The 394,137-nt window shown below is 73.5% G+C and carries 313 protein-coding genes, 1 tRNA gene, 8 pseudogenes and 1 riboswitch; of the genes and pseudogenes, 170 read left to right on the top strand and 152 right to left on the bottom strand.

The genetic code is table 11. The features are described from left to right. Positions 1-39 precede the first annotated feature (39 nt). Positions 40-924 carry a hypothetical protein gene (locus AB0O91_RS01610; protein ID WP_363427073.1) on the bottom strand — a complete coding sequence of 295 codons (885 nt, stop codon included), beginning with the start codon at positions 922-924 and terminating at the stop codon, positions 40-42. A 4-nt stretch (positions 925-928) separates the two neighbouring features. Further along, positions 929-1,570 (bottom strand): papain-like cysteine protease family protein, encoded by a 642-nt coding sequence (locus AB0O91_RS01605; RefSeq protein WP_363427071.1) that lies wholly within the window; start codon positions 1,568-1,570, stop codon positions 929-931. 371 nt (positions 1,571-1,941) lie between these two features. On the opposite strand from AB0O91_RS01605, the gene AB0O91_RS01600 reads away from it, so the two are divergent. Together AB0O91_RS01600 and AB0O91_RS01595 are read left to right on the top strand one after the other, a co-directional pair. After that, positions 1,942-2,913 carry a hypothetical protein gene (locus AB0O91_RS01600; RefSeq protein WP_363427069.1) on the top strand — a complete coding sequence of 324 codons (972 nt, stop codon included), beginning with the start codon at positions 1,942-1,944 and terminating at the stop codon, positions 2,911-2,913. Positions 2,914-3,199: 286 nt separating this feature from the next. Next, positions 3,200-4,408: a cytochrome P450 gene (locus AB0O91_RS01595; protein ID WP_363427067.1), complete on the top strand. Its 1,209-nt coding sequence runs from the start codon at positions 3,200-3,202 to the stop codon at positions 4,406-4,408. A 96-nt stretch (positions 4,409-4,504) separates the two neighbouring features. Here AB0O91_RS01595 and AB0O91_RS01590 read toward each other — a convergent pair whose 3' ends face one another. From AB0O91_RS01590 to AB0O91_RS01575, 4 genes are all read right to left on the bottom strand, one after another. Continuing rightward, positions 4,505-4,864: a hypothetical protein gene (locus AB0O91_RS01590; protein ID WP_363427065.1), complete on the bottom strand. Its 360-nt coding sequence runs from the start codon at positions 4,862-4,864 to the stop codon at positions 4,505-4,507. Between the two features lie 339 nt (positions 4,865-5,203). Next, complete coding sequence (locus AB0O91_RS01585; protein WP_363427063.1) at positions 5,204-5,803, bottom strand: anthrone oxygenase family protein; 600 nt, start codon at positions 5,801-5,803, stop codon at positions 5,204-5,206. Positions 5,804-5,995: 192 nt separating this feature from the next. Beyond that, on the bottom strand, positions 5,996-6,643 hold the full coding sequence (locus tag AB0O91_RS01580; RefSeq protein ID WP_363427061.1) for a hemerythrin domain-containing protein: 648 nt from the start codon (positions 6,641-6,643) through the stop codon (positions 5,996-5,998). Between the two features lie 60 nt (positions 6,644-6,703). Continuing rightward, positions 6,704-7,546, bottom strand: coding sequence for an NmrA family transcriptional regulator (locus AB0O91_RS01575; RefSeq protein WP_363427059.1), 843 nt, complete (start codon positions 7,544-7,546; stop codon positions 6,704-6,706). Positions 7,547-8,022: 476 nt separating this feature from the next. Between AB0O91_RS01575 and AB0O91_RS01570 the strand changes: the two genes are divergently transcribed. From AB0O91_RS01570 to AB0O91_RS01560, 3 genes are all read left to right on the top strand, one after another. Further along, complete coding sequence (locus AB0O91_RS01570) at positions 8,023-8,436, top strand: hypothetical protein (protein WP_363427057.1); 414 nt, start codon at positions 8,023-8,025, stop codon at positions 8,434-8,436. 104 nt (positions 8,437-8,540) lie between these two features. After that, positions 8,541-8,954, top strand: coding sequence for a hypothetical protein (locus AB0O91_RS01565; protein ID WP_363427055.1), 414 nt, complete (start codon positions 8,541-8,543; stop codon positions 8,952-8,954). A gap of 157 nt (positions 8,955-9,111) precedes the next feature. Continuing rightward, complete coding sequence (locus AB0O91_RS01560; RefSeq protein WP_363427087.1) at positions 9,112-10,572, top strand: MFS transporter; 1,461 nt, start codon at positions 9,112-9,114, stop codon at positions 10,570-10,572. A gap of 21 nt (positions 10,573-10,593) precedes the next feature. On the opposite strand, the gene AB0O91_RS01555 is transcribed toward AB0O91_RS01560, so the two are convergent. Further along, the gene (locus AB0O91_RS01555) at positions 10,594-11,367 is read right to left on the bottom strand and encodes a methyltransferase domain-containing protein (RefSeq protein WP_363427054.1); all 774 of its coding nucleotides are present in this window, start codon (positions 11,365-11,367) and stop codon (positions 10,594-10,596) included. Between the two features lie 56 nt (positions 11,368-11,423). On the opposite strand from AB0O91_RS01555, the gene AB0O91_RS01550 reads away from it, so the two are divergent. Further along, positions 11,424-12,395 (top strand): winged helix-turn-helix domain-containing protein, encoded by a 972-nt coding sequence (locus AB0O91_RS01550; protein ID WP_363427053.1) that lies wholly within the window; start codon positions 11,424-11,426, stop codon positions 12,393-12,395. A 348-nt stretch (positions 12,396-12,743) separates the two neighbouring features. Here the strand turns inward: AB0O91_RS01550 and AB0O91_RS01545 are convergent, their stop codons facing one another. Next, positions 12,744-14,384, bottom strand: coding sequence for an alpha/beta hydrolase (locus AB0O91_RS01545; protein ID WP_363427051.1), 1,641 nt, complete (start codon positions 14,382-14,384; stop codon positions 12,744-12,746). A 256-nt stretch (positions 14,385-14,640) separates the two neighbouring features. On the opposite strand from AB0O91_RS01545, the gene AB0O91_RS01540 reads away from it, so the two are divergent. From AB0O91_RS01540 to AB0O91_RS01520, 5 genes are all read left to right on the top strand, one after another. Then, positions 14,641-16,371 (top strand): serine/threonine-protein kinase, encoded by a 1,731-nt coding sequence (locus AB0O91_RS01540; protein ID WP_363427049.1) that lies wholly within the window; start codon positions 14,641-14,643, stop codon positions 16,369-16,371. Positions 16,372-16,604: 233 nt separating this feature from the next. Then, the gene (locus tag AB0O91_RS01535; protein WP_363427048.1) at positions 16,605-17,426 is read left to right on the top strand and encodes an AfsR/SARP family transcriptional regulator; all 822 of its coding nucleotides are present in this window, start codon (positions 16,605-16,607) and stop codon (positions 17,424-17,426) included. A gap of 46 nt (positions 17,427-17,472) precedes the next feature. Beyond that, positions 17,473-18,261, top strand: coding sequence for an SDR family NAD(P)-dependent oxidoreductase (locus AB0O91_RS01530; RefSeq protein ID WP_363427046.1), 789 nt, complete (start codon positions 17,473-17,475; stop codon positions 18,259-18,261). Between the two features lie 61 nt (positions 18,262-18,322). Beyond that, entirely contained in the window at positions 18,323-20,584 is a 2,262-nt protein-coding gene (locus tag AB0O91_RS01525; protein WP_363427044.1) for a condensation domain-containing protein, read from the top strand. Positions 20,585-20,778: 194 nt separating this feature from the next. Next, on the top strand, positions 20,779-22,731 hold the full coding sequence (locus AB0O91_RS01520) for a PIG-L family deacetylase (protein ID WP_363427042.1): 1,953 nt from the start codon (positions 20,779-20,781) through the stop codon (positions 22,729-22,731). 64 nt (positions 22,732-22,795) lie between these two features. Here AB0O91_RS01520 and AB0O91_RS01515 read toward each other — a convergent pair whose 3' ends face one another. Continuing rightward, positions 22,796-23,911 carry a hypothetical protein gene (locus AB0O91_RS01515; RefSeq protein ID WP_363427040.1) on the bottom strand — a complete coding sequence of 372 codons (1,116 nt, stop codon included), beginning with the start codon at positions 23,909-23,911 and terminating at the stop codon, positions 22,796-22,798. Between the two features lie 182 nt (positions 23,912-24,093). On the opposite strand from AB0O91_RS01515, the gene AB0O91_RS01510 reads away from it, so the two are divergent. Beyond that, positions 24,094-24,531 (top strand): SRPBCC family protein, encoded by a 438-nt coding sequence (locus tag AB0O91_RS01510; protein WP_363427038.1) that lies wholly within the window; start codon positions 24,094-24,096, stop codon positions 24,529-24,531. Here the strand turns inward: AB0O91_RS01510 and AB0O91_RS01505 are convergent. Continuing rightward, on the bottom strand, positions 24,521-25,336 hold the full coding sequence (locus AB0O91_RS01505; RefSeq protein WP_363427036.1) for a hypothetical protein: 816 nt from the start codon (positions 25,334-25,336) through the stop codon (positions 24,521-24,523). The two genes, AB0O91_RS01510 and AB0O91_RS01505, sit on opposite strands and share 11 nt — an antisense overlap. A gap of 405 nt (positions 25,337-25,741) precedes the next feature. Between AB0O91_RS01505 and AB0O91_RS01500 the strand changes: the two genes are divergently transcribed. Then, complete coding sequence (locus tag AB0O91_RS01500) at positions 25,742-27,100, top strand: sugar porter family MFS transporter (RefSeq protein ID WP_363427034.1); 1,359 nt, start codon at positions 25,742-25,744, stop codon at positions 27,098-27,100. A gap of 80 nt (positions 27,101-27,180) precedes the next feature. On the opposite strand, the gene AB0O91_RS01495 is transcribed toward AB0O91_RS01500, so the two are convergent. Further along, positions 27,181-28,020, bottom strand: a complete 840-nt coding sequence (locus AB0O91_RS01495) for an NAD(P)-dependent oxidoreductase (RefSeq protein WP_363427032.1) — start codon at positions 28,018-28,020, stop codon at positions 27,181-27,183. Positions 28,021-28,189: 169 nt separating this feature from the next. On the opposite strand from AB0O91_RS01495, the gene AB0O91_RS01490 reads away from it, so the two are divergent. After that, positions 28,190-29,113 carry a 5-dehydro-4-deoxyglucarate dehydratase gene (locus AB0O91_RS01490; RefSeq protein WP_363427031.1) on the top strand — a complete coding sequence of 308 codons (924 nt, stop codon included), beginning with the start codon at positions 28,190-28,192 and terminating at the stop codon, positions 29,111-29,113. Between the two features lie 62 nt (positions 29,114-29,175). Beyond that, positions 29,176-30,375 carry a hypothetical protein gene (locus AB0O91_RS01485; protein ID WP_363427085.1) on the top strand — a complete coding sequence of 400 codons (1,200 nt, stop codon included), beginning with the start codon at positions 29,176-29,178 and terminating at the stop codon, positions 30,373-30,375. Between the two features lie 40 nt (positions 30,376-30,415). Here the strand turns inward: AB0O91_RS01485 and AB0O91_RS01480 are convergent, their stop codons facing one another. After that, on the bottom strand, positions 30,416-31,198 hold the full coding sequence (locus AB0O91_RS01480) for an IclR family transcriptional regulator (RefSeq protein WP_363427029.1): 783 nt from the start codon (positions 31,196-31,198) through the stop codon (positions 30,416-30,418). Between the two features lie 242 nt (positions 31,199-31,440). On the opposite strand from AB0O91_RS01480, the gene AB0O91_RS01475 reads away from it, so the two are divergent. Continuing rightward, positions 31,441-32,301, top strand: coding sequence for a polysaccharide lyase (locus AB0O91_RS01475; RefSeq protein ID WP_363427027.1), 861 nt, complete (start codon positions 31,441-31,443; stop codon positions 32,299-32,301). Between the two features lie 114 nt (positions 32,302-32,415). Here the strand turns inward: AB0O91_RS01475 and AB0O91_RS01470 are convergent, their stop codons facing one another. Next, the gene (locus AB0O91_RS01470) at positions 32,416-33,882 is read right to left on the bottom strand and encodes an APC family permease (RefSeq protein WP_363427025.1); all 1,467 of its coding nucleotides are present in this window, start codon (positions 33,880-33,882) and stop codon (positions 32,416-32,418) included. A gap of 119 nt (positions 33,883-34,001) precedes the next feature. Between AB0O91_RS01470 and AB0O91_RS01465 the strand changes: the two genes are divergently transcribed. The 3 genes from AB0O91_RS01465 (at position 34,002) to AB0O91_RS01455 (ending at position 36,651) form a co-directional block, all read left to right on the top strand. After that, on the top strand, positions 34,002-34,628 hold the full coding sequence (locus AB0O91_RS01465; protein WP_363427023.1) for a TetR/AcrR family transcriptional regulator: 627 nt from the start codon (positions 34,002-34,004) through the stop codon (positions 34,626-34,628). A 100-nt stretch (positions 34,629-34,728) separates the two neighbouring features. Beyond that, entirely contained in the window at positions 34,729-35,877 is a 1,149-nt protein-coding gene (locus AB0O91_RS01460; protein ID WP_363427022.1) for a P1 family peptidase, read from the top strand. A 219-nt stretch (positions 35,878-36,096) separates the two neighbouring features. Continuing rightward, on the top strand, positions 36,097-36,651 hold the full coding sequence (locus AB0O91_RS01455; RefSeq protein WP_363427021.1) for a hypothetical protein: 555 nt from the start codon (positions 36,097-36,099) through the stop codon (positions 36,649-36,651). A gap of 28 nt (positions 36,652-36,679) precedes the next feature. On the opposite strand, the gene AB0O91_RS01450 is transcribed toward AB0O91_RS01455, so the two are convergent. Beyond that, the gene (locus AB0O91_RS01450; RefSeq protein WP_363427020.1) at positions 36,680-37,699 is read right to left on the bottom strand and encodes a hypothetical protein; all 1,020 of its coding nucleotides are present in this window, start codon (positions 37,697-37,699) and stop codon (positions 36,680-36,682) included. Between the two features lie 76 nt (positions 37,700-37,775). After that, on the bottom strand, positions 37,776-38,774 hold the full coding sequence (locus AB0O91_RS01445; protein ID WP_363427018.1) for an Lrp/AsnC family transcriptional regulator: 999 nt from the start codon (positions 38,772-38,774) through the stop codon (positions 37,776-37,778). Positions 38,775-38,921: 147 nt separating this feature from the next. On the opposite strand from AB0O91_RS01445, the gene AB0O91_RS01440 reads away from it, so the two are divergent. After that, positions 38,922-40,457 carry a DHA2 family efflux MFS transporter permease subunit gene (locus AB0O91_RS01440; protein ID WP_363427016.1) on the top strand — a complete coding sequence of 512 codons (1,536 nt, stop codon included), beginning with the start codon at positions 38,922-38,924 and terminating at the stop codon, positions 40,455-40,457. A 177-nt stretch (positions 40,458-40,634) separates the two neighbouring features. Next, positions 40,635-41,030, top strand: a complete 396-nt coding sequence (gene mscL / locus AB0O91_RS01435) for a large conductance mechanosensitive channel protein MscL (protein WP_363427015.1) — start codon at positions 40,635-40,637, stop codon at positions 41,028-41,030. Between the two features lie 116 nt (positions 41,031-41,146). On the opposite strand, the gene AB0O91_RS01430 is transcribed toward mscL, so the two are convergent. The 3 genes from AB0O91_RS01430 to AB0O91_RS01420 all read right to left on the bottom strand — a co-directional run bounded on the left by AB0O91_RS01430 (position 41,147) and on the right by AB0O91_RS01420 (position 50,194). After that, positions 41,147-42,883, bottom strand: a complete 1,737-nt coding sequence (locus tag AB0O91_RS01430; protein WP_363427014.1) for a hypothetical protein — start codon at positions 42,881-42,883, stop codon at positions 41,147-41,149. Then, positions 42,880-48,681, bottom strand: a complete 5,802-nt coding sequence (locus AB0O91_RS01425; RefSeq protein ID WP_363427012.1) for a beta-ketoacyl synthase N-terminal-like domain-containing protein — start codon at positions 48,679-48,681, stop codon at positions 42,880-42,882. The genes AB0O91_RS01430 and AB0O91_RS01425 overlap by 4 nt, the downstream gene beginning before the upstream one ends. Before the next feature lie 364 nt (positions 48,682-49,045). After that, the gene (locus AB0O91_RS01420) at positions 49,046-50,194 is read right to left on the bottom strand and encodes an NAD(P)/FAD-dependent oxidoreductase (protein WP_363427010.1); all 1,149 of its coding nucleotides are present in this window, start codon (positions 50,192-50,194) and stop codon (positions 49,046-49,048) included. Positions 50,195-50,318: 124 nt separating this feature from the next. Here AB0O91_RS01420 and AB0O91_RS01415 point away from each other — a divergent pair, with 124 nt between their 5' ends. Next, on the top strand, positions 50,319-50,891 hold the full coding sequence (locus tag AB0O91_RS01415) for a TetR/AcrR family transcriptional regulator C-terminal domain-containing protein (protein ID WP_363427008.1): 573 nt from the start codon (positions 50,319-50,321) through the stop codon (positions 50,889-50,891). A 27-nt stretch (positions 50,892-50,918) separates the two neighbouring features. Here the strand turns inward: AB0O91_RS01415 and AB0O91_RS01410 are convergent, their stop codons facing one another. Together AB0O91_RS01410 and AB0O91_RS01405 are read right to left on the bottom strand one after the other, a co-directional pair. Next, positions 50,919-51,284 (bottom strand): STAS domain-containing protein, encoded by a 366-nt coding sequence (locus tag AB0O91_RS01410; protein ID WP_363427006.1) that lies wholly within the window; start codon positions 51,282-51,284, stop codon positions 50,919-50,921. A 10-nt stretch (positions 51,285-51,294) separates the two neighbouring features. Then, positions 51,295-51,594, bottom strand: coding sequence for a hypothetical protein (locus tag AB0O91_RS01405; RefSeq protein ID WP_363427004.1), 300 nt, complete (start codon positions 51,592-51,594; stop codon positions 51,295-51,297). Between the two features lie 170 nt (positions 51,595-51,764). Between AB0O91_RS01405 and AB0O91_RS01400 the strand changes: the two genes are divergently transcribed. After that, complete coding sequence (locus AB0O91_RS01400; RefSeq protein ID WP_363427002.1) at positions 51,765-52,145, top strand: helix-turn-helix domain-containing protein; 381 nt, start codon at positions 51,765-51,767, stop codon at positions 52,143-52,145. A gap of 13 nt (positions 52,146-52,158) precedes the next feature. Here AB0O91_RS01400 and AB0O91_RS01395 read toward each other — a convergent pair whose 3' ends face one another. Both AB0O91_RS01395 and AB0O91_RS01390 read right to left on the bottom strand, forming a co-directional pair. Next, positions 52,159-52,692 carry a GNAT family N-acetyltransferase gene (locus AB0O91_RS01395; RefSeq protein WP_363427000.1) on the bottom strand — a complete coding sequence of 178 codons (534 nt, stop codon included), beginning with the start codon at positions 52,690-52,692 and terminating at the stop codon, positions 52,159-52,161. A 136-nt stretch (positions 52,693-52,828) separates the two neighbouring features. Then, positions 52,829-53,863 carry a helix-turn-helix transcriptional regulator gene (locus tag AB0O91_RS01390; protein ID WP_363426998.1) on the bottom strand — a complete coding sequence of 345 codons (1,035 nt, stop codon included), beginning with the start codon at positions 53,861-53,863 and terminating at the stop codon, positions 52,829-52,831. Between the two features lie 245 nt (positions 53,864-54,108). Here AB0O91_RS01390 and AB0O91_RS01385 point away from each other — a divergent pair, with 245 nt between their 5' ends. Together AB0O91_RS01385 and AB0O91_RS01380 are read left to right on the top strand one after the other, a co-directional pair. Then, positions 54,109-54,882 (top strand): hypothetical protein, encoded by a 774-nt coding sequence (locus AB0O91_RS01385; protein WP_363426997.1) that lies wholly within the window; start codon positions 54,109-54,111, stop codon positions 54,880-54,882. 211 nt (positions 54,883-55,093) lie between these two features. Then, positions 55,094-56,146 (top strand): YihY/virulence factor BrkB family protein, encoded by a 1,053-nt coding sequence (locus AB0O91_RS01380; RefSeq protein WP_363426995.1) that lies wholly within the window; start codon positions 55,094-55,096, stop codon positions 56,144-56,146. Between the two features lie 46 nt (positions 56,147-56,192). On the opposite strand, the gene AB0O91_RS01375 is transcribed toward AB0O91_RS01380, so the two are convergent. From AB0O91_RS01375 to AB0O91_RS01360, 4 genes and pseudogenes are all read right to left on the bottom strand, one after another. Continuing rightward, positions 56,193-57,452, bottom strand: coding sequence for a PP2C family protein-serine/threonine phosphatase (locus AB0O91_RS01375; RefSeq protein WP_363426994.1), 1,260 nt, complete (start codon positions 57,450-57,452; stop codon positions 56,193-56,195). A gap of 176 nt (positions 57,453-57,628) precedes the next feature. Next, positions 57,629-58,093 (bottom strand): ATP-binding protein, encoded by a 465-nt coding sequence (locus tag AB0O91_RS01370; protein WP_363426992.1) that lies wholly within the window; start codon positions 58,091-58,093, stop codon positions 57,629-57,631. A gap of 10 nt (positions 58,094-58,103) precedes the next feature. Further along, positions 58,104-58,535, bottom strand: coding sequence for an STAS domain-containing protein (locus tag AB0O91_RS01365; RefSeq protein WP_363426990.1), 432 nt, complete (start codon positions 58,533-58,535; stop codon positions 58,104-58,106). Positions 58,536-58,746: 211 nt separating this feature from the next. Beyond that, a pseudogene (locus AB0O91_RS01360) lies at positions 58,747-58,845 on the bottom strand (IS982 family transposase); the annotation flags it as partial. Positions 58,846-59,006: 161 nt separating this feature from the next. Between AB0O91_RS01360 and AB0O91_RS01355 the strand changes: the two are divergent. The 3 genes from AB0O91_RS01355 (at position 59,007) to AB0O91_RS01345 (ending at position 60,059) form a co-directional block, all read left to right on the top strand. Then, a complete protein-coding gene (locus tag AB0O91_RS01355; protein WP_363426988.1) occupies positions 59,007-59,324 on the top strand; it encodes a hypothetical protein in 318 nt (105 codons plus the stop codon). Between the two features lie 338 nt (positions 59,325-59,662). Then, positions 59,663-59,866 (top strand): CsbD family protein, encoded by a 204-nt coding sequence (locus AB0O91_RS01350; protein ID WP_363426986.1) that lies wholly within the window; start codon positions 59,663-59,665, stop codon positions 59,864-59,866. Between the two features lie 28 nt (positions 59,867-59,894). Beyond that, complete coding sequence (locus tag AB0O91_RS01345) at positions 59,895-60,059, top strand: hypothetical protein (protein WP_363426984.1); 165 nt, start codon at positions 59,895-59,897, stop codon at positions 60,057-60,059. 94 nt (positions 60,060-60,153) lie between these two features. Here AB0O91_RS01345 and AB0O91_RS01340 read toward each other — a convergent pair whose 3' ends face one another. Then, entirely contained in the window at positions 60,154-60,915 is a 762-nt protein-coding gene (locus AB0O91_RS01340) for an MgtC/SapB family protein (RefSeq protein ID WP_363426983.1), read from the bottom strand. Between the two features lie 455 nt (positions 60,916-61,370). Here AB0O91_RS01340 and AB0O91_RS01335 point away from each other — a divergent pair, with 455 nt between their 5' ends. Beyond that, complete coding sequence (locus AB0O91_RS01335; RefSeq protein WP_363426982.1) at positions 61,371-62,456, top strand: YihY/virulence factor BrkB family protein; 1,086 nt, start codon at positions 61,371-61,373, stop codon at positions 62,454-62,456. Between the two features lie 71 nt (positions 62,457-62,527). Continuing rightward, entirely contained in the window at positions 62,528-64,558 is a 2,031-nt protein-coding gene (locus tag AB0O91_RS01330; RefSeq protein ID WP_363426981.1) for an APC family permease, read from the top strand. Positions 64,559-64,604: 46 nt separating this feature from the next. Here the strand turns inward: AB0O91_RS01330 and AB0O91_RS01325 are convergent, their stop codons facing one another. Together AB0O91_RS01325 and AB0O91_RS01320 are read right to left on the bottom strand one after the other, a co-directional pair. Next, positions 64,605-66,980, bottom strand: a complete 2,376-nt coding sequence (locus AB0O91_RS01325) for a SpoIIE family protein phosphatase (RefSeq protein ID WP_363427084.1) — start codon at positions 66,978-66,980, stop codon at positions 64,605-64,607. Positions 66,981-67,155: 175 nt separating this feature from the next. Further along, positions 67,156-71,178 (bottom strand): HAMP domain-containing protein, encoded by a 4,023-nt coding sequence (locus tag AB0O91_RS01320; protein ID WP_363426979.1) that lies wholly within the window; start codon positions 71,176-71,178, stop codon positions 67,156-67,158. Positions 71,179-71,570: 392 nt separating this feature from the next. Between AB0O91_RS01320 and AB0O91_RS01315 the strand changes: the two genes are divergently transcribed. From AB0O91_RS01315 to AB0O91_RS01300, 4 genes and pseudogenes are all read left to right on the top strand, one after another. After that, a complete protein-coding gene (locus AB0O91_RS01315) occupies positions 71,571-72,008 on the top strand; it encodes an ATP-binding protein (protein ID WP_363426978.1) in 438 nt (145 codons plus the stop codon). A 93-nt stretch (positions 72,009-72,101) separates the two neighbouring features. After that, positions 72,102-72,425 (top strand): hypothetical protein, encoded by a 324-nt coding sequence (locus tag AB0O91_RS01310; protein WP_363426976.1) that lies wholly within the window; start codon positions 72,102-72,104, stop codon positions 72,423-72,425. Positions 72,426-72,443: 18 nt separating this feature from the next. Continuing rightward, positions 72,444-72,863 (top strand): annotated as a pseudogene (locus AB0O91_RS01305) (LysR substrate-binding domain-containing protein); the annotation flags it as partial. Positions 72,864-73,139: 276 nt separating this feature from the next. Then, complete coding sequence (locus tag AB0O91_RS01300; protein WP_363426975.1) at positions 73,140-73,934, top strand: nucleotidyltransferase domain-containing protein; 795 nt, start codon at positions 73,140-73,142, stop codon at positions 73,932-73,934. 76 nt (positions 73,935-74,010) lie between these two features. Here the strand turns inward: AB0O91_RS01300 and AB0O91_RS01295 are convergent, their stop codons facing one another. After that, positions 74,011-74,745 carry a class I SAM-dependent methyltransferase gene (locus tag AB0O91_RS01295; RefSeq protein WP_363426973.1) on the bottom strand — a complete coding sequence of 245 codons (735 nt, stop codon included), beginning with the start codon at positions 74,743-74,745 and terminating at the stop codon, positions 74,011-74,013. A gap of 316 nt (positions 74,746-75,061) precedes the next feature. On the opposite strand from AB0O91_RS01295, the gene AB0O91_RS01290 reads away from it, so the two are divergent. After that, positions 75,062-75,385, top strand: a complete 324-nt coding sequence (locus tag AB0O91_RS01290; RefSeq protein ID WP_363426972.1) for a plasmid stabilization protein — start codon at positions 75,062-75,064, stop codon at positions 75,383-75,385. A gap of 358 nt (positions 75,386-75,743) precedes the next feature. Here the strand turns inward: AB0O91_RS01290 and AB0O91_RS01285 are convergent, their stop codons facing one another. Then, on the bottom strand, positions 75,744-76,706 hold the full coding sequence (locus AB0O91_RS01285; RefSeq protein WP_363426970.1) for a zinc-binding dehydrogenase: 963 nt from the start codon (positions 76,704-76,706) through the stop codon (positions 75,744-75,746). Between the two features lie 112 nt (positions 76,707-76,818). Between AB0O91_RS01285 and AB0O91_RS01280 the strand changes: the two genes are divergently transcribed. Next, positions 76,819-77,436, top strand: coding sequence for a helix-turn-helix domain-containing protein (locus AB0O91_RS01280; protein ID WP_363426968.1), 618 nt, complete (start codon positions 76,819-76,821; stop codon positions 77,434-77,436). Between the two features lie 34 nt (positions 77,437-77,470). Here the strand turns inward: AB0O91_RS01280 and AB0O91_RS01275 are convergent, their stop codons facing one another. Next, complete coding sequence (locus tag AB0O91_RS01275) at positions 77,471-77,875, bottom strand: helix-turn-helix domain-containing protein (protein ID WP_363426966.1); 405 nt, start codon at positions 77,873-77,875, stop codon at positions 77,471-77,473. A gap of 153 nt (positions 77,876-78,028) precedes the next feature. Between AB0O91_RS01275 and AB0O91_RS01270 the strand changes: the two genes are divergently transcribed. Beyond that, on the top strand, positions 78,029-78,892 hold the full coding sequence (locus tag AB0O91_RS01270) for an SDR family oxidoreductase (RefSeq protein WP_363426964.1): 864 nt from the start codon (positions 78,029-78,031) through the stop codon (positions 78,890-78,892). Positions 78,893-79,012: 120 nt separating this feature from the next. Here the strand turns inward: AB0O91_RS01270 and AB0O91_RS01265 are convergent, their stop codons facing one another. Both AB0O91_RS01265 and AB0O91_RS01260 read right to left on the bottom strand, forming a co-directional pair. Then, a complete protein-coding gene (locus AB0O91_RS01265; RefSeq protein ID WP_363426963.1) occupies positions 79,013-80,131 on the bottom strand; it encodes an acyl-CoA desaturase in 1,119 nt (372 codons plus the stop codon). Positions 80,132-80,138: 7 nt separating this feature from the next. Beyond that, positions 80,139-81,200 carry a ferredoxin reductase gene (locus tag AB0O91_RS01260; protein WP_363426961.1) on the bottom strand — a complete coding sequence of 354 codons (1,062 nt, stop codon included), beginning with the start codon at positions 81,198-81,200 and terminating at the stop codon, positions 80,139-80,141. A gap of 86 nt (positions 81,201-81,286) precedes the next feature. Between AB0O91_RS01260 and AB0O91_RS01255 the strand changes: the two genes are divergently transcribed. Further along, a complete protein-coding gene (locus AB0O91_RS01255; protein WP_363426959.1) occupies positions 81,287-82,426 on the top strand; it encodes a helix-turn-helix domain-containing protein in 1,140 nt (379 codons plus the stop codon). Positions 82,427-82,483: 57 nt separating this feature from the next. Here the strand turns inward: AB0O91_RS01255 and AB0O91_RS01250 are convergent, their stop codons facing one another. Together AB0O91_RS01250 and AB0O91_RS01245 are read right to left on the bottom strand one after the other, a co-directional pair. Continuing rightward, a complete protein-coding gene (locus AB0O91_RS01250; protein ID WP_363426957.1) occupies positions 82,484-82,954 on the bottom strand; it encodes a hypothetical protein in 471 nt (156 codons plus the stop codon). Between the two features lie 87 nt (positions 82,955-83,041). Then, positions 83,042-83,698 (bottom strand): TetR family transcriptional regulator, encoded by a 657-nt coding sequence (locus AB0O91_RS01245; RefSeq protein ID WP_363426955.1) that lies wholly within the window; start codon positions 83,696-83,698, stop codon positions 83,042-83,044. Positions 83,699-83,757: 59 nt separating this feature from the next. On the opposite strand from AB0O91_RS01245, the gene AB0O91_RS01240 reads away from it, so the two are divergent. Further along, a complete protein-coding gene (locus AB0O91_RS01240) occupies positions 83,758-85,389 on the top strand; it encodes an FAD-dependent monooxygenase (protein ID WP_363426953.1) in 1,632 nt (543 codons plus the stop codon). A 59-nt stretch (positions 85,390-85,448) separates the two neighbouring features. Here the strand turns inward: AB0O91_RS01240 and AB0O91_RS01235 are convergent, their stop codons facing one another. The 9 genes from AB0O91_RS01235 to AB0O91_RS01195 all read right to left on the bottom strand — a co-directional run bounded on the left by AB0O91_RS01235 (position 85,449) and on the right by AB0O91_RS01195 (position 103,959). Next, positions 85,449-86,390 (bottom strand): siderophore-interacting protein, encoded by a 942-nt coding sequence (locus AB0O91_RS01235; RefSeq protein WP_363426951.1) that lies wholly within the window; start codon positions 86,388-86,390, stop codon positions 85,449-85,451. A gap of 175 nt (positions 86,391-86,565) precedes the next feature. Then, complete coding sequence (locus AB0O91_RS01230) at positions 86,566-87,450, bottom strand: polysaccharide deacetylase family protein (RefSeq protein WP_363426949.1); 885 nt, start codon at positions 87,448-87,450, stop codon at positions 86,566-86,568. Positions 87,451-87,549: 99 nt separating this feature from the next. Further along, positions 87,550-89,292, bottom strand: coding sequence for an ABC transporter ATP-binding protein (locus AB0O91_RS01225; RefSeq protein ID WP_363426947.1), 1,743 nt, complete (start codon positions 89,290-89,292; stop codon positions 87,550-87,552). Beyond that, on the bottom strand, positions 89,289-92,060 hold the full coding sequence (locus AB0O91_RS01220) for an ATP-binding cassette domain-containing protein (protein ID WP_363426945.1): 2,772 nt from the start codon (positions 92,058-92,060) through the stop codon (positions 89,289-89,291). The genes AB0O91_RS01225 and AB0O91_RS01220 overlap by 4 nt, the downstream gene beginning before the upstream one ends. After that, positions 92,057-92,797 carry a hypothetical protein gene (locus tag AB0O91_RS01215; protein WP_363426943.1) on the bottom strand — a complete coding sequence of 247 codons (741 nt, stop codon included), beginning with the start codon at positions 92,795-92,797 and terminating at the stop codon, positions 92,057-92,059. Before AB0O91_RS01215 ends, AB0O91_RS01220 begins: the two co-directional genes overlap by 4 nt. 200 nt (positions 92,798-92,997) lie before the next feature. Further along, complete coding sequence (locus tag AB0O91_RS01210) at positions 92,998-100,290, bottom strand: amino acid adenylation domain-containing protein (protein WP_363426941.1); 7,293 nt, start codon at positions 100,288-100,290, stop codon at positions 92,998-93,000. Continuing rightward, on the bottom strand, positions 100,287-101,087 hold the full coding sequence (locus AB0O91_RS01205) for a YqcI/YcgG family protein (RefSeq protein ID WP_363426939.1): 801 nt from the start codon (positions 101,085-101,087) through the stop codon (positions 100,287-100,289). Before AB0O91_RS01205 ends, AB0O91_RS01210 begins: the two co-directional genes overlap by 4 nt. Before the next feature lie 250 nt (positions 101,088-101,337). Continuing rightward, positions 101,338-102,747, bottom strand: a complete 1,410-nt coding sequence (locus AB0O91_RS01200; RefSeq protein ID WP_363426937.1) for a hypothetical protein — start codon at positions 102,745-102,747, stop codon at positions 101,338-101,340. Positions 102,748-102,996: 249 nt separating this feature from the next. Continuing rightward, positions 102,997-103,959: an iron-siderophore ABC transporter substrate-binding protein gene (locus tag AB0O91_RS01195; RefSeq protein ID WP_363426935.1), complete on the bottom strand. Its 963-nt coding sequence runs from the start codon at positions 103,957-103,959 to the stop codon at positions 102,997-102,999. Between the two features lie 247 nt (positions 103,960-104,206). Between AB0O91_RS01195 and AB0O91_RS01190 the strand changes: the two genes are divergently transcribed. Further along, on the top strand, positions 104,207-105,178 hold the full coding sequence (locus AB0O91_RS01190; RefSeq protein WP_363427082.1) for an iron chelate uptake ABC transporter family permease subunit: 972 nt from the start codon (positions 104,207-104,209) through the stop codon (positions 105,176-105,178). Between the two features lie 35 nt (positions 105,179-105,213). On the opposite strand, the gene AB0O91_RS01185 is transcribed toward AB0O91_RS01190, so the two are convergent. Then, positions 105,214-106,431 carry a transposase gene (locus AB0O91_RS01185; RefSeq protein ID WP_363426933.1) on the bottom strand — a complete coding sequence of 406 codons (1,218 nt, stop codon included), beginning with the start codon at positions 106,429-106,431 and terminating at the stop codon, positions 105,214-105,216. A 144-nt stretch (positions 106,432-106,575) separates the two neighbouring features. Here AB0O91_RS01185 and AB0O91_RS01180 point away from each other — a divergent pair, with 144 nt between their 5' ends. The 3 genes from AB0O91_RS01180 to AB0O91_RS01170 are packed head-to-tail and all read left to right on the top strand — an operon-like array spanning position 106,576 to position 111,298. After that, a complete protein-coding gene (locus AB0O91_RS01180; protein ID WP_363426931.1) occupies positions 106,576-107,658 on the top strand; it encodes an iron chelate uptake ABC transporter family permease subunit in 1,083 nt (360 codons plus the stop codon). A 53-nt stretch (positions 107,659-107,711) separates the two neighbouring features. After that, positions 107,712-109,475, top strand: coding sequence for an ABC transporter ATP-binding protein (locus AB0O91_RS01175; protein WP_363426929.1), 1,764 nt, complete (start codon positions 107,712-107,714; stop codon positions 109,473-109,475). Next, on the top strand, positions 109,472-111,298 hold the full coding sequence (locus tag AB0O91_RS01170; protein WP_363426928.1) for an ABC transporter ATP-binding protein: 1,827 nt from the start codon (positions 109,472-109,474) through the stop codon (positions 111,296-111,298). Before AB0O91_RS01175 ends, AB0O91_RS01170 begins: the two co-directional genes overlap by 4 nt. A gap of 67 nt (positions 111,299-111,365) precedes the next feature. On the opposite strand, the gene nrdF is transcribed toward AB0O91_RS01170, so the two are convergent. From nrdF to AB0O91_RS01150, 4 genes are all read right to left on the bottom strand, one after another. Next, a complete protein-coding gene (gene nrdF, locus AB0O91_RS01165) occupies positions 111,366-112,388 on the bottom strand; it encodes a class 1b ribonucleoside-diphosphate reductase subunit beta (protein WP_363426927.1) in 1,023 nt (340 codons plus the stop codon). 35 nt (positions 112,389-112,423) lie between these two features. After that, positions 112,424-114,607, bottom strand: coding sequence for a class 1b ribonucleoside-diphosphate reductase subunit alpha (nrdE, locus tag AB0O91_RS01160; RefSeq protein WP_363427080.1), 2,184 nt, complete (start codon positions 114,605-114,607; stop codon positions 112,424-112,426). Then, positions 114,604-115,035, bottom strand: coding sequence for a class Ib ribonucleoside-diphosphate reductase assembly flavoprotein NrdI (gene nrdI, locus AB0O91_RS01155; RefSeq protein ID WP_363426925.1), 432 nt, complete (start codon positions 115,033-115,035; stop codon positions 114,604-114,606). The genes nrdE and nrdI overlap by 4 nt, the downstream gene beginning before the upstream one ends. Before the next feature lie 173 nt (positions 115,036-115,208). Then, positions 115,209-115,426, bottom strand: a riboswitch (cobalamin riboswitch). A gap of 133 nt (positions 115,427-115,559) precedes the next feature. Then, entirely contained in the window at positions 115,560-115,994 is a 435-nt protein-coding gene (locus tag AB0O91_RS01150; RefSeq protein ID WP_363426923.1) for an ester cyclase, read from the bottom strand. 97 nt (positions 115,995-116,091) lie between these two features. Here AB0O91_RS01150 and AB0O91_RS01145 point away from each other — a divergent pair, with 97 nt between their 5' ends. Both AB0O91_RS01145 and AB0O91_RS01140 read left to right on the top strand, forming a co-directional pair. Continuing rightward, positions 116,092-116,763, top strand: a complete 672-nt coding sequence (locus AB0O91_RS01145; RefSeq protein WP_363426921.1) for a TetR/AcrR family transcriptional regulator C-terminal domain-containing protein — start codon at positions 116,092-116,094, stop codon at positions 116,761-116,763. 126 nt (positions 116,764-116,889) lie between these two features. Beyond that, entirely contained in the window at positions 116,890-117,708 is an 819-nt protein-coding gene (locus tag AB0O91_RS01140) for a class I SAM-dependent methyltransferase (protein WP_363426920.1), read from the top strand. 34 nt (positions 117,709-117,742) lie between these two features. Here AB0O91_RS01140 and ddaH read toward each other — a convergent pair whose 3' ends face one another. After that, positions 117,743-118,600: a dimethylargininase gene (gene ddaH, locus AB0O91_RS01135; RefSeq protein WP_363426919.1), complete on the bottom strand. Its 858-nt coding sequence runs from the start codon at positions 118,598-118,600 to the stop codon at positions 117,743-117,745. Positions 118,601-118,936: 336 nt separating this feature from the next. On the opposite strand from ddaH, the gene dhbA reads away from it, so the two are divergent. The 6 genes from dhbA to AB0O91_RS01105 all read left to right on the top strand — a co-directional run bounded on the left by dhbA (position 118,937) and on the right by AB0O91_RS01105 (position 124,563). Then, on the top strand, positions 118,937-119,692 hold the full coding sequence (dhbA, locus tag AB0O91_RS01130; protein WP_363426917.1) for a 2,3-dihydro-2,3-dihydroxybenzoate dehydrogenase: 756 nt from the start codon (positions 118,937-118,939) through the stop codon (positions 119,690-119,692). 91 nt (positions 119,693-119,783) lie between these two features. After that, positions 119,784-120,965, top strand: a complete 1,182-nt coding sequence (locus AB0O91_RS01125) for an isochorismate synthase (protein WP_363426915.1) — start codon at positions 119,784-119,786, stop codon at positions 120,963-120,965. Continuing rightward, positions 120,962-122,554 carry a (2,3-dihydroxybenzoyl)adenylate synthase gene (locus AB0O91_RS01120; protein ID WP_363426914.1) on the top strand — a complete coding sequence of 531 codons (1,593 nt, stop codon included), beginning with the start codon at positions 120,962-120,964 and terminating at the stop codon, positions 122,552-122,554. The genes AB0O91_RS01125 and AB0O91_RS01120 overlap by 4 nt, the downstream gene beginning before the upstream one ends. Positions 122,555-122,612: 58 nt before the next feature. Continuing rightward, positions 122,613-123,245, top strand: coding sequence for an isochorismatase family protein (locus tag AB0O91_RS01115; protein ID WP_363426912.1), 633 nt, complete (start codon positions 122,613-122,615; stop codon positions 123,243-123,245). Continuing rightward, positions 123,242-124,054: an ABC transporter ATP-binding protein gene (locus AB0O91_RS01110; RefSeq protein WP_363426911.1), complete on the top strand. Its 813-nt coding sequence runs from the start codon at positions 123,242-123,244 to the stop codon at positions 124,052-124,054. Before AB0O91_RS01115 ends, AB0O91_RS01110 begins: the two co-directional genes overlap by 4 nt. Further along, positions 124,051-124,563, top strand: coding sequence for a GNAT family N-acetyltransferase (locus AB0O91_RS01105; protein WP_363426909.1), 513 nt, complete (start codon positions 124,051-124,053; stop codon positions 124,561-124,563). The genes AB0O91_RS01110 and AB0O91_RS01105 overlap by 4 nt, the downstream gene beginning before the upstream one ends. Positions 124,564-124,631: 68 nt before the next feature. Here the strand turns inward: AB0O91_RS01105 and AB0O91_RS01100 are convergent, their stop codons facing one another. The 21 genes from AB0O91_RS01100 to AB0O91_RS01000 form a co-directional block, all read right to left on the bottom strand. Further along, on the bottom strand, positions 124,632-125,747 hold the full coding sequence (locus tag AB0O91_RS01100; protein ID WP_363426907.1) for an iron chelate uptake ABC transporter family permease subunit: 1,116 nt from the start codon (positions 125,745-125,747) through the stop codon (positions 124,632-124,634). Beyond that, a complete protein-coding gene (locus AB0O91_RS01095; RefSeq protein ID WP_363426906.1) occupies positions 125,744-126,808 on the bottom strand; it encodes an iron chelate uptake ABC transporter family permease subunit in 1,065 nt (354 codons plus the stop codon). Before AB0O91_RS01095 ends, AB0O91_RS01100 begins: the two co-directional genes overlap by 4 nt. Continuing rightward, entirely contained in the window at positions 126,805-127,644 is an 840-nt protein-coding gene (locus tag AB0O91_RS01090) for a siderophore-interacting protein (protein ID WP_363426904.1), read from the bottom strand. The genes AB0O91_RS01095 and AB0O91_RS01090 overlap by 4 nt, the downstream gene beginning before the upstream one ends. 97 nt (positions 127,645-127,741) lie before the next feature. Beyond that, positions 127,742-129,496 (bottom strand): ABC transporter ATP-binding protein, encoded by a 1,755-nt coding sequence (locus tag AB0O91_RS01085; protein WP_363426902.1) that lies wholly within the window; start codon positions 129,494-129,496, stop codon positions 127,742-127,744. Continuing rightward, a complete protein-coding gene (locus tag AB0O91_RS01080) occupies positions 129,489-131,309 on the bottom strand; it encodes an ABC transporter ATP-binding protein (protein WP_363426900.1) in 1,821 nt (606 codons plus the stop codon). Before AB0O91_RS01080 ends, AB0O91_RS01085 begins: the two co-directional genes overlap by 8 nt. A gap of 96 nt (positions 131,310-131,405) precedes the next feature. After that, complete coding sequence (locus AB0O91_RS01075) at positions 131,406-131,630, bottom strand: MbtH family protein (RefSeq protein ID WP_363426899.1); 225 nt, start codon at positions 131,628-131,630, stop codon at positions 131,406-131,408. Positions 131,631-131,686: 56 nt separating this feature from the next. Then, positions 131,687-141,403: an amino acid adenylation domain-containing protein gene (locus tag AB0O91_RS01070; protein WP_363426898.1), complete on the bottom strand. Its 9,717-nt coding sequence runs from the start codon at positions 141,401-141,403 to the stop codon at positions 131,687-131,689. Then, a complete protein-coding gene (locus tag AB0O91_RS01065) occupies positions 141,400-153,867 on the bottom strand; it encodes an amino acid adenylation domain-containing protein (RefSeq protein ID WP_363426896.1) in 12,468 nt (4,155 codons plus the stop codon). The genes AB0O91_RS01070 and AB0O91_RS01065 overlap by 4 nt, the downstream gene beginning before the upstream one ends. 127 nt (positions 153,868-153,994) lie before the next feature. Next, positions 153,995-154,987 carry an ABC transporter substrate-binding protein gene (locus AB0O91_RS01060; RefSeq protein WP_363426895.1) on the bottom strand — a complete coding sequence of 331 codons (993 nt, stop codon included), beginning with the start codon at positions 154,985-154,987 and terminating at the stop codon, positions 153,995-153,997. A 122-nt stretch (positions 154,988-155,109) separates the two neighbouring features. Further along, positions 155,110-155,406, bottom strand: a complete 297-nt coding sequence (locus tag AB0O91_RS01055; protein ID WP_363426893.1) for a phosphopantetheine-binding protein — start codon at positions 155,404-155,406, stop codon at positions 155,110-155,112. A 57-nt stretch (positions 155,407-155,463) separates the two neighbouring features. After that, complete coding sequence (locus AB0O91_RS01050; RefSeq protein WP_363426892.1) at positions 155,464-156,822, bottom strand: lysine N(6)-hydroxylase/L-ornithine N(5)-oxygenase family protein; 1,359 nt, start codon at positions 156,820-156,822, stop codon at positions 155,464-155,466. 212 nt (positions 156,823-157,034) lie between these two features. Beyond that, positions 157,035-157,904, bottom strand: coding sequence for an acetylglutamate kinase (gene argB, locus AB0O91_RS01045; RefSeq protein WP_363426890.1), 870 nt, complete (start codon positions 157,902-157,904; stop codon positions 157,035-157,037). 495 nt (positions 157,905-158,399) lie between these two features. Beyond that, positions 158,400-159,200 (bottom strand): inositol monophosphatase family protein, encoded by an 801-nt coding sequence (locus tag AB0O91_RS01040; RefSeq protein ID WP_363426888.1) that lies wholly within the window; start codon positions 159,198-159,200, stop codon positions 158,400-158,402. A 295-nt stretch (positions 159,201-159,495) separates the two neighbouring features. After that, positions 159,496-159,714 (bottom strand): hypothetical protein, encoded by a 219-nt coding sequence (locus AB0O91_RS01035; protein ID WP_363426887.1) that lies wholly within the window; start codon positions 159,712-159,714, stop codon positions 159,496-159,498. 261 nt (positions 159,715-159,975) lie between these two features. Next, positions 159,976-160,794, bottom strand: coding sequence for a hypothetical protein (locus AB0O91_RS01030; RefSeq protein WP_363426885.1), 819 nt, complete (start codon positions 160,792-160,794; stop codon positions 159,976-159,978). Between the two features lie 273 nt (positions 160,795-161,067). Further along, the gene (locus AB0O91_RS01025; protein WP_363426884.1) at positions 161,068-161,499 is read right to left on the bottom strand and encodes a hypothetical protein; all 432 of its coding nucleotides are present in this window, start codon (positions 161,497-161,499) and stop codon (positions 161,068-161,070) included. A gap of 30 nt (positions 161,500-161,529) precedes the next feature. Next, positions 161,530-161,931: a cupredoxin family copper-binding protein gene (locus tag AB0O91_RS01020; RefSeq protein WP_363426882.1), complete on the bottom strand. Its 402-nt coding sequence runs from the start codon at positions 161,929-161,931 to the stop codon at positions 161,530-161,532. Between the two features lie 96 nt (positions 161,932-162,027). Continuing rightward, positions 162,028-162,843 carry a ferritin-like domain-containing protein gene (locus AB0O91_RS01015; protein WP_363426881.1) on the bottom strand — a complete coding sequence of 272 codons (816 nt, stop codon included), beginning with the start codon at positions 162,841-162,843 and terminating at the stop codon, positions 162,028-162,030. Then, positions 162,840-163,640 (bottom strand): ferritin-like domain-containing protein, encoded by an 801-nt coding sequence (locus AB0O91_RS01010; RefSeq protein WP_363426879.1) that lies wholly within the window; start codon positions 163,638-163,640, stop codon positions 162,840-162,842. The genes AB0O91_RS01015 and AB0O91_RS01010 overlap by 4 nt, the downstream gene beginning before the upstream one ends. A 161-nt stretch (positions 163,641-163,801) precedes the next feature. Continuing rightward, positions 163,802-164,401 (bottom strand): hypothetical protein, encoded by a 600-nt coding sequence (locus AB0O91_RS01005; RefSeq protein ID WP_363426878.1) that lies wholly within the window; start codon positions 164,399-164,401, stop codon positions 163,802-163,804. A 446-nt stretch (positions 164,402-164,847) separates the two neighbouring features. Then, a complete protein-coding gene (locus AB0O91_RS01000; protein WP_363426876.1) occupies positions 164,848-165,495 on the bottom strand; it encodes a TetR/AcrR family transcriptional regulator in 648 nt (215 codons plus the stop codon). Positions 165,496-165,613: 118 nt separating this feature from the next. Here AB0O91_RS01000 and AB0O91_RS00995 point away from each other — a divergent pair, with 118 nt between their 5' ends. Together AB0O91_RS00995 and AB0O91_RS00990 are read left to right on the top strand one after the other, a co-directional pair. After that, complete coding sequence (locus tag AB0O91_RS00995) at positions 165,614-167,077, top strand: MFS transporter (protein ID WP_363426874.1); 1,464 nt, start codon at positions 165,614-165,616, stop codon at positions 167,075-167,077. Between the two features lie 57 nt (positions 167,078-167,134). Beyond that, the gene (locus AB0O91_RS00990) at positions 167,135-167,560 is read left to right on the top strand and encodes a VOC family protein (protein WP_363426873.1); all 426 of its coding nucleotides are present in this window, start codon (positions 167,135-167,137) and stop codon (positions 167,558-167,560) included. A 102-nt stretch (positions 167,561-167,662) separates the two neighbouring features. Here the strand turns inward: AB0O91_RS00990 and AB0O91_RS00985 are convergent, their stop codons facing one another. The 7 genes from AB0O91_RS00985 to AB0O91_RS00955 all read right to left on the bottom strand — a co-directional run bounded on the left by AB0O91_RS00985 (position 167,663) and on the right by AB0O91_RS00955 (position 175,160). After that, a complete protein-coding gene (locus tag AB0O91_RS00985; RefSeq protein WP_363426872.1) occupies positions 167,663-169,225 on the bottom strand; it encodes a carbamoyltransferase C-terminal domain-containing protein in 1,563 nt (520 codons plus the stop codon). 51 nt (positions 169,226-169,276) lie between these two features. Continuing rightward, positions 169,277-170,104 (bottom strand): histidinol-phosphatase, encoded by an 828-nt coding sequence (gene hisN, locus AB0O91_RS00980; RefSeq protein WP_363426871.1) that lies wholly within the window; start codon positions 170,102-170,104, stop codon positions 169,277-169,279. Further along, a complete protein-coding gene (locus AB0O91_RS00975; RefSeq protein ID WP_363426869.1) occupies positions 170,101-170,799 on the bottom strand; it encodes a methyltransferase in 699 nt (232 codons plus the stop codon). The genes hisN and AB0O91_RS00975 overlap by 4 nt, the downstream gene beginning before the upstream one ends. Positions 170,800-170,830: 31 nt before the next feature. After that, a complete protein-coding gene (locus AB0O91_RS00970; protein ID WP_363426868.1) occupies positions 170,831-172,120 on the bottom strand; it encodes a DegT/DnrJ/EryC1/StrS family aminotransferase in 1,290 nt (429 codons plus the stop codon). A 32-nt stretch (positions 172,121-172,152) separates the two neighbouring features. Further along, positions 172,153-173,169, bottom strand: coding sequence for a Gfo/Idh/MocA family oxidoreductase (locus AB0O91_RS00965; RefSeq protein ID WP_363426867.1), 1,017 nt, complete (start codon positions 173,167-173,169; stop codon positions 172,153-172,155). A gap of 80 nt (positions 173,170-173,249) precedes the next feature. Further along, positions 173,250-173,741: an NUDIX domain-containing protein gene (locus tag AB0O91_RS00960; RefSeq protein WP_363426865.1), complete on the bottom strand. Its 492-nt coding sequence runs from the start codon at positions 173,739-173,741 to the stop codon at positions 173,250-173,252. A gap of 576 nt (positions 173,742-174,317) precedes the next feature. Then, entirely contained in the window at positions 174,318-175,160 is an 843-nt protein-coding gene (locus AB0O91_RS00955; protein ID WP_363426863.1) for a methyltransferase domain-containing protein, read from the bottom strand. Between the two features lie 553 nt (positions 175,161-175,713). Here AB0O91_RS00955 and AB0O91_RS00950 point away from each other — a divergent pair. Next, positions 175,714-177,102, top strand: a complete 1,389-nt coding sequence (locus AB0O91_RS00950; RefSeq protein WP_363426862.1) for a cytochrome P450 — start codon at positions 175,714-175,716, stop codon at positions 177,100-177,102. A gap of 60 nt (positions 177,103-177,162) precedes the next feature. Here AB0O91_RS00950 and AB0O91_RS00945 read toward each other — a convergent pair whose 3' ends face one another. After that, positions 177,163-177,807, bottom strand: coding sequence for a TetR/AcrR family transcriptional regulator (locus AB0O91_RS00945; protein WP_363426861.1), 645 nt, complete (start codon positions 177,805-177,807; stop codon positions 177,163-177,165). Positions 177,808-177,953: 146 nt separating this feature from the next. Between AB0O91_RS00945 and AB0O91_RS00940 the strand changes: the two genes are divergently transcribed. Continuing rightward, the gene (locus AB0O91_RS00940; RefSeq protein WP_363426859.1) at positions 177,954-178,712 is read left to right on the top strand and encodes an SDR family oxidoreductase; all 759 of its coding nucleotides are present in this window, start codon (positions 177,954-177,956) and stop codon (positions 178,710-178,712) included. Between the two features lie 205 nt (positions 178,713-178,917). On the opposite strand, the gene AB0O91_RS00935 is transcribed toward AB0O91_RS00940, so the two are convergent. After that, the gene (locus tag AB0O91_RS00935) at positions 178,918-179,769 is read right to left on the bottom strand and encodes an alpha/beta hydrolase (RefSeq protein ID WP_363426858.1); all 852 of its coding nucleotides are present in this window, start codon (positions 179,767-179,769) and stop codon (positions 178,918-178,920) included. A gap of 433 nt (positions 179,770-180,202) precedes the next feature. On the opposite strand from AB0O91_RS00935, the gene AB0O91_RS00930 reads away from it, so the two are divergent. The 4 genes from AB0O91_RS00930 to AB0O91_RS00915 all read left to right on the top strand — a co-directional run bounded on the left by AB0O91_RS00930 (position 180,203) and on the right by AB0O91_RS00915 (position 184,657). After that, positions 180,203-182,554, top strand: a complete 2,352-nt coding sequence (locus AB0O91_RS00930; RefSeq protein ID WP_363426856.1) for a polysaccharide lyase 8 family protein — start codon at positions 180,203-180,205, stop codon at positions 182,552-182,554. 254 nt (positions 182,555-182,808) lie between these two features. Beyond that, positions 182,809-183,387, top strand: coding sequence for a hypothetical protein (locus AB0O91_RS00925; protein ID WP_363426855.1), 579 nt, complete (start codon positions 182,809-182,811; stop codon positions 183,385-183,387). A 364-nt stretch (positions 183,388-183,751) separates the two neighbouring features. Continuing rightward, a complete protein-coding gene (locus AB0O91_RS00920; protein WP_363426854.1) occupies positions 183,752-184,258 on the top strand; it encodes a hypothetical protein in 507 nt (168 codons plus the stop codon). A 108-nt stretch (positions 184,259-184,366) separates the two neighbouring features. After that, positions 184,367-184,657: an IPT/TIG domain-containing protein gene (locus AB0O91_RS00915; protein WP_363426853.1), complete on the top strand. Its 291-nt coding sequence runs from the start codon at positions 184,367-184,369 to the stop codon at positions 184,655-184,657. Between the two features lie 94 nt (positions 184,658-184,751). Here the strand turns inward: AB0O91_RS00915 and AB0O91_RS00910 are convergent, their stop codons facing one another. Then, positions 184,752-185,093 (bottom strand): hypothetical protein, encoded by a 342-nt coding sequence (locus AB0O91_RS00910; RefSeq protein ID WP_363426852.1) that lies wholly within the window; start codon positions 185,091-185,093, stop codon positions 184,752-184,754. Positions 185,094-185,369: 276 nt separating this feature from the next. On the opposite strand from AB0O91_RS00910, the gene AB0O91_RS00905 reads away from it, so the two are divergent. From AB0O91_RS00905 to AB0O91_RS00895, 3 genes are read left to right on the top strand one after another with little or no spacing between them, the layout of a single operon-like run. Further along, on the top strand, positions 185,370-188,243 hold the full coding sequence (locus tag AB0O91_RS00905; RefSeq protein ID WP_363426850.1) for a hypothetical protein: 2,874 nt from the start codon (positions 185,370-185,372) through the stop codon (positions 188,241-188,243). Continuing rightward, positions 188,240-189,505, top strand: coding sequence for a hypothetical protein (locus tag AB0O91_RS00900; protein ID WP_363426849.1), 1,266 nt, complete (start codon positions 188,240-188,242; stop codon positions 189,503-189,505). Before AB0O91_RS00905 ends, AB0O91_RS00900 begins: the two co-directional genes overlap by 4 nt. A gap of 9 nt (positions 189,506-189,514) precedes the next feature. Next, complete coding sequence (locus AB0O91_RS00895) at positions 189,515-199,795, top strand: LysM domain-containing protein (RefSeq protein WP_363426848.1); 10,281 nt, start codon at positions 189,515-189,517, stop codon at positions 199,793-199,795. Positions 199,796-200,103: 308 nt separating this feature from the next. On the opposite strand, the gene AB0O91_RS00890 is transcribed toward AB0O91_RS00895, so the two are convergent. Continuing rightward, complete coding sequence (locus AB0O91_RS00890; protein WP_363426846.1) at positions 200,104-201,477, bottom strand: MBL fold metallo-hydrolase; 1,374 nt, start codon at positions 201,475-201,477, stop codon at positions 200,104-200,106. A 365-nt stretch (positions 201,478-201,842) separates the two neighbouring features. Here AB0O91_RS00890 and AB0O91_RS00885 point away from each other — a divergent pair, with 365 nt between their 5' ends. The 4 genes from AB0O91_RS00885 to AB0O91_RS00870 all read left to right on the top strand — a co-directional run bounded on the left by AB0O91_RS00885 (position 201,843) and on the right by AB0O91_RS00870 (position 204,585). Beyond that, positions 201,843-202,217 carry a rhodanese-like domain-containing protein gene (locus AB0O91_RS00885; protein ID WP_363426845.1) on the top strand — a complete coding sequence of 125 codons (375 nt, stop codon included), beginning with the start codon at positions 201,843-201,845 and terminating at the stop codon, positions 202,215-202,217. Further along, positions 202,214-202,963 (top strand): sulfite exporter TauE/SafE family protein, encoded by a 750-nt coding sequence (locus AB0O91_RS00880; protein WP_363426844.1) that lies wholly within the window; start codon positions 202,214-202,216, stop codon positions 202,961-202,963. Before AB0O91_RS00885 ends, AB0O91_RS00880 begins: the two co-directional genes overlap by 4 nt. Positions 202,964-203,017: 54 nt before the next feature. Then, the gene (locus AB0O91_RS00875) at positions 203,018-203,599 is read left to right on the top strand and encodes a rhodanese-like domain-containing protein (RefSeq protein WP_363426843.1); all 582 of its coding nucleotides are present in this window, start codon (positions 203,018-203,020) and stop codon (positions 203,597-203,599) included. Positions 203,600-203,865: 266 nt separating this feature from the next. After that, on the top strand, positions 203,866-204,585 hold the full coding sequence (locus tag AB0O91_RS00870; protein WP_363426842.1) for an alpha/beta hydrolase: 720 nt from the start codon (positions 203,866-203,868) through the stop codon (positions 204,583-204,585). 103 nt (positions 204,586-204,688) lie between these two features. On the opposite strand, the gene AB0O91_RS00865 is transcribed toward AB0O91_RS00870, so the two are convergent. From AB0O91_RS00865 to AB0O91_RS00850, 4 genes are all read right to left on the bottom strand, one after another. After that, positions 204,689-205,372 (bottom strand): alpha/beta hydrolase, encoded by a 684-nt coding sequence (locus AB0O91_RS00865; RefSeq protein WP_363426841.1) that lies wholly within the window; start codon positions 205,370-205,372, stop codon positions 204,689-204,691. Between the two features lie 124 nt (positions 205,373-205,496). Next, positions 205,497-206,687 carry a saccharopine dehydrogenase NADP-binding domain-containing protein gene (locus AB0O91_RS00860; RefSeq protein ID WP_363426840.1) on the bottom strand — a complete coding sequence of 397 codons (1,191 nt, stop codon included), beginning with the start codon at positions 206,685-206,687 and terminating at the stop codon, positions 205,497-205,499. A gap of 5 nt (positions 206,688-206,692) precedes the next feature. Continuing rightward, entirely contained in the window at positions 206,693-207,730 is a 1,038-nt protein-coding gene (locus AB0O91_RS00855) for an alpha/beta hydrolase (protein ID WP_363426839.1), read from the bottom strand. An 80-nt stretch (positions 207,731-207,810) separates the two neighbouring features. Further along, the gene (locus AB0O91_RS00850; RefSeq protein WP_363427078.1) at positions 207,811-208,980 is read right to left on the bottom strand and encodes an MFS transporter; all 1,170 of its coding nucleotides are present in this window, start codon (positions 208,978-208,980) and stop codon (positions 207,811-207,813) included. Positions 208,981-209,178: 198 nt separating this feature from the next. On the opposite strand from AB0O91_RS00850, the gene AB0O91_RS00845 reads away from it, so the two are divergent. Then, positions 209,179-209,934 carry a helix-turn-helix transcriptional regulator gene (locus tag AB0O91_RS00845; RefSeq protein WP_363426838.1) on the top strand — a complete coding sequence of 252 codons (756 nt, stop codon included), beginning with the start codon at positions 209,179-209,181 and terminating at the stop codon, positions 209,932-209,934. A gap of 38 nt (positions 209,935-209,972) precedes the next feature. Continuing rightward, positions 209,973-210,716 (top strand): SOS response-associated peptidase, encoded by a 744-nt coding sequence (locus AB0O91_RS00840; protein WP_363426836.1) that lies wholly within the window; start codon positions 209,973-209,975, stop codon positions 210,714-210,716. 61 nt (positions 210,717-210,777) lie between these two features. Here the strand turns inward: AB0O91_RS00840 and AB0O91_RS00835 are convergent, their stop codons facing one another. After that, entirely contained in the window at positions 210,778-212,730 is a 1,953-nt protein-coding gene (locus AB0O91_RS00835) for a S9 family peptidase (RefSeq protein ID WP_363426834.1), read from the bottom strand. Between the two features lie 128 nt (positions 212,731-212,858). Continuing rightward, positions 212,859-214,364, bottom strand: coding sequence for an MFS transporter (locus AB0O91_RS00830; RefSeq protein WP_363426832.1), 1,506 nt, complete (start codon positions 214,362-214,364; stop codon positions 212,859-212,861). A 150-nt stretch (positions 214,365-214,514) separates the two neighbouring features. Between AB0O91_RS00830 and AB0O91_RS00825 the strand changes: the two genes are divergently transcribed. Next, positions 214,515-215,396 carry a helix-turn-helix transcriptional regulator gene (locus AB0O91_RS00825; protein WP_363426831.1) on the top strand — a complete coding sequence of 294 codons (882 nt, stop codon included), beginning with the start codon at positions 214,515-214,517 and terminating at the stop codon, positions 215,394-215,396. 210 nt (positions 215,397-215,606) lie between these two features. Here AB0O91_RS00825 and AB0O91_RS00820 read toward each other — a convergent pair whose 3' ends face one another. Both AB0O91_RS00820 and AB0O91_RS00815 read right to left on the bottom strand, forming a co-directional pair. Further along, positions 215,607-216,155 (bottom strand): hypothetical protein, encoded by a 549-nt coding sequence (locus AB0O91_RS00820; RefSeq protein WP_363426829.1) that lies wholly within the window; start codon positions 216,153-216,155, stop codon positions 215,607-215,609. A 132-nt stretch (positions 216,156-216,287) separates the two neighbouring features. Further along, the gene (locus AB0O91_RS00815; protein ID WP_363426828.1) at positions 216,288-217,556 is read right to left on the bottom strand and encodes a styrene monooxygenase/indole monooxygenase family protein; all 1,269 of its coding nucleotides are present in this window, start codon (positions 217,554-217,556) and stop codon (positions 216,288-216,290) included. 342 nt (positions 217,557-217,898) lie between these two features. On the opposite strand from AB0O91_RS00815, the gene AB0O91_RS00810 reads away from it, so the two are divergent. Then, positions 217,899-219,698, top strand: coding sequence for a penicillin-binding transpeptidase domain-containing protein (locus AB0O91_RS00810; RefSeq protein WP_363426826.1), 1,800 nt, complete (start codon positions 217,899-217,901; stop codon positions 219,696-219,698). Between the two features lie 110 nt (positions 219,699-219,808). On the opposite strand, the gene AB0O91_RS00805 is transcribed toward AB0O91_RS00810, so the two are convergent. From AB0O91_RS00805 to AB0O91_RS00795, 3 genes are all read right to left on the bottom strand, one after another. After that, on the bottom strand, positions 219,809-220,309 hold the full coding sequence (locus AB0O91_RS00805; RefSeq protein ID WP_363426824.1) for a nucleoside deaminase: 501 nt from the start codon (positions 220,307-220,309) through the stop codon (positions 219,809-219,811). 109 nt (positions 220,310-220,418) lie between these two features. Continuing rightward, the gene (gene cynS, locus AB0O91_RS00800) at positions 220,419-220,889 is read right to left on the bottom strand and encodes a cyanase (RefSeq protein WP_363426822.1); all 471 of its coding nucleotides are present in this window, start codon (positions 220,887-220,889) and stop codon (positions 220,419-220,421) included. Between the two features lie 179 nt (positions 220,890-221,068). Further along, a complete protein-coding gene (locus tag AB0O91_RS00795) occupies positions 221,069-221,683 on the bottom strand; it encodes a carbonic anhydrase (RefSeq protein WP_363426821.1) in 615 nt (204 codons plus the stop codon). Between the two features lie 124 nt (positions 221,684-221,807). On the opposite strand from AB0O91_RS00795, the gene cynR reads away from it, so the two are divergent. After that, positions 221,808-222,719, top strand: coding sequence for a transcriptional regulator CynR (gene cynR / locus AB0O91_RS00790; RefSeq protein WP_363426820.1), 912 nt, complete (start codon positions 221,808-221,810; stop codon positions 222,717-222,719). An 84-nt stretch (positions 222,720-222,803) separates the two neighbouring features. Here cynR and AB0O91_RS00785 read toward each other — a convergent pair whose 3' ends face one another. The 3 genes from AB0O91_RS00785 to AB0O91_RS00775 all read right to left on the bottom strand — a co-directional run bounded on the left by AB0O91_RS00785 (position 222,804) and on the right by AB0O91_RS00775 (position 225,333). Next, positions 222,804-223,811, bottom strand: a complete 1,008-nt coding sequence (locus AB0O91_RS00785) for an alpha/beta hydrolase (RefSeq protein ID WP_363426819.1) — start codon at positions 223,809-223,811, stop codon at positions 222,804-222,806. A gap of 35 nt (positions 223,812-223,846) precedes the next feature. Then, positions 223,847-224,419 carry a helix-turn-helix domain-containing protein gene (locus AB0O91_RS00780; protein ID WP_363426817.1) on the bottom strand — a complete coding sequence of 191 codons (573 nt, stop codon included), beginning with the start codon at positions 224,417-224,419 and terminating at the stop codon, positions 223,847-223,849. Between the two features lie 134 nt (positions 224,420-224,553). Then, a complete protein-coding gene (locus AB0O91_RS00775; protein ID WP_363426816.1) occupies positions 224,554-225,333 on the bottom strand; it encodes a VOC family protein in 780 nt (259 codons plus the stop codon). A gap of 399 nt (positions 225,334-225,732) precedes the next feature. Between AB0O91_RS00775 and AB0O91_RS00770 the strand changes: the two genes are divergently transcribed. Further along, the gene (locus tag AB0O91_RS00770) at positions 225,733-230,370 is read left to right on the top strand and encodes an AAA family ATPase (protein WP_363426814.1); all 4,638 of its coding nucleotides are present in this window, start codon (positions 225,733-225,735) and stop codon (positions 230,368-230,370) included. A gap of 23 nt (positions 230,371-230,393) precedes the next feature. Here the strand turns inward: AB0O91_RS00770 and AB0O91_RS00765 are convergent, their stop codons facing one another. Then, the gene (locus tag AB0O91_RS00765) at positions 230,394-231,602 is read right to left on the bottom strand and encodes a PQQ-binding-like beta-propeller repeat protein (RefSeq protein ID WP_363426812.1); all 1,209 of its coding nucleotides are present in this window, start codon (positions 231,600-231,602) and stop codon (positions 230,394-230,396) included. Between the two features lie 142 nt (positions 231,603-231,744). On the opposite strand from AB0O91_RS00765, the gene AB0O91_RS00760 reads away from it, so the two are divergent. From AB0O91_RS00760 to AB0O91_RS00740, 5 genes are all read left to right on the top strand, one after another. Further along, entirely contained in the window at positions 231,745-232,539 is a 795-nt protein-coding gene (locus AB0O91_RS00760) for a hypothetical protein (RefSeq protein ID WP_363426811.1), read from the top strand. A gap of 172 nt (positions 232,540-232,711) precedes the next feature. Further along, positions 232,712-233,812 carry a hypothetical protein gene (locus AB0O91_RS00755; RefSeq protein WP_363426809.1) on the top strand — a complete coding sequence of 367 codons (1,101 nt, stop codon included), beginning with the start codon at positions 232,712-232,714 and terminating at the stop codon, positions 233,810-233,812. A gap of 48 nt (positions 233,813-233,860) precedes the next feature. After that, positions 233,861-234,628 carry a hypothetical protein gene (locus tag AB0O91_RS00750; RefSeq protein ID WP_363426808.1) on the top strand — a complete coding sequence of 256 codons (768 nt, stop codon included), beginning with the start codon at positions 233,861-233,863 and terminating at the stop codon, positions 234,626-234,628. Positions 234,629-234,763: 135 nt separating this feature from the next. Then, positions 234,764-235,768, top strand: coding sequence for a GlxA family transcriptional regulator (locus tag AB0O91_RS00745; protein WP_363426806.1), 1,005 nt, complete (start codon positions 234,764-234,766; stop codon positions 235,766-235,768). 85 nt (positions 235,769-235,853) lie between these two features. Next, a complete protein-coding gene (locus tag AB0O91_RS00740; protein ID WP_363426804.1) occupies positions 235,854-236,477 on the top strand; it encodes a DJ-1/PfpI family protein in 624 nt (207 codons plus the stop codon). A gap of 85 nt (positions 236,478-236,562) precedes the next feature. On the opposite strand, the gene AB0O91_RS00735 is transcribed toward AB0O91_RS00740, so the two are convergent. The 4 genes from AB0O91_RS00735 to AB0O91_RS00720 form a co-directional block, all read right to left on the bottom strand. After that, positions 236,563-236,934, bottom strand: coding sequence for a fic family toxin-antitoxin system, toxin component (locus AB0O91_RS00735; RefSeq protein ID WP_363426803.1), 372 nt, complete (start codon positions 236,932-236,934; stop codon positions 236,563-236,565). Continuing rightward, positions 236,931-237,176, bottom strand: a complete 246-nt coding sequence (locus AB0O91_RS00730) for a hypothetical protein (protein WP_363426801.1) — start codon at positions 237,174-237,176, stop codon at positions 236,931-236,933. The genes AB0O91_RS00735 and AB0O91_RS00730 overlap by 4 nt, the downstream gene beginning before the upstream one ends. Before the next feature lie 141 nt (positions 237,177-237,317). Then, the gene (locus AB0O91_RS00725) at positions 237,318-237,938 is read right to left on the bottom strand and encodes an ATP-binding protein (protein WP_363426799.1); all 621 of its coding nucleotides are present in this window, start codon (positions 237,936-237,938) and stop codon (positions 237,318-237,320) included. A 110-nt stretch (positions 237,939-238,048) separates the two neighbouring features. Next, positions 238,049-238,705: a pyridoxamine 5'-phosphate oxidase family protein gene (locus AB0O91_RS00720; RefSeq protein WP_363426798.1), complete on the bottom strand. Its 657-nt coding sequence runs from the start codon at positions 238,703-238,705 to the stop codon at positions 238,049-238,051. 318 nt (positions 238,706-239,023) lie between these two features. Here AB0O91_RS00720 and AB0O91_RS00715 point away from each other — a divergent pair, with 318 nt between their 5' ends. Both AB0O91_RS00715 and AB0O91_RS00710 read left to right on the top strand, forming a co-directional pair. Continuing rightward, on the top strand, positions 239,024-239,878 hold the full coding sequence (locus AB0O91_RS00715; RefSeq protein ID WP_363426797.1) for a slipin family protein: 855 nt from the start codon (positions 239,024-239,026) through the stop codon (positions 239,876-239,878). A gap of 169 nt (positions 239,879-240,047) precedes the next feature. Further along, complete coding sequence (locus AB0O91_RS00710) at positions 240,048-241,412, top strand: FAD-dependent oxidoreductase (protein WP_363426795.1); 1,365 nt, start codon at positions 240,048-240,050, stop codon at positions 241,410-241,412. A gap of 77 nt (positions 241,413-241,489) precedes the next feature. Here AB0O91_RS00710 and AB0O91_RS00705 read toward each other — a convergent pair whose 3' ends face one another. Together AB0O91_RS00705 and AB0O91_RS00700 are read right to left on the bottom strand one after the other, a co-directional pair. Then, a complete protein-coding gene (locus AB0O91_RS00705) occupies positions 241,490-242,131 on the bottom strand; it encodes a TetR-like C-terminal domain-containing protein (protein WP_363426794.1) in 642 nt (213 codons plus the stop codon). A gap of 137 nt (positions 242,132-242,268) precedes the next feature. After that, positions 242,269-242,799, bottom strand: coding sequence for a hypothetical protein (locus AB0O91_RS00700; protein WP_363426792.1), 531 nt, complete (start codon positions 242,797-242,799; stop codon positions 242,269-242,271). Between the two features lie 248 nt (positions 242,800-243,047). Here AB0O91_RS00700 and AB0O91_RS00695 point away from each other — a divergent pair, with 248 nt between their 5' ends. The 4 genes from AB0O91_RS00695 (at position 243,048) to AB0O91_RS00680 (ending at position 246,444) form a co-directional block, all read left to right on the top strand. After that, complete coding sequence (locus AB0O91_RS00695; protein ID WP_363426790.1) at positions 243,048-243,869, top strand: lipase family protein; 822 nt, start codon at positions 243,048-243,050, stop codon at positions 243,867-243,869. Between the two features lie 20 nt (positions 243,870-243,889). Continuing rightward, on the top strand, positions 243,890-244,033 hold the full coding sequence (locus AB0O91_RS00690; protein WP_363426788.1) for a hypothetical protein: 144 nt from the start codon (positions 243,890-243,892) through the stop codon (positions 244,031-244,033). A 164-nt stretch (positions 244,034-244,197) separates the two neighbouring features. After that, positions 244,198-245,571, top strand: a complete 1,374-nt coding sequence (locus tag AB0O91_RS00685) for a chloride channel protein (RefSeq protein ID WP_363426786.1) — start codon at positions 244,198-244,200, stop codon at positions 245,569-245,571. A gap of 159 nt (positions 245,572-245,730) precedes the next feature. After that, entirely contained in the window at positions 245,731-246,444 is a 714-nt protein-coding gene (locus AB0O91_RS00680; RefSeq protein ID WP_363426784.1) for a YukJ family protein, read from the top strand. 71 nt (positions 246,445-246,515) lie between these two features. On the opposite strand, the gene AB0O91_RS00675 is transcribed toward AB0O91_RS00680, so the two are convergent. From AB0O91_RS00675 to AB0O91_RS00660, 4 genes are all read right to left on the bottom strand, one after another. Continuing rightward, positions 246,516-247,202 (bottom strand): response regulator transcription factor, encoded by a 687-nt coding sequence (locus AB0O91_RS00675; RefSeq protein ID WP_363426782.1) that lies wholly within the window; start codon positions 247,200-247,202, stop codon positions 246,516-246,518. Beyond that, entirely contained in the window at positions 247,199-248,485 is a 1,287-nt protein-coding gene (locus tag AB0O91_RS00670) for a sensor histidine kinase (protein WP_363427076.1), read from the bottom strand. Before AB0O91_RS00670 ends, AB0O91_RS00675 begins: the two co-directional genes overlap by 4 nt. A 125-nt stretch (positions 248,486-248,610) precedes the next feature. Next, positions 248,611-249,459, bottom strand: coding sequence for an ABC transporter permease (locus AB0O91_RS00665; protein ID WP_363426780.1), 849 nt, complete (start codon positions 249,457-249,459; stop codon positions 248,611-248,613). Continuing rightward, complete coding sequence (locus AB0O91_RS00660) at positions 249,456-250,394, bottom strand: ATP-binding cassette domain-containing protein (RefSeq protein ID WP_363426778.1); 939 nt, start codon at positions 250,392-250,394, stop codon at positions 249,456-249,458. The genes AB0O91_RS00665 and AB0O91_RS00660 overlap by 4 nt, the downstream gene beginning before the upstream one ends. Positions 250,395-250,584: 190 nt before the next feature. On the opposite strand from AB0O91_RS00660, the gene AB0O91_RS00655 reads away from it, so the two are divergent. Then, the gene (locus tag AB0O91_RS00655; RefSeq protein ID WP_363426776.1) at positions 250,585-251,073 is read left to right on the top strand and encodes a GNAT family N-acetyltransferase; all 489 of its coding nucleotides are present in this window, start codon (positions 250,585-250,587) and stop codon (positions 251,071-251,073) included. Then, the gene (locus AB0O91_RS00650) at positions 251,070-251,513 is read left to right on the top strand and encodes a DUF5946 family protein (RefSeq protein WP_363426774.1); all 444 of its coding nucleotides are present in this window, start codon (positions 251,070-251,072) and stop codon (positions 251,511-251,513) included. The genes AB0O91_RS00655 and AB0O91_RS00650 overlap by 4 nt, the downstream gene beginning before the upstream one ends. A gap of 36 nt (positions 251,514-251,549) precedes the next feature. Here AB0O91_RS00650 and AB0O91_RS00645 read toward each other — a convergent pair whose 3' ends face one another. Then, positions 251,550-252,401 (bottom strand): methyltransferase domain-containing protein, encoded by an 852-nt coding sequence (locus tag AB0O91_RS00645; RefSeq protein WP_363426772.1) that lies wholly within the window; start codon positions 252,399-252,401, stop codon positions 251,550-251,552. 89 nt (positions 252,402-252,490) lie between these two features. On the opposite strand from AB0O91_RS00645, the gene AB0O91_RS00640 reads away from it, so the two are divergent. From AB0O91_RS00640 to AB0O91_RS00625, 4 genes are all read left to right on the top strand, one after another. Then, positions 252,491-253,099 carry a DJ-1/PfpI family protein gene (locus tag AB0O91_RS00640; protein ID WP_363426771.1) on the top strand — a complete coding sequence of 203 codons (609 nt, stop codon included), beginning with the start codon at positions 252,491-252,493 and terminating at the stop codon, positions 253,097-253,099. Positions 253,100-253,259: 160 nt separating this feature from the next. Further along, complete coding sequence (locus AB0O91_RS00635; RefSeq protein WP_363426769.1) at positions 253,260-254,375, top strand: serine hydrolase domain-containing protein; 1,116 nt, start codon at positions 253,260-253,262, stop codon at positions 254,373-254,375. Further along, entirely contained in the window at positions 254,372-255,148 is a 777-nt protein-coding gene (locus AB0O91_RS00630) for a MerR family transcriptional regulator (RefSeq protein ID WP_363426767.1), read from the top strand. Before AB0O91_RS00635 ends, AB0O91_RS00630 begins: the two co-directional genes overlap by 4 nt. A gap of 231 nt (positions 255,149-255,379) precedes the next feature. Then, positions 255,380-256,297 (top strand): terpene synthase family protein, encoded by a 918-nt coding sequence (locus tag AB0O91_RS00625; protein WP_363426765.1) that lies wholly within the window; start codon positions 255,380-255,382, stop codon positions 256,295-256,297. 3 nt (positions 256,298-256,300) lie between these two features. Here the strand turns inward: AB0O91_RS00625 and AB0O91_RS00620 are convergent, their stop codons facing one another. Beyond that, positions 256,301-257,113, bottom strand: coding sequence for a DUF1963 domain-containing protein (locus AB0O91_RS00620; protein WP_363426763.1), 813 nt, complete (start codon positions 257,111-257,113; stop codon positions 256,301-256,303). Positions 257,114-257,229: 116 nt separating this feature from the next. On the opposite strand from AB0O91_RS00620, the gene AB0O91_RS00615 reads away from it, so the two are divergent. From AB0O91_RS00615 to AB0O91_RS00595, 5 genes are all read left to right on the top strand, one after another. After that, positions 257,230-258,444, top strand: coding sequence for an AI-2E family transporter (locus AB0O91_RS00615; RefSeq protein ID WP_363426761.1), 1,215 nt, complete (start codon positions 257,230-257,232; stop codon positions 258,442-258,444). Between the two features lie 106 nt (positions 258,445-258,550). Beyond that, a complete protein-coding gene (locus tag AB0O91_RS00610; protein WP_363426759.1) occupies positions 258,551-259,024 on the top strand; it encodes a nucleoside deaminase in 474 nt (157 codons plus the stop codon). Positions 259,025-259,070: 46 nt separating this feature from the next. Next, complete coding sequence (locus AB0O91_RS00605; RefSeq protein WP_363426757.1) at positions 259,071-259,862, top strand: SDR family oxidoreductase; 792 nt, start codon at positions 259,071-259,073, stop codon at positions 259,860-259,862. 32 nt (positions 259,863-259,894) lie between these two features. Next, positions 259,895-260,260, top strand: a complete 366-nt coding sequence (locus tag AB0O91_RS00600; RefSeq protein ID WP_363426756.1) for a DUF488 family protein — start codon at positions 259,895-259,897, stop codon at positions 260,258-260,260. 34 nt (positions 260,261-260,294) lie between these two features. After that, the gene (locus AB0O91_RS00595; RefSeq protein ID WP_363426754.1) at positions 260,295-260,561 is read left to right on the top strand and encodes a hypothetical protein; all 267 of its coding nucleotides are present in this window, start codon (positions 260,295-260,297) and stop codon (positions 260,559-260,561) included. Positions 260,562-260,649: 88 nt separating this feature from the next. Here the strand turns inward: AB0O91_RS00595 and AB0O91_RS00590 are convergent, their stop codons facing one another. Further along, complete coding sequence (locus AB0O91_RS00590; RefSeq protein ID WP_363426753.1) at positions 260,650-261,837, bottom strand: MFS transporter; 1,188 nt, start codon at positions 261,835-261,837, stop codon at positions 260,650-260,652. 168 nt (positions 261,838-262,005) lie between these two features. Between AB0O91_RS00590 and AB0O91_RS00585 the strand changes: the two genes are divergently transcribed. Then, the gene (locus tag AB0O91_RS00585; RefSeq protein WP_363426752.1) at positions 262,006-262,848 is read left to right on the top strand and encodes a helix-turn-helix transcriptional regulator; all 843 of its coding nucleotides are present in this window, start codon (positions 262,006-262,008) and stop codon (positions 262,846-262,848) included. Between the two features lie 158 nt (positions 262,849-263,006). On the opposite strand, the gene AB0O91_RS00580 is transcribed toward AB0O91_RS00585, so the two are convergent. Further along, positions 263,007-264,068, bottom strand: a complete 1,062-nt coding sequence (locus AB0O91_RS00580; protein ID WP_363426751.1) for a homoserine dehydrogenase — start codon at positions 264,066-264,068, stop codon at positions 263,007-263,009. 132 nt (positions 264,069-264,200) lie between these two features. On the opposite strand from AB0O91_RS00580, the gene AB0O91_RS00575 reads away from it, so the two are divergent. Next, positions 264,201-264,425: a hypothetical protein gene (locus tag AB0O91_RS00575; protein ID WP_363426750.1), complete on the top strand. Its 225-nt coding sequence runs from the start codon at positions 264,201-264,203 to the stop codon at positions 264,423-264,425. A gap of 80 nt (positions 264,426-264,505) precedes the next feature. On the opposite strand, the gene AB0O91_RS00570 is transcribed toward AB0O91_RS00575, so the two are convergent. Continuing rightward, positions 264,506-265,693: a GTP-binding protein gene (locus AB0O91_RS00570; protein ID WP_363426748.1), complete on the bottom strand. Its 1,188-nt coding sequence runs from the start codon at positions 265,691-265,693 to the stop codon at positions 264,506-264,508. Positions 265,694-266,102: 409 nt separating this feature from the next. Between AB0O91_RS00570 and AB0O91_RS00565 the strand changes: the two genes are divergently transcribed. From AB0O91_RS00565 to AB0O91_RS00550, 4 genes are all read left to right on the top strand, one after another. Further along, complete coding sequence (locus AB0O91_RS00565) at positions 266,103-267,134, top strand: polyprenyl synthetase family protein (RefSeq protein WP_363426746.1); 1,032 nt, start codon at positions 266,103-266,105, stop codon at positions 267,132-267,134. 178 nt (positions 267,135-267,312) lie between these two features. Beyond that, on the top strand, positions 267,313-268,464 hold the full coding sequence (locus tag AB0O91_RS00560) for an NAD(P)/FAD-dependent oxidoreductase (protein ID WP_363426744.1): 1,152 nt from the start codon (positions 267,313-267,315) through the stop codon (positions 268,462-268,464). Between the two features lie 117 nt (positions 268,465-268,581). Further along, positions 268,582-268,830, top strand: coding sequence for a 4Fe-4S binding protein (locus tag AB0O91_RS00555; RefSeq protein WP_363426743.1), 249 nt, complete (start codon positions 268,582-268,584; stop codon positions 268,828-268,830). A gap of 119 nt (positions 268,831-268,949) precedes the next feature. After that, positions 268,950-269,753, top strand: a complete 804-nt coding sequence (locus AB0O91_RS00550; protein ID WP_363426741.1) for a UbiA family prenyltransferase — start codon at positions 268,950-268,952, stop codon at positions 269,751-269,753. A gap of 45 nt (positions 269,754-269,798) precedes the next feature. On the opposite strand, the gene AB0O91_RS00545 is transcribed toward AB0O91_RS00550, so the two are convergent. Then, entirely contained in the window at positions 269,799-270,410 is a 612-nt protein-coding gene (locus AB0O91_RS00545; protein WP_363426739.1) for a CGNR zinc finger domain-containing protein, read from the bottom strand. Positions 270,411-270,516: 106 nt separating this feature from the next. Between AB0O91_RS00545 and AB0O91_RS00540 the strand changes: the two genes are divergently transcribed. The 3 genes from AB0O91_RS00540 to AB0O91_RS00530 all read left to right on the top strand — a co-directional run bounded on the left by AB0O91_RS00540 (position 270,517) and on the right by AB0O91_RS00530 (position 272,458). Next, the gene (locus AB0O91_RS00540) at positions 270,517-271,260 is read left to right on the top strand and encodes a metallophosphoesterase (RefSeq protein WP_363426737.1); all 744 of its coding nucleotides are present in this window, start codon (positions 270,517-270,519) and stop codon (positions 271,258-271,260) included. Continuing rightward, a complete protein-coding gene (locus AB0O91_RS00535; protein ID WP_363426736.1) occupies positions 271,257-271,922 on the top strand; it encodes a LysE family translocator in 666 nt (221 codons plus the stop codon). Before AB0O91_RS00540 ends, AB0O91_RS00535 begins: the two co-directional genes overlap by 4 nt. A gap of 146 nt (positions 271,923-272,068) precedes the next feature. Continuing rightward, the gene (locus AB0O91_RS00530) at positions 272,069-272,458 is read left to right on the top strand and encodes an NAD(P)-binding protein (RefSeq protein ID WP_363426735.1); all 390 of its coding nucleotides are present in this window, start codon (positions 272,069-272,071) and stop codon (positions 272,456-272,458) included. Positions 272,459-272,524: 66 nt separating this feature from the next. On the opposite strand, the gene AB0O91_RS00525 is transcribed toward AB0O91_RS00530, so the two are convergent. Continuing rightward, on the bottom strand, positions 272,525-273,118 hold the full coding sequence (locus tag AB0O91_RS00525; protein ID WP_363426734.1) for a DUF6461 domain-containing protein: 594 nt from the start codon (positions 273,116-273,118) through the stop codon (positions 272,525-272,527). A gap of 177 nt (positions 273,119-273,295) precedes the next feature. Here AB0O91_RS00525 and AB0O91_RS00520 point away from each other — a divergent pair, with 177 nt between their 5' ends. Continuing rightward, positions 273,296-274,861 (top strand): ISL3 family transposase, encoded by a 1,566-nt coding sequence (locus AB0O91_RS00520; RefSeq protein ID WP_363426733.1) that lies wholly within the window; start codon positions 273,296-273,298, stop codon positions 274,859-274,861. Here AB0O91_RS00520 and AB0O91_RS00515 read toward each other — a convergent pair. The 4 genes from AB0O91_RS00515 to AB0O91_RS00500 form a co-directional block, all read right to left on the bottom strand. Next, positions 274,828-275,319, bottom strand: a complete 492-nt coding sequence (locus AB0O91_RS00515; RefSeq protein WP_363426731.1) for a hypothetical protein — start codon at positions 275,317-275,319, stop codon at positions 274,828-274,830. The two genes, AB0O91_RS00520 and AB0O91_RS00515, sit on opposite strands and share 34 nt — an antisense overlap. Positions 275,320-275,363: 44 nt before the next feature. After that, entirely contained in the window at positions 275,364-277,703 is a 2,340-nt protein-coding gene (locus AB0O91_RS00510; RefSeq protein WP_363426729.1) for a tyrosine-type recombinase/integrase, read from the bottom strand. Next, a complete protein-coding gene (locus AB0O91_RS00505; RefSeq protein WP_363426728.1) occupies positions 277,700-278,770 on the bottom strand; it encodes a site-specific integrase in 1,071 nt (356 codons plus the stop codon). The genes AB0O91_RS00510 and AB0O91_RS00505 overlap by 4 nt, the downstream gene beginning before the upstream one ends. 75 nt (positions 278,771-278,845) lie before the next feature. Continuing rightward, a complete protein-coding gene (locus AB0O91_RS00500; RefSeq protein ID WP_363426727.1) occupies positions 278,846-279,472 on the bottom strand; it encodes an SMI1/KNR4 family protein in 627 nt (208 codons plus the stop codon). Between the two features lie 473 nt (positions 279,473-279,945). Between AB0O91_RS00500 and AB0O91_RS00495 the strand changes: the two genes are divergently transcribed. Beyond that, a complete protein-coding gene (locus AB0O91_RS00495) occupies positions 279,946-280,185 on the top strand; it encodes a hypothetical protein (protein WP_363426726.1) in 240 nt (79 codons plus the stop codon). 793 nt (positions 280,186-280,978) lie between these two features. On the opposite strand, the gene AB0O91_RS00490 is transcribed toward AB0O91_RS00495, so the two are convergent. The 5 genes from AB0O91_RS00490 to AB0O91_RS00470 form a co-directional block, all read right to left on the bottom strand. Beyond that, entirely contained in the window at positions 280,979-281,302 is a 324-nt protein-coding gene (locus tag AB0O91_RS00490) for a hypothetical protein (RefSeq protein ID WP_363426725.1), read from the bottom strand. A gap of 279 nt (positions 281,303-281,581) precedes the next feature. Continuing rightward, positions 281,582-283,132, bottom strand: a complete 1,551-nt coding sequence (locus AB0O91_RS00485) for an aminotransferase class III-fold pyridoxal phosphate-dependent enzyme (protein WP_363426723.1) — start codon at positions 283,130-283,132, stop codon at positions 281,582-281,584. Positions 283,133-283,155: 23 nt separating this feature from the next. Then, positions 283,156-289,686 (bottom strand): SDR family NAD(P)-dependent oxidoreductase, encoded by a 6,531-nt coding sequence (locus AB0O91_RS00480; protein WP_363426722.1) that lies wholly within the window; start codon positions 289,684-289,686, stop codon positions 283,156-283,158. Positions 289,687-289,788: 102 nt separating this feature from the next. Next, positions 289,789-296,334, bottom strand: a complete 6,546-nt coding sequence (locus tag AB0O91_RS00475; RefSeq protein ID WP_363426720.1) for a thioester reductase domain-containing protein — start codon at positions 296,332-296,334, stop codon at positions 289,789-289,791. Between the two features lie 38 nt (positions 296,335-296,372). Beyond that, positions 296,373-299,285 carry a type I polyketide synthase gene (locus tag AB0O91_RS00470; protein ID WP_363426719.1) on the bottom strand — a complete coding sequence of 971 codons (2,913 nt, stop codon included), beginning with the start codon at positions 299,283-299,285 and terminating at the stop codon, positions 296,373-296,375. A 274-nt stretch (positions 299,286-299,559) separates the two neighbouring features. On the opposite strand from AB0O91_RS00470, the gene AB0O91_RS00465 reads away from it, so the two are divergent. Further along, the gene (locus tag AB0O91_RS00465) at positions 299,560-300,696 is read left to right on the top strand and encodes an acyltransferase (protein ID WP_363426717.1); all 1,137 of its coding nucleotides are present in this window, start codon (positions 299,560-299,562) and stop codon (positions 300,694-300,696) included. Next, on the top strand, positions 300,693-301,673 hold the full coding sequence (locus AB0O91_RS00460) for an NAD(P)-binding domain-containing protein (protein ID WP_363426716.1): 981 nt from the start codon (positions 300,693-300,695) through the stop codon (positions 301,671-301,673). Before AB0O91_RS00465 ends, AB0O91_RS00460 begins: the two co-directional genes overlap by 4 nt. Positions 301,674-301,714: 41 nt before the next feature. Here AB0O91_RS00460 and AB0O91_RS00455 read toward each other — a convergent pair whose 3' ends face one another. Together AB0O91_RS00455 and AB0O91_RS00450 are read right to left on the bottom strand one after the other, a co-directional pair. Beyond that, positions 301,715-303,427, bottom strand: a complete 1,713-nt coding sequence (locus AB0O91_RS00455; protein WP_363426714.1) for an aromatic amino acid ammonia-lyase — start codon at positions 303,425-303,427, stop codon at positions 301,715-301,717. A gap of 370 nt (positions 303,428-303,797) precedes the next feature. Next, complete coding sequence (locus AB0O91_RS00450; protein WP_363426712.1) at positions 303,798-304,463, bottom strand: hypothetical protein; 666 nt, start codon at positions 304,461-304,463, stop codon at positions 303,798-303,800. Between the two features lie 121 nt (positions 304,464-304,584). Between AB0O91_RS00450 and AB0O91_RS00445 the strand changes: the two genes are divergently transcribed. From AB0O91_RS00445 to AB0O91_RS00435, 3 genes are all read left to right on the top strand, one after another. Further along, a complete protein-coding gene (locus AB0O91_RS00445) occupies positions 304,585-305,226 on the top strand; it encodes a TetR/AcrR family transcriptional regulator (RefSeq protein WP_363426710.1) in 642 nt (213 codons plus the stop codon). Positions 305,227-305,404: 178 nt separating this feature from the next. Beyond that, a complete protein-coding gene (locus AB0O91_RS00440; protein ID WP_363426709.1) occupies positions 305,405-306,295 on the top strand; it encodes an SDR family NAD(P)-dependent oxidoreductase in 891 nt (296 codons plus the stop codon). 183 nt (positions 306,296-306,478) lie between these two features. Next, positions 306,479-307,057: a TetR/AcrR family transcriptional regulator gene (locus AB0O91_RS00435; RefSeq protein ID WP_363426707.1), complete on the top strand. Its 579-nt coding sequence runs from the start codon at positions 306,479-306,481 to the stop codon at positions 307,055-307,057. 44 nt (positions 307,058-307,101) lie between these two features. On the opposite strand, the gene AB0O91_RS00430 is transcribed toward AB0O91_RS00435, so the two are convergent. Then, positions 307,102-308,283, bottom strand: coding sequence for a helix-turn-helix domain-containing protein (locus AB0O91_RS00430; protein ID WP_363426706.1), 1,182 nt, complete (start codon positions 308,281-308,283; stop codon positions 307,102-307,104). Between the two features lie 129 nt (positions 308,284-308,412). Between AB0O91_RS00430 and AB0O91_RS00425 the strand changes: the two genes are divergently transcribed. Then, complete coding sequence (locus tag AB0O91_RS00425; RefSeq protein ID WP_363426705.1) at positions 308,413-309,219, top strand: alpha/beta hydrolase; 807 nt, start codon at positions 308,413-308,415, stop codon at positions 309,217-309,219. A 347-nt stretch (positions 309,220-309,566) separates the two neighbouring features. Here AB0O91_RS00425 and AB0O91_RS00420 read toward each other — a convergent pair whose 3' ends face one another. Beyond that, on the bottom strand, positions 309,567-309,899 hold the full coding sequence (locus AB0O91_RS00420) for a hypothetical protein (RefSeq protein WP_363426703.1): 333 nt from the start codon (positions 309,897-309,899) through the stop codon (positions 309,567-309,569). Positions 309,900-310,107: 208 nt separating this feature from the next. Between AB0O91_RS00420 and AB0O91_RS00415 the strand changes: the two genes are divergently transcribed. The 3 genes from AB0O91_RS00415 to AB0O91_RS00405 are packed head-to-tail and all read left to right on the top strand — an operon-like array spanning position 310,108 to position 313,380. After that, positions 310,108-310,497 (top strand): hypothetical protein, encoded by a 390-nt coding sequence (locus AB0O91_RS00415; protein WP_363426701.1) that lies wholly within the window; start codon positions 310,108-310,110, stop codon positions 310,495-310,497. Continuing rightward, complete coding sequence (locus tag AB0O91_RS00410; RefSeq protein ID WP_363426699.1) at positions 310,494-312,233, top strand: mobilization protein; 1,740 nt, start codon at positions 310,494-310,496, stop codon at positions 312,231-312,233. Before AB0O91_RS00415 ends, AB0O91_RS00410 begins: the two co-directional genes overlap by 4 nt. Positions 312,234-312,249: 16 nt before the next feature. Next, on the top strand, positions 312,250-313,380 hold the full coding sequence (locus AB0O91_RS00405; protein WP_363426698.1) for a hypothetical protein: 1,131 nt from the start codon (positions 312,250-312,252) through the stop codon (positions 313,378-313,380). Between the two features lie 47 nt (positions 313,381-313,427). Here AB0O91_RS00405 and AB0O91_RS00400 read toward each other — a convergent pair whose 3' ends face one another. After that, entirely contained in the window at positions 313,428-314,453 is a 1,026-nt protein-coding gene (locus AB0O91_RS00400) for an NlpC/P60 family protein (protein WP_363426697.1), read from the bottom strand. 174 nt (positions 314,454-314,627) lie between these two features. Between AB0O91_RS00400 and AB0O91_RS00395 the strand changes: the two genes are divergently transcribed. From AB0O91_RS00395 to AB0O91_RS00360, 8 genes are read left to right on the top strand one after another with little or no spacing between them, the layout of a single operon-like run. Beyond that, positions 314,628-315,092, top strand: coding sequence for a hypothetical protein (locus AB0O91_RS00395; RefSeq protein WP_363426696.1), 465 nt, complete (start codon positions 314,628-314,630; stop codon positions 315,090-315,092). A 3-nt stretch (positions 315,093-315,095) separates the two neighbouring features. After that, a complete protein-coding gene (locus AB0O91_RS00390; protein WP_363426694.1) occupies positions 315,096-315,365 on the top strand; it encodes a hypothetical protein in 270 nt (89 codons plus the stop codon). Further along, entirely contained in the window at positions 315,365-316,165 is an 801-nt protein-coding gene (locus AB0O91_RS00385) for a hypothetical protein (protein ID WP_363426693.1), read from the top strand. Before AB0O91_RS00390 ends, AB0O91_RS00385 begins: the two co-directional genes overlap by 1 nt. Beyond that, positions 316,138-317,622, top strand: coding sequence for a hypothetical protein (locus AB0O91_RS00380; protein ID WP_363426691.1), 1,485 nt, complete (start codon positions 316,138-316,140; stop codon positions 317,620-317,622). The genes AB0O91_RS00385 and AB0O91_RS00380 overlap by 28 nt, the downstream gene beginning before the upstream one ends. Continuing rightward, the gene (locus tag AB0O91_RS00375; RefSeq protein ID WP_363426689.1) at positions 317,619-319,067 is read left to right on the top strand and encodes an SCO6880 family protein; all 1,449 of its coding nucleotides are present in this window, start codon (positions 317,619-317,621) and stop codon (positions 319,065-319,067) included. The genes AB0O91_RS00380 and AB0O91_RS00375 overlap by 4 nt, the downstream gene beginning before the upstream one ends. Positions 319,068-319,077: 10 nt before the next feature. Next, positions 319,078-320,592, top strand: coding sequence for an ATP-binding protein (locus tag AB0O91_RS00370; RefSeq protein WP_363426687.1), 1,515 nt, complete (start codon positions 319,078-319,080; stop codon positions 320,590-320,592). Beyond that, complete coding sequence (locus AB0O91_RS00365) at positions 320,589-322,325, top strand: TraM recognition domain-containing protein (RefSeq protein ID WP_363426685.1); 1,737 nt, start codon at positions 320,589-320,591, stop codon at positions 322,323-322,325. The genes AB0O91_RS00370 and AB0O91_RS00365 overlap by 4 nt, the downstream gene beginning before the upstream one ends. After that, positions 322,318-322,905, top strand: a complete 588-nt coding sequence (locus tag AB0O91_RS00360; RefSeq protein WP_363426684.1) for a DUF4913 domain-containing protein — start codon at positions 322,318-322,320, stop codon at positions 322,903-322,905. Before AB0O91_RS00365 ends, AB0O91_RS00360 begins: the two co-directional genes overlap by 8 nt. 10 nt (positions 322,906-322,915) lie before the next feature. Here AB0O91_RS00360 and AB0O91_RS00355 read toward each other — a convergent pair whose 3' ends face one another. Both AB0O91_RS00355 and AB0O91_RS00350 read right to left on the bottom strand, forming a co-directional pair. Then, positions 322,916-324,574 carry a hypothetical protein gene (locus AB0O91_RS00355; protein WP_363426682.1) on the bottom strand — a complete coding sequence of 553 codons (1,659 nt, stop codon included), beginning with the start codon at positions 324,572-324,574 and terminating at the stop codon, positions 322,916-322,918. Beyond that, positions 324,571-324,963 carry a hypothetical protein gene (locus AB0O91_RS00350; protein ID WP_363426681.1) on the bottom strand — a complete coding sequence of 131 codons (393 nt, stop codon included), beginning with the start codon at positions 324,961-324,963 and terminating at the stop codon, positions 324,571-324,573. The genes AB0O91_RS00355 and AB0O91_RS00350 overlap by 4 nt, the downstream gene beginning before the upstream one ends. 1,615 nt (positions 324,964-326,578) lie before the next feature. Between AB0O91_RS00350 and AB0O91_RS00345 the strand changes: the two genes are divergently transcribed. The 3 genes from AB0O91_RS00345 (at position 326,579) to AB0O91_RS00335 (ending at position 329,114) form a co-directional block, all read left to right on the top strand. Continuing rightward, positions 326,579-327,211, top strand: coding sequence for an HNH endonuclease family protein (locus AB0O91_RS00345; RefSeq protein WP_363426680.1), 633 nt, complete (start codon positions 326,579-326,581; stop codon positions 327,209-327,211). Between the two features lie 533 nt (positions 327,212-327,744). Continuing rightward, entirely contained in the window at positions 327,745-328,362 is a 618-nt protein-coding gene (locus AB0O91_RS00340) for an HNH endonuclease family protein (RefSeq protein ID WP_363426679.1), read from the top strand. A 92-nt stretch (positions 328,363-328,454) separates the two neighbouring features. After that, complete coding sequence (locus tag AB0O91_RS00335) at positions 328,455-329,114, top strand: DUF1963 domain-containing protein (RefSeq protein WP_363426677.1); 660 nt, start codon at positions 328,455-328,457, stop codon at positions 329,112-329,114. Positions 329,115-329,703: 589 nt separating this feature from the next. On the opposite strand, the gene AB0O91_RS00330 is transcribed toward AB0O91_RS00335, so the two are convergent. The 3 genes from AB0O91_RS00330 to AB0O91_RS00320 are packed head-to-tail and all read right to left on the bottom strand — an operon-like array spanning position 329,704 to position 330,631. After that, on the bottom strand, positions 329,704-329,979 hold the full coding sequence (locus tag AB0O91_RS00330; RefSeq protein WP_363426676.1) for a hypothetical protein: 276 nt from the start codon (positions 329,977-329,979) through the stop codon (positions 329,704-329,706). A gap of 53 nt (positions 329,980-330,032) precedes the next feature. After that, positions 330,033-330,305, bottom strand: coding sequence for a hypothetical protein (locus tag AB0O91_RS00325; protein WP_363426675.1), 273 nt, complete (start codon positions 330,303-330,305; stop codon positions 330,033-330,035). Beyond that, positions 330,302-330,631: a hypothetical protein gene (locus AB0O91_RS00320; protein ID WP_363426673.1), complete on the bottom strand. Its 330-nt coding sequence runs from the start codon at positions 330,629-330,631 to the stop codon at positions 330,302-330,304. Before AB0O91_RS00320 ends, AB0O91_RS00325 begins: the two co-directional genes overlap by 4 nt. A gap of 299 nt (positions 330,632-330,930) precedes the next feature. Between AB0O91_RS00320 and AB0O91_RS00315 the strand changes: the two genes are divergently transcribed. From AB0O91_RS00315 to AB0O91_RS00300, 4 genes and pseudogenes are all read left to right on the top strand, one after another. After that, on the top strand, positions 330,931-332,031 hold the full coding sequence (locus AB0O91_RS00315; protein ID WP_363426672.1) for a polyprenyl synthetase family protein: 1,101 nt from the start codon (positions 330,931-330,933) through the stop codon (positions 332,029-332,031). A gap of 54 nt (positions 332,032-332,085) precedes the next feature. Continuing rightward, positions 332,086-333,291 carry a hypothetical protein gene (locus AB0O91_RS00310; RefSeq protein WP_363426670.1) on the top strand — a complete coding sequence of 402 codons (1,206 nt, stop codon included), beginning with the start codon at positions 332,086-332,088 and terminating at the stop codon, positions 333,289-333,291. Positions 333,292-333,510: 219 nt separating this feature from the next. Then, a pseudogene (locus AB0O91_RS00305) lies at positions 333,511-333,741 on the top strand (transposase); the annotation flags it as partial. A gap of 66 nt (positions 333,742-333,807) precedes the next feature. Continuing rightward, complete coding sequence (locus AB0O91_RS00300; RefSeq protein ID WP_363426669.1) at positions 333,808-334,194, top strand: DUF6193 family natural product biosynthesis protein; 387 nt, start codon at positions 333,808-333,810, stop codon at positions 334,192-334,194. 147 nt (positions 334,195-334,341) lie between these two features. On the opposite strand, the gene AB0O91_RS00295 is transcribed toward AB0O91_RS00300, so the two are convergent. Beyond that, a complete protein-coding gene (locus AB0O91_RS00295) occupies positions 334,342-334,965 on the bottom strand; it encodes a hypothetical protein (RefSeq protein ID WP_363426667.1) in 624 nt (207 codons plus the stop codon). Between the two features lie 266 nt (positions 334,966-335,231). Between AB0O91_RS00295 and AB0O91_RS00290 the strand changes: the two genes are divergently transcribed. Further along, positions 335,232-335,678: a hypothetical protein gene (locus AB0O91_RS00290; RefSeq protein ID WP_363426666.1), complete on the top strand. Its 447-nt coding sequence runs from the start codon at positions 335,232-335,234 to the stop codon at positions 335,676-335,678. A gap of 33 nt (positions 335,679-335,711) precedes the next feature. On the opposite strand, the gene AB0O91_RS00285 is transcribed toward AB0O91_RS00290, so the two are convergent. From AB0O91_RS00285 to AB0O91_RS00265, 5 genes are all read right to left on the bottom strand, one after another. Continuing rightward, positions 335,712-336,017, bottom strand: coding sequence for a hypothetical protein (locus AB0O91_RS00285; protein ID WP_363426664.1), 306 nt, complete (start codon positions 336,015-336,017; stop codon positions 335,712-335,714). Continuing rightward, positions 336,014-336,724: a DUF1524 domain-containing protein gene (locus tag AB0O91_RS00280; RefSeq protein WP_363426663.1), complete on the bottom strand. Its 711-nt coding sequence runs from the start codon at positions 336,722-336,724 to the stop codon at positions 336,014-336,016. The genes AB0O91_RS00285 and AB0O91_RS00280 overlap by 4 nt, the downstream gene beginning before the upstream one ends. Positions 336,725-336,965: 241 nt before the next feature. After that, positions 336,966-337,598, bottom strand: a complete 633-nt coding sequence (locus AB0O91_RS00275) for a hypothetical protein (protein WP_363426661.1) — start codon at positions 337,596-337,598, stop codon at positions 336,966-336,968. A gap of 290 nt (positions 337,599-337,888) precedes the next feature. Further along, positions 337,889-340,210, bottom strand: a complete 2,322-nt coding sequence (locus AB0O91_RS00270; RefSeq protein ID WP_363426659.1) for a ribosome-inactivating family protein — start codon at positions 340,208-340,210, stop codon at positions 337,889-337,891. A gap of 523 nt (positions 340,211-340,733) precedes the next feature. Further along, the gene (locus AB0O91_RS00265) at positions 340,734-341,618 is read right to left on the bottom strand and encodes a C1 family peptidase (protein ID WP_363426657.1); all 885 of its coding nucleotides are present in this window, start codon (positions 341,616-341,618) and stop codon (positions 340,734-340,736) included. A gap of 1,183 nt (positions 341,619-342,801) precedes the next feature. On the opposite strand from AB0O91_RS00265, the gene AB0O91_RS00260 reads away from it, so the two are divergent. From AB0O91_RS00260 to AB0O91_RS00250, 3 genes and pseudogenes are all read left to right on the top strand, one after another. Beyond that, the gene (locus tag AB0O91_RS00260) at positions 342,802-343,794 is read left to right on the top strand and encodes a hypothetical protein (RefSeq protein ID WP_363426655.1); all 993 of its coding nucleotides are present in this window, start codon (positions 342,802-342,804) and stop codon (positions 343,792-343,794) included. A 342-nt stretch (positions 343,795-344,136) separates the two neighbouring features. Continuing rightward, a pseudogene (locus AB0O91_RS00255) lies at positions 344,137-344,364 on the top strand (transposase); the annotation flags it as partial. Positions 344,365-344,384: 20 nt separating this feature from the next. Then, positions 344,385-344,564, top strand: coding sequence for a hypothetical protein (locus AB0O91_RS00250; RefSeq protein WP_363426653.1), 180 nt, complete (start codon positions 344,385-344,387; stop codon positions 344,562-344,564). A gap of 7 nt (positions 344,565-344,571) precedes the next feature. Here the strand turns inward: AB0O91_RS00250 and AB0O91_RS00245 are convergent, their stop codons facing one another. Next, positions 344,572-344,805, bottom strand: coding sequence for a hypothetical protein (locus AB0O91_RS00245; RefSeq protein WP_363426651.1), 234 nt, complete (start codon positions 344,803-344,805; stop codon positions 344,572-344,574). Between the two features lie 944 nt (positions 344,806-345,749). Between AB0O91_RS00245 and AB0O91_RS00240 the strand changes: the two genes are divergently transcribed. Then, positions 345,750-345,938, top strand: coding sequence for a hypothetical protein (locus AB0O91_RS00240; RefSeq protein WP_363426649.1), 189 nt, complete (start codon positions 345,750-345,752; stop codon positions 345,936-345,938). Here AB0O91_RS00240 and AB0O91_RS00235 read toward each other — a convergent pair. Then, positions 345,928-346,071, bottom strand: a pseudogene (locus AB0O91_RS00235) (IS5/IS1182 family transposase); the annotation flags it as partial. The gene AB0O91_RS00240 and the pseudogene AB0O91_RS00235 overlap by 11 nt on opposite strands. Before the next feature lie 419 nt (positions 346,072-346,490). On the opposite strand from AB0O91_RS00235, the gene AB0O91_RS00230 reads away from it, so the two are divergent. Beyond that, positions 346,491-348,020 carry a hypothetical protein gene (locus AB0O91_RS00230; RefSeq protein WP_363426647.1) on the top strand — a complete coding sequence of 510 codons (1,530 nt, stop codon included), beginning with the start codon at positions 346,491-346,493 and terminating at the stop codon, positions 348,018-348,020. Between the two features lie 154 nt (positions 348,021-348,174). Further along, positions 348,175-348,597 (top strand): hypothetical protein, encoded by a 423-nt coding sequence (locus AB0O91_RS00225; RefSeq protein WP_363426645.1) that lies wholly within the window; start codon positions 348,175-348,177, stop codon positions 348,595-348,597. 340 nt (positions 348,598-348,937) lie between these two features. On the opposite strand, the gene AB0O91_RS00220 is transcribed toward AB0O91_RS00225, so the two are convergent. Together AB0O91_RS00220 and AB0O91_RS00215 are read right to left on the bottom strand one after the other, a co-directional pair. Next, on the bottom strand, positions 348,938-349,717 hold the full coding sequence (locus AB0O91_RS00220; protein WP_363426643.1) for a DUF6283 family protein: 780 nt from the start codon (positions 349,715-349,717) through the stop codon (positions 348,938-348,940). Then, a complete protein-coding gene (locus AB0O91_RS00215) occupies positions 349,714-350,031 on the bottom strand; it encodes a hypothetical protein (protein ID WP_363426641.1) in 318 nt (105 codons plus the stop codon). The genes AB0O91_RS00220 and AB0O91_RS00215 overlap by 4 nt, the downstream gene beginning before the upstream one ends. A gap of 1,154 nt (positions 350,032-351,185) precedes the next feature. Here AB0O91_RS00215 and AB0O91_RS00210 point away from each other — a divergent pair. The 10 genes and pseudogenes from AB0O91_RS00210 (at position 351,186) to AB0O91_RS00165 (ending at position 361,569) form a co-directional block, all read left to right on the top strand. Beyond that, a complete protein-coding gene (locus AB0O91_RS00210) occupies positions 351,186-351,386 on the top strand; it encodes a hypothetical protein (protein WP_363426639.1) in 201 nt (66 codons plus the stop codon). Continuing rightward, complete coding sequence (locus AB0O91_RS00205) at positions 351,386-351,850, top strand: hypothetical protein (RefSeq protein ID WP_363426637.1); 465 nt, start codon at positions 351,386-351,388, stop codon at positions 351,848-351,850. Before AB0O91_RS00210 ends, AB0O91_RS00205 begins: the two co-directional genes overlap by 1 nt. A gap of 184 nt (positions 351,851-352,034) precedes the next feature. Continuing rightward, entirely contained in the window at positions 352,035-352,499 is a 465-nt protein-coding gene (locus tag AB0O91_RS00200; RefSeq protein ID WP_363426636.1) for a hypothetical protein, read from the top strand. An 80-nt stretch (positions 352,500-352,579) separates the two neighbouring features. Continuing rightward, positions 352,580-352,666: pseudogene (locus tag AB0O91_RS00195) on the top strand (IS5/IS1182 family transposase); the annotation flags it as partial. A gap of 192 nt (positions 352,667-352,858) precedes the next feature. After that, positions 352,859-353,473 (top strand): SMI1/KNR4 family protein, encoded by a 615-nt coding sequence (locus tag AB0O91_RS00190; protein WP_363426634.1) that lies wholly within the window; start codon positions 352,859-352,861, stop codon positions 353,471-353,473. A 585-nt stretch (positions 353,474-354,058) separates the two neighbouring features. Next, entirely contained in the window at positions 354,059-355,579 is a 1,521-nt protein-coding gene (locus AB0O91_RS00185; RefSeq protein WP_363426633.1) for a hypothetical protein, read from the top strand. 223 nt (positions 355,580-355,802) lie between these two features. Beyond that, positions 355,803-355,931, top strand: a complete 129-nt coding sequence (locus AB0O91_RS00180) for a hypothetical protein (RefSeq protein WP_363426632.1) — start codon at positions 355,803-355,805, stop codon at positions 355,929-355,931. Between the two features lie 57 nt (positions 355,932-355,988). Then, positions 355,989-356,396 (top strand): hypothetical protein, encoded by a 408-nt coding sequence (locus AB0O91_RS00175; protein WP_363426630.1) that lies wholly within the window; start codon positions 355,989-355,991, stop codon positions 356,394-356,396. Positions 356,397-356,402: 6 nt separating this feature from the next. Further along, complete coding sequence (locus AB0O91_RS00170) at positions 356,403-361,064, top strand: hypothetical protein (protein WP_363426628.1); 4,662 nt, start codon at positions 356,403-356,405, stop codon at positions 361,062-361,064. Positions 361,065-361,456: 392 nt separating this feature from the next. Beyond that, a tRNA-OTHER gene (locus AB0O91_RS00165) sits at positions 361,457-361,569 on the top strand. Between the two features lie 244 nt (positions 361,570-361,813). Here AB0O91_RS00165 and AB0O91_RS00160 read toward each other — a convergent pair. From AB0O91_RS00160 to AB0O91_RS00140, 5 genes and pseudogenes are all read right to left on the bottom strand, one after another. Then, positions 361,814-361,927, bottom strand: a pseudogene (locus AB0O91_RS00160) (transposase); the annotation flags it as partial. Between the two features lie 175 nt (positions 361,928-362,102). After that, the gene (locus AB0O91_RS00155) at positions 362,103-362,627 is read right to left on the bottom strand and encodes a DUF1877 family protein (protein ID WP_363426627.1); all 525 of its coding nucleotides are present in this window, start codon (positions 362,625-362,627) and stop codon (positions 362,103-362,105) included. Positions 362,628-362,822: 195 nt separating this feature from the next. Continuing rightward, the gene (locus tag AB0O91_RS00150) at positions 362,823-363,434 is read right to left on the bottom strand and encodes an SMI1/KNR4 family protein (RefSeq protein WP_363426625.1); all 612 of its coding nucleotides are present in this window, start codon (positions 363,432-363,434) and stop codon (positions 362,823-362,825) included. Between the two features lie 298 nt (positions 363,435-363,732). Then, positions 363,733-364,422, bottom strand: coding sequence for a hypothetical protein (locus tag AB0O91_RS00145; protein ID WP_363426624.1), 690 nt, complete (start codon positions 364,420-364,422; stop codon positions 363,733-363,735). After that, the gene (locus AB0O91_RS00140) at positions 364,419-364,988 is read right to left on the bottom strand and encodes a sigma-70 family RNA polymerase sigma factor (protein WP_363426622.1); all 570 of its coding nucleotides are present in this window, start codon (positions 364,986-364,988) and stop codon (positions 364,419-364,421) included. Before AB0O91_RS00140 ends, AB0O91_RS00145 begins: the two co-directional genes overlap by 4 nt. Before the next feature lie 430 nt (positions 364,989-365,418). On the opposite strand from AB0O91_RS00140, the gene AB0O91_RS00135 reads away from it, so the two are divergent. The 10 genes from AB0O91_RS00135 (at position 365,419) to AB0O91_RS00090 (ending at position 375,386) form a co-directional block, all read left to right on the top strand. Beyond that, positions 365,419-366,243 (top strand): SAM-dependent methyltransferase, encoded by an 825-nt coding sequence (locus tag AB0O91_RS00135; RefSeq protein WP_363426620.1) that lies wholly within the window; start codon positions 365,419-365,421, stop codon positions 366,241-366,243. Between the two features lie 514 nt (positions 366,244-366,757). Continuing rightward, entirely contained in the window at positions 366,758-366,967 is a 210-nt protein-coding gene (locus AB0O91_RS00130) for a hypothetical protein (RefSeq protein ID WP_363426619.1), read from the top strand. Between the two features lie 331 nt (positions 366,968-367,298). After that, complete coding sequence (locus AB0O91_RS00125) at positions 367,299-368,342, top strand: methyltransferase domain-containing protein (protein WP_363426617.1); 1,044 nt, start codon at positions 367,299-367,301, stop codon at positions 368,340-368,342. Positions 368,343-368,991: 649 nt separating this feature from the next. After that, on the top strand, positions 368,992-370,200 hold the full coding sequence (locus AB0O91_RS00120) for a helix-turn-helix transcriptional regulator (RefSeq protein WP_363426616.1): 1,209 nt from the start codon (positions 368,992-368,994) through the stop codon (positions 370,198-370,200). A 16-nt stretch (positions 370,201-370,216) separates the two neighbouring features. Next, a complete protein-coding gene (locus AB0O91_RS00115; RefSeq protein WP_363426614.1) occupies positions 370,217-370,867 on the top strand; it encodes an HAD-IA family hydrolase in 651 nt (216 codons plus the stop codon). 523 nt (positions 370,868-371,390) lie between these two features. Then, complete coding sequence (locus AB0O91_RS00110) at positions 371,391-371,549, top strand: hypothetical protein (RefSeq protein ID WP_363426613.1); 159 nt, start codon at positions 371,391-371,393, stop codon at positions 371,547-371,549. A 13-nt stretch (positions 371,550-371,562) separates the two neighbouring features. Then, a complete protein-coding gene (locus tag AB0O91_RS00105) occupies positions 371,563-372,051 on the top strand; it encodes a hypothetical protein (protein WP_363426612.1) in 489 nt (162 codons plus the stop codon). 153 nt (positions 372,052-372,204) lie between these two features. After that, positions 372,205-372,840 carry an HhH-GPD-type base excision DNA repair protein gene (locus AB0O91_RS00100; protein WP_363426610.1) on the top strand — a complete coding sequence of 212 codons (636 nt, stop codon included), beginning with the start codon at positions 372,205-372,207 and terminating at the stop codon, positions 372,838-372,840. A 477-nt stretch (positions 372,841-373,317) separates the two neighbouring features. Continuing rightward, complete coding sequence (locus AB0O91_RS00095) at positions 373,318-374,556, top strand: IS110 family transposase (protein WP_363426608.1); 1,239 nt, start codon at positions 373,318-373,320, stop codon at positions 374,554-374,556. A gap of 62 nt (positions 374,557-374,618) precedes the next feature. After that, complete coding sequence (locus AB0O91_RS00090) at positions 374,619-375,386, top strand: hypothetical protein (protein WP_363426606.1); 768 nt, start codon at positions 374,619-374,621, stop codon at positions 375,384-375,386. A 120-nt stretch (positions 375,387-375,506) separates the two neighbouring features. Here the strand turns inward: AB0O91_RS00090 and AB0O91_RS00085 are convergent, their stop codons facing one another. Continuing rightward, on the bottom strand, positions 375,507-376,658 hold the full coding sequence (locus AB0O91_RS00085) for an NADAR family protein (protein WP_363426604.1): 1,152 nt from the start codon (positions 376,656-376,658) through the stop codon (positions 375,507-375,509). Between the two features lie 810 nt (positions 376,659-377,468). On the opposite strand from AB0O91_RS00085, the gene AB0O91_RS00080 reads away from it, so the two are divergent. From AB0O91_RS00080 to AB0O91_RS00065, 4 genes and pseudogenes are all read left to right on the top strand, one after another. After that, on the top strand, positions 377,469-378,080 hold the full coding sequence (locus AB0O91_RS00080) for a hypothetical protein (RefSeq protein ID WP_363426602.1): 612 nt from the start codon (positions 377,469-377,471) through the stop codon (positions 378,078-378,080). A 726-nt stretch (positions 378,081-378,806) separates the two neighbouring features. Beyond that, positions 378,807-379,127: a MafI family immunity protein gene (locus tag AB0O91_RS00075; protein WP_363426600.1), complete on the top strand. Its 321-nt coding sequence runs from the start codon at positions 378,807-378,809 to the stop codon at positions 379,125-379,127. Positions 379,128-379,393: 266 nt separating this feature from the next. Continuing rightward, positions 379,394-379,657 (top strand): annotated as a pseudogene (locus AB0O91_RS00070) (transposase); the annotation flags it as partial. A 228-nt stretch (positions 379,658-379,885) separates the two neighbouring features. After that, a complete protein-coding gene (locus tag AB0O91_RS00065) occupies positions 379,886-380,392 on the top strand; it encodes a recombinase family protein (protein ID WP_363426599.1) in 507 nt (168 codons plus the stop codon). A 646-nt stretch (positions 380,393-381,038) separates the two neighbouring features. On the opposite strand, the gene AB0O91_RS00060 is transcribed toward AB0O91_RS00065, so the two are convergent. Together AB0O91_RS00060 and AB0O91_RS00055 are read right to left on the bottom strand one after the other, a co-directional pair. Continuing rightward, positions 381,039-381,944 (bottom strand): aminoglycoside phosphotransferase family protein, encoded by a 906-nt coding sequence (locus AB0O91_RS00060; protein WP_363426597.1) that lies wholly within the window; start codon positions 381,942-381,944, stop codon positions 381,039-381,041. Between the two features lie 33 nt (positions 381,945-381,977). Beyond that, the gene (locus AB0O91_RS00055; RefSeq protein ID WP_363426596.1) at positions 381,978-383,282 is read right to left on the bottom strand and encodes a hypothetical protein; all 1,305 of its coding nucleotides are present in this window, start codon (positions 383,280-383,282) and stop codon (positions 381,978-381,980) included. 461 nt (positions 383,283-383,743) lie between these two features. On the opposite strand from AB0O91_RS00055, the gene AB0O91_RS00050 reads away from it, so the two are divergent. The 10 genes from AB0O91_RS00050 to AB0O91_RS00005 all read left to right on the top strand — a co-directional run. Further along, a complete protein-coding gene (locus AB0O91_RS00050; protein WP_363426595.1) occupies positions 383,744-384,214 on the top strand; it encodes a hypothetical protein in 471 nt (156 codons plus the stop codon). A gap of 322 nt (positions 384,215-384,536) precedes the next feature. Further along, positions 384,537-385,277, top strand: a complete 741-nt coding sequence (locus tag AB0O91_RS00045; protein ID WP_363426594.1) for an ATP-binding protein — start codon at positions 384,537-384,539, stop codon at positions 385,275-385,277. Positions 385,278-385,350: 73 nt separating this feature from the next. After that, positions 385,351-385,923 carry a hypothetical protein gene (locus AB0O91_RS00040; protein ID WP_363426593.1) on the top strand — a complete coding sequence of 191 codons (573 nt, stop codon included), beginning with the start codon at positions 385,351-385,353 and terminating at the stop codon, positions 385,921-385,923. 881 nt (positions 385,924-386,804) lie between these two features. Continuing rightward, positions 386,805-387,050 (top strand): DUF5999 family protein, encoded by a 246-nt coding sequence (locus tag AB0O91_RS00035; RefSeq protein ID WP_363427075.1) that lies wholly within the window; start codon positions 386,805-386,807, stop codon positions 387,048-387,050. After that, positions 387,047-387,919, top strand: coding sequence for an SAM-dependent methyltransferase (locus tag AB0O91_RS00030; RefSeq protein WP_363426591.1), 873 nt, complete (start codon positions 387,047-387,049; stop codon positions 387,917-387,919). The genes AB0O91_RS00035 and AB0O91_RS00030 overlap by 4 nt, the downstream gene beginning before the upstream one ends. Before the next feature lie 125 nt (positions 387,920-388,044). Further along, on the top strand, positions 388,045-389,001 hold the full coding sequence (locus AB0O91_RS00025) for a Scr1 family TA system antitoxin-like transcriptional regulator (protein WP_363426589.1): 957 nt from the start codon (positions 388,045-388,047) through the stop codon (positions 388,999-389,001). Positions 389,002-389,134: 133 nt separating this feature from the next. Continuing rightward, positions 389,135-389,764: a hypothetical protein gene (locus AB0O91_RS00020; protein WP_363426588.1), complete on the top strand. Its 630-nt coding sequence runs from the start codon at positions 389,135-389,137 to the stop codon at positions 389,762-389,764. 136 nt (positions 389,765-389,900) lie between these two features. Beyond that, on the top strand, positions 389,901-391,718 hold the full coding sequence (locus AB0O91_RS00015; protein ID WP_363426587.1) for a hypothetical protein: 1,818 nt from the start codon (positions 389,901-389,903) through the stop codon (positions 391,716-391,718). A gap of 91 nt (positions 391,719-391,809) precedes the next feature. Further along, complete coding sequence (locus AB0O91_RS00010) at positions 391,810-393,150, top strand: hypothetical protein (RefSeq protein WP_363426585.1); 1,341 nt, start codon at positions 391,810-391,812, stop codon at positions 393,148-393,150. 109 nt (positions 393,151-393,259) lie between these two features. Further along, positions 393,260-394,137: trehalase-like domain-containing protein (locus AB0O91_RS00005; RefSeq protein WP_363426584.1), on the top strand; the 878-nt coding region annotated here is incomplete at its 3' end.

Here is a 394,137-nt window from a genome sequence, read left to right as displayed (position 1 = left end):
CCGTACCCGGAGGTACGGTGCGCGCCGGGCATCGGGGGATCAGCCGGCGGTGCGGGTGGTGGCCCGGCGGCGACGGAGGAGGCCGCCGAGTCCGAGGGCTCCGGTCACCGCGACCAGCGCGGCCAGGAAGCCTGCGGCGCCGAGGCTCACGGAACCGTGAGCCGGGGTGCCGGGGGCGGCGAGCGCCGCCTTGCCGGGGACGGCCACGCCCCAGTCGAGGCCGCCGAGCAGGTGGGCGTTCGCGTAGTCGGTGCCGGGCAGCTTGTCGGCGTAGCGGTCGTGGACGAGTTGCCGGTACTGGTCGAGCGTGATGCCGTCGGCGCCGACCGAATGGACGGCGTCCGGGTTCAGCGGCCTGACGTGGCCGTCGACCAGCGCGTACCAGGCGCGGATCTGCGGCTCCTCGAAGGCCACGGCCTGCGGACCGAGCGCGGCAGCGGCGGCGGCCTGGTCGGTCTCGTCGCTGCCGGAGGCGATGTTGATCTCGACCCAGGCCCGGGAGCCGTGCGGATCGGGGGCGGTCCAGACCGAGGCCTTGCGGCCGTCGGCCGAGCGCGCCTCCGTCGCCGCGAACGCCAGCTTGGCGACCGGGGCCGCGGCCGACGACGAGGACGCCGCCACGAAGTCCGGGTTGAGGTAGTACACCGGCACCGTGGCGCCGACGAGTTGGGGCGCGGCGACCGCCAGTGGCCTCGCGGCGGCGGCCGGCGCGTTGCTGTCGTGGGCGAAGAACCCGCTGAGGGTCTGCGCCACGGGCGCGGTCCTCGCCGCCTGTCCGGCGGCCGCGAGGTCGGCCGCCGACGGGACGCCGGCCACCGGTGCGGCGGGTGCGCCGTCCGCGGCGGCGAGCGGGGCGGTGGCGAGCAGGCCGCCGCCGGCCAGGGCGAGGACGGCGAGCGCGCGGGAGACGCGGGGGATCGTCATGACGTCACGCTCCGATCTGGTAGAGGGAGTCGTTCCAGTTGAACTGGCCGTTGTAGCCGGCGTAGTAGGAGTAGGTACCCAGGTTGTAGCGGTTGCTGGAGGGCCACGGGTCGCCCCAGTAGATCGACTGGCTGCTCTGGTCGTAGCCGTAGATCACCTGGGCGTGCCCGCCCCCGGCGACCCAGGAGATGCCGGTCTCGATCGGCCTGCCCGCGTTGACCTCGCTGACGATGGCGTCGAAGGACAGCGCGCCGGTCTCCTGGCCCGGGGAGACGCCGAGCGAGGAGAGGGCGGTCTGCACCCAGGACAGCTGACCCGGCTGGTTGGGGCACTGGTAGTCGGTGCTCTGGCCGTAGGCGAGGTCGCAGAACGAGTTCTGGCTGGTGCCGTGGCCGAGGAAGGTCGCGATGGTGTTGCCGGAGGCGGCCCAGCACCACTGGTCCTGCTCCTGGGCCTGCATGTCGATGTTGAGTTTGGTGGCTCCGGCGTCGTACGGGGCGGCCGCGGTGGTGGTCGCGGCGTTGCGGGGGGCGTGGCCGGTGGGGTCGGCCGCGGCTGCACCGGCTCCGGTGGTCAGGACGGCGGCCAACGTGCACAGGACCGCCAACCCGGCACGGAGGAACGACCCACGGACGGGTCCGTTCATGGGGGGATCTCCTTCGGGGAGGGAGAGCGCGCGGGATGGTTCCGGGTGCACCCGGAACCATCCGGTTCGCGTGTGGGGGAAGTGCCGCGCGGCCGTCGCGGCGCCTGAACCAGGACTGTGCCGAAGCATAGGCAGCGTGCCCGGGGCCGTCCCAGAGCCGTCGGCGGCCGGTCGGCCGAACTGTGAACAGCTGTGAGGGCTAGGGAGGTTGACGGCGGGGAACACCGCAGACCGCCGCCCTGATCGACGGTCCGCGGATCTGGACGCGGCGGGGGTAAGCGGGTAATTTCACAGCCCGCCACACCCTGTTCCGCTCCGCTCTGCCCCGCGCCGCCGCACGGCCGGCGTTCCCGCAGCCCCAGGGAGGTCCGATGGCCAGTCGTCAGAGGTCGGCAGCCGGCTCCCCCGCCGACAACGGCGCGGTCCTGGCCGCCCTGCGGACCGGTCCCTTCGAGGTCGCCCTGCGCACCGCGATCGAGGCCCGCGGCCTGCCGCTGGAGCGCCTGCGCAGCCACCTGGCGACGAACGGGCTGCGGATCGCCGTGACCACCCTCAGCTACTGGCAGCGCGGGCTGCGCCGGCCCGAACGTCCGGAGTCCTTACAGGTGGTGGCCGCGCTGGAGACGATCCTGGGGCTGCCCGCGCACTCGCTCACCGTCCTGCTCGGGCCGCCCCGCCCCCGCGGAGCGGCCGTACGCGCGCCGCGCGGACCACACCCGTACCCGCACCCGTACCCCGAGATGGTGCACACGCCCGGCGATCTCACCGGACTGCTCGCGGAGCTGAACAGCCCGGCCGCCGGAAAGCTCCAGGTGGTCACCGAGCACACCACCGCGACGCTCGGCCCGCGACGCGAACTGGCCCTCGTCAGCTCGATGGTGGCGGTACGGGCGCGGCAGGACGGAGTCGACCGGGCCCTGCTGATCTACGACTGCGACGAGGGGATGGACGAGAGCGCCGTCGAGGTGCTCGCCGGGGACAGCTGCCGGCTGGGCCGGGTGCGCCGGGACCGGCCGGCCCGGGTGGTGCTCGCGGAACTGCTCTTCGACCGGTCGCTGCACCGCTGCGAGACCCAGGTGTTCTCGTTCGAGATCCGGCCCCACAGCGAGGTGCCGTGTCACCGGCACATCACCGCCTTCCGGCTCCCCGCCGACCAGTACGTGCTGCGCGTCCGCTTCGATCCGGCCGAACTCCCGGTGCAGTGCCAGTGGTTCACCGCTCGCGACTCGGAGGGGCCGGACGACACCACGGTGGACCTCACCCTGGACAGCCACCACCTCGCCCACGTGGTGGCCACCGGGATCGGGCCGGGGGTCGCGGGCATGCGCTGGTCCTGGGTCTAGGGCGTGTCTCTCGGACCACGCCCCGGCGACAAGCACGGCAGCGCTCTCGCGGGGTTGCCAGCGGGTGACCGGCCGTGAAGACTGTGGCGGGATGAGGGTCGAGGGACTCCGCACGGAGAACCACGCACCCCCGCCCGGGCATTGCCGCACCACGGAGCAGCGGGACCGCCCGGCGAGGGCCCGCTGCGGCCCGTCCGCCCCTCCGCCGACGCCGTCCGAGGGCGCTGAACGGCCCTCGGCCCGCTTCCGTCCCGTCACGCTGCCGCTTCGCGTCCCTGGAGGACCGGTGCTCGGAGATCGATCAGGAAACGAGCCGATACTGCTGGAGGAGATATCCCGCCGCTGGCGCCTCCTGCGCGAGGCCGGGCCGGTGCAGTACGACGAGGAGCGGGACCAGTGGCAGGTCTTCGACCACGAGGGCGTCGCCGCGGTCCTGGCCGATCCGGTGACCTTCTCCTCGGAGCTGTCCGCCCTCGCGCCGACCCAGGAGGACTTCGAGACCTTCCGGCAGGGCAACTTCGTCGGCATGGACCCGCCGGAGCACCGGAGCCTCCGCACCCTGGTGAGCCAGGCGTTCACTCCGCGGGTCGTGGCGGGGCTGGAGCCGCGCATCGAGGCCCTGTGCGGACGCCTGCTGGACGACGTCGCGGACCACGACCGGTTCGACCTGGTGGACGCGCTGGCCTACCCGCTGCCGATCATCGTCATCGCGGAACTGCTCGGCGTCCCGCCGGAGGACCACCGGCTCTTCCAGGAGTGGGCCGCCGTCCTGTTCGGCGGCGACCAGCTCGGTGAGGCACCCGACATGGCCGACCTGGCGAAGGCCCTGGAGGCCATCGCCCCGACCGTCCGCGCGATGAACGGGTACGTGCTGGACCACATCCGGCACCGCCGCGCCCACCCGGGGGACGACCTCACCAGCCGGCTGATCGCCGCCGAGGTGGACGGCGTCCGGCTGGCGGACGAGCAGATGGTCGGATTCGTCGCCCTGCTGCTGGTCGCGGGGCACGTCACCACGACCGCGCTGCTGGGCAACGCGGTGGTGGCCTTCGACCGGTCCCCGGGGACGGACGCGGCACTGCGCGCCGACCCCGGCCTGCTGCCCCCGGCCATCGAGGAGGTGCTGCGCTGGCTGCCCCCGTTCCCCGAGCTCGGGCGCCGCGTCACCCGGCCCGTGGTGCTCGGCGGCCGCGAACTGCCCGCGGAGACGATGCTGACGGTGCACCTCGGCAGCGCCAACCGTGATCCGTCCCGCTTCGAGTCGCCCGAGACCTTCGACGTGGCCCGCCGGACGAATCCCCATCTGACCTTCGGCCACGGCATCCACTTCTGCTTTGGCGCGCCGCTGGCCCGGATGGAGGCCCGGATCGCCCTGCGGATGCTGCAGGACCGGTTCCGCTCCCTGGTCGTCCCCCGCTACGAGGACGTCACCTACCAGAACCCGGCCGTGCTCCTCGGAGTGCGCCGGCTGCCGGTCGAGGTCGTCCGGACCTGACCTGAGCTGACCTCACCTGACCGGGCCGTACGTCCACGGCCCGGGGACTGCCGCACCCCTCCCGGCCACGCTGCCGGGAGGGGTGCGGCCGTCTGCTCAGTCGAGCGGCCGGCGCTGTACCAGACTCTGCGGGGGACGGCGCCGCAGTGGCGCCAGTTCGCGCTCCAGCGTCCGGACGTCCCGGGCGATGCGCGCGGCGAGCTCACCCGGCCCGGTCTCGCTCGGCAGCCTGCGCGTCCAGGTGCGGGGCTTGGCCGGACCGTCCTGGACCATGTGGAAGGTGAGGCCCACCACCTCGCCGACGTCGGCCAGGCTCACCAGGATCCGGGTGTCGGAGAGGTCGATGGTGACCTCGTTGCCGATGCACGAGCATGCCACCAGGCCCTGGATGTCCTCCTCCGCCAGGTACCTGGCCAGCGGAACCGCCCTCCCCCGGACCAGAAACGGACGTGCCACCGTACCCACGGGAACCGCCTCCTCTCGCCGTACGCGTGCCACTCCGGCCGGGCGCAAGCGCGCCGCAACAGACCGGGCCCCGCCCATGCTCCACCACCTCACCGTAAACCGCCAACTTGCTGTCTCACCAAGTGAATTGAGCGCATGCATCCTACCAGCGCACCGGCGCACGCCCAGGCGCACCGGGCGGCGCGGACCGCTGGGGACGTACGGCCCCCGGAACGTGCGGAGCGCCCGGAGCATGCGGAGCGCCCCGGGAGACCAGGAGTGCCCCGGGCACGCGAAGGGCCCGCCCGCACGAGGCGGACGGGCACCGGGGAGGCGTGGCAGGCGGTCGGCTCAGCGACCGGAGCGGCTGAACCGGCCGTGCAGGACGAGGGCGCGGGAGAGGGCCAGCAGGCCCGCCGTGCACAGCGCGGTGCGGAACATGTTCGCCGCCACCCACGTCCCCTCGAACTTCGTCCGCACCGCCGCCAGGTCATGGATCTGCGCCACATCACCCGCCGCCGCCAGGTCGTTGTTCAGCGGGATGTTGACGCCCATCGTCACCATCAGCGCCACCAGGTACACCAGGGTCGCCCCCGCCGCCCACAGCGCCGCCTGCCGCCGACCCGCCTTGTGCTGCAGCCAGGCCGCGATCCCCGTCGCCACGAAGGCACCCGTGAACACCAGCCCGAACATACCGTTCTCGATCGACTTGTTGATGTGCTGCATCGCCTCCACGTACGTCCGGTCGTCACCGGCCGCCAGGCCCGGCATCACCGACACGTCGAAGGCGAAGAACAACCCCGCCATCAGCCCCATCGCGATGGTCGCACCCACCAGGACAGGACCGGCGGCCTTGCTGCCGGTCCCGGGCACCGAACTCCCGCGGCCGGTACCGCCGATGGCGGACGGCGTGGAGTAGGACAGCGGAACCGTGCGCTGATCTGAACTCATCGAGGACCCTTTCGATCTCCCGGCCCCGCGGGGTGCGGCACCGACGGACTTCGGAAACACGCGGCACCGACCACCGTGCGGTGGGCCGCGCAACAGAACCGCGACAACCGGAACCACCCTTGGCGTCACGGCACGTTGCGCGCTCGTCGGTGCCGGGCGGACGGAGCGGACCGGGCGCCGGAGGACCGGGCGTCAGAGGACCGGCGCGAGGGTGCGCCGGTAGCGCCGGTCCAGGACCGTCCGCCCGAGCAGCCGCACCGGGGCCGGGATGGTGGCGGAGACCGCCCGCACCGAGGCCTGGTCCGCGCCGTCGAACATCCACGGCTGGAGGTAGGCCATCACCTGGCCGGGCGCGCTGCCGATGATCCGCCGCTCCACCCGCAGGTACTCCTGGACCGGCAGCCCGGCCAGCGCGGGGAAGACCACCGGCTCCTCGTGCCCCAGGTGCTCGCGCACCAGGGACTGGAACGCCCGCGCTGCCTCCGGCAGTTCGGCGCCACGACCGGCTGCCAGCACCCCGGCGACCCGGGCCATCACGCGGTCCAGCGCCTCGTGGTCCTGCTCCAGCACACCGCTGCCGTCGAAGCCGGCCACCCGCTCGCGCAGGTACGGCCAGAGGATCTCGTCCTCGCTGTGGTGGTGCCAGTCGATCACCGCCCGCAGCCGCCCGAACCAGTCGGCCAGCCCGGCCGGCACGCCCGATCCGCCCCGCGCGGCGACGGCGCACAGCCGCGCCGCGTCCCGGCGCATCGCGACGTGCATCAGGCCGAAGCCCCGGATGTGTTCGGGCAGTGCGCCCAGCGACCGCTCGCTCGACCAGACCGTCGTGCCGTCCGACATGACCAGACCTCCAGAGTCCGTTCGGTTACTCGATCACCGCCCGTCGGACGACGGGTCGGTTCAGGTGTTCCACACGCCGGTGGCGGCGGCCGCCCGCGCGTAGTCGGCGAAGTCCCTCGGTTCACGCCCCAGCGCCCGCCGGACGCCGTCCCCCAAGGAGGCGTTCCGGCCGTCCAGGATCACCGCGAACAGCTCCGCGAAGTCCCCCGGCAGTCCCGCCTCCTCCAGTACCGCCCGGTACGCCTCCGAGGACACCGCCTCGAACCGCACCTCGCGCCCGGTCGCCGCCGACAACTCCCGTGCCACGTCCGCGAACGACAGCAGCCGCGGCCCCGTCAGGTCGTACACCTCCCCCGCGTGCCCGGCCTCGGTCAGCGCCGCCACCGCGACGTCCGCGATGTCGTCGACGTCCACGAACGGCTCCACCGCTCCTCCCACCGGCAGGGCCAACTCCCCCGCCAGCACGGGCTCCAGGAAGAACGACTCGCTGAAGTTCTGGTCGAACCAGGCGCACCGCACGACCGTCCACGCGGCCCCCGCCTCCATCACCGCCTTCTCCCCGGCCTCCGCCGCCTCCTCGCCACGCCCGGACAGCAGCACCAACCGCTGCACGCCGCGCCGGGCCGCCAGCCGGGAGAACGCCCCCACCGCCTCCACCGCCCCCGGGAAGGCCAGGTCCGGGTAGTACGTCAGGTACGCCGCGCTGACCCCCTCCAGGGCCGCCTCCCACGTTCCCTCGTCGTGCCAGTCGAACGGCACCGCGGCGGACCGCGACCCCACCCGTACCTGGTAGCCGAGCCCGGTCAGCCGGTCCGCCACCCGCCGGCCCGTCTTGCCGGTCCCGCCCACCACCAGCACCGCACCCGCACCGGTCGGCAGATCCACCACGTGCGTACCAGTCATCACGACCACCTTCGTTCGAAGACTCGGAGGAACCCTGGTACCGGCCTGTCGAGGGCGCAGCGGGCGCCCGGCCGGTCCGACGCGATCCGCGGGCTCCGTCGGTTTCCCGAGCCCGACCGGTTCGTCGTCGTGTCACCCATTCAACGGTCCCCCGGGCCGGAGAACCATGGCCGCCGCACTCACATGCATGCGCGAGCGTCTACTCCGCCCGGCACCACGGCGTCCGCGGTTCTCCGTCACCCACGACAACACACCGTTCGCGGGGTCGAAAGCGCTTTCCAGCGGCCCTCGACCGACCTTCCAGCTCCAGGGCGCCGCCGCGGGGGCCGAGCGTTGCTCGCATGCCGGAGCGACGCTCGCGCATGCTCCCGGCGCTGCTGCCCGGCGGGCGGCCGGGCGACTTGCCGACGCCCGGCCACCGCGCGTAGGTTTGAACCCGTTCAGTTTGAACGTGTTCAACTTTCCGGGGGACCCAGATGACCGTGCGCCTCTTCGCCTTCCGCACCGATCGGCTCTGGCCGATCGCCCTGGTCGCGGCGGTCACCTGGGTGCAGCCCTGGGTCCTGGTGGGCTTCTCCGCGGCCTGGTGGCTGGTCGCGCTGTGGGCCCTCTTCCTGACGCTCGGCGCGGTGCCCCTGGCGATCGCTGATCCACTGCGGTTCCGCCGGACCAGCCTGGTCATCGGCGGCGCGGTGCTCGGCACCCAGGTCGCGCTGGCCGTCCCGTACCTGCTCATCCCGCTGCCGTTCGTGCTCGCCCTGTTCCCGGCCGGCCTCCTCCTGCTGCTGGCCGGCGGGAAGCGCTGCGCCCCGGCCCGCGGGCTCCTCGCGGCCCTGCTGCTGGTCATCCCCGCCACGACCGCCTTCACGACACTCCTCCCGCCCCGCTGACCACGCCGGCTGTCCAGACCCCGCTGACCACGCCCCGCTGACCACTCACCGCGGGGCACTGCCCCACAGCTCCCCACACCTTCACCGCTCCGTCCGGGGGACCCGTGAAAGCGCAACTGCTCGCAGTCCGCACCGACCGCTCGCGGCAGATCGCCGCCCTCGCCGCGACCAGCTGGCTGCCGCCCTGGGTGGTGCCGGCCGACGGGCCCGGCGGCGTGGTCATCGCGCTCTGGTGCCTGCTGCTCGCGCTGACCGTCCTGCCGCTCTGCCGCGCCGGCTTCTGGGCGTTCCGCCGCACCTGCCTGACCGTCGGCGGGGTCCTGCTCGGCCTGGAGCTGCTGGCCGCAGTACCGACCCAGTTGCTCGCCCTGCCGTTCCTCGTCGTCCTCTTCCCCGCCGGCGCCCTGCTCCTGCTCGCGGGACGGATGCGCGGCGGCCCGCTGCGCACCGGCCTCGCCGCCCTCCTCACGGCCGTTCCGTTCGTGGGGGCCGTCGGCCTCTGCTGCCACCCGCACTGACGCCGCCCGGGCGGCGCCCCGGCCGCCAACGGGGCATCATGACGGAGGAGCCGCAGCCGTTCACCGAACGCGACGGCCGCGCGGCAGCCACCCGCCCGGCGAAGGAGGCCCCGTCATGACCGATCCGGCGAAATCGACCTCGTCCGGGCGGCGCGCCATGCCGCCCGGGGTGATCGCCACCGATGTGCCAGCCCGGTTGGACCGGTTGCCGTGGTCACGGTGGCACTGGCGGATCGTGATCGGTCTGGGGACCGTCTGGATCCTGGACGGGCTGGAGGTGACGATCGTCGGCAACATGGCCGGCCGGCTCGCCCAGGACGGCAGCGGCATCTCCATCACCACCGCCCAGGTGACCACGGTGGCGGCCGCCGTCTACGTGGCCGGAGCCTGCGCCGGGGCGCTGTTCTTCGGCTGGCTGACCGACCGGCTCGGCCGCAAGAAGCTGTTCATGCTCACCCTCGCCGTGTACCTGGCCGCCACCGCCGTCACCTCGCTGTCCTGGACGGCCTGGTTCTTCTTCCTCTGCCGCTTCTTCACCGGCTTCGGCATCGGCGGCGAGTACGCGGCGATCAACTCCGCCATCGACGAGCTGATCCCCGCCCGGCTCCGCGGCCGGGTCGACCTGATCATCAACGGCAGCTTCTGGATCGGCGCCGCCGTCGGGGCCTTCGCCTCGATCGCCCTGCTGAACACCGCGCTGTTCGCCACGGACGTCGGCTGGCGGCTCGCCTTCGGGATCGGCGTGGTGCTGGGCCTGGTGATCCTGCTGGTACGCCGACACGTCCCGGAGAGCCCCCGCTGGCTGTTCACCCACGGCCGGGCGCCGGAGGCCGAGGAGGTGGTGGCCGCCGCGGAGCAGGCCGTCGAACGGGAGACCGGGAAGCCCCTGCCCCCCGTCGACGGCGAGCCGATCCTGATCCGCGAACGCGCGCCGCTGGGCTTCGGCACGATCCTGCACACCGTGGTCGCCCGCCACCCCCGCCGCACCACGCTCGGCCTCGCCCTCTTCATCGGCCAGGCCTTCCTCTACAACGCGGTGACCTTCGGCTACGCGACCATCCTGACCACCTACTTCGCGGTGCCCGAGGGCGACACCGGCTACTACTTCGCGGTGATCGCGGTCGGCAACTTCCTCGGCCCGCTGCTGCTCGGCCACCTCTTCGACTCGGTCGGCCGCAAACCGATGATCGCCGGCACCTACATCGGCTCCGGCCTCCTGCTCTTCGCCACCGCCGCACTCTTCCAGCACGGCACGCTCTCCGCCACCACCATGACCGCCTGCTGGACGGCCGTGCTCTTCCTCGCCTCCGCCGGAGCCAGCGCGGCCTACCTGACGGTCAGCGAGATCTTCCCGCTGGAGACCAGGGCCCTGTCCATCGCCTTCTTCTACGCCGTCGGCACGGCGGTCGGCGGCATCAGCGGCCCGCTGCTCTTCAACGGCCTCGTCAGCAGCGGCAAAGTCTCCGACACCACCCTCGCCTTCTGCATCGGCGCCGCCCTGATGACCGCCGCCGGCCTCGTCGAAGCCGCCATCGGCGTGAAGGCCGAACGCCGCAGCCTGGAATCACTCGCCCCGCCGCTGAGCGCCGTCACGTCATCATCACCGGCACGACCCTGAAGCCGGCACCGGACGAAAACCTCAGCATCGGTCTCCCGCGACGAGCAGACGGTAGCCGTAGTCCACGGAGTCCTGCTCCAGCAGGTCCGCGTGGCGGCGCTGCCAGGCTCCGGAGACGAGGTCGGCGCGCAGGCGTGCGATCGCCGGTTCGACCACCGACGGCGGGAGTTGGGCGAACGTCGAGCTGGCCTTCCGGATCGCGGCTTCGAGGTAGCACTCGGGCCGCCGCCAGTAGGCGATCTGGAAGCCGTCGGTGAAGTCGTGCGGAATCCCGAAGGGCAGCACGGTGTGCGCTCCCAGTGCCTCCACCACGGTCGACAGGGGCGTGAACCGGGCGTGTTCGAGCCTGCGGATCTCGGGCAGGTACTCCTCGACCAGCCACAGCTCGGTCCGGTGCCCGGGATCCCAGGTGAAGACGACCTGCCGGCGCGAGACCCGCCGCAGCTCGCCGAGGCCGCGGCGCAGGTCGGGCCAGTGGTGCACCGTCATCACCGCCATCGCGGCGTCGAACGCATGGTCCGCGAACGGGAGTTCCTCCGCGCCGGCCAGGACCTTGCGGCGGCCTGGATGCTGCTCCAGCATCACCCGCGAGGGGTCCACCGCAGTGACCTCCGCATCGGTCGGCTCATAGGAACCGGCACCCGCACCGACGTTGACGACGCTGCGCGCTCCGGCCAGCGCCCGGCGGATCAGCTCGGCCAGTCGCGGGTCGGGACGGCGCACGTCCCGATAGCCGGCACCGATGCGGTCGTACACCGTCGTCGCCGGGGATCGCCCGGCAGCAGAAGCGGTCATGCGCCGGATTCCACCACCGCGGTCACCGGCCGGGCGAGCGATTTAGCATGGGTCAAATGTTGCTGCTCCGGCTCGATGTGGAAGCCCTGGCCTCGGTCCGGTTCGCCTGCTCACCCCTGCAGGAGACCGTCCAGAGCCTGCGGGCCTGGCGCAGTCCCACGCGCTACGCCGTGCACCGCCCGCTCCTGCGGCAGGCGGCCCCGCGGCTCCGGCACCTCGACTGGCCGCTGCTGCAGGCACTGGTCGGCCCGACCCGGCTGATCCCCGACTTCCTCACCCCCCACCCGCACGGGCCGAGCAGCGACATCGACGACGAGTTCACCGCCCTCCGCTCGACACCGGCGGGGCGCGTGACGGACGAACTGCTCCAGGCCGCCGACGGCCGCCCCCTGCACCCGCTGCTGTCGGACGCCCGGGCCGACCCGCTCGGCCTGCTGGGGCGGATCGCCGAGGCCCTGCACAGCTACTGGCTGCTGGTGATCGCCCCGCACTGGCCGCGCATGCACGCCGTGCTGCGGGCCGACGTCCTCCACCGCGCGCGTCGCCTCGCCGACGGCGGCGCGGCCGCCCTGTTCACCGATCTCGACCCGGGCCTCGCGTGGCAGCCCGGCTCCGGCACGCTGGCCGTCGACGCCTTCCCCGCCGAGCAGCACGACCTGGTCGTCGACGGTGACGGCGTGGCGTTCACACCCTCGCTGTTCTGCGACCACGCCGTCACCGTCGTCGACCTCGGCCTGCCGCCCCGGATCTGGTACCCGGCCCGCGGCCTCGCCACGGTCTGGCACACCGCCACGACCGCCCCGCCGGCCGCGCTGGCCGACCTGCTCGGCCGCACCCGCGCCCGGATCCTCGCCCTCCTCACCGAGCCGGTGAGCACGACCGGGCTGGCCCACCGGCTGGACGTCACCCCGGGGACGGTCAGCCAGCACCTCGGAGTCCTGCACCGCGCAGGCCTGGTCACCCGCGCCCGCCACGGGCACCTCGTCCTCTACCTGCGCAGCCCGCTCGGCGACCAGCTCCTGACCTGAGCAAACCTTCTGGCGCCTGGGGAGCCGAAGGACGCGCGCACCCTGACGGCCGCCCGACCCGGCTCAGGGGTTGCGGCTAGTCAATCGCAGGGTGAGCGAACTGATCGACGGGGCCGGGCACGTGTCACCGTCGGCTCGGGAAGCGCTGCGCCCGGGGCCGGGTGACCCCCGGCGGAGGTCACCCGGCCCGCGATCCCGCCGAGGCGACGGCCGAGGATGGCCGGCCATCACAGCCGGACACCACAGCCGGACATCACAGCCCGCCCGCCACCACCGGGCCCGGGGCGGCCGCGCTCGCGCCGACCGACCCACAGGAGGTGCCCTGCCCCCGGCCCTCCGGGACGGGCGTCAGCGCAGCAGCCCGCGCACCGCCTCCGGGTCGGTCGGCGCGAGCGGGCCGGCCGGGGTGGTGGTGAGGGCCCTGGCGGTGGCCGGCGGCGGGGTCACGTAGAGCGGTGCCGGCTCGGCCTCGGGGGCGCAGGTCCTGGCGATCCGGCCCTTGCCCTGGGGCAGGCTGCCGTCGCGCAGGTAGGCGGTGAAGGTGTCGTCCAGGCAGGCGTTGCCGTGGAAGAGGATCTCGTGGAAGCTGCCGCCGTTCTGGACGACCAGCTTGGAGCTCGGCAGCGCGTCGTGCATGGCGAGGCCGCCCTCGTACGGGGTGGCGCCGTCCTCGGTGGACTGGAAGAGCAGCACCGGGGGCAGGTTCTTGCCGGTGATCTTCAGCCGGCCGGCCGGGTTGCCCTGGTAGGGCCAGAACATGCAGGCGGCGTTGTACCACATGTTGTTGTAGGTGTAGAAGGGCGCGACGGCGTTGACCTTCGCCTGGTCCTTCTTCCAGAACTCCCAGTCGCGCGGCCAGGCGTTCTCGGTGCACTGGGCGGCGTTGTAGGCGGGGAAGGCGCCGTCGTCGGGGCCGGGGGCGGCGTACTTGTTGTAGGCGATGTTCAGCGGCCGGGTGTCGTGCTGGGTGAGGTAGCCGGAGAGCACGGTGGCCATCCGGGGCCAGCGCAGGAAGTTGTAGCCGCCGCCGTAGAAGGTGTCCTCGAACTCGGCGGGGCCGATCTTCCCGGGTGCCGGGGCGGCGTCCACCGGGTCCTTGCGCAGCGCCTCCTCGACCTGGTGGTAGGCCTGTTCGACGGCCTTGGCGTCGGTGCCCAGGTGGTAGACGGAGTCCGCCTTGGCGGTCCAGGCGGCGAAGGCGTCGAAGCGGCGCTGGTGTTCCTTGTCCTGGAGGACGTTGTGGTCGTACCAGCTGATGGTCGGGCCGACGATGCTGTCCAGGACCATCCGGCGCACGTGCGAGGGGAAGAGCTGCCCGTAGGTGGAGCCGAGCGTGGTGCCCCAGGAGCCGCCGTAGTAGTTGATCTTCGGTGCACCGAGGGCCCGGCGGATGCTGTCCAGGTCGCGGGCGTTGTCGACGGTGGTCATGTGCGGCAGCAGCCAGGACCAGTCGGCCGCACAGTCGGCGGCGTAGCCGGCCGCCTTCTTCAGCCAGGCCTTCGACGTGCCCTGGTCGGGCTGGTAGTCGGGGCGCTCGGCGTCGAAGTAGTGGGCGTCGCAGACGACATGGGGGTCACTGCCGTTGGTGCCGCGCGGGTCGAAGCCGATCCAGTCGTAGGTGGCGGCGACGTCCTGGGGGATCTGACCGGAGATGTAGGCGGGCATCCAGAGGCCGGAGTCGCCGGGTCCGCCGGGGTTGAGCAGGATCGGGCCCTGCTGCTTGTCCTTGGGGGCGGTGGCGGGCAGCCGGTTGAGCTTGATCCTGATCTTGCGGCCCCGCGGGTCGGCGTAGTCCACCGGCACCTCGAGCATCGCGCACTGGAGCGCCGGGGTCGTGGCGTCGCCGCAGGAGCTCCAGTCCAGCTTCCCCTGGCCGGTGTCGGCGAGGTCGGGGGCGTCGGGTTCGGCGGCGGAGGCGGCGGGGCCGACGAGTCCACCGAGGGTGGCGACGGCTGCGGCGGCCGCGAGGAGGGCCATGGCTTTTCTCATGAGGAGCATGATGTGACATGTGCAATAGCACATCCAGGGGGTCGGCCGGACTTTGCCAAGCTTTGACCGGAGCTCCGGCCACGGCCGACCCGGATCGAGCACCGCCGACCCGGGATCGAGCACCGCCGCCCCGGCGCCTCCCCCGTCGCGGCGCCCGACGGACCGCCAACTCCCCCCTCCCCCGCCGCAACCGGTGCGCCGGGCGGTACCGTCTGGCGAGAGGACGGGGACCGGGCACGACGAGGGGAGCGGCCGGGTGGAGGCACTGGGGGACGGGGACCCGCGGCAGATCGGCGAGTACCGGTTGCTGCGAAGACTCGGTGCGGGCGGCATGGGCCAGGTCTACCTGGGCCGCACGGCGGGTGGGCGCACGGTCGCCGTCAAGACGGTGCACGCCCAGTACGCGGCCGACCGGGAGTTCCGGGTGCGGTTCCGCAACGAGGTGGCGGCGGCCCGCCGGGTGGGCGGCCGCTGGACGGCCCCGGTGCTGGACGCCGACACCGAGGGCCCCCAGCCCTGGGTGGCCACAGGCTACGTCGCCGGGCCCTCGCTGAACACCGCCGTGCGGGACTTCGGCCCGCTGACGGCGGCCGCCGTCCGCTCGCTCGGGGTCGGGCTCGCCGAGGCCCTCCAGGCCGTCCACGCGAGCGGGTTGGTGCACCGGGACGTCAAGCCCTCGAACGTGCTGCTGGCCCTGGACGGCCCCCGGCTGATCGACTTCGGCATCACCCGGGCCCTGGACGCGGCCACCGCGCTCACCCGCTCCGGCTTCGTGGTCGGCTCCCCCGGCTACCTCTCCCCCGAACAGGCCGAGGGGCACGCCGCCGGGCCCGCCTCCGACGTGTTCTCGCTCGGCGCCGTCCTCGCCTACGCGGCCACCGGCCGGGCACCCTTCGGCTCCGGTGTGAGCGCGCCCGTGATGCTCTACCGGGTGATCCACGAACAGCCGGAACTGCACATCCCCGACCCGGAGTTGCACGGGATCGTGGCGGACTGCCTGGCCAAGGACCCGGCCCGCCGCCCCACCCCGGCCCAGCTGCGCGCCCGACTGGCCGCGGACGACCCGACGGCGGGCGCACGGCTGGAGCGCCGGGACTGGCTGCCGCCGGCGGTCGCTGCGGCGCTGGCCGCACTCGCCGTCGAACTGCTCGACCTGGACGGCGAACAGGCCGCCGGACCGGGCCGGTTCGGCCCGCCGCCCGAGCCGTGGACGGCGCCGCCGCCACCGCCGACCGCGCTCGCCACCGTGCCCGGCCCGCACGTTCCGGGCCCGCCGCAGCACGTCCCGGCGCCCTCGCACGTCCCCGCCCAGCCGTACGCCCCCGCCCCGCCGCCGCCCGGCCGACCGCCGGCGCCCACCCTCCCGTACCCGGCCCAGCCGCAGCCCGCCCGCGGCCGGCCCGGCCGTACCGCGCTGCTCATCGCCGTCCCGCTGGCGGCGGCCGTCGCCGCGACGGCCGTGTACCTGGGCCTGCCCGACGACCGGCCCACCGGGCGCTCCGGCGGGGCCCCGGCGGCCGCCACCACGCCGCCGGCCCGACCGGTGGCCACCACCGAGCCGACCACCCCGGCCGCCACCTCCCCGACCGCTCCGGCCGGCGGCGCCGCCACCCCCGGCAGTGCGAGCACCCCCGCCGCCCCCGCCGACGACGGCGCCGTCCCGGCCGCCTTTCTGGGCAGCTGGCAGGGCCAGCTCGCCGGCCAACTGACCGGCCTCAGAGTGGACTTCACGGTCACCTTCAGCCAGGGCCGGGTCGGCACCGCGGTCGCCCGGATCCACAACAACTCCGGCACCGGCACCGCCTACTGCGACGCCGTCGCCGACCTGCTCGCCGCCACCGCCGACCGCGTCGTGCTGCGCACCTCCCCGATCGGCATCACGGCGGGCTGCGTGGCCGACCCGCACGACCAGGTGTACACCCGCACCGCGGACGGCAGCCTGCACCTCACCGTGTCCACCGTCGCGGGCGATCTCCGAAAGAAGTGACGGACCGTCAACTTCACTGACGGTGGCGGGAGCAAAGCCGACGGGCCGACCGCCACACGTCCGCGTCAGCCTGCCCGGAACCAGGCTCGATCCGCGCTAGAGGAATCCGGCCGCCCCCCGCCGCCGCAACTAAGGTGCGACGCGTCCGACCCACCATCCCTCGGAACCATCCCTCGGATTCGTACACCCAGTCGACCGGCCGAGCCGCCGCCCTGCACGAGAGGAGAACCGCCATGCACCTCAAGGTCCTCGGCCCCCTCACCGCCGACCTCAACGGCATCTCCGTCGTCCCCACCGCCGCCAAACAGCGCCAGATCCTCGCCCTGCTCGCGCTCTACCCGAACCGGATCCTGCCCACCGCCACCCTGCTCGAGGAGATCTGGGGCGACGACCCGCCCAGACAGGCGCTCACCACCATGCAGACGTACATCCTGCAGCTGCGCCGCCGGATCGCCCAGGCCCTCGGGCCGACCCCGCACACCACCGCCAAGGACGTCCTCACCACCCGGCACGGCGGCTACCAGCTCAGCGCCCACCCGGACGACCTGGACGTCCACACCTACAACCTGCTGATCACCCAGGGCCAGCATGCCTTCAACCACGGCCACGACCACCAGGCCGCCACCCACTTCCGCCAGGCCCTCGCCCTCTGGCACGGCCCCGCCCTCGTCGACGTCCGCCCCGGCCCGGTCCTCACCATCGAGATCATGCGGCTCGAGGAGAGCCGCCTGATCACCCTCGAACGCCGCATCGACACCGACCTGCGGCTCGGCCGGCACAACGAGCTGATCCCCGAACTCACCCACCTCACCCACCGGCACCCGCACCACGAGGGCCTGCACGCCCAGGCCATGGTCGCGCTCTACCGGGCCGGCCGGCAGACCCACGCGCTCTCCGCCTACCACCACCTCCGGCACCGGCTGACCAGCGAACTCGGCATCCAGCCCTCCCCCCACCTGCAACACCTGCACCACGCCATCCTCACCCTCGACCCCACCCTCAACACCCCGACCACGGACCACCACCCGACCACCTACAACCTCTACCCCGCCTAGGCGGCACCAGGACGCGACCTCTCCACCCTCACCCACAGGACCCGCCATGACCACCGAACCCGAGCAACCCCTCGCCCTGATCACCGGCGGCACCCGCGGGATCGGCCTCGCCATCGCCCGCGAACTCGGCAGCCGCGGCCACCACGTCTACATCTGCGCCCGCACCGCCGACCACATCGACCAGGCCCTGGACACCCTGCGCGGCGAGGGCCACCGGGCCGACGGCACCACCTGCGACGTCCGCGATCCCACCCAGGTCAGCGCGCTGATCCAGCGCGCGGTCGCCGCCCACGGCCCGATCACCGTCCTGGTCAACAACGCCGGACGCACCGGCGGCGGACCCACCGCTACCACCACCGACGACCTCTGGTACGACGTCATCGACACCAACCTGAACGCCGTCTTCCTGGTCACCCGGGAGACCCTCAAGCACGGCCGGATCACCACCACGACCCACCCCCGGATCATCAACATCGCCTCCACCGCCGGGAAACAGGCCGTCACCTACGGCGCCCCGTACACCGCGAGCAAGCACGCCGTGATCGGTTTCACCCGGGCACTGGCCAAGGAACTGGCCCCGACCGGCACCACCGTCAACGCGATCTGCCCGGGCTACGTGCACACCCCGCACACCACCCGGATCCACCACGAGTACGCGACCGCCTACAACACCACGCCCGAGACGATCCACCAGCACTTCCAGACCCACATCCCGCTCGGGCGCTACACCACCCCCGAGGAGGTCGCCTCGCTGGCCGGCTACCTCACCACCCCCACCGCGGCCAGCATCACCGCCCAGGCGCTCAACGTCTGCGGCGGCCTCGCCACCCAGTAGCCCCGGCGCGAACCACGCCGTCTGACGGGAAGGAACCGGGCCCGGTGCCCGCTGATCAGCGATGACGAACCGACCGTTCTCCAGCGCACCCGTCACCCTGCTGGTGGCCGGCTCCCCCGGGGCCGCGCCCTGTCTGCCCGCCCCCCGCCCGCCGGGGCCGCTCGACCCGGCCGCGGTGCGCACCGCGCTCGCCCGCACCGCCACCCGCCCCGGCCCGCCCCGGAACCCCGCCGCGCGGCCCGCCTCCCGGCTGCCCGAGTTCCTGCTCGTCGAGCTGTACCGACGGTACGAACCCGAGGCGCTGCGCACCGCCCTGCGGGCCGTCGCCCCGGCGCCCGGCACCGACCCGCTGTGGCAGCGGACGGTGGCCGGGCCGGCCGGCCTGGACGGCGTGCTCGCCGACCTGGGCCGTTCGCTGGCCGCCGGGGCGGCGCTGCGGGCCGTCCTGGTGACGGACCTCCGGGACGGCCCCGAGCGGCTGTTCGTGGGGATCGCCCCCGGCCCGCCCGGCCACGCCGTCGGACTCCTGGAGCGGCTGCGGGAGGCCCTGGCGCACCCGCCGGAGCCCGTCACCGTCCCGACCAGTGCGCTCCAGCGCGAACTGCTGCGCCAGGTCCTCCGCCGCGCCGACCACGGCGGACGGCACATCGAGCAGTTGTCCTGGAACTGGCACGGCCCGCTGGACACCGAGCGCTTCACCGCCGCCTGGCAGGCGGTGTTCGACCGCGAGACGGTGCTGCGCGCCGCCTTCGACTGGGAGCCGGACGGCAGCGGCGAGCCGTGGACCGTCCTGCACGAGCACGCCGTCCCCGAGGTCACCCGGCACCCGCACGGCGGCACCGACTGGGACGACCTGCTGGCCGCCGACCGGCTGCGCGGCTTCGACCTGCGCCGCCCCGCCCTGCTCCGCGCCACCCTGCTGGACACCCCGCCGACCACCGACGACGGGCCCACCACCCGGGTCCTGCTCACCTACCACCACGCCATGCTGGACGGCTGGAGCGTCCGGCTGCTGCTCCAGTCCTTCTACCGCGCCTACCTCGGCGGCGGCGTCCTCCCCGGCGGCGAGCGACGCCCCGACCTGCGCGACCACGCCCGCTGGCTGGACTCCCAACCCACCCTCGGTGCCCGGGAGTTCTGGGCCACCCGGCCCGAGCCCGCGGCGCTGCTGCCGCTCGCCCCCGACCCGCGCCGACGCGGCAGCGGCCGGGCCCGGCGCCGGCTCACCCCGTACGAGGCGGTCCGGCTCCGCGGCTGGGCGGCGGCCTGGGGCGCGGGCGAGAGCACCGCCCTCCAGGCCGCCTGGGCACTGCTGCTGTACCGCGCCGCACAGCACGACCGGCCCCGGCGCCCGGCCCGGCCGGTCCGGGTCGGCTTCGCGGTGACCGTCTCCGGCCGGGGCATCCCGCTGGAGGGCGTCGACCGGCTGCCCGGCACCCTGCGCACCCCGCTGCCGATCTCGGTCCGGGTCCACCCGGGCGCCACCGTGCCGCAGTTGCTCGGCGCGCTGCGCGACACCGTGCTCGACCTCGCCTCCTACGAGTGGGTCTCCCCCGGTCAGGCCGAACGCTTCGGCCCCGGTGGACGCGGACGGCGGCCGAACAGCCTGGTCGTCCTGGAGCACCGGCCGATGAGCGCGCACCAGCTGCGGCTGGAGACCGACCTCGCCGCCCACGGCATCCACGTGGAGAGCCCCGTACCGGCCGGCACCCTCACCTCGTACCCGATCACCCTCGCCGCCCACTACGACGCGAGCGGCGGGCTCGTCCTCACCACGACCCACGACCGCGCCCTGCTGGCCGACCAGGACGCGGCCGAACTCCTCAGCCAGAGCGCCCACCTGCTGCGCAGCTTCCCCGATCTGCCGGACGGACTGAGCACCACCGAGGTGCTGCGCTCCACCCTCGCCGGGCAGCCGGCGCCGCGCCCCGGCGAACCGCTCGCCCCGCCCGACGGCGGCCCCCCGGCCGTCCGGCTGGACGTGCTGCACCGCGCCACCCGCCCCGGCGCCGGCTGGGTCCTGCTGCTCCCCCCGCCCGGCGCCGCGTGCGGCGGCTACCCGGGCGATGCGGACGCCTGGCCCGGCCCGCAGGCCCTGGGGGTGCTGCGCCCGGACGCCGAGCCCGCGCCGCCCGCCGCCTACCGACCGGTGCTGGCACCGCTGTTGGCCGCGCGGGCGCCGCTCGCCCTGGTCGCCCCGCCCGGCCGGGGCGTCACGGCGTACGAGATCGCCCGGCTCGACCCGACCGGCCACCCCCCGCTGGTCGTCCTGCTCGCGGCCGATGCCGACCCCTCGGCCCTGGGGCCGCTGCTGGCCCGGTAGGGCACCGGCGGCCCCGGGCCCGGCGTCTCCGCCCGACTCCGGGACGGCGGATTCGGGCAGGGGAAATGGCCGATTGTCAATTGCCTTTCCACACCGGCAATTTACCCGGTTGAGTGCATGGTATTACGTACACGACAATGCGTTAATCTCCTCGTGGCATGACCACGTGCCCATTCATCCCTGGGGGGATCCGCATGGCCATCGGACGACGACAACTCCTCGCCTCCGTCGCACTCACCGCGCTCGCCGCACCCGTCCTGACCGGGGGGAGCGCACCGTCCGCGGCCGCGGGCACGGCCTCCGGCACCGCACCGGCTCCGGCGCTGACCGCCGGTTCCGGACCGCTGTTCATGCAGGTCGTCGCCCACGAGGACGACGACATCCTGTTCATGAACCCCGACATGTCGAACGCCATCGCCGACGGCACGCCGTCCGTCACGGTGTTCGTCACCGCCGGCAACGGGACCGGCGACCCGTGCCCCACCGTCTGTTGGGACACCGCCGGCGAGCCGCTGCGCACCTGGAACCGGCAGATGGGCGCCGTCAACGCCTACTCCCGGATGGCCGGGGTCGGTGACACCGACCCGGCCACCGACGAGGTCGGCCACTGGACCGTCGAGGCCTGGACGGTCGCGGGCAAGCAGGTCGAGCGGTACGTCCTCAAGGACCACCCGGTGCACCTGATCTTCCTCAACCTGCACGACGCCCGGCTCGGCGGCGTGCTGGCCGGCGGCACCGACACCACGATCGTCCCGGTCGGCAGCCCGCTGTCCGGACCGTCGACCTACACGGCCGCCGACGTCGTCGAGGTGCTGCGGCAGTTGATGGTCGCCTACCGGCCGACCGTGCTCCGGGCCCAGGACGAACTCCCGGACAGCCGCTACGCGGGCGACCACTCGGACCACGTCTCCGCCGCGAAGTTCGCCGGCCAGGCCGCCGCCCTGTACGGCGGGTCGCTGATCCAGGTGAACTACCGGGACTACAACATCAGCGACTCCCCGGTGAACCTCGACCCGGCCACCGCCGGCGCCAAGGGCGTGTTCGTCTCCGAGTACGCGAGCCACGACCACTCCGGGAACTACTCCGCCGACTGGTTCTCCCGGATGTACTACCGCTGGTCCCGCGGCACCTCCTGGGCCGGCCTGAACCAGGACGGCCGGCCGCAGGTCTTCGTGGTCCGGGCCGGCGCCCTGTACACCTACTGGCGCAACGGGGACGGCAGTTGGGGCGGCCCGGTGAAGATGGCCGACCCGGGCGGGCGGCTGGCCCCGGGCATAGCCGTCGGCACCAACGCCGACGGCCGGCTGGAGGTCTTCGCCCGCCGGCTGACCGACCACCACCTCGTCTCCCTGCCGCAGGGCACGCCCAACGGCTGGTGGTGGAACGGCTGGGCCGACCACGGCAACCCCAACACCGGGTTCGGCAACGAGGACCAGGTCGGGGTGCCGGCGGTCGCCGCGGCCCAGGACGGACACCTGGAACTGTTCGTCAAGAACGGCGGCGGCGGGCTCAGCAGCATCCGCCAGACCACCCCGGGCGGCGTCTGGACCACCACCTGGGCGGACCTCGGCGGCACCGACCTCCAGGACCCGGTCACCGCCGTCCGCAACGGCGTCGGCGCGATCGAGGTCTTCGCCGCCACCCGCACCGGCGTCCTCGGCTGGTGGCAGACCGCCCCGAACGGGGCGTTCGGCGGCCCCGCGCAGATCCCCAACGCCCGGCCGGCCGGCCCGCCCAAGGCCGTCCTCGACCAGGACGGCCGGATCGAACTCGCCTACCGGGAGGCCGAGACGGCCGCGATGCTGGTCAGCTACCAGACCCGGCCCGGTGGCCCGTGGAGCCAGTCCCCGGCCCCGCTCGGCGGTCACGGCGGAGTGGGCGAGCCGGCCGCCGCCACCCTCGGCGGACGGGTGGTGCTGTTCGAGCGCAACCGCGGCGGCGGTGTGAGCACCACCGCCCAGACCGCCCCGAACTCCGGCTACGGCGCCTGGCAGGACCTCGGCGGCACCGTCCTCGACTTCCCGACCGCGATCGTCGACGGCGCCGGCGTCCTCCACGTGTTCGCCATCGGCACGGACGGCCGGGTCCGCTACCGTGCGGGCACCACGGCCACGTCCTTCGGCGCCTGGCAGACCCTGCCGCTCTGACCGCCCCCGGCGGCCGTCGGCCCGGGCGGGTTCCCGGACCGACGGCCGCCGCGCGCCCGGCGGCTCAGCCGAAGTGCCGGACGAAGAGCTGGGACTTGCCGTTGGCCTCACCGGGCACGATGCCACCGGCCGTGGACTGGAACACCACGTCCCGTCCCCCGGCGCTCACCGCGTGGAGCCCGGCCGAAGCGGGCTGGTCCGCGACGGTCCGGTCGGTGCCCGCGCGCAGGTCGCGCAGCACCAGCGAGGGCCCGGTCGCACCCTGCGGGGCGTACAGCAGGTAGCGGCCGCTCGGGTCGACGGCCACGCCCCTCGCGTGCGGCACCACCTGCTCGGCACCCGAAGCCACGTCGTGGACACGGGTGTCGGAGCCCGAGAGGTAGACGACCTCGGTGCCGTCGTCGCTGAGCTGGACGAGTGTCGCCCGGGCGGTTCCCCCGATCGGGCCGGAGGTGGTGCCGCTCGTCCGGTCCCACACGAAGACGTGCCCCGCCTCGTCGTCCTGGTAGGCGAGGCGGCGGCCGTCGCCGCTGATCGACGGCCGGGCGGGCCGGATGTGCTGGAGGGTGGCGACGGTCACCGGGGCGCCGCCACGCCCCTGGACCTCGATGCGCTGGTCGACCGGCCGCCGGTTCCTGACGTCGACGAAGGCGAGGAAGTGGCCGTCCGCGTTCAGTGTCGGCTGGTCGCAGATCCGGATGCAGGTGGGGGCGGCCTGCCGTCCGGTGCCCACCTGGAACTCGCGGATCCCCGCGTGCCCCTCCCACCTCACCGTGTAGGCGACGTACTCGCCGTCACCGCTGATCGCCGGAGGCGCCAGCGCGGGCAGGTACCCGAGCCGCTTCGTGTGCCCGGTCCGCTGGTCGCGGACGAACACCCTCGGGCCGCCCGTCGCCTGATCGGACGTAAGGTTCCCCGCCGCCGACGCGAAGACGACATGGCGGCCGTCGGGCGTGATCGAGGCGTCGACGGAGTCGCCGCTGCCCTGGGTGCCGTCCGCCGCGGCGCTGATCCTCTCGACCCCGTCCCCGGCCGCCCGGGTGTCCACGAGGCCCGCCGCGGCCGTCGGCTCGGCTGAGGCCGCCGTCGGCGGCAACGCCGTGACGGCGCAGACCACGACCGCCGCGCTCAGGGCGGCCCGCAGCCGCCCGGTGGTGCCCCGGTACGTGTTCCCCTTCATTGTCCCCCCACGATTCCTTCGACCCCTTCTCGGTTCCGGCATCGGAGAACCACAGTGCAGTCCCAACTCCCTTACAGGAAGCGGGATTTCGGTCATCCGAAGGCGGCTGTGAGCGCCACGCCCGGGCCCCGCCCCGGAGGGTCACGCCACTGATCGGGCACCCGAGGGGCTTAGGCTGCGGCATGGCCCGATTCGTGCTGACCCGTCACTCCCCGCTGCCGCCCGCCGACTGCTGGGCCCGGCTCACCTGCTGGCCCCGGCACGGCGACCGGGTGCCGCTCACCCGGGTGGGCGTGGTCCGCGGCACCGGCCGGCAGCTGGGGGACGTGGTCCTGGCCCGGACGGCGCTCGGGCCGCTGCGCTTCGACGACCCGATGGAGCTGGTCGAGTTCGCGCCGCCCGCCCGGTGCCGGCTGGCCAAGCGCGGCCGGGTGGTGCGCGGCGGCGCCGAGCTGCTGGTCCGGCCGGTGGGCGCGGGCAGCGAGGTGGTGTGGGCCGAGGAGCTGCGGATCACCGGCGTGCCCCGGCTGTTCGACCCGGCCGTGGCCCTGGCCGGACGGCTGCTGTTCGGCCGGGTGCTGGACCACCTGCTGGCCGCCCCGCCGCCGGCTACCGGTTGAGGGTGCGCCAGTCCAGGTACTGCTGGCGCACGTACCGCCGCTGGTCGCCCTCCACCGTGATCAGGTCGTACCGGACCAACTCCTCCGCCGCCACCAGCGCGACCCCCAGCGCCAGCCCGTCCCCGTCCCGCAGGAACACCCGGTCGGCCAGCGCGGCGTGCCGCAGCAGGTGCTCGCGCCGGCACCGCTGCCGGATCCGCTGCCGCCCGCCGGCCAGGGCACCCGACTCCGCCGCGATGTCCGGGGCGTCCGCATAGGCCCGCTCCGGCTCGGGCGCCCCCTCGGCGGGCGCGGCCCACACCCGCAGCGGCGGCAGCGGCGGCAGGCCGTGCACCCGGAGCGCCTCGTTCGCGAACCCGGCCTCCTCGACCGGCAGTCCGCGCTCCCCGAAGGCGGCGAACAGCTCGGCCATCGCCCGGGGCGGGACGCCCGACGGGGTGGACTCGTCGGTGACCGCGACCCGGCCGACCAGCGGCCCCGCGACCCGGCCCGGCGGATCGGCCAGCCGCAGCCGCAGGACGAGGACCTGGCGGTCGCTCTCCTCCTCCCGGCGGAACTCCATCGCCAGCCCGTCGATCCCGGCCCAGCCGAACCGTCGGCGCAGCAGGCAGCGGACCAGGGTGACGCCCTGCCCGTCCGCCCGCAGCCACCAGGTGTACGGCGCCGCGAAGAGCGCGGCGGCACCGACCGCGAACCCGACGACGAAGGCTGTGAAGCCGTCGGCCGCCCGGGTCCCGACCAGCACGGCCCCCGTCGCGACCATCGGCAGGACACCGACGGGAATCAGGTCGGTCCGCATCTGCATGGACGACAACCGCACCGTACGCATCCCCACGCCCCTCCCCAGTGGCCCTGACCCACCGTCCCGGTCCGGGCCCGCTCAGGGCAACCGGCAACGGAAAGCTGTGACGGCGCCGTGACACGGCGCGGGCGGCGTCCCCGCGTTCCGGATCCTGGTCACGATTCATGTCCCTGAAGGGGCGAACCAGCGGAAACCGCTCCATTCCCGGTCATCATCAGCCTCGGATATTCGCGGATGCGGACGCGAGGTCTTGACCGGTCCCCCGTCGACCGCTTCACTCCCGGAAACGGCACCTCCCCTCGCGTCCCTCCTTGGCAGCTCCCCCGCACGGCCTCTCCCTCGCACGGCCTCTCCCTCGCACGGCACCGACCACCCACGCGTCACCCCCCGAGACGAGGCGGTCCCCCCATGCGTCGACCCACCCCCCGCCGGATCAACCCCGTCACCCTGTACGCCTTCGGCGCGCTCGGCGGCGTCCTCTTCGGCTACGACCTCGGCGTGATCGCCGGCATCCTCGTAGTGATCGCCAAGTCCTGGCAGCTGTCCGGCCTCCAACAGGGCGTCCTGACGGCCTCGTTGTCCGTCGGCGCGATGGTCGGCGCCGGACTGACGGCCCCGCTGACCGGGCGGATCGGCCGGCGCCGCACGATCATGGCGGCCGGCGGCGTGGTGATCGTCGGCACCCTCGCCTGCGCCCTCGCACCCGGATTCGGCCCGCTGGTGGCCTTCAGGACGGTGCTCGGCCTCGGCATCGGGCTCTCCTCCGCCACCGTGCCGACCTACCTCTCCGAGCTCGCGCCCGCCCGGATCCGCGGCGCGATGGGCGCGCTGAACCAGATCTTCATCGTGAGCGGCATCCTGATCGCCTTCCTGGTCGACTACTGGCTCCAGCCGCACCACCTCTGGCGCTGGATGTTCGCCGGTGCGCTGGTGCCCGCCGTGGTCCTGCTGGCCGGGCTGAGGCTGCTGCCCGAGACCCCGCGCTGGCTGGTCAACCTCGGCCGGGAGGAGGAGGCCCGGGCCGTGCTCGCGGCCACCCACTCGGCCGCGGAGGTCGAGCCCGAACTCGCCGCCATCCGGGCGGTGATCCGCCTCGACACCGAGCAGACCGCTTACCGGGTACGGGAGTTGTGGGCCCCCTGGGTGCGCCCGATGCTGCTGGTGGCCCTGCTGCTCGCGGTCGGGCAGCAGTTCAGCGGCGTCAACGCGATCAACGCGTACTTCCCCACCATGCTGGTCTCGCTCGGGCTGACCACCGACACGGCGCTGTTCTCGGCCGTCATCCTCGGCCTGACCAAACTCGCCTTCACCGCCTGGGTGGTGTTCGTGGTGGACCGCTGGGGCCGCAAGCCGCTGCTGCTGATCGGCAGTGCCGTGATGGTGGTGACGCTGGGCCTGACCGGCTGGGTGGTCACCCACGTGCACGACGCGTCGACCCTCGGCACCCTGACGGTCGTCCTGCTGGTCCTCTACCTCGCCGGGTACGAGCTGGGCTGGGGCGCGGTGGTGTGGGTGATGATGGCCGAGGTGTTCCCGCTCAAGGCGCGCGGCGCCGGGACGGGCGTCGCCGCGGTGGTGCTGTGGGCGGCGACCGGCCTGGTCACCGCGGTGTACCCGGTCATGTCCGACCGCCACCACCTCGGGATCGGCACCTCGATGTACGTCTTCGCCGGGGTCAACGCGGTGCTGCTGGTGCTGACCCTCCGCCTGGTGCCCGAGACGAAGGGCCGTACCCTGGAGCAGATCGAACTCGGCCTGCGCGGCTGACGGCCGGGCCGGCTCGGCGCGCCGACGCCGGTCGCCGGTACTCGGAACCGACGCCGGTCGCCGGTGCTCAGAACCGGTCCTCAGAGCCGGTCGGCGTCCAGGTCCGGGAAGGTGAAGTGCCCGCCCAGGTGGGCGAAGACGGGGTCGTCCGCGGCGGGGCGCCCGTGTGCGGCGAGGACGGCCTCGGCGTGCACCTCGGCGTCGTCGACCGGGGCGTAGCCGAGCGCGCGGGCCTCCTCCAGCGAGACCCAGCCGCCGCGGGTGTTCGGGGAGACCCCGTAGACGATCCGGTAGCCGGGCCGTTCGACGGCGAGGCAGGCCTCCAGCAGGCGGGCGCAGTCGTCCGGGGAGAGCCAGGTGGAGAGGGCGCGCGGGTTCGGCGGTTCGGCGAAGCAGGTCATGATCCGGAGGCAGATCACGTCGAGGCCGTAGCGGTGGTGGTAGAGCGCGCCGAGCGCCTCGCCCGCCGCCTTGGAGACCCCGTAGTAGGTGTCGGGAAGCGGCGGGGTGGCGGCGGTGAGCGGGTACTCCTCGGGGGTGCGGAAGCCGACGACGTGGTTGGAGGAGGCGAACACCACGCGCGGGACGCCGGCCCGGCGGGCGGCCTCGAAGACGGTGTAGGTGCCGTGGATGTTGACGTCGAGGATCCGTTCCCAGGGCGCTTCCAGGGAGATCCCGCCGAGGTGGACGACGGCGTCGACGCCCTCGCAGGCGGCGCGCATCGCGTCCGGGTCGGTGACGGAGGCCTGGACGGCCTCCTCGCCCTCGCCCGGTTCGAGCGGGACGAGGTCGAGCAGCCGGAGGGTACGGCCGGGGCGGGCGAGCCGGGGGCGGATGAGGGTACCGACGGCGCCTGCCGCGCCGGTGACGAGGATGCGGGGCACGGTGACTCCCTGGGCCGGGGACGGGTGCGGGCCCATGGTCACAGAGGTCCGGGCGGTGCACAAGAACGACGGTTCATGGGATTGACCAGTATTCAGATATGCGAACGCCGCTCTCTTGACCTCCGCGCCCGGGCCCTCCTACGCTCCTCGGTGTTCCCACCGCTGGACGCTCTCCCGGACGCTCTCCACGAAGGGACCGTTCCCCGTGCCCGTACGCCCCGGCCTGTCCCCGCTCGACGGCCTGCTGTTCTTCCCCGTCACCGCCTTCGGCCCCGACGGCGCCTTCGACCCCGGGGCCTACCGCGCCCACCTCGACGCCCGCCTCGCCGACGGCCCCGCCGCCGTGTTCGCCGCCTGCGGCACCGGCGAGTTCCCCGCCCTCGCCCCCGCCGAGTACGAGCGCTGCGTCGCCGTCGCCGTCGAGGCGGCCGGCGGGCGGGTGCCCGTGGTCTCCGGCACCGGCTACGGCACCGCCCTCGCCCTCGACTACGCCCGCGCGGCGGAACGCGCCGGCGCGGACGCCCTGTTGGTCCTGCCGCCCTACGGCCCCGAGGGCGGCCAGGACGGCCTGGTCCGCCACATCACCGCGCTCGCCGGGGCCACCCCGCTCGACCTGATCCTCTACCAGCGCGACCGGACGGCCTACGATCCCGGGACGGTCGCCCGCCTGGCCGGGCTGCCCGGCGTGGTCGGCTTCAAGGACGGCCTCGGCGACCTCGACCGGATGCTCCGCACCGTCAGCGCCGTCCGCGCCGCCGGGCACCAGGACTTCCTGTTCTTCAACGGCATGCCCACCGCCGAGATGACCCAACTCGCCTACCGGGCGATCGGCGTGCCGCTCTACTCCTCCGCCGTCTTCTGCTTCGCCCCGGACCTCGCGCTCGCCTTCCACCGCGCCCTCGCCGAGGACGACCGCCCCGCCCTCACCACGCTGGTCGACGTCTTCCTGCGCCCCTACGTCGAGCTGCGCAACCGGCGACCCGGGTACGCCGTCTCCCTGGTCAAGGCCGCGACCCGGGCGGCGGGACACCCGGTCGGGGGCGTCCGGGCGCCCCTCACCGAGCCCGAACCGGCGCACCTGCGGGAGCTGTTGGACCTCGTCGACCGCGCCCGGACGGCCCTGGCGTGAGCGCGCCCGACGGACCGCCCGACGACACGCCGCCCACCGCACCACCCGACGGACCGCCCGCCGTGGTGACCGGCGGCTACCTCTACCCCTGGGACGCTGACGGCGACCCGGCCTGCGGTGCGCGACTCACCGGTCTCGGCATCCGCCGGGCCGCCGTCGCCGCCGCGTACCACAGCGTGCGCGCGCTGACCCCGCGCCATCCGCGCCACAAGGTGGTCACCGCCGAGCACGCCGCGGTCTACTTCCGGCCGGACCCGGACCGCTGGTCCGGCGCCGGACGGCTGCGTCCGGTGGAGGCGCCGTGGTCGCCGCGGTCCTTCGGGCGCGCCGCCGAGGCGCTGGCCGACGCCGGGGTGGAGGTCTACGCCTGGACGGTCCTCGCCCACGGGCAGCGGCTCGGCGTGCGTCACCCCGACGTGGCCGTGCTCAACGCCTACGGCGACCGCTACCCCTGGGCGCTGTGCGTCGCCTCGCCCGCCGTCCGCCGCTACTGCGCCACCCTGGCCGCCGACACCGCCGCCCAACCCGGGCTCGCGGGGCTGGAGTTGGAGTCCTGCGGCTGGTACGGCTTCGACCACCTGCACGCCCACGACAAGGTCGCCGGAGTGCCCCTGCCGCCCTCCGCCCGGCTGCTGTTCTCGCTCTGCTTCTGCCCGCACTGCCAGGACGGCTACCGGGCCGAGGGCGCCGACCCCCGGGCCCTGCGCGCCGCGGTGCGGGTGGCACTCGACCCGGTACTGGCCGGCACCGCCCCGGACGCGGCACTGGACCCGGAGACGGCCGCGGCCGTCGCCCGGATGCGGGTGCGGACGGCCGCCGGGCTGCGCCGCGCCGTCCTCGCGGCGGTCGCCGCGGAGCGCCCGCGGCTGCCCGTCCTGCTGCACGCCCAACCGGACCCGCTCGGCTTCGGCCCCTCCCCCGGCCTGCCGCCCGAGGAGACCGGGGCCGCCTCCCCCGTCCTGCTGGCCCCGACCCGCTCACCGGCCGCGCTGGCCGCCGTCCGCGCCTATGCCGACCGCGCCTGCACGGACCGCGCCCACGCCGCCCACCCCGTACCCGGGCGGCGCGTCGCGGTCACCGTCGGCGCCGTCGCCGGCCTCGGCGGCGACCCCGCCGACCTGCCCGCCTGGTGCGCGGACCTCGCCGCGGCCGGCGCGGGCGAACTGCGCTTCTACCACCTGGGTCTGGCCTCCCGCCAGGACCTCGACGCCGTCCGCGCCGCCGTCGAGGCGGTGGGCGCGGAGGCGCCCCGCCGGCCGTAGCCCGCCGGCGCGCCCGTCCGTCCACCGCCCGTCCACGGCCTCAGAGGTGCCGCGTCGCCAGCGCCAGCCGCTCGCGGGCCTCGCCCAGCGCGTCCCGGATCATCTGCTCCCGCCCCGGGGTGAGCCGCGCGACGGGCACCGAGCAGCTGACCGCGTCCCGGGCCGGGGTGCGGTACGGCACGGCGACCGCGTAGCAGCACAGGCCGAGCGTGTTCTCCTCCCGGTCGGTCGCGTAGCCGCGCTCGCGCACCGCCCGGAGGTCCTCGAGCAGCGCGGCCCGGGTGGTGTGGGTGCGGTCGGTCAGCGGGTCCAGGCGCTCGGGGAGCAGCCGCGCGACCTCCTCGTCCGGGAGCGTCGCGAGCAGCGCCTTGCCGAGCGCCGTCGCGTGGGCGGGCAGGCGGCGGCCGACCCGGGTGAACGGCCGCAGGTAGTGCCGGGAGGCCCGGGTGGCCAGGTAGACCACGTCGGTGCCGTCCAGCCGGGCGAGGTGGACGGTCTCGGTGGTGTCGTCGGCGAGCCGGTCGAGCACCGGGCGGGTGGCGGCCACGGCTTCGTCGCCGTCGATGTAGGCGGTGCCGACCAGCAGCGCGCGCACCCCGATGCCGTACCGGGTGCCCGTCAGGTCGGTCTCCACCCAGCCGAGGTCGACCAGGGTGCGCAGCAGCATGTAGAGGCTGCTCTTCGGGTAGCCGAGCGCCTCCTGCGCGTCGGCGAGGCTGTGCAGGCCGGGGCGCGCGGCGAAGTACTCCAGCACCTCGATGGTGCGGACGGCGGACTTCACGCCCGCGGCGGCGGGGGTGGCGGGGCTCGGCGGCTGCGCCATCGGGATCCTCCCTGTTCACGTGCGCGTGGGCTGCGAGCAATATAGCCCGGTCGGCCCAGCCGCCACCCCGCACGCGTTCACAGGGATGAACTGTGTCCAGACTCTTGACTGGAACACGCCTGCCGCCGTGTCATGGTGCACGTCCCCGCACCGACACTCCGCACCGCCGCACCGCACCGCCGCACCGCCGCACCGCCGCACCGCCGCAGGACTTCCCCTTCCCCGCCAGCCGAAGGACCGTCATGAAGCGCTTGCTCACCGCCCTGTGCGCCTCCCTCGCCCTGCTCGCCGCCGCCCCGCTCCAGGCCGCCACCGCCGTCGGGGCCCGGGGCGCCGACGCGCCCGCCTGGACCGGCGACTTCACCGGCTACGGCACCAAAGCCTGGACCTCCGCCTGGGGCGCCCTGAGCAAGGGCCGCTGGGGCCAGCAGGACCTCAGCCTGGTCAACGACCCGGCCGCCCCCGGCGACGGCTCGGCGCTCCAGGTGTTCTACGGCGCCGGCTCCTCCGCCAACTCCTGCTCCGACTGCCCCTCCGCCGGTGGCGGCCAGTTCTACACCGACCTCCCCACCCTCGGCCTGGGCGACCTCGCGAACTCCACCACCCTGGACCTCAAGTACAGCCTCAAGCTGCCCTCCGGCTTCGACTTCGGCAAGGCCGGCAAGCTCCCCGGCCTGTACGGCGGCACCCCCGGCGAGGCCTCCGGCGGCAACCACGGCAACGCCTGGTCGACCCGCTACATGTGGCGCAACCCCGGCTCCGGGGTCGGCAACGGCGAGGTCTACCTGTACACCCCGTCCAACTCCGGCCCCACCGGCTACGGTGTCGACCTCGGCCTGGGCTCCTGGCAGTGGCCGGCCGACGGGGCCTGGCACGACATCGAGCAGTTGGTCGACCGCAACAGCGGCGACGTCACCGTCTGGCTGGACGGCACCCAGGTCTTCACCCAGGCGGGCGCGGGCGCCCCGGACCTCGCCTCGATCCCGTTCAGCGGCGTCTTCTTCTCCACCTTCTACGGCGGCCACGACACCTCCTGGGGCCCCGGCACCGACCAGTACGCCTACTTCGCGCACTTCAGCCTCGCCACCGGCGTCCAGCACTGACGACCGGTCGGCCCGGCTCCGCCCGGGTCGGGTCACGCACCCGCGACGGGCGGGCCCACCCGGGCCCGCCCGTCGCCGCGCGCCGGTCGCGCACCCGGCCGGGGACGCGTCCGGTCAGGCCCCCTCCTCCTCGCGGACCGGGTCCGGCAGGGTCCAGCGGTCGGCCCGCCGGGGGTGGAGGTAGGCGTAGTAGTAGGCGTAGCCGGCGGCCAGCATCCCGACCGCGATGGCGATCGGGCGCCAGTCGGCCCGCACCGACTCGTAACTGACGTAGAGCATGACCGCGACGACGCCCAGCGGGACGTACGGCCAGCCGCGCATCCGGTAGGGGGCGGTGGCGGTGGTGCCCCTGATCCGCCCGAACAGCGCCGACAGCGCGACCAGGACGTAGACCACGACCAGGGTCGACCCGGTGGCCAGGATCAGCGTGTCGAGCGAGACGAGCCAGCCGACCAGCAGGGTGGCCAGGCCCATGGTCAGCGTCGCCGCGAGGGGCGTGCGCAGCCGGGGGTGCACGGCGGCGAGCGGGCCGCCCACCGTGTCGGGCCAGGCCCGGTCGCGGGCCGAGGAGTAGAGCAGCCGCCCGCTCTGCAGCATGATCGCGATCACCGCGTTGACCACGGCCACGGCGATGCCCAGGCTGACCGCCGTGTTGACGGCGGAGCCGGCCCGCGCCAGCAGGAAGTAGTTCATCGGCGAGTCGGCCGACATCAGTCCGCTCATGCTCGGCGTGCCGAGCAGCACCGCGACCAGCGGCAGGCACTCGGCGGCGACGGTGATCCCGAGCGACCAGAGCACCACCCGGCCGATCGCGGACGCCCGCCTGGTCTCCTCCGCGAAGTACACGGCGGTGCCGTAGCCGTTGTAGGCGAACACGGCGGTCGCCGTGGCCGAGGCGACCAGCCCCCAGGAGGCCCCGACCAGCACGTTGCCGTCCGCCCCGCCGAGCGCGTGCGGGGTCCACAGCACCGAGAGCGGCTGCTCGACGTGGACGAGGCCGAGCACGGCCAGCACCGCGACCGCGGCGAGCTCCAGGAGCAGGAAGACCCCGGTGACCCAGGCGTTGGTGCGGATGTTGAGCACCGCGACCAGCGAGGCCAGCACGATCACCGCCAGCCCGGCCCCCTTCCCGTCCAAGGCGCTCCAGACCACGCCCAGGTAGCTGCCGGTGCCGAGGGCGATGACCGCGGTGACCAGCACCCCGCCGAGCAGGCTGAGCGCGAACAGCGCGAACCCGGTGGCCCGGCCGAGGGTGCGCGCGGCGAAGGCGTACTCGCCCCCGGTGATCGGGAACGCACTAGACAGCTCCGCGTAGCAGAAGGCCATCAGCACGCCGACCGCCGCCGCGAGGGCGAAGGCCACGGCCGCCGCTCCGCCGAGGCGTTGGATCACCGCGGGCACCACGATGAAGACGCTGGAGGCCGGGGTCACCGAGGAGAGGGTGATCAGCATGTTCTCGCGCAGGCTGAGCGAGCGGGAGAGTTCCTGGGCGTAGCCGGCCGGCGGGGAGCCCGAGCCGGTGGGGCCCGGACCGGTGGGGTGCGCGTCGGCGGTGGCGGGGCCGGCGGGGGGATCGGCCATCGTGGTCCTCCTGAGTCGGTGAAACGTCTGCGGAGTTCTTTGGCACAGAAGTCAAAGTTCTGGGATAGTTCGACGTCAAGAGGTAAGACAAGATCTGACACCGACGACAAGGAATGATGATGGCCCGAGCCCGGAACCAGACCGCCCGCCGCGAGCAGCTGGTGCTCGCGGCCACCGAGGCCGTCGGGCGGCACGGCCTGGCGCACCTGCGGGTCGCCGACATCGCGGACGCCGCCGGCGTCGCCCGGGGGTCGGTCAACTACTACTTCAGCGATCTCGGCGAACTGCTCCAGCAGGTCTACCGACGCGCCGCCGACCGCTTCTTCACCGACCGCAGCGCCGTCGCGGCCCGGCTACCGGACGCCCGCGACAAGCTCGTGGCCTGCGCCCGGCTCGGCCTCCCGGACGGCCCCGAGGACGAACTCGCCCTGGTGCTCTACGAGTTCAGCTCGGCCACGCACGGCGACCCGGTCTACTCCACGCTCGCGCAGAGCCTCTACGACCGCCAGGTCGCGCTCTACGCGGGCATCCTGGAGATCGGCCGGGCCCAGGGCCACTTCGACCTCACCGCACCGGCCCTCGACGTCGCCGCCAACCTGGTCGTCCTGGAGGACGGCTACGGCCTGCACATCATCTCGCGCAACTCCTCGCTCCCACCGGAGCGTTCGCTGGACCTGCTGCTCGGCTACGCCCGGAGCGCGACCGGCTGCCCGGACCTGCTCCCGGACCGGCCGGTGGACGACTAGGGACCGTCCCCGGGCCCGGCGGGAACCCCCCGCACAGGGCCCGGGCCGCGCACCCGCCCGACCGACCCCCGCTCCCCCGTCAGGAAGGCCCCACACCACCGTGCTCCCCACCGCGTCACTCTCCACCCCGTCCGGCCGGCCCAGGGCCCGCGCGCTCGGCCTGCCCCTGGACGGCACCCCCGGCCCCGCCAACGCGCTGACCGACGTGCCCGGCGTCCGGATCGGCTACACCACGCTGGTCGAGGGCGAGCACGTCCGCACCGGTGTCACCGCGCTGCTCCCGCGCGGACGCGAGGGCGTGGGCACCCCCTGCGCGGCCGGCTGGTACTCGCTGAACGGCAACGGCGAGATGACCGGGACGACCTGGATCGAGGAGACCGGCGCGCTCAACGGACCGGTCATGGTCACCAACACCCATGCCGTCGGCACCGTGCACCGGGGCGTCGTCGACTGGACCGCCGCCCACCGGCCCGACCTGGCCCGGCAGTGGCTGCTGCCGGTGGTCGCCGAGACCTGGGACGGCTACCTCAACGACATCAACGGCCCGCACGTCCGCGCCGAGCACGCGATCGCGGCGATCGAGTCCGCGACGGCCGGGCCGGTCGAGGAGGGCTGCGTCGGCGGCGGCACCGGGATGAACTGCTACGGCTTCAAGGGCGGTTCCGGCACCGCCAGCCGCGTGGTCCGGTACGGCTCCGCGCAGTACACCGTGGGCGCCTTCGTCCAGGCCAACTTCGGCGACCGGCGCGAACTCGTCGTCGGCGGCGTCCCGGTGGGGCGGGAGCTGCGCGCGGACAACCCGATGGAGGACACCGACTGGTTCGCCCCGGGCGGGGCCGGCTCGGTGATCGTGGTGATCGGCACGGACGCGCCGCTGCTGCCCGGCCAGTGCAAGGCACTGGCCCGCCGGGTGCCGCTGGGCCTGGCCCGGACCGGCACCAGCGGGGGCCACTTCTCCGGCGACATCTTCCTCGCCTTCTCCACCGCCAACCCGGGCGCACTGGGCAGTTCCTTCCCCCAGGGCGAGGCCGGTGACTCCGACTACGAGACCCTGCGGTTCGTCCCCTGGGGTCGGATCGACCCCTTCTACGAGGCCGTGGTCCAGGCCGTGGAGGAGGCCGTGCTCAACGCCCTGGTCACCGCCGAGGAGACGATCGGCCGCGACGGCCACCGCTCCCCCGCGCTCCCGCACCAGCGGCTCCGCGAACTCCTCGCGGCGCGCGGCGCGTTGGTGGTTCCCCAGGGCTGACCGGGCACCTCCGCCGGGCGCCGCCCCGGCACCGGGGCGGTGGGCACCGGGTGGAGCCGGGCGCATCGGGCGGCGGTCCGCGGCTCCACCCGGGGGTTGAGGAGCCGCCGTCCCGGCTCCTCCCGCTTCTCCCCCCGTGGGCCGATCCGTCCGGGGCCGCGACAGGCGACCTTGGAGCTGGGCCGCGACGGTCGCGGCCCAGCCCCCGAGGAGCATCCGGTGTTCACCGAACTGACCCAGGCCGAGATCGTCAACGGCGCCGTCCTGGCCGCCACCCTGCACAGCGATCTCGGCCGCCACCGCAAGATCGGCGTGCTGCGCGTGCTGCGGCCGATCGCCGTCGCGGCCGGAGTGGTCCCGTTGTTCATCGCCCCGGTCGTCACCCACGGCAACGGGCTGGCCGTCGAACTGGCCGGCGCCGCGGCCGGACTGCTCGGCGGCCTCCTCGCCCTCGCGCTGTTCCGGGTGTACCGCAGCCCGCGCACCGGCAAGCCGGTCAGCCGGGCCGGCTGGGGCTACGCGCTGCTGTGGATCCTGGTCATCGGCGCCCGCGCCGCCTTCTCCTACGGCTCCTTCCACTGGTTCCCGGACCAGCTGGCCCACTGGTGCATCGCCCACCAGGTCAGCGCGGCGGCCATCACCGACGGGTTGATCTTCATGGCGGTCGCCATGCTGCTGACCCGCACCATCGGCCTGGCCGTCCGGGCCGCGGCACTGCCGGGCCCGAGTGCGGCCCGGCCCGGCGCGACGGCCCGGTCCGCCGTCCGGGCCTGACGCCGGAGGGTCACTCGGATGCCGGCGGTCAGGCCGGGGGCGTCTGCAGCCAGCCCGCCTCGGTGGTCCAGAACAACTGGCGCGCACCGAGGTAGTCGTGGGCGAAGCCGGTGAACCGCTCGCGGGTGTACGGCTTGCCGGTCGTGGGGTCCGCGGCGTTGACGTCGGGCTCCTGGACGGCCATCGCGACCAGGGGCAGGGCGCCCTTGTACGCGTGGAGGAACTTGTAGGAGTTCGCCATCTGGTACGGCCGGTCCGGCAGGGTGTCCGGCCCTCCGACGCCGATCCGCTCGTCCCGGGCGAGGTCGAACATCTCCTGCATGCGCCGGTGGTCGTCGTCGTCCGGCAGGAAGTTGATGTACTGGATGAACTGGGTCCTGGTGAAGACCTTCCGGCCGAAGCGCATGTTGTCGAGCTCGGCGTCGATGTAGGACTTCGAGGTGTACCCGGTCCGGTCGTTGCCGGTGTCCACCTCGACCGCGGTCTCCGGCAGGTTCACCCCGGCGAGCCTGCCGTCGAACCGCTCCGCCATCGCCTTCAGCATGGCCTGGAAGTCCGCCCGCACCCCGTCGTCCCACTGCGCGACCATGGCGCCGTGGGTGGTGGGGTTGTCCGGGTTCTCGTCGACCGTCGGCGCGACCCCGCCCTCGTCCTTCACGTACTGGGGGACGTTGGCATCCTTCGTCGCCACGTCGAAGAACCGGTCCTGGACCTGGACGTACAGCTTCTTGTGGCGGTCCCGGAGGTAACTCAGGGCGTCCTCCAGCCGCGACCACCGGTACTCCCCCTTGGCCCCCTCGACGGCCTTCCAGGGCACCACCAGCTGGACCCCGCCGATGTCCGGGCGGTCCAGCATGGCCCTGACCTTCGGGTCCTCGCCGGACGTCGCGTCCTCGAACGCCCCCAGCGACATGTAGAGGTTGTCCGTCACCCCGTGGTGGGAGACCGCTGCGGCGGCCCGACCGGGGGCGCCCGCCGCCCCGACGGTACCCGTCAGGGCCACGGCGGCGAGGACGACGGATCCGACTGCGGCACGTTGCATCATCATGAACGCCACCCTGGACGGACGTTCTAAGCGAAAGATAAGAACGAAGGACGGGACCGACCGCCCGGCGGACGCCGCGTCAGCCCGTCGGCGGGTCCACCAGCCGGGTGCCGTCCATCAGCATGCCCGCCCGCTTCACCGAGCGCAGCTGCGGCACCACCTCGACGTGCTGCACCCCGTCCAGCGCGCCGATCCGCTCGGTCAGGTAGGTGTAGAGCGCGTCGTTGTCCCGGCAGATGCTGATCGCCACCAGGTTGGCCGAGCCGGTGATCGCCGCCGCGAACGGGACCTCCGGATGGGTGGCCAGGGCCGCGCCCGCGGCGGCCAGCGCGGCCGGGGTGACGGTGATCATCAGGGTCGCCTGGGTCTCGAAGCCGAGCAGCCGGGGGTCGATCTCCAGGTCCAGGTAGTAGGCCCCGCGCTCGCGCAGCTGGTCCAGCCGGCGGCGGGCGGTGGACTCGGAGAGCCCGGCGGCCCGGGCCAGCTCCGGGTAGCCCGCCCGGCCGTCGCGGGCCAGCACGGCGAACATCGCCTGCTCGGCCGCGTCCAGCCGCACCCGCTCGCCGTGCCGCTCGGGCACCGGATCGGCCAGCTCGGCGGCCTGCCGCGCGGTCAGCACGTCCAGCCCGCGCCAGTGGCGCGGGCCGCCGACGAAGGAGCGCAGCACGCTGTGCGCGGTGATCGCCACGACCCGGCGGGTCTGCGGGAGCCGGCGCAGCAGCAGTTCGTCGTGCTCCTCCCGGGAGCGCGCCCGGGTGATGCACTGCACCTCGGTGCCGCCGGAGTTGAGGGTCACCCAGGAGATGTCCGCCCGGCGGGCCAGCGCGTCGGCGACCGAGAGCGCGGCGTCCGGCGGGCACTGCAGCCGCAGCCAGGACTCCACCAGCCCGACCCGGTGGCCGACCGGCCGCCCGATCACCCGGATCAGGCCCTCACCGCGCAGCCGCCGGTACCGCCTGACCACGGTCTGGTCGGAGACCTCCAGCACCTCGGCGAGGCGGTTGAACGGCACCCGGCCGCTGATCATCAGCGCCTGCACCAGGGCCCGGTCCAGGTCGTCCAGAAGAGTGATGGGCATGGAATCCATCATGCCAGCGCTCCCGGTGACCGGTTTCCGCCACCCCAGGCGTCCTGGTGGTGGTTCTCGGCGATCCGAGTGGCACGGTCGTCCCGACTCGACAACGGAATCCGAAGACCTCACCAGAGACATCCAGGAGAAGACGAAATGCGCAAGTGGCTGCCGTTGACCGCGGTGAGCCTGGGGGCGTTCATGCTGTTGGTGGACGTCACCATCGTGACCGTGGCGCTGCCCGACATGGCGACCGGGTTGCACACCAGCTTCACCGACCTGCAGTGGGTGCTGGACATCTACGCGCTGGCCCTGGCGGCGCTGCTGCTGGGCGCCGGCTCGCTGGCCGACCGGTTCGGCCGGCGGCGGACGTACCTCTACGGGCTGGGCCTGTTCGCCGCGGCCTCGCTGGCCTGCGGACTGGCCGGCAGCGGGGGTCAGCTGATCCTCTTCCGCGGCCTGCAGGGGATCGGCGGCGCGGCGATGTTCGCCACCACCATGGCCCTGCTGAACACCTCCTACCAGGGCCGGGACCGCGGCATCGCGTTCGGTGTCTGGGGCGCGGTGAACGGCGCCGCCGCGGCCGCCGGGCCGATCGTCGGCGGGCTGCTCACCGAGCACCTGGGCTGGCGGTGGATCTTCTTCATCAACCTGCCGATCAGCGTGCTGGCGGTGCTGGTCACGCTGCGCGCGGTGCGCGAGTCCCGCGACCCGCAGGCGCGCGGGCTGGACCTGCCCGGTCTGGTCAGCTTCACCGTGGCGGCCGGCGCGCTGACCTTCGCGCTGATCCGGGGCTCGGCGGACGGCTGGGGCTCCACCAGCACGCTGGGGCTGTTCGCGCTCAGCGCGGTCGCGCTGCTGGTGTTCGTGGTGGCCGAGCTCAAGGGCCGCAACCCGATGTTCGACCTGGGGCTGCTGCGCAACCCGGGCTTCACCGGCGTGCTCGCGGGCGGGCTGCTGCTCTCCGTGGCCGCCTTCTCCTACCTGGTCTACGCCTCGCTCTGGCTGCAGTCGGTGCGCGGGCTCGGGCCGGTGGCGGCCGGGCTCGCGCTGGTGCCGATGAGCGCCCTCGCCTTCGTGGTGGCGGCCGTGGCCGGGCGCCGGCTGCACGGGGCCTCGCCGAAGCTCACCATCGGCGGCGGTCTGCTGCTGATAGCGGTCGGCGCGCTGCTCCAGGCCCTGATCGGGCCGGACTCCAGCTGGCCGGTGCTGGCGCCGGGCCTGGCGGTGGCCGGGGCCGGGGTCGGCCTCGCCACCCCGGCGATGGCGGCCGCGGCCATGGCCGCCGTGCCGCAGCGGCGCAGCGGGATGGCCGGCGGTGCGCTGAACACCGCCCGGCAGCTGGGCAACGCGCTCGGCATCGCGGTGCTCGGCGCGGTGTTCCAGGCCGGGCTGGAGGACCGGCTGCGCGGCGGGGTGCTGCCGGACGTCGGCCAGGCGGCCGACGCGCTGACGGCGGGCCAGGCGGGCGCGGTGATCGGGCACGCCCCGCAGGGGCAGCGGGCGGCGGTGGCGGAGCTGGTGCACCACGCCTTCGCGGACGGTCTGCGGGACGCCTTCCTGGTCTCCGGCGGGCTCGGGCTGCTCGGCGCGGTGCTGGTGTTCGCGCTGGTCGGCCGCCGGTCGAAGGAGAGCGGGCAACCCGCCGGATCGGCGGCGCCCGTGGCCGTCGCGGCGCCCGCCGGTCGCTGACCCGGCTCCTCGACGGAGCCCGTCGCGCGGTGGGCGCTCCGGCGCCCGCCGCGCGACGGCGAACCGGAAGAGCCCGGCGGCGGGGCGCGGCCCGCTCACCCGGACGGACGGTCCCGGCGGGCCGTACCGCCACCCGACCCGAACCCTGGAGGGAAGGCGGCTTTCGAGGAGGCGGACATGCTCCAGGGGTTCAAGAAGTTCATCATGCGCGGGAACGTGGTCGATCTCGCCGTCGCGTTCGTCATGGGCGCGGCCTTCGTGGCGGTGGTCAACAGCCTGGTCGGCGACCTGCTGACGCCGCTGATCGCCGCGATCTTCGGCAAGCAGGACTTCTCCGCGCTGACCTTCACGCTGAACCACAGCACCTTCAAGTACGGCGCGTTCATCAACGCGCTGATCGCGTTCGTGCTGATCGCGGCCGCGCTCTACTTCTTCGTGGTGGCGCCGCTGAACCACGTGGCCGAGCGCAAGCGGCGCAAGGCCGGACTGCCGCCGGTCGAGGAGCCGCTGACCGAGGTCGAACTGCTCACCCAGGTGCGCGACCTGCTGCGCAACCCGCCGCCGAGGGTCTGACGTCCCGCCGGTTCCCGGCCCGCCCCGTTCCGACGGGGCGGGCCGCTCCGGTTTCCGGGGGCATCCGGTTTCCGGGGGCATCCGGCCGGTCCGGCGCCCGCCCCGCGCTGCGCCGCTCAGCCGCCGGTGAGCGCCGTGACGTAGTCGGGGCCGGCGATCGGGGCGTCCAGGAGTTCCGGCGGGGTGTCCATCAGGGCCACCACGTCGTCGGTCCGGTGGCGCAGCCGGCGGTGGACGCCGTCCAGGGCGGCGGACCAGGTCCGGACGTGGTCCGGTGTCGCCAGTCCGGAGAGCAGGTACCGGGCCGAGCCGGTGACCGCCCGGTCCAGCCGGGCGGCGCGCAGCAGCTCGGCTGCCACCGGGTCGTCGGTGGCGTGGGCGGCCAGGGCGTCGGCGGCGGTGCGGGTGAGGTGGGCCGTCGCGAGGGCGCGGGCGGGGCGGGAGTGCTCGTCCCAGGCGTCGGCCGGGTCCGATCCGTCCTCGGCGGCCGCCGCCAGGCCGGTGGTCAACTCCCCGTGCAGCAGGCCTTCGTGGGCGTGGAACAGCGGGGTGAGGCCGTCCTCGTCCGAGGCGGGGCCGTGCTCGCCGGCCGGTGCGGGGGCGTCGGGCGGTACGGGGGCGTCGGCTGCGGCCAGCGAGCGGGCCGCGTCCAGCAGGATCATCCGGTTGTCGCCACAGCCCGACTGGAAGGCCGTGGTCAGGGCCTGGTAGTCGACGAGCCGGTTCTCCGAGAAGAAGCCGAGCGCGCCGGTCGCCGAGCGGCAGCGCGCCACCGCCCGGTCGGCGAGCCGGCTGACCGCCACCTTGGTCAGGGCCAGGGTGCGCATCACCTCCGGGGCCGGTCCGTCGCCGCGCCCGCCGCCGGCGGGGACGTCCCAGGCGGCCGCGGTCACCCGGCGGGCCAGGACGGTCGCGGCGTACGCGTCCGCCGCCGCGCCGAACAGCAGCCGCTGCTGGTCGAGGTGGTCCAGGGCGGTCCGCTCGCCGCCGCCGCGTTCGGCGGTGATCCGGCGTGTCGCGTGCGGGAGGGCGAGGGCGACGGCGGCCCGGGCGGCCGCGGCCAGGCCCGCGGTGACGGCGCCGCAGGCGAAGCGGCTCATGCCCAGGCTGCGCCGGGTGCGGGCGTCGGGCCCGCCGGCCGGGTCGTGGAGGCGGCCGTCGGCGGTGAGCGCGGCGCCGTCGGCGAGCCAGCGGTGGCGGGGGACGCGTACCCGGTCGAAGCGGACGGTGGCGTAGTCCAGCGGCAGCAGGGTGGTGGGCGGGTGCGGCCGGACGGTGACGCCCGGCGTGGTGCCGCGGGCGTCGCGCAGTTCGACGAGGAAGAGGAAGACGCCGTGGTCGGCCTCGTCGATCCGCAGCCGGGCGCTGACCACCGCGAGCCGGGGCGTGTCGGGATCGGCCGCGTTGACCGGGTACTTGGCGGCGCCGGGCTCGGGTGTGTGCAGGACGAAGTCGCCGCTCGCGCGGTCGAGCCGCGCCTCGGTGCGGATCGCGGCACTGCTGTTGCCGCGGCCGAGTTCGGTCATCAGGGCGGCCCCGATCCGGGCGCCGGAGGCCAGGGCGGCGACGTCGGCGGGCTGGGCGCCGTAGTCCAGGGCGGGGCCCACGGTCATGCAGTGGTGCAGGAACATCACGTGGAAGAGCCGGGGGTCGGCGGCTGCGGTGAGTTCGAGCAGGTCCCGCAGCCGGGGCTGGTCCGCGAGCAGCGGGCGACCCGCGCCGAGTTCCTCGGTGATCCGGCGCAGCGCCGGGTAGGGCGGGGCCGTCCGGTCCGTGGCGAGGGCGCGCAGGAGCGCGGCGGTCGGCCGGTGGTGGGCGGCTGAGGTGGCCGGTGCGGTCACGGGTGAGGTCACGGGTTCGGCTCCTGGAGGCGGGACGGGGTGGCGGGGCGGTCGGCGGCCCAGCCCTCGATCGCCCGGGCGAGGGCGGGCGCGTGCTCGGTCAGCAGGGTGAGGTGGTCGCCCGGCGTGGTGGCGGCGGTGTGCGGCAGGTCCCAGCGGGCCAACGGGCCGACGCCGGGCAGCGGGAGGTCGGCCCCGAGCAGCAGGGTCGGGGTGGCGATCGGCTCGGGGGTGAAACGTTCCAGCAGGTCGAGGTAGCCGCCGGTGGCGCTGACCCGGCCGGTGCCGGGCGCCTCGGCGGCCAGCGGGCCGGGGCGGTCCGCCAGCAGGGCGAGGACGGCCGGGAGGGTCTCGGCGTACAGCCCGGCGTCGGGCCACGGGGTGTCGAGCAGGACCAGCCCGGCGGCCGGTCGGCCGAGCCGCTCCAGGCGGCCGGCGAGGACGTGGGCGAGCAGGCCGCCCGAGGAGTGGCCGCAGAGCAGCACCGGCCCCTGCGGATCGAGACGGCGGATGCTCTCGGCGTGCGCCGTGGCCAGCGCCGACAGGTCGGCGGGGAGCCGCTCGCCTGATGTGAAGCCGGGCAGGGGCAGGACGGCGGTGCACGGGCCGCGGAAGTGCCGGGCGAGCTCCCGGTACTCGTGGGGGCCACCGGTGGGGAGCACGGAGGGCACGCAGAGCAGGACGGGCAGCTCCGGGTCGGCGGCGGAAGCGTCACCGGGGCCGGCGGGGCCGGCGGGCAGCCTCACCGCGCGCGGGGCCCGTGCCGCCGCCTGCTCGGAGTTGAAGGTCGGGCGCAGCGCCGCGGTGGCCCTGGCCAGGGTGAGGGCGGTCGCGCCGCGGCCCGTGCGCAGCGCCTCGTGGTACAGGGCGCCCACGCTGTCCGGGAGTTCGGCCCCGGTTTCGGCCCCGACGGCTCCGACGGCCCCGACGGCTTCGGCAGCTTCGGCGTCGGCCTGCCCGCCGGTGCTGAGGGGTGCGGAGCGCAGGAGCTGCGTCAGGTGGTCGGCGAGGTGCTGCGGGGTCGGGTGGTCGAAGACGGCGGTGGCGCGCAGCGCCAGGCCCAGGTCGCGCCCGAGCCGGGTGCGCAGTTCGACGGCGGCCATCGAGCCGACGCCGAGCTCCTGGAAGGTGGCACCGGTCGGCAGCGCGGCGTCGGGCGGGTGGCCGAGCACGGCCGCAGTGTGGGACAGCACCAGGGCGAGCGGGTCCGCGGCCCCACCGTGCCCCGTCGGGTCGGCGGGCTCGTCGTCGGCCGTCATCGCGCGGGCCGGGGCCGGGGCCGTCCGCACGGTGTCGAGCCAGTAGCGCCGGCGCTGGAACGGGTAGGTCGGCAGCTCCACCCGCTCCCGGAGGCCGTCGGGAAGCGCCCCGGCCCAGTCGACCGGGGCACCGGCCACGTGCAGTTCGGCCGCCGAGAGCAGGAACCGCTGCGGGCCGGGTTCGCCCGCCACCAGGGTCGGGACGGCCAGGGCCGCGACGCCCGCCTCCTGCGCGGTCTCCGTGACCGCCTCGGTGAGCAGCGGGTGCGGGCCGACCTCGACGAAGCGCCGGTGGCCGTCGGCGAGCAGGGTCCGGACGGTGTCGGCGAAGCGGACCGGTCGGCGCAGGTTGCGGTACCAGTACGCGGGGTCCAGGTGTGCGGTGTCGAACCGGCGGGCCTCGACGGTCGAGTAGAACGGCGTCGTGCTGCGGCCGGCGGTGATCCCGGCGAGGGCCTCGGGCAGGGTGTCGGCCAGTGCCTCGACCGCGGCGCAGTGCGAGGCGTAGCCGGCCGGCAGCAGCCGGGTGGCCACCCCCTGGCCGGTGAGGTCGGCGACCAGCCGTTCGACGGCCCCGGTGTCCCCGGCGACGACGGCCGAGCGGGGCGAGTTGCGGGCGGCGACGGCGATGCCGCGACGGCCCGCCAGCCGGTCGGCCAGCTGCTCCTCCGTCAGGGCGACCGCGGCCATCGCTCCGGGGGCCAGCTGCCGGACCTGCCGGGCGCGGACCGCGACCAGCCGGGCCGCGTCCGGCAGGGACAGCGCCCCGCACACGTGCGCGGCCGCGATCTCGCCCTGGCTGTGGCCGACGACGGCGTCCGGGCGGACGCCGAACGACTCCCACAGCGCAGCCAGCGCGACCAGCACCGCGAAGTGGGCGGGCTGCGCCACGTCGGGGCGCTCCGGCGGGGGCGCTCCGGCCCCGCCGCGCAGCAGGTCCGTCAGGGACCAGTCGACGTGCGGGGCGAGCGCGGCCTCGCAGGCCGCCAGGGAGCGGGCGAACGCGGGGTGGGCCTCGGCGAGTCCGTCGGCGGTGCTGCGCCAGCGGGAGCCCTGCCCGGGGAAGACGAACACGGTGCCACCGGTCCGCCCGGCCCTTCCGACCGCGGTCCCCGGCGCCCAGGTGCCCGCCGCGACCGCGTCCAGGCCGGTCAGCAGGGCGTCCCGGTCGGCCCCGACCACCACCGCCCGCTCCGGCAGGGCGGGGCGGGTGCGGAGCAGGGCGTGCCCCACGGCCGCCGGGGCCGGCCGGTCCTGGGTCCGGACCGCTGCGGCGAGTCGCCCGGCGGCCGCCCGCAGCGCCTGCGGGTCCTGGGCGGACAGCACCCAGGGCACGACGCTCCCGGCCGCGGGCCGGGCCGTGGCCGGGGCGGGGTCCGTGGCCGGGGCGGGGTCCGCGGGCGGTTCACCGAGCACGATGTGTGCGTTGGTCCCGCTGATGCCGAACGCCGAGACCCCGGCGTGCCGGGGCCGGTCGCCCGTCGGCCACGGGCGGGCCCGGTGCAGCAGGGCGAGCGCGCCATCGGCGAGTCCGGGCGGCAGCTCGGGGCCGTCCACGTGGAGGGTGCCCGGGAGGGTGGCGTGGTGCAGCGCCAGGACGGTCTTGATCACTCCGGCCACCCCGGCGGCGGCCTGGGTGTGCCCGAGGTTCGACTTGACGGAGCCCAGCCACAGCGGACGGTCGGCCGGGCGGTCGGGGCCGCCGAAGACGGCGTCCAGCGCACCGGCCTCGATCCGGTCGCCCAGCGGGGTGCCGGTGCCGTGCGCCTCGACGACGTCGACCTGGTCGGGCGTCAGGCGCGCGTCCCGTAGGGCCTGCCGGATCACCTGCTGCTGGGCGGTCCCGCTCGGCGCGGTCAGGCCGTTGCTGGCCCCGTCCTGGTTGACGGCGCTGCCCGCCACCACGGCGAGCACCGGATGGCCGCCGGCCCGGGCGTCGGAGAGCCGTTGCAGGACGAGCACCGCGGCGCCCTCCCCCCAGCCCGTGCCGTCCGCGTCGGGTGCGAAGGGCTTGCACCGGCCGTCGGGGGCCAGCGCCCGCTGCCGGGCGAAGTCCACGAAGGCGGCCGGGGTGCTCATCACGGTGGCCCCGCCGGCCAGCGCGAGGTCCACCTCGCCGTCCCGCAGGGCGCGCGCGGCCAGGTGGATCGCCACCAGGGAGGAGGAGCAGGCGGTGTCGATGCTGAGCGCGGGCCCGGTCAGGCCCAGCTGGTAGGACAGGCGGCCGGAGGCCACGCTGGACGCCGTTCCGGTCAGCAGTTGCCCGTCGTACAGCTCCGGGGCCTCGCCGACGCGCGGCGCGTAGTCACCGGCCATCACCCCGAGGTAGACGCCCGCGCTCGCGCCGTGCAGCGAGGCCGGGTCGATGCCCGCGCGCTCCAGGGCCTCCCAGCCGGTCTCCAGCAGCAGGCGCTGCTGGGGGTCCATCCGCAGGGCCTCGCGCGGGGAGATGCCGAAGAAGGCCGCGTCGAAGGCGGCGGCGTCGGTGAGGAAGCTGCCGGTGCGTACGTAGCTGCGCCCGGCGCGCCCCGGTTCGGGGTGGTAGAGCCGGTCGAGGTCCCAACCCCGGTCCTGCGGAAGGTCGGTGAGGGTGTCCCGGCCGGCGTCGAGCAGCCGCCACAGGGCCTCCGGGGAGTCCACCCCGCCGGGGAAGCGGCAGCCGATGCCGGTGATCACCACGGGGTCGTCGTCGGTCCGCCGGGACGGGTCGGCCACCGGCCTCGGGGCGGCCGGGCCGGTGAGGGCCCGGGCCAGTTCCCGGGGTGACGGATGGTCGAACACCGCCGTACCCGCCACCTGCCGGCCGAGCAGCTCGGCCAGCCGCACCGCGAGGCGCACCGCCCCGGCGGAGTCCAGCCCGAGGTCGCGGAACCCCGCCCGGTCGCCGGTCGGCCCGGCGGTCGGCGTGCGGACCAGGACGGCCAGCTCCCGCTCGATCAGCGCGAGCACCTCGTCGAACGGCCGGGTGCCGCCCGGGGGCGACGGTACGGGCGCCGGAGCCGGCGGTGGTCCCACCGGGGACAGCTCCGCCAGCCGGGCCCGGGCGACCTTCCCGCTGGGGGTCAGCGGGATCCGGTCGACCACGACCAGGTCCAGCGGCCACTTGTAGCGGGCCACGCCGCGCTCGGCCAGCAGGGCGTGCACCTGGTCCAGGCCGAGCGCCGTCCCGTCCCGCAGGGCGACCAGCAGCACGGGGTACTCGCCGAGCCGGGCGTCGGTGCGCGCGGCGACGGCCAGGGCCGACGGCTGCGGCAGGGCGGAGAGTTCCGTCTCGACCTCGGAGGCGGTGAACTTCAGGCCCCCGACGTTGATGAGTTCGGCGTCCCGGCCCCGGTAGACGAGGTTGCCGTCCGACCGGCGCAGGGCGCGGTCCCCGGTGCGCAGCCAGCCGTCCGGGGTGAGGGCCGCCGCGGTCGCCGACGGGTCGTCCAGGTAGCCGCGGAACAGGTGCGGCCCGCGGAACTGCAGCTCGCCCGTGGTGCCGTCGGCGCACGGCGTGCCGTCCGCGGCGACGATCCTGGCCCGTGCGCCGGGTACCGGGCGGCCGATCGTCGCGGCCACCGCCTCGGCCGGGTCGTCGGGGCGGGTGAAGGTCCCGGCCCCGAGTTCGGACATGCCCCACTGGATGACGGTCCGGGCGCCGAGCACCGTGCGCACCCGGGCGACGAGCTCCTCCGGGACGGCGGTGCCGCCGGTACGGACCTCCCGCAGGGCGAGCGTGCCGGGTTCGGCCCGCCGGACCAGGTCGCGCAGGTGCGCGGGGACGGCGAACAGCACACTGGCGCCGCTCGCCCGGGCGAGCCGGGCGCAGGCGTCCGGGTCCCAGCGCTCCAGCAGCGCCTGGCGGCCGCCGGTGAGCAGGCCCAGGTGGACGGCGAGCAGCCCGAACAGGTGGGTGAACGGAGCGGCGCTGACCAGCACGTCGTGCGGCGTCGCCCGGCCCTCCTCGGCCACCGCCGCGGCGTTGGCGAGCAGTCCGCCGTGGCTGTGCACGCAGATCTTGGGCCGCCGCGAGGTGGTACCGGAGGAGGGCATCAGGACGAGTGGATGCTCCGGGGTGACCTCGACCGGTTCGGGCACCTGTCCGGCGAATCGTTTCAGCACCTCGCCGTACGTGCCGGGCCCGAGGTCCGGACCGACGGTGAGCACCCGCCGCGCGGCGGTCGGCTCGTGGCCGGACGGGGCCAACAGCAACCCCGCGTCGGTCCGTTCGAGCAGCGCACCGACCTCCCCGGGGCCGAGGGCGGCGTGCAACGGCAGCAGGACGGCGCCGAGTTCGGCGAGGGCGGCGTGGGCGACCAGCAGCTCCCAGCAGTTGGGCAGCCGCACGGCCACCACGTCGCCCGGGCCGACGCCGAGGTCCTGGAGCCCGGCGGCCAGGGCCAGCCCCTGCGCCCGCCAGGTCGCCCAACTGTGCTCCTGGCGGCCGTCGGTCACCGCGACCGCGTCGCCGAACTCGGCGGCCCGGCGCTCCAACACGGCGGACAGCGTGAGCCGGTGCGCGGCGTCCGCCCAGGGGCCGGCCAGGTACCCGCCGGGGGTGACGGTCACAGCCGCACCGCCGCGGCGCTCGACGGAACCGATCCGACGACCGCCTGCGCGTCGTCACCCTTCACCCTCACCCGTGCCCCCACTGTGTCGATGCCCCGGCCGCACGACCGCGCGCACTTCCGCACTCCCGTGCTTCCGTGCGAACGTCCGCGCGTACGACGGCGGTCGGCGACCGACCGCCATGATCTTCGATCACCCTAGGGGGTGGGGCGAAAAGACGGCAGGGTCAGATCAAGTGATCATCCGTTCGAGTGAATGGAGCCTGCCGAGCGAACTCCCCGCTCCGACACGGGCCCGGACGGCACCGACCGGCCACCAGGGCGGCGCAGAACCGCAGTTCGCCGCCGTGTCCGCCCCGGCGCCTTCAGGCCTGGCCGTTCGCCCCGACCGACGGGGCGAACGTGGGCAGTTGTTCGAGACTCCCCGCGACCGCCGCGAAGCCGTACTCGAGCAACTCCCGCTCGTACCGCTCGACGGCCGGCAGCAGCTCCGCCTCCCCGCGCCCGACCGCGGTGAGCGCGCGGCAGAGCAGGGCCGCGTCCCGGAACGCGGTGTTGGCGCCCATGCCGCCGCTGGGCGGCATGACATGGACGGCGTCGCCGAGCAGGGTGACCCTGCGGGTGCCCCAGTGCGGCACCGGCTTCGCGTAACGGACCGTCAGCGCGGAGCTGTTGACCACGTCCGAGCGGCGCACCAGCTCCACCAGGTCGGGGTGCCAGCCGGCGATGCCGGCCAGCAGCAGGTCCCGGATCTCCGGCCAGGTGGCGGGCAGCGGCTTGATGTACTCGGGCAGGAACGCCGCCCAGCGCAGGTAGCTGCCGGTTTCCGGGAGTTCGACATCGGGGGCCAGTTCGGCGGCGGCGAGGTGCGGCGGGCGGCGGAACTCCATCCTGCCGAGCAGCATCCGCACCTCGGGGCCCTGGACCAGGGTGCCGAAGCCCGGGACCAGGCCGGCGAACCGGTCGGTCAGCGGCGTGCGGCCGAGCAGGCCGTTGCCGTCCAGGGTGACCACCTCGGCCTCGGGCAGGAGTTGCCGCCGCACGGGCGAGTTGCCACCGTCCGCGCCCACCAGCAGATCGCCGGTGGCGCTGCTCCCGTCCGCGAACTCGGCCCGCACGGACCCGTCGCCCGGTTCGGTGTAGCGGACCAGCCGCTTGCCGAACTCGATCCGATCGGCGATCCCGGCCAGCAGCAGGTGCCGCAGGACGTGCCGGTCGGTGGCCAGGCCCCCGTACAGCGGACCGAGTCGGCGGATCTCGCGCAGCTGCTCGTCGACCACCCGCCGCTCGCCCGAGAGCTCTCCGGTGCTGGCCTCCAGCAGCGGGTGCAGCCGCTGCGGCAGGCACTCCCGCAGAGCGGCCAGCCCCGGGCCGCCGATGCCGATCCGGAACCCCTGGTACCGGGCCTGCGCACTCGCCTCGCGCTCGTAGACCCGCACGTCGATCCCGGCCTGCCGCAGCCCCTGCGCCAGGCACAGCCCGCCGACTCCCGCGCCGATCACCAGGACACGCATGTCGATCCCCCCGTAACCACTTGACTTGAACACCGTTCACTTGGTCACTGTTCAACTTACTTGGTCGGCGTTCAAGTGACAAGATGCCTCCGCTGGCAGGAACGGGTGACGAGAGGGGACACCGATGCCGCTTCGGCAGGCCGACGTACTGCAGGGCGCGCTGGAACTGCTCGACGAGGCAGGCCTCGACGAGCTGACCACCCGCCGCCTGGCGCAGCGGCTCGGCGTCCGCGCCGGCGCCCTGTACTGGCACTACCCGAGCAAGGCCGCGCTGCTGGACGCGCTGGCCGACCGGATCATCGGCGAGATGCTCACCCCGCCGTCCACCGGTCGCCCGGACGCCGCCCCCGCCACCGAGCCGGACTGGGCCGACCGGCTCCGGGAGCTGGCCGGCCGGGCCCGCGCGGCCATGCTCGCGCACCGCGACGGCGCCCGGCTCGTGGTCTCCTTCACCGCCCCGCCGCCCAACGCCGTCGCCTACTTCGGCTCCCTGATCGACGCCCTGCGCTCGGCCGGCGCCGACGCCCCGGCCGCCCACCTCGGCGCGGACGTGGTCACCAGCTTCGTCAACGGCTACACCCTCGAGGAGCAGGCCCGCCAGGCCGCCGTGATCTCCCCGGAGCAGCGCGACGCGACCTTCCTCCTGGAACTGGACATCGTGATCGCGGGCATCCGGGCCCGGCTGCTGCGCGACTGACCGGAGCCCGCCGCAGGCCCGCTCGACTCAGACCGGGGGCGTGGACGGCCGGTGGGTGCGCAGCGCCTCGCCGACCGTGGCGCGGACGGTGAACAGCGCGGCGGTCCCGGTGAGTTCCAGCACCCGCAGCGTCCGCGCCGGCGGCGCGACCAGGACCAGCGTGACGCCCTGCTCCGACGCTCGCCGCCGGGCGACCAGCAGCAGGTCGAGGCCGGTGGAGGTGAAGAGGTCCACGCCGGCCAGATCGACGGCGAGCACCGCCGGGCGCTGCTCGAACGCGGCCTCCAGGGCCTCGGTGGCGACCGGTTCGCTGTCGAGGATCAGGTCGCCGGTGAACGAGCACACCAGGGCGTTCCCGACCCGGACGGTCTCCGACTTCAGGCAGGACGGCACGGCCCTCTCCTCAGACCGGAGGAGGGGTGCCGGGCGCCGAGGCCACGTCCTCGACGGCGGTGGGGTGGTCGGGCCAGGCGGAGGCGATCCGCTCCAGGCTCCGCCACAGGTCCAGGGCCTGCTCGCGCAGCCGCGCGCTCGTCCGGCTGCCCGCCTCGACCGCGGTGAGGTACGCGTCTATGCCGGTGACCGCGTGGTGCACCTGCCGGCGCAGCGGCTCCACCCGGCCGGGATTGTCGCCCCGCTCGCAGGGCGCGCCGATCCGATCGGTCAGCTCGGAGGTGAGCCGCTCCAGTCCCTGCCTGCTCATCGGGTCCACGCGCACCATCTCCGGTCGAAGGGGCCGCCGCACGGATCCGCCGCGGAGGCGGTGCGGATCCCGCTCCTCCACTGTTCGCCCGTCTCCCCCACATGTCAACCAATGCACGAATTCGCGGTCGTGTTTCGGCAGCCGTGAACCGCACGTCCTATCGTGGAGCCATGGACAACGGCGCGGTCACCGAGCGGCACTGGACCTTCCTGACCAATCACGCCCGGGTCCTGGTCCAGATCGCCCGCGACCCCGGCATCCGCGTGCGCGACATCGCCACCCGCTGTCTGCTCACCGAACGCGCCGTCCAGCGCATCATCACCGACCTCGAGGACGCCGGGTACCTCAGCCACGAACGCCGCGGCCGCGCCAACCACTACAGCGTCACCGCGAGCAAGCAGCTGCGTCACCCCGCGGACGCCGGTCCGACCGTCGCCGAACTCCTCTCGACCCTCCTGCGCCAACCGTCGGCGGCGCCCCACGAAGCGCCGCACGAAGCGCCGGGCGCGCCCTCGCCGGCCTCCGCCGTCGACGGCCTCGGCGGCGCCTGAGGTCCGGGCGGGGTCAGCGACCGCGCGACCCCAGCGTCAGCCGCAGCCGGACGTAGTCACGGTCCAGCGGTCCCGGCCGCCGCGTTCCGTCCGGCCGCCACCCGTTCCGGGCGTAGAAGCGGTGCGCACGGGTATTGGAGGCCCAGCACTCCAGCACCCCCTCGACGCAGCCGGCGGCCTCGGCCAGCACGACGAACTCCCGGTGCAGGGCCCCGCCCACCCCGCGCCCCCAGGCGTGCGCCAGGACCCCGATCTGGTACAGCTCGTAGCACGTCGAGACGTCCAGGTCCCCGTGGTGCGGTGGCCCGGCGGCGAGCAGCCCGACCACCGTCCCGTCCGGGTCCTCCGCGACCACCGTGGCGCGCTCCGGCGCGGCCAGCACCCGCGCCCAGGCGGCGCGCCGCTCCCGCCGACCGCTCGGGTCGGCGAGTTCCTCCTCGGGCAGGCCGCCCGCGGTGTAGTACGCCGTCCTGGTCCGGGTGTGCACGTCGGCGAGGACGTCGGCGTCCTCGGCGGTCGCCCCGCGCAACCGGAAGCCCTGATCCATGCCCCTCCGGACGCCTGCACCGGCCCGACCGGTTCCGCGCAGGTCTGCCTCCCCCCGGGTGTGTCCCCGGGCGACCCGAGGCCGGACGCCGCTGCGTTCGGGGCCCGCGCCGGAGTGCCGAACACCCGTGAACGGGTCAGGAGTTCGACGGACTCTGCTGCCCGGCCGGAGCCGAGGGGTCGTCCGGGGTGTCCGCGGTGGGTTCGGCGCCGGTCCAACCCTGGTTGGCGTCGACGGTGGTGAGGGGCGCGACGGAGGTCGGGCCGGCGGTGCCGAAGGCGGCGCAGACCGGGTCGGCCGTGTCGACGGTGACGAGGGGGTCGCGCAGGCTGGTGTCGAGCTTGGTGAAGAGCAGCAGGGCGCCGCCGGCCGCCTGGGCCGGGGCACCCGGCTGGACGGTCACCGGGTGCTGCCAGCGCCAGGGGCCCCAGACCAGGGTGACCGCGGTCTCGGCCGGGCCGGCGTCGGGGCGGGCCAGCAGCGCGTAGACCTGGCCCTGGTAGGCGTGGTCGAACTGGTAGACCCAGTGCGTCCGGGCGTCGCAGCCGGAGCCGGCGGCCGGCCACGGTCGGGGCACGGGGGGCGGGACGACCACCACCGTCGGCAGCGCCCGGGACGGCGTGGACTGCGGTCCGGCCGTGGACGGCGGCGCGGCGCGCGGGAGTCGGAGCCCGGTCAGCAGTCCGGCGGCCAGGCCGACGAGCAGCGCCACGACGGCGACGGCCAGCCGCGAGGTCCACCAGCGCGGGGGCGACGCAGCGGGGGCGACAGGCGGCAACAGGCCGACTCGGAGCGCAGGTTCGGGGAACCCGTCGTCCGCGCCGGGCGCGGGAGCGACCACCGGTCGTGCGTCGGCTGCGCCGGGCGGCCCCGCCGGGCCACCACCCGGAGCGGCGGGCTCCTCCAGCGCGTCGCGGGCCTGCTCCCAACGCTCGCGCCACGGCCCGGTGTCGCGCTCCCCGCAGGCCGCGAGGAAGGCCTCGACCGTCGCCCAGGTCGGCAGGTCGACTCCGCCGGCGGCCTCCGAGAGGACGGTGGTGGAGCGGTGCACCCGTCGGCTCATCGCGGCGAAGGTCGGGGTGCCGGCCCGCTCGCGCAGGGTGCGCAGCCGCAGGGCGAACTCCGCGGCCGGCCCCGCGGCCGGGTCCAGGCTCCGTTGTCTTCGGCCCACCGGCGTCCTCCCCCGTGCTGCGGCTTCGCGCCGATTGATTGTCCGGACGAGATTGTCCGTTCGGGTGCGAGCGGTGACCAGGGGGCGATCGTTTTCCGTAGTTGTTTGTCCGAGTCCCGATGGTGTTGGCCGCGACCGCCCGGCCCGCCACTGTGGTGGGCGCATCGGGAGTGCCGAGCCCACCCGGTGCACCACCGGTCCCGTCCGTCCCAGGGCGGCCGCCGCCCACCCCTCCGGGAGACCGCATGAAACCCCTCGCCCACCTGCTCGGGCGCGTCGTCGCCGTCCTCACCGTCCTCGCGGGCGGGCTGGTGGTGTTCGCCGCCCCCGCCTCGGCCGCCACCATCTGCGGCAACTCGCCCGTCCCGCCCGGCCAGGTGATCGTTTCCGAGCACAGCAGCAACAGCTGCGGCGGCTACCTGGAACTGACCGTCCAACCGCCGTACGACGGCGTCAACATCTGCGCGGACTCCCCGATCCCCGACGGCTACGTGATCATCTCGGAGTCGAGCGGCGCCGGCTGCGGCGGGCACCTCAACGCCGTCCTCCGCGTCGCCTACCCGGGCGTCGGCATCTGCCTGGACTCGCCCGTCCCCACCGGCTGGGTGATCACCGCCGAGAACCAGACCAACAGCTGCGGCGGCCACCTGGGCGGCACCATCACCAACCAGGTCTACAACGGCATCGGCGTGTGCACCGACTCCACCGTCCCGGCGGGCTGGGTGATCACCGCCGAGAACCAGACCAACAGCTGCGGCGGCCACATGTACGAGGTCCTCAACGCGCCGTACCCGGGCATCAACGTCTGCAGCGACTCGCCGATCCCGCCCGGCTACGTGATCACCGCGGCCCAGCAGACCAACGGCTGCGGCGGACACCTGGCGGAGGTCATCACCGACAACCTGTACAACGGGATCAACGTCTGCGCCAACTCGACCGTCCCGCCCGGGTGGTGGGTCTCCTCGACGTACGTCACCAACGGCTGCGGCGGCTACCGGGCCGAGGTCCTGCAGCACTGACGCGCCACCGCCCCCGTCGGCTCCCGGCCCCGGTCGCCCGCACCCCGCAGGGCGTCCGGGGCCGGGTCGTGCCGCGGCCCGACGCCGGGGGCGGCCGGACGGCACGGCGCCGTTCGGGCTCCTGGCGTACGAACCGGGCCGGTGGGCAGACGCCTCCGTGCGGGCCCGGTCCGTGGCGGGCCCGCACGCCCGACACACGGAGGAGGACGGCATGAACCCGGTCGAACGCGCCCTTCGCTCGGTGGACGGCTTCCAGCAGCGCCACCGCCCGACCGCCGTGGTCCTCGGCGTGATCAAGAAGTACGGCGACGACCGCGGCGGACTGCTCGCCGCGCTCATCAGCTACTACGGCTTCCTCGCCCTGATCCCGCTGCTGCTCCTGCTGAGCACCGTCCTGGGGTTCGTGCTGCACGGCAACCCGGGTGCGCAGAAGTCCGTGCTCAACTCCGCCCTCGCCGACTTCCCGATCATCGGCGACCAGCTCCGCCAGAACGTCCATTCCCTCCAGGGCAGCGGATTCGCGCTGGCCGTCGCGATGCTGTTCCTGCTGTACGGCGCGCTCGGCATCACCCAGGTGCTCCAGCACGCGATGGCCGAGATCTGGAACGTCCCCGGCGTGCGCCGCCCCGGCTACTGGCCCCGCCTGGGCCGCAGCCTGCTGCTGCTGGTGGTGCTCGCCTCCGGCCTGCTGCTCGGCACCGCGGCCGCCTCGGTCGTCGCCTCCTCGCTCGGCGGCCCTGCCGCCCGGATCGGCGGCCTCCTCGTCTCGGCGCTCCTGAACACCGCCCTGTGCCTGGCCTGCTTCCGCGTACTCACGCCCCGCGAGATCCCCACCCGTACGATCTGGCCGGGCTGTGCGATCGCGGGCCCGCTGTTCACCGTCCTCCAGGCCTTCGGCTCGCTGCTCGTCGTGCACGAGCTGCGCCACGCCGGCCAGGTCTACGGCTTCTTCGCCACCGTCATCGGCCTGCTGTCCTGGCTCTACCTGGCCGCGCAGGTCACCGTCTACGCCGCCGAGACCGATGTCGTGCTGGCCCGCCGTCTCTGGCCCCGCAGTCTCCTCCAACCGCCGCTCACCGACGCCGACGAGAAGGTGCTGAGCGCGATCGCGCGGCAGCAGGAGCGCCGTCCCGAGCAGCAGGTCGACGTCGCCTTCACCGACCCCGACCCTGGCCCCGACCCCGGCCCCAGCACCGACCCCGGCCCCGACTCACCGCGGGATCCTCCGGGCGCCGGGACGACGGGCCGAGTCCCCCAGGAATGACGGCCGTTGCCGGGGCGGGCGCGAGGATCCGGTGTAGCCCCCCGCCTCAACTGCGCCGGCCGTGCGGGTGCCACTCGGCGAGGAGGATCGTCGCGTCGTCGCGGAGCCGGTGGTCCTGGTGGGCGAGCAGCGAGTGGATCAGGTGGCGCAGGGCCTCGGGCGCGGGCTCGCCGCCCGCCATGTGCTGGACGAGGGCGTCGGTCAGGCGCTCCTCGCCGAAGGTGTCCCCGATCGTCGAGCGGGCGTCGGTGACGCCGTCGGTGTAGATCAGGACCCGGTCGCCGGGCTGGAGCCTGAGGTGGTGGACGGGCTGCGGACCCTGGTCGTGGAAGCCGAGCCCGAGCGGCAGTTCGGCACGGCGCCGCAGGGCGTCGGCGACGACGTGCCGGCCGCGGATGAGCAGGGGCGTGGGGTGGCCGCAGTTGACCCAGGCGAGGTCACCGGTGGCCGTGTCCAGGTCGGCCACGACGGCCGTGAGCAGCCGGTCGGGGATCCAGCGGCCCAGCGTGCGGTCGATCGCCCGGGCGATGTCCGCCAGGTCGCCGCCGTCCCGACGGGTGCTGCGGCAGGCCGCGAGCGCGACCGAGCTGGCTCCTCCGGAGGCGAGGTCGTGCCCCATGGCGTCGAACACGGACACGTGCAGGTGGCCGCCGGCCACCGAGTGGTCGAAGGCGTCCCCGCCGACGTCGTAGGCGGGTTCGAGGACCGCGCTGGAGGTGACGTCGCGGGTGCCGATCGTGCGGGGCGGCAGGAAGGCCCACAGGAGTTCGGCCTGCAGGCTCATCGGCCGGTCGCGCGTCGTACGGACGATCATGTCGCTGAACGCGGCCTTGGAGACCACCACCAGGGCGACGAGGGCTGCCAGGGACTCCCAGCAGTCGGTCGCCTCCGGCTGCGGCGGCCGGGCCGCCACCCGCAGGACGCCGATCCGCTCGGCCCCGTCGACCAACGGGTACCAGTGGACCGGGGGCGGCCCGGCGGAGAGCTGGGTGCGCTCCAGCCGGTAGGCCCGGCCCGCGAGCGTGGTCTCGATGTCCTCGCCGTCCTCGGCGTCCTCGCCGTCCGCCGCGCCGACGCGTTGCCCGGGGCCGTCGGAAGGGTCGTCGAGGGGGTCGTCGAGCGGGCCGGACAGCGGCACGAGGTGCTGCTGCTGGACGTCGGCGAGGTAGATCCGGGCTCCGGCCGCGCCCAGCGCGCGGGCCGCGTCGTCCACGAGACCGGGCAGGTCCCTGGGCCCGATCGTGCGCGAGCGGGCCAGCAGCCGGGCCAGCACCCCGCCGAGCACCGGGTCGTCGGTCGTGGCCATCGAGGGCCTCCTTTCGAGGCGGCGCCCCCGCCGCACCTGGCCTCTGCGCAGGTCGGCGGCCTCGCGGCCGTCCACGGTGGTCGCCTCCGGATCCGATTCCCCGGGCCCCTTCACCGGCTACCCGACGGCGGTCACGGCAAACAGCGGCGGGGCCCGCACGGAGCCGGGCACCGGGGTCAGCGCCGCCGGGCGTGGTGGTCGACCGGGGATCCCACCTCCAACCAGACCCGCTTGCCCTGCCCCTCGGGGACGCACCCCCAGGCCCGGGCGAGGCGGTCGACCACGCGCAGGCCGTGACCGCCCGGCTGCGCGGGGTCCCCGTACCGGCGCAGCCGCGGCGGCACCGGGCTTCCGTCCACGACCTCCACCCGCAGCCGGAGGCCGTCCCAGCGGAGCCGCAGTTCGCTCGGACCCCCGGCGGCGTGCAGACAGGCGTTGGTGACCAGTTCCGACACCATCAGCAGGACGTCCTCCACGACGGCCCGCTGTTCGTCGTCGACGGCAGGGAGCCAGTTCCAGGACAGCAGGGCCTGCCGGCTGAACTCGTGGCTGCGCCGGACCGCGCCCTCGCTGCCGCCGAGCGCGAGCCTCCTGCTCTGCTCCGACCGGCTGCGCACCGGGCCCGTCCCTGACGTCGACATCCGGGCCTCCTCACGCCGGGCCCGAGGCCGGGGTTCCCGGCGTCGGGCCCCGGAACGCCAGCGCCGCAGCGAGGTCGGAGTGGATCAGGAACACGCCGTCGGTCCCCGTGACCGCGAACAGCCTCGCCACGAGGGCGCCGGGGCCGGCGAGTTCCAGCCTCAGCCCGGCCGACTCGGCGCCGAGGCGGGCCCGCAGGAGGATGTTGAGGCCCGTCGAATCGCAGAACCGCAGGTCCGCGAGGTCGACCACGAGACGCTGGACGCCGTCGTCGAAGGGGGCCCCGAGAGCGGTGCGCAGTCCGTCCGCCGTGTCATGGTCCAGTTCGCCCGACAGCGCGACGATCCGCACCGGCCCCACGCGGTCCACCGCGACCCGCAGACCGCCGGGCCCGTCCCCGTGCTCGTGCTCCCCCTCGGCGGACCCCTCGGCTGGCCGTGGCATGGCGTGCTCCCGGTGCGGTCGGGACGGCGGCGTGCCGTCCCGGCCATCATCGCGCGCGGCACCACCGGTCGCGCGGACGGCCAGGACCCGGGTCCCCACGCCGGGTACGGCCGGGCCAAGCGCGCGCTGATCGTCCATGACCGGCGTCTGCCCCTCCCGGACGTGGCCACACGCGCGGACGCTGCCGAGTTGCGGCCGGACGAGTGGTTCCCACGCCTTCGACGGTGCGCCCTCCGTGGTGTTCGAGGCCGAGTCGGCCGTTGCGGGTGTCGTTGACGGACTCGATCAGCCGGCGGACGGACGTCAGGCTGCTCCGTGACGGAAACTCGCCTGTACCGCGCCCCTCATCATTGACGGCCATCACACCTTCCCCCCAGGATTCCCTCGCTTTGCGCAACCGGCGGGGAGTGCTCCGCCTGCCGGGAGCGCAGGCCCGTCGCGCCACACCCACCCCCGGAAGGGCCCTCCTCGATGCGCCGTACCTCGGCACTGCTCCTGACCTCGCTCCTCGCCGCCACCGCCGCGCTGGCCGCACCGGCCGCCGCCCAGGCCAAGGCCGCCGACACCACCCCGACCACGGGCCGGTGCACGGCCTACGCCTCGGGCCCGTTCGGCGTCGGCGTCTGTTCCGGCCTCGAACCGCGGCGGGCCTGGTCCGTGGCGGCCCAGTGCCAGTCCGGCGTCACCGTCTACAGCAAGCTGATGCTCGGCGACGGCACGGCCACCGCCAACTGCGCCAGCGGCCGCATCTACAACACCTGGGTCTCGATCGGCCCGATCCTGCCGTAGGCCACCGGGCGCTCCCGGCCCCGGCCCGGCCACTCGTGCGCCGGAGCCGGGGCCGGTGACCGATCGGGTCCGCCTTCGGCACCCTCCGCCCCTGCTGGAGACTCGATCCTGCCCTCCCGGGCCCCGCCGGCAGTCGACGACCTCCTCCTGACGAGCGGCTGATCACGACCTCGCACGAGCCCCGGGCCGGCCAAGGACGCGACCGGACAGCGGTGAGCGCCCCGACCCCGCACCGCGGAACGGCCACCCACAGTGCAGGAGGAATGAAAAGGTCGATACCGGGCAAACGATGACGAACGAGCGGTGCCGCCGCACCGCCGCGACCACTGGAGGAACCGATGGGTGACCTTTCGAACAAGGCGCAGGAGCTGGCCGGCAAGGCGAAGGAGAAGGCCGGCGACCTGACCGGAGACCAGCAGCTCAAGGGTGAGGGCCAGGCCGACCAGGCCGAGTCGAAGGTCAAGCAGGCCGCGGAGGACGTCAAGGACGCCGCACGGGGCGCCGCCGACCGGGTGAAGGGCGCCCTCAAGCGCAACGACTGACGGAACCCCCGCTCAAGGAGGACAACACATGGCACTCTTCCTGTTCATCCTGCTGATCGCGGTGGTGTTCGGCTTCGTCGGCGCGCTGGTGAAGGGCCTGCTGTGGCTGCTCGTCATCGGCGCCGTCCTCTTCATCGCCGCCCTCGTGTTCGGCGGTGTGCGCCTGGGGCGCAGCCGCGGCGCCCGCAGGTAGGACTCCACGCATGTCATCCGTGCAGCGGGCCGCCTGAGGCGGCCCGCCGCACGACGATCCGGCCCGGACCACTCGCCTGCCCGTCCCGTGAGCGTCATTCGTCCGGACGGCCGACCGAGCAGGCGAGGACTCCGGGCACACGGGAGAGCCGCTCGGCGAGGGCCCCGAGGTCGGAGCGGCCTTCGACCGTGACGGAGACCGTCGCGATCCCTCCTTCGTCGCCCGTCCCCTCCCCTGCTTCCTCCGGCGGCGGTCCCGGCAGGTCCGCCCGGCCGCCGGCGGCGGCGACGGTGGCCAGCTCGGTCACCGAGAAGCCCTGCTCGGTGATCCGGGCGATCAGCTCGCGCAGCAGGCCGCTGCCCTGGAGGTAGGTGATGCGGCAGGTGGCCGGGCGGGCACGCAGCTGCGGCAGCCGGTGGGTCAGCGGCCGCAGCCCGGAAACAACGAGGAAGTAGGCACCCGTCGTGACCACGGCCAGCAGCGGCAGGCCGGCCGCGGCCGCCGAGCCGATGGCGGCGGTGAGCCAGACGGTGGCCGCCGTGGTGAGGCCGCGGACCGAACCGCGCTGGACGAAGATCACCCCGGCCCCGATGAAGCCGAGCCCGGAGACGATCTGGGCCGCCATCCGGGACGGGTCGAGCACGATCTGCCCGCTGCGCAGGACGTCGCCGAACCCGTACTTGCTGACCAGGGTGAACAGTGCGGCCCCGAGGCCGACCACGGTGTAGGTGCGCAGGCCGGCGGCCTTCTGCCGGATCTCCCGCTCCAGCCCGATCGCGCTCGACAGCACCAGCGCGATCGCGAACTCGGCGATCTGGGTCCAGCCCTGGCCCGAGAGTTCGTCGATGCCCGCCACTCGTGGCTCCTTCGTTCCGTCGGCAGCCTCCCGCTCGCGGGTGCTGCGGCCCCGTGCCGCCGATCGGGAGCGAACGGCCTGTCGTCGGCCGGGGGTCCGGTGCACCGCCATGCCCACCCTGCCGTGTCGCGGCGCACCGCGCCGCCCGGAGAGGCCGCGCCTCACCCTCGGTGCCGCCCGGCCCCGCCGCCGATGCGGCCACCGATCCGCCGATCGGCCGGGCTCCGGTCCGGGCCCCCGGCGGGGGAACCGGCGGCTCAGCCGGGCGCGACTGCCAACGCCTCGGGGCCCACGTGGACCGTCCGGTGGGTCGACGCCTGCTCCGTCGACGCGCCCCGTCCCCACTGCCCCGGGTTGTCGGGAATGCCGTGACCGGGACGGGGCAGACGGATGCCGTGACCGGACAGGAACCGGGCCGCCCTCGGCCGGCCCGTCGATCCGAGGAGGCACGGCTCTTGGGACTGCTTCGCAGACTCGACGACTACCAGCGCGGGCACCCCCGGGTCGGTCTCGTACCGGCGATCGTCTACAAGTTCGTCGACGACCAGGGCGCCTACCTGGCCGCGCTGATCACCTACTACGGATTCCTCTCCGTCTTCCCCGCGCTGCTGCTCCTGGTCACCGTCCTGGGGTTCGCGCTGCACGGCGACCCCCGGCTCCAACAACAGATCCTGCACTCCGCGCTGGGCCAGTTCCCGGTGATCGGCGATCAGATCGCAGGCAACATCCGCTCCCTCCAGGGCAACGGCACCGCGCTCGGGATCGGTGTGGCGGGCAGCCTCTACGGCGCGTCCGGTGTGGCGCAGGCCGTGCAGAACGCCTTCGACACGGTGTGGGGCATTCCCCGGCACCGCCGTCGTACCGCGGTCGCCGCCAGGGCACGGGGGATTCCGCTGCTGGGGCTGATGGTGGGCGCCGCCGGCGCCTCGGGCGTCCTGACGACCGTCGGTGCCACGGTGGACGTGGGCTCCGCACCGCTGAACTCCCTCCTCCGGGCCGCTGCCGGACCACTGGCGATCGTCGTCAACGGCGCCGCCCTGCTCCTCGCCTTCAAGCTGCTGATCGGTTACGACCTGCGCGTGCGCCTGCTGTGGCCCGAGGCGCTCGGGGCCGCCTTCGTCTGGCAGCTCCTGCTGTCCGCCGGCACCTACTACGTGGGCCACGTGCTGAAGGGGGCCACCGCGACGTACGGCCTGTTCGGCATCGTGCTCGGGCTGATGGCCTGGCTCTACCTCGCGGCGCTCGTCCTCGTCGCCTGCGCGGAGAGCGCGGCCGTACGCCACCTCCGGCTCTGGCCCCGCGGCCTGGCCACCCCCTTCGTCGCCGACCCCGACCTGACGGTCGCGGACCGGCGCGCCTACACCTCCTACGCGACGGCGGCCGCCTTCACCGCCGGGGAGGACGTCAGCGTCGAGTTCCGCGCTCCGACCGGCAGCGCTCCGACCGGCGACGGTCCGGCCGCACCGGGCCGGCACCGGGCTCCCGGACCACCCGCCGTCGACTCCACTGTGAGGCGCGTCGGACGGAGGAGGACCCGATGACGGACACGCACCGGACACACCGGACACACCGGACACAACCGCGGCACCGGGAGCTTGCGGAGGACGTGGAGGTGCCGGAACGCATCGGATACCGCGTCAAGCGGCTCCTGTTGGGCCCGCCCCTGGTCACCGCGCGGCTCCGGGAGGAGAAGCTCTCCAAACCCGTGGCCCTCGGCGTGCTCGCGCCGGACTGCATCAGCTCCAGCGCGTACGGCACGGAGCAGATGCTGACCCAGCTGGTCCCGGTGGTGGGCGTGGCGGGATTCGCCCTGGTCATGCCGGTGACGGGCGTCATCCTCGGGTTGCTGCTCCTGCTCACGCTGTCGTACCGCGACGTGGTGACGACCTACACCCGGGCCGGCGGCTCGTACGTGGTGGCGCGGGAGAACTTCGGCCCCCGCACCGCCCAGGTGGCCGCGGTCGCCCTGCTGATCGACTACATCGTCACGGTGGCCGTGCAGGCGGCCGCCGGCACGGACGCGGTCTCCTCCATGCTGCAACTGCTGTTCCACCTGGACATCCACGCGGACAAGCTGTGGATCACCGTGGGGGTCCTGCTGCTGCTCTGCTACGGGAACCTGCGGGGGATCCGGGAGGCGGGCAGGGCCTTCTCCGTTCCGACCTACCTCTTCGTCCTCACCGCCGGGTTGACGGTCCTGGTGGGTATCGCACGGCTCGTCGCCGGCAACCTGCCGCAGCTGAGCGACGCCGACCTGCACGCGGACGGGACGGTCCCCGTGGGCACGCCGGGAAGTGGTCTGCTGATGGGCGCCTCGTTGTTCGTCCTGCTCCGGGCCTTCGCCAACGGGGGCTCCTCGCTCACCGGTCTGGAGGCGATCTCCAACGGCGTCGGCGCCTTCCGCGAGCCCCGGGGCAGCAACGCACGCCGGACACTGGTGATCATGAGTGTGATCCTGGGCGGGCTCGTCCTGGGCGTGTCGGCCCTCGCCTGGCACACCCACGCCGTCCCGTACGTCTCCGGGAGCCCGACCGTCCTGGCCCAGGAGGCCCACCTGGTGTTCGGCCGGAGCGTCTTCGGGCAGGCGATGTTCGCCGCCGTCCAGGTCGCCACCGCCCTCGTCCTCTACACCGGGGCGAACACCTCCTTCAACGGGTTCCCGTTCCTGGCCAGTTTCGTCGCCGACGACTCCTTCCTCCCCCGGCGGCTGACCCGGCGGGGCCACCGACTCGCCTTCTCCAACGGCATCCTGGTGCTCACGGCCGTCTCGCTCGCGCTGCTGCTCGCCACCGGCGGCCGACTGACCGAACTCGTCTCCCTGTACGCGATCGGTGTCTTCACCGGATTCGTCATGGCGACCGCCGGTCTGGCCAGGCACCACTGGCGACGCCGAGCGGAGCACCGCCTCCTGAAGGTCGCGGTGAACGCGGCCGCGGCGGCCGCCTCCGCCGCCGTGGTGGTCGTCTTCGCCGTCACGAAGTTCACCGAAGGCGCCTGGGTCGTCGTGATCCTCTTCCCCCTCGGGGTGTGGGGCCTGATCCGCACCAACGAGCGCTACCGCACGGAGCAGGCCGCGCTGGACGCCGCACCCGCCACGGCGACGACCGAGACCCGCTCGCGCCACGTCGTGGTGCTCCTGGTCGACCGGCTCGACCTCGCGGCCCTCACGGCCCTCGGCCACGCCCACGCCCTGCGGCCGACCCGACTGCGCGCCGTGCACGTCGCCCTGGACACCGCCCGTGCCGAGGAACTCCGGCTCGCCTGGGAGTCCAACCGGGCCGCGGACGTGCCGCTGGAGCTGGTGGACTGCCCGGACCGCCGGCTGCACCACGCCATCGCCCGGCTCGTCGCCCGCGTCACCGCCGACGGACACACCCGGGTCACGCTGCTCATCGCCCGTCGCTCCTACGGCCCGCTGACGGGACGGCTGTTGCACGCCCGCAGCGGGGACTCCCTCGCCCACGCCGTGAACCGGCTGCCGCACGCCGCTGCCACGATCGTGCCCTTCGACGCCTCCGCCGCCATCGCGGCGTACCGGCGGAGGAACGACGGGCACCCGGCGACGGGGGCGGCGGCCCCTACCCCCGTGGCCCGTTCACGCGATCGTGACGGAGGAGCGGCACGGCCGTCCGGCCGGAGCTGACGGCCACGCGTCGGTCCCCCCTCCCGGCGGCGCGGTCGGCCGACGGCTACTGGACCCGGATGCCGACCAGGCAGGTGTCGTCGTCGGTGTCGGCGTCACTGAAGCGCAACAGGTGGTCCAGATGGGCTTCGAGTCCGCGCGCGCCGGGTTCCCCCACCGCGCGCTCGGAGAGGGCGAGGAGGCTGTCGAGGCAGGCCTGGAGGGGCTTGTCGCGGCGTTCGATGAGGCCGTCGGTGTACAGCACGAGGGTGTCGCCGCTTCGCAGGTGCGCCTCGCCCTCCTCGTAGTCGGCCTGGTCGAGGGCGCCCAGAAGGATCCCGCCGAGCTGGGGGAGCGTCTCGGCGCGGCCGCCGCGCAGCAGGACCGGGGGCAGGTGGCCGGCCCGGGCCCAGCGCAGCCGCCCGCTGCCGGGGTGGTAGAGGGCGCAGACGGCGGTGGCGGTGACGTTGTCGGTGAGGTGGTGCGTCACGCTGTTCAGCCAGTTGAGGAGTTGCGCGGGGCCCGCGCCGGTGGCGGCCAGGCCCCGCAGGGCGTTGCGCAGCGCGACCATGCCGGTGGCGGCCTCGATGCCGTGCCCGGCGACGTCGCCGACGCAGAGCAGCACCTCGCCGGTCGGCAGGGTGAGGGCGTCGTACCAGTCGCCCCCGACCAGGTGGTCCTTCTCGGCCGGGCGGTAGCGCACCGCGACCTGGAGGTCGTGCAGGTCGATCGGCCCGCGGGCGGGCGGCATGATGGCGTGCTGGAGCTGGAGGGCCAGCCGGGCGCGCTCGGCGGCCTGCTGTTCGCTCTGGGCGAGTTGGTCACGGCTGGCGGCGAGTGCGACCTCGGTCCAGTGCTGGGCGGAGACGTCCTGGTAGGCGCCGCGCACCACGGTCGGCTGGGTGTCGGAGACGGCGACGGGTTCGGCGACGACACGGATGTGGCGGGCGACACCGTCGGGGCGTTGCAGGCGGAACGCGCTGGAGGCCGGGCGCCGGTGGTGGAGCAGGGTGCGCAGGAAGCGTTCGATGGTCTGGCGGTCGTCGGGGTGGGCGTGGTCGGCGAGCCGGCCCAGCGCGATCGGGGGTGCGGTCGGCGGGATGCCGTGCAGGTCGAACAGGGTCTCGTTCCAGTGGATCTGACCTGTCGTCAGGTTCTCCTCGAAGCCGCCGATCCGGCCGAGGCGTTGGGCGTGCTGGAGCAGGCGGGCCACCCGGGCGGTGCCGTCGTCGAGCCGCCAGACGACGGCCAGGCGCCGGCCGTGGCGGCTGATCGCCACCTGCGCGGTGGTGCTGAGCGGAACACCGTCCAGGTGGGCGGAGAGCCGCATGTTCCTGGCCCGGAACGGCTCGCCGGTGGCGAAGGTGTGCTCCACCGCTTCGAAGAGGCCTCCGGCCTCCGCGGCGAGCGGGTAGGCCTCCAGCAGCCGGGAGCCCACGATGGCGTTGCCGGGCCGACCGGCGAAGTCGACGAAGGCCGGGTTGACGTGTTCGATGAGGAACTGGACGGGCCCCTCCTCGCTGCCGGGTGCCAGGCACAGGGTCAGGCACGGGTCGAGCAGGCCGTCGGTGAGCTGGCGCAGTTCCTCGAAAGCCGCGTCGGCCGGGCCGAAGGGTCCTTCGGTGTCGTGGTCCCAGGTCTCCAGGGTGGCGGCGGCCAGCTCGGCCAGGGCCTCGAACTGCCGCTGCAGGGACTGGGTCCGCTCGGGCAGCGGGCCGGGCCAGCAGATCTCGAGCACTCCGACCAGTCGTCCCCCGCTGCCGGCGGGAACGGCCAGCCGGCCCCCGGGGGCCTCCAGGCTGCCGATCGAGGGCAGACCGGCGCCGCTGATCGTCGCGTGTCCGACGGCCTCGCGCCGGTCGAGCGCCTGCCGCGCCGGGGTGGGCACGCCGGGCGGTACGTAGCGCCAGCGGAGGACCTCGGCCTCGCTGAAGCCGCCCGCGCCCGCGAGGGACAGGGACTGGTCCGGGTGGGCCGCCCAGATGGCGACGGCGGTGGCGCCCAGGGGGTGCAGGGCGTGTCCGAGCATCGACTGGGCCACGGCATGGGCGTCGGCGCGGGACAGCGTGTCCGCCTGGGTGCTGCGCAGTCGCAGGGCGGCCGACCTGGCCGGCCGGGCGGGCTGACCGGAGGCGGCGACGAAGTCGCCCGCGAGGGCGGATATCCGGTCGCTGCTCGCCTGGTTGACGAGGTCGGCGGCGAGTTCGAGCACGGACGTGCCCGCCCGGTCGGCCAGACCGTCCAGTTGGGACGCGGCCTCGGTGGGGCCGCAGCCAAGCCGTTCGATCAGCACACCGACGGCCATCTCGATCAGTGCCCGCCCCGCGCTGTCGGCCTGTGCCCGCTGGAGCTCGTGCCGCAGGCCCTCGACGGTCGAGGCGAGTCGGCCGATCGCGGCCGCCTCCCCGTCGGCCGTGACTCCGGGCGTGGTGTCGGCCGTGATGGCGGGCGTGGTGCCGGCCGTGATGGCGGGCGTGGTGCCCCGAGGCGTTCCCCGCTGGGCTCCCACCCGGGGCGTGCCGGGGTCGGTCGACGGTACCGCGGTGGTGCTCACGGGGCTCTGTTCGCGGGGGTGGTGCACGGCTTCGGCTCCTCGGGTCCTGCGGGTCGGCGCACGGTCAGGAGGTGAGCTGGGTCGTGATCCTGCTGATCAGTTCGTTCGCGTCGACCGGCTTGGTGATGTAGTCGCTCGCGCCGGCGGCCAGGCTCTTCTCCCGGTCGCCGATCATGGCCTTGGCGGTGACGGCGATGATCGGCAGGCGCGCGTGCTCGGGCCTGGAGCGGATGGCCGCGGTGGCGGTGTAGCCGTCCATCTCCGGCATCATCACGTCCATCAGGATGACGTCGAGGTCCGGGTTCTGGGCCAGGACGTCGAGGGCCGTACGGCCGTTCTCGGCCTGCAGGACGCGCATGCCGTGCAGTTCCAGGATGCCCGTGATCGCGAAGAGGTTGCGGTCGTCGTCGTCGACGACGAGCGCGGTGCGCCCGGTGAGGGTGCCGTCCGTGTCGGGCGCGTGCCAGGCGGGTTGGAGTCCCGGGGCGCGCAGCGGCATGACGTCGCCGGGGCGGTCGGCGCTCATGTGCAGCGCGATGCGCTCGCGCAGTTCGTCGAGGCTGGAGATGAACTCGGCCCGCCGGGCCCCGGCTCCGAGGGCGGCCGCCTCCTCCTCGGCGGCGAGGCCGCGGCTGGTGTGCGCCAGGACCGGCACTCCGGTCAGGGCGGGATCGCGGTCCATCTCGGACACCAGGTCGGCGGCCGCGCCGTCCGGGAGGTCGAGTTCCAGGACCACGCAGTGGCAGGGGCCGGCGGCCAGGGTCGCGGCCGCCTCCTGCGGGCCGACCGCGGCGACGACGTCCACCTCCCGGCCGGTCTCGGCCTCGGCGTAGCGGGCGAGGTCGGCCACCGCGCTCTCGGCGACGAGGGAGAGCAGGCCGTTGGGGCGGCTCTCGACGACGAGCAGGCGGCGGCGCTGGGCGGGGACACCGGCCCCCGCACCGGGCCGGCCGGCGGCCGGTGCCTGCCGGGGGTCGGCGGTGCCGGGCGTCTGCGCGGCCTCGACGGCCTGCGGGAGGGCGGCTCCGGCGTCGTTCCGGTGCACGGGCAGGTAGAGGGTGAAGGTGCTGCCCTGGCCCAGGGCGCTGCGGGCGGTGATCGCTCCGCCCAGCAGGTGGGCGATCTCGCGGCTGATGGACAGGCCCAGGCCGGTGCCCCCGTAGCGGCGGCTGGTGGTCCCGTCCGCTTGCTGGAACGCGCCGAACACGGTCTCCAGGTGCTGGGGCGCGATGCCGATGCCGGTGTCGGTGACCCGCAGCGCCAGGACCGGCGCGCCGTGGCGGAGCGCGTCCGGGACCTCCCCCGGGGCGGCGCGCTCGATGCTCAGTTCGACCCGACCCTTCTCGGTGAACTTCACGGCGTTGGACAGCAGGTTGCGCAGCACCTGGCGCAGCCGGGTGTCGTCGGTGACCAGTTCGCCGGGCACGCCCTCGCCCGTGCTGACGGTGAAGGCGAGGCTCTTCTGGGTGGTCATGGGCCGGAAGGTGGCCTCGACGTACTCCAGGAGCGCGCCCAGCGGGACCGTCTCGTCGGTGAGGTCCATCTTGCCGGCCTCGATCTTGGACAGGTCGAGGATGTCGTTGATGAGCTGGAGCAGGTCGGAGCCGGCGGAGTGGATGATGCCGGCGTACTCGACCTGCTTGGCGTTGAGGTTGCGGGTGGGGTTCTGGGCGAGCAGTTGGGCGAGGATCAGCAGGCTGTTGAGCGGGGTGCGCAGTTCGTGGCTCATGTTGGCCAGGAACTCCGACTTGTACTTCGAGGCGAGGGACAACTGGTGGGCACGCTCCTCCAGTTCCTGGCGGGCCTGCTCGATCTCCAGGTTCTTGGTCTCGATGTCGCGGTTCTGGGCCGCGAGGAGTTCCGCCTTGTCCTCGAGTTCGGCGTTGGACTCCTGGAGTTCCTCCTGCCGGGCCTGCAACTCCGCCGAGCGGGCCTGGAGTTCGGCGGTCAGGCGCTGGGACTCGCCGAGCAGTTCGTCGGTGCGGGCGTTGGCGACGATGGTGTTGAGGTTGACGCCGATGGTCTCCATCAGCTGCTCGAGGAAGTCCCGGTGGACCGGCGTGAACGGCCGCACCGAGGCCAGCTCGATGACGCCGAGGACGGTGTCCTCCGCGACGATGGGCAGCACCACCAGCGACAGGTCCTCCGTCCGGCCGAGGCCGGAGGAGACGGCGAGGTAGCCGGCCGGCAGGCCGTCGACCGCGATGGTCCTCCGGCTGCGGGCGGCCTGCCCGACGAAGGACTCGCCGAGGCGGAAGCGGGTGGGCCGCCCGCCGTCCGGGGCGGCGAAGGAGGCGACGAGCCGGAGCACGGCCTGCGGTCCGCCGTCCTCCTCGGTGAGGTAGAAGGCGCCGCACTGGGAGCCGACCAACGGGGTCAGCTCGTCCATGATCGATTCGGCGACGGCCGCGAGGTCGCGGCTGCCCTGCATGAGCGCGGAGAAGCGGGCCAGGTTGGTCTTGAGCCAGTCCTGTTCCTCACCCGCGCGGGTGGTCTCGCGCAGGGACTCCACCATGAAGTTGATGTTGTCCTTGAGGTCGGCGACCTCGCCGGAGGCGTCGACGGTGATGGAGCGGGTGAGATCGCCGGCCGCGACGGCGCTGGTGACCTCGGCGATCGCGCGCACCTGCCGGGTCAGATTGCCGGCCAGTTCGTTGACGTTCTCGGTGAGCCGCTTCCAGGTGCCGGAGACCCCCTCGACCTCGGCCTGGCCGCCCAGCCGCCCCTCGCTGCCGACCTCCCGGGCCACCCGGGTGACCTCGGCGGCGAAGGCGGACAGCTGGTCGACCATCGTGTTGATGGTCGTCTTGAGCTCCAGGATCTCCCCGCGTGCGTCGACGTCGATCTTGCGGGTGAGGTCGCCGTTGGCCACCGCGGTCGTGACCTGGGCGATGTTGCGCACCTGGCTGGTCAGGTTGTGCGCCATGAAGTTGACGTTCTCGGTGAGGTCCTTCCACGTCCCCGCGACGTTGGGCACCCGGGCCTGTCCGCCGAGCGTGCCCTCCGTCCCGACCTCGCGGGCCACCCTGGTGACCTCGTCGGCGAACGCGGAGAGCGTGTCGACCATGGTGTTGATCACCCCGGCGAGCGCCGCGACCTCGCCCTCGGCCTCCACGGTGATCTTCTGCGAGAGGTCGCCCTTGGCCACGGCCGTGGCGACCTGCGCGATCGAGCGGACCTGGCCGGTCAGGTTGGACGCCATGACGTTGACGTTGTCGGTCAGGTCCTTCCAGGTGCCGGACACGCCGCGCACCGTCGCCTGGCCCCCGAGATTGCCCTCGGTGCCGACCTCGCGGGCCACCCTGGTGACCTCGTCGGCGAAGGCGCCCAGCTGGTCGACCATCGTGTTGATGGTCTCCTTCAACTCCTGGATCTCCCCGCGCGCGTCGACCCGGATCTTCTGGGTGAGGTCGCCCTGCGCGACGGCGGTCGTCACCGACGCGATGGCCCGCACCTGGGCGGTGAGGTTGTCCGCCATCACGTTGACGGACTCGGTGAGGTCCCGCCACGTCCCGGAGACGTCCCGCACGTCCGCCTGACCGCCCAGCCGCCCTTCGGTGCCGACCTCCCGGGCCACCCGGGTCACCTCACCGGCGAACGACGACAGTTGGTCGACCATCGTGTTGACGGTGTTCTTCAGCTCCAGGATCTCCCCGCGCGCGTCCACGGTGATCTTCTGCGACAGGTCACCCCGGGCCACCGCCGTGGCGACCTGGGCGATGTTGCGGACCTGGCCGGTCAGGTTGCCCGCCATGAAGTTCACCGAGTCGGTGAGGTCCCGCCACGTCCCGGAGACGTCCCGCACGTCCGCCTGACCGCCCAGCCGCCCTTCGGTGCCGACCTCCCGGGCCACCCGGGTCACCTCCGACGTGAAGTGCGACAGCTGGTCGACCATGCCGTTGAACACCTCGGCGATCTCACCCAGCAGGCCGTCCGCGGCCGCAGGCAGCCGGGTGCCGAAGTCACCGTCGCGCACCGCCGTCAGACCGGCCAGCAGGAGGCGCAGATCCTTCTCCCCGACCTGCCCGACGCCCGGTCCGGCGGAGCTCGGCCGCCCCGAAGCGGTGGACTGTGTCGATCCGGCCATTGAACGTCGCCTCCAGACCACGCCGACCCACGGGACCGGCGTCCGAGTGCGCGCGCCCCGCCGGAGACGGAGCACAGGCATGTACCGCCCTGGAGGCTACCTCAGCCCTTTCACCCCCGGGAAAAGGCCGAACGCTCGAAGCGACCGCGACGGACCGCCACTTCGCCCTCGCACCCGAGCCGACCGGGGCCGCGCGGACGGCCTCCCGGGTCGCCTCCCGGATGGCCGCCCGGACAGCCGCTGCCTGGTGCCGGCCGCCCGGCACGGGCACCGGCCCGTGTGACCGCTCCCCCGCATCAACCGCCTCTCTCCGGGCACATGTTCCCCACCGCGCCCCACAGCGTGCTTCCATTGCTCGCTCCGCGCACACGACTCCGATACGAGGCCGCACCATGTCCCACACAGACGGAACGGTCGCACCGGACGGCCCCGGAGCGGACGCCGCCCGTCCCCGTCCCCGTCCCCGGCGGGTCGTCACCGCAGGCGACGCCCGCGCCCTGCTCGCCGAGCTCGTCCGAACGCTGGACGGCGACACCGACCGTCTGCTCGCCGACGTCGAACTCGCCGCCACCGAACTGGTCGTCAACGCCCACCGTCACGCCGGCGGGCTGACCGGTTTCCACGCCCGCATCGACCACGAACACCGCCGGATCGTCGTCGAGGTCGAGGACGCCGACGACCGCCACCCCGCAGGCGAGCCGCTCGACCAGCGGGCCCCCGAAGAACCGGGAGGCCGCGGCTGGGCCCTCGTGCAGATCCTCGCGCACACCTGCCGCATCGAGCCGCTACCCGACGGGGGAAAGCGCATCAGCGCCACGTTCGCGTTCTGACCAGCCGAACGAGCGCCGTGCGGCCGGGACGCAGGCTGGGCCGGATGCTGCCGTACGGGGGCGGCAGGGCGCGGCCGGGGTCACCGTAGGGGCATGGACACCATCGCCGTCCTGCAAATGGACACACCGACCAACATCCGGCTCCTCCGGTCCGACCACACCCCCGCCGACCCCGAGACCCCCGTGCACCGAGTGCACCAGGCGCCCGTCGGCCCCTCCGGCTCCTGCGGGCCGCTCACCTTCTGCGGCCTGGACACCGCCGACATGACCATCGCCCCGCAGGCCCCCGGATCCGGCCCGCCGCGCTGGCACGCCTGCAGCAACTGCCAGAGCGCCGCGGCTGCCGGATCCCCCTCCCCCGGGGCGCTCCAGCAGCTCGACCCGCCTCCCGCCCCCGCCTCGGATGCACCGGACTGACCGGCTCCGGCCGCCGAGGTGGACGTGGACCAACTGCGGCGACAGGCCCTGATCGTGACGCCCGACGCGGACGAGCCGACCGTCGTCACCGGGCTGCGGGCCCTGCGGGGCAAGGACTCCCCCGCGCTCTCCGGCGCGACCGTCGCGCGGGACGTCCACACCATCATCGGCCTCGCCGCCTGCGGGGTGGGAGTCGGCCTGGGGCCCTCCCGCATGCTGACCGCCCCACGACGGGGCACCTGGTTCTGCGAGGTGAACCCGCGCACACCCCTGCCCGACCTGGTCCTGTCCTTCCGGGCCCGGGACGGCTCCCCGGCACTGAACGCCTTCCTCGACGTCATCCGCACGAACTGCCCCGCCGTCGACGCCGCCCTGGACCACCAGCTCGGCCCATCCGGCCGACCCGAGGAAGGTGACCGCGGTACGCCCCCTGTCTGACGTCGCCTCGCTCGCCGGCACCTGACATCGCGCACGTGTCATGGTTCCGGTCGATCGGTCCGGCGCGCTGTGTCCGCACCACCCCGCGCCCCTCCCTTCGGTTGGACGACGCGCCGCCGGTCCACGCCGACGTGCGCCTCGACGTCGGGCCCTGGGAGCCGGCCATCAGCCCGCCCCCCGGAATCGACTGCGAGGTGGCGTGCGGAATCCGGTTCGCGGTCTCCAGGGGGGTTCGTGTTACGTTGGCCTGCTTTGCTCCGATCGGAAGGAAAGCGGATGGACGTCCCCTCCCTGCACAGCCAGTTCCTCGACGACCTGCTCCCCCGCCTCCGAGGGGATGCGCGCGTGGCCGGTGTGGCACTCACCGGCTCCCTCGCGGGAGGCCGCCCTGACGCCTACTCGGACGTGGACCTGATCCTGGTCATCGGTGACGGGGCCTACGACGAGGTCATGCGCGAGCGGCTCGCGCTGATCGGCTCCTGGACCTCCCTGGTGGCCGGCTTCACCGGGGAGCACGTCGGCGAGCCGCGCGTGATCATCAGCCTCGTCGGCCCGCCGCTCCTCCACGTCGACTTCAAGTTCGTCCGGGCCTCCGACTTCGCCGAACGGATCGAGGACCCTCAGATCCTCTGGGACCGGGACGGCCTCCTGGCCGGCGCCCTCACCCAACGACCGCCGGTGGCCGAGGCGTTCGACCTCCAGTGGATCGAGGACCGGTTCTGGGTCTGGGTGCACTACGGCGCGACCAAGCTCGGCCGCGGGGAACTGTTCGAGACCGTCGACTTCCTCGCCTACCTGCGCGAGACCGTGCTCGGCCCGCTGGCCGCCCGCCGGGCGGGCACGGCCCCCCGTGGGGTGCGCCACCTGGAGGCCGTCGCACCCGAGGAGGCGCACGAGCTGCGGGCCACGGTGTGCGGCTACGACCGGCACGAGGCCGGGCGGGCACTCCTCGCCGCCGCCGACCTCTACCGCCGGTGGTCCGACGCCGACGCGGCGGCCGTCGAACGGAACCACCACGCCGAGGAACTCGCCGTGCGGTACCTTCGCGACGTCATCGACCAGGACAGCTGACCGAAGCCGGGACGGCACGGGGCAGGGTCGCCGGCCTCGGGATCCCTGTCATCGCTCGAGCGTGACTGCGGCGCCGTCAGCTCGCGGTGCGCCGGGCCGCCACGAGGTCGGCGTGCGGGGCCTGCACGACGTGCAGGCCCGCCGCTTCGAGTTCCGCCCGCAGCAGCGCCGGTTCGACCGGCCACAGGTCGAAGGCCTCCCGTTCCTCGCGCTGGAGCACCCCGTCGCGTTCGACGCGGTAGGTGAAGACCGAGCGGAGGATGCCGCGCTCCGGTTCCAGGGTCAGTTCCGCGCTGTAGAGGTCAGGGCCCACGCGCACCGGGCCCAGGCGTGCTGCGGTCTCGCGGCCGCCGGGCAGCGTCTCGGGCGGCGGGTCGAAGAGCAGCACGCCGCCCGGTGTCAGCGCCCTGGCGACGGCCTGCCAGGTGGCCCGTCGCACGGGCGGTGGGAGGGTGGCGACGACGTTCGACGCGATGGCCAGGTCCACGGCCCGGACGAGTCCGGTCTCCTCGATGGGCTCGGGGTGCAGGGTCACCCGGGCACGTTGGTCGGCACCCAGCGCGGCCAGCCTGGTCAGCAGCGCGGCGCGCATCGGCGCGGACGGCTCGACGGCGTGGACGGGTACGGCCGAGGCCGTCAGCAGGATCCCGGTGACGATTCCGGTGCCCGCGCCGACGTCGAGGATCGCCTGTCGGGCGCGGGCGGCGGGCTCGGCGAAGCGCCGCCGGGCCTGGCGGCGGTCGGTCTCGGCCTGCAGCAGGTCGTAGAACTCGGCGGTGACCGCGTACCCGATGTCCTGGTCGTCACCCACGGTCGTTCCACCGGTCGCGCCCGGACGAGATCGGGGGCCGGCTCGCGGTGTCGGGCAGGGTGCCGTCGACGTCGAACAGCGCTGCGGCGGGCATCTGCACCTCTCCCTTCCTCGTCCCGAGCCGGTATCCGACACTACGGCCGCCCGGCCCGGCACGCGCGGCCGCCGGGTACGCACCCCGCGCCGCACGCCCCGGCGCCACCGGTCCGCCGGGGTTTGCCGCGACGCGATCGGGTTAGCCGCAGGACATGGGACGTCGGCGGCAGGCTGCGCCACCCGTCGACCAGCACACCAACGGACCCGAGGAGCGAGTGACATGCCGCGCGGATCAACACCCAAGCGGGAACGCCAGTACGAGCACATCAAGGACAGCGTCCTGGCGCGCGGGGAGAGCGAGGAGCTGGCCGAGGAGATCGCCGCCCGCACCGTGAACAAGGAACGCGCCCGCCACGGCGAGTCGAAGACCGCCAGCCGCAGCTCGCTCGAGGACATCTCCTCCTCCCGGCGGGGCGGCCTGCGCTCCCACCGCGGCGCCCAGGGGCCCACCAGGGAGCAGCTCTACAACGAGGCGCGGCAGCGCAACGTCCACGGCCGTTCGAAGATGAACAAGCAGCAGCTCGCCCACGCGCTCGGTCGCTGAGGAGGCAGGCATGGCTTCGATTCCCGTACCCCCGGATCCCGACATCGCCCCCGTACCACCGGCGCCGCCGGCGCCACCGGCCCCGCCCGTTCCGCCGGATCCACCGCTGCCGCCCGATCCCCCGGCCCCTCCGGGCTCGCCCGAGCCGCCACCCGATCCCCCGCTGCCCGGCCGCCCCGGCGGCCCCGAGCCCGAGCCCCCGACGCACCCCGGACCCCCGGATCCGGACCGGCCGCACCCGCACGAACCACCGGACTGAACCGCACCGGACCGAACGACGCCGCCGGCCCTCGGTTCCGGAGCGGACGTGACCCGGCCGGGGAGTCCGGCCCCGGGGAGCGAGCGGGCCGCGCAGCGCTCAGGGCACCAGGACGATCCGTCCGAACACCTCGCCCGTGTCCATCGCGCGGTGGGCCGCTGCCGCCTGGTCCAGCGGCAGCACCTCGTGCACCACGCTGCGCAGGTCGCCGCGCGCGGCTCGGGCGAACTGGGACGCCCGTACGGCCTGCCGCTCGGGGCCGGGCACGGTGTCGGAGCTGAAGGTGGCGAACGACAGGGACCTGCGGAAGGCGTCCATCATCCGCATGCCGAAGTCGGCCGGCGGCGGTCCGCCGAGCATGCCGACCGCCAGGTACCGCCCGCCGTCGTTCAACCGGTCCAGGAAGAGCGGGAGTTCGGGGCCCGCCACGACGTCGATCACCACGTCGAAGCCGGCCGGCGCGTCCGGGCCGCCGTCGCCGGAGCGGCTCAGGACGTGGGTGGCGCCCAGCTCCCGGAGGCGGGCGCCGCGCTCGGGCGACGAGGTGGTGACCGCCACCGCGCCGGCGCCGGCCCCGGCCGCGAGCTGGACCGCCGTGATCCCGATGCCGCCGGCCGCGCCGCGCACGAGCAGCGCGTCCCCGGGGGTGAACCGGGCGCGGTCCAGGGCGAAGTGGGCGACGACGCCGGAGCCACCGAGCGTCACCGCGTCGGTGCCGGTGAGTCCCGGGGGCAGGGGCAGTACGTCGTCGACGGAGGCGACGGCTTGCTCGGCGTAGCCTCCGGACAGGCCGGTGAACGCCCACACCTGCCGCCCGGTCCAGGCGGGGTCCACGCCCTCCCCCACCTCGACGACGCTCCCCGCGACCTCGCTCCCGAGGATGTGGCCCGACCGGAACCCGTAGGCGGCGAGGGCTCCCCGGCGGATCACGGCGTCCACGCCGCCCACGCCGATCGCCTCCGTGGCGATGCGTACCTGCCCCGGGCCGGGCGCGGGCTCGGGCAGGTCGACGACCTGTAGGCCTGCGGGGTCTCCGAAGGTCCTGATGCTGACGGCTCGCACGGCTGCTCCCGGGTTCGGCGGGCGGACGGGGCTCGACTGCTGCGACCCTGGGGGCGACAGCACCATCGGACCGTACCGGGCGGGCCCGTCCGTCCGGCGGAAGTGAGAGACGATGACCGGTCATCTGCCTCGCAGGGGGCGCTCCGACGCGCTCGACAACCGGGCCCGGCTCCTGGAAGCCGCCGGCGCGGTGTTCGGCGAGCGGGGCCTGGACGCGCCCGTGCGCGATGTCGCCCGGCACGCGGCACTCAGCCCGGCCACGCTGTACCGGCACTTCCCGACCAAGCAGACGCTCATCGCGGAGGCGTTCGCCGAGCGGCGCCGGGCCTGTCAGGGCGCCGTCAGGGACGCTCTGGGCGACGCGGATCCGTGGCGCGGGTTCCGGGTGCTGATCGAGCGGCTCTGTGAACTCCACGCGCACAGCCGCGGGTTCGCCGACGCCTTCATGACGGCGAACCCCGAGGTCATGGACTTCGCCGCCGACCGGGAGCGGACGCTGCGCGCGGTCACCGAACTGGCGCGCCGCGCCCAGGCGGCCGGCCGGCTGCGGCCCGGCTTCGTCGTCGACGACCTGGTCCTGATGCTCACGGCCCATCAGGGCCTCCTGCACGCGCCGCGTTCCGCCCGGCTCGCGGCCTCCCGCCGGTTCGCCGCGTACGTGATCGCTGCGTTCAGCGCGGTGCCGGACACGCGCGTGCCGCTGCCCGAAGGAGCTCCTTCGCGCCCCTGAGGGGTTCGGTGGGTGCGGCGTCAGCTGCCGTCGGTCACCGGGTGTGCCCGGTGCGCTCGTCGTACGCCTCGCGGGCGGTGAGAACCTCCCCGATGTGCAGCACGGACCACTCCGTGAGCGCCTTCAGCGGTTCCCGCAGCGTCTGCCCCAGTGCGGTCAACTCGTACTCCACATGCGGCGGGACCTCCGGGTAGAGGGTCCGGCTGATCAACCCGTCGCGTTCGAGGGTGCGCAGCGTCTGGGTGAGCATCTTCTCGCTCACCCCCGCCAGCGCCTTCCGGAGCTCGCCGAAGCGCGAGGTCCCGTTGCGGCCGAGTTCGCCCAGGACGAGGACCGCCCACTTGCTGCCGATCCGGTCGAGCAGGTCCCGTGACGGGCAGCCGCGTTCGTACGGGTCGAAGGACGGTGCTGGTCCGGTCGCGTTCTCGACGGCGGTCACACGGCTCACCTCAATGCTTTCGCTCAGGTAAGTACCGTACCAAGAAGTGGCTACTCCCCAACAGAGAGTGTCCAGGTCATGCTGGGTGCCAGCCCGCTGCGGACGGACCGCGGCAGGCGTGCGGGACGCACAGGGAAGGAAGGAACGACCGTCATGTCGATCGTCGTCACCGGAGCCACCGGCCAGTTGGGCAGGCTCACCGTCGAGGCGCTGCTGCGGCGCGGGGTCCCGGCCGCGGACATCATCGCGACCGGCCGGGACGCCTCCCGGATCCAGGACCTGGCCGACCGGGGCGTCACGGTGCGCCGCGCCGACTTCGCCGACCCCGACTCCCTGGCCCGGGCGTTCGCCGGGGCGGACCGGCTGCTGCTGGTCTCGGCCTCGGTCCCCGTGGAGGGGCGGGTCGCCAACCACCGCCGGGTGATCGACGCCGCGGTGTCCGCGGGGGTGTCGCTGCTGGCGTACACGAGCACGACGCACGCGGACACGGCCACCACCGTCATCGGTGCCACCCACGGCGAGACCGAGGCGTACCTGCGGGAGCGCGGCGTCCCCAACGTGCTGCTGCGCAACGGCTGGTACCTGGAGAACTACACCGACCGACTGCCGCAGATCCTGCAGGACGGCGCCCTCGTCGGTGCTGCGGGCGAGGGACGGATCAGCGCCGCGTCCCGCGCCGACTACGCCGAGGCCGCGGCCGTCGTCCTCACCACCGAGGGCCGCACCGGCGCCGTGTACGAGCTCGGCGGCGACGAATCCTTCACCCTGGCCGGACTCGCGGCCGCGGTCTCCGCCGCGTCCGGGAGGCAGGTCGCCTACACCGACCTCCCGGTGGGCGAGCTGAGCCGGGTCCTGGCCGGCGCGGGTCTCCCCGTCGCGCTGGCGGAGGTCCTCGCCGACGCCGACCGCGGCATGAACCGCGGCGAGTTGTACACCGACTCCGGCGACCTGCGCCGGCTGCTCGGCCGCCCGCCGGTGACCCTGACCGAGGCACTCGCGACCGCCCTGCGGCCCTGATGCCCGTTCGACCCCGGTGACCGCTGCGCCGCCGACTGCCTGACGGCTCACACCTGTTGAGCCACGAGGTGGGCGGCGGGGCACGGCCCGGGCACCGGCCGAGGGGTTCGGCCCCGGCGCTCAGACCGCGACGGGTTCCTTCGTCCGGTCGGGCGTCGTGGCCGCGGGCTTCCTGTTCGGCAGCGAGAGCCGGAAGACCTTGTGCCAGGCGGAGAACACCTGCCGGGGCAGCGGCCCGGTGACGTACTCCAGGCCGTACTTCTCGAACAGCGCGCGCACCTTCACCGCGACCTCGGCGTACCGGTTGCTCGGGAGGTCCGGGAAGAGGTGGTGCTCGATCTGGTGCGACAGGTTTCCGGTCATGAAGTGCATGGCCCTGCTGCCGCTGATGTTCGCCGAGCCCATCATCTGCCGCAGGTACCACTGACCGCGCGTCTCGCCCTCGACCGACCGGCGCTCGAAGACCTGCACGCCCTCGGGGAAGTGCCCGCACATGATCACCGAATGGGTCCAGAGATTGCGGACCAGGTTCGCGGTGAAGGTGGCGGCGAGGGTGGTGAGGAAGGACGGGCCGGACAGCAGCGGGTGGATCACGTAGTCCTTGAGCACCTGCTTGCGGATCTTGCGGCCCACGGCCCGGGCCCGGGCCCGGAACTCCGGCGTGCGCCGGCGGTGCTTGCGCAGGTTCTTGCCGAGCTCCAGGTCGTACGCGGCGATGCCGTACTCGAAGAAGCAGGCGTTGACGAGGTTCCACAGCGGCTGGCCGAGGTGGAAGGGGCGCCACTTCTGGTCCTCGTCGACGCGCATGATGCCGTAGCCGAGGTCGTTGTCCTTGCCGATCACGTTGGTGTAGGTGTGGTGCAGCTCGTTGTGCGAGTGCTTCCACTGCTCGGACGGCGAGACGTGGTCCCACTCCCAGGTGGTGGAGTGGATCTTCGGGTCCCGCATCCAGTCCCACTGCCCGTGCAGGACGTTGTGGCCGATCTCCATGTTGTCCATGATCTTCGCCACGGACAGGCCGGCGGTGCCCAGCAACCACGCGGGCGGGAAGATCGAGAACAGCAGCACGCCCCGGCTGGCCAGCTCGAGCTTGCGCTGCACCGAGATGACCTTGCGGATGTAGGCCGCGTCCTTCTCGCCGCGGTCGGCGATCACCTCGTCGCGGATCGCGTCCAGCTCGCGGCCGAGCTCCTCGATCTGCTCCGCGGTCAGGTGGGCGGTGGGGTCGATGGCGGTCAAGGTGCCTCTACCGTTCGATGTCGCAGGAGCCCGCCGCGGCGGACACACAGGTCTGGACGAGGACGCCCGGCGCGGCCTCGGTGATCTCGCCGGTGCGCAGGTCACGGACGGCGCCCGCGGTGAGCGGCGTGACGCAGCCGAAGCAGATGCCCATGCGGCACCCGGACGGCATGAGCACGCCGGCCTCCTCGCCGACGTCCAGCAACGGCGTGGTGCCGTCCGCCTCGACGGCCTTGCCCGTGGTGCTGAACGTGACCGTGCCGCCGGCGCCGCCGCCGGTGAGGACGACGGCGGGGCGGAAGCGTTCGGTGTGCAGGCGCTCCGGGGCGCCGTGCTCGGCCCAGTGCTCCTCGACGGCGTCGAGCAGTCCCCCGGGCCCGCAGGCCCAGGTCTCGCGCTCGGCCCAGTCGGGCACGAGGCCACCGAGGCGCCCGAGGTCGAGCCGGCCGTCGGTCCCGGTGTGCACCTCGATGAGCCGCAGCCGCCCGTCCGCGACCAGGTCGTGCAGGTCGTCGCGGAAGATCACGTCCTGCGGTCGTGGTGTGCAGTGGACCATCACGACGTCATCGAGCCCGGTGTCGCGCAGCATGCCCATGACGGGCGTGATGCCGCTGCCGGCCGTCAGGTAGAGCACCTTGGCGGGCCTGGCCCGCGGCAGCACGAAGTCGCCCGCCGCCTGGTCGAGTTGGACCAGCGTGCCCGGTGCCGTCCGGTGGACCAGCTGGTTGCTGACCCTGCCGTCCGGGATCGCCTTCACGGTGATGGTGATGCGGCCGTCCCGGCGGTCCGGCGGTGAGGTGAGGGAGTAGGAGCGCCACAGGCGCACCCCGTCGACCTCGACCCCTATCCGCACGTACTGACCCGCCACGTGGCCGCGCCAGCCCCGTCCCGGCCTGATCACGACGGTCGCGGCGCCGCCCGCCTCGGGGTGCACGCCCTCGACGCGCCCGCGCAGGTCCGCACCCGCCCGCAGCGGGCTCACCAGGTCGAGGTAGTCCGACGGCAGGAGCGGTGTGGTGACCATCTCCAGCAGTTTCCATGCCCTGCTGCGGAGGGCTGCGCTTGTCATGGCTCCAGCTTGCTGCGCCCCAGGGCGTAAAGTCCTGACCGTAGGATGTGAATCTGGTCGGCCGAATTGTTCGTGGGGAACAAAACGTGAGCCATGCAATCCAGAGGGCCGGCGAGCCGGCCCTGGACGGGACGACGGTCGCCGCGCTCCGGGCCGCGCTGGCGGCCACCGCCGACGAGGTCGTCGAGGCGATCATCGACGAGGTCCCGCCCTATGCCAACGCCCTCTCGGGCCGCATGGGCGCCACCATCCGCCGGGCCGTCCGCACCGCCCTGGGGCACTACCTGGACCTCGCGAGCGGGAACGCCACGGGCGGCGACGCCGGCGACGCGGCCTACGAGCTGGGCCGCGGCGAGGTGCGCGACGGCCGTTCGATGGACGCCCTGCTCAGCGCCTACCGCGTCGGCGCCCGAGTGGCCTGGCGGTGCCTGGCGGCGGGCGCCGTACCCGCGGGTCTGCCCGCCGCCGAGGTCGCCAAGTTCGCCGAGCTGACCTTCGCCTACATCGACGAACTCTCCGCCGCGAGCGCCGCGGGCCACGCCGACGAACTGGCCGCCCGCGGCAGGGCCCACGAGCGCCACCTGGAACACCTGGCCCGCGACCTCCTCGCCGGCGCGAGTCCGGACGTGCTGCTGGCCTCCGCCCAGCGGGCCGGGTGGCAGCCCCCGGTCTCGCTGACCGCGGTCCTGCTGCCCGCCGCCCAGGCCCGGCCCGCCTACCGGCCGCTCGACCCCAGCACGCTCGTCCTCGACGACCTGCCGGACGCCACCGGCGTGCTGCTCGTCCCCGACGCCGACCGGTCACACCTCCTGCGGCAGCTGACCGACCGCACCGCCGTGGTCGGCCCGGCACGGCCCTGGACCCGTGCGTCCGCCTCGTACGCACGAGCCGTACGCGCACGCTCCCTCTCCCCGGACATCCGCGACACCGAGGAGCACCTGCCCGAACTGGTGCTGAGCGCCGACGCGGACGCCTTCGCGGACCTGCGCGCCCGAGCCCTCGCCCCGTTGCGGACCGTGCCGGTCACCACCGCACGGCGGTTGGAGGAGACGCTGCGGGCTTGGCTGCTGCACCAGGGCAGGCGGGACGAGGTGGCGGCGGAGCTGTTCGTCCACCCCCAGACGGTCCGGTACCGGATGTCGCAGCTGCGGGAGCTGTTCCCGGATCTCGCATCGCCGCACCGGGTCCTCGAACTGACCCTGGCGCTGGGCCTCCGGGTCGGCTGACGGCTGGTGGGCGAGCCGTGGTCCTGCGGCTCCGCCTCTTCGTCAGAGCCCGCTTCCTCATCCGCCCACGTACAGCCGGCGGTGCCACCACGGATACGGATCCCCGCTCCAGTCCAGCCAGTGGCTCGGGTCGGGGTCGGGAAGAGTCCTGCGGCGGAACTCCGCGTCGAGGGCGGCAAGAAGCCGCCGGAGTTCGGCGCGCGCTGCGGTCGGGAGGCTGCCCGCCAGGAGCTCCAGGGTGTCCCTGGCCACCGCGAGGTCGTCGTACTGGCACCCCGGGCAGGCCGGGCACTCCGAGGCGACCAGCAGCAGCCTCCGGCCGGGCTGTCGGAGGAACGTCCGGTAGCCGGCGAGCAACTGCGCCGTCCGCCCGGGTCGGATCCCGTAGCGGTGGCCGCCGTGCTCGATCAGGTGGATCGCGGCACTCGTGTCGCGGGACAGTCGGTCGACGGGGAGCAGCTCACGGGCCCACTGGGGCGGTCGGCGTTCCCGTGCGGCGCGGATCGCGCCCGGTCGCTTACGCGGCATGGGCCTTTCTGGTGATCATCATGGGGCCCAGCCTGTCATCGACCGCACTCGATGCGCCACCTCTTTCCCGCACCGGCACCCACGGCGCTACGACAGCGGCAGGGCGCGCCTGAGTGCGCCGAAGGACGCGTCCAGCAGGGCCCGGTGGTCGGGGTCGACGGCCGCGGCGCTCTCCCCCGCCAGCATCCGGCCCGCGGAGGTGAGGCAGCCGGTGCGGTAGGCGGCGACGGCGAGCGCGGCCGTCAGCCGGGGCTGCGGGTCCGGCGAGGTCCGCGCGATCACCTCGGTCAGCGCGCCCTCCAGCTCCTCGACGCCCTCGCGGGCCCGGGCGCGCAGCGACGGGGAGTCCACCACGACCTGCCAGAAGGCCGTGAAGTGATCCCGCAGAGCCGCCAACGGGTAGCCCTCGTCGATGAGTTCGAGGATCCGGCGGTGCAGGGCGGCGAGTGGGGTCTCGGTGGCCGGGCGGTCGCGCACGGCGGCCGTGAACAGCTCGACGACCTCCGGGATGCGATCCAGGAAGAGGTCCTCCTTGCGCGGAAAGTAGTTGAAGACCGTCATGGCCGACACCTCCGCCGCCTCGGCCACCTCCGCGACGGTGACCTGGTCGAACCCGCGCGCCAGGAACAGGCTGGTGGCCACGCCGGAGATCCGCTGCCGGGTCTGCGCCTTCTTGCGCTGACGCAGCGTGAGGTTGCGGAACTGCGGCTCGTCGTCGGTGTCCGGGGTCTTGGCGGCATCCATGACCAAAATTATACCCACAACAGATTTTTAGTGACTACAGTGAAGTCATGGACACGGACATGCGCACAGACGCGGGCACCGGCACGGGTGCGGGTACGGGTACGGACTTCGACGTGGTGGTGGCGGGCGGCGGGCCGGTCGGGCTCATGCTGGCCTGCGAACTCCGGCTCGCCGGAACCTCGGTGCTGGTCGTCGAACGGCTCACCGCGGTGGACGAGACGATCAAGGCCGGCGCCATCAACACGCCCAGCGTAGAGGCCTTCTACCGGCGCGGGCTGCTGCCGGCGCTCGAAGGGATCCATGCGCAGGTGATGGAGAACTTCATCCGCTCCACCCCGCAGCGCCGCCCGGACGGACCGCCCGCCGGCAACCCGGCCCCCGCCGACGGCGCAGCGCCCCCGCGGATGCCGGGGCGGGTCGCCGGGCACTTCGCCGGGATCATGCTGAGCCTCGACCGCTTCGACCCGGCCGACGACCCCGACTTCGCCGACCGCGGCCCCGTCGACAAGGCCGCCCTCATCCCGCAGGCGGCCCTGGAGCACGTGCTCGGCGAACGCGCAGCCGAACTGGGCGTCGAGCTGCGCCGGGGCGTGGAACTGACCGGCTTCGACGCCGACGAGCACGGCGTGACCGTGCACCTCGACGGCGCTGCGCCGGTCCGCACCGGCTGGCTGGTCGGGTGCGACGGCGGCCGCAGCACGGTGCGCCGGCTCACCGGCATCGACTTCCCCGGCACCGCCCCGGAGATCACCGGCCACCAGGCGATGGTGGAGATGACCGGCTCCGAGGGCCTGAACCCGGGCTGGAACCGGACCGCGGTCGGAACGTACGTGCACGGGCCGATGCCGGGCCGGATCCTCACCGTGGAGTTCGACGGTCCGCCCGCGGACCGCCAATCGCCGGTCACGGCCGAGGAGTTGCAGACCAGCCTGCGCAACGTCAGCGGCGTGGACGTGACGATCACCGGGGTGCACAGCGCGACCCGCTTCACGGACAACGCCCGCCAGGCCGGCACCTACCGCGCGGGCCGGGTGCTGCTGGCCGGCGACGCGGCGCACGTGCACTCCCCGTTCGGCGGCCAGGGCCTCAACCTCGGCATCGGCGACGCGATCAACCTCGGCTGGAAGCTCGCCGCCACCGTGCAGGGCTGGGCCCCGGAGGGCCTGCTGGACAGCTACACCGCCGAGCGGCACCCGATCGGCGCCTGGGTCCTGGACTGGACCAGGGCGCAGGTCGCGCTGATGCGGCCCGAGCCGGGCAGCGGCGCGCTGCGCGACGTCGTCACGCAACTGGCCGACACCGTGGCCGGGACCACCTACTTCGTCAAGCAGATCTCCGGCGTGTGGCAGCGCTACGACCTGCCCGGCGAGCACCCCCTGGTGGGCCGCAGCGCACCGGACCTCGAACTCGCCGACGGCAGCAGGCTCGCCGACCACCTGCACGACGGCCGGGCGCTGCTGCTGGACCTCACCGACGACCCCGCACTGCGCGCCCGGGCCGACGGTCACCGCGACCGGTTGCGGATCGTGACGTCCCGCTGCCCCGGCCGGGCCGGGCTCGCCGCCCTGCTGGTCCGCCCGGACGGCTTCGTCGCCTGGGCGGGCGACAGCGGTCAGGCCCCGGACGGGCTCGACGAGGCGCTCGACAGGTGGCTCGGCGCAGCCCGGGCCGGGCTCGACACGACCGGCTGATCCGGGGAGTCCACCGCCTCGGGCCGGGCGGACTCGCCGACCGGCCGGGCCGGGCTCAGTCAGTCCGCGTCGCCCATGGTGCCGCGCTCCGAGCGGAGTTGCTCCTCCGAGGCACCGCGTCGCCAGTAGCCGGAGAACTCGATCCGGGCGCGGTCGTAACCGCGCTCCCGGACGAGGTGCCGGCGCAGGCCCCGGACCATCGCCGACTCCCCCGCGATCCAGGCGTACGGCACACCCGCGGGCAGGTCCGCGGCCCGCACCGCCCCGGCCAGGATCTCGCCCGGCGACGCGGACCCGCCCTCCCTGGTCAGCCAGGTGACGTCGAGTCCGGCCGGGCTCGGCAGGTCCTGGACGTCCTGCCGGTACGGGACTTCGACGAAGGCCCGGCCCCGGGCCGCGGTCGGGAGCCAGCGCAGGATCGCGCCGAGGGCGGGCAGCGCGGTCTCGTCGGCGGCCAGCAGGATCCAGTCCGTGTCGGGCGGCGGCCGGAAGCCGACGCTGCGGTTGTCCGCCGTCGCCGGCCCCAGCAGGACCACCCGGTCGCCGGGTTCGGCCCGTGCGGCCCAGGCCGCGGCCGGGCCGGCGCCGTTCGACGGATGGCCGGACCCGGCGTCGTGCAGGGCGAAGTCCACGTCCACCTCGAGGGGCTGGTAGCGCTGCGCGCGGACCGTGTAGGAGCGCAGGACCGCCCGTTCGTGCTCCGGCTCGGCCAGCCAGGCCTGGTACCAGCCCGCGCCGGTGCGGTCGGGCAGGACCGGAGCCTGCTGGCCCGGCCGCGGCAGGAAGAGGGAGACGCTCTGGTCCCGCCCGCCGGAGGCGAAGCCGGCCAGCCGGTCGCCGCCGAAGGTCACCCGCAGCAGCGTGGGGCCGAGCCGGCGGGTCCGTACCACGTGGGCGTCGAAGAAGCGGAACTGTCCGGCCACGACGGCTGCGGCGGCGGGCGGGTCGGCGGCAGGGTCCGGCCCTGCGGCGGGCCGGCTGGTGATTCCGGGGCGTATCACAGGTGTTCGCCTTCAGGAAGGGACAGTGCCCGGACCGCGAGGCCCAGTGCTCTGCCGGAACCGAACAACATCGAACTTAGCATAGGCTAACCTAAGTTTTGTTCTTGTCCAGAAGAGCCGTCGCACGCTGCGGCCCTTCCCGCGACTGCGGGAAGGGCCGCAGGGATCCCCACCGTCACGCCGGCGGTGCGGTGAACCGGTATCCGGAGTCGATCAGCGTCGGCAGGAACCCGGTGAGGGCCGCCACCGTCTGCGAGCGGTTCCCGCCTCCGTCGTGGGTCAGCACGATCGCGCCCGGTCTCAGCTCCGCCATGAGCCGTCTGGCGATCACGTCCGTCCCGGGCTCCGCCCAGTCCTCCGGGTCGACCGACCAGCCCATGGGCCGCATTCCGAGCTCGGTACAGACCTTGAGCGTCTTGGCGGGCCAGTCCCCGCCCGGGGAGCGGAACCAGGTGGGCTCCTTGCCGGTGATCCCGGCGAGGAGGTCGGAGGTGCGCGTCAGCTCGTCGCGGATGTTCGCCTCGGGGAGCGCACGCAGGTTCGGATGGCTCCAGGAGTGGTTGCCGATGAGGTGACCCCGGCCCGCGATCTCCTTCACCAGACCGGGGTGTTCGGCCGCGTTCTCGCCGATCAGGAAGAAGGTCGCCCGGATGCCGTGCTTCTCCAGGAGGGCGAGCACCTCCGGGGTGTACGTCGGGTGGGGGCCGTCGTCGATGGTGATGGCCACCACCTTGCGGCCGGCGTCGAGCTCGTTCAGCGGCTTGCGCTCGTCCTCCGTGAGGTGCCGCCCGGCGACCGGCGGGGCCGGTGCGGGGGTGGCAGAGGCGGCGGGGGTGGCAGAGGCGGCAGGGGCGGCAGCGGTGGCAGACCCGCTCGGAGCGGCCGCGGCGGGCGACGCCGGAGGCGGTGGGGGCGGCCCGCCGGAGGCGGTGGGCGACGGGCCGCTCGCGACCCCTGCGTCCCGGACACCGGTCCGGCCGCATCCCGAGATTCCGAGGAGCGACAGTCCCGCCGTCGCCAGGAGCAGTCTCCGTGAGGTGATCTGACGATGTGACAACATCCCGAACGCATCCCCACGCCAGGACCCTCCGTCACCACGACACCCTCATTAGGCCTACAGCGTCACCTTGACCACCCGGCCCCCCACCGCCCCGCCGCTCTACCGCTCCCCGGCCGGCTCGGCCCGCAGCCGCCAGCCGGTGCTCGCCTCCTGCTGCCGCCAGAACCGGTGGAAGCGTCCCCGCGCCGCGAGCAGACCCTCCACGGTGCCGTCCTCGACCACCGACCCGTCCTCCAGGAACAGGACCCGGTCGGCAGCGCGGACGGTGGCCGGCCGGTGGGTCACGATGACCCCGGTCCGGGCCCCCGCCCCGGCCGCCAGGGCAGCGGCGACGGCAGCCTCGTTCTCGGTGTCGAGGGAGCTGGTCGCCTCGTCCACGAGCAGCACCGGGGCGGGCTTCAGCAGGGCCCGGGCGATGGCGATCCGCTGGCGCTCACCACCGGAGAGCGCCGTGCCCCCCTCGCCGACGCGGGTGTCCGGGCCGGCCGGCAGCCGGTCGGTGATCTCGTCCACCCGGGCCAGCTCCAGCACCCTGGCCAGTCGTCCGTGCTCCGCCCCCGGATCGCCGACCAGGACGTTCTCGTGGATCGTCCCGTCGAACAGGTAGGAGTGCTGGAACACCATGCTGGTCAGCGCGCGCCGCGCGGCACCGTCGAGCTGGGCGAGGTCCACCCCGTCGACCAGGACGCGTCCGCGGGTCGGGGACAGCAGCCCGGCGAGCAGGGCGAGCACCGTGCTCTTGCCGGATCCCGACGGTCCCACGATCGCGGTGGTGGTGCCCGCCTCCAGGGTGAGGTTCAGGCCGCGCAGCACCGGCCGCCCGCCGTCGTGGTCGAAGTGGACGTCCTCGAACTCGATCCTCGGTGCCCCGACCGGTCCGGCCGCGGTGCCCGTGGGCGTGGTCGGTGCGGCGAGCACGGCGTCGACCCTGGCGAGCGAGGAACGGACCGTCTCGACCGCGGGGGCCAGCCCGGCGAGCGCGGTGAACGGCTCCAGGTAGCGGACGACCACGACGATCAGGGCGACGGCCTCCGGTGCGGTCAGGTCACCGCGCACCGTCAGGACGGCGGCCGTGCCGGCCAGCAGCACCAGGGCCGCCTGGCCCGCGAGGCCGAACAACAGCTGGCCCGGGACCTGGAGCAGCAGCAGTCGCATGGTGGATCCGTGCTGCTCCGCCAGGGCCCGGCCGACCTGGCTGCGGGCCGGCTCGGCCCGCCGAGCGGCCCGCAGCGCCTGCTGGGTCCCGGCGAACTCGATCAGCCGCTCGGTCAGGGCGCTGTTGGTGTCGGCGGCGAGCGCGTCGGCCCGTCGGCTGATCCGCCCGGAGGCCCAGAGCGCCGCCATCAGCACCGGGACGCCGAGGGCGGCCGCCAGCCCGAGCTGCCAGGCGACCGGAACCAGCGCCAGGGCGATCGCGGCGGGCAGCAGGACGGCACCGGCCAACGGCGTGAGCAGGTTGGCGAACAGGCCGACGAGTTCGGGGCCGCCGGAGGCGATCGCCGCGCGGGCCGCCGCGGTGTTGCCCGCCAGCCAGCCCAGCCGGACCTCGGTCAGACGGTCCGCGACCTCGTGCTGGACACGCTCCAGCAGCCCGAACCCCAGGTCGAAGGCGCGCCGGGCCGCGACCGTGTCGACCGCCCAGCCGGCGGCGGTCGCGGCCGTCAGGGCACCCAGCCAGGGCAGTGCGTCGGACGGGTGCGGGCCGAACAGCTCCCGGACCAGCGGCACCAGCAGGACGGCACCGGCCGCGCGCAGCAGGACCGAGGCCAGGGTGAGCGCGCCGTAGGCGATGACCGCCGGACGCCGGTCCGCCGGCAGCAGGCGCAGCAGCGGTCGGATCATCGGATTGCTCCTTCGATGTCGGTCTCGGTCCCGCTCTCGGTCCCGGCCTCGGTCCCGGTCCCGGGACGCCCGTCGCCGGGACGCCCGGAGGCGGGGCCGTCCGGCACGGCGCGCGCACCGTCGGCGTGCCAGAGGCGGTGGTACCGACCGCCGGCGGCGAGCAGTTCGTCGTGGGTGCCGGCCTCCACCACCCTGCCGTCGTCCATCACGGCGATCCGGTCGGCGCCGGTGACGGTGTGCAGCCGGTGGGCGATGACGAGGACCGTGCGGTCCCGGGTCAGCCGGTCGAGCGCGCGCTGCACCAGGTACTCGGACTCCGGGTCGGCGAAGGCGGTCGCCTCGTCGAGGACCAGGACCGGGGTGTCGGCGAGGATCGCGCGGGCGATGGTGAGCCGCTGCCGCTCGCCGCCCGAAAGCTGCGCGCCGTCGCCGAGCACGGTGTCGTACCCCTGTGGGAGCCGGGTGATCCGGTCGTGGATCCGGGCCGCGCGCGCCGCCGCCTCGACCTGCTCGGCGGAGGCGTCCGGGACCGCCAGCGCGATGTTCTCGCGGACGGTTCCACGGACCAGCTGGACGTCCTGGAGGACGAACCCCACCCGGGTGTAGAGCTCGTCGGCGGTCAGCGAGCGGAGGTCGCGCCCGTCGACCCGGATGGCGCCGTCGCCCACGTCGTGGAACCGGGCGAGCAGGGCGGCGAGGGTGGACTTGCCCGAGCCGGAGGGGCCGACCAGGGCGGTCACCGTGCCGGGTCGCAGGGTGAGGGACACGTCCCGGATCACCGGCACGCCGGGCCGGTAGGCGAAGGTGACCCGGTCGAACACGACCGTGCCCAGCGGACCCTCGGAGCCGTCGGAGCCGAGGGGTTCGGCGTCCGGGCGGGTGGCGAGCTCCTCCGCGTCCAGCGTGACGGCGATGGCGCGGGCCGCGAGCATGCCGTCCCGCAGTCCGCCGAGCCCGTAGCCGATCCCGAGCAGCCCGGTGCCGAAGGTGGTGCCGAGCAGCAGGAACGGCAGCAGGTCGACGGGGGCCATCCGGCCCGTGACGATCAGCAGGGTGCCCGTGGTGGCGATCAGCCACAGGAAGGTCGTGGGCCTGGTCACCAGGTCCATGAAGGTCTTCTTGCCGATGAACGGCCGCTGCCAGTCCCCCAGGAACGTCAGGTACTCGTCCAGTCGCCGCCGGAACGTGGAGGCGGCCGCACCGCCGAACACCCGGACCACCGGCTGTCCTTCGAGGTAGGCGCCGGCCTCCCCGCCCATCCGCTCGGCCCATCGCTGGGCCTGTGCGATCCGCGGGCCGGACTGCACCATCATGACCGCCATGGTCACGACGTACACCAGGACCGGGACGAGCAGCACCAGGGCCGGACGCCAGTCCACGACGAACAGGTAGCCGAGCACGGACACCGGGGCGACGACCGCGGCCACCGCGTCCGGGACGGCGTGGGTGACCAGGTAGTGCAGCGACAGGGTGTCGTCCTGGACGACCTTCTTGGTCCCGGCCGATCCGCGCGCGGAGTACCAGCCGAGCGGCAGCCGGGCGAGCTTGCCGAGCAGCCGGGTGCGCAGGTCGCGCGCGAACCGCGCGTCGACCGCGTGCAGCCACAGGGTCAGCGCGGCACCGAGCGCGGTGCCGGCGCCGAGCAGGACGAGCGCGAGCAGGCCGACGGCCCGCAGCCGCGCGTCGTCGGCGCCGTCCAGGAGCCGCCGGGCCAGCTCGGTCAGCAGGACGAACGGGGCGAGTTGCAGGACCGTGACGACGACCTGCAGCAGTCCGGCCGCCAGCAGCGCCCCGCGTACGGGGGCCAACAGCCGTCCGGCCGCCTGGGAGCGCCAGCGGGCGGGGGTCGCAGGAGCGGACGGATCGCTCGGCCGCGCCGGGACGGCCGGGACCTCGGGCGCGGACGGGCCGGTGCCGGGCGCGGCCGGGCCGGTGACCGTCGGCCCGCCGTCGGCGCATTCCTCGCCCGTCGGCGGGCGGGCCGCGGTGATCTCGGGGAGCGGCGCGTTCCCGCCCGCCGGGTCGTCCCGGAGCTTGCCCATGGACCGGCCGTGGATCCAGTAGGCCCGGCCGGTCAGCTCGGACTTGGGGAACCCGAACTCGTCCCGCAGCCGCGTGCGGAGCAGCTTGAAGGTGGTCTGCTCGGTCGCGATCCAGGCGGACCAGTCCGACCAGTCACGGGCCTCGATCGCGGCGGCCGCCCCCGCGCCGCCGTCCCGGGGCACCCAGTGCGCGCGCAGCCGCGGATGGGCCGCCAGGGGTATCAGCCGGTCCTCCGGGACGTGTTCCTCCAGGTACAGCTCCACCGGGACGTCGTGCGGGACGGTCCGCAGGATCGTGTTGATCGCCGGGATCGACGCGGCGTCCCCGCACAGCAGGTAGCCGGCCGGTGGTTCGGCGGCCGGTTCGAAGGTGGTCGACCCGAGCGACACCACCGGCACCCGGTCCCCCGACCGGACGGTCGCGGCCCAGCGCGAGCCGGGGCCGGCGGGCTCGTGCAGGACGAAGTCCACCGCGAAGGCGCCCGTCTCCGGGGAGGCCTCGGTGAGGGTGTAGGCCCGCTGGTGCTCGGCGGCCCCGCCGTCCGGATCGGGGAACCAGAAGCGCAGCCAGGCGGCGGGGCCGGCCGTGACCTCCTCGAACAGCGTCGGCGAGACCAGGCGGACCCGCACGAAGTGCGGTGCCAGCCTGATCTTCTCCACCACCGTCGCCTCGTGGTCGCGGGCGCCGAAGCCCCGGAGGACGGCGCCCTGGAATCCGCGGGTCACCGCTGCCCCCCGTCGGCCGGGAGCCTGACGTCCAGGGCGGCCATCACCTCGGGCAGCGGGCGCCCCGGCGGCGCCGCGTCGGTCAGGCCGCGGATGTACGCGGTGACGACGAGGCGGAAGTAGTCCTCCGGGGAGACCTCGGGCAGGTTCGCGTGGGCCGCCGCGAGCACCCCGTCCGAGGCCAGCAGCGCGCGGGACTCGGCCAGTTGGCGTTCCATCCGGTGATCGCCCCGCCCACCCGCCAGGTAGGCGCCCTGCCGTTCCTGGGCCGCCGCCTGCGCGATGGCGAACCCGGCCACCGAGGTGCAGACGACCACGGCGGTGTCGGGGGTGTGGCCGCGTTCGACCAGGGCCTCGATCTCACCGGCGAGCACCGCGGCCCCCGCGGCGCCCCGCGGGAACAGCTCCTGGAGGTAGCGGGCCATGCCCGGCCGGGCGAGCACGAAGTCCCGCAGGGTGAGCGCGAACCGGAGCAGGTGTGCGTCGACGTCCTCAGGCGGATTCGGGACGCGGAGTTCGGCGAGCATGCTCTCACCGACCAGCCGGTCCAGCCCGGCCTTGCCGTCCACGTGCCGGTACAGCGCCGCGGAGGCGACACCGAGCCGGGAGGCCACGCCCTGGAGGGTCAGGTCCGCCAGGCCGATCTCCCGGCCGACCTGCTCGATCCCGGCGAGCGTGATGCGCGGGGGCCGCCCCTCGTGTCCCCTCGTGCGCGAGGGACTGCTTCCTTGCACCATGCCGAAACCCACACCCCTTCAGATAAGGCTACCCTTAGTTAAGGCCTTAACATAGTGCGGGCGGGCAGGCCGTGGCAAGCCTCGACGGACCGGGCCGGGGCCCGCGCCGAAGGACCGGGCCGGGGCAGGCCCCCGGAGAACCGCCGTCCCCGCCCGGCGCACACCGGCACCGGGCGGGGACGGGGGCGGGGAACAGCGGGTCAGTCCCCCGCCCCGGCCAGGTCGCGCAGACGCCGGTCCAACCGGCGGCCGATCTCCGCGAGCGGCCCGCTCCGGGTCATGTCCTTGTGCTCGCAGGTGATCCCGTGGTTCTCGACCACCCCGTCCACATGGGCCTTCCAGTCCCGGTGGGAGAGCCCCGGATCGATCGGGTCGACCGTCGCGGTGAAGAACAGCAGGTCCCCGTGGAACACCTGGTGCTCGACGCCCTGCTGGAGTTCGGCCGAGGCGACGAACGCCGCCATCACCCCCTGGAGCGTCTCCTCCGACAACTCGGCCAGCACGCCGCCCTGTTCGGCGATGATCCGGAGCACCGCGGCGCGGTCGAGCGGGCTGCCGTCCAGGCGGTCGAGATCGTAGTGGGACATGTAGAGCAGGGAACGCAGGGCCTGTTGGCGGTGGTCGCGGGCCAACTTGCGCCAGGGGTAGCGCGGATAGGAGTCGAGCATCGCCAACAGGGCCACCTGCTCGCCCTGTTGCTGGAGCCGGGTCGCCATGGTGTGGGCGACGACCCCGCCGAAGGACCAGCCGACCAGGTGGTAGGGGCCCTCGGGCTGGACCTCCCGGATCCGCTCCAGGTACTCGTCGGCCAGCTCCGTCAGGGAGCCGGGCACCGGCCGGCCGAGCAGGGTCCGGCTCTGCAGGCCGTAGAGCGGTCGGCGCGGGTCCAGGTGCGGGCGCAGCCCGGCGAACGGCCAGCTCAGCCCGGAGGCCGGGTGGACGCAGAACAGCGGCTCCAGCCCGCCCTCCGTGCGCAGCGGGAGCAGCACGTCGAGGGCCTCCCGGCTGCCGGGGCCGGCGGCGGACTCGGGCGCGCGGTCCGCCCGGCTGTCCAGGTGCCGGGCGAGCTGGGCGATGGTGGGGCGGGTGAACAGGTCGAGCACCGGCACGTCCCACCCCAGCCGGGCCCGCAGCCCGGTCTGCACCCGGGCGAGCAGCAGCGAATGGCCCCCGAGGTCGAAGAAGTTGGCGTCGGCGCCGATCCGGTCCCGGCCCAGGGCCTCGGTCCAGACCTCGGCGATCAGCCGCTCGGTGCCCTCGGCCGGGGCGCGCTGGTCCACCGTGCCGGGGGCGTCGTCGTGCGCCGTCCGCAACGCCTGGTCGGCCAGCGCCCTGCGGTCCACCTTGCCCGAGCTCATCAGGGGCAGGGCCGTCACCACCCGCACCTCGCGGGGTACCAGGTACTCCGGCAGGACGGTCCGCAGCCAGTCACGCAGTTCGGCCGGTTCCGGCCGCTCCCGGGTGCGGTCCGGCGTGCACCAGGCCGCGAGGCGGTCCCCGCCCGGTCCGCCGTCCAGCACCAGCACCACCGCCTGGCGGACCGCGGGGTGCCGGTTCAGCACCGACTCGATCTCCTCCAGCTCGACCCGTACGCCGTGGATCTTCACCTGGTTGTCGGCCCGGCCGAGGAACTCGATGTCGCCGTCGGCGCGGTAGCGGGCGAGGTCCCCGCTGCGGTAGAGCCTCGCGCCGGGCTCCCCGGAGAGCGGGTCGGCCACGAAGGCGGCGGCGGTGCGGCGCGGGTCGTTGAGGTAGCCCCGCCCCAACGGCACGCCGCCCAGGTAGAGTTCGCCCGCGACGCCGACCGGGACCGGACGCATCGACGGGTCCAGCACGTACGCCCGGGTGTTGGGGTTGGGCCGGCCGATCGTGATGCCCCGTTCGGCGGCGCCCCGGTACACCTGGCAGGTGACGCCGATGGTGGTCTCGGCCGGCCCGTAGCCGTGGTAGAGGGTGGCCGCGCCGAGCCGGTCGCGGAACCGTGCGAAGAGCTCGGGCGTGAGGACCTCGCCGCCGCACCACAGGTGCTTGAGCGAAGCGGCGGCGCGGCCGACGTCGAGGCGTTCCAGCATGATGTCGAGGATCGAGGACACCAGGTAGACGAAGGCGATCCGCTCCCGCTCGATCAGCTCCAGCAGGTGCGCCACGTCGCCTTCCCGGCCGGCCCCGGCCACCACCAGCGCGGCCCCGGCCGCCCACGGCAGGAAGATCTCGTTGACCGAGATGTCGAAGGTCAGCGGCGCCTTGTGCAGCACCGGGTCCTCGGCGGTCAGGCCGAGCAGCCCGATCTGCCAGGGCAGGCGGTTGCTGATCGCCCGGTGGCGGATCATCGCGCCCTTCGGCGTGCCGGTGGAGCCGGAGGTGTAGATGACGTACGCGAGGCTCTCCGGGTCGATCGGGACTCCGGGGTCGTGGTCCGGCCGGTCGGCGAACCAGCCGCCGGACGGGTGCGCGGCCAGGTCGAGTTCGACGGCGGCCGGGCCGTCGGGCAGCCCGGACGCCCCGCCGGGGGTGGTGAGCACCGCGGTGAGGCGGGCGTCGGAGGCGATCCCGCTGATCCGGGCCGACGGCCAGCCCGGGTCCAGGGGGACGAACGCTCCCCCGGCCTTCTGGACGGCGAGCAGGGCGATGACGAGTTCCGCGGAGCGCGGCAGGTGGATGCCGACGGTCCGCTCCGGGCCGACGCCGAGGGCGGTCAGCCGGTGCGCCAGCCGGTTCGCCAGCCGGTTGACCTGTCCGTACGTCAGCCGGTGGCCGTGCGCCGGGCGGTGGCCGTCCGCGACGAGGGCGAGCCGGTCGGGGTCGGCGCGGACCCGGTCCTCGAACATCTCCGGGAAGCTGCGCGGATCGACCGGGGCGTCCGTGGCGTTCCAGTCCCGGACGATGCGCCGGCGCTCGGCCTCGGACAGCACCTCCAGCGTGGAGATCCGGCGGTCCGGCGCGTCCACGGCCTGGCGCAGCACCCGGACCAGCCGTTCGACCAGGACGCGCGCGCCCGACTCGTCGAACAGGTCGAGCGCGTACTCCAGGAACCCGTCGATCCCGTCGCCCTCCGGCCGGTCGGCCAGCGACAGGGTGAGGTCGAACTTGGCCGAGCCGTTGTGCGGGCGCAGGGCGGTCGCCTCCAGGCCCGGCAGGCGGACGGGGCGGCGGCCGGAGCCGTAGGAGAGCATCACCTGGAAGAGCGGGTGCCGGGACGGCGAGCGGACCGGGCGCAGCTGCTCCACCAGGCGCTCGAACGGCATCTCCTGGTGGTCGAAGTCGGCGAGGTCCCCCGCCCGGACCCGGGCCAGCAGTTCGCGGAAGGTCGGGTCCCCGGAGGTGTCGGTGCGCAGCACCAGGGTGTTGGCGAACAGGCCGATCAGGTCGTCCAGCGCGCCCTCGTGGCGGCCGGCCACCGGGCAGCCAAGCGGGATGTCCGTTCCGGCGCCGAGGCGGGTGAGCAGGGCGGCGAGGCCCGCTTGCAGGGCCATGAAGGCGGTGGCCCCGCTGTGGCGGGCCAGTGCCCGCAGGCCGCGGTGGAGCTCGGCGTCCAGGTGGACCGGGACGGTGGCGCCGCGGTGTCCGGACACCGCGGGCCGGGGCCGGTCGGTGGGCAGGTCGAGGTGGTCCGGGAGGCCCGCCAACCGTTGTTCCCAGTAGGCGAGTCGGCTGCGGAACAGCGGGCCGTCGCCGGCCAGCAGCTCGGTCTGCCAGAGGGCGTAGTCGCTGTACTGCACCGGCAGCGGGGCCGGTTCCGGGGCCGCGCCCCCCAGCCTGGCGCCGTAGGCGGCGGCGAGGTCGCGGGCGAGCGGGTCCTGGGACCAGTCGTCCCCGGCGGTGTGGTGGAGCAGCAGGACGAGGACGTGCTCGCTCTCCCCGGTGCGCAGCAGCCGGGCGCGGAGCGGGAGTTCACCGGCGAGGTCGAAGGCGTGGCGGGTGGCGGCGGCCAGGTCGTCGGCCCGGTGGCCGGGCCGGGCCGGCAGCAGGTCGAGTTCGACCTCCGCCGCCTCGACCGGGAGCACCCGGGCGGCGGGCTCGTCGCCGTCGGCGACCAGCAGGGTGCGCAGGCTCTCGTGCCGGGCGGCCAGGTCGTTCAGCGCCAGCCGCAGGGCGGGCACGTCCAGCGGGCCGGTGAGCCGCAGGGCCAGCGGGATGGTGTAGGTGGGGCTCGGCCCCTCCATCCGGTGCAGGAACCAGAGGCCGCGCTGGGCGTACGAGAGCGGGATCCGCGCGGGGCGCGGACGGGTGGTCAGCCGGGGCCGCCCGGCGGCGGCGCGGTCCAGCCGGGCGGCCAGGGCGGCCGGGGTCGGGGCCTCGAACAGGTCCCGCACGCCGACGGCCGCGCCGAGCGTCTCGCGGATGCGAGCGGCCATCCGGGTGGCCAGCAGCGAGTGCCCGCCGAGGGCGAAGAAGTCGTCCTCCGGGCCGATCCGGTCCGCGCCCAGGAGGTCGGCGAAGAGTTCGCAGAGCACCTGCTCGCGCGGGCCCCTGGCGTCCCGGCCGGCGTCCGTGCCGGTGACCGCGGGGGCCGGGAGGGCGGCGCGGTCCAGCTTGCCGTTGACGGTCAGCGGCAGGGCGTCGAGCACCACCACGGCGGCGGGGCGCAGGTGTTCGGGCAGCAGGGCGGTGGCGTGCCGGCGCAGGTCGGCCGGTTCCAGCCGTTCGCCGCGGCGCGGTACGACGTAGGCGACCAGGCGGACGTCACCGCCCTCGTCCCTGGCCAGCACGGCGGCCTCCCGTACGGCGGGGTGCGCGGACAGGGCGGTCACCACCTCGCCGGGTTCGATCCGGAAGCCGCGGACCTTGAGCTGGTCGTCGGAGCGGCCCAGGTACTCCAGTCGGCCGTCGGCGTCGCGCCGGGCGAGGTCGCCGCTGCGGTACATCCGCGATCCCGGCGGTCCGTACGGGTCGGGCAGGAACCGTTCGGCGGTCAGCGCGGGGCGGCCCAGGTAGCCGCGGGCGAGCCCGGGGCCGGCCACGTGGATCTCGCCGACCTCGCCCGGGGGCACCGGGCGCAGCGCGGTGTCCAGCAGGCGGACGCGCAGGTCGGGCAGGGGCACCCCGATCAGCCCGGTGGCGCCGGGCTCGGCGTCCGCCCGGGTGAGCGGGCGGACGGTCACGTGGACGGTGGTCTCGGTGATGCCGTACATGTTGGTGATCCGCGGCGCGGTGTCGTCGTGCCGCCGGTACCACGCGCGCAGCGTCGCCGGGTGCAGTGCCTCGCCGCCCAGGACCACGTGCCGGAGGGCCGGCAGGTCGCCGGGTCCCCCGCGCTCGCGGTCGGCGTGGACGAGTTGCTCGAAGGCCGACGGGGTGAGGTTGAGCACCGTGACCGCCTCGCGGACCAGCAGGTCGAGGAACTCCTCCGGGGAGCGGCTGACGGTGTGCGGGACGACGACCAGCCGGCCGCCGTGCAGCAGGGCGCCGAACAGTTCCCAGACGGAGAAGTCGAAGGCGTAGGAGTGGAAGAGCGTCCAGGTGTCGGCGGGCCCGAACGCGAAGGCGGCGGCGGTGGTGCGCAGCAGGCGGACCACGTTGCGGTGTTCGAGGACGACTCCCTTCGGCTCCCCGGTCGAGCCGGAGGTGTGCAGCACGTAAGCGCAGTCGGTGTCCGCCGCGCCCTCGACGGCGGGTGCGGTGGCCGGATGCCGGGCCAGGTCGGCCGCGGTCGCGGGGGCGTCGAGGAGCAGGAGCGGCACCTGGCGATCCGCGGCGGCCCCGCCCGGGTGGCCGGTCCCGTGGTCGCGGTCGGTGACCAGCAGGACCGGGCGGGCGGCCCGGAGTACGGCTGCCGTCCGGGCGGCCGGCTGGTACGGGTCGATGGGGAGGTACCCCGCGCCCGCGCTCAGGACGGCGAGCACCGCCACCACCAGGTCGGCCGAGCGCGGCAGCGCGAGGGCGACCAACTGTCCGCGGTCGGCGCCGTGTTCGCGCAGCAGGGCGGCGAGCCGGGCGACGCGTTCGGCCAGCTCGCGGTAGGTCAGCCGGTGTTCGCCCGCCACCAGGGCGACCGCCTCGGGGCGGGCCGCGGCCTGCGCGCGGAACAGCTCGGGGATGGTCGGGCCGGGTCGGTCGGGGGTGCGTTCCCGCTCGCCGGCGGCGAGTTCGGGCACCTCGGCCCGCTCGTGCTCGGCGAAGGCGTCCAGTTCGCCGATCGGGCGCTCCGGCCGGGCGGTGAAGGCGGCCAGGAAGGCGAGCAGCCGGGCGTGGTGGCGGGCGAGCGCCGCCTCGGTGTGGAGGGCCGGATTGCCGTCGAGGTCCAGCGTGGTGGCCCGGCCGTCCGCGTCGTCCCGGAAGCTGATCGCGAGGTCCTCGATCGGCCCCGGCGAGAGCGGGTGCACCTCGGCGCGCAGCCCGGCGAAGCCCAGCGCGGGGCGGGTCAGGCCGACGTTGACCAGCGGGCCGGTGAGCCGGTCGGTGACGGCCAGGTGCCGTTCGCGTCGGAGTTCCTCGCCCCGCAGCCGGGCGTGCGGGCGGGCCTCGCGCAGCCGGCCGGACACCTGGGCGACCAGTTCGGCGGCGGTCGTACGGGGGGTGACGGTGAGCGGGAGCGGCAGCACGTTGACGGTGTGGGCGGGCACCCTGGCCGCGACCGAGCCGAACCGCCCGGCGTAGGGGAGCCCGAGGGTGATGTCCGTGCGTCCGGTGGCCCGGTGCAGGTAGCCGGCGACGGCCGCGAGTTGGACCTCGGCGCGGGCGGCCCGCAGCGGGCGGCAGGCGGCGTCCAGGGACTCCCGGGTCTCCGCCGGCAGGGCGCCCCGGACCTGCACCAGCGGCTCGCCGGGCGGCGCGCTGCCGGCCGCCGGGGTGACGGGGGCGGGCAGGCCGGCCAGCCGCTCGCGCCAGAAGGCCCGGTCGCGGTCGGGCTGCGCGGAGCGGCGGTACTCGTCCTCCTCGGTGAGGAGGTCGGCGAGCGGGGCGAAGCGGGCGGGCGGGCGGTCCCCGTCCGCCGGGGCCGAGTAGAGCTCGGCCAGGCGCCGCTGGAGGAGTCCGAACCCGTAGGCGTCCAGGGCGATGTGATGGCATTTCAGGTACCACAGGTGGTGGTCGGCGGCCAGCCGGACCAGGGCGGTGCCGAACAGCGGGCCGGTGCCGGGGTCGAGGGGCCGCCGCAGGTCCGCCCGCATCCAGGCCCGCGCGGCGGTGAGCGGGTCCGGCGCGGCGGACAGGTCGATCCGCTCCGGTTCCGGCCGTCCGTCGGCGGGAGCGGTCGGCAGGGCCACCGGCAGCGCGTCGGGGCCCGACTCGGCGTAGCGCAGCCAGAGCGTCTCGGCCTCGACGAGGGTCTGCCCGAGGGCGGCGGCGAACCGCTCCCGGTCGAGCGGGCCGACGAGGTCGACGTACTCGGCGCACAGGTACGCGGCGCTGCCGGGATCGCGCTGCTGGGCGTACCAGATGCCGGCCTGGGCGCCGGTGAGCGGGAGCGGCTCCGGGGTGGGCGGGGCGGCGGGGTCGGCCGACAAGGCGCCGTGGTCGGCGGGGGCGCCGGGGGTGTGGTCGGGCTGGCTCATCGGTCGCTCTCCGGGCCTCGGTCGTCGGTGGAGGGTTCGTGGCGGGCCCGGAACGGGCAGGAGGGCACGGTGCCGTCGGAGGTGTCGGGCAGGAAGTACTGCCGCCACTCCCGGTTGCCCTCCTCCCCGTGGTTGCCGAGTTCCGCGGCGGGTTCGATGCCGTCGAAGCGGCGGATCCGGTTGCGGATGACCGTCCGGGCCCGGGCTCCCCGCGGGGTGTCGGGCTCCAGTCCTTCGAAGACCCAGCGGGGCTGGAAGGTGATCATGAAACCGGGGGCGTGCCGGCTGTGCCGGGTCACATGGGCCGGGGTGTTGCAGACCACGAAGATCTGGGTGCCGGCGAAGCTGAACTCCCACCAGAGCGACTCGGGGTCCGCGGGCACCTCGGCCGGCCAGGGCTGGGCGTCCTTCTCGTGAAGGAACTGGAGCACGGACCAGAAGCGCTCGAAGTAGGCGTCCAGGGAGAGCAGCCGGTCGTCGGGGCGGAAGAGCACGACCAGCGAGGTGTCCTTGCCCAACTCCCGGTAGCAGTCCAGGTAGTCGAGCAGGATGTCGACCAGCGGGCCCCAGGTGCCGTCGTCGTGCACGCTCTCCACGTAGCCGAACCGCAGGGCCTGCTTCTTGGCGGCGGAGACCGCGAAGGTGCAGGGGAAGGGCCGGTCGGGGGCGAGCAGGGTCTCCAGCAGGCCTCTCGCGACGGGAGGCCCCCACTCCGGGGTGCTGCCGATGGTGCAGGCGGCCAGGGCCTGGGCGCTGAGGGGGCCGGCGGGGTCGCCGGATGGATCGAGCGGGCTCACGGCGGGAACTCCATCCCGGGACGTCCGGGCACACGACGGCGCCCGGGGTCCTCGTTCGGTGTAGGACGGCAGGGCGACTTGCACGGGGGCGCGGCCGTGCCCGCGCGGGGCGGGGCGCGGCCGGGCCGCACGGCAGGGCGTGGGCCGGCCCGGGAGGGCGCGAGTCCCGGGCCGGCGGCAGGGGGCCGGCGCACGGGCCGGCGGAGGCGGTGGAGCGATGGGGGTCGGCGGCAGGGAGCCGGCGGCCAGGTCAGAACTGCCGGTACATCTCCTCGGGGATGATCGGCTGGTGGTACGTGCACTCACCCGAGAGCACGGTCGACCCGTGCAGCCGGGAGACCGGGATCAGCACCTTGTCCCCCTCGCCGAGCGCGATCTTGTGGGTGACGTTGTTCCAGAAGTGCATCTGGCCGCGCTCGACCATCACCAGCCGGTGTTCGTTGTGCACATGGGTCGTGGAGGTCTCCTCGTGGCTCTCCACGAAGGTGTCGAGGTCCACCTCGATGCCGGTGTCGGCGATGTGCCGGCTGATCCGCTCGGCCTTCTCCTGGTGCAGCTCGATGCTGTCGGCCCAGGCGAGTTGGTCGGCCAGGTCCGCGTCCCAGAGGGCGGCGAACCAGCGGGCGTCGGAGAAGCCGCGGTGGAAGCGGTGGACCGCCTCCGGACCGTGCAGGGCGGTCAGCGGGCCGAGCAGCGCGTCGATCCGGGCGTCGAGCCGGTCCGCCGACAGCGGGTCGAGGACGTCGAACAGGTCGGTGCGCAGGCCGAGTCCGTCCTCCAGGGCGGCGGCGAAGCGGGCGCCCTCCGCCGCCTCGTCGATCTGCTGGTGCAGCAGGGCGCCGAGGAACTCGGGGTACCTCTCCCGGTCCGCGGACAGGTGGTGCAGCAGGTTGCCGCGCCCGAGCGAGCTGCCGAGGTAGAGCTGCCAGTAGGCGGCCGCACCGGGGCGCAGCCCGGCGGCCGCCAGCAGTGTCCGGTAACTCCCTTGCGCGTCGGCCCAGTTGCGGTAGTGGTCGAGCAGGAGGACGCGGGCGCCGGGGTGTGCCTCGTCGTACTCCCCCAGGGCGGCCCGGCCGGCCGCGGCGCGGGCCGCGGGCAGGTGGGCGCTCAGCTGGAGCAGCAGGAAGGTCGCAGCGGCCTTGCGGTCCCTGGTGGCGCCGGCCGCCGTCACCGCCCTCCCGGGCTGCGCCACCCGGCTCTCGTGGTACTCGCGGACCTCCCGGCGCAGGGCCTCCGGATCGGCGCTGTCGAGCGGCTTGTACTCGCCGTCCAGCAGGGTGAACAGGTGGCGTTCGAGGATGGGCCCGGCCAGCGCGCCGAGCGCCCGGTTGCGGGCGCCGTAGAAGGCCTCGGCGTCGTCGGCGGCGGCCCGGCCGGGCACCGGCGGGAGGTAGAGCAGGCCGGTGTCGTAGATGTTGCGCAGCATCCGGTGGCCGAGCAGCGCGCTCAGCTTGAGGGACTTCGCGGCCGGCATCGGCTTGCCGTAGTCGAGCCAGGCGAGGTCGTCCGGGCGGACCGGGCGCCGGTACGGGTTCTCCTCCGTGGTCAGCTCCTCCCATTCGGCGGCCCGGAAGGCGGAGTTGGCGGCGAACGCCTTCACCGTGCTGTTCGGGTCGCTCGGATCGAGCGCGGGGAGCAGGTCGGCAAGGTCCAGGGACATGGGGTTCCTCCGGGCAGCGGGGCGGGAGAGGTCGGGTCCGGGCAGCGGGCGTATCGCTGTCGACCGAGGACTTAGGTAAGCCTTGCCTTGGTTTGAGGACTCGTCAAGTGTTCCCCTGTGGATCACCCGTTCCAATTCCGGCCATTCGACACGGACCCCGGAAACGCCGCGACGGACCGCCCCCCGGAAACGGGGCACGGTCCGTCGACGAAGCACCGGAACCACGGCCGCCGGAGGACGGCCGGAAGATCAGTGCAAAGACTTGGCAAGCGCCGGCAGGATCTGGTCGGCCGACCACGGGATGCTCAGCACGCTCGGCGCGCTGCTGGCCTGGGCCAGCGTGCGGTTCACCGGCAGGTAGGCACCGGAGGTGACCGCGGGCAGGCCCTTGAAGACCGGGTTCGACTCCAGCTGCTGCTGGTTCTCCGGGGTGCCGTACCAGACCAGCAGCGCCTGCGAGGTGAGCGAGCCCAGGTGCTCCATGCTGAGCGCGTTGGAGAAGCTGTTCAGCTTGGGCGCGCTGCTCACCACCGGGTCGAGGGTCAGCCCCACCTGCTCCAGCACCTTGGTCCGCGCGTCGGTGTAGAGCACCATCCGGCCGTTGCTCGGCTGCGGGTAGGCGTAGACGAAGCTCTTGCCCTTCAACTGCGGGTACGTGGCGGCGTCCTGGGCGAGGCTCCGGTCGACCGCGGCGATCGCCTGGGACGCCTCCTTGCCGCGGCCGAGGGCCTTGCCGATCAGCTCGGTCTGCTCCTGCCACGGGGTCCCGTACGTGGTGCGGCCCTTCAGGTACCCCACGGTGGGGGCGATCTTCGACAGCTTGTCGTAGTCCGCGGACGTCATCCCGGACTGGACGGCGAGGATCAGGTCGGGGCGCAGGGCGGCGATCTTCTCGATCGGGTAGCCGTCCGTGGTGTCCAGCACCTGGGGCCTGGCGTCGCCGAGCGCCTGCTCGGCCCAGGGGCCGACCCCGGTCTTGAAGTCGTCCTCGGTCTTGACGATCGCCACCGGCCTGACCCCCAGGGCCAGCGCCGCGTCCTGGTCGGACCAGCCGAGGGCGACCACCCGCTGGGGGGCCTTGGCGATGGTGGCACTGCCGAACTGGGTCTCGACGGTCACCGGAAAAGCGCCCGGATCGGCCTGCACGGCCGCCGTCGCGGCCCCGCCGCCCCCGGTCGTGCCGCTGCCGCAGCCGACCAGGACCAGGGCCAACAGACCGCTCCCGACGGCACAGACGGATCGGCGGAGGATACGACTCTCACGATTCATGGCATAGCCCTCTCTTCGTACGTCGGCGCGTGCCACGATGGCCTGGCCCGTTTATTGCCGAAGCAGTAAGGGTAGGCTAGCCTAACCATTCGTGCCACGGACCACTTCCCCCCCAAAGGCCGCCGCCGCCAAGCCCGTTGACCCCGTGCGGGTCCGGCGGAACCGCTCCACGGCCGCCCGGTTCGCGGGCCTGGCCGGCTGCGCGGCCGTCCTCGCCCTGACCGCTCTGCTCTCCCTCGCGGTGGGCGCCAAGTCCATCCCCCTGCACACCGCCTTCGACGCGCTCTTCCACTTCACCGGCGGGCAGGACCAGTTGGTGGTGCGGCAGGAACGACTGCCGCGGACCGAACTCGGCCTGGTGGTCGGCGCCGCGCTGGGCCTCGCCGGGGCGCTGATGCAGGCCCTGACCCGCAACCCGCTGGCCGACCCCGGCCTGCTCGGGGTCAACTCCGGCGCCTCGGCGGCCGTCGCCGTCGGCATCGGGTTCGTCGGCCTGCGCTCCCCGCTCGGCTACGTCTGGTTCGCCTTCGCCGGCGCGGCCGCCGTCTCCGTCCTGGTCCACCTACTCGGCTCGATCGGCCGCTCCGGGGCCACCCCGGTCCGCCTGGCCCTGGCCGGCACCGCCGTCACCGCCGCGCTCACCGCCTTCACCTCGGCGATCCTGCTCCTGAAACCCGCCACCTTCGACCAGTTCCGCTACTGGAACGTGGGCTCGGTCGTGGGGCGCAGCGCCGACCTCGTGGTCCAACTGCTGCCGTTCGTCGCCGCGGGCGCCGTGCTCGCCCTGGCCCTCGGCCGTCCGCTGAACGCCCTCGCCCTCGGCGAGGAGGCCGGCCGCGCGCTCGGCGCGCACCCGGGCCGCACCCGGCTGCTCGCCATGGTCGCGATCACCCTGCTGTGCGGGGCGGCCACCGCCGCGGTGGGGCCGATCGGGTTCGTCGGACTGGTCGTCCCCCACCTGGCGCGCTTCCTCACCGGCCCGGACCAGCGCTGGGTCCTGCCGTTCTCCGCGCTGCTGGCACCGGTCCTGCTGATCGGCGCCGACGTACTGGGCCGGGTGGTGACCCGCCCCAACGAGGTCGAAGTCGGCCTGGTCACCGCCTTCCTGGGCGCGCCGGTCTTCATCGCCCTGGCCCGCGGCGGAAAGGTGGCCCGGCTTTGACATCCTCCCCGCCTTAAAGGGCGGGGATTCCTGGCTCACGCTGCCGCAGCGTCCGTCGGACGGTGCGGGCTTCCACGATCAACACCAGCCGGGTTGAGACCAGCCCGGACGAGCATCACGGCGGCGGAGTTCTTGTCGCGAGGCGACGAGACTCCGCACCCGGTGCACGAATAGGTCCTCTCGGAGAGGAGGAGACGGTGCTTGGCTCTCACACCGCAGTGCGCGCAGTCCATCGTGGTGTGCGCGGGGTTGACGAGATGCACGGTCCGCCCGTGCTTGCGGGCCATCTCGACCAGGGTCGTCTTCGTGGCCGCTATCGCGGCGTCGGCGGCCTTACGGGCCATGGTGGTCTTCGCCAGGAACTTCGGCCGGAAGTCCTCGACCACGAGGGTGTCGTGGTCCCGGACGACCTGCTTGGCCCACTTGCGGGCGGTGTCGCTCCGCTGGTCGGCGATCTTCCGGTGGACCTTCGCAGCCTGCCGCTGGGCCTTCCGGTAGCCCTTGGTCTGCGCCTTTGCCTTCGGCTGCCTGCGCCGGGCCATCTGCCTCTGGTAGTGCGCGAGCCTGTGCGCAGCGCTTTTCCCGTGCTGGGGGTGGGGCAGGTCGTGGGCATCGGACGTGGTGGTCGCGACCTCCTTCACGCCCCAGTCGATGCCGATCACCGCACCGGTCTGGGGAAGCGGCTGGGTGCCGACCGCGACGACGAACGAGCAGTACCAGTGCCCGAGGGCGTCCAGGTACACGCGGACCGACGAAGGGCCGGACGGAAGGTCACGCGACCACACCACCGACAGCATGATGCCGCCCGCGAGGTGCAGCCGGCCGTCCCTGATCCGGAAACCACGCCGGGTGTAGTTCAGGCTGGGCCGGGAGTCCCGCTTCCTCTTCGGCTTCGGCATCCCGGCGCGCTGACGCTGCGGCAGACCGGCCTTGATGTCCTTGAGGGCCTTCGCCCGGGCCTTGGCGAAGTCCCGGACGGTCTGTTGCTGCGGAACCGACGCGCCTTCGCGCAGCCACGCCATCGCACCACGGGCCTCGGTCAGGAGCTTGTCGAGGTCGGCCGGCCCGCAGGTGCGCTTCCCACCGGACCGGTTGGCGATGTGCGTCCTGCGGGACATGTGGACGCACTCGTTCCACAGCCACCGGCACCGGCCCCACTCCGCTTCCAGCAGCGCGGACGCCGTCTTCGACACGCGCAGGCGGTAGGTGTACCGGGCGTGCCCGGCCTTCGCCACAACCTGTCGTGTCGTCACAACCCGGAACCTACCGAACCCCACCGACAACGACAGAGGACAGAAGACAGAGCAGATGCGCAAAGGACACCACCACTTCGCAACTCCGAGCCAACGACCCGTCCCTCCCCGGCCCGAAGGCCCGGGCTTCCTGGGAGAAATCTGGTGAACCTCCTCCAGGCCCCGCCGCTGCGCCCGGTCCGGCCCGCGGTCCGGCCCGCCTTCCGGGTGCTGCGGCTCGGCGCGTGGTTCTCCGTCCGGATCCGCCCGCGCGCGGTACTGGTCTCCCTCGCCCTGCTGGCCGCGGTCCTCACGGTCGCGGTGGTCACCCTCACCACCGGCGACTACCGGATACCGGTCCCCGACGTGGTCCGCGCCCTGCTCGGCGGCGGGGACCCCGGGACCCGGTTCGTGGTCGACTCGCTGCGCCTGCCCCGGCTGACCACCGGCATCCTGGTCGGCCTCGCCCTCGGCGCCTCCGGGGCCGTCTTCCAGGGCGTCACCCGCAACCCGCTGGGCAGCCCGGACGTGATCGGCTTCGGCACCGGCGCCGCCTCGGGCGCGGTCGCCGTCCTGGTGCTCGCCCACGGCGGCCCCGGCCAGGTCGCGCTGGGCGCGCTGGCCGGCGGACTGACCGTCGCCACGGCCGTCTACCTGCTGGCCCTGCGCGGCCGTGGCGTCCAGGGCTTCCGGCTGGTGCTGATCGGCATCGGCGTCACCGGCATGCTCACCGCCTTCAACCAGTGGATGCTCACCCGGGCCTCGCTCAACGACGCGCTGACCGCGCAGATCTGGCTCACCGGCAGCCTCAACAGCCGCGGCTGGCAGCAGGCCGGCCCGCTGGCCCTGGCCCTGCTGCTCCTGCTGCCGCCGCTGCTCCTGCTCGGCCCCCGGGCCGACCAGCTGGAGCTGGGGGACGACTCGGCGCACACCCTCGGCCTGCGGGTGGAACGGACCCGGCTGACCCTGATGGTGCTCGCCGTCGGACTGGTCGCCTCGGCCACCGCCGCGGCCGGCCCGATCGGCTTCGTGGCGCTGGCCGCCCCGCAGATCTCCCGCCGGCTGACCCGGTCCCCCGGCGCCGGCTTCGGACCCGCCGCGCTCACCGGCGCCCTGCTGGTCCCGCTCGGCGACCTCGCCGCCCAGCACGTGCTGAGCAGTGAACTGCCCGTCGGGGTGGCGACCGGCGCGCTCGGCGGCGTCTACCTGGCCTTCCTGCTGGCCGCGCAGTGGCGGTCCGCGCGCTGACCCGCGGCTCCAGCCGGACCACCGCACACCAACGGACGAGGGGAGTGGGCCCCGTGCCCCAGGACGGACAGAAGCCTCAGGACGAACGGAACGAGGCACCCGCCGACGCCTTGGGCCCCGGCTACCGGGCCACCGAACGCGACGTACGGCGCTGGGTCTTCGACCGCCAACGCCGGTGGATCGCCGGGGCGATGGTCTTCACCGCCCTCCACCAGACGGCCGAGGCGGCGGTACCGGTCGTGGTCGGTGCCGTGGTCGACCACGCGATCGACGGCGGCGGCCCGGCCGACCTGCTGCGCTGGATCGCCCTGCTGGCCCTGCTGTTCCTGGCGCTCAGCACCGCGATGCGGCTGGCCGGGCGGTGCAACCGGCACGCCAGCCAGGACGCCGCGCACGAGCTCCGGGTGGCCGCGGTGACCCGGATCCTGGACCCGCGCGGCTTCGCCGCCCGGGCCGGCAGCTCCGGCACCCTGCTGAGCACCGCGACCGCCGACGCGCTGCGGATCGGCCTCGGCAACCGGGCCTGGGCGATCGGGGCCGGTGCCGCCGCCGCCCTGGTGTTCGGCGCGGCGGCGCTGCTGCTGACCTCGGTACAGCTGGGCCTGGTGGTGCTGGTCGGACTGGTCCCGCTGCTGGCGGCGACCCGGCTGCTGGCCGCACCGCTCACCGCCCGCAGCAGCGCCGAACAGGCCGAGGTCGCCCGCGCCACCGGAACCGCCGCCGACCTGGTCAGGGGGCTGCGGGTGGTCAAGGGCCTGGGCGCCGAGGACGCAGCGCTGCGCCGGTACCGGGCGGCCAGCGGCTCGTCGCTGGCGGCCACCGTGCGCGCGGCCCGCTGGGAGGCCGGCTACCAGGGCCTCACCCTGCTGCTCAACGGCTGCTTCCTCACCGTGGTCGCCTGGGCCGGGGCCCGACTGGCCGTCGACGGGTCCATCTCGGTGGGCGAGTTCGTCGCCTCGGTCGGGCTGGCGCAGTTCCTGGTCGGCCCCAGCACCCGGTTCGGGATGGCGATGGGCCTGCGGGCCAAGGCCCGGGGCTCCGCCGCCCGGATGGCCGCGCTGCTGGCCGAGCCCTACGCGGTGGTCGGTGGACCGCGCGCCGCGGCCGGACGGCCGGACGGCACGCTGGTCCTCACGGGCCTCGGCGCCGGGCCGCTGCGCCACCTCGACCTCACCGTCGCGCCCGGCACGACCGTGGGCGTGGTGACCCCCGACCCGGCCGTCGCCGCCGCCCTCCTCGACGTGCTGGCCCTCCGGCGGCCGGCCGATCGCGGGCAGGTCGCACTCGACGGCGTCCCGCTGGCCGAGCTGAGCCTGGCCGAGGCCCGCCGGGTGCTGCTCGTCGCGGACCACGAGGCCGACCTCTTCGACCTCACCGTCGCCGAGAACGTCCGCGGCCCGCTCGACGCGCCCGCCGATCCGGCGCTGGTCGCCCGGGCGATGGCCGCGGCCGACGCCGACCAGGTGCTCTCGGTGCTGCCGGACGGCGGGCGGAGCCGGATCGGCGAACGCGGCCGGATCCTCTCCGGCGGCCAGCGCCAACGGGTCGCCCTGGCCCGGGCGCTGGCCGCCGACCCGGCGGTACTGGTGCTGCACGAACCGACCACCGCCGTCGACGCCGCCACCGAGGCCGACATCGCCGACGGGCTGCGCGGGATGCGGGCCGACCGCACCACCCTCCTGGTGACCACCAGCCCGATCCTGCTCCAGACCTGCGACCGGGTGGTGTTCCTGGACGACGGCGCACCGCGCGCGACCGGGACGCACCGCGAGCTGACGATCGACCAACCCTCCTACCGTACGGCGGTGATGGCATGACCCGGGTGTCGGACGAGCGCCTGGAGCGGACGGCCCCGGCGCCGCCCCCCGAGCTGCTCCCCACCGCCACGGCCGCCCAGACCCGGGCCGAGGTCCTCGCCCGGCTGCTGCGCCGCCCCTGGCAGTCGGCGGCCGCGCTGCTCCTGGTCGTGGCCGGGGTGCTGGCCGGACTGGTGGTGCCGCGCGCCCTCGGGCACCTGGTCGACGTGGTCGTGGCGGGCGGTCACCGGACCTCCGCCGTCACCGGACCGGTGGTGCTGATCGGCGCGGCCTGCCTCGCCCAGGCCCTGTTCGCCGGCTGGGGCGCGGCGCTGGTGGCCCGCCGCGGCGAGGAGGTCCTGGCCGGGCTGCGGGAGAGCGCGCTGGGCAGCGCGCTCAACACCGGACTGGCCCGGCTGGAGCGCTCCGGCAGCGGCGACCTGGTGGCCCGGGTCAGCGGGGACGTCAGCGTCCTGGGCGAGGCCGTGCGCACCCTGGTGCCCCAACTCATCGGCGCGCTGCTGGAGATCGGCCTGACCCTGGTCGCCCTGCTGCTGCTGGACTGGCGGCTCGCGCTGGCCGCCCTGACCGCCGTCCCGTTGCAGGTGTGGGCCGTGCGCTGGCTGCGCCGCCGCTCCGGGCCGGTCCGGCGCCAGGAGCGGGTCGCCCAGGGCGAGCAGGCGCAGCAGATCCTCGAGTCGGTGAACGGCGCGCACACCGTCCGGGCCTTCGGCCTCGGCCCCCGGCAGTTGTCGGAGGTCGAGCGGCGCTCCGCCGCCGCCCGCGACCTGGCGCTGCGCTCGACGCACATCGGGACCCGCTTCTTCGGGAAGCTCAACGGCGCCGAACTCACCGGACTGACCGGCCTGTTGGTCGTCGGCTTCCTGCTGGTCCGGGCCGATGCGATCGCCGTCGGCACCGCCAGCGCCGCCGCGCTCTACTTCCTGCGGCTGTTCGATCCGATCAACGGCCTGTTGTCGACGGTCGACGAGGTGCAGTCGGCCTCGGCGGCCGCCGACCGGGTGGTCGGGCTGGCCCTGCTGCCGCGGACCGGAGCGCCGCAACCCACGGCTCCCCGGCGGACCGACACCGCCGCGGGCCCGCGGAAGGCGGCCGCCGTGGAACTCCACGGGGTGGGACACGCCTACCTCCCGGGCCACCCGGTGCTGCACGGGGTGGACCTGAGCCTGGCCCCCGGCGAGCGGGTGGCCGTGGTCGGCACCACCGGGGCCGGCAAGAGCACCCTGGCCCGGCTGGTCGCGGGGGTCCACCCGCCGTCGGCCGGACGGATACTGATCGACGGCCGCCCGGTCGAGGAGCTGACCGACGGCCGGATCCGGCGGATGGTGGCCCTGGTCAACCAGGAGACCCATGTGTTCGCCGGGACGCTGGCCGAGGACCTCCGGCTCGCCCGGCCCGAGGCCGACGACGAGGAACTGCGCGCCGCGCTCGGCACGGTCGACGCCTGGGACTGGGCCGCCGCCCTGCCGCAGGGGCTGGCGACCGAGGTCGGCCAGGGCGGCACCCGGCTCACCCCGATCCAGGCCCAGCAGTTGGCCCTCGCCCGGCTGGTGCTCGCCGACCCCCCGGTGGCGGTCTTGGACGAGGCCACCGCGGAGGCGGGCAGCGCCGGGTCGCGCGCCCTGGAGGCCGCGGCCGAGCGGGCCCTGGCGGGCCGCACCTCGCTCGTGGTCGCGCACCGGCTGACCCAGGCGGTGCGCGCCGACCGGATCCTGGTGCTGGAGGACGGACGGCTGGTCGAGCAGGGGACCCACGAGCAGCTGGCGGCCGCCGGCGGGCGCTACGCACGGCTCTGGGCGGCCTGGAGCGGAGCCCGGGCCTGACCGCCCGCGACGCCCGTCGACCGGCCACAACCGGTCGACGGGCGTCGCCGCTACCCTCCCGGCCCGTTCAGAAGGCCCAGTCGTCGTCGGAGGTGTCCTCGGCCTTGCCCATCACGTAGGAGGAGCCGGAGCCGGAGAAGAAGTCGTGGTTCTCGTCCGCGCCGGGCGAGAGCGCCGCCAGGATCTCCGGGTTGACGGCCGTCCGGTCGGCGCCGAAGCGGGCCGGGTAGCCGAGGTTCATCAGGGCCTTGTCGGCGTTGTAGCGCACGAACACGGCGACGTCGTCCATCAGGCCCAGCGGCCGGTACAGGTCACCGGAGTAGCGCAGCTCCAACTCGTAGAGCTCGTCCAGGAGTTCGTCCGTGAAGCTGCGCATCCGCGCCTGGTCCGCGGCGGAGCGCTGCTCCAGGCCGCGCTGGTACTTGTAGCCGGAGTAGTACCCGTGCACCGCCTTGTCGCGCAGGATCAGGCGCACCATGTCGGCGGTGTTGGTGAGCAGCGCGTGGGTGGAGAAGTGCAGCGGCAGGTAGAAGCCGGCGTAGAGCAGGAGCGAGGAGAGCAGGGTGGAGGCGACCTTGCGCTGGAGCGGGTCGTCGCCGTAGTAGTGCGTGAGGACGGCCTTGCAGCGCTGCTGGAGGACGTCGTTGTCGACCGCCCACCGGTAGGCGTCGTCGATCTCCGGGGTGGTGGCGAGGGTGGAGAACACGGACGAGTAGCTGCGGGCGTGCACGGACTGCATGAAGGCGATGTTGGTGTAGACCGCCTCCTCGTGCTCGGTGCGGGCGTCCTGGATCTGGACGATCTCACCGACCGTGGCCTGCACGGTGTCGAGCATCGTCAGGCCGGTGAACACCCGCATGGTCAGGGTGCGTTCCTCGGCGGTGAGGCGCTGCTGCCAGGCGGCGAGGTCCCCGGAGAGGGGGACCTTCTCCGGCAGCCAGAAGTTGGCGGTGAGGCGGTTCCACACCTCCAGGTCCTTCTCGTCGGTGACGCGGTTCCAGTTGACCGGGCGCAGTCGGGCGCCGGGGTCGTGGCGGTAGGAGGGGGGCGTGACCGAGGGCGTGGCCGGCCGGGTGGGGGTGGTCGTCATGGCGGGGGCTTCCGTGGGGTCGGTGGCGGGCGGCGTCACAGGGTGCAGGACAGGCAGTTCTCGATCTCGGTCCCCGCCAGGGCCTCCTGGCGGAGCCGGATGTAGTAGAGCGTCTTGATGCCCTTGCGCCAGGCGTGGATCTGCGCCTTGTTGAGGTCCCGGGTGGTGGCGGTGTCGCGGAAGAACAGCGTGCAGCTGAGGCCCTGGTCGACGTGCCGGGTGGCGGCCGCGTAGGTGTCGATGATCTTCTCGTAGCCGATCTCGTACGCGTCCTGGAAGTACTCCTGGTTGTCGTCGTCCATTCCGGGGGCAGGGAAGTAGACGCGTCCGAGCTTGCCCTCCTTGCGGATCTCCACCTTGGCGGCGACGGGGTGGATGGAGGCGGTGGCGTCGTTGATGTAGCTGATGGACCCGGTGGGCGGCACGGCCTGGAGGTACTGGTTGTAGATGCCGTGCGCCATGACGGCGGCCCGGAGTTCGCGCCAGTCCTCGACGGTGGGGAGGTGGACGCCCGCCTCCCGGAAGAGCGTGCGGACCCGCTCGGTGGCCGGCTCCCACGTGTGCCCGGTGTACTGGTCGAAGTAGCTGCCGTCGGCGTAGGCGGACTCCTCGAAGCCCTCGAAGGCGGTGCCGCGCTCGACGGCGATCCGCTGCGAGGCGCGGAGGGCGTGGTAGGCGACGGTGCGGAAGTAGGCGTCGGTGAAGTCGACGCCCTCCGCGCTGCCGTAGTGGACGCGCTGCGAGGCGAGGTAGCCGTGCAGGTTCATCTGGCCGAGGCCGATGGCGTGGGAGGCGGCGTTGCCGCGGGCGACCGAGGGGACGGCGTCGATGTTCGACTGGTCGGAGACGGAGGTGAGGCCGCGTACCGCGGTCTCGACCGTCGCGCCGAAGTCGGGTGAGGCCATGGCGGCGGCGATGTTCAGGGACCCGAGGTTGCAGGATATGTCGCGGCCGACCGTGGTGTAGTCCAGGGCCGCGTCGTACTCGCTCGGCGTGTTGACCTGGAGGATCTCCGAGCACAGGTTGGACATGTTGATCCAGCCGGGGATCGGGTTGGCCCGGTTGACGGTGTCCTCGAAGAGCAGGTACGGGTAGCCGGACTCGAACTGGAGCTCCGCGACGGTCTTGAAGAACTCCCGGGCGCTGATGGTGGTCTTGCGGATGCGCGGGTTGGCGACCAGCTCCCGGTAGTGGTCGCTGACGGACAGGTCGGACAGCGGCCTGCCGTACTCGCGCTCCACGTCGTAGGGCGAGAACAGGTGCATGGACTCGTTGCGCTTGGCGAGTTCGAAGGTGATGTCGGGGACGACCACGCCCAGCGAGAGGCTCTTGATCCGCACCTTCTCGTCCGCGTTCTCCCGCTTGGTGTCGAGGAAGCGCAGGATGTCCGGGTGGTGGGCGTGGAGGTAGACGGCTCCCGCGCCCTGGCGGGCCCCGAGCTGGTTGGCGTAGGAGAAGGAGTCCTCCAGGAGCTTCATCACCGGGACGACGCCGGAGGACTGGTTCTCGATCTTCTTGATCGGCGCCCCCTGCTCCCGCAGGTTGGTCAGCAGCAGGGCGACCCCGCCGCCCCGCTTGGACAGCTGGAGGGCGGAGTTGACGCCCCGGCCGATCGACTCCAGGTTGTCCTCGACCCTGAGCAGGAAGCAGGAGACCAGCTCGCCGCGCTGGGCCTTCCCCGCGTTCAGGAAGGTGGGGGTGGCCGGCTGGAAGCGGCCGGTCATCATCTCGTCGACCAGCCCGGCGGCGAGGGCTTCGTCCCCGGCCCCGAGGTAGAGGGCGGTGGCCACCACGCGGTCCTCGTAGCGCTCCAGGTACCGGGTGCCGTCGAAGGTCCTGAGCGTGTAGGAGGTGTAGTACTTGAACGCGCCGAGGAAGGTGCGGAAGCGGTGCTCGTGGGCGTAGGCCTGCCGGTAGAGGCCCTTGACGAACTCCCAGGGGTACCGCCGGATCGGCGCCTCCTCGTAGTAGTCGTTCTCGACCAGGTAGGCGATCTTCTCCTCCAGGGTCGGGAAGACCACCGTGTTGGGGTTGACCTGCTGGAGGAAGTACTGGCGGACGGCTTCGCGGTCCTTGGCGAACTGGATGCGGCCGTCGCAGTCGTACATGTTCAGCATCGCGTTGAGCGCGTGGTAGTCCTTGCGCGTGCCGACCGACTCCTTCCGGTCGGCGGACGGGTCGGCGGGGGCCGCGGACGGCCCGGCGGGGGTGGCGGTCATGCCGCGGTCCGCGGTGTCGTCGAGGAGTGTCGTGTCCAAAACCTCTGGAGTCCTTCCCTCACGGCACGGACGTCGTGCTCCGTGCCCAGCAGTTCGAATCGGTACAGTTCCGGGACACCGCACTTCGCCGAGATCACCCGGCCGGCCAGGCAGTAGTCCGCGCCGAAGTTGGTGTTGCCGGAGGCGATCACCCCGCGCAGCAGGGCGCGGTTCGCCGGGTCGTTCAGGAAGCGGGCCACCTGTTTGGGGACGGCTCCGGCACGCTCGCCGCCCCCGTAGGTGGGCACGATCAGCACGTAGGGCCCGGTGATCCGCGGCATCGGCTCGCGGTGCGGGTGCAGCGGGATGCGGACGGCGGGCAGTCCCAGCCGTTCCACGAAACGCTTGGTGTTCTCCGAGACGCTGGAGAAATACACGAGACCGCTCACCGGTCCGCCGCCTCCTCTGGCTCGCTCCCTTGCGGACTCCGGGGCGGGGAGGGCGGCGGCGCGTGGCGGTTCCCCGGAGGCGGCGCGCCGGACGGACGGGCGCACCGGACCGGGCGGGTCCGTACGACGGCCACGCGGCCCTCCCTCGGGGCCTCGGAGCGCGCACGCCGCCATCCGGCGTGCGCACCGGTGGCAGGTCTTCGGACTCGCGGGCCCGCCCTCCTCGGAGGACACCTACTGGCCGTCGCTTCCCGGGCCGGTTCGGGCCCAGTGCGTAGGACGGCGGTCGTTCCCGCTCACCGCTGCGGGGCAGTCCCGGACTTCCACCGGGTTCCCTCTTGCCTCACCGAGTGCACGAGGCGCCCGGTGAACCACCAGCACCGCAACACTACATCTAGATCCGATTCGACACGCCCATCCCAGATCTTGTGTCTTCGCAAGAACTTAGGTATACCTAAGTCGACGACGCACGAGTGGGTGCCCGAAGGGCCGGAGCACGCCCACCGGGCCCGGGCGCCGCCCGCTCAGCCGGCGGTCGGCATCGGCCAGCCGAGCTGGATGAACATGCCGAGCCGGTCGCTGACCGCGCGGATCTGCGAGATCCTGCCGTCGGTGACGGTCAGCCACCAGATCTGCTCCACCTCGAAGGAGCGGCCGGTGGGCTCGGGCATCCGGGGGTGGTAGCCGGTGTGGGTGCCGGTGACCGTCATCCGGGCAACGACCGTGTCCCCTTCGGCGACCAGGGCGTCGGGGTGCATCCGGGCCTCGCCGAAGGCGTCGAGCTGCCGGCGGAACCCGTCGAAGGCCGCCCCGGGCTCGTCCTCCTCGCCGAAGATGATCTTGTTGTGGTCGATCACGTCGAGCGCCATGTAGTCCGCCAGATCGGCGAGCCGTCGCTCGTCGAGTGCCCGGAAGAAGCCCTCGACGACCCGCTTGTTCGTCGCCGTCGCTGCCCGCATCGCAACCCATCCCAGACTTACGCCGTAAGAATCCCTGTCGGCAGCACGGTAGACTTACGGCGTAAGAATGGCAAGCACGGCCGGAGGAGGACCACCGATGGGGAAGCGGACCCGCGGCGAGCGGGCGGGACTGACGCGGACACAGGTGCTGGACGCCGCACTGGCCCTGGCGGACCGGGACGGCATCGGCGCACTGACGATGCGGCGCCTGGGCGCGGAGCTGGACGTCGAGGCGATGACGCTCTACCACTACGTCCCCAGCAAGGACGCGCTGCTGGACGGCCTGGTGGAACGGGTCTTCACCCAGGCGCTCCCCTCCCCCGACCCGGCGGCGGGCCCCACCGACTGGCGCACCCTGCTGCGGTCCTACGCCGTCTCGCTCCGCGCGGCGCTGCTGCGCCACCCGGGCGTACTCCCGCTCGCGGCGAGCCGTCCGGCGGTGACCCCGGCGACCCTCGACACCGTCGAGCGCGGCCTGAGCGCACTGACAACGGCCGGGTTCCCGCTGGGCACGGCCGTGCACGCGCTCAACACGCTCTCGCTCCTGGTCCTCGGCCACACCGCCGCGGAGGCCGCCCGACCGGCCGCCCCGGAGGGCTCCGCCGGCTCCCCCGCGTGGCTGACGCGGCTCGATGCCGACCGCTACCCGCTGCTCACCGACGCCGCCCGCACCGGCGCGGGCGTCGATGACGCCGAGCGCTTCGCGTTCGCCGTCGACGCGCTGCTCAACGGCTTCGCCGCCGCTCTCCCCGGCGCCGACTCCTCCTGAAGCGGACCGGGACGCGGCGGGCGCCCGTTCCGTCCGTCCGAAGGACCGTCAACCCGCCGCGCCGGGAGGAGATTTCGGCGGATCAGCAATCTTGACCGGTCATCAGATTTAGGCAAGGCTAACCTTATGTCGAGCGCTTCTCCTGACCACGGTCTGACGGGTGTCGCCAAGACCCTCCTGACCCCGCTGTACGGCCGGGCCCACGCCCACGAGCTGGCACCGGACGCGGACTTCCGGGACCCGCTGGCCGCCCGGGTGCTCGCGGGCACCGGGTTCCGGCCCTCGGAGGTGCTGACCGACCGCTCCAACGCCGTCGGGTCGGTCCACCGCGCCGCCGTCCTCGACGGCGTCGCCCGGCGGTTCGCCGAGCGGCACCCCGAGGGCACGGTGCTGTCCCTCGGGGCCGGCCTCTGCACCCGCGACGCCCGCCTGGCGGACGCCGGCTCCGAGCACCTCCGGTGGATCGGCGTCGACACGCCCGAGGTGGTGGAGCTCCGGCGCCGGCTGCTCCCCGACAGCAGGGTCCGGCTGCTGTCCGGGTCGATCACCGAGCCGGGCTGGACCGACGCCGTCGAGGCCGGGCCCGGACCGGCCCTGGTCATCGCCGAGGGCGTGCTGATGTACCTCGACGGCCGGGAGGTCTCCCGCGTGCTGTCCGACGTCCACCGGCGGTTCGGCCCCGGCACCCGGTTCGCCGCGGACTTCTTCCACCCCCTGCTCGCCCACAGCGGCCTCCACCCGATCGTCCGCGCCACCGGCGCCCGGTTCCGCTCGGGAGCGCGGGGCAGCCGGGGACTGGCCGGGCTCGCCCCCGGCTGGCGGGCCGAGGCCGAGCACCCCGTGATGGACCGCATCGGCCCCGCGCAGGGCGCGGCCGCCACCGTGCTGCGTGTCCTGCTGCTCGGCCACCGCCCGTACGCGGTGGCCGAGTTGGCGGCGGACTGAGGGCGCCGACCGGCGCCCTCGATCCACCCGGGCGTCAGGAACGCAGTTCCAGCGTGCAGCACTTCACGCTTCCGCCGGCATACAGCAGCTCGGTCAGGTCCACCCCGATCGGCTCGAACCCCCGCGCCCGCAGCTTCCGCTGGAGACCGACGGCCGCCTCGGGCAGCAGCACGTGGCGGCCGTCCGAGAGGGCGTTGAGACCGAAGACCTCGGCGTCCTCGTCGTCGGCCAGGATCGCGTCCGGGAACAGCTCCCGCAGGACCGCCTGACTGCCCTCGCTGAACGCGGCCGGGTAGTACATGACCTCGTCATCGGAGAGGACGGCGAGCGCGGTGTCGAGGTGGTAGAACTTCGGGTTCACCAGGGTCAGCCCGATGACCGGCACACCGAAGAACTCCTGGGCCTCCCGGTGCGCCCGCGGGTCGGTGCGGAAGCCCGACCCGGCGAGGATCCGGCGGCCGACGACGAGCAGGTCGCCCTCCCCCTCGTTGATGTGCTCGGGCCAGTGGAGGTCGCGGTAGCCCTGCTCGGCGAACCAGGAGAGGTAGGCCGGCCCCTCCGCGGTGCGCTCCAGGTGCCGGAAGCGCGCGCCGAGCACCTTGCCGTCCAGGACGGTGGCGCCGTTGGCGGCGAAGACCATGTCGGGCAGGCCGTCGAGCGGCCGGATGACCTCCACGGCGTGCCCCAGGCTCCGGTAGAGGTCCCGCAGCGCGGTCCACTGGGCGAGCGCGAGCGCCGTGTCGACCGGCTTGTCCGGGTCCATCCACGGGTTGATCGAGTAGGTGACGTCGAAGTGGCGCGGCTCGCACATCAGGAAGCGGCGCGGCCTGGCGACGCGGGCCCGGGGCAGGGGGGTGACGCCGGGCATGGGAATGGTGTCCGTGGCGGGCATGGAGTCCTCTTGATGGTCCGTGAGGGGGGCGCGGGCCGGGGGCGCCGCGCGGGAGGGGTCGCACGAGCGGGTTCGACGTCCGTACGCCCGGGGGTCCGGGCGGAGTTTCGGAGCCGGAGCGAACCGGGCGATGCGCACGGCGCTCGGGGAGGCCCCCGACCAGCGCCTCGATGCGGTTAGGCTAACCTTACCTCACCGTGTCGCACACTTGTCCGCCGGTCACGGCGGTCCGATCCCCAGGAGTTCCCCATGCCACCCGCCATCAGCCCGGACACCCGGCCCCGCACGCCCGGCCGGACCGCAGGCCGCCCGGCCGCCGACGAGGTGCGGTGACCGATGGAACGCATAGCCGTACCCGCTGAGTTCACCGGCCGCACCGTCCTGGTGACGGGCGCGGCCCAGGGCATCGGAGCCGCCGTGGCACGGCTGCTGGCCGCCCACGGGGCCGAGGTCGTCGCCTGCGACCTGCGCCCCTCCGGCCCGACGGTCCGTCCGCTCGACGTCACCGACGCCGACGCCGTCGAGGCCCTCGTCGAGGACGTCGAACGGGAACACGGCCCGCTCGACGTCCTGGTGAACGTCGCCGGCGTGCTGCACGCCGCCCCCGTCCTGGAGACCAGCGCCGAGGACTGGCAGCACACCTTCGCCGTCAACACCACCGGGGTGTTCCACACCTGCCGGTCCGTCGGCCGCCGGATGGCCGCCCGCGGACGCGGGAGCATCGTCACCGTCGGCTCCAACGCCGCCGGCGTGCCCCGCACCAACATGGCCGCCTACGCCGCCTCCAAGGCGGCGACGACCATGTTCATGCGCTGCCTGGGCCTGGAGCTGGCCCGCTCCGGCGTCCGGTGCAACGTGGTCTCCCCCGGCTCCACCGACACCGCCATGCAGCGCGCGCTGTGGACCGACGAGGACGCCGAACGGCGCGTCCTCGACGGCGACCCCGCCGGCTACCGGGTGGGGATCCCGCTCGGCCGCATCGCGGCACCCGAGGACGTCGCGGAGGCCGTCCTCTTCCTCGCCGGCGACCGGGCACGGCACATCACGATGCACGACCTCTACGTCGACGGGGGCGCCACCCTGCGGGCCTGACCCGCCGGGCCCCGCTCCTCCGCCCCGACCGTCCGACCGTCCGACCGCGACTCCCGCACCGTCCCCTGCGGCGCCCCCAGATCGGAGCACCATGACCACGGCTTCCGAGGCCCGGTCCCCCCTCCTCTCACCGCCGACCGGCGCCGACCTCCTCGCGGAGTACCGGCCGGCTGCGGACCGGGCCTTCCTCACCGGCCCCACCCGCAGCCTGCTCGCCGAGGGCCGATACCTGTCGGTCCACGATCCCGCCGAGGCCGGCCGGATGCTGACGGCGGCCCGGGCCGACCTGCCCGCCCCCGTCCTGGTCGGCGCGATACCGTTCTCGCCCGACCGCCCCGCCGAACTCTTCGTCCCCGAGCGGGTCCGCCACGCCGCCCCCGTCGCCGCGAGCCTCCGCGCCCTCCCGGCGCCCGACGCCCCGGCGGCCGGCCCGTGGACCCGCAGACCGGTACCGGCCCCCGACGACTACCGGGCCGCGGTCGCGGAGGCCGTACGGCTCATGGGCGAGGACCCCTCGCTCGCCAAGGTCGTGCTCGCCCGCACCCTGGAACTCGGTTCGCCGGGCGGCACCGACATCCCCGCCATGCTGCGCCGCCTGCTGCACCGTGACCCGCACGGCTACACCTTCGCGGTTCCGGCCGGCGGCACCGCCACCCTGATCGGCGCGAGCCCCGAACTCCTGGTCTCCCGCCGCGACCGGCACGTCGTCTCCAACCCCCTGGCCGGTTCCGCCGCCCGCAGCAGCGACCCGGCCGAGGACCGCCGCCGCGCCGAGGCCCTCGCCCGCTCCGAGAAGGACCTCGCCGAGCACGCCTTCGTGGTCGACGCCGTGCGCCGCGCACTCGCGCCCCACTGCGCCGACCTCGTCGTCCCCGAACGCCCGTCCCTGATCCGCACCGCGGCCATGTGGCACCTGTCCACCACCGTCACCGGCACCCTGCGCGACCCCTCGACGAGCGCGCTGGACCTCGCCCTGGCCCTCCACCCGACCCCCGCCGTCTGCGGCACGCCCACCGACCGGGCCCGGGACCTCATCACCACCCTCGAACCCTTCGACCGCGGCCTGTACACCGGGGTCGTCGGCTGGGGCGACGCCTCCGGCGACGGCGAGTGGGTCGTCACCCTGCGCTGCGCCGAGGCGGACGGCGACCGGCTGCGGCTGTTCGCCGGCGCCGGAGTCGTCGCCGCCTCCGTCCCGGAGGACGAACTCGCCGAGACCGGGGCCAAGTTCCGGACCTTCCTGCACGCCGTCGGACTGGAGAACAGCGAATGAGCCTCTACCCCGCAGAGGTGGCCGAGCGGTACCGGGCGGCCGGCCACTGGACCGGCGAGAACCTGGACGCGATGATCCGCCGCCACGCCGCGACGGCCCCGGACCGGATCGCCGTGACCGAGGGCGACCGGCACTGGAGCTACGCCGAGTTGGACGCCCGCGCCGACCGCCTGGCGGCCGGGCTGCTCGCCCGCGGACTGCGCAAGGGCGACCGGATCGTCCTCCAACTGCCCAACGTGGCCGAGTTCTTCGAGGTCTTCTTCGGCGCGCTCCGGGCCGGTGTCGTCCCGGTGATGGCCCTCCCGGCCCACCGACGGGCCGAGATCGGCTACTTCTGCGAGTTCGCCGGGGCCAAGGCCCTGTTCGTGGCCGACCGCCACGACGGCTTCGACTACCGCGAGCTGGCCGCCGAGGTCTGCGCGGCCGTCCCCGGACTCGGCGAGGTCTTCGTCGTCGGCGACCCCGGCCGCTTCACCCCCTTCGCCGAACTCCGTGCGCAGGACGCCCCCGCACCGGCCGATCCGCCGCACTCCGGCGACCTCGCCTTCCTCCAGCTGTCGGGCGGCAGCACCGGCCTTCCCAAGCTCATCCCCCGCTGCCACGACGACTACCTCTACAGCGTCCGCGAGTCGGCGGTGATCTGCGAGCTGTCCGCCGACACCGTGTACCTGTGCGCCCTGCCGGCCGCCCACAACTTCCCGCTCAGCTCCCCCGGAACGCTCGGCACCTTCCACGCGGGCGGCCGGGTCGTCCTCGCCCCCGAGCCGAGCCCGGCCACCGCGCTGGCCCTGATCGCCCGCGAGCGGGTCACCATCACCGGCGTGGTCCCGCCGGTGGCCCTCGCCTGGGCCCTCGCCGCACCGGGGAGCGGACACGACCTGTCCAGTCTCGAACTCCTCCAGGTCGGCGGCGCCAAGCTCAGCGAGCAGGCCGCCCGCCGGCTCGGCCCGGCCCTCGGCTGCCGGCTCCAGCAGGTCTTCGGCATGGCCGAGGGCCTCGTCAACTACACCCGCCCCGAGGACTCCGAGGAGACCGTGCTGACCACCCAGGGCCGGCCGATCTCCCCCGACGACGAGGTCCGGGTCGTCGACGACGAGGACGTCGACGTCCCCGCCGGCGAGAGCGGCCACCTGCTCACCCGCGGCCCGTACACCATCCGCGGCTACTGGCGGGCGCCCGAGCACAACGCGCGTGCCTTCACCGCGGACGGCTTCTACCGCACCGGCGACATCGTGCGCCGCACGCCCACCGGGCACCTCGTGGTCGAGGGCCGGGCCAAGGACCAGATCAACCGCGGCGGGGAGAAGGTCGCCGCCGAGGAGGTGGAGAACGTGCTGCTCGCCCACCCGGCGGTGCACGACGTGTCGGTCGTCGCCACCCCGGACGAGTACCTCGGCGAGCGCAGCTGCGCCTACGTCATCCTCCACCCGGAGGCCGAACGGCCGCGCCCCGCCGAGCTGAAGGCCTTCGTCCGCGCCGCCGGGCTGGCCGCCTACAAGGTCCCCGACCGCGTCGAGTTCGTCGAGGCGTTCCCCAGCACCGGTATCGGCAAGGTCAGCAAGAAGGACCTCCGCACCGCCACCCGCTAGTCCGGCCCGGCTCAGCCCGGCTCAACCCGGCCCACCAGCCCAGAAAGGCGCCACCCGCATGGCCCTGCCCGCCATTGCCCCCTACGGCCTCCCCGGCCCCGGGGACCTCCCGGCCCGGAAGGTGCCGTGGCACGTCGACCCGGCCCGGGCCGCGGTCCTCGTCCACGACCTGCAGAACTACTTCCTCGGCGCCTTCCCCGCCGAGGGCCCGCCGCTGGCCCCGGCCCTGGCGAACACCGCCCGGATCCTGACCCACGCCCGCGGCCTGGGCATGCCGGTGATCTACTCGCACCAGCGCGGCGGCCAGAGCGCGGCCGAGCGCGGCCTCCAGCTCGACTTCTGGGGCCCGGGCCTGCCCGACGACCCCGCCGCCCAGGGCGTGCCCGAGGTCGTCGCCCCGGCCGGGTCGGACACCATGCTGCTCAAGTGGAAGTACAGCGCCTTCGCCCGCACCGAGCTCGCCGCGATCCTGGAGGCGGCCGGCCGCGACCAGCTGGTGATCGTCGGCGTCTACGCCCACATCGGCGTGCTGATGACCGCGGCCGACGCGTGGTCGCGCGACATCCAGGCGTTCGTGGTCGGCGACGCGGTCGCCGACTTCTCCGCCGAGAAGCACCGCGAAGCCCTGCGCTGGGCGGCGGAGAAGTGCGCCGTCGTCCTCAGCACCGACGAACTCCTGGAGACCGCGTGACCACCGCCGAAGGACGCCTGCTCGCCGAGCGGGTGACGCTGCGCTACGGCGAACGGGCCATCGCCACCGAACTGTCGGTGGCGGTGCCGGACGACTCCTTCACCGTGATCGTCGGCCCGAACGCCTGCGGCAAGTCGACCCTGCTGCGGGCGTTCGCCCGCCTGCTCAAGCCGACCGCTGGCCGGGTCCTGCTGGACGGCGAGCGGATCGGCGCCCTGCCCGCCAAGGAGCTGGCCCGCCGGCTCGGCCTGCTCCCGCAGAGCTCCACCGCGCCCGACGGCATCACCGTCGCGGACCTGGTCGCCCGTGGCCGGTACCCGCACCAGGGCCTGTTCCGCCAGTGGTCCGCGGAGGACGAGCGGGTCGTCGCCGAGTCCATGGCGGCCACCAACGTGGACGCGCTCGCGGACCGCTTCGTCGACGAGCTGTCCGGCGGCCAGCGCCAGCGGGTCTGGCTCGCCATGGCCATCGCCCAGCAGACCCCGCTGCTGCTGCTGGACGAGCCGACCACCTTCCTCGACATCGCCCACCAGGTCGAGGTCCTCGACCTCTGCGCGCGGCTGCACCAGGAACAGGGCCGCACGCTCGTCGCGGTCCTGCACGACCTCAACCAGGCGGCGCGGTACGCCACCCACCTGATCGCGATGCGCGACGGGGCCGTGGTCGCCGAGGGGCCGCCCGGCGAGATCGTCACGGCCGAACTGGTCGAGCGGGTCTTCGACCTGCCGTGCCAGGTGATCGAGGACCCCCAGACCGGCACTCCGCTGGTCGTCCCGCTGGCGCCCGTGCGCCGCGCCGTCGCACGGTGACCGCCGCCCTGCGCGCCGCCCCGACGGCGCGGGCCGCCCGCGCCGAACCGGCGGACGCCGAGGCACTGTTCGCGCTCTCCGCCCCGTTCATGCGCTCCGGCGAACTGCGCGAGCGGCCGCCCGCGGCCTACCGACGGCCGGAGGAGCTGTTCCTGGTCGTCCGCGCCCCGGCGCACGACGCCTACGACGCCCCCGGCGCGCCGCTGGACGCCTGCGTCGCCCTGCGCGTGCTCGCCCCCGAGCGCGGCCACCCCGCCACCGGGCTGCTGCACAACCTGTGCGTACGGGCGGACCGCCAGGGCCGCGGCCTGGGCTCGGTGCTGGTCTCCGCGGTGTCCGCGGCGGCGCGCCGGGCCGGCCTGCGCGCGCTCGTCACCGCGACCACGGGTGACGGGGCCCTGTTCCTGCGGCACGGCTACCGGGAGATCCCGGCCGCGGCGGCCCCGCCCGCCTTCGCGGCCGGGCTCGACCCGGCCCGCGGCTCACGGGTCTTCGCCCGGCCGCTCTGACGGACCGGCGCATGCGAAGGGGCCGGCCGGTGGACGATCCACCGGCCGGCCCCTTCCGTGCGTCGCGGTCAGCCCCGCTTGGAGCGCCACTGGCCGACGATCAGCCAGACCAGGTAGCAGCCGCCCACCACGCCGGTCAGCACGCCGACGGGCAGTTGGGTGGGGGCCAGCAGCCGCTGCGCCGCGAGGTCGCTCAGGGCCAGCAGCAGCGCCCCCAGCAGGGTGGACCCGATCAGGTTGGGGCCGGTGGCCCGGGTGAGCCGACGGACCGCCTGGGGGGCGATCAGCGCCACGAAGGGGATCGGCCCGGCGGCGGCGGTGGCCGCCGCGGTGAGGCCCACCCCGATCAGCACCAGCCACACCCGGGCCCGCTCGGTGCTGACGCCCAGCGAGGAGGCCGCGTCGTCGCCCATCTCCAGCATCCTCAGCGGCCGGCCGAGCAGCACGGCCGCGGGCAGCAGCAGGAGCAGGGCCGCGGCCATCGGCCCGCAGTGCTCCCAACCGCGCGCGTTGAGGCTCCCGGTCAGCCAGACGGCGGCGCTCTGCGCGTCACTGAAGGAGGCCCGGGCGATCAGGTAGGCGTTGAGCGAGGAGAGCAGCGAACTGACGCCGATGCCGACGAGGACCAGCCGGTAGCCCTGGGTGCCGCCCCGCCGGGCCAGCAGGTAGACCAGCACCGAGGTGAGCATGCCGCCCACCACGGCGCCGCCGGCGACCGCCGCCGCGCTGCCGCCGATGACCAGGATGACGGCGAGGGCGCCGGTCGCCGAGCCGACCGTGAACCCGATGACGTCCGGACTGCCCAGCGGATTGCGGGCCAGCGTCTGGAACAGCGATCCCGCCAGGCCCAGCGCGGCCCCCACCAGCAGGGCGGTGAGCAGCCGGGGCAGCCGCACCTCCATGACGATGTACCGGTCCGCCCGGCGGCCCCCGCCGGTGAGCACGTCGACGACGTCGGCGACCGGCATCGGGTAGTCGCCGGCGGTCAGGGACCAGACGGCGGCGCCGATCAGGGCCAGGACGAGCACCGCGCAGACCGCCGTGGCCCGGCGGTGCCAGCGCAGCGACAGTCCGCCGGGCAGGCGTAGCGCCCGCAGCGGGACGGCGCCCGGCCGGGTGGCCGCCGGGGCGGTGAGGGGGGTGGTCGGTGCGGCGGTCTGCTCGACCGCGGTGGAGCTGTTCACAGTTGGGCGATCCTCCGACCGCGTACCAGGGCGATGAAGAGCGGTGCCCCGAGGAAGGCGGTGACGACCCCGACCTGGAGTTCGGCGGGGTGCAGGGCGATCCGGCCGACGATGTCGGACCCGAGCAGCAGCACCGGGGCGAGGACGGCCGAGAGCAGCATGATCCAGCGCTGGTCGGGGCCGCAGACGTGACGGGCGAGGTGCGGAACGGCCAGGCCCACGAAGGCGATGGGCCCGACGGCCGCGGTGGCGGCCCCGCAGAGCAGGGTGACCGCCAGCAGGCTGAACAGCCTGGTCCGGCCGGGGTTGGCGCCGAGCGCGTGGCCCGCGTCGTCGCCGAGGGCCAGCGCGTTGAGCGGCCGGCCCATCAGCAGCGCCAGTACGCCGCCCGCCGCGAGGAACGGCAGCACCTGCCCCAGCACCGCGCCGTCGACCCCGGCGAGGGTGCCGACCTGCCAGTAGCGGAACCGGTTGAGGGTCAGCGGGTCGAGCAGGATGAGGCCGTTGACGAAGGCGGTGAGCACGGCGGTGACGGCGGTGCCGGCCAGGGCGAGCTTGGCCGGGGTCGCCGAGGCCCGCCCGCTGCCGCCGAGGAGTTGGACGACCAGCGAGGCGACGGCGGCACCGGCGAGCGCGAACCAGACGAAGGACCCGAAGGTCTTCAGGTCGAACAGCGCGGTGCCGGCCGCGACGGCGGCCGCCGCCCCGCCGTTGACGCCGAGCAGGCCGGGGTCGGCCAGCGGGTTGCGGGTGAGCGCCTGCATCATCGCGCCGGAGATGCCCAGTGCGGCACCGACGGCGATCCCCAACAACGTCCGGGGGATGCGGGAGTGGTGCACCACGATCCAGTCCTCGGAGGCGGGGTCGTGGTGCAGCAGGACGTGCAGGACCTGTCCGGGGGCGACGGAACGGGCCCCGATCGCGATGCTGGCGAGGGCCAGGACCGCGAGCAGGGCGAGCGCTCCGACCAGCCACGCGGTCCGGCGGGCGGTGCCGGACCGCCGCCGGGGGGTGGCCGCCGTGCCGACGGGGGTGGTCTCGGGGAGGGTCTCGGAGATCATGCGTGGGGCTGGTGCTCGTCCTCGTGGTGGTCGTGGTTGACCACGCCCCGCTTCCAGTAGCCGTCGACGTCGACCTGGTTCTTGGTCAGGCCGCACTCGTTGCGCAGGTAACGGCGGATCGGCTTCAGGCTGTTCGCCTCGCCGGCGACCCAGGCGAAGCCCATGCCCTCGGGCAGTTCGGCGGCCCGGACGGCCCGCTCCAGCAGGTCGGTGCTGCCGCCCTCGGCGTCGCCGCGGTGCACCCAGGTGACGGTGGCGTCGGTGCGGGTGGTCAGGACCTGCTCGTGCTCGGGGCCGGGCACCTCGACGAACGCCAGGACCTTGACGCCCTCGGGGAGCATCTCCAGCCAGCGGGCGAGCGCGGGCAGCGCCGTCTCGTCGGCACCGAGCAGGTACCAGTCGTGGACGAACGGGATCTCCTCGGAGCCGCGCGGGCCGAAGACGCCCAGGCGCATGCCGGGTTCGGCCGAAGCCGCCCAGGTGGAGCCGACGCCGGTGCCGTGCAGGACCATGTCGATGTCCAGTTCGCGGGCCTCGCGCCGGTAGTGACGGACGGTGTAGTCCCGGGTCAGCGGCTCGGACATGCCCTCGGGAGCGTCCATCCAGGTGTCGTTCTGGACGACGGGCTCGACCGGGAGGTCCGCGCCGGGCTCGGCGAAGCAGAGCTTCACGTGGTCGGTGGGGGCCTGCTCGCAGAAGCCCTCCAGGGCGTCGCCCTGGAAGGTGACCCGGACCGTCCCGGGGGCGACCCGGGTGACCTGCTTGACCTCCAGCAGGCGGTACTTGAGCGGGTGGCGGACGATCCGTATGCGCGGCGGTTCCGTGTCGGTCTTCATCGGTCAACCCAATCCGTGACGGGGGCGCGCAGGCCCGGACAGCCGAGTGCCGCCGGCCCGGGGGGAGCCGGGCCGACGGCACAGGGCGCATGTGCGATTAGGTTAGCCTAACCTGCGGTTCACGGACCAGCGGGGTCCCGTTCTGCAGGCCCGGCTCCGCCGGTCCGTCGCTCACCAGTCGGCCGCGCTCCAGCCGGACCACCCGCGGCAGCCGGGCGATGGTGGCCGGCCGGTGGGCGATGACCACCAGCGTGCAGTCGGCCCGCAGTTCGTCCAGGGCGTGCTCCAGGCGTCCGGCGGTCACCGGGTCGATGTCGGCGGTCGCCTCGTCGAGCACCAGGACGGCCGGGTCGGCCAGCACCGCGCGCACCACGCCCAGGATCTGCCGCTCCCCGGCCGAGAGGTTCCCGCCCCGCTGGCCCACCTCGGCGTCCAGCCCCCCGGGCAGGTCCGCCAACCACTCCCGCAGGCCCAGCTGGTCGACGGTCCGTTCGATCCGCTCCCGGTCGGGCGCGCCCTGGACGAGGGCCAGGTTCTCCGCGACCGTGCCGGAGACCAGCCGCACCTCCTGCGGCACCAGCACGACCCGGCGGCGCAGCTCCTCCTCCGGGACGTCCCGCAGGTCGGTGCCGGCGAAGGTGACCGACCCGCCGTCGGGCTCGTACAGGCCGCACAGCAGCTTGGACAGGGTGGTCTTCCCGGAGCCGGTCTCGCCGACCACGCCGGTGCGGCTGCCCCGGGGGAACTCCAGGGTGAGTCCGTGCAGGTCGAGCCCCTCGGCCCGGTAGCCGAACTCCACGGCCGTACAGCGCAGATCGCCGCGGGCGGGCAGCCCGGCCGGGACGGCCCGGGGCACCCGGGCAGGGGTGGTGGCGGCCAGCAGGTCGAGCAGCCGGGCCAGGCCGGTCCGCGCGGTCTGCACCTCGCCGACGAGCTGGGAGAGGTCCGCGAAGGAGTCGAAGAGGTTGCGGCTGGCGACCACGAAGACCACCACCGTGCCGACGCCGACGGCGTCCCGGGTGACCATCCAGCCGCCCACCAGCAGCAGGGCGACGAGCGCCGCGCCCTCGATCAGGCTGACCAGGTCGATCCGGTTCTCCACCCGCAGCGCCCGCCGGGCGGCCCGGACGGCGTGCCGGTTCTCCCGCTCGAACCTGGCGCTCCAGCCGGTCAGGCCGCGCGCCGTCTGGAGCGCCTCACGGGCGGTCAGGGTCTCCGAGAAGGTGGCCGCGACGGTGGCCTCCGCGCTCGCCTTGCCGCCGAAGGCCGACGCGGCGTCCCGCTGGAACCAGCGGGTCACCAGCAGGGTCAGCGGCAGGAACACGGCGAGCTGCACCAGCAGCAGCTGCCAGGAGTAGCCGGCCAGCATGAGGAGGGTGAACACCAGCGTCGCGACCGAGGACACCAGGTTGCGCAGGTGCAGCCGGACGAACGCGGCGAGCGCGGCGACCTCGCCGGTGGCCCGGCGCAGCAGTTCGCCGCTGCGGTGGGTCTCCAGGAAGCGCAGCGGGGCGGTCGCCAGGTTCTCGACGGCCCGTTCCCGCAGGCTCCGGACGACGTTCTCGCCGCTCTTGATCAGCAGCAGCTCGCCGGTCCTGGCGAGCACCAGTTGGGCGAGGCCCAGGGCGGCCAGCAGGGCGACGGCCAGGCCGAGCCGGCCGCGGTCGCCGTCGTCGAGCGCGTCGGTGGCGAGGCCGATGAGCGGGGCCACCGCCACCAGGGCGGCGGAGTCCGCCAGGCCGACCCCGAGGGCGATGCCGAGGCGGGTGCGGTGCGGGCGCAGGAAGGGCATCGCCCGGCGCAGGACGGCCCGTTCGTCGGCCTGCTCGCGGAGCAGCGGCTGCTCAGCCACGGGCCACCTCCATCGACTCCTCGCCGGTCACGGTGTCAGGCCCTTCGGGGTCGGTGCCGCCCTCTGCCCCGCGCGCGGACTCCAGGGTCACGACCCGGTCGGCGGCGGCCAGCACGGCGGAACGGTGGGTGGCGAACAGGATGGTGCGCCCGGTCCCGGCCCAGGCCCGCAGCCGGTCGAGGACCAGTTGCTCGGTCGTGGTGTCCAGGGCCGAGGTGGCGTCGTCCAGCAGCAGGACGGCGGGATCGCCGAGCAGGGCGCGGGCGATGGCGAGGCGCTGCACCTGACCGCCGGACAGGGCGGTGCCGCCCTCGCCGAGTTCGGTGTCGTAGCCGTCGGCCATCGCGGTCAGCTGGTCGTGGATGCCGGCCGTGCGGCAGGCCTGGTGGAGCGTCTCCGGGTCGAGGTCGCGGCCGAGGCGCAGGTTGTCCGCGACCGTCCCGGAGAGCAGGACGGGGCGCTGGGCGACGTAGGCCATCCGGGCGCGGACCTGGTCGAGCGGGGCCCGCCGCAGGTCGGTGCCGCCGTAGCCGACCCGGCCGGTGTCGGGGTCGTCGAGCCGGACGGCCAGCCGCAGCAGGGTGCTCTTGCCGGAGCCGGTGGCACCGCGCACGGCGACGAACTCCCCGGCGGCGGCGCTGAGGTCGACCGGTCCGAGCACGGTCCGGTCGTCCCGGACGGCGGTGACGCCGGTGAACTCCAGGGTGCCGTGCGCGGGCAGGTCCTCGGCCGTGCCGACCGGGGGGTCCGCGACGACGGGCTGGATCGAGAGGGCCTCGTCGATCCGGGCGGCGGCGACGTCGGCCTGACCGCGCTCCAGCAGTCGGTCCACCAGGACCCGGGTGGCGAGCGTGACGATCGCCATCCAGGAGGTGAAGGCGACCAGTCCGCCGATGCTGAGGCGGCCGTCGAGAACGGCGAGGCCGCCGAAGCCGACCCCGGCGGCGACCGCGAGGCGGGGCACGAAGGGGGCGACGGCGGCCCAGCCGGCCTCGATCCGGGCGGCGACCAGGGTGCGTGCGGTCACCTCGGCGCTGGCCGCGTGGTGGCGTTCGACCAGCGGCCGGTGGCCGCCGGTGCCCCGGAGGCCGGTGCCGACCTGGAGCAGGTCGGCCACCGCGTCGGCGCGGCCGCCGTGGGCCCTGGCGAGTTCGCCGCTGGCGGCGGCGAAGCGGCGCGGGTAGTGCAGGTTGACCCAGATCAGGAAGGGCAGGGTGCCGAGGGTCACCAGCAGCAGGCTGAGGTCCAGGGTGGCGATGGCGGGCAGCACGGTGAGGAAGGTCGTGCCGAGGACGACCCAGACGGCCAGGCCGTGCACCCATTCGCGGACCAGATCGGTGTCCCGGGTGGCGCGCATGGCGAGGTCGCCGTGGCCGCGCGAGGCGAGCGCGGCCCGGTCCAGGCCGGACAGGTGGTGCAGCAGGCGGGACCGCAGGTCGGCACCCACCTTGGCGTCGGCGTAACCGGCCCAGTACTGCCAGCCGTAGAGGCCGGCGAACTGGACGAGGGCGGCGATCGCGGTGGCTCCGGCCCAGGTCAGCAGGGCTCCGCTGTCGTGCTTCTGGAGCCCCTCGTCGAGGGCCTTCTGCACGCACCACGGGACGGCCAGCAGGGCGAGCTGGCGGATCGCGGCGGCCGCCCTCGCGGCGGCCACGGTTCCCCGGTGGGGGCGCAGCGAGCCGCGCAGCAGGGCCTTGGCCCGGCGGCGGCGCTCCGCCGAGAGGGCACCGGGTTCCAGGTCCTCGTCGGCTAGTTGCTCGGCGGTCAGGCCGTCGGGCGGCCCTGCGGCGGGTTCTGGCTGGTGGGTGCTCACGGCGATGGCCATCCGTCGGGTAGCGGTGGGAAGTCGGGTAGCGGTGGGAAAAGCAGCGGGCGGGGACGGCGTGCGGCCGTCCCCGCCCGGAGGGGGTCAGGAGGCCTGGGCCTCGGTGCGCGCGATCAGGCTCGCCGGGCGCAGGTCGGTCCAGTTGGCCTCGATGTAGTCGGTGCAGGCCTGGCGGCTGTCCTCACCGTGGACGGCGGTCCAGCCGGCCGGGACCTCGGCGAAGGCGGGCCACAGGGAGTGCTGGTTCTCGGCGTTGACGAGCACGAGGTAGCGGGCGTCGTCGTCCTCGAACGGGTTGGTGGCGCTCATCGGTGTCTCCTTGGGGTTCGTGGCGAAGGGATCGCGGGCTGTGGGGTCGGTGTCGGTCAGCCGGAGCAGGCGGTGCCGTCGCCGGGCTCCGCTCCGAGGGCGGTGTGGACCAGACGGTCCACCAGGTGGTCGGCCAGGGCGGCGACGGTCGGCCGGGCGAGCAGGTCCGCCAGGCAGAGGTCGCCCTCGAACTCCCCGCGCAGCCGCTGGAGCAGCGACATGGCGAGCAGCGAGTGGCCGCCGAGGTCGAAGAAGTTCTCGTCGATGCCGAGCGCGGGCAGGCCCAGCACCTCCGCGAAGGCCGCGTGCACCGCCTTCTCGCTCGGGTACCGGGGTTCGCGCTGCGATCCGGCGGTCGTGTAGTCCTCGGCGCCCGGCTCGGGCAGGGCCTTGCGGTCGAGCTTCCCGTTGACGGTCAGCGGCAGCGCGTCGAGGACGACGAACGCCGACGGGACCATGTACTCGGGCAGCCGGGCAGCCAGCATACGCCGGAGCTCGGTGACCTCGATAAGGGTACCCTCACCCGGCACCAGGTAGGCGGCGAGGCGCTTGACGCCGGGGGTGGACTCACGGACCACCACGGCGGCCTGGGCCACGTCCTCGTGGGCGGCGATGGCGTCCTCGATCTCGCCCGGCTCGACCCGGTAGCCCCGGATCTTCACCTGGTCGTCGGCCCGGCCCAGGAAGTCCAGCAGACCATCGGCCCGCCAGCGCACCACGTCACCCGTGCGGTACATCCGCGAACCCGGCTCCCCGAACGGGTCCGCCACGAAACGCTCCGCCGTCAGAGCGGCCCGGTTCAGGTAACCCCGCGCCAGACCCACCCCGTTCACGTACAGCTCACCCGGCACACCCACCGGCACCGGCCGCAGATGACCGTCCAGCACATGCGCCACCGTGTTCCAGATCGGCCGGCCCACCGTCGCCGTCGCCGAGTCCGGCGTCCCGCCGCCCAGCGTGTTGATCGTGTACTCCGTCGGCCCGTACAGGTTGTAACCCGTCACCCCCGGGGTGTCCCGCAGCCGCGACCACAACGTCTCCGCCACCGCCTCACCACCCAGCAGCACCAGCACCGGACGGTGCCGACCCTCGTCCAGCAGCCCCCGGTCGACGAGGGCCTGGGCGTAGGACGGGGTCACGTTGATCACATCGACGGCGTGTTCGGCGCAGTAGGCCGCGAGGGCCTCGGCGTCGCGGCGCAGGGCCTCGTCGAGGACGTGCACCTCGTGGCCCTCGACCAGCCACAGCAGCTCCTCCCACGACATGTCGAAGGAGAACGACACCGTGTGGGCGATCCGCAGCCGCCGACCGCCCGCCGACGCCACCACCGGATCGAAGATCTCCTGCCGGTGGTTCAACTGCATGTTCGTCAGACCCCGGTACGGCGTCACCACACCCTTCGGCCGACCCGTCGACCCCGACGTGAAGATCACGTACGCCGCCGCGTCCAGGTCGACGGTCAGGCCGAGCGCGGTCGCGGGCAGGGCGTCGAGTTCGGCCGCGGTCTCCGGGGAGTCCAGCAGCAGCCGCTCCACCCCGGGCGCCTCGGGCATCCGGGCCTCGGCGGCGGTGCTGGTCACCAGGCAGACGGGGGCGGTGTCCTCGACCATGAAGGCCAGCCGCTCCACCGGGTAGTCCAGCTCCAACGGCAGGTACGCCGCACCCGCCCGCAGCACCGCGAACAACGCCGCCACCATGTCCAACGAACGCGGCAGCCCCAACGCCACCACCCGCTCAGGACCGGCACCCCGCGCCACGAACAACCGCGCCAACCGGTTCACCCGCGCATCCAACTCCGCGTACGTCCACGCCACCGCACCCTGCACCACCGCCACCTCATCCGGCACCAGCAGCGCACGCTCCGCCAACAGATCCGCCACCGACGCATCCGGGAGCCCACGACCCGTCGCCGCCCACTCCCCCAACAACCCCCGCTCACCCGACGTCAACACGTCCAGGCCGCCGATGCGGCGGTGCGGGTCCGCGGCGACCTGCTCCAGCACCGCGAGCAGCCGCTCGACCAGGGCTTCGGCGGTGGCCCGCTCGTAGAGGTCGGTGGCGTACTCGAAGGCGATGTCGATCTCCTCGGTGGAGGAGGTCTCCTCGAAGTTGAAGTCGAGTTCGAACTTCGCGGCGCCCAGCTCGAAGGGCAGGATCCGGCTCTCCAGGCCGAGCAGTCGCCCGGCCTGGCCGTCGTTGTGCTGGTAGCCGAGCATCACCTGGAACAGCGGGTGGCGGCCGGGCACCCGGGGCGGGTTGACGGCCTCGACCAGCCGGTCGAAGGGCAGGTCCTGGTGGGCGAAGGCGGCCAGGTCGGCGTCCCGGGTGCGGACCAGGAGGTCCGCGAAGGTCGGGTCGCCGGCGAGGTCGTTGCGCAGCACCAGGGTGTTGACGAAGAAGCCGACCAGGGAGTCCAGACCGGCGTCGGAGCGGCCGGCCACCGGGGCGCCGAGCGGGATGTCGTCCCCGGCGCCGAGGCGGTGCAGCAGGGTCGCCACCGCGGCCTGGAGCACCATGAAGGTGGTGGTGCCGGTGGCCCGGGCGGCCTCGCGCAGCCCGCGGTAGACCTCGGGGGTCACCTGGGCGTACACGGTGTCGCCGCGGAGGCCGGCGGTCGGCGTGCGGGGGTGGTCGGTCGGCAGCGGCAGCTCCTCGGGCAGCCCGGCCAGCGCCTCCTTCCAGTAGGCGACCTGGCGGGAGTGCAGGCTCTGCGGGTCGTCGTCGGCGCCGAGCAGCTCCTGCTGCCACAGGGTGTAGTCGGCGTACTGCACCGGCAGCGGGGCCCAGGCCGGGGCGGCCCCGGCCGAATGCGCCGTGTAGGCCTCCGTGAGGTCCCCGATGAACGGGAGCATCGACCACTCGTCGCCGGCGATGTGGTGGAACAGCAGGACGAGGGCGTGGTCCTGCGGACCCACCTCCAGCAGGGTGACGCGCAGCGGTGCCTCGGCCGAGAGGTCGAAGCCGTACCGGACGGCCGCCTCGACGTCGGCGGCGAGCGTCTCCTCACCGGAGCGGACCACGTGCACGGCGTCGGCCGCGGCCGGGGCGTCCAGGACCCGCTGGAAGACGGAGCCGTCGCGCTCGGTGAAGACGGTGCGCAGGCTCTCGTGCCGTTCGGTCACCGAGCGGACGGCGGCGCGCAGGGCGTCCGGGTCGAGCGCGCCGGTGACCCGGACCACCAGCGGCACGTTGTAGGTCGCCCCGGAGTCGTCGAGGTTCTGCAGGAACCACATCCGGCGCTGGGCGTGCGACAGCGGCAGGTCGGCCGGCCGCTCGCGGCGGGCCAGGACGGGGCGCCGCTCGACGTCGCCGCCGGCCCGGTGGGCGAGTCCGGCCGGGGTCGGCGCCTCGAAGAGGTCGCGGACCGTCAGCGGGCTGCCGAGCAGGGTGCGGACCCGGGTGACCAGGCGGGTGGCGAGCAGCGAGTGGCCGCCGAGGTCGAAGAAGTGCTCCTCGGGGCCGACCTCGGTCAGACCGAGCACCTCGGCGAACGCGCCGCAGAGGATCTCCTCGCGGGCGTCGCGCGGGGCGCGGCCGGCGGCGGAGGCGTCGGGCGCGGGCAGGGCGTTGCGGTCGAGCTTGCCGTTGACGGTCAGCGGCAGTGCGTCGAGGACGACGAACGCCGAGGGGACCATGTACTCGGGCAGGCTCCGGGCCAGGGTGTTGCGCACCTCGGCGACGTCGATACCGGTTCCGGCGGGGACGAGGTAGGCGGCGAGGCGCTTGACGCCGGGGGTGTCCTCACGGACCACCACGGCGGCCTGGGCCACGTCCTCGTGGGCGGCGATGGCGTCCTCGATCTCCCCCGGCTCGACCCGGTAGCCCCGGATCTTCACCTGGTCGTCGGCCCGGCCCAGGAAGTCCAGCAGACCATCGGCCCGCCAGCGCACCACGTCACCCGTGCGGTACATCCGCGAACCCGGCTCCCCGAACGGGTCCGCCACGAAACGCTCCGCCGTCAGAGCGGCCCGGTTCAGGTAACCCCGCGCCAGACCCACCCCGTTCACGTACAGCTCACCCGGCACACCCACCGGCACCGGCCGCAGATGACCGTCCAGGACGTGCGCCACCGTGTTCCAGATCGGCCGGCCCACCGTCGCCGTCGCCGAGTCCGGCGTCCCGCCGCCCAGCGTGTTGATCGTGTACTCCGTCGGCCCGTACAGGTTGTAACCCGTCACCCCCGGGGTGTCCCGCAGCCGCGACCACAACGTCTCCGCCACCGCCTCACCCCCCAGCAGCACCAGCACCGGACGGTGCCGACCCTCGTCGAGGAGGCCGCACTCCACCAGCGCCTGGGCGTAGGAGGGGGTGACGTTGATGACGTCGACGGCGTGTTCGGCGCAGTAGTCGGCCAGCCGCTGGGTGTCCCGGCGCAGGGCCTCGTCGAGGACGTGCACCTCGTGGCCCTCGACCAACCACAGCAGCTCCTCCCACGACATGTCGAAGGAGAACGACACCGTGTGCGCGATCCGCAGCCGCCGACCGCCAGCCGACGCCACCACCGGATCGAAGATCTCCTGCCGGTGGTTCAACTGCATGTTCGTCAGACCCCGGTACGGCGTCACCACACCCTTCGGCCGACCCGTCGACCCCGACGTGAAGATCACGTACGCCGCCGCGTCCGGCTCGTAGGGCGCCGCGTAGGGCTCGGCGGGCAGGGCGGCCAGCTCGGCGCGGACGGCCTCGGCGTCCAGCAGCACGGTGTTGGGGTGGGCCGGGACGTGGCCGACGGCCGTGGAGTCGGTGACCAGGCAGACGGGGGCGGTGTCCTCGACCATGAAGGCCAGCCGCTCCACCGGGTAGTCCAGCTCCAACGGCAGGTACGCCGCACCCGCCCGCAGCACCGCGAACAACGCCGCCACCATGTCCAACGAACGCGGCAGCCCCAACGCCACCACCCGCTCAGGACCGGCCCCCCGCGCCACGAACAACCGCGCCAACCGGTTCACCCGCGCATCCAACTCCGCGTACGTCCACGCCACCGCACCCTGCACCACCGCCACCTCATCCGGCACCAGCAGCGCACGCTCCGCCAACAGATCCGCCACCGACGCATCCGGCAGCACCCGACCCGTCGCCGCCCACTCCCCCAGCAACCCCCGCTCACCCGACGTCAACACGTCCAGGGCGTGCACGGACCGGTCGGGGTGGTCGACGATCTGGCCGAGCAGCGAGACCAGGCGCTCGGCGTGCTGCTCGACGACGGCCCGCTCGAAGACGTCCGGGCGGTACTTCCACTCGAAGGTGAGCGCCTCACCGGGGTTGGTGATGAAGATCAGCGGGAAGTGGGTGGCGTCGACGTCCACCACGTCCCGGACGCCCAGGCTCTCCCGGATGCGGTCGCGCACGCCCTCGTCGGCGGGGGTGTTGCGGAGCACCTGGAGGGTGTCGAAGAGCCGGCCGAAGCCGGTGCCGCGCTGGATCTCGCCCAGCCCGGTCTGGTGGTGCGCCAGCAGCGCGGTCTGCTCGGACTGCAGGCGGGTGAGGAAGGCGGTGACGCTCTCCGCCGCGTCCAGCCGGGCGCGGACCGGCACGGTGTTGAGGAACATGCCGATGGTGGCGTCGATGCCGGGCAGCTCGGCCGGGCGGCCGGAGACGGTCGCACCGAAGACGACGTCCTCGCGGGCCGTCAGACCGGAGAGCAGCAGGCCCCAGGCGCCGGAGAGCACCGTGTTCAGGGTCAGGCCGCGCTCCCGGGCGAACGCCGCGATCCGGGCGGTGAGTTCGGCGGATATCCCGGCGGTGACCTCCTGCGGCAGCAGGGCGGCCCGCTCGCGCGCCTGCGGCGCCAGCAGGGTGGGCTCGGTCAGGCCGGCCAGCGACGCGCGCCAGGCCGCCGTGCCCTGCTCGGCGTCCTGGGCGGTCAGCCAGCGCAGGAAGTCGCGGTACGGCAGGCCGGTCGCCGGGGCCGGCTGTCCGGCGCAGTGGGTCAGCAGCTCCTGGAGGAACAGCCCGGAGCTCCAACCGTCCCACAGCAGCGCGTGGTTGGTGATCAGGATGCGCTGCCCGCCGTCGGGGGCGAGGACCGAGACCACCCGCAGCAGCGGCGGGGCGGTGAGGTCGAAGCGGGTGGCCGCCTCGCGCTCGGTCAGTTCGCGCAGCCGGGCGTCGAACTCCTCCGGTGCGAGGGCCGAGAGGTCGATCTCGCCGAGCGGCACGTCCACCGCGCGGGGGACGAACTGCAGCGGGCGGCCGGGCCCGTCCTGGAGGAAGCCGGCCCGCAGGTTGGGGTGGCGCTCCAGGACGGCGGCGAGGGCCGCCCGCAGCCGCTCCAGGGGGATGCGGCGGGTCAGCGACACGACGTCGCGGGAGGTGTAGACGTCCAGGGAGCGGTCGTCGTAGCCGGCCTCGAAGAGCAGGCCCTCCTGGAGCGGGGAGACCGGCCAGATCTCCTCGATCTCCAGCTCCGGGACGGCGGCGCGGACGGCCTCGGCCTCGGCCTCGGTGGCGGCGGGCAGTTCGGGCAGCTCGGGGGCCTGCTCCGCGGTGCCGCGGGCGTCGGCGAGCGCGGCGAGGGCGGCGGGGGTCCGGCCCTCGAACACGTCGCGCGGGCTGAGCGCCAGGCCCTCGGCGCGGGCGACGCCGATCAGGCGGATGGAGGCGATGCTGTCGCCGCCGAGCCGGAAGAAGTCGTCCTCGGCGCCGGTCTCCGGCAGGCCGAGCACCTCGGCGTACAGCTCGCACAGCAGCCGCTCGGTCTCGGTCTCGGCCGCGCGGCCGGCGGAGACACCGGTGTAGTCCAGGGCGTCGTCGGGCAGGGCCTTGCGGTCCAGCTTGCCGTTGACGGTCAGCGGCAGCGCGTCGAGCACGGCGTACGCGGACGGGACCATGTATTCGGGCAGCCGGGCGGCGACCGCGTCGTGCAGGGCGGCCGTGTCCAGGCTCGCGCCCGCGGCGGGCACCACGTAGGCCACCACCCGGTCCACGGCGCCGCGGCGCACCAGGACGGCGCTGTGCGCCACCGAGGGCTGCGCGGCCAGCACCGCCTCGATCTCGCCCAGTTCGATCCGGTAGCCGCGGATCTTGACCTGGTCGTCCACCCGGCCCAGGTAGTCGATGGTGCCGTCGGGCCGGCGGCGGACCAGGTCCCCGGTGCGGTACATCCGCTCCCCGGGCCCGCCGAACGGGTCGGCGACGAAGCGCTCGGCGGTCAGCCCGGGACGGTCCAGGTAGCCGCGGGCCAGCTGGACGCCGGCCAGGTAGAGCTCGCCCGGGGCGCCGGTCGGGACGTGCCGCAGGAGCCCGTCGAGCACGTAGGCGCGGCCGCCGGCCAGCGGGCGCCCGATGCTCGGGGTGTCGCTGTCGGCGAGGTCCGCGAGCAGCGCGTCGACGGTGAACTCGGTCGGGCCGTAGTAGTTCAGCACGGTGACGCCGGGCTCGGCCCGCAGCCTGGTCCAGAGCGGTTCGGGCAGCGCCTCGCCGCCGAGGAGCAGGACCGGCGGGCGGTGCCCGCCGGTCAGCAGGCCGGAGTCCAGCAGCTGCTGGGCGTAGCTCGGGGTGACGTCGAGGGCGTGGACGCCTTCGGCGCGGGTGTAGCCGACGACGGCCTCGGCGTCCCGGCGGTCGTCCTCCCCGAGGATGTGCAGCTCGTGGCCGCCGATCAGCCAGATCAGCTGCTCCCAGGACGAGTCGAAGGAGAAGGAGGCCGTGTGCAGGGCGCGCAGCCGCGGGAGCCCGGCCGCCGCCAGGGCCGCGGCGAAGGGGCCGGTGAGGTGGTCGTGGGCCAGGTTGGCCAGGCCCCGGTGGGTGATCACCACGCCCTTGGGGCGGCCGGTGGAACCGGAGGTGTGGATGATGTACGCGGCCTGGTCCGGGTGGACCGCGCCGCCGCGCTCGGTGTCGGTGAGCGGGCCGTCCGGCATCGCGGCCGCGGCGGCCCGGGTCTCCGGGGCGTCCAGCAGCAGGACGGTGGTGCCGGGCAGTTCCGGCAGCCGCTTCGCGACGGCCGCGGTGGTCAGCAGGACGGCCGGGCGGGCGTCGTCGAGCAGCAGGGCGAGCCGGTCGTCCGGGTGGTCCAGGTCCAGCGGGAGGTAGGCGCCGCCGGTCCGGAGCACGGCGAGGATCGCGGTGACGGTGTCGGTGGAGCGGGGCACGGCGATGGCGGCGACCTTGTCCGGCCCGAGGCCGCGGCAGAGCAGCAGTCGGGCCAACCGGTCGGCGGCGTCGTCCAGTTCGGCGAAGGTCAGCTCGTCCCGGAGGCCGGCCGGCGAGGGGCCGACCAGGGCGCGGGCGTCGGGGGTGCGGCGGGCCTGCTCGGCGAGGCGGTCGGCGACGGTGCCCGCGGGCACCTCCTGGGCCGGACCGGCCAGGGTGGCGGGCAGGGCGGCCCGCTCGGCGGCGTCGAGCAGCTCCAGCCGGTCCAGCCGGGTCTCCGGCGCGTCGGCGAAGGCCCCGAGCAGGGCCAGGAAGCGGTCGGCCAGCCGGGCGGCCTCGGCCTCGGTGAACAGGTCCGGCCGGTACTCCAGTTCGACGCGCAGGTCGGTGCCGGGCAGCACGGTGAGGCCGAGCGGGAAGTGGGTGGCGTCGCGGGCGCCGAGCGCGGTGATGGCCAGGCCGTCGGCGGAGCCGAGGCTGTCGCGCAGCGCGTCGCCGCCGCCCTGGTAGTTCTCGACGACCAGGAGGGTGTCGAAGAGGTCGCCCTCGACGGCGCTGCGGCGCTGGATCGCGCCCAGGCCCAGGTGCTGGTGGGCCATCAGCCCGGCCTGTTCGCGCTGCACCGCGGCGGCGACGTCGGCCAGCGTGGCGCCCGGGGTGAGCCGGACCCGGACCGGGACGGTGTTGATGAACAGGCCGACCATCGACTCGGCGCCCGGCAGGTCGTCGGGGCGGCCGGAGACGGTGGTGCCGAAGACCACGTCGGCGGTGCCGGTGAGCGAGCCGACCAGGACGCCCCAGAGGGTGTTGGCGACGTTGCCGAGGGTCAGTCCGCGGCCCCGGGCGGCGGCGGTGATCCGCTGCGAGAGCTCCGGGCCGGCGTACCGGGTGACCAGGCCGGGTTCGTCGGCGGCGGCCGCCGGCGCGCCCGGTGCCACCGGGTGGGCCTGCTCGACCCCGGCCAGCGCCTCGGTCCAGGCCCGCTCGGCGGCGGCGGTGTCGCGGGTGGCCAGCAGCGCCAGGTGGTCCTTGTAGGGCCGGACCGCCGGGAGCACCGAGGCGTCCCCGGCGGAGCCGTAGAGGGCCAGCAGCTCCCGGAAGACGATCGGCATCGACCAGCCGTCGAGCAGCAGGTGGTGGCAGGTCAGCACCAGACGGGAGCGGTCGTCGCCGAGGCGCAGCAGGGCGAACCGCAGCAGCGGCGGGGCGTCGAGGTCGAAGCGCCGCTGCCAGTCCTCGTCCATGGCGGCGCGGACGGCCGCGTCCTGGGCCTCCCCGGAGAGCGCGGTCAGGTCCGCCTCCCGCAGCGGCGTCGCGACCGAGCGCTGGACGAACTGGACGACGGCCTCCGGGTCCTCGTACCAGAACCCGGCCCGCAGGTTGGCGTGCCTGGTGAGCAGCGCGTCGACGGCGGCGGCCAGCCGGGAGGCGTCGACCGGGCCGGCCAGGTCGAGGTGCGACTGGACGACGTAGACGTCGCGGGCGCGGTCGTCGTAGAGGGCGTGGAAGAGCAGGCCCTCCTGCAGCGAGGAGAGCGGGTAGACGTCCTCCAGATCCGACGGGGCCGTGGTCCGGGAGTCGTCGGTCGGGGCGGTGGAGTCGTTCATCTCGGTCTTCTCGGTCCTGGGGTCGGTGGGGTGGTGGTCGGTCGGGACGGGGGCTGCGGTGCGGTCGCTCATCGGCGGCGCCGTCCGCGCAGCCGGGACTCCAGCCGGTCGATCTGGGTCTGCTTCAGCGAGACCAGGCCGAGGTCGGAGGGGGTGATGCCGCCGGCGTCGCCGGTGGCGGTGTGCCGGGCGAGGGCGTCGAGGGCGGCGAACCAGGCGTCCGCCAGCCCGGCGACCTCGGCCTCGGTGAGCAGGGCCTGCGGCCAGCTCCACTCGACGGCCAGCTCGGGCCGCCCGTCGGTGCCGGTCCGGACGACCGCGTCGATCTCCAGCGGGTAGCCGGCGGCCATCCGGGGGTCGGGCGCGGCCGCCGCCGCGACGGTCTCCCGCTCGGGCTGCGGGGCGAGCGGCCAGCCGCCGAGGGTGCCGCCCCCGGCGTCGCTGCGGCCCCGGTAGTTGAAGAGCACCTGCGAGCGCGGGCAGGCGGCTAGCAGGGGCGCGGTCTGGGCGTTGAGGTGGCGCAGCAGGCCGAAGCCGAGGCCCTTGTCGGGGGCGGCGCGCAGCTGTTCCTTGACCAGCTTGAGGGCCCGGCCGGCGGCGGGGCCGCCGGTGAGCGCCTCGGCGGGGTCGGTCCCGGCGAGGTCGAGCCGGACGGGGTGGACGGTGGTGAACCAGCCGACGGTGCCGGCCAGGTCGGGGGTGTGGTCCCCGTGTCCGCCGCGGCCGTGCCCCTCCAGGTCGACCTGGAGGGCGGGGGCGGCGCCCGGCCGGGCGCCGGCCACGCCGAGGACCAGTCCGGCCAGCAGCACGTCGTCGACGCCGACGCCGAAGGCCTTGGGCACCTCGGTGAGCAGCGGGGCGGTGCGCTCCGCCGGGAGGGTGCGGCGCAGGGTCCGCAGGGTGGCGACGGTGTCGCGCTCCGGGTCGGCGGCGAGCCCGCCGAGCGGTCCGGCCGGCCCGGCCAGGGCGGTGCGCCAGTGGGCGGCCTCGGCGGTGCGGGCGCGCTCCTGGGCGTGCGTCAGCAGGTGCTCCGACCAGGCGCGCAGGCTGTGGCCCTCGGGTTCGAGGACGGGGGTGCGGCCGTCGGCCAGCGCCTGGTAGGCGGTGGCCAGGCCGGGCAGCAGGGTCCGCCAGGAGACGCCGTCCACCGCGAGGTGGTGCACGGTCAGCAGCAGCCTGCCCTCCTGGCCGTCACCGGCGTCGAACCAGACGGCGCGCAGCACCCGGCCGGTGCCGGGGTCGAGCGACGCCGCGGCGGCGTCGGCCTCCCGGGCCAGCAGCCCGGTGCGGTCGGCGGTGCGCGCGTCGACCCGGCGCAGGGTGTCGGCGTCGGTGACCGCCGGTGCCTGGGCGGCCGGGAGGATCTCCTGGGTCCACAGGCCGTCGGTCCGGTCCAGGCGCAGGCGCAGGGCCGGGTGGTGGGCGGCCAGCGCCGCCAGCGCGGCGCGCAGCGGCTGCTCGCGCAGTCCGGCCGGGGTGGTGAGCAGCACCGACTGGTTGAACCGGTCGACGGGCCCGCCGCGTTCGCGCAGCCAGTGCACCACCGGCAGCGCGGGCAGTTCGCCGTCCGCCGGGGGCGCCGCGGCCGGGGTCGCGGCGGGGGCGGCGACCGCGAAGCCCTTGGCCTCGGCGAGGGCGGCCGGGGTCGGGTACTGGAAGACGTCCTTGGCGGCGAGGTCGAACCCGGCCTTGCGGGCCCGGCTGATCAGTTGGATCGAGACGATGCTGTCGCCGCCGAGGGCGAAGAAGTTCTCGTCCGCGCCGACCTCGGCCAGGCCGAGCACCTCGGCGAACACCCGGGCCAGGGCGGCGGCCGGGGAGGCCCCGGTGCCCGTGCCCGCGGCGGGTTCCGGGCGGCGGCCCGGCAGCGGGAGGGCCTTGCGGTCGAGCTTGCCGTTGACGCTCAGCGGCAGCGCTTCCAGGACGGTGACCACGGCCGGGACCATGTGCTCGGGCAGCACGGCGGCGACGGCCGCCCGGACGGCGTCCGGTGCCGCGCTCGCGCCGGCCTGCGGGACGACGTAGCCGAGCAGTTGCCGGGCGCCGCCCTCGGTGAGGGCGCGGGCGGTGACGGCGGCCTGGCCGACTCCGGGCACGGCGGCGAGGGCGGCCTCGACCTCGCCGAGCTCGATCCGGAAGCCCCTGACCTTGACCTGGTCGTCGGTGCGGCCGAGGTACTCGACCTCGCCGTCGATGCGGCGGCGCACCAGGTCGCCGGTGCGGTACATCCGCTCGCCGGTGCCGAACGGGTCGGCGACGAAGCGGCCGGCGGTCAGCCCGGGGCGGCCGAGGTAGCCGCGGGCCAGCTGGACGCCGGAGAGGTAGAGCTCCCCGGGGACCCCGACCGGGACCGGCCGCAGCCGGGCGTCGAGCACGTGCAGGCGGGTGTTCCAGACCGGACGGCCGATGGGCACGATCCCGGCGCCCGCCCAGGCGCGGTGGTAGGTCACGTCGACGGCGGCCTCGGTCGGGCCGTACAGGTTGTGCAGCTGGATCTGCGGCCACAGCGCGAGGAAGCGGTCCACGGCGGTGGCGGGCAGGGCCTCGCCGGAGCAGAACACCCGCTGGACGTCGGCGAAGGCGCGGCGGACGGCGGGGTCCTGCTCGGCGGTGCCGGTGAACGCGGTGAGCATCGACGGGACGAAGTGGCAGGCGGTCACCCCCGCGCGGGCCACCAGTGCGGCGAGGTACTCGGGCTCGCGGTGGCCGCCCGGCCGGGCGAGCACCACCCGGGCGCCGCTGACCAGCGGGAGGAAGAACTCCCAGACCGAGACGTCGAAGCTGGCCGGGGTCTTCTGGAGGATGCGGTCGGCGGGCGTGACGCCGTAGACCTCCCGCATCCAGTCGAGCCGGTTGACGATCGCCCGGTGGGTGACCACGACGCCCTTGGGGCGGCCGGTGGAGCCGGAGGTGAAGATCACGTACGCGGCGTGGTCGGCGTCCGGGGCGGCGGCGGGCGCCGTGCCGGCCGGCGCCTGGGCGTCGACGGTGAGCACCGGCACGCCGGGGACGGCGGGCAGGCCCGCCTCCAGCCCGGGCAGGGTGAGCACGCAGACCGGGGCGGCGTCCTCGACCATGCCGGCCAGCCGTTCGGCCGGGTACTCGGTGTCCAGCGGCAGGTAGGCGGCGCCGGACTTGAGCACCGCGAGCAGCGCGACCATCAGCTCGGCCGAGCGGGGCACGGCGACGGCGACGATCCGGTCCGGTCCGGCTCCGGCGGCGCTCAGCGCCCCGGCGAGGCCGGCGGCCCGCTCGTCCAGCTGGCGGTAGGTCAGCTCGGCGTCCTCGAAGACCACGGCGACGGCGTCGGGGGTGGCGGCGGTGCGCTCGGCGATCCGGTCCAGCAGGGTGCCCCCGCGCACCGGGATGGCGGTGGCGTTCCACTCCCCCGCCAGGCCCCGGTGCTCCTGGGCGGAGGTGGGCTCGATCCGGTCGACCGACCGTCCGGGCTCGGCGAGGGCCTGCTCCATGACGCGCATCAGCCGGCCGCCGAAGAGCCGGGCGGTGGCGCGGTCGAAGAGGTCCTGCGCGTGGATGACGGTCAGGTCGGTGCGGGTGCCGTCGGCGGACTCCACGAAGGTGAAGGCGAGGTCGAAGCGCGCGGCGTGCACCGGGTCGGGCAGCAGCGCGGTGCGGGCGCCGAGGAGCCCGTCCAGGCCGTCGGCCTCCCGGCGGTGCTGGACCATCACCTGGAACAGCGGGTGGCGGCCGAGCGAGCGCTCGGGGTTGACGATCTCCACCAGCCGGTCGAAGGGCAGGTCCTGGTGGGCGAGCGCGCCGAGCACGGTCTCCCGGGAGCGGGCGACGAGTTCGTCGAAGGACGGCCCGCCCGACAGGTCGTGCCGCATGACCAGGGTGTTGACGAAGAAGCCGACCACGGACTCCAGCACCTCGTCGGTGCGGCCCGCGACGGGCGTGCCCAGCGCGACGTCGGCGGTGCCGGCCAGCTTGCCGAGCAGCAGCGCCGCGGCGGCCTGGGTGACCATGAACGGCGTGGCGCCGGTGCGCCGGGCGTAGTCGCGCAGCGCGGTGTGCAGCTCGTCGGGCAGCCGCAGCCGCACCGCGCCGCCGCGGCCGGTGGCCTCGGCGGGGCGGGGCCGGTCGGTGGGCAGCGCCAGCTCGGCGGGCAGGTCCGCCAGGCGCCCGCTCCAGTAGCGGGTCTGCTCGGCGGCCGGGCCCTGCGCCGCGGCGAGGAGTTCGCCCTGCCACAGGGCGTGGTCGGCGTACTGCAGCGGCAGCGGCGCGAACTGCGGGACGGCGCCCGCCCGGCGGGCGGCGTACGCGAGGTCGAGGTCGCGCAGCAGCACGCCCTCCGACCACTCGTCACCGGCGATGTGGTGCAGCGCGATGCTCAGCACGTGCCGCGACGGTCCGGTGGACAGCAGGGTGGCGCGGACCGGGATCTCGGTGGCCAGGTCGAAGGCGTACGCGCCGGCCGCGGCGACCTCCGCGTCCAGGCGGCCGTCGGTGACCTCGGCGGCGGTGAACGGCACCCCGGCCGTCTCCGGGGCCAGGACGTGCTGGTGGGGCCGCCCCTCGTGGTCGGGGAAGACCGTGCGCAGGGCCTCGTGACGGGCCAGCACGTCGCCGAAGGCGGTGCGCAGGGCGGCCGTGTCCAGCTCGCCGTCGATGCGCAGCGCGCACGGGATGGTGTACGCGGTGCTGGGGCCCTGGAGGCGGTGGAGGAACCAGAGCCGGGCCTGGGCGGCCGACAGCGGGATCCGCTCCGGGCGGGGGCGGGCCGCGGGTGCGGTGCGGCCGCCGTTGCCGCCGTCCAGCCGGGCGGCGAACGCGGCGGCGGTCCGGGTCTCGAACAGGTCCCGGATGGCGACGTCCGTCCCGAGGGCGGCGCGCAGCCGGCCGACCACCCGGGTGGCGAGCAGGGAGTGGCCGCCGAGCAGGAAGAAGTCGTCGTCGACCCCGACGGCGGGCAGGCCGAGCACGTCGGCGTAGACGCCGCAGACCACGGCCTCCCGCTCGCTCCGCGGGGCGCGCCCCGCGGGGGCGGCGAAGTCGTCCGCCGCCGGCTCGGGCAGGGCCTGCCGGTCGAGCTTGCCGTTGACGTTCAGCGGCAGGGCGGCCAGCGGCACGATCGCGGCCGGGACGAGGTACTCGGGCAGGGCGTCGGCGAGCGCCTTGCGCAGCACGGCCGGGTCGGTGACGGCGCCGGGCGCCGCGACGACGTAGCCGACCAGGCGCTTGACGCCGCCCGCGCCCGCACGGGCGAGCACGGCCGCCTGGGCGATGCCGGGCTGGGCGGCGAGCACCGCCTCGACCTCGCCTGGTTCGACCCGGAAGCCGCGGATCTTCACCTGGTCGTCGTCGCGGCCGAGGTAGTCCAGGCTGCCGTCGGGGCGGTGGCGGACCAGGTCGCCGGTGCGGTACATCCGCTCGCCGGGCGCGCCGAACGGGTCGGCCACGAAGCGGCTCGCGGTGAGCGCGGGCCGGTTGCCGTAGCCGCGGGCCAGGCCGGGCCCTGCGATGTACAGCTCGCCCGCCACCCCCGCCGGGACGGGGCGCAGCCGGGCGTCCAGCACGTAGACCCGGGTGTTGCCGATCGGCCGGCCGACGAACGGGGTCGGGCTGTCGTCGAGGGCCGCGCCGAGGGTGTCGACGGTGTACTCGGTCGGGCCGTAGAAGTTGTGCCCGAGCACGCCCTCGGTCTCCCGGATGCGGGTCCACAGGGCGTCGCCGACGGCCTCGCCGCCGACCAGGAAGAGCAGCGGGCGGTGCCGCTCGGAGTCGAGCAGGCCCCATTCCACGAGCTGCTGGCCGAACGACGGGGTGACGTCGAGGGTGTCGATGCGGTCGGCGAGCAGCCGCTGGACCAGGGCCTGGGGGTCGCGGCGCAGGTCCTCGCCGTACACGTGGAGTTCGTGCCCCTGGATCAGCCAGAGCAGCTGCTCCCAGGAGGAGTCGAAGGAGAACGAGGCGGTGTGCGCGGCGCGCAGCCGGCGCCCGCCCGCGCGGGCGACGGCCCGGGCGAAGACGGTGTTGCCGTGGTGCTCCAGCATGTTGACCAGGCCCCGGTGGGGCACCTGGACGCCCTTGGGGCGGCCGGTGGAGCCGGAGGTGTGGATGACGTACGCGAGGTCGTCGAGGTGCGGGCGCGCCGGTTCGGCGTCCAGCGTGCCGACCTCGGCGAGGGTGACCACGCCGCGGCCGTCCGCGCCGAGCACGGGGTGGCGTTCGGCGACCTCGGCGGTGGTGAGGGTGAGCAGCGGGTCGGCGTCCTCCAGCATGAGGGCGATCCGCTCGTCCGGGTGGTCGAGGTCGATCGGCAGGTAGGCCGCGCCGGAGGCGAGGACGCCGAGCAGGGCGGCGACCAGGTCGGCGGAGCGCGGCAGGGCCAGCGCCACGACCCGGCCGGGCCCGGCGCCGAGCGCGGCGAGGTGGCGGGCGGTGCGGGTGACCTGCTCGGCGAGTTCGCGGTAGCCGAGCCGCCGGCCGCCGAAGACCACCGCGGTCTCCTCGGGCATCGCGGCGGCGCGGGCGGCGAAGGCGTCGACGACGGTGCCCCCGGGCAGCGCGCGGCCGGTCGCGTTCCACTCCTCCACGACGGTGCGGCGCTCGTCCGCGGAGAGGACGTCCAGGTCGCCGACCGGGGTGTCCGGGCGGCCGGTCAGCTCGGTGAGCACCCGCAGCAGGCGCTCGCCGACGGCCCCCGCCTGGTCGGCGGTGAAGACGTCGGGGCGGTACTCGACGGTGAACCGCGGGGCCTCGCCGGGCAGGGTGAGCAGCGTCAGCGGGTAGTGGGTGGCGCCGCGGTTGCCGATCCCGGCGACCCGCAGGCCGCGGGCGGTCAGGTGGTCCGGGTCGACGGGGTAGTTCTCGAAGACCAGCAGGGTGTCGAACAGGGTGCCGTGCCCGGCCAGCGCCTGGATGTCGGCCAGGCCGAGGTACTGGTGGTCGAGCAGCGCGGACTGCTGCTCCTGGAGCCGGACCAGCGCGTCGAGGACGCGCTCGTCGTCGCGCGGCTCGAAGCGCACCGGGACGGTGTTGCTGAACAGGCCGACCATGGACTCCACGCCGGGCAGCTCGCCCGGGCGGCCGGAGACGGTGGCGCCGAACACCACGTCGGTGCGCCCGGTCAGCCGGCCGAGCAGGATCGCCCAGGCGCCCTGGACCAGGGTGTTGAGGGTCAGTCCGTGCTCGCGGGCGGTGGCGGTGAGGGCCGCGGACAGGTCCGCCGGGATCGGCAGGTCGATCTCGCGGCCCGCCGCGGCGGTGCCGGTGGCCGGGGTGCCGAGCGCGTCGGCCAGCAGGGTCGGCGCGGCCAGGCCGGCCAGCGCCCGCCGCCAGGCGTCGGTGTCGGCGGCCGTGTCCCGGGCGGCCAGCCAGCCGAGGTGGTCCGCGTACGGCGCCGCGGCGGGCAGCGCCTCGACGCTGCCACCCGCCCCGTAGGCGGTGATCAGCTCGCGCAGCAGGACGGGCGTGGACCAGCCGTCCATGACGATGTGGTGACGGGTCAGCAGCAGCCGGTGGTGGTCCGGGCCGAGGGCGATCAGGGCGCAGCGCAGCAGCGGGGGCCGGGCGAGGTCGAAGCGCCGGGCGGCCTCGGCGTCCTCGATCCGGAGGACCTCCTCGTCCCGCAGGTCGTCCGGGACGGCGGTGAGGTCGTGCTCGCTCCAGGGCACCCGGACCCGGCCGGTGACCAGTTGGAGCGGCTCGCCGGAGCCCGTGCCGGAGAAGGCGGCGCGCAGCGCGGTGTGCCGGTTGACGACCGCGTCGACGGCGTGCACCAGGGCGGTGCGGTCGAGCGGGCCGCGCAGGTCCAGGGAGGTGAGGGAGGTGTAGAGGTCGTCGTCGCCCTGCTCGTCCTGGAGGAGGGCGTGGAAGAGCAGGCCGTCCTGGAGCGGCGAGAGCGGCAGCACGTCGCGGGTGTCCGGGTGGTCGGCGGCGACGCGGTCGAGGACGGCCTGGGTGACCCGGACCAGCGGCACGTCGGAGGGGGTCAGGCCGCCGGCGTCGGGGCGGGCGGCGTAGCGGGTGAGCGCGTCCAGGTGGGCGAACCAGTCCGCGGCGATCGCCCGGACCGCCTCTTCCCCGAACAGGCCCTGCGGCCAGGTGAGTTGGACGGTCAGCTCGGGGCCGGAGGCACCGTCGTGGACGAACGCGCCGATCTCCAGGGCGTGGGCGCAGGGCAGCCCGGGGTCGGTGGACGCGGCGATGGCGTCCCCGGCCGCCGGGGCGACCGTCCACTCCTCGCCGGTGGCGGCGAAGCGGCCGAGGTAGTTGAAGAGCAGCTGGGGCTCGGCGAGGTCGGCGAGCGCGGCGGCGGAGACCGGGTCCAGTCGGCGCAGCAGGCCGTGGCCGGCTCCGGCGTGGGGCAGGGCGCGGAGCTGCTCCTTGACCAGGGCCAGGGCGCGGCCGACGGCCGGCTCGCCGGCCAGGGCGGCGGCGGCGTCGACGCCGGTCAGGTCGAGGCGGACGGGGAACTCGCTGGTCAGCCAGCCCACGGTGCGCGAGGTGTCGGCGCCGGGGACGAGCGCGTCCTCGCGGCCGTGGCCCTCCAGGCGCACCAGCAGGTCGGCGCGGGCGTCGGCCCCCAGCCGGGCGCGGCGGCGGGCCAGCAGGGCGAGGGCCAGCCCGGTGAGCAGGACGTGGTCGACGCCGGCCCGGTGGGTGGCGGGCACGGCGCCCAGCAGCGGGGCGGTGCGGTCGGCCGACAGGGTCAGCCGCAGCCGCCGAGTGGTGGCGGCGGTGTCGCGGGCCGGGTCGAGCGGGCGCTCGCCGAGCAGCGGACCGCTCCCCTCCGCCGACACGCCCTGCCAGAAGGGGAGTTCGGAGCGGACGAGGTCACCGGTGGCGGCCTGGGCGAGGCCCAGGGTCCAGGCCCGCAGCGGCGTGGCGACGGGCTCCAGGGGGCGGCCCTCGTAGGCGGCCCGCAGGTCGGGCAGCAGGATGCGCCAGGAGACGCCGTCGACGGCGAGGTGGTGCGCGGCCAGCACCAGCAGTCCGGGGTGGTCGGCCCCGGCGTCCAGGTGGACGGCCTGGAGGACGACGCCGAGCCCGGGGTCGAGGCGGTCGGCGGCGGCCTCGCGCTCGACGGCGGCCGCCGCGGCGAGTTCCTCCGGGGCGACCCGGAGGTGGCGCAGCCGGTCCGCGGCGGGGGCGGAGCCGGCCGGGCGGACCTCCTGGGTCCAGCCGCCGTCCTCGCCGACGTGCAGGCGCAGGCGCAGGGCGTCGTGGTGGTCGGTCAGGGTGTCCAGGGCGTCGGCGAGGCGCTGGGGGTCGAGCCCGGCGGGCACGGTGACCACGGTGTGCTGGCCGAAGCGGGCGACGGGGCCGCCGCGCTCGCGCAGCCACTCGCTGATCGCCGTGGTGGGCAGCGGCCCGGTGGTGTCGACGGCCGGCCGGCCGCTCGGGTCGTCGAGCGTGGCCTCGGCGGCCGCGGCGATCCGTCCGACCGTGCGCCTGTCGAAGACCACCCGCGGGGTGATCCGGAATCCGGCGCGGCGGGCGCGGCTGCCCAGCTGGATGGCGGAGATGCTGTCGCCGCCGAGCGAGAAGAAGTTGTCGTCGACGCCGACCCCGTCGCCGGGCAGGCCGAGGACCTCGGCGACCAGGCCGGCCAGGATCCGCTCGGCCTCGGTGCGGGGGGCGCCGCCGCCGGTGCCGCCGTCGGGCGCGGGCGCCGGCAGGGCCTTGCGGTCGAGCTTGCCGTTGAGGCTCAGCGGCAGGGTGTCGAGGCCGACGAGCACGGCCGGGACCATGTGCTCGGGCAGGGTGCGGGCCAGTTCGGCGCGCAGCGCCTCCGGGTCGCCGGGCGCGGGCACGACGTAGCCGACCAGCCGGCGGGCACCGCCGGGGGTGAGCTCGCGGGCCGTCACGGCCGCCTGGACGACTCCCGGCAGGGCCTCCAGGGCGGCCTCGATCTCGCCGAGTTCGATCCGGAAGCCGCGGACCTTGACCTGGTCGTCGGTGCGGCCGAGGTACTCGACGGTGCCGTCCGGCGCCCAGCGCACCAGGTCGCCGGTGCGGTACATCCGCTCGCCGGGCGCGCCGTGCGGGTCGGCGACGAAGCGGCCGGCGGTCAGCCCGGGACGGCCGAGGTAGCCGCGGGCCAGCTGGACGCCCGCGAGGTAGAGCTCGCCGGGCGTGCCGACGGGGGCGGGCCGCAGGGCGGCGTCCAGGACGTACAGGCGGGTGTTCCAGACCGGGCGGCCGATCGGCACGACGCCGGCGGCCGGGGCGGTGTGGTGGTGGGTGACGTCGACGGCGGCCTCGGTGGGGCCGTAGAGGTTGTGCAGCGGCACCCCGGGCAGGACGCCGTACCAGCGGTCGACCACGTCACCGGGCAGGGCCTCGCCGGAGCAGAAGGCCCGGCGCAGTCCGGCGCAGTGCTCGGCGACGGAGGGCTCCTCCAGGAAGGCGCGCAGCATGGACGGCACGAAGTGCAGGGTGGTGACGGCCTGTTCGGCGATCAGCCCGGCCAGGTAGGCCGGGTCCTTGTGGCCCTCGGGGCGGGCCAGCACGACGGCGGCGCCTTCGCACGGCGCCCAGAAGAACTCCCAGACGGAGACGTCGAAGCTGGCCGGGGTCTTCTGCAGCACCCGGTCGGACGCGTCCAGCCGGTAGGTGTGCTGCATCCAGGCGAGCCGGTTGACGATGGCCCGGTGGGTGACCACGACGCCCTTGGGGCGGCCGGTGGAGCCGGAGGTGTAGATCAGGTAGGCGGCGTGGTCGGGCGACACCTCGGGCAGCGCGGCGGCGTCGGCGTCGGTCGCGTCCTCGGCGGTGGCGGCGTCGGCCGGCGCGTCGGTGAGGAGGGCGAGCGCCCGGGCGGCCTCCGGCAGGCGGTCGAGCAGGGCGGGGACGGTGACGACCCGGACGGGCGCGGCGTCCTCGATCATGTACGCCAGCCGGTCGGCCGGGTAGTCGGCGTCCAGCGGCAGGTAGGCGGCCCCGGACTTGAGGACGCCCAGCAGGGAGACCATCAGCTCGGCCGAGCGCGGCACGGCGACGCCGACCACCCGGTCCGCACCGGCGCCCGCAGCACGCAGGGTGCGGGCCAACGCGTCCGAGCGGGCGTCGAGTTCGGCGTAGGTCAGGCTGCGGTCGTCGGCGACCACCGCGACCGCGTCGGGCGTCTCGGCGGCCCGTTCGGCGATCCGGCTGACCAGGGTGCCCTCACGGACCTCGCGCCCGGTGTCGTTCCAGCCGTGCAGGACGTCGTGGAGTTCGGTGTCGGCGAGCAGCGGCAGTTCGGCCAGCGGGCGGTCCGGGGCGGTGGCCAGCCGGGTCAGCAGGGCCGCGAAGCGCTCGGCGTGGCGGGCGAGTTCGCCCGGGCCGTAGAGGGCGGGGTTGGCGTCGAACTCCAGCACCAGCCGGTCGTCCGGCGTCTTGTGGACGGACAGCGCGAGGTCCTCGACCGGGCCGGAGGCCAGGTTGACGGTGGTCCCGGAGCTGCCGGCGAAGTCGAGGTCGAGGTCGAAGGGCTTGAGGTTGAGCATCGGGCCGTACAGGCGCCCGTCGGTGCCCACCAGGCCGAGCTCCCGCCGGAGGGTCTCGCCGCGGTGCAGCTGGTGCCGGCGCACGGCCTTGAGCTCCTCGGCGGAACGCCGCAGCAGCGCGTCGAAGGTGTCCCGGCCGGTGACCGCCAGGCGCACCGGCAGGATGTTGACGGCCATCCCCGGGACGCGCAGCGTGCCGGGCGCGGTGCGGGCCATCACGTGCATGCCGAGGACGGCGTCGGTGGTGCCGGTCATCCGGTGGAGGTAGGCGGAGAACGCCGCGTTCGCGGCCTCGGCCCAGGTGGCCCGGGCGGCCCGGGCGGCGGCGAGCACGGCCGCGCTGTGCGCGCCGGACATCTCGAACCGGTGGCGCAGGGCGGCGGGGGCGGCCGGGGCGGTGGCCTCGGTGAGGCCGACGACGGCCGGCCGGTCGGCGAAGCGCTCCAGCCAGTACGCCCGGTCGGCCTCCGCTCGCTCGGAGCCGAGGTGGTCGCGTTCGGCGTCGACCAGCAGGGCCGCCGGGCGGAACGGGCTGTCCGGCACCTGCGACCCGGTGGCGAGCGCGGTGTGCACCTCGGCGACCCGCCGGGTGAACAGGGCGACGCTGTAGCCGTCGACGACCAGGTGGTGGAACCACTGGAACCACAGGTGGCTGTTCGGCCCGGTGCGCACCAGCAGCGAGCCGGTGAGGGCGCCGGCCCCGGGCCCCTCCAGGACGGCCGGGACGGCCAGTTGCTCGCGGACCAGGGTGACGGCGGCCCCGACGGGGTCGGTGGCGCCGCTGGTGTCGAGCCGGGGCAGGACCCAGGCGTCGGCGTCGAAGGCGCCGGGCAGCGCGACGGTGCGCCCCTGCCGCTCGGCGAGCCGGATGTGCAGCCCGTCCGCCTCGGCGAGCACCCGGCGCAGCGCCGCCTCCAGCAGGTCGCCGTCGAACTCGCCGTCGATGCGGACGTACTGGCCGACGTTGTACGCCGGGTTGTCCGGGTCGATCCGCTGGGCGGCGAGGACGCCCGCTTGGGCGGCCGTCAGCTCCTGGTGGGCGTCGTCGTGCTCGGCCTGCGTGGACATGGTGGCAGCCATGGGTCGACCCTTCCCGGTTCTCCGGCCCCGCCGACCGTGCCAGTCCGGGGCGCTCGTGCGCGTGGTGAGGTGTTCGGTGTCCGGCCGGGTGGCCGCGTGACGGCGCGGCCACCCGGGTCCGAGTGGGCTAGAGGCCCTTGAGGATGGTCTCGATCTGGTCGAGGACGTTGATCGAGGTGCCGTACCGGTCCGTCGTGGCGTACGTGACGGGGAGGACCTTGCCGGCCTTGACGGCCTTGAGGTTCTGCCACGACGGCTGCTTCTCCAGGTCCTTGGTGTCCTGCGGGACCTCGCCGGTGGCGGCGGTCCTCGGCACCAGGATGATGTCGGCGTCGGCCAGCACGTCGAGCTTCTCGACCGAGTAGGTGACCTCGTGGTCGGTGGTGCCGGCGGAGGCCGTGGAGAACTTCGCGCCGGCGTCGGTCAGGACCCGGCCGACCCAGGAGGTGCTGGTGTCGACGAGGAACTCGCCGCCGCCGTAGGAGGAGGCGATGGTCCACTTGACGTTGTTGAGCTTGCCCGCGTAGTCGGCCTTGATCTTGGCGGCCTTGGTGTCGTAGTCGGACTTCAGCTTCTTGAACTCCGCCTCCTTGCCGACGGCGGTGGCGATCTTCTCCTGGGCGTTCAGCAGGTCGACCGGCTTGTCGATGCCGAAGTACAGGGTGGGGGCGACGCCTTCGAGCTTCTTGACGCCCCAGTCGAAGGCGGTGGCGCCCTCGACGATGATCAGGTCGGGCTTGAGCGAGGCGACCTTCTCGATGTTGATCTCGATGCCGGAGCCGATCGGCTCGATCTTCTTCGCGGCCTCGGTCTGCGAGGGGAGCAGCTCCATCGGGTTGTTGTCGTCGATGGTGCTGGTGCCGACCGGCTGCACGCCGAGGTCGAGCAGGGCGCCGGTGGCGTAGGAGATGCTGACGATGCGCTTGACGCCGGCCGGGACGGTGACCTTGCCGTTGGTGGCCTCGACCTCGACCGGGCCCGAGGAGGCGGGCGCCCCCGAAGCGTTGTCCTTGGCGTCCTTGCTCCCGCCGTTCGACCCGCAGGCCGTGAGGGCGAGGGAGGCGGTGGCGGCGACGGCGGCGAGCCGGAGGCTGCGGGACGTCAGGGCGCGGGTGTTCATGGTTCTCCTCGGTGGAACGTCGTGCACGGCGGACCCGCCGGGCGTGGGGGCGGACCCGCCGGTGGGGGCGGGTGGGGGTGGTCCGGTCGGGGCCGGACCACCCGGGCGGTGCTCGGGCGCGGTCAGGCCCGGCTGAGGTAGGCCGACCAGGAGGCGACGGTCGGCTCGGTGCCGAGGTCGGCCAGCTCGGCGAACTCGGCGCGGGCGCCGCGGGAGCGCCAGATCTCGACCAGGTGCATCACGCGCATGGAGTCGAGGCCGAGGTCGCGCAGGTCGTCCTCGTCGGTGATGTCCTCGGGGCGCTCACCGAGGATCTCGGCGATGTCGGCCCGGACGGTGTCCCGGTCGAAGCCGGTGGGGGCGGAGGAGCGCTCGCCGCTCGGGTCGGTGCTCAAGTCGTCGCTCAGGTCGTCGCTCATGGGGAAGGTCCCTTCGGGCGGGGCGGGTTCGGGGTTCGGCGGGGTCGGGCGCCGGGCTCAGCCGGCCACGCCGAGCCGGCTCTCCTGGGCCCGCAGTTCCTCGCCGGTGCGACGCAGCAGCAGCGAGTCGCAGATCTCCCCGGACCGGACGGCGAGGGTGGAGAGCAGCGAGGAGGTGATGCCGTGGGTGTGCTCGGTACCGCCCTGGAGGTAGATGCCGACGCCGACGTGGTCCTCGGTCAGGACCCGGTGGTCACGGTCGACGCGCAGCCGGCCGAGGCCGTCGGTCAGGCACGCGGGGGCGAGGTCGCCCAGGAGCTCGCGCGGGTCCACGTGGGAGTAGCCGGTGGCCAGGACGACCGCGTCGCAGTCGAGCACGCACTCCGCCCCGGTGGTCACGGAGACGACCGTCGCGGCGACCCCGTCCGGGCCGTGGTCGGCGCCGGTCAGCCGGCTGGCGTTGAGCACCCGCAGGCGCTCCTGGCCGGCCACCCGCTCCTGGTAGACGGTGCGGTACAGCTGCTCGATCAACTCGCCGTCCACCACCGAGTAGTTGGTGTTGGCGTGGTAGTCGAGCAGGGTCCGCTTGCCGTCCTCGGAGGCCGCGTAGAACTCGTCGACGGCGGACGGGTCGAAGATGCGGTTGGCGAACGGGCTGTCGTCGGCGGGGCTGTAGCCGTACCGGGAGAGGACGGCGCAGATCTCCGCGTCCGGGAAGGTCCGGTGCAGGTACTCCACCGCCTCCGCGGCCGACTGGCCGGCGCCGACGACGGCGATCCGGCGGTGCCGCAGCGGCTGCTCCGCCAGCGAGGGGGCCTTGGTCAGCAGGTCCCGGGCGTGCCAGACCCGCTCGCCGAGGGCGATCCCCTGCGGCACCCGGGGGGTGAGCCCGGTGCCCACCGCGATGTTGCGGGCCTGCCGGACCTCCCGGTCGCTGCCGTCGAGCGCCTCGGAGACGACCTCGACGCGCTCGATCCGGCCGTCCGACTCCACCGGGCGGATCGCGGTGACCCGGCGCCCGTAGGCGGTCTGGCCGACGAACTCCGCGGCGCACCACTCGAAGTAGTCGTGGAACTCCAGCCGGGTCGGGTAGAAGGTCTTCAGGTTGATGAAGTCCGCGAGGCGGCCGCGCTCCTGGAGGTACGTCAGGAAGGTGAACCGGCTGCTCGGGTCACGCATCGTCACCAGGTCCTTGAGGAAGGACACCTGCATCGTCGCGCCGTCCAGCAGCATCCCGCGATGCCAGCCGAATCGTTCCTGCTTCTCCAGGAAACGCACCGCCAGCGCCTGACCGGGGGCGCGCCGGTTGTGGTCGTCGATCGCGATGGCCAGGGCCAGGTTGGCGGGGCCGAAGCCTATGCCGACCAGATCGTCGACGCCCGCTCCCTCGTGGATTGCGTCGTTCTCGCGCGACATGACTCGTCCTTCCGTCCTTCTGCTGATCGTTCACAACCCGGGGGAACCCGGTTCGCGGCTTCGAAGAGGCCGCCGACTCGCTTTGGTTAGGCTTGCCTAAGTTCTCTTATTCGGTGCCGACCCGTCAAGTTCGACCGCGGTGATCTCCATCTCCCCCGACCCGCCTTGACCTGCCCGAACCTCCGGACCCGGCCGTCCGCACCCGGCCCGGGTCACCCCGAAGCGACCCCGACGGCGGGCCGGCCCAGCCGACCACCGCTCCGGCTGTCGCTCCGGTCATCGCGCCGGCCGGACGGCGGCACGACCTCCGTACCCGGCGCGTCGGCCCCGAAGGCCCGCACCAGGGCGAACCGTTCCCGGCCGTCCAGGACCCGGACCGAGCCCACACCGCCGCCGAGGGCCGTCAGACAGGCCCTCATCTTCGGCACCATGCCGCCACCGAGGTCCGGCAGCATGGCCGTCAGCTCGTCGGCGTCCAGGCGCGGGATCACCCCGCCCCGCGGCGGCCACGAGGGGTAGAGCCCCGGCACGTCGGTCAGCATCAGCAGCACGTCGGCCCGCAGCGCTCCCGCGACGGCGGCCGCGGCCGTGTCCGCGTTGACGTTGTAGACCGCGCCGTCCGGTCCGGGCGCCACCGAGGACACCACCGGGATCCGGCCGGCCGCGAGCAGGGACTCGATGAGCGAGGGGCGCACCGCGCCGACGTCACCCACCAGGCCGATGTCCACGCGTTCGCCCGCGAGCTCGGCGAAACGTTTCACGGCCGTCATGGTGCCCGCGTCCTCCCCGGTCAGGCCGACCGCGAACGGCCCGTGGGCGTTGATCAGCCCGACCAGTTCGCGTTGGACCTGCCCCGCGAGCACCATCCGCACGACGTCCATGGCCTCCGGCGTGGTGACCCGCAGACCGCCGACGAAGGAGGACTCCAGTCCGAGCCGGCTCAGTTGGGCGCCGATCTGGGGGCCGCCGCCGTGCACCACGACCGGACGCAGCCCCGCATAGCGCAGGAAGACCACATCGCGGGCGAAGGCCGCCTTCAACGTCCCGTCCACCATGGCGTTGCCGCCGAACTTGACGACCACGACGGCACCTTCGAAGCGCCGGAGGTCGGCGAGGCAGGAGCCGAGGTCCGGGGGGCGCGTGTCCGTCCCGCCCCGACCCGCGCCAGCAGAACCCACACGCCCTCGGCCCACGACAGTCCCCCGCATCCGCGATCCGGTCCCGTGCGGCGCCGCAGCGCCACAGCCCACCGGAGCCCCGGACACCGGTCCGGAGAACGTCCGCCCCCACCTGGGGAATTTAGGCAAGGATTACCTTACATTGATCCTCTGATGGCGTCACCCGCCGCCCACCCGGCGCGGAGCCCGTCCCGCCCGCTCCGTCGGCCGCGGGATCGTCGCGGGGGCGCGACGCGCCCACTGAGCACGGCAGGGGTAGGAGCCCGATCCGCTCCTACCCCTGCCGCAGTGGAATCCGGGACGCGTCCCGGAGCCGTCAACTACACCGTGCCGTCTGCTCCACAGCGCTCCGACCGTCCTCCCGGTCGGTGTCGACGGGTCCGGCGTCCGCTGGTGGCGCTACGAGCTCCGACCGTGGATCAGCGGCATCAGCAGTCCGTGGGTCTCCTCGTCGGCGGCGGCCACGAGCCCACGGCCCGCCGCACCGACCGGGGCGCCGTCGATCCCGGTGACGACGCAGCCGGCCGCCCGGCACAGCGCGATGCCGGCGGCGAAGTGCACGCTCCCGGAGAGGTCGCCGCCATCGGTGACGTACGCGGCGCGCTTGCCGGCCGCGACCCAGGCCAGCGCCAGGGTGGTGGACACCACCCGCGGCCGGAAGCGCTCGACGAAGCCCGGACGGGCCAGCAGGTCCACGGCCCGGAATCCCGGCGCGTTCGGGAACGGCGGGTCCAGGTTGACGTCCACCAACCGCGTGGCGGACGTGGGCACCAGCCGGGTGTCGACCCCCGCGTTCCGCACCCAGGAGGTCTCACCGTCGGTGCAGAACACCTCACCGCCGAACGGGTCGGCCACCGCCGCCGCCCCGTCCCGCAGCGCCACGTTGACGGCCACCAGCATGGTGCCCACGGCGTAGTTCAGCGTTCCGCACAGGGGGTCCACCAGCCACTGCCGCGAAGCACCGGCGACGCCCTGCTGCCCGCCCTCCTCGCCGAGCACCGCGTCCTCGGGCCGGGCGGCACGGATGACGTCGAGGATCGCCTTCTCGGCCGCCACGTCGGCGGCGGTGGCGAAGTCCCCGGCGCCCTTGTCGATCCGGTCGAGCCGCTGCCCGTACAGGGCGCGGACCACGTCCGCGCCGGCCCGGGCCGCTGCTGCCGCAATGTCGATATCGCCTGAATCCGCAGATGAGTTGATCATGTTGCGCACCCTACCGAGCGGGGTTCCCGACCGGCTGCCGGTCCGGCCTCAGCTGCAGCGACTGCCGCCGTCCTTCACCTGGCCCGAACGGGCCCGGCCGATTCCCGGTCGGCCGGGCCGGCATCGGAAGACCGCGCGCAACCGTGCCAGGCCTCTCCGGTGCCGAGCACCAGGGGGCCGCCGACGCGGTGCGACCTGGCAGGGTGTGGCTCACCCGGAACGGGCGGGGAGTGGCCCGGGCCCGGCACCGGCGTGCGGTCGTCGCCGCGGCAGCGTGCCCTCGGCACGCGGACCGTTACGCCGCCGGCGCGGCGATGTGGTCGAGCGAGCCGGTCTTGGCCTGGCCGAGGAGGTCGGCGAACTGCTCGGCGCTCAGGTGGATCTGCTGGCCGAAGTCGTCGGTGATACGGATGCGCCGCTCGGCCGGCGCGGCCGGGTCGAGGAAGAGCTCGGGGCAGCCGCAGTTGCAGTTGCCGCAGAAGAGGGCGGCGGGCACGGGTTCGATGTCGGGCATGGCGATCGCCTCACAGGAGGGTGGGCTCGGACGCGGTGGGCGCCCGCGTCGACGATGCCCGCCGTACGGCGCGGATAACCCGAACCTCCGCAGGCGCGGCTCAGCAGGAGACAGCTGTGAGCGGGGCCGAACGGGTGGTGTTCCGGTTTGCGACCCGTCCACGGCGCAACGGGTGCCGAAGACCGGGTGCTCGTGCCGCCGGGCCTGGAAGCTGGGGCGGCACGGGCGCTGCTCAGCTGCCCGTCAGGTCGTGTCGGGGCGTCAGCTCTTCGTGGGGGTGCCCCGATCGGCGCCGTTTCCGTCCATGTCGTCGGGCGGGCAGTTGTCGCTGGTCCCGGCGAGGGTCTGGAACCAGAGGAAGAGGTTGGTGGGGATCGGGGCGGTGACGCCTGCGTTGGGGTCCTGGGCGAGGCGGGTGGCGGTGGCGAGGTCCTTGCCCTGCCGGATCTTGGCGAAGGAGTCGGGGTTGGTCACGCCGATGACGTAGACGGGCCACCACTCGGGGCGGTCCATGTTGCGGTCGGCGATGATGTGGTCGTGTCCGGGGACGGGGACGTTCCTGAGCGCGTCCGGGCTGGCGCCGAGGGCCGCGGCGATCCGGGACAGGTCGATCGTCATCGGGTGGTCGACGCACGGCCCGGCCGGGCACTGGAGGTTGGCCGGGGCCGGGCTGAACAGCGGGACCGGGATGAACAGCGGGTCGGTGAACTCCTCCGAGGTGGTGCCGGGCGGGACGGTGTTGAACTTCTGGCCGACCTCGCAGCCGCTGTCCGCGCCGGAGGTGACGCTCAGGTCGCAGAAGTAGTTCTGGGTGTAGAGGAACTTGACGTCGTGGCCGTTGAACCAGCCGTCGGTGACGCCGATGTTGCGGCACAGGTCCTCGGGCTCGCCGGTCATACAGGGGTGCTTCAGCGGCTGGACGGTGTGCTCGCCCATCGGCGGCGGCCCGAACCCGTCGCCCGCCGCCCGGGTGCCGGTGGCGGTGGCGAGGCCGACGGTCGAGGCGACGGCCAGCAGAACGCTGACGGCGCAGGTGCCGGACCGGGCCAGGTGCCGGCGGGTGGAGACGCGAAGTCGCATCCGGAGTTCTCCTTCGTGTGGTGCCCCGCGCCGCGGGAAGACGGGCGCGGAGGTGGCGACCCGGCCGGTCCTACCGCCGTGCCGGGTCCTTCATGAAGGCACGCGCACCGGATCAGGAGGCGCACCACGCTCCGTGTCCCGCCGGCCCGGTGGGCTTTCCGTCCCAATGGCCCCGGCGTCCGTCCGCCCGAACGTGCGGCACCGCGACGGGCGCGGAACCCTCGGTGGGCCTGCGGTGGACTCAGGACAGGCGCCTGCTGCGGGCGCCGGGTGCTACGGGAGATACCGGTGGTGTCCGGCCACCAGCGCGACCAGGGCAGCCGCGGCGACGGCCTGGCAGCAGGCGGTGAGCGTGGTGGCGGTGAACCGGAGGAGTTGCCCGCCCGTGTCGGGCAGCGGGCCGAGGATTCCGGTGCCGCCGTGGCCGTGGAGCAGGAGGACGGCGAGGCCGGCGGCGCAGACGGCGAGGGCGTAGAGGTCTCCGGCGTGACGGCGCCACACCAGGACGAGGGCCATGGCGAGGGTCGCCGCGGCGGCCTCACCGCGCACGAGGACGCCTTGGCTGACGGTGGCGGCGCCGTAGTGGTGGGCGAGGCGCAGGTGAACAGCTGCGTCGAGCAGCAGGCCGGTGGCGGCGGTGAGTCGCAGGGCCGTCTCGGCGTTCTGCAGACGGCGGATGCGCTCGTGCGCCTCAGGGGCTGCCACGGTGGCTGAGGTGTTCCTTCCGGGCCGGAGTCAGGTGACGGTGAGGGTGCCCTGCATGAACGGGTGGATGGTGCAGGTGTAGGGGTGGGCGCCGGGCTGCTGCGGTGCGGTGAACGTCGCGCTGGCGCCGGGAAGGATGGCACCGGTGTCGAAGGACTTGTCCGTGGCAGTGAGGGTGTGGGTGGTGGAGTCCTGATTGGTGACGGTGACGGTGTCGCCGGGGCGGAGCGTGAACTCGGCCGGTTCGAAGCGGAAGTTCCTGATGGCGACGTGCACGGTACCGCTGGTGTCGTCGCGCTCTGCCGGGGCGCTGCTTCGACTGGCGGGTGTCCGTGTGGCGCTCGGGTGACCGGGACTTGTGGCGGCGCTGGAGCAGGCGCTGATCAGGCAGCACAGCAGGACGGCAACCGGCCGGAGTCGCGGGTGGATCACTGCGGTCCTCCAACGGGGAGGGGGCGCGCGCCTGCGCGGCCGACGGGGTGTCGGTTGCCGGCGGGCAGGCGCGCGCCCGGTTCGGGGACCGTCCGCTCAGACGGTGAGCAGGGCGGGGCCGGCGGCCTTGTCGACGGGCAGGAAGTCGTCGGGGACGGGGTACTGGCCCAGCACGTAGTTGAGGATCGCGGCGTGCATGGCCTCGACGGGGGCGATGGTGGCGGCGGTGGCGATGCCGGCGGGGCTGGTGACGTTGTAGGTCGCGAAGAGGTAGGTCTGGGCGGCCTGCTCCTCCAGCATCAGGGCGAGTTTGGCGACGTCGCCGACGTTCGCGGCCTTGCCCAGCGCCTCGGTGGTGGCGGCCTGGTTGGTCAGCGGCACGTTGGTGATCGCCGGCAGACCGGCGCCGGTGAGGACGGCGTTCCAGGCCTTGGCGTGGTCGGCGTGCTGGCCCATCGCGGTGGTGACGAAGGTGGCGACCGCCGGGGGGACGGTGCCGAGCTTCCCGGCCTTCGCGGCGTCCAGGGCGGCCTGGTACGCGCCGACGGCCTGGTTCTCCAGCGCCACGGCCAGGGCGACGACCTTCAGATCGCCGGTGTACGTGCCGGAGGCCGACGGGGAGCCCGACGGGCCGGATGCGGGGCTGATCGGCGCGGCGTCCTTGACGTTCTTGCTGCTGGAGCAGGCCGCCAGGACCAGGGCGGCGCCCACGCCGCCGGCGCCGAGGAGGAAGCGGCGCCGTCCCGCATCGCGCGGCTCGCCCACCTGACGGGCGCGGACCTCCTCGGCCAGCTCGGCGCCGGAGGCCCGCATCAGCGGCAGGGTCGCCCGGTGGGCTTCGTCCATGTCCCGGGTCAAACGGGCGAGTTCGGCCTCGCCGAGGGCGGGCTCCCAGCTGCGGTCGGTGGTCACTGGAGGGCCCCTTCGGTGATCGGGGAGGCGTTGTCGGTCTTGTAGAACGCGTCGGGGAAGCCCACGCTGCCGGCGGCGGCGGGCAGCTTCGCCGGGTCGACCGGGATGGCGATCAGCTCGGGGGCGTTGCCCGCGAGGAGGGCCTGCACGGCCAGCAGGGTGGCGCGGTGCTGCGCCTCGACGGGGGCCACGGAGGCGAAGAGCTTGCGGAGGTCGGCGTTGGAGACCTGGGCGACGTTCCTGGTGTAGGTCTGGGCGGCGACGTCCTCGAGGGTGATGGCGAGCTTCACGACGTCGGCCGGGGTCTTGATGGTGGGCAGCGTCTGGTCGACGACAGCCTTGTACTTCGGGTCCGGACCGCTCTGCGCCTGGCCCCCCGCCTGGGTGGCGGCGGCGTTGAACGCCTTCGCGTGGGCCTGGTGCTGCCCGGTGGTCTTGGCGATGAACGCGGCGACCGTCTTGTTCCCGTCCTTGATGAACGGCAGCCCGGCGGCGGTCCGGTAGACGGCGACCGCCAGGTTCTCGATCGACGCGGCGGTCTGCAACGCCATGATGTCGTCCGCGGACGTGCCGGCGGACGGCGAGTCCGCGACGGCCCGGGCGGCGCCCAGCAGGCCCACCCCGCCGACGACGGCGGCGAGCGTGCCGCCGCGCTGCCACCAGCGGCGCGCCGGTACCCCGGCCTGCTCGAAGTCGGTCAGCGCGCCGCGGGTGATCCGCAGGGCGTCGCTGTTCAAGTCCTGTGACTGCTCGGTGAGTTCTTCCAGCAGTCGGGTGTCGATGTGCTCGCTGGCCATCATGTCCCGTCTCGGCCTGCCGGTCCGGCCTGATGCCGGACCGCCTTCTCCCGGTCTTCGGCACCCACTCGGCGCCGGATTGGTCCAGGCCCCGCGGCAGACCCTGTTTCACCCCTGCGGGTTGCCTGTGTCACGGCGGGTTGACGAAGGCTCGCGGTGGCTCAGGTCAGTGCCAGGGATCGCAGCAGGTCCACCTCCGTGAAGCCGGCCTGCTCCAGGAGGTGGCAGCGCACGGAGGCGTCCGGGGCCAGCAGGTCGACGGTGGTCAGCGCGTCGCTCCCACCGGCCTGGTCGAGGCGTTCCAGCGAACCCCGGAGACGGTCGCGCCACTTGGCGAGGGCGACGGTCGGCCGTGCGGGTCGGTGCAGGCCATGGGCGGCACCACCGGCCGCGATCCAGCGCGTCGGGCCTCCGGCGGGGAGGTGCGGGCCGTTGTCGCCCTCGGCGTGCCGTCCGGGCCTGTGCAGCAGGAGCCACTGGTCCATGGTTCGGAACCCTGCCTCGGCGAACACCTCGGTGGTCACCGGTCGGTCGTGCAGCGGGAGCCCGGGGAGGCCGGGCTCCAAGGGGCCCGGGTCGGTGAAGGCCGTGACGGCGGTGAGTCCCGCACTGTCCTCGACAACCGCTCGGACGAGCGTCCTCGCGGCCTCCTGGTTCTCCCGGCAGTGCAGCCAGGCCACGCTTCCGGTCAGACGTCCTGTGGCCGCCGGACGGTGCAGAGCCATCGCGCCCAGGACGACGCCGAAGCCGTCGTGGGCCACGACGACCGTCCTGCCGGGGACGCCGGCACCGGGCGCCCGTGCCGGTGACCCGGGGACGGAGGGGACCGCCAGCCGGTCCGCCGCGATCAGGTCCGCGATCTGCCCGTGATCGCCTTCGGCCGCGGGCCGCAGCCACACTGCTCGTGCCCTGAGGACCAACGCCACCACACTCCCGCCGCCTTGCCGCCGAATACCGTTTCCTGTGCCTTCGGCATCGGCGTCGCGATGGACGGGTGCAACCCCACCGAACCACCCGCACGGGCCAACGGGCCAACCGTCCGCGAGGCCCCGAGCCTCGGGCCCGGACTCCGCGGCTGACCGGCCGGTCGGAGTGGACGACGCCTGCGCCGGCGGCCGCCCGGCCGACGCCGAGGGTGAGCCCGGTGCCCCGCTCCCCTGGCTGCCCCGCTCCCCTGGCTGCGCCGTTTCCCGGGTGTGCCGTCGCGTCACGCCATCCGGGTGCCGGCCGGGTAGGCGGCCCGCAGTCGGTCGAAGCCGCGGCCGAGGGCGGCGTCCACGGATTCGCGGACCTCTGCCGCGGGTCGCCCGGCGGCGAGCTGTTCGTGCAGCACGTCGAAGGCCGTGGCGGCGACGGCGGCCGCGAGGGCGGCGAGGAGTTCGGCCTGGCCGGCGCCCGCCCGGGGGCCGAAGTGCTCGGTGATCTCCTGGGCGAGGAGGTCGCGGCGTTCGCGTTCCAGCGGGCTGTACGCGCGCATCAGGGCGGGGCTGTCGAGGAGGATCCGGGCGAACACCCGGCCGCGTTCCACCGTGTCGGCGTCGAGCACCAGCCCGGTGGCGCCCCGGTAGAAGGCGTGCAGGCGGTCGACCAGCCCGGCCACGTCGCCCGCGCCGCCGACGGCCTCGGCCAGGCCCTCGTTGAACTCGCCGCGCCGGCTGAAGAAGATCTCCTCCTTCGAGCCGTAGTGGGTGAACACGGTGGCGGGCGCCACGTCGGCGGCGTGGGCGATGTCGGTCAAGCGCACGGCGTCGAACCCGTGCTCGGCGAAGAGCGCGAAGGCCGCCTCGTAGATCTTGCGCCGGGTGCGCTCCTTCTTGGGCAGACGCGGCGCGGTCGGGGTGTCGGTGGCGGCCATGGGGGCAGCATAGCGCCCGACCAGCGGAATTAGTGGAACTCCATTTTTATAGTTACTCTCAAAATGACCCGGCGGGCCGCCCGCCCCTCGGGGTCGCGCCCGCACATCTGGAGCCGCCATGACCGACCGCCCCTCCGTACCCGCCACCGGCCGGACAGCCGCCCCGACTCCCAGGGCCGTCGGCCGTGCCGCCCGCTCCACCACCCCCGTGCTCTGGATCGCCTGCGCGGCACAGTTCATGGTCATCCTCGACGTGTCGATCGTGAACGTCGCACTCCCGCAGATCCGTTCGGCGCTCGACCTCGGCCCCTCCGGCCTCCAGTGGATCGTCAGCGCCTACACCCTCGCCTTCGCCGGGCTCCTCCTGCTCGGCGGCCGACTCGCCGACCTGGTCGGGCCCAAGCGCGCCTTCACCACCGGGCTCACCGCCTTCACGGCGGCCTCCCTGGTCTGCGGCCTGGCCACCGACGGACCGCTGCTGGTCACCGCCCGCGCCGTCCAGGGCCTCGGCGGCGCGCTGCTCGCCCCGGCGACCCTGACCCTCATCATGACCACCTTCACCGAACCCGGACCGCGCACCCGCGCGATGGGCACCTGGAGCGCCGTCATGGCCGCCGGCGGCGCGGCCGGCGCCGTCCTCGGCGGCGTGCTCACCGAATACGCCGGCTGGCGCTGGGTGTTCTTCGTCAACGTGCCGATCGGCGTGGCACTGCTCGCCGCGACGGTCCCCCTGGTCCCGGCGGCCGCCCGGGCCGCCGCCGGACGCCGCCTCGACCTGCCGGGTGCCCTCACCGTGACCGCCGGGCTGACCCTGCTCACCTACGGCATCGTCGCCACCGAGACCCGCTCCTGGAGCGCCCCCGCGGTCTGGGCGCCGGCCGCCGCCGCGGCCGTCCTGCTGACCGCCTTCACGGTCGTCGAACGGCGCAGCACCCACCCGCTGGTCCCCCTGACCGCGCTGCGCCGCCCCACCCTCGTGCTCGCCAACGCGACCGTGTTCGCCCTGGGCGCCGCGATGTTCGCGATGTGGTTCCTGCTCTCCCTCTACTTCCAACAGGTGCTCCACTACACCCCGTTGCAGGCGGGACTCGCCTTCGTCCCCGGCGGGCTCGCCATCATCGCCGGCGCCCGGGCCGCCACCCGCCTGATCCTGCGCACCAGCCCCGGCCGACTCGCGGCCGCCGGCATGGTGCTCGCCACCGCCGGCTTCGTCTGGCTGTCCCGGATCACCCCCGACAGCACCTACGGCCTCGCCGTCCTGCCCCCGTTCGTCCTCTGCACCCTCGGCCTGGGCCTGGCCACCATGCCGCTCACCGTCGCCGCCACCAGCGGCGCCGCACCCGAGGAGGCCGGACTCGCCTCGGGCCTGGTGAACACCTCCCGCCAGGTCGGCGGCGCCCTGGGCCTGGCCGTCCTCGCCTCCGTCGCCGCCCACACCACCGCCGCCCACGGTGGGACCGCGGCCCAGGCCGCCACCGCCGGCTACGCCCAGGCCCTGCTCACCGCCGCCGCGTTCACCGCGACGGCCGTGCTCCTCGCCCTCGCCCTCGCCCTCCCCAGACTCCGGCCGGGCCGCGCCTGACGGGCGCACCGCACCGACCGGCCCCACAAGGAACACCCCAGGAGTGAAAACGCCACCATGGCCAACGAGTTGAACCACATCATCGTCCACTGCAAGGACCGCCGCCGCAGCGCCGCCTTCCTCGCCGACCTGATGGACGCCCCCGCCCCCGTCGACTGGGCGCGCTTCACCCAGGTCACCACCTCCAACGACGTCGGCATCGACTTCGCCGACGACCTGGTCCCCGCCGACGCCATCAACATCAGCCACCTCGCCTTCCTGGTCACCGACCCGGAGTTCGACGCCGTCCTGGCCAAGCTCGGCGCCGCCGGCCTGCCCTACTGGGCCGACCCCGCCATGAGCCGCGCGGGCGAGATCAACCACGACTACGACGGCCGCGGCCTCTACCTCCTCGACCCCGGCGGCACCGTCTCCATCGAGTTCATCACCACCCCCTACGGCGACGTCCCCCAGCCCCGCACCACCGTCCCCTCCGCCGCCTGACGGAGTCGGCACCCCCGTCGTGCCGTGCCGCCCCGACGCGGCACGGCACGACGCGGCACGACGGCCGTCGGCCGCACCCGGGCGGTTCGGGGCGCCCGCGGATCACCGCGGTGTGATGAAGGCGTCGTTGACGACGTATCCGTCCAGTCCGTGCCGCTCACCGTAGGCGATCAGGTCGCTGCTCCGGTTGATGAACCCGCGTCCCGAGTAGTTGAGCGAGGTGTTGCAGAGGACGCTGAATCCGGTCAGCTCGCCGAAGGCGCCCAGCAGCGCGCCCATCTCCGGGTTCGCGGCCGGGTCGACGGTCTGGACACGGGCCGTTCCGTCGACGTGCGTCACCGCGCGCAGGTCCACGGACTCGACCCGGCTGAAGTACAGCATGTAGGGGTCGGGGACGCCGCCGCTGAACCAGCGGCCCGCGTCCTGCTCGAGACAGATCGGGGCGATGGGGCGGTACCCCTCCCGCTGCTTGATCCTGTTGAGCCTGGCCGTGGTCTCCTCGGTGAAGGGAGCGGCCAGGATCGACCGGTTCCCGAGCGCGCGGGGGCCGATCTCCCAGCGGCCCCGCGCCCAGCCGATGATGTTCCCGTCGCGGAGGTAGCGGGCGACCTCGCCGTGGTTCAGCGGGCGGACCTCGTAGTGTCGCGGGTCGAACCCGACGTCCTCGACGAACTCGCCGCCCGCGTAGACGTCCCACTCCAGGTCGGCCGACCCGGTGTAGAAGTGCTGGGCGTCGATGGCGGTCCCGATCGCGGAGCCGCTGTCGTTGGGGCACGGCGGCACGAAGACCGCGGGGAAGAGCCCGCACTCGCGCCAGCGGCGGTTCCACTCGCAGTTGAGCCCGCAGCCCCCGGAGATGAGCAGCGGGATGCCCTCGGTCAGGTGCTCCCGGGCGTAGGCGTGGAACCGGTCGAAGATGGCGTCCGACAGCCGGGCCGCCAGGTTCCTGTACGCGCTCGATTCGACGCCGATGTTGTGGAACGGGGAATCGGTCATCCGGTCCTTCAGGCTCCCGGTGATGACCTCCTTCTGGCCGAGGATGACGTCGATGACGTCCTGTTCCGCCCGGGTCGCCGGACGGTTCTCGGCGAATCCGGCCAGGGCCATCTGCTTGCCGGCGTCCTGGAACCGGACGAACTCCTGGTGCGGGCTGAACTTCGGGTCGGCGAGCGCGAATCCGTAGGAGTACTTGTTGCCGGGGTAGTTGAGCACCTCCTTGAGGTGGGTCACCGTCCCGCGTTCGTCGATCCGGTAGAACGAGCCGATGTTCCCCTCCCACACCAGGCTGTAGAAGGGCTGGTCCCGGCGCAGGGCCGACATCCCGTAGGACGTCATGATGTGGGAGCGCTCATGGGTGGAGGAGAAGACGCGCACGGGCTTGCCGAAGAACCGGCCGGCCTCGTCCGTGATCGCGGACCCGCCCACACCGAAGTACCCGGCGCGCGCGGGCTGGTCGGTGCACTGGGTCCCCTTGATCCAGCCGCTCACGGCGAGGACGTCCGGCTGCCCGTCCAGCCGGTCCGCCGCCGTCGCGAACATCTCGGCGGTCGGATTGCTGTAGCGCAGGAACGAGTCCTTCTCCGCCTCCAGGGAGAAGAGCAGCCTGCCGTCCTCGACGGCCGCGATCGCCGCGTCATGGCCTTCCTTGAGGGAGAGAATCAGCATGATGGTCCGTTTCTCCTCGGTTTCCACGTCCGACGGTTCGGGGCGGCGGGTTCAGGTTCCGCGCGGTGCGGGTGCTGCGGGCGACGCCGAGAGGGCCTCCAGGGCGAGCCGGTGCAACCGCGGGTTGGCGGACAGGGCACCGGTGCCGTTGCGGGGCGAGGCGCCCAGGAGGTCGGTGCAGAGACCGCCGGCCTCCTCGACGAGGACCTGGACCGCGGCGATGTCCCAGGGGTTGACGACCGGTTCGGCCGCGATGTCGAGGGTTCCCTCGGCGACCATGCAGTGCTGGAGGAAGTCGCCGAAGGCGCGGTCCTCCCAGCAGGCCTCGGCCAGGCGCAGATAGGCCGCACGCGAGTGGAAGACGTCCCAGGTGCGGGTGCTGGTGGTGGACAGGTACGCCTGGTCGAGGCGGGTGCGGCCGGAGACCCGCAACGGCACGGGGGCGCTGTCGGCCGGTCCGCGCCGCAGCCAGGCGCCCCGGTGCGCCGCGGCCCACCAGCGGCTGTGCAGGGCGGGGGCGCTGATCACGCCGACGGTAGGGCGGCCGTCCTCCAGCAGGGCGATCAACGTGGCCCAGACCGGTACGCCGCGCAGGAAGTTCCTGGTGCCGTCGACGGGGTCGACCAGCCAGGTGCGCCCGGACGTGACGGAGCCGCCGGTCTCCTCCCCCGCGAAGGCGTCATCCGGGCGGGCGGACCGCAGTGCCTCGCGCACGGCCGTCTCGACGGCGGTGTCCGCGTCGGTCACCGGCGTACGGTCCGGTTTCTCCTGGACGCGCAGGTCGAGGGCCTGGAAGCGACGGTTGGTGATCCCGTCGGCGAGGTCGCCCAGCCGGAGGGCCAGTTCGAGATCGTCCTGCGGTGCCCCGGGCTGCGTCACCGGACCACGTCCGGGTGCAGTTCGAGCAGGTGGTACTCCATGACGCCCACTTCCTCGATCCGGCGGACCTTGCGCAGCAGCTCGATCCGCAGGCCGGCTTCCCCCGCGATGCCGTCGAGCCGTGCGCGGTCCCCGAGGACGGCGGTGCCCAGCAGCAGCCGGCCGCCGTCGGTCAGGTACGCGTGCGCCCCGGCGAGGTAGCGGGCCTGGCCCCGGTAGCCGGGGTCGAAGACGGCGGAGTGCAGGTCGCTGGAGAGCGCGAAACCGTCCTCCACATAGGTCCAGGGCACGTTCCAGAAGATCGTGTCGAAACGGCTCAGGGGGTCGAGCGCGGCGTACATGTCGCTGTGGAGGGCGTGGACCCGGTCGCCCACCCCGTGCCGCTCGGCGTTGGCGACGGTGTTCGCCACGGCCTTGTCGTTGATGTCCAGAGCGGTGACGGAGGCGCAGCCGCTGAGCGCGGCGGTGACGGAGATGACGCCCGTGCCGCAGCCGACCTCCAGGAACGAGCCGCCCCGGGGGTAGGGCACCATCGAGGCCATCACCTCGGTCGCGGCGCTCAGGGTGGCGGGCCAGACGCCCCGGTGCAGGCTCCACTCCCGTCCCAGCAGGGTGAAGGAGTCCGGCAGGTCGTCACCGGCGAGGACGTGCTGCAGCGCCTTCACCACGTCCTCGGGCGACTCTTCGACAGTCATGGCCACTCCCTCTTCGGCGGTGCGGTGTCGGTCATCGGGGCAGTTCGGCCGCGTACCGGACCAGCGCGTCGCGGTGACGGCCGACCTTGCGGAACGCCTCGGCGTACTGGTCGATGAGCGCCTTGTCCGCGGGCCAGTCGGTGAACGTCGGCAGGGAGAGCGCGTGCTGCTCGACGTGCTCGGCCTGCGAGTCGGCCCCTGCTGCGGGGGCCTTCTTCGGCGTTCCGGGGAAGAGGGGGTTCTCCGGGCGGGCGTAGAGCGGCAGGGTCGACAGCCGGGGGCCGGAGGGCGCGCCGACCTCCATGCCTTCGGCACGCAGCGCCCGGATGAGCACGGACCGCGGAACGCCGCCCAGCGCCTCGGGCCGGTAGAGCGGCTTGTAGCCGTACCAGGCGCCCATGTCGACGTGGTCGGCGACGTGGACCGGCGCCAGGTACTCCACGTCCGCGAGTTGCTCGCCGAAGTGCCGCAGGCAGCGGTGCCGGGCCTCCTTGCGCGCCGGGAAGGCGGCCAGCGCGTGCCGGGCGACGATGGCGTTGAACGGTGACATGCGCAGCTTGAGCCCGAAACCGGTGACCCAGTGGGCCCGCAGGTCCTCGTCGAGGACGGAGTCCCGGGAGCGGTCGCGATAGTGCCCGAGGAGGGTGGCGCGGTCCTGGATCCCGGGGTCGTCGGTGACGAGGATGCCGCCCTCTCCGGCGTAGACGGCCTTGTTGGCCTGGAGCGAGAAGACGGCGGCGTCGCCGAAGGTGCCGACGGGCCTGCCCTTGTAGCGGCTGCCGTGGGCGTGCGAGCAGTCCTCCAGGACGCGCAGCCCGTGCCGTTCGGCGATCGACAGGATGGCGTCCATGTCGCAGGGGTGGCCCCACTGGTGGACGACGGTGACCACCTTGGTGCGCTCGGTCAGCGCGGACCGGAGTGCGTCGGGGTCCAGCCCGCGGGTCTCGGGGTCGATGTCGGCCAGGACCACGTCCCCGCGGAGCGCGAAGACGGGGCTCAGCGCGGCGTGGTAGGTGAGCGCCGGTCCCACGACGTCCACCCCCTCACGCACGCCGAGGGCGAAGTAGGCCGCGAGCAGCGCGCTGGTACCGGAGTTGAAGGTGACGGCGTAGCGGGCGCCGCCCTCCAGGAAGGCGAGGAAGTCGGCTTCCAGCCGGCCGATCGGGCCGCTGTTGCCCTTGATGGAGATGTCGGTGTTCCGCTGCGCGGCCAGCTCGGACAGCTCCGCCTCGTCCGCGGGGGGCGGCCAGACCTCGTGGGGCAGCGGCTGTTCGATGGTGGGCGCGCCTCCGAGGAGGGCGAGCCGTTCGTCGGTGCTCATGTGCGGTCTTCCTGTCGTCGCGGGGTGCGGGGTCAGGCGCACCGGTCGGCGAGTTCGGGCGCCCCGCCCGAACGCTCCCGGTAGATCCCGTCGATCGTGCGGACGGTGGCGAGCTGACGCCGGAGGTGGTCCCGGCGGTAGTCGCGGTCCTCCAGGCGGTCCAGATAGTGGATGATCATGGATCGGGTGATGTCCGCCTTGGAGCCTTCCGAGGCGTAGCGTTCCAACTGCGCCCCGCCGACGGCGTGCAGGGTGGCGGCCCCGGGCGCGACGTTCAACGCGCCGTCCGAACCGAGCACACAGAGGTGCTCGGTCTTCGCGAGGCTGTGGCGGGAGATGCGCAGCGAGCCCGCCAGCCTCCTCGACGGGTAGCTGCACATCAGGCCGACCAGATCCTCCAGTCGGCGGTCCCTCGTCTCCTGGTACTGGTGCACGAAGGCGGCGTGCACCCGGGGGGCTTCGGGGAACAGCCCGCTGAGCACATCGACGAGGTGGTAGCCCATGTCGAGGAGCACACCGCCCCTCGCCTGCTCCCAGGACGCGCGCCAACCCGTGGTCGGACGGGCCAGGTTGAAGTGGTAGTCGTAGGAGAACCAGTAGGGTTCCCCGATCCGCGCGAGGTTGTCCCGGGCGAACCGGAACACCGGGTCGAAGTTCCGTTGCAGCAGGGTGAAGACGCTGCGGTCGGCCTGCTGCGCGAGACGTATCAGGTCCCGGGCCTCCGGTTCGGTGACCGCGAACGGCTTCTCCTTGATGACGTGCCGGCCGTGCGCCAGCAGCCTCGTGCAGACCGGGTAGTGCTCGCCGTGCGGCACGGTCACCACTGCGGCGTCGAAGTCGACTGCCTTCAGCGCGTCGTCGAGGCAGCTGTAATACGGGAATCCCCAGTGGCCGGCGAGCGAAAGGGCGGTCGGCGCGGAGTCGACGCCGCCGACGACCTCCGCACTCTCCCGGATGATCGGCAGATACTCCTTTCCCTGCTGTCCGGCAAATCCGATCAGCAGGACTCGTGGTCGCGGACGCATGTTCTTCGACCTGTCACCGGGCATGCGGAACATTCCCCTCACAGAACACCGCTGGACGATGGTGCGGGCGGCCGGGACGAGCGTGCGAGGAACCGGATTCCGACTTACTCGTCCGCAAACGGTTCGGAAAGCCCGGTGGATCTCCCCGAATGATCGGCGAGCCAGGCGTGTGCCGCGGCGACCACGTCCTTGATGAAGGTGCTTCCGCTGCGCAGCGCGTTCTCGTCGAGCAGCGAGACCTCCCCGGCGGCCAGCCAGGCGAACTCGGTGTGCTTGTTCCGTTCCAGTACGGGCGACGAGAGGTCCCCGTCCACCTCGACGACGTAGTCGGACTCGATGTGCCGGACGCCGCCCCCCGTCCATTCCTGGTGTGCCACCCGGGCGAGAACGCGGCGCAGCCGCCACCCGGTCTCCTCCGCGATCTCCCTGCGGAGCGCTCCCAGGAGGGTCTCCCCCGCTTCCGCCGCTCCACCGACGATGTCCCAGCATCCGGGGAAGAGGGAGCGGTCGGCGGACCGGCGCTGGACGAAGATCCGGCCGGTCGGGTCCCGGATCAGCGCGCCCACCACCGGTCGGGGCTCGGCCACCTCGGTCATGACGGCGCCCCTTCGCGTTCGGAGGGGCCTGATCCGGTCCACACCTGCCACCACACGCCGTCCGGAGCGGATCCGCCGGCCCGATTCCCTCGTTCCCGGGACGCGGAAACGGTGTTTCCGTGCCGCGGGCTGAATGCGTGTGGATTCGAACAGTTTGAACGGAACTGTCGAAGCAAGGTGGAGTAGTATGAATTATTATTGGAGAAGGAATGATCTCGAACCTGCATCTCCACTCTCCGATGCTACCCGGATTTCCGGGGAGCATACGGGGGATGCGATTCTTTGGGCTGCCTTGACTTTCCCTTGACAGAATATCGGCCCGCGTGCTGCGGGGATCACGTGCCGACGGATATCGCGGATCCGACCCGCCGGAATCGCTGGGGCGAACGCGGACCCACTCACGGACCGCTCCGGCCGGCTCCGTGGACGGCGGGTTCCCCAGAGCGCTTTCTTGAGCGATTCTTTCCTGCCACCGCTGACGGATCGTGAGGGAACGGGTTGGCCGGATCGGCCACCCGTCACGACCGCGGCGACACCCGTCTTCGGCTCCCGCCCTCCCCCGGGCCGGCCCTCCGCTCACCGACGGCGTGCGACCACGAAGGCGTAGCCGACCTGCGGGAGTTCGCCGAACCGGGGAAGGGAACGCGTGAAGGCGAAGAACTCGTAGTGGGGGTCGTCGGCGGCGGGCGCGACCTCGGCGAAGGCGTCGGCGAACGCCTGGTAGGTGCGCCGGACGTGGTCTCCGACGTCCTGGAACTCCACCACCTCCAGACCGGCGCGGTCCAGGGCCGCACGGAGCTCCGCCGGCTCGGGGAGCGACGGGGACCGGAACGCCCGGCACGTCCGGCGGACGGTCTCCGCGGCCTCGCCGGTCACCGGCGACCGGAGCAGCACATCGGTGACCACCAGCGGGCTGCCCGGCCGCAGGGTCCGGGCGATCTCGGTGAGTGCGGCGGTCCGGTCGGGAATGTGCATCATCGACTCGATCGCCCAGGCACCGTCGAAGGACGCGTCCTCGAAGGGCAGTGCGCAGGCGTCCGCGTAGCGGAAGTCCACCCGGTCGGCGAGCCCGGCGGCCTCCGCCCGGGCCCGGGCGAGGACGATGTCCTCGGCGCTGACCGAGATGGCCGCCACCTGCACACCGGTGGCCCGGGCGATGCGCAGCGCGGGCCGTCCCGTTCCGCAGCCGACGTCCAGCAGGCGACGGCCGGGCGCGGCGGCCAGCCGCCCGGCCACGAGGTCGGTGAGCCGGTCGGTGGCCTGGTCGAGCGTCCGTTCGTCCGTCGGGCCGTCCCAGTAACCGACGTGGATGTTCCCGTCGACGGCCGCGCCGTCCACGGTCCCGGCGGGCTCGTCACGGTGCGGGTCAGGGCCGGGCGCGGAGGGGGCGGGGTGCTGCACGGACGGGTCATCGGTCATCGGGATCTCCCGGTGTGAGGGGGGTGTCAGACGGCCGACCGGGCCGTCTACGAGATGGGCCGGTGCTCCGACCGGCCGATCGGCGCCTGCCCCGGCCGCCTGCGCGACGCGTGCGGGCCGACAACCCGCACCTCGTCACACCGGTCACCGTCGGGCGGCGTCGGGCGGCGTCCCACCGAACCGGTCCAGCGCTTCCGGCGGCCCGCCGTCGAAGGCGCGGCCGCGGTTCTCCCCGGGTGCGGGCGTCCGGCCCTTGCGTCCCTGGAGTACAACACCAGGTTTCTGACCCGGTGACGCACTGTCAAGGTTTCGCCGCAACCGGTACGACCCGAAGCTCAGGACGGCGCACACCGGTCACCGCGCGCCCGCCACGGGCGTTCAGGCCGTTCCGCCGCGCGGTGCACCGAGTCCGGCTCCTGCTCCGGCCGATCGTGCGCCGTGAAGCCCGACCGGGGCGACTACCCTGGACACCTGACCTGCGGCCGCCACACCGCCCGGGCGGCCGTTCACCTGACACTCCGTCCACCCGGAAGCCCCACCAGCGGAGCAGGCGATGGCGAACGCACAGTCCCCCGTACCGGCCCTCCCCGGAGCCGTCCCCCTCCTGGGACACCTGATCCCCTTCGTCCGCAACCCCATGGCGTTCCTCCACCGCGTGCAGGAGTTCGGCGACCTGGTCCAAGTCCGGTTCGGCAGCACACCGGTCTACGTGGTCACCTCCCCCGAGTTGCTCACCCGGCTGCTGATCACCAACGTCAGGAACTTCGACAAGGGCCGCCTCTTCGACAAGGCCCGGGCCGTCCTGGGAAACGGGCTCCTCACCTCCGAGTCCGACTTCCACCTCCGGCAACGCCGACTGATCCAACCCGCCTTCCACCACGCGAACATCACCGCCTGGGGCGCGACGATCCACCGCACCGCCACCGCCGCCGTCGACTCCTGGACGCCCCACCGGCCGCTCGACGTCGCCGACGCGATGCACCGGATCTCCCTGGACGTGATCGCCGACACCCTCTTCGCCGCGGATGCCAGTCCTGAACTCAAGGCGAAGTTCCTCCGGTCGTCGCCCGTCATCGTCAGGGGGTTCGTCACCCAGATCCTCTACCCCTCCGGCGTCCTGGGGCGCGTCCCGCTCCCCGACAACCTCAGGTTCCGGCGCGCCGCCCGTGAGTTGCGCGGCGCGTTCGACGACCTCGTCGCCGCCCGCCGGGACGGCCCGGCCGACCGCGCCGATCTCATCTCGGCCCTGTGCGGGAGCCACGAGGGCGTCGGCGGCGGCTACGCCATGACGGACGAACAGGTCCGGGACGAGGCCGTGTCCGTCCTCCTCGCCGGCACGGAGACGGTCGCCACCGCCATGGCCTGGCTCTTCCACGAGCTCAGCCTGCGCCCGGAGCTGCAACGGCAACTCCGGTCCGAGATCCGGCAGGTGACCGCCGGCCGCGCGGTGACGGTGGCCGACCTCCCCCGGTTGGCCGGCCTGGGCAACGTCCTCAGCGAGACGCTGCGCCTCCACACACCGAACTGGGTCCTGACCCGCCGCGCCCTGGTCGACACCCGGTTCGGCGAGTACCACCTCCCCGCCGGCGCCGACCTCCTGTTCAGCCCCGCCACCCTGCACCGGGACGCCCGCCGCTACCCCCGGCCCCTGACCTTCGACCCCGAGCGCTGGACCTCCGGGCGCAGCCCCCGGGAGCGGAACACCCTGATCCCCTTCGGCGCCGGACGCCGGAAGTGCATCGGAGAGTCCTTCGCCAGGAACGAGATGCTGCTCATCGCGGCGGCCTGCCTCACCCGCTGGACGCTGGTCCCCGCGCCGCACTCCACCGTCACCGAGTCCAAGTACCTGGGGACGATCCAGCCGAGGGGCCTGAGCCTGGTGCCGACGCCGCACGCTCACCCGCTCACCCGGGCGGACGCCTCGGACGCCCCCCGACCGTGACGGGGTGCGGGAGCGCGCGATGACGCGTCGCGCGCCGGTGTCGGGGCAACCGGCTCCGGGTCAGGCCGACGGGGCGGCGGCGTACCTGGCGAGCATGGTCCGGACGGCCTCCTCGACGGCGTGGTCGACGTCGGCCGCTGCGGGGTCCCAGCCGGTCAGCAGCATGCGGGGCCACAGGACGTAGTTGGCGATCATGCCGAGGAACTGGTTCGCGGCGCTCTCTGCGTCGGGCACCTCGGCGTTGCCCGCCTCGTGCTCGGCTTCCAAGTACCGCTGGACGGAGGCGAAGTAGGGCAGTTTGCCGAGCTCGAACTGCATCCGGCCCAGCTCGGGGAAGCGCGGCAGTTCGGCGATGACGATCCGGAACAGGCCTGCCATACGGGGCCGGCCGATCAGGTCGGCGTAGCGGTTGCCGATGGCCGTCAGCCCGGAGCGCAGGTCTCCCGCCTCCGGCCGCGTCGCAGTGTCGCCGACGTCGCCGGAGTCGCGCTGCCAGGACTCGGTGACGATGGCCTCGAAGAGAGCCGCCTTGGTGGGGAACTGCTTGAACAGGGTGGACTTCGAGACCTCGGCCGCTTCGGCGATCCGCGCGAGGGAGGTGCCGTCGTAGCCGCGGTCCAGGAACAGCTCCGTGGCCGCGGCGGTGATCGCCTCGCGCTTCTGCTGGGCGAGCCTGCGGTGGTGCGCGGTGAGTTCTGCTGCCATGCGGAGAGTATGCCGTAGATGCGAGGCGAGTCACTTGACTCGCCTCCAGGGGCCGCCTACGGTGCATCAGCAAGGCGAGTCGAGTGACTCGCCTCGGATCTGTGACACCTGGTCACGCCCAGGTTGTCGCACCGGGGAGGAAGCTCATGACAATCGACAGGATCGCTCTGGTGACCGGTGCGAACCGCGGCCTCGGGCGCAGCACCGCCGTGGCCCTGGCCGCGCGCGGAGTGCGGGTCGTGGTCACCCACCGCGGCGATGCGGCCGGGGCCGAGCGGACGGCGGACGAGGTGCGGGCCGTGGGTGGGACCGCCGCCGTCCTGCGGCTCGACATCGGCGACATCCCCTCCTTCGCGTCCTTCACCTCCGCGCTGGGCGAGCAGCTGGAACGCTGGGGTGCCTCGCGGTTCGACATCCTGGTCAACAACGCGGGGGTGGGGGTCTTCGGGCCGCTGGAGACCGTCACGGTCGACGACTTCGACACGGTGATGGGCACCAACGTCCGGGGCACGTTCTTCCTCATCCAGGCACTCGTGCCGCTGCTGGCCCCGGGCGGCCACGTCATCAACGTCTCGACGTCGCTGACCCGCCACACCAGCCCCGCCACCTCCGTCTACTCCGCGTCGAAGGCCGCCGTCGAAGCCCTGAGCCGCACCCTCGCCGCGGAGCTCGGGCCGCGCGGCATCCGGGTCAACTCCGTCGCCCCGGGGCCGACCGCCACCGACTTCAACGGCGGAGCGATGCGGGACGACGCCGGAATGCGCGAGGTGCTGGCCGGACGGACCGCGCTCGGCCGCGTCGGCGAACCCGAGGAGATCGGCGACGCCATCGCCACGCTGGCCTCCGAGGGACTGCGCTGGGTCACCGCCCAGCGCCTCGAGGTCTCCGGCGGCGCCTTCCTCTGACGCCGGACGACCGCCGGCACTTCGAGCCCTGCACGTCACCGGGTTCCGTGCCCGGTCACCTGTCCGGAGAACCCGGGCCCCGGCGGGGCGTTCGCGTCGATCGCGCCGCCGGCGCTGGAGCCGGAGCGGGGCTCGGAGCCGGGCTCGGAGCCGGATTCGGACGAGGGCCGAGCCGGTGGCGGGCCGAGGTGCGCCGCAGAGTCGGTCAGTTCTCGGCGAGCCAGCGCGTGACGACGTCACCGAACGCGGCTGCGTCGTCCAGCCAGGGGTGGTGCCCGGCCCCGGGCTGGACGACGAGCTGCACCCAGCCGTCCTTGAACAGCCCGCCGAGCTGCGTCGCGAGCACCGGGCTGGGGCTGAAGTCCAGCTCCCCGACCAGGAGCAGGACCGGGATCTCCAGCCCCGCGATCGCGGCCCGCGTCGCGTCGGGGTCGAACGCGCCCTCCGCGTAGTGCGCCGCGCGGGCCGCACGGTTGAGCTGCGTGGCGCGCCCGGCATGGTGCTCCTGCGCGGTCCCGTCCCACCGGCCGTACCAGAACGGGCCCGCCAGCACGCCGTCCTCGTCGGACCCGACATCCGTCCAGTCCCTGCGGAACGGGCCGATCGCCTCGTCGTACCAGGGCTCGTCCTTCCGCAGCGAGGTCGCGGCCTCGAGGCTGCCCTCGTCGACCCTGATCCCGACGGCCCGCATCCCCGGCGTGATCAGCGCCAGGCTCGCGACCCGCTTGGGGTACCGCTGGAGGTAGAGGACACCGAGGTTCGCCCCGGCCGAGTGGGTGAACAGGTCGACCTTCTCCAGCCCGAGGTGCACGCGCAGGGCCTCGACGTCCTCGACGACACGGTCGCAGCGGTAGCTCCCGGTCTCGGCGGGCTCGGGGGAATCGCCGGTGCCGCGGTGGTCGAGCAGGACCAGCTGCCGGTGGGCGGACAGCCCGCCGAAGTCACCGAGGTACTCCGAAGCGCGCATCGCGCCGCCGGGCAGGCAGATCAACGGCTCGCCCTCACCGATGAGGTGGTAGGCCAGTTCGGCACCGTCGTAGGAGGAGAAAGTTGGCATGCTGCGAGCTTTCCACCCCGTTGTCGATCTTCGCAACGGGGATCCGGATCGCCACCGACCTGCTCGGCACCGCGCGGACCAGCTCCGGGTTCGACGAGCGGGCCGAGGCCCTGCGGGCCACCGGCGCCCGGGGTATCGAGCCGACACCGAACGCCCGTCGGTGGATTGCTTCCTCGTTCCTTCGACCACCGCTTCGGCGAACGCCCGGCGAATCGCCCGACGACGAGCCGCAGCCGACCGCGGCCGGGCGGTTGGTCTGCTCGTAGGACTCGGCCTGCCTGCATTCGGACGGGGTGCGCCCCGGCGCCGCAGGTCGTGCCGAGCGCCTCGGGCGGCGGGGGTGAAGCTGGCCGGAATCCGCCGCCCCGGGCACCCGGGCACCCGGGCACCCGGGCACCCGGGCACCCGGGCACAACCGTGAGGGGAATCCACCATGCCGACCGGCGCGTCCGAGAGGCCCGAAAACTCCGGGCACCACAAGCACCCCGACCACCCCCGCCACACCGAGTTCTCCGAACTACGCGCCAGATGGACCCACCTGATGCTGGGCCGGGACTTCGACCCCGCCGAGCAGCCGTTCAAGTACCGGCTCTCCGTCCTCGGCAAGGAAGCCCGCACCCACCACGAGACGATGCTGCGGGCGCCCGGCCCGCTCTGGTCCGACCTGGACTTCACCGCCACCCAGGACGCGCACACGCGCTCCTCGCGCATGCGCGACAGCTACAAGCGACTGCGGCTCCTGGCCCAGGCGTTCGTCCAACCCGGAACCGGCCTCACCGGCGACGGGAAGCTCCTCGACGCCGTGCTGTACGGCCTGCACCACCTGAACACCACCGTCTACAACGCGTCGACCCCGTCCGACTCCGCCAACTGGTGGGACTGGCAGATCGGCGCGCCCCAGCACCTCCTGGACACCTGCGTGCTGGTGCACCCGCACCTCGCCGCCGAGCGGATCCACCAGTACGTGCAGGCCGTCGACCACTTCGTGACGGACGCAAAGGTCGACAAGTCCACCGGTGCCAACCGGGTCGACCTGTGCCTCGTCCTGGTGCTGCGCGGCCTCGTGGGCGAGCGGTCGGAGAAGGTGGAGCAAGGCGTCGAGGCACTCTCCGCGGTGTTCCCCCACGTCACCTCCGGTGACGGGCTGTACGCCGACGGCTCGCTCATCCAGCACGGGAACGTCCCCTACACGGGCACCTACGGCCAGATTCTGCTCGACGGCCTGGGCCGCCTCCTCGCCCTGCTCCACGGCTCCCGGTGGGCCGTCACCGACCCGCTCCGGCGGAACATCTACGACGCCGTCGACCGGACCTTCGCGCCGTGCCTCCACGACGGGCTGGTGATGGACCACGTCAGCGGCCGGGCGATCAGCCGCCAGGGCGACAGCGACCACGGCCGCGGCCACTCGCTCATCGCCGCCATCGTGCTGCTGGGAGAGTCCGCGACCGTCGCCGATCGTCAGCGCTGGCGGGCGATGGCCAAGGGCTGGCTGCAACGCGACTCCTGGACGGAGCCGCTGAGCGGCCTCGGCATCGACAGTCTGTCGCGGATCAAGCCGCTCCTGGACGACGACGACACGGAGCCCGCCCCGGAGCCGGTCGGCCACACGATCTTCCCGGCGATGAACCGCGCCGTGCACCGCAGGCCGCAGTGGACGGCGACGGTGTCCATGTCGTCCGAGTGGATCACCTACTACGAGACCGGCAACGGCGAGAACCTGCACGGCTGGCACACCGGTCAGGGCATGCTCTTCACCTGGACCGGCGCCGGTGAACTCGGCCAGTACGCGGACGCCTTCTGGCCCACCGTCGACCCGTACCGTCTGCCGGGCACCACCGTGTCGAGGAAGACGCTCGCCGACGGCTACCCGGGCGACTGGCACGATGCCAAGCCGGGCGTGCGCTGGGTCGGCGGCACCACCGACGGGACGTACGCGGCGATCGGCCAGAACATCCGGGGCCTGAACAGCACCCTTCAGGCGAAGAAGTCCTGGTTCTTCCTCGACGACTGCGTCGTGTGCCTGGGCGCCGGCATCCGGGCCGCCGCCCGGGAACTCATCGACACCGTCGTCGACAACCGCAACCTCGGGGAGCACGGCGGCCGGACGTTCACCGCCGGCGACGGGACAACCCTCACCGAGCTCACCGGGCCCTTCCCGCACCGGACGTTCCCGGGCGCCCGGTGGGCCCAACTCTCGGACCACGGCGGCTACATCTTCATCGGCGGCGTCAACCTCCAAGCAGTGTGGGAGAAGCGCGAAGGCACGTGGCGCGCCATCAACCGCGGCGGCTCCACGGCGCCCATCAGCCGCGAGTACCTGACGTTGTACCTGGCACACGGCACCCCGAGCCGACCGGCCGGTTCCGACTACGCCTACGTGCTGCTGCCCGGCGCCGGCCGCGCCACCGTCAAGTCCAGGGCGAAGAAGACCGACAACTGGCTCAAGCTCTCCGCCAACAACGAGAACCAGCAGGGCGTCGCGGTACCCGCGCTCGGGCTCAGGGCCGTCAACTTCTGGTACGGCGGCACGGTCGGCCCGCTCACCGCCACCGCCCCTGCCGCTGTCCTGGTCCGCGAGGTGGACACCACCGGCACCCTCTGCGTGTCCGACCCCAAGCGCACGGGCGAGAGCCTCGACGTCACCTGGGACCGGCCGGTCACCGAAGTGATCTTCCACGACCCCTCGGTGGAGGTGCTGCACTGCGGCACATCGCTGAAACTGCGGATCGATCCGGGCACGGCCGGTACGACCCACCGCTGTGTGGTGCGGACGGCCGCGCCCTGAGGCCTCCGCCGGCCGAACGCCTTCCGATCCTCCCCAGCAGATTCGTTCGTCCTCATGCGAACAGATCACCACTCCGTGCGGGGACCGACGTGCCGCGCATAGCCTCGGATCAGCTGGACGGCTCCGGCCACGCGACGTGCGGACTCTCCCGCGCCATCCGCCGAAGGCCGTTCTCCGTTCTCCGTTCTCACCACACCCACGAAGGAAGCAGCATGTCAAGACGTCGGTTCGGGCGATCCCTCTGCGTGACCGCCATGGCGATCGGATCCCTGGCCACCACCACCTCCACCGCCACCGCAGCCACCTCCCAGGAGATCCCGATCACCAACCCGGCGTTCATCCAGCCCCGGGTGGACCCGAACAACCTCGCCACTTACGACCAGAACAACAACGCGATCGTCGGCTGGCGCGTCATCAGCGGCAACGTCGATGTCTACGGCACCAAGCTCGCCAGGCTCGGGACCGACTTCCAGGCGGTCGACCTCAACGGCAACAAGCGCGGTGGGATCGAGCAGGCCATCCCCATCGCCACTCTCAACCCCGCACCGGCCGCCGTCGTCACGATCGGGTTCCAGGCCAGGAACAACGACCATCCGAACTGCCCCAAGGACGTCGAGCAGAAGTTCCACGTCCAGTTCGCCGACAACCCCGGCGGCAGAGTCTCCTTCAACCTCTTCACCGTGAACGAGCCGGGGCCGTACGCGGACTGGCAGCCGCTGGAGGCGCAGATCACCTCTCCCGCCGGGGTCAAGATGCTCCAGTTCGTCTCGGACAACGACGGCTACTGCAGCGGGCTCATCACCAAGATCACGGCCGTCGAGACCCAGTCGTAGTCGGTCGAGTGCCGGCAGGTCAGGCCACGACCGCCCGAATCGGCGGACCAGGCGCTCGGTCACACAGGAAGCGAATTAGCCCGCCCGCGTTGAACCTCGGCAAGATAGGAGCTACACGAACTTCCCGGTGGTAGGTTCTCCCCCGGAGGCGATTCCGCCCGACACCTGCACCGCGGGGACACCGCGAGAAGAACGTGCATCGAGTCCCGAGACCACGACTCCGGACTCGCCGTCGCCGTATCAATCCTTCTTCGAAGCACCGATCCCCCACGACTGAAGCCGTGGCCGTCTGCTGCTCGAATCCGAAGGTGATCTTCCCGCGCATCCGGCGGTCGACGCGCATCTTCCAGACCGGAGAAATCCAGTGACCATCACCAAGAAAACGGTTGCCGTCATCTCCACGACGGCTGCGATCGCCGGCGCAACGATCCTCGGCGCCGGAGCGGCAACGGCCGAACCCCGCGCCGTGGAGTTCACCAGGACCATCCAGAACGTGTACTACAACCAGAATCTCGACTACCGCAACACCCCCCAGGTCAAGACCCAGCTTCCGGGCGGCGACTTCCAGAACTGGACGTTCAAGCTGGTCGGGCAGACGGCGGATGGGACCGGGATCTACACGATCCGCTGGGGCGAGGTGAGCTGCATCACGAACCTCGGCCTCGACAAGGACGTGATCACGAACGCCTGCGACGACCTCAACCTCGCGCAGCGGTGGATCGTCGAGACCACCTCGGGCCAGACCACGATCGCGAGCCAGAAGAGCCCGAACCAGGTCCTCCAGGCGAACGGGAACGACGAAGTCGTCACCACCACCCCGGTCTTCGGCGACCCTTCGCCGAAGCAGCTCTGGACCCTCTACAAGCCGTAGCCGACCGCCCGGGTCCGCCCGGAATCGGCGGAGGCCAGGCCCACAATCCCCCGGGCGGACCGGAACAGCCCCGCCCGGGTATCACCACCCACACATCCGGAGGAAGAAGTGTCTGACACAAGAGCCCTCAAGCGTCCGATCATCGAGCACCTCGAGCCCGACAACGGGAAGGTCGACCAGACGATCATCATCGGGGGCCAGAACCTGGCCGGCGTCCAGTCGGTGACGTTCGTCGACTCCCACAACAACAAGAAGAGCGGCTCGAACCTCAAGGTGATCTCCAACGACGAAGTGCAGGTCACGGTGCCGAAGGGGCTGACCTCCGGCGTCGCCCAGGTCACCGTCACGAGCCCGGGCGGCACGAGCACACCCCCCACCGACTTCCCGATCATCGGTTAGCCGACCGCGCGGGATTCGGCCAACAGGCGGGTGCGGGATCTTCGGGCCGAGGCTCTCCGAACCGCACCCGCCGTGGCTGTTCCCGCGCCCAGCTTCACGGAACAGGACGCACCGGGTGAACACAACCATCCAGCAATTCGTTCGGATCCACGACTCCAAGCTCTATCAGATGCCCCGCACCCAGACCGACAAGGGCTGGTGTGGATATCTCGTCGGCACCGAGGAAGAACCACCGGAGCGGATCTCGATCGGCGATTCCCTGGACAGCTTCAACGGCCACTACCTCTTCGCCCTGGCTGCCCCTGACCTGAGTACGCAAGAGAACGCAGAACGCTTCATCGAGGAAACGCGATTCTTCCTGGAGCGTTTCACCGGCAGCGATGAACGTGCTTGCGCCTGGCTTGCCGACCCGCTGCCGCCACCCGAAGGTTGGCAAGGTGTCGCCTTCACCTTCGCCAAGAAGATCCTCACCTGGCAGTCAAGTTCCGACTTCAGGCCGCTCCTCCCTGCCGGCGCCACTCTGTCGGTGCCCATCGGAACCACGGTATCGAGCGATGACGCAGGGCTTGTCCTTTCCAGCACAGGGCCCGACGAGATCGTCCTGAAGAATTGGTCACGCGTTCCCACTATCGACCCGTCCAAAGCCCGGGTTCCTCTTCGCGGTCCCTATTCGGGCTGCCTTCTGATCGGCGGGACGCTCTGGCTCTCGTCCATGCTGATCGAGCTGGAGGGCGGCATCCGCTACGCGTATCGCGACCCCGAAGGCTCGCTGATCACCCAGGTCTACCCGCTACTGGACGGCACCGCGCCGATCGAGCTGCCGTACGTGGCCTCGTTCGACCCGTTGGACCCGTTCAACGAGTCCGGCTCCACCGTGAACGAGGTGGACGGGCTGCGGAGAACCGTGTTCGCATTCTCCGCCCCCCAGGCTTCGATCGGCTACGCCAGTCACCTGCGCACGCCGCCGGGAAAGACCGTGAGCCTGATCCCGCTGGGCGGTGTCGACGCCCACGACGAGCCCGTGGCGAACACCGCCGGTCTCGTCTTCGAACGCTCCGACCTCACCGGGAAGGACAGGAACGCCGGCTACCTCACCTTCACCGGCGACTGGGGGATGACGGTCGACGGATCGGCGCCCGGTACCGAGCAGGAGCTGCTCTGCGGCGTCTTCGGCCTCGAACGCATCGCCTTCCGGACTCACACCACCGCACCGGGAGCCGTCTTCGACAGGCTGCGCCTGATGTCGGGCCGACCCGCGTTCGCGGAGCGATTTCCGTACAGGGATGTGTCGTTGACTCAGCCCGCCGACTCGGCACCTCCCCTGACCGACCGGCTGCGCACCTCCTACGCCACGGTGGTCTCCGGGGACTCCCACCCGGTCGAGTACCGTGCGCAGCCGGAGAGCGACCCGCTCTACGCGTCGTCGGCGGCCGGTACCTCCCACAAGGTCCTGGACTTCCTGAACGTCGGCGTACCGTTGCCGGCCGGCCCGGGGTTCGCCATCCCGTTGGTGCCGTCGTCCGGGGTGGGCACCCGGATGAGCGACCCGCAGTTCCCCCGCGAGGAGCTCGGCCCGTTCGAGAGCCAGGTGCTCGCGGTGGCCCGCAAGGCGGCGGTGCGCCCCGCCGCCCTGGAGGCGTTGCGCGCGGCGGTCCGGGACGCGGCCACCCGGGACAAGAAGGGCAAGCTGACGACGGCGACGACACCGCAGGGGTTCCTGGTCACCCTCGACGGTGCACGGTACGAGACCGTCACCATGGCCCGCACCGAACAGCCGGACTTCGCCTTCCAGCATCCCGACGCCGAGTTGATCAGTCTGCTCCAGACCAACCAGCTCTTCGCGGTCGTCGCCGACCCGACGCATCTGGGGGCGTTCGGCGCCGGCAGCGGCGCGGCGTTCCGGAACACCGTGGGGATCAGCGGGTGGACCATGACCGCCAACGTCGGCCGGGCGTCGACCAGTAGCGACTACCGGAACGTCCTGATCCTCAAGTTCTGCGACGGCACGCTGCGCGACCGCGTCGCCAACCCGGACATGTGGAGCGACCCCGAGGACTTCTCGCTCCTACCCGACCAGCCGGACCCGGCCAGCGCACTCACCGGGCTGTCCCAATGGCTGACCGGGTTCATCGAGCAGGCGCAGCGCGAGGCCAAGGACGGCAACACGCTCTACACCGAGTTCGCCCGGGTCGCGACGGACCCGAACTGGAAGGGCCTGCTGGTCCTGCGCGCGGACGTGAATCCGCTGGGCCTGCCGGACCAACTGCGCGGCCTCGCCGCGGGGATCGACTTCGAGCAGTTCTGCGCCCACCACTTCGGCGTCACCGTCACGCCGGTCACCGCACCGGACGGCTCGCTCGGGATCTCCGGCCCCAGCAGCAGCTTCGGGCTGATCGACTACCAGCACCCCCAGTTCCGCGCCTCGGTCGCCAACGGGTCCTCGCCGGACGCGCCGCTGCCCCTGCCGGTCGACGGCCCGTACGGGTTCACCGTCCTCCAACTCCAGGCGCTGTTCCGCAACTCCGTGCTGACGGACTTCCGCAGCCGGGTGCAGCTCACCGCCAACGAGCTGTTCGGTTCCCGGGTGCTGGCCACCTACGGGGCGACCGGGCGCGAGCCCGCCAACGCGGCCGTGCTGAAGGGCACCTACCAGAACCAGGGAGGCGCCCCGACGTACGTCATCGAGAGCAGCGCCCCCACCGTGTTCACGCTGGACAGCAACGTCCTGCCGACGGTCGGGTTCAACCGGATCCAGTTCAACACCCTGACCCCGGGCGCCGGGGCGGACGCCGAGATCCGCAGCCGCCTCCAGGTCTGGGGCAGCCTGGCCTTCGCCGAACTCCCCGGTCTGCAGAAGGGCGAGTCGTTCGACCTGCTCTCCTTCGGCCCCGCGGCGCAGGACGGCGCGAGCAGACCCAGCGCGGACGGGCTCGCCTTCTCCGGCCTGCACCTCGACCTGACATCGGCGGTGGCCACGCCCAACGCGGTCGCCTACGCCTTCGACGCCTCAGGGCTCGCCTTCCACCTGACCTCCAGCACAGCGCGCGAGGGAAGCCTGTTCTCGACGTTCGCCCTCCAACTGGACGGCTTCCACATCGGCTCGGACGACCGGCGCCCGCGCGACCTGGGCTACCTCCCGGTCGACCTCGACGCCTCGATCGACCAGCTCAAGGGGCCGTGGTACGGGATCGCCTACAAGATCACCATGGGCACCCCGGGCGCGCTGGTCTCCCAGGCCGGCTTCACCTCACGGCTGTTGGTCGCCTGGTCGCCCCAGACCAAGGCCGGTGATCCCACCTGCTCCGCCTTCGCCGGCCTGCAACTCCCGGGTGCGGCGCCGGGGGCGAAGGCGCTGAGCCTCGAAGGCATCCTGAAGCTCTCCATCGGCCGACTGCAACTGCTCCGCCAACCCGTCGCGGGCAGCACCCAGCAGAAGGCCTTCGTCCTCAAGCTCGCGAACATCGGCCTGTCCGTCCTCGGCCTGGCGAAACTCCCACCCGGCGTCGCCATCCACTTCTTCCTCTTCGGCGACCCGAAGGGGAACGGTGCACTCGGCTGGTACGCGGCGTACGTCAAGAACGGATGACCATGCCTGTTGGCATTCTGTGCTGGAACATCAGTAATCTCGGAGGATCGGCCGCACCAAAGCATCCCGACTACATCGCGAACGTCGTACAGGCGGCAGAACCGCAGTTCATCGTCCTCATCGAGGTGCTCTCCGACGAGAGTGAGGACAGGGGGAAGCTGCTCCCCACTGACCCCGGCCCCCAGGAATGCCTGACGAAGAGAACGGAGATCCAGACCTACTTCCCGGCCGGGGACTGGAAGCTCGTCCCTCCGCTGCACACCGGCCTACGGGAGGCGGTGGCGGTCTTCTACGACTCGAACCACTGGTACTTCACCGGGCCGAACATTTGGACCGGCACTTCGGAGAAACCGGACCCGAAGAAGACCCTGGCCGGATACCAGCGGGATTTTGCGGATGCGATGGGCAACCGGAAGATTCCCGACGACGCCTTTCACAATCCCGGACTCCGCGAGAACCAGTGTGCCGCGCGAGTGGCCTACTCGGATTCTGCGGGCAACGTGCTCGAAGCGGTCGGTGGCCCGAAGAAGCACGCGCCGTATGTCACGACCTTCGCAGCGGTGGACAAGCCGGGAAAGGTTCGGAAATCTGTATCAATCATTGCCGTGCACGGGTCCAGGGGGAAAGAGAGCGCAGATTACATCAGATCGCTGGCCCGGGTGGCTGAAATCGCCGAAGACCTCCACGACGGGGAAGTGCGGCTCGTCCTGGGCGATTTCAACCTGAACTCCGTCCAGCTGGACAAAACGGACGGCAGGGTTAAGTACAACACCGAATTCAACACTCTGATCGACGATCCCCTGCGCTACACACTCCTTCTGAAGGCAACTGACAGCGTCCACACCGTAGGCGTCTTCGGAGGATATCCATCTCGTTTCTCAACGTCCCTCAGAAGGGGCGCTGCAGCGTCCCTGTGGCCCCGTAGCAATAACGAGACGACCAGATATCCAGGATACTTCTACACAAAAGATGTCAATGACCACTTCAGTCTCGACAATTCTTACATCAAATCCCGTGGAGTGAGCCTCGAAGGCGCCAACCTGACGATCCTCAATCCGGTGGTCGGAGCCCCGTACACCGATGTGTTTCCGCTCGACGAGGAGCACCTCAGGCTGAGAAAGCTCGTTGCCAGCGGGTACCAGATCACCGCGGAATCCGAAGGCAACAGACCGAAATCCTCAGCCGTCGAAGCCAAGTTCAGGGCCGCGTACCAGCCCTTCTACGAAACAAGCGACCACCTGCCGATCCTGATCGAGTTCTAGAGAGCGACCATGGCCCCCAACCCCCTGACCGGCCTGTCCGATGCGCTGAAATCTGCTCAGCAGGATGGGAAGCCGATCTCCCTCTCCGCGGCCTTCATGACGGCCGCCGGGGCGACCCCGCCCAGTGACCTGGACGCCCAGTTGCGCAAGGCGTTCCGGCTGGGCGTCGCCCAAGGTCTCCAGGTCGGGCTCGGCTCCGCCGACATCGGACCGGTTACCGATGACAAGCTCGAGGTGACCGGCGCCCAGGTCTCCTTCCTCGGCCGCGATGCCGCGAACTCGTCCGTCACCTTGCTGTTCACCCGAGCCGCCACAGCCGTCGACGTGCTGGTGGCGGTGGAGATGACCGGCGGATGGACGTTCTCGGACACCTTCACCGCCATGACGAGCCCGCCGTTCACACTCTTCCCCTGCACCAGCGACACCCACCCGACGTTCGCCTTCACCACCTTGGCGGGGCCGTACGCGTGGCAGCCGACCATCGAGGTCCAGCTGAGCCGTGGCCTGAACTTCGTCGGCCGGTTCGCCGATCCGGACGAGCTCGGCCCTTATCTGGACCTCCTGACACTGCAACGGGAACCGCAGGTCGTGCTCGCCGGGCCGATCGCGGTGGATCGGGTGACCGAGGTCGCGGGTGCCCCGGAGACGACCGGGCCGGTGGTGCTCTATCCCCACATGGATCTCACAGCGGTGCGAACCCAGAAGAGCGTGGACCTCTTCGACGGGCTGGTGCAGGCGAAGTCCCCGGGCCTTCGGCTGCTGGTGACGACCACGTCCGGGGAACCGGAGGACAATCTGGTCCACCAGAACGTCCAGCTCCTGGTGACCCTTCAGCTGGACGTCAACGGGACACCGTACGAGCTGCGTGCCCCGGTTTCCACCTGGGGAAAGACCTTCACCATCGACCTGATCGCGCCCGAAGGCGCGCCGAACCTCTCGCTCAGCGAGGCCGTGGCACTCCTGGGTCGCACGACCGGGCAGAATCCCCTGTCCCTGGTCCCTTCCCCGCTCCAGGGGGCGCTGGCCTCCGTAGGTCTGCAAGGTCTGACGCTCAGAGGTCCTCTGGAGCCCCTCCCGGCGAGGCTGGCGTGGGCCAAGGTCGTCCTGGGGGCGAACGGCAAGGTGCCGTTGTTCACCGACCCCTTCAACGGCCAGGCGTTCGCCCTGGACGCCTTCGCCGTCGACTGGACCGTCCTCGATCCGCTGAGCGCCAAGAACCGGTCGAGCCTGGTCTCGGTCTCCGCCAGGTTCAGTCTGTGGCCGAAGGTGTTCAAGGGCGCCTTCGTGGTCTCCATCGACCAGAACCTCTCCCTCCAGGGGCGGTTCGACGGCAGTGTCTCGCTGGCCGATGTCATCACCGGGGTGACCAACGGGGCCGTGCAGCCTCCTGACGGGGTGGCGGTCAAGGTCTCCGACATCAGGCTCAGCGTCGACACCCCGTCGAAGAGCTATGCGCTCTCCGGGGACGTGGACGTCGATGTCTCCTTCATCAGCGTGGACGGCAAGCCGCTGATCACCATCGAGAACATGAACGTCCTCCTCGGCGCGGTGACCCCGAGCAAGAAGCCCGGTACCACCGCCTACCGGGCCGAGTTGAGCGGCTACCTCGCGGTCGGGCCGCTGGCCGCCGACGTCGCCGTCCGCTACCGGAGCGCCGCCAGGTCCAGCCTCTGGGAGCTGCACGCCGCGCTGGCCCGGCCCGTGAAGCTCGGCGAGTTGGTGAACCAGTTCTTCCGGGCCTACGACCTGCCCGCCGACCTGCTCCCCGAAGACCTCACCATCGCCAAGCTCGCCGTCGACGCCACCATCCCGACCACGGCCAAGGGCAAGGTCGCGCAGTACGTCAACGGTTACTGGGTGATCCCGTCCGATGCCGACGCAGAACTGCTCTCGGGGGCGTCCGCCACCCCGCGCACCTACCAGGTCTCCGGTGAGCTCCTCTGGACGATCGCCTGGTTGGGCAAGGCGCAGGCGAGGGCCACCATCGGGCTCCAGTACAGCGACGCCCCGAACACCGGTTTCTCCGGGCAGGTCGTCGGGGACCTGTACCTCCCCTCGCTCGGCACCCACCTGACGGCCGGCTACCGTTTCGGCACCATGGCCCAAGACGCGCTCTTCGCCGGGGCCGTGGCCCTTCCGCCGGGCCGCGTCAGTGGCAAGGACAGCCAGGTGCTGTGGATCCAGTGGGAGGGCGTCACCGGGCAGTACGACAACATCGCCAAGAAGCTCACGCTCAGTCTCGCCGGCTGGACCGTCGGCGGGCTCGTCCAGGCGCTCGTCCGCACCCTCGGCAACCCGTACTTCACCCTCGACGCGCCCTGGGACATGCTGGACAAGATCTCGCTCGACGGGCTGAAGCTCACCTTCGACCTCCGCGACAAGAGTCCAACGATCGAGGCCTCGTACACCCTCTCCTCCCCCATCGACCTGGTCTTCCTGAAGATCACCGGGCTGACCTTCCGCCGCAACGACCAGGGCAAGGTGACACTCCAGCTCACCGGTTCCTCCACGATCGGGGACATCCAGAACTCCCCGCTGATGAAGCCCGGTGGCCAGGACGTCACCAACCTGCCCGCCGCCCCCGGTCAGGGCACCCAGTGGTTCGACCTGCGACTGCTGATGCTGGGCCAGCGGGTCGGCATCAACGGTGCGGCCTTCGACAACGTCGAGAAGACCATCACCTCCCTGGAGAAGATCCCCGGGACCAAGGGCGACACCAGCCCGGTGAAGCCCGATGACGCGGCCAAGGGCCAGGTGCGGTACGACGCCGACTCCAACTGGCTGATCGCCGCCCACTTCCTCCTCCTCAAGGGCACCATCGACGCCAAGCTCGTCTTCAACGACCCGAACCTGTACGGCCTCCGGCTCGCCCTCAACGGGGAGAAGGCGAAGGTGCTCGACGGGCTGGTCCTGGACATCATGTACAAGAAGGTGACCGACGACATCGGGGTCTACGGGCTCGACTTCACCTTCCCCAACTCCCTGCGGAACCTGGACTTCGGGGCGTTCTCCGTCACGCTCCCCTCGATCGGGGTGCGGATCTACACCAACGGCGACTTCCTGATCGACTTCGGCTTCCCGTACCGGATGGACTTCTCCCGCTCCTTCACCGTCCAGGCGATCATCGCGGGCATCCCGGTGCTCGGGTCCGCCGGGTTCTACTTCGGCCGCCTCAGCGTCGGCGCCAAGAACGACCTGCCCGCCAACGCCAACGGCACCTTCGGTACGGCCACCACCTTCGGCATCGGACTCCAGCTCGGGGTCGGGAAGACCATCGAGAAGGGTCCGCTCAAGGCCGGCTTCAGCGTCACGGCGTTCGGCATCATCGAGGGCATCATCGCCGGCTGGGAGCCCGAGAAGGCGCTCGCCACCCGCTCCAGCGCCCTGCAGGGCGACTACTTCTTCCGGTTGCGCGGCACCTTCGGGCTCAGCGGGCAGCTGTACGGTGCGGTCGACTTCGGCGTCATCAAGGGCAGCGTGGACGTCTCGGTCAAGCTGTCGGCGAGCATCGTGTACGAGGCGTACGCGGACATCCTGCTCTCCGCCTCCGCCTCCGTCCGCGTCGCGGTCTCGCTGACCGTCGACCTCGGGCTGTTCAGCTTCGACCTGCACTTCTCCTTCGCCACCACCGTCACCGCCGACCTGACCCTGCGCACCTCCGACCACAACCCGCCGTGGGGCTCGCGCGCCCTCACCAGGTCCAGGGCCCTGGAGCTCCCGACCGTCACGGCGGATCCGGTCTGGAAGACCGTGAAGCGCACGGGCGGCAAGCCGACGATCACGCTGCGCCCCGCCCCCCAGTACACCGTGCACGCCCCGAAGGCCGGATCCACGGCCGCGGAGCAGCAGGGGTCGTTCGTCCTGCTCCTCGCCACCGACGCCCCCGCCGCCACCGGGGACGGCAACGCGTCCGGCTCCTCGTTCCAGTCGCTCTGCGAGGCGTTGCTGCCCTGGGTGATCGACGCCCACCGGAACCTGACCGGCACCGAGGTGGACCTCGACGCGGTGCTCACCGAGCCCGTGCAACGCGCCGAACTCCAGGCACTCGTCGAGGCGTTCGGATCAGGGCAGGCGACGTTCACGGAAGCGGACGTCGAGCAGAAGCTGCTGAGCGCCGGCTTCACCGTGACCGTCGCCGCGGCGACCAAGGACGGCGCCCTCGACAAGGGGGCCACGACCTTCCCCGCCTTCGCCGGCCTGACGGTGACGTTCCCCGCCGGCGACGGCACCGAGACCATCGCCCTCGATCGCTACACCACCATCGACGCCGCCTACCGTGAGCGGCTGGGCAGGTGGTTCGAGGAGTTGGCGGCCCAGGTGGAGCAGGAGCGGAGGAGCGCGCCGGTCGCGGAGGACATCACGGCGGGCAGCCGGACCCAGCCCCTCGCCCAGTACCTGTTCGAGGACTGGTTCCGGCTGGTGATCCGCCAGTTGCTCCAGACCGGAGCGGACTCGTTCGGTGACTACCGCTACCCGCTCACGGAGAAGGCCAACGGACTCAAGGCCGTCCTCGACTGGGCGCACGGCCGCGGCAACGAGCACCTGACCGCGCTGGACGTGGCACTGCCGAACGCCACCGTTGCGCTGGCCCCCGGCAAGAAGCTCAGGATCGACTGTCCCGCCTACACCGTGCAGAACGGCGACAGCCTCACCGGCATCGCCGCCCGCTACTCGGGCACCGGTTCGACTCCGCACTGGAGGTGCGACCCGGCGGAGTTGCTGCGCCTCAACCAGGACCGGCACGGGCTGGTCGCGGCCGGTGCGGTGATCAGCAGCTCCGGCAAGGGCCCGTACACCACCCAGCCGGGTGATTCCGTCAGCTCGGTGGCGGCGGCCCTGGGACTCACCGTCGAGCAGCTGAGCGCTGACACGGCCCTGGTGGCCAGGACCGATCTGCTGGCGCCGGCCGTCCCCGTCGACATCCCCGTGATCAGGTACACCACCGACCGCGGCGACTCCCTCCAGGCCGTCGCCCAGCGGTTCGGCACACCGCTGGCCACCCTGGTGGAGGACGCGGAGAACCAGGGCGTCACCGGGCTGTTCGACGCCGATGCCCTCCACCTGCCCGACCTGGAGGAGCTGTTGCTCTCGGACGTGCTCGCCGCGATCAACGCCGACGGGCAACCGGCCCACATCGCGGGCATGGCGGCCCGCTACTCCCTGCACGGGATGCGGCTGCCCCAGCTGGACGGACTCACGCTCAACGAGTTCCGCTATCCCACCGACCAGGCCGACTACGGCCTCTACCAGCTCAGCGGGCAGCAGTTCCCGGTGCCCGAGACGATCCCGACCGCCTACGGCATCACCCTGGGCAAGGGCCCCGGTCTCGACTGGCTCACGTTCTCCGAGGCTGCGGCCACCATGGACCTCTCCGAACCGGCGCGTCGGCTGCGCCACGTCCGCGACTGGGCCCGGAAGAACGGCTACGACCCGAAGCCGACCCTCGAACTCCAGCCCTCCGCCACTGCCCAGGGCAAGCGGTACGCCGCCCAGTCGGCCACCCCGTGGTCCACCTCCGACCAGGCCGCGCTCACCGCCCTCGCCAGCTCGGCCGCCATCGCCCGGGCGGCCGCTGCCGCCCCACAGGCGCAGCCGCTGCTGTGGGACCTCCCGCCCAGCCTGCTGCGCCACGTCGAGCAGCGCGAGGCCGCGCTGGCGGCCCGCTTCACCCCCGCGCGGGCCCTGCCCTACCTCCCCCTGTTCACCCCCGAGACCGCGACGGCCGACCCGACGACCGCTCACGCCGTCTTCACGCCGGTGTCCGACTACGTGTACGCGACGCGCGTGCAGTTCCAGGTGAAGAAGCTCGCCCAGACCGACGGCGGGGCACCGCAGACCCCGCAGGCCAACGATGTCCTGCCGCCCGACAGCGGCAACAAGGGCGGGCCTGCCCCGCTGGCGCCCTTCACGTACCAGGTGACCGGCCCGAGCCCGGCCGACGCCGCGCTGCTGGAGCGGCTGCTCACCACCCTCGGCACGGAGGGCACCCCGGCGATCGACCTGATCAGCGGTCTGTTCCTGTTGCTGCCGGACTCCGGCCTCGGCCGCGCCGGGCTGACCAGCCGTGGCACGGACGAGGTGCTGGCCTTCCTGACCCGCACCAACCTGACGACCGAGACCGCGCCTCCCTCCCTGCGCATCGGCCGGGCCGGCGAGGAGCCCGCACGCGGGATCGTCACCCCGCCGGCCGAGGTCGTGCGACTGCTGTGGGAGCTGTCCACGGTCCGCACCGGCGGCTACTACCTCTACTACCAGGTCCCCCAGGAGGGCGTCGGCCTGCCCGACTCGGTCTTCGACAGCAGCGGCACGGCCACCCTGACCCTGGTGATCACCTACCGCCGGGACGGCAGTGGCGGGCAACCGGGCGACGGCCGGCTCACCGGCTACGTCAACTCCCTGCTCACCACGGGGGCGATCGACCCCGAGCACGCCGCGCTGACCTTCTGCTCCCGGTCCTCCCGGGCCCGGGCCGGCGCTCTGGGCGGCCACGAGACGCTGGCCGACCTGGCCGCGCTCCACGGCACCGACCCGGGCGTCCTCGCCCGGCTGAACGCCACGGTGCCGCTGTCCGCCGGGCTGAAGGTCCCCGTTCCGGACGGCCTGCACCAGATCGACGCCAAGGACCTGGCGACCGGGGACGCGCTGGCCGCCGTCGCGGCCCACTGGTCCGAGAACGCCGCCCAGCAGATCACCAGGGAGCAGTTGGCCGCGTACAACCCCGGCGTGGTCCCGGGGCTCGGCACGGCCCTGCGCATCCCGCCGATCACCCGGGTCACCGCCTCGGGGGACACCCTGCAGCGACTCGTCGAGCACTACGGGACCTCCGCCGAGGAGCTCGGCTGGGGTGCCCGGGACGTACCGGGCATCTTCCCCGCCACGACGCAGCCGTTGACCGACTCCGAGGAGCTGACGGTCTCCCCCGTCCTCGGCACCGGCAACACCGGCATCAGGCTCACCCGCGCCACCCCGGGCGCCCCGGGCGACCTGCCGGAGAACCCGACGGACCAGCAGATCACGGAGTTCTCCACCACCACCCTCGGCCAACTGTTCTCCCTGCTCTCCCCCGGAGTCGAGGGCAACGCCTTCTTCACCGCGAGCCCCCGGGGACTGCCGGCCGGGCCGGTCGACGCCTCCGAGGACGGCCCCCACCTGAGGTCGCTGCGCAGGCGGGAAGCGGCCCGCGCGCTGCTGCTGGACCTGAAGGGAGCGCCGGAGCAGTCCTACCGGCAGACCGTGGGCTTCCGCAGCTGTGCCAAGGTCAACCCCGCACCCGACGTCGAGCCGTCCAGCGGCCTGCCGGCCCGGGCGGACAACCCGTACGCCGGGGTCGGCACGCCGGTCCAGCTCCGGCTGTGCTGGCACGACGTCTTCGGCAACCTGGCGGTCACGCCCTTCGACGCTCCGGCCGCGGACTCCACCGGCCCGCTGGACCGCAGGCCCGACCCGCTGCACTACGAGGACCGCTTGATCGGCCTCGCCCAGTGGCCCAACGTCCGCTCCGGCTACTCCTACCAGGGCGAGGCCGGCTCCCCCACCCTGGCGGTCGGCCTCCGGCTGATGACCGAGGCCTACGAGGAGCCGACCGTCGACACGGACCCCCGCGCCCGGATCCTCGCCACCGGCCTGCCCGACTGGCAGCAACGTGCCGTCAACGACCTCCGGACCTTCACCACCGTCTACTACCAGCTCAACCAGGACTACACCGGCGCCGGCGTGCCGGGGCTGAGCGGCAACGCCATGGCCCTGACCTGGACCAACAGCCTGCTCAAGGACCCGGAGCAGCCGCTGACCGCCGAACAGGCGGCGCAGCTGCGGTCCTTCGTCGCCCACTGCGTCACGTACCTGGGCAAGCGGGCCGCCGGGCAGAGCGGTGGTACGGCTCCCCGCATCGATCTGACGACGGCCCTGGACCTGAAGGACCTCACCGCCGACGACATCGTGCCGCTCACCCTGACCCTCACCCTGACCCGCCGGGACGAGTTGGTCGACCCCGCCCTGCGGGCCACCCCGGTCCACGCGGACACCACGGCGATCATGCCGATCGGGGGGGCTGACGACAGCACCGAGGTCTCGCTACGGACCTTCGCCGAGGGCATGCAGGAGGCTTTCCGCACCGCCGACTGGCAGTTCCGCGTGGGCACCTCGGCCGCGACCACCGCGCACGGAGCGGACGACGGCGCCACGCTGTGGGCCGTGCGGATGGGCCTCACGCCGGGAAAGGGCCTCGGCTGCACCGTTCAGGGCGGCCCCGGCTTCTACGCCCCGAAGCCGCTGGCCACCGCGCTGCGGGAGGTCACCGCGACCATCGGCCGGTACACCACCGGACAGCCGTTCACCCCGGCTTCCCGATCCCTCACCTTCACGGGCATCGACCCCAACGTCTGGGCCCGGCGGGCCCTGACCGCGATCGACGCCTTCCTCAGTCCCACCTTCACCTCCCCCGCGCGCATCGTGGACCAGCTCACCACCACCGACCCGGAGCGCAACGGCGCGCTGCCGCAGATCCTCGAACAGAAGAAGCGGCTCGCGGCGGCGATCGCCGCCACCGTCGCCCCGATCCTGGTGGACAGCCCGACCGACGGCCTCACCCTGACCGCCGCCGCCGACAAGATGGAACAGGCACTCCTGGATCACCTCGGAGCGGCCTACACGGTCAGCGCCGTCACCGTCCTGCCGATCACCGACGCCCGCGTCCGGGAGCCACTGCCTCCGGGCGTCACCGACGCCCCCCGCTTCTACGGGCAACCGCAGCGCGATCCCGGCAAGAAGAGCGCGGTGGTGCAGGACTTCGCCCTGTCCACCGCCAAGATCGCGCTGACCCCGCAGAGCGGGACCGGGGACAGCCGGCTGGCCTTCGTGTTCGAGTCCAAGAACGCCACCGCCCGTACCCATGTCCGGCTCGACGTGCAGTACCCGGTGACCCACCTGGAACACGACATCAGGAACGTGGCGGGCATCGAGGACTACCGGAGCAGCCGTTGGATCACCTGGGTGACCGGCCCGATGACGGTCCCGCTCGGGTCGATCGACTTCCCGGTGGTGCTGCGCGAGCTGCCGCAGCCGCCCTCGGTCACCGACCAGACCGCCCTGCCGACCGCGCGGGACGAGAAGGGGTTCCCGAAGCGGGGCGCCGGGCTGACACCGCGGGAGCTGACCGAGTGGGACTACGCCTTCGACTACCGCTACGACAGCGCCGCCCAGGACCGCGTCCACGCCCACGTCGTCTTCAACACCGCCGGCCGAACCAGGGCGCGGGTCGCCGACGCCGAAGCCGAACTGTTCGCCGCCCTGGCCCAGTTCACCACCATTCACCCGGAGGTCGACGCCGACCTGGAGACCTACCTGCGCCCGGTCGGCGCCGACGCCAAGGCCACGGACACCGAGGTGGTCAACGGCGCATCCGCCCTCGCGGCCCTCGTCCGGCTCACCACCGAACTGGCGAACGCCTACGAGAAGTGGGCCAAGGCCGGGCCGAGGGCGTTCACCGGAGGGGAGGGTCCGCGACGGATCGAGTACGACTTCCAGCTCGGGTTGAGCGAGGACGCGGGCCGGGCCCGGGTGGACGTCTACTGCGACAAGGCGAAGACGCCGGAGCCACAGGTCCGGGTCGCCTGGCCGACCTACACTCCGAAGCCGGTGACGCCGCCGCCGGGCGCCCAGTACGCGTGGGAGTTCCGCGACCAGGACGGCGTCGAGCTCCGCTACGCCGACGCGCCCGCCGAGCGCTCCGTGGGCTTCTCCAAACTGGGGGTCTTCAGCCACCAGGACGGCCACGCCTCCGTCAAGGTGGTCCGCAACGAGGACCTGGTGCCGGAGAAGACGACGGCCGCGGGCTTCGTGTTCACCACCCCCACGGTGGCCTTCGCCGATCCGGTGGTACCGCTGATCGCCCATGACTCGTACGACCTCGGGTCGCTGACGGTCGCGCAGAGAACCGTGAAGGGCTACCTCACCGAGTTCGTCGAGCAGTTGCTCGCCGACAGCGGGAACCTCGCGGTGGCCGTGAAGCTCTCCGCGGCCTATGCGTTCCGCCTCCAGAAGGACATCCCGGAGCTGCCGCTCACGGTCCTGCCGATCAGTCTGCTGCCCCTCACCGCGACGGACTCCGCCGGCTGGATCGACCAGGTGGCCCGGAGTGTGGAGGACTTCCGCGCGACGTACCGGCCGGTGAACGACGACAGCGCGAGGGTCACCTTCCGACTGGAGGTCTTCGCCGGCGGGGAGGCACAGCACTCCATGCCGCTGCTGACGATCCGCGACCTCTTCGTCATGGTGAACCGACTGGTCTAGTCCTCGAACGACCGTGGCTGAGCCGCCGTCCCGCCGCTCGGGGAGGGCGGCTCGGCCACGGCCGAGGGCGCGGTCGACGACGATCTCGATGACCGCCCGCTCCGGGCTCTCCCGGGGCGTGCGGTAGCACTCGGCGCAGCGGCGTTCGGGTTCGGAACCCGCCCGCGCAGGCCGCCGACCGACCCGGTCGATGGTCCGGATCTCGGGCCGCGTCCTGCGGCCGTGCCCGCCCCCGGGCGGAGCGCCGTTGGGTCGGTTTCCCGCCGCAGCGGCGGGGACTCCCTCGTTCCGGGTACGGCCGGGTGCGGTCACACCGTCGGGGTGGCCGCCCAGGCGCCGTAGCCGCCGATGAGGTCGTAGACGTGCGGGTGGCCGTGGTGGCGCAGCAGGCTGGCGGCGATGGAGGAGCGGCTGCCGCCGGCGCAGTGCAGGACGATGCGCCGGTCGGTGGGCAGTTCGCCGTGGCGGGCCGGGAGTTCGGCGAGCGGGAGGTGGAGCGAGCCGGGGATGGCGCCGGTCTCGCGCTCGGCGGCGCCGCGGACGTCGACGACCAACGGGGGCTGCTCGCCGACGAGTTCGGCACGCAGGGTGTGCACGGTGAGCCGGGCGCCCTGGCGCATCAGCTCGGGGTGGGTGAGGAAGAGCTCCTCCGGGTCGGCGAGGTGGCCGGCGACCTTGTCGAAGCCGATCCGGGCGAGGCGGGTGACGAGTTCGGCGCCGCGCTCCTCCGGGGCGATGACCAGGATCTCGCGGTCCGGGGTGAGGACGGTGCCGGACTGTTCGGCGAAGCGGCCGTCGGCGGGGACGTTGAGCGAGCCGGTGAGGTGTCCGGCGGCGAAGGCGGCCGGGTCGCGGCCGTCCACCACCAGGGCGCCGTCGGCGCGGCGGGCCAGGAAGCCGTCGGCGGTCAGGGCGCGGACGGCGGCCGGGTCGAAGAGCTCGCGGTCGCGGCGGTTGAGGTCGGCGTCGTAGCCGAAGTAGCCGGGGGCGGTGGGCTGGCCGGCGGTGACCAGGGCGACGAAGGTCGGCTCGTCCATGGGCGCGCAGGCGTAATTGGTGGCGCGCTCGCGGCCGATGGTGGACTGGCGGTCGGTGGAGAGGTTCTTGCCGCAGGCGGAGCCCGCGCCGTGGGCGGGGAAGACCAGGGTCTCGTCGGGCAGGGCCAGCAGCTTGCGGTGCACGCTGTCGTAGAGCATGGCGCCGAGCTCGTCGGCGGTGACGCCGGTGGAGGCGAGCAGGTCGGGGCGGCCGACGTCGCCGATGAACAGGGCGTCGCCGGTGAGCACGCCGTAGGGGACGGCGTCGTCGGGCTGTTCGAGGACCAGGACGCTGATCGACTCGGGGGTGTGGCCGGGGGTTTCGAGGATCTGGAGGGTGACGTCGCCGAGTTCGATCCGTTCGCCGTCGGTGAGCTTGCGGATCGGGTACTCGGTCTCCGCCCGGTGCCCGTAGCCGATCCAGGCGCCGGTGCGGTCGGCCAGTTCCAGGTGGCCGGCCAGGAAGTCGGCGTGGAAGTGGGTGTTGATGACGCCGACGACGGTCAGGCCGCGAGCGGTGGCGTCGGCGAGGTACTCGTCGACGTCCCGGCGGGGGTCGACGATCACCGCCCGGCCGGTGGTCTCGTCGGCGATCAGGTACGAGGCCTGGGAGAGACAGTCGAGGTAGAACTGCGCGAAGTACACGGGGAATCCTCCTGGGCGGCGCCGGGTGGCGCGGCGCGGTCGTGATCTCAGCGATACCCCCCGTGGTATAGAAGCCAGCATACGGCCTCCAGGGCCGATACGGACGGGGGTATCGCGGAAGGATTTGATAATACCCCCGGGGGTACTATGGTGGACGTCGACGGGGGAATCCGGCCGCCGCCGGACCCGGCCCGAACGGGCCCGGGCGGGCGCCGAGCAGAGACCACGCCGCCCGCCCGTGCAGCACGCAGCACGGAACCGGCGGCCCGAACCCGGTACGACCGCGCGTCGGGCACCGCCCGGACCGTGGCGCCCCCGACGCGCCGGACCGCTGCGGCCCGGCCCGCACCACCCTGGAGAAGCCCATGCCCCCGCTGCCGTCCGACCCCGGCGCGACCACCCCTGGCCAGCTCACGCCCGCCCGGGCCCACGCGCTGGTACACACCGGTACCGCGGTGCTGCTCGACGTCCGCGAGGCCGCCGAGTTCACCGCCGGCCACGCCCCCGGCGCCCTGCACCTGCCGCTGATCGCCCTGGCCGCCGGGGCCCCGCTGCCGCCCGAGGCCGCCGGTCGCACCGTGCTGGCGGTCTGTCGCTCCGGCAACCGCTCCCAGCGCGCCGCCGAGCTGCTCGCCGCGCGCGGTGTCGAGGCGTGGAACGTCGTCGGGGGCATGAGCGCCTGGGCGCAGGCCGGCCTGCCAGTGACCACTCCCGACGGCGGCAGCGGGCGGGTGATATGACCACGCTGCTGCTCGCCCTCGGCGCGGGCGCGGTGGTCGGGCTGGCGCTCGGCGGACTGGGTGGCGGCGGCAGCATGCTCGCCGTGCCCGCGCTGGTCTACCTGCTCGGCTTCTCCCCCGCACTGGCCACCACCGCGAGCCTGGTGATCGTCGCGGCGACCTCGCTCACCGGCCTGCTCGCCCATGCCCGGGCCGGGCGGGTGCGCTGGCGCACCGGGGCGCTGTTCGCCGCCGCCGGACTACCCGCCGCCGCGGCCGGCGGGGCGCTCTCGGCCCGGCTGCCGGGCGCGCTGCTGACCGGCGCCTTCGCCGTGCTGGCGGCACTCGCCGCCTGGCGGATGCTGGTGCCCCGCAAGGCCGATCAGCAGGACCGGGCCGCCGCCGGACCGACCCGCTCCGCCGCGGCGGGCGCCGGGCTCGGCGCCGTCACCGGACTGCTCGGCGTCGGCGGCGGCTTCCTCGCCGTACCCGCCCTGGTCTCGGTGCTCGCCTTCACCATGGCCGAGGCCGTCGGCACCAGCCTGCTGGTCATCACCGCCAACTCCCTCGCGGCCCTGCTCCCCCGTCTCGGCGCGACCGGCTCGATCGACTGGGCCGTGGCCGCGCCCTTCACCGGCGCCGCGATCCTCGGCGCCTGGGACGGCAAACGGCTCGCCGACAAGCTCAGCGGACGGACCCTGCAACGGGCCTTCGCGGTCGCGCTGTTCGGCGTCGCCCTCCTGATGCTGGTCACCACCCTCGGCTGACCGGCCCGTTCTCCCCCACCTCACTCCCCCCGCCCGAGAGGACCCCACTCCCCCATGACCACGCCCCGCAGCATCGAGATCGAGCAGCTCAAGCTCCGCCTCGGCCGACTCACCGTGATCGACGTCCGTTCCCCCGGCGAGTACGCCGGCGGCCACATCCCGGGCGCCCTGAACATCCCGCTCGACCAACTCGACCGCGCCCTGCCCGCGTTGCGCGCCGCCGCCGGCAGCGGCGAACTCGCCGTCGTCTGCGCCGCCGGTCCGCGCGCCGAGCACGCCTGCCGACAGCTCGCCGGTGCCGGGGTCACCGCTCTGGTCGTCACCGGCGGCACCAGGGCCTGGACCGCGGCCGGCCACCCCGTCGACCGGGTGGCCGGGGCCCGCCCGGTCTGGGCGATGGACCGCCAGGTCCGGCTGACGGCCGGTTCGATCGTGCTGCTCGGCCTGCTGGTCGACATCGCGCTGCCCGGCGTCCGCTGGGTGTCGGCCGCGATCGGCGCCGGGCTGGTGTTCTCCGCGCTCACCGACAGCTGTGCGATGGGGGCCCTGCTCGGCAGACTCCCGTACAACCGCGCCCGGCCGGGCGCCCCGACCCTCGACGACACCCTCGCCACCCTCTCCGCCCTCGACCGCTGACCGGGCCGGCCGCGGTCACGCCCCGATCCGTGCTGCCCCGTCCGGTTCAACCGGTCACCGCCCGGGCCCCGACCTGCCGCGGGGCCCGGGCGGAAATCCATTTGGCGGACCGTGACGACCGGTGCTAGCTTTCCGGTGGCCGTGCGAGAGAACAAGGAGGTGGTACCCGTGAACGCAACTACGACGTGGGTGCTCCCCTCCGGGGTCACGGCCGGGCGATAGGTCGTCCGGGAGCGCCTCTCAGCGCACTCCCGAAAGGCACGACCATGAAGTTCACCTCCGAGCAGCGCCTCGACAACGGCGTCCTCGAACGCGAATTCACCCTCGGCGAGATCCCCGGCACCCTCTGGACGTCCGGATCCGAGCCCGCCCCACTGATCCTGATCGCCCACAACAACGGCCTGCCCCGGCGTGAGCCCCGCCTGCTGGCCCGGGCCCGGTACACCGCGGCCCAGGGGTACACGGTGGCCACCATCGACGCGCCCGCCTGCGGCGAGCGGCCCCGTTCCGAAGCCGACGACCGGGCCCGCGCCGAGCTCCGCCGGGCCATGCAGGCGGGCGAGCCGGTCGACGGGATCTTCGAGTCCTTCGTCGGCCCGCTGGTCGCGAACGCCGTCCCGGAGTGGCGCACCACCCTGGACGCCCTGCTGGACCGGCCCGAGACGAACGGGCGGGTCGGGTACTCGGGTTGGACGGCCGTCGGCATCCACCTCGCGGCCACCGATCCGCGCATCGAGGCGGCCGGCCTCTTCGCCGGGGGCTACGTACCGCTCGCCCAGCGCGAGGAGGCCCGGCAGATCACCATCCCGCTGCTGTTCCTGCTCCAGTGGGACGACGAGGGCAATCCCCGGCAGCGCGCCCTGGACCTGTTCGACGCCTTCGGCAGCAAGCAGAAGACGTTGCACGCCAACACGGGCGGGCACATCGGCACCCCGTGGTTCGAACTCGAGGACGGGGGCCGCTTCTACGACCGGCACCTGAAGTGACACCGGGCGGCCGGTGACCGCCGATCGCGGATGACCGCCGATCGCCGGTGACGGTGGCCGGCCGGGGCCCGCCCCTCCCGGGGGCGGGCCCCGGCCCACCGCCCTACGCGTCGGCCGCCTCCGCCAGGATCCGGGCCAGCTCGCGCGGCCGGGTGACCATCGGCCAGTGGCCCGAGGCGAGGTCCACGTACGTCAGGTCGGCGACCCGGGCGAGTTCCGGGCCCTCCCCGGAGGCGATCCACTCCTTCGCCTGGTCCGGAGTGAACTCCGGGCACAGCAGCAGGACGGGGACGTCGAACCGCCGCTCGTCGGAGAGCCGGACGACGCCCTTGGCGACCGCCTCGGGAACGGGGATCGCGGCGGAGGCGAGGCTTTCGCGCGCAGCCCCGTCCAGGTCCGCGGAGTCCGGCCCCTCGAACGGGCCCCAGCCGGGGAAGGGCATGGCGCCCTCCTCGATCGGGAAGAAGTCGGCGTACGCCCGCCCGTCGGGGGCGGGGAAGCCCCCGATCAGGGCGACCTTGGCCACCTTCTCCGGCCGGGCGTCGGCGGCCAGCCAGGCCAGGGTGGTCGCCGCGGAGTGCCCCACCACCAGGGGCTTCCCCGGCGCCGCGTCGACGGCGGCGAGCACCGCGGCCAGTTGGTCGTCGAGCGTCGCGGAGGAGTTGCCGTCGCCCTGGCCGGGAAGGGTGAGCGGCACCGGACGGTGGCCGAGCGCGGTCAGTTCGGGCACCACGTCGTCCCATACGGACCCGTCGAGCCACAGACCGGCGATGAGCAGGATGTCCACGGATGACCTCGCGAGGGGTGAAGGGTCGTCGGATCCGACGTCGGCACGCTAGCGGGAGGGTCTGACAACGACGCTGACGACGATGGCGATGGGGATGGGGACGGCGTTGACCCCGACTCCGGCCTCAGACCCCCAGTTCCACCGACACCCCCACCCCCGGTCGGTGCCGCGCCAGGTCCGCGAAGAAGCGCTCCGCGTCGACGGCCGTCTCCGGCGGGTGCACGCCCGGGGTGCGCACCGTGCCGTCCAGCAGTTGGGCGAGGCCGAGGCCGGCCGGGACTCCGGTGCCCTCGGCCAGGTCGGCCATCAGCGCGTCCCCGCCGGTCAGTCGGGCCAGGACGCTCGCGGGCCGGCCGTCGATCGTCCCGGTGGCGGCGGCGAAGAAGCCGGGCAGGGTGCCCGGGGAACCGAAGCGCAGCACTTGGGTCCCGGCCCGCAGGATGCGGCGCAGCGACGGGCGCTCCAACTCGACGGCGGCGCCCTCGTTGGTGAGCCGGCCCGCGTCCAGGTCGCGGCGCAGCACGTCGAGGTAGGCGGCGGTGCCCGCCCGGACCACCATCAGGCTCGCCGCGTCGCCGGCGGGCCGCAGGCTGCGGTGCAGGGTGACGGGCTCCGGGTGTCCGACGGTGCAGGCGGTGCCCCGGTGCCCGCCGGGCAGGTCGAGCACGATCCGTTCCAGCGGCGGCCGTTGGACGATCCGGCCGCCGCGCACCACCGCGACGGTGCCGCTGAGTTGCTGCATCCAGTGCACGGCGGCGGCCGACGGGGTGCGGCCGGGGCCGGTCGGCGGGGTGGTGGCGGGTTCGGGGCCGACGTCCACAGGCCAGGCGGTGTGGACGTCGGTGAGGGTGTCGAGGAGGGCGGCGGCCCGGACCGCGAGCAGGTTGCTGACGCCGGGGCTGGCGCCCATCCCGATCACCGCGCGGACCCCGGCGGCGCGCGCCTCGTCGTCCAACTCCAGCATGGCGACGGTGGGTTCCCAGTCGTCGCAGACGTCCAGGTAGTCCGTCCCGGTGCGGATCGCGGCGCGCAGTACGTCGGGGCCGAAGCGGTAGTAGGGCCCGACGGTGTTGAGCACCGCGTCCATCCCGTCGAGGGCGGCGTGCAGCTCGGCCCGGTCGGTGACGTCGACCCGGCGGGCGCTCACCGCCGTGCCCGGCTCCGGTGCCCGGGCGGCGAGCAGGGCGGCCGTGCGGCGGGCGGCCGCCGGGTCGCGGTCGGCGATCACCAGCTCGCGGACGCCGGGGAGCCGGGCGGTGACCCGGGCGGCGACCCGGCCGATCCCGCCGGCGCCGCCGAGGGCGAGCACCTTCATCCCCCTCATCCCTTCGGGCGGTCGATCGAGGCCAGGAACTGCCGCATGGCGTCGAGGTAGCCGGGGGCGAACAGCGAGCGCGGGGCGGCGATCGCGAGGACGGTGCTCTTCAGCTCCGAGTCCTCGACGGACTCGGGGACGATGTTGTGGGTCGCGTCCTCGAAGCGCCGGACCTGGAGCTGCCCGGGGGTGGGGAGGATCCGTCGGTAGCCGGCCTCGGTGTCGGCGCTGTCGACGTTGAGGTCGCGACCGCCGAGGATCAGCAGCACCGGCGCCTTGACGGCGGCGAGGTCCTCGGTGGCGTCCGAGCGGTAGTTGCGCAGGTCGAAGTCCCAGCGCTCCGGGGTGATGCCGGTGACGTCGGCGCCGCCGGCCCGGTACTGCTCGAAGGTGCGGTTCTCCCGCATGGCGGTGAGCCTGCGCTCGCTCCTCGCGATCCGGGCCTCGGTCTCGGCCGGGCTCGCGCCGTCCTTCTCGGCGTGGGCGAGCAGGTCGTAGCGGCCCTGCCGGAGCCAGTTGACGGCGGTGCCGACGCCGATCACGAACGTGACGTCCGTGGACTGCCGGGCGGCCTTGGGCATCACCCAGCCGGCCTGGCTGGCGCCCCACAGGCCGATCCGGCCCGGGTCGATGCCGGGTTGGGCCTTGGCCCAGCGGATCGCGGCGAGGGTCTCGTCGGCGCGGTCCTGCATGCTCTGGTCGAGCCAGTTGCCGGGGGCGTCGGCGACGCCGGGCTTGTCCCAGGACAGCGTGGCGTAGCCGGCTCCGGCCATCGCCTCCCAGATCGGCCGGTACCAGCCGTCGTGGGTGGCGTCGACCGGGCCGTCGCCGTGCACGAAGACCACCAGTCCGGTCGGTCCCCCGGCCCCGCTGGGGCGGGCCAGCACACCGTGCAGCGGCTGCTTGCCGCCGGTGATGGTGACCCGCTCCTCCGTGAGGTCGTACTCGTTCTGGTGGACCACCCAGCCGCCCGCCCCGAGCGCCAGTACCACCACGGAGAGGAGCGGGCCCCAGAGCCACCACGTCCTGCTGCGCTTGCGCATGACCGTTCCACCACCAATCTCTCGTTCGCATCACGACCGTAGCAGATGCGAACGATAGGCTGGTGGTCGCGGTCCGCCGCCTACTCCCCCTCGTCGCCCGGCTCGGGCACCGTCGGCTCCGGCAGGGTGCGGAACAGCGCCCAGCTCAGCAGCGGCATCGCCACCAGCGGCACCAGTGCCGTCCGCAGCGTGGTCGCGTCCGCGAGGCTGCCGATCACCGGGCTGGCCAGGCCGCCGATGCTCACCGTCAGCCCGAGGGTGATCCCGCTCGCCGTGCCGATCCGCGAGGGCAGGTAGTCCTGCCCCAGCGTGACCTGGAGCGAGAACGGCACGTACAGGCCCGCCGAGGTCAGCGCCACGCACAGGTACAGCGCCGGGCCGGGCACCACCAGCACCCCGGCCACCGCCACCGCCGCCACCAGGTAGGACCAGCGCGCCACCGCGACCCGCCCCCACCGCTCCGCCAGTGCCCCGCCGAGCACCGAGCCCACCGCGCCGCCCGCGTACAGCACCACCAGCGCGGCCGTGCCCGCCGCCGTACCGCCGCCGAGGCGCTGGGTGGCGTACAGGGAGAGGAAGGTGCTCAGCCCGGTGAAGACGATCGACCGGCACACCACCGCGAGCGACAGCTTCACGAACGAGGCCCGGTCGTCCCGCCCCACCCGGGCCGCCGTGCCCGTCCCGGCGGCCCGCCGCCGGGCCAGCTCGCGCAGCACGGGCAGGCACAGCGCCGCACCCGCGAGGGCCGGCAGCACCAGCAGCGGGGTCAGCCGCAGCCCGCCGAGGCCGACCACCGCCGCGACCAGCAGCGGAGCCGCCGCGAAGCCCAGGTTGCCGCCCAGCGAGAACCAGGCCATCCCCCGGTGGCCCCTCCCGCCCGAACCGGCCACCAGCCGGGCCACCCGGGCCGACTCCGGGTGGTACGCCGCCACCCCGACGCCCGACAGCGCCACCCAGGCCAGCGTCATCGCGTACGAGTCGCCGACCCCGCAGAGTGCGATGCCCGCGCCGCCCAGCACCGTGCTGACCGGCAGCAGCCAGGGCAGCGGCCACCGGTCGGTCAGCGCCCCGAACAGCGGCTGGGCCACCGAGGAGAGCAGCGAGGCGGCCAGCACCACGCCCGAGACGGCGGCGTAGCCGTAGCCGCGCTCGGCGACCAGGAAGGGGACCAGGGCCGCCACGGCCCCCTGGTAGACGTCCACGCAGGAGTGGCCGACCGAGAGCAGGGTGATCGAGGCGTTCGACGACAGGCCCGGCGGTGCCGGCCGGGTCCCGCCGGTCGGGCCGGTCTCGCTGGTCGGGCGGTTCTGGCCGGTCGGGTCGGTCGGACTGGTCGGGCGGAGGGGCCGGTCCACGGGCATCGGCCCGCTCGACGGGTTCGGTGTCTTGGTCACCCCGACATGCTCGACCCGCCCCACCCTGTCGGACTTCCGATAATCTGCCAGCTGATGTCGAGAATCCGCCACGATCCGGTCGCCCCCACCCGGGCCCAGCTGCTCGCCCCCGGCACCGGGATCGACGCCCACCGCCACGACGACCACCAGATCGCCTACGCCGCCCGGGGCGTGGTCGCCATCACCACCGACGCCGGCGCCTGGGTCGCCCCCGGCAACCGCGCCCTCTGGATCCCGGCCGGCACCGTGCACGCCCACCAGGCCCACGGCCGGCTCGAACTCCACCTCGTCGGCCTGCCCGCCACCGAGAACCCGCTCGGCCTCGACCGGCCCGGCGTGCTCGCCGTCGGCCCGCTGCTGCGCGAACTGATCATCGCCTACACCCGCACCCCGGAGGAGGAGAGCCCGGAGCGCTCCCGGCTGCGCGCCGTCCTGCTCGACCAGCTCCGCGCCTCGCCCCAGCAGCCGCTCCACCTGCCCACGCCCGACGACCCGCTGCTCCGGTCGCTGTGCGCGCTGCTGTACGCCGACCCGGCCGACCACCGCACCCTCGCCGAACTCGGCCGGGCCGTCGGCGCCAGCGACCGCACCCTCTCCCGGCTCTTCCGCGCCGACCTCGGCATGACCTTCCCCCAGTGGCGCACTCAACTGCGGCTGCACCGGGCCCTGGTGCTGCTCGCCGAGGGGCAGCCGGTCACCGCCGTCGCGCACCGCTGCGGCTGGTCCTCCGCCAGCGCCTTCATCGACGTCTTCCGCCGTACCTTCGGCCACACCCCGGGGCACGCCGCCGAGGGGCCACCGGCGCGCTGACCGCCCCGGTTGTCCGTGCCGGGTGGCAGGCTGGGGGCATGTGCGGCCGCTTCGTCTCCACCACCACGCCCCAGGACCTCGTCTCGCTGCTCGGAGAGCTCCGGTGGGACCCGGCCGAGACCTTCGCGCCGAGCTGGAACGTCGCCCCCACCGACCCGGTGCCGGCCGTCCTGGAACGCGTGGACCGCGAGACCGGTGAACTGGTGCGCCGCTTCCGCCCGCTGCGCTGGGGCCTCGTGCCCTCCTGGTCCAAGGACCCGTCCGGCGGCGCCCGGATGATCAACGCCCGTTCGGAGACCGTCGACAGCAAGCCTGCGTTCCGCAAGGCCTTCACCGCCCGCCGCTGCGTCATCCCCGCCGACGGCTACTACGAGTGGCGCGAGGTCCCCGCCACCGCCGACCGCAAGAAGTACAAGCAGCCGTACTTCCTCAGCACCGGCGGCGTGATGCTGATGGCCGGGCTGTACGAGTTCTGGCGCGACCGCACCCGCCCCGACGACGACCCGCTCGCCTGGCTCGCCACCGCCACCGTCATCACCACCGACGCCACCGACTCCGCCGGGCGCGTCCACGACCGGATGCCGCTCACCATCCGCCCCGAGGACCTCCCGGCCTGGCTCTCCCCCGCCCACACCGACCCGGCCGAGCTCCACCACCTGCTGCACCGCCCCGCCGACGGCGCCCTGCGGGTCCGCGCCGTCCCACCCGTCGTCAACAGCGTGCGCAACAACGGCCCCGAACTGCTCGCCACCGCACCGGATCCGCTGGGCCTGGCCGACTAGGCCCGCTCTTGCGGATCCCTCCGACCTACAGCCGGCGGTCCGGCTGTCGGGTCCCCCTGACCTACAGCCAGCGGTCGTACCAGGCCCGGATCCGCCGGAGCGCGTCGAGCTGGTGCGCCCGCTCGACCAGCCCGTGGCCCTCGCGGGGGTAGACCACGAACTCGTGCTCGACCCCGAAGTGCCGCAGCGCGCGGTGCAGGTGGAGCGCCTGGCCGAGCGGAACGTTGGTGTCCTCCTCGCCGTGCAGGATCAGCACCGGGGTGCGGATCCCCGACGCGTGGGAGATCGGGCTGTTCCGGTCGTGGAGGTGCGGTCCCGGGCCCTCCCATCCGGTGCTGCCGCCGAGCGCCGCGTCGATGCTCGCCCAGTCGCCGGTCCCGGCCTGGAGGCCCCAGTCGCTGATGCCCGCGCCCGTCATCGCGGCCTTGAACCGGTCCGTCCGGGCGACCGCCCAGGTCGCGAGGAACCCCCCGTGGCTCCACCCGGCGATGCCCAGCCGCCCGGGGTCGGCGACGCCCTGCTCCACCAGCAGGTCGATGCCGCCGAGGACGTCCGTCCACTCGTCGCCGCCGACCGCGCCCGCGACCGGGGCGGCGAACGCGTGGCCGCGCCCCGAGCCCCCTCGGGGGTTGGGCAGGAGGACCGCGTACCCGGCGGCCGCCAGCCACTGGCCGCAGTCGACCGCGTTGAGGGCGAATTCGTCGGCGTAGCGGGAGTAGGGGCCGCCGTGGGCGATGGTCACGAGCGGGAAGGGGCCGTCGGCCCGGGTGCGGCCGACCGGCAGGATCAGCAGGCCGTCCAACCGGAGGCCGTCGGCGGCCCGGTAGTCGAGGCGCTCCTGGACTCCCCAGCGGATCCCGCGCAGTTCCGGGGCCGCGTCGCTGAGCCGGACCAGCGGTCCGCCGGTCGGCCCGGCATGGACGTTCCTCGGCTCGTACGCCGTGCTCGCCAGCAGGGCGACCGTCGCCCCGGAGCGACTCGCGCTGAGCCCGGCGAGCGTGCCGGGGGCGGCGGACACCCGGTCGAACCGCGCCGACTCCGGGCGGAGCCGGTACAGCGCGGTGTCCAGCCCGTCGGCGAACAGCGCCAGCGGGGGCCCGTCCGCGACCTGCACCAGCTCGGTCGGACAGACGGACATACCGGCGGTGAGGTTGCGGTGTCCGACGGCCGGACCGGTCGCCGGCGGGACGGTGTCGATCACGGCGAGCCCGCCGACCAGGTGCCCCGGAGTCACCACCAGGTGGGCCAGGTGCCAGACCCCGTCGTGCTGCCACCAGGTCGGGGACCGGGCCTCGAACCCGACCGGGCCCAGGTGCTGGACGGCCGCCGCGCCCGGGTCGACCAGGTGCAGTTCCGCCGTCATGACACCGGGATCGAGCTCGGGGGTGGACCAGGTCAGCACCGCGAGCGGGCCGCCGTCCGGACGCTGGGCCAGCTCGACCACGTGCCGGTCACCGAGGCCGTCCACGGTGCGCAGCGCACCGGTCTCCAGGTCGAGCAGGCGCATCCGGGTGACGGGGAGGTGGCGGCCCCAGACCATGGCGTCGTCGCGCTCGGCCGCCCGGCGGTCGTCGGCGGCGGTGGGTTCGTCCGCGGCGAGCAGGGCGACGGTGCGGGCGTCGAGGAGCGGGCGGTGGTCGGCGATGCCGCCGCGCCACCTCGTCAACTCCTGCACTCCGGTGGCGTCGGCCCCGACGCCGAGCCGGATCCGCCGGAGTTGGGCGCCGCCCGGCCCGTCGGGATCGGAGGTGAGGAACAGGGCGGCCGAGTCCGGCGCCCACGTCGGGGCGGAACCACGGGCGGTTCCGTCGGCCAGCCTCCGCGGCGGGGTGCTGCCGTCGGCGGCGGTGACCCAGACGGAGCCCTGCGGACGCCCGTCCCGCCCGCCGCTCACGACCAGACCGTACGCGACCAGGCGGCCGTCCGGCGAGACCGCCGGAGCCACGGCGGCGGCGAGGTCCACCACCAGGTCGGCGGTGAGCAGGCCGGTCGCTCCGGGGTTCGGCCGGGGCACGGAGGCTAGCAACGGTTCGGGAGTCGACTGCGGTGCGGGGGTCGGCTGCGGTGCGGGGGTCGGCATCCGGACTGCCCTTCGGTGGTCGGTCGTACCGTTCCCCCGGAACGGTACGACCCTTCCAACCCTCAGTCCACAGAGGGCACTTGACGAGGCCTGAGCGCGAGGTGGGTGAGCACCGCGCCGAGCGTGGACAGAGCCGCGAGGACCAGGCCGAGGACGTGCAGGGCGCCGGTGAAGCCCGCGTCCAGGGCCGCCCGGTGCGCCTCGGCCACCTGGCCCTGGACGGCCTGCCCGGCGATCCGGGTCGCGGCCGCGGGGAGCAGGCCGCTGTCGCCCAACCGGTCGGCGGTGAGTGTGGTGAGCAGGGCCGCGGCGCCCGAGACGGCGACGGACTCCCCGGTGATCCGCATCGTGTTGAAGATCCCCGCCGCGGCCCCGGCGTGCTCGACCCGCACGGTGCTCACGGCCGCGTTGTCCATGACGCCGAACGCCAGGCCCACCCCGGCGCCGAACGGAACCAGCGGCAGCGCCAGCGCCGGCCAGGAGCCGTCGCCGTGCAGGGTCGTCAGGAGCAGGGCCCCGGCCGCGATCAGCGCGGAGGCCCCGGTCAGCACCGCGCGCACGGAGGTGAGCGCGGCCAGCCGGGCCGCCGCCAGCGGCAGGAGCAGCACCGGGAGGGTCATCGGCAGCAGGAGCAGGCCGCTCGTCCCGACCGTGCGGCCGGCCACGCCCTGGAGGTAGGCGGGCAGGTAGACCAGGAGGATCACGAAGCCGAGGGTGACCGTGAACGGCTGGCACACCACGGCGACGAACTCGGGCCTGCGGAACAGCCGGACGTCGAACATCGCCCGGTCGGCCCGGCGGGCCTCCACCACGGCGAACAGCGCGAGCAGCGCCGCGGCCGCCGCGAGCAGCAGCACGGTGCCCGGCGCGCTCCAGCCCGCGGATCCGGCCCGGACGAAGGCGAACGACAGCGCGGCCAGCGCGGCGGTGAAGGCGACCGGCCCCACCACGTCGAACGCGGCCCGGTCCGGGTTGCGGGACTCCGGCGCCCGGGTCGCGCACAGCCAGGCGGGCACCGCCAGCGCCGCGACCAGCAGGAACACCGACCGCCAGCCCGCCGCCCCGACCAGGGCCCCGGCGACCGGCGGTCCGAGCGCCAGGCCCGTGCCGAAGGAGGTGCCGAGGACCCCGAAGGCCAGCTGTCGGCGCCGCCCGGAGGTCGAGTGGGCCAGCACCGCCGCGCCCGAGGCCAGCACGGCCGCGGCCCCGCAGCCCTGGACCGCCCTGGCCGCGTCGGCCACGGCCATCGACGGCGCCAGCGCGACCAGCAGCGACATGCCGCCGACCAGGGCGATCCCGGTCAGCAGCACGCGCCGCCGGCCGAGCCGGTCCGCGAGGCCGCCGGCCGCGAGCGGCAGCGCGGCGAAGGTGAGGTTGAAGGCGTTCAGCATCCACTGGGCGGCGCCGACCGAGGATCCCAGCCGGGCCGCCATGCTCGGCAGGGCCACGGCGGCCCCGGTCACCGAGAACGGCAGCATCACGCCGGCGGCCGCGACCGCGACCACGGTGGGCCGGTAGCCGCGCCCGCCGCCGTGCGGACCGTGGGAGGGGGAGGAGTACGAGGACATGCCCCGATCCTTCGCGGCGGCCCCCGACGGATGAAGGGACCTCGGTTCCCGGGGACCGGCAGGGCCACCCTTCCCCCGGCCGCTCCCTGGGACCGACAGGGCCACCTTCCGGCCGCCACAGGCCCTCGCCGGGCCCCCATACTGGGGCGCATGGCCGACACGATCAGGATCGTCAACAGTCTGGGCGACTACCTCCGGGCCCGGCGGGCCCTGGTCTCCCCCGCGGACGCGGGCCTGCCGCCGACCGGCCGACGCCGGGTGCCCGGCCTGCGCCGCGAGGAGGTGGCGGAACTGGTCGGGCTCAGCACCGACTACTACGTACGCCTGGAGCAGGGGCGCGCGGACCGCCCCTCGGACGAGGTCCTCGACGCGCTCGCCAGGGCGCTGGGACTCGGCTCGGCCGAGCGCGCCCACCTGTACGACCTGGCCCGGCCGCCGCGCCGGGCCGACGCGCGGACGGCGGGCACCGGCCGGGGCGACGCGCTGCGCCCCGCCCTGCGGCAGTTCGTCGAGACCGTCCCCACCGCCCCGGCCGTGGTGATGAACGACCGGAACGACGTCCTGGCCTGGAACCCGTTGGCGGCCGCGCTGATCGCCGACTTCCCCCGACTCCCGCCCCGCGAACGGAACATGGCCCGCCGCATCCTCCTGGACCCGGACGCGCACCGGATCCACCCGGACTGGGACGAGGCGGCACGCACCACCGTCGGGATCCTGCGGATGGCCGCCGGACGCCGGCCGCACGACCCCGAACTCGTCCGCCTGATCGGCGAACTGTCCCTGGGCAGCGAGACCTTCCGCACGCTCTGGGCCGGCCACCACGTGCACGAGAAGACCCACGGGCCCAAGCGCTTCCGGCACCCCGCCGTCGGGGAGATCGCCCTCGGCTACGAGACCTTCCAGGTCCCCGGCGCCCCCCACCACCTGCTGGTGGTCTACCCGGCCCCGCCCGGGAGCCCGGCCGAGGAGGCGCTGAACTTCCTCGCCAGTTTCGCCTCCTCCCCGGACGCCGTGACCCACGTGGACGGGTAGCGCCCGGTCAGGGCGCCCGTCGGGTGCGGGCACCGTCGACGCCGGACACGTCCACCGCGGCGGCCCGGCCACCCGGCTGCACCCCTCCGGCGCGCACTCCGACTTCCAGCACCCGGAGTCCGCACACCTGCTGCTCAGCCTCGCCTCCCACTCGCGCTGAGCGGGGGTGGGAGGCGAGGCCAGGGCCGGGGCCGGGCCGACCGGGCCGGGTCAGCGCTGGCGGACGGCGGTGAACCCGCAGACCGGCGTGCAGAGCGTGACGATGCCGCTGTAGCGGTAGTTGGTCCGCCCCCGCGAGATGGTGTGGACCGTCAACTTCTCGCGCAGGGTGGGCTGGTGGCACTGCGGGCAGACCGCCACCACCGGCTTGCCCCAGGGGCGCTTGGGGTCGAGCTTGGTGATCGACACGCCCATCAGGACGACCGCGAGGCCCGCGGCGCCGAAGCCGACCACCTGCCAGACGCCCTTGCCGGACTCCCGGCGGTCGATCATCTCGTCGTAGCCGAAGGTGCCCCCGCCACCGTGGTTGGACCAGATCCGGCACTCGTCGCTGCGGGTCATGGTCTTGCCGTCGCAGGTCGGCGCGCTGGTCGGATCGGACTTGCCGACGACCAGGGCGAGGAACAGGCCGACACCGGCCAGGAGCACCAGCACCACCAGGGCCGTCGTCCGGCTGCGACCGGTCTGCAGGCGCGTGCGCTCCTTCACCGCCGTCCCGATCACAGCGTGCGCCATGTTGCTGCCGTCGACCGCCACCACGTGTCTCCTGTTGTTCGCGTTCCGTGCTCAGTTGTTCCCCGGCGGACCGGAGTTGACACGAACCCACCATGATCGGTGCGTTCCCGACCAGGACTTGGCGAGACCTTGACCTCCCCGTGACAGGACCGACGCTCAGCCCCGCCCCACCACCGGTTCCTCGACGGCGGCCGACGCCGCCGACGCCAGGTAGGCGGTCGCCTTCGCCGGGTCGAGCAGCCATTCCTCGACGTCCGCCGGGTCGTCGAAGGAGTTGGCGAACCGGTCGGCCACGGCGGGGAGTCGGCCCGCCGCGCCGAACAGCTCCAGCGCGTGCGGCGGGGCCGGCAGGAGCATCGCGTTCGTCCAGACCGTGACGGGCCGCGCGGTGTCCGCCCAGAAGCCGTCGAAGGCCGCCTGCTGGAACTCCCGGTCGAAGGGCCGGTCGCCGTGCGCGAGGATCGCCGCCAGGTAGTGCGCGGCACACTTGGCCGCACAGTTGGAGCCCTGGCCGGTGATCGGGTCGTTGGTCACGACCACGTCGGCGACGCCCAGCACCGCTCCGCCACCGGGCAGTTCGCCGACCGGGCGGCGGACCACCGGGGCGAACCGGCCGGCCAGGGTGGCGCCGGCGTCGGTGAGCTCGACGCCCGCCCGGGTGCGGTCGTACTCCCAGGGCGTGTACGTCCTCATCAGCTCCAGGGTCACCCGCAGGTGCTCGGACGGGTCCCGCAGCCCGTCGAAGGCGTCCGCCGGACCACCCGGCTGGGCCTCCCAGAGCAGGACGTCGCACGGCCCGTCGGCCGTCAGGGCCGGCACGATGAAGAACTCGCCGACACCGGGCACCAGGTTGCAGCGCACCGCCGGGAAGTCGTGCTCGGGGCGCGGCGCGAGCCCGTGGACGTAGCTCATCGCCAGTGCGCGCTGCGGCCGCTGGTACGGGGACCGCTCCTCGTCCCGCTCGAACACCGAGGCCAGACGGCCCTTGCCGGAGGCGACCAGCACCAGGTCGTACGAGCCGGCCAGGTGGTCGAGGTCGGCGGCGCTCACCTGCCGCACCTCCAGCCGGCCGCCGCGGGCGGCGAAGGCCTCCAGCCAGGTGGACATCTTCAGCCGCTGGTCGACGGACTGCGCATAGGCGTCCAGCCGTCCGACCCAGTCGATCACCCGCTCCGCCCCCGGCCCGCTGACCGAGACCCCGAGCCCCTCGATCCGGGGGGCCTGCTCGGCCCACTGGTCCAGCCCGAGGGTGCGCTCGGTGCGCAGCGCGGAGTCGAACATGCACTGGCTGGACAGCACCCGCCCGTCCCGCACCTCCTGCGCGTCACGGTCGGTCAGCAGCGTGACGTCGTAGCCGTGGGACTGGAGCCCGAGGGCCAGTTGGAGTCCGGCCTGCCCGGCACCGATGATCAGAATCCTGCGCATCGTCCCTGCTCTCCTGGTGGTCCGTCCACTGGTCGGTCCGGCCGGCCGGGGCCACCCGGCCGCCCGTGGCCTGGATACCAGTCCGGAGCCCCGCCGTCCACGGCGCGGACCGGCGCGGAGTGCGCGGCCGACGAGCCGGGAGCGCGCGGCGACGGGGCCCGCGCCCCGGGCGCCCCGAACCGCCAGGTCAAGCGTTCGCAAAGACCCCGCCCTCGACCGGCCGGGGCCCGGCGCTTAGGCTGTCCGGGCTCGAACGGCCCAGCGGCCCGAAGGGCGACCGAGCGGCCGCGGCGAGGAAGCGGGGCCGTGGACACAGGATCGACACAGGGGGGACACCGCACCATGCACCGAGAGCACGATCCGTACGAAGAACACGGGTACCCGGAGCAGGGACACCCGGGCCAGGGGTACGCGGGCCAGGGACACCCGGGCCAGGGGTACGCGGAGCAGGGGTACGACGACCACCTCGTCCACGACGACCACCGGGCGGCCCCGCGCCGCCCGCGCTCGCGCCGGATCTGGCTGGTGGCGGTCGGCGGGGTGTTCACCGCGCTGGTGGTGGTCGGTGGGTACGGCGCCTACAACGTGTTCGACGCCGTGTCCGGCGGCTCCACCGGCAGCGGCGGCGGTGCCGCCCCCACGGCCTCCCGGGCCCCGCAGGCGCCGCCCACCGCCGAGCAGGCCGAGGCCGTCGCCAAGGACTTCCTGGCCGCCTGGGGCCGGGGGGACGTCGATGCCGCGGCCGGTCTCACGGACCGCCCGGAGGCCGCCCGGATGGCGCTCACCGCGTTCCACGACGGCGTACCGGCGCGCACGCTCACCCTGACCGGCACCGGCCCCGCGGCCTCCGGCACCCCGGGCGAACCCGCCCTCGGCTACCGGGTGCGGGCCGAGTTCGACGGCACCACCGAGGCCTGGGAGTACGAGAGCGCGCTCGGCGTCCTGCGGGCGGCGGACGGGCGGGTGCTGGTGCGCTGGGCGCCGACCGTGGTCCACCCCAAGCTCGGCGCCGGGCGGACCATCACCGTGAAGGCGCTGCCCGACCCGGTGGCGAAGCCGACCGACCGCAAGGGCCGGCCGCTGGACTCCTTCCCGTCCCTGCGCACGGTGCTGCCGCAGATCCCCCCGCCGGACGGCGCGAAGGCGGTCACCGGTCAGGCCGTGGTGCTCAGCGGCGGCGGGCAGGACGCGGAGCAGTTGTTCGTCCTCACCCCGCCGAGCGCCCCGCAGGTGAAGCTCACGCTGGACGCCGACCTCCAGCGGGTCGCCGAGGACGCGGTGAAGCAGCAGTCCGCGAACGGCAAGCCGGCCTCACTGGTCGCGGTGCAGCCGAGCACCGGGAACATCCTCGCGATGGCCTACGCCCCGCAGGGCGGGTTCAACCGGGCCGTCGCCGGCGGGCAGGCGCCCGGTTCGACGATGAAGGTGGTCACCGCGGCCGCGCTGCTGGAGGCCGGGGTCACCCCGGACAGCGTGGTGCCGTGCAAGGAGACCACCAACTCGCCCCGGAGCTGGCACAACGATGAGCCGGGCAGCCACCCCGACTACACCTTGAGCGACGACTTCATCCACTCCTGCAACACCGGGTTCATCGACAAGGGCCTGGAGAAGCTCCAGCCGGGCACCCTGGGGACCGTCGCCCGCGAGCAGTTCGGCCTCGGCCTCCAGTGGCGGATCGGCATCCCCAGCCGGGACGCCACCATCCCGACGCCCGGCAGCAAGGACGAGGCGGCGGCGGCGTACATCGGCCAGGGCCAGATCCAGGTCAACTCGCTGCTGATGGCCTCGGTGGCGGCCACCGTGCAGAGCGGAACGTTCCGTCAGCCCGTCCTGCGCGAGGACGTCAAGCGGGTCACGGCGCCCGGCCGGCTGCCCGCCGACGTCGCCCAGTCCCTGCGCTCGATGATGTCCAGGACGGCGACCCAGGGCACCGCCCGCACCCCGATGGCCGGGCTGAGCGGCCAGATCGGCGCCAAGACCGGTACCGCCGAGGCCGGTTCGAGCGAGGCCACCAACAGCTGGTTCATCGCCTACCGCAACGACCTCGCCGTCGCGGCCGAGGTCGAGGGCGGCGGCCACGGCTACAGCGCGGCGGGCGTGGCGGCCGCCCAGGTGCTGAAGGCGGGCGGCGGCAAGGGCTGACCCTCCCCCTCGTCGCCGACGCCCCTTACCGCCGACGCCCCTCACCGCCAACGCCCCTCACCGCCAACGCCCCGCGCCACCGGCGCGGCAGGCGGCCTCGGCCACCCGGGTCATCCGGCGGTGGGGGCGCCGGCGACGCGGCGCTCACCGCCGTTCCGCTCCTGCCAGAACCGGTACACCTCGACCGCGTCCGCGCGCTCCTCGTGCCGCATCGGCAGCCGGCGCTCCTGCCAGGGCTTGGCGAACTCCTCGTAGAAGTTGTCCAGTTCGAAGTACTGGCGGTCGTCCACGTAGTGCGGCTCGTAGGCGTCGCGGGTGGTGAGGAAGACCACCTCGTCCGGCGAGCAGTAGTACAGCGAGCCCAGGCACATCGGGCACGGGTGGGCGAGCACGTACACGGTGGCCCCGGTCAGGTGCTCGGTGCCGAGCCTGGTGCAGGCCTCGCGGATGGCGAGGATCTCGGCGTGGGCGGTGGGGTCGCCGGTCTGGGCGACCCGGTTGGGGCTCTCCGCCAGGATCTCGCCGTCCCTGACGATGACGGTCGCGAACGGGCGGCCGCCCTCGGCGACGTTCCGGCGGGCGAGGTCGATGGTGCGCTGGACGAAGTCCACGGGGTCCTCCGATGACTGACTGGGCGGGTGGGGGGCGGGGGTGGGCCCGGGGCGGGCGGGGCGCCGTCGGCGGCCCGCCCGCCCCGGTGACGACCGGGATCGGGTCGGATCAGAAGGGCTTGGTCGGCAGGTACTTGCCGTCCAGGGTGATGACGGCGCGCTCGCCGCCCTCGGGGTCGGCGACCTTCTTCACGTCCAGCTTGAAGTTGATCGCGGAGATGATGCCGTCACCGAACTCCTCGTGGATCAGGGCCTTGAGGGTGGTGCCGTAGACCTGCAGCATCTCGTAGAAGCGGTACATCGTCGGGTCGGTCGGGATCCGGTTCGGCATCGAGCCGCGGACCGGGATGGTCTGCAGCAGCAGCGCCGCGTCCTCGTCCAGGCCGAGCAGCTCCGCCACGGCCTCGGCGGACTCCTTCGGCAGCGGGTGCTGTCCGAGGACAGCGGCGGTGGTGAAGGCCACCGACAGGCCGGAGACATCGGCGACCTGCTGCCAGGTCAGGTCCTTGCGGATCTTGGCGTCCACGGCAGCGGCGGCCAGGGCCTCGCGGGCGGTGGGGTCGAACTGGGCGTGCACCATGATCGGTACGTCCTTTCTCAGGGGTGCCGCGCCGCCTCCGGGGGCGGGGCGGCGGTCGGGTGGGACGGATACGGGGTTCCCGTCGGGGCGGCGTTCGTCACCCGTCGGGAGGCTTGGACCGGGAACGGCGGCCAGGGGGCCAGGGGGTCCGGGGGCCAGGGGGGTCAGGGGGCCGGGGGTCAGGCCGCGAGCGCGCGGCCGCCGACGGTGAGGCCGTCGACGCGGCCGGCGGCGGTCAGGTCCTCGACGCGGCCGGTGGGGATGTCGTAGACCCAGCCGTGCAGGGTGACCTTCCGCTCCGCCAGCGCCCTGGCGACCGAGGGGTGGGTGGCCAGGTTCGCCAGTTGGGCGAGCACGTTCTGCCGTACCAGGGCGGGGACGTCGCCGTCGGCGGCGGTCCGGGCCCGGGAGGCGTCCGCGTGCCGCAGCCAGGCGGCCACCGCCGGGGCGCCGCTGAGGTCGTGGCCCTGGGCGAGCGCGGTCATCGCCCCGCAGGCCGAGTGGCCGCAGACGACGATCTCCCGCACGCCGAGCGCGGCGACGGCGTACTCGATGCTGGCCGCCACCCCGTCGGTCCCCGGGCCGTGGGCGGGCACCAGGTTCCCGGCGGTACGGATGACGAAGAGGTCTCCCGGCTCGGTGCCGGTGATCAGCTCGGGCACGACGCGGGCGTCGGAGCAGCCGATGAACAGCGTGGGGGGCGCATGGTGCGTGGCGAGGCGGGCGAAGAGTTCCGCCTTCGCCGGGAAGACGTCCCGCTGGAAACGGGCGACGCCCTCGGTGAGGTGCGGCATGGTCACTCCCTTCGGGTGGTGATCGGCCCGGTGGGCCGCTGAGACCAACCCTGCATGACCTGCTCCTATAGTGTCCAAGAGCTGTTGGCCATGGAATCCATTGACCACATCTATAGTCAGTCGTATGGCTGTCCTGGAACTGCGCCACCTGCGCTATCTGCTCGCCGTCGCCGAGCACGGCAACTTCACCCGCGCCGCCGAGGAGCTGCACATCTCCCAGCCCACCCTCTCCCAGCAGGTCAAACAGCTGGAACGGACGGTGGGCGTGCAACTGCTGGACCGCACCGGCCGCACGGTACGGCTCACCGACGCCGGCACCGTCTACGCCGACCGCGCCCGGCGGGCCCTGCGCGAACTGGCCTCCGCCGAACGCGCCGTCCACGACGTGCAGGACCTCTCCCGCGGCCACCTGCGCCTGGGCGTCACGCCCACCTTCACCGCCTACCTGATCGGCCCGCTCACCGCCGAGCTGCACGCCCGCCACCCCGGCGTCACCCTCGCCCTGACCGAGCTGACCCAGGACCGCATCGAGGCGGCGCTGCTGGCCGACGAGCTCGACCTCGGCATCGCCTTCGCCGGCCAGCACCTGCCCGGCGTGACCGCCACGGCACTGTTCACCGAGACCCTCGCCCTCGTCACCGGGCACCCCGGCGCCGATCCCGACCGGCCGTCACCGGTCCCCGTGCACTCCCTGGAGGATCGTCACCTCGCCCTTCTAAGCGGCGACTTCGCGACCAGAAGCCACATCGACGGATACTTCGCCCAGCACCGGACCACCCCCCGCATCGCGGTCGAGGCCAACTCCGTCCAGGCCCTCACCGAGATCGTCCGGCGCACCCCGCTCGCCACCGTCCTGCCCGACGCCATCACCCACGACCACCCCCACCTCACCCCCGTCCCGGTCGACCCCGCCCTCCCCACCCGGACCGTCACCCTCCTCCGGCGCGCCGACGCCTACCGGAGCGCGGCCGCCCTCGCCTTCACCCGGCTCGTCCACGACCTCGTCCGGGAACGCGGCTACGCTCCGGCCCCCTGACGGCGGCCGGAGCGGTCGGAACGGCTGAGGAACAGCCGGGGAGCGGTCGAGGAGCGGCCGAGGACCCAGAGGAGCGGCCGGCGATCAGTGCGCGGAACCGTCCGCGCACCGCGTGACGAACTCGGCGATGGCCTCCTCCATCCGGGTGAGCCCCGGCTCCTCCAGCGGGTAGTGCCCCGCGTTCTCCAGCAGCACGGTCCGCACCGGCACCCTGGTGATCCGGGACAGGAACGGCACGCTCAGGTGGTGCGGGGTCCAGCGGTCCTCGGCGGGCTGGGTGAGCAGCACCGGGCAGGCGTCGAAGTCCTCGGGCTCCACGGCCGGGGCGTAGTTCAGGTAGCGGTCCAGGAAGCGGACGCTGACCCAGTTCGCGGCCGAGCTGCGGTCCTTCATGAACACCTTCATCGCGCCCGGGTCGTTCGCCAGCGCGGACATCTTGGAGGCCAGGCTCATCGGGTACTTCAGCGCACCGGCCGGAGTCCTGGCGGCCAGGCTCATCAGGGGCACGCCGGCCCGGGCCGTGAGCCTGTCGTGGGCGGTCTCCTCGCGGACGGTCCGGTCGCGCTGGTCGAGGAAGGTCATGCCGACGATGCCCGCCAGGGTGCCGCGCGGGGCCTTGGCGGCGACGTGGTAGGTGAGCATGCCGCCCGCGCTCAGCCCGTACAGCACGATCGGGCGGTCGTCGCGGCTCTGCTCGTACGCCAGGAAGTCCACCACCAGGTCGACCCAGTCGTCGTACGAGGGGGTGCTGCCGGGCCGGACCCTGGTGAGGCCGTAGCCGAGGTTGTCCAGGGCGACGGTCTCGAAACCGCGGGCGGCCAGCGGGGCGCCCAGGATCAGCGACATCTGGCGGCCGTTGGTGCCGACCCCGTGGTGCAGCACCACCTTGGCCCCGGCGTCCGGGTTGCGGTAGCGGTCGAGGTGGACCCGGTGTCCGCGCCAGTTCCAGAACTCCTCGGTGGGCGCGGTGGCGTCGGTCAGCCGCAGCCGGGCGGGCAGGAACTGCTGGAGGTCGCGCCAGGCCTGCTGGTCGCGGTAGAGGCCGGGGGTGTCGGTAGCGGTGTCGGTAGCGGTGTCGGTGGCGGTGTTCATGGGCGGTGGCCTTTCTGGTGCGGCCCGCCGATGGGTCAGGCCGGGGAAGCCTCGGGGCGGCCGAGCGCCCCTCGGGTGATCATCCGTACGCCCTCGGCAAGTTCGCGGCGGGCGGTTTCGGCGTCGCGCAGGTCGTCCTCCAGCCCCCGGGTGAAGGTGAGCAGGACGGCGGCGGCCCGGTGCGCGGTGTCCGGGGCGCTCGCGGCCAGCGCCGAGGTCAGGAGCCCGGCCAGGGCGTCCATGTAGTCGGTGACCAGCTCGGGCGCCTGGGCGGTGGCGGCGTTCAGCAGTTCCTGGGCGTGGGCGGGGCTGTCCCGCCACAGCCGGATGGCGACCTCCAGCTTCACCCCGAGCACGGCGAGGACCTTCTCCTCGGGCGTGCCCGCGGCCGCGGCAGCCGCCTGCGCCGCCGCCCGGGCCCGGTCCAGGGTGGACCGGACGACCTTGACCGCCGCCTCGTCCTTGCTCCCGACGTACTTGTAGACGGTCGGGCGCGACATCTGCGCCTCTTCGACGATGTCGGACACGGTGGTGCGGCGGTAGCCGTTGCGGGCGAAGCAGCGGTAGGCGGCTTCGAGCACCAGCTGCGCGGGTGGAACCTTCGGCATGCTACGAATTTAACACTCCATGCCAGATGTGTAAATCCGCGAGGGCCGGGCGAGCCCGCCGACCAGGAAACGGAACCGGCCCGGCCACCCCGGAGAACGGGGTGGCCGGGCCGATGTCAGGTAAGGCGACGGGCCTAGCGCGGGGCAAGCCTGATCATGGCGAAGGGGGCGCCCTGCGGGTCGGCCACCACCGTCATCCGGCCGGCCATCATGTCGAAGGGCGGCGCGAGGACGGTGCCGCCCTTCCGGACCACGGCGTCCACCGCGGAGTCCACGTCGTCGCTGGCGAAGTAGCTCAGCCAGTGCGCCGGGGTGCCGGGCGGGTCGTTGCTGAGCAGCGTGGCGCCGCCGACCGGGCGGCCGCCGATCTTCAGCTCCCAGTACTCGATGTCGCCCTGCACGGCCTCGAAGTCGATGCCGAAGGCCTCGCCGTAGAACCCGGTGGCGGCCTCGACGTCGCTGGTGTGCAGTTCGTTCCAGGTCAGCGCGCCGGGCTCGTTGACCACCTGGGCGCCGGAGAAGTCCAGCGCCTGCCAGACGCCGAACACCGCGCCCTGCGGGTCGGCGGCGATCAGCATCCGCCCGAGCGAGCCGACGTCCACCACCGGGACGAGCAGGGTGCCGCCCGCCGCGACGACGGCGTCCTGGGTGGCCTGGGCGTCGGCGCTGGCCAGGTAGCCGGTCCACACGGTGGGCGGCTCCGGCATGCCCTCGGGGGCCATCGCCGGGCCGATGCCGGCCGCCGCCTTGCCGTTGAGCTGGCAGACCGCGTACCCGCCGAACTCGGCCGGACCGACCTGCCCCTGCCAGCCGAACAGGTCACGGTAGAAGTCCAGCGCGGCCTGCTGGTCGCTCGCCATCAGATCGACCCAGCACGGGGTGCCGGTCACGTACGGGGTGGTGACTTCGGGCATGCTCGCTCTTCCTCTTCCTCGTGAGGTCCCCCGCCAGTCACCCTCGCGTCCCGCCCCGGGATCCGCCACCCGACACACCGCCCCCGGGATCCGCCACCCGGCACACCGCCCCCGCAGCGCCCCCGCAGTGTCCCCCCACGCCCCACCCCGGACCGGCACGGCCGCTGCTCCGCCCGGCGCGGCAGCCGTCACCGGACGGGCCGCGCGCGCGGCCGACCAGCAGGTTTGACCGCGACCGCGCCTTGTTGTGACGCTGGGTCAACACAGCGTGAACCGTTGACTCCCAGGGGGGATCGTGGACGACCTGCTCCGAATCCGGGTGACCGCCGCCGACCGGAGCACCACCGCGTCACCACCGCACGGGCCCTGGGCCGGGGAGGGGCCGCGCGGGCGCGTCCGGTGACCGCCGACGACCTGCCGCTGGGGCTCCCCGGCGCCCGGGCCCTGGTCATCGGGACCGGCAGCCACGCCCCCGGCTCCGTCCTGCCCGACGTCCCGGCCGCCGCTGGCACCGTCCGGGCCGTCGCCCGGACGCTCGTCGAGCGGTGCGGCCTCGCCCCGGAGCACGTCCGCACCGTCCTCGACCCGGCGGACCCGCTCGTGCTCGGCGAGGAGCTGACCCGCGCGGCCGAGACCGCGGACTCCGTCCTGCTGGTGTACTACGTCGGCCACGGCCTGGTCGGCGAGGACCACCAGCTCTACCTGGCGACCCGGGCCACCGACCACCTCACCCGCGGCCTGGCCTACAAGGGCCTGCGCTACACGACCCTGCGCGAGACCCTGGCGACCTCCCCCGCCCGCTCGGTCGTCCTCGTCCTGGACTGCTGCTTCTCCGGCCGGGCCGCGCCCGTCGGCGGTGCGGGCCGCGCGTTCGAGTCCGCCCACCCGGGCGGCGGGTTCGTGCTGGCCTCCGCCGCCCCCGAGGAACTCGCGCTGGCGCCGGAGGGCGCACCGTACACGGCCTTCAGCGGCGAACTGCTGCGCCTGCTCGCGGAGGGCGACCCGGCCGGGCCGCCCCTGCTGACCCTGGACCACCTCCACGCCGCACTCTCCCGGGCCCTGGGCGACCAGGGCTTCCCGCTGCCGCGCCGCCAGTCCGAGGGGCGGGCCGGCGAACTGGTCCTGGCGGCCAACCCCGCCTACCGGCCGCCGCACCCGGAGGTGCCGGAGGGGCCCGAACCAGGAGTCTGCCCGTACCGGGGCCTGGCGCCGTACGGCGCCGCCGACGCCCGGTACTTCTTCGGCCGCGAGGAGCCGACCGCACGGCTGGTCGGCCTGGTCGCCGCCCGGCTCCCGACGGGCGGGCCGCTGGTGGTCGTCGGACCGTCCGGGGCGGGCAAGTCCTCGCTGCTGCGCGCCGGACTGCTGCCCGCGCTGGACCGCGGCCTGCCCGCGGAGCTCCGCCCGTGGCGCTGGCCGCGCCTGGTGCTCACCCCCGGCGAACGCCCGATGGCCCGGCTGGCCCGCGCCCTGGCCGGGCTGGACAGCGGCGGCTCCGGACGGGGCGTCGGCGGCTCCGGGTCGGGCGCCGACGGTTCCGGGCCGGGCGATCCGGAGGCGATCCGGGCCGCGCTCACGCAGACGCCGGCGTCGATCGTCGACCGGCTGCCCGCGGACGGCTCCCGGCTGGTCCTGGTGGTGGACCAGTTCGAGGAGTTGTTCACCGCCTGCACCGACGAGCAGGAGCGGGCGGCCTTCGTCACGGCGCTGTCCGCCGCCGCCGACCGGGGCCCGGCGGACGCCGCCCCGCGCGCGGTGGTCCTGCTGGGTCTCCGGGCCGACTTCTACGGGCACTGCGCGGCCCACCCGGCCCTGGCGCAGGCGCTCCAGCACGCCCAACTGCTGGTCGGGCCGATGCGCGACGGAGAACTGCGCGACGCCGTCGAGAAGCCCGCCGGACTCGCCGGGCTGCGGCTGGAGCCGGGCCTCGTCGACCTGCTGCTGCGCGAGCTGCGCACCGGCGACGGCGGGCCGCTCGGGCCCGGCGCGGCGCTGCCGCTGCTGTCGTACGCGCTGCTGGCCACCTGGCAGCAGCGCACGGGCCGGCTGCTCACCCTGGCGGGCTACCAGGCCTCCGGCGGCATCTGGGGCGCCGTCGCACAGACCGCGCAGGCCACCTACGAGGGGCTGGACGCCGACGGCCGGCGGGCCGCCCGGCACCTGCTGCTGCGCATGGTGCACGTGGTCGACGGCGCCGAGGACACCCGCCGCCGGGTCCCGCTCGGCGAGCTGGACCCGGGGCCGGATCCGGACCCGGCCGTGCGGACGGCGCTCGACGCGCTGGTCCGGGCCCGGCTGGTGGTGATCGACGACGAGCACGCCGAACTCGCCCACGAGGCGGTGCTGCGCGCCTGGCGCCAGCTGCGCGAGTGGATCGAACACGACCGGGCCGGCCTGCTGGTCCGCCAGCGCCTGCACGACGCGGCGGACGCCTGGGAGCGCGACGGCCGCGACGAGGGGGCGCTGTACCGGGGCGTCCGGCTGGCCGCCGCGCTCCAGTGGGTCGAGGAGTCCGCCGGGCGGCACGGCACCACCCCGGCCGCACGGGAGTTCCTGGCCGCCGGCCGGGCCCGGCAGGACGCCGAACGGCGCGCCGAGCGCCGCCGCACCACCCGGCTGCGGGCCCTGGCCGGCACCCTGGCGGTTCTCCTGCTGGTGGCGGTCGCCGGGGTCGGCGCCGCGGCCTGGCAGAACCGGATCGCCAACGAGCAGCGGGACATCCTCGCCTCCAAGGTCGGCGCCCAGGCCGCCGACCGGCTCCGGGCCACCGACCCGACGCTGGCGCTGCAACTCGCCCTGGCCGCCCGGCGGGTCGCGGACACCCCGGAGGCGCGCAGCAGCCTGCTCGACTCCGCGCTGGCGCCGTACTACACGCCGCTCGACGGCCACACCGACCCGGTCCGCGGGCTCGCCCACAGTGCCGAGCGGCACCTGTTGGCGAGCGCGGGCACCGATCACACCGTCCGGCTCTGGGACCTCACCGACCCGCTCCGGGCCAAGCCGCTGTCCGTTCTCCGATTCGGCGGCGACCACGTCGGTCTCGCACTCAGCCGGGACGGGCGACTGCTGGCGGCCCAGGAGTCGGCCGACACGGTACGGCTCTGGAACGTCTCCGACCCCACCCGGCCGGAACCGCTCGCCACCCTGCCCGGGGCCTCCGGCACCCTGGCCCTCGGCCCGGACGGGCACACCCTCGCCACCCTCGACCGGAACGGTTCCGCGCTCTGGGACCTCACCGACCCTCGCCACCCCGTCCGGGCCGCCGCTCTGCCCGCCTCCACGGCCACCCCGCAGTCCGGCGCGTTCAGCGCGGACGGGCACCTCCTCGCCCTGGTGCACTCCGAGAGCGAGGACTCGACGTCGGTCCAGCTGTGGAACGTCGCCGCCCCGCTCAAGCCGGTGCTCGGTGCCACGCTCGCCGACAGCCACGCGCTCGCCGTCGCCTTCAGCCCCCAGGCCCCGCTGCTGGCGCTCGGCACCAACGGCCGTGGCGTGGGGCTGTGGGACACCACCGATCCGGCCAAGCCCACCCAGCTCACCACCCAGGGCTTCGACCGCCCCCTCCCGGTGTCGATCCAGGGGACCCAGACCGTGGCGGCGCTCTGCTTCTCCCCGGACGGCCGGACCCTGGCCCTCGGGGCCTCGACCGACGACGGCGCCCGGAGCAGCCACGTCGAAGCCGTCGGCCTCGACGACCCGCACAACCCGGTCCGGCTCCGGAGCTACCCCACCCCCGGGGCGGTGTACGCCGTCGTGACCGACAACGATGCCTCCTCCGTGCTCAGCGCCGGGACCGAGAACCGGATCCGGAACTGGCACCCGACTCCGGCCGCGATGCTGTCCGGCACCGGCAACAACGGCATCTTCACCCGCGACAGCCGCACTCTCGCCTGGGCGCTGGACCAGCCCGGCGGCAGCAGCGACCCCAACCTCCGCGAGTACCGGCTGTGGCGGACCGCCGGCCCCTACGACGCCCGCCCGGCCGGAACGTTCCCGGTCCTGAACGGCGGGATCGTCCGCCTCGTCGACGAGCACACGCTCCTGGCGTTCAGCGACGTCGGTCTCCCACAGCTCTGGGACGTCACCGACCCGGACCACCCCCGGCGGGGAGGCACCCTCGGCGAACTCCCGGAGCACATCGTGGGAGCCGGCACCTTCACCCCCGACCTGGACACCGGCCCCGGTCTCGTCGTGGCCAACGGCCGGGACGGCCTGATCCACGTCTGGGACGTGAGCGACGCGCGCGCCCCGAAGGAGGTCTCCACCATCCGGTCCCCGCAACCGGGCGGCGAGCTCCACCTGCTGGACCGCACCCTGGTCTCCCTCGACGGCTCCCCGCACATGGGCGTCTGGAACCTCGGTGACCCCGGGCATCCGGTCGCCGCCGCACCGGTCGACCTCGGCCGCAAGCCGGGGCTGGAGGCCCACACGCCCGGCCTGCTCGCTCTCGCCACGGCCACGGTCGAAGGCTCCAACCCGAAGACCATCCAGCTGTGGGACCTCCGCGACCCGACCCACCCCGACCACAGCCAGGTCTACGAGGGCGTCGTCGACGACTTCGCGCTCAGCCCCGACCGGCGCACCCTCGCGGTGTCGACCGGCAGGACCATCGACCTCTGGGACATCGCCGACATCCACCACCCGGTGCAGGCGGGCTCCCTGACCGCCGAACGCCAGTTCAGCCTCGGCTTCAGCCCCGACAGCCGGCTGCTCATCAGCAAACCCAGGACCCCGCAGAGCGCCGACCCCGACCGCGGCCAGGTCCGCCTCTGGCGGGTGGCCGATCCCCACGCGCCCAGTGCCGTCGGCACCGTGACCGCCCCGCACACCGTCTACGCCATCGGCATCAGCCCCGACGGAAACAGCCTGGTGGTCGGCCAGACCGCGGAGGAGGGCGACCCCAGCCGGCTCGCCCTCCTCGACCCCGACATCGACCGGCTCACCGCGCACCTCTGCGACGCGGTGGGCGCCGCGCTCACCGACGACCAGTGGCACCAGTACTTCCCCGGCACCCCGCGCCGGTCCCCCTGCGGCTGACCAGCCGCAGCGGGGCGCGCGGATCAGGCCGCGGCGGGCGCGCGCAGGGCGTGCAGGCCGGTGCGGGTGCCGCAGTAGACGGCCGAACCGGTGGCCGCCAGGAACACCCTGGTGTACTCGGTGTCCGACGCGATCCGGTCCGGCTCGTCGCGCCAGCGCGGCTGGCCGGTCGCGAGCTCGAAGGCGAGCAGGCGGTCGTCGTTGGTGCCCACGTAGACGGCGCCGTCGGCCGCGGTCATCGAGCTCACCCCGCTCCCCAGGCCCACCGGCACATCCGCCGTCCAGCGCGTGTCGCCGGTGTCCGCGTCCAGGCCCATCAGCCGGTCACCGGAGAGCAGGCACACCGTCCGGTCGGCCGCCGCCAACGGCCCGGCCACCGGCAGCCGGCTGCGCTGCCACCGCACCCCGCCGGTCGCCGCGTCCAGCCCGAAGGCCGTGTACGAGTCCGGCTGGCCGCCGCTGTACCCGACGTACACGAGCCCCCGGTGGACCGCCGGCGGGTCCTCGACGGCGCCCAGGGCGTCCTGCGTCCAGAGCCGCGCACCGGTGCGCGCGTCCAGCGCGACCAGCCCCCCGTCCTTGCCGGCGACGTAGACGGCGTCCCCGGCCAGCCTCAGGACCCCGGTGACGCCCGGGTCCCCGCTCCAGCGCAGGGCGCCGGTGGCCGGGTCGTAGCAGTGCAGCGCCGCCCCGTGGACCACGAACACCCCGCCCGCGCCGATGGCCGGCCCCGACGTCTCCGGGGTCTCCGGCCACTCCGGCAGCGGCACCTCCCAGCGCGGCTCCCCCGTGGCCGCGTCGAGGGTCTGCACCCCGGCCGTGGAGACGACGCACACCACGCCCTCCCCCGCCGCGGCGTGCCACCCGCCCGAGTTGGCCAACTGCCAGCCGTCCAGGTCGTTCACCGGCGGCGCCGCCTTGACCACCCGGCTCCACCGCACCGCCCCGGTGGCCGGGTCGAGCGACCGCACGCTGCCGTCGTAGCCCGAGGCGAACAGCCCCTGCTGCGCCCCGCTCGGCAGCACCACCCGGCCGCCCATCGCGGCAGAGTTCCACAACCGCGGACCGCGCGCCGCGTCCCGCCGCGCCCACCACGCGGCCCCACCCCCGACGGCGAGCGCCCCGAGCCCCCCGGCGGCGCTCAGCAGCAGCCTCCGGCGGTTGAACTGGGGCGCGGCCACGGGCGGGATCGCGGGCGGGGTCGGGTCGAGCTGCGCGGTTTTGGTGTTCACACGGACCATGACTTCGCGCACGCACCCATGGTTCCCACCCGGAGCCGACAGCTCCGCAAGGCGACGGGTCAGATGGTCTCGACGGCCGCCCGGGGTACGGGGTAGGGCCGTGCCAGCACCCGTGATCTGCGAGGATGTCCGGATGCCCGAAGACTCCTCGTCAGAGCGGTGGACGCCCGTGCCGTCCACCGCCGCCGACTGGCTCCGGAAGCTGTGTGACGACGACGGCGTCACCGGCTTCCTGGCGCCGCCGCTGCCCGACGCCGCCTGGGTGCTCAACGCGATGTACGAGCACGAGCGGGGACCGGTCGACGTGTCGTACCACGAGCACCGCCAGGCACTCCTGGCGGCGGGGCGGATCGCACCGCGCTCCGTCGCGGGCATCGACCTGGAGGTGGGCATCGCCACCGGCGGGGGCCTCGGCCGCGCCGAGCACCCCGGCCACGGCTGGCGACGCCTGCGCTGGGCCCAACTCGCCCGCCGCACCGGCGATCCCGTCGTCCCCGAGGGCCTGCTACCCAGCCGCCGCTGCTTCCCGTCCGCCCGCAAGGACGGCAGTTGGCCACTCCACCTCGCTCCACCCACCGAGGGCAGCCTCGACCGGGAGACCTGGAACCGGCTGGTCCGCATCCTGACCGCGTACAGCCCCGCGGGGCCGGACACCCGCTGCTTCGCCTACGACAACCCGCTGATGCGCGGCTACGCGGACTTCGACGAACTGCACGTCCGCACCGGTCTCCTGCGCGACGCCGAGGCCATCTATGACCGCGCCGACCCCGACTTCAGTCCCTCCAACCTCTGGCCCGAGGACCGCTCCTGGGTCCTGTGCACCGACTACGACCTGTGGGGCACCAAGGTCGCCGGTCCACCGGCCCTCGTCGAGGCGCTGCTGACGGACCCGGAGCTGGAAGCCCTCCGGCTGCCCTGGGCACCCTGACACCTGGCCCCATGTCCCCCGGTCCCTTGGTCCGGGCCCCCGCCCGCCCCGGCCCGACCTCGGAGCGGAACCGACGGCGCGTGGTCACGGCCCCGGTTTCGACCTGAGGAGGTGCCCGTAGGGTTCTGCCGTCAGGCCTTCGCTTCCCTCATCGTCTGTGGCTGGAAAAACCGTGACCATCGCCGCTCGTCTCGTCACCACCATCACCGCTCCGCTGGATCCGGCGTCCGCGGACGCCCCGGAGCTGCTCTGCCGGCCGGGCCGCACGCTGCTGGTGCAGCGTGGTGACGCCGAGGTGGTGGCGTTCGATGTCGATGGGCCCGACGCCCGTCGGGGTTCCGAGGTCCGCTTCCCGGCGCCCTGGCCCCGGCGGTTCGGGACGGTGGCGGTGTCACCTGCACGCGACGCGGCGGTGTTCGCCGGCGTCCACGCCGTGCGGTCGGTGGGGGCGAGCGGTGCGACGCGGTGGGAGGTGCGGCACGGCTGCTGGGGCGGCTGTCCCGTGCAGCACGCGTCGTCCGACGAGTACGCGGACGACGGAGGCCACGTCTACCCGGACAGCGGCTCGGTCGCCGTCAGCGCGGACGGCGGGCTCGTCTGGGCACACGTCCGCGGGCCGCTGGCCGGTGACGGGAACGCCGAGGAGGACGACGAGGAACTGTGGGTGGTGCTGGACGCCGAGTCCGGAAGGGTCATGGGCCGGGTGTCCACCGGGACCGTGGCCTCCCAGTCCCTGCACACCCCGCATCCGGACCCTTCGCAGATGGGGCTGAGCCTCGGCGAGGGCGAGGAGGGATCGCCCGTGCTGTGGGGGCGCTGGGACGGGCGGCAGCTGACCGCCGAGCAGGTCGGCGTCGAGCGGATCCTCCTCGCGGTGAGCCCGTCCGGTCGGCGGCTCCTGACCGTTCCCGTCGGGCAGTGGTCGCTGCTACTCCACGACCTGGGGCACGGCTCGACGGTCGTGGGAAGACTGGACGCCGCGGACTCCGTGCCCGCGCACCCGCGGAACTCGGGCACGGACCGGGTCTTCTGGGACGTCGAAGCCGCGTTCGTCGACGAGGACACCGTGGTGGCCGGCACCTCCGAGTGCGATGCCCCGTACGGACCGGTCCGTCACTGGCTCGTCGACGTCGACGGCATGCGCCTGCTCGGCGAACTCTCCTACCCCTTCCCGGTCGTGGGGCCCGCACGGACAGCTGGGAGCGGCCGGTGGTACACGCTCTCGAAGGACGGGGCTCCCGTGCACCTGTGGGAGCTGGATCGACTGGAATGACGTCCGGCGGGTCGCTGCCCCGCCTCTCAACTTCGCTACTCTGCAGGCATGATGGAGAACCCCGGGTTCGACGCGGTGCTCGCGAGGTTGCTGGATCACCGCGAGCTCGACGCACAGGCACTGGCCGACCGGTCCGGGTCGACCGCAGCCGAGGTCCGAGCGGTGCTCGCGGGGAAGGACCCCGACGAGGACACGCTCCGACTGCTGGCTCCCGCGCTGGGCTTCCACGCTGTCGACCTGTTCGTTCTCGCCGGGCGGGCGGTCCCGGAGGATCTGGCGCCCCTGGATGCCCAGGCCGCGCTGTCGACAGCGAACATCGTGACGGATGCGGCGTGCCTCCCCGGAACGGAACGCCGTGACCTTCTCGCGCTCATCCGCTCGCTGCCGCAAAAGGAACGACGGGTCGACTTCGTGCCCCGGACGCCCGTTCTGCTCACGGGCGGCGCCGGCTCCTGGGTCATCCGCATGCTCCAGTACCGCAACCTGACCCGGATGGGCATCGCGAAGGCGCTCGCGTTCGTGACGACCACCTACCTCTCGGCGGCCACCTTCGGCGTGATCGGCGCCGATCGCGTGGAGCTGACCCCGAGTCTGGTGACGGACTTCGCGGCCGTGCTGGGGATCGACGCCCGCGACCTGGCCGCGGCGACCGGCGTCCTCCTGCCCCAGGCGCCGCCCCCGCCGTCCGCGGCGGCCGCCGATGTCGCAGAGCTGCTCTGGGAGGCCCGACGGCTGTCCGCCGCTCAGGCGCAGCACGTCTCCGAGCTCGCCCGCGCGCTGCGCAGGGACCACACGGCGGGTGACGCGCCAGCCTGACCGGGCCCCTGATCCCCGCCGACGCCCTTCCGGCTCCGCCGAGCAGTGGCCGCCCCAGCCCCCCGCAGTGCGCATGGCGGGAATCGTCACCTCCGTGTCCTTGCCGCCATCGGCCCGCCCGACCAGGCTGGAGGGGTGAGCAGCCCCCGCATCGTCTTCGCCGTCTTCCCGGACTTCCAGGTCCTCGACCTGACCGGGCCCCACGAGGTGTTCACCCAGGCCGGCCGTCTGACCGGTGGCGCGGCCGTCGACATCGTGGCCGCCGCCCCCGGGCCGGTGTCCGCCAGCGGCGGTATCGCCGTCACGCCGACCCTGACGATCGACCGGGCGGGCGCGGGCGGCGGGGCCGACGACCCGGTGGACACCCTGGTCGCCGTCGGCGGCCGGGGCGTCCACGCGGCCTGCGAGGACCGCCGCTTCGTCGACTGGTTCGCGCGTACCGCCCGGAACGCCCGCCGCACCGCCTCGGTGTGCACCGGCGCCTTCCTGCTCGGCGCCGCCGGACTCCTCGACGGGCGCCGCTCCGTCACCCACTGGGCGCGCTGCGCCGAACTGGCCGACCGCTACCCGGGGACCACCGTCGAACCCGACCGGATCTTCGTCCGCGACGGCGACCTGTGGACCTCGGCCGGGATCACCGCCGGACTGGACCTCGCGCTCGCCATGACCGAGGCCGACCACGGCCCCGAGGTCTCCCGCACGATCGCCCGCCAGCTCGTGATGTTCGTCCAACGCCCGGGCGGGCAGGCGCAGTTCAGCGCCCAGCTGGCCGCCCGACGGCCGGCGCGGGCCCCCTTGTGCGACGTCCTCGGGTGGGTCGCCGACCACCCCGACGACGACCTCGGCGTCCCGGCGCTGGCCGCCCGCGCCGCGATGAGCGAACGGAACTTCACCCGGGTGTTCCGCGCGGAGACCGGCCGCACTCCCGCCGCGTACGTCGAGAGCGTGCGGATCGAGGCCGCCAAGCGGCTGCTGGAGACGACCGCGGCGACCCTCGAGGCGGTGGCCCACTCCTGCGGGTTCGGCACCGTCGAGACCCTGCACCGCAGTTTCCGGCGCACCCTGCACGTCACCCCGGGCGAGTACCGCAGGCGCTTCTCCGGCCCGTCCCTTCAGACCCTCCCTTCGGACCCTCCCTGACGAACACCGCTGACGAACGTCGCTGACGAACGTCCCCGACCACCCTCGCCCGACACCCGTCCGTCCCCGACCGAAAGGCCGACCCATGCGCATCGCCATCCCCCTGTTCGACGGTTTCACCGCCCTGGACGCCGTCGGCCCGTACGAGGTCCTCCGGATGCTGCCCGACTCCGAGGTCGTCTTCGTCGCCGCCGCCCCCGGCGTCCTCCAGGACGGCGAGGGCGCGCTCGGCCTGCGCGCCACCGCCTCGTTCCAGGAGGTCGCCCGCGCGGACCTGCTGCTGGTCCCCGGCGGCCCGGGCACCCGGAGCGGCGTCACCGACCAGCCGCTGCTGGACTGGATCCGCCGCATCCACCCGACCACCACCTGGACCACCTCGGTCTGCACCGGCTCCCTGCTGCTCGGCGCGGCCGGGCTGCTGAAGGGCCTGGAGGCCACCACCCACTGGCGCGCGGTCGACGACCTGGAGTCGTTCGGCGCCACCTACACCGCGCGCCGCGTCGTGGAGCAGCCCGGCGGCATCGTGACCGCCGCCGGGGTGTCCGCCGGCATCGACATGGCGCTGCGGCTGGCCGAGCTGATCGCCGGCCGGACCGCCGCCGAGGCCTTCCAGCTCGCCATCGAGTACGACCCCCAGCCGCCCTTCGACGCGGGCTCGTACGCCAAGGCGCCGGCGGAGGCGAAGGCGTACCTGGCGAACCGCCGGTAGCCCCGGGCACGCACGCACGGGCAAGCGGGCGCCCGGCCCGCCGTCGTCGGAGGCCGACGCCGGCGGGCCGGGCGCCCCTCGGGGTTCAGCGGTACCAGGTCCGGATGCCGGCCGCGGTGTCCCGGACGTCCGCCTGCCCGGAGCGGATCCGGGCGGCCAGCTCGACGGCCTGCTTGGGTTCGGCGGTGACGATGACGCCGGAGGCGCTCAGGTAGGCGGCGGCGACCACGGCCGCGTAGTGCTCGTTGGCGGACTCCAGTGCCGGGACCCGGATCAGCTGGTGCATCAGGGCGGCCGCGCGCTGGTGCACGGCGCCGTAGACGGGGACCTCCATCACCTCGTCGGCGTGCCGGGCCACCGCGGCGGTCAGGGTGCCGTAGTCGGTGACGTCGGGATCGCCGGGCAGGAACTGGTGGGCGATGTCGAGCAGCCAGGCCCGGTCGATCCGCAGGATCACGCGGCGTCCGCCGTGGCGTCCTCGCGGCTGCCCTGCGGGTAGGGCCCGAACTCGTCCTCGAAGGCCGGGCCCCAGGCGTCCGCGAAGTGGGCGGCCGCGGTCAGGAAGCGCTCGCGCCGCTCGTCCGCCTCCTCCGCCAGCACCTTGCGCGCGTAGTCCGGCAGGCTCATCCCGGCGGCCTCCGCGCGCTGCTCCAGCGCCTCGTGCACGGCGTCGTCCAGTCGTACGTTGAGCTGCTTCATGCCGGCGAGCGTAGCCAGCCGTAGCGCGCGATACAAGGCCGCCTCGGAGCACCGGGGCCCGCCCCGGCCGGGTCATCCGTCGCACCGTGCGGGTACGGCGTCCGGCCCCCAGAGGCAGCGCCACCGGCCCGCCCGCCCCGGTCAGCCGTGCTCCACCCGGACCTCCAGGGCCGGCCAGGAGGCCGCCCAGCGGGCCAGCCGGTCCGGGTCCAACGGGCTCCGCGGCAGCAGCGGGCCGTCCGGCCGGAAGGTCACGCAGGTGCCGGTGGTGCCGTCGGGGGCGATCGGGTCGAGGCCGGTGACCGGCAGCCCGTGCTCGTAGCGCTGCATCCAGGCGCCGTCGGCCCGGCGGTTGGTGTGCAGCAGCCGGGTGCTGAGCGCGGCGACCACGGACATGCCCCGGCGCGGGTGCCCGTCCGGGAGCGTCTCCGCCCCGGGGTGGTCGAAGAAGCGCAGGTCCTTGGTCGCCATGACGGGCTTCCTGACCACCTCGCCGTGCTCGTCGACCCGGGTGTCGGTGCCCCGCCCGTCGTCCCGCACCGAGACCGAGCCGTCGGCGTGCAGGGTGACGGTGCACCGGCCCGCGCCGCGCGCCGCCGCCTCGTCGGCCGGGTAGGCGAGCACCTCCAGCACCAGGTGGGCCACCCCGCCCGGCGCGAACTGCGCCGGGTCGGCGCGGATCCCGGCGAGGTGCCCGGCGTCCACGGCGGCGGCCCAGTCGTGGGTGGTGCTGGTCCAGTCGGCCCTGCTCGATCCGTCCATCCGAGGAGTATGCCCGAGGGTCGGGACCGAGCGGGCACGCCCGCCAACCCACGCCGCCCGTACCGGACTTGCCACCCACCCCCCGGCCAGGGCGACCGGGCCGACGGCCGTCAGCCCGTGACCAGCCGCCGGCCGCTGATCTCGGCGCACCGGATCCGCACCCAGCGCGGCCGGTCCCCGCCCGCCCACGGGGCCGCGCCGGGGAGGCCGTCGAGGCGGCTGCGCTCCTCCGGGTCGTCCACGTACTGCGCCGTGCCGAGGGCGAGCACGCTCCAGCCCCGCCCCAGGTACTCGTCGATGTGGTCGACCTGGAAGGACACCTCGACCCCCGGCTCGGGAGCGGTGGAGGTGCGGTCGCCGGTGCGGTAGGCGAAGGAGGCGTGGTCGACCACGTAGTTGACGGGGTAGACCGCCGGGCCGGGGCGCACGGGCAGCCCGATCCGGCCGATCCCGTGGGTGCCGACCAGCTCCCAGCACTCGGCGTCGGTGAGGTCGAGGAGCCGGGGCCGGGGGCCGGGAGCGCCCCGGCCGGGCGGGGCGTCGGCGCGGCCCTCCAGGAGCTCCTCCCGGCTCAGGCCGAGGGCGGCGGCGATCCGCACGAAGCCGCCGGGGTCGAAGGCCGGTCCGGCGTCGAGCAGGTGGCCCAGGTAGCGCGGTGCCATCGCCGCCCGGTGGGCCAGGTCCGCCTCGGTGAGGCCGAGTTGCTCGCGCCGCTCGGCGACCCGGCGGGCGACGGCGGTGGGGTCGGAATCGGTCGTGTCGTTCACGGTGGTGGCTCCTCGGCTCGCCAAGAGGGTTTCCCCAGCGCCTGTTTGGGCGGTGACCAGGCCCGATCCATCCAAGCGTCCGGCCCACCCCAAGTCGAGGAACGGCAGCGCCCCGTGCGTGTCGGCGCACCCGCCGCCCCGGCCCCGCGGGACGCCTCCCGGCCGGGGCGTGCCGACGCTGCGTCAAGATCCCCCCGCACACGCCTTACCGTCCGCCCCCGCCGGGCGCATACTGTGCTGCGCGCGGCGAGCGCCCGGCGACAGGGCCACTCCGGACCCGGCCCGGCCGCGCCGCGACGGGGAGAAGGTAGAACAGGCGTGGCAGTACTCGTGATCGTCGTCGCGGTCGTCCTGCTCTGGCTGGCGACCGGCGTGCGGGTGGTGCAGCAGTACGAGCGCGGTGTGGTGTTCCGGCTCGGCCGGGTGCGCGGGCAGGTCCGGGAGCCGGGCCTGACGCTGCTGGTGCCGGTGGCCGACCGGATGCGCAAGGTCAACGTCCAGGTGGTCACCATGCCGGTGCCCGCCCAGGAGGGCATCACCAAGGACAACGTCTCGGTGAGCGTCGACGCGGTGCTGTACTTCCGCGTGGTCGAACCGATCAAGGCCACCGTGGACGTGCAGAACTACAGCTTCGCCATGCTCCAGGTCGCCCAGACCTCGCTGCGCTCGATCATCGGCAAGAGCGAGCTGGACGACCTGCTGTCCGGCCGGGAGAACCTGCACCAGGGCCTGGAGGTCATGCTGGAGAGCCCGGCGGCCGGCTGGGGCGTGCACATCGACCGGGTGGAGATCAAGGACGTCAGCCTGCCCGACTCGATGAAGCGCTCGATGGCCCGCCAGGCCGAGGCCGACCGCGAGCGCCGGGCCCGGATCATCACCGCGGACGGCGAGTTCCAGGCCGCCGCCAAGCTCGCCGAGGCGGCGGGCAAGATGGCCGAGACGCCGGCGGCCCTGCAGCTGCGCATGCTGCAGACGGTGGTCGAGGTCGCGGCGGAGAAGAACTCGACGCTGGTGCTGCCCTTCCCGGTGGAGATGCTGCGCTTCTTCGAGGCCTCCGCGGCCCGGCTCACCGAGGGCCCGGCCGCCCCGGCAGCGCCTGCGGCCCCGGCCCCCGCTGCCGCCGCCCCGGCGGTGCCTTCGCAGGCCCCCGCCGCGCCCGCCGACGGCGGCTGAGCCGGTCTGGCAGGTACTCGGCAGACCCGGGAAAAGTTCCCGGGTCTGCCATAGCTTCGCTCTATGAGGTCATAGATCAACACTGACTACACCTCCGCCCGACCTGCGGGTTTACTGCAAGGGTCCAGACCAATGCGCCCTGCGCCGCGTCGACCGGAGGACCGCCCGCATGACCCGCCCGATCCGAGTCGCCATCGTCGGAGCCGGCCCCGCCGGCATCTACGCCGCCGACGCCCTGTTGAAGTCCGACGCCGCCCAGGCGCCCGGCGTCTCGATCGACCTGTTCGAGCGGATGCCCGCCCCCTTCGGCCTGATCCGCTACGGCGTGGCCCCCGACCACCCGCGGATCAAGGGCATCGTCACCGCGCTGCACCAGGTGCTCGACAAGCCCCAGGTCCGGCTGTTCGGCAACGTCGACTACCCGACCGACCTCAGCCTGGACGACCTCCACCGGCACTACGACGCCGTGGTCTTCTCCACCGGCGCGATGGCCGACCGCGCCCTCGACCTGCCCGGCATCGACCTGGACGGCTCCTACGGCGCCGCGGACTTCGTCTCCTGGTACGACGGCCACCCGGACGTCCCGCGCAGCTGGCCGCTGGAGGCCGAGAAGGTCGCCGTCCTCGGCGTCGGCAACGTCGCCCTGGACGTCGCCCGGATCCTCGCCAAGACCGCCGACGAGCTGCTGCCCACCGAGGTCCCGCCGAACGTGTACGAGGGGCTGAAGGCCAACCGCGCCGTCGAGGTCCACGTCTTCGGCCGCCGCGGCCCGGCCCAGGCGAAGTTCAGCCCGATGGAGCTGCGCGAGCTCGACCACTCGCCCACCATCGAGGTCATCGTCAACCCCGAGGACATCGAGTACGACGAGGGCTCGATAGCCGAGCGCCGCGCCGTCAAGCACGTCGACCTGGTCGCGGCGACCGTCGAGAACTGGGCGATCCGCGACGTCGGCGACCGCCCGCACCGGGTGTACCTGCACTTCTTCGAGTCCCCGGTCGAGGTGCTCGGCGAGGACGGCAAGGTCGTCGGCCTGCGCACCGAGCGCACCGAGCTGGACGGCACCGGCAACGTCCGGGGCACCGGCCGGCACACCGACTGGGACGTCCAGTCGGTCTACCGCGCCGTCGGCTACTACTCCGACGAGCTGCCCAAGCTGCCCTTCGACCCGGTCTCCGGCACCGTCCCGCACCAGGCCGGCCGCGTCCTGGACGGCGACGGCTCGCCCGTCCCGGCCGTCTACGTCACCGGTTGGATCAAGCGCGGCCCGGTCGGCCTGATCGGCCACACCAAGGGCGACGCCAACGAGACCGTCGCCTGCCTGCTGGAGGACCACACCAGCGGCCGGCTGCCCGGCGCCGCCGAGCCCGACCCGGCCGCTGTCGAGGAGCACCTGCGCGCCCGTGGCGTGCGCTTCACCACCTGGGACGGCTGGAAGCAGCTGGACGCCCACGAGCGCGAGCTCGGCCGGGCGCAGGACCGCGAGCGCGTCAAGGTCGTCGAGCGCGAGGACATGCTCCGCAACAGCGGCGCCTGACCCGCGTGACCGGGCTCACGGCCCGGCCCACGGCACGATCTCGTCCGTCCGCCCGGGACTCAGGGACCGGCCGGTCCTCAGGGACCGGCCGGGCGGACGATCGGCAGCAGTACCTCATCGACGATCGCCGCCGGGTCGAGTTCCACCGGGCCCCCGCCGCACATCTTGATCCGGTACAGCATCAGCGCGGGCACCACGTCGGTGACCATCGGGGTGACCGCCCCGGGGCGCACCTCGCCCCGGGCGGCGCCCCGCTCGAGCACCTCGGCGATCAGCGCGGTGGTCGGCTCGACCACCCGCTCCAGCACCAGCGCCAGGAAGGCGTGGGCCCGCTGGTGGTCGATCTCGCCCATGATCGCGCGGACGGCGGCGCCCGGTTCGCTGAACATCGCGGTGCGCAGCCGGGTGACCAGCTCCAGGAGGTCCCCGCGCAGGCCGCCGGTGTCGGGGGCGGGCCCGGCCGGCGGCAGGCTGGCCCGCAGCGCGTCCATGACCAGCTCCTCCTTGGAGGACCAGCGCCGGTAGAGCGCGGCCTTGCCGGTCTGCGCGGCCGCGGCCACGCCCTCCATGGTCAGTCCGGCGTAGCCGTCGGTGGTGAGCTGCTGGAGGGCCGCACCGTAGATGGCGCTCTCCAGTGCTTCGCCGCGACGGCGGACCGGGACGACGTCCTCGGCCGCGCGCGCGGTGCCGCCCGCGGTGGCGCGGGCTTCGGCGATCATGACGGCACACCTCCCGGGGGTTCCCTGTTCACCTGGCCTACCGCCAATGTTAGTGAACGAATCCGTTCCCTCCCAAGCCCCGCGCACCCGGCCTCCGGGGGCGTCCGCTCGATCCCCGGAGGCCGCCGTACGTCGGCTCAGCGGTCCGCCTGGTAGCCGTTGATCTTGCTCAGCGGGCCCCGGCTGTTGTCCTCGTAGACCGGCTGCATCTGGACGTCCCCGTAGATCTGGAACAGCTGCTTCGCCGAGTTGGCGGTGGTCGGGTTGCAGTTCGGGAAGCCGGTGTACCAGTAGATGCTGGCCACGCCGTCGCCCTCCACCGGCGGCGAGACGGTGGTGTAGAAGGTCACGATGCCGATCTTCGCCTGGTTCGGCCCGTTCGGGTCGTGCAGCTCCCAGCCGCCGGAGACCGTGGCGGGGTTGTTCAACGGGGTGACGGTCAGCGTCATGTCGTCGTTGAACTGGACGGCCGTGATGCCCAGCCACGTGCTGATCCGGTCGTCGAACCGGAACGCCCGCGCCGGGTAGGTGTAGTCGGCCGTGTTCCCGCCGCACTGGCCCGCCGCCCGGTTCGCCGCCTGCGCCGTGCCGCCCTGGGTGAGGGTGCCCGCCGCGGCGATCAGCACGGCCAGTGCGGCCAGGCGCCTGCGGGTCGTCGTGTGCTTCATGGTGAAGGTCTTCCTCTGCTCGTCGGTGCTGCCCGTCGGCGCCACCCGCCGACGCGACCCACTAGCGCACCCGCCGCCCGGGCCCGCAATCGCCCTGCATCCAACGGCCGACACGGGGACGCGCCCGGGGATTTCGGGCGCCTTCGCGGCGCTGTTCGGGTGACTCACGGGCGCTGCCGCCCCGACGGCCGGGGGCGGCTCCGCTACCAACGGAGGACCATGCTCCCCCAGTGAAAGGCGGTTCCTCCGTGGCCGTACCGACCACCTTCGACCAGAGCGCCTCCGGCTACAGCCCCGCCCACGCCTACTGGCTGGCCCGGGCCTCCGACCTCGCGTACCAGGACGACACCACCGTCGACCGCCAGGCCCGGGACTGGGGCTTCGAGACGGTCCGCCACCACGCGACCCGGTTCACCCCGCCGTTCCCGCTCGAGGACACCCAGGCCTACACCATGGCGAGCGACCGGATGATCGTGGTCGCCTTCCGCGGCACCGAACCCAAGGAGATCCGCGACTGGCTCACCGACTCCAGCACCCCGCCCTGGCCCGGCCCGGCCGGCACCGGCTACGTCCACTACGGCTTCGCCGAGGCCCTGGAGTCCGTCTTCCCCGACGTCCGCAAGGCGCTGGGCGAGCTGCGCACCGAGGAGCAGAGCATCTGGTTCACCGGCCACAGCCTGGGCGGCGCCCTCGCCATGCTCGCCGCCGCCCGCCTCGCCCTGGAGGACCCCCGGCTGACGGCCGACGGGGTGTACACCTTCGGCCAGCCCCGCACCTGCGACCGGCTGCTCGGCGCCGCGTACGACAAGGCCTTCCAGGGCCGGAGTCACCGCTTCGTCAACAACAACGACGTGGTCCCCCAGCTGCCGCCCGAGCCGGCCTTCACCCACACCGAGGCCCTGCACTTCATCGACTCCGCGGGCGTCGTCCACCAGGGCTCCGGGGGCATGCTGGCGGGTCTCGCCAACCGTGCCAAGGGCCTCACCTCGGCCGCCTTCGAGCCCACCGGCGAGGGCGTGCGCGACCACTTCATGCGCAACTACCTGGCGGCGCTGGAGAAGAACCTCTGACCGCCCGCCCGGCCGAGGGCGTGCCCGCCCCGCGGCCGGCCACCGGCCCCGCCCCGGCCCTCGCCCCCGTCGCCGAACGGCCGGTCCGGGACGTCGCCATCCGCCCGGCCCGCTGGAGCGGCGGCCACTTCGCGGACGTCTGCGGGATCGCCGGCGGCCGCTGAGCCCCGGCCGTGCGGGGGCCGGCACCCACGACGGGCGCCGGCCCCCGCGACGTGCCGGTGGGAAGGCCCGGCCCACCGCCCCGTCGTGCGCGGGGCGCCGCCCCCGGCGAGACTCGGTCGCAGGACCGGGGCGCGGGGCGCCCGAGGAGCACGAAGGAGCGGCCATGCCGGAGCAGCCGGACCCGCCCCCGCCGGCGGGCGGCGGCCCCACCCTGCGGGAGGTGCTGCTGCACCGGGGCTACCTCCGGCTGCTGCTGGTCGCGGTGCTGGTCGGTGTCCCGATCTCCCTGGTCGCCTTCGGCTTCGTCACCCTGGAGCACGAGCTCCAGCACTGGGTCTGGGAGAGCCTGCCGGACGCGGCCGGGTACGACCGGGCGCCCTGGTGGTGGCCGTTGCCCGCGCTGCTGCTGGCCGGGCTGCTGATCGCACCGGTCGTCACCCGGCTGCCCGGGCGCGGCGGCCACGTACCGGTGGACGGGCTCGGCGGCGCGCCCAGCCTGCCCCGGGACGTACCCGGCGTGGTGCTGGCCGCGCTCGCCGGTCTGCCGCTCGGCGCGGTGCTGGGCCCCGAGGCGCCCCTGATGGCCATCGGCGGCGGGCTCGCGCTGCTCGCCGTGCGGGCGGCCCGGCGGGCCGAGCAGCCGCGGCTCGTGCCGGTGCTGGGCACCGCCGGGGCCTCGGCGGCGATCTCGACCATCTTCGGCAGCCCGCTGGTCGCCGCCGTGATGATGATCGAGGCGGCCGGGCTGGGCGGCCCCCAGCTGGTCGCGCTGATCCTGCCCTGTCTGCTGGCCAGCGGCGTCGGCGCCCTGGTGTTCACCGGTTTCGGGCACTGGACCGGGCTGGCGACCGGCGCGCTGTCGCTGCCGCACGTGCCGGTCTCCGGCACCCCCGACCCCGGCGACTTCCTGTGGGGCGTGCCGCTGGCCGTCGCGGTCGCCGTGGTGTGTGTCGCCGGGCAGACCCTCGGCCGGCGGGTGAAGGCCTTCACGGCGGGCGGGACGGGAACCGGTCCGTCCGCCCGGCGGACCGCCGTCCGCACCGTCGGCTGCGCCCTCGCGGTCGGCTGCTGCATCGCCGGGTACGCGCTGCTCACCGGGCGCTCGCCGGCGGAGGCCGCGCTGTCCGGCCAGGCCACGCTGGGCGCGCTCGCCGCCGACCCGGCCGCCTGGCCGGTCGGCGCACTGCTCGCCCTGGTGCTGGGCAAGACGCTCGGCTGGGGCATAGCCCTGGGCAGCCTGCGCGGGGGCCCGATCTTCCCGGCGATCCTGATCGGCGCCGCCCTCGGCGTGGCCTGCGCCCCGCTGCCGGGCCTGGGCACCGCCCCCGCCCTGGCCGCCGGGCTGGTCGCCGCCGGCGCCGCGACGACCGGGCTGCCGGTCACCAGTACGGTGCTGGCCACGATGCTGCTGGGCGGGCAGGCCGCGAACGCCATGCCGCTGCTGATCGTCGCGGCCGTGACCGCCTTCATCACCGGCGAGCTGCTGCGCGGCCGGACCACGCGTTCCCGGGACCGCGCCCCGGCGCCGACCCCCTGAGCCGGACGAGGCTTTTGTTCGGCCCGGTCGTCCGTGTTCGGTACCGCGGAAGCCGTCCGGGGGACGGCAGGTGAACAAACGCCGATTCCGCTCCGGCCCGCCCGTCCCGTGGGCGATAACGGAGGTGCTCCTGCCCACCCCCACCCGAGGAACCGCCCGATGCCGATCAGCAACTACGGCGTGCTCGCCGCTACCGCCGTCGACCGGCGCCGCGAGGGCGCCACCGGCACTCCGCACTACCAGATCCACCTGCGCGACGCGGACGGCACCGACTACCGCGCGGCCGTCAACGTGCTCTCCCAGCAGGCCCCGCCGGACCTGCTCTACCTCGCCGACGAGGACTTCCGGCACCCGGTCACCGAGTCGCTCCCGGCCGCCGGCAGCGGCTGGACCGACCTGGACTCCCGGCCGGGCACGGCCAGCCTGGACTTCGTCCGCGGCAAGCTCTTCGACCACGCGGCGATGCGCGTCCTGCCGCCCGACGCCCCCGGCCCGGGCAACAGCCTCGCCGCCCTGCTCGACCACTACGTGCAGCGCGCGATCGCCGACCGGCAGGCCGCGGTGTACGTCTTCGGCCAGCGCTTCGGGCCCGAACCCGACCTCCCCGACAAGGTGTTCGGCTTCCTGCCCGGCAACGGGGTGCACGACGTGCACATGAACCAGGGCAACAGCGGCCGGTTCCGGGACGACGACGGGGTGTACCAGGACGGCGGCCTGCTGATCCACCTGCCGGACGAGAACCGCTGGACGGCGGTCTTCCTGGCCTTCCAGTCGCAGTCCTGGCACACCGACGACCGCACCGGCCACGCCCTCCCGTCCTCCGTCCCCCACCCCACCCGGGCGGCGCAGGAGTCCTCCAACAGCGAGGCGTAGCAGGACCGGAGGGGTGCCCGGCTCGCCCGGCGACCTGATCGGCCCCCGGGCGGCAGCCGGCCCGGGGACGGTCAGCGGTTCGTGATCGGCGGGTTGGGCCGGGTCAGACCGCGGTCGTACGCGAAGATCACCGCCTGCACCCGGTCGCGGGCGCCGATCTTCGCCAGCACCCGGCTGACGTGGGTCTTGACGGTCGATTCGGCCAGCACCAGCCGCTGGGCGATCTCGCTGTTGGTCCAGCCCTGGGCGATGGCCACCAGGATCTCCCGCTCGCGCTCGGTCAGCGCGTCCAGCCGGGGGTCGTCGACGGCGGCCGCGCCCGCCGGGCGGACCGGCAGGTGGTGGGCGTAGGCGTCGAGCAGCCGCCGGGTGATCGCCGGGGCGACCACCGCGTCGCCCTCGGACACCGCCCGGATCCCGGCGAGCAGTTCCTCCGGCCGGGCGTCCTTGAGCAGGAAGCCGCTGGCCCCGGCGCGCAGTGCGGCGTGGGCGTACTCGTCCAGGTCGAAGGTGGTGAGCACCAGGATCCGGGAGCGGCCGCCGGAGGCGACGATCTGCCGGGTGGCCTCGATGCCGTCCATGCCGGGCATCCGGATGTCCATCAGGACGACGTCGGGCCGCAGGTCGGCGGCGAGCCGGACGGCCTCGGCGCCGTGGGCGGCCTCGCCGACCACCTCGGTGTCGGGCTGGCTCTCCAGCAGCATCCGGAAGCCGTAGCGCTGGAGCGGCTGGTCGTCCACGATGAGGACGGTGGTCACGGGTGGCCGCCTGTCGGGTCGGGGGTGAGGTCCAGTACGGCCTCCACGGTCCATCCTGCCCCAGGGCCGGGGCCCGCCGTGACCGTCCCGCCGTACAGGGCGGCGCGTTCGCGCATCCCGGCCAGGCCGTGGCCCTCGCCGTCCGGGCGGCCCGGCCGCCGGACGCCGTCGGGCGGGCCGGCGTCCCGGACCCGGATCGTCAACCGGGTGGTGTCGACGGTCAGGGTCACGTGCGCCCGGGTGTCCGGTCCGGCGTGCTTGAGGGTGTTGGTGAGCGCCTCCTGGACGATCCGGTAGGCCATCAACTGGACGCCGCGGTCCAGCCGGTCCGGGTCGCCGCCGACGGTGTACACCACCTGGGGGCCGGCCGCGCGGATCCGGGCGCACAGCCCGTCGAGGTCGGCGACCCCCGGCTGGGGGTTGAACTCGGCGCCCTGGTCGGCCTGGTCGCGCAGCACCCCGAGCATCCGGCGCAGCTCGCCGAGCGCCTGGCGGCTGGTCTCGCCGATCAGCTCCAGGGCCTCCCGGCCGCGCTCGGGCGAGGCCCGGACGGCGTAGGCGCCGCCGTCGGCCAGGGTGATGATCACGGACAGGTTGTGGCCGATGATGTCGTGCATCTCCCGGGCCACCCGGGTGCGTTCGGTGACGGCGGCCAGCCGGCTGCGCTGGTCGCGTTCGACCTCCAGCCGGGCCGCGCGCTCGCGCAGTCCGGCCAGTTGGGCGCGCCGCACCCGTACCGCGATGCCCAGGGCGACGGCCGCGGTGGCGGCGCTGCCCAGGAAGAACAGCGCGTCCCCGACCGGCAGTCCGCCGCCGGAGACCTCGACCGCGACCAGGGCCATCGCACCGGCCATCACCGCGCAGGACCAGGCCAGGTGCCGCAGCCGGCCGTGCAGGGCCAGGCTGTAGAACGCCACCAGCAGGGCGGCGTCGGCGCGCAGCGCGACGCCCAGCGACCACTGCAGCACGAACACCGCCATGATCACGGCGAAGGCCGCCGTGGGCCGCCGCCGGCGCCACAGCAGCGGCAGCACCAGGCCCGCCTGGAGGGCCAGGGTGGCCGGCAGCGGCGGGCGGGCGAAGGTGAAGCGGTGTTCGCGCGGACCGCCCTCGCCGTGGCCGAAGCCGTGGACGAGGTCGGGCAGGCAGAACATCAGGAGGACCGCAGCCACCACGGCGGTGTCCAGCACCCAGGGGTGGGCGCGGTCCGCCTCGCGCAGCCGCTGGCCGATCCGGGCCAGCCGGGCGTACAGCGGGTGCCCGGACAGCGCGTCGGTGGGCACGGCCGGGCCGGCGGGGGTGGCGTGCTCCTCGCTCACCGGTGGGTTCTCCCTGCTGCTCTGACGAACGGGTGCGGTGCGGCGCCGGTCGCTCCGGCGCCGCACCGCGAGTGTCCCAGGTGCCCTGCTCAGGCGTCGCTGCGCACCAGCCGCACGGCCGCCCCGGCGAGCGCGAGCACCGTCCAGCCGAGGAAGACCAGCAGGCCGGCGGTCGGCGAGAGCGTGGTCGTGTCGTGCTGCAGGGCGAACATCGCCTCGCCCGCGTGGCTGGGCAGGTAGGGGCTGATGTGGTCCTGCCAGGAGGTGGGCAGCAGCGAGGTCAGCCCGGGGATCAGCATCAGCGAGGCGACCAGGACGGCGATGCCGCCGGCCACCGAGCGCAGCAGCGCGCCGAGGGCGACCCCGATCACGCCGACCAGCCCGAGGTAGAGCCCGGCGCCCAGCAGGCCGCGCACCACGCCCGCGTCGGCGAAGGTCATCGCCGCGCGGGTGCCGGACAGGATGCCGCTGTCCGCCGCGAAGGTGGCGAAGGCCCCGACGGTGCCCAGCACCAGGGCGATCACGCCGTACACCGCGGCCTTGGACCAGAGCACCGGCAGGCGGCGCGGCACGGCGGCCAGGGTGGAGCGGATCATGCCCGTCGAGTACTCGCCGGCCGCGACCAGGACGCCGAGGACGCCGAGCGCCAGCTGGGCGAAGTTGGTGCCGAACAGCGAGAGGCTGAGCGCGCTCGCGGCGGCGAAGTCCCGGTCCATCGGGCGGCCGGAGGTGATCCGCGACTTGAACTGGAAGGCCGCGATCAGGCCGAAGGCGACCAGGAACAGCAGGGCCAGGCCGAGGGTGATCCAGGTGGAGCGGAGCGACCAGAGCTTGGCCCACTCCGAGCGCAGTACGCGGGCGGCCGTCACCTTGTGGGCGGGGCGGGCGGGACGCGCGCCGGCGGTCTCCAGCCGCTGGTCGGGGGCGATCGTGGTCATGCCGCGCTCCTCTGGGTCTCGGCGGTGGTCGTGGTGCCGTGGTACTCGACGGCGTCCCGGGTCAGCTCCATGAAGGCCTCCTCGAGGGAGACCGTCCGGGGGGTCAGTTCGAACACCGCGATGCCGTGCTCGGCGGCAGTGAGGCCGATCTCACGGGCCGTCCGCCCGGTGACCAGCAGTTCCTCGGAACCGGAGCGGCCGGTGATCTCCACGCCCGGTCCGGAGAGCGCCGAGCGCAGCCGGGCCGGGTCGGCGCTGGCGACCTTGACCACGTCGCCGCCGGCCTGCTGGACCAGCTCCTGGACGGTGGTGTCGGCGAGCAGCCGGCCGCGCCCGACGATGATCAGGTGGTCGGCGACCAGCGAGACCTCGCTCATCAGGTGCGAGGAGACGAAGACGGTGCGGCCCTCGGCGGCGAGCGAGGTGAGCAGGTTGCGGATCCACAGCACGCCCTCGGGGTCGAGCCCGTTGACGGGCTCGTCCAGCATCACCGTGGCCGGGTCGCCCAGCAGGGCGGCCGCGATGCCCAGGCGCTGGCCCATGCCGAGCGAGAACGCCCCGGCGCGCTTGCGGGCCACCGACTGCAGTCCGGTCAGCTCGATGACCTCCTCGACCCGGCGGCGCGGGATGCCGTGGGTGTGGGCCTGCGCCATCAGGTGGTTGAACGCCGAGCGGCCGGGGTGGATCGACTTGGCCTCCAGCAGCGCGCCCACCTCCTGCAGCGGGGCGGCGTGCTCGGCGTACCGGCGGCCGTTGACCCGCACCGAGCCGCTGGTCGGCGCGTCCAACCCGACGATCATCCGCATGGTGGTCGACTTCCCCGCCCCGTTGGGCCCCAGGAAGCCGGTCACCGCCCCGGGCCGGACCGTGAAGTCCAGCCCGTCCACGGCGGTCTTCTCCCCGTACCGCTTCGTCAGCTGGTGCGCCTCGATCATCGCTCACCCTCACGCTCAGGGGCCGGTCCGTCCGGCCGCCCACGGTTCCACGCTAGGGCCGCGCGGGGCCGGATCCACGGCACCGGGGGCTGATCATCGGAGGCCGGGTAGTACCCCGGTACCACGCCCGCGCCCCTCCCGGGTCGAAATCGGTTTCGCCCGCGCCGCCGGGTGTCCGACGATGGTGGGCATGGACGATCGATCCGTGACACTGCGCCGGATGACCGAGGCCGAGTACCGGTCGGCCACCGAGGAGCGCGAGGCCGAGACGGTGGCCGAGCTCGCCAGGCTGATGCCCGAGGAACTGGCCCGGGAGCGCGCCCGCGAGGGCACCGCCAGGTTCCTGCCGAAGGGCCTCGCCACCGCCGGACACCACCTGGTGGTGGCCGAGAACGCCACGGGCGAAGCCGTCGGCACCGCCTGGATCGGTCCCGACCCCCGCGCCGGGGCCGGCGCCTCCACCTCCGCCTGGCTCTACCACCTCCGGGTCCGCCCCGGGCTCCGCCGCCGGGGGTACGGCGCCGCGATCCTGGCCGCGGCCGAACGGCTGGTCGCCGAGGAGGGCATGACGGACCTCGCACTGAACGTCTTCGGCGGCAACGAGGCCGCCATCGCCCTGTACCGCCGCAGCGGTTACGGCGTGTCGTCGATGTACCTGAGCAAGACCGTGCGGCCGTGACGGACGCCGGCCGCTGCCCGGAGTGCGGCGCGCGGCGGTGCGCCGAGCTGTTCCACGCGCTGCTGGCGCTGGACCACTCGCGGGCGCGGCCGTGGGGGCCGTTGCACGGGGTGTCGGTGGCGTGCTTCCTGCTCCAGCACCCCGGCCGGCTGCCCGGCGACGGCGGGGCGGTGGCGCGGGCGTTCCTGCGGGCGTACCTGGAGGGCGGGTTGCCGGCCGTCGAGGAGTTGGTCGGGCGGGCCCGCCGGGCGAACGCCCACCGGGTGCCGGGTGGGCCCGCCCGGACGGTCGAGCCTGCCCCGGCACCGCCGACGGGCGGGTTCGCGGTCACCGTCGAGCACGTCGCGGTGGACGGCACCTTCCCCGCCGCCGGGTTCCCGGAGCGGGTGCGGGCCTGGGCGGCGGCGACCCTGGAGGCCTGGGCGGGGCACGGCGGGTAGCCGGGAGCGGCAGCGGGCGTCGGTGGTGGTGCCCCGCTACCGGGCCGACGGCTTGCGGCCGTGGAAGAGGCCCCAGGCGAGCAGCCCCGCCTCGCAGACCTCCAGGCAGTGGTCGAGGTTGGTCCGCAGCCGCGCCAGCTGGTCCGTCCCGGCCCGGTCCGTCAACTCCTCGGTGCGACGGTCGACTTCGTCCCGGAGCCGGGCGTAGTGGACCGGTACGTACGCGGAGAGGTCCTCGAACTCCACCCCGGCGAGCCCCAGCCCGGCGAGCCGCGCACGGTAGAACTCGGGCGTCGCCAGGTCGCCGATGCGCAGCCGTTCGCAGAACGGGCGCAGGGCCTGCTGATGGTCGGCGGAGGCGGCCATCAGGTCGGTGAACACCAGTCGGCCGCCCGGGCGCAGCACCCGGACGGCCTCGGCGAGGGTGCGGGCCCGGTCGCCGCTGTGGCAGAACGCCTCCAGCGACCAGACCACGTCGAAGCTCCCGTCGGCGGCGGGGATGTCGTTGAAGGACCCGGTCACCACCTGGATGCGGGAGTCCAGCCCGAGTTCGAGGTTGCGGGCGCGGTGGCCCCGGTTCTGCCGGTCGCTGATGTTGAGCGCCACGACCCGGCAGCCGTAGGTCGAGGCGAGGTGGCGGGCCGCCCCGCCGAACCCGGAGCCCAGGTCCAGCACGGTGCTCATCCCGTCGAGCCCCTCCTCGACGCGGCGCGCGGCGGACTCCACCGTGCGCTGCGCCGCCTGCCGGATGGTCTCGTCCCCGTCGCGGTAGATCCCGAGGTGGATGTTCTCGCCGCCCCAGGTCAGCCGGTAGAAGTCGTCCGTCTCCGGGGTGTTGTAGAACGTGCGTGCCGTACCGTCCGCCCGATGGGCCGTGTCGCTGGTCATGGGGAAGTGATGTGTGCGAACGCCCACCGGTAAACCCCGGCGCGGCTCGTCTGACACGCTGGACACCCGCTACGCATGGAGGAGTCGTGATGCAGGTCGCCGTGGTCACCTTCGACGGGTTCAACGAGCTCGACAGCTTCATCGCCTCCGCGGTGGTCAACCGCTGCCGCAAGGACGGCCTGGAGGCGTTCATCACGACGCCGACGCCGGTCGTCACGTCGATGAACGGTGTCCGGGTGGACAGTCAGCGGCCGCTGGCGTTCGTGCCCGAGGCCGATGTCGTCCTGATCGGCAGCGGCGTCCGGACCCGTGACGTGGTCGCCGACGGCCGCCTGCTCTCCCTGCTGCCGCTCGACCCCGCGCGGCAGCTGATCGGCGCGCAGTGCTCCGGCGCCCTGGTGCTGGCACACCTCGGGCTGCTGGACGGCAGGCCGGCCTGCACGGACCTGACCAGCCGCCCCTTCGTCGAGGCCCGTGGCGTCGAGGTGCTGGACGCGCCGTTCCACGCCGAGGGGAACATCGCCACGGCGGGCGGCTGCCTGGCCTCCCAGTACCTCGCCGCCTGGGTGATCACCCGGACGCTCGGCGAGCACGCCGCGCGTGCGGCCCTCGGCTACGTGGCCCCGGTCGGCGAACGGGAGGAGACGGTCGACCGGGCACTGCGCGCGGTCCGGGCGGATCGGCCGGCCCGGCTCTGACGCACCCCCGGCGCATCGGCCCGGGGATGTGCAGCCCGGGCCGTCGTGCCGGCGGCCGACTGTGATCCGGATCACCGTTGAGGTTGACCCCGGGTCAGGGTGGAGGCTCCTCGCAACGGCACGACGCCCGACCGGGGCGCGGACGAGGTGGAGGAACAGCATGTCCAGCAGGGGTGCGGAGCAGGGGCAGGACCGTCCGGAGCTGCGGGAGGCGATGGCCGAGCTGGTCGGGGCCGGCTTCCTCGGGGTGCAGCTGCGGGTGAACGACGGGCGGGGCGAGTGGGTCGGCGGCGCCGGGGTGCGGGAGGCGGGCCGGGACGGCGGGGTGGTGACGGACGGGCACTTCCGGATCGGCAGCAGCACCAAGAGCTTCGTGGCCACCACGGTGCTGTCGCTGGTGGCCGAGGGCAGGTTCGGCCTGGACGCGACGGTCGACGACCTGCTGCCCGGGTACGGTCTCGACCGGCGGATCACGGTGCGGATGCTGCTCCAGCACACCACCGGGATCTTCAACCACACCGGTGAGCTCTACGAGGACGGGACGATCGTGCTGGGCGTGCCCTGGCAGGGCAAGGAGTGGGTGGACAACCGGTTCCGGACGTACCCGCCCGAGGAGTTGGTGCGGCTGTCCCTGTCCCGGCCGGCCCGGTTCGCGCCGGGTGCGGGCTGGAGCTACGCCAACACCAACTACGTGCTGGCCCGGATGGTGGTCGAGGAGGTCACCGGCCGGCCGTTCGCCGAGGAGCTGCGGCGGCTGGTGCTCGAACCGCTGGGGCTGACCGGCACGGTGGCGCCGGGCGCCTCCCCGGAGCTGCCCGAGCCGCACAACCACGGCTACTACCGCTACCAGGACGCCGGGCGGGAGCGCACGATCGACGTCACCCGCCAGAACCCGTCCTGGGTCGGCGCCGGTGGCGACATGATCTCCACCACCCGCGACCTGCACCGCTACTTCTCCGCGCTGATGGGCGGCCGGCTGCTGCCCGCCGACCTGCTGGCCGAGCTGCGCACCCCGGAGCCGACCGCCGGGTACGGCCTGGGGGTGTTCGCCCAGGAGACGGCCGGCGGCACCGTCTTCCACCACCACGGCGCCACCATGGGCTCGGCGGCGCTGATGTACGGCTCCCCCGACGGCCGCACCACCCTCACCGCCGGGCTGACCTGGGTGGACGACGCCGCGATGTCGATCGCACCGGCGTTCCAGGCCGCCCAGCAGCGTTTCGTCGATGCGGTGTTCCGCGGCGAGGCCGCCCGTCGCGGCGAGCCGGCCCGATGAGGAACGGGGTCACGATCGGGCAGGCGGCGGCCTTCGTCGGCGTCACGGTCAAGACGGTGCGGCACTACCACAAGCTCGGCCTGGTCGCCGAGCCGGAGCGGGACGGCTCCGGCTACCGGAGGTACGGCTCGGCCGAGTTGCTGCGGCTGGTGCAGGTGCGGACGCTGGCCGGCGCGGGCGTGCCGCTGGCCGAGGTCGGGCCGATGCTCGACGCCGACACCGCCCGGTTCGACACCGCGATAGCCGAGGTCGCCCGCGAACTCGACCAGCGCATCGCCGAGTTGACCGCCCGCCGGGACACCCTGGCGCGGCTCGCCGACGGCGACCGGGCGCTGCTGCCCGACCGCGCCTGCGCACTCCTGGCGCGGATGCCCGGCCTCGGCCTCGGCGCCGACTACGTGGCGGCGCAGCGCGAGGCCCTGGTGCTGACCCGGGCGCTGGTGCCGGAGGGCTTCGACGGCTTCCTCGACCTGCTCGAACGCCGTTTGGACGACCCGGAGTTCGTCGAGCTGACCAAGCGCGGCCGGGAGGCCGAGGGCTGGGCGCCGGACGACCCGAGGATCGAGGAGCTGGCGACCGCCCTGGCCGACCGCTACCTCGCCGACCCCGCGCTGCTGGGGGATCCGGCCGACCAACGGCTGTGGGCCCGGGCCGCGGCCCAGTACCGGCTGATCGACGGCCACCGCGAGGAGCAGGCCCCGGTCTCGGCCCGGCTGACCGCGCTCACCGAGGCCAGGCTCCGCGCCGGAGGCGTCCGGCTGCCGCCCCGCTGACGCCGGCCCCGCCGAGCCCGTAGAGGCCCGCCGCGGGGGCGCCGGGGCCCGGCGGCGTCGTGGCGCCGGCGCCACGGGCCGGGCCGGGCCGGGCCGGGCCGCCGTCAACCCGCCACCAAACAGCGGAATCCCGCCCTCCCTCCGGCCGGACCTTGGCAGCGGCGAACCGGACACGCTACGGTGCGCCAGCCGATCATGACACCGGGTCACCGCGGCCCAGGGGAGGAACCCGTGACCACCGCCGTCCCCGTGCCCCCGCGGGCCGCCGAAGCGGACGCCCACACCCTGGCCTGGTGCACCCGGTACGGCCTGCTGGCCACTCCGGGCGCCGCCGAGCACTTCCGGCGGGCCCGCTTCGGCGCGCTGGCCGCCCACACCCACCCGGAGGCCTCGCCGGAGTCACTGCCGGTACTGGCGGACTGGTTCGCCTGGGCCTTCCTGCTCGACGACCACCTGGACGCCGGCGCCCACCTCCCCGGCCAGGGCGGCGCCCCGGGCGGCCGGCCGACCAGCGGGCTGCTGGCGGACCTCGCCGCGGTCGTCGAGGACCGCCCGCCCAGCCGGGTCCAGCCGCTGACCACGGCGCTGGCCGAACTGTGGCACCGTACGTCCGCCGCCATGGCCGCCCCCGTCCACCGCCGGGTCACCCGGCACCTGCACGAGTACCTCGACGCCCTGGCCGCGGAGTCCGGGCAACGCAGGCAGGGCCGGACGCCGACGCTGCCGGAGTACACCGCGCTGCGCCGGATCACCGGCGGTGTGCGGGAGGACCTGGACTTCGCCGACCACCTCGCCGACCGCTCGCTGCCCGACCGGCTGTTCGAGCACCCCTGGCACCTGGAGCTGCTGGCGGCCGCCGGGGACGTCATCAACTGGACCAACGACCTGGCCTCCTGGCGCAAGGAGCAGGCCGGCGGCGAGGTCCACAACCTGGTCCTGGTCCTCGCCCACCACAGCGGTTGCCCGCCCGAGGAGGCCGCCGAGCTGGTCCGGCGCCGGATCGCCGAGCGCCGCCACCGCTTCGAGGCCCTGACCGGCCGTCCGCCCCACCCGCTGCTGGCCCGGCGCGCCGCCGCCCTCCGGCAGTGGGCGGACGGCTTCGAGGCCTGGCTCGCCGACACCGCCCGCTACCGCGGCGGGGGCCGGTAGCCGTCAGGCGTCGTAGCGGTGGACGAACGGCCGCCCGGGGCAGCCGCGGCACTCGAACAGGTACACCCCGCCCAGGTCGCCGAGGCGGAGCCCGGGGCCGTCGATCCGGGCGTCGCGGTCCTCGACCGGGGTCCAGGCCTGCCGGGCGTCGTGCTCCTCGCAGCTCTCCACGGTCAGCAGGTGCTCCATCGGCGCCCCGCAGCCCGCGCAGTCCGGCCACCTCGCGTCCTGGGACCACCCGGGGTACCCGCCCAGCTTGACGCCCGGCGCGGTCGACAGGTGGTACTGGTAGTCCCAGCCGGTCTCCGCCTCGACCTGCTCGAAGCGCGGCTCCAGGGAGTCCCAGACCTCGTCCGACAGGTCCCAGCTCGGGTACTCCGCCACCACCTCCGGATGCACCACGCACGGGCGCGGCACCCGCCCGTACCCGGCGTCCGACGGAGCCGGCGGCGCCGGCCGCACCTCCCCCACCTCCGCCGCCGACCGCCAGCGGACCAGCGGGACGACCCAGCCGCGCTCGTGCTCCCGCGGACACCAGAGCAGCTGGAGCAGGTCCCGCCCCGCCGGGAACGCCACCGGCTCCGGCACGTCCTCCCGACGGACCTGGACCACCGCCACCATCGGCGACCCGGGGTGCTCCGGGCACTCCGGCCACGGCTCCCCCACCGGCCACAGCAGCGGACCGCCCACCGAGCTCTCCCCGCAGCCCGGCCGGCCCGCCCGCGGATGCAGCCGGACGGTCTCCCGGCGGAGCGGGACCAACTCGGGGAACAGCTCTTCGACGTTCAGCGGGCGCGGGGGCGTTCGACGGGTCACCCGGCGACCGTACCGGCGGTGATCACCCGCGCGCACCGGGATTTCGGCGGGGTCGCCCACCCCGGCGGGCGTCCGTCGAGGTGTGCGACCCCCCGGTCCCGGGAGACGCTGGGAGCATGCCCGCCCCGGACGACCGTCCCGTGACCAGGCGCCGCCCGGCCCCGCGGCCGCTCGGCAGCCGCCCGCCCCGGGTGGTGCTGCGCCGGGCCCGTCCGCCGGCGCCCCGGGAGCACGTCCCGGCCGGGCTGCGCACCGCCGCCGGGTACACCTGGCGGCTGGGCCTGCTCGGGCTGGCCGCGTACCTGCTGGTCGGGGTCCTCGGCCAGCTGCAGGTGCCGGTGATCGCGCTGTTCCTGGCGCTGGTGATCACCTCCGTGCTGCGTCCGCCGGTGGACCTGCTCGCCCGTGGGCTGCCCCGCCCGCTCGCCGTGCTGCTGGCCTTCGTGTGCGCGGCCGCGGTCGTCGGCGGGGTGCTGGCGCTGGTCGGCACGAACGTGGCCGGCGAGTGGAACAGCCTCGGCAACGAGCTGCACGGCGGGCTCGGCCGGATCGACCACTGGCTCACCGGCGCCCCGTTCCACCTGCGCCCCGGCACCGTCACGGACCTGCGCACCAAGATCGGCGCGTTCGTCTCGGCGCACCGTTCGGCGCTGCTGACCACCGCGCTCAGCGGCGCGAGCCGGGCCGTCGAGCTGGTCACCGGGCTGGCCCTCGCGCTGTTCTGCTCGGTGTTCTTCCTCCACTCGGGGGAGCGGATGTGGCGCTGGGCGGAGCACCAGCTCCCGGCCGGGGCCCGGCCGGTCTGGAGCCGGGCCGGGCGCACCGCCTGGCGCAACTTCGCCGGGTACACCCGCGGGGTCCTGATCGTGGCGGCGACCAACGCCGTGCTGGTCGGCATCGCCCTGTCCCTGTTGCGGGTGCCGCTGGTGCTGCCGCTGACGGTGCTGGAGTTCGTCGCGGCGCTGGTGCCGCTGATCGGCTCACCGATCGCGCTGGCGGTCGCCGCACTGGTCGCCCTGGCCGCGCGCGGGCCGGTGGTGGCGCTGCTGGTGCTCGCCCTGATCGTGGTGATCGGCCAGCTCGAGGGCCACCTGCTGCAACCGCTGGTGCTGAGCTGGTCGGTGCGGATCCACCCGGTGGCGATCGCGCTGTCGGTGATCGGCGGCGCCGTGCTGGCCGGGGTGCTGGGGGCGGTGGTCGCCGTGCCGGTGGTGTCGGTGGCCTGGGCGGTGCTCGTCGAACTGCGCGACCACCCACCGCGTGACCACTCGCCACGCGGCCACCCGCCGCGCGGACAGCCGGAGGCACCGACGCCCGCCGCGGAGCGCTGAAGGGCCGACCGCAGGAACACCCCTGACGCGGCCCCGGCCGACTCCGGACCCCCCTGGCGTTATACGTTTGACGTCGCTGATCGCACCGCCCGAGGAGAGACCCGTCATGGCCGACCACTCCCCCGTCCACCTGCGCGCCGCCATCGAACTCGGCGCCTCCGCCCGGGCCCACGGCAACCACCCCTTCGGCGCGCTGCTCACCGACCCGGCCGGGTCCGTCCTGCTCACCGCCGAGAACACCGTCCTCAGCGACCACGACGTCACCGCGCACGCGGAGACCAACCTGGTCCGCGAGGCCTCCCGCACCCTGGCCCCGCACCAACTCGCCGACGCCACGCTCTACTCCAGCACCGAGCCGTGCGCGATGTGCGCCGGGGCGATCTACTGGAGCGGCATCCGGCGGGTGGTCTACGCGCTGGCGGCGACGGAGCTGAACGCCATCGCGGGGGTGGACCCGGAGGAGCCGGTGCTCGACCTGCCCTGCCGCGCGGTGTTCGCGGCCGGCGGCAGCACGGTGGAGGTCGCCGGGCCGTTCCTGTACGAGGAGGCCTCGGCGATCCACGTCGGTTACTGGGGGTGATCGGCCGAGGTGCAACCGGGGACCCCGGCCGCTAGCCTCCGGAGGCATGGACCTCAAGCTGGCGGGTCGGACGGTGGTGGTCACGGGGGGCAGTTCCGGGGTCGGCCGCTCGGCGGTCGACCTGCTGCTCGCCGAGGGCGCCCGGGTGGCGACCTGCGCCCGGGACGGCCGGCGGCTGGCCCGGACCTGGGCCGGCCGGCACGCCCGGCGGCAGCGGGAGCTCTACCTGCACGCCTGCGACGTCCGCGACGAGCCCGCCGTGGCCGGATTCATCGAGGCCGCGGCCCGGCGGCTGGACGGCATCGACGCGGTGGTCGCCAACGCGGGCGAGGGCGGGCCCAACACCTTCACCGACGCCACGCCCGAGCAGTGGCAGCAGGACCTGGAGAGCAAGCTGCTGGGCGCCGTGCACCCGGTGCGGGCCGCGCTGCCCTGGCTGCGCCGTTCGGACGCCGCGCGGGTGGTGCTGATCGGCGCCCTGATCGGCCGGGAGCCCGAACCCGCCCTGGTCACGGCCAGCGCCGCCCGGGCCGCGCTGGCCAGCCTGGCCCGCTCGATGGCCACCGAACTCGCCCCGGACGGCATCCTGGTCAACACCGTCAGCCTGGGCATCATCGACACCGAACGGCAGCGGGCCGTGCACTCCGCCTCCGGCAGCGCCGAGCCGTACGAGCAGTGGTCGGCCGGCTGGGTGCACCGGCGCGGCGTCCCGCTCGGCCGGATGGGCCGCCCCGAGGAGGTCGCCCCGGTGATCGCGCTGCTCGCCTCGCCGCTGGCCTCGTACATCAGCGGCACCGACGTCACGGTGGCCGGCGGCGCGGGCCACTCCGTCCACTGACCGCCGCCGCCCGAGAGGCAGGAGGAGACCCCATGGCCGGACAGATCAGCTACCGGCGGATCTACGAGGACGCCTCGCCGCAGGACGGGCGGCGGGTGCTGGTGGACCGGATCTGGCCGCGCGGGATGCGGAAGGAGGACGCGCACCTGGACGAGTGGCTGCGCGACGTCGCCCCGTCGACCGGACTGCGCACGTGGTACGGCCACGACCCGGAGCGCTTCGCCGAGTTCCGCCGCCGCTACCTCGCCGAACTGCGCGACGCGGACCACCGGGAGGCCGTCGGGCACCTGCGCGAACTGGCCGCCGAGGACGCGCTCACCCTGCTGACCGCGACCAAGGACGTCGACCACAGCCAGGCGGCCGTGCTGGCCGGGTGGCTGGCGGAGCGGAAGCACTGAGCGGCCAGGGCGGCCGACGGACGGGTGGAGCGACATGACGGCGATCATCGTCCTGTTCGAACTGGAACCGGACGAGGCCCTCGGGCCGGACGGCGTGGAGCCGGCGGTGCTCGCGGTGCACGCGGCGGGCGGCGACCCGGACGTGCCCGAGGACCCGCTCCCGCGCACCCTGTGCGGTCTGGACACCGATCCGATGGAGCACTCCCACTACCGGCCGACCCGCCCCGGCGAGCCCTGGTACCCGCCCGCCCTGGCCGACCGGCGCTGCCCGGCCTGCGAGGCGGCCCTGCGGGCCCGCTGAGCCGCTCGGCGGCCGGGTGTCCGGCGCCGGGCGTCCGGCCCGGGGCGGTCAACCGGGGTGTTCAGCGCCGGGTGTTCAGCCGGGGTGGTCAGCCCCGGGCGGTGAAGCGCCGCCGTCCGAGCACCACCGCGGCCGTCAGCGGCACGGTCGCGGCGGCGGACACCGCGAACAGCAGCTCGAACCGCCCCTGGCCGGCCGGGCCGCCGCCCAGCCCCGCGCCCAGGGCGCTGCCCACGAACAGCGCGGCGACGTAGCAGGAGACCGCCGTCCCGCGCGCCTCGGGCACCACCGAGGTCGCCCAGGCCTGCAGTGTCGTGTGCAGGAACGCCCAGCCCGCACCGAGCAGGGTGGCCACCAGCGCGTACGTCGCCACCCCCGGGGCCGCCGCCGCGGCCGCGTAACCGGCCAGCACGAAGGCACCGCCGATCGCGGCCAGGCCGTGTGCCGAGATCCGTCGGGCCAGCGCCTTGACAGCGCGGGTGAACACCAGCGTCCCCGCGCCGTACAGGGCGGTGACCGCGCCGGCCGCGGCCTCGGAGAGGCCCCGGTGCTCCAGCGCCGGGGCGACGAAGGTCAGCCCGCCGAGCAGCACGGCGCCCTCGACCACGCCGAGCGCGGTGACCACGTACGCGGACCGGCTCCGCAGCACCGCGCCGAGCTGGGTGGCCAGGCTCCCGGCCGGGGCCCGCGGCGGCTCGGCGACCCGGCGCAGCCCGATCGCGGCCGTCGCGGCGGCGAGCGCCGGGACGACGAACACCAGCCGCCAGTTCAGCCAGTTCGCGACCACCCCGGCGAACAGGGCGGCCAGTCCGCTGCCCAGTCCGAGCGCGGCCATCAGGTCGGCGAGCGCGGACTGTCGGCGCTCGGGCCCCACCGCGTCGCCGACGAAGCTCAGCGAGGAGGGGACCACCGCGCCGAAGGCGAAGCCGGTGAGGACCCGCAGCACGGCGAGCACCGTCAGGTTCGGCGCGGCGGCCGAGGCCAGACCGGCCAGTGCGGCGACGGCCAGGGCCGTGCGGACCACCCGCAGGCGGCCCATCCGGTCGGAGAGCACGCCCCAGAGCGGTTGTGACAGTCCGTAGGCGAGCGCGTAGCCGCCGGCCACCGAGACGGCGCCGGTGAGCGGGACGTGCAGCGCGGCGGCGACGGTGACCAGCACCGGGCCGATGGCGAAGCGGTCGAAGTTGGCGGTGAAGGCGGCGGCGGTCAGCGGGAACGGGACCTTGGTGTCCGGACGGGCAGCGACCGGTTCGGCGGTGGGGGCGAGCGGTGTCATGGCTCCCATCCTCGGGGCGGTGCGGCGGCCCTCCGGGCGCCAGGCGTGCACGGATCATCCTGGGAGTGGGAGTGACAGGCTGACCCGGGATCCGGGGGTCGTGCGCCGGGGTCGGAGGTCGGGGCGACACCAGCTCGTCGGAGCCGGGTCCGTAGGCTGGGGCCCACCATGGACGATCGTGACGTACAGCGCCGGGCCGCGCTCGGCGCCTTCCTGCGCTCCCGGCGGGAGCGGCTGACGCCCGACGAGGTCGGGCTGACGGGCGGTCCGCGACGCCGGACCCCCGGGCTGCGTCGCGAGGAGGTGGCGCTGCTGTCCGGGGTGAGCGTGTCCTGGTGCTCCCGGCTGGAGCAGGGGCGCCCGATCGCCGCGTCCGGTCAGGTCCTGGACGCGCTGGCGACCACCCTGCGGCTGACCGCGGCCGAGCGGCGCCACGTCTTCGAGCTGGCGGGCGAGGGCGACGCGGCACCGCGCCCGGCGGCCGACGGCTGCCCGGCGGTCGGCGACCACCTGCGGGCCACCGTCGCTGCCCTGTCCCCCGTCCCGGCCTGCCTGCTGGACCGGCACTGGGACATCCTCGCCCACAACGACGGCGAGGCCGCCCTGTACGACGGACTCGATCAACTCACCGTCCAGCGGCGGAACATGATCTGGCTCTACTTCGGCTGGCCGCCGATGCGCAGCATCCTGAAGAACTGGGAGGCCGAGTCCTGGGCGGTGCTGGCGCAGTTCCGCGCCTCCGCCGACCGCCACCCCGGCGACCCGCGCTTCGCCGAGATCGTCGCCGACGTCTCCGCCGCCGACCCCGGCTTCCCGGCCCGGTGGGAACGCCATGACGTGGCGGGCTTCACCCCGGCGCTCAAGCGCTTCGACCACCCGCGGCTCGGCTTCCTGACCTTCCGCCAGGCCAAGCTGATCGCGGCCGAGGACCCGGAGCTGCACCTGGTGGCCCGCCACCCGGCGGACCCGGGCACCCGGCGGGCGGTCGAGCGGGCCGCCGCCGGGGGCTGACCGGTCCGGGGCGCTCCCGCGTCTGACGGCCCTCGGGCGCGGACCGTCAGGCACGGACCCTCGGGCGCGGACCGTCAGGCACGGACCCTCGGGCGCGGGCCGTCAGGCACGGACCCTCGGGCGTGGGCCGTCAGGCGCGGGCCGTCAGGCGCGGGCCGTCAGGCGAAGCCGAAGCTCCGGCCCGCCGTCACGTCGAGGGTGTCCCGCAGCAGCGCCAGCGCCGCGCCGAGCGGGCTGGAGCGGCCGCCGCTGACCGTGATGTCGCCGGCCTCCGGGCAGCCGTAGACGACCGCCTTCTCCGGGCCGGTCAGCGCGTGCAGCGGGTCGCCCGGCGCGGTCCGCTCCAACCGGACCTCGACCACCAGCGGACGGTCCGCGGACGCGCTCGCCACGGCCCGCAGTCGGTGCCCCTGCGCGGCCGCGGCCCGCGCCGCCCGGCCGGCCGCCTCGTCCACCGGCTCGGTGGCGATCCGGACGGCCGACGGCTCCCAGCCCCACAGCAGGGCCGCGAGCAGCCGCACCTTGGTGGCCGCGTCGGCGCCCGAGAGGTCGGCGGAGGGGTCGGCCTCGGCGATGCCCCGGTGCTGCGCCTCGCGGACCGCCGCGTCGAGCGGGTCGCCCGCCGCCAGGCGGTCCAGCACGAAGGTGGCCGTCCCGTTGGGGCAGGCCCGGATCGACCGGCAGCCGAGCCCGCGCACGCCGGTCCGCGCCAGGTCCGCCGCCGGGAGCGCGGCGCCGGTGGCCCCGGAGATCCTGATCAGGCTGCCGCCGGCCCGGGCGGCGTCCCGGAGTTCGCTCCAGTGGCTCAGCAGGTGGCTCTTGGTGGCGGTGACCACGTGGACACCGCGGCTGAGCGCCAGCACGGCCTCCGCCGCGGCCTGCTCCCGCGCCTCCGGGGAGGACGGCAGCGCCTGCACCAGCACCTGTGCGCCGGTCCGGTCGAGGGTCCCGGCCAGCGGCGCCGACGGGCCCCACTGCGCGCGCGGCGGGACCGGCCCGCCGTCGTGGAGCAGCGCCTCGGCGGACCGGACGCGGACGGCGGCGAGCCTCGGGCGGACCTCGTCCTCGGGCGCGGTCCCGGCGGCCCGGGTCAGCAGTCGCTCGGCGTAGGCGCGGCCGACCGGGCCGTAGCCCGACAGGACGACCGCCGGGCCGGCCGCCCCCGGTGACAGCGGACCGCTCCCGGCCCGTGGAGCGGACCTGACATCTGGTGAAGGCATCCCGGCAGCGTACTCCCGGGGCCCCCGGCCGCTCCGGGCGGTGCCGCCATCCCACCGGGTCCGGCCCGGTGGCCGACCGGGGTGTCCCGGGTTTGCATGGGGTGACCGAGCCTCGAGACCCCGGAGGTCAGCGTGTACGAGATGTGGGCCGAGCACGACCCGGCGGTGTCCCCGCCCGCCGTGGTGTGGCACGTGGTGGCGAAGGACGATGCGACGGCGTCGTTGTGCGGGCGGTTCCTCGAACCGTCCCAGCGGGTCGTCCCGGCGGGCGACGGCGCCGGCGCGGAGGTACCGGACCGGTACTGCGACCCCTGCCTGGTGACCGTCCGCGAGGTGCTCACGGCGAGCGATCGCTGACGGCGGCGGCGTCCCCCGCGCAGGGCGGCGACTGACGCCCCGAAGGGCGCGCCCGGCCGGCCTGCCACCGGATCGGACCGTCAGACCGCGCAGGCCTCGTCGACCCCGTGGGCCGTCCAGTCCGGGAACGGGTCGTCCCCGGCGTCCACCGCCTCCCCGGCGGCGAGGAGGCAGTCGGCGAGCCGGGCGTGCAGGGCCTCGGTGCGCAGGTCGGTGCCGATGAAGACCAGTTCCTGTCCCTGCTCCGGGGTGTGCACACCGACCGGCTCGAACCGGGCGACCGAACCGGCCTGGGACCACAGCCCGGTCAGCCCCGGCCGGGTGGCGAGGCGGAAGAACCCCTTGGAGCGCAGGACGCCCCCGTAGGCCCCGCTGTCCAGCCCGTCGGTGACGAACTCCCAGAGGCGGGCGGGGTGGAAGGGCCGCTCCGCCCGGAAGACGGTGCTGGAGATGCCGTACTCCTCCGTCTCGGGGACGTGGTCGCCGTTGAGTTCGGCGACCCAGCCCGGGGCCTGCTGGGCGCGTTCGACGTCGAAGCGGCCGGTGCCGAGCAGTTCGGCCGGGTCCACCCGCCCGTGCCGGGCCGGGACGATCCGGGCCGCGGGGTTCAGCCGGGTGAGGGCGGCCCGCAGCCGCACCGCGTCCTCCGCGCCGACCAGGTCGAGCTTGTTGAGGACGATCACGTCGGCGAACTCCACCTGGTCGATCAGCAGGTCGCTGACCGTGCGTTCGTCCTCCTCGTACTGGTCCAGGCCGCGCGCGGCCAGCTCGTCGCCGCGGGCCAGCTCGGGCAGGAAGTTGGCGGCGTCGACGACCGTGACCATGGTGTCGAGGGCCGCGACGTCGGTGAGGGTCGCACCGTCGTCCCGGGCGAAGGAGAAGGTCGCGGCGACCGGCATCGGCTCGGAGATGCCGCTGGACTCGATCAGCAGGTAGTCGAAGCGGCCCGCCCGGGCCAACCGGTCGACCTCCTCCAGCAGGTCGTCGCGGAGGGTGCAGCAGATGCACCCGTTGGTCATCTCGACCAGGCGCTCCTCGGTGCGGGAGAGTTCGGCCCCGCCGTCGCGCACCAGCGCGGCGTCGATGTTGACCTCGCTCATGTCGTTGACGATCACCGCGACGCGCAGGCCCGCGCGGTTGTGCAGGACGTGGTTGAGCAGGGTGGTCTTCCCGGCGCCGAGGAATCCGGACAGGACGGTGACCGGCAGCGGACGGGTGGCCGGCAGCGGACGGGTGGCGGGCAGCGGACGGGTGGCGGGCTGGGGCACGGGACGGGTCCTCGTCGTTCGGGGGCATTCGAGGTCAAGATGAAAACGGATGTCATTTCACCATAGGCCACGCCCGCCCTGCGACCCGCCCCCGAGCGGGGCGCACCCCGCATACCGTCCACGCCGGTCGCACCGGTCGCACCGGTCGTCGAGGCGTGACGATTCACCCGCGCGGGTGGTTTGAAGTTCCCCCACGGCGCCTCGCCACCCCGTCGTGATCACATCGCGTCGGCCCGGATTCGCCGGGTCCCGTTCGAAGGGGGTGGCCGAGAGGTGTCGGCAGTCCGGATACGACGCGTCGCGCAACGACGGTTCCCGACCGGGGACCGGGCCGCTCACGGCCCGGCCGACGGCACAGCCGGTGGCAGGGACAGGACCGCGGGCTCCGCCCGCCGACCCGAGGAGTACCGTGCTGTCGTCGCCACTGCCTGACGCCGCCGTCGGGGCACCCCCGGTCGCCCGGCTGCTGCGCGAGGCCCGCGCCGCGATCACCCCCGCGCTGCACGGCATCGTCGGCGAACTGCCCGAGACCGTCCGCCGGGTGGCGGGCTACCACATCGGCTGGTGGGACGCCGAGGGCCGCCCCACCGCCGACTCGGGCAAGGCGGTCCGGCCGGCGCTGACGCTGGCCTGCGCCCGCGCCGCCGGCGGCGCCGCCACGCCGGGGGTGCTGGACGCCGCGGCGGCGGTCGAACTGGTCCACGACTTCTCGCTCCTGCACGACGACGTCATGGACCGGGACACCTCGCGCCGGCACCGCCCGGCGGCCTGGACCGTCTTCGGCATGGACCGTGCGGTGCTCACCGGCGACCTGCTGCTGACCGCCGCCCTCCGCCGGCTCTGCGCCACCGCCCTCGCCCCGGTGCTCGCCGACGCGGTGCTGGAGCTGGGCACGGGCCAGGCCGCCGACCTCGCCTTCGAGGAGGCGGCCGAGGTGGGCCTCGCCGAGTGCCTGGCCATGGTCGAGGGCAAGACCGGCGCGATCCTGGGCGCCGCCTGCGAGCTCGGGGCGCTGGCCGCCGGTGCCGCCGCGCCGGCCGCCGCCGGGTACCGCGCCTTCGGCCGGCACCTGGGGGTGGCCTTCCAGCTCGTCGACGACGCCCTCAGCATCTGGGGCGACCCCCGGCGGACGGGCAAGCCGACCGGCAACGACCTCGCGGCCCGCAAGAAGTCCCTGCCGGTGACCGCCGCCCTGCTCTCCGGCACCGCCGCCGGAGACGAGTTGGCGCGGCTGCTCACCGGCGCCCGCGGCCTCGACCCGGCCACCACCGCCCGCGCGGCGGACCTGGTCGACCGGGCCGGGGGCCGCTCCTGGGCCGCCGCCGAGGTCGACCGCCGCATCGACGCGGCCCTGCGGGCCCTGGCCGGGGCCGGACCCACCCCCGAGGGCGCGGCCGAACTGCGGGCCATCGCCGCGCTGGTGACCACCCGGGACCATTGACGGGCGGCTCGACCGCCCTTCGAACCGATATTCACTCGATCGGATGATCAGCTGACGTGGACCTGCCGGTCCGGGTCATCGACCCCTAGCGTTCTCGGAGATCACCAACGGCCCGCCCCCGGCCCCGCCACGGCGGACGGCCGGGAGCGGCACGGACGAAGGACGAAGTGGGGGCACGGTGCGGGCGAATGTCGACTACGACCTCGTGGTCGTCGGGTCGGGTCCGGCGGGCGCGACGGCGGCCCGGGTGGCCGCCCGGGGCGGCCTGAGCGTTCTCCTGGTGGACAAGAAACAGGAGTTGGGCGCGCCCATCCAGTGCTCGGGCGCGGTCAGCGCCAACGCGCTGAAGGAGGTGGGCGTCCGCCCCGAGGGCGAGTTCGTGCTGGACGCGGTGCACGGCTTCGTCACCTACGACGCGGACGGGACCGAGGAGATCCTCGACTACCGCCGCCACCGGGACGAGCCGCTCGGCTACGTGGTCGACCGCCGCCGGTTCGACCGCCACCTGGCGGGTCTGGCCGAACAGGCGGGCGCCGAGCTCTGGTTGAAGACCGAGGCGACGGGGCACACCCCCCGCCCGGACGGCACCACCGAGGTCCACCTGACCCGCCTCGGCCGACCGGTCTCCGTCACCGCGCACGTGGTGGTCGGCGCGGACGGGGTGCAGTCGCAGGTCGGCCGGTGGGCCGGCATCCAGACCAGGATCAAGCTCAAGGAACTGGCCTCCTGCTTCCAGTTCGTGGTCGAGGGCGTCGAGACCCGCGGCCTGCTGGAGATCGTCACCGGCGAGCGCTGGGCGCCCGGCGGCTACGCGTGGCTCTTCCCCAAGGGCCACGGTCACGCCGAGGTCGGCCTCGGCGTGGCCCGGACCATGACCGAGCAGGACGCGCGCTGGCACCTCGAACGGTTCATGACCGACTCGTTCCTCGCCGACCGGCTGAAGGGCGCCCGGATCGTCGAGGTGCAGGGCGGCGGCGTCCCGCTGGCGGCCCCGCTGAAGCGACAGGCCGCCGACCACATCGTGCTGATCGGCGACGCCGCCCGGCACGTCAACCCCATCACCGGGGGCGGGATCCACACGGCGCTGCGCGCCGGGACCATCGCCGGGACCTTCCTCGCGGACTTCCTGGCCGGCGATCTGCCGCCCACCGCCGAGCACTTGGAGGGTTGCCACCAGCAGTGGCTGGCGGAGCTCGGGACCACCATGTGGAAGCTCTACGACCTCAAGACCGGCATCTTCCGCGAGCGCGACCCGGCCCGCCGCGACGCCCTGCTGCACGCGACCATGACCGGCTACTTCCGGCCCGACTCCGAGTACCGCAAGGTCTGACCGGCCGGTACGCCCACCGACCACCGACCCCCAGCCACCGACCCCCAGCCACCGACCGCCAGCCACCGGCCACCGGCCACCGCCCGGTCCGCCCGAACGAAGCAGAGGACTCCTCCGATGCCCCACCAGCCCGTGGTCTTCCAGGTCAACTGGAACGCCTGCATCCAGTGCGGGGCGTGCGTCGCCGTGTGCCCGAAGGAGGCCGGATTCACCACCCCCTTCGACACCATCGCCACCGACACGCCCTGCGACATCGCCTGCATGGCCTGCGAGAAGATCTGCCCCGTCACCGCCATCGACTCGCGCCCGGCCACCGCGCGGGAACAGGCCGAGCTGCTCGCTGCCCCCGCGGCCCCGGTGCGGTGACGGCGGGCGGGGCCCGGCGGGCGGGTCCGGAAGCCCCCGGGCCTCAGGCTCCGAAGAAGCCTGCACAGGCCCCACCCGCGGCCCCGCCCGGGGCCGTCCCCGTACTCCGCTCCCGGCTCGTGCCGTGGCTGGTCTGGTCCAACCTCCTGATGGCCGGCAGTGCGGCGGGCTGGGTCGTCTGCACGGGACGGCTCGTCGGCCTGCCGGTCGACCCGGTGACCGTCGCCCAGGCCTTCCTGCTGACCGCCGTGTTCTACCTGCGCGACCGGATGGCGCCCGCCGAACAGCACGCCGACCGGGTCACCATGCCGGAGCGGACCCGCTGGCTGGTGCGCCACGCGGTCGCACTGCGCAGGCTCGGCCGGGTGCTCGCCGTGCTGGCGGCGGCCACGGTCGCCCTGCGGCCGGCCGCCCTGCCCTGGCTGCTGGGCGGGCTGGGCCTGTCGCTCAGCTACACCGTGCGGTGGATCCCCCGCCGTGGCGGCCGGGTCGCCTGGAAGCAGCTCCCGGCCGCCAAGGAGGCCCTGGTCGCCCTGCTCTGGGTCGTGGTCACCGTCCTCGTACCGGTGAGCACGGCCCACGGCCCCTGGGGCCGACGGGTCGTCCTGACCTCGGTGCTCGTCTGGTGCCTGGTCGCCACCCAGATCCTGGTCAACGACCTGCGGGACGTCGACGAGGACCGCCGCCGGGGCACCCGGTCGCTGCCGGTACTGGTCGGCACCCGCGCCGCCCGGCTGGTCGGCTGCCTGCTGTGCGGGGCGGCCGGGCTCACCGCGCTGCCGCTCGGCAGCCCCGGCCTCCTCGCGGTCGCGCTCGCCTCCCTGGCCACGGCGGCGGCCTACCGCCGGGAGCACGACGCGCGGTGGCGGCCGTGGATCGAGGCCCAGGGTGTGCTGGCGGCCGTGCTGACCGTTCTGCGCTGAGGGCCGCCCGCTGGGAACCGGGCGGCTCCCGACGCCCGGACGGAGTCAGCCGGCCACAGGCGCCGCGTGGTGGCGCTGGTAGTGGCGAGCGGCCCGGGCGCGGTTGCTGCAGGACGTCTTGCAGAACTCCTGGCGCCCGTGCTCCTTGAGGAAGTAGCGGACGCAGCGGGGGGCGGTGCAGGCGCGCAGCCGGGGCAGGTCGGGGCCGCTCAGGAAAGCGATCGCCGCGCGGGCGAGTGCCGCCGGCAGATCGGCCGGCGAGTCGGCGGGGGCGGGGTGCAGCCGGGCGACGGGTGCGGCGTCCGCGGGCCAGTGGAGCCGAGGGACCACCGGGCAGTGGGCGGCCGCTGTGTTCAGTCGGGACAGCGCCTGGTCGGCCGGGGGCAGACGGTCCGCATCGGCTCGGCTCGGCGGCGCCGGACTGACCGCCCGGGCCAACAGGGCGCGGAGCCCGGCCCGTACGGCCAGTACTCCGGTCCAGGTCGCCTCGTCGGCGAGGAAGCCGGCAGCGAATCCCTCCGCCGCGAGCAGTTCCTCGTGGGCCTCGACCCAGGAGGCCAGGCCGCTAACCGAGGTGAGGTCGTCCGCCACCCCGCCGTTGCCGTCATGGCGGATGGTGCCCGCCAGTTCCAGGGCGAGGTACCGACTCGTCGTCACGGTCCTCCTGCCTCTCATCCGCTCTTGATCACCGCGTCGGCGATAGTCTACCGTCCTAACGGTTATAGATTCATTTACCGTTAGAGACCCAAGGGGGCGCCACGCCATGGTCCTGCTCGCACAGATCAGCGATCTCCACCTCGACGGCACCGAGCGCGCACGGGAACGCGCCGCCCGTGTCATGGGCCACCTGCGGTCACTACCGACCCCGGTCGACGCGCTCCTGGTCACCGGCGACATCGCCGACCACGGGGCGCCGTCCGAGTACCGGCAGGCGGCACAACTCCTGGCCGCGCCCTTCCCGGTGCTGACCTGTCCCGGCAACCACGACGCCCGCGGGCCGATGCGCGCCGGGCTGCTCGGCGAAGCCGCGGCGGACGGCCCGGTGAACCGCCTGCACCGGATCGGCGACACCGCGGTCCTGATGTGCGACTCCAGCATCCCGGGCGAGGACGACGGCCTGTTGGACCAGGACACCATCGGCTGGCTGGCCGATTCGCTGGGCGGGCTGCCCGCCGGCACCCCCGCGCTGCTCGCCCTCCACCACCCGCCGGTGACGCTGCACCACCCGCTTCCCGACTCCTACACGTTGCAGAACGACCGCGACCTCGCCTCCCTGCTGGCCGCACATCCCGACGTGGTCGCCGTCATCACCGGGCACGCCCACACCGCCGCGGTCTCCACCTTCGCCGGGCGGCCGCTGCTGGTCGGCCCGGCGGTCACCTGGACCCTGCGCCTCCCCTGGGAGGGCGACGAACCGGCGGACCGCGACCAGCCGCCCGGGATCGCCTTCCACGTCCTCGACGAGCGGCACCGGCTGACCACGCACTTCCGCGTGGTCCTGCCGTGACGGCGCTGTCCGGTCTCCTGGACCCGCTGCCGCTCGAGGCCGTCCTCGGCTACCTCGTGGCGGTGTTCCCGCTGATCGCCACCCCGGGTACGAGCCTCGCCCTGCTCATCCAACAAGTCGCCGACGGCGGACGGCGCGCGGGCCTGCCGGTCGTCCTCGGGACCGTCACCGGCCTCTACGCCCACGCGGCACTGGCCGGGCTGGGGCTCTCCGCCCTGGTCATGCGCTCGAGCCAGGCGTTCACCGCGGTCCGGCTGGCCGGCGCGGTCTACCTGGTCGGGCTCGGCCTGTGGACCTGGCGGACCGCCGACGCCACCCGCCGCACCGACCGGGGCACCCGGTCCCGACGCCGACGGCCGCTGCCCCGGACCGGGCACTCCGCCTACCGGCGAGCCCTGCTCGGCAATGTGCTCAACCCGAAGGCCGCAGCGATCTTCCTGACCCTGACGCCGCAGTTCCTCACACCCCACCGGCCCGTCCTCCCGCAGATCCTGTTGCTCGCCACCGCGCAGGTGCTGCTGGTCGCGGCCTGGCTGCTGGTCTGGACGGTGCTGATCGGCAGCGCGGCCGCCACCCTCACCTCGGCCACGCTGCGCGCACCGATCAGACGACTCACCGGCGCCGTCCTGGTCGCCCTCGGTCTGCGGGCCGCAGCCGCCTGACGGGCCGCAGGGCGGTGGGGGTGACGGCTGTCATGTCCGTTGGGTGACGGAGTGGCCTGCCGTCCGGGGGTCGTGCTCGGGCAGGCTGGCGGGACGACGTTCGGTTGGTGTCCGTCCGTGGACACGGTGGGGTGGGGAGGCGCGGCATGAGGGTGCTGGTGGCGGGCGGGGGGATCGGTGGGCTGTGTCTGGCGCAGGGGCTGGTGCGGGCCGGGATCGACGTCCGGGTCTTCGAGCGGGAGGAGGGCGCGGAAAGCCGCTACCAGGGGTTCCGGATCGGGTTGGACGGACCCGGCCTGGCCGCGCTGCGGGAGTGCCTGCCGCCCCGGCTGCACGGGCTGCTGACGGCCGTGACCGGTCCGCTGGCCGGTGAACGGCGGGTGGTGGACGAGCAGTTGGCCGAGGTCCGGCGGCTCGGCCGAACGGACGGGGGCACCGCCGCCGACCGGCACGTGCTGCGGCAGCTGCTGCTCGCCGGGCTCGCCGGACGGGTGGAGTTCGGCCAGGTCGTGGTCGGCTACCGGAAGCTCGCGTGAGCAGGTTTGACCCCGCACCGAGCGGGGAGCCGGCTTTCAGTCCGGGGCAGGTGTGGAGGCAGGCGCTCAGGGGATGTCCCAGGCAGGTGTGTCGGTGAAAGCCATCGGGTCGGGAAGCTCCGCGGCCCGCAGGGGCATGGTGAACCACGATCGCTCGATCACCACGCCCATGACCCGCTCTGCCAGGAGGAACAGCTTCGGGCCCCAGAGCTCGGTTGGATCGGTGACGTCGATCAGGACGCCGCACCAAGAGGGGTTCCAGCGGCGGTCTCCCTCGCGCAGCGGCTTGACCGGCCCGTAGGGCTCCTCGTAGACGACCAGGTCGCCGTCGACCGCGTAGTGGACGGTGTCACCGCCGTTGACATCACACTGGAGTCCGAAGCACCTGCCTCCCCGCGACAGGCCACGCAGGACGCCGGGCACCGCTCCGGTCCATCCAGCGACCTCCAGGGCGAAGACCACACCGTCGACCGTGCCGACGCTCACATGGTCGCGCTGAAGATCCTGGATCTCTTCGGAGGTAAGGAGCCGAGTGGACTTCGCATCGCCTCCGAACCTCCGGATCACCTCGTCCTCGGCGATCCCCTCAACGAGCGTGAGGAGCGGGTAGAAGCCGTCCTCCTCATCGGCCCAATCGAACCGGTCGTCGTGAGTCTCCATGCCGCATACATAGCAGGGACCCCCGACAAGCCCACCGCCAGCCTGGGGAACAAGGCGAGCAGCTCTGCCAGCCCCTGAGCACCGGGTGGGGAAAATCAAGGCTCTGACCGGAGTTCCGTGAAAATCCCAGGTCAGCGGCATGCATACAGGATCGTTTCCCTGCGGGATGACCTGCACGTGGCTCTCCGCTCGATCGAAGATGTGCTGTTTCCCGGAGTCGATGTTGAACTGGAGTGGCTGACCGCCGGCCCGGAGGTCGTGCTGGTAGAGGTGGCCGCGTGCGGCCCGCCGGCCGGCTGTCCGGGCTGCGGAAGCCCGGCGAGGCGGAGACATTCCAGCTACTGGCGGACGTTGGCCGAACGGCCTCTCGCTGGAAGGAAGTTGGCGATACGCCTGCGGGTGCGGCGCTTCTTCTGCGACCGCGCCCGGTGCCGACGGACGACCTTCGTCGAGCAGGTCACCGGGCTGAGCGAGCGCCACGTGCGGTCCAGCGTCGGGCTGAAGGAGTGGCTGCGAGCCGTCGCCACCGAGCTGGGCGGCCGGGCCGGCGAACGACTCTGCCACAAGCTCAGCATCGCCGCCGGCCGGACCCGCCTCCTCGGGCTGCTGGAAGCGCCTGAGGCGCCCGAACGGGCGCCACGGGTGCTCGGCGTCGACGAGTTCGCGTTCCGCAGGGGCCGCACCTACGGGACCATCCTTATCGACGTCGAAACCGGCCGCGTCGTGGACGTGCTCCCGGACCGCACATCGGAGACCTTCGCCGCCTGGCTGCACAAGCACCCCGGCGCGGAGATCATCTGCCGCGACCGCGCCACCGTCTACACCCGGGCGATCAAGGAAGCCGCACCCGACGCGATCGAGGTCGCGGACCGGTGGCACCTGCTCCAGAACCTGTCGGCCGCGGTCGAGAAGACCTGCCACCAGCACCGCTCCTGCCTGCGCAAACATGTCGAACAGGAGGAGCCGCCGCCCGAGCCTCCGATGATCAACCTGCCCGTTCCGGAGCTGCCCCGCACGCCGGTCGTCGAGCGCACCCGCGACCGCCACGCGGACGTCCACCAGCTGCGGGAACAGAAATGGACGATCAGCGCCATCGCCCGTCACCTCGACCTGGACGGCAAGACCGTGCGCCGCTTCAAGACCACCCTGCTGGACGAACTCCTTGTCGCTGCGAAGGACTTCGGCATCCACAACGCCAAGCTCCTGGAGCCCTTCAAGCCCTACATGGACAGCCGGTTCACCGCCGACTGCACCAGCGGCACCCGGCTGTTCCACGAGATCCGCGTGCACGGCTACACCGGCAGTATCCAGGTCGCACGCCGCCACCTGGCCAAGCTCCGCGAGGGAACGGCCGAGCCGGTCCGCGCCGACATCCCCAACCCGCGCCGCATCACCTCGTGGATCATGCGCCCCCTCGAGACGCTCACCGACCAGGAGGAGAAGCTGCTCAACGTCAGGATCGCCTGCCCGGATATCGACCGAGCTTTCGCCCTGGCCCGGTGCTTCCGCGACCTGCTGGCCAGCCGCCGCGGAGGCATGCTGCCGGATTGGATTCGCCAGTGCGAACAGGAGGCTCCAGCCCCGGTCCGCTTGTTCGCCGGCTTCCTCCGCCAGAACCTCGCAGCCGTCACCGCCCGACTCACCCTCGAATGGAGCTCCGGTAAGGTCGAAGGCAATCTAAATCGGATCATTCTGTGGAATCAGCGATGTCAAGCCGTGTGCTTGTGCATCACGCCGAGGTAGTAGCGGTCTCGGTGAGGAACGTGGTTGTCCCGGCCGGGGAGACTGAATACAGCGCAGACGTCAGAGGGCCGGGTGAGGATGCTGGACTGCTGGCCGAACGTGAGAGTGTCGTTGACGTAGTGCTCACAACCTGCGTCATCCAGGGCTGTGACCAGTTCCTCGCGGAGCACGGTGGCCTCGAACGACTCTGATTCGGGCAGGACGAGAGAGGGGAGTTTCGCGGTCGAACCGGGCCAGAGATGGATCCAGATGCCGCTGACTGCCCGCTGAGTGACGTCCAACTTGAGTCCGCCCCAGGAGTACGGATAGCCGTCGATATCGGGCCCCTTCATGACGTGGGCGGGGTGCGGGCGCCCTTGACCGAGGAGGTCCTCGGCCTCGGTCAGGGGCATTCCGCAGTGAAGCGGGCCGACCCGGCCGGTTTGGGCGAAGTCGACGAGCACGTTCATCAAGGTCACGGCAGTGACTGTGACACTCTCCCGGGCCTGTTCGCACTCCGATATCAGCGCGATGCGGAGCCTGTCCCGCCCTGCCGGACATCGACAAGCGGCAGAAGGCGGGCCGTCACCGGCACGTCCAGTTCGCGTGGTGTCGGGCCGGCCGGAGTGGGTGTGTCGGCGAGGCGGTCGAGCAACCGGTCCAGGGCCGCCTGGCCGTCCACGACGGCAGCCTGCTCGTCGTCGGTCAGCGGGATGGACACGGCCATCTTCTGCAAGTTGCTTTTAGCTTCCAGGAGTTGGGCCTTCGTGGCGTCCTTCGGCGTGTAGAAGTCGCAGCGAGCGCAAGCCATGCGGTGCTGGCACTGCTCGAAGAAGGTGTAGCTGCAGTAGCCGTGTCCGAGGTCGTAGTGCTGCCAGGGTTCACCGGCCGCGGCGGCGCCGGAGGCGACGGCGTCACGGTCGACCAGGACCTCGATGGTGCGCACGTTGCGCTCGAAGTAGCCGGCTTCGGAGTAGGCCTTGGACAGGGTGTTGGGCGTGATCTTCGCGTAGTACTGGGTGGATTGCGGTGAGCGGTGTCCGAGCCAGGCCTGCAGCTCGAACAGAGTCATCGGTTCTTTGGCGTTGTAGAGCTGGCTGGCGATGGTGGACCGGGCGCGGTGGCTGGTGATGTTGCCGCGGATGTCGGCGGCCGGGACTCCGGCCTTGCGACACAGCATCGGGATGACGGTGTTGTTGATGTAGCTGGTGGAGACGCGGCGGGCCCGGACGGCGAACAGCGGGTCGACCAGCTCGCCGGTGCGGCGGTCGGTGAACTTCGGCTGGTCGGGGCGGGCGGCCTGCCAGGCGTCGACGGCCTGGCCGAGGATCGGGTCGACCGGCTTGGTGAAGGCGGTGCCGGTCTTGTGGGTGGGGACGTCGAGCAGGCAGACCGCATCGCGGGCCAGGACCTGCTGCGAGTCGCCGGCGATCGGTGTGCCGTCGTGCTGCCAGCGGATGCATCCCACCTTCAGCCGGGCGATCTCGTTGCTGCGTTGTCCGGAGAACAGCCAGGTCAGGGTGACCGCGCGGACCAGTTCGAACGGGTAGAAGTGCCCGGAGCGGGTCTGGGGGAGGTCGGCGGGTTCCAGATTCAGGCCAGCCCACAGCAGTTTCGCCCAGACCTCGTCGGCGATCACCCTGGGGTCGGGTCCGAGGAGGGCGGTGACGCTGCGGGGAACGGCCAACGCGCGAATGGGGTCGAAGCGGCGGGGCAGCCACTCCCATTCCTGGCAGTCGCGGAAGAACGTCCGCAGCGCGGTGATCTGGCCGGCCTTGCTGGGCGCTTCCAGCGGCTTGCCGAGACGGTCGCCCAGCCCGATCGTGCGCTGGACGTAGTCGCCGACCTTCATCCGGTCCAGCGCGGCGATCCACAAAGCGCAGGTCTGCCGGGTCCAGTCGGCCGGGTCGGCGGCGTCGGGCTGTTCGGCGGCGATCCACCGGCCGACCTTGAGCAGGTTCGAGCGAACACCGCCGCGAACGCGCGGGGTCAGCGTCGAGGTGGTGTGCCAGCGGTCGGCCCACTGTTCCCAGATCGGCGCGCCGCCACTGGCCCGGGCCGAGTGGCGGCCGGTGCCGGAACGGGGAGAATCGCAGAAGCCGAGCTCGGCGACCGCCCGCTGCATCGCGTGCAGGGTGTTCAGCCGGCTGCCTTCCAGCAGCCCGTCGCGGCGGACCCGGTCGAACAGAGCGGTGTCCAGGACTTCAAGATGCGGGCTGCGGTTGAGCAGGAACAGCTGGCAGGCCACCATCGGCAACAAGGTGTCCTCGTCCCGGCCGAGCCGGTAGCCCCAGGCGCCCAGGACCGTACGAAGTCGTGCGACCTCGCCGTCGACGCGGTCGCGTCCGAAGATCCGCCAGGCCAGGGTGAGCCGCTGGAAGCTGCCGAGCCGGTGGAACTCGTTGAAGCCACCGAGCAGGTAGGCGTGCGCGGCGAGATAGGGGCGGACCTCGTCGCCTGCCCATGCGGGCGCGTGCCGGCGGAACTCGGCCTGAGTGCGGCCGAGCAGGTGGAACCATTCCTCCTCGGTCCAGCCCCAGAAGGTCCTGCCGGTCTCCGCGCACCGCGTCAGCAGCACCGCGACCACGTCGAGCATGGCCCGTCGGCGGTGCGGGGTGGGCGGGGAGTCCAGTGCGGCGTTGACCGCCTCCAGCGGACCCAGCAGCCGCGCGATCACGCGCCAGCCCGGCGCGGACGGGTCGTGGTACTGCAGTCGCCGCAGGTTGCGCAGGCCCAGGTCGGCCACGGCTCTGGCCTCGCCGGGTCGCACTGCCACCGTGGTGTTGTCGCGGGGCGGGGAGATCGGCCAGGACCAGCGTCCGGCCCCGTCCTCGGCGGCGATGGCCGGCAGTGGTGCGGTCACCGCGACACCTCCGCCGTCGTGCCGTCCGCGGACGTGAGCATCTGTATTCGCCAGGCGTGGATGTGCTCCATGCCGCGGGCCAGCTTGTCGGCCAGGTCCCGGCCGGACAGGTGGATGTACTGGAGCGTGGAATCGGTGTTGCGGTGGCCGGCGAAGGTCGCGATCGCGTGCAACTCCCAGCCCATCCGGGCCAGATCGGTCAGACACAGGTGCCGGGTGGTGTGGGTCGAGAACTGCGGGACCCTTGCCGCCAGGGCGATCCGGCGGACCACCTTCGACCAGGTCCACAGGGTCAGCGGCTGTCCGTGGTTGCGCCGGGACTCCGACAGGAACAGCGTTCCCCTGGCCCGGCTGATCGTGGCCCGGTGGGCGAGGTAGGCCGACATCAGTACGCCGGTCGACGCCGAGTACGGCACCACTCGCTCCAGCCGGTTCTTCGTCGTCTCCGCCCGCACCCTCAGCGTGCGGTGGGCCGGATCGAGGTCGTCGGTCCGCAGTGAACACAGCTCTTCTCGCCGCAGCGCGGCATCGTAGGCCAGGGCCAGCATCACCCGGTTGCGGACCGGCTCCTCCCGCGCGACCTGCAGGATCCCCAACCACTGCTGTTCGCTGGGGATCCACGGCAGCTTCGTGAGCCGCGGCACCAGCCCGCGCTGCTGCCCGCCCCGCTGGCGCCCAGGGGTGTAGCGGCCCCGGCCCACCGGGTTCGACTCGCGCAGACCCTCCTCCATGAGGAAGTCGTAGAACAGGCGGACAGGCACCAGGCGCTGCTGGATCGTGGCGTTCGCCAGCCCCGACCCCGAGTCGATCGCCACCACGTTCGCACCCCGACGGTGCGGCCGCGACGTCAACTCACGTACGAACAGGGCGACGTGGGCGCGGTTCGCGGTGACCGGGTCGACGTCCTCCCGCTCGCACATCACCAGGTACTCGGCCAGCCCACGGGCATAGGCATCGATCGTGCGGGGCGCACGTCCGAGATCCGTCCAGATCGTCAGCCAGGTCGCCGCCTGCTCATGCCTGCCGAGCACCGGCCACTTCTCCGTCAGCACCGTCGTGTCGCTCAAGCCATCTCCCAAGTCCGTGGTTGCACCGGGGAGACATGATCACCCCGGACAGATTCCACGTAACTTTTAAAACCCTCAAGCGCCATGTACGGCCGGGCCTCGTTCCAACTCCTCCGGATCCGCATCCTCGCCCGACCATGGCCAAGCCACCTGCGGGCGCGAGGCAGAGTCCGACCAGGACACGAGGTCGAAGTCAGCGTCGGCAGGGTCCGCCTCGTACCAACCGTGACTGTCAAACCAGACCTCAATCCACTCAGCGAGGCTGCCCGCGTCGACGAACCACCCGCTGGATACGTCCTGGCCGCTGATCGCGTTGGGCTCGAAGAGCGGGACCGTTCCGTCATCGGTGCGACAGTCCACGCACGCGAACATCGCGCAGCCCCTGGTCGGCACCGGCACGACCCCTTCGGGCCACGCCCACCAGGAGTCCGAGCCCTTCGAAGGGATCCTGTCCAAGTAACGCTGAACGACCGAGGTCTCCCGGCTTGCGTCCGGTCCACCGGAGAGCGGCAGCAGGAAGCCCGCGGGACCGAAACCACCGTTGCCAACCCGCCGGTAGAGCGCCGCGAGCAGGGGATGCAGACGAAAGCCCAGTTCACGCTCGGCCTCGGCCAGCTTCGTGGCGGAAACCGGGGGCTGTAGCAACTCACTCACTGCCGACGCAGCCGCACCTTTGCTGATCAACTCATCGAAGTCGTTCACCGCTGCGTCTTCTCTGAGGCGTAAGACAGATCAAGGTGTGCAGAGCTTGACCACCGATTTCACGCAGCTCCGGGCAGAGCCGTTTTTTCGCGAATCCTCATCAACTGGGGCGTGGTCGAGTTGGACGACGACCTGCTCCATGCCGTAGCACGCCGCCATGTGCTGCTCGGGTTCGTCCCGGGTGTGGTGGTCGCTGCCACGGCGCACCGAATCGCTGCAGTCGGAGAATCCTGCTCCAGCGTCCAGATGGCTGGAAAAGGCCTTTTCTTGACATCCCAGGCATTGCTTAGATTGCCAGCAGTCGACGGACGCAGAATGTGCTCCGTCATGCTCTCAAAAGGGCGGACATCATGCGTATGGGGCGAAAGAGGGTTTTGGCGGCACTCGTGGCCGGCATTTTCAGTCTCGGTCTAACTTTGGCACCTTCGGCATTCGCCCAGGTCCATGGGCCCCATGCCTGTGGAACTGGCGACATGCAGATCTTCACCGGTTCAACCATCAAAGGTTGCTTCTCCTGGGACGGCCGCGATGGGTCGTACCTTCTCGTCAACGACTGGTACGGCGGCGTCAGGTCTGGATTCTACAGCCTGACGGTGAGCTGGCATGACGTCCGGACGGATCGGTGGTACACCTCATACATCAGCGATGGGGCGACGGCAGGGCAGCCAACCTCTAACAGCTTGCTGTACGCGATCGCCTTTAACAACCGCTAATCAATTGTTGCGGATGGTTTTCACCTGCTCGATATGTGAAAACCATCCGCAACAATGGATCAAGTGGAATGCGTCAGGTCACGGATTCACGATCCTACGCCCCCGCAGCGCCCTCCGAGCCAGGGGTGTTTCAACGTCTCAGTAATCACATGAGTTCGCAGGCCCGAGTGTTTTGGAGGGTTCGGGGCGGCCCATCACGAATACATCGAAGCTTCGGCTGAACAAGGTGACCTTGCCAAGCCGCCTTGAACCGCGATCCGCCGCCCCCGGGAACACTCGATGCCGATCCCGATCCGTCCGACCTCGGCCGCCGGTGCGTCCAGTGTCCGCTTCGGCGCCCCGGCCCCGGCCGACGCAGCCAGGTCCCCGCCCGCCTGAACGGCCAGCCACCTCGGCGGGGCCTGCATCACCAGCGCGATGATCCGAGACCGCTCGGTCTCGGTGATCCTTCGGGGCCAGCCGCTGACCGACCGATCCTCCAGCCCGAGCTCATTGAACCCGTGAAGCTACCAACGCCACGGTCTTGTGGTGGCAACCCGGCTTCGCAGCGATCGCCGCCACTCGCAACCCCGACCAGCTCAACGCGATAATCCGTGCCCTCATCACCAGATCAGCAGGCGCCTTCCGAGCCCCGCCAGTCTGACGTTCACCCGCTCCTCAGCTGCCCCCACCGCGGTCTGAGCCCGCAACAACGCTGGCACACCCCACCTCCAACCGCCCAAATTCCTTACACGGATCTCCGGTCAGAACCAAATTCAAAGATCCCTTTCAGCAGCGGCGGGAGCCAGTGGGGTCACCCGACGAAGCCCTTGCGGTGGCCGACCAGCCGCCCGACCGCCAGCAGCAGGGTCGGCGCCCACACCAGGCCGAAGACGACCAGTACGCCCGGCGGATGGTCGTCGGCGCAGACTGACAGCAGGCCTGCCGACAGGGCCACCAGGACCGCGAACGCCGAGACCGGGACCCGGACCGCCCTGCGCAGCAGACCGCCCAGCAGCCAGCGCGGCCCGCGCCGCATCCGGCGCAGCGCCCGGTCCAGCCGTGGTTCGGTGCGCAGTCCGTGTTCGATCTCCGCCAGGATCAGCAGTTCCCGGTGGGACAACCCGGGGTCGTCCATCACCGCCACCTCCCACCGCGCGGCTGCCCGTAGCCGCCGACCGCCACCCCCGCGGCGCGGGTGGGAACGGGCCGGACGGGCAGCCGCCACCACCGGTCGGACCCGGTCGGTCACGGTCGGCTGCCCCGGAGGAGGCGGGGGCGGCACGCGACGCCCCGGAGCGCCGGCACCGCCGACGCGTCTCCTCCCGCATCAGCGAACCGCTGGACGGGCCGGTCGTCCAGTCCGTGGACCGACCGAATTGCGGGGTGCGGCTCGGCCTCCCGGCACGGGCCGCCGTCAGCGGGCGAGGAACCGTTCGCCGTCCTGGGCGCGGAGCACCGCGCACAGGGCCCGCAGGCCGGATTCGGCCTGGTCGATCTGGGTGTCGGTGATCCGGACGGACGGCTCGATCCGCAGGGTGGTGGCCGCGCTGGCGGTCGGGAAGACCCGCAGGGCGTGCCGGTTGAGCAGGTAGCCGGCGGCGGCGTAGCCCAGCACGCCGGCCCGGGACAGCTCGCGCAGCACCGGGGAGTCGGACTCGGCCTGGTCCCGCAGTTCCAGACCGATCATCAGCCCTCGGCCGCGCACGTCCACGACGACGTCCTTGAAGTCGTCCCGCACCCCCGCCAGCCGGGCCAGGATCCGCTCGCCGCGCTCGGCGGCCCGCCGGTACAGGGCGCCGCCGTCCGCCTCCAGCAGGTCCAGGGTGCGGGCGGCGATCAGGGTGGAGAAGGCGTCCTTGGCGAAGGTGGAGCTGTGCAGCAGCTCGAACTCGGGCCGGTGGCGCGTGTGGTGGACCAGCATCACCGCCGCCTTGGCGACGCCGCCGCCGAGGCTCTTGGCCAGCACGTAGTAGTCGCCGCGCAGCCCGACGGCCGAACCGGCCAGGAAGCTGCCGGTGCGGCCCATCCCGCTCTGCACCTCGTCCACCACGATCGGGCAGTCCGCCTCGGCGCAGATCCGCTGCACCTCGCGCAGGTACCCGGCGGTGAGCGGCCGGACGCCGCCCTCGCCCTGGACGGGTTCCAGCAACAGCGCGGACAGGCGCGGCAGTTCGTGCTCCACCACGTCAACCACCCCGGCGGTGACGGCGAGGCCGAGCACGGTCCGGCGCTCCGCCGCGACCGCGGCGGCCAGGGCCGCCGGGTCCTCGGCGGGGACGAAGCGGCACGGGGTGGCCAGCCCGCGGAACGGCTCCCGGACGGCCGGGTTGTGGGTCAGCTGGACGCTGCCGACCAGCTTGCCGTGGAAGCCCCCGGTCAGGGCGAGCAGCACCGGCGGTTCCTCGACCCGGGCCCGGTTGGCCGCGCCGAGGGCGGCGGCCAGGGCCTCGAAGTCCCCACCGCCGGCGAGTCGTTGGGCGGTCTCGGAGAGCCGCGCGCCCTCGCGGGCGGCCTGCCGCGCCACGGCGAGGGAGGCGTCGATCCGGGCGAGCAGTTCGGCCGCCTTCAGCCCGCGGTCCAGTTCGGCGTGTTTGACGGCGGCCTCGATCGCCTCGGCGCCGCTGTTGGCGAAGACCGCGTGGTACGGGCCCGGGTCACCGGTCTCGCGGCGGAGGATGTCGTTGAGCCGGCGGGCGACGGTCTCGGCGTACGGGTGCAGCGAGAACTGCGCGTGCACTGGCACCTGCGCCGCCAGCAACTCCCGGGCCAGGGCGGTGAGGTCGGGGTGGTTGTGGCCCAGGATCGTCGCGCCGAAGCCGCCGACCAGGTCGAGCACGGGGAGTTCGCCGCCGTCCTCACTGCGCCGGTAGAGGGTGTCGCCCTCGGCGCGGACGTACTCGACGGCCAGGCCCAGCGACTCCAGCTGGGCGCGGAGGAAGGGTTCGGCCAGTGCGGTGGTGTCCATCGGGGTCCTCTCCGGGGAGTTGGTCAGAACTGGGTGTCGATGAAGCGGAGCAGTTCGTCGTCGTCGGCCCCGGCCAGGTCCGTGGTCCCGACCGGGGGCTCCGGAGCCGTGGGGGCCCCGGCCGCCGGTTCCAGCTGTCGGAGCAGGGTGCGCAGCCGCGTGGTGAGCTCCGCGCGGGCCGGTCCGTCCACGGTGGCGAGGGTGCGTTCCAGGGTGTCGAGGGCGGTGGCCGCCTCCCGCTGGTGCTGGACGGAGCCCAGCAGTCGACCCAGTTGCTCGGCGACCGCGGCGGGGTTCGGGTGGTCGTAGACCAGCGTCGCGGGGAGCTTGGCGCCGGTCAGCTTGGACAGTCGTTCCCGCAGTTCGAGCGCCATCAGGGAGTCGAAGCCCGCGTACTCGAAGGGCTCGTCGGCCGGGACCAGTTCGTCCTCGCCGAGCACCTCGGCCGCCGCCGAGCGGACCAGGTCGAGCAGGGCGGCCGGGTCGGCGGCGACCAGGCGGACGGCGTGCGGATCGGCGGCGCCCGGCGCGGGGGCCGGGGCGGACGGGGCGGGCCCGGCGAGGTCCCGGAGCATCGCGGGGACGGGGTGCCGGAGCGCGGCGGGGTCCAGGGCGAGCGGCACCAGCACCGGACGGCCGTCGGCGAGCCCCGCGTCGAACAGCCTCAGCCCCTCGGCGGGTCGCAGCGGCCGGACGCCGCTCCGGGCCAGCCGGGCGCGGTCCGCCCGGCCCAGACCGGCCGTCATGCCGCCCGCGGCCTCGCCGTCGACCCCTGCGCCGCTCTCGGCGTCGCCCTCGGTGTCGGCTGCCCAGGAGCCCCAGGCCAGCGACACCGTGGGCAGGCCGGCGGCCCGCCGTCGGGTCGCCAGGCCGTCCAGGTAGGCGTTGGCCGCCGCGTACCCGGCCTGCCCGGCCGTGCCCAGGACGCCGGCGGCGGAGGAGCAGAGCACCAGCGCGACGGGCGCGGGGAGGTCGCGGGTGGCCTCGTCCAGCCAGCGGGCCGCGTCCGCCTTGGGGCGCAGCACGGTCTCCAGCCGCCCGGGGGTGAGCGTGCTGAGCACGGCGTCGTCCAGCACCCCGGCGGCGTGCACCACCACGGTCAGTGGCGCCTCGGCCGGGACGGCGGCGACCAGCGCCCGAACCTGCTCGCGGTCGGCGACGTCGCAGCGGACGGCCTCCGCGTGGGCGCCCGACTCGGCCAGCTCGGCGCAGAGTTCGGCGACTCCGGGGGCGTCCGCGCCGCGCCGGGAGGCGAGCAGGACGCGGCGCAGCCCGTGCCGGGTGACCAGGTGGCGGGCGATCAGCCGGCCCAGCAGCCCGGTGCCGCCGGTGATCAGCGCGGTACCGGCGGGGTCCGGTACCGGGGCCTCCCCCGCCACGCTCTCCGGGGTCGCCGGGACGAGTCGGGGCACCCGGAGGGCCGGGCCCCGGCGGGCGACCTGCGGCTCGTCCGCCGCCAGCGCCGCGCCCAGGACGGCGGTGACCGCCCGGGCGTGCTCCTCGGGGCTCGCGTCGGCGGGCAGGTCGAGGTCGGCGAGCAGCAGGCGTCCGGGGTGCTCGGTCTGTGCCGAGCGGACCAGGCCCCACAGCGCGGCCTGGACCGGGTCCACCGCTTCGCCCGGCGCGGTGGCGACGGCGCGGCGGGTGGCGACGACCAGTCGGCGGTCCTCGTACCGGGGCTCGGCGAGGAAGGCCTGTACGGCTGTCAGCACCCGGGCGGTCGAGCGCCGGAGCCGCTCGGCCTCCTCGGCACCGGGCGCCTCGTCGGCGTCCCCGGCGTCCTCGGACTCCCCGGCGTCCCCAGCGTCCCCAGCGTCCCCAGCGTCCTCGGGCAGGAGCAGCGGCCAGTCCGACCCGTCCGGGGGCGCCACCAGGCCGGCGACCGGCGTCACGGCGACCGGCGTCGCGCCCCGGGCGGGTAGCTCCTGCCAGGCGACCTCGAGCAGTGCCGCACCGCTGCCGGGGGTCTGCGGCGCCTCCGGCCAGTACCGCCGCCCCCGGAACGGGTAGGTCGGCAGGTCGACCCGGCGCGCGCCGGGCGGGAGCAGCGGCGTCCAGTCGACCGGGACGCCCCGGACGAAGGCCTCCGCGAGCGAACGGGCGAACCGCTCCCGGCCGCCCTCGTCGCGGCTCAGCGTCCCGCAGACCAGGGCCGCCGGGGCCGCCCCGGCGTCGGCCAGGGTCGCCTCGATCGCCGTGCCCAGCACCGGGTGGGCGCCGACCTCGACGAAGGCCGTGCAGCCCTCGGCCGCCAGGGCCCGGACCGCCGGTTCGAAGCGCACCGGGTGGCGCAGGTTGCGGTACCAGTAGTCCGGCCCGGTCGGGCCGGTGATCCAGCCGCCGTCGACCGTCGAGTACCAGGGCACGGTGGGGGCCGACGCCCGGACGCCGTCCAGGAGCCGGAGCAGTTCGGGCTCCAGCTCCGCCACCCGGGCGGTGTGCGAGGCGTAGTCCACCGGGATCATCCGTACGTCGATCCCGCGCCGCGCCAGTTCGCCGTGGAACGCGCTGAGCGCCGCCGTTCCGCCGCCGACCACGGTGCGCTCCGGCCCGTTCAGGGCGGCGATCTCGACGCCCTCGCCGCAGGCGCGGATCCAGTCCCGCACCCGTGGCTCGGGCAGCGGCACGGAGAGCATGCCGCCGCTGCCCGCGATCCGCTCGCCGATGGCCCGGCTGCGCAGCGCCACCGTCCGGGCGGCGTCCGCCAGGGTGAGCGCCCCGGCCACGCAGGCCGCCGCGATCTCGCCCTGGGAGTGCCCGAGCACGGCGGCCGGGCGGACGCCGTAGGCCTGCCAGAGGGCCGCGAGCGAGACCATCACCGCGAAGGAGACCGGCTGGGCCACGTCCACCCGGTCCAGCGGCGGCGCGCCGGGCGCGCCGTGCACGACCTCGGTCAGCGACCAGTCGACGTGCGGGGCGAGGGCCCGCTCGCAGGCGGCCATCCGCTCCGCGAAGACGGCTTCGCCCTGCCACAACTCCCGTCCCATTCCGGCCCATTGGGCGCCCTGGCCGGGGAAGACCAGGACCACCTCCCGGTCCGCCCGGTCGACCGGCGCCGGCCCGGTGACCAGCCCGGGCGCGGTCCGGCCGTCGGCGAGGGCGTGCAGCGCCGCCCGGACGGCCGTCGGCTCGGCCGCGATCACGACGGCCCGGTGCTCGAACAGCGACCGCCCGGCGAGCAGGGACAGCGCCGCGTCCTGCGGCCGGACCCCGGCCTCCAGGCACTCGGCCAGCCGCCCGGCCTGGGCGGCCAGCGCCGCCGGGCTCCGCGCGGACAGCACCAGCGGCGGAGCCGACTCCCCTGCGGTGAGGGCCTCGTGCGGTTCGACGGCCTCGTGCGGTCTGGCGCCCCGATGGGGCTCCGGCGCCTCGTGCAGGTCGGGAGCCTGCTCCAGCACCACGTGGGCGTTGGTCCCGCTGATCCCGAAGGAGGAGACCGCGGCCCGGCGCGGCCGCCCCCGCTCGGGCCAGCGGACCGCTTCGGTGCGCAGCCGCACCGCACCGCCGGACCAGTCGACCCGTCCGGTCGGCCGCTCGGCGTGCAGGCTGCGCGGCAGCAGCCCGTGCCGCAGCGCCAGCACCGTCGCGACCACGCCGACGGCGCCGGCCGCGGCCTGGGTGTGGCCGAGGTTGGCCTTCACCGAGCCCAGCAGCAGCGGCTCGGTGCGGCCCGCCCCGTACGCGGCGATCAGCGCCTGGGCCTCGATCGGGTCGCCCAGCACCGTGCCGGTGCCGTGGGCCTCCACCGCGTCGATGTCGTCCGGGCCGAGCCCGGCGTCGGCCAGGGCCCGACGGATCACCCGCTGCTGAGCCGGTCCGTTGGGGGCGGTCAGCCCGTTGGAGGCGCCGTCCTGGTTGACGGCCGAGCCGCGCACCACGGCGAGCGGCCGACGGCCGGCCCGGCGGGCGGCCGAGAGCCGTTCCAGCACGAGGACGGCCGCGCCCTCGGCCCAGCCGGTGCCGTCGGCGTCCTCGGCGAAGGGCTTGCAGCGTCCGTCGGGGGCGATGGCGCGCTGGCGGGAGAACTCGACGAAGGCGTCCGCTGTCGCCATCACCGTCACGCCGCCGACCAGGGCCGTCGCGCACTCCCCGGCGCGCAGCGAGCGCAGCGCCAGGTGCAGGGCCACCAGCGAGGAGGAGCAGGCGGTGTCCACGGCCACCGCCGGGCCGTGGGTGCCGAGGACGTACGCGACCCGGCCGGCGGCGATGCTGGTCGCACCGCCGGTCACCCGGTAGCCGTCCGCCGTGCGGGAGACCGGGACGCGTTCGGTGTAGCCGTTGGCGAACACACCGGTGAACACGCCGACGTCCTGACCGTGCAGCGCGGACGGGGCGATCCCGGCCCGCTCCAGGGCCTCCCAGCTGGTCTCCAGCAGGAGGCGCTGCTGGGGGTCCATGGCGGCGGCCTCGCGCGGCGAGATACCGAAGAACTCGGCATCGAAGAGCGCGGCGTCGCGGAGGAAGCCGCCGTGCCGGGTGTCGGAGCGGCCGGGGGCCTCGGGGTCGGGGTCGCCGAGCGTCGCGAGGTCCCAGCCGCGGTCCTCGGGGAAGTCGGTGACGGTGTCGCGTTCCTCGGTGAGCAGCCGCCAGAGGGCTTCGGGGTCGGCGATGCCGCCGGGCAGCCGGACGGCCATGCCGGTGATCACCACCGGGTCGTCCTCGGCGGTCGGCGGGGCGGTCGGCGCGGCGGACGACCCGACGGACGCCGGGGCGGGCGCGGTGTCCGGGCCGAGGCGGGCGCGCAGCAGGGCGACCACGGCCGCCGGGGTCGGGTGGTCGAAGACCAGGGTCACCGGCAGGGTCAGGCCGGTCGCCGCCGCCAGCCGGTCGCGCAGCAGGACGGCCCGGAGGGAGTCCACGCCGAGTTCGGCGAAGCTCGCGGCGCCGTACCGGCGGCCGGGCGGGAAGCCGAGCGCCGCCTCGGTGGCGGCCGCGACCAGCTCGGCCAGGCCGTCCCGGCCGCTCGGGGTGGTCGCACCGGTCGGGCCCGTCGGCACGGTCGGGAGGGCCGGCTCGGTGGCGGACAGCAGCTCGCGCAGGGCGGCCGGGTCGGCCTTCCCGGCGCCGTTGCGCGGGAGTTCGGCCAGCAGGTGCAGCCGGACCGGGAGCTTGTGGACCGCCAGCCGGGTGGCGCCGAACTCCCGGACCGTCTCCAGGGTCGGGGCGCTGCCCGGCTCGGCGGCGGCCACCGCCACCACGGTCTCGCCCCATTCCCGGTGCGGCACCCCGACGACGGCGACCTCACGCAGACCGGGGCAGTCGGCCAGCACCCGTTCGACCTCGGCGGGGTAGACCTTCTCGCCGTTCTGGATGATCACGTTCTTCAGCCGGTCGACCAGGTACAGGCAGCCGTCGGCGTCCAGTCGGCCGAGGTCGCCGCTGCGGAACCAGCCGTCGGCGTCCCGGAGGGTCTCCTCGCCGCGCCAGTAGCCGGGCGAGACGTGCCGCCCGCGCACCCACACCTCGCCCGGGCGGTCCGGGCCGTCCACCTCCGTCCCGGTCTCCGGGTCGACGATCCGCAGTTCGGTGAACGGCATCGCCCGGCCCGCCGACCCGGCCTTGGCGACGGTGAGCTCCGCCGGCAGGTAGCTGGCGAAGCAGGCGGTCTCGGTGAGTCCCCAGGCCTGTTGCAGCATCACCCCGCGGGCCGCGTAGTCGCGCACCAGTCCGGCCGGCACCGGCGCGCCGGCCACCACGGCCCCGCGCAGCGCGGACAGGTCGGCGTCGGCGAAGCCGGTCTGGCGGGCGAGCAGGGCGTACATCGAGGGGACGGCGAAGAAGGTGTCGACCCTCAGCTCGACCAGGTCCCGCAGGGTCCGCTCGGGGTCGAACCGGCGGCGGAGCACGGTGGTGCCGCCGTGGCCGAGGTTGCGCAGGGTGAAGCAGTTGAGCCCGCCGATGTGCGAGAGCGGGGTGACCACCAGGTTGACGTCGTCCTCGCGGGTGGCCATCGCGGCGTCGACGTTGGCGGCGTTCCACCAGATGTTGCCGTGGGTGAGCCGGACGCCCTTGGGCCGGCCGGTGGTGCCCGAGGTGTACAGCAGGACGGTGAGGTCCTCGGCGTCCAGCGGCGCGGGCTCGCGCGGCGGCTGCGCGGCGGCGGCCAGCGCGGGCCCGAGCGGTGTCCAGCGCGGGCCCGGCGGGCCGGTGGGCGGGACGGCCGGGTCGTCGTCCACGAGCAGCAGCCGCGCCCCGAACCCCGGGTCGACCAGCGGGGCGTGCCCGGGTTCGGCCAGGACGGTGTGCGCCTCGCAGTCCCGTAGCAGTTCGGCCACCTCGGCGGCGCCGAGCCGGTGGCCGACCGGGACGAAGGCGGCGCCCAGCCAGCTGCAGGCGAGGTACGTCAGCAGCAGGGTCGGGCTGTTCAGCCCCAGGTAGGCGACCTGGCAGCGGGCCGTCACCCCGCCCTCGGCCAGCACCTCGGCCAGCCGCCCGGCCCGGTCCAGCAGTTCGGGGTAGCCGATGACGGTTTCCTCGTAGTGCAGGGCCGGGCCGGCTCCGGGCCGCCGGGCCGCGCGGCGCAGCGCGTCGATCGGGGTGATCTCCAGATGCATGGTCGTCCTCCTGGTCGGGGCGAGGCGCGGTCGGGCGGTCGAGCGGCGGCGCGGTCAGGCGGTGGCCAGGTCAGGCGGTGGCCGGGTCACCCGGTGGCGCCGTCAGGCGGTGGGGGCGGCCCCCGGGGCGGCCGGGGGCGACGGCAGCCAGCCGGTCCGGACGAAGAAGTCCACGTAGCGCCGGAACAGCGCCAGTTCGACCGTCGGCCGGTCGATCCCGGTGCCGGCGAGCGCCCGGTCGGTGGCGGTCACGTCCATCAGCCGGTGGACGCCCTGGTGGACGGAGAGCCGCTCGAACTCGTCGAGCAACGGGGTGAGCGCATTGCCCGGGTCGGCCAACACCGTCCGGCGCCACTCCTCCCCCGCCACCTCGGGCAGCGGGTAGCCCAACTCCCTGAGGTATCCGATGAGTTCGCCGTACCCCTCGGTGCCGGTGTTCTGCAGGTGGAAGGTGCCGCCGGCGCTCTCCGGCTGCCCCGCCAGCGCGGTGATCGCGGCGCTGACGTAGTCGACCGGGGTCATGTGGACGGCACCCAGGCCCTCGTCCGCGAGCCCGGCCGGGACGGCCCCGGCCTGGACCAGGCCCTTGAGGCTAAGCCAGACGAAGTCCCGGGTCTGGCAGGCCCCGTGGTGCTGGTCCCCGCAGATCACGTCCGGCCGGTACACCGTCACCGGCAGTCCGCGCTCCCGGGCGATCCCCACCACCCGCTCGGCGACCCACTTGCTCTGCGCGTAGCCGTGGGCCAGCGCCTCCGGCGGGCCGGTGGGGGCGGTGACGGTCCGCGGGCCCTCGCCCGCGGCGGCCGGGGTGAACACCCCGGTGGAGGAGATGTGGTGCACCGGCACCGTGCGGTGCCGGGCGGCCAGCCGCAGTACTTCCTGGGTGCCGGCCACGTTGGTGGACCGGAGTTCGGCGTAGGAACGCAGCCAGTTGACCGCGGCCCCGGCGTGGTGGACCACGTCGACGATCCGGGCCAGCCGGTCGAACTCCAGCTCGGTCAGACCGAGCCGGGGCTGCCCGAGGTCGCCGACCACGACCACCAACCGGTCCTGGTCGATCTCGTCCCACACCCGGTACCAGCGGAGCCGCTCGCGCAGCCGTGCCGTCGCGGCGGTGTGGTCGGCGGCCCGCACCAGGCAGTGGACGGTGGCCTTGGTCGTGCGCATCAGGTCGCGCAGCAGGAAGGCGCCGAGGAAGCCGGTCGCCCCGGTCAGCAGCACCTCCCCGGGCTCGACCGCGACCGGGACGACCTCGGCGGCCGGGCGGATGTCGTCGTCGAGCCGGATGTCGGCCGCGAAGTCCCCGTCGGGGGCGGAGCGGAGACCGGCGGTGGAGCGGGGGCCGGCGGTGGAACGGGTGCTCGCCGTGGCGGGGGAACCGGCGGCGCCGGTGGTGGGGAGGGCACCGGTCACTGCGAGCGTCTCCAGCAGGTGGTCGGCCAGCTCGGCCGGGGTCGGGTGGGCGAAGACCGCCCCGGCCGCCAGCCGCAGGCCGGTGAGCGCGTCGAGCCGGTTGCGCAGTTGGACGGCGCCGAGGGAGTCGAAACCGAGGGAGGGGAAGGCGTCCTCGGCGCCGACGCCGCCCGCGTCGAGGTGGCCGAGCGTCCGGGCGGCCTCGCGACGCACCAGGTCGACGGCCAGCTCCCGGCGCTCCCGTGGCGGCAGTGCGCCGATCCGTCGGGCGAAGCTCCCGGCCTCCGCCTCGCCCGTCCCGGCCCGCGGGCGGGGCGGCAGGGGCGTGAGACCGGTGAACACCAGCGGGACCTCGGCGGGCCGCTGCCGCAGCGCCCGTAGGTCCAGCGGGGTCGCCACGACGGCGGCCCGCCGCCCGCCGAGCGCGGCGTCCAGCAGGTGCGGGCCGTCCTCGGCGGTGACCGGGCGCAGCCCGCCCCGGGCGATCCGGCGCAGGTCCGCCTCGCCCAGGTGCCCGGCCATGCCGCCCTCGTCCCGCCAGAGCCCCCAGGCGAGCGCGGTGGCGGGCAGGCCGAGTGCGGCGCGGTGCTCGGCCAGTGCGTCCAGGAAGGTGTTGGCGGCGGCGTAGTTCGCCTGCCCCGGGCCACCGACGATCCCGGCGACCGAGGAGAACAGCACGAAGGCGGACAACTCGTGCCGGAGCGTGAGCTCGTGCAGGTGCCAGGCCGCGTCGACCTTGGGCCGCAGCACCGCCGCCAGCCGCTCGGGTGTCAGGGCGGCGAGCATCCCGTCGTCCAGCACCCCGGCGGCGTGCAGCACCGCGGTGAGCGGTCGCTCGGCCGAGACGGCCGCCAGCAGGGCGGCGAGCGCGGCCCGGTCGGCCACGTCGCAGGCGGCGACCTCGACCTGCGCGCCGAGGGCGGTCAGCTCGGCCCGCAGCCGGTCCGCGCCGGGGGTCGCCTGCCCGCGCCGACCGGTGAGGAGCAGGTGCGACACGCCGTGCCGGCGCACCAGGTGACGGGCGAACACCGCGCCGAGCGCACCGACACCGCCGGTGATCAGCACGGTGCCGTCGCGGCGCCAGGGCGAGCCGTCGGCGGCCACCGGGCCGGGCGGCGCCACGGCCCGGGCCAGTCGGGGCACCAGGGCGCGGCCGGCACGCAGCGCGGCCTGGGGCTCCCCGGAGGCGAGCAGGGCGGGGAGGGCGGCGAGCGAGGCCGGGTCGTGGTCCAGGTCGACCAGCAGGATCCGGTCGGGGGCCTCGGACTGGGCCGAGCGCAGCAGACCCCACACGGCGGCCGCCGCCGGATCACCCGCCCCGGCCACGGCGCCCCGGGTCGCCACCACCAGCGGCCGGTCGGCGGTCCGCTCGTCCGCGAGCCAGCGCTGCGCCAACTCCAGGGCCCGGACGGCCAGTTCGTGCACACTGACGGGGACGTTGCGACCCGGCGCCGGGGACAGCGGCGCCAGCACCGCCTGGTACTCCCCGACGGCGGCCAGCACCGCCCCGAGGTCGCCGAAGCGCCGCCCGAGGGGCGGAACCGGCGCCGCGTCGTCCCCTCCATCCGGGCCGTCCGGGCCGTCCGTGAGCACCGCCCACCGGACCGGCGGTACGGCCGTCGGCAGGGTGACCGGCACCCAGTCGAGGTGGAACAGTCCGTCGTTCGCACGGGCCCGCGCCGCCGCGGCCGCCCGCTCGGCGGCCGGACGCTCGGCCGTCGGACGCTCGGCCGTCGGACGCTCGGCGGCCGGACGCACGGTCACCGCGTCCACCGAGGCGACCGGACGGCCGCTCGGATCGGCGAGGTACAGCCCCGGGCCCGCCGGCCCGGGCGTGATCCGGGCCCGGACCCGGGTGGCACCGACGGCGTACAGCCGGACGCCGCGCCACTCGACGGCGGTCCCCGGCCCGGCGCAGCGGACCACCCGCTCCAGCAGCTCCGGGTGCAGGCCCCAGCCCTCGGCCGCGCGCTCGTCCGTCAGGCGCTCGTCCGTCACACGCTCGTCCGTCAGGGCCGCCTCGACGAACAGCTCCTCGCCGCGGCGCCACCGCGCCGTCACCCCCGGGACCTCCGGCTCGACGGCCCCCGGCGCGACGGCCTCCGCGCCCGACGGCGGCCACGCCCCGCCCTCGGCCACCGGCCCCACCGGACGCTGGCCACCCCGACTGAGCGCACCCGTGGCGGCCGGCGTCCAGGCCCCGTCCTCCCCCGCGCGGGTGTGCACGGTGAACGGACGGCGTCCGTCCGCGTCCGGCGCGGCCAGCGCCAACTGGACCTCCAGCGAGCCGACTTCGGGCAGCTCGGCCGCATTCCCCACCAGCAGTTCGTCGAGCACCGCACAGCCGGCCTCGGTGCCCGCCCGGAGGGCCAGCTCGACCAGTGCGGCCGGGGACGGCTCCGGCAGCCGCCCGGCGAACAGCAGCCCGCCGTGCCCGGCCACCTCGTGGACGGCCGCCAGCAGCGGGTGCGCCAGCGGTCGGCCGCCCGGCCCGGCGGTGGCCGCCGGACGGGAGGTCAGCCAGTACCGTTCCCGCTCGAACGGGTAGGTCGGCAGCTCCACCGGCCCCGAGCGGCGCGGCCCCAGCAGGGCACGCCAGTCCACCGGCACCCCGGCCGCCCACAGCTCCCCCAACGCCGCGACCAGTCCCGGCGCCTCGGCCGCGCCCGCCCGTACGGCGGCCACCGCCGTCACCGCCGTGCCCTCCTCCAGGCAGCCGCCCACCAGGGGCGACAGCACCGCGTCGGGGCCGACCTCCAGCGTGGCCACCACCCCGTGGGCGGCGAGGGTGCGGACCGCGTCCAGGAAGCGGACCGGTCGGCGCAGTTGGGCCGTCCAGTGGTCCGGGGAGCACAGCTCCCCGGCGGTGGCGAACCGCCCGGTCAGGGTCGACACCAGCGGCAGCGTCGGCGCGCCCAGCCGCACTCCGGCCACCGCCCGCCGGAACTCCTCGAGCGTCCCGTCCAGCGCGGCCGAGTGGGCGGCCGAGCGGATCGCCAGGCGCCGGACCCGGCGGCCCCGGCCCTCCAGTTCGGCGCCGAGCGCACCCACCTCCTCGGCGGGGCCCGACACCACCACGGCGGACGGGCCGTTCACCGCGGCCACTGACACCCGCCCGTCGTACCGTGCGAGCAGGGGGAGCACCTCCGCCTCCGTCGCCTCCAGCGCCACCATCGCCCCGCCCGCGGGCAGCGCCTCGACCAGCCGGCCCCGGGCGGACAGCACGGCGGCCGCGTCCGGCAGCGAGAGGACGCCCGCGACGTGCGCCGCCGCCAGCTCGCCGACCGAGTGGCCGGCCACCACGTCCGGCCGCACCCCGAACGACTCCAGCAGCCGGAACAGCGCCACCTCGAAGGCGAACACCGCCGCCTGCGAGTACCCGAAGCGGTCCAGCGCGCCCGCACCGGAGAGCACCGCGCCGAGCGGTACCTCCAGGTACCGGTCCAGTTGGGCGCAGGCCTCGTCGAAGGCCGCCGCGAAGGCCGGGAACGCGTCGTACAGGCCGCGTCCCATCCGCGGGCGCTGCGCGCCGTGCCCGGTGAACAGGAAGGCCGTCCGACCCGGCCGCACGGCGACGCCGTCCGCCGCGTCGAACGCCCGCAGCCGCTGCAGCAGGGAGTCCTGGTCGGGACCGACCAGTGCGGCGCGGTGCTTGAGCGCGGCCCGGCCGGTGGCGAGGGTCTCGGCGACGTCCCGGGGCGAGACCTCGGGGTGCGCCTCCAGGTGCTCCAGCAGCCGCGCCGCCCAGGCGCGCAGGGCCGGCCCGGTGGCGGCCGACAGCAGCCACGGTACGGCGGGCAGCGGTTCCTCCCCGGCCGGCTCCCCGGCCGCCGGCTCGGGCTCCGGTTCGGGCTCCGGTGCCTGCTCCAGCACGAGGTGGGCGTTGGTCCCGCCGACCCCGAAGCCCGACACGGCGGCCCGGCGCGGCGCTCCGGTGCGCGGCCAGGGCTGCTGCTCGGTGAGCACCCGCACCCCGGCCCAGTCGACCAGTCGCGTGGGCTCGTCCACGTGCAGGGTCCTGGGCAGCACGCCGTACCGGAGCGCCTGGACTGTCTTGATCACGCCACCGATCCCGGCGGCGGCGGCCGCGTGCCCGATGTTGGACTTGAACGAGCCCAGCCAGAGCGGCCGTTCGGCCGGACGGCCCGGGCCGTAGACGTCCAGCAGGGCCTGTGCCTCGATCGGGTCGCCCAGCCTCGTCCCGGTGCCGTGGCCCTCCACCGCGTCCACCTCGGCCGGGGTGAGTCCGGCCTCGGCCAGGGCCCGGCGGATCACCCGCTCCTGGGCGAGGCCGTTCGGCGCGGCCAGCCCGTTGGAGGCACCGTCCTGGTTGAGTGCCGAGCCCCGCACCACCGCGAGCACCCGGTGGCCGTGCCGACGGGCGTCGGAGAGCCGTTCCAGCAGGACCAGCCCGACGCCCTCGGCCCAGCCGGTGCCGTCCGCCGAGGCCGCGAAGGACTTGCAGCGGCCGTCCGGGGACAGGCCGCGCTGCCGCGCGAAGTCGACGAAGCCCAGCGGGGAGCCCAGCACCGTCACCCCGCCGGCCAGCGCCAGCGCCGACTCGCCGCCGCGCAGCGAGCGCACCGCCAGGTGCAGCGCCACCAGCGAGGAGGAGCAGGCGGTGTCGACCGTGACGGCCGGGCCCTCGAAGCCGAAGGTGTACGCGATCCGGCCGGTGGCGACGGCGCCCAGCCGGCCGGTCAGCAGGTACCCCTCGTACTCCGCCGGGGTGTCCGGGCCGAGGTAGGACTGCTCGGAGACTCCGGCGAACACCCCGACCCCGGCACCGCGCAGCGGCGTCGGGTCGATACCCGCGTGCTCGAACACCTCCCAGGCGGTCTCCAGCAGGAGCCGCTGCTGCGGGTCCATCGCCATGGCCTCGCGCGGGGAGATGCCGAAGAACGCGGCGTCGAACCGGGTGGCGGTGTCCACGAACCCGCCCTCGCGGGCGTACGAGGTGCCGGGCGCCGCGGGGTCGGGGTCGTAGAGGGCGTCGAGGTCCCAGCCGCGGTCGGCGGGGAACGGCGTGACGGCGTCCCCGCCGTCCAGCACCAGTCGCCACAGGTCCTCGGGCGAGCCGATCCCGCCCGGGAAGCGGCAGGCCATGCCGATGACGGCCACCGGTTCCGTCGACTCCTGCCGGGCCTGCTCCAGTTCGGCCACCCTCCGGTGCGCGCTGCGCAGTTCGGCGGTGGCCCGCCTGAGGTAGTCGACGAGCTTCTCGTCGTCCGACATGCTTGGCTTCCTCTCTCGGCGTACGGGCGGACGGACGGTCAGGTCCGGGCCCGGCCGAGCTCGTTGTCGATCAGGTCGAACAGCTCGTCCTTGGTGGCGGCCTCCAGCCGGCCGTGGCGGTCGAGCAGCTGCCGCAGCCGGGCGGTGGCGGCGGACAGCGCGGGGTCGTCGGCCGGCAGGGCCGCCAACGCGGCTTCCAGGCGGGCGACTTCGGCCAGCACGTCCGGGCGCTCCGCGGTGGCCGTCCGGTCGAGCAGCAGGCCGGCGACGGCGTCCGGGGTCGGGTGGTTGAACAGCACGGTGACCGGCAGGTCGATCCCGGCGAGCGCCGCCAGGCGGTTGCGCAGCTGGACGGCGGTCAGCGAGTCGAAACCCAACTCCCGGAACGGACGGCCGGCCTCGATCGCCGCCGGGTCGGTGATCCGCAGCACGGCGGCCGCCTCGGCGCGCACCACGTCGAGCAGGTGGGCGTGCCGCTCCCCGGCGGGGAGTTCGGCGAGGCGCCGGGCGAGCGCCCCGGGCGCCGTCGGAGCGCCGTGCGGCATCGGCGCGGACGGCGACGCGGACGGGCCCGGGGAGTCGGCGCGGGTGGTCGGCTCCAGCCAGTGCCGTTCGCGCTGGAAGGGGTAGGCCGGCAGCTCGACGTGCCGGGTGCCGCTCCCGGCGAAGAACGCGGACCAGTCGACGGCCGCCCCGAGCACGGACAGCCGGGCCAGTCCCCGGACGGCGGCGCACGGAGCCGCCTCGCCGGGCGCCAGCGCGGGCACCGCGCGGCTCTCCCCGCCCGCCGCCGCGCCCAGCACCAGGACGGCGCCCACGTCCGCCGGCAGTTCGCCGTTGTCGGCCGTCCAGGCGTCCGGGTCGGCCCAGTGCGCGAACGGTTCCGCGCGGCCGGTCGCGGCCGACAGCAGGGGCGTCCGGGGCGGCTCGACGGCCAGCGCCGCCACCGCCCGGCGGAACTCCACCCGGGCCGCCGGGTCGGCGCCGCCCCGCCGCAGCCGCTCCCGCGCGGCGAGCAGGGCAACGGCGTCCGGCACCGTGAGCACCCCGGCCAGGTGCGCCGCGACCACCAGACCGTCACCGGCACCGGTCAGCACCGCGGGGCTCAACCCCCAGGCGGTGTAGAGCCGGTGGAGCGCCACCTGCACGGCGAAACCGTCCGGCACCTCGGCGGCGGCCGACTCCTCGTACGCCGCGGCGAACACCGGGAAGGCGGAGCGGAGTTCGGCCACCGCGGCCCGCCCGGGGCCCTCGCCGCCCGGGCAGTGGAAGGCCGTCCGCACGTCCCCGGCCACCCGGCGGGCGCCGTCCGTCGCGAGGCGGTCGGCCAACTCGCCCAGGGCGACGCGGAGTTCCTTCGCCGTCCGGCCGACCACCGCGGCCCGGTACGGGAGCGCGGCCCGGGTGACGGCCAGTGCCCGGGCGACGTCCCGGTGGTCCGGGGCCGTTCCCGGGCCGCCGACCAGCGCCAGCAGGTCGCACGCCCGCGCCGCCAGCGCCGGGGCGGAGCGCGCGGAGAGCACCCACGGCACCACCGGCAGCCCGACCACGGGCGCCGCAGGCTCCTCCGCCGCCGCCTCCTCCAGGATCACGTGCGCGTTGGTCCCGCCGAGCCCGAAGGAGGAGACCGCCGCCCGGCGCGGCCGTTCGCCCCGCGGCCAGTCGCGGGCCGCGGTGAGCAGCTCGACCGCTCCCGACGCCCAGTCGACGTGCGGGGAGGGCGGTTCGGCGTGCAGGGTCGCGGGCAGCCGCCCGTGCCGCAGCGCCTCCACCATCTTGATCACCCCGCCGACCCCGGCGGCCGCCTGGGTGTGCCCGAGGTTGGACTTGAGCGAGCCCAGCCGGACCGGCCGCTCCGGCGACCGCCGGCCGTAGGTGCGCAGCAGCGCCCGGGCCTCGATCGGGTCACCGAGTGCCGTCCCGGTGCCGTGGGCCTCGACCGCGTCGACGTCCTCGGCGGTCAGCCGGGCGTCCGCCAGGGCGGCGCGGATCACCCGTTCCTGGGCCGGGCCGTTGGGCGCGGTGAGGCCGTTGGAGGCGCCGTCCTGGTTGACGGCCGAGCCGCGGACCACGGCGAGCACCCGTCTGCCGTCCCGGCGTGCGTCGGAGAGCCGGGCGAGCATCAGCAGTCCGGCGCCCTCGCCCCAGCCGACGCCGTCGGCGGCCGCCGAGAAGGCCTTGCAGCGGCCGTCCGGCGAGAGCGCGCGCTGGCGCGAGAAGCCGAGGAAGGCGACGGGGGTGGACATCACGGTCACCCCGCCGGCCAGCGCGAGGTCGCACTCGCCGCGGCGCAGCGCCGAGCAGGCCAGGTGGAGCGCGACCAGCGAGGAGGAGCAGGCGGTGTCCACGCTGACGGCGGGGCCCTCCAGGCCGTAGGTGTAGGCGAGTCGGCCGGAGAGGATGCCGGGGGAGCTGCCGCTGAAGAGGTAGCCCTCGAAGTCCTCGCGGGGCAGGTGCGGGCGGCTGCCGTAGTCGTTGTACATCACTCCCGCGAAGACCCCGGTGCGGCTGCCGCGGAGGTCCTCGGGCGGGATGCCGGCGCTTTCGCAGGCTTCCCAGGCGATTTCCAGCAGGATGCGCTGCTGGGGGTCGGTACCGACGGCCTCGCGCGGGGACATTCCGAAGAATTCGGCGTCGAACTGATCGGCGTCGTAGAGGAATCCGCCCTGTTCGACGTAGCTGGTGCCGACCACGTCGGGGTCGGGGTGGAACAGGGAGTCGAGCGGCCAGCCCCTGTTCGACGGAAGTCCGGCGACCGCGTCGACGCCGTCGTCGACCAGCCGCCAGAGGCGCTCGGGGGTGTCCGCGCCGCCAGGGTAGCGGCAGGCGGTGCCGATGATCGCGACCGGCTCGGACTGCCGCTCCTCCAGGGCCCGCAGCCGTTCCCGGGTGTCGACGGCGTCGGCGACCACGCGCTTCAGGTACTGGCGCAGGGTGTCATTGTCGGCCACGGGGGTCTCCGGTCCTGGATCGGGCGGGGCGGCAGGGGCGGCGCGACGGCGGACAATCGCGCACGCACCCTAGCCGGGTACGCCGATCTCTATCAGATCTGACCCGCAGTCAACATTGCCGCTTGGAAAGTATGCAGAGCATCCATTGGACAGTATTCAGAACATCCAATCCGCCATTCCCTGGTGAGCTGACGTCACCATCACTTCCCATCGGTCGAGTTCGGTTACGATCACCGGGCCTTCCCCCACCCGCACCGACACCTCGGGAACGCTCTTGGCACTCGGCCGAACGACCCGGCTGCCCTCGCTCACCGGTCTGCGCTTCGTCGCGGCAGCCGCCGTGGTCGCCCAGCACTCCAGCCTGATCTGGACGCACGGCCACGGCGAGAACGCCGTCCTGCTCCGCCTGGGCTTCGCCGCGGTGACGTTCTTCTTCCTGCTCAGCGGCTTCCTGCTGGCCTGGGCCTGGCGCCCCGGGCAGTCCGTCCGAGTGTTCTGGCGCCGCCGGGTGGCCCGGATCCTGCCCAGCCACCTGGTGACCCTCGCCCTCGGCGTGCTGCTGCTGGCCGCTGCCGGGCAGGCCGTGCCGCTGCACGCCTGGCTGCCCAACGCGCTGCTCGTCCAGACCTGGTCCCCCGGCTTCGACCTGCTCGACCCCGGGGTGAACGGGGTGTCCTGGTCGCTCTGCTGCGACCTGGCCTTCTACCTCCTGTTCCCGCTCGTCGCCCGGCGCGCGGCCGCGATCCGCCCGGAGCGGCTCTGGCACTGGGCCGCGGCGGCCGTCGCGGCCGTCGTGCTGGTCCCGTTGCTGGCCACGGCCGCACGGCCGCTGCTCGACGGGCCGGCGTTCGGCCTCGGCGTGACCCAGCGTCAGATCTGGTTCGGTTACACCTTCCCGCCGGCCCGGATGCCGGAGTTCCTGCTGGGCGTGGTCCTGGCCCGGCTGGTCCAGGAGGGGCGGCTCGACCGGGTCCGGCCCTGGCACGGCGCGCTCGCGTTCGCGCTGCTCTACCCGCTCGACCACCTCGCCCCGCTGATGTTCGGCATCGCAGCGATCACCGTGCTGCCGCTGGCGGCGCTGATCGCGGGGACCGCCAACGCCGACCGGCTCGGCCGGCCGTCCTGGCTCGCGCACCCGGTCGCCGAGCGGCTGGGGGCGCTGTCCATGACGCTGTACCTGACCCACCTGCTGGTGATCGAGCACGGCGACGCCCTGCTCGACCCGTACGGCACCGCCGACGGGCTCCGCCCGCTGCTCTTCACCGTCCTCCTCGCCGCCGGATCGCTGGCGGCCGCCTGGCTGCTGCACCTCGCCGTCGAGGAGCCGATGGTGCGCCTGCTGAACGAACCGCGCCGCACCCGCCCGACCGAGCTCCGCACCGTCCCCGACCACCAGAGGGAGATTCCATGACCGCGCAGCAGGCCCCCGCGCCCGTCGCCGCCGCTTCGCCCGCCACCCCCACGCCCGCGCCCGTCGCCGCCGCTTCGCCCGCCGCGCCCGCGCCCGCGCCCGTCGCCGTGCTCGGCCTCGGCCTGATGGGCACGGCCCTCGCCGACGCCTTCCTGGCCGCCGGCCACCCCACCACCGTCTGGAACCGCACCGCCGCCCGCGCCGACGGCCCGGCCGCCCGGGGCGCCCGGCGGGCCGCCACCCCCGCCGAGGCGGTGGCGGCCGCGCCCCTCGTGGTGCTCTGCCTCCACGACCACGGCGCGGTGCACCAGGTCCTGGACGCCGCGGGCGACGCCCTGCGCGGCCGGGTCCTGGTCGACGTCACCTCCGGCACCTCCCGGGACGCCGCCGACGTCGCCGAGGCCGCGTACCGGTACGGCGCGCAGAGCCTGGACGGCGCGCTGCTGGCCACCCCCGACACCATCGGGCTGCCGGAGACCACCGTGCTCTACAGCGGGCCCGAGCCCGCCTTCCGGGCCCATGAGGCGACCCTGTGCGCGCTCGGCGGCAGCCCGGTCCACCTCGGCCCGGACCACGGGCTCGCCTCGCTGCACGACGTCGCGATCCTCGGCGTGCTCTGGTCCAGCCTGAACGGCTTCCTGCACGCGGCAGCACTGCTGCGCACGGCCGGGATCGGCGCGACCGGGTTCGCGCCGACCGCCGAGCTGCTGTTCGCGGGCCTGGGCTCCTTCGTGAACCGCTACGCCCGACAGATCGACGAGGGCGACTACGCCACCGAGGACTCGGCGCTCAGCACCCATCTGGCGGGGGCCGTCCACCTCCTGCGCGAGAGCGAACGGCGGGGCGTCAACCCGGCCCTGCCCCGGCAGCTGCTCGCCGTGATGGAGGCGGTCGCCGCCGACGGCCACGCCGCCGACAGCTACGCGGCCGTCATCGAGCACTTCACCGAACCGGCGGAGCAGCCCCGGAAGGCCTGAACTCCCCTGTGCCGAAGGGCAGTCCAGGCACCGGTACGGTCTCAGGCCCCGGCCACCGCCCGCAGCCTCCCGGACCGGACCAGCTCCGCCACCAGCTGGATGTCCCGTTCCAGCCCCCGGTCCCGCTCCAGCACCGGCGACACCGCGCGCACCGCCGCGTGCACGGCGGCGGTCGGCCCGCTGAGCCGTTCGAGGCCGCGCAGGTCGGCGGCCTGGCACAGGGCGAGCAGGTGGATCGCCGCCGTCTGGCGGACCAGTTCGACCACCGTCCGGGCGTCCCGGGCGGCGATGGTGCCCATGCTCACCTTGTCCTGGTTGTGGGCCTCGGTGGAGCGGGAGAAGGAGGTCGCGGGCATGGTCAGCTTGAGCGCCTCGGCGACCAGCGAGGAGGCGGCCAGCTGCATCGACTTGAAGCCGTGGTGCAGCCCGGCCTCCCAACTGTCGTCCGGGAAGCGCGGGATGAGGTTCGCGGTGAGCCCGTTGTTGTACTTCTCGTCCACCACCAGCTGCAACTGCCGGTCCAGCAGGTCCCCCACGCTGGCGGCGGCGGTCTTCAGCGAGTCCATCGCCTGCCCGATGTGCCCGCCGTAGAAGTTGCCGCCGTTGACGACCGCCCCGGTGTCGGCGTCGAACAGCGGGTTGTCGTTGGAGGAGTTGATCTCGACGTGGGTCCAGTCGACGGCGAAGGCGAGGGTGTCCCGCAGCACGCCGTTGACGTGCGGCGCGCAGCGGATCGAGTACCGGTCCTGGACCGGCTCGGCCAGCCTGCGGTACCCCGTCCCGTCGGGCATCACGTCGGCCTCCGCCGCAGCGTCCCCCGCGAACGGGCCGTCCCCGACCCGGCCGAGCAGCCGGCGCACCGTCCGGGCCGACTCGGCGCTGCCCGGGTGCGGCTTGTGGTCGAAGACGAACGGGTCGAAGTGGCCCGGGTTGCCGTTCAGGACCTGGGAGGCGAGGGCCGTGCAGAGGTCGGCGGCGAAGGCGAGTTCGGACGCGTCGCGCAGTGCCAGGACGGCGAACCCGGCCATGAAGGAGGTGCCGTTGACCAGTGCCAGGCCCTCCTTGGAGGCGAGCACCACCGGCTCCAGGCCCGCCTCCGCCAGCGCCTCGGCGGCGGGCCGGGCCTCGCCGCGGTGGAGCACCGTGCCGTGCCCGGTGAGCATGGCCCCGAGGTAGCTGAGCGGGACGAGGTCGCCGCTGGCGCCCACCGAGCCGCGCTCGGGGACGACCGGCAGGATGTCCTGCGCCAGGCAGTCCAGCAGCAGTTGGACGACCTCCGGCCGGATGCCGGAGTTGCCGCGGGCCAGGCAGTTCGCCCGGGCGATCACGGTCGCCCGCACCACGTCGGGCGCGGCCGCCGGGCCGAGGCCGCAGTTGAAGCCGCGGATCAGGTTGGCCTGCAGCGCCTCGACCTTGCGGGGCGAGATCTGCCGGGTGTTGCTGTCGCCGAAGCCGGAGGTGACGCCGTACACCCGCCGCCCGGACTCCACGATCGCGTCCTTCAGGTCCACCGACCGTTTCATCCGGTGGACGGCGCTGTCCGCCAGCGCCACCCGCCAGGCCCCGGGCCGCCGGGCGGCCTCGGCGGCCTCCTTGACGGTCAGCGACCGGCCGTCGAGCAGCAGCTCGGCCGTGGGGGCACCGGACGGGGACGGACGGTCCTGGATCCGCTGCGTGCCCTGGGCGTTCTGCGGGCTCCGGGCGTTCTGCGGGCCCTGCGGGCTCTGGGTGTTCTGCATGCTCTCTGACGACAACTCGACTCTCCTGTCTGCGGGCGCGGCCGACGCGTCTGCGGGGCCCGGACGGGCGGGGCGGAACGGGGGATCGACGGCGCACACGCGCGGAACCGGTCGCAGAGACCTGCGACTTCGCCCCGTTGATCGTCTATAACTCTACGTCACCACAATCCACTCGCCCTCCGCCCCGGCCCGGAGGCCCTCCGCACGGCCCCGGACGCCTTCGGCGCCGGATCGGCGCCGGTTCCACGCCGCTTCCACGCCGGATCGGCGCTGCCCGGCGGGACGCACGAGCGGCGCGGCACCGAGGGGTGGCGCGCCGTATGCCCGCTTGTCCATCACCCGCCGGACGGGTGTTCGGGACGGTCGACCGTCGGACCGTCCGGCGTCAGGCCGCCTTCCCCGCCGGACCGCCCACCAGGCGGCGGACCGCCCAGGCCGCCGCCCCGAGGGCGAAGCCGTAGGCGGACACCAGACCGTGGCCGTTGTCCTGGGCGAACCACATCGCCAGGCCGAGCACCGGCACGCCGGCCGCGAGGGCGATCTCCTTGGGGAGGCGGGTGCGGACGAGCAGGGCCAGCGCGAGGGTAGCACCGAGGAAGTAGGTCGCACCGGAGCTGCCCGCGAAGTTGCGGGGGTCGGTGCTGGGGCCGCCGCCGAACCCGAGCAGGGTGTCGATCCGGCCGGGCAGCAGGATCCCGGCGAGGAAGAAGCCGAGGGTCAGCGGCCCGCCCCAGTACCACTGGGCGAGCGCGGCCACCGCGGCGAGGGTGACGAGGTTCCACAGGCCGCCGAAGAGACCGCCGTTCTGCAGGAACACCGAGGTGAACTCGCGCCACCAGCCGGACTTGGCGGGATCCGCGTCCAGCGCGTCCATCGCGCCGGACCACACCAGCTGGAGCACCACCCCGCCGACGGCGACCAGGGTCAGCGCGATCGCCGCCCACGGGAGCGGGCGCCCCCGCAGGGTGTCGCGGCCGACCACGCCGAGCCCGCAGTTGACCATCATGACCATCAGCGCGGCAGTGGTCAGGTTGAAAACGATCGCCCCCATGACAGGACGCCTCCCCCGGGCTCCGGCATTTTCCAACACCGTTCGAAACCTTGTCGACACCAAGCTAGCACGTTTCTCGAACACCGTTGGAAACGGCGGGAACCCCTGTACGGTGGGCGACATGAAGCTCACCAAGGAGCGCATCGTCGATGCCGGTATGGCGGTCTTCGCCGAGGTCGGCTACCAGAACCTGTCCATGCGTCAGGTCGCCGACCGACTGGACGCCCACGCGGGCAGCCTCTACTACCACGTCCGCGGGAAGGACGAACTGCTCGCCCTGATGGCCGACCGGGTCTGCCGCCGGGCCTACGACGCGGGCACCGAGGCCCTGGCCGCCCTCCCGCCCACCGCGGGCTGGTCGGACCGCGTCACGACCCAGGCCACCACCCTCCGGCACGAGCTCAGGCAGCACCCGGGCGGCGCCCAACTGCTCGCCGAGAGCCCCGGCGTGCTCAGCACCGGCGGCCTCGCCCTGATGGAACGCCTGCTGCGGACCCTCCTCGACGCCGAACTGCCCGCCGAGCACTGCGGCATCGCCGCCGACACCCTGCTCAGCCACATCACCGGCTTCGTGCTCCAGGAGCAGAACCAGCCGACCGCCCCGCCGACCGCCACGGCCGCGCACTACGCCGAGCTGCGCGATCAATTCCCGCTGGTGACAGGCGAGTTGATCCCCCGACTGAGCCAGGACGAGAAGTTCGCCCGCAGCATCCGACTGCTCTGCACCGGCTTCGCCGCACTCCGCCCGCCGACGGCGGCCTGACCGCCCCGCACCCCCGGAGCCGACCCGCCCCTCTGCACCCCGCCACCCCGACCGGATCCCCGGTACGGGGTTTCGGTGCTGCCTTCGACCAGTCAAACGGATAGTCCATCCAGATATCTGCTAGCGTCCCACCATGAAGCGGATGACCCATCCGCTTCATCGACGGACGGAGGAACCCATGACGAAGACAGCCGTGGTCACGGCCGGAACGGGCGGCATCGGCCTGGAGACGGCCCTCGGACTGGCCGCCGCCGGCCTCGCGGTCACCGTGGTCGGGCGCTCGACCGAACGCGGCACCCGGGCGGTCGAGCGGATCAACGCGACCGGCCCCGCCCACCCCGCCCGCTTCCTGGCCGCGGACCTCGCCTCGCTGGAGCAGGTGCGCGCGCTCGCCGACCACCTCGCCGCCGAGCACACCGCCCCCGGGAAGCAGTTGGCCGTGCTGGTCAACAACGTCGGGGCGATGTTCGCCCGACGGCAGCAACTGGACGGCGTCGAGGCCTCCTTCGTGGTCAACCACCTCTCCCCCTACCTGCTGACCGAACTGCTGCTGCCCACGCTCACGGCCGGGGCGCCGAGCCGGATCGTGAACGTCACCTCGGGGGCGGTCGGCGTGGCCAAGCGGGTCTTCGACGCGGTCGAGCCGCCCGGCGGCTACTACGGCTTCCACTGGTACGGCCGTGCCAAGCTCGCCCACCTGACCCACACCCTCGACCTGGCCGCGCGGCTGGACGGCACCGGCGTCTCGGTCTTCGCCGCCGACCCCGGCGGCGCGGCGACCGAGATGACCGACGGCACGCTGACCGACCCGGGGATCGTCTCCCCCGCCCTGCGGCTACTGTGGCCGCTGGTCCGCCGCAGGTTCGAACGCTCCACCTCCGGCCCGGCCTCCGTCGCCGCCCGGCCGTCGATCGTCGCCGCCACCGACGAGACCCTGAACGGCCGGACCGGCATCGTCATCGGCCCCGACGCCCGCCCGACCACCCCCTTCCGCGCCGCCACCGACCCCCGCCTGGCCGCCGCCGTCCGCCGCCTCAGCGAGACCCACGCGCCCGTGGCGCGCAGCTAGGCCGCCGCCCTCCCCGGCGCGCGGACCGCGGCGGAAGGAGCCTGACCCGCCCGGTGCGGGACGGCCCGGCAGCCGTCCCGCACCGGAAGATCACGACCACGCCGTCCCGCCTATGATCGGATGCCGACCCCGTACGACTGCTGCCGTGCGGACCACCCGACGAGCGACCTGGACCGCCCACTCATGACGATGCCACCGCTGCGCAAGGACGCCGCCCGGAACTGGGACCGGATCGTCGCCGTCGCCCGCGACCTGGTCGACCAGGGCACCCCGCTGCAGCTCAACGACGTCGCCCGCCGGACGGGGCTCGGCGTCGCCACCGTCTACCGGCACTTCGCCACCCCCGAGGCGCTGCTGGAGACCGTCGCCACGCCCTGTCTGGAAGCCCTGGCCGAACACGGCCGGCAGGCGCTGGCGGACCCGGACCCCCGGCACGGGCTGGAGGCCTTCCTGACCCGCGTCGTCGAGGCCCAGGTCACCGACCCCGCGCTCCCCCCGGTCGCGGCCGCGGCCACGGCCGCCCTGCCCCGCACCACCGAGCTCAGGCAGGCGCTCACCACGGCCGGCACCACCCTCCTCGCCCGCGCCCACGAAGCCGCGGCGGTCCGCCCCGACCTCGCCGCCGCCGACCTCGTCCCCCTGATGTGCGGCGTCGCCCACGCCGTCAACATCAGCGGCGGCACCCCCGCCGTCCGCCTCGCCACCGCACACCGCTACCTCGCGACCCTCCTCGAAGGCCTGCGCGCCGCGCCGACGGCGTAGGCCGATCGCCCCGGGCGGAGCGGGCGGAGGCGCGGGCGGGCCGGTCAGCCGAGCTGCCCGGTCGCCTGGAGGTGGCGCACTGCCCACCACAAGGCCAGGGCGTCCTCGGTGCGGGCGGGGTCCAGGCCGGTGGCGACGGTGAGGCCGCGGATCCGGTACCGCAGGGTGTTGGGGTGCACGAACAGGGCGGCGGCGGCCTGCTCGGCATTGGCGTCGGCGGCCAGGTAGGCGTCCACGGTGCGCACCAGGGTGGTGCGGCGCTCGCCCGTGGTGTGCCCGAAGCACCGTTCGACGAGCTGTCCGCCCACCGCCGGAAGGGTCAACACCGCACGGTGCAGCGGGAGTTTCTCGGCCCGGACACAGCGGTTCAGGGCGAAGGCGACGGCCAGTTCGTCGGCCCGCTCGGCCTCGGCGAGCGACTCGCGCAGCCGGCCCGGCGGGCGCGCCGGGCCCAGTCCGGCGGGCAGCGCCACCGCGGCCGGGAGCGGCCGGACGGCCAGCCCGATGACCCGGTCGGCGCCCGGCTCGGCGAGCAGGGCGACGGTGTGCGGGCGCAGCGCCCACTCCACCGCACCGATCGTCCGCCCGGCGCCGGGCCGGGCGTGGCAGACGTGGTACTCGGTGCGCAGGTCCAGACCGAGCGCGGCCGCGGCCGTCGCCAGGTAGTCGGTCGGCAGGTCGCCGGTCACCAGTTGGCGCAGCAGCAGGGTGCGGTGCTCCTGGGCGGCCCGGGCCTTCTCCAGGTCACGCTTCCGGTGCCCCTGGACGACGGCCGCGGACACCCGGTCGCAGCCGTCCCAGAAGTCCCGGGCCAGCTCCAGCCCGGTCTGCGGGGCGTCGGCGCGCCGGATCTGCTCGTAGAGGGCGTCGAAGGCCCGGCGGGTGGTCAGCCGGAACGCCTCCAGCAGCGCTTCCAGTCCGATGCCCTGTTCGGCGCGCAGCGAGCCGAAGGCGGCGAATTCCCGCTGCTCGCCGGCGGTGGCCCCGCGCCCCTCGCGCAGGGAGGCCAGCACCGGCGCCAGCACCACCAGCAACTCCGCCCGGACCTGCTCGGGGTCCTGCCCGTGGTAGGCCGGAATCTCCCGGACCACCGTGGCGGCGGCCGCGGCGGCGATGTCCTCCAGCGACAGCGCGGCCAGCACCCGGGTGCGCTGGTCGCGGGCGGCCGCCGGTTCCGCCCCCTCGTCCACTGCTCTGTCCGCTGCACCGCCCGCTGCTTTGTCCACACCGACAATTCTGGCGCGGCTGCCGCTGTCCCGGCCACCATGGCCCGCACCGGACCGCCCGGGGAGGCTGGATTCGGCCTCATCTCGGGATTCGGCCGCGTCCCACCCACCGGCGCCACGGAGGCAGCCATGCCGCACTTTGTCACCAGCGACAACACCACCCTGCACTACCGGGACGAGGGGAGCGGCCGTCCGGTCGTCCTGATCGCGGGCTACGGCGCGCCCGCCGACAGCTGGGCCCTGCAGTGGGCGCCGCTCCGGGCGGCCGGGCACCGGGTGGTCTCCTTCGACCGCCGCTGGCACGGCTGGTCCGACCGGCCTGCCCACGGCCTGCGCATCGCCCGCCACGGCAAGGACCTGCACGAACTGCTCGCCCACCTCGACCTGGACGACGTCACCCTGGTCGGCTCCTCGATGGGCGCCGCCGCCATCTGGTCCTCCGTGGACCTGTTCGGCTGCGGGCGCCTCGCCGGGATCGTCACCCTCGACCAGACCCCCCGGATGATCGGCGCCCCGGACTGGCCGTACGGCTTCTACGGTCTGACGGCCGGCAACGTCGGCACCTTCTTCCTCCGTCCGGAGGCCGTCGAGACCGGCCACGGCCGCGCCTGGCCCGACCGGGCCGCCACCGACGCGCTGCTCCGCCGCGCCGGCGGGCGCGACCTGAGCCGGCTGATCACCCCCGACACCTACCCGCTGCTGTTCGACCACGCCTGCCAGGACTGGCGCGACACCGTCGCGGGGATCACCGTGCCGGCCCTGATCGTGGCCGGGGCGGACAGCCAGTTCTGGCCGAGCGGCCACGCCGCCGCCACCGCCCGGTTGAGCCCGCTCGCCCGGGCCGCCGTGGTTCCCGGCGCCGGCCACCCGGTACACCTCGACCAGCCGGAGACCGTCGGCCGGCTCCTCACCGCGTTCACCGCCACCACGGCCTGACCGGGCGCCGCCGGCCCCGGAAGCCCGCTGCCGCTCGGATCGCACCCGCCGCCCGAGCCGAATGCCCACCGTTGGGTCGCGGAGTGCACCATCGCCCGGTGCAACGACAACCCGGCTCTCGACGGCGTCCGCCGCTCGCGGTGGCCTTCGAGTGTCCCCTGCCATCTGCTCTCAACCCCGCACAACGCAGCGACGGACGGCGCGGCGTGACGTCGTCGGAATCGGACCTGGAGGAGGCCCGCTAAATAATCATCCGTTCACCATTGTCACAACAAGCACTAACTCGCTCTGATCAGCGATCGCAGGAATCTCCGGACTCCCGCCCACCGTTCGGCGTCTCGTCGACATCATTCAGTCGAGGTACGCATGGGCACGGCCACCCCCTCCGCACCACCGGCCACCGGCCCCGGGATGACGGTCTTACCTCCGACACCATGCTTCCGAGGCCGCCCCTTGGGACGGCGAGAGGGCGCCTCCGCTCCCAAGCGCGAGAGCTCTTCCGAGCTCCATCCCGCCGCTTCCGCTGCCGCGTACGCCCGGCCGTACGGTGCGTCCGTCTCCGCCAGCTCGTCCTTCAAGCGCTTGCGCTCCGCCATGAGGCCTGCGAGCGGCACGATCGCCTTCTCCCGGTCGCTCTGGATCTCGCGCATCCGCTGAAGGAACTCTTCTTCTCTCGTCATGCCGCCGGATCCTAGGACCGCCGTTCGTGACCGCCTCACCTCCGCTCCGCCGGGTCACTCGCGCCGGTGATTCCCGTCCATCCTCTCGGCGTATCTACGCGACGTTAATTCGACAACGAATCACACTGGCGAGACGAAGAAATCGAGCAAGGGAGAGTTCGATGCGACTCGTCAGAACACCCGCCCTGCTGAGCCGAGGAGCAGCGGGATGAGTGCCACCCAGGGAGCACGCCGACGGGAGCGGCAGACGCAGGCACCGCGGTCGAATCGGGTGAACCTCGCCTACAACGATGCCGAGCTGACCATCGTGCAGGAGGCCGCGAAACGCGATGGCATGGCGGTCTCCGCATGGGTGGCCCGCAAGGCACTGGCAGCCGCGAAGGACCAGCTCGTGCCGGTGTCGGCGGACGCCCGCGATGTGCTGACCGAGCTCATCCGGTCCCGCGGCGAACTGGTGCGGGTCAGCGAATCGATCGGTCTGACCGGAAACAACGGCGCCCCTCCGAACTCACCTCTCGCAGAGGTACTTGCGGCGGCCGCACAGCGCGTCGACCGTGCGACGCTACAGCTGATGCGGGAGCGGGTGTCGCGCTGGTGATCCCCAAGAGGGCGAAGGGCGGGAATGACACCGGCGGGCTGCTGTTCTACCTCTACGGCCCCGGGAAGCGGGATGAGCACGAGAACCCGCGCATGGTCGCCGCATGGGCACCGTGGGTTTCCGACCCGGCCTGCGCTCAGGAGATGACGGTCGGGGAGCTGGGACTGCTCCTGGACGCGCCCGTTCAAGCCCTGCCCGGCAACCCGCCCACCGAGCACGTCTATCACGTGGCCGTTCGCACGGCGCCTGAAGATCCGCTTCTGACTGACGAGCAGTGGGCCGAGGTTGCGCAGGCAATGATGAACGCCGCCGGCGCAGCTCCGCGCGGCGACTTGTGGGGCTGCCGCTGGGCCGCGGTCCGTCATGCGGACGACCACATCCACGTCGTCGCGACGAAGGCCCGTCAGGACGGAATCCAACCGAACCTGCGGCAGGACATCGTGCGGATGCAGCAGCTCGCCCGGGAGTTCGAGATCCGCTGGGGCCTGCGCCGGCTGACCTCCGGGGACCGCACCGCGAAGCGGTGGCCGACGACGGGCGAGACGAGGAAGGCCTTCCGTCGCCGTCTCACGGAGAGCGCTCGCGACCAGTTGGAGCGAGCCGTCCGTACGGCGGCGGCCGCTGCCACGGGTGAGGACGATTTCTTCGCCCGGCTCCGTTCCTCGGGCGTGCGAGTGGCGCAGCGTGTCAGCCCCGAGGAGGGCACTCCGACCGGTTTCTCGGTCGCGCTGCCGGGCGATCGGGACCGTGGCGATCGCGCGGTGTGGTTCGCGGGCTCGAGCCTGGCCTATGACCTGTCGCTCCCCCGGGTCCGTGAGCGCTGGCAGGTGACGGTCCCTGATCCGGAGGTTCCGCCGAGTGCGCTCTGGCAGACGCTCGAAGACAATCTCACTGCGGCCTCCGGTCGCTTCGGCGCCGGCGGTCGGAGGCAGGGCGCCGGTGACGTCGCCGCCCTCGGTGACCTGCTCGTCACGGTGGCGTCGACCGCGCCTCCCCTGGTGGCGTCGAGTCTTCGTGCCTCGGCCACCGAGTTCGAGCGGGCCGCTCGGGCTCCGGGACGACGAGACCTGGACGGGGAGGCCCACCTGCTACTCCGCTCCTCGGTCCGGATTCTCGTATCGGCTGCGCGAGCGTCGGGCCGAAACGACACGGCCGCGTTGCTGGGCTTCCTGCTGGCCCTCGCGACAGCCGTCAGGGCTGCGCAGCTCTGGCATGAAGAACAGGGCCACCACCTCCAAGCCGAGGCCGCGCGACGCACAGGTCACCCGCTGCGGCAAGCGGTGGAGGTAGTCACCGGTGCGTCAGCCTGCGCCGGAGACCAGACGGGCGCCCGGCGGACCGGGCGGGGGGCAGAGTCCGGTCGAGTCTCCAGGCCGGCCGACATTGTGGCGAGGGCCATCCCCTCCGATGCCTCCGCGGTGCTGCTGGACCCGGCTTGGCCTGCCCTACGGAAGCGCCTGACCGCCCTGGCGCGGCAGGGCATCGACCCCGCACAGGTCCTCACCACGGTGGCCGCCCGGCGCGAGCTTCGCTCCAGTGAGTCCGTCGCCCAGGTTCTCGCCTGGAGGCTGGACGGCTGGGCTGTCACTCATGGTGTTCCGCTCGACACCGGTGGCGGGGAAGCCCTCCCGCGGACCGCCACCACACCACGGCCTCCGCGGATGATCACCGGCTTTCCGGCTGCGGCACAACGCGTCACCGGCCACGAAACCGACGGGCCCAGGCGGGGCCGTTGAGAGACAGGAGAGTACGATGACCATGCCTTATCCGGGCGAGCCCTTTGCCGAGGCGGTGGGCGAAGCCGTCCAGACCTCCATCATGGCGGTGCGCCTGGTGCTGGCGGTCGCCGACGCGGTGCGCCGCGCGGCGGAGCGGCGGTCCGGCGGTGAGCAGCAGTTGCCACCGGTCGACCAGGCTCTCCCCGAGGCGGCGGGGGACCTCAAGGCCCTGCTCTCCCCGAACGTGGCGTGGAGCCTGATGTCCAGCTCGGACTGGCCGGTCATGGCGCAGCAGTTGGTCGCGCTGCGGCGCGCCGGTGTGGATCTGGACCAGTTCCTCCCGCGGGTCGGCGACATCGCAGTCTCGGTACGGGACGCCATCGTGGCCGACTCGGCCCGGACCGCCGCCGATGGAACACAGGAGTGGGCCCGATTGCTTCGCGCGACCCTGCCGGCGGGCCCGGCGCGGGAGGCGATCCTGTCTTCCCCCATCTGGCCGGAGATCGCCGCGACCATGCAGGTGCTCCAGGAGCGCGGCACCGACGTCCGGCAGATCCTGGCGGCCGCCTATGCCGAGGGGCTCGGGGTCGATCAGGCGATCGACCGGATGATCAACGCTCCTCGGCGACCGCCGGCGGCGCCGAGCGAGGACGCCGTGCGCTCCTACGGCCCGCTGACCGTAGGACTGGACCTGCCGAACGACCTCGACCTGAGGAACCGCCGGCGGGCGTTGGCTCAGCTGGGGGTCAGCCAGACGGAGAACGCGCGCTTCGTCCGCTGGGTGCATGACGCGCTGCCTAGCAGGGAGCGTGAAGCCGCGCTGCTCGTGGGCTCCCGCCAGTGGCCGCTGCTGGCGGCCCGAATGGCTCGGATGCAGGACGACGGCATGCGCGTCCAGGATCACCTCGCACGGCTGATGCGCGACCGAAGTTGGGAGTCCGCTCCGGTGTCCCAGCTCGCGACCCGGCTGCTCCAGGCGACCGTCGACGCGCTTCACGGGCCGATGCACGACGACCGTGCCCGGGCGGTGGTGACGGAGGCCGCAAGAGCCTCCTCGGCCGCCGGACCACCCCCGTCACGGGCGCGGGGTACGACACCCGCACGTCCAGGTGGTCCTCCTCGCCGCGCCCCTGTCCCGAACCCCGGTGCCAGGCGCGCGAGGTAGCGGACCTTGCGGGGCGACTCGCGCGCGAGCTGCCCTTGCGCAGCCGCTTACGGCCTGGTGGCTCCGACGAAGTCGGCAGCGGGCATGTCGGCGATGGGGGTCTCCTTGACGACGTCTCCGGTCTTCGGTGCGGAGATCATCCGCCCGTCGCCGCGGTACAACGCCACGTGGTAGACGTGACCGTCAGCGTGACGCCAGAACAGCAGGTCACCGGTTCGGAGGCCATCCCGCGCCACCGGACGGTCAGCGGTCGCTGAGTACTGCTCGGCGGCGGTACGAGGAAGCTGACGGGCAGGCCAGTAGGCGTACTGGACGAGCGCCGAGCAGTCCCAGCCGACGGTGGTGTCGGCCTGGCACCGGCCGGCCTGAAAGCCGTCCTCGCCGTCGCAGTGGCCGAGGCCCGGACCGGCCGGACTACCGCCGCCGTAGCTGTAGGGCACGCCAACCTGGGTGGCGGCCCTTCGCGCAGCGTCCGGACCTGCGCCGCTGCCGATGATCTCCGACATCAGGCCCGTCCCACCGAATCGGACCAAGTTGCCCATGATGTCCGCCACATAGCGTTGCGTCTCGCCGAATGGCGGCACACCGCGGCTGCCTTCGACGGCGGCCCACCCCGCGTTGTAGCCGGCAAGCGCCAGCCGACGGGAATCGTCGGGGATGCCCGAGGACCTCGCCTGTCGCAGCAGGCTGCACATCAGGCGACCCTGTGCCATCACCGCGTCGCCGATCTCGTAGGGCGAGGCCGAACCACTGGCGTCGTCATCGCGCCCCCACGTAGCCCAGGTGCTCGGCATGAACTGCGCCGGTCCCTCTGCGCCGGCGGGACTGCGCGCGTCGGCGCGGAATCCGCTCTCCTCGAAGAGCTGGGCCGCCAGCAAGGCCGGGGTCAGCCCAGGATCCCGGCAGTCCCGAGCAGCCCGGACGAGCCACGACCGGTAGGCCTCGGGAACGTCGTTCACCGACATGTGATCAGCTTCCGCCGCCCCCGCTGTCGCAAGCATGGCGAGTGCTGCGCCGATTCCGCCGAGCAGAAGGGCGAGGAGCATGGCTCCCGCGGCCAGCACCTTCTTCACAAGATCCCCCTGTGTCGTACGCCGATAGGCCCGAACGGGCGGATGAGCGTGCCCTCCGAATGGTCGAGGTTGTTACGCCATGCAGTCGAGCGACTACGCTGTCGTCCGTGATCGAAGGAGGCCGATCTGACAACGCGAACGGTCCGAGAAAGTTGCGACCTGACAGCCAATCCGGTGACGCCAGCTCAGCCCGGCCACGGCGTGCTGCGGTACGGACTGATGCCGGTGCACGGCTACGACGTGGCCTCCGCCGTCGTGCTCCGAATGCTCGACGAGGAAGACGGTCTCGGCGGACGGGCGCGCGGGCTCGGCCCTGGGGAGCCCGTGCCGTACGGCGTCCGGCCTGTGCTCGTCGCCCCGAGCACTGTCTACGGCATCGCGATGGTCGAGACGATCGTCCAGGGCTGGCCCGCAGGCATCGTGCCGAAGCCCTGGCTCGTGGTGGTCGCCGATGTCCCTGCCCGCCCGGCACCAGCTGCACGGTACCGCCTCCGTGCCCTCGGCGGACGGCTCGCCGGTACCGCCTACCTGCCCTACCTGCCCGTGCTCCGCTCGGTCGAGCAGCCGGAGGACGCCTTGGCCGACGCCGTGGTGGCGCGCGCGGGTGCCCGGCTGCGCGCCCAACTCGAAGGGAAGTGACAGATGTTCATCGCAGAAAACCTGATCCCCCCTGCCAAACCGACCAAGATCCCCGGGATGGACGGCATGGTCTCGACCCTGTTCGGCTACGGCTTGTGGCTCCTGGTGCTCGCCGGCGTGTGCGCCACCGGGTACGGCGTGTTCAAACTGGCCACGGCGGAGAAGAGCCGCCACGGTGGCGGAAGCGAGCCCTTCAAGTGGATGGGGGCCGGGGTCGCCGCGATCCTGCTGTCGGGTTCGTTGATCTCGATCCTCAACGGCATCGTGGGCTGATGGTGCGGACCGGAAGAAAGGGAGGTCGACTCTCCCGATCCGCGCTGTGGGGGGCCGGAGTGATGCTCACTGCCGCCGTCGGTCTGACCGGCTACACGGCCCTGGCCGGCGAAGAGGGGCAGCCCTCGAGCGCTCAGCCCGGCACCGGCCCGCCTTCGCCAAGCACGGCCTCACCGGCCCCCGTTCCGGTGTCGACCTACAGCCTTCCGGCCACCTGGACGGAGCCCCAGCGCTGGCTCGCGGCTCCCCGCGGTGCCCGCACCTCCGGCGGCCGGGCAACCGGCTTCCCGCACAGCACCGACGGGGCGATCGGCATGCTGGTCGCCTCCTCCGGTTTCGACGTCGAGGGCTCGAGGACACTGGTGGACGAGCAACTCGCCTTCTTCACGACCTATACGGCCGTGTCCGACCAGACTCCCGCCCGGGAGCAACGGATCCGCCAGGGCGCGGCGAAGGCGGACGCCCGAGCCCGCGCCACTATGGGTCTCCCGGCGTCGGGACCGCTTCCACCAGGAGCCTGGGTGCGCACCAACCTGGTCGGTTTCACACTCATCCAATCCCAGCCCGACGCCGTCACCGCCCACTTGCTGCTCCGCACCGCCCAGAAGGCCGGCGAGACCAGTCCCGAAGCCGTGTCGTACGCGGTAGGCACCATCGGGGTGGTCTGGCGGGACGGCGACTGGAAACTCGACCCCGCCGGCGGGGCGTCCCCCGGGCCCGGGTCGGCACCGGAGATCGCGGCGCCCGGCGACGCCGCTTTCAACACGCAGGGGTGGACCGCGATCAGGCAGGCGTCGTGAGGAGCCGCCTCGCCGCCCTGCTGCTGGCTCTGGTCACACTGTGCGGGACGATCGCCGGCGCCCAGGCAGCGGAGGCCGACGACAAGCCCGGCGTCATCGGATCGCTCGCTCAAACGGCCTGCGACTACAGCGTGGTCGGCGCCTATGACTACCTCACCGACGGCCACCACTGCGAGCACGTCGGTGAGACCGTCGACCAGGCACTCGACGTCGGGTGGAACGACGTCTGGAGCTCCACCATCGGCGAACTGCTCAAGGCCGGGGTTGCCTTCGTCAAGGGACTCGTGAAGTTCACGCTGACGGTCGCCCTCCAGGGGCCGTCGCTACGCCTGGAGGACAGCGGTCTGTTCGGCGAACACGCGACGCTGGCGGGCATGTTGGTGTGGCTCGGGCTGCTTATCTCTGCGGCCGGCCTGATGTGGCAGATCGGACGGATGGCCGTCACCGGCCAGATGCGTCATCTCGGTCAGGCCCTGAGCGGGTGGCTGCAGAACTGCCTGCTCTGCACGGGCGGCGTCGCCGGTGTCGTCCTGCTACTCAGAGCAGGGGACGCATTGACCGACGGACTGGTCAACCGTACCTTCGGCGACACCGGAGCCGCGACCGGACACATCGTCGACGTCCTGGTCCCGCATGTGGTCAACCCGTTCATCGTGATCTGCGGTCTGCTGGTCCTGGTTCCGGTCGGGTTCGTCCAGCTCGTGCTCATCTTCCTGCGGAACTCCGCTATCCCGATCCAGTGTCTGCTGCTGCCGATCGCCGGAGCCGGCCGGGTCGGCGGCGAGACGACCCGCAAGTGGGCTCCGCTGCTGATCAGGTCGATCCTCATCGGCATCTCCTACAAGCCGATGGTCGCGGTCATCATCTGCGCTGGCTTCGCCGAGTTCGGCCACGCCGACACCGTGGTCGAGTGGTTGCGCGGGCTGACGACGCTGCTGCTCGGAGCCCTCGCTCCGGCCGCGTTGGTACGGATCTTCGGCCCGGTCGCCGAGGAGGTCGGCACCGCCATGGGCTCGGGCGGAGCGGTGGCCGCCATGTCGGCGGCCGGAGCCTACGCCTCCCGCCGGGGGCGCAGCGGGGCCGCGGACCCCGACGAAGCAGGCCCCGACGGTGGGACCGGGGCGACCAGCGCGGTCGAGCACGCCCGCCGTGTCAAGCAGTCGATGTCCACGAACGGGGGCGACGGCGCGCATTCGGCGGCCGGTAGTGATGCGCTCGGGCGGGCGGCCCGCAACCAGGCGACCCGGATCCCCGCACCCGCAGCTGCACCCGACGCTGCGCCGGGCCCGGCGGGCGTACCCGGCGCCCCCTGTGCGGGTTCCGCGCCGAGTACAGCAGGCGCCGGTAGCGGTGCATCGGCCGGAGCGGGCATCGCGATCCAGGTCTTGGACGGGCTGAACAGCGCGGTGCAACGCGGCGTGGGTGAGATCGGAAGCGGATCAGGAGGACAGCTGTGAGTGCCCACGAAGTTCCCGACGGACTGATGGTGAGCGGCCTCCGCACCCGCCGGTCCTTCGGCATGGGGAACCTTTCGAAGGAGGCGACGATCGGGGCGGCGGCGGTCCTGACCGCCGATGGGCTCCTCGGCATCCGTCATCCGGCGAGCCTGCTCGTCACTCTTCCGTTGACCGGCGCCATCGTGGGTCTGGCCGCCCTCCGACGGCAGGGGATGTCCGCGCTGGCGTACTACCGGGCCAAGTTGGCCTGGCAACACGGGTACCGTGCGGGCGCCACGTCCTACCGGCGGGTCCTCCTCGCCCAGCCGTACGCGCTCGACCTGCCCGGTGTGGGGGCGAGTTCCTCGCTGATCGCCGCCCACGACCCGACCAGCGGCCGGAAGGTAGGCGTCGTCCACGACCGGTCCACCGGCCGGATGACCGTGTCCACCCTGCTCGCGCCCAGGGGCAGTCTGATGGCCCCTACCGGTGCCGTCCGCTCCGGGCTGCGGACCTGGGGCGAGGTCCTGAACACCATGTCGACGACCGAGCAGGTCAAGGGCGCCTCGGTCACCATCCAGATCACTCCGGGTGCGGGCGAGGCCCTGGCCGACGATGTCCAGCAACGGCGGCGACCGGACGCCCCTCGACTCGCCCTGGACGTCGTCGACGAGCTGGTGCGCACCACGCCACGTGCCACCGCTCAGGTCGCTTCCTGGCTCAGTGTCACCATCGATCCGTGCGCCACCACCAATCCCCCGACCGACCTGGCCGAGCAGGTGGGCGAGACGCTCCGGGTGGTCGACACCCTGGACCTGAGCGGCACCGGCACCGACATCGTGCGCCGGACCACCCCGACCGACCTCCGGCGGATCGTCCGCTCCGCCTACGATCCGGCTGTGGCCCTCGCGCGGGACGAGCAGTTCGACGAATTGCAGTGGGGCGAGTGCGGCCCGATCGCCGCCGACGATTGGGTGGAGTCCTACGCCCATGACGGCGCGGTGTCGGCCAGCTGGGTGCTTCAGGAGATGCCGCGCCGCCCGATCCCTTACAGCGTGCTGCTTCCGCTCCTGGCCCCCGGCCGCTTCCGGCGCCGGATCACCCTGGGCTACCGGGTCCTGGACCCGCACGAGGGAGAGGCCCTGTTGGAGCGGGAGATCTCCGCCGCGGAGCACCGCGCCCAGGCCACGGCCGAGGTCAAGGGACGCGCCAAGTGGAGCCAGAAGGCGGACTACCACCGTGCGGAACAGGCGGCGCGGCAGGTGGCCGGCGGAGCCCAGGTCGTCAACTGGACCTTGTGGGTCACCACCACCGCCCGGGTTCCCGCCGAACTCCCCGCTGCCCTCCAGGAACTGAAGCTCGCCGTCGCGGGGACCAGGGGTATCCGCATGCGACCGGCGTTCGGCGCCCAGGCGGCCGTCTTCGCCGCCGGCCTGCCCATCGGCTACAACCCTCTCGTGAAGTAGCGGAGTTCTGATGTCGAGCAAGAGCCGACTGCTGACCCCACGGTGGACTGCCGGCACCGTCCCCGACGGCAGGTCCCGGCGGCTGCGGTTCAGCCGCGGGATCCACGCTCCTCGGCGGGGCTGGGGCGGGCCTTTCGGTGGCCGCACGGCGGTGGAGGACACCGGCACCGTCTACACCGGACCGACCAGCCAGATCTCGCTGATCGACCCGTTCCTGCTGGGTGCGGGCCTGCCGGCGCGCGGGGTTCCCGTCGGACCCGATGTCCTGACCGGCGAACTCGTGTGTGTCGACCCGTCCGACTGGACCGGAACACTCACCACCAACCCGGGTGTCTGGGTCATGGCGCAGCCCGGTGTCGGCAAGTCCGCTCTGATCAAGCGGATCTGCCTGGTGTACGTCGCCTACGGCCATATGACGTGTGTGCCGGCCGATGTGAAGGGCGAGTACTCCATGATGGTCCGCGAGCTAGGCGGCAGCGTGCTGCGGATCGGTACCGGCACCGAGCGGATCAACCCGTTGGACTCCGGGCCGCTGAAGCACCGCCTGCCTTCTCTGCCGACAGCGGAGCGTGGTGCCCTTCTCGACGTTCTCAACGGCCGTCGGCTGGAGACCCTCGGTGCCCTGCTGGCAACGCGGGTGGGGCTCGGCCGTCAGGCGAACGAGATCGAGCGCTCCGCGCTCACCACCGCCGTACAACTCGCCGCCGACGCCGTCCCGGGCACCGATCCCGTGGTTCCGGACGTGATCGCCGTTCTTCGGCAGGCCCCGGAGCCGCTTCGGGCCAAGCTCGCCGCCGAGGGCGACACGTACCTCGATCTGACCCGCTCGATCGTGGCGGGCCTGGACAACCTGGTCGACGGCCCGCTCAAGGGGATGTTCGACGGACCGACCACGTCGCCGATCGACCTCGGCGCACCGGCCGTCTCGGTCGACATCAGCGCCCTCCGGGCCCGGGGCAACGACGTCGTCTCCGCCGGAATGATCGCCAGCTGGGCCTACACCTACTCCTCCATCGACAGTGCCCGCAGCCTCGGCCTGATGCGCCGCAAACTCGTACTGCCCATGGACGAGATGTGGCGGGCCCTGCGCGCCGGTCCGGGCCTGGTCGACGCCATGGATAGCATCAGTCGCCTGAACCGGACCACGGAGGACATCAGCATCTACGCCACGCACTCGACCCTCGACTCCGAGTCCCTGCCCACCGAGGAGGACCGCAGCAAGGCGAGAGGGCTGATGGACCGGTGCGACACCTGGGTGATCGGCGGTTCCACTGGCGAGGAACTCGGCCGCATCTCCGGCAGAAGGGCTCTCACCGAGCAGGAACGCATGATGATCGAGTCCTGGGCCTCGGCGACCAGTACCGGCCTCGACACCTCTGAACAGATCCACCCCGGCCGTGGGAAGTACCTCATCAAGTTGGGTACCCGGCCCGGCATCGCCGCCGCGATGAAACTCACCGCGACCGAGCGTCGGCTCTTCCACACCGACTCCGGCGGGAACGAGTCCGAGGATGATCGTCCATGATTACCGAGAGTGACCGGATGTGGCTCGCCGGCGGCCTCCTGGTGGGCGGTTCTGTCCTGCTGTCCGCGTCCACCTGGGCCGGGGCGGCCACCGGCGCCGTGCTCGTCGAGGCCGATGCCCCTCCCCTCAGCCCGTACACCGTCTTCGAGATGACGCGCGACTGGCACTCCGTCTGGGCACAGTCCCCGACGGCCAGTGGCCTCGGCGCCGTGGTCTGCGACCTGGCCGTCGTCGCCGGTGTCGTCCGGAGTGTGTGGAGCGCGTTGCGCTGGTTCCACAACGCCTCCCACCTCGCCACGCTGCACCAGGTACGTGATCTCACCCCCGCACCGGCCGCCCGTACCGCCACTCGGCTGCGCGCTTCCCTGCGGCAGGTCAAACTCCGCGATGTCGACCCGCGCGATCGCGGCGTGCTGCTCGGCGACCACCTCCCGACAGGTGTCGAACTCCGGGGATCCGACGAGGACACCTACCTCGCGTTGATGGCCCCCCGTGCGGGCAAGTCGAGTGCCCTGGCGATCCCCGTCGCGGAGGAGGCTCCGGCCGCCTTGTTGGTGACCAGTAACAAGCCCGACGTCTACGCCGCCACCCTCGCCTCCCGACGGCGGGCGGGCGACGCCTGGGCGTTCGACACCCAGGGCATTGCCCAGGTCCAACGGGCCTGGTGGTGGGACATCATCGCCGAGGCCGAGACCCTCGACCGGGCCGAGCGGCTCGCCTCGCACTTCATCGCCCAGGTCAAGAGCGACGCCGCCGACCCGTTCTGGGCCCAGGGGGCCAGCGACCTGCTGGTCGGCATGTTCCGCGCCGCCTGGTGGGACGGCGCCACGGTGCGACACGTCCTCCGGTGGCTGGCCGACCCCAGGGAACGGGCACCGCTGCGGATCCTCTACCAGCACGAGGAGGTCCTCGCCGAACAGGTCGACAGCTCCATCAGCATCGCCGAGGAGACCCAGTCCGGCATCTACCAGAACGCCCGTACCGCTGTCTCTGCACTGCGCGACGAGAAGGTACTCGCCTGGATGCTTCCGGACAGACACCGTCCGCAGTTCCAGCCAGAGGAGTTCGCCCTCGGTCGGGACACCCTCTACCTGCTCAGCAAGAAGGCAGGGGCCGCCTCCGCCGTCGTCGCCGCCCTCGCCGATTCGGTGTTCACCGCGGCCTCCGAGGCAGGAGAACGCCACGGTGGGCGCCTTCCCGAGCCGATGCGAGCCGTCCTCGACGAAGTCGCCAACATCTGTCCCATCGCCGACCTGCCGGATCTCTACAGCCACCTCGGCTCCCGCGGGATCACCGCGTTCAGCATCTTCCAGAGCTACTCCCAGGGTGTGAGGGCCTGGGGTGAAGCCGGTATGAACGCCCTCTGGGGCGCCAGCACCAAGAAGATCATCGGGGTGGGCCTGGACGACCCCCGCTTCGTCAACGACATCGCCACCCTGGTCGGCAACCACGAGATCATCCGTGGTTCCTTCACCAAGAGCCGCGACGGCGGTTCCACCTCTCTCAGCGAACACCGCGAGCAGATCCTCGAACCGGCCCGGATCCGTGCTATGAAACGCGGTACTGCCCTGCTGCTGGCCACCGGCATGCCCGTCGCCCAGATCGCCCTGCGGCCCTGGTACGAGGAGCCGGGCATGACTCACCTCGGCCCGGCCATGAGGAGCGAGGAGGCCGCGATCACCAAACGTGCCAACCTCGCCTGGCAGGAGCGGAAGGCGCAACGCCGTGGCTGAACCCACGCATTCGGACCTGCCGGCCCTCAATGTCGTCTCCATGGCCGAGGACGTCGAGGACCTCAAGGCCGAACTGGCCGCGCTGCGCCTCGAGGTTGCCGCACTCGCCCATCGCCCCGCAGAACCGACAGCCGCTCACACGGGCGCAGCGGAGGGCGATCAACGACCCCCGGAGACGGAGGACGGGTGGCACTACCCTCCGTTCATCTTCCTCCTCGAAGGCGAGAAACTGCACGCCGAGCTGCGGCTGCTCGCCGAATGGGTCGAGGGCGTGCTGGTCCCCGGCTGCCTGGGCGAACCCTCCGCGGACTCACGCTGGTGCCATCTCTGGACCGAACACTGGGACGCAGTGGGTGCCCTGCACGCGCTGTGGCTGGCCTGGCAGGAGCTCACGGATCCTGCGGTCTGCGGCTTCACGGGCCCGAGCACGTGGTACCGCGACCACTACCGCCCCTGCATGACGGAACTTCGCGGACCGGCCGGCCCGTTCGCGGGCTGCACCAAGGGCGAACACCGGGTAGAACACCGGCTTCCCAGCCGCGCGCCCAGCGCCTGGTGCACCGCCGAGGACGGCATCTGACCAGCCGAGATCACCGGGTCTTCCTGCGCGGATGAAGCGCGGCCACCTCACGGGACAGCTCGGCCGCCCGGTGCGCGGGCAGCCGGGCCGGCTCCGACGGGCGCGTCCTCGTCGTCGTGCTGCGAGCACGAGCCGCAGCGGCATTCACCCGCCGGGTGTCATGGGCAGGGTCACCGGTGAAACCGAGCGTGTTCCGCCGGTCGAGGTCGAGCACCGCCCGGACGACGGGGTGACCAGCCACCTCAGCCGCTCGGGCGGTCGCGGTCTGCGCCGCCGCGCATGCCTGGCGGGCGCTGTTGTAGGCGTCCGTGACGTGGCGGATCTGCTCGGCCGACGCCGAGTACCACCTGGTCCAGCCGTCCCTGATCTGGTCGGAAGGCGCGCCGCCTCGCGGGTTGTGGGCAAGATCGGAACTGAGAAGTGCTCCTCGCTCGACCAGCACCGCGGCGATCCGGGGGACGTGTTCGGCGAGGATCTGACCGGCAGCGGGCACGGCGTGGGCGGCGGCGAGCAGCCGCGTCACGTCGTTCGGCGCCGTGATGATCTCCTGCGCGGCCCTCGCGCTGCGCCGTCCGCCGTCACGCCGGGTCCAACCGGGCGAGAAGAGGGTGCGGCCGAGCCGGACCACGGCGAACTCCGCCTCACGGACGAGCCAGGGGTTCGAGGTCGCGGGCGCGCTACCGAGTCCCGGCTTCCAGCTGACCGCGGCCTGCTGCCAGGCCTGCGCCGCCTCCCGCAACGCCCTGCTCGCCAGGCCGAGGACATCCCGGGCGACCGGGTCGGGAGTCAGCAGCTCGCGGGTGTGCTCGATCAGGCGGGCTGTGAGCAGATGAGCGACCGCGAAGTGGTCAGCGGCCATCGACAGTTCGGAGACGGTGGCCTCCGGAAGGCGCTGCGACGCCAGCTGCGCCGTGTGGCCGGCCAGCCATTCCAGACCCGCACAGGTGGCCCGGAGCGCTTCGCCCTGAGGCTCCCCCGGTCTGACCGGGGACGGCGGAGCCGAGACTGCGACAGGCAGGTGCGCCAGACCAGGAGCCGGCACGGACGGGCGGGGCGAGTGGAGCTGTCGGTGGATGCCGATCGCCGCCTGTTCGATCAGCATCGCGCGCTCCCTGATCCGGTGGGCCACGGCATGGCTGCGGACCACCCGACGATCGGGGGGACAGAGCTGACCGACACGCACTGCCACGCGCCCGGCGACGCTGGCGAGTTCGGCCGTCTCCGCGACGACGTGGCGAGCGACCCCGGCGCTGTCCAGGTACGCCGCGTAGGGGCTGCGAGGTTCACCGTTCGGACCGTGGTGGCTGGCCAGCAGGTCGCCGGCGAGGCGCAGGAAGCGCGCGGATTCGACCAGGTGCGACGCCGCCGGATCGGGCTCGGGCCAAGCGTGGAAGGCTTCGTCCCGCAACATCCGCCCGAGGATCTCGACGTTGCTGTGCAAGCGGCCGACGTCGCTCTCGGACATGTCGAGCAGGTCGGGGGCGTGGGGTCCGAACCGACCGGAGTAGCGGTGCAGCACCTGGAACACGTCCGCCAACGCCTCACTGCGAGCGGCGTGTTGGCCCACGGTGCTCCGGTGCTCTTCGTCGGCGAGAGCCAGGGCCGACAAGGCGTACTCCATCCTGGAGGCCGCCAGGGTGATGAAGTCGCCCCAGGTGACGTCCGTCATCGGGCCGTTCCCTGCTCGACGGGCAGGGCGTTGCGCAGCGCGACGGCTGCGTCCCGGGCGTTGAGAGCGGCCATGTGGCGGTCCCGCAGCTGACGGACATCGGCTGAGCTCTGAGCGAGTTCGTCGAGCCTGTCGGCGAGGGAAACCAGAAGATCGACCAGACCGTGACCGGCTTCGACACCGCTGTCGTCAGGATCACCATCGGGCAAGGGCAGGTACGAGGTGGCCTCAGTGGCGTGGGAAGCGGCAGCGAAGGCGGCCAGTTGGTCGTACCTGTCGTCCCGGACGGCCAGGTCGGCGAGCGCGTGCGCGGCAGCAGCGGTGCCCCTCAGGAGAACAGCGGCTGCCTGCTCGACATCGTCCGGCGTACCGAAGTTCGGCTTCGTCATCAGGTCCTCCAAGTAGAGCCAGGTACTGCGACAGGCAACCACGGCACGTGGCCGCTCGGAACGACAGATCAGGGCGTTGTGGATGACCCGGGGTCTCGAGCGGGACGATTCACCGGATGGGGTGAACCCGATCGAATGTCACCTGCCTTGCTTCATCTCTGGCCCGGTTTGTGTCCCTGCCGGAGCGCGGATCCATCGCGCCGTAGGTACAGAGGTTGCTCACCGGCAGCGGGAGCCGACCGCTGTGGAACCCCACGAGGCGACTTGGCTTGGGCCGCTGTCGGCAAGACGCTCCGGCGCTGCGCAGCAGTCGAGTTGGGTCGTGCCAGCGCCTCGCCCATCCTCCGCAGTCCAGGAACGTCGACGGTGACGGACGGCGGCACCGCCGCCGGAATGGTTCTAATCGCGGCGCCCGGAGTGAGCAAGGCCTCGGCTGTGGGGCGGCCGCCCTGGCGCCGGGCTGACGTGCTGTATTCACCCGCTGCCTGGCCGAGGGCGAGCAGGGTCTCGGCAGTGGGCAGCACCGCCTGTTGGCGTCGCAGCGAATCTGCTCCCTGGCATGCCAGTTGAGCCATCCGCTCGCAAGCGTGGATCGATGCAACACGCAGGAACTCGGACACACGTCGGTCCCCGAGAAGTCGCTGGGCGGACTCTCCCGCCTTCGTCACAAGAGTCCGCCACAAGCGACCCACTGCTTCTCGCACCGTCCGAATGTGCCGCCACTCCTCCAGACCACGAAGGGCCGGGTGCAGGCGGTCGGCGTCGTGGAGCACCGCATTGACGGCCTTCGCACTCTGCATTGTGGTGGAGACTGCTGTCCCCTCCCCCGCTGCAGGCGCGCCCGGGCGCGCAGCACCATGCCGCCAACGGACTTGCAATGCCTGGACATCAGCTTCCAGGGCTGCCCACAGATCGTCTGCCGAGCTGTGCCCGTCGTGCACGATCTCCTTCCAAGCGTCCACGACGTCCCGGAGCTGCGCCCTGAGCTCGGGCAGCCCGACCCCGTCCGTCATCGACAGGTGTCGCCCGGGATCACCGCTCCTCGGCTCCTCCCAGAGGGGCAACTCGTCCTTCTGCCACACCGGAACCTCCACATTCGGGGCTTCGTCCGTCCCTGACTCCGGCTGGGCGCGCGCCATCCAGCTACCAGCTCCACCAACCACCCAATTCCCTAAAAGACCAGCCGCAGCAGCATCCTCCTCGGCCAGTCGCTCCCAAATACTCTGATCATTCTCCGGCGGTACGCCAAGGACAAACTGCTCCCGCTCCACGGGCTGAGGTGTGCTCACCCATCATCTCCCATGAGACAAACCGCATATACACTCATCCGCCCTCAAGATTTGAGGCATTGCAAGCGATTACCGTGCTTCTCGCAAATGGTGCCACCGGTGTAGCAAGTTGCTGCCCTGACATGCCGATCAACATTCCCCAGAGAAGCCTGTCGCGCCAGGTCGCCTCGAGCTCCTCCTCCTGCCCCAGGATGCCTCGGTGGGGTAGTCACCAGACTTAGCCTTGTCATGACCCGTTTCAGTGGCCTTCGCGCGGGGGACACCAGCCTGCACGTCAATAGCTGACGTTCCCTCACCCCACGCCAGCCATCCCCGGGAGACCCCACGTGACGCGCTTCCGCGCTCTCCTCGCCCTGCCCGCAGCCGCCCTCACTCTGGTCGCCCTCGCCGGCAGCGCGGTTGCCGCCCCGCCGCCGCCTCCGCCACTGGCGACCGTGCGCCAGGAACTCGCCGCGCTCACCGTCGCCGCCCCGCACCCGATGACCAACTACACCCGGGGCGCTTTCGACATCTGGAGCACCCAGCCCGACCACTGCACCACCCGCCAGGACGTCCTCGCCCGCGACGGCCAGAACGTCGTCGAGCAGCCGAACGGCTGCCAGCCCGCCTCCGGGTCCTGGTACTCCGCCTACGACAACACCACCGTCACCGCCGTCGCCCAGGCCACCATCGACCACATGGTCCCGCTGGCCAACGCCTGGCGCTCCGGCGCCGACACCTGGAGCGACGCCAAGCGCAAGGCCTTCGGCAACGACATGACCAACCCCCAGCTCCTCATCGCCTCCTCGTCCTCCAACTCCAGCAAGGGCGACAGCGGCCCCGACCAGTGGAAGCCCAAGAACACCGCCTTCTGGTGCACCTACGCCGAGGACTACACCCACGTCAAGTACGTCTGGCAGCTCACCACCACCACCGCCGAGGTCAACGCCCTCGCCACCATGCTCGACACCTGCCAGTAACGGCAGGCGCCCGGTCGGCCCGCCGGAACACCCGACGGGCCGACCCCCCACCCGGACCACGGCCGGGCCGGACCAGCGGGACGCCGAACACCCCGCGCAGACGCCCTGCGACCTCCCGGTGCCCGCGGACGAAGCCCGGGCCGGCCAATCCGGCGTGGGAATCTGCGATCTGGTCCAGCACAGACCGGCCGCCCGTCGAAGGCGGCGGGCCGGACGCCGGCAGCGGGGACCTGGTGGTGCGCAAGGTGGCCCGCTGCGGAGCGGGGCCGCGGACGATGAAGTAGTCGTACCACTCGATGTACGGCTCGGGCCGTACGGCGGGCCTCGTCCGGCCCGCCTGAGCAGCCTCGGCGGTGCGACGACGGCACCCCGGCCGTGGTCGACGACGGCCGTACGGCTCCATGGCGCCGTCCGGGTGATGCGTCATCAGATGATGTGTCCGCTCCTTCGGTTCGCATACGTGCAGCCGCTATCCATAGGACATGATCACAACTCGTCGTTGGCGACGTATCGCCATCATCCTTCTCGGCCTCGTGGCCTTCCTCGTTCCCACGGCCGTGCCGGCCTCCGCGGTCGCCGCTCCGGCCGCGCACCACCGGGTCCTGCCGGAGCCGCCGTCGGCCGACGACGTGCGGGCCGAACTCGACAAGCTGATCGTCGAAACCCCGCACTCCCTGGACGGCTACTCCCGGGCGAAGTTCCCTCACTGGAAGCACCAGTACGGCGACTGCGACACCCGCAAGATCGTGCTGGCCCGCGACGGCGAGGGTGTCACCCAGGACGCGCAGTGCAACGCGATCGCCGGCACCTGGTACTCGCCCTACGACGGCAAGACCCTCACCGCCGCCGGCCAGCTGGACATCGACCACATGGTCCCGCTGGCCAACGCCTGGGTCAGCGGGGCGGACAGCTGGGACACCAAGAAGCGCACGAACTTCGCCAACGACCTCGACCACCCCCAGCTCATCGCCGTCTCCGCCGCCGCCAACCGCAGCAAGGGCGCGAAGAGCCCCGACCAGTGGGCTCCGCCGAACGTCGACTTCTGGTGCACCTACTCCCGCGCCTGGACGCACGTCAAAAGCCTCTACGGGCTCAGCGTCACCGAGCCCGAGAAGGCCAAGCTCGCCGACATGATCAACACCTGCGACTGACCCCGGGCACCGGCGGCCGCGCGACGACGCGCGGCCGCCACCGCGCCGTGCCGCTGCCCGCCCACCGCACCCGGGTGTCCTAGAGTCCGGGCGTGGCAACCCTCATGATCGACAACGGCCCCGCCGTCCCGGACGCCCCGATCACCCGCACCGGCGGCGTGCCGCTCGCCCCGGCCGGCACCCAGTGGCCGGCCTGCGCGTCCTGCGGCGGCCCGATGCAGTTCCTCGCCCAGATCCTCCTCGCCGACGCGGCAGACCGCACCGGCGGCCCCGCAGGCCCGGGCAGCGGCGTCCTCGCGCTCTTCATCTGCCAGAACGACCCCGGCACGTGCGAGGACTGGGACCCGGACGCCGGCGGCAACCGCGCCCTCCTCCTCCCCGCCGACGGCCTCCAGCCGCTCCCCCTCCCCCACCTCGACGACGGCGCCGACGAGTCGGTGCTCGCCCTCGGCACCGTCCGTACCGTCACCACCGTCCAGGAAGACGGCGCCGACTACGACCGGGCCCGCGAAGCGTGGGCGGCCAGGACCGGGAACCCGGAGGCCCTGGTCCTCGGCCAGCTCGGCGGGACACCCGCCTGGATCCAGGGCGACGAGACACCCACCTGTCCCGGGTGCGCCAACCCCATGCCGCTCACGGTCCAGCTCGAGGAAGGCCCCCACCCCGACAACCTCAACTTCGGCGGAGGCGGCTGCGCCTACGCCTTCACCTGCCGGCCCTGCGCCCACGCCGTCCTGCTCTGGCAGTGCTGACCCCCGGCCACCGGGCCGGACGCCTCCCGCAGGCCACCAGGGGTTGACCGGCCGCCAGGACGGTGCAGGTTCCGCCGATTCCTCGGCGTCCCGGCCGGCGGATCGCCGGGTTGGACCCGGCCTCCGGGCGGGCTTGACCGGCGCCCTCGCTCCCCTACCGTCCGGTGCCACGGACCCGCCCCGGCCACTGCCCGGGGCACCGCGCACACTGGAGCACCTCCGTCGTGTACGGCCGTCCGTCCAGCCACCCGCACCCAGGAGGGGATCCATCATGTCCACCCGCACTTCACGCCGACGGCATCGTCCGGCTCCACACACCAACAGGGCGACCCGGCACTCCCCGAAGGCGCCGCGACGACCGGCCTGACGCGATCCCGGCCGGATGCGCGGCTCCATGCTGTCGAGCGCCAACGCCGGAGTGCTCCTCAGCCTGCTGACGTACCTGACGCAGCACATCGAGGCCGTCTGGCACTGACCCCTCCCGGACCGCCGATCCGCGCCCGCTCGGGGGGCCGAGCGCGAACCGGCACCTCCAGAATCCGCGAACAGGCACCGCGGCGCCGCCCGGGCTGACCCGGGTGGCGTCAGGTCAAGGGGTGTCGCCCGCCCAGTCCCAGCAGCGCGGGTCACCGGCCCGGGGCCCGTAGTGCGCCCGCCCGCCGCCACCGTAGCGACCGAGCTCAGTCATCAGCGCCGCGCCGCCGGACAACTGCCCGGCGTCCCAGCCGGTGACGTCCAGAAGCAGGCCGTCGAGCGGGCCACCGACCAGCTCCCGGTAGGAGCGGCCGGGCAGCGGGCGGGAATCGGGGGCGCCGTCGTCCGTCCCGTACACCCGGCCCCGCAGCAGCACCTCGTCGTCGTCCATGGTGGTCAGCCTCCCAGCCCGCACCGACAGCGTGGGCGGTCCGGGGGGCTCGGTCACCACCAGGCCGGTTCGACGTCGGCGGCCCGGTCGTCGCCCACCCTGTCGGCGTTCCGGCCGCCGGATTCCAGTGCCTGGGTTTCCTCCCGCAGCAGCTCGGTGATCCAGTCGGCGACACCGGCGGGGAGGTGGACGGTTCGCTGTTCGATACCGTACGGGGTGCCGATGGCCAGCCAGAAGTCGGCGCCGCTGTCGGGACCAGCGACCCGGGCGAAGGCTTCGAGGGCGTCGGCGAGGTCGGAGGCCGCGCCCTCGGTGTCGGTGTTCACCAGCTCGTCGGGCCGTCGGGGTCGATGGGCCGCTGGGTGCGGCGGATCGTCTCGGGGTGGTGGAGGTACCAGCCCCAGTCGTCGAAGCCGGGGCCCCACCTCACCAGGGCCACCCAGGTGGTGGAGCCCTGGTGCAGGCGCCAGTTCTCGATCCGGCACGGCCTCCACCGGCCGCCGAGGCGGATCTCCGCCCAGCGCCAGCGCGGCTCGGTGGTCCAGCACCGGCCGGGGCCCGACATCAACGTCCGGGGCGCCCGCTCGGCATCGCCGGGCCGGCGCTCCGGGTGTTCGGGGCGTGGGCGGGAGAAGGGGACTGCGCTGGTCACACTCCCAGCTTAATCGAACAAGCGTTCCTTTTCCGTGAGGAGTCAGGGCTTGCGCTTGAGCAGCTGTGCCGAAGCGCGATAGGCGTCACATCGGCACGCAATCTGTCACCAAGATCGAATCTGCATGGTGGCTGGGAAGGCCTCTGACGACTCTGCACCGCCACCGGAGAGCGAATCGCTCGGCTGGGTGGTTTGACGGTTCTCAGCGTGTCGCCGGGGTGGAGCGGGGCAGAGGGCAGGCGGCACGGCGGACCGTGCCCGTCCGGCCAAGCATGGCGAGCGGCAAGCGGAAGACTCGTATGTCGGAAAGCATCGAACTGGATCTTTCACTCCTCACCACGCCGGATCAGGTCGCCTCGGCCGCTCGGGACCTGCTCCTGCCCGGGGTACGGGACCTGGTCGGCCGGATCCCCCCTCCGCTTCACACCCCGTGCGCGTACTACTTCGGATGGGCCGACGAGGCAGGCCGGGACGTCGCCTACCGCGGCCCAGGGTTCCGGGCGGTCGCGCTCGTCCTCCTCTGCGCCGGCGTCGAGGGCGGATCCTGGCGGGCGGCGCGGCCGGTGGCCACCGCGTGCGCCCTCATCCACGCCTACGCCTTCATCAGCGACGACGTCATCGACCAGGACGCGGCACGGCGCGGCCGTGCGAGCGTCTGGAAGGCCTTCGGCACCGCGACGGCCGTGCTGGCCGCCGATGCCCTGCTGATGACGGCCCTCGCCGAGCTGGCCGAGCACGCATCCCCCGCCGGCGCCGAGGTCAGGCGCATACTGTTCGGCGCGATGTACGGGGCCTTTCGCGCCCAGGCCCTGGAGGTCCGCCACCAGCGGCAGGACGACGTCCCCCTGCAGCAGGCGCTGGAGGTCGTCGACGGAAAGAGCTCCCACTGGGTGGCCGCGTGCTGCGAGGCCGGCGCGCTCCAGGGCGAAGTGCGCCCCGAACGTGTGGAGCTGATGCGGGACCTCGGCTGGCACCTGGGCAGGGTCATGCAGCTGCGCGACGACGTCCTGGACGTCTTCGGGCCCGTCGCAGGGGACCGCGAGCCCCGCCGGGACGACCTCAGGGCACGGAAGAGGACGAGCGTCGTGTGCGCCGCGCTGGAGTCCGGCCACCCCGCGCGGAACGAGCTCGCCGCGTACTACCGCCGGCCCCGCCCACCACGGCAGGACGAGCTCGGCCACATCGCGGGCCTGGTCGACCGGTGCGGCGGGCGCGACTGGGCCGAGCGGCAGATCGCCCACCACCTCGAACGGGCCCGCGCCTGCGTGCGCCGCGCGGTCCAGGACCGGCGCCTGGCGGACCTGATGTGCGCCTACGCCGACCAGTTCGCGGACCAGCCCGTCGGCGACGGGACCACCCCGCCCCCGCACACCAGCCACCAGACCGCCCCCGGCCCCTGACCTGCAAAGAACGCCCCGCCCCCGCGCCGATCCCACCTGAAGGCCGAAGGACCCATGCCGAACAACGTCGAGTTCTACGTCCCCTTCCCCGGCGCCGTCAGCCCCGACGCCGCGGCAGCGGACGCCCACCTCGTGCAGTGGGCGCTCACCCAGCACCTGCTGCCCCCGCGGCAGGCACGCTACTTCGCGGCCATGCGCCTGGGAACCTGCGCCGCGCACATCTACCCCCGGGCCCGCGGGGAGGACCTCAACCTCGCCGCCGACCACATGGGCCTTCTCAGCCTCGCCAACGACCTGGTCGGCAGCACCGACCAAGCGCGGGCCCAGACCGCCGCCGCCGTCTGCCGCGACCTGCTCACTCTGTTCGAGAACGACCACCCATCCCGGCCCGCCACACCGGTGGGAGCCGCCTGGTGCAGCCTGTGGCGGCGGCTGCGCGCCGGCATGCCGCCGCTCTGGCGACAGCGCATCCTGCACGAGCACGCCGCGATCTTCGCCGCCTACCTCGACCACCGCATCCACCGCACGCTGCCGACCGTCGAGCAGTACCTCCAGCGACGGCGCATCACCACCGGCCTGCCCGTGGCCTTCGCCGTCGCCGAACGCGTCGAGCACTGGCACGCCCCGGAACGGTTCCTGAGCACGCCGTGCGCCCGCGCCTTCCTCGAAGAAGTCACCAAGATCGCCGTCCTGCCGAACGACGTCTTCGCCGTCGAACGGGAACAGAGCCGGGGCGAAGTCGACAACCTGGTGCTGGTCCTCGAAGCCGCTGGCCGCACCCGCGCCCAAGCCATCGCCGACACCCAGGCCATGGTCCGCCACGCCAGCGAACGCTTCCTCCACCTCACCGACCTGCTGCCCGCCCACTACGACGACCTCAAGCTCGACCCGGCCGAGCGCACCGCCGCCGACACCTACGTCCAGGCGATGCGCCACCTCGCCCGCGGCAACTACGACTGGATCACCAAGGGCACCGCCCGCTACGACCACCAGGCCACCACCCTCGCCATCTCCACCGGCTACGAGGACGCACCCGCAACCACCGGCACAGGACCCCCGCCACCCCCCGGCCGGCGACACAACGGCTGCGTATCGCCCGCAGGTGACAACTACCGTGCCGAGACGGTGACAACCTCCCCGCCTCACCGCGCACATTCCTCCTGGCCCCGCGGCGCGCCCGGTGACAACTACGGCGCTTCGGCACAGCAAGAACGGCGCCCCTCGGCGCAGCCTGCCTGCCCGACCAGCATGCCTACATGACGGTATGACTGAAATGTCGGATTCACTGCTTCCCGAGCCTGGCGAGGAGAAGCCGCGGCCCCGGCCTGCGGCTTCACTGCGGGCCGAGGCGGCGTTCCGGGCACGCGTGGCGGAGCTCGGCGGCACCGTCATGGAACCGGTCTGGCTGGGCACCGACCAGCGCCACACCGTCCGGTGCCGGTTCGGGCACGAGGCGGCCCCGCGCCCCTCCACGCCGCCGGCGAGCTCTCCGCCTACGCGGACGCGGGGCGTCTGGCCTCGGCAGCCGGGCCCGTACCCGTCCCACGCGACTCCGGGCGCCGCACCGGCAACTTCCACCGACCGAAGCGGTACAGCCGTCGCCTACGGCGGGCCTTCTACATGTCGGCGCAGGTCGATGTGCTCTGGGCGCTTCTGCGGCGCGACGACCGGCTGTTCAGCACCGCCCCACCGACTGGGCAGGCAGCCTGACAATCCATTGAGACGCAGGCCCTCGGGCACTAGGGTGCCGAAAGCACTTCAGAGGGGGAGCTGAGCATGGACGTACCGGGCGATTCCCGCGAGTCGGTCGAGGCGGAGTGGGACTTTCGGGCGCGTGCCGCCGCAGAGTGGGACGAACGGTCGCGAAGCTCCACTACGACATGGGTGCCCCCGATCATGGAAGCACTCGTTGACGCAGCTCGGAACAGCGCACTCGCCCAGTTCTATCCCTTCACCAGCCATGCCAGGCTGTGTTTCAGCACTGCTAGCCGGCATTGGGTGGGCGCCGGCCAGGTGCTCCCCGTGTCCATCGCGCTCCTCCCCGGGGGCACCTATTCAGTGGCGCACAAGCACGATCCGGCCCAGGCGCTGCTCGAAACGACCAGCGCTGACGACGCCGTGGCCACGGCTGTAGCGGCGCTCCACGAGCATCTCGAGGCATAGCATCGAGACCGGCACCGACTCCTACCGCCTCGCCTCCACCCGGGCGCGGACCGAAGCACCCGCGAAGGCCGGCTGACCGCCGCAACCCCCCACTCGGCGCCCTCCGGCCGGGGGCGCCGTTGGTGCGGATCCAGAGGCGCACACGCGTCAGTCGAAGGCGACAACGAGCCGGACTTCCTCCTCTCCGAAACGGTCCGCCAGTGCCTTCATCACGGCGAAGACGTGCGGCCACTGGGAGGAACTGCCCAGGAGAGAGCCAGCAGTCAGGGGTTCGTAACGGCAGTGCAGGTCCCCGGCGTTCCACTCCGTGAGGTGAGCGGAACGGTCGAGGCCGACAGGCGGCGGGCCCACGGCGTCGAGTGCGTCCGAAGGCCACTGGTCGGGTACGAGCCGCTGGTGCAAGAGCGACGGCAGGGACACCGTCGACCAGGTCAACCGGCCGGTGTAGTGGACGGGAGTGGAAGCAGGGTCGAGCCGGCTGATCTCCGCCCAGCTGACCCAGGTGGCGCCATGCAGATCCCCGGCTTCCACCATCGGCTCCAGCTCGGCCCGCAGGCCACCCGACAGGTCAGGAGGAAGGCCGCGGTCAGCAGCGAGCGGACGGAAGCCCGCGTAGTTGCGCACCCCGAAGAGGCAGCCGAAGGCCGCGTAGTCGCTCTGGTCGTACAGCGGCCACAGGTCCATCGCCATAGCCCACGGCTCGCCGTCGTAGCAGCCGGCGTCGACGCCGGGATGGCGGAATTCGATGCCGCCGTGGATATCCGTACTCACGGCCGCTCAGGCTAGTGCTCCCCTGGCCGACGGACACCTGGATATCGCGATCAAGATCACTACCGGTTGGGGATTCGGCCGGTCAACACTCTGATTCACCAGGATGCTGCCGAAGGTGCCTGCCCGCGCGTGACCGTCGACACTCAGCTGGCGAGCTCGTCGACCTTCGTCAGGCCGGGGCGGTGGTGGCTCTCCATCGTTGCGACCGGTCCGACCCCGCCTGCGTTGACCGCTTCGCAGGCTCCTGGCCGAGGTACGGTCCCAGGATGAACGGCACCGTCCTCCAGCTCCAGGAGCTCATCGACACAGCGGTCGAAGACACCGTCAACACGGCCAGCCCGGTATCAGGGCGCTGGATGATCACCGAACTCGAACGGCGGGGGCCGGAGACCGTGTGGGCCGGAGCCTGCGCACTGCTCGCCCCGCTGGCCGCGACGCCCGGCGACGTCCGGACGCAGCGCCCGCGCGACGGGGCGCAGCCGGACGTCGCCTTGGCCCTGGCGGTGCGGCTGGCCTTCCGGGTGGAGGGTGTGGGGGCCGCCGCCGAGATCTGGCGGGCCGCCGACGGCGAGACCCAGCGGGCGGCGCTCATGCACTGGCTCATCATCCGCTGTCTGGTGTTTGGCTTCGGCGGGGACCGGCTGGACGCGGCGGGCGCCGTGGCGCTCATCCGCGAGACCTTCCTGCCCCGCCCGTCCCCGCCGCTTCGCTGACGCGGCCCTTCGAACGGGCGGTGCAGCGGATGCTCAGCCGCCGAGGTCCGCCGCGGTGGCCGCACCGCCGCGGCGCACGGCGGCGGTCATCGCGTGGTGGGTGTCTTCGGCCGCGGCGGCGGTGGCGGCGGGCACCGGGGAGCCCTCCACGGTGTACCACTCATCGGCGCCGTCGTACCGCACGTCCAGGACCGCCCGGCGGCCGTCCCAGGTGGTGCGCAGGGTGAGGTCGCCGGTGACGACGCCGACCTCGACGGTCATGACGCCGCCCGGGCCCGCCGCGATGCCGGTGGTGACGAGCGGCTCGGCCCCGGCGGCGGGGCGGTCGGCGGTGGTCACGAGCCGGCCGGGCAGGTATCGAGCATCTGGGCGACGGCGGCCTTCTCCGGCTTGGTCACCGTCAACTTGTAGTACGCCTTGACGCCGGTCCAGGCCCGGGCGTAGCCGCACCACGCCGACTGGAGCGGGGGCTTCCACTGGTCGGGGGTCTGGTCGCCCTTGCTGCGGTTGGAGGCGGCCGAGACGGCGAGGAGCTGGGGCCTGGTCAGGTCGTTGCCCAGGGCGTTGCGCATCTCGTGGGTCCAGCTGTCGGCGCCGGCCCGCCAAGCCGCCGCGAGCGGGACCAGGTGGTCGATGTCGAGTTTGTTGGCGTCGGTGATGGTCAGGCCGTCGTAGGGGCTGACCCAGGTGCCGGAGGTCGGCTTGCAGTCGGCGTCGGTGGCCACCGCCTGGCCGTCGCGTTTGAGCACCGCCTTGCGGGTGTCGCAGTTCTTCCCCTGCGACTCCCAGGCCGTGAGGAACTGACCCCGGGTGTACCCGGTCATCGGCCGCTGCTCGGCGACGGTCAGCGCTTCCAGCTCGGCCCGCGCCGCGGACAGCGACGACAGCGCCGGCCCCGGCCAGGCCCCCGCTGCGGCGGGCGGCGCCGGCTTCACCCGGGCATCGTGGCCGGCCGGCTTCGAACAGGCCCCGAGGAACGAGCCCGCGAGCAGCAGTACGCCCGCACCGGCCGCGGCCCGCCTGGGGGACGTCGAGGAGATACGCATAGCGGACAGCCTGCCGACCCCGACACCCCGTCACCAAATCGGCGCGCCACGACACCGCCACGGCCTTCACAGCCCGGCCGGGAAACCCCGGCACGGCCGTCGGCACCGGCGCCCGACGGGCCGGACGGTGGATTGCCGGCCCTCGGGCCTGCCTCACCGGACCGGTCACCGGTTCACCGGGCGAGAGCTTGAGCGTCATGGCGCAGCAGATCGCATCTCGGCGGCGCCGGGACCACGCTGGTCACCGGTCCCCGCCAGCCGCGCGGAGCCGGGCTAAGGCCTCACTGGCTGGGGTCCACCGCTGCCCGTCGGCCGGTGCGGCGAGGGCGTTCTTGGCCTCGGGGCTGGTGCGCCGGATAAGGCGATGGCGGTAGGTGGCGATGACCTCGGCGACGGCGGCGAGGTCGTCGAGCAGGGAGGTGTCGAGGGCTACGGCCAGGTCCCGCTCGAAGAGGTCGCGGTCGCCGGGCAGGCCGTAGCGGGACAGCGTGGCGCGCAGCTCGTGGACAGTGGCTGGTTGGGGCGTGGCTGCGGCTTTGCGGTCGGGCTGGGTGATCGCCTGGTCCTCCTTGGTGGTGGCGGCCCTGGTAGCGGGCGGCGGTGCACGGTGGTAGCCGGTACCCGCGTCGTTGCGGGTGTGTATCGGGGCCTGGGGCTGCTCGACGGCCCGGCGCTTGGCGGGACAGTCCGGGGCGGGGATATCCGCGTCGCCGGAGACGCTGACGCCAATCTCGGTCAACCAGTTGAACAAGGTCGCGGTGACGTCGAGCACCGGCCAGGTGCCGTCGGGTTGTTCGTGGTTCTTGATCCGTTTGAAGAGTATGGCGATTAGTTGGCCCGCGCCCACACGTGGATCGAACAGAGGTGCGTGCATTGACTGCTCCTGATCTGGCGTCGCACTGGCCGACCAACGGCCAGGCGCGTTTCGAAGTGCTGAAACCTAACCGCGCACAGCCCGGGCCGAGTACCGCGCTCTGCTGTCACACCTCAATGACGGCCATGAGCCGTTCGGTCGCGGACGTGTTCGTCGGCCGGCGCCGGGCCCCGGGACACGCTCGTTGGTGCCCCCAGGCTGTGACGTTCTGGGGGCACCAACATGGGGTGGCCGAGCTGGCTTCCTGCGTTCTGTGCGGGGCTGGGGCGAGTGAGGAAGGCGGTCGGACGCTACGGGGCCGGGCAGTCCGTGCGTCCCAGGAGCCCGCGCCACTGGCAGGAGACGGGCCAAGGTTTGTGGCCGAGGAGCGTGTTGCTCCTGGTGTCGTACTCCTGGACCCGTGCGCCGCGGAGGAGGTAGATGTCGTCGGGTTTACCGGGGACCGGCATGACGGTGGTGAGAATGTAGTCGAACCCGCTGTCCTTCAGGCCGGGCCAGCGCTCGAGGAGGGACTGGGAGCTGACGACGTTGTTCTTCTGCAGGTCGTACTCGACGACACGGTCGGCCCGGCCCAGGATGACTCGTTGGGTGCCCGGGATGAGGTAGCCCCACTGGATACCCGAGTTGAACTCGGCCGGCAGGTCGTGCCACTGGGCTGCGATCGGGTATGCGCTTCCCGCGCTGTCAGTCTTCTTGTAGTAGCGAAGCCACAGGTTCCCACGGAAGATCCACATGTCTCCGGTGCCGTCGGGAGTGCTCACCACGGCGTCGAATCCGCTCTGGAAGTCCGCTGGCAGGCCCTTCCAGTTGGACAGCGGTCCGAAGTAGGCGTTCGGGTCCGCGAGGTTGTACGTCGCATACCTGTTCCTGCTGAACAGATAGGCGAAGGAACTGGATCCGTACGGGGGGATGGGGAGGCCGCTGTCGATGGAGCGGGCGAATTTGAGGGCCGGCGCCTTCTTCCACTGGTCGTCGATGTTGTAGGCGTCACCGGATCCCTTGAGCGTGTAGTAGCGCAGGTACTGATCTCCCCGGAAGAGGTAGAAGTCGCTGCCGTCGTCGGGGGTGACCGCGGCGAAGTCGATGCCGCTGCCGAACCCGCCTTTCAGGTTGAGGTGGCTGAGGGGCTGGTCACCGGTGACGCCGCCGACCGCGGTGTTCAAGATTGCGTACATGTCACCGCGGATCACGTAGTACGTCGGGTCCGCCACGCCCGGCACCGGCACGATGGCCGGAATCCCGCGGGCCCACACTGTGTCCGTGAGGCCGGGCCACTTGGCTTCGATCGCGACCGGAGACAGGGTGAACTTCCCGGTCCTGGGATTGAACGTCGCGACCTGGTCGCCGCGGAACATGTAGAACTCACCGTCCGCAGACCCTCTCATGGGCGTGACCGAGTCGAATCCCGCCTGGAAGACTGTCCCACGCAGTACGGGCCAGAGGTTGACGATGTCGGTCGGGCCTTCGGTGACGGCCTCGCCGCCGGTGGCCTTGTACCGGATGTACTCGCTCCCCCGGAAGAAGTAGAGATCCGTCGCGGAACCAGGAACGGGAAGCGCGGCGTCGGCGAACGGTTGTCCCGCCGGGCAGAAGTCCTGGCTCACCGCCCGACCAACGCGCGGCTGTGCGCCGCCGCCTGCGTCGCATTTCGGTCCCAGTGCGACGGCGAGCAGGCCGAGGACAACGACGGCCGACATGGACTGGTGCTCGATCTCGACCGGGAGTGTCGGTTCGTCTCCTGCGGCGAACTCCAGGGCCACGTCGGACATCTGCCGGTAGTCGGTGAGCCGCGCAAGTGCGTCCGGGGCTTGTGCCCCGAGGGTCCAGGCGTCACCCCAGTGCTGGGTCGCCCTGGCCCTGATGGTGGTGAACCGGGTGGCTTCGGCGACGGTGACCGCCCAGGCCAAGATCGCGCGGGCGACGTTCTGACGGTCCGACTGGGTGGCGAAGCCGGTGGTGGTGTACCTCCTCATGGCGGAAACGAAGTTGCTGATGTTCTGCGCAAGCGCGGTTCCCCCGAGTGCCACGTCACCGACTGCTTGGCCGCCGGCCTCCCTGCTCAGGCCGTCGTAGTTGACGCTCCCGTACGGCAGATTGACCGTTGTGTAGCCGTCGACCGACCGGTAGGGCGCGAAGTCGGGATCCGGAATTCGGTTCCCGTTGGCTGAGATCTGGGGGTTGAGGAAGTAGTAGGTGTTCTGGGCGGAGGAGTTCTCCACGAGGGAGAACCCTGTGAGGTACAGGTTGTCCGCGCGCATGAACAACTGCGCCCCCTGGCCCGTGCTGTCGAGGATCTGGATCCTCAGCAGGCGCTGCGCATCGCGTTGTGTGAAGAGCAGGCTGGTGGCGGCGGGGTTGGCGTTGGGGATCGGGCGGGCGCCGGCGTCCTGGAGGACCGCACGGATGTCGTCCATGAACTGCTTGTAGTCTTCCCGCCCGCGGTCGGGGTCGCTGTCGAGTACGAGGTGGACGGTTTTGGGTTCGGGAGCGATCGCAGGTTCGCGGAAGTTCTGCGAAGGGCCCGGGTAGGCCGCCGCGAAGGCAAGGGAGGCGCCGAGCGTGGCCACGAAGGTGGCGAACGCGAGGAGAAGGCTGATCAGACGTGTACTCATGCGGTTTCCTTCCAGGTCTGTCCCCGTTCCGATAGGCCGCCGCGGAGCACGGCCCGGTCGTACCGAGCTCCTGTTACTGCGGGGAGCACCCGGGTTGCCGGTGCGACGGCGCCGCTGGGGACCGCGCGTCTTGACCGCAGTTCGGATTCGACATCGGTGGGACGGATGTGTCGTGTGCAATCTGTTCCTGGTTAGGCGATTGCAGCCGGGCACGGTGCCCGGGGCGGCTGCGGGCCGCACATGAGGCGCCGGCACCGGCTGCATCTTCGACGCGCATGCCCCCGATCGGGCTGGACCCGGTGACCGGGGCTTGTCGCCGCCATGGTGCACGGCCTCAGGCCGTGGCATGGTGGTAACAAGCCCCGGGCGGGGCCTGTCAGGCATGGGCGTATGTGCATCTGTGTTATCGGCCTGTTGCCGGAGGCGCGGGTAACCGTGTTTTAGGACAGTGCGGTGTCCCGCCGGCGGTCACTGCCGGCTCGCTGACCGGCCCTGTTCGCCCCGGCCCGGGCGGGGGCGAAGCTCAGGAGACGCCGCCTCCGGTGGCAGTCATGCCCCCGATGGCGTTGGCCTCGCGCATCTGGTCGGTGACGAACTTCCAGGGCACCGTGTAGTAGCCGTGGTCGCCCCAGTTGCTTCCCCAGGAGTTGGCGATCTTCACTCCCTGGTCGTTGTACCCGACGATGGCACCGCCATGGCCCGCGATGGGCTGGCCCGCGAGTTCCTCCGGGGTGGGGTAGTAGCTGTAGCTCGAGGCGAGGCTGGGGTCCTGCAGCTGCCCGAAGCTCTTGTACACGTTGAATCCGAAGATGACCGGCTGTCCCTGCGCGAGGGCGGTCTTCACCTCGTCGACGAGCGCGGTGCCCGTGTCGAGCGTGTTGTAGCCGGACAGCTTCCAGTTGGCGGCGTTGGCCCTCTCGTTGTCGTCGGGCTGGGTGGTGAAGTCGGTGTCGCCCTGCCAGTAGTCCGCCTTGGTGTCCAGGCCCTGGGAGGTGACGATCGCCAGGTTCTGGGCGGCGGTGCTGCCGCCGTCGTGGCCCTGCGATATCTGGGCGTAGGTGTACATGGGCGCGTGGGGCGCGCCCTTGATGCCCTGTTCGGCCTCGACGAGCCCGATGGCGTTGTAGTCGAGGGCCCAGGCCATGCACGACCCGACCTGTCCCTGGTTGCCCACCATGGGCAGATAGCCACTGAGGTCGACGCTCGCCGGCAGATCCTTGGGCACGGGGTGGACGGGCAGCGCGGTGTGGACACGCATCTGGCCGGGGTCGAGCAGGGCTCCGAAGGCGTGGCCTTCCATGAGTGTCGGGTGGGTGGCGGCCGCGGCCGCCGGTACCGTGGCGACGGCGGCGAACGCGGCCGCGAGAACCAGGACGGTGACCTGGCCGTAGCGGGTTGGAGTGCTCACAGGGATTCCTTTCCGGCTCTGGGAAGATCGGAGCCGCATGGTGTGTGTGGGCGCAGGACAGGCGGAGTCGGGCAGGTTCCCGAGGGACCGCCGGACTTGCCTCGGACAAGAAGATGGCTTCGGCTCAAGGTGCGAAGGGCGCGAGCCTCGGCTTCTGTGCTGGCCCCGACGCGGTGACGACCGGAACTGCGGCATCCGGTACTAGCACAGAGATCGTCGTCGTTTCGGTCAGATGATCAGGCGGGGGCGTCGATGACCCGGCAGCCAGGCCAACCGCCGGAGGCGCCCGTGCCGGGGGCGCCCGTCGACGGGCCGCGCTGAGGGGAAGCGCCGGCACGAACCTGAAGCACTGAGGCTCCGCCAGGCACTGCCCGGATATCACCATGATTCCTCCCCGATCGTCGTCTCTCGGGCGTGCGGCCAGGTCCGGCCACAGTCGTGTTCTGACAGAGCGCACCGTCTGGCAACCGTCATGAGGGTGTCGGGTGTGCCCGGGCTCGGGCCCCTTTCCTTCGACCGTCGCTACCGTTCGGGCCGGTCGTTCTCTCTGGCCCGGTGACGCACCATCAGGAAATCCCCGCACCGGACCGCCCGACAAGGGTTCCTCGCTGTGACTTCGGTGTGACGACAGCATCCAGAGGAATAGACCACAGAATAAATGTTCTATTCGCCAGACTCGCGGGCATATTCCCCGCGCACTGTCGACTCTTCAATGTGCCCATCGGGTCGGCGGCAAGCCGGAGAATGCTGGTGGCATTTTTTCGGCAGGTGCTGCTAACCTTCACCAGGCGAGATCCGCACGATGCGTTCCAAGCACCCTGGAGGGTCACCGTTGCGAGAGCCCCACCCTCTTACACTCCTCCGCATAATGACAGGGGATACGCAGCTCTCCTATGCCGCTCTCCTTTCCGATACGTACCGCGCACTTGGATTCGGAGAAATAAAAGCGACACGCGAGAAAATAAATCGTTGGGAGAATGGGAGAGCTACCCCAACCACCCGGGCGCAGATCGCAATGGCCCACCTCCATCAGGTCCCGGTGGAGGTGGTTCGGCGCCTCGGCTGGCCCCTCTGGCTCCACCGGGGCAGTGCCGCCCCACCACTCTCCGCGCGGGGCCCGGCCGACCGGGATCGGGCGGCCGGAGGCACGGGTCCGTACACGCTTCCCGCGGCCGGCCCGGTCTTGCGAATCACCGGCCCACGCCTGTCATCCGTCCTGGCGGAATGTCTGGCCGTCCTGCCCGAACCGGCTTCGGCCGAAGGGAACCAGCCGGTCACCTCAGACGCTCTCTCGGCGATCGAGTCAGGCATCGCCTCCCTGGCGGACAAGTCCTTTCTCATCCATCCAGTGATCGCCTACCGGCTCGCCCGCAATGAGTACCAGGCTGTTCAGGAGGTTCTGAGATATGGGAGCTATGGCCCCACCGTTGGCGCACGCCTGTACACGAACGCCTCTGCCGCAGGACGGATAGCCGCGCAGCTCGCCACCAACCTCGGCGACTACTCCCGGGCAGAGGCCAACAGCCTGTCAGCCATACGGTGCGCAGCGCGGTCGGGCTCTGCCCTGATTCTTGCGAATGCCATCGACGTCCTCATCCACCTCCACCTGGTCGCCGGTGACCCCATGGACGCGCTCACGGTGACGACCGCCGCCCGGTCGGCCAACACGTCACCCCACCTGGAGGTGGTGCTGCACATCCGTGAAGCCCGGGCCCGAGCCCGGATGGGCGACATCATGGCCAGCGTCCGAAGCATCGGGCTGGCCACCGAAACTCTCACCACCAGGGCGAACTTCCTCGATCGAACGTTCGCGAATGTCAATGAGGCCTGGCTCCCCGCCTCGATCGGCCATGTGTGGCTGGACGCGCACCATCCTCGAAAAGCGCTCGACCACTATGCCGAACATAACAAGTTCCGTTCTCGGCAAGGACTTCCCCAGATCCCAGCCATTACTTATCAAAATCTTTTGACCGTTGCACGCGCACAGCTTGCAGCTAATGACCTCGAAGCCTCCGTGGACATGGCGCGCGAATCCATTATGCTATTCTCCTGGCCGCCACCAAATTCACTGAAAATACTCCGAGAGCTTTTTTCTGGGCATGCGACTGCTGGCCCCGTCCGCGACCTTCTCTCGGAAGTCTCAGAAAAAGTGCAAAGGGGCTCGCCCGTGCACTGACGATGGCCGGGCACTTCACAGCAGGCGAGCAAGCCGCCACCGACCGCGAGGTGGCGCGTCGGCTGCTGTGCGGTAGGGGTGTTGCCCGGTGCGGGCGAGAACGCCCTCGAACGAGCCGGCCGAGAGAGGATCGGGACGGCTGGCGATGCTCTGGGCCATCCCGCCGAACGGCAGAATCGCCGGGCCCGCACCACCACGCACGGCGGGAGAGCAGGCGACCTCGCTGATGCATGGTCAGCTGACTTGTACGGACGATGTGCGTCCGAGCCACCGAAGGAGACGCCATGCACCCGTTCGTCACGTCGAAGCGCACGTGGGCCATACCGGACGAGCTCACCCCTTGCCCGGGTGCGACGCGGATTCCGACACCTGCGCTCCAGAACCTCACCGCCGCCCGCGGTACCGAAACCCACCCGCCCCGGCCCCGGGCGCTCGCTCGGCTCGAAAAACCGCCAGCCCGCAAATCACTTCGCCTCGGGCCTATTCCTGACGACCGGTGAGCTCTACCGCCGACCAGCTCACCACAAGGTCGGCACCACCCACAACCACACCGGATCAAGCACAGACTGACGCGCCATCGGATGCCCGCCATGCTGCGCATTCCCTCCGACCTCGCCTCCTGCCCCACCAACGCCCAGCAGTGGCTGGCCACGGCCGCCGACGACCCCACCGTCAGCGACGAGGAGTACGCCGAGGCCGTGCGGGCCGTCAACTTCGCCATCCTGGGCGATGAGTCCGACCCAACTCCCGCGCCGGCACTCGCCCCCTGAGCTTGCTTCATCCTCCTTCGCCGTCATGCGGCGACAGGGGGATGCTGTAGGCGGCGTCAAGCCTGTTGATGATCTTCCGGAGTTCGCGGGCGCCCCGAGGTGACATCGCGTTCATCACCGTGTCGATGAGGGCGCGCGCCTCGAACGGGTCGCCGCAGCAGTACCAGTGCACGTTGCCCCGCTCGTGGTCGTGCCACTGCTGCCGCTTGGAGCGGCGAACGTGGTCCCGCCACAGACGCACAGCGACGGTGATATCCCCTGGTTGCAGGTAGTTCCGGGTGCGTTCGAGGCGGGCCGCCTCGGAGAGCGCCCGCGAGGAGACACCGTCGATCGCGGGTCTCGAAGCCCGTGTCCGGAGCGAGGGGAAGCTGGTCCGGACGTCCGTCGGCCGTCTACGCGGCATGGACCTTTCGGTTCGTCATCACGCGGCCCATGGTGTCACGCTCACGCGCGCTTCTCGGACGAGTTCACTCGTCCGGGAGTTCGCCGGACGTGGACACGGCCTTCGTCTGACCATGTGCTCCGACCGAGGACGCACCTGAACTCGACGAAGGCCGCGGGGGGTCGAGAAAAACCGCTGGCGGCGCAGTGGACTCCTACGGTAGGAGTGGGGGCATGGCCAGAAGTGCCCACCACATGCGCCGCAAGGCTGCCCGCTCGGGACAGGCAGCTTCGCGTCCCGGGAGCCCGTGGAGGGAAGTCCTGGTGCGCGAGCTTCGCTACAGCTCCGAGCGCTTGCGCTCAGCCGCGCTGGAGGGGCGGCGCCCGTTGCCACAAGAGGTTCAGCGGTCCGTTGCCGTGTACTCCTTCGCCCGCAGTGATACGCGAGGAGGGGCGGTGGCCGCTCTCGCCTACATTGAAGAGCGGCGCGCTCGTCAAATGACACGACGCCAGCTCGATCTGCTTCGAACGGGACTGGTGCCGGACATCGAGATCGAGCCCGGGCGCCACCGGCATAGCGCCCGTTGGCTTGCCTGAGGCTGTCCCGTAGGTCGATGGCGGCCTCGGTCATACTGGCGGTCGTTGCCGCTCGGAGCGAGTCTGGGATGGGGGCCTGAGTGCTTCAGCTGCGCTGTGAAGCTGTGCGGTGGGTGGACGACGATCCGTTCCCCGGCATCGTCGAGGTCCGGTTCATCGATGCTGCGGGACAGTCCTGGTTACTGATCGACAAGTGGCCGATTTTTTGTGGAGCTCGGTGAGCTGACCCCCGAATCCGACTACCCCGTCGAGGTCACGGTGGCGTGCGTGATCCAGGGCGACGCCGAGGCGACGGCCGGGGACGGGGTCGTGACGGTCTCCACCTCGCCGCACGGCGTCACGACACTGGACGGACGCGAGGAGTTCACGGTGAGGTGGGACCAGCTCATCCGCTGATCGCGAGGCTGTGGAGCCGCGCGACGCCGAGCACGGCGTGGTGCACTCCGGTTCCGCGCAGGCGGGAGTCGCGGAGGACCTTCCAGTTCTTCATCCGCGAGAAGACGTGTTCGACTCGGGCCCGGGCCCTGCGTGCGACTCGCCCAGCCCCGAGCTGCGGTTCAGGCGCTGGACCCGGCCGCGACTTCCGCGGTCCCGCCGTCCCGACGACCGCCGAGACACCGCACGGCCACCGCCGTGGCCGTCCGGCAGGCCCCCGCCGACAAGTTGGCTACCCTGATCGCCGACACCTACGGACGGGAGCAGCCGGTGAGTCGCAGGTACGGGGCCGTGCTTCCCGGCCGGCGGGCCCTGGAGCTGGCCGGTGTGGCGCTTCCCTCGCTTCTGGCCGCCACGGTGCCCCTGGCCCGGCGCGGCGGCGGCAAGCATCATGTCGTCGTTCCCGAAGCGCATCGGTGGGGTGGCGGCTGCCAGCACGCCCGGGGCCTCGTCGCGGGCAGTGAGGTGCCGTTCCTCGACCTGCCGCCCGATGTCTGTGCCAGGTGCTCCCCCGTGGCCGCGCTTCCGGAGACGGTGCACGCCCTGTGGAAGGCGTGCGTGGTGATCGCGGGGGCCGACGGCCGGGCCCGGGCGCTCACCGAAGCTGGCGGGCCCCGGACCTGGCCCGGGTACGCGCGCGCCCTGGCCGCCGGCGCCCACCATGACGACGACGCCGTCCGGGACCTGCTGAAGCCGCTGCTGGACGACCCCGGTGTCGGGGAGGAGGCCTGGACGGCGCTGCGGGCCTGGACCGCCTGCGTCGAGCGCTCCCACCTCGCGCTGGCCGCCTACCAGGCCCTGGCGCCCGCGCCCGACACCACCGCCGCGGTCAGCCGCGCCTGCGACACCGTCGAGAAGGACCCGGACGTCTACGCCACCTCCAACGACCTGGACCGCGCCGTCAGGTCGCCGGAGCGCTACCTGCGCGAGCACCCCGCCCTGTGGTCCCTCGTGCGCACCGCGTGGAGCGCGGCCCGCCGCCAGGGCATGGACGCCGGGCAGGCCCTCGACGTCACCCTGACCACCGCGCGCAAGACCTGGTCGAGCGCCCGGGTCCGGGACGTCACCGCCCTCCCGTCCCCTGCCCGCGTCCCGGCCGGTGACTTCCCCACCCCCTCCGCCTGGGCCAACGCCCTCCTCCAACTGTGGTGGACGCAGACCGCCACCGACTGGTGCGGCCGGCTGGAGAAGGCACTTACCCCCGGTGCGGTCGGCTCCCGGGAACGGGTGCTGCTGCTCGTGCGGGACTGGCCGCTGACCCGCCCCGGCGACGAGGAGATCGCCTACCTCTCCCAGTTCCCCCAGACCGGCCCCACCGTCCCCGACGACCTGGCCGCCGACCCCTACGACCACTACCAGCGCGGGCCCCGGTACGCCGTGGTGCTCTCCGTCCCCCGCTACGCCGCCGACCAGGCCGTCGACCACACCCGCCGCCAGCACGGCCGGATCACCACCAGCACCACGAGCACCACGGACGACTCCGGCTCCGACACAGGGTCCGGGCCGGCCGCCCTGACCCTGCTGCGCACGGCCTACCCCTACCTGCCGGAGCACGCCGCGGACGACGGTCCGTCCCCCGAACCGTCCGCCGTCGTCCGCGCCGCCCGGGCCCTCGAACGCAGCGCCCGCAACGCCGAGGAGCAGCTCCACTGGTCGGACACGCGCCGGGACGATTCCCGGTCGCGGTGGACCAGCGCCTTCACCGACGGCCTGTGGACCTGGGTCCCGGACGACACCGGCGACGGGCCTGCCCTGCAGCAGCTGCCGGCCCTGCTGGAGCACTGCTACGACTGGATGGTGATGCGCCTGCACGTGGAGTCCGGCCCCGCCGGCGCCACCGCGGTGCACACCCTGTTCGGCCACCCCCAGGGATGGGACGCCCGGCGCGCGGTCCTGCGCTTGCGGCCGGTGAACGGCCACCGGGCCATCGCCGTCGCCCGGCACCGGATCGTCGGCCTGAGCGGGGTACGCCACCGCCGGGGCGGCGGTCGAACCCCGCTGTGGGAGGACTACCAGAGCCCGAACCCGCAACCGGGCTGGTGACGGCCGCCCCTCGTCGGCCCGTCCCCACCCCCGGGTGAGTCAGCGGCGCGCGGGCGCCGCCATAGCGGGTCCGGGGCCCGGTTGTGCAACAGGTCGTCAACAGAGTTCCCGGTTTCCCCCGCGCGGGACCGCCCCTCGGGCTGATCATGGCCGGATGCCGAGTGACGCGAACCAGCCCCCACCGACCGGCCCGACGTACTGGGAGTCGAGGTGCACGGCGCACCTCGGCTCGTGCGCCGGGCAGCTGACCCTGTGGGGCCACGACCTCACCGACGGCGCCTGGCCGGACGTGGAGGACCTCGGGATCCTTCTCACCCACACGATCCGGGACCTGGAGGCCGTGGAGGAGACGCGCGTAAGCGCCGACCTGCTCTCCCTCGCCCTGGTCTCGGTCCGGGCCGCCGACCGCTGGCTCTCCGCCCCCTGCCGCTCCTCACCCGCCATGGCCGCACTCCTGCTGCGGGAAGCGGCCGGGCTGATGCGCTGCGCCCGCGAGCGACTGCTGGCCCGGGCACCGGGCGGGCGCCCCTACCGGGCGCCGGAGCGGACCAGGCAGAGCGGCCCGGCGGGAGTGTAGGGCGCGGGCGCGTCAACCGGACGCGCCCGGCGCAGTCGTTCGTACGGACGGCGGCCGGCCTACTGCCCCGCACGCCCTCGATGCGGGAAGGCCGGCCAGGCCCTGCGCGCCCTGCGGTCAGACCCTCGCGCCCTCGACCTCGCGTACGCCCCAGCGGTCCCAGTCCCGGCCGGCGTGCCCAGACTCAGGGCCGGGCCGCCGAGCCCTTCGTCCGCCAGGGTGTTGTCGGCTCGGGCCGACCCGGCCGGGGTGCACAGGGGTTGCCGGGGTGTCGTGTCCCGCTCGGTGGCGGTGTGCTCGAGCGAGGCTGCTTGCTGGTCGTTCAGGTCCACGCTCGCCCTCACGGCGGGTTCCCTTCGCCGGCGCGGTCGTCTTCGGAGGTCACCGGGACGGTGGTGGGGCCGTTGTGGTCTCGGGCGCCGAATGTACTCCGGGTGAAGGGGATGAAGTCGTCCGGGACTGGGTGCAGTTCGGGGAGGGCGGGGTCGACGCCGTTGGCGACGGCCATCTCGGCGTAGGAGGCGTACAGGCCGACGCCGGCGGGCAGCTCCGGCCGCGCCAGGGTGCCGTCGTCCATCATCGCCAGGATCTGCTGGTTGCCGTCGGCGCCGGCCAGCAGCCACCCGGCGCACAGGAGCGTGCGGTCCTCCGGGCTGGAGTGGCAGCCGAACGGGCCCTCGGCACCGGCGGTCCGGTTACCGGGCGCGGAGTGCTCGAAGACCCGCGCCGGGAACTGGCCGGTGGGCGCGTCCAGCCGCCACGGGCACACCTTCTCGCCGGAGCACGGCCGTGGCTGGGCGGTGGCGGGGCCCTGACTGATCCGGGACTCGACGCCCCACTGCCCGTCGCCCGGCCGCTGCCGGACCACCCGCACGCCGCGTTCGGCGTCGTCCCTGAGCAGCTCCGGGTCCGGGTCCGGGAAGGCGGTCTCGCAGGAGCGGGCCTTGGCGAGCTGCCGCAGGATCTCCTCCACCGAGATCCCCGTCCCCTCGGTGAGTTCGGCGAGCCGGGCACGGACCTGCCGGTCGCGCTCGCTGTCGCCGCCGTACGGGGGCTGCGGCACCACAGCGGTGCCGTCGTGGTCCCGGGGGGCGGTGGCAGCGGGCCGCTGGGCGGTCACGCGGCGCTCCGCTCGACGGTGTTCAGGGCCGACGCTTCGAGCTCGCACACCTCGACGACGGGGCCGACCATCCGTCCGGCCGTCGCGGACTCCCGCAGTCCCGCGTCCAGCAGGTCGGCCCGGGTGGCCAGCAGGCGTGCCGTACCGGCAAGACAGGCAGCGGCCGCCTGGTCCGGCGTGACGACCGTCAGGGCCCCGGAGCGGTCGGCGATCAAGACGGAGCGGTCCCCCAGCGTGGTGAGGGCCCGCAGGTGGTCCGGGCTCACACGCGCCGGAGCCCATCCGGCTTCCTGCGCGGCGGGGTTGCTGGTCACGGTGGCGTCCTCCCGAATGCGATGGTGGGGCAGTCCGACGGCTTCACCACCGCGCTCCCCGGCGTCGACCGGAGCGTCCCGATCTATCGGTGGCGCGGGCCCCGCCCGGGCCCCAGCTTGCCACGCGGGAGCGCCGGACGACCGGGGATCGCCTCATGTCCGTTCTGCGTCCCGACTCCGATGCAGCGCACCGCGTCCGCTCCTCGCCTGCTCGGCCCGGTCGCGGGCGTCGGCCCACGCGTCGAGGGCCTCGGCGGGTGGGTTCCGCTGTGCGACCCCACCCGCCGAGGACCTCGCCGTCCTCAAAGCGCCGAAGCAGTGCGTCCGCTCCGGCGCCCGCACCGTCAGGCCCCCAGGGCCGGGCGGTGGAGATGACCAAGACCTCGCCCAGCGAGCGCGCGGCCGCCACCCAGTCGTCCTTCAGTACGGTCACGGCGGTGTAGAGCGAGCGGGCCGGTTGCCCGCCCTGCTCCAGGCCGGTGCGCAGCGAGATCCAGGAGGGGGTGAGTGGGCCGCCGGTGCGGTGCTCGATCCGGGCCGTCCATCCGTACGGGTCGCCGTCGCCGTCCGTTCCGAGGCCGAGTTCCTCGCGCAGGTGGTCCTGCCACAGCTGTTCCTGCTGGTGGGAACCCATCGTGGGCCGCGAGGCGGTTGAACTCGCTGACCTGCGCGGCGAGCCAGATGTCCGGCGAGGGGGTGGGCGTGACGTCGCTGTAGTCCGGCTGGCTGGCCGGCGCCCTGCTCGGCTACAGCCGGAAGTCCGGGCAGGACGTGCCCAACATCGGCCTGCCAGGACGATCAATCACGGTCTGCATTGACCGCGAGCGTCTCACTTCGGTACGACGTTCGGGCTCTCGGCCGGGCGGCCATCCCGCCGGCCGTTCATCCGCAAACGAGCCGAGGAAGAGCAGCGGCTCGGCGAGATCGAGGGCATCGACCTGACCTTGACCTTCGTCCGCACCAAGCAGGCCGGCGCCGCCCGGCTCACCCGCAGGACGACGGTCACCCTGGGCATGCCCAGAGTCCACCACCCCAACGAGTGAGCAGAGGCGCGATCACCACGGATGGTTGTCCGGGCGCCGTGCTCTACTGGGAATGGTGCGGCCAGACCGGCCAGACCGTTCCAACAACGACCCGTGGGGGGTGAGTTCGAGATGAACACGGCAGTGCTTGTCCTGCTTGGTTCAAGCAGCGGAGCTGTCGTCAGCCATTTGCTGAGCGTGTTTCTGAAGCTCCTTGCCGAGCACCGATCAATAGCCCGGCATCGTGAACGAGTCATCGTCACCAACCTGGCCATCCGCCTGCGAGCTGGGAAGCACACGCAGGACATGGGCTCGCTTGGACGGTGGAACTGATGAGACGCCACCAGCGCGACCAAGGCGTCTGGGACGTCTATCAGCTGGTCCTCCAGCAGAAAGATCTTGACGGTCCAGCCAAGGCGGCGTTGCTGGAGCGCTGGGACGCCGAGCAGCAGCGAAAGCACGAGCGCCAGCAGGATGCTGCGGCTAGAGCTCAGCGGCGCTTCGAGATCAGTGCGGCTGTCTTCGTGATGATCTCAGGTCTCTCGGCTCAAGTGCTGCTCGTCCGAGCCAACCAGCCCTGGATCGCAGTCGCCCTCATCGCGCCGCTCGTTGTGCTGGTCGCGAAGTTCCCGGGTCGGCCGGTCACGAAGTCGGACATCAGTATGGTCGCGCTGGGTATCGGAGACGCGTTCCAATCCATGCGCCAGGCCGCGAGCAGTTCGCCCCCGCCGCCCCCCGCGGTTGCGACCGCGAGCCCAGCGCCGAGTCTTGGAGCAGGCGGCGGGCCAGTTCAGTAGCAGAGACCGGCACCAAGGTCGGGGCAGCACAGTCTGCCCCGGCCTTTACCGTTCGCTCGTCAGCCTGAAGTTGACCGCCCTCAGCTTGACTTACTGACGGTTTCGAAATGACCTGCGGCTGCGGTCGAGGAAGATCATGATGTGAGAGCACGCCGATCCTCCCGAGCGAATGGAGCCCGCATCGATGGCAAGGCCCCTTGGCGCATTTCAGTCGATCACGTTCGCGGCCTGGCGTGACCGTCTTCCTGGGCAGGCCCGCCAGTCCAATCGGTACTACGTCACGCTGGCGGAACTCCTCGTGCGCCTTGGGAGCTTTGGGCTCGGCCTCACATGGAGGGTGCGGATCGACGATGCTCGACTGGTCGCCAGGTTTGCCGAGATCCAGATGGCTTCCTCCGGCGGGATCGGCACCCTGGAGCTGCTGGCCCTGGTGGCGCCGGACCTTCAGTTTGTTGACGGAGAATTCGCAGGGTATGCAGGAGATGAGCTGAGGGTGGTGCTGCGGGAGTTCGACAGCACGAGTTGGGACCTCTGCACCGCGGATGCCTCGGTAGTCCGGGAGATCCGGCGGCACTACCCGGACGCAGTGCCGACTCCTGAGGATGTTCTTGAGGAGTTCCCCTGGCCAACCACCCATCGGGAGACCTGATCCAACGCTCTTGCTGATCGTTCTGGGTGAGTTGAACTGTGGGGCTTGCGCTCGACGATCTTGGTCTGCAGGGTGTCCGGATGCGCACTGATCTTGTTCCGGACGGCCTGTGGGAGCGGGTGGCTCCGCTACTGCCACCTTCCGCCGCCGTTCATCGTCCAGGGCGCAGGTCGTACGGACACGCCTGACCCAGAAGAGGCCCTCGCCGCCGTCTGCAGGGAGTTCAGCCTCCAGGGGTGAGCCGTGACCCGCTGGGTCTCGGGACAGCAGGCTGCTCCGTGTGCTCGTTACACAATTCGAGCGGATCGGTGTCCTCGGTCTTCGCTACGGTGTTGGCGGACGAGACGAGAGGAGATGCCGTGCACGCCGGTATCGAAGAACTGACGCAGGTCATGTCGCGGCAGCACGGCGCTGATGAGCAGGTCGATTGGGCTGCCGCTCGGGTGGACTGGGGTATCGGCTTCCCGGAGGACTTCCGAGCCTTCATGGCGGTGTACGGCAGCGGTGCGATCAGCGACGAGGTCGAGGTCCTGGCGCCGGCACCGGTCGCAACGGCACTGGCCGCGTCGATGGAAGGTGTGACGGGCAACGCCCGTCACGCTTGGCAGGCCGAGGGCGGTCGGGCCGTCCTCGATGTCAACCCGAACCACATCCTGGCTTGGGGTCTGACCTCCGGACCGGACTTTCTCTGCTGGTTGACCGCGGATAATGATCCCGACCGGTGGCCGGTGCTGGTCATCGGCCGTCACACACGGCCGATGTTCACGGTGTACCCGTTCGGGATGGCCGAATTCCTGTGCCGACTGCTGCGTGAGGACGCGTCGGCCTGGGATCGGTGGCCGCTCAGCATCGGACGCCCGCTGCTGATGAACCCTGCGCCCAGCTTCGTGCACTGGCAGGTGCAGCAAGACCGCTGGAACGCCGGCCTCAGCCCCGCCACGGGAACACCGAGCCGTTTCCCCGAGGGCTTCTGACGCGGCCTCGCAGGTTCCGGAGCGACTCGTCCAGCCCGCCGTCCGGCGCCAGGCCGCCGAACCCCACGTTTCGGCAGAACACGTACTACTCAGGCTCCATGTGCCGGACCTGCACGTCCTGCGGGCCCGAGGGCGAGGGCGGCCGCGGTGCGGACGATCAGCGCGGGCCGGTAGACGTCGCACAGCAGGCGGGCCCGGGCGGGGCCGAAGCGCTGCTCGGCCAGGCCGCGCTGAGTGAGCCGGGGCCAGGCGGTCCCAGCCGCCCTGGCCGACGGCGTGGGCGAAGCGCGTGGTGAGCACGGCGGCGAAGACGATGCGGGGCCCTGGAGCCGGGCGGGGTCGTTCACCGCACCCCAAGGGGCGGTACAGGCGGTATCCCTCCAGGGCACCCGGCAGCCGTGTAGTCTGCTGACCGGCTGGACACGCACTGCCGAGTCGCTGCCCGTTCCCCGCCCACGCAGGGACGCCGGGCCCCGACGACGAAGGGGTCATCAGGAACCAACCCTGGACGCCCGTGCTCCTCTTGACGTGCCCTTGTACCGGGCGGGGAGTGCGTGGGCAGGCCCGCCAGGATCGAGTGCACCCATGTCCCCGAAGCGAAACCTCGGCTACGGCGCCCGCCGCGCCCGCGCGAAGCAGCAGGCCGACACCACCGACAAGCGCTACACCGAGCTGCGCTTCCCCTCCGGCGGCCGGACCCCGGCCGTGCCGGAGTGGGAGCCGACGCCGGGCCGGTACGTCAACCCGGACTGGGCCCGCTACGGCAACCCCTTCATCCCGCCGCCCGGCAGCAGCCCGGCAGACGACCCCTACGGCCGCGCGCACCGGGCCGTGTCCGTGCCGTTCCTCCTCAACGCCACCGTCGAGGAGCAGCTGCCCGGGGGCCGGGACGGCTTGGAGGCGGCTGCCGAGGCCCTGCGGGCGGGCTGCCGGTTCCTGGTGCGGGACGGACGCTGGTACCGGGCCACCGCCTCCGTGTACGGGCCGTTGCCGATGAGCCTGCCGTCGTTCTCCGACCGGCCCGCCCCGGGCGGGTACGTCAACGCAACGTGGCTGGTCTGCCTGGTGGTGCGCCGCCCCGATGACGACCCGCAGCGGCTGATCGCCGACGCCCACGCCTCGATCCTCGGCGAGCTGGCGCGCCGCGCACCGGCACCGGCCGGCCACAAGGCCCGCTGGTACCCCGTTCCTCCCGCACAGGCCGACCTGCTGATGCGGCGCCTGCCGTGGCACGCGCGCACGGCCGAGGATGTCCACCCCTCGCTGCTTCCGGACTCCGGCGACGTCTACGGCGGCTTCGCGGCAGGTTTCCCGCAGCGGCTGGTCGACTCCCGCAGCCAGGGCTGGCGGCTCGTCGGCGAGGACGGCTACGCCGCCGACTTCGGGAAGGAGCGAGGCCTCGGGGAGATGGACTACGACGCGCTGGCCGCTGTCCGCGGGCCGCTCAGTCCGGTCGTGGAACCGGACGGCGACGAGGCCGCGCTGGTGCGGGACACGCTGGTGGCGGCCGGGCGTCGGGCGGTGGCCTCACTCCTGGTCGCGCTGTACAAGGTCGACCAGGAGCAGCGGGCGGGCGCGCAGGAGTGGGGGGCGGTGGTCGGCAGTCTGTACGCGGGCGACGAGGGCGCGGACGCGACCTGCCTGATGCGGGACCTGGTAGCCGGGCTCGGCGCTGACGTGTGCGCCCAGCCGCAGCGGTGGGACCAGGAGTGCGTCGAGGAGCTCGTGGGGCTGGTCTGTGCCTGGACCGAGACGACGGGCGCGTACACCGAGGTCGCCGCCACCTTCGCGGTCCAGGTCACGGCGGCGGCCGAGCAGGCGGGTGGCTGGGAGGCCCTCGCCGACGACGAGCTGTGCCCGCTCACCAGCAGCCGGCCCGCGGTGGCCGCGCGGGTGCAGCGCTGGCTGATGCCCGCGGCCGCGTCCCAGCGGCGTGACCGCCGCGGCCTGCGGATCGCGCCGCTCCGAAACGGCGGCTCGGACAAGACCTCCACGACGGTCGACCTGCGGGCGGGCCTGGCCCTGTACGACAACCGGGCCCGCATCTTCGACATCGACGCGCCGGGCGACCTGCCGCGCCGCCCGGGCCGCAACGGACAGGAGTAGCCGCCCACCACGCCTCGGGCACACAGGGGTCCGTGAGCGGGGTTGGAGCCGGGCGTCAGCCGTCAGCTGACGGCTCGCCCGCCGCAGGCCCTTCTCTCAGATGATCCGTGGGGGCGGCTTCGCCTCCACGCCCCGCTCCGATCGGTCCGCGTCCCCGACCGGCGGGAATGCCGCGCCCTACTCATCGCCCGCGCCTTCACCAGCACCCACGGGAACGACGTGCGTGGCTGACCGGGTCTGCCCGCGGCAGCGGACCGACGCCGGCGGGCACCTCGCCCTCGCCGCGCTGGCGGCCGCGGTCAACCCCTGTGCGGCGCGGGTGAAGTTCTCGCGGCGTCGGCACTTGACCTGAGCCCTTCACTTCACTGACGCTAGGTCAGAATGGGTCTGAACAAAGTGACTTGGGGGAATGTTGGACGAGAAGGTGCTCATCCGCGTGGACGGCGCCGACGCCACCGCGGTCAGCTCCCTGCTGGTCTGGCTCCGGGCCGAGCCCACCCTGCGCGGGCGCGTCGAACCGGTCGGGACAGCTCCGCGCCCCGGTTCGCTGGGCACCCTCGCGGACGTGCTCACCGTCGCCCTCGGTGCCGGCGGGGTCGCCTCCGGCCTGACCAGCGCCCTGATCGCGTGGATCCGCCGACGGAGCGGCGACACGGTCGTGCACGTGACGCGCTCGGACGGCAGCTCGATCGAGTTGCGGGCGACGGCCGTCCACGGCCTCGACCCGGACGGCCTCGCCACCCTCGCCCGCGAGGTCGGAGCCTCGCTCGCCGGTCGGCCCGAGTCGGCCGCCGCCCCATCGGCCGACGACGAGTAACGCCAGGTGGCGATCAGTGACACCGGAGGCCCCCGGGCGACACCGGCCGACCCCAGCAGCCTGCCCCTGAGCCTCCCCGGCGCGCGGGCCCTGATCATCGGAACCGGCACCCACGTCCCGGGATCCGTCCTGCCCGACGTCCCTGCGGCAGCCGGGACCGTCCGCGCGATCAGCGAGGAGCTCGTCACCCGCTGCGGCCTTGACCCCGACCACGTGCGCACCGTGATCGACCCCGAGGGCCCGCTCGTCCTCGGCGACGCGCTGACGGTCACCGCCGAAGCGGCCGAGTCGGTGCTCCTCGTGTACTACGTCGGCCACGGCCTCATCGGACTGGACGGCGAACTCCACCTGGCGACCCACACCACCGACCACCTGACCCGTGGCCTGGCCTTCAGGGCCCTGCGGTACTCCGCGCTGCGCGAGGCCCTGACCGCCTCCCGGGCACGCTCGATCGTCCTCGTCCTCGACTGCTGCTACTCAGGCCGGGCCGCACCCGTGGCCGGTACGGCCGGGCTGTTCGAAGCCTCCTACCCCGGCGGCGGGTTCGTGCTGGCCTCGGCCGCCCCGGAAGAACTCGCACTGGCTCCGACCGGCTCTCGCTACACCGCCTTCAGCGGCGAACTGCTACGTCTGCTGCGAGAGGGTGACCCGACCGGCCCACCTCAGCTGACGCTGGCCCACATCCACCGGCACCTGGCCCGAACGCTCCCTGGCCGGGGCTTCCCCGAGCCGTACTGCAGGTCCGAAGGCCGGGCCGGCGACCTGGTGCTGACCGCCAACCCGGCCTACACCGCCCCGCCGGAGCCGTCACCCGAGACCGGACCCGACGAGGATCCCGGCCCCGCTCCCGAGCTGGATACCTGTCCGTACCGGGGCCTGGCACCGTTCGGCCCGGAGGACGCCCGGTTCTTCTTCGGCCGGGAACGGCTGACCGCTGAACTCGTTGCCCGGGTATCCGCCAAGCTCTCGCTCGACGGCCCGATCGTGCTCGTCGGCCCCTCCGGCGCCGGAAAGTCGTCCCTGCTGCGCGCTGGCCTGCTTCCTGCCCTCGACCGCGGGCTGCCCGGCGCGGAGGATGCCTGGCGCTGGCCCCGCGCTGCGTTCACCCCGGGCGAGCACCCGCTCTCCCGGCTCGCCGGCGTTCTCGCCGGCCTGCTCCCCGGCGACCCAGGCACTCATCGTGAAGCATTCCTCCACGCCCTGACCACGTGCCCGGAGTCGATCGCCGACCCGCCTACGAACGGGTCCCGCCTGCTCCTGGTGGTGGACCAGTTCGAGGAACTGTTCACCGCCTGCAAGGACGAGCAGGAGCGGGAGCTGTTCATCGGCGCGCTGTCCGCCCTCTGCTCCCGCACCGAGCGGGGAGGCCCCCCGCGGGCTGTGGTCCTGCTCGGACTGCGCGCCGACTTCTACGGGCACTGTGCGGCCTACCCGGCCCTGCACACCGCGCTGAAGGCAAGCCAGGTCCTAGTCGGCCCGATGCTCACGGAGGAACTGCGCGACGCCGTCGAGAAGCCCGCCCGTCTCGCCGGACTGCGCGTGGAACAGGGCCTTGTGGACCTCCTCCTCCAGGACCTCCGCACCAGGAACGACGAACGGCGCGACACCGTTACCGCGCTTCCCCTGCTATCGCACGCCCTGCTGGCCACCTGGCAAAAACGCACCGGCAGGGTCCTCACCCTGACCGGCTACCGGGCATCAGGCGGCATTTGGCACGCCGTCCGGCAGACCGCCGAGGACACCTACCAAGCCCTCGCCCCCGCGGAGCAGCGGGCCGCCCAGCAGATCCTGCTGCAACTGGTGCACGTCGTCGACGGTGCCGAGGACACCCGCCGCCGCGCCCCGCTGGCCGACCTGGGTCTCGACACCGACCCGGCCGCCCCCGCGGCCCTCGACGCGCTCGTCCGGGCCCGACTGGTCGTCGTGGACGACGGCCACGCCGAACTCGTCCACGAGGCCGTGCTGCGCGCCTGGAAACGGCTGGCCGACTGGATCCGGGAGGATCGCGCCGGCCTGGTGGTCCGCCAACGCCTCCACGACGCTGCGAAGGCCTGGGAGCAAGACGGCCGCGACGAGGGAGCGCTCTACCGGGGGGTCCGGCTCGCCGCCGCCCGCCAGTGGATTGAGGAGTCCGCCGAGCGGCACGGAACCGTCCCGGTGGCCCGGGAGTTCGTGACGGCGAGCCTGGCCCGGCAGACTGCCGAACAGCGCGCCGCCCGCCGCCGCACCACCCGCCTGCGCGCGCTGGCCACCACCCTCGCCATGCTGCTCCTGGTCGCCGTCAGCGGCGTGGGTGCGGCTGTCTGGCAGAGCCGGGTCGCCAGCGAACAGCGTGATCTCTTGGCCTCCAAGGTTGCTGCCCAGGCAGCCGACCGGCTTCGCACGACCGACCCCACGCTCGCTCTCCAACTCGCCCTCTCCGCGCGCCACATCGCCGACACCCCGGAGGCTCGCAGCAGTATCTACAACTCCGCACTCTCCCCGTACTACACGCCGATCAAGGGACACACCGATACCGTCCGGAAGCTCGCCTTCAACGCCGAACGGCACCTACTGGTCAGCGGTGGCCGCGATGGCACTGTCAGGCTCTGGGACCTCTCGGATTCCCGCCGACCCCGGTCCGTGGGTCTGATCGACACCCACGCCGCCGGGCTCGCTCTGAGCAGCGACGGCCGACTCCTGGCCACCGTGAACACCGGTGACTCCGTTCAACTGTGGGACGTCTCCGACCCCGCCCACCCCGCTGCCGTCGCCACCCTGGCGAACACCCACGGCTCCCTGGCCTTCAGCCCAAACGGCCACGCGCTGGCAGCCATAGCCAAGGACCGGTCCGAGCTGTGGAATCTCACCGACCCCCGACAGCCGGTCCGGGCGGGTGCCATCCCCCCAGGTACCGGTACGCTCCAGTGCGTCGCGTTCAGCTCGGACGGGCGCCTTCTCGCCTTCGCCGTCAACACGGCCGACGGCGGCTTCGCGGCCGAGCTGTGGAACGTCGCTGACCTCGCCAACCCCGTGCGCACCGCGGTGCTCGAGGGCAGCCACGCCTTCTCACTGGCCTTCAGCCCGCGCGGGCCGCTGCTCGCGGTCGGTACCACCTACAGCGGCGTGCGGCTGTGGGACACCACTGACCCGGCCAGGCCCGCCCCGGTGACCACACCGAACTACCGCGCGGATCCGCCGTACTCGACCAACCCCGTGGAGATCGCGACCAGTCAGCTCGTGGGGACGGTCGCGTTCTCTCCGGACGGCCGGATCCTGGCCCTCGGGGCCTCCAACGACGACGGCTACCAGCTCGGCCATGCCGAGACCGTTGACATCACCGACCCGCACCAGCCGGCTGTCCTGGCCGACTTCCCCACCCCCGGGATGCTCACCTCGGTCCAGATCGGCGACCGCGGGTCCCTGTTCAGCGCGGGCGCAGAACCGGACATCCGGCACTGGTACCCCCCCATCGACTCCACCCTGCCCAACACCAGCAGCGACGGACACTACTCGCCGGAGGGCCACGTCCTGGCCTGGGCCACCGACAGCCTCATCAACGACGACTCCGCGCGGACGTACCGGCTGTGGCGGACCACCGAGCCCTACGACGTCCGCCCGGCCGGCACACTGGAGGCTCCGAACGTCCTGCTGGTCAACGATCGCACTCTGCTCTCGTACGTCAAGGGTGGTCCGGCACAGCTCTGGGACATCACCGACCCCGATCACCCGGTGCGGGGGAGCACGCTCAACAGGATCGCCGAGTACGTCCCTCACAGCGGCGAAGGCCATCAGGACGCCCACGTGGCTCTGGAAAGTGGACTCCTCGCCCTCAACGGAAGTGACGGGCTGATCTACCTGTGGGACGTCGGTGACCCGAACGCCGCGAAGCAGCTGTCCACCGTGCAATCCCCGCAGCCACCCGGCCGCCTCCTCCTTGACAAGCGGAAGCTGGTGTCCATCGACCAACGGCAGGACCGTCGGACCATCGAGGTCTGGGACCTCAGCGATCCCCGTCGGCCCGTCGCCTCGCCCTCACTCCCGATTCGCGACAGCATCGCGTTCGAGAGCGGAACATCGGACCTGCTCGCCGTCGCCACCGGCGGCACGTCCCAGAACCCGAAGTCCATCCAGCTGTGGAACCTCGCCGACCCCGGCCATCCCGACCACGCCGAACTCCCCGACGGCATCGTGAACGGCCTGGTGCTCAGGCCCGACGGACGGACCCTGGCGGTGACGACCGACAAGACCATCGACCTGTGGGATGTCTCCGACATCCACCACCCCACGAAGACCGACGCACTCACCGCCGAACGGCCGGGCGCGGTCGGGTTCAGCCCCGACGGCCGTCTACTCGTCAGCTTTACCAAGGCGCTCCGGCGCACCGATCCTCTTGCCGGCCAGTTCCATCTGTGGCGGGTGGAGGATCCGAACGCCGCCACCGAAATGGGCGCGCTGGCCCTCCCTGGTGTCCTCGAAGCCGCTGAGTTCAGCCCCGACGGGCAAACCCTCCTCATCAACAAGAAGGCCGATGACGTCTACAACGGTGAGAAGGGCAGGGCCTACCTCATCGACCCCGACATCGACCGGGTCACCGCCCGCCTCTGCGACATGGTCGGCGCCACCATCACCGCCGACCAGTGGCACCGCTACTTCCCCGGCACGCCGTACCGCCCGCCGTGCAGGTGACGGCGGGCGGTGGACTGCCTCTACCTGAGAGGTCCGGGGCAGGCCGGGCCTGACCAGGGGTCCTGCGGACCTCGCAAAGCCCCCTCACAGCACGCTGTCCAGACCCTCGATCCGAACGACCGACCGCTTCGACGCCGCAGCCTGGCGTTGACCCAGCTCCACGACACACCCGTGGCCCGGGAGGGCCAGCCTCGTCGCACCGGCTAGACGTCACCATGACAAGCAGCGTGACACTGCGGTAGGGGCCGGCGCCCGCTCTCAGGGTCCCGTGGCGGCCGTGACACCACCACAGAGCTCAGCGCGATGTCATCTCGTCTGCTCCGTGGCGGTGGTGGTCCGCCGGCTTCTCAAAGCAGTGGACTGGAGGACTGCCCGGGTGGGACACTCGTACGCGAGTGCTAGCTCAGAGGACAGAGCACCGTTAGGCAGGCTGAGACCAGCAGCGCTGGGCTATCAGCTGACGCCGGTCGGAGGTCGGGGGTTCGAATCCCACCGCATTCATCCACAATGTTCCGCCACGCACGCCGTCCTGCCTGGGATGGCAACTCGCTGGCCGCGCCGTGCTCCAGAGCCTGGGGGGACTGCCTCAGTCGCCGTGAGTCACGAGTATCCTCCGCACCTCGGCGATCAGGCGTGGCATGTCCTCCCGCGCCGCGGCGATGAAGTCGAGATCTGCATCCAGCTGCCGGTGTGTTGAGGACACCTCGCAGTGTTCAGGCCCTCATGGGCCCGACCCGCGTGTGATCGCGGTAGCTCTTCGTGCCGGAGGCCCGGGTGATCGGTGCCGACCCAGCGTAGGCCTTGAGGCCGGAGGCGTCAGCGAAGCGGGTGCGGTCGTCGCCGATCTCCGCCAGGAGACGGGCGGTCCGCAAATACCTGGCCGCGCAGGCTCCGATCGCGCCGGTGCGCCGGGCTCCGAACGGGCAGGCCCGCACGCGGCTGGTGAACGAGGTCGCGCCGCTGATCGATGCGACGATGCGCTACCAACAAAGCCTGACGGCACAGCACACCGCCGTCCGCAGGAATGGGCGCCGCTGGTCACGCCGACTCGAACTTGACCATCGCGTCGCCCGCAGCCGCAGCAGAGGCGAAGAAGCTCCTCAGCTCGCGCAGATCCGCCGTCAGCTCCTCGGCCCGCAGGGAACTCCACGGCCAGGAGAAGCCCAGGGAGACAACCTCTCGCGCCAACGCGGCGTCCAAGCGGGTCACCAGGTCATCGACCACAACATGGCTCAAGAATGCCGAGGCCTCCCGCACGCCGTCGGGCCGAAGTACCCACAGCTCCGTCCCGACCCACCCGCAGTCGGGGTCTTCCTCACCCTCTACCCGTTGTTCGCCCCCAAGCACAGGCAGCTCGGCCGCACCATCCGAGGCAGCCCCGCTCGAGGTCAAGACGAAGTGCATCAGGCAGCCGTTGCGCTCGACGCCCATGACCATGCCAGCCTCCCGGAGAGGCCTGAACTCCGCATCAAACCAATGCGGCACCAACGCGCCCAGCTCCTTCGGCGACAGGTCATCCAACAACCCGCTAGCCACACGCCGCCAGAAGAAGTCCACACTCATCGCGACACCCACCCCAATGCCACCGACCCCGGCAGCCTCAATGCCGAGTGCGCAGCAGGCTACGTGGCCCCTCCGACAAGCCGGGCAGACTGTTCCGACCCGGAACAGGGCACATTCCCCTGTACCGGTCTGAGCGCCTAAATCAGTACGAGGACATGTGCCGGTATCCGCTGCCCGTCGGCGTGCTCGCGTCTGTCACATGCCGCGGTACGGGCCGTATGTCGGTGTGGGGCGGTCGTCGGGTGACATGGGAAGCGGCTCCAGGAGCACCGGGCCGGGGTAGAAGGCGGAGCTGTTCGGGCCAACCATGTCCTCGCCGATCAGGTAGCGGTAGAGCCACTCGGTGAAGCTCATCCGGTACTCGTACCAGGAGCCGTCGTGCTCGACCGTGCAGATCCGTACTCCCGTGCCGCCTGGCAGCGGGGCCGAGAAGATGTACTCACCCCGATCGGTACTGGCGAGCGGGATCAGGCCGTCCTTGGTACCGAATGTCACCTTGTCCAGGCCGAGGACTATGCGGGCGTTCTCCTCTGGTTCCAGCCAGTCCTCGCGGTCCCAGTCGAGTTCGGCCCAGGTGTGGGAGGTTTGGCGGATGTACTTGCCGAGGTTCCAGCGCTCGGTGGCCGGGTGCTTGAGGGAGAGGTGTCCGTTGATCTGTATCGGGGCGTAGGCGTCGATCACCGCCTTGTAGTCCTCGGGGAGGCGGGTGTCGAGCTCGGCCTCCAAGTCGGCCCACGCCTGCGGGCTGGCGAACCGCGCGCCGCCGGGGCCGAGCATGGCGAGGACGTCAGCGAGATAGTCGCGCACGGCTCTCCTCATCTGGTTCAGGGCGTCAGACGCCGCACCGGCGCCACCGCGAAGGCCGTGGCCTCGAGAGGGTAGCCGGTGGGGGCGACAGCGCGGTCTGCACGAATGCGCTGTACGCACTCACCCACTGCTTGACGTGCCCTCGGATGGCATGTGGGGCTTTCAGGGGTGCGGCGCCCCCACAGGGCCGCTGTTGGTACTCGGGGACATGCCGCAGCCGTGAGAGCAGGGCCTGGGGCCCGTCGCCGGGCGATACGTGGTACCGCCCGTGACCTACACGGCCACAGTGCCGGTGGCGTCAGCGCGTGAGGCGTCCGGCAAGGGTCGGAGAGGGCTGTGGTACCTCGCCGAAGTCCTCGTCGTCACTCAAGATTGTCAGCCGGTTGATGACACTCTCAAGGTCTGCGGGCAGTCGTGGGTGGAGGCCCTCGTGGCAGCGGGCGAGGATGTCGCGCCGGACGTTCTCGGGCAGTAGCGGGGTCAGGGCTTGGGAGGCGCGGGGGTTGCGTGGTTTGGCCGGGGCGCTCTCGGCCTGGCCACGCCAGTGGGCTGCGTCGCGGGTCTCGCCGAGGGTGAGGTGGTGCAGGTGCAGCAGGTACGCGGCGGTGGCGCTTCCGGAGCCGGCGGCGAACTGCCACCAGAACTGGGCGGCGTCCGTGCGGTTGGTGACGTACAGCAGGCTGCCGAAGACGAGCGCGCCTTCGGGGTGGATCTGGTCGGAGTTGACGAGCCGGCAGAGGGACCGTCCGGCCTGGGGTGTGTTGAGGACGAGGGCGACGGCCAGGTCGAGTTCGTGGAAGGCCTGCTCGTGGTCGGAGGGGAAGGGGGCCGGCGCCGCCGTGATGTGGGCGGCTGCGGCGGGCGGCGCGGTGCTGGTGCACGTGAAGACCCTGGCTTCGGCGGGGTCCGTGTCGGGGCGCGGGTCTCGGTGTGGGTGGGTGTGCCAGAGGAGGAGGCTGGGGTGTTGGTCGGCGGCGGGTCGGCTCACTTCTCCTCCTTCGGGCGTTCGGCGAGTTCGGGCTGTCCGATGGCGTTGGCGAGGCGGCGGCGGGCGTGGCGGAGGTTGGATCGCAGGGTCGACAGAGGGGTGCCGAGGAAGTCGGCGACCTCCTGCTCGTCCAGGTCGAGGCAGTACCGGAGTACCACGCTGTCGTGCTGGCGCTCGGGTAGTTCGAGGATCGCGGTCATCAGGCCGATGCGCTCGGGAAGGGTTTCCAGGCTGATGCGGGCCTGGCGGCGGAAGTGGTCGATGACGGCATCGAGCGCCGCGGTCTGCACGGCGACGGGTTCGCTCTGTGCGGCGCGCCAGGCTGCGAGGTGTTCCTTGAGGAGCCTCCAGGCGTAGGCGGCCGGGATCTCCTGCCGTAGGGCGAGGGCCCAGTTGCGGCTCAGGTGCTGCTTGGTTGCCGCGACCACCAGTTCGGGGCCGCCGTCGTGGTGGCCGACCTGGGTGCGGACGAAGCCGGTCCAGGCGCGTTCGTGTGTGGCGCAGAACGCCTCGAAGGTGAGTGTCAGGCGTGCGCCGCCCGGTGTGGTTCCGCTGGTGTCGGTCATGGTCCGGCCTCCCCTACGGCCGCCGGCGCTGGGCGGCTCGTCCCGGTTGATCGGCATGGCGGTGTCCCCTCCCCGTACCGGCGTGCTGCCGGTGCTGGTGTGTCTCGGGGAACTCGTGTCCCCCTGAGGCACATGCAAGCGTAGGAGGGGCCTCTGGGTGCAAGGGAGACGAAAGGGGAATGACAGAACGTAATAGTATGACTACGGCACAAGCTGACCGATTGCCGGGCTGCTGCGTCTTAGGTTGGTCGTTGCGGTCGGCGGGCTTCCAGGGCAGCTGCGTTCGCCGGTCCGGGCTGCGCCGGGGTTGACATGCTACGGCCCGGGGCAGGAACCGCAGGAGCAGCCGCCGGTGGCGCGCCGTGGCGTGCTCCGCGTGGCGCGGCGTGGACCGCGGGGCGGGACGAGACGGCCGAGGGGCACCGTGGGCATGCACGACGACGAGGACGACGGCGACGAGGGCGAGGAGATCGACCTCCAACTGCACCGGGCCCACTCCGCCCGCATGTACGACTACTACCTTGGTGGAACGACGAACTTCGCCGCCGACCGGGAGGCCGCCGGCCAGGCGATCGCGGTGTTCCCCGCCGCCCGGGTCGCCGCGCGGGCCAACCGGGCCTTCATGCACCGCTCCACCCGTGCCCTCGCCCAGGCCGGCATCGCGCAGTTCCTCGACATCGGCACCGGCATCCCCACCTCGCCCAACCTCCACGAGGTCGCACAGGCCGTCAACCCGGGCGCCAGGGTGCTCTACACCGACAACGACCCGATCGTCCTCGCCCACGCACGCGCCCTGTTACTGAGCAGCCCCGAGGGGCTGACCGCATACCTTCAGGCCGATGTCACTGATCCGGCCGCGATCCTTGCCTCGAAGGAGCTGGCGCGGACCATCGACGTCACCGCGCCCGTCGCCCTGAGTCTCAACGCCCTGCTCCACTTCGTTCCGGACGACCAGGACGCCTACCAGATCGTGGAACAGCTCAAGGCCGCGCTCGCCCCAGGAAGCGCCCTGGTGATCAGCCACGGCACCCCCGACTTCGGACCTGCCGAGGCCGAGCGGATCACCCAGGTCTACGCAGCCGCGGGCACCACGGTCCGCATGCGCACCCGCAGGCAGGTCGAACGGTTCTTCGACGGCTGGGACCTCCTTGTCCCCGGTGTCTGCTCCACCCACAGGTGGCGGCCGGACAGCGGCGAGCCATGGACCACCGACGCCCAGGCAAGTGCCTACGCTGCTGTCGCGGTGAAGCGGTGACTACTGCTGCCAATGGAGCCTCCTCGGTGCCGGCGAATGCGATCGCGCAGCCCGAAGTCCCCGAACCGACGCTCCCGATCCGCGAAGCAGGCAGAGCCTCACCACGCGTTGGCCGCTCTTGGATGAATCCCTGCAAGATTCCGCAAGACGCTGGATCCGGGTGTGCGCTGCTCCTACCGTCGTACTCGGTCACCTGACGTGACGGACCGGCGACTCCGCGGGTCCGCCTGGGGAAGCAGGTGACATCCTGCCAGCCGTGCTCGCCCCGTCGGGCGCGGCGGGCATCCCCGGACGCCGACGCAGGAGCCACCGATGCCCGCTCAGCTCGCACAGCGTGCCCTCGGCCCACTCGCCCGCCCGCACGGCCGCGGCACCACCACTGGGGCGCCTGGGAGCCCGACGGAACCGGCCGTCAGGCCTTCATGGAGAACGCCACCCGCGCCGAGCGTCGCCCCCTGGTCCTGCGTCAGCTCACCGACGCCCGCAGCCGGCGCCACGCTCGGCGGCCGCCCTGATGCACTACACCACCACCCCGAGCCGGGAATGGGCGCTCGGGGCCACCGCGTACGACCGCCGGACGAAGCGCACCGGCGAGGTACGGGAGATCGTCCATCTCATCTCCGGCCCGCACGCGTGGATGCGCCCGGCCGGCGGCGGCAAGGAATGGACGGCCCCGCTCATCAGCCTGACCGAGGACGCCCCCGTCGGCGACGACGCCCCGTAGAGACTCCGCCCGGTTGAGCCGAGCGGCCCGGGCGCCGGCCGCACCCGTTCCCCCACCGCCGGCCGGCACCCACACCACGCAACGCACCACACGCGCACACCGAGAGGAGCACCATCGTGACCACCCCCCAGAAGCCCACCACTCCCGGCCCGATGGCCCCCGGCACCGGCACCGGCATCACGACCACCACCACCGCGACCAATTAGGAGACCGCCATGGGCAAGCACGGAGACGGCAAGAGCGGATCGTCCGGCGACAAGAACGGCTCGCCGAAGACCAACGACGGCCAGTGGACCAAGCCCGTCCCGCCCGCCCCGAGCAAGTGATCCGCGTGGACTGGGACAACACGCTCAAGGCGGTACCGCGCGAAGCCTTCGCGCCCGACCGCCTGTTCCACGACGGCGAGTGGACCGACCGCAACGAACACCCGCAGCGGTGGGCAGAGCTGGTGGCATCGGACATCGCGCTCACGACGCAACTGGACGACGGCACCGACGGCAACGGCACCCCCACCAGCTCCAGCTCACAGCCCAAGGTGGTGCGGCTCATGCTCAACCACCTCGGGGCGCAGCACGGCATGCGGGTGCTGGACGTAGGCACCGGAACCGGCTGGACGGCGGGGCTGCTCGCCCACGCCATGGGCGACGCCAACGTGACCACCATCGAGGTCGACCCCACCGTTGCCGCGCAGGCGTACGCGCGGCTGCAACGGGCTGGCCTGCACCCCCGCGCGGTCGTCGGGGACGGCTACGCCGGCCACCCTGGCGGCGCGCCGTACGACCGCGTCCACGCCACCGCGGCCGTCCAGCGCGTGCCCCGGGCGTGGATCGAGCAGACCCGACCGGGCGGCATCATCCTGGTGCCGTTCGGCACGCTCTACTGCAACGGCGCGCTTCTGCGCCTGGTGGTCGGTGACGACGGCTCGGCGTCCGGCACCTTCGTGGACGATGTCGCGTTCATGTGGGTCCGCTCGCAGCGACCGGAGTCCAAGTCGTTCGATGTGGACGACGTGCGGTACTCGGCGTCCACCGTCGATCCCGCCGCCGTCCAGCAGACCCACGCCGCAGCGTTCGCCATCGGCCTGCGTCTGCCGGGGGTGACGTCCATGGAGGTGTGGGCGGAGCACGCCCCGTGGGGCACTGGCCGCTCCGAGGTCTGGGACGGCACGAGCTACGCGCACTGCCGTTACGCGGACTGGGACGCCCCTCACGCGGTGGTTGAGTCCGGGCCGCGTGACCTGTGGTCCGAGCTGGCTGGCGCCTACCGGTGGTGGGAGGCGGCCGGCCGGCCCGGGATCGAGCGGTTCGGGCTCACGGTAACCCCGGACGGCCACCATGTGGCGTGGCTGGACGACCCCGGGCAGCCGGTGAACTGACCACCGGCAGCGAGTACACGACGGCCCGCACAGCGCCCCTGCGCGGGCCGTCCGCGTCCCCGGGACGTCGAGGCGGGCAGCCGACGGACCCCGCGCGCCTGGGCAGGCGGCTCGTCGTCGCGGGCATCCCAGCTCTCCGGACGGACCGCGACCCCGCAACAGCTCGTCCTTCACGCCCTGCCCTTGGTTGTCGCCGGGATGCTCGGCTACCACGCCGTCCACACCGAGAACCGAGGCCGTTGCCGCTCACGCGGGAGGAATGGAAGAAGTACGCCCCCGCAGACCACGCGCGGTGCTCTGACCGGCCGTCAGGTCGCGTCTGGGATCTGTATGGGCTACTGCACGAGGTCCTGCCGGAAGGCGACAGTGGCCCCCGGGTTCCAGGTCTCGTGATACTCGTGCCCCGCGTCGAACTCGTGGCTGATGTAGTCGGCGAGGTCCTCGTCGAGCTGCACCCCTCGCTGGTGTCGTTCCGGCGTCGTTCTGTGCCCTCCTGACCCCACGATCAAGCGGACCGGACAGGGACGCAGTCCCTCGCTCACCGGCTCTCCGGGGCGCCATTTGGTCCCGCCTCTAGCAGCAAACACCGCTCACCGGAGGGCGTAGACCGGTACGGTCCCGAGGGAGGGCGCGGGGAAGGGCAAGCGATATGAGTCAGTGGTCGGAGTACACGAACGGTGAGCGAGTCAAGCTACTCCGAGGCACGCGTACCCAGGAGGACGTCGCCAATGCGAGCGGTGTCTCGCTGCACACCCTGAGGAAGCTCGAGCAGGGTGGGAACGTGACGCTCCCGACCCTGCTCAAGGTGGCCGAAGGGCTACACACTGATGTATCAGTGATCCTCGGACAGCAGGCCCCTCGACGTGGAATGAGCACCGACGACCGCGCGATGCTGCGAGCACTGTCCCGGGCCGTTCACGACACGGCGGCCGGCATCCTCCTCGAGCCCGCGGAAGACGCTTTGCCCGGCCCAGCCGATCTGGCAGAGGCCGCCTCCCGGCTGTGGCGGGTCTACTGGCGGGGGGCATACACAGATGCCGGGGTCCTGGCTGCACCGTTCCTGCGCTCGGTCGCCCTCTACGCCAACAACGCCCCGGCAGGGCAGGAGGCTGCGGCGGCCGCCCTGCTATCGGATGCCTACCGCGCCGCTGGACTCGTCGCGAACTTCCTGGGCGCCCGAGATCTCGCGTACGCGGCCATCAGCAATGCCATGAGGCACTCCGAACTCGCCGCCGACCCGGTACGGGTCTCGATGCTTGGCTCCGCCCGCGCCCGAGTTCTCCTACGGGACAACCGAGTAGCGCAGGCACTGCGAGAGACCGAGGCAGTGGCGGCGCGGCACGAGCCCACGTTCTCCGAACAGGGAACCGGCCTACTCGCCGCCTACGGCAAGAACATCGTATTCGCCGCGGTCGCGGCATCCCGCCTCGGCGACTCCTCGCGAACCGCCGATCTGATGTCCCAAGCCCACGCGGTCGCCGCCCGACTCGGGCGAGACGTGTTCACCAATGGCATGCAGTTCGGTCCCGCGTATGCCGGGGCCCAAGCAGTCGGTGTCAACGTCGCGCTCGGAAACGCAGGACGCGCGCTGGAGATCGCTGGACGGTTCGATGCGAGCGGACTCACTCAGGCGGCCCACAACCGAATGATGTTGGACGTCGCGCTGGCCCAGTGTGATGCCCGGCAGTGGGACACCTCCTTGGACACCCTGTTGGAGGTGTGCTCGGGTCACCCGGAGTGGGCTCGGCACCAGGCTATTCCGGGTGTCATCATCCAGAGGGCCGGTCATGCCAGCACCAGCCGGCTACGGAAGCTGTCCCAGATCCTTGGGACGGCTCCCACGATCCGACTCACCTGACCCTCGGGAGAACACGTTGCGCGGACTGATCCTCGACTTTGCGGGAGTGATGAGCACCCCCATCGGGCAGTCGTCCAGAGCGTGGTGTGCTCGAGAAGGGCTGCCCGTCGACGCTTGGCGCAGCACCTTGGAGGACGATCCGGTCGGCCGTGCGCTGTATGTGGAGTTGGAGCTTGGCCGGATGTCCCAGCAGGAGTGGAACCGCGGTACAGCGGCGATCCTTGGCGTCGACCCGGAGAACCTCATGGGTCGGGTGCACTCGGAAGTCCGAGCGGTACCCTCCATGGTGGCGCTCGTCCACGCCGCCCGACGGGCCGGGATCGTTGTGGCCCTGCTGTCCAACTCCTATGGTCTGGCCCCATACAACCCGTATGTGGAGACCGGGGTGTGGGATCTGTTCGACATCCGGGTGATCAGTGGTGAGGAGGGCATAGCCAAACCGGCCCCCGAGATCTATCGGCGCACCCTGGACCACATGGGCCTGCACGGCTCCTCTTGTGTCTTCGTCGACGACCACCACACCAACCTCGCTCCGGCCGAAGCGCTTGGCATCGCGACCGTTCACGCGACCGGCCCCGACACAGCCAAGCGCGTGGCACAGCTTCTTGGCCTGGATCTCGGCCCTGGCAATGTCGACGAGCCTGAAGGCATCACCGCCGACGCCTAGCAGATGTCCGGCGAATCATGTGACGTTCGCCCGTCGTGGTCGGTACCGCCGAACGGGCCATCAACCGGCACGCCAGAGCGGTCACAACCCGATACGACAAGCTCGGCTACGTCTTCCTGAGCGCCGTCACCGCTGCGGCACTCGTCATCTGGCTCTGCTCGATGCCAGTCACCACGACCTGATCATCCCGCCGCGGCGAGTCGGCCACGTCAGCGCGCGTACCAGGCGATTCGTCACCAACCAGTAACCCGGGTGTACCCAGCCCTCCTCCTTGGAGAGCAGCCCCGGTCCATCCTCGCGACCGAGATGGCACATGAAGCGGTCGTATGCCGGACCGCCCGCGATCAGCAACAGCGGCGCGGTCACCACCGCCCCAACCCAGACGGCACATCGAAGGGCGAGCTGAGGACCTCCGCCTATTCGCACTGGACGAGTATCGCTCAGCAGCCGACGGGATTGGAGCAATCATTGATCGACTGGACAGCTCCAAGAAGCTGGCGCCGGGGGTTTCATCCACCCGCCCATGGGCGACGGGCTCGGCGTGATCGCGGACGGTAAGGACGTCGGCGGGACGCAGCCGTACGGGCACATTGCGCTCCATCCGACCAGGAAGATGACCCCGGAGGAGTTCACCGGTCTGCTCAGGGGCATGGACTGGCACAACTCCGCTGTCCAACACTGATCAGGGAGGATTGGTGGACGGTTCGAAGTCCGATGAGGACCTGTGGGCTCTGGTGGTGACGGCCGAACAGCAGGTTGCCAGGGCGCGCGCGGATTTCTTCCAGAACGCGGGTTCACGCCGTGCCGTTCTGTCAGCCGCGTTGCGCGGGTCGGCCTGGGATCGGGGAGCGGCGCTGTCGTTCCTGGAGGACCTGCCGAGTGATGTCCCCACATTGCTCGACCAGTTGGTCGACATCTCGTTGTCGACCGGATCCGCGCTCGCGGCGAGGAAGGCCATTGCTGCCAGGGACCCGCAGGTGACGAGGTCGGAGGTGCGGCGACTCGTGGAGGAGCAGCTTCCGACCGCCGATGCCGATGACTGGCGCAGGCTGGCCGAGCTCCACCTGCACCTGAACGACCGGGTGGCACTCCGCGGGATGGCCGCTCGGGCGGAGGGGAGCGGGGACCCGGAGATCCGTGAGGTGGGACAGGACATCCTGGACTGGCTCTCGGACGACTCATGAGCGCCGCCAGCATCACGGAATAGAGCGCAGGCCGCCGTCCGGATGTCCCACCGCGCCCGGGGGCATCCGGACAAGCGTGTTGCCCACAGCAGACAGGCCGACTCCGGGCAGACTGACCGGAAAACCGATCATCACCCCGAGAGGCCTCTGCCTGTGGACCATACGGTGTGCATCGCGCAACAGCCCGAGGCCGATGCGCTGCTGTCGCGCAGCGCTCTTGCCCTGCTGACCGGCGCGCTGCTGGACCGCCACATCCCCTCGGAGTGGGCGTTCGCCGGCCCGCTGACCATCGCCCGCCGCCTGGGCTGGGACGACCTCGACGCACAGCAGATCGCAGACCACAGCCCGCCGGACTTCGCCGCGGTGCTCGCAGCCCGACCTGCAGTCCACACCTGTCCTGCGCTGATGGCCCGGCATCTGCAGGATATGTGCCGCTTCCTCGTCGCCCGCTACGACGGCAGGGCCGCCACGGTCTGGGAGCGGGCGGCGACCGGTCGGCAGCTGTTCTTGCGGGTGAACGAGCTACCCGGCTTCGGCCGGCGGAAGGCCCAGATCCTGGTCGCCCTGCTTGGTAAGCAGTACGGGGTGTGCCCGCCCGGATGGCGAGAGGCCGCCGGGCCCTTCGGTGAGAGCGGTGTCTTCCGTTCCGTCGCCGACGTCACCGGCCCCGAGTCACTGCGGCACGTCCGGGAGACCCGACAGGAGGAACGCCGCACTGCCAAGGACCAAGGCCTCCGAGCGTCCCGTACGACCACGAGCAGGAGCGGTCCGGCGCGCCCACTGGCCTAATTCGTTGATAGCGGATCGGTGTAGCCAGGGGGCTGCAGTCGAGCCGTTCGAATGCCGGGCCGTGATGCCTTCGGTCACCCGGGCCCGTGAGGCCTTGGGATAGATCGGCGCGCGGCCTCGGCATTCACGGTGGTGGCGGCCCCGTGGGCGCCCGACGGATGCCTACCACTTGCCCGGCCGTCGAGGTCTCTTGTCAGAGCGGCGACCTCCGGCGTCCTCGGTGCCGCCATCGCCGTCAACACCGCACTCTTGATCACTCGTTGGTGTTGGTGGTGCGAGCCCGCCGCATGGTGACCTCTCAAATTGCCCGAGCCGCCGAGCTCCCGCAACAGACCGGGGCCCGTGGGGCGCGCTGGTGCCACGAACGGCTAGTGAGGTGGCGGACCAGCCGGACGGCCGAGTCCTGGAATTAGGTCGCTGCGTGGCCCGCATGCGCTCGCACCAGCGCAAACACCGCGCCCCAGGGAGGGAAACAACTTGATCTACTGCGGCATCGACTGGGCCGAGCGGACGCACGACGTCGCCCTGGTCGACGACACCGGCCAGCTGCTCGCCGAGCGCCACATCACCGACGACGCGGCCGGCTACAAACTGCTGCTGGACCCGCTCGCCGAGTACGGCGACACCGAGGAGGACCCGATCCCCGTCGCGATCGAGACCTCCCGCGGCCTGCTGGTCGCCGTCCTGCGGACCGGCCAGCGGAAGGTCTTCGCGATCAACCCGATGGCCGCCGCCCGCTACCGCGACCGCCACGCTGTCTCCCGCAAGAAAACCGACCCCGGCGACGCCCTGGTCCTGGCCAACATCCTGCGCACCGACATGCACGCCCACCGGGCCCTGCCCGACGACAGCGACCTGGCCCGCGCCGTCGCCGTCCTCGCCCGCGCCCAGCAGGACGCCACCTGGAACCGCCAGCAGATGGCCAACCAGCTCCGCTCCCTGCTGCACGAGTACTACCCGGCCGCCCTGGCCGCCTTCGAGCCGTGGAAGAACGGACTGTGCCGCCCCGAGGCCCGCGAGATCCTCAAGGCCGCCCCCACCCCGGCGCTGGCCGCCCGGTTGACCCGCACGCAGCTCGCCGCCGCCCTCAAACGGGCCGGCCGCAAGCGTGGCATCGACACCGAGGCCGAGCGGCTGCGCGAGGTCTTCCGCGCCGACTGGGCCCACCAGCCCCCGCTGGTCGAGGACGCCCTCGGCCGACAGATGCTCGCCCTCCTGAGCCAGCTCACTGCCGCCTGCACCGCCGCCGACGACCTCGCCCAGGCCGTCGAGAAGGTCTTCCCGCAGCACCCGGACGCCGAGATCATCTGCAGCTTCCCCGGCCTCGGCACCCAGCTCGGCGCCCGGGTCCTGGCCGAGATCGGCGACGACCGCGAACGCTTCGCCGACGACCGCGGTCTCAAGGCATACGCCGGCGCCTCCCCTGTCACCCGGGCCTCCGGCAAGAAGTCCAGCATCACCCGCCGCTGGGTGAAGAACGACCGGCTCAACCACGCCGGCTACCTCTGGGCCTTCTCCACGATCACCGCCTCACCCGGCGCCAAGGCCCACTACCGGCGCCGCCGTGACGACCACCGTGACTGGCACGCTGCCGCCCAGCGCAACCTGTTCAACCGCATGCTCGGACAGCTCTACCACTGCCTCAAGAACCGCCGCCTGTTCGACGAACACACCGCGTTCCCAGCGCTGCAGGCCCCAGCGCTGGCGGTGGCGTAGCTGATCTCGCTTGCGACTCACCGATCCACGGAGGCCACGCGGCAGCGTGCTTGAATCACCGGATGATCAACTGGTCCACTCTCCACGACGCCTACGGCCCGGCACACGCGATACCCGGACTGCTGGACCGGGCCGTCGATCGTGACCAGGAGGCGATCGACCGGCTCTGGGGGCGCTTGTGCCACCAGGGGACGATCACCCCCGCGAGCATCGCCGCACTGCCGTGGCTGGCGGAAATCGCGAAGACCGAGGACATCGGGGACTGGGCGCTCGATTTGGCAGGCGCCATAGCGGGTGGCCTCCTCCAACCCCACGGCGTCGACGAAGAAGTCGCCCGCTGTGCGCCCGCTCTGATCCAGCTGCGGGCCACGGCCGCTGCCCGACTGAGGCCTGGCCTGGACGGAAAGACCTACCTAGACCGGCTGCAGGCCATGCTCGCGTTCGACGGCCAACCCCTGTGGTTCGAGACCCTGGACGACTTCACAGACTCCTTCGTCACTGTCACCTGCCCGCACTGCGACGCACCAGTGACGATCGCGGTCGGCGGCTACGGCTGCTACTCCTCGATCCGGGACTGGAACCTGGGAGACGTCCACCAGGTCCCGCTCCGGCCGACCACCCCGCACGAGCTGACCGGAATCGGAAGGACGTTGTACGAGCTGGCCGTACGGGACGGCCAGCAAAGGCTAGCCTGGGGCCTGACGCACCTGTTCGGCCGGGCGGAATGCCCAGGATGCGGGAGCGTCTTCGGCATCGCGGATGAGTACGAGGCCGCCAATGCACCCACCCCATGGAACTTCGCCCGAAGCCACACCAAAGACGCTCCCTGACCACCGGAAGGGACTTCGAATTCGAACATCGAGCTCGTGCCCACTGGCCCGACTTGACGGCTTGGCGCCGTGCGGTGTCTGACGACGTACGGTCCGAGGACGTCGAACCGGTCCGGAAGTTCAGCAGGGCCGGGGCGGCAGAGCTTGGTGCGGCCAAAGTCCCAGGATCTCTGTCTGCTGCAAGTGCAGTTCGGATCTGACGAGTTCGAGGAGACGCCCCGTCCAGTTGCGCCCTCGGCCGGCGTTGTCGCCCCAGAAGGCCGAGTCCATGTCGTCGTAGATCACGGTGGCGTCGTCGGTCGCCAGCAGGATCTCGGCCAGCTCGGGGTGCTGGTCATACTTGGCCCGCAGCAGGCGCGTCATGACGGCGGTCCGGACATGTTCCCAGCCCTCGCTGCGAGGCGCCTCGGCTGCGAGCTTTCGCGCCTCGAGGGCGGTCTCCGCTGTGGCGATCGCGCCTCGGACCTCGGGCTGGGCGACCGACAGGGCCCAGTAGGCATGGGCGACGGAGAGGTAGCCGGCCCCGCCCACGATGATCGGGGCAGGGTAGTCGTTGCGCAGGCCGACCCTGCCGGGATCGTCCACCGGCTTCCTCGGGAACGTCTGGACAATGTGGACCGCCGGAGCATGCGAGTCCACCGGTCCGTCCGCAGGGACGTGCCTGGACCGTTCGGCCTCCCAACCGGTCCGCTCCTCGAAGTACGCGAGAGCACTGTCGTAGGCCTCCTGCGTGACTGTTCCGTCGAACGACAGGTAGGTCTGGCCTCCGGGCCCTGCCACCAGCACCCGCAGTGGCGCGTCCTTGCGATCCATGTCGCCCAGCGCGTAGCGGCGCTGCGACTCCGGGATCGCGAGGAACGCGGCACGGGCCGCGTCCCGGTTCTCCTCGGTCCGGTCAGCGAGGAAGGCGTCGACGGCGGCCAGGCAGCGGCCGGTCGAGTCGGGACGCCCGCTCAGTTGATCGATGGTGTCGCGGACTTCGGCGAGCAGCAGCTCGGGCGTGTACCGGCTCTGCGGTTCCCTGAACTTCCAGTGTGCGAGTTCGAACGCGGATGCTTCCGCGCCCTCCGGGAGGCTGGTGGCCACCCAGCCGGTGTGCAGCTTCTCCTCGAACTCCTCGATGGTGACCAGGCCCCAGCAGTCGATGAGCCCGTCCGCGTAGATGAACAGGTCGGTGAGGTGGTACTGGCCGTTGCGGATGAAGACGTGCCGCCACGTTCCGGGTATGCGGACGCCGTCCGCAGTGCGATGGGTGATCCGGTTGCCGATCATCCAGAGATTGTGTCGCAGCGAACGCCCACTCGACCCCAAGTCTTCTCCCGGCCCGCTGAACCCACCCCAGGGCCCCAGCCACCACCAGGTACCGAACCCAGTGGTCAACTTCGATGAGACAACCGGCCACGAACGCCACCCGACAACGACGGATGCGCATCGAAGGCGAGGTCGCGGCCGTGCCCACCTGCTACGGCAACTGTGTTCGAGGGCCAGTAACCTCACGATGTGAAGGCGGCCTTCGCCGTGCACGAAGGGGGGACTCTGTGGGCAGGAAGAGGATCGACCAGCCAGCATGGTCGGTCAGGTTGTGGCATTACGCGGATGAGCCGCACCGCGGCTGGGTGAGCCTGCTCTACTCCGACGCGGAACTCCCCCCGCTCGACGGGACAGCGGAGATCGGGCCCTACCGGCTCACTTCGCTTCCCCGACCGGCCGGCCAACGTCCGGGGCACGCACAGCCAGTGCTCGAGCTGGCCAGTTGGTTCCGCGACCCCGGCGAGCACGCCGGCTCCTCAAGCAGCGCTGGATGGACAGGGCTGTCCATCCACCAGGAGGTCACCGCGCTGGCGTCACTTGTCCTTGCGATACGCCTGCGCAGCGATGACCCGCGCCCCCGCCGCCAGCGGCCGGACGGCACAATCGCCAACTACGAGGTGGCCGCGCAGATCGTGCCGAGCGCGCCGTCGTCGCCCTGGTCCGTCCTCTCCGATCCTGCCGAGCCTGGCGGACGAGTCGACTGGCCTCGCACTGCTACGGCCCTACCTGGCGTCACTGCCCAGCCTCTCCGCACCCGACACCGTCCACCTGGTGCGGGCCGCCCGACAGTACGCCGACGCCCTCTGGATGGCCGAGGGCGAACCGGAACTGGCCTGGCTGCTGTTGGTCAGTGCCATCGAAGTCGCGGCGACCGCCCACCAGAGCGCCGTCCAGGACTGCACACTGATCGTCAAGGAAGCCTTCCCGCGCTCCGCCGAAGCACTGCTCGCCGTGGGCGGCGAGGACAAGCTCGCCGAGGCAGCCGCCAAGGAGTTCGAGGGCCTCGTCAGAGCCACCGCCCGCTTCAGAGCGTTCGCACAAGACTTCCTCCCCGGCCCACCGGGTAGGCGCACGACTGACCTGAACGCGCAGCTGTCGTGGGACCAACCCGAGAAGATCCGCAAGGCCCTGGAAGCCGTGTACGGGCTCCGGTCAGCCCGCCTGCACGCAGGCACACCCTTCCCGTTGCCCCTGCTGATGCCGTCGGCCGGACGTGACGGCCTGCCCGCCGAACGGTTCACGGAGACGTACGGCCCAGGAGACACGAAGTGGAAGGCAACTGAGCTGCCGATGACCCTGGCAGCCTTCGCATACATGGTTCGCGGCATGCTGCTGCGCTGGTGGGACACGCTCGTCGAAGACGCTGCCTCGTCGGAGTCGTAGGGGCAGAAGGGCGCCGGTCAGCCACACGCTCGTAAGGGCGCGGATTCGCCGGCCGGCGGCCACATCCTGGCTAGACGGTCTTCCACGGCCTCCACGGCGCCTTGTGGCGCACCCGCCCGCTACGACAAGCGCGGCCACGTCTTCCTCTCCACCGTCACCACAGCCGCGCTCGTCAGTGGCTGAGGTCAGGAAGACGAGACCGCTGACCGATCCGGATCAGCCGGACGCTGGTGGCCACACGGAACGATCGGCCCGTCCTCGTTGACAACCTCGGAGGCGGCAATCGGTTAGGTGAGCCCGCCCAGGCTGTTCATGCGCCGGCAGGGAGACACACGCGAGCCGGCCTGCCTCCGGCACCGATTTCCCAACCTGTCACGCGGTCGAAGCGCTCAAAGCGGTCGAAGGGCTTGCGGGGACTTCTCACCCTCACGCTCTCGGCGTCGACCCGCGTGACAATGACCGTTTCGTCGGCCCAGAACTCAGAGGCGAAGCGCAGGACGAGAAAGTCTCCATCTCTCAGGGTCGCAGGCAGGTGCCCGCCGCGCTGGTCGTGAGTGCTCACTATCGGCCTCCACACGGCCTGGTCAGAACTAGCTCACTCCGCAGGATACAACCACCCTGCTCCATGCAACCGGACGCCGCCTGGAGGCGGTGATGGTTACTCATGGGGCAGCCGGCCGGTAAAAGTCGCGTGACCCCACCGGCAGCGCCAGCGACACTGACGCCATGACCGTTGATCGTGAGGTGCTTCAGGACAGTTGGAACCGGAGCCGCCGCCACCTCGATACTGCTCGGGCCCACCTTGCGGGCCTACCCGACATCGATCTCTCAGCGATGCTCGAGTTCCTGCAGCACAACGAGTTGGGCCTCGCCTTCGACTGCCTGGTCGATCTCGGGGACGACCTCGAGCTACCACTCGCCTTCTGGCAGCGCCTGGACCGGGCAGCCCGTGAGATGCGGCTCTATAGCGACGCACTACACAAGCCCCACCTCACCGCTGCCGACCTCTGCCGCCGCCATCTCGCAGCTGCCTCAGAGCAGGACTGACCCGCCAACCCGGCGAACCTTCCCGGTCAGAGCACCAGCGAGCAGGGTGACCGGCCGGACAGCTCCTGGTTCAGAGCATGGCCGCGAGCAGTGAGCCAGCCATCAGAAAGACAGCCAGGATCGCCGTGTGTACCGCGTGCCGGAGCAAGCGGTGCTTGCGACGGGCCAGTTGGGACAGCGTGACGATGCGGTGTTGCGGGCCGACCGCCCCCAGGTCGGCAGCCAGCTGCCGCAGGTCGAGGTCGGCCCAGCGCAGGAACGACCCCCAATGGCCCGAGGGCGAGGCGAAGCCGGTCAAGTACTGGATCTCGAACCTGCCCGCCGACATCCCCGCCAAGGACCTGGTCCGACTCGCGAAATCACGCTGGCGGATCGAACACGACTACCGCGAACTGAAGACCCGCCTCGGGCTGGACCACTTCGAGGGCCGTTCCTACATCGGCTGGCACCGCCACGTCACCCTCGTCAGCTCCGCCCACCTGTTCCTCACCGAAGAGCGGGCCCTCCCAAAAGCCCTGGCCGGAGCCTGACCTTCGACCAGCACCACAGAACCGGGGTGACCCGGGCCGGCGACCGAACACATGGGCTCACCCCCCGGCGCCTCCGCCGGGCTCGCGGTCTCAGTCGGGTCGCTGGCGCGGCCAGCGGCGCGGTTCCAAACTGTCAGCTGGTGCAGGGCAGCCAGGCTGCGAACTCCCCTGGATCGGGACCCGCCCCCTCATGTGGCCTGACGAAAGGCCTGAGCTGACGTACCGCCAGTGAAGTCGTACGTACCGTACGAGTACACCCTGCGCGACTTCGCGAAGTCGTATCCCGCGCAGGTTCAACAGAACTATCGGGTCCGTCACATTGGTGGCATGCCTTCGAACGTTCCTCGCTCACCGGGTCGAGTCCCGGTCGCGCTCTACATCGCATCCATCAAGGGAGACCCGGGCGGCGTACTGGCGGAACAGTGCCGTCAGTACGCCGACGCCCGGGAATGGACGGTCACCGGGATCTTCACTGACTCTGCAGCGCTCATCGCCCTGAGCCAGCGGCGCGAATGGTCAAACCTCTCGAAGGCACTGTCGAACGGAGCGGCGCAGGGAGTCGTCACCTGGACCCGCTCGATGGTGGCCGACAGCGCGGAGGAATGGAGCCGGTTGACCAGGCTGCTCTCCGACCGCGGTCTCTTCCTAGTCGCAGGCGCACTCGATACGCCGGGCCAACTGCTCTACGGAGGCGGGCCTCCCACGGCCCTGTACTCCTCGGATGGGGGTCGGTGATGGCGATCGTCCGCGAGATTGCAACCCGGTTCGCGTTCTCTCCCAATCCGGACGGTGGCAAGGACGCCGCCGCCCTGATCGGCTACGGACCGGCCGTTCCGGCGGAGCCAGGTCGGCCACCGCGCGGCGAGGGCGTCGTGCTTGTACGGCGGGTGGCGGCCGGGGCGCGGGCGTGGACGACGCCGAGGAGGGCGCGGAGGGCCTGAGCGCGGTGGCCGAGGACGACAGCCTGGTGCGCCTGGGCGCGCAGCGTGTGTGCGGCGAGGGGCGGGGTCGTCGGCCTCGGCGGCGAGCGCGAGGGCGAGGCCGGCCTGGGCAGCGAGCACAGAGGTTGTCGCGGCCTTCTACCGTGCAGCTGCCCACGGGTTGCCGGACGTCCTGGCGAGCTGACTCCGAGCAGAAGTACATCGTCGTCCCGACACCGGCATGAGGGGATGCACCAATGAGGATCTCAGCGCAGGTCGGTGCCCTGGCAGTGGGAGCGGCGCCGATCCGCCTGCCCCGTCGCCGTGTCAAGGCCAGGCGGCTCCTGCCGGCCGCGTGTGCCAGCCCCGCGAATGTGCGGGCGGCGAGCCCGGCATTCAGTGACCGGTGCCCACTGGTCAGGCGCTATCCCGGCAGCATCGCGTTGTCGATCGTCTCGGCTTCACAGGATGTTCCACCCTTGCTCGCTGTCCCCGTGGGCCAGCTGGTTGATGCGGCGCCGAACTTCCCGGAGTGTCGCGCTGTCGGGGGCTGCGCGCTTGGCGTTGGTGGTGATCATCCGCAGCTCCCGCAGTGCGGCCAGGACCGGGTAGCCGTCCCAGTCGGTGATGTCGATGCCGTACCGATCGGCGAAGGCCTCGTAGTGTGCCCGGCCGTAGCCGAATCGCCGGCAGTGGATCTCGACCGTCGTCAGGTCCCATTCGGGCTGCCCGAAGCCTGCGGTGTCCCAGTCGCACAGGACCGCCCGGCCGTCGCCGGTGTGCAGGGCGTTGCGGTGTTGGGGGTCGCCTTGGATCACCGCGGGCCGCAGCAGGAAGGTGGTGCGGGCGAGGTCCGCCTCCAGTTGCTTCAGGCGCTGGTGGAGATAGTTCAGCTCCTGCTTGGTGAGCGCGCTGGCCGCGGCCAGGGATCGGCGGACGGCGGCAACGGTGTCCACCGGGGGCAGCGGCACGGGCGGGTCGGTCAACCGGTGCAGCGCTTTGAGCGGGTCGGCCAGTTGTTCGGCGGCCACGGGGTGACCAGGCTGGGGCAGGTGGGTCCAGATCGTGGCGAGGTGGCCGTCGGTTTCGACGGGCTGGTGCACGGGGTGCAGGCCCACGGTGGGGAAGCCTTGTGCGCTGAGCCAGGTGACCAAGGCGACGGTTCGCCGGACGGACTCGGCGGGTGTGCCGCGCCGGGCTATCTTGACGACGACGCCTTCGCCGGGCAGGTGGTAGACGGCGTTCGTGTGCCCTCTCAGCAGAACGGCACCGTCGGGGCGGAGCCCGACTGTACGGCACACCTGGTCGAGGACTGCTGCCAGGTGCGGGGCGGTGAAGCCGCCGGCTGTGACTGGGGTGGTGGTCATGGTGGTCAGGCTTTCCTATGCCGTGGGCTGATGTCACCCCTGCCCTGCAGGCAGGGTGAGCATCTCCGCAAGCTGGCGGGCCGGGCGGGCCGACCGGAGCTGGGCGGGCAGTATCGCGATGACGTCCCGGGCCCGGGCGCCGAGGATCGCGGTGCGGTGCGGCCCGGTTACCTGGTCGTAGGTGTGGACCGTCAGTTGCAGGGCCTCGGCCGGACTGTGGTCGATGACCATGCACATCGCCTCCTCGAGGCGCAGCAGGGCCGGGTCGATGCCGGTATGGCCTTCGGGGTAGAGCGCGAGTGCCTGTTGTTGGGCGTGGCGGGCCTGGCTGGTTTCGGCGAGAGCGGTGTGCGCTCCGGAGAGGTAGAGCCACAGGCGCCGCTCGGGGAAGGCCCAGGCGTCGTCCTGGTCGGCTTGGCAGTGTTCGAAGAGGTCTTTGGCCAGGCGGATCGCGGCCTGTGCGCTGTCGCGGTCGCCGAGTCTGGCGAGGGAGCGGGCTTCGGCTGCGGCTGCGAACACCGCGGTCGGTCCGGGGCGGCCGCGGCTGAGCAGGCGGGCCTCGCGGGCGAGGTTCGCGGCGGCCAGCAGGGGGCCGTAGTAGTAGGGGAGCATCGCGGTCTGCACGCGGACGCGGGCTCGCAGCTCGGCGTTGCCGGCGTCGTCGGCGGCCAGTCGGGCGGTGCCGTACCAGCGTTGTGCCTCGGGGAGCCGGCCCAGCTTCATGTAGGCGTCGGCCACCAGGGTGGAGGCGATCGCGGTGAGCTCGGACAGGCGGGACTGCGCCGTGGCGGGCTGGCGTTCGGCCGCCAGGGCCTGGATGTCGTCCAGGTCACCGAGCAGATGCTGGATCATCTGCTCGGGCGCTGCGGTGACGTAGAGGCGGCGGGCGGTGTCGAGGCGTTCGTCCAGGAGGTCCAGTTCCCCTGGGCTGACCGAGCTGGCGGCGAGGTTGCGGTTGATCGCCCGGCGGGTCCGCTCGGCGTGTTCGTGCACCGGGTCCGGCGGCTGGGGCTGTTGCGGCGGCGGGACGGGGGCAGGTGCGGACGATGCCAGCCCGAGGTCTGCGGGCGACGCCTCGTAAAGCGCGCACAGCAGTTGAAGGGCGCGCTCGCGGGGCTTGGCACCGAGGTCCTCCCAGGTACGCAACAGCTCCCGGGTCCCCTTGAAGCGCGTCCCGTCGCGTTGTTCGGCGAGCGCTGCGAGCCGGACGATGACCTCCGGTCGGCTCCAGCCCCGAGCCTGCCGGTGGGCTCGCAGCCGGCTGATCCCGCAGCACTCCTGCAGCGCCGCCACCAGCGTCGGCATTCCGCCGTCCAGCACCTCGGGACTGCGGCGCAACCTGACTGCACACGAGCGATTGTGACGATTCGTCATACCGGCATTGTGCGGTCCGACGAGGAGCTCGGTCGCGGGTTCGCGGGGTATCCGGGCCGAAAAGGCCCGGATACCCCGCACGAGTTGGGCCGATCCACGAGAACGGCCCGACTCGCAGCCCGGAAGGGCCGGTTCGGCCTGACTCCGCTTGGTTGCCGGGCTCGTGCGGCGCGGCGAATCTTTCCAGACCCGAGCAGCTCTTCCGCCGCGTGCGGTCCGTCGTCCCGAAGGGGGAGGGCATGAATCCCACCACGTCCGCGTCACCCGGAGACGCCCTGTTGCCGTCACGGCGCCGACCGGGGACGGGAATGCTGCACCGGCTCGGCAGCCGCCTGCCGCGGTACGGCTCCGCCCCCGCCGTTCGCGTGCGCCCGGAGGCGGCGGCGTGCACACCGCCACTCGTATCGCGGTCTCACCCGAGCGCGGTGGACACCGTGTCCGGTGAGACGGACCTTCCCGACCTGACGGACGGCTTCGCGCTGCGGGACCGGCTCGTTCATCTGGCCCAGGCGGTGCTGCGCGCTGACGAGCTGGTCTCCCGCCAACCTACCTTCGGCGCTGCCGAGGTGTACCTCGCGGAGGCGCGTCACGGCGTCGAGGAGTTCCTGCAGAGTGTTCGCCGCGGGGGATGGCCGAGTGTCCAGGTGGTGGGTCGGGACGGCTGCGATGCCGCTCTGATCCTCGCCCAGTCGGCCAGCCTCGAGGTGCAGCTCCTCCTACGGCCCGCTCTGGCCAGGGCGGTCCACCAGGGGGGCGTACCCGAGTCGCACCTGGTGCACCTGGCCACGCTGATCGCCCGCGCGACGGGAGTCCCGGTCGACGACGCGGACCGATTCGTTCCCCGCACCACTGCCCGGCAGGGCGCAGCCCTGGACTCCGCGGATGGGGGTCGGTGATGGCGGTCTTCCGGGCGGGACGCCATCGGGACACCGGTGATGCCATTGTGGCCGTGGGGGGGGGGGGGGGGGCCGGGGCGGGGGGGGGCGGCGGGGGGGGGGGGCGGGGGGGGGGGTGGGGAGGGGTGTTTGGGCGTCCCCCGGGGGGCCCCCCTTCGGCCCCCCGTTTCTCCACTTGGGGCCCGGCGCCCCCCCGGCCCCCCCCCCCGCGGCGATGGACGGCTTCGTCTCGCACTGGCTCCCGTACCTGTTGCACGCTGCCGCGCTCGGTGTGCCGCCGCGGGTCGACGGGGCTCCGCCTGCTGTCCGGCGGGCTGCGGTCATGGTTTCGGAGTCCGTCGGCGGGGTCCGGGCGCAGGCCTGCGCGGACGCGGCGGCCGCGTCCCGACCGGTCCTGGCCCAGCTCGGTCGGCAGGCCGGCGAGTTGCACGCGGCCCAGCAGCGGATCACGGATCCGGAGTCGCTGGCCTGCCTCTACCGGGCCGACCTGGCCAACGCGTTGGCGCTGCGTTTCGCTGTGCGGCAGGCGGTGCTGACCGGCGGGGTCTGGCCGTCGCCGCGCCGCCAGGCCGCGCGCCTTGATGAGGTCGGTCGGGCCGCGACGAGCCGGGTGGCGGCCTTCGAGCGCGTGCAGGTACGGGAGAGCGCGGACCTCACCGTGGTGCCCGGGGCGGTCGAACCGCTCGCCGCCGCGGTGGCGGAGCTTGTGGACAATGCCCTGCGGTACGGCGGCCCGCAGGCGAACGTCGTCCTGGCCGGCTGGATGGAGCCGGGCGGTGGCGGTGCGGCGTGGCTGACCGTCACGGACAGCGCAGGCCCCGGCATGGACGACGGGACCCTCGCGGCTGTTCGGCAGGTTCTGGAGGGCGGTGGCCGGGCCCCGGCCGGGACACGGTGGCCCGGTCTCGGGCTGCGGCTGGTGGCAGCGGCCGCCCGGCACCTGGACCTGAGGGTCACCGTCACCAGCGTCCGCGGGCAGACCGTCGCGAGCGTGCTGCTGCCGCCGGCGCTCCTCGTCCCGCCGCCCGCCACGGTCAGCCACGCCCTGCGCCAGTTCCAGTGACTCCGTCAGCCGCAGGCCGGGCCGGGGCTTTCCGGCCGGCCAGCCACCCCAGCGATCCCCCGAGGACGATCCGATGACCTCCCCCCGCACCATCGCCGGCACTCCCGCGCCCGCCGCAACCGGCGCCGACCGGCCACTCGGCCCGCTTCCGATGCTGCCGTCCCCGCCGAACGCGCGCGGCGGCCGGACCCGGATCCCCGCCGAGCGCGACTCCGCGGGGCCCGACGAGCTCAGCGCGGCCACCACCCGGACCGGCGTCCCCGCGGCGCTGCTGGTGTCCACCACGGTCCCGCGCACCGGGGTGCGGGCCACGAGGAACAGCGGCCGGCCGGCCGTGACCTGCTCCTACCTCGATGCGTCCTTCACCCGCGCCGAGCAGGCCGTGCCGCTGCTGGCGCGCGGACCGCAGGTGCTGCTCGAGGAGGTGCTGCCGGGGGCGGTGGCCGGCACGGCGCAGCTTGGCATCGGGAGCACGTTCCATCCGGCCCTCGTGGCGGCGGCCCGCGGGTGGCGGGCTTACGCGCTGCAGGCGCACGGCGTGCTGCTGCTGGTCGTGGTCCCGGATCGGCCCGGTGTCGGCACCGTCCCGCACCTGCACCTCGTCGGCCCCGCCGCCCGTGTCCCCGGAGCGGGGGAAGCCGCGTGACGACACCCCAGTGCGATCACCCGTCACGCGATGTCCGGGCCGTCCGGGTCGCCGCGCTCACGGGCGGGCCGGCGACGCGGAGCGCGCCCGTGACGGCCGCCGGGCATGGGCGTTCGGGGAACGGCCGGCCTGTGGCGGACCCGCGCTCGCGGCGTGCGCCCCTGGAGCCGGGTCGGCGTTCGCCCTTCCCGCCGCGGCTGCGCGCGCGGGACGACGTCAGGGGGGCCGTGATCGGGGTGCTCCAGCTGACGGCCGGGGCGGGCCTGGCACCTGGCGCCGTGTTCGTGATCGCGGCCCGGACGGGTTCCTGGCCCGCGGCGCTGCTCATCGCGCTGCTGCTCGTCGCGGGCGTCGGCGCGGGGACGGCGGGCACCGCCCGACTGCCGTCCGCCTCGACCTGGCCGGACCCCTCCCCGGACATCCGGCCCCGGGAGCGCGGCACCACCGGCGCCCTTCGGCCCCCAGCGGCCCGCGTCACCCCCACTACCCGATCCGTCCTGCCTGGAGGTCCGATGCCGCACCTCGACCCCACTGCGAGTCCCGACGACCACACTCCGGCGGTGCCGACGTTCGCCTTCGCCCTTCTGGCCGGCGCAGGCCCGGGCAAGGCCGCTGCCCAGACGGGCGCCGACCGCGTCACGGTCTACGAGGACGGGTCCCGGGCCTGCCTCCACCCGCCGGGCCACGACGGCCCGGAGAGCCTGGTGGCCGCCGCGCTGCCGCAGGGCGCGACGACCACCGGGACCCTGTGCGTCGACGGCCTGCTCCTGCCGGCCCGCGTCCGGGCCGACGGGACCTGGACCGCCCGCGCGGCCCAGCACCGGGGGTGGGCCGTGGTGACGCTGACACCCGCCGCCGGACACCGGGTCCCCCGGGTGACGCTGACCACCGCCCCCCTCCCCACCGGCGGGGACCGCGCCGCTGGCTGCGGGCACCGGCCGGTGTGTCCCGCGGCCGAGGCGGCCGACTTCCATGCGGCCGTCGCGGTGACCAGCCGTCCCGAGCAGGGGTGGAGTCTGCTGTGCAACGGTGTCGTCCTCTTCTCGGACACCGGGGCGGCGATGCCCGACGGCCGCGTCATCGCACCGCAGGACCGTGGCACCGGGATCTGCGAGCGTGCCTCATGAGCGGGCCGGCTCTGACTCACCCCGGCTGCGCCCACCGTCCCTGCGGGGCGCGGGCCCTGGGGGTCGTCCCCGTCGACCGGCCCACCGGCGTCGGCGCGCTGCCGGACGCCCGGTGGCCTGCCGGTTCCGCCCGTCTGGCCGGCCATGTACTGGGCGGCAAGGACCACTTCGCGGCCGACCGGGCCGTCGCGGCCGCGCTCGCCGAAGCCGACACCGCCTGGGAGGCCGACGCGGCGGCGTCGCGCCTGGCCGTCCTCGCCACGGCCGCGCGCCTCGGCCGCGACGGCATCGGCCAGTTCCTGGACCTGGGGTGCGGTCTGACCACCGGCCAGGACCACAGCGCGCTCGCGCCACTGCACAGCGCCGTCCTCCCCCACGCCCCCACGGCCCGGATCGTCTACGCGGACCGGGACCCGATGGTGCTGGTCCACGCGCGTGCCCTCCTCCGCCTCCCGGCGGCATCCGGCCGTCTTCGGCACCTGCACGTCGATCTCACCAGGGCCCACCGGACGCTGGCGGTCCTGCGCGGCCCCCGCGGAACGGGCTTCGACTGGAGCAGACCGGTCGCCGTGGTGCTCTCCGACGTCTGCCATGAACTGACAGACCATCAGGTGGAGCGCCTGCTCGCGGTCCTGCACCGGGCCCTGCCGCCGGCCAGCGCCGTCCTCGTCAGCCACCGCACCCCCGCAGGCGACGACACACGCGCCGCCGCCGTGGCCGCGGCGCACGCCCGCGCCGCTCTGCCGTGGCATCCACGCACCCCCGCACAGTTCGCGGCCCTGGCACGGCCCTGGAACGGCGTGGCGGTCACGACAGCCGGGGCCGGATGCACCGTGGCCGTGCTGACCGCCGGGAGGTCGGGCCTGTGATCGCCGCCGTGCCGACCGCACCCCACCTCAACGCCCTCAAGCCCGCCAGCGCCCTGACCGACAGAACGGCCGCAGTCATGACCGACACTTCGCCCCTCCCCCGAGGCCACGACATCGGAGGCCGCTTGGGCGCCCTCGTCCTCGGCTCCCAGTTGCGGCACCTGCGGGAGTGCCGGGGCCACTCCCCCGACGTCCTCGCCGCCCGCCTGCCCGGCCCCCTGTGCCTGGGCGTCGACGCTGTCACCGCCCTGGAAGCCGGGCTCGGTGAAGGGTTCGGCCACGACGCCTGGACCGGCCCCGTCGCGGCCTACCTGCGGGGCGTCGACGCCGGCGCGCTCGCACTCGCCGACTACACCCGGATCGTCGCGACGTACCAGCGTGACCACCGTCGCACGGTCTTCCTGGACGACGGCGTCGGCGGGCCGTGGCGCTACCAGGTCCTCGAAGCCACCGCCGCTCGGGTGCTGCTGACCGCCTGGACGAGCGTGCCCGGACCGCTGCGCACCGCCGGGACCCAGGCGGCCATGCTGATGGAGGCGGTCAGCGGCCCCGCGGCACCGCGACCGGCCCTCCCCGCGTCGTCGACCGCACTGCCGCACCCCGGCTGCGACGTGTGCCTGATGTACCGGGCCGCTGCGCCGGCCGATCCGTCGGCCGGCGAACGCTGGCAGTGGACGGTCGGCAGAGCCCGCGCCGAGTCGTTCGACCGCCGTATCGGCCCCGGGAGCGGGCCGGAAACCGTCCTGCTGCTCTCCGAGGCCCTCCTCCACCAGGGCGCCGGCGGCCCTCACGCACACACCGCGCAGATGCGTCTGCTCGCCGACCTGCACCATCGCTCCCGCCTGCAGGTACAGGTCGTTCCCCTGGACAGCGGGGTGGTGCTGGACGCGGAGAGGGCCGAACTCGACCTCGCAGGACGGACCCTGTCCGCGAGGTTCGAGGCGACAGGCGTCAGCTACCGCGAGGGCCCGCGCCACGACGTGGCCTTCGCCCTCGCCCGCTCGTACGACCCGGACACCAGCGCCCGGATGCTGGACCAGGCCGCCGACGGCACGCTGCGCAGGCCCCGAAGAGGCTGGTAGCCGACCCGCGACGTGCCCCGCGGCACGCGCCGTTGCGCGGCACGCGGCACCCGCCCGTCGGCCCTGCCCGTATCCCGGGCGCTGGTCCGCCCACCAGCGCCCCCTCCCCCGATCCCCGATGAACGGAGTTCCCATGGCCGAAGTCCCGGCCGCTCACCAGAACGTGGACCCGTACGGCTACGCCGGCGCCGCACTGACAGCCCACGCCGAGGGCCTGCGCCGTGAGGTGGCCGACTGGTTCCACCGCACGCGGCCGCACTGCGGTGCACCCGTGCTGGACCCCGGCTACGGACGGGGCGCACCGCACCTGACGGTCGAACAGCGGGTCGGCGCCGTGATGGCGGCGACCGGCCTGCCGCTGGCCCTGCTGGACTCGGATACGGCACCGCTGCGCATCACCGCGATCAGCGGTGCCGTCGAGGGGACGAACCGCTTCACGGGCATCGAGGCCGTCTACGCCGACGGCCTGCGCGTCACCCAGCGCCTGCCCGAGCCGGTGGAGCCGGCCGACACGGACGCGGTCGCCCAGGCCGCCGCGCAGTGCGGCCTGTTCACGGGCGGCGTGCTGGTCATCGACGGCATCCGCTGCGAGGCCACGGTGCTCCACGCGGCCCCGGGAGGGCCGGTGCGCATGCGCATGGCCCAGGCCGGTGGGTGGCGCGTCGGCGTGCGCGGGCAGAGCAGCGACGGCATCGCGGTGCGCCTGGCGGACCCCGGCCGCCTCGCCGCCCCCGGCCGCCCCAACCCGACGGGCGCCGCCTGACCGCACCCCCGCCCCCCGGATCCGGGGCACCCGCCGGGCGCCGGCCCGCCGGCCCAGAGCCGGCCGCACGACCCGGGCCCGGACCCCGCGCCACTGCTTCCCCACCCGGCCACGACGACCCACCTGGACAGCACCCATGGACCACCTCCAGATCCTCCCCGCCCCGACCGCGAAAGAGAGCGCGGCACTCGCCGCGGGCATCGCCACCGACGAGGACTCCCTCGCGTGGGCGGCGCTGCTGTGCCGACCGGGCAGCAGCACGGACATCGCGGCGGCACAGGCCGTTCCCGTCGAGGCCGCCCGGCGTGCCGAGACCGGTCTGCGGCAACGCTCGGCCGCGACCACCCGCGCCCACCTCACCGCCCTCTACACGGTCGCCGGCGTGCTCCCCGGCGCAAGGCGGCCCGCCCGGTTCCAGGACCCTCGCGAGCTGACCTGGGCCGACCAGGTCCTGCTGCGCCTGCTCGCCCGGGTGACCGTCGCCGAGGCCGCGGCCGAACTCGCCCTGACGCCCGCGACCGTGCAGCGGCGCCTGACCCAGCTCCTCACCCGGCTGGATGCCCCCACCCTCCACGAGGCGACGGCGCACGCCGCCCGCATGCATCTGGTGCGCCCCTGGGACGTGCGCCCCGACCTTCCGACCCCCGCGCCGGCCGTGGCCGACGAGCTGCGGCCCACCGTCGACGCGATCACCGCGGCGCTGGCCCGCTCGGCACGCGTGTGCGCACAGGTGCCCCGCGGTGAACAGCCCGTGGTGGCGGCGGCCGTCGCGCACACCCACGCGGGTCCCGGCGCCCGGGTCCTCGTCGTCGTCCCGGCCGGGCCCGCCTGGGACCTGGCGATGCACGAGTGGGCCGCCGCCCGTGCCCGCGCGGGCACGGCCGTCGGACTCCAGACGTCCCATCAGCTCCGTCACGCCGGCCACGTGGACGAGCGGTGGCCGGTTGCCGGTACCGCGCGCGGCCTGCTCGACCTGACCGGCACCCGCCAGGCGGTGACCGTCGTCGTCACCCCCGAGGCGCTGCCCCTGCTCACCGCGCTGCACCGGCGCACGGGCGGCATCGGCCCCTGGGACCTCGTGGTGGTCGGCGACGCCCACCAGGTCGGGCACCCGGACGCGGGCGGCCGAGCCGTCCACGACGACCAGGCCCTGCCCGCCGCCGCACGCCTGGCCCTGACGTCGACCTCACCGGAGCGGCTGCCCGCCGACGCCGGCGCGCCCGTAGTGCGTCGTACCGTCGCCGACGCCGCCGCCCAGGGGCGCGCCCGCGGCCACTGGCTGCTCGCCACCGCCCCGCCGCCGCCCGTCAGGCCCGGCCCGCTGGCGGACCTGGCGGTCATGATCCTGGAGACGTCCCGGCTGTACGGGCTGCGCCGCGTCCATGTCGTCTGCGGGTCGCACGCCCAACGCCGCCAGCTCACCCACGCCCTCCGCGGCGCGGAGACCTCGCTCCCCGAGCGGCGGCGTCCCGCCTCGCTGTGGGTGCGGGAACTGCCCCCGGGCCAGGACGCGACGGAACAGCGCCGCATCCTGGCCGAGTTCACCCGGGGCCGGGAGAGCGTGCTCGTCCTGGCGACCTGCACCCCCGTGGTCGCCTCCGGCACGGATGCGCTGCTGGTCCTGGACCCCCACCGGGTGGAGGCCGCGGCCGAGGCCATCGAATGGGCCGTGGCCCCGCCCGGCCGGGACACCGCCCACCCGCTCGTCGCCCGCCCGCTCGTCGTCCTGGCACCGTTCGCCGACCCCGCCGACGGCCAGGCCGCAGGGCAGGGGGAACGGTTCGCGGGGATCGTCCGGGCCGCAGCGCTGCTCGACCCGGCTCTGCCCAGCCTGGCAGCACAGCACCCGCTCGGCTCACCGCACCCCTGGCTCGAGACCGGCCCCCACCTGAGCGCAGGCGACCGCCAGCTGGTCGAAGCCCTCGCCCGGGGCCTCGTCCGGGACGGGGCGTGACACCGTGGCGCCCGCCCCTGCCACCCAGGCGGTGGACTCTCCCAACCACCCGATCCCGCCGGGGCCGTCCCCGTCGGCCACAAGGCCGCCGATGCGCGATGCCGGCGCGCCCGACGACCCGCCCGCCGCCCCTCCCGGCACGGACGCCGACCGTGCGGCGCGCATCCTGGTGACCGGGGCCCGTTCCGCGCTCACCCGCAACGCGGAACAGGCCGTGACCGCATCCGCGACCGCATCCGCGCGCACCGTGCTCGTCCTGCAAGGCGGCGACCTGCCCCACGCCCTCGCGCACTGGCGCACCCGCTGCCCGCCCGGCACCCTCCTGCTCGGTGTCCGCGGGCCCGGCGAGCACATCGCCACCACCCAGGTGCCGGCGGGCTGCCCCGTGGTCGAGGACCCCCTCAGCCTCGAACGCCGCCTCCAACGGCCCGGGCCGCTGCTCGCCATCGCCACCCTGGCGGGCGCCGCGGTGGTCGCGGCCGCGCACTGCGGCCCCCGCACCCCTCGCCCGCAACTGCTGCTCGTCGAGGACGTACTGGCCCTCGAAGCGGGCGGCCACGCAGGCCGCGACCTGCTGTCGGAAACAGGCAGCCCAGCGCAGCGGCTCATCCTGCAGGCGACCGCCACCAGTGTCGTCGACGCGCAGGGACGGCTGTGGACCCTGCGGCCCGGGCCCCGCTACGGCCGCGAGCGTGTGCTCGGCCCGGTCACCTCCCGCGCCTACCGGCTCCACGTCCCGGTGCGCACACCGGTGCGGCCCTCGAACGGCACGGCGCTGCTGGACGACGCCGTGCGCCTGGCCGTCGCCACCGCGGCCCGACCGGGTGTGCGCCGGGTCGCGGTGGTCTGCCCCGACGACCACACGGTGCGCAGGGTCGCCTCCCGGGCCCGGGCACTCCTCCACGGCCAGGCTGGTGCCGCGGCCGCGGGTGTGCGGACGGTCATGACGCTGACACCGCGTGAGCGCGAGAGCGTGCTGTGCCGGCTGGCCCGCGGCGCCCGCGCCCTCATCGTCGCCAGCGGGCCGATCCCGGGCCCGGCGGTGGACGCGCTGATGCTGCTGGCCCCGGGCCGCACGCCGTGGGCCGCTCTCGCCGTGCTGGAGGCAGCGCTCGCCGACCCCGCACCCGAGCTGCTCCTGCTGACCGGTCCCGTCGAGATCGCCTCCACCCGCCGCGGCCCCGTCCACGCCTGCCTCACCGGGCCCGCCAGCGTGGTCCGGGCCCTGGCCGCACTGGACCCCCGGCTGCGCCGCAGGCTGGCCGCCGCCCGTACGGCGCCCGGCGACCCGTTCGGGCCGCACTCCGCTCTGGACTGGGTGTCCGTGCCGCACGGCCTGTCACCACGTGCGCGTCACAGCACCGGCGAAACCCTGCTGGCCGCCGACACCCCCCGCACCGCGCCCCGCCCACGGCCCGACCCCTCGGGGTAGCCCGGACACCGCCCCTTCCACCGCCCGGTGTCCGCCCCGGCGGCCGCAGCCGCCAGCGGGCCCGCCCGAATCCTCCCGCCCTCCCACCCACGGCAAGGAATCCCCCCGCATGACCCCCATCGAGAAGCACGCCCTCATCGGCAACTGCGCCACCGCGGCCCTGGTCGACCGCGGCGGCACCGTGGACTGGCTCTGCCTGCCCCGCTTCGACTCACCCGCCGTGTTCGCCGCCCTGCTCGGCACCCACGAGCACGGCTCGTGGCAACTCGCCCCCGCCACCGGCACGGCCGCCGAGCCCCTGCCCGCCGACCGGCGCCGCTACCGGGGCGACTCGCTGATCCTGGAACAGGAGTGGGACACCCGGAGCGGCACCGTGCGGGTCCTCGACTTCATGCCCACCGCCGGACGGCGCGTGGGCGCGGCCCCGGTGCCCCGGGTCGTCCGCATCGTCGAGGGCGTGGCCGGCACCGTGCGGATGCGCTCCACCCTGCGCCCGCGCTTCGGCTACGGCCGCACCCCACCCACGCTCTCCCGACCGCACCTGCCCGGCACCACCGCAGGCGACGCGCTCGCCCTCGCCGTCGCCGGACCGCACGCGCTATGGCTGGCCGGGCGCGAACACCACGCCGACGACGGCGCCCTCACCGCCGAGTTCACCGTCCGCGCGGGCGAGCGCGTCGCGTTCACCCTCACCTACCGCGACTCCCACCGCGGCGCCCCCGCCCTCGTCGAAGCCGACCGTGAACTCGCCCGCACCGCCGACTTCTGGCGCGACTGGGCCGACCAGTGCACCTACCAGGGCCCCTACCGGGAGGCCGTGATCCGCTCGCTGATCACCCTCAAGGGCCTCACCTACGCCCCCACCGGCGGCATCGTCGCCGCCCCCACCACATCCCTGCCGGAGGACATCGGCGGCGAGCGGAACTGGGACTACCGCTACACCTGGCTGCGCGACGCCGCGATCACCCTCTCCTCGCTGCTGCGCAC

It is taken from the genome of Kitasatospora sp. NPDC089797, assembly GCF_040684795.1.
In the GTDB taxonomy this organism is placed as follows: Bacteria; Actinomycetota; Actinomycetes; order Streptomycetales; family Streptomycetaceae; genus Kitasatospora.
The sequence above is the reverse complement of the archived record's forward strand: the minus strand, read 5'-3'. Positions and strand labels throughout refer to the sequence as shown.

Coding starts and splice junctions, on each gene's coding strand:
- AB0O91_RS01400 (WP_363427002.1), top strand. CDS start 51,765: ATGGACAACGGCGCGGTCACCGAGCGGCACTGGACCTTCCTGACCAAT.
- AB0O91_RS01290 (WP_363426972.1), top strand. CDS start 75,062: ATGCCGCGCGGATCAACACCCAAGCGGGAACGCCAGTACGAGCACATC.
- AB0O91_RS00445 (WP_363426710.1), top strand. CDS start 304,585: ATGAAGCTCACCAAGGAGCGCATCGTCGATGCCGGTATGGCGGTCTTC.
- AB0O91_RS01050 (WP_363426892.1), bottom strand. CDS start 156,822: ATGTCGCGCGAGAACGACGCAATCCACGAGGGAGCGGGCGTCGACGAT.
- AB0O91_RS01030 (WP_363426885.1), bottom strand. CDS start 160,794: ATGCGACTTCGCGTCTCCACCCGCCGGCACCTGGCCCGGTCCGGCACC.
- AB0O91_RS00425 (WP_363426705.1), top strand. CDS start 308,413: ATGCCGCACTTTGTCACCAGCGACAACACCACCCTGCACTACCGGGAC.
- AB0O91_RS00635 (WP_363426769.1), top strand. CDS start 253,260: ATGTCCAGCAGGGGTGCGGAGCAGGGGCAGGACCGTCCGGAGCTGCGG.
- AB0O91_RS01250 (WP_363426957.1), bottom strand. CDS start 82,954: ATGCCGCGTAAGCGACCGGGCGCGATCCGCGCCGCACGGGAACGCCGA.
- AB0O91_RS00475 (WP_363426720.1), bottom strand. CDS start 296,334: ATGTCGGACGACGAGAAGCTCGTCGACTACCTCAGGCGGGCCACCGCC.
- AB0O91_RS00110 (WP_363426613.1), top strand. CDS start 371,391: ATGGGCGACGGGCTCGGCGTGATCGCGGACGGTAAGGACGTCGGCGGG.
- AB0O91_RS00090 (WP_363426606.1), top strand. CDS start 374,619: ATGATCAACTGGTCCACTCTCCACGACGCCTACGGCCCGGCACACGCG.
- AB0O91_RS01345 (WP_363426984.1), top strand. CDS start 59,895: ATGGCACTCTTCCTGTTCATCCTGCTGATCGCGGTGGTGTTCGGCTTC.
- AB0O91_RS01610 (WP_363427073.1), bottom strand. CDS start 924: ATGACGATCCCCCGCGTCTCCCGCGCGCTCGCCGTCCTCGCCCTGGCC.
- AB0O91_RS00015 (WP_363426587.1), top strand. CDS start 389,901: ATGGACCACCTCCAGATCCTCCCCGCCCCGACCGCGAAAGAGAGCGCG.
- AB0O91_RS00290 (WP_363426666.1), top strand. CDS start 335,232: ATGAACGGCACCGTCCTCCAGCTCCAGGAGCTCATCGACACAGCGGTC.
- AB0O91_RS01415 (WP_363427008.1), top strand. CDS start 50,319: ATGCCGCTTCGGCAGGCCGACGTACTGCAGGGCGCGCTGGAACTGCTC.
- AB0O91_RS01065 (WP_363426896.1), bottom strand. CDS start 153,867: ATGGCTGCCACCATGTCCACGCAGGCCGAGCACGACGACGCCCACCAG.
- dhbA (WP_363426917.1), top strand. CDS start 118,937: ATGGAACGCATAGCCGTACCCGCTGAGTTCACCGGCCGCACCGTCCTG.
- AB0O91_RS00460 (WP_363426716.1), top strand. CDS start 300,693: ATGACCGCGCAGCAGGCCCCCGCGCCCGTCGCCGCCGCTTCGCCCGCC.
- AB0O91_RS01555 (WP_363427054.1), bottom strand. CDS start 11,367: ATGACCGCTTCTGCTGCCGGGCGATCCCCGGCGACGACGGTGTACGAC.
- AB0O91_RS00275 (WP_363426661.1), bottom strand. CDS start 337,598: ATGCACGCACCTCTGTTCGATCCACGTGTGGGCGCGGGCCAACTAATC.
- AB0O91_RS01035 (WP_363426887.1), bottom strand. CDS start 159,714: ATGCCCGACATCGAACCCGTGCCCGCCGCCCTCTTCTGCGGCAACTGC.
- AB0O91_RS00585 (WP_363426752.1), top strand. CDS start 262,006: ATGGACGATCGTGACGTACAGCGCCGGGCCGCGCTCGGCGCCTTCCTG.
- AB0O91_RS00595 (WP_363426754.1), top strand. CDS start 260,295: ATGACGGCGATCATCGTCCTGTTCGAACTGGAACCGGACGAGGCCCTC.
- ddaH (WP_363426919.1), bottom strand. CDS start 118,600: ATGCCCGCCACGGACACCATTCCCATGCCCGGCGTCACCCCCCTGCCC.
- AB0O91_RS00580 (WP_363426751.1), bottom strand. CDS start 264,068: ATGCCTTCACCAGATGTCAGGTCCGCTCCACGGGCCGGGAGCGGTCCG.
- AB0O91_RS00885 (WP_363426845.1), top strand. CDS start 201,843: ATGCCCCCGCTGCCGTCCGACCCCGGCGCGACCACCCCTGGCCAGCTC.
- AB0O91_RS00250 (WP_363426653.1), top strand. CDS start 344,385: ATGCTGCGCATTCCCTCCGACCTCGCCTCCTGCCCCACCAACGCCCAG.
- AB0O91_RS00390 (WP_363426694.1), top strand. CDS start 315,096: ATGTTCATCGCAGAAAACCTGATCCCCCCTGCCAAACCGACCAAGATC.
- AB0O91_RS00895 (WP_363426848.1), top strand. CDS start 189,515: ATGGCCCCCAACCCCCTGACCGGCCTGTCCGATGCGCTGAAATCTGCT.
- AB0O91_RS00825 (WP_363426831.1), top strand. CDS start 214,515: ATGGCCGACACGATCAGGATCGTCAACAGTCTGGGCGACTACCTCCGG.
- AB0O91_RS01055 (WP_363426893.1), bottom strand. CDS start 155,406: ATGAGCGACGACCTGAGCGACGACTTGAGCACCGACCCGAGCGGCGAG.
- AB0O91_RS01605 (WP_363427071.1), bottom strand. CDS start 1,570: ATGAACGGACCCGTCCGTGGGTCGTTCCTCCGTGCCGGGTTGGCGGTC.
- AB0O91_RS00555 (WP_363426743.1), top strand. CDS start 268,582: ATGCCCCACCAGCCCGTGGTCTTCCAGGTCAACTGGAACGCCTGCATC.
- AB0O91_RS00310 (WP_363426670.1), top strand. CDS start 332,086: ATGCCGAACAACGTCGAGTTCTACGTCCCCTTCCCCGGCGCCGTCAGC.
- AB0O91_RS00740 (WP_363426804.1), top strand. CDS start 235,854: ATGCGCATCGCCATCCCCCTGTTCGACGGTTTCACCGCCCTGGACGCC.
- AB0O91_RS00795 (WP_363426821.1), bottom strand. CDS start 221,683: ATGCCGCACCTCACCGAGGGCGTCGCCCGTTTCCAGCGGGACGTCTTC.
- AB0O91_RS00205 (WP_363426637.1), top strand. CDS start 351,386: ATGAGACGCCACCAGCGCGACCAAGGCGTCTGGGACGTCTATCAGCTG.
- AB0O91_RS01560 (WP_363427087.1), top strand. CDS start 9,112: ATGCCGCCCGGGGTGATCGCCACCGATGTGCCAGCCCGGTTGGACCGG.
- AB0O91_RS00450 (WP_363426712.1), bottom strand. CDS start 304,463: ATGGGGGCGATCGTTTTCAACCTGACCACTGCCGCGCTGATGGTCATG.
- AB0O91_RS00330 (WP_363426676.1), bottom strand. CDS start 329,979: ATGGACGACGACGAGGTGCTGCTGCGGGGCCGGGTGTACGGGACGGAC.
- AB0O91_RS00350 (WP_363426681.1), bottom strand. CDS start 324,963: ATGACGAAGCCGAACTTCGGTACGCCGGACGATGTCGAGCAGGCAGCC.
- cynR (WP_363426820.1), top strand. CDS start 221,808: ATGGCTGTCCTGGAACTGCGCCACCTGCGCTATCTGCTCGCCGTCGCC.
- AB0O91_RS01120 (WP_363426914.1), top strand. CDS start 120,962: ATGAGCCTCTACCCCGCAGAGGTGGCCGAGCGGTACCGGGCGGCCGGC.
- AB0O91_RS00440 (WP_363426709.1), top strand. CDS start 305,405: ATGACGAAGACAGCCGTGGTCACGGCCGGAACGGGCGGCATCGGCCTG.
- AB0O91_RS01385 (WP_363426997.1), top strand. CDS start 54,109: ATGAAACCCCTCGCCCACCTGCTCGGGCGCGTCGTCGCCGTCCTCACC.
- AB0O91_RS01420 (WP_363427010.1), bottom strand. CDS start 50,194: ATGCGTGTCCTGGTGATCGGCGCGGGAGTCGGCGGGCTGTGCCTGGCG.
- AB0O91_RS01320 (WP_363426979.1), bottom strand. CDS start 71,178: ATGGCCGGATCGACACAGTCCACCGCTTCGGGGCGGCCGAGCTCCGCC.
- AB0O91_RS00905 (WP_363426850.1), top strand. CDS start 185,370: ATGCTGATCGAGCTGGAGGGCGGCATCCGCTACGCGTATCGCGACCCC.
- AB0O91_RS01260 (WP_363426961.1), bottom strand. CDS start 81,200: ATGACAAGCGCAGCCCTCCGCAGCAGGGCATGGAAACTGCTGGAGATG.
- AB0O91_RS01075 (WP_363426899.1), bottom strand. CDS start 131,630: ATGAGCGCCACCAACCCGTTCGAGGACGACGACGCCCGCTACCTCGTG.
- AB0O91_RS00415 (WP_363426701.1), top strand. CDS start 310,108: ATGAGTGCCACCCAGGGAGCACGCCGACGGGAGCGGCAGACGCAGGCA.
- AB0O91_RS00420 (WP_363426703.1), bottom strand. CDS start 309,899: ATGACGAGAGAAGAAGAGTTCCTTCAGCGGATGCGCGAGATCCAGAGC.
- AB0O91_RS00155 (WP_363426627.1), bottom strand. CDS start 362,627: ATGAGTGTGGACTTCTTCTGGCGGCGTGTGGCTAGCGGGTTGTTGGAT.
- AB0O91_RS00930 (WP_363426856.1), top strand. CDS start 180,203: ATGCCGACCGGCGCGTCCGAGAGGCCCGAAAACTCCGGGCACCACAAG.
- cynS (WP_363426822.1), bottom strand. CDS start 220,889: ATGGTGCACGCCCAGTTCGACCCCACCGCCCGCGAGGCCCTGGCCGCC.
- AB0O91_RS00615 (WP_363426761.1), top strand. CDS start 257,230: ATGCCCGCCCCGGACGACCGTCCCGTGACCAGGCGCCGCCCGGCCCCG.
- AB0O91_RS00985 (WP_363426872.1), bottom strand. CDS start 169,225: ATGCTGATTCTCTCCCTCAAGGAAGGCCATGACGCGGCGATCGCGGCC.
- AB0O91_RS00990 (WP_363426873.1), top strand. CDS start 167,135: ATGGCCAACGAGTTGAACCACATCATCGTCCACTGCAAGGACCGCCGC.
- AB0O91_RS00225 (WP_363426645.1), top strand. CDS start 348,175: ATGCCGAGTGACGCGAACCAGCCCCCACCGACCGGCCCGACGTACTGG.
- AB0O91_RS01240 (WP_363426953.1), top strand. CDS start 83,758: ATGCGCACAGACGCGGGCACCGGCACGGGTGCGGGTACGGGTACGGAC.
- AB0O91_RS01600 (WP_363427069.1), top strand. CDS start 1,942: ATGGCCAGTCGTCAGAGGTCGGCAGCCGGCTCCCCCGCCGACAACGGC.
- AB0O91_RS00975 (WP_363426869.1), bottom strand. CDS start 170,799: ATGACTGTCGAAGAGTCGCCCGAGGACGTGGTGAAGGCGCTGCAGCAC.
- AB0O91_RS00880 (WP_363426844.1), top strand. CDS start 202,214: ATGACCACGCTGCTGCTCGCCCTCGGCGCGGGCGCGGTGGTCGGGCTG.
- AB0O91_RS01270 (WP_363426964.1), top strand. CDS start 78,029: ATGTCGATCGTCGTCACCGGAGCCACCGGCCAGTTGGGCAGGCTCACC.
- AB0O91_RS00785 (WP_363426819.1), bottom strand. CDS start 223,811: ATGAACACCGCCACCGACACCGCTACCGACACCGCTACCGACACCCCC.
- AB0O91_RS01505 (WP_363427036.1), bottom strand. CDS start 25,336: ATGCAGATGCGGACCGACCTGATTCCCGTCGGTGTCCTGCCGATGGTC.
- AB0O91_RS01170 (WP_363426928.1), top strand. CDS start 109,472: ATGACCCGGGTGTCGGACGAGCGCCTGGAGCGGACGGCCCCGGCGCCG.
- AB0O91_RS01280 (WP_363426968.1), top strand. CDS start 76,819: ATGACCGGTCATCTGCCTCGCAGGGGGCGCTCCGACGCGCTCGACAAC.
- AB0O91_RS00605 (WP_363426757.1), top strand. CDS start 259,071: ATGGACCTCAAGCTGGCGGGTCGGACGGTGGTGGTCACGGGGGGCAGT.
- nrdF (WP_363426927.1), bottom strand. CDS start 112,388: ATGACGACCACCCCCACCCGGCCGGCCACGCCCTCGGTCACGCCCCCC.
- AB0O91_RS00405 (WP_363426698.1), top strand. CDS start 312,250: ATGACCATGCCTTATCCGGGCGAGCCCTTTGCCGAGGCGGTGGGCGAA.
- AB0O91_RS00660 (WP_363426778.1), bottom strand. CDS start 250,394: ATGATCGAGGCGCACCAGCTGACGAAGCGGTACGGGGAGAAGACCGCC.
- AB0O91_RS01200 (WP_363426937.1), bottom strand. CDS start 102,747: ATGTCCCTGGACCTTGCCGACCTGCTCCCCGCGCTCGATCCGAGCGAC.
- AB0O91_RS00940 (WP_363426859.1), top strand. CDS start 177,954: ATGACAATCGACAGGATCGCTCTGGTGACCGGTGCGAACCGCGGCCTC.
- AB0O91_RS01315 (WP_363426978.1), top strand. CDS start 71,571: ATGTCCCACACAGACGGAACGGTCGCACCGGACGGCCCCGGAGCGGAC.
- AB0O91_RS00950 (WP_363426862.1), top strand. CDS start 175,714: ATGGCGAACGCACAGTCCCCCGTACCGGCCCTCCCCGGAGCCGTCCCC.
- AB0O91_RS01495 (WP_363427032.1), bottom strand. CDS start 28,020: ATGGGCCCGCACCCGTCCCCGGCCCAGGGAGTCACCGTGCCCCGCATC.
- AB0O91_RS01580 (WP_363427061.1), bottom strand. CDS start 6,643: ATGTCGGACGGCACGACGGTCTGGTCGAGCGAGCGGTCGCTGGGCGCA.
- AB0O91_RS01525 (WP_363427044.1), top strand. CDS start 18,323: ATGACGAACCGACCGTTCTCCAGCGCACCCGTCACCCTGCTGGTGGCC.
- AB0O91_RS00590 (WP_363426753.1), bottom strand. CDS start 261,837: ATGACACCGCTCGCCCCCACCGCCGAACCGGTCGCTGCCCGTCCGGAC.
- AB0O91_RS00525 (WP_363426734.1), bottom strand. CDS start 273,118: ATGGAGACTCACGACGACCGGTTCGATTGGGCCGATGAGGAGGACGGC.
- AB0O91_RS00120 (WP_363426616.1), top strand. CDS start 368,992: ATGAGTCAGTGGTCGGAGTACACGAACGGTGAGCGAGTCAAGCTACTC.
- AB0O91_RS00900 (WP_363426849.1), top strand. CDS start 188,240: ATGACCATGCCTGTTGGCATTCTGTGCTGGAACATCAGTAATCTCGGA.
- AB0O91_RS01445 (WP_363427018.1), bottom strand. CDS start 38,774: ATGCCCATCACTCTTCTGGACGACCTGGACCGGGCCCTGGTGCAGGCG.
- AB0O91_RS01365 (WP_363426990.1), bottom strand. CDS start 58,535: ATGCCACGGCCAGCCGAGGGGTCCGCCGAGGGGGAGCACGAGCACGGG.
- AB0O91_RS01350 (WP_363426986.1), top strand. CDS start 59,663: ATGGGTGACCTTTCGAACAAGGCGCAGGAGCTGGCCGGCAAGGCGAAG.
- AB0O91_RS00485 (WP_363426723.1), bottom strand. CDS start 283,132: ATGGACACCACCGCACTGGCCGAACCCTTCCTCCGCGCCCAGCTGGAG.
- AB0O91_RS00435 (WP_363426707.1), top strand. CDS start 306,479: ATGACGATGCCACCGCTGCGCAAGGACGCCGCCCGGAACTGGGACCGG.
- AB0O91_RS01575 (WP_363427059.1), bottom strand. CDS start 7,546: ATGACTGGTACGCACGTGGTGGATCTGCCGACCGGTGCGGGTGCGGTG.
- nrdE (WP_363427080.1), bottom strand. CDS start 114,607: ATGACCGCCACCCCCGCCGGGCCGTCCGCGGCCCCCGCCGACCCGTCC.
- AB0O91_RS00780 (WP_363426817.1), bottom strand. CDS start 224,419: ATGCCGAAGGTTCCACCCGCGCAGCTGGTGCTCGAAGCCGCCTACCGC.
- AB0O91_RS01450 (WP_363427020.1), bottom strand. CDS start 37,699: ATGATGATGCAACGTGCCGCAGTCGGATCCGTCGTCCTCGCCGCCGTG.
- AB0O91_RS00815 (WP_363426828.1), bottom strand. CDS start 217,556: ATGCGCAGGATTCTGATCATCGGTGCCGGGCAGGCCGGACTCCAACTG.
- AB0O91_RS01370 (WP_363426992.1), bottom strand. CDS start 58,093: ATGTCGACGTCAGGGACGGGCCCGGTGCGCAGCCGGTCGGAGCAGAGC.
- AB0O91_RS01310 (WP_363426976.1), top strand. CDS start 72,102: ATGGACACCATCGCCGTCCTGCAAATGGACACACCGACCAACATCCGG.
- AB0O91_RS00490 (WP_363426725.1), bottom strand. CDS start 281,302: ATGGACGACCCCGGGTTGTCCCACCGGGAACTGCTGATCCTGGCGGAG.
- AB0O91_RS00685 (WP_363426786.1), top strand. CDS start 244,198: ATGCCGGAGCAGCCGGACCCGCCCCCGCCGGCGGGCGGCGGCCCCACC.
- AB0O91_RS01225 (WP_363426947.1), bottom strand. CDS start 89,292: ATGATCCGACCGCTGCTGCGCCTGCTGCCGGCGGACCGGCGTCCGGCG.
- AB0O91_RS01150 (WP_363426923.1), bottom strand. CDS start 115,994: ATGCGGGCAGCGACGGCGACGAACAAGCGGGTCGTCGAGGGCTTCTTC.
- AB0O91_RS01570 (WP_363427057.1), top strand. CDS start 8,023: ATGACCGTGCGCCTCTTCGCCTTCCGCACCGATCGGCTCTGGCCGATC.
- AB0O91_RS00030 (WP_363426591.1), top strand. CDS start 387,047: ATGAGCGGGCCGGCTCTGACTCACCCCGGCTGCGCCCACCGTCCCTGC.
- AB0O91_RS00495 (WP_363426726.1), top strand. CDS start 279,946: ATGCAGATCTTCACCGGTTCAACCATCAAAGGTTGCTTCTCCTGGGAC.
- AB0O91_RS00200 (WP_363426636.1), top strand. CDS start 352,035: ATGGCAAGGCCCCTTGGCGCATTTCAGTCGATCACGTTCGCGGCCTGG.
- AB0O91_RS00875 (WP_363426843.1), top strand. CDS start 203,018: ATGACCACGCCCCGCAGCATCGAGATCGAGCAGCTCAAGCTCCGCCTC.
- AB0O91_RS00945 (WP_363426861.1), bottom strand. CDS start 177,807: ATGGCAGCAGAACTCACCGCGCACCACCGCAGGCTCGCCCAGCAGAAG.
- AB0O91_RS00315 (WP_363426672.1), top strand. CDS start 330,931: ATGTCGGAAAGCATCGAACTGGATCTTTCACTCCTCACCACGCCGGAT.
- AB0O91_RS01145 (WP_363426921.1), top strand. CDS start 116,092: ATGGGGAAGCGGACCCGCGGCGAGCGGGCGGGACTGACGCGGACACAG.
- AB0O91_RS01395 (WP_363427000.1), bottom strand. CDS start 52,692: ATGGATCAGGGCTTCCGGTTGCGCGGGGCGACCGCCGAGGACGCCGAC.
- AB0O91_RS00955 (WP_363426863.1), bottom strand. CDS start 175,160: ATGACCGATGACCCGTCCGTGCAGCACCCCGCCCCCTCCGCGCCCGGC.
- AB0O91_RS00045 (WP_363426594.1), top strand. CDS start 384,537: ATGGTTTCGGAGTCCGTCGGCGGGGTCCGGGCGCAGGCCTGCGCGGAC.
- AB0O91_RS01470 (WP_363427025.1), bottom strand. CDS start 33,882: ATGGCCGATCCCCCCGCCGGCCCCGCCACCGCCGACGCGCACCCCACC.
- AB0O91_RS01060 (WP_363426895.1), bottom strand. CDS start 154,987: ATGAACACCCGCGCCCTGACGTCCCGCAGCCTCCGGCTCGCCGCCGTC.
- AB0O91_RS01550 (WP_363427053.1), top strand. CDS start 11,424: ATGTTGCTGCTCCGGCTCGATGTGGAAGCCCTGGCCTCGGTCCGGTTC.
- AB0O91_RS01355 (WP_363426988.1), top strand. CDS start 59,007: ATGCGCCGTACCTCGGCACTGCTCCTGACCTCGCTCCTCGCCGCCACC.
- AB0O91_RS01380 (WP_363426995.1), top strand. CDS start 55,094: ATGAACCCGGTCGAACGCGCCCTTCGCTCGGTGGACGGCTTCCAGCAG.
- AB0O91_RS00085 (WP_363426604.1), bottom strand. CDS start 376,658: ATGATCGGCAACCGGATCACCCATCGCACTGCGGACGGCGTCCGCATA.
- AB0O91_RS00700 (WP_363426792.1), bottom strand. CDS start 242,799: ATGAAGCACACGACGACCCGCAGGCGCCTGGCCGCACTGGCCGTGCTG.
- mscL (WP_363427015.1), top strand. CDS start 40,635: ATGCTCCAGGGGTTCAAGAAGTTCATCATGCGCGGGAACGTGGTCGAT.
- AB0O91_RS01530 (WP_363427046.1), top strand. CDS start 17,473: ATGACCACCGAACCCGAGCAACCCCTCGCCCTGATCACCGGCGGCACC.
- AB0O91_RS00270 (WP_363426659.1), bottom strand. CDS start 340,210: ATGAGTACACGTCTGATCAGCCTTCTCCTCGCGTTCGCCACCTTCGTG.
- AB0O91_RS00370 (WP_363426687.1), top strand. CDS start 319,078: ATGTCGAGCAAGAGCCGACTGCTGACCCCACGGTGGACTGCCGGCACC.
- AB0O91_RS00140 (WP_363426622.1), bottom strand. CDS start 364,988: ATGACCGACACCAGCGGAACCACACCGGGCGGCGCACGCCTGACACTC.
- AB0O91_RS00530 (WP_363426735.1), top strand. CDS start 272,069: ATGAGGGTGCTGGTGGCGGGCGGGGGGATCGGTGGGCTGTGTCTGGCG.
- AB0O91_RS01070 (WP_363426898.1), bottom strand. CDS start 141,403: ATGAGCGACCGCACCGCAGCCCCCGTCCCGACCGACCACCACCCCACC.
- AB0O91_RS00040 (WP_363426593.1), top strand. CDS start 385,351: ATGACCTCCCCCCGCACCATCGCCGGCACTCCCGCGCCCGCCGCAACC.
- AB0O91_RS01520 (WP_363427042.1), top strand. CDS start 20,779: ATGGCCATCGGACGACGACAACTCCTCGCCTCCGTCGCACTCACCGCG.
- AB0O91_RS00855 (WP_363426839.1), bottom strand. CDS start 207,730: ATGCGCAAGCGCAGCAGGACGTGGTGGCTCTGGGGCCCGCTCCTCTCC.
- AB0O91_RS01230 (WP_363426949.1), bottom strand. CDS start 87,450: ATGTTGTCACATCGTCAGATCACCTCACGGAGACTGCTCCTGGCGACG.
- AB0O91_RS01090 (WP_363426904.1), bottom strand. CDS start 127,644: ATGAAGACCGACACGGAACCGCCGCGCATACGGATCGTCCGCCACCCG.
- AB0O91_RS00655 (WP_363426776.1), top strand. CDS start 250,585: ATGGACGATCGATCCGTGACACTGCGCCGGATGACCGAGGCCGAGTAC.
- AB0O91_RS00175 (WP_363426630.1), top strand. CDS start 355,989: ATGTTGGACGAGAAGGTGCTCATCCGCGTGGACGGCGCCGACGCCACC.
- AB0O91_RS00750 (WP_363426808.1), top strand. CDS start 233,861: ATGATGGAGAACCCCGGGTTCGACGCGGTGCTCGCGAGGTTGCTGGAT.
- AB0O91_RS00665 (WP_363426780.1), bottom strand. CDS start 249,459: ATGACCACGATCGCCCCCGACCAGCGGCTGGAGACCGCCGGCGCGCGT.
- AB0O91_RS01010 (WP_363426879.1), bottom strand. CDS start 163,640: ATGGCCAGCGAGCACATCGACACCCGACTGCTGGAAGAACTCACCGAG.
- AB0O91_RS00810 (WP_363426826.1), top strand. CDS start 217,899: ATGCACCGAGAGCACGATCCGTACGAAGAACACGGGTACCCGGAGCAG.
- AB0O91_RS00995 (WP_363426874.1), top strand. CDS start 165,614: ATGACCGACCGCCCCTCCGTACCCGCCACCGGCCGGACAGCCGCCCCG.
- AB0O91_RS01515 (WP_363427040.1), bottom strand. CDS start 23,911: ATGAAGGGGAACACGTACCGGGGCACCACCGGGCGGCTGCGGGCCGCC.
- AB0O91_RS00725 (WP_363426799.1), bottom strand. CDS start 237,938: ATGGACGGATCGAGCAGGGCCGACTGGACCAGCACCACCCACGACTGG.
- AB0O91_RS00640 (WP_363426771.1), top strand. CDS start 252,491: ATGCAGGTCGCCGTGGTCACCTTCGACGGGTTCAACGAGCTCGACAGC.
- AB0O91_RS01480 (WP_363427029.1), bottom strand. CDS start 31,198: ATGGCGCAGCCGCCGAGCCCCGCCACCCCCGCCGCCGCGGGCGTGAAG.
- AB0O91_RS01465 (WP_363427023.1), top strand. CDS start 34,002: ATGGCCCGAGCCCGGAACCAGACCGCCCGCCGCGAGCAGCTGGTGCTC.
- AB0O91_RS00610 (WP_363426759.1), top strand. CDS start 258,551: ATGGCCGACCACTCCCCCGTCCACCTGCGCGCCGCCATCGAACTCGGC.
- AB0O91_RS01125 (WP_363426915.1), top strand. CDS start 119,784: ATGACCACGGCTTCCGAGGCCCGGTCCCCCCTCCTCTCACCGCCGACC.
- AB0O91_RS00710 (WP_363426795.1), top strand. CDS start 240,048: ATGACCCGCCCGATCCGAGTCGCCATCGTCGGAGCCGGCCCCGCCGGC.
- AB0O91_RS01095 (WP_363426906.1), bottom strand. CDS start 126,808: ATGATCTCCGAGACCCTCCCCGAGACCACCCCCGTCGGCACGGCGGCC.
- AB0O91_RS00135 (WP_363426620.1), top strand. CDS start 365,419: ATGCACGACGACGAGGACGACGGCGACGAGGGCGAGGAGATCGACCTC.
- AB0O91_RS01405 (WP_363427004.1), bottom strand. CDS start 51,594: ATGAGCAGGCAGGGACTGGAGCGGCTCACCTCCGAGCTGACCGATCGG.
- AB0O91_RS00280 (WP_363426663.1), bottom strand. CDS start 336,724: ATGCGTATCTCCTCGACGTCCCCCAGGCGGGCCGCGGCCGGTGCGGGC.
- AB0O91_RS00300 (WP_363426669.1), top strand. CDS start 333,808: ATGGACGTACCGGGCGATTCCCGCGAGTCGGTCGAGGCGGAGTGGGAC.
- AB0O91_RS00210 (WP_363426639.1), top strand. CDS start 351,186: ATGAACACGGCAGTGCTTGTCCTGCTTGGTTCAAGCAGCGGAGCTGTC.
- AB0O91_RS01375 (WP_363426994.1), bottom strand. CDS start 57,452: ATGGCCACGACCGACGACCCGGTGCTCGGCGGGGTGCTGGCCCGGCTG.
- AB0O91_RS00630 (WP_363426767.1), top strand. CDS start 254,372: ATGAGGAACGGGGTCACGATCGGGCAGGCGGCGGCCTTCGTCGGCGTC.
- AB0O91_RS00925 (WP_363426855.1), top strand. CDS start 182,809: ATGGCGATCGGATCCCTGGCCACCACCACCTCCACCGCCACCGCAGCC.
- AB0O91_RS01585 (WP_363427063.1), bottom strand. CDS start 5,803: ATGAGTTCAGATCAGCGCACGGTTCCGCTGTCCTACTCCACGCCGTCC.
- AB0O91_RS01115 (WP_363426912.1), top strand. CDS start 122,613: ATGGCCCTGCCCGCCATTGCCCCCTACGGCCTCCCCGGCCCCGGGGAC.
- AB0O91_RS01040 (WP_363426888.1), bottom strand. CDS start 159,200: ATGATCAACTCATCTGCGGATTCAGGCGATATCGACATTGCGGCAGCA.
- AB0O91_RS00355 (WP_363426682.1), bottom strand. CDS start 324,574: ATGACGGACGTCACCTGGGGCGACTTCATCACCCTGGCGGCCTCCAGG.
- AB0O91_RS00645 (WP_363426772.1), bottom strand. CDS start 252,401: ATGACCAGCGACACGGCCCATCGGGCGGACGGTACGGCACGCACGTTC.
- AB0O91_RS00480 (WP_363426722.1), bottom strand. CDS start 289,686: ATGCATCTGGAGATCACCCCGATCGACGCGCTGCGCCGCGCGGCCCGG.
- AB0O91_RS00860 (WP_363426840.1), bottom strand. CDS start 206,687: ATGAAGGTGCTCGCCCTCGGCGGCGCCGGCGGGATCGGCCGGGTCGCC.
- AB0O91_RS00365 (WP_363426685.1), top strand. CDS start 320,589: ATGATTACCGAGAGTGACCGGATGTGGCTCGCCGGCGGCCTCCTGGTG.
- AB0O91_RS01475 (WP_363427027.1), top strand. CDS start 31,441: ATGAAGCGCTTGCTCACCGCCCTGTGCGCCTCCCTCGCCCTGCTCGCC.
- AB0O91_RS00680 (WP_363426784.1), top strand. CDS start 245,731: ATGCCGATCAGCAACTACGGCGTGCTCGCCGCTACCGCCGTCGACCGG.
- AB0O91_RS00935 (WP_363426858.1), bottom strand. CDS start 179,769: ATGCCAACTTTCTCCTCCTACGACGGTGCCGAACTGGCCTACCACCTC.
- AB0O91_RS01245 (WP_363426955.1), bottom strand. CDS start 83,698: ATGGATGCCGCCAAGACCCCGGACACCGACGACGAGCCGCAGTTCCGC.
- AB0O91_RS00600 (WP_363426756.1), top strand. CDS start 259,895: ATGGCCGGACAGATCAGCTACCGGCGGATCTACGAGGACGCCTCGCCG.
- AB0O91_RS01000 (WP_363426876.1), bottom strand. CDS start 165,495: ATGGCCGCCACCGACACCCCGACCGCGCCGCGTCTGCCCAAGAAGGAG.
- AB0O91_RS00830 (WP_363426832.1), bottom strand. CDS start 214,364: ATGTCCTCGTACTCCTCCCCCTCCCACGGTCCGCACGGCGGCGGGCGC.
- AB0O91_RS00130 (WP_363426619.1), top strand. CDS start 366,758: ATGCACTACACCACCACCCCGAGCCGGGAATGGGCGCTCGGGGCCACC.
- AB0O91_RS00730 (WP_363426801.1), bottom strand. CDS start 237,176: ATGAAGCAGCTCAACGTACGACTGGACGACGCCGTGCACGAGGCGCTG.
- AB0O91_RS01140 (WP_363426920.1), top strand. CDS start 116,890: ATGTCGAGCGCTTCTCCTGACCACGGTCTGACGGGTGTCGCCAAGACC.
- AB0O91_RS01210 (WP_363426941.1), bottom strand. CDS start 100,290: ATGAGCCAGCCCGACCACACCCCCGGCGCCCCCGCCGACCACGGCGCC.
- AB0O91_RS01440 (WP_363427016.1), top strand. CDS start 38,922: ATGCGCAAGTGGCTGCCGTTGACCGCGGTGAGCCTGGGGGCGTTCATG.
- AB0O91_RS01300 (WP_363426975.1), top strand. CDS start 73,140: ATGGACGTCCCCTCCCTGCACAGCCAGTTCCTCGACGACCTGCTCCCC.
- AB0O91_RS00760 (WP_363426811.1), top strand. CDS start 231,745: ATGCCCGAAGACTCCTCGTCAGAGCGGTGGACGCCCGTGCCGTCCACC.
- AB0O91_RS01510 (WP_363427038.1), top strand. CDS start 24,094: ATGGCCCGATTCGTGCTGACCCGTCACTCCCCGCTGCCGCCCGCCGAC.
- AB0O91_RS01500 (WP_363427034.1), top strand. CDS start 25,742: ATGCGTCGACCCACCCCCCGCCGGATCAACCCCGTCACCCTGTACGCC.
- AB0O91_RS00075 (WP_363426600.1), top strand. CDS start 378,807: ATGACCGTTGATCGTGAGGTGCTTCAGGACAGTTGGAACCGGAGCCGC.
- AB0O91_RS00540 (WP_363426737.1), top strand. CDS start 270,517: ATGGTCCTGCTCGCACAGATCAGCGATCTCCACCTCGACGGCACCGAG.
- AB0O91_RS00870 (WP_363426842.1), top strand. CDS start 203,866: ATGAAGTTCACCTCCGAGCAGCGCCTCGACAACGGCGTCCTCGAACGC.
- AB0O91_RS00010 (WP_363426585.1), top strand. CDS start 391,810: ATGCGCGATGCCGGCGCGCCCGACGACCCGCCCGCCGCCCCTCCCGGC.
- AB0O91_RS01535 (WP_363427048.1), top strand. CDS start 16,605: ATGCACCTCAAGGTCCTCGGCCCCCTCACCGCCGACCTCAACGGCATC.
- AB0O91_RS00185 (WP_363426633.1), top strand. CDS start 354,059: ATGTCCCCGAAGCGAAACCTCGGCTACGGCGCCCGCCGCGCCCGCGCG.
- AB0O91_RS00960 (WP_363426865.1), bottom strand. CDS start 173,741: ATGACCGAGGTGGCCGAGCCCCGACCGGTGGTGGGCGCGCTGATCCGG.
- AB0O91_RS00840 (WP_363426836.1), top strand. CDS start 209,973: ATGTGCGGCCGCTTCGTCTCCACCACCACGCCCCAGGACCTCGTCTCG.
- AB0O91_RS00845 (WP_363426838.1), top strand. CDS start 209,179: ATGTCGAGAATCCGCCACGATCCGGTCGCCCCCACCCGGGCCCAGCTG.
- AB0O91_RS00020 (WP_363426588.1), top strand. CDS start 389,135: ATGGCCGAAGTCCCGGCCGCTCACCAGAACGTGGACCCGTACGGCTAC.
- AB0O91_RS00775 (WP_363426816.1), bottom strand. CDS start 225,333: ATGCCCGAAGTCACCACCCCGTACGTGACCGGCACCCCGTGCTGGGTC.
- AB0O91_RS01215 (WP_363426943.1), bottom strand. CDS start 92,797: ATGGTGCAAGGAAGCAGTCCCTCGCGCACGAGGGGACACGAGGGGCGG.
- AB0O91_RS00060 (WP_363426597.1), bottom strand. CDS start 381,944: ATGACCACCACCCCAGTCACAGCCGGCGGCTTCACCGCCCCGCACCTG.
- AB0O91_RS01545 (WP_363427051.1), bottom strand. CDS start 14,384: ATGAGAAAAGCCATGGCCCTCCTCGCGGCCGCCGCAGCCGTCGCCACC.
- AB0O91_RS00705 (WP_363426794.1), bottom strand. CDS start 242,131: ATGATCGCCGAAGCCCGCGCCACCGCGGGCGGCACCGCGCGCGCGGCC.
- AB0O91_RS00965 (WP_363426867.1), bottom strand. CDS start 173,169: ATGCCCGGTGACAGGTCGAAGAACATGCGTCCGCGACCACGAGTCCTG.
- AB0O91_RS00385 (WP_363426693.1), top strand. CDS start 315,365: ATGGTGCGGACCGGAAGAAAGGGAGGTCGACTCTCCCGATCCGCGCTG.
- AB0O91_RS00970 (WP_363426868.1), bottom strand. CDS start 172,120: ATGAGCACCGACGAACGGCTCGCCCTCCTCGGAGGCGCGCCCACCATC.